Here is a 370,505-nt window from a genome sequence, read left to right on the forward strand (position 1 = left end):
TCTTTTATAATGAATATATGAACAATTATTCAAATGTTCAATCTTGAAATTGAGGTGAAAAGAATTTGAAAAACCAAGAAGTATCAAAAAAAATTGATTTGTGCAGCTGCAGTGTAATCCACAATGACATTGTTCAGAAGGTGAAAGAAAGTCTTCCAAATGAAGAGACCATGTTTGACCTTTCTGAGTTTTTCAAGGTTTTTTCAGACTCAACGCGCATAAAAATCTTAAGCAGTCTCTTGGTTTCTGAGATGTGTGTATGCGACTTAGCAGCAGTCTTAGCTACATCCCAGTCGGCAATATCTCACCAGCTAAGGCTACTAAAAGCTTTCAGGTTAGTGAAGAGCAGAAAGGCTGGCAAAGTTGTGTATTATTCTCTTTCGGATGACCATGTAAAAAGTATAATTGAACTTGGTCTTGCGCATCTTAGCGAAAGCCAGTAGATGAAAGGAGGAGGCAAACTTGGCAAAAGTAAATGTAGAATTAATTTTGGAAAATCTTTCATGTGCCAATTGTGCTCAAAAGATTGAAGAAAAAGTGGCAAGGCTCTCTTTTGCAGAGGATGTTTCGCTAAATTTTGTAACAAAGAAAATCTCAGCAAAGGTTGACCAAAAGCACCACGAAACATTTGTTGAAGCAGTAAAGAAGATTGTAAACGAAATTGAACCTGAGGTAAGTGTATTAGAGGCACCAAAAGAAAAACCAATGCTGAACATGGGTGAAATCTCAGCTGTAGTAATCTCTGCTATATTTTTTGGAGCAGGACTTCTTACAAGAAAAGAAGGTTTTGCCTTAATCTTTTTCCTTTTCTCATACCTTCTTTCAGGAAAAAATGTTATCTTAAGCTTTTTCAAAAACCTCAGAAAATTTCAAGTATTTGATGAAAATTTTTTGATGACAGCGGCAACATTATCAGCTATTTTCTTAAAAGAATACCCTGAAGCAGTGTCTGTTATGCTCCTTTACAAAATTGGCCAAATTTTTGAGGATGTTGCACTAAACAAGTCAAGAAAAACCATACAGGCTCTCAAACACCTTGAAATAGAGTATGCAAACTTGAAAATTGGGAATGAAATCAGGAAAGTAAATCCAAAAGATGTTGTACCTGGTGATATAGTGGTGGTAAAACCGGGTGAAAGAGTGCCGGTTGATGGAACTGTAGTATCTGGAAAATCATTTTTGGATACATCTGCTATCACAGGCGAGTCAAAGTTTTTTGCTGCCCAGCCAAATGATAAGGTTTTAGCCGGCAGCGTGGTAGTTGACGGGTTCTTGGAAATCAAAGCTCAAAGCTTTTACAAAGATTCTTCTTTGCACAGAATAATAGAGATTGTTGAAAATGCTTCTGCCAACAAATCCAAAACAGAAAAGTTTATAACAAGGTTTGCAAAGGTATACACTCCGGCGGTAGTTGCCCTGGCAATAATATTTGCCATTTTACCGCCACTGTTATTTGACCAGCCTTTTAAACTGTGGATTTACAGGGCTGCTGTTTTCTTAATTATCTCCTGCCCTTGCAGCCTTGTTATATCTGTGCCGCTTTCATATTTTGCTTCAATTTCAAAGCTTTCTTTGAAGGGAATACTGGTAAAAGGTTCTCAATTTATAGATATTCTTGCATCAAAAATAGGTAGTTTCCTTTTTGACAAAACAGGAACAATCACAAATGGGGTTCTTTCTGTTGAAAAGATTGTACCTGTGGAAATTTCGCAGCATGAGTTTTTAAAAATTTTAATCAGCATTGAAAGTCTTTCAAACCACCCAATAGCAAAGTCTATATTAAAAGGGATTGGAAAAAATAGTATTTCTTTTTCCTCAGTACAAGAACTCAAAGAACATCCCGGCAGGGGGATAGAAGGGATTGTTGATGGCAAAAAGGTTTTGATAGGAACAAAAGAGTTTTTGCAGGAAAGTGGAGTTGAAATTAACCACAGCTCTGAAGTATCACCTGAACTTTCGTACATCTTTGTGTCATGTGATAGAAAATTCTGCGGGTATGTTGCCTTGAAAGATTCTTTGAAAGATGATGTAAAAAAGGTTTTAAATGACCTCAAAAGCTTTGGCGCAAAGATATATCTCTTGACAGGTGACAAAAAAGAAGCGGCAGAAAAAATTGCTAAAGACCTTCCGATAGATGGTATTTACTCAGAGCTTCTTCCAGAAGAAAAGGTAAAAGTGGCTGAAAAAATAAAACTTGAAAATAAAGGTTTAGGATATGTTGTATTTGTGGGTGATGGAACAAATGATTCGCCAGTACTCTCTGTGTGTGATGTTGGAATTTCATTTGCAGGCAGTGCAAGTTATCTTGCAACAACCGCAGCAGATATTGTTCTTCTTGACGAAAGGTTATCAAAGATTGTAGATTTAATAAAAGATTCAAGGTTCACAAGAAAGATTGTCATTCAAAATATCGTTCTTTCTCTCGGAATAAAATTTGCGGTGATGTTTTTAGGAGTTTTGGGAGTTGCAAATCTGTGGGAAGCAGTTGTGGCAGATAGCGGCGCAATGCTTTTAGCAGTTTTAAATTCTTTGAGAGTGCTCAAAAGATAAAAAAAGAGGTATAATATTTAAGAGGGGGTTTTGCTCTTCATATTTAGATCGCCAAAAAAGAGGTGTTTTGAGATGATAGAGATGTATGTTAAAAACGTCGCATTTTTTGAAGAAGGGGGAGGATTTGCGGTTCTTCTGTGCGACAAGAACAACAAAATGGTTCTCCCCATCTTCATAGGACCGCTTGAGGCTCAGTCAATTGCACTTGCGCTTGAAAAACAAAAGTTTCCACGCCCTCTGACGCACGACTTGATGGTTGAGATTATGCAAAAGTTTTCAATTTCCATCCATAAAGCTGTCATCACAGACATCAAAGATGGAACATACTTTGCGCAGCTTCACTTAAGAGACTACAACAATGTAATTTCTGTCATAGATTCAAGACCAAGCGATGCTATTGCGCTTGCTCTGAGAGTAAACTGCCCAATTTATATGGCTCCAAAGCTCATAGAGTTCACCTATAAGTACGAAGAGCTGATTCCTCAGTAAAAAGAGCTATTTGAGCTTAACTACCTTCCATGCGCTTCTGTCAAGTTGACGACCCAGAAATTCTGTGCGCACGCTCAAATAAAGCATGTTCGGATTTTGTAAATCTTTTTTGGGAAATACTATCTCAATCTGATTCTTTCTTCTGTACATCTTGCTATTTTGTGCTGAAAAAGCGGGGCTTGTCATGGCCTTTATTACATTCATTTTGCTGCCAGAAACCAGAACATACATCCTGCCAAGATACTTGTAATCTTCAAATGCTCTTATGTGAAGATAATACGAAATAAGTTTTTTAGCAGAACCAACCATTTTGATACCTATATAGATGTTCTTGCTGTCGTGAGCTGCAAATATCGCTTCAATGTCAGCACCTTTTTCAAAAATGAGGGACCATATGTCGTGTGTCGGCTCCTTGCTAACTAAATACTTGTCTGAAAACAGGTTATCACCCTCATATTTTTTTGCATCTCTGCTATCTAATTTTGCGAATAATTCGTTTTGACGAACAAATGCCTCCAAAAATCCTCTCATAACCTTCATCTGAGAGTGGTAGTCTGAGATTGAATTTGATTTTCTTTCTATCATATAGTCATCCAGTGGTACCTGATACCATTTTGTATCTGTAAACGCAAGCTTGAACGGAGGAACAAGATACATCTGAGGGTGTTTGCCAAAAGGAGTCGGCCAGTCCCCCCTGTGCACAAGATATTGCCACTCCTCACACTTATAATTTAGCGTCAGGATTGAAAACTTGACAAAGGCGGATGTTGCCCAGTGGTCAGGATGCTGGTCGCGTGAGTATGGGTATATGATTAAATCAGGTTCAAATGATTTTATTATGCTCTGAATATTCTTTACAACGTTTATTCCTTTGTATTCTACTCCTCTCTGATAGGAGTTTGAATATGGACTTTTGAATGTGCGTGTTAAAGGATTAAAATATCCCACCTTTGAATCAAAATATTTTTCCCATAAAAACCTCAAACCCCTATCAGGATATCCCAGGAATATTATGTCCTCCCTCCTCAAGCCCAAATCTTCAAGCGCATGGATGGTTTCATTCTGGCGAAGATAGCCAAACCTTATGTAGTCATCAGGACTTAGTCTAATCTTGCCAAAGTTCTGACCGGCTGCACGGGTAAAGCCATCTCCATTTGTCATGACAACAACTTTAATCTTGCTTCCAGCCAAAAGTGCTCTTTGTATCACACCTGCAGAAGACAAAGTTTCATCGTCACAGTGTGGTGCAAAGATGAGTATCCTTTTGTAATTTTCAACCTGAAGCTGTGGAAGCTGAGCTGAAAAAAAGTAATTTGAAATATACTCTCTTGCCAAAAACACCAAGACACTGGCAACAATCCAAATGACAAACGCGTATAAAATATACTTGCGCTTAAATCTTATCTTTTTTTCTTTTTGGGTTTTTCTGTAAACCTCACCCTTTGACACAACAAATCTAAACCTTGGCATATGCTTTTTTGCCCTACTCCTTTTTTATAGCAAAGATGCTCTTTTTTATTTTACACTATCTTTGATGTATTTTCCATTAAAATTTACCCCTAAAATCGCAAGCGGGCAGAAGCTCTTTTACTTGTAGAGCCCCTGCCCGCTTTCTATATAAAAGGAGGAAATGAACGGGGGGATTTTGAATTTATGTAAGCTTTCAAAAATAGCAGTTACAAGGGGGTTGTCCGCATTTTTCTTGCCACCTGCTGTTTACATCTATAATTATATGTTTTTTGTATACACCAATCAATACCAAAAATAAATGAACTTTTGCAAGTTTCTTTCTCTATTTTTAGCTATGTGGCTATGTGAATATTTGACCGATTTTAATAAAAATCTGCGCTTCTTTTGTATACTTTAGCCATACTCAAAAATCCTCTTGCCATCACTTATAACAGCCTAACTACCCTTTCTTAGCTTTATTCTTCATAAGCTCTAAGTTTAAAATTAACCCCCAGTTTCTGTGCAATTTTTTTGCATTCTTCTATCTCCTCTTTTGAAATTATATCCACGCACGAAACCCAAACTTCTTTTATATATTTTTTGCTCTCTTTTATAAACTCAATCACATGGTCATATATATCTTTAGCAAACGGTCTGCAAATTTCATTGTACCTTTCTTTATTCGGAGCATTGAGACTTATTGATATTCTGTCAATAAGGCCTGATAAAAGCTGTGGCACGTTCTTTTTGTGAATATAAGATGCATGACCATTTGTGTTAACCCTCAGCGGCACCGAAGTTATCTCTTTTAGCTTTTTTGCAACCTCAATTACAACATCAAGCCTGATAAGTGGCTCACCATAGCCACAAAATACTATCTCATCATATTTTTGCGGGTCTTTTATTTCAGCCAAAATCTCCTCTGCTGTTGGGTCCTTTTCAAGCCAAAGGTCGTACTCGCTACCGAGCCCTCTTTCAGTGTTTCTTATACAGAATATGCATGAGTTTGTGCATTTGTTCGTCACGTTTATATATAGCCTGTTGTCAATTGTATATGTTATCATTCCCATTTTATCTTTGTTTCATCTCCATTCTTTTTATTTTATACCAAAAAAGTTTTTGGCATTTTGTGTTGTCTTTTCAATTACTACATCTTCAGAAACCTCTTTTATTTGGGCAATCTTTTGTATCACATACTTTAAATAGGTAGAATCATTTCTTTTGCCCCTGTGGGGGTGTGGTGTGAGGTAGGGGCTATCTGTTTCCAGCATCAAAAGTTCAAGGGGGTATTCTTTTACAACCTCAACAAGCTTCTTTGCATTCTGAAAAGTGACAACACCACCAACTGAAATATAAATGCCATGTTTTCTCAAAATCCTGCTCATCTCAACGCTTCCTGAATAGCAGTGTATCAAAACTGGTATTTTGCCAATTGCATGAGCCTTTAAAATATCAAGTGTATCTTTGTGCGCTTCCCTTGAATGAACAACTATTGGAAGATTTAAAACTTTTGCAACCTCAATCTGTCTTACAAAAACATCTCTTTGAACATCCCTTGGAGAAAAATCGTAGTGGTAGTCAAGCCCAATCTCGCCAATTGCAACGTTTTTTTCAAACCTTGCAAGCTCAAAAAGCGCATCTTCAAAATCATTTGGTGCATCCTTTGCCTCGTGAGGATGAATTCCAACAGTTATATAAATGTTATCATATTTTTTTGCAATTTCAATGTTTTCTTTTGAAGACTCAATAGAAGAAGAGGATGAGATGGCAATTATATTCTCTTCTTTCAGTCTCGCCATCACATCCTCTAAATCGTTCAAAAACGCTTCATCATCATAGTGAGCATGAACATCTATGATCATTTAACCTTCGCACCCTCTTTGATGTCCTTTTCAGGGGTGATTATGCACAGCTCATCGCCAATTGACGCTGCTAAAAGCATCCCCTGCGACTCAACACCTCTTAGCTTTGCAGGCTTTAAATTTGCAACAACCACAATCTTTTTGCCAACAAGCTCATCAGGCGTGTAGTGTTTTGCAATACCTGCAACAATCTGTCTTTTCTCATCTCCTAAATCAACAATAAGCTTTAATAGCTTATCTGCACCTTCAATTTTGTGCGCTTCTAAAACTTTTGCGATTTTCAGCTCAATCTTTGCAAAATCATCTATTGTGATGTATTCTTTCTGCTCTTCATTTTTGTCATCTGCAGGCACTGCACCTTCAGGTTTTTTAACTTCTTGCTTGTTTGTATCTTCCATAGCATTTTCCTCCTTTTCAACTATTCTTGGGAAAATAGGCTCACCTCTTTGAACCTTTGTTCCCTCTGGAATTAAACCAAACTGCGAAGCACTCTCCCAAGCGGTTATATCAGGATTTTCATCTTTTGAAATTCCAAGCTGCTGTAAAATCTTTGGGGTTGTCTGTGGCATAAATGGTTCTATCAATATTGCCACAATTCTCAAAACCTCTGCTAAGTTGTACAAAACTGTTTTCAAGCGCGGATACTTAGATTTATCCCTGCCAAGCACCCACGGCATTGTCTCATCTATATACTTGTTCGCTCTTGCAATCAACTTCCAGATTTCTATCAAGGCATTTGAAAATTGAAGCTCATCAAGGCATTTGCACACTTTTTCGTATACTTCTTTTGCCAAGGTTATTAGTTCATTGTCAAGATCTTCTTTTTCTTCAGTAAGATGGATAATTCCATCAAAGTACTTTTCAATCATTGCAACTGTTCTTGACAATAAATTTCCAAGGTCGTTTGCAAGGTCACTGTTGTGCCTTGTCTTTAGAGCATCTTCTGAAAAGTGACCATCTGCACCAAACGGAATCTCTCTTAGCAAGAAATATCTTAGGCTATCAACTCCATACTTTTGCGCAAGTATTACTGGGTCCACTACATTTCCCTTTGACTTTGACATCTTGCCGCCTTCTAAAAGCAGCCAGCCATGGCCAAACACCATCTTAGGAAGAGGAAGCCCCAGTGCCATCAGCATTGCCGGCCAGATAATTGTGTGGAATCTTACAATTTCTTTTCCAACAAGGTGCACGTCTGCTGGCCAATACTTTTTAAACTTGCTGTCATCCTCGCTCATATACCCCAGTGCTGTTATATAGTTTGAAAGTGCGTCTATCCAGACATAGATCACATGCTTGGGGTCAAATGGCACAGGAATTCCCCATTTTATAGTTGTTCGCGAAACGCATACATCTTCAAGTCCTGGTTTTATAAAGTTGTTTATCATCTCGTTTGCGCGCGACTGTGGAACAATAAAATCTGGATGCTCTTCAATATACTTTACAAGTGCATCTTGGTATTTTGAGAGCCTGAAAAAGTAGCTCTCTTCCCTTGCCCTTTCAACAGGTCTGCCGCAGTCAGGGCACTTGCCATCAACAAGCTGTCTGTCAAGCCAGAAAGACTCGCACGGTGTGCAGTACCAGCCCTCATACTCACTCTTATAAATATCGCCTTGCTCATAAAGTTTTGTAAATATCTTTTGAACAACTTTTTTGTGGCGATCTTCTGTTGTTCTAATAAAGTCATCGTATGAGATGTTCATAAGCTTCCAAAGATCTTTTATTGACGCAACTATTTCATCAACATACTCTTGGGGAGTCTTGCCAACCTCTTGTGCTTTTCTTTCTATCTTCTGTCCATGCTCATCTGTGCCTGTCAGGAAAAACACGTCATATCCTCTGAGTCTTTTGTACCTTGCAATGGTATCTGCTGCAACTGTGCAGTACGTGTGACCAATATGGAGTTTCTCCGATGGATAGTATATAGGCGTTGTTATATAAAATTTTGGTTTTTCCATGAACAATTTTCCTCCCCTTTTTAAAATTCTTTCAAAATTTAGAATATATTTTTTACACCTACATCCCATAACGCTTGTGAGCAAAATCGTAAAAAAGCTCTGGAATTTTTGGTGGAAAATATGTAAAAAGCGGAAACAAAATCAGCATGATGATTAAAAGTATTACAAATGGTACTTTTTTTATCTTTCTATTTGACAATGTTATTCCAAGTGAAACAAACTGGGAGATTATTACCGCTAAAGCAAGAGTGAGTATGTCAAGAACCAAATTGTCTTTTAAAAATGCTGTGTAGGTGTAGAAGAACACCGCTGTCAAAAATGGTATCAAAAATAGTGCAACTGTCTTCCCCACAATAAAATTGTCAAACTTCTTTCCATAAATGATAAATTCAATTATGTAAAAAATCAACCCCCCGAAAAATCCAATCTTAAGATGTTCCCATACACTCTCATTTACTGCAAAAATCACAGCAGAGGCCTTTATTCTGCTGAAAAAGTCAAATCCAAAGTGAAGTAAGCTTGATATTCCAATGATTATAAATATGCCGATAATAGATGTTATTTTGGCCTTTCTCCTATAAATTCTCTTTGAGTATGAAGAAAGATAGATTTCAAACATTTTTACACCTTCTCTACTACCAAGTTTTTGTACTCACATACACAATCCACAAAGTTCTTTTTGAGACAAAGTTCAAGGTCAGCTTCAAAGCCAATCTTCTTTAAATGATTATAGTGATATGAATATTTTAATATTTCATGAGGGTCATTTTCAAATTTTTTATAAAGCACATGTGATGCAAGAGAAAGATCATCTAAAAACACATCTGAAAGATTCCCTTTAAATAAATCTACAAAATAGCCAGCACAAAGGATGTCCTCAAGTGTGAACCTCTCTTCTGTTCCTGCACACACAATTGAGATTGTGTCAATGTTATAGTGTAGAGTCTCTTTTATAATATACTCTGCAGTTTTTTTAGCATTTATAAACGAACCAAGAAAGATTCGCTTTGCAAAGGATGCTTTCTTGAGCGCTCTTGTACCGTTTGTTGTTGTCATAACCACAGTTTTGCCAAAAACAACTTCCTTTTTGTACGAAAGAGGTGAGTTGTCAAGGTCAAAACCTTCAATTTTTAAGCCGCCTCTCTCTCCTCCAAGAAGAACGCTTTCATCTAACCTCTTTAAAAGCCTCGCTTCAGAAATATCCTCAACAGGAATTATTCCTTTTGCACCATTTGAAATAGCCCAAATCATAGTAGATGTTGCCCTGAGAAGGTCAATAACAATGGCGTATGAATCTTTTAAAACCTCATCAATTACCTCTTTGTAGTGTGAAAATGTAATTATCTTCAAGATGACACCTTCTTTCTTGAAAATCATTATTCTATTAATTTGATTAATTTCTGACAATTATCTAAGAAAAATCTCTTGACATTATCCCAGTCAAGTCTAATGAACATCTTGGGCATTGCTTCATCCTCAGCATCATCAAAGTAGCAGAGACTCATAATGATATGATAAAGATTTACCATTTTGTTTGGAAATTTTTGTGGAAGAAGCTTAACAAGCTTCTCTAACTCTATTCCTGATTGGCATATACAGTACAAATCAATAAAATCTTTTTTAGAGCCTCTTGAAGAAATAGCAACTAATTTCATCACACCTATATCTATTTTTGAAGCAATTTTCAAACCTTTTATTTCAGTTGGTATTACAAGACTATCTAATAAAGGATTAGGATAATATAGCCATGTTACCCTAACTCCATCTAAAAGCATATGAAGAGTATCTTTTGCTGAGTACAATATATTTATATCGCCTACTTTTTCCAATTTATATATTATATAGTTGCTTGAAAATTCTATTGGTGAAAAAAGGCGAAGTCCTCTGAAACTCTATGTCCAAGCTGCAAAGCAAGTCCTGTCCCCCCACCTAAGTAACACTCTCCAATTACATCACTTTTTACAATCTTATTTAGAACTTTATATCTTTGATATTCTAAAACATTAAAAAACATCTTAAAGCTAACCTCCATTTTGAAATACCCCTAAAACGGAAACATCCCTTCCATCTTTTTGAAAACCTCAAAACACCTCATTTCATCCTCTTTCAAATCGAAATATAGTTGCCAAAATCTTGCAGGTTTTTTCAAAAGACTTCTGCTATTTTTTACCACATCTTTAATCTCTCCTTTTGAATATGTGCTAAATAGCCACTTTATGCAATCTTGGTCTCCAAAGTTAAGAAGGCGCGTGATGATAAATGCTTTGTGCCTCTGAATGTCTAAATCTTCAAATTCAATATCCCAAAAGAATTTTTTAAACTTTTCGGGTATTTGAGTTTGGCTGTCCATCTTAAAATCATAAGCCCCCAAAAGAGTTTGCTTTAACTTTATATATACCATACTTGAGCAAAAAGATACACATCTTTTTTGAAAACTTTTGAGTAAGAATTGTGGTATAATAAAGATATGAGGGGATATCCAAAAAAGTATAAAAAGAGTTGAGGTAAAATGGTAGGTGTATCATACATTAGCTCAGAGTCTTTGATAAATACTTTTTTGCAGAGCTTGCAAAATTCAATTGATTATACAATAATTTCCCAAGGAAACGTTTTGAACAATTTAAAAAACAACATAACACCTGATAAAGTAGCTATCTTTGAAAAGCAAACACAGCTCCCAAGTTTTGATAGCTACCCGAAAATGTATAGTCCAGAAACCCTGAGCTATAAATCAGGTTCAGAGGTAGTACAAAATAGTTTTGAGCAGATGCCAAACCTGTCCTCACCAAGTACCTTAGTTGAAATAGCAAACCAGCTAAACCTTTTAAATGTAGGAGTTTTGACATCATACCAAACTTTTCAAGAACAAGACATTACTATGCTCTCCAGTAGTTATTTATTTTTGACCAAAGTACTGTCAGCTGATGAACTAAAGAATCTTATGAGCAAAAACATTCCTATTTTGCAAGACATTATGATGTATACTTATAGTCCTCAAAATGGAATTGTACCTTATTTACAGAGCAATTTTTCAACTTCTGTTTTGGATGTGAAGGTATAGGAACAGCGTGAATATATCCATGTGTCTTTTATTTAAAGGGACATTTTAAATTTATTATTTTAGGTTTACACCTCATTTAAAAGTCTTATAATCTCATCTGTACTTAGTACTGCTTCTGCCGCTCCCTTTTCTATGGCGACTCTTGGCATGCCAAAAACTACGCATGATTCTTTGCTTTGCGCAATTGTCAAGGCACCCTGATTTTTCATTTCCAAAAGACCATTTGCTCCATCACAGCCCATTCCAGTCATGATTATGCCTGTTGCATTTTTCCCGTACCATTCAGCTACTGAACTGAATAAAATATCACAAGATGGTTTGTGGCTATTCACCTTTTCGACATTTTCAAGAAGTCTTAAGTAATACTTTCCTAAGATCTTTTCAACAGCAAGATGCACTCCACCTTTTGCTATATAAATTACACCATTTTCAATCTTTTCACCATCTTCGGCTTCTTTTACCTGTCTTTGAGAAAGTTTGCAAAGTCTTTCAGCCAAGGCTTTTGTAAATGCTGGTGGCATGTGCTGAACAACCAATATTGGAATCGAAAAATCTTTCTTAAGATTTGTAAAAATCTTTTCTAAAACAGGGGGACCTCCTGTTGAAATTCCAATTGCTATTACTTTACTTTCTCTAAGCTTATCCACTAAATAATTAGGAGTACCAGCCTTAAGACCCTCAAGATAACTTAAAACTTTAGGTCTGTCTTTCTCTATCTTACTTTTTTTACGGCTAAACTCTCTTCCTGTTAATATCCATCGAACTTTTTCTAACAGTTCTTTTTTGAATCCTTCAAATTCTTCTTTATTTGAGGGTTTTAATATGTAATCAATTGCACCTCTTGCAAGTGCTTCAAGAGTAATCTGGGCACCAGGTTCAGTATAAGCAGAAACCATTACAATTTTTGTTAATGGATTTATCTCCTTTAAATAGCCGATAAGTAAAAGACCATTCATATAAGGCATTTCATAATCAATCAGTGCTAAATCAATGTTAAATAAACCAGCCTTTCTAATAGCTATAAGAGGATTTGTAGCTATAAAAACAACTATATCTTCTTCTAAACCCCTCAATGCTCCTTTTATAACTTCACACATCAGTTCAGAGTCATCAACAATCAAGATTCTTTTCATAGTCTTCTTCACCGTATGTTAAAATTGTTATATAAGTTTTATTGAATCTCCATACATGAGAAATTATACACAAAATTGTTGCAAATATTCAATTAAATTTTTTGCGATTTTTTGAAGGCAAAATAATACAAAAGCTACATACCTGAAAAATCAAAAAGATGATAGATAATTTCTTTGACAACCAAATTCAAAAGGTTTTATAATTAAAATTACTTAAAAAAACACAATGTCAAAGGATTGAGATAAACACATGGTCATTGCAGTTTTAGACGGACAGGGTGCTGGAATTGGAAGGGAATTTATAAAAAGACTAAAAAAAGAATTTGAAGATAAAATAAAAGTTGTTGCGCTTGGAACTAACAAAGTAGCTATGCAGAACATGCTCAAAAGCGGCGCAGATGTAGGATATTGCGGTGAAGATGAAATTGTTTATTTTTTGACAAACTTTGTGCCAGATGCAATTGTTGGTCCAATCGGAATTCTGACCTGTGGTGGAATAAATGGTGAAATTACTGCAAAGATAGCACATTTAGTCTTCAGCCTTGATTGTAAAAAGTACATCATCCCTTTGAATCTTCATGGTATCTTCATTCCCGGCACTGTAAATTTATCTATGAAAGAGATATTTTCTTTGATAATAGATGACATAAAAGAAAGTTTAAAAAAAGAGGATGAGCAAAAGACTCTATCTTCCCCATCCTCTTGAGTAGTCTTCATAGCAGTCAAGACACAAAAATTTGCCATCCAAAATTCTTATTCTGTGCTCTGCTGCTCTCTCTCCACAGTTTTCACATTTCAAAGACCTAAAAATTCGTGCCTTTTCAGGTACTTTGTCTTTTGGCTCTTTGTACTCAAAAATCTCATCTAAAGGCGCATCAAGAATATACTGCAGGTTTTCTTCTCTTGACCTGTTTTCATCAAAACCCTTGAAAACAATTCTAATACCCTGATTTGTATCTCGTCTGAAAAATGTAAATGCCTGTTTGCCCCTGTCTTTGAAAATGAGATTACCTTTGCCAGCAGTACAGCCCAAAATGACTTGAATAGCATCAACACCGCATGCATCATTTTCTGTAATGCAAACTATCTCTTCATCCGAAGAAAACTCAACTCCAAGCTTTTTTGCTGCTGCCTCACATGCCCTAAATCCTATTGCAAGACCTGGGCATATATGACCGTGAAACTGAATAGCCTTTTGCCAAAGAAGGTCTCTGTCTTTTGTCATTTTTTCTAACATCACCTCAACTCCTTCCCATCTTGAGGTTCTAAAATCTTTGATCTAACTTCTTTTGGAATATCAATTCTCTCATAATAAGGCTTTATGTCAATTACAGGCGAGCCATCTATCGCATCAAGCCCTTTTACAACAAGAACATTGCCTTTGCGGTCTATAAGCTCTGCAATGTCAAAAAGAATAGGGTTTGGTCTGTTGGGAGACCTGCATGCAAAAACACCTTTTGGAACATCTGAAAAGGGTGTCTTTGTAATTAAAGTCTCCCTGTTTGATTGATGTCCCCAGTACAAAACTATTAAGTACTTTGCCTCTTCGATATCCTTTAAACCATCAATATAATTTTCAAATATCTCTATATAGCAAACTTCTTCTGAATCCGCACCTTGCCGCGGTGCCTCTTCTTTTGTTTTATACGGGCTGTAAATTATTCCTATTTTTACAAGTTCCATCAGTCCAAAATCTCCCCTTTTAAAAACTAACTTATGCTTAAATAGCAGCTACTATTGGAACAACAAAAATCTCATCACCATGTTTTTCCACTTTTACATCTACGCCATATACTTTTGAAATCATATCAGCTGTTATTATTTCTTTTCCACCTGATGCAAATATCTTTCTGTCTTTTATGAAGATGAACCAATCAGAAAACCTTATTGCCAGATTCAAGTCATGTAAGATTACAACTACTAAAATCTCTTCTTGCCTTGAAAGCTTTTTTAAAATCTTCAAAACCTCTATTTGATTCTTCAAGTCAAGGTTGTTTATTGGCTCATCCAAAAGCAGGACTTTGGGCTCTTGAACAAACGCTCTTGCAATCACTACTTTTTGAAGCTCTCCGCCGCTTATCTCATCTAAGTATCTGAAAGCAAGGTGTTTCAAGCCAAAAATATCAAGTGCCATCTCAACCTTCTCCAAATCTTCTGAAGAAGGAATAAGTCCTGTAAAATGCGGCTTTCTCCCAAGAAGTATTGCCTCATACACTGTTATTCTGTTTGTAGTGTATCTTTGCGGAACATATGCAACATTTTTTGAAAGCTGGTGTAAAGAAAAACTATTTGCGTCCTTGCCGTCTATTAGCACAACTCCACTTTTAGGCTTTAAAAGCCTTGCTATGCATTTTAAAAGTGTAGATTTTCCTGCGCCGTTGTTTCCTAAAATTGACACAAACTCTCCTCTTCTTGCTTCAAAAGAAATCCCACTTAAGACCTGAAAGTCCTTAAAACTAAACTCAAGGTTATCCACCTTCAGCATTTTTCATACCTTCTTTCCGCGGATTAAAAGATACATAAAAAGCGGTGCACCAAGGAAAGATGTCACAGCGCCAACTGGCAGAACGACTGGTGATACAATCAATCTTGCTACTGTGTCTGATAGAAGAAGTAAAAACGCTCCTACAAGACCAGATGCCAAAGTCAAAAACCTCTGGTCATTCCCTATAAACCTTCGTGCTATGTGAGGCGCTACCAAGCATATAAAACCTATAATTCCCAAGAAGGATACAATCACAGATGTTATAAAGCTGCTTACTAAAATCCCAAAAAACCTTGCTTTTTCAACATTCACACCAAGGCTTTTTGCAACATCTTCTCCGCTTGCAATTGCATTGTAGTTCCATGAATTTGCCAAAAAATACAGCCATGCTAAAATTACAAAAACCGCCATAATCTTTACATCATCCCATGTCGCTCTTCCAATATCGCCAAATGTCCAGAACACAAGCGCAGCAATTTTAACATCAGATGCAAAATACTGAATTATAGTTGTTGCTGCAGAAAAAAGAGAGCTCAAGGCAACTCCAGAAAGCACAACTGCCTCTGGTGAAAACCTCTTTATTTGTGCCAAAGCAAGCACTACTGCCGTTGATAACATCGACCCTAAAAAGGCACATGCAACAACCCTTGATGGATGCAAAATGGTAACAGAGTCAGAGGCGGCAGAGGATGCTACCCCGCCGCCCAGCACAATTATTCCAATTGCAGCACCAAACGCAGCACCCTGCGAAATTCCAAGAGTAAAAGGAGAGGCTAAGGGGTTGTGAAAAAGGCTTTGAATTGCAGCTCCTCCAATTGCAAGGCCAATCCCTGCTAAAATTGCTGCAACAACCCTTACAAGTCTTATGTCAAAGACTATAAGAGCTGTTCTTTCATCACTTTTTCCTAAAAAAGCCTTTAAAACATCAGAAAAACTCAAATCTGATGAACCTGACGATATTGCATAGATTGAAAGTAAAATGGTTAAAATAGCTACAATACACAAAAATACAAGCTTCCCAAAAGTTAGTTTTTTATATTGTAAACTTAGCCTTTGCTGTTTTTCCATTTGCTGTGCCATCTTTGCAAAACCTCTTCAATAATTAATTTTTAGTCAAGCTTTATTCTCATAAACCCTCCAAATTTCTTTGCCATCTTGGTATAAAGCGGCTTTCCTAAGAAGAATTTGTAAATCTCATCTGCTCGCTTGATTGGGTCAACATCTTTGAATCTGTCTGGATACACAACCTTTGCAATAAAGAATGTGTTTGCCAAAACAGTGTCAATGTTGGTCCAATAGAAGTTGTAAGGAAGCTGACCATAAACTTTTCCATATTTGAAAGCTGAAAGTGATTTATAAAACTCAGGGTTTTTCTTGTAATCCTGTTTTACAAGATCCAAATTTGCCTCGTCAATAAATATAATATCAGGGTTCCACTCTAAAATCTTTTCTTTTTCAACCATGAACCAGCCTTCTTTGTTGGCCTCATCAGCAACATTTACTGCATTTATGGCCAAAAATGGAAAGTATTTGCCCATTGTGCTCTCAAATCCATGCCCGCCTTTGAAACTGATAGCCCCAACATACACCCTTGGCTTTTTAGAAGCCGGGATATTTCTGGTTCTTTCATTGAAAAATGCCTTGCACCTTTGCATATAGTTTATGAGGTCTTCTGCACGCTGCTGCTTTCCTACAATCTTTCCAATGATTCTGAGCGATTTGTATACATTCTCATCAAAAAGAAGCTTTGTACCATAATCAAGCACAACAACAGGGATTTTTGTTTTTGCTTGAAGAGCATCTGCCTTTGCCCTGTCTAAAAAACTTGCTGCAAAAATAACATCTGGTTTTACAGAAATAAGTTTTTCTGGATCAGGGGATGAGTCTGCCCCGCCTTGGCCAATTGTTGGAAGTCTTTTGAGCTCAGGATATGCCATGATATATGTTCTTGAACCTTCTTCCCATGCCTTTTCTGCATTTTCAACTCCAACTATATTTTTTGTTCCATTGACATACAAAACAAGCCTGAGTGCCCCAGGTCCTATCGCAACAATTCTTTTGTTTTTCTTGTCTTCAATCTCTACTTTTCTGCCAAGAAGGTCTGTGATGATAAGCTTCTGAGAAGACTTTTCTTGTTTTGCATAACCTGAGAGTGCAGCAGAGGCAATCAGAAGTAAAACGCTTAAAATCAATGAAAAACTTACTACCGTTTTTCTCATCAAGTTAAAAGATTTACTTTTCATCATTTTATACCTCCTCTGTATATATTTGTGATAAAATAATAAAAACCCACAAAAGGTGAAACCTTCACCCTTCGTGGGCTTTATGTTTATATGCTTTATATTTATATATTGAGAGTTTCTCAGATTTTTTGTATGTACCAAATAACAATCTAACTGTTGAGCATCTTCGTGATGCTCAACAAGTGTATATTATAATTTATAGATTTTTCTTTTTCAAGACAATTGCAAAAATTTCATCATTATCGATAATTTTTAAATTTAAAAAATATCCCTTAGCAATCATTTTGATAAAGCATGCACTGGGCAGAAAATGATTATTCACGGGAGCAGGCAAACTTTTGTGAAGTTGATTAATAGCCTTTCTTGACTGTGAATGAGCAATTAAAAGAATTCCACCATTTTTAAGCATTTTATGCAGCTGTTTTAAAACCTCTTTTTTGTCTTCAAAATGTGGAAATACCGAATAACAGATTATGTAATCAAAATAGTTTTTGAAAGTCAGTAAATTGACATCTTCAACTATTAACTCAACATTTGGAAAATCCTTAAACTTACTCTTAGCTATCTCTATCATCTTTTCTGAAAAATCGACACCAAAAACTTTACCCTCACTTCCAACCCTTTTTAACAAATGCTCTGTCAAAACACCTGTACCACAACCCACATCTAAAATACATGAACCTTTTTTAATTCTTAGAATACCTAACAAAAATTCTATCTTGTCAATATCATGCTTTACAAGCGCATCCCATTTATCTGCTAAACTGTTAAAATATTCTTTTGTATTCAACATAGAAGGCCTCCAACTGTAGACTTTTAATCTTACTTAATTATACTATTTTTAAATTTCTGATTTCATCCTATAATCTCAATCCAAGCACAAATCGTGCGAAACTTATCAATATTTATTTATAAGTTTTTCCCTAATTATTTTCGCACATTTTTTAGCTGTCGTAAATATCTTTACACTGTGTGAAAAATTAGATTTATTTTTAACCTGACTTTTGCAAAAAGTTGAAATTAACTTAGTCTACAATCCCATGAAAAAACGGATTGTAGGCTATTTAAGTTTTATCAAAAAAGTTACAGTGAAATTGTTTTTCTAGGTTCTTTAAACAACTCCATTTGTTTAAACTCTTCATGTTAAGAAAATAAAATTTATTTAATCTGCCTATTGCGTTTTTTTTTTTGATATAAGTATTTATAGCTATTTTATCCATTGAAAGGAGTTGATGACTATCATTATACTAAACACTTCTTAAATACTTTAATCCTATTTATTCTACCGGGAGGTTCTAAGTTGTTGCACAAACATAAAAAGCTTTTTTTACTGTCAGGTGCTATCTTTGCAATATTATCATCAATACTTGCTGCTAATCTCTACATGAGTAATAATCCTTCTACCCAAAAACCTCAACAAGCCTTTAAAAAGCAAATTGTTCCATGGAGCTACAAAAAACTTGGTATCACAAAAATATGGAAACTTACCAGAGGAAAAAAGGTTAAAATTGCTATTCTGGATTCTGGTATTGACCTAAACCATCCTGATTTAAAAGGTGCAAATAATTATCAAAGCTATTAACTTTATTCAGCCAAACAAACCCGCTTTAGATGAAACAGGACATGAAATTTTATCACTGGTATTGTTGCAGCTCAAAATAATAACTTTGGTATTGTCGGCATTGCACCTGAAGCTGAAATCTTCATCTTAAAAATCTTAAATAAAAAACTTGAAGGAAAAGTTGACCTCGTTGTACGTGCTCTTGAATTTTGTATAAAAAACAAGATTAACATTGTAAACATGAGTTTTTCTACTTCATCTGATAATCCAAAACTCAGAAAAGCTGTTATAAAAGTAGCAAAACATGGAATAATCATTGTTGCCTCGGCAAGAAATTCATTTGGTTCAAAAGCAGGCTTTCCTGCATCATACCCCGAAGTTATATCTGTTGCTTCTGTCAACTGCAAAAACCAAATATCGCAGTTTTCTTCTCAAGGCAAAATTGATTTTTGCTCTTATGGTGAAAATATTTTGTCCACAGCCATAAACAATAGTTACAAACTCTCAAGTGGAAACTCTGTTGCTGCTGCACACCTGACAGCAATTATCGCTCTTATCTTAAGCAAACCAGAAAAGTGGAACCTAAATCCTAAATATGGTATTAATAAAGACAAAATTTATAATGTGCTGACAAAACTTTCTGAAGACCTCGGTGAAAAAGGTAAAGATAATATATTTGGCTTTGGTCTTGTGAGATTCAAATTTTCCTATCAATTCTGTCAGCTTTGCAAAGCCAAGATATGATGTTTGGAAAGATAAAATAGAGGTCTATGATGTTGACAAAAAAATTAAAAGAGCAGAAGCTGAGTATGAAGGATATAAATATATTGCTACACTTGATAAAGATACAAATGAGATAAAATTAAAAGTCAAGCCAACTAAAACTAAAAAGTTTGATAAAAGTTTGGACAATTTAAGTCTAAATGAAGAAAGAAACTTTTCTGTAAAAGTAGAATACTTTGATGGTGAGAATTTGAAAGCAAAACTGATTGATGAAAAAACAAAGGAAGAGTATAATATTGGTGATTCTGATACTGTTACGGCACAGTTTGCCATTGCTATCCCAATAGCCTTGGGTCTCGCAGAAGCTTTAATAGCTTCTCTTTTGCTAATTGGTAAAGTAATTGAATTATTTGGAGAGAAATACGTAGAGGCAAGTGAAGTAATTGAAAACGTCAAAAATAACAAATATGAATATTATAAAGCAGCAATAAAAAATGGTATTCTTTATATCGGTCCAACAATAGACTATCCAACGGCATTTACAAGAGTATATAATTTTGATCTTGATGTCTTTTGCAAAAATAAAAGTTTAGCTTATACACTTGCACAAAATGTGGCAAATTCATTTCCTTTTAGTGGTTTTGTAAGAGGACCTGATAAAGATGGTTATAGCTCTATTTATTTTTATCATTATCATGTTTATAAATATATAACATCAAGCTTTGTATATAAATTACCATGTCATATTTTCTTCCCGTAAGATAACTTAGTAGGGTTGTTGTAATTAAAACTACAACAACCCTATGTCTTATGTTGAAAACAAAATAAGGAATGGAGTGAGCATAGCAATATGTCTAAAATTATGATATACAATTTAAATGAATTATTTAATATTTTTGGAAATCCTACTAATTTTGATGTTTCTTCATTATTAGCAAAAAACATTAATAATGTAAGTGTCATTTATCAGAGTAATAGTTACGTGTTATTTACCATTAGCGATTGTTATGATACCTATAATATACAATCAATTATAATTGTGGCATTAGAAAATAACAATATTAAAGCGACTTTTACTCATATCATAAAAAACGAAATTTCAGAAATAATTTATTTTGATGAAGAAAAATTAAGCTTGCTTGGTTATTCAGTAAAAGCCATCTCATCAAATTTAGTCGAATTGAAAATATTTCAAATTGATTTAATTAAGAATGAAGAAAAAATAGTTTACAGATATACTTTAGATTATTGTGAAGAGAATGCAAATTTAATAAACCACATACCCATCCATGTATGTGCTATAAATAATAGATATATTATGGTAATAACTCCAAATATTGATCATTTTAAAAATAAAATTGCTTTAGTTTTTGACATCATAGGAAAACAACAGATTTTTATCGATCCTTACATTATAGATGAGCACTACATTTATGAATTATTAGACATGTCCGTTGTAAGCATTAATGGCAAAAAAAATATATTAATCAAAACTGGACAAATATGTTCATTTGATAAAAGAGTATTTTTCTATGCAAAAAAGCAATATTTTGTAAACTCAACAGAAACTATTATAATTATACCCTGTGAAGAATTAATTCAGAATTTAGTCAATGGAAAATTTAAGTTTACTAAATACATAGTAGATAAAGCTGAGTATTGTGAAACATTAGATTTCCCAATTAAAGCACGTATTTATAATCCATATTATGCAAACAGCAAATCCTATTCAATCATATACTATAAAGAAAATTTCATAATTAAAAAAACTGATATTATTTCATACAATCTGGAGACTAAAAAGAGCTCTTATATTGGTTCTTTACCATTCCCGTTAGAAAAAATACCTCCAATATACAAAGAAAAAGATAAACACTTTATTATGTACATTCCTTTTTACCCTCATGCAATTGGAGGAATACCGAGTAAATACTTTATAAAACATTATATTGAATCTAACCAACTTTCTTTTATTGAATTACCAATTTCAATTTCATCAAATGAGATTTTAAATGAAGTGGAGTTTTTTAACAATGATACAATTATTGAAACAAAAAACTTTGAGTCAGGACAAAATCTTATATATTCAGTAAATAATGATATGCTTATTGCAAAAATAGGCTATGGAGAAAATTACTTATTTGTTTTAAACCCTAAAACAAATGATCTTAATGCGATTATGGTTTATCCTCGATTTTTAAAAAAAGTTAAGAAGTTGTTGAATAAAAGATATAACCATTGTAAGTAAAAATATCCATAGGAGAAATAAAAAAATATCCCCCTTGTGAGTTGGAGTAGTTTTTACAAATTAAAATTATATCACAAAGGGGGAATTTTTTCTTCCGTTACTATATTTATCTCATATGGTTATATTTTTTACTCAATAACCTAAGAAGATTATTATAAACTGGTTAAAATTGTTTATAAAAAAATAGGCTTAGCAGGGCAAAAATACCCTGCTAAGCCCAAATGTCTACTTACTTATTTTGATTGATTCGAAGAATTTCCATTTACAAAACCTCTCATACCTCTGCCGTAGCCAATACCTCTACCTTGCCCAATACCCTGCTTTTGCCCATTTCCGCTACTGAATATTCCATACCCAGTTTGTGGTCTGTTTGCGTAGCCCTGTCCGTTGCAGCTGTCAATTCGTGCTTTCATCTGTGCTTTTATTGCATCTGCCAGTTCTTTTGTAATAACGCCATCTTTTACTTTTTGGTCAACTAAAGCAGCTTTTTCCTGATATACAGCATCCTTAAACTTCTCAGCTGTTACACCTTTTGACAAAGCTATCTGGTAGAAAGTCTGACCTTGTGACCTCAATTTTACAACTTCATCAACTGCAAGACCTGTCAGCTTTGCTACAATTGATGCCATAAACTGAGCACCATATCCCCTTGCCATGTGCAAAACTGTGGTATTAGTTGCTGATGCTGGATTGGTGTTTGAAACACTTGTTGCGGCAAAAGCAGCTAAGTTCAGGACAAGCACTAATAAAGCCACCGCTACCACAAAACCTATTCTTCTTTTCATTTAAATCAACCTCCCAAAAACTAAAATTTTGTTTTGCAAGTTTAAATATAAAGGTATTTTGTGAAACTGATGTGAAGAAATTGTGGAGTTTTTGTGAAGAAAAATCTTTTTAAATAAATTGTCTTTTGAAAATGGAGATTTTTTCTTAAATCTTTGGTAAAATTTATTTAAGGAATCATGGTTGTTCACATCTAAAATTCACAAGGAGTGAGTTATAGGTTGAAGATATTGCTGGTTGAGGACGAAGAAAAACTCAGAAAAGTAATAAAGTTGTATCTTGAAAAAGAAGGGTTTGAAGTAGAAGAAGCATCGGACGGAAACGAAGCAATCGAAAAATTTCAACCTTCAATGTACTCTGTTGTAATCTTAGATGTGATGCTACCCCAAAAAGATGGCTGGAGTGTGTTGAGAGAAATAAGGAAAAAGGATGATACGCCAGTTATAATGCTAACAGCACGCGGCGAAGACGACGATAAGATATTTGGATTTGAACTTGGTGCTGATGATTACGTTGTAAAACCTGTCAGTCCTAAGGAAATTGTTGCACGTGTAAAGGCAATTTTAAAGAGGACTAAAAAGCCCAGTTCAAATGACATTTTGTTCATCGACAAAGCAGCAAGAGAAGTATATGTAAAAGGTCAAAAAATAAATCTTACTCAAAAAGAATATGAGCTTTTATTGTACCTATATGAAAGGCAAAACATTGCCCTTTCAAGAGAGCTGATTTTAAATAGCGTATGGGGTTATGAATATTATGGGGATCTTAGAACTGTGGATACACATATTAAAAACCTCAGAGAGAAGCTCGGAGATCTCAGAGATTACATTAAAACAGTAAGAGGTTATGGATATAAGTTTGAGGTGGAAAAATGAGAAGGATAAGTTTTAAACTATTGATTTATACTACTATTTTGCTATTTTGTATGTTAGGTTTGAATTTTTTTCTACAAGGTAATATTATAACAAGCGGTTTTAAAGCTAATCTAAAAAATAAAATGATTCAATATGCAAAAGACATTTCTAATAAATTCAAGAATAACCTTGATTATTCAAGTGAAGCAAATAATATAGCTAATATTATAAATGGCAGGGTATCAATATATGATTCAAACGGCAGTTTGATAGAATCTCATGGTAGGTTCATGTTTGGAAGAACAAGGAATATTGAAAGACAAACAATTTTAGATGTTTTATCAGGAAAAACTATCAACCGGACAGACCAAAAAACATTTCAAGGAAGTACATTAATCACCTTAGGAATGCCTATAATTAACAATAATAAGATCATAGCGGCAATATTTATTCATACACCTTTGCATGACATACAAAATGACGTGAGAAATGTCAAAAATCAAATCTTTATCCTTTTTATCGCTGCTCTTTTGGCATCAATCATTGGTGCATATGCGCTTAGCAGTTTATTTACAAAACCCATTCTTAAAATCATTGATGCTGCCAAAGCTATAGCAAAGGGAGATTATAACGTTAAAATTGATGTTAAAAACAAAGATGAAATTGGTGAGCTTGCAAAAACAATCACATATATGGCTCAAAATCTTTCTAAAACTGAAAAGCTAAGGAGGGACTTTATAGCAAATACAACTCATGAATTGAGAACTCCACTGAGCATCATAAAAAGTTATGCTGAAGCAATATATGATGACATATTAAACAAAGACCAAATTAAAGAATATTCCTACTCAATCATGATTGAGGCCGACCACTTAAATAATCTTATAAATGAAATTCTTGAACTATCAAAACTACAATCTGGTACTATACAGTTGAATATACAACCTATAAACTTAAAAAGCCTTTTTAATGAAATTATCAGCGAAGTAAACATTATAAAAGGAAATAGAAAGTTTTGGCTTTTTGAAGATGATATCGTAACAAAAGCTGATAGCAAACTTCTAAAAAGGGCTTTTAGCAACATTATTATCAATGCTGTCAATCATACAAACGACACAGGAAACGTTTATATAAAAGCTGAAAAAGAAAATGACTATATCAAAGTATCAATCAAAGATGATGGGGAAGGTATTGATGAAGCAGATTTGCCTTATATTTTCAATAGATTTTATAGCAAAAGTGCAAAAAAAGGAATAGGTGGACTTGGTTTGTCAATAGCAAAAGAAATAGTTCAGATGCACAGCGGTAAAATCAATGTATCAAGCATAAAAGGTGAAGGTGCTGAGTTTGTGATAACATTCAAAATATAGAAAATTATATTTTCTTGAAAATCACCACGTATTTATCGCTGTCATCTACAGATTTGAGGATAGCTAACTTTTTGCTCGAAAGTAATTTAAAATAATTTATGCCCGGTAGCAGGTGGGTATTAATAGGATATGCTAAATTCTTGTGAAGATCATTTATTGCTTTTCTTGACTGAGAATGAGCAATCGCAAGATACCCACCTTTTTTGAGCATACTGGTAAGATGTAAAAGTGTTTTTCTTTTATCTTCAAAATGAGGAAATACAGAATAACAGATAATAAAATCAAAATAATCCTTAAACTTTAAATTATTGACATCATCATTTATAAAAGTTACATTGCTGAAATTTTTATACTTACTTTTTGCTATTTCAATCATCTTTTCTGATATATCAACACAAAAAATCTTTCCTTTTTGACCTGTCCGTTTTTGGAGATACTCAACCAAAACTCCTGTGCCACAGCCCACATCAAGCACACATGAACCTTCTTTAATTCCTATCATATCCAAAATAGCTTCAATCTTATCCTTATTATGTTTCACTATCTCATCCCATTTTTGTGCCATATTTTCAAAATAATCTTTTGTGTAAATCATTTTTTCCTCCATTAATTTTGACTTTGTCAGCTTGAAACTAAAAAAGCTTGGAAGGACTGCAATTGACAAAATATTGACCTCAATTTTGTCACTATATCATTTGCTAATACCAATAAATTTTAAATTTTCCTCATATGTAATGAATTTTTTTTGCCCCTTTATTTTCATTACATTTAGTATACCTCCTGCTCCTTCTTCTGATCTTTGCTTTATCAAAGGGTGTTAAAATAAAATTGTGTCCACTATATAATTAGTATTGAAATAATCATCAAAGGTAGCCTATGATTATGGAGAAAATTTAATTTTTGAAACCGCTAAGAATATGGCTATCGAACAAGTGCTAAATATGTACTACGCCACGGACGATCCAACTCGTCCAGTTTTAAAGCAACTTTTAGGAAACTTCCTCGATTGCTTTATGTTATCAGAAAGAGCAGTCTACCTTGCTAAAAATGACAATGACAAAGGCAATGATTTTTATGATAGAAAACTTGCAACACCTGCCTAACGTCTTGAAATCTCTGTATCACGCACACGCCCTCAGATTTTTCAACCTTCTATCCTCTTCTTTTCGCTAAAAAAGAGTTGATATTTCGTACACCGACTTTTTTCATGTCACAAATATTTTAATGATTATACTTGAGCCTTCCCTTGTTCAAACTTTGAAAAATTTAAATCTTCCTATTCCAAAAACGAAATCCTGAAAATCAAAGAAGACTTCAAAAATGAACTTCAGTCATTCAAACAAAAAAATTGCTAACATCTACTTTTGCTCTTATCATCGACGGTTATCACTGTGAAGTTAAGGACAATTCTAAAGTTAAACAAGCTACTTGCTATGTTGTCCTTGGTATCGATCTAGAAGGTAAAAAAGATATTTTTGGTATCTACACTTTCTTCGGCAAAGAAAACAAGGCTGATTGGATGAAAGTTTTTGACGACTTAATTACAAGAGGTCTTAAAGAAGTTTTAATTGTTATAAGCGATGACTTCCCAGGTATTATAGATGCTGTCAAACTTGCTTACCCTCTTGCTGACCATCAACTGTGTTTTGTCCACCTCCAACGTAATGTCAGAAAACATATGACAAAAGAGGATGCTTCAGCTTTTAACAAGAGCTTGGACAAAATCAAAATCTCTTCTCCTGATTTCGATGAAGCTGTATTGAAATTTAAAGAACTTTGTGATGAATACCTTGCAAAATATCCTCGATTTATTAAAGCAATATCAGAAAAAGCAGAGTTTTATCTTGCCCATATGAAATACCCCGAGGAATTAAGAAAGCATATCTATACCACAAACGCGTTGAAAGTGTAAACAGCATGATTGAAAAGGCAAGAAGTAAATTCAGGTGGATACTTTCAGTCTGTTGAAGTCTTAGAAATTAATATTTACTTACAGCGAGAGAACTTACGCCGTACAAAATGGAAAAATGGAGTTCCCAGTATTAGAAAATGCATCAATAACATAACCCAACTTTACAACTTGCGTTATAAATTGGAAACACAAAATTCTTGACAAGTCTCCTACATCCTTTTATGATTCTATTATCTAACTCTAATACTATATTATCCCAGTGATTGGCTATATACCTCCTGCTATCCCTTATCCTCTTCTTCGCTTTCTCATCTGCCCCCACTTTCTCCATCGCTTCAGCTACCACTTTCTCAAACTTATCTCTATCCTTATCCCTCAATGCTTCTATTATCCCAGCAAATATCTTCTTATTCCCCCTACTTATCTTTATCACCTCTCTCATTAGATGAAACCTGTCCAATACAAATTCTGCCCTCGGTATCCATTCAAGCCCTTCCTTTATCCATGCTGCTCCATCCCCTAACAAATATATCTTCTCTATCTTGTCTGTTTCATAGTGCTCTTCTATATATTCACTTACTTTTGACCAAAAATCTTCTGGTTTCTCTTTAATGCTACTAAAATAATGCACTTCTTTTAATTTCTTCCTCTTAACAACCCCCTTTTCTTCCTTATATCCCTCATTTATGTACGCAAGCTTCGCTATCTTCCCCTCTCCGTTTTGTAACGAAATATGATCTTCATCTGCTTCTATATAAAGTTCTTTTACCACATTTTTACTGTTTGCCACATCTTTTTTATCGTGCCCAATCCTGTCTAACTGAGCCGCCTCTATCCCTCTTAAAATATTCATTACACTTTGTCTGCTAACTCTCTCTTCTCCTAATACTTCTTTCGCTGCTTTGTCATATGACATATCTACTACCTTCTCAATTATTGCCGCTTTGACTGCGTTGTCTATCCTTTGGTATTTCTCTATCCCCAAAATTTCATCCGCTAAATATACATACCCTCCATCTTCTTTATTCTTGTAGTACGTCCTTATATATTCCACATCTCCAAATATTGTCTTTATGCTCCTCTTGTCTTTCCTTACAACCTCATATCTCTCCTTCCTCTTCTTTTCATTCCTTACAATCTCATCTACAAATCTGCACGCCTCTTTTATCATCTCTTTCCCTATCTCATCCATCTTCTCCTTCAATTCCATAGTATATCTTGCTATGTCTTTCTCCCCATTTACTATCCCTACTATGCCTTCTTCAAATCTATTTAAAAGTTCCTCTATTTTTGCTATAATATTAGTAATCATTTTGCTCCCTCCTTTGGTTTGTTTTTCCTTTTGGTTCTTCTTTTTTCACCTATTATTTTATATCATTCTCTCTTTTTTACCAAGAGGAGGGAGCTCTTTTTCCATCTCAAGCCCTATAAATATTTTACACTAAGTTCACTTCATTTTCGTTCATTATAGGAATGCTCTTGGATATTTTTGTTTATATTCTTATTCTTATTAAGAAAGAGATCTATATACTTTGCACAAAAATAATCTATACTCTCGAAAAATTAGCTAAGATATTAATAGAGGGCTGGAGCCAACCTGCTCCAACCCTCTTTTTGTTTGCTATATAGTTCAATATTAGCATTTAATGACATCAAATACTCGATTCTAGTTATTAAAAATTATTGTTTTTGGACAGCCTCTTCTTTTGTTGCAAATTAGGAATGTTTAAGAGCATAAATGTATCAATATTATTTGTTCTGCATAGCAGCATGTATTAAATTAAATAATTCTCTATCAAAATCATATTTGACACCACTTGTTTTGTCAAAAATCATAGTAGCGTGGTTTTTTATTGTATAATTAGGCCACGGCAAACCACTTTGACTTGGATTTCCGTAACGTGCGAAGTTCACTAATGCAGTAGCCATTTCTTTTGCAACTTTATATGCAGTTTTTTCATCTCCAGCTATCCAAGCAGGAACTTTATCTAAATTGTAGAAGAAAAATGGAACATCATTCATTGTGTGAACAGCTACAATTCCACCAAATAATGGGTAATTATATGCTACAACATAGTTATATACTTTCCCACCATAGCTGACCATTGCATCAGCTATACTTAAAGTACTGAAAAATCCATATCTGTCATTGAGGAACAATCCTTCTACAAGTTTGTGCCCTGGATAAGCTTTTTTAAACGCTTGTATAATAGCTTCCGCTTTATCTCCGTACTTTTCTTTATAAAGTTTTTTAGCTTCTTCGTCGCTTATCTTTGAAATATTACTCTTTTGCCATGCTTCAGGTGTTGGAAAATCTCCCAGAAGCAGCCCTGTTAAATTTGTGTTAAATTCACCCATAACATTACCACACATCAGAGGAATATTCTTGGACATTTTAAATGTGCCATCAGGATAATAATCTCCGTCTACCACTGGTCCAAACATAATCCCAGCCTTTTGGGCAGCAGCATAAAGTTCATCATATGGTATTGTCTGAAGCTTATCAACCTCTTTTTCGCTGATCTTCAAAATCTCCAATAACTTCTTGGTTTCTGCCTGTGCTTGAGCTTTTGTTCGAGTTGCTTTTGCAGAACCTCCTGACATTACAACAGCTTTATGAAACAACCCCTTTGCAGCAGGCATTCCCATCAGGGTTGTCACCTTGCTACCCCCACCTGATTGACCTACAATGGTTACATTATTTGGGTCACCACCAAATACCGAAATATTTTCGCGTACCCATTGAAGCGCACTTATAATATCAGCCATGCCAGCATTTCCAGAGTATTTGTACTTTTCTCCATAGGCAGACAAATCAAGAAAACCCAAAACATTTAATCGATGATTTACACTAACAAAAACTATGTCGCCAAACTTTGCAAGATTCGTCCCTTCATAAAACTTATACTCATGTGCACTTCCTGTGGTAAATCCACCTCCGTGAAGCCAGACAATCACAGGTTTCTTTGCTTTAGGGTCCATACTGGGCGTCCATACATTTACAGTTAAACAGCTTTCTTCATTTTCAATAGCTGCATTGCTGTAACACATTATGTCAAATTTGTTCATTGTTTTTAAACCCTGCGGACAAACTTCTCCATAAACAAAACACGTGCGATATCCCTGCCACGAAGATACTCTTTTAGGCATTTCAAAGCGTTTCGCAGTTGCATAGGGAATACCTAAAAATGTATTTATCCCATTATACTTATAGCCAATTACTCCGCCAGTCGAAATTTTTGCAAACACTTCAGTGGTTACAACACCAATTTCACTATCTTTCTCTGAAGACAAAGCAACTTTTTTTACAGAGAAAAAAGTGATTGAAAAAACTAACATAACGCAAAGAACAACACTGATAAATCTTTTCATACTCCTTTTCCCTCCTTATATCATATAATTTTTTATAGCCTTTTGCAAAAACGCTCAAGATGAGCGTTATCAAGCTTTACATAGAATCAAAAAAGACTGGTCACCCTCCTCATAATTGTAGTAAAATATGATTATATAAAACAAATTTTCTACTATGAGGAGGGTTCCAAAATGTTCAACACCAAACCTAAACAACTTTCTTTCATAGACCTATTCTCCCACCTAAAGGCTTCGGCTCTCTACAAGCCTGAAAGCCTCTTGGGCTTGTTCAATAAATTCATTGACTTGTCACATTATATACCTTCTTCTTTCTACAATGCCTACTACAAATATTTCGGTAAGCATAGATACTTCTCTTTAGAATCTATGCTTTGTTGCTTCCTCGTCCAAAAATTGCTCAAACTCAATATTTTAACTCAGCTTCGTGCTGTCTTACTCAACTCATTCGAACTTCGCTCATTTTGTAATCTTCATGGCAATGTCCCTTCTATCTCTACTCTCTCTCGCTTTAGAAAAATATTTGCAAGTGAAATCCATAAACTTTTTCAAAATATCTCTATCCATGCACATAATATTTCCATCCAACAATGCCCTCAAGATTCTTCAATCTTAATCTTCGACACAACAGGTATTGTCCCAAAGGTTCGTGAAAACAATCCTAAATTCATTCATCTACTGCTGAAAAATACCTCAAAAGCTAACCCTGAACTTCCCTCTGAAAAAGTCTACTCTCTTGTTTATTCTTCTCTGCCCAAAACTGCTGCTGCCAATTCCAATATCCGTCTTATGTTCACAAATGGCCATTTCTGCTGGGCTTTGAAATTTGCTGTCATTACCAACGCTATCGGTATCCCTTTAGCTTTGGTACCTCTGTTTAACTATGATTCCTCTTCCTCTGACCCTAAAGAAGCAAAAGCTATCTCCGACTCTAAAGGTTTAATTCCTTCGCTCGAAACCTTATTCTCCTACATCCCCAAAAATTTCTCTACTTTCATCGCTGACAGTGCTTTGGATTCCCACAACATATACTCCACTTTAAAAAATACCTTTAACTTCTCCAAAATCGTTATTCCACTAAATACAAGAGCTTCTAAAAATACTACACCTACTTTAGACCCCAATATCGTTATTTCTGAAGATGGTATCCCTATCTGCAAAAAGTTCAACAAACCTTTTAAACCCGAAGGCAAATGTCAGGGTAAAAATCGCTCTTTGCGCCTTAAATGGACTTGCCCTATGTCTTCTTACAAAGACGGCAAACGTGTCTGCTCTTGCCCTCACCCATGTACTACCTCTAAATCAGGGGCAATAGTTTACACTTACCCTGACGATTTTCGCTCTTTCCCAGGTATAAACAGAAATTCTCAAGAGTTTTTAGACCTCTACCACAAACGTGTTACCGTGGAGCAGACTATTTACCACCTAAAATCCTACATGGGTTCTGATACCATCTGCACTTATGACCATATTTCTATTTTCTCTGATTTCTTGCTCTCTGCCATTACTTTTTCGCTCTTATTTATCCTCGCTCACAATATCAAACTCTATTGCTCTAAATTGACTATCAAAAAGCTTAACAAACTCAAAAAACTTATCGCTTAAAACCACTATTTTCTTGAATCTATTTTTTACAAAAAATTTATGGTTTTGTTTTTTACTTAACCTTCTAAAATCAAGAAGTTTAGAAGGTTTAGGATACTATTGTCTTTTTTGAACTTTTCAATCTTTGTCATATATTTGCTCCTGAATACTTTTGTTATCATTGATAATATATGGTTTCAATCATTCTCTTCTTTTTATATTTTAATTGTATTTCCTGTTTATAGTGGCATCTCTTACCTTCAATAACCACCTATTTTGTAAATGGCTATATAATTATTAAATTCATTAAAAATTTATATCTCAAGTATATTTGACTATCAATAAATATTGACTACTAGAAACTCATTTTGGTAGTGCACATTTCTTAAAACACCCAATTAAATTAGTTTCTCTCAAATTGAAAAGACTTGATATAAATTAAAAAATAGTGCAATTTAAGATAATTTTGCTATTTCAGAAAGTTCCTTTACTTCTATTAAAAGCTGTTCAACAGAAGCAGCTATTTCTTCATTTAACGCAGCCTGATTCTCTGCAATACCTCTGATGTTTGAAATTCTTTCTTTGACTGTCTTCAAAGCACATTGCATATTAAGCAAAAGAGCTCTCGTGTTCTGGGCAAATTCTTTGCATTTTCTCGAAAGTTTATCCATCTCGCCAGCAACAATGGCAACTCCCTTACCAATATCAGCCATCTTTGCTGCTTCTATTTTAATGTTCAAGGCAAGAAGATTAGATTCTGAAACAATTTCTTTTATCTCCAAAATAATCTTACTTACTTCTCCAAGTTTATTTACTGTTTCAACTACATAATCAGTAATCTCACTTAAATAGTTAGCAAGTACATTCGCTTCTGAAGCCATCTCCTGAATAGCAGCATTTATTTGTTCGAAAGACTGGAAGACATTGACAGAAATATCCTCTACCTTTGACTGACGTTCTACATCCCTTGTAACAAATATCACACCGCATGACTCTCCATTCTCATCTATCACCGGCGTTATAATGGTTTTTGTAGGCACGTTAAAATAGCTTGTTTTGCTTATATGACATACTTGCTTCTTTTCTTTTAGAATTCCTTTTAGAAAATCATCCAAAGTCAGTTTTTCGCCAACAACCGCGTTTTCGCTTCTTACCCTGTTACCTTGGTGCACAGCAACTATTTTTTCCAGGTCTGCTACAGCTATGTTGATGTCTTCTTGTAAAATCTCTGGCAGGCATTCCAGCACTTCTATCAGAGCCGGAATTTTGTTAACTTTCATTCAAAAAATCCACCTTTCTGGATTTTTGGATGTTTGTAAACTCCAAATTCAAAATTGTTCTATAACAAATAAACTTTAAAAATTTTGTAAATTCCCTATGCAAACTTTTCGGGTTCGTAAACTATAGCACAATAGTCTGGGTTCCCAATATCCCCTTCACCTTCTGAATACATCAAAAGCTGTTTTTCAGGAATAAAAGGCACACTAAAGTAAACACTTTTGGATATATCTACATTTTCTGCACAATGCAACAATTTATCAATTTTATTTTTGGGAAAAGGGTAAATGCTATGTGCAATGTAAAAAATGTAAAAATCAAATTCTTTTAGTTTTTTAAGAGTTTCTATATATTCACTTAATTTGGTTGCTTCTTCACCAAATATCCATATAAATGGTGAAACAGCGTCTCCAGCAAATAATATTCGACTTTTTTCATCAATAATTCCTATAGAACCTTTTGTGTGCCCAGGTAAATGAATTACTTTAATTCTTCTATCCCCGAGGTCAAAACATATTTCTTCTTCTATAACGTTTAAAGTTGGTAATTTGCTATTCAAAAATTTATCCAAATCATAATCCTCTAAAAATAATCCCTTTTCTTTTGCCTGGGATATTGCAAGTCGTTTCTTATCAATTGAAGTATGTGATTGAGCAAGGACAACATCTTCTTGGTGGATGTAAATCTGATCAAATTGATAACTACCACCAACATGATCAAAATGTCCATGACTGCAGACAACTATGACAGGAAGGTCAGTAATTGATCTTATATGTTCTTTCAAATTAAATAAGCCATAGCAAGTATCAAACAATAGCGCTTTTTCTTTTCCTATTATTAAAGTTGCGCATACTCCGCCAAATCCATTTGGATCTTCAATATGATATATTCCTTCTGAGACCACATGATTTACAAACATGTTGATATACACCTCTTTTTGAAATTCAAATGGTCTTATACATACCTTAGTAAATCTTCGATACTATCCAGAATAAAATCCGCTTCTACACTTTTTTTAGCATCACCAATGGCAGCTGCAAACATACCAGCTGCTTTTGCTGCCTTTATTCCTGCAACAGCATCCTCAACAACAAGACAGTGCTCTGGCTTCAGCCACAGTTTCTGTGCTGTAACCAAAAAAACATCCGGAAAAGGCTTTGAACGTGTTATATCATTTCCATCAGAAATAGCATCAAAGCTATTCAAAAGACCTATCCTCTCCAAAATCACCTTTGCATTTTTACTCGAAGAACCAATTGCAATTTTAATTCCTTTTTCTTTCAAAACCTTTAAAACTTTTATTATCCCCGGGAGTACATCATTAGGTGTTAAATTCTTTAAAAGCTCTATATAATAGTTATTTTTCTCATCGGCAAGCCTCATTTTTTCTTCTTCGGTATAAACCCTGTTTGCTTTTTCAAGTAAAATGTTTAAACTCTCTATCCTTGAAACACCACGTAGTCTGTGGTTTATTTCCTCATCAAAATATATGCCTTCCTTATCCGCGATCTTTTTCCATGCTAGATAATGTAAGCTATCAGTACTTACAATCACACCATCAAGATCAAAGATAACACCCTTTATAATCATTTTTACAACCTCGCATCCCATTTGCCACAGAATGGATCAACAGGACTCTTACCTTTAAATTCAGATCTTCCCATAAGCTTGTCTAACAAAGCTTCTAAAATAATATCCGAACTTCCATAAGCATTAATGTAGGTTTTAACTCTTGGAACATCCAGAAGATGATAAGGATTTGCCAGTGAAATAAATATTGTTGGAATCTTGTTAATGAAAACTGGTACATTTGCTCCCCTTGGCTGTGCCCATTCAATCCTTACCACTGTTTGATTACTCTTTGTGGCAAGATTAACAAGATATATTATTAAATTATATTTATTTACAAATTCTTCATAAGACTGGTTTTCACCTTCAATTGTATTTCTCGGTTCAAAAACCTCAACATTAAATCCTTCTTTTTCGAGCATTCTTTTGAATCTTTCATACGGCTTTTTAGGTTGATTTTTCACCTCCATATTAAAGAAATTTAGCACATTACTATCATTATCAATGCTGTATAGTAGAATATTTTTAATTTTTTCAGGGCTTATTGGCAATACACCCTTTTCTTCTTTAACAAGAGTAATAGATCTGTCTGCACATTCTTTAGCCCATTCAAGATGTTCTTTGCATTTTACAACCTTTTTTACATTTTTAATATCAGGTATAAGCCATTCTCTATTTTTGTGCAATCCCAGCGCCGCTTTGAAAGCAAGAATTTTCAGGACCGCATCATTCAGTCTTTCTTCTGTCAATATCCCACTTTCAAGTCCCTGCTTCATGTATTTAAAATCTTCCTCAATGTTAAATGCGAATAAAAACATATCACACCCAGCAGCAATTGCCTGCGGTACAGCTCTTTCTCTCCCCATAGGAATCATCATACCTGCCATGGTAGATGCATCTGTAACAACCAATCCTTTGAATCCCAGCTTTTCTTTTAGAAGCCCTGTGACAATTTCTGGCGAAAGTGAAGCAGGAAGAATATCTTCATCTTTTAGATCAGGATTCAGAACTTTTGAATAAGCCGGCAAAGATATATGCCCCACCATTATACTCATAACACCAGTCTGAATGCATTTTTTATAAACCATGCCAAAAGTAGCATCCCAATCTTCACAGGAAAGAGTATTAATAGAAGTAACAAGATGCTGGTCTCTTTCGTCAACACCGTCACCTGGAAAATGTTTTGCTGTTGCTGCAAGGCCCTGCTGTTGAACAGCTTTAATAAAAGCACAACCCATTTCAGCTACTCTTTCTGGGTCAGAGCCAAATGTCCTTGTATTAGTTATGGGATTTCTAAAATTAAAATCTATATCTACAACAGGCGCAAACGCCCAGTTCAGGCCTAATGCCTTTGCTTCTCTGCCACACACAACTCCCAGCCTATAAGCCATTTCAACATCATCTGTTGCGGCAACAGCTAAAGGACATCCAAAATTAGTGCCTTCCAACGAAACTCCATCTCCACCCGCCTCAAGATTGCCCGCAATAAGAAGAGGTATTTTAGAGTTAGTTTGTAAAAATCTAACAATTCCAATAATTTCATGGTTAAACATCGGCCTTACAAGCACTCCACCAACTTTCGATTCTTGAACAAGATAGTTGAGATATTTTTCATCTGGATGTGCTATAAGGCAAAACAATTGGCCTATTTTTTCATCAATATTCATGTCGTTAAAAGTGTCTATAACCCACTTTATATCTTCATCTTTTAGATAGAATGGTTGCGTTTTAAATCCTATTATTTTGTTTTCATAATTTGTCATAAGTCTTCTACTCCTTTTTGTTTTTACTCGATCATATATATAAATGAAGCTCTATTATAAGTTACTCGAACTAATTTATTTGCATATGGTTCTTTGCTCAAATAGAAATGATTCAATTGACCAACTGTGTGTTTATCTTCAAGAATTTTTTTATCTAACTCTACAAAATCATCGATGTATAATTTTGAAATAGGAGCCCCATTATGTGCTGGGCATATAAAGTCAAAATTTTTATCATATTTTTTGATTTTGTGCATATTCTCAAGATGCTTCTCAATCTTTGCTTTCAAATCATATGGTTTTGCATTTACAGCATCAAACATTAAAACTTGCTGTGATTCAAGCTCATCTCCAGTAAAAATCATGCGCGCTTTAGAATCAATAAACGCTAAACTACCAGCTGAATGTGCAGAAATATCTATAACTTTCACCACTCTGTCTCCAAGATCAAACTCAAATCCTTCTTCAATAAAAATTTTTTTATAATTTGGATATGGCAAAATATGTTCCACAGGTACATTTTTAAGCTCAAACATGTCAGACGGAGCATTTTTATGCATATAAACCTCTTCCCACCAACCGTTGCCACCAGAATGGTCTGTATGACCATGTGTATTCACTACAATAATAGGTTTTTGAGTGAGGCCTTCAACATACTCTCTTATATTTGTAAATCCATACCCTGTATCAATAAGAAGGGCTTTTTTATTGCCTTCCAAAAGATATAGGTAAAGGCTTCCATTTAGAGTTGTTATGAAGTATGTGCCTTCACAAACCATCCAAGAATTGTACTGCATAAACATAGTTTCGTCCATATTTACCTCCTACTTTCTGTTATTCATTGTTCCATCAGAGCCTCTTTCTTTTGCCTTCTGATTAATATAAGCTCTTCCAATTTATATTGATTTATGTCATATGCAAGGAATGCCAGCATTATAAAAGCATTTATAATATTCTGGGCTGCAAGGGAAAGGCCAAGCGCTGCAAGTCCAGATGCAATTAGTGAAGTTGTTATGGCACCTATTAAAATACTAAAGATTGGTTCACTATATCTGGCAAGCACATTTCCTATAAATAATGGCAAAAATCCCTGAAACATTGTTGACACTGTTGCCATGCTTAAGTTGGCACGTGTTGCACCTGTTCTTCCTAATGTAAGCACACCAGCAACTGCAACCACTGCTCCGCTGAATATATAGCAAAGAATGGTGTTTGTAATTTCATTGATACCTGTATTCACCGAAATCCTCTGGTCATTTGCTAATGCTCTCATGTCATAACCAAACTTTGTATAGTTAATAAGAATTATAAGCGCAATCATCACAATAAAAGCTACAATATAGAGGTAGGGGGGCTGAACAATGTAAAGCAAGTTCTGTCTTCCTATTATCACTATCCCCCTTCCCTCAAATAGAACAAAGGAAAGTGCTTCATATATCAATACAAGTCCCAAAGATACCACCATTGCAGGAAGTCTTAATATGACATATGCAAGGCCAGAAACAGCACCAAGGAGCGCACCTGTTAACATGCAGCTTATAAGCATCCCTGTTCCATTCAGTCCCAGCATGAGCGCCAAGTTTCCTCCTATAATAGTTGAAAGGAGCATAACAGCACCAACGCTGAAATCAAACCTTCCTGCAGGCACATTAAAATACAGCCCCCAGCCTATATAAGCAACATAAAAAGTGTTCAGTACAAAAGTTCTAAAATTGTTAGAATTTATATATGGCAGCTTGTATATCGAACATATCAATTGGAATATCGAATATACAATCAGCGGAACAGAAAATGTCACGATAATGTTTCTAAACAATTTAGTTGCCCTCATTATAAAATTCCCACCCTAATCATTATTCATTGATTAACTTTTTAAATATTGTGATTATTTATCTTTTAATGCCTCTTCTTTTTATTATATCATTATAATTACATTCTTTACATAATTTTACAAAGTCATTATAAGTTGCTTTTGGATTGAATACTTTGCAAACTTTTTTTAGATCATCTGCAGAGTATGGTGGAACTTTGCCGTATACAATTTTCATCCACTTATCCATTTCTTGTGCAGATTGAATAATAGCCACATCTGTTGTTATCACTACTGGTTTACCATCCTTTTTAAAGTCCTTAGCATAACCAGTCATTGCATTGTAAAGTAAAGCAAAATTGAGCCCTGTCATTTGCGGATATATACCTGCTAAAAAGTGCAAAACTCCTTCTTTCATTGCCTGGGCAGCAACAGGATTGATTGAAGATAGCGTGCCCAATTTAATTTTTCCTGCTTTCCCAGCGTCTTTTAATGGCTGAACCCATAAAAATTCACCTGAAAATGTAGCTACTATCGCATCTGGATTGAGAGCTATCATCTTTGCCTGTGTTGCAAACCAGGCATCGTTAGGAAATCCGCCAAATTCATAAACTTTTATTTTCACTCCAGGATGTTTAGCTTCAAAATCTTTAATCGCATCTTTCACTCCATTATAACGGTCAATAAACATTTTCACACTCCAGTCTTTTCCTCCTGTTGGTAGCACAATTGACCTTGCGCCATCTTCCAAAAACTTTTTAGTCATCTTATACATTGCACTGTAATCACTGTTACCAGGTCCTACACCACCAAGAAAATATGGATTACCTTCAGCTGCTTTCAGCATTTTTTCATCAGGATTCATTGCGCCAAGAACATAATATATTTTGTGTTGTTTGCAAAGATTAAGAATTTTTTTGAAATCTGTTACATTGTAAAATGCAATGATGCCTTTTACTCCTTTTGCTGCACAGTTCTCAATAAAAGAAATCTCACCATTTGAATCTTTAATAGCATCTGAAATGATAAATTCCACATTGAATGCAGGTGCTAAATGCTGAGTAAAATATTTATTAATCTCTTGCTGCATAACATCGCTGTTATCATACACAATTACACCAATTTTGTATTTTTGCTTTGGCACATTTGAACTACTGCCTTTCCCGTATCCGCTTAATTGATTTAAACATAAAGCAAAGAACAAAACAAGCCATAAAAGCCTTAACCATCTTTTAAACATTTTTATCCCCTCCCTAATTGTTTTATTATTATCAGCTGTTCAGAAACAGCTGATTTAGCCATAAATATTCATAAAAACTAACGAGGAAGAAGTTTTTCTCTTTGATTTAGTAGCATAAGTGTTATGATAATCAGAAAGATAACACCTCGTATTGCCTGAAGTGCTCCAACAGAAGCACCCATTATAACAAGCCCGTTATTTAACGCTGTTATAGTAAATGCACCAATAAGTGCTGCTGTTATTTTTGATTTAGCACCACCCGAGATAGGCATTCCTCCCAATACCATTGCCATGATAATATCAAAACCCATAGAAGACGCAGTTTGTGAAGATACTGAACCTGTTCTAACAAGGAGCAAAAATGCACCCAATCCTATTCCTATTCCACTTACCAAAAATGTAGCTAATATATTTTTTGTAATTGATATTCCAGACAGCGATGCAACAGTCTGGTTACCGCCTATTATCTTGTTGCTTTTCCCAAGCTTTGTAAAGTCAAAGAGTATAACAGATAGTAGCATTACAACAATTAAAACAATAATCTTTATATATATCTGGTCGAGATAATCAACATCCATCTCCAAAGTAATTAGATCCGTTGTTCCAATAACAAGTGTGACCGCTGCGGAGATTATGTTCATTGTAGCAAGTGTAACTATAAAAGAAGGTAGTTTAAGAAATGCTATACAAAATCCATTCATCAAAGAAAGTGCTATTGCAGAAACCATACACATTGCAAACATCACAATCGGAGATTTTGTAGCATTTGCTGCTATAGCTCCAACTACAGCAGCAAAACATGTAACAGCTCCTATTGAAATATCAAATGCGCCCATGGAAAATATGAAAGTTGCAGTTGTTGCGATTATTGCAACGACAATAGCTTGATTAATCAAAATTTTGATGTTGAAAGGCGAAAGTGATACTCCCTTAGTCATTATCCCAAAAAAGACTATTATAAACACAAAACCAATCACAGGAAGCAAATTTGAAATTGTATTTTTAACCTTTTCGTTCTTCAAAAACAAAAGTGCATTGTTTTTTCTCCTAGTGTCCATACTTTTTTCCCTCCGTGCTTTAAATCATGCACATAATAAGATTTGCTTCAGACAAATCTGGGGAGCGTTTAAATTCTCCTGTCTTCCTTCCATCTTTTAGAATTATTATCCTATCACACATACCTATCAATTCAGGTAATTCTTCAGAAATCATAATTATCGTCTTTCCTTCTTTCTTCATTTGGTACAGAATTTGATATATTGAAGCCTTAACACCCACATCAACACCTCTTGTAGGGCAGTCAACAATTAAAATATCAGGATCTCTTGCTAACCATTTACCAAGTGCAACTTTTTGTTTATTACCACCTGATAAATATTGAACATACTGATTGCGTGAGGTACACTTTATCCTCAAGCTCTCTATCTGCTCATCTACATACTTGTTTTCTGTTTTTGGGAAAATGAAGTATTTTCCAGTTGTAACCTTATCATATCCAGCAGCTACAATATTATTTTTTATGCTATCTGCAAGCACAAGTGACTCTTTGTCTCTATCCTTCGAAACATAACCTATATTTAGTTTCATTGCGGCAAAAGGACTTTTTATTTCCTGACCTGTTTTGCAATGAATTACCCTGCCTGTAAGCACCTTCTCTGCTCCAAATAAAGCTCGCCCCAACTCATGCATGCCACAGTGGGAAAGCCCCCCTATTCCAAGTATCTCACCTTTATGTACTTCAAAAGAAAGATTTTTTACACCTCTGAAGGTGGTAAGGTTTTTAATCTTCAAAACCACTTCTTCTTCATGGCTTCCCTCTGCATCAGGTCTATAATAATGTCCTTTAATCTCTCTTCCTATCATATATTGTTTTATTTTATTCTCCTCAAACTCTTGCTTTGGAAGTTCAGTAATGACGTTGCCATCTCGTAATACTGTCAACGTATCGCATACCTTCATAATCTCATCAAGATCATGGGATATAAGAAGTACTGATTTGTTCTGGCTTTTTAACTTTTGTACAAGATCATAAACTATCTCTCTACCTTTTTGAGAAAGAGCGGTGGTTGTCTCATCTAAAATCAAAAGCTCAAGGTTTTCATCCACAACTTTTGCAAATTCAATAAGTTTTCTATCCTCAAAATTTAGAAAATTGATTGGTATAGCCGGATCAATATCAGTAATGCCAACTCGCTCCAAAATTTCTTTAGCAGACTTATATAATTTTTTTCTGTCAACAATGCCAAACCTCTTAAAATTATTTACCTTGCCAAGAAAAATATTCTCTGCAACAGTTATATTGGAAACTGTACCAAGTTCCTGAACCACCATACCTATTCCGTGGGTTTGGGCATCAATCATACTCTTGGGGTTGTAAATATTACCTTTTAAAAACATCTTTCCACCATCTGCCTGTAAAATGCCTGCAATAATAGATGAAAGTGTAGACTTACCCGAGCCATTTTCACCAACGAGTCCCCGGACCTCCCCCTTGTATATCTCAAGACAAACATTATTCAAAACTTTGACAGGACCAAAGTATTTATCAATATTTCTTACCTCAATCAACTTTTCAACACTCATTTTAATCACCCTTCTAACTCAACCTACTTGTTTTTATAATTTATAATGGAAGGCAACTCTTGCAAATATCTTCTCAATATCTCTTGGTTATATCCATTATTTTTAGCAATCTCTCCATAGAACTTCCCGCTGTTTTTCAATCTCCTTTCAAAAGTTTTTCTGTCAACAGCAGCAAGCCCAAATGTAGGTTCAAAGCTTCCCCATTCCCAATTATCCAACAGCGACCAATGACAGTATCCAATCACTTCTGATCCCATTTCAATTGCTTCATAAACTGACTGAAGCATAGCAGCTAAATAAACAATTCTGAACCTGTCATCCCTCACTGCAATTCCATTTTCTGTTATTAGTATGGGTTTATCCTTTAATCTCATTAACATGAAAATCATGAGTTCCGGCCAAATTTCTTCGGTATAAAACGGCGTATCAAGCGCTTTAAAATGAGTAGCCCTATAAAAGTCTGTCAAATAATCTTTTTTTCGGCCGTCAATTATATGTCTCACATATGTATTCACTGCCCAGAAATCACATGTCATCTTAATATCAGGTACATACTTTGCATCATAAAAAGGTGCCGTAATCTCCCCAGTTCGAATTGCATGAAAGAAGAATTCATTTTCAATATAGTCTATATATTCTGCCATAAGCCTATCAAGTTTATCGTGCTTTCCCCTTTTTGGGTGTTTTTCAGCATAGGAATGTGCTGAACTAACAGGCTTATCTGAATACTTTTTGATAATATGATATCCCAAAGCGTGATAGTAAATTGCGTTTAGCCTTTCCTCTATGGTAGGATAAACATATCGAAGATTAAGCTCATTTATAACAATCCAAAAATCCACATACTCTGCTATCTTGGGTATCAAATATTCTAAATATCTTTCCCAGTCCTTTAGGTTATCCAGTGATTTAAAAGCACCCTCTTTGTGAAACCACACAGGATGTGAAAAATGATGAAGAGTCAAACATATATTTATTTTTTCTTCTTTTAACCTGCTTAATATACTAATATAATGTTTCAACACTTTTTCATCATACTTACCTTTTTCAGGTTCTATCCTGCACCATTCTATTGACATTCTATATAAATTCAAATTCATTTCTTTCAACAGTTTAATATCCTCTTCATACAATATATAGCTGTTACACGCCATTCCAGGCATTTGATAAGGTTCTCCGCTAAAGACTGCCTTTTCAGGAGCAAACTCTTTTACATCAAATTGTGAGCAGTTGTTTCCTTCTACTTGTTCACCTGCTGTTGATGCACCCCATAAAAAACTATCAGGAAATTTCACTTCAGGATATTGAAATATATCTAGCATTAAACTCGCTCCTTTGATTAGAGTGTCAAATTTTCTTTTGCACATTCTAATTAAATCATAGTCAAAAGAAATAAATCCATGTTATTTTTTTTTTAATATCCGACATTTTTTTAGTTGATTATATGATATTTTATACGCTAAAATAAGTATATATAACTCCTGAGAGTTAAGGTGAAATAACATGGAGATGTATGTGACTTTTGGAGATGTACAGACTTATTTAACAAGTTATTTTTTTAGTACAGGTAAAAAGAAAACTTTTTTAGATGCTATTTTTGAACTTTATAAAAGCCACAAATATTTAGTTGACAAACCCGTTTTACCCCAACAATTTCTGTGGAGTAATATGTCAGATGAAGAGTTTATAGATGCTCTGAACCTTTTACCAATCCGAATAAATGACTTTATTGAAACAAAATATTCTTCTAATATAAGAGAACATACCATTTTCCCTGATAAAAGAGATATTTTTGTTTTTAAAAATTTTAACTTTGCGTTGGATTTTGTTCATTCTCATGATTACTTTGAAGTAATATATGTATTCAGAGGCAGCTGTATTTTCCAATTTGAGAAAGAACATCAAATACTTATCGAAGGAAATATCTGTATTGTTGCACCAGAGTCTTTGCACAATATCATTGTTGAAGAGAACAATTCAGTAGTTATAATTATTGCAATAAGAAAGAGTACATTTGATACTGCTTTTTTTGCTTTTCTTTCACAAAAAGATGTACTTTCTTATTTCTTTAGGACTATACTTTACAATAAAGCAACTCCAAATTATCTGTTATTTGAAACAGATAATTCTAACGATATTAAATTTATAATCAAAAATCTAACAATGGAAAACTACAGGGATGATAAGTATAAAAACGACTGCTGTATTAGTTGGGCTAACATATTATTCTCTTATTTGCTACGAGTCTATAGTAACAAGGTAAAATCTAATAATTTTATTAGTGATGATAACTTTTCTCCCATCATTGAATTTATTCAGCATAATTACAAAAACATAACTTTGAAAGATATTGCTAACCAGTTTCATTACAGTGAGTCGTATCTATCCGCTCTAATAAAAAACAAATTAGGAATTAACTTTACATCTTTAATAACAAAGCTTAAAATGGCTGATGCAAAAGATTACCTTGAAAATACCGATCTTCCTTTAGAAAAAATCGCAGAATATGTTGGATACAACTCTGTTGATCATTTTTCTAGAACATTCAAAAAATTCTTCAAGCAATCTCCTCACCAGTATCGCAAGAGTATAAAAAACAGGGATGCATTAAAAAACTAAACAGGCAATGCTTTAAAGGCACTACCTGTTTTTATTTGTAAAGCCAATCTATTTAAATGTTTTTAAACAACAGCTATTTTAAAACAAATAAAAAAAATAAAAAAATATAAAATAAATTTTCAGCCCCCAATACACCACCCCTAACCCCTAAGAATTTACTTACAACTTCTATTAATATTACTTTTGGGCATCATTTGGATTATCGAAAAATATTAACTTTTTAACTTTTCAACAATTCTATCAACTATCCTTTCCTGATACCCCGAAAGCTTTAATTCTCTCATTTTACTGCATACATCAAAAAGCTCTGGGCTTTTTACGTTTCGGAGCATCACAAGCCTCTTTTGAGAAATCTTGTTTTTAGATAAAGACAAAAGGTAGCTTTCTTTATCCATGCAAACAGGAACTGCATTGTAGTTTTGAATAATCCTGTCTGCTATCAAGAGCCCTTCAGGGTCAAAGTCGCCTGAGTAAAATATAGTAAAGCCTTCTTTTGAAAGGCTTTCAAGTACAATCTTTGTAGAAAGTCTTAGCTGCCCGTTTGTACAAATGAGAGAAATATCACTGCAAGCTTGCATCAGCATTGAAAACACAGCAGGGTTTTCTACAACCACAATTTTCTTTGAATATCCAAAAAACTGCTTGTAATCCTTAATGGTATAAAGAGGCAGAATCACCGGCTTTTTTTGCAAAGCAAAACTTTTGAGCGCTTCATCTTCTGCTGCGTTTTCTGATATTGCGCCTATGGCATACATCAAACACCAGTTTGAAAGCTCGTCTATGATGATGTTGTGCATGTACAAAAGTTCAGCTTTTTCCTCTGAAGACTTTGGATATTCAACATTTTTTACCAGGCTTAAAATCCTTAAAAATATCTTGCCACTGTCGCGGTCTTCGTCAAAAAAATGAGGGTCATGCGCCATTTTAGTTGCAAACACCGCAAGACTTTCTATTCTTTCTGGCTTTGTTGCGGCAGCTTTTAAGCATACTTTTAAAATGTTCAAAAGTTTTTCTTCAGAATACTTCTTAAAATACCCTTCAAACTGTTTGAAATTTTCTTTTACAGCTTGAAATACACACTCACTATCTGCGCCGTTTGCCAACTGTTTTTCTAACTTTTCAAGAAAGCCTGAAAGTTGCTTTTGTCTGCTCTCTTTTTCTTCTTTTTTTGTTAAAATATCTTTTTTTAGAACATGTGAAAGCACATCTTTAAAATCAAGCGAAGAAAATTTGGTCTGCTCAAACCTCTTTTGTGCAAACTCTTTTACATTGACAACCACCCTGTCACCGCTGACAATTCTTCCAAGATAGCGCGAAAGCATCTCTTTTTCAATTGGCTGTGGGTTTTCCAGCACAACCTTGCCTGAAAACCTGCCAAGCGACCTGTATTTGTTGTAAATGAGCTCCAGCACACGCGAAAAACCCTTGTGCGAAAAGTATTCTATGCACTCTTGTAAAAGCTTTTCATCGCTCATATCTCCACCAACACCTTCTTGTACCCGTTCCAGATGTATTTTACTTTGAGAACACAGCCTTTGTTTCGGTCTGAAATAAGTTCATAAATGCAAAGTCCTGGCACTGTTTTGTAATCTCCCCACAGAATCTGAGAGTTCATGATATAGTCAAACTCCAAACTTTCTATCAGGTCAAACATCTTTTCAATGTTGTTCTCATCAACGCCGGCAAACGCCTCATCAAGCGCAATTATGCGCGGTGCAAAGCTTGCAGCGCTCTGGTACTTTGCACATAGCGCTGCCAAAAGAGGAACATAAATGGAAAGTGCTTTTTCGCCCCCAGAAAACTTGTCGTATGCGTTGTTTGTAAGCTCTCTTCTGTTTTCCGTACCTCTTTGATAATAGAGCCTGAACTCAAACCACTGCCTGTAATCCAAAATCTCTTTCATTACCTCATAAAGACTTCGAAAACTGTCGGGTGAGTCCTGAAGTCTTTTTGCCCTTTCAATACGTGCCCTGAAGTGTCTCACAACCTTTTGTTTGTCTTCATCAGTTGCAATAGACAAGTCTTTGCTCATGAGTCCTATCAACTCCGCAGTTGAAAGCTCATCTTCAAGTTCCTGCTTTTTCTGCTCCCACGAAAGTCTGAACTTAAGATCACCTGACAAGTCCATGCCGTCCATCAGCGCATTCATTCTCTTTACCCAGTCCTGTGCAAGCATTATCTTACTTGAGATTCTCCGTCCAATGTCTTTTATCAAAACCTCTTCAAAAAGCTCTCTTTCCTGCTGGGTGATAAGATTTTTCTTCTCGATTATTTCAGAATCTATTCTCTCTAAAAATTCATAAAGTGAAAGCAATCTTCCGTCCTTCTTTGCTGTCCACACATATCTTGCATATCCCGTTTTTTCATCCTCTTTGAGGTAAAGATTTGCTCCAAACTCTGCAAGCTGCACTTGAGCTTCATAGTGTGCAGAAATGAGCCTTTCAAAAACCTGGTTCAAATCCTTGGATTTAAATTCATTAGCAAAGCTACTTTTTTCCTTTGCAAACTCTAAAAGTTTGCTCTCATCCTCAAGATTTTCTTCCTCCCATACAAAACCAAAAGAAAGTTCAATCTTCAACACTTCAAGGCTATTTGTGTACTCTATTTTGGCTTTTTCAAGCTGCAAAGCTTTTGTCTCAATCAGCACTTCATGTCGCGAAATTTTTGCAACTATCTCCTGAAGATTTTTGTTAAAGCTCTCTATCTCCTTAGGAATACTATCAAGACGCTCAATTGCCTTTTGCTGGTCTTCAAAAAGCTTTTGAGCATCATCGCTTGAAAGCCTTTTTTCAATTTCAGCTTTCTTTAAACTTAAGCTTTCCCACCTTGTTTTTAGACTCTGAATGTCAAAACTTAAATTCTGCAGACTTTCTTCTATTTGTACAATTTGTTCTCTTTTTGAATCTGTTGTCCTTGAAACTAATTTTTCTTTTTCAACCTCGTTTTCTAAATTAACAAGTACACTTTTAAGTTTTTGAGCTTCTTGGCTTAGCTTAAAAAAATTATCCTTCGTAGCTGTGACAGAAAGTTTTGTTGCAATGACAGAAATCTCATGCTTTAAACTATTTTCTCTTCCCAAAAGCTCTCTTATCTTCTTTTCTAAAAACTCTATCTCTTTTTGAAGTTTTGATTTGTGGTTTTCTCTCTCCTCAATCATCTCAAACGCAGTGTCAAGGTCAACCAATGAAGGAAAGCTGTTTCTCTCGTTTTTTAGCTTCTCAACCAAATTTTTCTGTGCATTTCTTTCCTGTTTTTTGTTATCTAATTCAACTGAAAGCTTCTGCACTTCATCTTCAAGCTGTGATATTAGCATCTGCCTGTACCTTCTTCTATTTTCAATGCCAATAAACCTTGCATTTTCGCATGTGGTTGTTCTGCCTCTTAAAATGCTACTGCCAAACATTCCATCCTCGCAGATGTAAATACCATCATCTTTTTCGGTAGCAAAAATGCTGTCAATCACAGCTGCCACTTCCTGTTTTAGCTCAATAGGTCCGTCAAAGTTGGCAACCTCTAAAAACTGGTTTAGCGTGTGTGAAAAATACGCAGGTTTTGAAATTAAAATCATTTCTTTTTCATCATCCATAAGGTCCGAAAGAACATCTCTGTACTTTTCTGGCACAATCAAAGCATTCAAAATACCAAGAGAATTTAGCGCATCTTCAATGATAGCTTTCTTTTTTTCGTCCACACCGTCTTTAAAATCCACAGCCATATAAAAAGGTATAAATGGCACCCCTTTTTGCAAAAGCCTGTCTCTTACCTTCTTTTGCTGGGATGAAAGTATAACCTCATCATCCTTCTGGCTTTTAATCCTCTCAATCTCTTCTTTCTTAGCTTTAATCTGGTTATTCAAAACTTCTATCTCAAATTCAAGCCTTCTTATTGTATCTGAGATAGCAAGATAATGAAAGTTATAAATATCATCTAAAGTCGAATATATTCTGCCATAATCTCCTTTTTTCTCACAACTATTTATCGCCTGGAAAATTGCTGTTCTCTGCTCATCTAAAGCTTTGAAAACCTCATTTTGTTCAAAGTAAATAGAAATAGCATTCTTCAGATTATTTTTTACTTCCTCAAGCTGAAGCAAAAGATTTTGTATCTCTTCCTCCACCTTTTGTGCTTCTGCTCTGTTCATATCAAGCTCTTTATAAAAGCCATCCAAATCTTTCTTGATTTCACTTAACTTTTCATAATTTTTAAGTGCAATCTCAACCTGAGATAAGAAAGATGAAAGCTCATCCTTTAAAATGTCAAGGCTTCCCTGCTCAAGAAGATACATATCAAGCGTTTCTAAAAATCTCTGAAAACCAATTGATTCGATTAGCAATTTGCCTTCTTTGACGCTATCTTTTATTTTTCTTTTGTACTTTTCAAGCTCTTCTTCTAAAGCGATAAGCTGCTGTCTTTCCTTTTCAAGTTTTTGTGAAGCTGAATTTATCTGGGAAAGCTTTTTGTTTTTCTGCTCCTCAAGTTCTCTGAGCTCTTCTTTTATATTTAAAAGCTCTTTTTGAAGCTTGAATATGTCACTTTCTTTTATACTTTCAAGCCTCAATGTCAAAGACTCTTGCTCTTTTTTAAGCTCTTCTATTTTTTCTTCTATCTTAAGCTTTTCTTCTCTATTTTTCTCAACCTCAGTTTGAGCTTTTTCAAGCTCTTTTTTAAGGCTCAAATACTCTTTGCTTTTTTCTAGCACGCTAAGTATACTTTGCGCAAGCAGAAGCTGGTTGTACTCATCATAAACCTTTTTTAACTTTTCCAGCACATCTTTTATGATCTCAAGATTTTTCAGCTCTGTTTGAATCTTGTCCATGTTTTCTATGGAGTCAGAAAGGCTACGCAAGTCTGACTCAGATAGGGCAGGAAGCGACTCTTGCAGCATCCTGCAAACAGTATCAGGTTTTATATCCCTCGAAAGTTTTGGCGTTCTAATTCGAACAATCAAGTCTATCAAATTTTCAAAGTCCTCTATATTTTCAAAGCCAAACAAGATCTTGTTAACTTCCTCCATATAATCCTTTCTGCTTGTAAAGACCTTACCACCATCTCCTATCAGGTTTTCAAACTTCTTCTTGGTAAGTGGAATTTTTTGGTCGCCTATCTTTTCATAAAAGAAAATGTCAACTCCAAACCTTCTTCCGTCTGTTAGAACAAAATACCACGTATCAGGGCTCGTGCCTCTTTTTGCCCTTATTCCCATGCCTACGGATACAAATACATTTTGTTTTTTAAACTCAAGAAAAAGATAGGCTATTGCCTCGTTTTTCTGACCCGGCCCCTGATCGCCAAGAACATAATCTTCAAGCTTTCGCGCATTTGACCCAAAAGAGTCAAGCCTGGATGGGTGGTAGTTGCCATCCAAAAGCAGGGTAATAAAACTTTGCATTGTAACAGATTTACCCGAAGCATTAGCACCACGAATAAGCATCCTGCCATCGTAAAAGTCAAAATACTCCTCGTCATAGTACCAGTAGTTGAAAACTCCGGCTCTGTTCATCACCCATCTATTTTCCTTGCTCATCTTCAAAATATAAACCTCCATCCACATTTATATCCTCTATATCCTCAAAAGCTTTCTCGGTGCTGTTATTTTTCTCGGAAAGCTGACCATTTGTATCATAGTCCTGATACTCACCAACAACTCTTAAAAAAATAGGGGATATGACAAGATATCCATCGTCATTTGTCTTTGCAAAATTGTGAAGCTGTAAAAACTCTAAAAGCTCTTCAAATATTTTCTCTGTTGACTTTTCCCTCCACTCTTTGTTCCAAAAATTTCCGTATTTTTTTCTGACATCATCTATAATTAGCTTAAAATGGTCAAGCGAAATTTCAAGCATCTCATGTGAAGGTGAAAGTCTCAACTCACCTTTTTCTACCCTTTCAAGAATCTCTTTTGAACACAAAAGCAGCACATCGCACATATTTGAATTGTCAGGATAAGTATATCTGCAGTCTCCCTCAACGCTAATATATGCAAACGACTTGAACAGGTGAAGTTCAAGCTCTGGCAAAAACTTTTCAAGGTCTTGTAAAATTGTTGTCTTTTGTCTTTTAATGTAATAAAGTGGCGCTTCACTCTCAAAATCCACAATGCCATCTATCAAAAGTCCTCTGTATGCTTTTATTCTCTTTATATCAGTGATTTGGTCAGAAAGTCCATTTGTAAACTCAAACTCGCTGTTTAAAATTTCTTCAGCTGACGAATACTCAACAAAGCTTTTAGGAAATGTCCTCATAAAGTATTTTGATAGCCCTGTTGATTCATAAAGTACATCTACATCAGCTCTTTCCACAAACAACTCTTGATTGCCATCATCTATTTTAATTAGCCCCATCTTTTCGCAAAACTTAAGAACTCTTATAAGTGACCTTCTATCAGAATACATAGTCCAGTCAATTTCCTCGTAAGGATAATTCGACCGTATATACTGGGTGATATCCTCAAGCAAAAACTGAGTATCTTTTCCTTTGTCCTCTAAAAATGCAAGAACAAGACAGAAAAACACATAGTCTTTTGGCTCTTCAAACTCCATAATACCCATGTACTCTCTTGGAACAAGTGGTACCTTTTCAAGTCTGACCATGTCAGATGTAGCATAGAACTTAAGTCCCAGTTTTGTGACTATAAAGTCTTTTAAGTCTTTGCCAATGTTTTTACACTCATAATAGCTTTCAACGTCTTTTTCTTTTAAAATCCAAAAGTTTTCAAGCAATTTTAAAAGTGCACTTTGCATTTTAAAACTTTCCTGCCTTTCTTTATTCGACAAACTCAATCACATACGCTGGCATTTCAAGCTCGCCATCTGTTGATTTTAAAACACAATATCTCCCATCCTTTGGTTTTACAACTTTAAATTTTTTCCCTGAGTCTGTATTACCAAAACCTGATGATAGTCCTCTTGAAAGCCACACCAAAAGTTTCTTCCTCACCTGTGGAGTCAAAACAGGAAGATTTTCAAACTCAATTTTTCCATCTTTTATAAGCTGAGCAACAAGCTTTTCTTCTTCTTCAATTTTCTTTTTATACTCCTCAAACCTTTTTTTCTTGTCTTCAGAAAATTCAGATGCCGGCAAAACTTTACTCTTTTCCCTCACAAGCCTTCCTCTTGATTTAAGCAAACTCTTCATTGGTGGAACATCAAGAATGCTAAGACTTGCAAGTTCGCTTTGTCTTTTTTCCTCGGCTGCAATGTATCGCGGCAAAAGCACACCAAACACAACTGAAGAAAGCTTGTGACATGTAGCTAAATCAAGGTTTGAGAATATTTTAGCTAAGTGTTTGTACTCTTCCTGCCTGTTTACTTTGACACTCGACATCTCTGAAAGCCTTGCTGCAAGGTCAGACACTTTTCTTATAAGCCCCTGAATCTGGTCAGAAAGTTTTTCTGCCTGGCCATGAGGAGCAACAAACCAGAGTTTTATATTGTCAAACCTTGCTTTTATATTTCTTTCTATACTCTCTGGGTCTTTGAATATGTTTTTGGGATGTTCCTTTTCCTGAGCGATTATATAGTTCAAAAGCTTTTCAACCTTAGAGTTTTCTAATTGCAAAAAGATGGATCTTATTTTTGGAAGATAGTTCTGAAATATAATATAGAAGTTGTAAAGGTACTGTACAAGCTTTGATTTGTACTCTAAAAAATTCTCTTTTATCATGAGATTTTCAGCCTCATACGACTTTAACATTGAAATATATTCAGAATAGCTATTTTCAATCTCCTCAAAAGAGCTTGTTAGCTCATCCCACCAGTCAACTGCTCTTTTTTGCGGGTCTTGCAATACACTGTCCACCTGCTGAAGCAAGAGAAATATCTTTTCAATGTGTTTGGGATTTAGCTCTGCTTTTGTATCCTCTTGAGTTTCAAGTTCAAACAAAAACCTTTCAATCTTAAGTCCGATATGTGTAAGTTCATATAAAAATCTTTTGTTTTTAAACTCCTCAACAGTTCTGGTCTTTGAAGTGTCCTGAATTGAATTTAAATTTCCCCACTCAACAAGACTTTTCAAATCTTGTTCGCACATCTGCTCTGTGTAGTCTGCAAACTGTGGAAAACTTTTTAAAAAGGTGAATATCTCTTCTTTTGTCAGCCTGTTTTTGTATTCTAAATGACACAAAAAACAATATCTCATGATTGTTCTGTATCTTTCTGAGTTAGGTGCTGTGAGGTACTCAAAATATTTGAGTTTGCCCAAAAGTGGAGCTTGAAAACTATTTATCATCTTAAAGTTCTACCTTCCCTCAAAATCTTATCTTAAATTATATCACATCTTACCAAACAAAAAAGGGGCTGAAACATTTTTCACATACAGCCCCTCTTATTCTAATTTGCTGAAAACACAGCTTTTTTTAGATTGCTGATTTCAACCTCATGCCTGCCAAGGATTTCATAAAAAACCTCAATCTTTACTCTGTTTTCTTTTAACTCTTTTATATCCTTTTTCATCTCTTCCATATCGCTTGAAAGCTGTTTTATAGCAAACTCAATAACAGCAAATCTGCCATCAACATATCTTCTCAGCTCTTCATGTTCACGCTTGTCTTGCTCAAAGTGAGACTGCTGAATTTCTGCCATAAGCTCAAGTTTTCTCTTGAGGTCTTCAAGCATAATAGAATTCTTGGTTGTCTCAACCTCAAGCTTGGCAACCCTCTTCTCAAGAGCATCAATTCTTCTTTCTACTGCATCAAGCCTTTCTTCTACCCTGTCAAGCCTTTCTTCTACCTTGTTAAGTCTTTCTTCAACTCTGTCAAGTCTTTCTTCTACCTTATCAAGTCTTTGTTTTACTTCTTCTAAGCCTTTATCAATGCTGTCAACCTTTTCTAAGACAAGAGTTAACATTTGTTTGATCTCATCCATATTTTAACAACTCCTCTTATCGGGCTTTAAAATTATTATATACTAACACCTATTAATTGTGAATTAACATATTTTAGGGCTTCTGAAAATAAATTTATCTCCTTAATATCAGCATTGCATCTCCAAAACTGAAAAACCTGTAACGCATGTCAACAGCAATCTTGTAGGCGTTCATGATTCTTTCATACCCGCCAAATGCACAGACAAGCATCATCAAGGTAGTATCCGGAAGATGGAAGTTTGTAACAAGACCGTCAAGAACTTTAAATTCATAGCCAGGGTAGATAAATATATCTGTCCAACCTTTTTTGGCTCTTACTTTTCCATTTTCATCACAGCACGATTCTAAAACCCTGCAAGATGTCGTCCCAACTGCAATCACTCTTTTACCAAGTTCTTTTGCTCTGTTTATTCTTTCTGCAACATCTTCAGAGATTTCATAATACTCCTCATGCATCTTGTGTTCTTCCACATTTTCAACTTTGACTGGTTTAAAAGTTCCAAGTCCAACGTGAAGTGTCACATACAGAATTTCAACACCTTTTTTTGAGATTTTCTCAAGTAATTCTTCTGTAAAGTGAAGACCTGCAGTTGGTGCTGCAGCAGAACCAGGCACTTTGCTGTATACTGTCTGATATCTTGAAAGATCGTCAAGCTCCTCTTTTATATACGGTGGAAGAGGAATTTTGCCCAGTCTTTCTAAAACCTCTTCAAACACCCCTTCATAATAGAACCTTACAATCCTTGTGCCTTCTTCCTGGTTTACATGTAAAACCTCAGCTTTTAGCTCTCCATTGCCAAATACAAACTTTCTTCCTTTTCGCGCCTTTTTGCCTGGTCGTGTCATAACCTCCCATGTGTTTATATCAAGCCTCTTTACAAGCAAAAATTCTATAAAACTGCCAGTATCTTCTCTTTGCCCAATTAGCCTTGCAGGTATGACCTTTGAGTTATTTAGAACAAGACAGTCACCCTCATTTAAATATTCAACTATGTCGCGGAAAATTCTGTGCTCAAGCCTGCCGTCCGGTAAAATAACCATCAGCCTTGAACTGTCCCGCGGCTCTACAGGTTTTTGTGCAATCAGTTCATCCGGCAGGTCATAATGAAAGTCGCTTAGTTTCCATTTTTTCATCTTTTTTCAATCTCAACTCCTGTGTAATAGTGTTTTATAATTTGCTTATAATTATAACCACTTTCAGCAAGTCCTTTTGCTCCCCACTGGCTCATTCCAACACCATGTCCCCAACCTTTGCCATTGAATGTGTATGTGGTAGGGACAAGTGGCACCTTGTCAAGGCTACCATCTGGATTTACAACATTTATATATTGCTGTGAATATGTCTGAGCTTCATTTTCAAAACTTCCCACATTTTCTGACAGGTACACCTCATCATATGTCGAAAGATACACACTTTCAGCAGTTTGTGGCAAAATATTTTGAGCTTCTATAAAATCCTGTGCCTGTTTAGTTTCTACCGCTCTTTTTACACTTCCATCTTCAAACAAAATCTTCTGCCCGCTTATTCTCACTTTTTTTACCTTCCCACTGCTCTCTACCACAGATACATCCGCATCTGTTGTAATTGTATATGCCTGGCTGTAAAGTCCAAACAAAAGTCGTGTTGCTTCTTTTTGACATTCATACTCGCCTTGCGTGCCAACAACTTTTAGTTTCAAAACCCTTCCTGCTTTTGTATACTCAACTGCCTGAACGTCCAAAACATCACCAATGTCTATGTTCCTTTTTTTGAGCATATTTTTTATCTCATCTTTGGTAAACTGAAACAGCCATGATGACTTTGAATTTTTTGCTTCTTTTGAATTGTCAACAGACCTCAAATACTCAACAGGGTACCTCCAAACATTTTCAGAATCCTCTGTGGGAATACCACCTGTTGATGAAAAATACACAGCATCAATCGGGTTGCCTTTGTAAGTTATAATCTCACCTCTTGTTGCATCAACAGCTGCAATTGCCCATTTTTCTCCATATGTGCCATCTACTGCACCGCCATATACCTGACAGTGGTCTGTCGGGCAGAGGTCAAAACCAATTGATTGGTGCTTACCAAGGTTTCTCACAGCATACGTGCGGGCAATAACAGCAAACGCTTTTACAGCCTCAATTGGCCACAGCGGGTCAATCTCCATCCTGATAACACCATACAGATACTCTTCAAGCTTTGTAACATTTATAACTGTCATATCACTACCTTTTATTCTTTTAAACTCAGCCCTGCCCCTGAACCATCTGTCGCCTATCTTTATTCTCTCAATTCCATTTTGCTTTTGTGGAATTATCATCAAAAACCTTGTAGCTTGACCGTCAAATCCAAAAAGTATTTTGCCATTTTCATCTTTTACAAGCACCATAGTATCTGAAGAAAAAATGGTTGCGCCAGAAAGTTTTGCTGCCAGTTTGCTTGCTTCATTTATATTGTCAAAACAGCCAATTAATATGCTATACCCACCATTTACAAAGCCAACAAAAGCGTCTTTGAATGAAGAAAAACTTTTTAAGCTATTCTCTGCTGTTTTGTATGAAATATACCTTCCAACTGCCACATGATAATTTGGACCTTCCTGGCCATTCTTTTTGTATACATCCTTTGAAACTGTGAGACTATTTTTTTGTGTATCGGCAACAGTAATGAAGTTTTTGTCATCAGAAATAGCCAAGAAGAGACTTCCTTTTGCCTCAATTTTTACAGAGTCCACCGGGCTTGATTTTTTGTATGTATCAGCATAAAACACGCCTATTCTTATCCACTCCGGAATTTGAGTTTGTGAAAATGCGGGTAATATATTGATTGAAGAAAAAACTACAAAAAAGACAATCGCTACTGCCCCGCATAAAAGTTTTTTAACCATTTTTTTCTCTCCTTCTTGCTGCAATAAGTTTGTATTTATTAATTTTATTCTACCAAAATCCCTCTTGTGAGTCTATTGTAAAAGGAATATAATTTAATCTATGAATTTCAGAAGGTAATATCAAGTAGGGGTGCAGAAAAATTGTATATAATAGTCGTGGGGTGTGGAAAAGTAGGCTCAACACTTGCAAAGTCTCTTTCTGATGAAGGGCACGATGTTGTTGTGATAGACTCTGACGCTAAAAACTTTGAAAGACTTGGCCCTGACTTTAATGGCATGAAAATCCAGGGAGTTGTGATTGATGAAGATGTTCTAAAGCAGGCAGGAATAGAAAAAGCTGACGCACTGGCAGCAGTAACTCCTGATGACAGTACAAACATAATGGCAGCTCAGATTGCTGAAGAGATTTACAATGTACCAAAGGTAATAGCAAGGATTTATGACCCGCTCAGAGAAGACATCTTCCATTCTCTTGGGCTTGAGACAATCTGTCCTACAACCTTGGCTGTTGAGTATATAAAATCAATCCTTCTTTCGCGCGAGATAAGGCACAAGCACAGGTTTGGCAAGGATGATGTGTTTTTCAAGTACATCACTCCAAAGAGAGATGATATTGGAAAAGGTCTGGACAAAATAATTCTCCCTGAAAATTGCTATCTTTTCGGAATAATTCGAAACGAACACTTTTATTTCAAAAACAAAAACATAAGACTTCAGGAAAATGATATCATGGTAGTTGCTGAAAAGAAGGTGAATCAATGAGAGTTGCTATTGTCGGCGGTGGAAAGGTTGGGTATTTTTTGACAAAGCTTTTAGCAGAAAGAGGAAGATATCACATAACTGTGATTGAACAGCAGCCAGAACTTTGCAGGAAAGTTGCTGAAGAGTTTTCGAATGTAACTGTGATAGAGGGTGATGGAACTTCTCTGGACACCCTTTCTGATGCAAAGGTTCACAAGTGTGACTTTTTTATTGCTGTAACCGGAAAAGATGAGGACAATCTCATATCCTGCCAGCTTGCAAAGAAGGTATTTGAGGTAAAAAGAACCATAGCAAGGGCAAACAACCCTAAAAACATAAACGTGATGAAAAGGCTTGGTGTTGACAATGTAATATCTTCAACAGATATCATTGCAAAGATAATCGAACATGAGGTTGAAATAGAACCTCTTTCTGTCCTTGCAACGTTGAAAAATGGGGAGATAATAGTTTTTCAGGCGGTTGTTCAGCAAAATTCTCCTGCTGCAAACAAAAAGATTGCAGATGTCCCGTTTCCAAAAGAGAGTATAATAGGTGCTATCATGAGAGAAAACGAAACATTTGTGCCGTCTGGAGACAGTATTATTCTGCCAGGTGATACACTGCTTGTAATTGTAAGTGAAAGGGCAAAAAGAGAGTTCAAACGGCTTATAAGTTCAAAATAACACAAAGGGTGATTGATTGGAATGCTCAAGAAAAAAGAAAAAAACCTCAAAACCACATTTATTGGTGTGCTGGTAGAAATTGGCCTTGCGCTGGGTTTCATAGCAGCTGGCGCTATTGTTACTTTAATCCCTTATCTTTTTGCTCATAAATAAAAAAGTGCAAAGAAGAGGGCTGAAGAAGATGTACAAAACCAAGTTTAAAGATGGTCACATAGAACTTCGCCATGTCCTTTACATGACAGGGAAAACTTTAAGTGCAATTGGTATGGTAGAAATAGTTGCCGCTATAACATCGCTTTTGTACCGAGAGTGGAATATGTTATTTAATCTTATGATTGGTATTGGACTTTTTTTTACTATAAGTTTTATATTTATCTTTATCGGAAGGGATACAAAGGAAGAAAGGTTTTCGTGGGGCGCTGGAATGAGCATGGTGGGTTTAACCTGGGCACTTGGCGCACTTATTTCAGCTGTGCCACCGTACCTTTCTGGCCATTTTGCTTCATACTTAGATGCGTTCTTTGAAGTCATGAGCGGATACACAACAACAGGTCTTGTTCTCATTCAGGACTTAGACCATGCACCAATGGGGCTTAATATGTGGCGACATTTAATCACCTATATTGGCGGGCAGGGCATGGTACTTATGACTTTGAGCTTTTTGTCATCGGGTATGCGTGGACTTTTAAAAGTATATATGGGCGAGGCAAGAGACGAGCAGATATTCCCAAATGTTATGCATACAGCAAGGATAATCTGGTCTGTGAGTCTTTTATACCTTGTTCTGGGGACTTTGGCTTTGACAATAAATGGAGTTTTAATAGGTCTTCCTTTGGACATGGCATTTTTCAGAGGACTCTGGATGTTTCTTGGTGGTTGGGACACAGCAGGGTTTGCTCCTCAGTCTCAAAATGCAATGTATTTCCACAGTCTCTCATATGAGATTATATCTATGGCCATAATGATTTTAGGAACAATAAACTTTGCGCTCCATTATTTTATCCTCACAGGCAATTATAAAGAGGGTATAAGAAATGCCGAAATAAAAAGCCTTTTTACAACAATAACCATTTTGAGTTTTTTAGGTGCTTTTGCCTTAAAAGGAATTTATTTCGACGGTATGGTTTCATTCAGAAAAACCTTTTACCATTTTATTTCTGCTCATACAGGCACAGGTTTTGCAACACTTTACTCACAGCAATTTTTCTATGAGTGGTCAGATGCTGCTATTATACTCATTGTAATAGCAATGCTTGCTGGCGGGTCTGTGTGCTCAACAGCAGGTGGTATTAAAGCGCTCAGAATTGCAATATTGGCAAATGCTCTTGTAAACGATATAAAGAAGATGATAAAACCTGATTCAGCAGTTGTTGTTGAAAAGTTTCATCACCTAAAAGAAGTAGCATTGCAAGACAGGCATGTTCGAAATGCTTCTATTATAACACTTTTGTATATTGCAACATTTGCTGTTGGAACGCTGGCAGGTACGTTTTTTGGGTATCCTCTGAAGGCTGCAATGTTTGAATCAGCCTCAGCCCTTGGCAACGTTGGACTTTCAATCGGAATTACCCAGCCTTCCATGCCAGATGCACTGAAAATTATCTATATCTTTATGATGTGGGTTGGAAGACTTGAGTTCATGTCTGTAATTGCGCTTTTTGCATTCCTATTTAAAGAAGCAAAGGAAGGATAGAAATGAAGATGATGAGAAAATCTTGGATTGTCATAGTTATAATTTTTATTGGATTTTTTATAAAACACCTGCAAGAAACTGCATTTGCAAAACCCATTGACAGCAACACTCTTATCAATAATGCTTTTAAATATGATGGCAAAGTTGTTGAGTTTCAAGGTGAAGCAATTGGCGAAATAATGAAAAGAGGAGATTTTGCGTGGGTCAATATTCATGATGGTAATAATGCAATTGGTATCTTTATGAAATATGAAGATGCTAAAAAAATAAAATATCTGGGAAGATACAGGGTAAAAGGTGATATTGTGTATGTAAAGGGCATTTTTAATAGAGCTTGCAAAGAACACGGCGGAGATTTAGATATACACGCATATCAAATTAAGATTTTAAAAAGAGGCTATGAAATTGAAGAAAAAGTTGATAAAACAAGACTTGCTATTGGAATTATGATTTTTACAATAGGTAGTATTCTTATGTGGACTGTGTTTAAATATAAATGGTAATGGCTGGTCAAAATAAAGTTTGGCCAGCCATTTAACTTTAATTAATACCCCAACTTTTTGGCTGTTATTTTAGTTTATTTTTGCTTTTTTTCACTACAAAATACCCAAATATCCCTACTGAATCAATCATTACATCAACAGGACTTGGTCCTCTATCAGATACAAATACCTGATGAATTTCGTCCGAAATTGCATAAAGAATTGAAAAAGTAGCTGTTAATATAAAAGATTTTTTTGGATTTTTGTTGTATTCATAAAATGCTTTGTAAAACAGCATACTCAAAATAAAGTATTCTGTTACATGCGCAATCTTTCTTATTAAAAACTCAAAATTCTTTCTGTTGTTAGAATTAATCAAATCCTTACCTGTAATAAATTCTATCAATTTCTCAGCAAATATTGCTATTGAAAAGCTTTTTTGGTGCGAAACAGCCCCTTCTTGAGCTGAGAAATAAAAAATTACAGCCATCCATACAAAGACAAGCGCCCATCTTATATAAATTTTGCTTTTCATAAATACCAGTTTTCCTTTCCTATATCAAAATAAAAATTTAATACATTACAATTATACCCTTTATGTGATAAATTTCATATTAGTCAATTTAACAAACTAAAAAGAATACTTTGTTGCAAACTGCTTTAAATAAAGGTTTGAATATTTTCCATTTAAACTTAATAATTCATCATGCTTGCCTTTTTCTACTATTTTACCATCTTCAATGATATAGATAATGTCAGCATCTTTGATTGTAGAAAATCTGTGAGCAATTATCAATGTAGTTTTACCTTCCATCAAAGTACTGAGTGCTTTTAGCACTTCAGACTCTGATTCAGAATCCAAAGAAGATGTCGGCTCATCTAAAAGCAATATTGGAGCGTCTTTTAAAATAGCTCTCGCTATTGCAATTCTTTGTCTCTGCCCTCCAGAAAGTGTTAATCCTCTGTCTCCAACTTTTGCGTTATATCTTTCCGGAAGGCTTACAATAAAATCATGAATATTTGCTTTTTTGGCAGCTTCAATAACTTCTTTTTCTGTGGCATTTAGCTTTCCATATCTAATATTTTCATATATACTTCCATTAAATAAATAACAATCTTGGGGAACATATGCAAAAAGACTTCTTAACTCCCTGACAGTATAATCTGATATAGGTCGTCCAAAAATTAATATCTCACCTTTTTGGGGCTTATAAAAACCCATTATTAACTTAAAGATAGTACTCTTTCCACCACCACTTTCACCAACAAAAGCCACTTTTGCACATTTTGGAACTGTAAAAGTTATGTCATTTAGTACTTCTTTTGTTTCGCTATATGAAAAACTAACTTCTTTGAATTCCATGCAAGTACTTGAACTATTCTGATTTATTTCAGTAACCATAGAAAGACTATCACACTCTATCTCCGTATCATCCAAATGCTTCTCATCAATATCAAGTACCTCAAAAATTCTTTGTGCTCCTGCCAAAGAACTCTGCAGATTTGTTAAAAACTGTCCAACAGAACCAAAAAGCCATACCAAAGACCTCATCACATTTATACTAATCATTAAATTCCCAAATGTAAGCTTATTCTTTAAAACCAAATATCCACCAATTACTATCTGCCCAAAAAATATAAGCCATCCAGCAGAATAATTATAGGCTGCCAGTATAGCATTATATTTTACTCTTTTCAAGGAAAGCTTGTAAACAGCCATATTAGCTTGAACAAACTTTTGAAAAATTATCTCACCTATTATAAAAGCACGAATTACAAAAGCACCTGAGACAATATCTGAAAATCTCTGAACAACCTCTGAAAGCTTTGATTGAATTTTATTGCTTACAACTTTTAACGGTTTTACAAACGTTAAATTAAAAGTTAGATGAAGCAGACCTATAATCAATCCATACAAAAACAGTGCTTTGTTTACAGAAAATATTACCCCCGCCGAACCAATACCGCTGATAAAAGCCATTATCAGCATCATTAACTGCCAGGAATATGCTCCTTCTGCCACAGCAACATCGTTGTTAATACGTGACATAAAATCTCCGCTGTGCTTTTTTTCAAAGTTGTCCAGAGACAAACTTAATATTTTCTTAAATAAATTTTCTTTAATAATTATGGTAGTTTTCATTATACAGTATTCAAATAAATATCCAAACATAGGTATTATGATTAATAAAATACCAAACCATTTTGCTACAAAAAGTAGACCTTTTATAAGTCCATTTAAGTCTTTTGCAAGAATACTATCTGTCACAGTCTTCAAACCCAAAGCACCTAAAAATTAAACAAAAATTGCTGTGATGATAACACCATCAACGCAACAATATAACTTATTCCAAGCAAGGGAGTTCCACCGTTTTTCCACATAAACGAAAGAAGCCTTATTAAATTTGAATTAACTATTTTTTTCATATAGCCCCACTCCTAAGCAACTGAATTTCCTTCCATTTGACCTTCAAATTGTTTTAAATAGAGATTATAGTAAACTCCTTTTTTCTCAATTAGTTCATTATGTGTTCCCTCTTCGCAAATTTTTCCATTATCTATAACAATTATTTTGTCTACATTCTTAATTGTAGAAAATCTATGCGCAATAATAATTACTGTTTTGCCATTTACAATTTTCTCAAGCTCTGATTGAAGTATATTTTCTGAGTCTGTATCAAGCGCAGAGGTAGCCTCATCGAATATAAAAATCTCAGCTTTCCTCAATATTGCTCTTGCTATAGTGAGCCTCTGCTTTTGCCCACCTGACAAGTTTATGCCTCTTTCGCTAATTTTTCTAAAATAGCCTCCTGCTTCTTTGATAATAAAATCATGGATGTTAGCTATTTTACAAGCTTCCTCCACTTCATCTTGCTTGGCATCAAGTTTCCCATATAAAATATTTTCATATATAGTTCCCGGAAAAAGAAAAACATCCTGATTTACAACAGAAATTCTATCTCTTAAACTCTTCGAATTCCACTCTTCCAAAGGATTGCCAAGTACCTTTATTTGCCCACTTTGTGGTTTGTATAGTCCAAGTAACAACTTTATGATAGTTGACTTTCTACTGCCACTCGACCCAACAATTGCTACTTTCTCACCTTTTTTAATTTTAAAACTCACACCTTCTAAAACCGGTTTCATTGATGTATCATAAGAAAATACTACATTCTCAAATTCAACGGCATAGTCAGAATCATCCTTGCTTTGGTTTAAATCGCCAGACATTTCATCAGGATGCAATAATATCTCACTGATTCTTGATGCAGCAGCCTTTGTTTTCCTATAGTTATTTATTGCATTAGGTAAAATGTGCATTGGTGCTAAGAATATATTCATAAGTTCTGCAAAAGCTATAAGTCCACCAAATGTAAGCTTGTTTTTTATTACCATATAACCACCAAACAAAAATAAAAGAATACTGGGTGCTATTTGAATTAAACCTTTCACTGTATTCAATATAGCTGAAATTTTGGCTATCTTTAAACCCTGACGAAATACCTTTTCTAAACCCAATTTAAAAGTTTTATATATATGTGCTTCAAGTGAAAAAGCCTTTATTAATAAAGCCCCTGTTACTACATCTTGAACTGTAGTATTAGTCTCTCCCACCAAATCTTGCTGCTTTTTCGTAAATTTCTCAACAGGTTTGCTTATGTATACTGCAGCAAGTATAACTAATGGAATAATTGCAAAACAAAAAAGTGTCATCTGCCAGCTAACTAATATGCCATAAACAATTCCAATAGTAAAAACAATTGGATGATATAATATATCGTTGAGTGATTGTGTCAAAAACCCATTAATGATTGACAGGTCAGAAGACAATCTGGATATAAAATCGCCTGTTGTATTTTTTTCTATAAGGTTTATTTCAGAAACTATGAGCTTTTTGCTGACCTCTTCTCTCAAATCTTTTAAACTTTTCTCAGAAAACTTACCGTGTAAATATGCTTTAATATATTCAAGAGGAATTTTTATCGAAATAACTATAAGCGCTATTTTTAATGTGCTGATAAATAGATTAAAATCTTTTTTGACTCCTGCATCAACAAGACTTTTTTCGATTTGTATTAAAGATATATTAATAAGTGATGCACCAATAGATAAAAGAGCTACTGTTATAATTAAATAGAAATTTTTTTTGATTATCTTAAACACCTCAGAAAACTGAAAAAATCTTTTCTTTTTCATATTTTTATTAACACCTCTGAACCATTCGATTCTTTTATCTCCACAATAGCTAACCCTTTATACTTTCGAAGAGAATAAATTGCGCGTGAGATGGCTCTTAAATCTATGTCATCAAGCGCTATCTTTGCCTGTGCTTTTTTTAAGATATGTTTAAGTACAAATTTTGGTGTAACTCTCAACAAAAAGGATAGTATAAAAAGAGGGAAATATATATTTATTTTTCCTTCATGGCGGTTGACCACTATTATTCTCATATTCTTCAAAACCACCTTTTTAAGAATAAAATTTATTCAATCCCAATATACACCTTATCACCGTTTGAAGATTGAATGTTTACAATCTCACCCACAAGACCACTTTCAATAGCACTTAAAATCATATTAATATCAACACCTTCAATAAAGTTCTGAGAATTTGATTTATTGTTTTCACCTTCTTGAGAAGAAATCCTAATTCCTTTTTGGATTGACTGAGAAACCATCTTTTGAATAAACATTGGACCAGCCGCCTTTATCATGTTCTTTATAAAATCAATTGGGAGGTTTATTTTTATCTCATCATTATTTGGTGAGCTTACCAATATTTTAAGTATCCTTTCTTTATTCTTCTGCTCCGTTTTGCTAAAGTCTTTCTTCTGAATAATTTCAATCATATCATATGCCTTTTCAGCATCAAGTTTACCTTCTTCTACCATTTTTAATATTCTTAATATCTCTTCTTTCATAATATTTAATCCTCCTCTTTTAATATTTTTATAGCCTCATCAGGGCTAATCTCACCGCGCTCTAACATCTCTAAAATTTCAATTGTATCCTGTCTTTTGCCACTGTCTTTAAGTCCCAGTACCTCTAAAATACTTTCAAGTCTTGCCCTAAGTGTAGGATACGAAAGTCCAAGTTCTCTTTCCATTTCTTTAAAATTACCTCTTGTTTTTAAAAACATCTCAACAAATTGAAGCTGTTCATCAGTTAACTTCATAAACTTGTTATATTCAAAATTGTTTTCTATGGTAGTATTGCAAGACGGACATTTCAGTTTAATTATCTCAAGTCCAGACCCACATATAGGGCATCTGTTCAATAGTTTCACTCTCATCCATTGTATCACCTTTATATCTTTGTTTAAATTAATTATACTCAAAATTTTAATAAGTTGCAACTTCAATTTTAATATATTTAAAAATTTTGGATTATTAATTTTAATCTTATCAAAATGAATCTTTGCTTAAATAAAAAATGGAGTCACCTTTTTGTTTTATATGACTCCATTTGTATACAATTACAAATATAACTCTAAAATTTCATTAAAAGCTCAAGAAGCTTTCTGTCAAGCTTATGCCCGTAAAAGTCTTCATATTCAACATCTTTTCTTCCAGAGTCAATTATCCCAAAAGGTCCTCTCAAATTCCAAAGAGCAATACCTATTCCAAGGTCTTCTAAAACATCCAACACATCAGAAAGCCACTTCAAGACAACATGATGCGGTGTATTATTGTAAGCACCACCTTCACCACAAATAACACCAACATTATATTCAAATAGTCTTGCCCACTTTTGATGATGATTTTTTAAGTAATCCTTATCAATAATCTCTCCGTTTTTAAACACAAGCGGCCACGATGGCTCAGCAAATTTGTTACTCTCCTCAACCCACTCTGCCTTGTAATGGGTAAGCTCAAACGGAATGTATGCCCTGCAAGCTTGTGCCACGCCTAAACTTGTGAGCTCAAAAACAGGTTCATTGCCGTAGTCAACACCGTCAATTATAATAAGCCTCTCTTTATCAATCTCTCTTATCTTTTCAATTGTATACGTCATGACTCTTATAAAATCCTCTTTTGTCATCTCCTCTTTTGAATACTGTCTTGGTACATTTATAAGGTTAAAGCTCAAATGCTTTGAAGATATCCCTTTATACCTTTTGGCAAATGTCTGCCAATATAACACAAATAGTTCAAGAGGTTCTTTGTCTTTCCACAGATTATAGCCTTCCTTAGTTTTCTCATTCACACAATAGCCCGGCGCACCGTGAATGTTCAAACAGATATGAATACCATACTTTTGTCCCCAGACAACAACCTTGTCTATCATTTCTAAAACTTCCTCTTTTATTTCCGGCCGCCCTTCGACATACCAGTTTTTGTAGTTCATAGGTATCCTTGCAAAGTTAAATCCCCACTCCTGCATCCATTTAAAATCATCTTCAAAAAATCCATAGCTCATGTTAGGAACAAAAAGTCCAAGCATGTTAAATCCTTTGTACTTTGGAAGTTTGTTCATTATTTACCCTCCCTAAGCAAAAAATCAAAAAAGGAAAGGGCAGACTCTAATTCCCCCTTTCCTTTATATTTTAACTATTTTCATACATGAACTTCCTCTAATTTCTTTACTTTATCTATCAAATCTTTCACCTCAGAAAGTTTTTCTAATATTAGCATTACTGATGAAATTGCATCATAGTAGAAAAAGTAGTCAATACCTTCTTCTAAAATAACTTTCATATAATCTCTAATCTCATTACCCGTATATTTCACAGGTACATTCAAAAGCCTGTCCACATCATTCAAAAATGCCTTGAAAAACTCAGGAAGTATAATATGATTATTGCCGAATTTTTTCATCTCAAGCCAGGCAAGAAGCATCTTGAGCTTTTCGCCGTACACTGTGCAGTCTCCCAGCATCATGATAAAGTGTTCTCCCTGCCGGTCAATCAAAAACCCTGCATCATACTCATTCTGCACACACATATTTTTCAGATTCTCTATACACTGCTTTGAACCACCACTTATCAAGGTAGTCTTTAAGCCATATCGCTCAGAAATCTTGTCAAAAAGTGAAATTATGGATTTGTCTTCCGAAACTATGCAAACTTTTAGCCCTTTGAACTTGGAATTTTCGAACGTCTCCTCAAGCCTCGAAAAATACATCTCAAGCGGTGATGAGACAAGTTCATTGACAAAATTGATGTTTGAGGATGTCCTGAAATCGCATGTGACAAACAGGTTTTCAATCTTTCTTTCAAGCAACTTGTCAATGTTAATGCCATTTTGGTCAAATATCTCAATCCTTATGCTATTTCCTCTTGAGCGCACATAAATGCCTGCATCGTAATAGTCCTTGACAATGTATCTGAAGATTGGAAGTATTATTCCTCTTGTTCTGTAAAGCCTTGCACCTGTTATCTGGCAGCCTGTTTCAATAGCTTTTCGAATAACGCTGCTCTTTTCTGTATAGTCATCGCCAATTAAAATCCTTGCGTTTTTGTCAAAGACAGAACCGATAGAATTTCCAAGTTTTATACCAAACTGGGGTGTTATCTCCTGATTAAAATCACCTGTAATTCCACGAACCCAAAACACGCTCTTTATTACCTCTGTTCCCCAGTAGATGTTTTCGTCTATCACTGTGCCAGACTCAATTGTTTTTTCAGGCCAGATTTTGGCTTCTGCTTTAACCTCAACAAAATCTTTCAAAAGGTTGTTTTCGCCCACAACTGCCTTTTCAGAAACTCTTACATAGTCTTTCAAAATGGATTTGCTGCAGATGATACAGCTTTTCAGCTCACAGTTTTTGCCTATGAAACTGCCGCTCCACAGTATAGCCCTCTCAAGCTTGCTTCCTTTTGCAATCTTTACACCATCACCAATTACACAAAACTCGCCTATTTCAACATCGTCTTCTATTTCACACTCACTTCCAATAAACACACTTTGACTTATCTTTGCGTTTGATGAAATGTTGGAATCCTTAGAAATTTTGGGACTTTTCAGATCAAGGTCAAGTATTCCACCCAGCCTGAACACATCCCTGTGAGCTTTGATGTAGCTTCCCACATCACCAATGTCACACCAGTACCCGTCCATCTTAAACCCAAACATGGGCACTTTTTCTTTCAAAAGTTTAGGGAACAAATCCTTGCTAAAATCAAATGGTTTGTCATCTTCTATATAGTCAAGTATCTCTGGTTCAATTATATATATCCCTGTGTTTGCAAGGTTTGAAAAGACCTCGCTCCAGGAAGGCTTCTCAAAAAACCTTTGAATCCTTCCTTCTTCGTCTGTAAGAACAATTCCATACTCTATAGGTATTTCAACCTCTTTTAATACAATTGTGACCTTGCTGCCTTTTTTCTTGTGAAACTCTATAGCTCTTGTGAGGTCTGAATTTGTAATTCCATCCCCGCTCAAAACAACAAAAGTCTCATCCAAAAACCCTTTTGCGTTCTTGACAGAACCTGCTGTGCCAAGAGGCCTGTCCTCAACAAAGTGCTGGATACGAACACCCCACTTTTGCCCATCCTCAAAATAGTTGATTATCTTGTCAGGATGGTACTGAAGAGTTGTTGCAACCTCAAAAATGCCATGGGTTTTGAGAAGCTTTACCGCATACTCCATCACAGGTCTGCCGAAAAAAGGTATCATCGGCTTTGGAAGTGACACAGTCAAGGGTCTGAGCCTTGTTCCAGACCCGCCTGCCATTATAACACCCTTCATAATTTTTTAGACCTCCCCTTTCTTAACCCCTACATCTTTTTTAAAGCTCTGAAAACCATTCCATCTTTTTTGCTTCTGTAACAATCATCTGGTACACATTTTTCAGTCTTTTCACTATCTCATCCCATGAATAGATTTCTTTTGCATCAGTCTGTGCTTGTCTTGACAGTTTTTGTCGAAGGGCGTCATCTTTCAAAGCAAGTAAAATCATGTCGGCAAGTGAGTTCGGATTTGCGCAGTAAAAAGTAAGTCCATTGTGAAGGTGTTTTACAATCTCAGAAAACCCGCCAATGTCAGATACAACTGGTACACAACCCGATGCCATAGCCTCTAAAGCAACTATCCCAAAAGGCTCGTAAAGGCTTGGAAAAACAGCAATGTCGGCAACTTTGAAAAGTTTTTTTCTTTCTTCATCTGTGATAAATCCTGTAAACAGCACTTTATGTGAAAGTCCTAAAAAGTGGGCTTTAGAGTAAAGCTCACCTGTCATCGGTCCGTTGCCTGCAATTATGAGCTTTGCATCAAAAAAATTGTCAAGTACTTTTCTGAAGCCTTCAATCAATACGTGAATTCCCTTTTCGTACACATGTCTTCCAATGAAAAAAATTATCTTTTCACTGTCCAAAGCATACTTTCTTCTAAAATCCCAATCAAATGACGCTTCTGCAAACTCTTCAAAGTCTATTCCATTTGGAATGACAATACACTTGTCAGGTGTTAAGCTAAATATTCTTTCACACTCATTCTTCATAAACACAGAGTTGACAATTACCTTCCAAGCCTCAAAAGTGAGCCACCACTCAACATTGTGAATAAACCTCTGCGTATCTGTGTATATACCGCCGTTTCGTCCGTGTTCTGTTGCGTGAATTGTTGCAACCAAGGGAATTCGAAGAGCGTACTTAACGATGCGCGCAGCAAATGCCACAAGCCAGTCATGCGCGTGGATTATATCAAATCTTCCTTCCTTTTGTGCAATATATATAGCCTTTTCAGCAAGTGCCATGTTCATCATCATAACCCAGTCGATAAAGTTAAGGGAATTTAGTGGATACACTGGAACTCTAAATATCTTAAGATTCCCATGATCTTCTATTCTTTCGTAGTCTTCTGAAATGGTAACAACATAAACCTTGTCTGTTTCAGATAGCTTCTGTGAAATGCTTCTGACCACTCTTGAGATGCCGCCAACAATTCTCGGAGGATATTCCCATGTAAGTTGAAGTATCCGCAACCATTCATCTCCTTTCTGACAGTTTTACTTTTAGGGTTTATATAATTTATACCACTTTGTGCAAAGTTATAACAAAAATTTTGAAATTTGAATTAAAAAATTTGTCTAAATATTATACTTTCCAAGTTGAGATGAAAATATAGAGTAGAGAATAAAAGAGAAAAGATAAAATAAAAAAGACCAGCTTTTGCTCAAAATTAGGTAGCAGGCTGGTCCTTTTAAAATTTAATTTTTCTCAAACAAATACAGTACATACATTGCATGAGACCATGCAAGTGGAACAACCCACGCAGGCTTGCCAGTGAGCCTGTCAACCTGTTCCGGAAAAAGCCCGTTTGGTAAACTGTGCTCCTTTGCCCATTTAAAGAGTTTTTCTGCCTTGTTTACCTGTCCCGTTTTTTTATAGTATATTGCAAGCCAGAGTGTTGTCAGTATCCATGGATTCCCACCAATGTACCTATCATCAGAGTATCTCTTGTAGCCCCCGACAATTGAATTTTGACACTCCCTTTCAATAGCCAAAATGGTAGCTTTAAAAGCTTCATCGCTACTATCCATCATTTCAAACGGATAGTACACCCCAAGCATTGAAATGTCAACAACTTCGTCTTGTTTTTTGAAATAATAGATTATCTCATATTTTTCGTCCTTTTCTACATACCTGTTCTCTTCAGGAAGTTTTAAAAATTCCTCTCTTGAAATTCTGACATCTGTAGACCTTACATACCGTAAAAGCTTAGGACTGTAAAATGCTGTAGCTATTTGATTTTTTATCGCTTTTAATTTTCTTTCAATTTCACTTTCAAGTTCAGGGAAATACTTTTTAGCTTTCTTTAGCGCAGCATAAATGCTTGCATTTGAGTAAAGATGAATTCCTTCTCTTTCTTCCCACAGGTCAAAGCTTCTAAAGATAACTCCCTTTTCGCTATCGACTGCAGCTATCAAAAACAGCAGTGCTTTTTTGAGGTTTTCTTTATACAAATCAATCAAATGCAAGGAATTTTGTCTTTCGCAGTGGTTCAAGAATCCCCACACAACAGAAGCTGTCTCATCAATCTGAATTCCCCAGCTTGGAGCTAAGCTGCCATCTGTGTAATATCTCTGGTCCCAGAATCCTTCCTTTTCCTGACAAGAAAATTTGAATTCAAAAAAGTTTTCAACCTCCCTTGAGAGTCCAAGCGCATCCATTGCAGATACTATAAACGCAGCGTCTCTTCCCCACACAAACCCATAACCGCCACAGTGGAAAAACTTCTCGTCAACCTCTGATGCAGCTAAAATTCCACCTGTTTTAGAGTTCTGCAGTACATAAAATACATATGCACTTCTTTTCTGAAGCTGCATATCTTTTGGGTCTTGTGTGCAAATGAGCTTTACTTTGGAGAATTTCTTTTCCCAGAAGGCTTTGTTTTGCCTGTAAACTTCGTCATACCCTTTTTGCTTTAAATAAGAAAGTTTTCGATAGACTTCATCTTTTGAGTTTCCAAAAGCTAGAAAGCATGCAACCTTTCCTATATTTTCAAGTTTTACGGCAATCTGTGGATTTGTAGCTTCATTCCAGCCTTCCAGCTGATTATCGTTTGCATCATCAATTCCGTTTTTAACTGTAAAGCTTTTTATCTTATTCTCAAAAGCAAGACCTATATATGTCCCTTTAAAATATGCATAGATTATTTCATTTTTCTTATCAACCTTTGCAGCATTAAAAAGGCTTGAAGAATTTATCATGGGTTCTAAAAAGACATAGAAGTCTTCGAAGCCAGTTTCCCATAAACGAACCAAGCTGTCTGTTTCAAAGTCAACAAAGTCAAGTTGAAAAATTGTTTTGTCTGCAATTTTATACTCAAAAAAATACGCAAAGTCATCCACAAATCCACTTTTTATCTTGAAATTTTCATCCTCGAAAAATACAAGCCCATCCAAAAAAACCGCTGCCAAAAAGAGTTTTATTTGCTGATAATAATCCACTGCAGGCCAATAAAACCTTTGCAATATGCCATTTGAATCAAGCTGCCCCAAAACCTTTGTATTCCCTATTATAGCTTCTATCACGTGCGGCTTTCTCATATGATCCCTCTTTCCATGTTTTAATTTTAACTCAAACGTTTGCTAAGAAGAATTAAAGTTATTATACTATATGAGCTGCATTTTTTCAAACTGAAGCCTTGTCTTGTTTTTCTATTTTTTAACTAAAATAATATACTCCCATGGTTCTAATTTAAATACTTCCTTTCCGTTAATAATTATTGTCTCATCCCTTCTTCCGAAAGTCCTGAATTTTCCTTTATACAAATCAAAATTTATTGCTACCTTGGTCATCTTGTTCTGCAGATTAAATATACTTATTACAATGTTGTCACCTTTCTCCCTCACAAAAGCTAAAACATTGCTATCGTTAGTAGTTATAAACTTTGCTTCTCCACCATAGCTCCCATTCCAAAGAGCTGGATTATCTTTCTTTAAGTTAATCAGCTGTTTATAAAAAGTATGAAGTTTTATATTACTCCAATCTATCTCATCTTTGTCAAAAAACTTTAACCTTTTTTCTAAGGGAATTTCTTGCCCACTATAAATTAAAGGTATACCAGGCAGGGTGAACGTCAACACCGCAAAAGTTTTATATGCATCTCCTAATCGTTCAATTTCTGTTCCATTCCAAGAATTTTCGTCATGGTTTGTTATAAAAAGAAGCGGAAACGTCCCTTTTGGATATGAAGGATATATTCTTTTGTAGTAATCTATTATACTTTCAGCTGTGTCATTGCCTTTAGCAATGTTATTAAAAAGATTATACAATTTCCACCCATAATTTGCATCAAATGCTTTATCAAGTAATCTAATATTTTGGTCATCTTCAGCAAGCATAAAAATTGGTTTAATTTTTTGCAATTTCTCTCGAGCTTCTTCCCAAAAATCTAACGGAACTCCCCCTGCATAATCGCATCTAAATCCATCTATATCCGTGTTTTTTATCCAAAAAATCATCGCATCTATCATAGCTTTTCTAAGTTCCAGGTTATCGTAATTTAGTTCAGCAACATCTGTCCAATTCGTCCCTGGAGGTGAAATAACGTTGCCATTCTCATCCTGCGCATACCAGCTTTTATGTTCCATCCAAACATTGTCCCATCCAGTATGATTTGCTACCCAATCTAAAATGACTTTAAATCCCATCGAGTGGGCTTTTTTCACAAACGCCTTAAAATCGTTCATTGTTCCTAATTCAGAATTTACTTCAGTATAATTTTTAACCGAATAATACGAACCCAAGGATCCTAAACGGTTTATCTCAGAAATCGGATGTATTGGCATAAGCCATAATACCTTTACACCCATTTCTTTAAGGCGGGATAAATGTTTTTCAAATGCCTTTATCGTTCCTTCCTTTGTATATTGTCTCCAATTAACCTCATAAATAGTTGCATCTTTTATCCACTCAATTTTTTCTAACCTTTTTTCAGCAATTGTTAGATACTCAGTATCTATTCTCTTTTCATATATAAAGTAACCAATACCTCCAACCAAAACGACAACTATCAAAACATAAATCACTACTATAACCTTCTTCATGAAATTTATTCACTCCTATTTTTTCTGATTAGAAATTTTAAATCTGTAGAGATATACACAAGCTAAAATTAATACTGCTACGCTGATAATAAGAGAAACAATTACAATGTAAAACTCTGCAGATTCTTTGGGGATATTAAGCAAAGAAAATAAACAAAGGATAATTAAAGTTATTGATATATTAAGAGCAATTTTGCATATCTTATAATTTATACTAGGCATAATTTACATCTCCTTATAAATCATATAAATTATTCATTATTTGTTTTAAGAATAAAGATGACATGCAACATATCTATTTCCCCGCTTTTTTAATTCAGGTTCATAGTCCGCACACTTTTCCATAGCATACGGGCATCGAGGATGAAATCTACAACCCTTTGGTGGTTTGGTTGGATCTGGTAAATCTATACTCTTCAATGCAAGCATTTTCTTTTCTCTTGCTAATTTCGGATTAGGCACAGGTACAGCTGAAATTAATGCTTGAAGATACGGATGTTTAGGATCTCCAATAGCTTCCTGAACATTACCCACTTCCACTATTTTACCTAAATACATAACTACAATTCTTCCGTTTTGAGCAATATAACGAGCAGTCGACAAATCATGTGTTATGTATATAAAAGAAACACCCATTTCTCTGTTTAATCTCGCCATTAAATTCAATATCGATACTCTTAAAGACACATCTACCATCGATACCGGCTCATCAGCAACAATAATTTTGGGGTTTAAAGAAATTGCTCTTGCTAACAATATTCGCTGGCGTTGTCCTCCTGATAACTGGTGGGGGTATTTCTCTAAATATTGCTCCGGTGCACTTAATTCTACCCTTTCTAATAACTCCATAACCTTATGCTTTGCTTCTGTTCGATTTTTTACAATGCCTTTTTCTATTAAAGGATCTGCCATTGACTGGAAAATTGTTCTTTTCGGATTCAACGCTGCAAAAGAATCCTGTTGAACCATCTGTATGCTCTCTCTATATTCGTTTCTTCGTTTTTTATCAAGCCTATTTAATTCAATTCCTTGATAATATAACTTGCCATTGTTAGGGTGTTGCAAGCCTGTTATGACTTTTCCCAATGTGGTTTTACCGCATCCACTTTCTCCAACTACTGCTATTATCTCTCCCTTGTTCACCTCAAGACTCACATCTACTAAAGCTCCTACAAGAGAAGGTGGTTTAAAAAGCCCTACTCTTTTTTCAAAGTATACACTTACATTTTCCAACTTCAACAATGGAGTGTTATTCATTTTTTCACCTCAATTCACTAAGTTTTGAGACAAATTTTCAGAATATAAGTGGCATTCTACAAACTCGTTTATTTCAAAGTTAGTTCTCGCTGGCCTTTCTTGCCTACATTTATCAAATGCTTTAAAACAGCGCGGATGAAAAGCACAACCTTTAGGTAAATCCATCAAATTTGGAGGAGTTCCCATAATTGATTTAACATCTTTCAAATCACCTACTAAGGATGGTGCAGCTTTTATCAAACTTTGTGTGTAAGGATGTTTTGGTCTCTCAAAAATATCAAAAACATTAGCACTCTCCACAATCCTTCCTGCATACATTACTCCCACTTGGTCTGCTACCTTTGCTACAATCCCTATGTCATGCGTCAACAATAACATTGTAATTCCTTTTTCTTTGTTTATGCTTTTTAGTATTTCGAAAATATAAGCTTGTGTTATAACATCTAACGCAGTAGTCGGTTCATCTAAAATAATTACTTCAGGATCAAGTAGTAGTGAAAAAGCTATAATCACCCTCTGTTTCATACCTCCTGACAATTCATGAGGAAAAGATTTCAAAACTCTATCAGGATTAAGCCTAACGTACTCAAGAAGTTCTTTTATCTTTTTTAAACTCTCTTTTGTATCAATATAACCTTTGTGCTCTTTTAAAGTTTCTAACATTTGTTCTTGAATTGTCATAACTGGGTTCAAAGAATTTTGAGCTGCTTGAAAGATCATTGCTACAGATTCCCATCTATACTTGCGCAGTTTTTCTTTATTGAATTGTAATATGTCTTCACCTTTAAAAAATATTTTCCCTGCACTAATTATTCCTGGATGGTTAACCAGGCCCAATAAAGCATACGCTAAGGTAGATTTTCCACTTCCACTCTCTCCTACCAAAGCAGTTATTTTTCCTTTTTCAATATTGAAATCTACATCGTTAACCGCTTTGATCACACCATTTCTCATTCTAAATTCAATTGTTAAGCCCCGAATTTCAATTATATTTTCGCCCATTTTATAATACCTCCGTTTTATGACCCTTTTTGTGATTTAATGCGAGGATTGAATGCCTCATCAAGTCCGTTTGCTAAGAAAATACATCCAAGTTGAAAAAGTGCTAAACATACAATTGGACTCAGCAAATATATATAAGCTCTTGGGTTGAAAATACCACCTGTATTTTGTACAGCCAAGCTAATCATCATACCCCAATTTGTAGGTGAATACGGAGCAAGCCCTAACATCATCAAACCTACACTTGCATTTACAGCACTCTGTATTATGAAGATAAAATTGACAGCTATATAAGAAATAATATTTGGCATTATTTCTTTAAAAATAATATGCATTGTACTTAAATTCATAATTCGGCAAGCAACAATAAACTCACTATGCTTTAAGGAAAGAATCTGCGAACGAATTGCTCGCGCAAGCCCACCCCATGAAAAAAGACTCAAAATAAGAGAAAATACAAGTGGATTACTAACTTTTATAAGGGTGGATATCACAATCAAAATCGGAAATTGTGGAATTGTAAGAAAGAGATTAGTTATAAACATTATTATTGAATCTACCCATTTACCTATAAGACCTGATAATGCACCTATAAAAAAGCCTATTAATATAGTAAAAGTAGCTGTTAAAATTCCTACGCTTAAAACTTCTTGTGAACCATATACAAGCTGAACAAAGGTGTCTCGACCAGCAAAATCAGTACCCAAAATATGTTTCCATGAAGGCATTTGATACCTTTCTGAAAATCTTATAGTCAAGTCCAGTTTTAAAACTCGCGGTCCTATCGTTGCCATTAAAATAAAAAACATCAAAATAACAAAACCTGTCATAGCTTTTCTATTAACTTTTATTTCTTCCCATAATTCTTTTACATATCTCATTTTTATTTCTCACTCCTCTATGCTAACTCTCGGATCAAGTTTACTGTATATTAAGTCAGCAATTAAATTAGCGATAATTACTGCTGTGGCAGTGACTAATAATAAACCTTGCATCAAGGTGTAGTCCCTTTGGGAGCTTGCCTGAGCTATATAATATCCCATTCCCGGATATGAAAATATATTTTCAATAAGAGCAGAACCACTAATCATAAAACCAAAATTCATTGCTAATGAAGTTATTAAAGGTAATAATGCATTTCTTCTTACATAATTTTTCATTATTGTCCTATCTGATAAACCTCGAGCATATGCAGCATTTACATAGTCTTCACCTAAAACGCTTATAGCACTCCCTTTCATCGCAAGTGCCCATCCACCTATAGAAGTTATAACATAAGTAAGAATTGGTAAAAACGCGTGTTTGAGTACACTCCAAAGAAATGGTAAATTAAACCCTGGTGTCACATCAATATCATAAGCCCCATTATAAGGAAACCAATTGAGATTATATGCAAATATTACAAGTAATAATATGGCAATAATAAAGCCTGGAACTGCACTTGTGATAGTCGCATATATAGAAACTATCGGTTCTAAAATAGAGTTCCTTTTCCATGCCATTCTTGTACCTAATTGAATACCTATCAAAAAGCTAATAAGCAAGGAAATACTTAGCACAAATACTGTCCAGGGTAATGCTTTTGCTACAATTTCATTTACCGTTACAGTTTGATAAATCATTGATGTTCCTAAATTCCCATGTAACAATTCATTTACGTATCTAATTAACTGTTTATGCAACGGCTCTCGTGGATCATAATTTACCATTTTAGCTACTCTTTCATAAGCTGCTTCCAATGTAATTCCATTAGTTTGTGCTAACTGTCTCGCTAAGCCATCAATTGCACTTCCAGGAGTTAGTCTTAACAAGAAAAATGTCAATAAGACTGCACATAAAACTGTTGTAAACGACATAAGAACTTTTTTAAAAACAGCCTTAATTTTCATCACCACTTTCCCTCTTTCTTAAACTAAATTCAATAAATCTGCAAAGAAGGGTCGAGGCTCTCTTTTAGCAAGTCTTAATAAATCTGTCTTCTAAGTAAGAGAGCCTCGCCCTCTTTTAATTTTTACTTTGACTTAAAATTCTCAATTCTTTATTTCGGCTGATATTCTCCATTAACTAATGACATGTACCCTCCAAAACCAAGATTCAGTATAGCTATTCTTCGTTTGTCTTCTTTGTTAGTTGGCAGAGGCATATTTCTATTATATTTCGCAAACTGATCTGCCATTGGTAATTTTCCACCAAAAGTCTTGGTATTAATCCAAACCCCTGTCGTATTCTGATACAATGCGATATTGAACGCATTCTCATTAATAGCATATACTAAATCATTGACCATCTTCATTCTCTTTTTCAGATCATAAGTGTATGGATATTCATCAAGTATCTTAGCAACATCTATCTCTTTACCATCAGGTCCTTTTAATTTTAAAGTAAGTTTCCCTGTCTTTGGATCTCTTGGCAGTCCATTAATAGTAGCTATCCATCCAAACGTCTGACTAAGATAGAAATAAGGATCTGAAGAATACCATGTAATATCTACCCAGTCAGTACCTATATCATAAGCTCCTTCTTGTACCTTTTGCCAATAAGTGCTTCCTTCAACTATTTTAACTTTAGTTGGTAAACCGAACGCTGTTAACTGTTCTGCAACAGCTTGAGAATAATTGATAACAGCTTCCCATCCTGCTGCTACGCCAATGTAAAACTCATATTTCTTTCCATTTGGATCTACCCAAATACCATCTGCCCCTTTTCTCCATCCAATTTCTCTTAACAATTGCTCTGCCTTTTTAGGATTGTAAGAATAATCTGTCATTTTTTTCTGAGTATCAACTGAAACCCACTTATTTAACTCTGACTGAGCTATTCCTAAAGAAGAATACTTTTTATACTCCGTCGCATAATAATTTGCAAATTCTCTTATCTTTGTTCTATCAAGTGCATAAACTAATGCCTGTCTGAATTTTACATTATTAAAAGGATACTTTCTGACATTCAAAAGCAAACCCGCACAAGCTGGATCAAACATCTTGTAATGTACTAAATCTTTATTAGCCCTTAAGATCGACTCTAAAACATCTTTCGGTTGGGTATAGTTGAAGTTTTCTAATTTCCCTGCTCTCAACATAGCATATTGTGATGATAAGTCATTTACTTGATAGAATACAACCTTTTCAAATGTAACATTTTTAGCATCCCAATAATCTTTATTTTTTACAAGAACTAATTGAGTATCAGACACTGCATAGAACTTAAACGGACCAGTACCAATAGGTTTTTTAGGATTATACTTCAAAAATTGTTGCCAATTATTGTCCAGCTGTTTCCTTATACTATCAGTAATTTCATATCCAAAAGGTCCTCGTTTTGCAGGATCATTTGTTTTCTTAGCGCTGCTGAGAATTTTGGCAGCATTATCAACATATTTTTTGTAAATGTGATAAGGAATTGTGCCTTGCCTATCTTGAGCAAGGAATATTATTCTAAGTTCGGGGAAAGGAGCTGGTTCATGCCAATTAAATACTACTGTATAATCGTCAGGCGTTTCAATACTATCTAATCTTCTTGCAACTTCAACTCCATTGTTTAAGATATAATAAGCCCACACATCCTTACTTGTAAACTTTTGCCCGTCATGCCATTTTACATTTTTTCTCAAGTGCACTATTGTTTTGTTGCCTTTATGCTCATATGATTGGGCTAATCTATTAAATATTTGGTCAGTAGACCTTACAATAAGGAATAATCCTTCAAACATAAACCTTTCACCATAGTAACCTACACCGCCCGACGCAAAAACGTTACCCTGATACAAAGGTGGTTTTGGCCAATTATCAAGTGCCCTGAAAACTTTCTCGGTATTGTTGAGTTTTGTCGCTGCATTTCCAAAATCAAATGCCAAAAAACTGGTAGCAATAAAACTGAGCACAAGAAACACTACAAAAGCTTTTTTGAAATACGACTTGAAACTACCCATAGAAAAACCTCCTTTTAGTTAATTATAGATTTATTTTTGATAAAATTTGATAGCTATTCAGCTATCAAATTTTATCGCCCGATAATTGCTTAGCAGAAAATTCTTTGTAATAAGGATATGCCAAAGCAGAGACCATTTCGGCACATGCCCACGTTAGCGGATTTATATAACATACATGTTCATACTTAGCATCTACAGCCTCAGGCATAAGTCCAAAATTATTTGTATGCTTTACAAGCCATTCTATTTTTTTGATATATTCAGGAATATCACCTACAAAATAATTAAATTGGGCACATGCGGCGGTATTAAAAATCCATGCACCATGATGATAACTTTGCTGGGAATATCCTATTCCATCTCCGTGAAATGAAGCGTTTTTTAGCAAGTAGCTGTTATTATGCAACATCTTCTCATTATAATAACCGTACAAAGGCGAAAAATATTGAGGAGTATCATACCTTTTCACAACACAATTGGTGGTAAGTGAAAAACCATAGTAATAATACTTATAATTCTTGTCCCACATAGTTTCGATACCTTCAGAAATATCTTCAATAAGAGAATCTATCTTACTTTTGAGATTAACATCGGTTGGATCTATAACCTTTAACAGTCTTCTTGCATTTATTAATCCACCTAAAATGAACATATTTGTTGAAGTAATATACGCTTGCCCGTATACTCCTTCATTTACGCCCCCTTCAGGACCAATTAAATTGTTATATCCTTTGTAAGATTCACAACAATGAATAATTTCTTCTAATTTGTCTTTCTTTATAAGTAATTCTCCTGTTAAATCAAAATAATATTTAATCAAACTCAAATAATATCCAATTGAGTCCAATTGATGCTCCACATAGTTGTTTGCTCCCTCTGAGGGTTTACAATAACAGTCATAACGTTGATAAAACTCCCCATTTTTCTTAAATTCTAAATTGCTCAAAAAGTTAAATATCTTTTTTGCTTCTTCAAAGAGCTCAGAATAAAGAAAAGCTTTAGCTACCATCAACGCATCTCTTGGATAAAAGCATGGACCCAAATGTGTAAAGTAATGTCCTGTAATATCGGCTGGAATAAAACCATTTAAATTAACACTTTTTATAGCTAATAAATTACGGTAATAAATCTTTTTCCATTTCTCATTGGCATATTTGTTATAGTCTATTACTTTTGAAGTTTGATCTATGAAACTGCTATAAATCACATTTCCATATTCTTGGAGATTAATATTTCTAATTCTTTGAAGAAATTTTAATCCTTCTTCAATTTTTTTACACGGAACAATAAACCATCTAAATAATATCTCCTCATCTGGCGGTATGTTGCATTGACTCCCAATTGCAGCCGAAATGCCAAATTCACTTTTTAGATGATCTTTTTGATTATATTCTTTTTGTAATATTTTTTGAAAACCCGCAAAATCAAAGTTTATATGTTCAACTGCCAATACATGAAAATCACTTTTTCTATCAAGTCCGATAATTACATATTTTTCTTTTACTCCGCTATCCCAAATCAAACAATCGTAGTCCTTATTGTATTCCAATAAACCTTTTTTTGCATTGTTAAAAACAATATAGGCAAAAATATCTATACAGATATCTTTGGAATTATTATTTCTTATTAATTCTTCAATTACTATACCATTATCAAGAGCATAGCAAAAACTTTTCCTTTCAATGCCTTTGTATTCTTTATATTTTGAATAAACCTTATATAAATCTTCCCACCCTTCCTCAACTATTTCAATTTCCTTTGGCGCGTGATGCAAATCATATGTAATATTTGAATATAACAACTCTTCTTCGTTTCTTATCAGGGTTATACCTTTTTTTATTAAATCATACGTATAATCATTGTAAAAAAGATGCTGAATACCTCTGCTAAAACCTTCTGAAAAACTTTCTGAGTTGGAATATAGCGCCGTAAAATTATCAAAACCTACTGTCGTTACACCTTTATACAACTGGTTACCTCCTCATTTGTGAAATTAGCACTAATTTGAGCACCACAATCAATTTGATTAATCGCTTAACCTAACTAATTATTATTATATACCAACTTTATCAAAAGTCAAGTATTTTCATAAAATTTTTAAAACTATTTGATAAGTACATATGTTGATAGATAAGCCACTAAATAATATAATAGATATTGGACAAATTTTGTTGGTTGGTTGGTTGGTTAAGTGATTAAATACTTAAAGGCATTTTGAGAGGTGGAAAATGAAAAAGAAAATAACAATCAAAGATATTGCTGAGTTAGCAGGGGTTTCTACCGCCACTGTATCTTATGTAATAAATAATGTAGGCCGAATAAACGAAGAAACGAGAAAAAGAATTTTAAAAATTATTGAGGAGGTAGGTTATACACCCAATGTTACTGCACGTAATTTAGCCAAACAAAAAAATAATGTAATTGGAATTTTGGTATCAGTCTTTAAAGATGAAAAAGCTACTGTTTTGACAGACAATCCTTTTTTTATTGAATTTTTAGCAAGTGCTCATTATAAAGCTGTGGAACATGGCTACAGCATTTTAATAACAGACTACAGTGATAAAAATAACATCAAAAAACTAATAAACTCAAAAGCAGTTTCAGGATTAATTTGTTTAGGTAAATTTGACAACAAACTATTTCAAACTTTGAAAGAAGCTTATGTTCCTATCGTATTAATAGACCATGATTATGTTTATGATAACTTCTATTATATCTATAGCGATGATAAAAAAGGAGCATATTTAGCTACAGAATATTTAATAAAGAGAAACCATCAGAAAATTGGCTTAATTTGTGGTGAAATTAAATCGAGTGTTATTCACCAGTGGCGATATGAAGGTTTTTGCAAGGCGTTAAATGACTATGAATTGGAAATTAACAAAGATTACATTTTCGAAACTAATCTGAATTATCGAAGTGGAATAAGCTTAGCAGAAAAAATATTGCCGTTGATAGGTAAAGTAACAGCATTTTTTGTTATTTCAGATATTGTAACAATGGGACTAATTAAAGGATTATCTAAGTATAATGTTAGGGTCCCAGATGACCTTTCTATTGTCAGTTATGACAATCTTCAATCATCTAAATATTTCATACCTGAACTTACAACAGTAAATCAAAACATTAAATTAAAGGCTGAAATGTCTATTGATTTAATTGTAAACCATTATCACAATTCAAATGCCTCATCAAACATCTTTGTTCTGCCTGTAGATATTGTCGAAGGTAACTCTGTAAAAATAATTTAGTAATAACACAAAAAAGCTGCCGGCGTGAATCGGCAGCTTTTATTTATTGTTATTTTAATAAACATAGTATTGCTTAGTTACCATCCAATATTACCACTACCTTTGTTGAGCGTAAAGTTGCTTCCCGCAGAATTGAGAAGACCGCCATATGTAGCACCAAAAATAACCACAGAATTAAATGTTGCACTTCCTCGTGCATTACTTGCTATTTCTATGCCATAGGTTCCAGCCCCATTAATGTAAACGTTGTTAAACGATAAATTAGAACCAACAGAATACGGCCCTTCAATAAATATCCCTTGGTAAGGAGTGTCATATATTTCTATACTTTGAATCCCTATAGTTGCATTGATATCTTGCTGAGCTGCATTTATCCATATAGCTCCCCGGGCATAATTAAGATTCCATTCATAAGAACTTCCTCTTTCAATAGTGTTGTATCTTACAGTGGTCGTTCCGCTAAATGCAACACAACTATAATTTGAACTTACTAAGATACCTCCACCAAAAGCTATAATGTCTTTTACAATGTTATATTCAACAACATTGTTTGCACCACCATATATTGCAATACCATTTGCAAGCCACGGACATTCTATTGTATTGTATTTAACAGTATTATTTTGTGAAGGATTGTTACTTATCCATGTTGCTGACCATATTGCAATTGCATCGTCACCTGTATTCCTAATATGACATTGTTGAACAGTCGAATTTTTAGTACCTCCACACAAATTTATTCCATCAGCTAAAGTATTTCTAATCCTGCATCCTAATATTTGAATTCCATCAGTAGGATAGTTTACCCATATTCCGCACTTTACGTGTTCAATCCATATATTTTGAATAATTGATCCAGTCCCCGCATTTCCATCAAACGCTGTTTCAGGTGCACTGTCAATACGTTGTGTTGTGTTACCATAAATAGCAAAATCATAAAATCTACAATTATTGCCATTTAAAGCAAAAGCAGCACCAGAGCCACGCAAGACAGAATACCACATTCCTGCACCTTTTATTGTCACATTATCTACAGTTATTGGTCCCCCACTTAGATCAAAGACACCACTTGGTATCCACACTATTTTACCTTGAGCTTTTGCATCATTAATACAATTTATAATTGCTTGTTTATCATCAGTGCCATCATTAGGAGTAGCACCATAAGCAGTTATCGAGAGTGAATTAGAGGGCTGACTTATAGGCGCTGGAACATTTTCAAATTCAACAAAATCTATTATAAAATATGCTGCATTATCACCAGAATCTTTTTGTAATTTAATCTTTGTACCTGTAGAATAGGTGGTAGAGAACATTAATCGTACCTCATCAAAGAAATGATGCGCTTTGCCATCTGCTGGATTATTTGTCCAAGGATACTCTCCATATACCCACGCATATTTGGAAGTTAATTGAATATCTTGATAGTGAACATTATTTACATAAATACTTAAAGTTGCATTTAACCCTTGTCCATCTACGCTATCCGGAATGCAATATCGAATGACCATTGCATTAGCCGGCTCTGTAAGTGTAAACTCAATATATTGACCAGTATTGTCTAATTTTACTGCTCTTCTCCCAGATGCCTCTGATTGAATGTCTGTCCTATAAAGCACACTATACTGCATTATTGAAGCATTTGTTGAAGCATATTCAGCTTCGTGCTTAATAAAAGGCAAATTAGCTCCTCTGTCTTTTGGTTTAACTGTAATATAATCGATATTTATATTTCCACTATCAGTTGATTCATACTTTATTGTAATCGCATTGCTGCCCGCATTTAGCAACACAAATTCTGAAACATCAGCCCATGTATCCCAATTTGATAAATTTGGAAGTCTAAGTTGCTTTATTTTTCTGCCATTGACATAAAGAGAGACTGTTTTAATACTTCCAGTTGCATTAGCATACCTTATTGTCAATGTGTACTCTGTTTTCGTAAGAACCATAACATTAAATGTAGTTGTAGCACCCACAATCCAATAACCATCAACAAATCCCGTCCCCGAATAACCTGTATGGTCAAAATTCACTTTTGCTCCACCAGATAATATCGCATTCTCCGCTTCGTACTTTCCAGTAGATGAGGAAACATCATAATATACCTCAATTTCAGCAATTTGACCACCATTAGCTCCATTATTAGAATATATTTTTAGCCTCACGTATCTGTAACTTTTATTGCTAAAAGTAATTGTAACTACATTCCCTGTATTAGGATCAAAATAGTATGATGCCCTTGCTACTATAGTCGAATATGAAGAATTGTCGTTACTACCTAATATTTCTATATCTTGTGTTCTACCAGTGCTCCATGAAGGATTTAGTTTAAGAACTATTCTGTTAAATGTTTGTTGAGTTCCTAAATCGACAGTTAAAAGATTAGGATATGTGTTGCTCGAGGCTTCCCAATAAGTCTGGATATTGCCGTCATTAGCGTTTTGAGGTACAAATCCTTGAACATAACTATTTGCTGTTATACTTTTGTTTTTTGCTAAATTTACTGAATCATCTGCTTTTACTTTTGGAACGTACAAACCAAGCAATAAAAATGCAATCATAACAAATGAAGTAATAACTGATAAAAGTTTTTTTAAGTTGACCATCAAACAAAACCTCCTCTTTTTTATATGAGTACTTTACTTTATATTTTAGTGTTTGTATAGAAGAATAAAATCCTGCTTTAGACTTAAGACTTTAGTCTTATAAGTTTTTGTTAACTTTTTGAATTTAAATTTTTATAATACCAAGCAATTATTTTATAGCGGCTATCTACCTCAAGCTTCAACATAATGTTTTTAACATAAGTTTTTACAGTTTTTTCACTTATGTTTAAAATTACAGCTATTTCTTTGTTGGTCATACCCTCCGCTATTAATTTTACAATTTCTCTTTCCCTATATGATAATTTATTTTTATTCATTTTTCAACTTTCCCCACATATTTTATAAATGTAAATTTTTTCAAAACTTAAATACTTTAGTAGATTCCTGTAGTTCTCCTGTAACAGCATTCAACTTCTCAGTCATACGATATAATTCTTCTACAGATGCTACCTGCTCTTCTATTGCAGCATAAATTTCTTCGGAAGAAGCAGCAGTTTGTTCAGAAATTAAGGAAATATTCTTGATAGACTCGATAATTATATTTTTTTCATTATTTATAGTTATTACAGACTCATTAACTTTTTCAATATCCAATAATAATTTATCCATTTCGTTTTTTATATTTAAAAAAGCTTTTGAGACATGTTCAACCACATTGTATTGTTCCTTTACTATTTCTTCAAAGACACCTTTCACTTGTTGGGTTTTTTTAGATTGTTCGATTATCTTTTTAAGCATTGTTTCTGCCTCACGAGTTGCAGTTTTAGACTGATCAGCAAGCTTTCTAATTTCAGACGCAACAACAGCAAATCCACGACCCATATCGCCAGCTTTTGCAGCCTCTATCGAAGCATTCAATGCTAATAATTTTGTTTGTTCTGTTATAGAATTTAAAACCTTTATAACCTTTTCAATTGAGTGGATATTAGCAATCAAACTCTCTAAATTTATCATCATGTCATTGCTTGCCCGCACAGTATTTTGAGTAACACCATTGAGAGAAGAAAAAGCACTTTCACCTTTTTCGGTTATTGAATTTATAAAACAGCTATAATCTTTCATTTTATTAATTGAGTGAGCAATTATTTCAATCTTTTCACCAAATCTATTTACTATTGTATAAATATTTGAAATCTCCTTTGCTTGTTCATTAGCACCATCTGTGATGTGTTCAACTACTTTAGAGATTTCTGTAGCAGCAGAAGATGTTTCAGCAGACACAGCCTTTATCGCTGAGACACTTTCCACTACTCTCTCGATTACTTTGACAACATCTATTATCAATTTCTTTAGTTTTTCAATCATTTCATTAAAACTATCTACTAATATACCTATTTCATCGTTCCTCTTTATACTAACTTTTACACTAAGATCACCTTTTTGTGTTAAAGAAAAAGTCTTAGCTACTTTCTTTATATCATTTGCAATTCTTAAAGCAAATAAACTTCCAACACCAATAGCAGCAATTGTAAAAATAATTGTTGCTATTATAACCATCATTAATAATACGCGGGTTGAATTAGTTATAGAACTTAGTGCCACAATACCAACTATATACCAGCCACTATTATACAGTTTATTAAATGTAATCAAAAATTCTCTCTCTTCGTAACTGGTTGTTAACGAGCCAGATTTCACTCCCTTTTGTCCTAATTCTAAAATTCTCTTTACAAAATTAGTCTCTTTATTCGGAATGCTTTTAAATTGGTCTGACCATTTAGAAGGTACAATCATATCTCCTTCTGGTGAAATTGCCAGCATATATCCTCCATTTTGAGCCAAATGAGAATTTTGTAAAGCTTCCTTAAACCAATCTAAACTAACATCAAGCAAGATAACACCAATTGTCCTTAAAGTCAGTGTATCTTTCAATGCAATAGCAACTGAAAAAGCATAAGGAGGTATTTCATTTACCCCGCTTTTATTGATTTTCTCGTCAAAATCTTTAAAATGATCTTTTAAAATTATTGGTTCATCTGACTGTATCACTGCTTGATACCAAGTCGATGACTTGAGATTTTCAAAATTTACCTCTTCTAATGACATAATTGGATATGTAAGAGAATTATCTTTTCCTACCAAAATATAACCACTTGAAAACATTGGATTGGCTATCATAATATTTTGAAAGAGTTTGTTGGCTTCTTCTTTCAACTTGTAAATATCCACTTTCCCTTGCATATCCTGTCGAGCTTGAGAGTAATAATTTTGAATAGCTTCACTTTGCATTATTTCAGCAATTTTATTCTTTGCAGTACTAAAAATATTCTCAAAATAATCTGAGGAGGCTTGAGTGGTTATTAAATATGACCTTTTAGTTTCTTTTATTAAAGAATTTACAGATAGCGAAATAGACAAGGTAGAAACTAAAATAACAGGTATAAAAACAACCAAAAAAACAAGCAGTGTCAATTTATTGGTTATACTCATTTTTCTCATTACTCTAAAAAATACATTTTCTTTTCCATCCATGATTGCATTTTTCACCTCTTTGTCGCACAAAATCTTATATTTTCCCCTGCACTATCAGTAAAATAGCGCAGGGGAAAATTCCTATTTAATTAGCTAAATTAGCAATAGTTAAAAATCGAACAAGCATAACTGCTGCCTCTGCCCTCGTTGCGAAATCTTTCGGTGCTAATAACTCAAAGGTCTTTCCTTTTATTAAACCAAGTTGGATTGCAGTTGATACATATTGTTTTGCCCAGGGGCTTATATAATAGCTATCAGCAAACCTTGCCAAATTCTCTTGAGTATTAATTAATTTAAATTTGTTATTCAATACACTCAATGTCCTTATTATCATCGCTACCATTTGTTCACGAGTAATGTAATCATTAGGCCTAAATGTTCCGTCGTTAAAGCCATTTACTAGGCCCAAATTAACTGCTGTGTTTATAGAATTTGTATACCAATCTTTCTCATCAATATCTTTAAATTTTATCTTATCTTTCGAATTTATCCATAAGCCTAATGCTCTGACTAACATTGTTACAAATTCTGCTCTTGTTATGTTCCTTTGAGGTGCAAATTCATTTTGTCTTATGCCATTTACTATTAGCTTATTGTTCAAAAGCTCAATTTCTTTAGCAGCCCAATGTCCATTAATATCGTTAAAACTCTTATTGTTTTTTACTACAACAAATATTCCTATCGTATTACCAAAAATTCTTACATTCATCTTGTTATCCGATATATCAAATATGCTTGGTGTAGGAATTATTAAGTTATTATACACATCAATAAATACTGTCGAGAGTTTCTCTTTAGTAATTTGCTTTTCAAGAGCTATATTCTTAGTAATTGTAAATAACCCAATTCTATCTACATTGATCGTTTTATCAGCAGAAGTGAGGTAAATCTCAAAATTTATTGGTTTCTCTATTGCTTCTAATCCAGAGCTTTTTAGGATTTTGTTCACTATATCAATAATTTTTTGTTCCGGTTTTGTAATTTTAATGTTTAAAACGAGATTATTGGATGCCATAGATTTAAGAATATTTTTCTTTAAATCCTCAATAAAATTCACAGGGATTTCAATGCTCGTGTTCTGGTACTTCACCTCTATTAAAGTACTTGCATTTTCTACTTTTGCTAAATTAAAGGCATTTTCTGGCAATGTTAATGTATTATTGAAGCCATACTTTTCTACATCTAATGATATCTTCTGTACCTTATTCTTTATTGCTTCTTCAATAAGATTTACCATTTCTTTTTCTACTATTTTTTCTTCCTTTTCACCTTCAAACCTTACATTATTCTCCTTTTCTTCATTTGCCACGTTATTTTTTTGTTCAAAGTAAAAAGTTTGAACAGTATTTCCACTATCCCCAACTTCTTTTGGTATTCTCACCAATAAGGTAAGTGGTTGAGGAGATAAATTGCCAGTATTGTCAATAGCATATAGTTTAAAAAGATACTCTTGACCACTTGTTAGATTTTTAATTGTAAAGTTTTTATAAGTACTTTTCAATGTCACCATGGAATCATTCCATATAAGTTTATAATAAGTTACCAAACCATTATCAACTGCTGCTGGAAATTGCAGAGTTACACTATTTGAGGTTACCTCTTTTACGCTCAGCTTGCCTCCTTCTGCCCATGATGGAAAAACCATATCGTTTGTTAGTAAAGGTGTAAAATATCGTGAACCATTGAAAAATTCATTTATTTTAGTATTTAAAATTGTATTATTTCTGAATATTCCTGATCCTTTTGCAGTACTTAAAATATTTATCCCCCAAGTTCCAGTTTGATTTATAATATTATTTTCAAAAGTAAAGTTGTTTAAACTGTTTGACCCATTTATTGATATACCTTGATAAGTACTGTCCAAAATTTCATTGCTTCTCACAATAATTTCTCCGTTTATATCCATACCAGCACAGTTTACCCATATTGCTCCAAAATCTTGATTGAAATTCCATTCGCGTCCTCCGCATCTTATCAATCTATTTCGTTCAATGTACAAAAATCCCTCAAAGGGATAAGGATGATAATCTATTTTCGAACTAATATTTATTCCACCGCCAAAAGCAATAGTATCAACTAATAAATTGTCAGACACAATATTGTTTTTACCTCCATAAATTCCTATATTGCTTGCTAACCATGGCATTTCAATAGTGTTAAATCTTACTATATTGCCTTCAACATTATGGGTAACGTCATCTGGATTATTTGGATCTTTTTGAGCCCATAGTGCAATTCCATCATCCCCAGTATATCTTATATGAGTATTTTCAATCATAGAATATTTGGTACCATAGGTTAAGTTAATACCATCTGCATATGTGTTTCTTATTCTACAACCCGAAATGTAAACATTATTCCCATTGTTTATCCAAATCCCTACCTTGGAATGTTCAATCCAAAGATTCTGGATAGTAATATTTTTTATAGTAGTAGCATTATAATCACTTTCAATTGCTGCCGGATGAGAGTCAATTCTGGTAGTCTCTTCGCCTTCGATAGATAAATCATATATTCCCACATTATCTCCTACAATTAAAAATGTTGCATATTTACCTTTCAGTACTGTGTACCACATACCTGCTCCGCGAATAACCACATTGTCTAACGCAATTTTTTCACTATCAAAGTTAAATGTACCTTCTGGAATCCATACACCTTTATGCTGTGATTTTGCAGTTTCAATGCAATTAACCAGTGCTTGAGTATCATCAATATTATCATTTGGGATTGCTCCGAAATCTAATATTGATATATAGTTTTCAGGCATTGAATAGGGCTTAGGAACAATCTCAGTTTCTATAAAATCTATATAATAGTATTCCGCTGAACAGTTTTCGTCCTTTTTAAGTGTAATAACTGTTCCAGCTGGCATATAATTATCCAAAATAACGCGAACCTCTTCAAAAAATCTGTGGGGATTACCTTGTTTAGGATCATCAGACCATGGAAATACTCCATATACCCAACTATGTTCAGAAGACAGTATTATGCTCTTTGAGAATTCACCATTAATATAAAGGTTTATTGGTGCTTCAATACCGCCACCCTCTGAACTATCTGGAATACAATATCTTATTACAATCGCGTTTGCTGGTTTTGTTAAAACAAAGTTTATATAATGACCGTTCTGAAAAAGTTTTACAGCTCTTCGACCTGAAGCTTCCGATGCAATTGTCCTATATGTTCTATCTTGTTCGATTATTTCTCCATTAGTAACAGCATTTTCAGCTTCATATCTTGTAAAATTAATAGTAGCGCCATTAGATGAATTATTTATACAGTTTGGCACTTCAATGTAATCGATAAACACATTACCACTATCATCTTCATCATACTGAAGCATTATTGTATTTAAACCTTGACGGAGGAATATATTATCCACAATACTATTCCATTTTGTCCAGCTACCAGTTTGTGAAAATGAAACCTTTTTCTCTTTTATTCCATTAGCGTATAAGGTCAATGTTTTTAAAGAATTAGTTCCATTAGAATACCCAATAACCACTTTATATAAACCTTCAGAAGGAACATTAACGTTAAATACAATCCTAGAACCTTGCATGTCAAGCCCAGCTACATATCCAGCTCCTGAATATCCTTCGTTATCCTTACTTACACAAGCTCCTCCGCTATAAAATGCCTCTTCTGCTTCAAATCGAGGATTGATGTAATTCAAAATTGGGGTAATTTGTTCAGTGTTTTTAGAAATACTCTCATTGTTGGGAACCTCAAAATTTTCTGGAGCTTCCTCAAACGCCCATTTAGCGCTCCCCAATTCATTTGAAACCAATGAACATTCAACATAACCAGCCTGATTTTCAATATTAATGTAATCAGTTTCTCTCTCTGGCATGTTACTTTTTATTAATACATAATTTGTTGCATCTGAAACTTCAATTATCCAATTTGCACCTTCTTTTATCATCTCTTGAGGCAAAGCTTCAACATACCTTGTTTTATTATCAATACTAATATAGTGTCCTGTTACCCTATTCTTTATCTTAGCAATACCATTTTCTATTTCTATTTTCCAATGTGCTCGTCCATCATTTGGAGGATTATTACCATATAGGATAACTCCATTTAAATTCTCATACAAGTAACTTCCAGTTAAATTATTTTTTATTCTCACATAACCAGTCGGAATACTAAAAGGAATTTCACAATTAACTGGTTCTAATGTCCACTGAACTTTTTGAGAATTTGATGAAACGTTATTATTACAATAAACATAATCAGTATTTTCTTCTACATGTATATAGCACTCACTTCTGTATACATTTTGCAAACTGTATACATTATCCCCAACTGAATTAATTGTCCATAAAGCACTCATCCAATCATCTTGAATATTCATACTCTCTAATGGATCTACCATCTCATTACCATTTAAAAGACTTTCCACCGCTAAATAATGTCCTGTTGCTCTATTCTTTATACGTTTTGCATTTCCAAATATTTCGATTAGCCAATGAGATACAGGGTTGTTAACATCTACTGTAGGGCTAAATCTCACTCTTCCATCCTTATCTTCATACATATACCCATTGTTATAAACACTTTTTATTCGGACATACTGCTGGTTTACATTAGCTGGAATAAACATCCATTGAGGACTACCCCAGGACGGATCTATTTGAGTACATTGTGCATAACCTTTCTTAGCTTCTACATTTATATATTGATTTGGATTTGAGGGATTTTGAATGACTACATAACCAGTTTTTGTTCCATATTCAATGTTCCATTGAGCTGATAAATCATTCGGATCTACACTTGACACTTCCACATAGTCCATATTATTTTTAATGTTTATATAATGACCACTCTTTTTATTTCGAAGCCTGTAATATTCCCCCTGTTTTTCTACTGCCCACTGGACACTTTCATCATTTTTATTGATATTACCATATATAAGTTTACCTTCCTTTTCCATCAAATATAGTTTGGTCCAATAATTCTTTATCAACCAATACTCTGATCCACTAAAATCTGGTTTTTCAACAGGTTTACTCACTATAGGTTCATCCAGTGTTCTGAAATTCCATTTCATACTACCCCAAGTAGGATTAACATCACTACATTGAAGAGTTCCTAACTGATCCTCAACATGGAGACCAAAATTGGGATACAAGTTTTGATCAGCAACAGTCATGATATTATAACTATTACCTTGTGGCTTTAATTGCCAAAGGAATGTATTTTTATCTTGCCATTGACTACATTTTACAACATCAGCCCAATACCCATTAGAATATGTCTTGTCAACAATCTTATGACCTTCGATATTAATATAATTACCTGTTGCTTTGTTCTTAATCCTATAATTACCATTGTATTCTTCAATCATCCAAATAAATCTTTCATCTTCTGAATTAGGAGTTCCATATTTTACAATACCATTATCATCATATAAATACTCATATTGTTTCCATTCATTTTGAATACGATAATATTGGTTTGGAACAATTTCAGGCGGTTGCGTACCTGTTGGTGGCTCTGGACTACCTAAATTGCTGTTATCATAATTCGTTGCATCTCTAAATACCCAATGAGCTGAACCCCATGTCTCCTGCGCCCAGTTGCTCACATGTGCTACTCCATCATCCTGCTCTATATGCAATACATAGTTACTATTCAGCTCACTTTTAACTACATATGTCCCTTGGTCATAGTCCCCTTCAAATAACTTTATCTCAAATCTGGCACTCGCCCAGTCCTCTTGTATCTCACTACACTTGAGTGGCGGATTACTCCCATACTCCTGTCCCTCTATGTTCATGTAATGCCCTGTTGCTCTGTTCCTTATCCTATACTTCCCATTTCCTGCATCCTCTATCACCCAGTGTGACCTCATATCAAATATATCCGGCGTCCCATATGCTACCTGATTATTACTATCTTCATACAAATATTGACCCGCTTTGTATTTGTTCTCTATTCGATAAATAACACTGCCAGTAATAACTTTTATGTTGCCGTCTAATGAATTTACAAACAGATTGCTATTGGGTTCTTCCGAATACACTCTAATAGGAACAAAACTAATTATTATTGAAAATAATGTTATCAAAGAAAATATCTTTTTATAAATTCTTCTGACCATTATACACATACCTCCTCCCTTTATATATCTCTCCCTTTGATAAGTCAAAATTTTAATATTTAGTGAAGTGATATTAATCTTGCATATGTCACTTCCTTTCATATTAAATCTGAATATAATACAGATTAGGTTAACCGCTTAACTATCTAAATTATATTAATACTATTTTAAATTGTCAATATTTTTGTTAAATATGTTGTAATATTTGTTTAAAACAAAAATACCTTATAATTAAAGGCAATATCATAATTCTATAAACAACTATATAGCTTTTTTCTATTGATTTAATCTTAACTGCATAAACATTTTTGAAAACTAAAAAATTTCTGTAAATCAAGAGCTACAATGAACTTAATAAAAGTTTTACCTTTTGAAAAACAAAACCCCCTCTGGCATTGAATTATTCTCATCACACAAACTTAAAAACTCGCCACATGCCAGAGAGGGTTACAAGAGTATTCTGTGTAGAAGTATTTAGTTTACCTTATCACCAACTCAACCAAATCACAAACCCTGTTAACTTTGGCGTCATTTAAACGAATTTTGTACTCCTTTTCAGGTCTTGCAAAGATGAAGTTATCTTCTACATCCTTGTCAGCTTCAATTATAAGGCAAATTGCAGGAGTTTTGGGTTTTATTATAATATGGTCATCTTCTATTCTGTACTCAAACTGGCAGGGTTTTAGTTCAAGGTTTATTGGCTTTTCAAATACAAAGTAGTTTTCGTACTCCACTTCATCAACAAAAAGGCTCACAAAAACTATGCTTTCCAAAAGCCCTCTGTCTATCTTATCCCCAATTACAGCCGTTTCAACATGTTTGGGTATATATAACCACTCACCCTTTAAAATATTCAAGTTTTCTACTTTCTCAGAAAATACTTCTATTACACTATTTTTAGGAATTTCTACAGCAAGATCTTTCTCATAAAGTTTCTGCCCATCAAAGTTCCAGATTGTAATACTTAGCTTGCCTTGTTTTGTCTTCAAATCATCGCTTACAACATAAACTTTAAGCTTTCCATCCTCATACTCAACAACTGGCAAAAACTTTGCAAATAACCTTTTTGACTCATAGTAAAGTGCCTTTCTTCTTTTCAAGTAATCAATTGATGACCATGATATAACAGGCCAGCAATCGTTAAGTTGCCAGTAAAGAGCACCGGCAGTTCTAAACTTATTTTTACGATAATGTTCAACAGCGGTTTTAATGGCCTCTTTTTGAACAAACTGTGAAAGGTAAACAAAAGAGTCAAAGTCTTTTGGAAGACCAACTGAGCCTGCCATGTACCTGATAAGTCTTTCTAAGCCCTCTTCCTGCTTTTCGTGCATTCTCAAAGTTTTTGAAAAGATTGTTTGGTCTTTAAGAGGAATGTACTTTTTCATTGTGTCAAGGTGTGCAGCTGCCTGAAAACCAAACTCGCTCACAAACCTTGCATTGTCGTGTTTGTAGTAAATGTAGTCTTTCCAGCCAGCCCAGATATCCCATGTGTGCTTGTCGCCAGCTTTTTCGCTGTTTGGATGATCACCTCCATACGGGCTTGAGATATGATATGGTCTTGTTGGATCAAGTTTTGCTAAAATTTCAGGAAGCACCTTTTTATATATCCTGTTGCCCAAAAACTCTGGGTCGCTGATGTGCCACCAGTCTACAAAGCCCCAGTTGTTTTCGTTATTTCCACACCACAGCACAATGCATGGATGGTTTCTGAGCCTCTTTATCTGGTACTCTGCCTCTTCCTTGAAATTCTCAACGAAAAAGTCAAACTCATCAGGATAGATTGAGCATGCAAACATGAAATCCTGCCACACCATTATACCGTTTTTGTCACACTCATCGTAAAACCAGTCATACTCATAAATTCCGCCGCCCCATACTCTTAACATGTTCATGCTTGCATCTTTTGCCATTTTAATTAATTCTTTATAGTCATCTTCTTTCAGCCTTGGCAGGATGGAATCAGCAGGTATCCAGTTTGCACCTTTTGCAAAAATCTTTTGACCGTTTATTTCAAATATAAAGCTCTCGCCATACTCATCTTTTTCTTTTATAATCCTAACAGTCCTGAGCCCTGTTGTAACCTTCCTTTCTTGAAATTCATTTGAACTCTTCGCAGTTATTTTAAACTCATACAAAGAAGGCTCCCCATACCCGTTTGGCCACCAAAGTTTGGGGTTTTCTATCTCAATCCTTTCATCAATAAAATACCCCTCTTTTGATTTATAAACCTCTGGAAAAATTTTCATAGAAAAGCTACCATCAAATACCTCTATCTCAACTTCGGATGGTTTTTCAAAACAGTTTATCTTTGCAAACACCCTTACAATGGCAAGCTCATCTGAGATACTTTCCACTTTTACAAACTTATCTTGAATTTCAAGCCCATTGTGAAGTTCCAAATATACGCTCTTCCAGATTCCTATCTGGAGAATTCTTGGCCCCCAGTCCCAGCCGTACGAATACTGCGACTTTCTTATCCAGCTTCTCTGCGGATAGCTGTAACTTGACTGGTAAATACTTTTGAGTCTTTCTGCCTCTTTTATTGGTGAATGAAGCACCACCTTCAAAATGTTTTTTCCTTTTTTAAGTGCAAGACTCACATCAAATTCATATTTTAAAAACATGTTGTCAGTCTTTCCTAAATAATGGTCATTTAAATAAATCTCAGATACCGTATCAATTCCTTCAAACACAAGCTTTTTGACCTGAAAATCGACATTATCAACATCAAACTCTTTTACATACTCAAAATCTTTCTCTTCCAGATCATAAAACAAAACCTCGTTTGTAGCATAAAAAGGGTCGGGAAGTTTTCCAAGATTGATTAAATCAAGCTGGACACATCCTGGCACGCTTGCCTCATAGTACTCATTTTGACCGACTTCTCTGAACTTCCACTTTCCGTCAAGACTTATTTTCACAGTCTTTGCCCTCCTGTTTTTTTGATAGTCTTTTCAGAATTTATTATAATATTTCTCACCACAAGTTTCTCTTTCTTTATTTTTAGTCTTTATCTCATTTTTTAAGAAAAAATAAAAGGGTGAAAATCTTCACCCTTTGACAGCTCCTGCAACAAGTCCTTGGATTACTCTTTTGTTAAATATCAGATACACCACAATCACAGGAAGTATTGCAATTGTGATTGCTGCCATAAGCTGAGTGTATTTTACTGTGTACTGAGAAGAGAAATTAGTAAGACCAACAGGCAAAGTCTTCAAAGCATCACTTTTTATCAAAACAAGGGCAAAAGAAAACTCGTTCCATGAAGACAAACTGCTTAGAATCACAACTGTTGAAATAATCGGCTTGCAAATGGGAAGAATGATCCTAAAAAGGGTTGTAGTAAGTGTCGCTCCATCAATGTACGCAGCTTCTTCAATCTCGTGCGGAATATCTTTTATAAAGTTTTCCATCAAAAATATTGCCATTGGAAGTCCAAGCCCTACATATGGCAAAATCAACGTTATTCTTTTGTCCAAAAGTCCAAGCACTTTGAACTCAACAAACATCGGAACAAGCAGAGCATGGATTGGTATTAGCATCCCTGCCAAAAACATTGTGTAAAGAAAATTTCTCCCTGCAAATCTGTATCTTGCAAAGAAGTACCCAACTACGAAGCTAAACAAAACAATCAAGATGACTGAGACAACTGTTGTAAATAGGCTGTTGAAAAAGTATATGTGCATCTTTGCAGTTTTGATGGCATTTATATAATTTTCAAAGGTTGGGTGGGCTGGCAGGGCGGCAATGTTTAGTGCAAATTCTTTTTCTGTCTTCAGTGATGAATAAATAAGCCAGACAATCGGGAAAATACATGAAAGTGATAGCAGCATCACAAAAGCGTTTATAATCAAAGCTCCTATTCTTGATAGTATCCTTTTGAGCGTCATTGTGTCTTTCCCCCCATTAATTTTCGCGAAAGCAGAATTATTGCAAGGCTCAATACAAGTATTCCCACAGAGATTGTAGAACCATAACCAAGTTTGAACATTATAAACGAATTATTGTAAGCATACTGTGCCATGACCATTGAACTTTTACCAGGACCACCGCCTGTCATGACATATATATGGTCAAACACCTTCATATTTCCTGCAATACAGAGCATCACAGAAACTTTCAAAGTGTCTGCCAAAAGAGGCAATATGATATAAATTGTTCTTTTAAACCCGTCTGCACCGTCTATTTCGGCTGCTTCAAATATTTCTTTCGGAATAGATTGAAGCGACGCCATCAAAATCACAAGGTAAAATCCGATGTACTGCCATATAAGTGGCACAGAAACAGAGTAGATAACTATCTTTGGGTCGTCAAGCCATGGCTTTATCAAGCTTTCAAGACCAATTGCTCTTAAAACCCAGTTTAAAATCCCTATCTGCTGGTTATATATGAGCGTCCAGATAAAACCTATTACAACTGCAGATAGAACAACAGGCAAAAATATTACTGTGCGGTGAAACTCTTTGAACTTTAAAACCCTTGTTGTCATAAGGGCAGCTAAGACAAATGCAATGCCAATCTGCCCAACAATGCAAAGTAAGGTAATTATTACATTGTTTTTAAACGACAGCCAAAAATCTGTGTCTTTTATAAGTTCTGCATAGTTCGAAAGTCCAACAAATCTCATTCTTGGCCCACCAGACCAGTCATAAAGACTATACTTGAGCGCCAAAATGAGCGGCATGACAACAACAAATACATACCATAAAACCGGCAAAGCCAAATACCCAATGAAAACTCTTGATTTTGGTTTAAAAAGTCCTCTTTCCATAGAAGTATACTCACCTCTGAAAAATTTTTCTAAATTTATACTTTCTAACTAAAAGAGGAGGGCAAACTCTTCCCTCCCCTTTCTGTTTATTGGTGAAAATTTAAAATTAAACCATCTTCTTTATTTAGAAGCCTCTCTTTCGTACTCCTGCTGAATCTTTTGAGCAAGCTTTTCAGGTGTAAGCGTGCCTATTATCATGTCCTGAAGGCCACTGTTCATAACCTCAATCACACCGGGTGATAGCTGAACATCATAAACAGGAACATATTTTATATTCTTCGCAAGCTGTTGATATTTCTTCGCAAGAGTAGAAAGCTTACTTTCATCATAATTTGTAACCTTTGTTGCCGGGAAACCACCTTTTTCAAGCATGGGTCTTGAATATGCCTCGCTCGAGAGTGCTTTTAAAAGTTCAATGGCAGCATTTTTCTTGCTCCCATCAAGGTTTGCATTTATTTGAAACGCCCAGCCAGCACCGCCTGAAACTGTGTTTGGCAATCCTTTCCCACCTGGCACAGGCGGAATTATAGCAAGCTCTGTTGCATCCAAAACATCCTTTGGAGCCTCATTTGTCACAAGCGAAATTGCCCAGCCACCTTCAAAGAACATTGCAGCTTTTTTGTTGTAATAAAGAGTCCTTTGCTGGTTGTTGTCAAGCGAGTTGATATCGCTGTTAAATGCCTTCATCTTAACAAGCTCATCAATTGCCCTGAGCGCATTTACAAACTCTGGGTCGGTAAACTTTGCACCTTTTCTATCTCTTATAGACACAAACCAGTCTGTCCCTGTGAACCTGTCACCAAGAGTGCTCAGAATACACGACTCAACAAGCCATTTTCCTTTGTTTCCTGCAGTGATTGGAATATAACCTTTTGCTCTGAGTTTTTTGACAGCATCTTTAAACTCATTCCAATCTTTTGGAAACTCATTTATACCTGCTTCCTTGAAAATTTCTCTGTTGTAGAATATAAGGGACGTTGGCTGAACCTGGATTGGTATTCCCAGTATCTTGTCTCCTCTTTTGAAATCGTCAAACGCACCCTCAACAAAGCTATTTTTCCATGCCATGTCACTGTCAAGCGCATCATTTAAAGGCGCAATCTGACCGTTGTTGTAAAATGGGTCAACCATTGAACCCTTGATAACAAACACATCTGGAAGTTCTCCACCGGCAGCCAGTGTCTTTATCTTTGTCTCATAAGTGTCATGCGACAGAGCTTCCTGTTTTATTGTCACATTCGGATGTGCTTTTTTGTACTCATTTAGTGCATTGTAAAAACCATCGCTTATTGCACTGCCATCGTTTGTAAACATGTGAGTAAACGTTAAAGTAATTTTTTCTTCGATGTTTTTGTTCTGGCTGCTCTGCTGTGGCTGCTCAGCTGTCTTTTTCTTGCAGGCAGCAAGCGAAAGCACAAGTCCAAAAACCACTAAAATAGCCAAAACTCTTTTTATAAATCTTGAGTTTTTCATAGATTTTACCTCCCTCTTGTTTCTTGATTTTCATTTCTACTGTCAATTATACAAATTTGATTATGCAATTTGTAGGTAACAATCTTATTAAAACTTCTATTATTTTAACACATTTGCTGTTTTATTATTCGTTTAAGATTGTCTCCAAACAAATATTCGAAAATTATAAATTTTTATCTTTCCGGAATCTTTTGCCCTTGTTATTTAAGTACCTTCTGTGCTATTTTAATCTTAAAAGATTTTTATATTAGAAAGGAATCGGTAAAGTGAAAAAGATATCAAGTAGTCTCCAGTTTAAAATTATGGTATGTGCAATCTTTCTGATTATTCTTTCAAGCTTCCCGATTGGAATAGCTTCATATATAAAATCTGTCAAAATAGTGGAAAGCAAATTCGCATTTTCACATCTTCACACTGTAAAACAGATTGCAAGCTCTCTTGAGCTTATTACAAATGATATAAAAGAAGCATCGCTTTACTTTATTCAGAGCGGCGATTTGAGACAGCTTTTGAAATCCGACACTGACACCGACCAACAGGAGCTTGAAAAGGCAAGGGTACTTGTAAACGACTTTTTAACATACCTCGTAGGTGAAAAACCATATATTCATTCCATCTACATAATGGGTAAAAATAATACTATATTTGACACATATGGAATCAAAGAGCAGACTTTAAATCTTTCTAATATCAACGTCCAGAGCTTTGAATGGTGTCCTAATGTCATAACAAGCAGGGCAGGAATATTAACGTATGTGATTTCCCTTGTTCGTCCTATAAGAGATATTAACAACTTCAAAAACCTGATTGGGTATTTAGAGATAAATATTGATGAAAAAAGCTTGTTTGAGGAGGTAATAAGCCTTAGCTCAAATTTTTCTGAAAACTTTGTTATCTGTAACCAGAACTATTTTATTCTAAGCTCAACAGAAAAGACTTTAATCGGAAAGAACCTTGCCAAGATGATTTCTACAAAACCCATGGAAAATATTGAACAGGGCTTTTTTTACACAAAACTGTCTGGCAAAACCTTTCTTGTCACATACTCTACCATAAAACCTCTTGGGTGGAAGGTTGTGAGCTTTGTAGAAAAGGCAAGTCTTGTTGCTGAAAATAGAGCTATACAAAGCTATCTTTTTATTACTATCCTTCTTGCCCTTTTTGCTGCATCTATTTTTCTTGTTTTCTTCCAAAACAGTATCCTCTATCCGCTCAAACAGCTAAGAATTTTTATGAGACATATCGCAAACCAGAACTTTGATGTGTACATGCAGCCAAGGGGAAATGATGAGGTGTCAAAGCTAATTCAAGCATTCAACAGTATGTCTACAAAACTCAATGAGCTTATGAACCAGGTTTACATTGCAACAATAAAGCAAAAAGAGGCAGAGTTAAAAGCCCTGCAAGAAAGAATCAACCCCCACTTTCTTTACAACACACTTGATACAATATACTGGACAGCCCGACTTGAAGGTGCAAAAAAAGCTTGCATCCTTGTTGAGGCACTCTCGAAACTTTTCAGGTCCATATTGGCAAATAAAAGTAACATCATAACTGTGAAAGAAGAGATAGAACATCTTAATAGTTACATCCTAATACAAAAGGTCAGGTATCAGGACTTGATAGAATTTTCGTTAAATGTTCAAAGCCAAGCCCTATGCTATAAAACAGTAAAGCTTGTTCTGCAGCCAATTGTGGAAAATGCAATATATCATGGCATAGAAAAAAGCGGGAAGAAGGGAAAAATAAGCATTGAAGTGTTTACAAAAGATGAAAAGCTATATTTTATCGTGTCCGACACAGGAGCTGGTGCTCCAAAAGAGGTGTTTGAAAGTGCTCTGAAGAATGACAGTCCAAATGGTAAGATAGGACTTAAAAATGTCAATGACAGAATAAAACTTGCGTTTGGGAATGAATATGGCATAGAAATTGAAAGCACACCAGGGCTTGGAACAAAGGTGACTGTTGTACAACCAGCTTTAAAAGAAGGTGATTTGAAATGATTAAAATGGTTGTTGCTGATGATGAAAGGGTAATCCGAAAAGGAATAATATCTTCAATTGACTGGACATCATACGGAATTGAAATAGTAGGAGAAGCATCAAATGGTCAGGAGGCAGCACAGCTTTGCTTTTCAAAACAGCCAGACATTGTCCTTTTGGACATTAGAATGCCCATTTTGGACGGACTTGAAGCTGCAAAGATTATAAAGCAGAGCCTGCCGAATATAAAGATTGTGTTTCTCACAGGCTATGACGATGTGGAATACTTAAAGACTGCCCTCAAACTCCGTGCATCTGATTATCTTTTAAAACCTGTGAGCGCAGATGAGCTGATTAAGGTAGTTGTTGGGTTAAAAGAATCTATCATTGAGGAACAGAAAAAGTCTTTTGAGACTTTGCTGTACAAAAACATCGTGGAAGAGAACATATATGTTTTAAGGTCTTCGTTTTTAAAAAGTCTGTTTGCAAATCCCGAAATAGTGCTTGACCCTGTGAAAGAAAGGCTTTTGAAAATCTCATTAGAAGGTCCTTACTTTCAGGTGATTTTGGCTGTGGTTGAAGATATTTTTATGTTAATGGAGTCTTCTGTACACAAGAACAAAGAGTTTGTGCTAAATCTACTTTTAAACCTAATTGAAGAGGATATCCAGGAAAAATACCGTGGCTTTGTATTTTACGGCGATTTTGGTGACAATACCTTGATTTTGATAGTAAACTTGAGTGAACCAAAAGAGATAGATGAAAAGCTTCTAAATCAAATAAAATCCAACGCCAAGAAGTATCTTAACGTTAAAATTTCATTTTCAAAAGGAATTGTTGTCTCAAGCAAAAAACAGCTGCATCTATCTTTAAAAAGTGCATCAGATAGCAAGTTCCTTCCATCTCAGCTGACTGAAGACGAGGTCGAGCTTTTAAATGCTTTTATGGCTCTTGATAAGGAAAAGACAACTTTGCTGGTAAATAAGATTTTTGAAAAACTGGAAGATCAAGATGATAAAAGCTCTTTAGAAAACACTTATAAGAAGCTTTCTGACCTTATTTTGACCAAGGCAAAAGAAATCTGCCCTGCTTTAAAAGATGAGTTTGTCAAAAGCGCAGCCTTTTCTTTTAATAAACAAGAAAGTGAAAATATGAAAAAGAGCCTAATAGACTTTGCCCTCTCTTGTATTGACAAGATTCAGAATGTAAAAGAAAGCAGGCACAGAAAAATTATAAAAGATGCCATAAGTTACATTGAGAAAAACTATGCAACCCAAATTTTACTGTCTGATATTGCTGAGATTTGCGGAATTTCTCCAAACTATTTTTGCAAAATATTCAAAGAAGAAACTGGTAAAAGTTTTGTGGACTTTTTGAATGAACTCAGGATAAACAAAGCAAAAGAGCTTCTCCTTTCTACAAACCTAAAATCTTATGAGGTTGCCGAAAAGGTTGGATTTAGCGACTATAAATATTTTTCGATGATATTCAAAAAATACACAGGACTGTCTCCAAGGAAGTTCAAAGAGGAAGGAGAAAGATAACCCTCAGGAAGTTGCTTGTCAACTTAATAATTTTTGGGCTGTCATAGAAATACTTCTATTCACAAAATTATTTTCTAAGGTATCACAAAATGTTGTGAGTGGCACAATAGTTTTATGTTTCACAAAACCTCTGAAAATGCTTATCATAAATTAAAGGAAGGATAAGTGAATTGTTTAACAAAGAAAACCATCATAAAAGGAGGAAGTATTTGGATGTTTGATAATCTGTTTTCAAAGGCTAAAATCGGGACAATGGAAATAAAAAACAGGATAGTATTTACAGCAATGGGTAATGCATTAGCTAGTCCCGACGGGACCGTATCCCAAAAAGATATCCACTTTTATGCTGCAAGAGCAAAAGGGGGAGTCGGACTTATAATTACAGAATGTACAGTGGTTGACGAAAGAGGAAAAGGTAATACAAGGCAGATATGCGTCTATGATGACAAATTTATCCCGGGTCTTAAAGCTTTAGCAGATGAAATTCATAAATATGATGCTAAAATAGTAGCTCAGATTTATCATCCTGGAAGACAGGGAATTTCGGCTATAAACGGAAATTTGTCAATGCCAGCGCCAAGCAAGATAGAATGTAAGGTGGTGCGCCAACCAGTTGAGGAAATGACTATTGAACAAATTGAAGATATGATAGACAAGTTCATAAATGCAGCAGTAAGAGTCAAAAAAGCAGGTATAGATGGTGTTGAGATTCATGCAGCTCACGGATACTTGGTTAACCAGTTTTTGAGCCCTTACACTAACAAAAGAACGGACAAGTATGGTGGAAGTCTTGAAAACAGAATGAGATTTCTTGAAGAGATAATTTTAGGTATAAGAGAGAAATGTGGTAAAGACTATCCTCTGTTAGTAAGGTTATCAGTTGACGAATTTTTAGGACTTATAGGCCTTCCTGAAGAAGGACTGCACCTTGAAGAGAGCATCAAAATAGCTCAAAGGTTAGAAGCTTTGGGTGTGGATGCACTCGATATAAGCTGTGGAATATATGAAACTATGAATGTAGCATGGGAACCTATATCTTTTGACCAAGGGTGGAAGATATATTTGGCTGAAACAATAAAAAAAGCTGTAAACATACCTGTAATAGCAGTATCAGTTATAAGAGACCCAGAGTATGCAGACCAGTTAATCAAAGAAGGAAAAATCGATTTTGCAGGCTCAGCAAGACAACATTTCGCAGACCCCGAATGGGCAAATAAGGCAAAAGAAGGTAGAGTAAATGAAATAAGAAAGTGTATCTCTTGCCTGTATTGCATGGAAACTCTTATGAAGGCTGACTTGACAGGTATTCCTTGTCAATGCGCCATTAACATTCAAGCAGGAAGAGAAGATGAGCTTAGCAGCTTTAAAGAAGATGGCGAAGGAAAAATTGTTGCAATAATTGGAGCAGGACCTGCTGGTCTTGAGGCTGCAAGAGTTTTAGCACTCAGAAGATACAAACCCATTGTATTTGAAAAATCAGATAAAATAGGAGGTATGCTTCAGCTTGGTTGTAAACCACCTAAGAAAGAGAAAATTAAATGGTTAATAGACTATCTAAAATCCCAGATTGAAAAGATGGGTATTGAAGTAAGATACAACTCTGTACCTACTATAGAAACTTTAAAAGCTCTTAATCCTTATGCAGTATTTATCGCGCACGGTTCAAAGCCATTGATACCACAAACAATTGCAGGGATAGAAAGCAAAAATGTGCTGACTATTGAAGATGTTTTGAGTGGAAAAATAACATTGAATAATAAAAAAGTGACTGTAGTTGGATCAGGACTAACAGGTCTTGAAACTGCTCACTACCTTGCTGAAAATAACAATGATGTTAGCATATTCGAAATGGCCGACGAAATAGGACCGGGAGCATATTTTCAGAATTTAATAGATGTACTCAATCATCTGAAAGCCTTCAATGTTAAACTGTATCCGAAACGAAAATTGGTCAAGATAGATGAAAATATAGCCATCTTCGAAAATACTGAGACCAAAGTACAGGAACAATACGAGTTTGATTATATTGTACTTTCTCTGGGAAGAGTTCCAAATAAAGAGTATGTTGATGAAATAAAATCTAATTTTGATAAAGTCTTTATACTTGGAGATGCCAAAGAAATTGGAACTATAAGAAATGCAATGGAATCTGGATTTTTAACCGCCTATAATCTGTAAACTGGACAGTAAAATAAAACTTAAGAAAAGTATCTTTGGCCATAATTCTCAAGCCTTTATAACATAAGAAATTTTTTTAAATTTTAGACAGGCTTGAGATTATGGCTTTTTTTAATTTGAACTTTGTGTTGTTCTGCTTCTGTTCTTGCTGAGAAAATAGTTTATGAATTTCTCTGCTGCTGGACTAATTTTAGTATTCTTCTTTACAATAAACCCTACATCCCAAAATACATCCGGCTCATCTATGGGTATGCAACAAATGTTATTGTATTTTTCAACATGAGTTAACTTTTCAACAAAAACAAAAATGCCTTTATTTAATTCGACAAAGTCGTAGGCAACATTGAGGTCATGACTGGATTTATAATAAACATTGGGAGTAAACCCCGCTTTTTTGAAATGTTCCATGAGAACACGCTGAATTCGGAAAGTATCATCTAAAATAATAAACTTTTCATCTTTGAGGTCTTCAAATTTGATACTTTTTTTATGAGATAATGGATTATTTTTATTAACTATCGCAATAAGGTTTTCTTTTATCAAGTGATAGTATTTGAATCTCTTCTCATCTTTCGGTCTCACTGTAAGCGCTAAATCAAGAAATCCATTTAAAACATTTAATTCACAATCCACATCTGTATATTCTCCTATTTCAATTTCAATATCATAATACTTACTTTCAAATTCAACAATCTCTTTTACTCCTAAAACCTGCAAGGTCCCTGGCGCAAAACCTACTCTCAGTTTTTCTTTTTTCTTGTTTACCATATCATTAATTTCTGCAACAAAATTCTCAAACTCTTTGACTAAAACTTCTGCTTTTGGCAAGATATATTTTCCAAGCTCAGTGGGATAAACTCCTTTGGAATCTCTATAGAAAAGAGGCGCACCAATTTCTTTTTCTAAGTTCTTGATTATCCTGCTTATAGCCTGCTGAGTAACAAATAATTCTTGCGCTGCTTTAGAAAAACTATTATTTTGGCACACTTTAACAAAATATTTTAACGAAGTTATATCCATACATATCACCCTAAAATCGCTGACATCTGGACAGCGCCTTTCTTCCTCTTATTATATAGATTAAACATCTTATAAGTCAACTTTTTAACAATCGGATTGAGGAATAGCCAACGTCATAACCATTTTAAATATACCTTTTTTGTTTCTGTATAATTTTTTCATTAATGTATGTTCCAATCGTTATTGATGTTATATCTGTCATTGTCCTTGCTATCAAATCAATAATATTTACTTTGTAAACTAATACAATAAAAAAATTGAATAATAAGAGATTTGCACCATAAATAAAAAATCCAAAAGTTAAGGCTTTTTTTAAGTCACTTTTTACCCCAATACCTCTCTTCAAAATTGAATACATAATTCCTATCCAACTGCCGCTTATAATTGTCCATATTATTGTTTTTAAAGGACTTGTGAAAAAAGAAGAAGTAATATGAATTACATTATAGCTAAATAATCTTAACAACACAAAACAAAAAGTTACTATTGCCAATCTCCTTTTACCTAAATTAAAATCCATATTCTTTAGGTTTTGAGAGTCTTTGCCAACAAATACGCCCAACAGCAATCCTAAAAACATAAGTGAGAGTCCGTCCACTATTGGATAAGCTAACATTTCAGTTAGTTTATTAGTGAAAAGTGTAGGTAAGGGTTCAAGTAAGTATATCCCCCACATTACAGAAAATAAAAATCCAAATGTTAATCCTTTTTTAATTTTGTTCCCCTGCAGTCCTTCTTGAACTATTGCAAAGCCTATTGATAGGAAAAAATAAACAATCAGAGCATAAGCTATAAATGAAGGAATTAACACGCCCGCTTCAACAATCATACTTCTCGGCAGAGAAATCTCGGCAGTTGGTGGAATAAAAGCCTGCAACACTATTCTAAATACTGTGGCAGATAGTGACACCAAAAATAAAGTTAAGAGGTTAATGCGGGTTTTAAAAAATTTTAATTTCATAAAACTTAAAATCTCCTTTTCAACATATGTTACCTATTATACAGCGGAAATATTAAACCTTCATTTAAAAATTGTTAAAACAAAGTTAAATATTAACTCTTAGAAAAATAGTAACTTCTATAAAAAGATCAAAAAAATAAAGAAGAAGAGCAAAAATAAAAGCGCTTTTTTCTTTTTTGTGATATAATTTTATGAAAGAGTTTGTAGGAAGCTGTGTGGATGTGTTATGGAACAAGAAAAAATTATAGAGCTGGCAGTGGAGTTTGTTGAGAGAATATCCAAGGAATGCCCAATAAAGTTTGCATATTTGTTCGGATCATTTGCAACAGGAACATTTAACAATATGAGCGATGTTGACATCGCAGTTATGTTTGAAGAAGATATCCCTGCGATTGACGAAGCAATCTTGAGAGGTCTTTTGATGGAAGAGGGAAAAACTCTATTTAAAAGAGATGTTGATATTGTCAACCTGAAAAATGCTAATATTTTTTTAAAGTACAGCATAATCAAGGATGGGATAATTCTAAAAGACCATGAAGAAAGAAGCTTATTTGAAGCAAGTGTGCTCAGAGAATACCTTGATTTTAGCTATTATTCTGAAATATACAATCAAAAGATTCTTGAAAGTATAAAAAATAAAGAATTTTTTAGAAGGTGACTTTTTTATGGTCAAAAGAGATGTGATTTTGTCTAAAATATCACAGCTTAAAGAGTATATTGACTTTTTAAAAGAGATTAGAAATACTCCAAAAGAAGAATATATTTCAAATAAATTTGTTTATGGCTCTGCTGAAAGATTTTTACATCTTGCAATAGAAGCTATTTTTGACATATGTAATCATATAATTTCTGATTTACATTTGCGAAAGCCAGAAAACTATAAAGATATTTTTAAAGTACTTTTTGAAAACAATATTATTAACAAAACCCAGTTTGAAAAATTTTCTAAAATGGCTGGTTTTAGAAATATTCTTGTGCACGATTATGCAAAAATAAACAGAGAAATGGTTTACGAAATCATACTTAACAATTTAAATGATTTTGAAGACTTTATTGACACAATCTCAGAGTATATTTAGCACAAAGAAGGTGGAAAATATGAAGGTTTTACTTTGCCAGATAAATCCCATTGTTGGAGATATTGAAGGTAACACAAAAAAGATAATTGAGATTATAAAATCGCACAGAGACGCAAAAATTCTTATATTTCCGGAACTTGCAATCTGCGGATATCCTCCAAAAGACCTCTTGTTTCAAAAAGACTTTATAGAGGCTGTTGACAAGGCAATAGAAAAAATTGCAAAAGAAGTGGAAGACAGTTACGTAATTGTCGGTAGCCCAACAAAGAGCCATCATGTTTCAAAGCTTTTCAATAGCGCTATTATTCTTTATCAGGGCAAAATAGAAAAGATTATACACAAAACTCTTTTGCCCTCTTATGATGTATTTGATGAAAACAGGTATTTTACACCAAGCCCTACAAGAGAGGTTGTAACTATTGAAGGAATAAACTTTGGGATAAGCATATGCGAGGATATCTGGAACATAAACAACGATGAAAATGCAATGTACGATATAAACGTGCTTGACGAGCTTTGTCAAAAGGGTGCAAAGGTGTTTATAAACCTTTCAGCATCACCATATCATTATACGAAACTTGAAACTCAGAGGCTAAAAGTTTTGAAAGAGGCTGCAACAAAGTATGGCATTCCTGTTATATATGTGAATCAGGTTGGTGGAAACGATGAGCTGATATTTGACGGAAACAGTGTGGTACTCAGCTCAGACGGCAGGCTGGTAGCAAAAGCAAAAGAGTTTGAAGAGGACATTCTAGAAATTGAACTTGAAAATATTGATAAAATACCAGAAATTAAAATACAAGAAGACATCTCGTGGATTAAAAAAGCGCTTGTGCTTGGAATAAGAGATTACTTTGAAAAGACAGGAATAACCAAAAAGGCAGTAGTAGGTCTTTCTGGAGGGATTGACTCGTCAGTTGTTTGCTGTTTGGCGGTTGAAGCACTGGGAAGAGAAAACGTCTTAGGTGTTTCTATGCCATCGCGCTACTCTTCAGAACACAGTATAAAAGACGCAAAAAGCTTAGCAGAGAACCTTGGAATTGAGTTTAGAATATATCCAATTGAAGATGTTTTCAGAGCATACTTGAGGATGTTCAACACAAGTGAAACGCCCTTGCAAGACCTTGCAGAAGAAAATATCCAAGCGCGAATTCGCGGAAATATCCTCATGTTTATATCAAACAGGGAAAACAGGCTTGTTCTCACAACAGGGAACAAGTCTGAGCTTGCAGTTGGATACTGCACACTTTACGGTGATATGGCAGGCGGGCTTGCAGTTATATCAGATTTGCCGAAAATGCTTGTGTATGAGCTTGCAAGGTATATAAACAGGGAAAGAGAAATAATACCACACAACGTTTTAGTAAAACCACCATCTGCAGAGCTTCGACCAAACCAAAAAGACCAGGACACTCTCCCACCGTATGAGGTGCTTGATCCAATACTTGTTGCATATATAGAAGAGCAAAAGAGCATAAATGAAATAGTGGAAATGGGATACCCAAAAGAGCTTGTACTCAAAGTAATAAAGATGGTGGAAAGAGCAGAATACAAACGCAAACAGGCAGCGCCGGGCTTGAAAGTAACATCAAAAGCGTTTGGTTTTGGCAGGCGCATGCCAATTGTCCAGAGATGGGTGTGAAAAAATTATTATAAAAGAGAGTACAGGGTCTGTCCACAAGCTTCAAAACAGACCCTGTATTTTTTAATAATCTTTAATTATTTTTACTGTACCATTCATATTTGTGATTTTAATAGTATTTTCCCCTGAATCAAGGTCTATATAATAGCCGTCTCCCATTTTTATGATGTCAAAATCGGATTTTACCTTGCCTTTTGCTGAAATCTTAATCTTTGCCTTGACAGCTTTGCCTGCAGCAAAAGAAATATCTCCTTCACCCACATTTACAATAGATGAATTGCCATATCCACTTACCTTCTCTATCTTTGCTATAATATTCCCTTTTGTTGTTGAAACTTTGAAGCTGCCTGTTTTTTCGATTTTGAGGTTTATGTTGCCTTTGCCATTGCTAATTAGAAAATCTCCGCTGACATAGTCAAGCTTGATATCACCTTCACCATTTTTAATGTCAAGCACTGTTTCTGTGTTTGTCACTGCAATGTTTCCCACACCATTTACTATGTAAACAGAGCCGCCTTTAATATCTGAGATACTTACACTGCCACTATTGTTTTGAACAACTACTTTGCAGTCCTGCGGCAGGAAAATCTCAAATTTAAATTCCCTTTTTGGATTTGAAACCTTGTTAGCTAAAACTGCCTCAGTACTGCCGTATGCCCTTGCCTTTACATAGACCCTGTCAACTTCATTTTCAATGCTGGCATCCATGTCATCAAAAATCTTCTGCAGTTCCATTCTATCGAGCTCCTTGACATTGCTGCCACTTTCATTATATGTCCATACCACTTTTTTGACGTATCTTACAGCAATGTCAGATGTGACTTTTCCCCTGATGATAATAGAAGAGCTGTCACAGTCAATGACAAAAGCCTTTCCTTTATAATCTAAAACCATCCACTTTCCTTCCTGTGAATACTCTTTTGTCTTTGCTTTTTGAGGCGTGCAAGCAGCAAGCATAAAAAGAATTGCCAGTAAAATGGCTATCAATTTGAACTTCATAAAAATCCCCCTTGAGTTTTCAAAAGAAAGAAAAGACCTCAAAACAATTTTTATATAGAAATTGTATAATAAATGCTCTTTTTTGTATACTACCCAAAAGCCAACTTTGTAAAGTTTGCTTAAAATCTCAAGGGGTACTATTGTCAAATCTCAACAGTCCATGCACATTCATCTTTTCTGTTGATAAACACATAAAGTTTGCTGCCTTCTTTTTCCACAACCTGCGCAGTGATATCGCTATTTTGAAGGCTGAGTTTTGTAAAATAGTCTACAATGAGGTGTTTTGCCACATTTGTGTTTTGAGAAATTCTTTCCACAAGACAATCTATATATATCTGGTCATTTTGATAAAGTATTCTATCGCAAAGGCTTGTTGTCTCTTTTACATCCACTATATCTTCTTTCCTGACAGAAGACACAATCAAAACCTCTGGACTTCTATACTCTCCAAACCTGTATTTTTTTATATTCACAATAGATGCAATGTACATTTTATTGAAGACTTCATTTTTCGAAAGCTTGTAAGCAAGCCAAAGGTCATGGTTTGCTATGTATGCTTTTTGTGTATCCACATTTACCGCAACCCAGTCTACTGCTATATCTTCAGGTGTCAAAAACCCTGATATGCACTTTACATACACGCCCCAAAGCCCGATTTTCTTGTTATAGTCCTTTTCTATATTCATCCCATTTTCAAGTATCATCTTTTTCTTGTTCGGGTCTACCGGGACATAGACAATCACGTTCAAATCCCTCCACAATCTTTTGTATTTTTTCTGCAAGTTCTTTCAGTTTAAAAGGTTGCTTTTTTAGCTTTTCACAAAGCATCTTAAGCTGCAGGACATTTCCAAATACCAAACAGTCACTCTTTTGAACTGAGTGGTCTATTGAGCCTTTGTTGACAACAGCGTCTGAGCCAATGGAAAGCATTGTCTGTTTTATTATATTTGCCTGTGTGGGTGTCAGGTCTTCTATATATATGTGAAGATACACCATTTTTCTGAGAAGATACTCCTTTGCGTACTTGTCAGGCCCCACTTTTTCAATATACTTCTTTAGTTTTTCAATATTATTTTCCACCAAATAACAGTTCAATTTTAAATTTCTCCTTTCTTAAGACCACATTAAATTTTCTCCTACCTATATTTTAACCTACAAATCTTGACATTTTGATAGTAATAAAGAAGAATCTGCTTATAATTTTTTCCCTGGCGTGCAAGATAGTTTGCTCCCCACTGGCTCATCCCAAGCCCATGCCCATACCCTCTTGTTTGGATTCTCACTCCCCTTTTGTCAGGGTAAATCCAAAACTCTGTCGAATAAAGTCCAAAGATGTTTCTGAACTGATTCCCACTCAAAATTGTATTTCCTACTTTTACAGATCTTACTCTTTGTGTAGCTGTCCTTTCAATTACCCTTATCTGGGAAGATATATTTTGCGTGTCCACCCTCAACCCAGGAAAATATTTTTTTAATCTTTTTATAAACTCACCATAGGTAAAATAAAATTCACCTGAAAATTTGGGACAGCCTTCCTCACCACGACTCACAACACTTTTTAAGTATGGAATTTCTTCTTTAAACACCTCTTTAGCATCTTCAGTTTTTCCGCCAGATGCAGCATGATACAGACTATCTATAATTTCGCCGCTATACACAAGTATCTGTCCTTTTGTTTCTTCTGCTGCCTTGCGTATTTTGCTATAGTACTTTTCAAAGTCTTTGCCCCACTTTTGTTTCATCTCGTCTTTGTCGATATACGCCTGGCAGTGGGAAAAATCATCGCAAAGATAAACCTTTTTTTCTTCATATCCTTTGTGAAAGGCTTTGCTTACAATCTTTCTTGCAGCGTATGTCCTTGAAGCAACTGCCTGGGCTTTTAAAGCCTCCAAATTAAACTCGGCAGGCATTTCTGCTGCTACAACGCCTATAACATATTCTTCAAGCGAAATTCTTTCTATTCTGTTCTTATCCTTTCTGAGAAGATTTATATAAATATCATCTTTTTGATTTTTTCTCTTCAAGTTTGAGGATGCAGTTTGAATATTACTTTCTTGCACAATATTATCTTTTTCTTTCTGCACATTTTTGGAGTTATTGAGTGCTGGTTTTGCAACAATATTTACAATCAAAAGCACAACGAGAGCAAGCAGCATCAAGGTTGTGTCAAGCCAAAAGAAATTATGCCTTCTTTTACTCACCTCTTTTTTCAAGTCCACCTCCAACTTTCAAGACAATTATGGTTACATCATCTTTTATCAAAAACGAATTAGAAATTGCCCATTCAAAAATCTGTTTGGCACAGCTCTGGGTTGAGACAAACTGGTTTTTGGCAATAAACTCTTTCAAAATCCTGTCACCATCCTCGCCCAAGAGCTCAAAAAGCCCGTCAGAGAACATAAATATCATGTCACCCTTTTGAAGTTTGCAGGTTAAAAAGTCAAACTGACTCTCGGCTTCTATTCCAACCGGAAGAGAGTTTGACTCTACCGTCAAAACCTCATTTCCTCTTTTTATGAAGGTTGGCATTGCCCCGGCTTTCAAAAATTCACACAAAAGTGTAAATCTATCTATGCATACAATGTCAACAGAAGCAAATTCTTCAGTGTTTTTAATTGAAAGAAGCGAGTTTATAAACTTTATCGCAACTTTTCTGTCAAACCCAAGCGATGAGAATTTTTTGAGGGCATCTATAACAATAAAGCTGTTTTCTGAAGCAGTTTTACCTGTGCCCATACCGTCTGATATGCAGGCTAAAAACTTTCCGTTTTTGAGTTGCAAAAAACACACCCTGTCACCGTTTATGTTTTCTTTGCTCTTTGAATATATAGAATAATCTATCTGCACATTTGGCTTTTTGATAATGGAAACTGTATATCCACCTGAGATTTTTGGCACCTCTGATATAATTTCTACACCGCAGCCTACAACTCCCTTTACAATCTCTTCTATCTCCATTTTCTTTGGTGCTTTAAACCCATCTTTGAGGTCTATATCTATCTGAAAATAATTATCATATACAACATACTCAACCTTTTCAACCTCATACCCGAACCGCGCAAGTTCAAGTTCAATCTCTCTTGATGTTCCCCTGTCTTTTTTTGCTTCATTTTCAGCCATCTTTGCAGCATCAATCACAATGTCCTTTAAAATTTCTATGTGCGTCCTGAACACATTTTCTTTTGGACTTGATGCCTCTTGAACAAGCTTTGAATATTTCAAAGATTCCAAGAAACCATTTATAACTATTACAAACTCTTTGGATTTTTCACACAAAAATCTAAATTCTTTTAAATCCTCTTGAGAAAGCTTTCCCTTCTTCAATATTATATTTTTTATCTCGTTCAAACTATGATTTGTCCTTTGATAATCTATGTTCCAGCACACATTTGAATTGCTGCAATCCAAACAAAGTTTTTGACATGCACTTTGAACAATATTCTTTGCTTCATCCTTGCAAATTAAAACTGCTGGTTTGCTGCAAGCATTCTGCTGTATATTTTCAAGTACAGACGCAACCCCAAAAATCTTTTCTTTAATCATCCTCTGTACCTCCCTCTCATCAGTACTCTGCAGCTTTACAATCCTCTCTAACGGAAACAGACAGAAAAGCACAGCAGCTACTAAAATCTCGCGGACTCTTACCGTTGGGTTTGACGATATGTAAAACATGGATATGACATATCCGCAAAATCCCCCAAGAGCAACCCCAAGCTTGCCAAACCCTTTGAAAAGCCCTGCAACAAGGCTTGAGAATGCAAATGCACACGAAATCTCTAAACTTGTTCCTTCATTTATACTCTCTAAAAGTCCAACAACAAACCCCATTGCAGTTGCTATTGTCATCCCATGGAAAAGCGATATTGCAAAAATTAGAATGAAAAACAGCACGTATCTTACAGCAAGCACCGAATCAAAACCATTTGAAAGCCCCAAAAAGCTCAAAGCCAGAACTACAACCACAACCACTGTCTGTTCAGCTGCATATGTTTTTTTGGTATAAACTGCATCAAAAAACCTCTCAAACATAATTACTGCCCAAAAACACCCAATCATCTCAAGTACAAGATACAAAAACTCTATCGGTGCTTTAGAAAACAGAAAAATAGAAATGCTACCACTGCTTCCCACACTCAAAGCGCAGAGCAGGGCCTTTGAATAAAGGTTTAGGTCAAAAAAATGGTTTATTGTAGTTATCAAAAGAATGGAGAGCACATATTTTAATATTGAGCTTTTATCTGAACACGAAATTATCCCGAAGATGGAAAAAAGCGAGGCTAAATAGTACATATAATCCTTCTTTTTAAAACTTGCAACGTATGCACAAGAAAAGAAGCTTCTTGAAAACAGGCTGCATCTTCCAAGCAAAAAGGCTAAAATCAGAATAAAAAACTCCTGTGCACTAAAAACCAAAAACCGGTCTGATATAGTATCCTTTGAACTTTTTGTCTGCTGTCTTTTAAACTGCAAAACCTCAAGTCTTTCCAAGGCAAAATCATCTCCTTTTGTATAAATTCTCAAAATCTTTTGTAAACCAATCACCTGTACAATCTATTCTACCTACCCTGCCCTGTATTTTTTGTTGTAAATAGTAAGATAGCTAAAAAATTTTTTACGACAAAAAAATAAAAAAGGGTGCAAAGGTCTAAAAAACCTTTTTGCACCCAATATAAAAAGCTTGCTTGCACGCACAAATCTTTTCTTTTTACTTGCCCATCTTCTCTTTTAGTTTTTGAAGCTCATCCAAAATGTCCTCATCACTATTTTCGAGTTCTTTAAATCTGTCTTCAAGTGTTTTTGAAGCATTTAAAAGCTCTTCATGCGCCTGAGCTCTTGCCTCTTTCTGTTCAATCTTCTGCGCATACTTTTCAAACGACTCAAACGCAGATGTGTCTGTGAGCTTGCTCATTGTCTGTGTGATTGTAACCTGGGCATCAGCCCTCTTCGACTTGGCAATGAGCAAATCTCTTCTCCTCTTTGCCTCTTCAATCTTGTCTTCCAGCATCTTAAGCCCGCTCTTTAACTTTTCCACAGCCTCGTGCTGTGCCTCATATTGTTTCTGATACTCATCTGCAAGTCTTTCGAATTCTCTTTTTCTCTTTAGCGCTTCTACTGCAAGTTCATCCTCGCCTTTTGATACGGCAAGCTCAGCCTTCTTCTGCCACTCTTCAGCAGCCTTTTTGTTTTCTTCAACCTTCTTTTGCAAAATCTTTTCATCTGCAAGAGCGTTTGCAACCTCAACCCTTGCTTTTTGCAGCTGGTCTTCCATGTCTTCAATCAGCTGATTGAGCATCTTTTCAGGGTCGGCTGCTTTTTCAATAAGGTCGTTTATGTTCGCCTTGAGAAGCTGGGCAATCTTTTGAAATACCCCCATAGCAATAAAACCTCCCGAAAATGTAATATTTTATTTTTATCCAAAAAACTCATCAAAAAGGTCTTTTATGACCTTTTTAATTGTATCGCTGCCGCTTGAAAATGAAGATGACTTCAAAAGCGCATCTGAGATAGCGTTCTGGTATTCTATATAGCGTTTTTTGAACTCGTCAAAGTTGCTACTGTACAAAAGCTCTTTCAAGTTTTTATAATATGAGTCAAAAAGGTTAGATGATAGGCCAACTTTTAGCCTATTTTTTGCCTCTTTCAAAAATCTCTCGAAATTTTCAAGAAGCTTTTTGCACTCTGAAAACTCCCGTGTAAAGGTCAAAATGGTGCTTTCTAGCTCAGATATCTCTTTTTCTAACTTTTCATTATCGGCACAGCTTTCAAGCAAGTTTTTCACTCGTTCAATCTCAAGGTCTACTTTATAGAATTTAAAGCCAACCTTGTCGTAAACTGACACAATTTTTTCAAACTTGTCGACAAGCTCTTTTTGAGATCTCATCTTTTTCTGAAAATCCTGTGCTAATTCATTTTCAACCTGCATAAGTTCTTCCAAAAAGTCTTCTGCCAGGACAATCTTTTCAAAGTCGCTTGACACCTGAAGTTTTAAAAGCAAGCTATCGAACATCTTTTGAATCTCCAAAGCTTTAGATGCAGATTTTGACAGAATAAGAGGATACTTTTCTTCAAACCTCTTTGTCAAAAGCTGTATCATTGAATTTATATAGCTACTTTTCTTCTCGTCATCAAGACTTTTGAAATATTCTATTTTCTCATCAATTCTTTTTATACCCTCAACCGCCTTTTTCAAATCATCATCTGAAACTCTTTTTGCAAAAAGTTCATCTATCTTTTGCTTTAAAACCTCCTTATTTTTAATCCCATCTACAGCTTTTTCTACCTTTTCAATGTACTCTAATTCTTCTTGAAGTGTCTTTTCAGAATCTTTTAAAACCTTTTCCAGAAAATCTAAATCACTTTTGAGTATGTTGTAGATTGTCAAAAAGGTTTTAAACTCACTGTCTGAATAGCTCTTTTTTATCCCTTCATGGTACTCTTTCAGGTTTTTGAAATTTATGGTAATCTCTTCAAACTTGCTCTCAAGTTTTCGCCCATCATCAAGTAACTTGAAAAACTTTACCTTGTCCTCTAAGTTCAAGATCCTGTTTGAAATTGCTTCAAAATACTCTTCCACCCTTTGCAAGTTTTTAAGCCTTCTCATCTTCTCAGCTTTTTTTCTCTTGATAGCAACAGTTGCCACAATCAGAACAATTATAAAGAAAAGCCCGAGCAAAAACCACAAAAGCTGCGTCCACAACAATTTTGAAAACTCTATTTCAACTTTGTAAAACCCACCCCACATATTTTTAAAGCCTCTCTTTTTGATTTTTTAGAAATTGAACACATTCTCTATGTCAAATTCTAAGTTCTCAAATACAGCTGACTTTACAATCCCTTTTTGAGACAGTGCAGCATATTCTATATATACTCCATTATCTAAAACGAAAACCTGGACAGATTTGTTACGCGGGTTTACAATCCAGTACTCACAAACATCAAAGTAGCTGTAAAGCTGCATCTTTTTTATATAGTCAACAGAAGCACTTGATGGTGAGAGCACCTCAACAATCAGTTTTGGCACACCTTTGTATCCTTTTTCTGTGATGAATTTCTTGTTGCATATTACCACTAAATCCGGCTGTACAACGTGAATGTCTCCTGTCTTTTCATCTTCAAAAATCACATCAAACGGAGAGATTACAGGGATGCACTCTTTCCCCTCAAAATATCTCATAAATTCTATGTTAAGTCTCGATATTGTCATCTGGTGCTCAAACGAAGGCGACGCTAAAAAATAGATATTCCCATCTATAAACTCTGCTCTTTTTTCCTGTGAAATTTTTAAAAACTCCTCATATGCTGCTCTTTTCTTTTCAGGAATCATCACTGTTTACCTACCTTTTTGATATTTTTTACTCCTCATAAATCATCTTAACTGTCATACCACCGTCAACAATTAGATTTGTGCCTGTGATAAATGAGCTTTTCTCAGATGACAAAAACAAAATGGCGTTTGCAATGTCTTCGGGCATACCCACCCTTCCTGCCGGATGCTGAAGATGGTCAATTTCCCGCAGCTGTGGTTCTTTTCGGCATTTTCTTTTCTTGTACCTTGACGTTTCAATCCACCCCGGACTTATGGCGTTTACCCTAATTTTCTTTAACGATAGCGACAGGGCTAAAGAGTGTGTAAGTGCAAGTATACCGCCTTTTGACGCTGAATATGGTTCTGTGTTTGGCTCAGACATCAAAGCTCTTGTCGATGCTATATTGACAATAGATGCGCCCTCTTTTAAATAAGGCAGCAAAAACTTTACCATCAAGTATGGTGCTCTAAGGTTAATATTTATCACTTTATCCCATTCATCAACACTTCTTTCTTCAATCCACTTTGTTGAAGATATAGCCGCATTGTTGATAAGAACGTCTATTTTCCCAGCTTTTTCACCAATCTTATGGCAGACAAGCTCAATCTCTTTTGCATCTACTAAGTCACACTCAAAAAAGATTATTTTGTTTTTGAACTTATCAAAAAAGTCCTGTAAAGCATCCTCAATTGCTTCTCTGTCATTGTCAATGGCAAAAACGGTTGCACCATTTTCAAGAAAAGAGAGTGCTGTGACAAGACCAATTCCCTGGGCAGCACCAGTTATAACCACATTTTTGCCTTCAAACTCAGGCATGATGAAAAAAGAATTGTTTGGCATTTCGTATCATTCCTTTCTTGGAGATGTAAGCTGAGTGTAAAGTTCATACACACTTTTTTTCAGCACAGGATGTACAAAATCTTTTTCAATTTCGCAAATAGGCTCAAGTACAAATAGTCTTTTGTGAAGTTCCGGATGCGGGATTTTGAGATTTTCTGTGTCTATAACACAGTCATCATAAAAAAGAATGTCAATATCAATATTCCTTGGTCCCCATTTAAAAAGCCTTATTCTGCCCATTTTGTTTTCAATCCCAAGCACAAACTCAAGAAGTTCAAACGGTGAAAGCATGGTTGTGCCTTTCAAAACACAGTTTAAAAACTTTGGCTGGTCAACAAATCCATAAGGCTGGGTTTCAATTATGCTTGAAATCTTTTCAATTATTATCTTATCTTTTAGGTGTTCAATTGCTCTTTTTATATTCTCATGTCTGTTGCCAAGATTGCTTCCAAGCCCTAAAAAAACAATATGTTTATCCATCTTTTTACTTTCCGCCTTCCTCTTTTAAGCTCTCAAATAGGTCTTTTATTCTTTGTTCTCTCTCTTTAGTACTCTGCATATCTATTGATATTACCAGAACATCACCCTCCCTTGCATCTTCGGGCACAATTTCTATAGGGACTGTTACCATTTTTCTTCCCTCAAGCTCAACTATAGCAAAGTTACCTTCAAACCTGTCAATGACCACTTTTTTCACCATAATTTGTACACCTCTTTTTTAAAAGTTTAAACTCCTTCGAAGATAGCCTGTGTCATCAAGATGGCTCTTTTATTTTCTTTTACATCATGCACCCTTACAAATTCAATCCTTTTTTGAACACATATTACAGAGATTGCCAAAGTACCTTCAAGCCTTTCCTCAGGTCCAAGATTACCGAGCACATGGCCAATCACCGATTTTCTGGATGCCCCAATCAAAATGGGTCTTCCTAAAACCTTGAACTCTTCACATCTTCGCAATATCTCCAAGTTGTCCTCTGGTCTTTTCCCAAAGCCAATGCCAGGGTCTAAGATGATGTTTTCAAGTTTCACACCAGCTTTTTGTGCCTGTTCAATTCTTTCTTCAAAAAACTGCAAAATCTCTTCTACGACATCTTCATAGTAAGGGTTTTTCTGCATATCCTTTGGTGTACCTTTGATGTGCATGATTACGATAGGAACATTATACTGCGCTGCCACGTAAAACATGTCTTTGTCAAACGTCCCGCCGCTGATATCATTTATAATGTCAGCACCAGCTTCTATTGCTTTTTGAGCTACTCTGCTTTTATATGTATCAATTGAAATTGGGATATTTTTATCCATATCTCTTATCGCTTCAATTGCAGGAATTACTCTTTTTAGCTCCTCCTCTTCCTCAACTGGCTCTGAAAAAGGTCTTGTGGACTCACCGCCAATGTCCAGAACATCTGCACCATCTTGAATCATCTGGAGTGCTCTTTGGGTTACCTTTTCAACTTGAACTCTTGAGCCCTCATAAAACGAGTCTGGTGTGACATTTATAATCCCCATCACGTTTGTCTTCAAAAGGCTTATCTGTTTATCTTTTGCCAGCAAATATCTTTGTGAAATGGTAAAATCTGCATCAAAACTACACTCTATCCCTTCCTCAGCTAAAATACATCTTGTCTTTTCAAAGTTGTGAAATGATGTTGTTGCAAAAATTATAGGACCATTTGAAACTGTAAAATAACCCATGTTTGAAAGAAGCTGAACAAATTCTGAAGGATTTTTTATGTTATCAAATCTCAAAATTATCGAGTTTGCTTCTTTTTCAAATTCCAAAATGTCTTTCTCATCAAAACCTTTTTGATATAAAATTCTTTTTATATTCGCGTCTTTTGATATTATCCTCAAGTCTCACCATCTCCTTTTAAAATCTTATTGTAACCTCACCGCTTGATATCTTTATTATTTCTCCATCCTTCTCACATACAAGCTCACCATTTTCGCCAATGTCCCTGCAAAGCATCCTCTCACCGTTTATCAAAATCTCTTTTCCAAGATTTAAGCAAAAGCTTTTATATTCATCCCTGAAATATGAAAAACCATATTTATCAAAGTTGGGAAGCTCTCTTTCAAATTCATTTAAAATGTCAATAATTAGCCTTGTCCTGTCAAAATTTTTCGATGTTTCAGCCTTTAAAGTTGTCGCAATATCTTTTATATTCTCTGGAACGCTTTCTGCATTGACATTTATTCCTATACCAATTATTACACTGCCAAGACCTTCAACCTCACCTGACAGTTCTGACAAAATTCCACAAACTTTTTTGCCGTTCAAATATATATCGTTTGACCACTTTATAAAGCTCTGAACCCCATGTTTTCTCAAAACCCTGTTTATCACAAGCCCTGTGAAAAGTGTAAGCGGTACAATTTTTTCTAAATCAAGCAAAAGAAGTTTCAATAGTATGGACATTTTTATACCTTTTTCAAGGTCCACCCACCTGCGTGAAAGTCTGCCTCTTCCTTGAGTTTGCCTCTCAGTATATACAACTGTTGCGCTTTCAAGATGTTGTTGGTTCTGTTTTACATATGTATTTGTTGAGTCTACTTCATCAAGGTATATAAACTCTTTGAAAAGGTTTGAGGATTGGATGTAGTCTTTTATTTCCCAAACTCTTATTATATCCTTGTCAGAAAGCTCATAACCCTTTTTCTTTAAAGACTCAATCTTGTAGCCCAAAGCTTTTAGCGACTTTATTCTCTTGTTTATTGCCATTCGGCTGATATTCAAAGAAGAGGCAAGCTCTTCACCTGAGACGTACTCATTTTCATACAGTTTTCTTAATATGAAGATGTCCTTTTCATCCATTTTTCCACAAGTCCTTTCTGTAAAAGCTTTCTCTGCAAAAACCAAGGGTAAACCATTCACATGTTCGGCAGATGCTCTCGAGCTGCTGTGGTAAAACTTTTTTCAAAACATTGTAAGCTTCAGATGGCAGCACATCTTCTAAATCAGAAAGCCCATATAGCTTTAAAAGCTCAACTACTTTTTCATCATACATTTTGACCTTTCCTTCAAACCTGCACTCTGTAGCAGCTAAATTGGGGCAACATCTGCAAATTTCATCTGGAAAAGATACAATTGTTATAGGTGCATTTTCAAGGTAAACACTTTTATATACCCTCTCAAAATTTTCAACAAACTCCTTGCTGTACCCTGCTCCTTTAAAGCCTAAAAAACACAAAAGATGATGTGCTCTGAGTATAATTGGCATTTTTGTTCTGTTCATTTCTTTCAGTAAACAAGCTTTTTAACTTAATTATACCACAATTTTTCAGCAAGGAAGACAAAATCCCTTTAAACTCTCTTTATCTTTCCACCAAGACTTGTGATATTTTTCTCAAATTCGAAATATCCCCTGTCGATGTGAAATGCACCTTCAACCTCACTCACACCCTCTGCTGAGAGCGCTGCCAAAACAAGTGCAGCACCACCGCGCAAGTCTTTTGCTTCAACCTTTGCACCTTTGAGCTTTTTAACACCTTCAACCACTGCTACTCTTCCTTCCACTTTTATATTCGCGCCCATTTTGACAAGCTCTCCAACGTGCAAAAATCTGTTTTCAAATATTGTCTCAATGATAACGCTTGTGCCTTTTGCTATACTTAGCATACTCATCATGGGTGCTTGCATATCTGTCGGAAAACCAGGGTAAGGCAGGGTTTTTATGTCTGTTGCCAAAATCCTGTCGGGTGCTTCAACGCGCACAGCATTTTCCCCTTCATAGACCTTCACACCGCTCTCTTTGAACTTGGCAATAATGGGTCTTATATGCTCACAAATCACATTTGTAAGTTCAAGCTCCCCACCACACATTGCAGCCATTGCCATGTACGTTCCCGCCTCAATCCTGTCCGGAATTGGAACAAATGAGCAGCCAAAAAGCTTTTTCACACCCAAAACCCTGATGGTATCAGTGCCGGCACCCATCACTTTTGCGCCCATTGAGTTTAAAAAATTTGCAAGACACACAACCTCAGGTTCGGTCGCAGCGTTTTCTATTATGGTCTCCCCCTCTGCTAAAACGGCTGCTATCATGATATTTTCTGTTGCTCCAACAGACGGAAAGTCTAAATATACCTTGGCACCTTTTAACTTTTTAACCTTTGCTTCAATGTACCCTTGATTGAGTTTAATCTCTGCACCAAGCTGGGAAAGCCCTTTTATGTGAAGGTCAATCGGTCGTGTGCCAATGTTACACCCGCCCGGCATACCCAGCACAACCTTTTTCCCACGCGCAAGAAGGCTTCCTAAAAGAAGTATTGAAGCTCTGAGTTTGTTCACCCCATCTACGTTTATATCACCGTTTTTGATATCAGGAGTGATTTGCAGTTTGCCGTCCTCAATCTTTACATCGCACCCACAATGGGAAAGAAGCTGCAAAAGCACTTTGATGTCTTCCAGCAAAGGCACATCCAGAATTTCAATCGGATCACTTGACAGCAAGGATGCTGCCAAAAGTGGCAATATCGCATTTTTCGAGCTGTGAACCTTTATTGAGCCAGAAATCTTATTTGCACCTTCTATTACAAATTTCGACATTTATTTTTCTTCCCCGTCTTAAAGTTTTGTTTATTATAGTAGTATTGAAATCTTTTTATGGCTTTAGACAAAAAGTTTTATATAATTTTTAGATACTATTTTGAAAAGAAATATTAGCAAAAAGGTCACATCTTGTATTATAATAGAAAGTAACTAAAGAAATTTTTGGGTAGAAGGAGTGAAATTAATGCCACCAAAAAATGAGCAAAATGGTGCTGTCAAAAAAGGAGTTATAAGTCTTACATATGTTGCCTTAGCATTTATCATTGTTCTTGATATCCTGCTTGGCATAATAATGCCAAATGCAAGCTTAAAGCTCAATGCTATTTTGGTTGCAACAATCACATTCATCCTGACCTTAGCTATCACAGCTTTTATGATTAGGTATGAAATGAATAAGATGATTGCAAAACTTGAAGATGTTCTCGAAAAAATCAAAAACGGGGATTACAGCAGGCTAATCTCGTCAAAAGAGTTCGGCAACATCCAGAGAGTAGCATCAAGCGTAAACATTGTTCTTTCGGATATAAAGACGTTGATTGAAAGCTTTTTTGACCTGTCAAACGCAATCGTCGGTGCATCCAAAAAGGTCACAAAGACATCTGAAGAAGCAGCCGCTGCAATTGAAGAGATTGCAAAGACAGTTGAAGAAATTGCAAAAGGTGCATCCCAGCAAGCTGAAGAAGCACAGCACGGTGTTTTGCTTGTAAATAACCTTTCTGAACAGATAAATGCTGTGTCTGAAAGCTATAACGGTGTGATTGAAGAGGCAAACAAGATTGATGTCCTCAACAAAGATGGAATTGAAAAGATGAGTGCTCTTAGAGAAAAGAGCGAAATTGCAGTGTCAACAGCTGAAAAGGTAATCGACACTATCATGTCTTTCATTGACAGGATTAAGAACATCTCAAACTTTGTTGAGGTTATCAACACCATCACCGAGCAGACAAACCTTTTGGCACTCAATGCTGCAATTGAGGCAGCAAGAGCGGGTGAGGCAGGAAAAGGGTTTGCAGTTGTTGCAGATGAGGTTAGAAAACTTGCCGACCAGAGCAAAAAGGCAGCAGATGAGATAAATTCTATTGTCGATGTCATTTTGAGTGAGACAGAAAATACAATAAAGATCATAGATGAGATAAAAGAGGCAGCGCTCGGTCAGAAAGATGCAGTTGTGGAATCACAGCAGTCCTTTGCAAAAATCTCCGATGAGATAAACGCAATTGTAGAAAAGACATATGTTGTAAAAGAAGCACTCAGCAGAATGGAAGAGGCAAGAAATGCAGTTATTCGGGCAATAGAGAGCATATCTTCTGTATCTGAAGAGACGGCGGCAGCATCACAAGAGGTTGCAGCAACTGTTGAAAATCAGTTAAATTCTATAAATGAGATGAAATACTCTGCACAGTCACTTCAAAAGCTTGTCGATGAGCTTGAAAAGAGACTTAAGAAGTATAAGATACGATAAAAAAAGAGGGGGTTGTCCTTCAAACTTTTCCAAAGGCCAACCCCCTTGTTTTTTTGCTCTATTTTTGCGTATACTCTTTGGTATCAGACAACTGGGAATGAATACAATAAACGTTGTCCAATAAAAGATTAACAAGATTTTCAAGCTTTTCTATCTTGCAATCAAGTTCTTTTTGAAGCTCTTTGTGCTGCTTCTCGTTTCTCCATTTTAGAAGTTCTTGATGAACTCTCCCCAGAATCTCTATTTTTAAAAATGCTTTTTCGTTTATTTTGTAGTTCTCATCCAACAAAAACTTTAAATTTTCTATACTCGAACATATAGAAAACATTTGCTGGTTGAGCGCCCACACCACTTGCGTTAGATTTTTAATTTCTTTTTTCAAATCCTCCATCTCTAAAGCCAATTTATTTTCACTGTTCATTCCCCGCATACCTCCTTCTTAGCTTACCCTTACTTTGTTTTCAATCTCAATCTTTTGCAGCTCAAATAGATACAAAAACAGTTCTCCTTTTTTCTCCACTCGGCTGAGAAGAGTAGGTGTTATAATTCCATCAACAACAATCCTTACAAAATCATCCTCGATTTTTATTCCTTTTATTTGTATCTCTTCACCCGAATAATCAAAGCTGTCTGCAAGTCTTAAAATTGCACTCAATATAAGGGTCATATTTTTGTCTTTCGATTTCAATTTAAATGTCTTTGATTTAATTTTCTTTCGGTGGTTATAGCACACCAAAGCTAAAATCTTTTTAAGTTCTTTTGGGTACTCCTTCAAGGCAAGATCATTTTTAATCAAATAATATGAATGCTTATGATGTTTCTTTTCATTAACAAATGTCCCAATATCATGTAATATACACGCATGTTCCAAGAGTTTTCTTTCAGTATCTGATAAGTTGTGAAGGTTTATGGTACTGTCGAATAAAAACAGAGCCTGGTCTTTTACAAAATTTGCATGCCGCGGATCATATCCATATTTTTGAGCAAGTTGAAGCACGTTATGGTCAAACAGTTCTAACTGATTCATTTTTATCCTCCTCTTGTAGTATTTTTAAGATTTCTTCCCTAATTCTTTTCTGTATGATACCCACACCCTGATTGCCATCAATAACTACAAAATTATATTCTTTTGCCATTTCCTCATATTCTTTTTTGAGCAAAAAATGATATTTTTTAAAACTCTCGAACATGTCAGCAGAAAGCTGAATATCCATTCCAGATTCCCAGTAATCAAGATGTCCATACTTCTGAAATGTTCTGGTAAGCAAAATATCTATACTGACATCTAGATATATTATAAGGTCTGGAACTATGGCAAAACCCAAAAGTCTTTTAAGCCATTCTTTATCTGCTCCTCTGACAATATCACGAGCCATGAGGGTAAAGATATACCTGTCTGCAAGGACAACATAACCCGCAGAGAGAGCAGGTATTATCTGATTTTCAAGCTGGTCAGCAAAATCACAACAGTAAAGAAGACTCAAGGTAGTCTTACCAAGTGTATTGCCCTTTTTAGCTCTTTCTATAACATCGCCCACCAGTCTTGATCTTTTTAGTCCAGTATTTAACACTGCATAACCGCTTGCTTCAAGCCATTCTTTCAAAAGCTCTATCTGTGTTGACCTTCCGGAACAGTCCGGTCCTTCTATTACAATCAGTTTTCCTCGCTTTTGTAATAATTCGAAATTTGGAAGTGCAAATCCATAAAATTTCATTTCAGTTGCCATTTAGCTTCACCTTCTTTGTTATAAGTACTCAATATCCACTTTTGAGTAGGTGGACTGTAATCATGAAGATATCTTTGGACAATCTCCCTGACCATCTTTTGTTGTTGCCTTATAGAAAGAGTTCCATCAATTGTAATAAACCCTTCCTGTTCAGCAAGCATGTCGTACATCTGAATAATCTTTGACTGGTAAAGCTTAAAACTTTCTACGGTATCAGTGCTCAAACCCAAATCCATCCCTGCTTCATAGTACTTTATTTGTGTTCGACCCATTAAAATCCTGTCAATTGCTACATCAACTGGCACTTTAAAATAAAATGTTACAGTTGGCTTTACTGCAAAATCATATACTGTCTTGACCCACTCTGGATTGCAGCCTCTTGCAATGTCCCGTGCATAGGCTGTATAGATGTATCTGTCACACAATACTATATATCCTGCTCGCAAATGAGGAAGTATAAGCCTTTCATATCTATCAGCAAAATCACAAGCATGTAAAAGGGAAAAAGTAGTGGGAGTTAATAGATTTTTCTTTTTCGCTTTCTTTGTAGCATTCTTTACTAAATCAGATGAATTCCATTCAGTAAAAAATACCGTATATCCCAAAAACTCTAACCACTTTTTTAAAAGATGAACCTGAGTAGATTTACCAGAACCATCACATCCTTCCACAACAAATAATCTTCCTTCATACGTTTTTGTGAGTCCCAAACCTCTTATTTCCTTAAACATCATTGGAACATTCCATCTCCTTTTACATATTGTTTTTTATAATGAGCTGTTTGCCAAATATCTTCTCAAACTGAGGTTTTAATCTTTCTGCGAGAGATATTTCAACTTCAAGATTCGACTTTGAGTATATCCTTAAAACCACTTTTTCGCATTCTTGACTACATCTTATAGATGTAACAAGTCCATTTTCTCTTTTATCAAGTATCTCTGCCAGTTTTAATATAAATGCAAGCGGCTTTATCTTTTTTACTCTGTCAGGGCTTAATACCTTTATATACCTTGCCAAAAAGGGTGCTTTTGATTTTGAATTTTCATGAAAAGATATAATCTCTGCAGTAAGTATTATATCTTGGTGTGAAAGTCCAAAGAGTGGCAAATTTAAAATCACATAAGCTGAATGTTGAGCATGCTGATAAAAACTCAGATAAGTCCCTATATCATGAAGCAAAGCAGCTGCTTTTAAAATAATTCTGTCCTCTTTGGCAAAATAATTTGGAAAAATCGACAACAGCTGGTCAAATAGCATAGTAGCATATCTGCACACATTTTTTGCATGTTTCTTGCTAAAACTAAAGAAATTCAGATAATTATTTATACTATACTCTAATAACATTTCAGAAGAGAAAGCCGTTGAATTTGCATCTTTGAATAAGCTTTCAAATAATATACCTTCGCGCAGTCCATATGAACTGACATAAAGCTGCTGAGCTTTTATTCTATCAATCAGTGCTTTCAATATCACAAAAGCTCCCAAAATGATATCAGCTCTTTTCTCAGAAAGTCCAGGAATGCTCTTTCGTTTTTCAACCTCTACACTTTGAAGCATATTGTAAACTTCGATAAAGTCTTGGTATGAAATTGTAAAGTTATGCAAGGTGGTAATGGGATAATCCTTTTTATGTTGAATAATTCTGCCAAGATTTCTTATGCTTCCACCAATCCCTACAAGGTTTACATTGTTTAGTTCTTCCATCCATTTATATTTTTCAAAAATTGACATTACTTCAGCTTCTGCTTCTCTCAATGACAAAGAAGACCGCGAAATCTGTGGAATCATTTTTGAACAGTTTACAGCACCAAGTTTGATTGAACCCCAGTACTTTAAGTTTTTATCTTTGAAATAAACAAACTCAGTACTTCCTCCGCCAATGTCAACCAAAAGCCCATCCTGATAGTTTAAAGAACATTTTATTGCCCATAGGTTGCAGTTTGCTTCTTCAAATTCTGAAAGTACTTTAACTTCTAATTCTGTATATTTTTTTATATTTTCCAAAACCTCCATCTTATTGGTCGCATCTCTGATAGCAGCGGTAGCAACTGCCAATATATCCTGTTTTGCAACTCCGTTCATTTTGCAAAGCCCTATGAAAAAGTTGAGCACTTCAATCAAAAGTGAAACCTTATAAGAAGGTATCCGGTCTTTTTCTTCATATTCCGCAAGTCTTACCACTATACTCTCATCTTCAATTAATCTGAAAAATATTCCCTTATCAATCTCATACACCACAACCCTTACTGTATTTGAGCCAATGTCAATTATCCCTATTCTTTTTTTCATGTTCCACCTTCCCATATTATATAGCAGCTGGTATTTTTCTGTTTGCAAAGTTTTTTAACCTCAGAAAGGCAATTTGAAATCTCTTCAACATTTGAAAACATTCCAGGCACAACTTTCACACAAGCCACTGATAAACTCATAAGTCCAAACTTTTCCACCTCTCCTTTTCTGTTTTTAGCTTCTATATATCCTCTGGCAAGGTCACAGTGGTCGTAAAAATATAGAATTGAAGAGTCAAATTCCTCAACTACCTTTTTGGCAATTTTCTCAATTTCTGCTTTGTCATAAACAATTACAATGAAATCGTCACCACCTATATGTCCAACAAACACCTTTTCCTGCCAGTCCATTCGTATTTCCTTTAATATTGATGCAAGGTGTAAGATAACTTTGTCGCCCTTTTCAAATCCATAGTAGTCGTTAAAAGGTTTAAAATTATCAATATCAATATAAAAGATGTAAAAATCTCTTTCCTTTTCTAAAGCGCTATTTATTTCTTTCTCAATCAATAAATTGCCTGGCAGGTTGGTAAGCGGATTTAGGTGTTTAGCAAAACTTATTTCCAGCTGTGTTGACTTTCTTAGCAAATCCTTTATTGTAACCACTCCCTCATACATCCCATTTTTTGTTATTATTATGTAATCATGAATATCCTCATCCTCCCTGGCAGAAAGTTCTTTGACAACATCATGCAAAGAAGTACTGTATTCTACTACAATTGGATTTGCATCCATCAAAAGTGCAACAGGTCTTTTTGAATACACTGCAAATCCGTACATTGTAGACAAATTCAGCAAAAATTTTTCTCTCTTTATCAGTCCCTCTACTTTACTATCTTTTGTAACAACAAGACCATGTAGCTTTGGATTTTGTTCTAAAATCTCAAGAGCCTTCTCGCATGATATATTTGGTTCAACAGAAGGAACCTTTATGCAAAGCGTTCCTATATGAATATTTGAAGTGGAAAGAAAATAATGTTTTCTCTGGTTTTCTATAGTCTCTATTAGAAGTTCTTTTATGTCATTAGAAACCGAGGTTTTAAGTTCCATACTCGGAGGCATAATGAAATATCCTTGCAAATATTCAATTCCAATTTCTAATAGACTTAGAAGTTCTTCCATCTTTTTAATCATGGTGGCAATAACTTTTATCCGACTGTCGTCGCAAAATTCCAAAAAAGAATGCAAGTATTTACTTTTTATAGAATCCATGGCTATATCACGATATACCTCCCTGCCAATTTTAACATAGGCGGGTTTTGAGATAGAAATGAAATCAAGAAAAAATCCAAGTGAGCCTATATTTTCCACAGAAAATGCAAATCCTTGTTTTTTAAGCACTCTGATTGTATAGTGCAAGTCATCTACAGACAAATTCTCGCACGATCTTAAACTTATTTCAAATACAATCTTTTTTGTAATCATAGGGCTGGTAGAAAGAATACCTGTTACAAATGTAACAAAATCATCACTCATAAGAGATATTGGCGAAATGTTTACAAAAAACTTCTTGTTTTCAACAACATCTTTTTTTTCATTTAAAATATCTAAAACCCTTTTTAAAACTGTTTTATCAATTTTAACTATTAGACTATTTTCCTTCATGATATCAAATAAAAGCTTTAAATCAATATAACCCGTTTCATATGGATTTATAAGAAATACTTCCCAGCCAATTATCTGGGCAGAAGTAGCAAACACCACTGGCTGATATGAAAGCTCTACACATTGTCTTTCCACCAGAAAATTCAAATAATCAAGTTTGCCCGACATTTTTCTCTTCACCATTTTCGTTCATTTTTTTATCTTCTTGGCTATTCGTCTCAGAAGTTGTGTCACTCCACTCCCACTCATGTTTTAAAAGTCCTGTGAGTTTATACACAATCCATTCTGCTATATTTGTTGCGTGGTCAGCTATTCTTTCAATATATTTCACAATTAAAATAAGCAGGACACATTGAGATGTAAAATCAGGTTTTTCTTTTATTGTTTTTTCTATATTTTCCAGAAGAAACCTAAACATCTGGTCAACTTTATTATCCATAGCTTTTACTTTTTTTGCCATTTCTATGTCTGAGAGCATATACGCTTCCATTACATCTTTGAACATCATCTTGGCAAGCTCTGACATATAAGGTATTTCACTGCTAATGTCTGCAAGCTGTTGACCTTCAAGCTTTAATACAAGTTTGGAGATGTCAGAAGCATGGTCAGCAATTCTTTCAATATCATTTGCTATTCTGGTAGCTGCAATCAAAAGTCTTAAATCACTTGCCATAGGCTGCTGAGTTGCTATAACGATAGTACACTTTTTCTCTAATTCCTCTATCATATTGTCTATGTCAGTATCGTTTTTGATAACTTCAGTGGCTAAATTTACATCCTGTTTTATAAAAGCTTCCATAGCCTTTTCAATTGCTTCAAGCGCAAGACTTGCAATTTTGTAAACTTCAAAGTTTATTTCTTTCAGCTCTCTCAAAAAGGTCGAACGTATCATCTTCTACCTAACTCATCCCCAAAGTAAATTCTTTGATATTAGCCAAATCTTCCAGATATATAATCATCTGTCCTTTTGTCTTTTGGTGCATGGAAAATATCTATTGTTCTACCAAATTCAATAAGCTCACCGTTTAAGAAAAAACCTGTCCAGTCAGAAATTCTTGCTGCCTGTTGCATGTTGTGTGTAACTATCACTATAGTGTAATACTCTTTCAGTTCAATCAGGAGCTCCTCAATACGAAGGGTGGAAAGAGGGTCGAGCGCTGAGGTTGGCTCATCCAGGAGAAGAATCTGTGGCTCTACTGCAAGTGCCCGAGCAATACAAAGTCTTTGTTGCTGCCCACCAGAAAGCGACAAAGCACTTTTTGAAAGCCTATCTTTTACCTCTTGCCAAAGTCCTGCTCTTATAAGACATTTTTCGACAATTTCATCTAATTTTTTCTTGTCTTTTACCCCATGAATCCTTGGACCATAAGCAACATTTTCGTAAATACTCATAGGAAAAGGATTTGGATGTTGAAAAATCATCCCAACTTTTTTGCGAAGTTCCATAAGGTTGATACTATCTGCATAAATGTCAGTACCATCAATAAATACCTTTCCCCAAATCTTAACTCCGTCTATCAAGTCGTTCATTCTGTTTAAGGTTCTTAAAAAAGTAGATTTGCCACATCCAGATGGTCCTATTAAAGCTGTGATTGCTTTTTCTGGAATAGAAATGTTTACATTTTTGAGAGCTTGTTCATTTCCGTAAAAAAGGTTTAAATCAATGGTCTCTATTTTTGACTCCATAACCCATACAATCCCCTTTACTACATAAACCAACAATTTAAAACATTTTTCTTTCTTTTCCCGATATTATAATACCACCGTTATTTTAAATTCAAATTATATTTATGTTAAAGTTGTGTTAAATTTAACATTTCTTATTGTAAATAATAGAGAAAGAGGCTATCCACAAGAAAAATGGATAGTCTCAGTTAAATCTATATAACTGTGTAAAAAGAGGTTGAGCTACCTCTCACCGTCTGGTTAGAATGGAAAATAAAGAAGAACCCAAAATCAAATCTAATAGAAGAGATGCAAAATGGCTCAATACAATATTATTATAGATTTGAAAATTTTGCATTACCTTTTTATAACAGACATAAAAGAAAAAATTAGCTAAGTTATTATCCTCCTCAGCGGATTGGTAGAAAGTCAAAGCTTATTTCATAATCCCAGCAGAATCCTTACTTTTTCTTCCATTTCCTTTAATTTTTCTTTTGGTAATTGTCCTATCTTTTTTACAAGTCTTTCTTTTGAAATTGACCGTATATCTTCCAGTTTTGCAAACGATGTTTTTGCAAGTCCACTGTGTTCAGGCTGTATCTCTACATGCAGGGGTATATTCTTGTTCTTGCTGGTGATTGGTACAACAACTACTAAGTCAGCAGGACATGAATTGAACTCATCAACAGAGATTATTACTGCTGGTCGAACACCGCTCTGTTCATGGCCTCGTGTAGGATTTAAATCTACAAGCCATATTTCTCCTCTTGCCGGGTTCATTTTTCAATCCCATCCTGCAACGTGCTTTCCCACAGTTGCCTTTCCTCAATTTCTTCCTGCCATAGTTCTCTCTTTTCTCTAAGAGCAGCAAAAGCTTCCGCAGTTGCTGAGAGTAGAACTTTTCTTTTGTACCCAGCAAGAGCCTCCTGAATTATCTTCTGCATTGGTTGATTGAGCTGCCGAGAAAGTTTCTTTAATCCTTCATACGTTTCAATATCCACTCTTACTGTTGTGGTTTTGTTCATTATGATTATCACTCCGTAGATTGATTTATCTACTTAATAGTATACCACATTAGAACGAGTTTCATCAAACCAAAAACTTGGATTTAATTAACCAGGGAAACTTTACATCTATTCTTACATTTTTAACATAAAGTAGTAGCAGACTTAATAATTATGAAAGAAAAAAGGTTTGAAGGAAAAAATCGAGATTATATATTACCATTATTTTAAATTCAAATTTAACAATGTCAGAGTTATATTAAATTTAGCACTTTTTGTTGTAAGTAATAAATGAAAGGGGCTATCCAAAGGAAAATGGATATCCCTATTTCACAGTCTCATCATACTCCCAGCCCATAAGGTCATACAATCTTCTTCTTGAAACTTTGTCATTGTCAAGTTCTTTTTTAGCAAAGTTGTAAACATCATATGCAAGCTCGCGTGGAACAACCACAACACCATCGCCGTCTGCAACAATTACATCGCCCGGTTTTATTAAAACCCCTTCAATATTCACAGGAATATTCATTGCATCAAACTTCAGCCTTCCAATCACCGTCTTTTGTGATACAAACTTCGACCAGAAAGGTATCTTTTGGATTATCAGCTCGTCTGTGTCGCGCGGCCCACCATTTGTTACATACCCGACAGCTCCTCTTGAAAAGCCGTCCAAAGAATTGTTTGAACCCATCAGACCTGCATCAACACCGCTCTGGTCTATGACAATAAAATCTCCTTTTTGAATCTCAGAAATCCAGGGATATGGGCATATGTTTGTATAATAATATCCACACCACTTTTCATATTCCTGCGGTGTCATTTTAGGAATTTCTCCATCGTATGGTAAGTATCTTACAGTCTTTGCAATCCCAACTGCTTTTGTTCTGAAAAGTGGCTTTATTGTGTACGGAAGACTAAATCTGTGATGTAAAAGAAGATAATCAAGACCATCTCGAACATCTGCAACCCTGAGCTGTGAAAACATCTCAATTAGCTCCAAATTCTCTCTTTGGTCAAACATTGATTTTTCAACCACCTTTCAAAAATACTTTTACTCTTGTAGAAGGTTTATAAAAGAGAGCCCTTTTTCATCTGGAATTCTCTTTAAGTTAATATCGTCCAATTTCAAAATTAAAACTTCTGCAAGGTAAAGCACGATGCTTCCATTTTCTAAATGCCCGCTATAAGTGGATTTGAGGTCTGAGGCAACAAAGTGGATGTGCGGCTGAAAATCCACCACAAGCCCTTGCATACTTGAAAGTTCTATAGGACCCTGCACCTCTAAAAACTCATTTGTTGGATTTGGATTAGTTGTTGTGACCCTGTGATACACAAGCTTTTTAAGTGTGCCTATGCCGCTTACAATACAGCCATTTTTGATTCCTTTTTCTTTAACAAAATTTTGAATTGTTTCAAGCAAAAGCTCGTCCGGTTCAAGGTTCAAAATGAACATAGAAATGCCATTTGGATTTTTAAGTTCAAACGCCCTCATTCCAAATCACACCTTCTTTAAGAATCTGGGGTTCTTTCTCACTTTTAATTTTATTTCTTTTCTGTTCTCTTCTACATGGACATTTTTACTCTCTTTATTGCAAAATTTTGCACAGTATTTTTAAATTTTTGTGAGAAAACAAAAGTGCCCTGGGAAATAAAGCCACCCAGGGCCCATAAACTTTTATGGTAAAATATCTTTTTATCCCGCAAGCTCTTCTTCCTTTTCGAATTGACTGTAGTAAAGCTGAGCGTAAAAACCGCCTTTTTGTAAAAGTTCTTTGTGTGTGCCCTGCTCAACGATATCTCCATGGTCCATAACCAAAATCAAATCTGCATTTCGTATTGTTGATAGTCTGTGGGCTATTATGAAAGATGTCCTTCCTTTCATGAGATTGTCCATTGCCTTTTGTATCTGCAGTTCTGTCAAGGTGTCAACAGAGCTTGTTGCCTCATCAAGAATCAAAATCTTCGGGTCTTTTAAGATTGCTCTTGCAATGGTAAGAAGCTGTTTTTGTCCTTGAGAGATATTTGTTGTCTCTTCATTGAGCACTGTATCATAACCCTGTGGCAGTGTTCTTATAAAATGGTCTGCATGCGCAAGCTTTGCCGCTCTTATCACCTCATCATCTGTCGCATCTGGTTTTCCATAGCGAATATTATCTTTTATTGTTCCATTGTAAAGCCATGTGTCCTGCAATACCATACCAAAAAGCGACCTCAAATCTTCACGTTTGAACTCTCTTATATCATGCCCATCTATCAAAATCGCACCATCATTCACATCGTAATACCTCATCAAAAGCTTTACAACAGTGGTTTTACCTGCACCTGTTGGCCCAACAATTGCTATCTTCTGCCCAGCTTTTATCTTTGCAGAGAAGTTGTTTATAACAATTTTGTCGGGTCTGTAGCCAAATTTGACATTTCTGAACTCTACATCGCCTTTTATGCTTTCAAGCTTAATCTGTGGATTTGGTGTATCTGGCACCTCTTCCTCTTCTTCCAAAAACTCAAACACTCTCTCAGCACACGCTGCTGTTTGCTGCAGGATGTTCGAAATATTTGCAATCTGGGCAATTGGCTGTGTGAACGACCTTATATACTGAACAAACGCCTGAATGTCGCCAATCTCAATTGTACCTTTTATTGTAAGGTAACTACCAAGTACTGTCACAACAACATACCCAAGATTACCTATGATGTTCATAAGCGGCATCATGACACCTGTCAAAAACTGTGATTTCCATGCAGCATTGTAGAGCTTTTCATTGAAAAAGTTGAACTTTTCAATTGTCTTTTTCTCCGCATTAAATGCTTTTATAACAACATGCCCGCCGTATGCCTCTTCAACCTGCCCGTTTACATGTCCTAAATATTCCTGCTGTTGCATAAAAAACTTTTGTGATTTGCCAATTATCAGCGCAACAACAGAAAAAGAAAGTGGAATTATAAGCAGCGCAACCACTGTCATAAGAACATTTATGCTGAGCATCATTACAAGTGCACCGATGACTAATGTTGTTGAGGTTATTATCTGTGTGAGGCTCTGATTTAATGTCTGTGTGAGTGTGTCAACATCGTTTGTGATTCTTGAAAGTATCTCACCTTGGTTTGTGCTTTCAAAGTATTTCAATGGAAGTCTATTTATCTTTTGTGAGATTTCTTTTCTGAGCCTGTACGTTAGCTTCATTGAAACACCAGACATTATCCATCCCTGAATGTAGCCAAAAAGAGCACTTACAATATACAGCCCCAGCAAAATCAAAATGATTTTACCAACATACTCAAAGTCAATGCCGCTGCCTGTGCCGCTTATCTTGCTCATGATGCCTTCGAATATCTTTGTGATGGCTTTGCTGAGGATTTTAGGTCCTGCGATTGAAAAGGCAGCAGATAACATTGCAAGAACCATCACTGCAACAAGTGAAACCTTGTAAGCAGATAGATACCTTATGAGCTTTTTCATAGCAGTTTTAAAATCCTTGGGTTTTTCACCCACAAACCCAGGTCCCATAGGTCCCGGGCCATGTCTTCTTGGTCTTCTCATATGCATTTGAGAAGGTGCAGTCTGTCTTTCACTCATGCCAGCAATTCCTCCTCTGGAAGCTGTGAAAGAGCAATTTCACGATAAGTTTCACAGCTTCTTAAAAGTTCTTCATGCCTGCCAATACCAACAATTTTCCCATCTTCAAGCACAATTATCTGGTCTGCGTGAAGCAAGGTTGCAATTCTTTGAGATACTATTATTACTGTCTTGTCTTTAAGTTTTTCTTTCAAAGTTCTCCTGAGCTTAAGTTCAGTTCTAAAGTCAAGAGCCGAAAAGCTCTCATCAAATATATAAATATCAGGGTTTTTGACAAGCGCTCTTGCAATCGAAAGTCTTTGTTTTTGCCCACCTGAAACGTTAGTTCCACCCTGTGAAATTTCTGTATCAAACTTTTGTGGCTTTTCCTCTATAAATTCAAGTGCCTGTGCAATCTCAGCAGCCTGCCTTAAATCCTCATCTGTTGCATTGTCGTTGCCAATCTTGAGGTTTGATTTAATAGTACCACTAAAAAGCCAGCTCTTTTGAGGAACATACCCAATTTTTGATCTTAAATCCTCAAGATTTACTTTTTTCACATCAACCCCGTTTACCAAAACCTGACCTTCTGTTGCATCATAAAATCTCATAATAAGATTTACAAGTGTACTCTTGCCACTTCCTGTTCTACCAATTATTCCAACTGTCTGACCAGGCAAGATTTTAAAATTTATATTTTGCAGAACATACTCTTCTGCGCCTGGGTATTTGAATGATACATTTCTAAACTCTACCATACCCTTCATATCTTCTTTGAACTTTTCAGGTTTTTCAGGATTCTTAATTGTAGGCTCTGTTGAAAGAACTTCTTCAATACGTCTTGCAGAAACAGCAGCTCTTGGAACAAGAATAAAGAGCATTGAAAGCATCAAGAACGAAAAGATTATCTGTATAGAATACTGCATAAACGCAAGCATATCGCCAACCTGCATACTTGAATTTTGAATATAGTGAGCTCCAACCCACACAATCAAGAGAGTAACACCGTTCATGATAAACATCATGGACGGGAAAAGCACTGCCATTGCCCTGTTAACAAAAAGACCTACTTTTGTAAGATCCCTATTTGCCTCGTCAAACCTCTCTTCTTCAAACTTCTGTGCGTTGAATGCACGAACAACCATGATACCTGACAGATTTTCTCTTGCAACAAGGTTTAGCTTATCTATTAGCTTTTGCATAATCATAAACTTTGGCATTGCAATAGCGTACAAAATCATTATAAGTCCCAGAAGAACAATCACAGCAAGCGCAATAATCCACGACATTGAATGGCTCTTTGAAAGAGCTTTGAACACACCGCCAATTCCCATTACAGGTGCAAAGAATATCATTCTGATTGAAATCACAAGAAGCATCTGAATCTGCATGATGTCGTTTGTTGTTCTTGTAATGAGTGATGCTGTTGAGAACTTGTCAAACTCCTCAATTGAAAAGCTCTCAACTGTAGAAAACACATCTTTTCTCATATCCCTTGCAACGCCTGCTGCAGATTTTGCTGCAAAGAAAGCAACTAAAATGGTGGAGATTGCTGAAATCAACGTCAAAAGAAGCATCAGAAGACCCATCTTGATGATATAAAAAGTCTGTATTTTGCCTATGTCTATTCCAATCTTTTTGTACTCATCTTTTATTGCAGAAGCTGCTGCCTGAACTATCATACTGTCGCCAAGCGATGCAAACTTTTTGTTGATCTCCTGCTGAATCTGCATAACCTGCTGCTGTGGAAGCTGTTTTAAGATAACAAAAAGGTCTACCCCGGCTGGTATTTGCCTGCCATTAAAGTTAAAACTTTCGCCTTTTGCACTTGACATCATCTTTTCAATGCCAAAAGCAGCCAAAATCGCCTTGCCAAAATCAACATTTACCTTATCAATCTTGTCCCTTTCTTTTGTCTTTAATACATAGACATCTTCCTTAGACAAAATAGGATATTTTTTGAGATAATAGTTGTAATTGCTAGAGTCTTTTGTTACAAGTTCATACATGTTCAAAACATCATCTTTCTTTTGTTCTGGAACAAACAAAATTACCTTTTCCATGGTAGATCTTCTTATGGCCTCAGGCACTGCATTTTCGATACCGCTTTGCTGTATCCCCACATTTACTATCTTTGACATATAATCTGGCAGCGTGAGCTCACTCATGGCTTGAATGAATACAAACAAAATTGCTGCTAAAACAAGTAGCGTGTAAGGTTTGAGATATTTCAAAACCTTCTTCAATTTACAATCACCCTTTTGCTATTATATTTTGAGTTTTTATCTTTCCAAGATTCTTTTGAGTGTTTCAAAACCTTCAAGCACTTTGTCTATCTCATCTTCTGTTGCTTTGCTAAGTAAATTTTCAAACTGTTTTTCTGCCTCTTTAAAGTGCATATAAAGGCATTCTTTGAACTTTTGAGTTGTCTGAACCCACACAACTCTTCTATCTTCTGTGCTTCTTTCTCTTTCAACAAATCCCTGCTTTTCCAATCTGTCAAGTATCCCTGACACTGTGCTGTTTGAAAGGCCAAGGATGCTGCTCAAATCCCCCACTTTCATCTTACCGTTCTTATCAAGGATACTCATCATCATCCAGTGAGAGGCAGGTATCTCAACCTCATCACCCCTGTATTTCAGCGCCTCCCGTATCTTGATAGACACCTCTTTTAAAAGCCTTAACAACCTAATCTTTTTCTCTCTTAATTCCATTAACACCACCACATAGCAAATTATTTCTATTCGAATATTTTTGATACAAATATTTCGAATGCGAATTATATTTTACTCTTGCAAAAGTTGCATGTCAAGCGGGAAAATTTCTACCCTCTTTTTTCAAGCCCAATCAAAGCCGCACCCAGCGCTCCTGTTATTTGAGGTTCAAAAGGAGTAAAAAGTTTTAGCCCCAATCTTTTTTCAAGTTCTGAAAAAATGCCTTTGTTTTTTGCAACACCACCTGTGAAAACAAAGTCTTCTTCAGCCTTTACTCTATTTACAAGTGAAATTATTTTAGTTGCCACAGCCTTATTTATAGCTCTTATTATATCCTCTCTTCTTTTCCCTTGAGCTACCAAGCTTATAACCTCTGACTCTGCAAACACTGTGCACATGCTTGAAATTGTCAGATCCTCTTTACCTTCTTGCCATTTTGAAAACTCTTCAACTCGAACCTCTAAAACCCTTGCCATATATTCTATAAACCTTCCTGTGCCAGCTGAGCACTTGTCATTCATGACAAAGTCAACCACATTGCCGTTTTGGTCTATTTTTATAACCTTACTGTCCTGTCCGCCTACGTCTATTATGGTCCTTGCAGATGGAAAAAGAAAATGTATCCCTTTCGCATGACAGGTAATCTCTGTCACTTGAAGGTTGGCAAATGGTATGCTAATTCTCCCATAACCAGTCGAGACAATAAAACCAATATCTTCTATTTTCAAACCTGCAAGTTCACAAGCCTTTTCAAGGGCAGACTTGGCACTTTTTATAACATCAAATCCCGTTTTTGTAATAAAATAGCTCAAAATGTTTTTGCTGTCATCAATAATCACAACTTTTGTGGAGGTAGAGCCACTATCAATACCAGCAAAATATTTTTTTCGGCCTTGTTTTTCCATAGATTTTATTTGAGGCTTTTCTGTTATTTCTACAAATGCTTCAATACGTGTTACAATTTGCTGAGAAAGTTCTTGGCTATAGTCCATTTCAATTTTTAAAACGTTTTGCCTATCTTTTATCTTTGCATATTCAAATGAGTAAAAATCACAAAATTTTATTGTGTTATAAATAATTCCTTTGTAATGATTCTTATTTAAAAAATCCCTCTCCATATTCATTCTCATACATGGCAGAAGGCTTAAAAGAATTTTTGCATAGTCCTCAATACTACCATCAAACTTATTATCTTGCAAGCAAATTCGCGGTCCTGAACAAGTAAGATTCAACACCCTTCCATTTGACAGTTCGGTAGCTGTCTTCACAACATCTTCTCCTGCATGTGCTCCTAAAATTGCTATTTCACACTCTTCATTTTTGTAATTGTTAGTAAGCTTTCTTACTTCACTTTCGAATATCTCCTTGTCAAATTCTTTTTTCAGATAATGCGAAAGCTTCTCTTTAAACCTTTTTAGCTCAAATGAGAAATATTCAACTGATTGAGGCAAATCCATCCGTGGAACGTCAATGATATCTATAAATTCCATTTTGTCTTTTAAAACGTCATATACTCTTTTCATACTATCACAGCAAGCTGTCAGAACAACTCTTTTTATATCATTTTGCAATATGTACTCCAAAACTGCCTTGCTAAAACTGCAAAGATTTGTGTGCAAAAACCTTTCTGCATTTTCAACCGATGCTACTTTTGGCTCTAACTTATAAACTTCTTCACCAAAAGCTTTAATCAGCTCAACGGGAGTATATTTGCAAACATAGGCTATCATTCATCGCCACTCTCCTCATTTGACTCTTTCTAAAAATGCTTCAAGCCGAGTTCTTATTTGTTCTTTGCCATTGTTCTTCTTGTTAACGCAATCTACATCTATAGAGGTAAATGGAATACCCAGAGTTTCAATGTTCGATTTTAAAAGCATTGAGCATCCTATGGACTGTTTGCATCCCATCTGGCATATCTGCAAAACTCCATCTGGCTTTAAAATTTCTATTAATGTTTTGATGTGCTCAAATCTTCTTTTAAAATCACCATTGTATGGATTTTTCAAAAGTTTTTCGCAAATTGCTTCTATTGGATCTTGTTCGTTTATTTCATCTAAAAAGTCGAAATTTAGGTCCATCCCAAGGACATTTATTCTGCTACTGAAATTGAAATACTCTTTAAAATTTTCTTCAAATATAGGAAGTGTGTGTATAAAGAAAATACTTTTACCGTCTCTTTCTTCTGAGTTTTTCAGGTCATCAACAAACATCTGATAAAACCTCAAAGCCTGGTCAGTGCCACAGAACACATGCGAAGGATAGAGCATAAACATCTCAAATGTAAGTGTGGTTTTAATGTTTTTTGTTGATCTCAGCTGTAAGCTTTCCTTTATAAGTTTTCTTGTCGCATTTTCTTTTTTTATAATCTGGACTAAATAGTCAAGATTACGTTTTCGACCTGTCAGCTTTTCTATGGAGTTTATCATACTGCTCAGCTGTGCTTTTAAATACTGCCTTGCCTCTTTGGAATCTTCAGAGGGAACATCTAAAAAGAAAAATGGCAGTTTTAAAGTCTCAGACAAAAATCTAAATGTATTTAGGTTGGCATCGCAGATACTTGAAGTTGCAACCAAGAATTTCGGCTTTTTTAAAAGATTTGAAATTGCAGCACCTAAAAAAGCTTTGTGAAAAGTACAAAAGCTTTCGCTTATTCCCTGGCTTTCTGCTTTCAAGATGAGCTCGTCTTCCACATCAAGTCCTGATAAAAACGCAGAAATTGCCTCAACAAAGATGGGATTGAAGCCAAAAGCAAGTAAAATTTCACTTGGAGCAAATAGATTTACCCATACACTACTTTTACTTGCAATTCCTTTGTAAGTCCAATCAAAGACTATTTTGTGCAGATACTGAAACGACCTTGGAAGTCTTTTGTCTGGAAAATACTTAACATAGTTTTTCCCAATCAATATCCCACTTTTCAAAAGCCAATATCCGTTTTTGTTGTTTTGAATTAGCTTATTTAATAATTTGCTGTAAAGTTCCATATAATTCATTTGAATCATCCACATGCAAAAGGTTTTATATTTTTTATAATTCTATTAGGTCTTTAAGTCAAGCATATTTACAGGACTTTTTATTGCTTATAAACATGCAAAGTTTTAGAAGTTTAATTGCATAAATTATCATTTTGATCAAAAGTCATATCAGTTGAGCTTAGGTGTATTCTTGAGTCTGTTTGTTAGTCTTTTCTTTTTTATGTTGTATTGGGAGATCTTGAGAACCTTCTAAAACAGTAAGAATGGATTTTTTTGAGCCATTAATCGCAACAAGAATGAGTAGTTTGTGAGTTTTTAGATTTAATATACTTGAAAGAATCAAAAAAGTATTTATAATAACATTTTACTGATTCATCTAATTAGTCATTGAAATTTTAAATATCATTGATTATAATAAAGGTAAGAACAACTTATCTTAGAGGTGTTTTCATGATACAAGCAAGATCAAAGATTACTGGAAAAGGTCAGCTACAACTGCCAGCTGAGATAAGGAAAATTATTGGTGGGGAGATAGGTGATAGTGTACTTTTTACCGTGCAGGATGATGGCAAGGTTATAATTGAAGTAATAAAGAAAAAGAAACTATCAGAGCTTGGAGGGGCTTTGAAATCATCAATTGAGTTTACAGATCTGGAACATGAAGCAAATATTACAAAAGAAATTTGGGTAAGCAAAAGAGTAAAGGAGAAGCTAGAATGAAAAAAGTTTGGATTGATGCAAATGTCATTTTAAGATATCTTTTGCAAGACCACCATGAATTATTTAAAAAAGCTCAAAAAATTATGCTTGAGGCAGAACAGGGGAAATTAAAATTACTTGTTGCACCTATTACAATTGCAGAAGTTGTATGGACTTTAGAATCGTTTTATAAGATACCAAAGAACCAAATAGCTGATATCCTGAGTGCTTTTATATGTGCTGATGGTGTTGAAGTAGAAGAAGGAGACGTTATTCTGTTTGCACTCAAAAGCTACAAAGAATACAACGTTGATTTTATTGATGCATACCTTTTTCATCATATGGTTAAATTAGGAAATAATAAGATATTTACTTTTGATAAAAAGCACTTTTCAAGACTTGATGTAGAAATTCTTGAATTATCCTAAGTTTTAATACAATAATTTTATACTAAATTTTAATAAAAAAGGGTGAAGATATCAATTGTCAGATTTATACATTAAAAGCGAAAATCCTATTAAATTCAACGTAGTTGAAAAGTTTGTGAGCATTGAAGGAGAAGGTATAAGAAGTGGATATCCTGCCGTGTTTGTGCGGTTTGCAGGATGCAACCTTAGATGTTCTTGGTGTGATACAAAGTATGCAAATGAAAATCCAGAATACGAAGAAATTGATATTGATAATCTCATGAACTTTATCACTTCAACAGGGATTAAAAGAGTTACACTCACAGGCGGAGAGCCTCTTATCCAGCCTTACATTTACTTATTGATAGACAGGTTAATCAGCGAAGGATTTGAAGTAAACATAGAAACAAATGGTTCTGTCAGCATAAAGCATGTGCCGAGAGATGCTATTATCACCATGGACTACAAGTGCCCATCAAGCGGTATGGAAGACAGGATGATTGTTGACAACATCCACTTTCTTGGTCAAAAAGATGTGCTCAAGTTTGTTGTTAGCACATATGAAGATTTAAAAACTGCGGAAAGAATAATAAAGACATTCAAGCCAAGGTGCAACATCTTTTTCAGCCCAGTTTTTGGCAAAATAGAACCAAGGGAGATTGTAAAGTTTGTGCTTGAAAATGGGCTTTTTGACGCAAGGGTCCAGCTTCAGCTTCATAAGATAATCTGGCCAGAGAATAGCAGAGGAGTGTGAAAAATCAAAGGGTTGCCAAGAAATTTCCATCCGCTTTGGATTCATCAGTTTTGGCAACCCTTTTAGTTTTCTGTATTTTGGTTTGACAGCCTCACAAACCTGCAAAACGAACACACCTCTGTTGTTGTGACCTGGCCGCAGATGCTACACTCCTTCAGTTCAAGCTTCTCTTGAACATCCTGAAAATGTCTTCTTCCCTTTTCAAGAAAGCTTGTTATAAAGCGCTGTTTTGTCCCCGGGCTTTCCTCTTCAAGCCTGTTTAAAACCTCTTTGTACAAAATTGACCTAGCACCAATTGCGTGCGGACATTCATCGTGCAAAAATTCTATTTTGTTTATAAGAACATAAAACAAGTTTTCACGCTCTGTAAGAGTATAAAGCGGCTTTACTTTTTTTACAAGTTTTGGATGGGTGGATTCAAGCACAGGCGACTGTCTTGCAAGATATCCTTCTTCCCACGAAAGTACATTTCCCAAAAGCGTTGCTGCTTCATCGTCAAGGTTGTGTCCTGTTGCAACAGCTGAAAACCCGCCATCATATGCTACTTTGTTAAAGAGGTATCTTTTTATTGAACCGCAAATGGAACATGTGCTTCTTTTTAAAAGCTTTGAAAGTTTGTATATGTCAAGCCCATACTCTTTTTTAATGTCTTTTACAATAAGCTCAAGACCGTTTTTTTGCGCAAAGCTTTCCACAACCTGCTGTGATTTGTCAGAATACTGGCCAATTCCAAGGTTTATATACATCCCTGTGACATTGTACCCTTCGCTTGCCAATATGTGCCACAGAGCCATGCTGTCTTTCCCGCCGGAAATTACCACCAAAATCTTATCCTTTTTGTCAAACATCTTGTGCCTTTTTATATTTTTCTTTACCTGATTATTGTAATAATATAAAAAACAATCCTGACAAAAAGCTGCATTGTGGCGTTTGAGATAAATTATGCCCTTTCCTTTACATCTCACACACTTCAAAGCCTTTTTCAGCTCCTTTCAAAACTTCTAACCACCTGAAACAGCTGAGATAACCTCAATTGTGTCTTCATCATTTAAAATATCATCAGGTGCAACTATCTCGCCATTTCTGATGAACACGTTTGCCTCTAAAGTTATATTAAGTTCTTTAGCAAGATTTATAACTGTCTTTGGTCCTTTTACTTCAACCTCTTTATTTTTACCCACAAATATTACCTTCACCTCTGCATTCACCCTCCTCACAAATCTTAATGTGCACTTTACAAGCTGCAATAAAATTATATCACAAATCTTTAAAATCAAAACTTAAAATGATAAAATACAAAAAGAACAATGATTTTTGAGGAGCTGGATATACTAAGAATGTTTTTTATAGGTATATTTGGCATTGAAGAGAAAGCAAAAGCTATACGGCAAATAGATGTGACAATTTGCCCTTTTTGCTCAAGAAAAGGAAACCATACTTTGCTTAAAGTTTATAACTATTTTCATTTTTTCTTTATTCCGCTTTTCAGGTGGAATGTTAGGTATTTTTTGCAAACAAGCTGTTGCAATCGAATTTATATAATTACAAATCAGCAACTTGCTCATGATTTGGAACGTGGAATTGACACTCCAATTACCCTTGCCGATGTTGAGCTTTTTAGAAAATTTGAAACTTCATATGGATTTGATGATGAAAGGTCTGATTTTTGTCCGAACTGTCAAAGAAGAGTTTCAAAGACTTTTTTGTACTGTCCTTATTGCGGCAGCAAGCTTGAATAAATTTTTCAAGGAGAGTGATTTTAAAATGAAAAAATGTATAGTTTCAAATGATGCTCCAAAACCAGTTGGACCGTATTCGCATGCTGTGCAGGTTGGAAATCTTCTTTTTGTCTCAGGACAGCTTGCCATAAACCCAATGTCTGGGAAAATAGAAGGTGACGATATAAAAGTTCAAACACAGCTTGTCTTCAAGAACATTGAAGCTATTTTGAAAGAAGCTGGATTTTCTTTTGAAGATGTTGTCAAAGTAAATGTATATTTGTCCTCACTTGAGGATTTTGCAAAGTTTAACGAAGTTTACTCCACAATCTTTACGCAGAATTTCCCTGCAAGAACAACCATTGAGGCAAAGCTTTTGCCAGGTGCTCTTATAGAAGTTGATGTTATTGCTGCAAAGGAGTGAAAAGCTTGAAAAAATGAGAGCTGTTGTTGTTTTATCTGGTGGTATGGACTCAACAACACTTCTTTATGATGTTAAAAGTCAAGGCTATGAAGTCTTTGCAATAAGTTTTTTGTACGGACAAAAACATTCAAAAGAGCTTGAGTTTGCAAAAAAGACATGCAGTCTTTTATCCATCCCTCACAAGATTGTTGATATCTCATTTTTTGCAGAGCTTGCACCATCTGCACTCACAACGCCTGACTGGGATGTGCCAGAGGGATATTACACCGACAGCACCATGAAACAGACAGTTGTTCCAAACAGGAACATGGTTTTGCTTTCTATTTCTGCAGCATATGCTATATCGCTTGGGGCAAAAAAGCTGTTTTATGGCGCACACGCAGGTGATCATCCCATATACCCTGATTGTCGCAAAGAGTTTGTTGAGGTAATGAAAAATGCACTATATCTTGCTGACTATATAGGTCTTGAGCTTGAAGCACCTTATGTTGATATGAAAAAAGAAGACATACTCAGAAGAGGTCTTGAACTTGGAGTAAATTATAGCCTGACATGGTCATGTTACAAAGGCGGTCAAAAAGCCTGTGGCAGGTGCGGAACATGCACAGAGCGGATTGAAGCTTTCAAAAAAGTGGGCGTGAAAGACCCAATTGAATATGAAATTGAAATTGACTGGTAAAAATAAAAGGCTGGTTTGTCGCTTTTTTGAAGCATCAACCAGCCTTTTTTTATACTTGTACTTGAAATTCCTTTATTAGCGCAGATACACAAGCGGATTTTGTGGCACGCCATTTTTCCTCACCTCAAAATGAAGATGAGGACCTGTACTTCTGCCAGTTGACCCGCTTTTGGCAATAAGCTGCCCCTTTGCAACCTTCTGTCCTGGGCTTACCAAAAACCTGCTAAGATGACCATAGTAAGTTTTGTAGCCATTCTGGTGATTTATAATAATGAGCTTGCCATAACCACCTGACCACCCGGCAAACTCAACAACACCACCATCTGCTGCATACACGTTTGAACCCCACGGAACAGCAAGGTCTATCCCTTCATGAAATTCTCTCCCTCTGTATCCAAATCGCGATGTAAGTAGCCCCCATACAGGATACGAAAATCTTCCTGTTGCAAAATATCTTGGAGGTTTTTTTGTTCCAACAACTACAACCCTGTCAACTGGTCTTTGCAAAATTTGCTGGGAAAGTATCTTTCTGTCATACTCAAGACCGTTCATGTACACAATCTTAGCTTTTATCTTTGCCCTTCCATCTTTCCCTTCCTGCTTTACAATAGTCTGTGTTGTATAATAGTTCTCAGATTTTATAACTTTTACTTGCTTGGGCAGAATATCCTCAAACTCCACTTCCTTTTCAAGCACAACGTTAATAAGCGGTGTCATCTTAGAAAGTTTTATCTTCTGCCCTGGCATTATTTTTTCAGTGAGGCCCGGGTTCGAGGCAAATATATCATCCACAGAGATATCATATTTTCTGGCTAAATCCCACAGCGTATCTCCTTCTTTGATAGTATACTCAATTACCTCATCTTTTCCAAACATTATCTTGGTAAGCGCCTGATCTTCAGTTGCAACTGACACACTCGTTTTTACATACACAGGCTTTATCTCAACCTTTTCTAAAAATCTTGCAGATGCTGCCTCATTTTTGTAATAAACGCTTTTTAGTTTAAGCAAGACTTTTTGTGGTATCTGAGGATTTTCAAATACCATGTAAGCTTTTGAGTTTACAAAAAGCGCATACCTTTTTACAAGCACAACACCTTTTTCTATTATGGTGTTTTTGAGACTATCCAAACTTGTACTTTTGTATTGGCCAGGCGGAATTTCCTTTAGCTGAGGTTTGTTTTGAAAAACAAATTCGTCCGTTCCATGCTTGCTTGAAATTTCTTTTTTCAAGTTACTGAAAAGTTTTTGAGCCTCTGTTTTGTCCTTTACATATCCTACAATGCTTCCATTGAGTAAAACTGCATAAGCTTTCTGGTATGTACTTGGAATTCTATGTAAAGCAAAAATCATAAAAATCATAAATGCCAGTGTGGAAAATATCTTTAGCTTCAGCATACCTTCCTTTGAATTTCTTATATTTCCAATGAACCTCAGCCCAATAACTATTCTTAATATCTCCTCTAATATACTTTTTAGAGGATTTTTTCTGAAATGCTTGTGAGAAAAAACAAAGCTTTCTGGTTTATTTTTGAAAACGCGGGTTTTCTTAATTATCGCTGGTTTTACCTTGGAAGATATAGCTCTCCAAAATCTATGTAAATAACTATTATTCTCCCTCTTAGTTGTTTTTTTATCTTTTGATTTTTTCTTTTCTTTTTTTGCATCTGCCAGCACAAGAGGTTTTTCAGGTTTTATCAATGGCTCTTTTAAATTCTGTTTGAATTCATTATCCCTTGTATCTTTTGAAACAAACCTTGCTTTCTTTTGGTCCAAAACGGTGGCTGTGGCAGATGTCTTAGATTTTGCAATGTTCTTTGCCACAAGAACACCCCCTGCTACAAAAAATAAAAGGGTATTTATATTACCCTTCTATATAATTTATACTATGTTGAATATGCAAAATACTATACTTTTATTTTAATTGACATTGTTTGAGATGTCAAAACCAAAAATTGATTATTTTTTTTCGCACAAGGAACAAAAAAGGGGGAGGAGGTCTTTTTTGAACTTCTCCTCCCTCTCACAGACTGACAATCGATCTCAAATATTAAAACCTATATCAGTCTATTCGAGTGGAATGCTCTTTATATCAGGTAGCTCATCTTTTGTTATTACATAGTCGCTGTTGTAAATCTTTCGCAGCATGTGATTGTCGTTCCATTCATCATTGTATTTGCTGCCTGTCATGACATAGCCTCCTGCCCATACAGAAAACCACAGCCACGAAACACCTTCCTGTTTTAGTACAGCCGGGTCAGGAATAGTTCCGCACTCAGAAAGTGCTATCATCTTGTTTGAATTCGTGTACTTGAGAGCTTTCACAAACCTCTCTGTATATGGTGAGTACTGAGCTTTTTCCTCATATATATCTTCTGCAATTATATCAACATACTGATCTCCCGGATACCAAGCCGCATCCTGACCGTTCCATACCCATATTAGGTTGTTGACCTTGTGATAGTTTACAAGCCTGTCAAACATGAGCTTCCAAAGCTTTATATACGGCTCTGCTCCTTTAGCTCCCCACCAGAACCAACCGCCAGACGCTTCGTGCAGTGGTCTGAAAAGAACTGGCACACCTTCAGCCTGCAGTTTTTTGAACTGCTGCGCAATTGCGTCTATATCTCTCAAAATTAGCTTATACTCCTCAGAGTTCGGATTGTCCATGGCTTTCTTGAGGTCAAATGTTGTAGCTTCTGTGTAAAAGCCTCTCCACCACTCTTTGCCGGGCTGGTCTATAAGACCTGTTGGTGCGTTCCAGTGCCAGCAAAATGCAACTATGCCGCCATTCTTCCACCACTTTATTGCTTCATCAACATCTGTACCTTTTGTGCCACGCTGCATTCTGCTTGGTGAGTAGTCCATGAGATCAAAGCTTCTAACAGCAGGATATCTTCTTGTTACATCAAAAATCATCTGAACTTCTTTACCTTCACCGCTGCTCTGCTGCCCAGATAAAATCTTTTCACCGTAAATGCTTGCCAAATAATTCATGAGCCTTTGGGCATTTGGGTGTGGATTTGGCGTCACTAACTTTGAAGAAACCGAAAGCTTTGATTTATTTGCCGCAACAAGTTCCTCTATCACAAAGTAGTCCACTGCAATTGTGTATCCGCCAGATTTTTGAAGTGATATTGTATGCTCACCTTCTGTTAAATAAATCTTCTTTCTGACAACAACTTCCTGGAACTTGCCCTTTACGTTTGGAACTTTTGCTCCGCCTTTCAAATCACCGTCTATCCAGATATCAATACTACCATCCTTTACAAGCCCAAGGGTTGAGATCGCAAGAGTAAAGATGTAATGTCCTGTCTTTGGAACTTTTATGTTGTAGAGTGTATTGCCCATGTTGTTCCCAAACAACAGAACATAGCCTTTCCCAGAAAACTTTGCATTTTCTTTCTCAACGCTGTACGCCCAGCCATCACTTGCACTCTCAGCTTCAATCTTCACCTTATAGTATGTCTTTGGATTTGGAAGTGATATTCTCTCCACCTTTGGTGCAACCTTCTTTCCAGCAATTAATGCTACATTGTCAATGTAGATGGGTCCTGTATACTTTACATAAGACCCTGCAATCCTCAAAACCAGCACACCTGCTTTTTCTCTTACATTGTAAAGGTTATCCTTGCACTTTATGACCGCATAAGTTTTTCCGTTTATCTCTTTCCATGTTGTCTTATCTTTATAGTTGAGAGCAGTAAAGTCTTTGATTATCTTCCATGGACTATCCACTGCACTTGCTGACATGATTTTTCCGGCAACTTTGTCTGGATTTGGTATGTAGATTGTATATTCAAGTGTAGAGTATTTGCCAAGGTCAAAAAGTTTTCCTTCTTTGTCTGTAAGCTTTACAGCAATGTTCATTTCTTCAAACGCAGTGCCCTGGAAATTAGCATTGAGTTTGAGGCTGCCTGCATTTGTTGATGTCTTTAGATCCTGCGAAAACTCCATCGATTTTGTTTTCTTTGCAAATCCATCACCTGAGTATTTATAAAATCCCATTGTGTCTTTTTCAAAGTTGTACACAAAGTTTTTGCCTTCCACTGGATACACAAGAGTAACCCCTGTGAAAAAGTTTTCCACAATCTCCTCTTCTTCGCTACTTCCATAGTCTTCTTTCGAGAGGTTTGACGCATCTTCAGGTCTTATTCTTATATTGTCAAGATAGATAGGTCCTTTGTAGTTGCAGTTTTGACCTGCAAACTGGAACACAAGCTGTGCACGCTTTTTGGTTCTAAAATCATCTGGAATTGCAAACGCCTTGTGAATGACCATATAGTCCTTGCCGTTTATCTTCACCTTTTTGCCAGCATTTACTGTAATGCTAAATTCGCTTCCAAGTTCTTTCCATCCATCATTCAATACAACCTTGTAAGCAAAGCCACCTTTTGCTTTTGCAAACTCGTCGTATGGAACAAACATTTCAAACTCAACAGACTTGTAGTTTGTAAAGTCAAACTGCCCTTCGACAACACCACCTATCCATGCACCAAGGTCACCCTGGTCCCATCCATTGTTCTCGTTGAACTCAACATCAAGCCTGAGCGCATACTTGTTACCAGGTCGCTGCAAATCAGTAGAAACTGACACCTTTTTGATACATTTTAATGAATCTCCCCAAGCCTCATCGAATGTCATTGTGGTACCATCTTCAAAGTCGAAAACATAGCTTTGAACAGATGTCTCAACAGCACCAAAAATTCCTGTCGGCAAAAGCCCAAGTAAAAATACAAGGCTCACTATTAAAGATGCAATCTTTAAGCCTTTTCTCATAATCCTGGCACTCTCCCCTTTTTTTATTTTTTAGCCGGTGGGCACACCGCTTCTTTACCGCTTCTTTAATATAACCTTACTTTTCTCTTCAGCGGTGTGCTCACCAGCAAAAAGCCTCTTTTACTGAGTTACCTCTTCAACCTTGATATTGTCTATTACAAAATCAGCACCCCAGTGAATGCCAATCTTCAATCCCATTGTTGTTGAGTTGTCAGGAATTCCTGCAATTGTCCCTTCAACATGATAAACGGCGTTTGCTTTGTCAAGTTTGAATGTTATCCAGCCATATGACTTATAGCCAGACTTGTTGCTGTTTATAATCTGAGCATAGATGTATGTGTCGCCTGGTTTTGGCGGAGCTTTTAAGAGTTTTACATCAAAGCTTACTTTATAGTCGTGCCAGCCGTATATTTTGACCTTGCTTGGCAAAGTATACAGAGCGTCTATCCACTCACCGTCTTTTTTAGAGTCGCATGCAACTTTGAGCGATTTGCCTTTGATTGCCTCTTTGCCAGACACAATTGAAAGTTTTACGCTCTTCTTTGTTGTGTCAAGTATTGTGAACATATCCATTTTGCCATTTTCAAAATCGATGGTAAACGGCTTAAACGGTCTGAACACTGGTTTTTCAGGCTTTGCATTAGCTTCAGCTACAGCTTGCTGTGCCTGTGGTTTCAAGCCCGCCAATGCCGATGAAACTGATGCGGCGTTGAAAAGCGCTCCATTTATATCCCATACAAGGTTGCCCAAAACAGAGTCTGGTGAGCCTGGATAGAACGAGTATTTTGCAAGCTGTGTATGGAAATCCTGCAGATATTTTGGTCTTCTCTTAATGCCAGGATCATCACAGTATTTCTGAATGCTTTCTAGCAAAATATTTATAAACTTTCCAGCACCCTTTGGATTTCTTGCACCTTTTGAAATTCCATATCCATCACATTCAAATGGATAGAGTTTGCTCTTATTGTCTGGTCCCAAAGGAATCGGAGCAACTTCAATCTCATCTTCTACCTTTTGGTTGAACTTCTGATCATCATAGTTGTACCATCTTTCAATGTACATTGCTATCTTTCTTTGAGCTAACCCTGTGCTTGCAGTGTTCCAGTCAGTAATCATCCAGCCTTCCTTGATACCCTTTTGAGCAAGGTTGAGTCCCTTTTGTACTCTTGGGTCGTCAAAGTTGAGTTTTGCATTGCCGTTTTTATCCACAGTTACATATGTCACACCGTTGGAATATACAAATATCTGTGGATACCAGCAACCAACACCGTATCTGTCAACCTTGCCATCACCGTTTGTATCAGCTGTGAGTTTCTTTGCCAGAGCAACAAATGTATCCCAGTTCCATTTTCCTTTCTTATAAAGTGCAAGCGGCATTTCGCTCTCGTCAATGCCCTCTTCAAGCATAAGGTCCTTGTTGTAGAGAACAACCCAGAAGTGGTTAGAACCGTACTGGCTTGCCAAATAGTATTTTCCTCCATACTTGAAAATCTGGTCCATTGCTCTTAAGTTCAAATATGGCGCTTTGAGATCAACATAGTTATTGATTGGTTGCAAATACCCTTTTGTGTAAAATCTCGGGAAATTGCCTGACCCGCCAAACACAACGTCAATCGGGTCACCTGCAGCCATTCTTGTTATAATCTTTGTGTCCCAGTTATTCCAATCACTATACACCAACTTAATTTTTCCACCGTAATTCTTTTGGTAAGTATCAATTGCCTTTTTGACAGCTTGTGCAAAGAGATCATTAGTGTTTTTGAAACTTTCTTGAGTTAGACCTGGTCTGAAAAATGAGATATCACCTAACTTTGTTGCTGCCTGAGCTGGGTTTTGTGATTTGTTTAGGAGAACAAACAAACTCAACACCATTGAAATTGAAACTAAAAACGCCAAAATCTTCTTGAATAATTTTGATGCAAACATACTCATACCTCCTCTACTCATATTGGATTTATTTATTTGCAAAATCCCTCAAATTGTGAGGGATTGTTGCCTGTACGTATTACCCCACAATCCCTGTTCGCTCGATACTTTCTGTAAAGTATCTTTGACCAATAATGTAAATAACTATTAAAGGCAGTATTACCAATAAACATCCTGCTTCTAAAACTGATGACCTCAAAAGATATATGTCGTTTGCATTTACAAGGTTGTTTAAAAGGTTCATTCTTTCGTTTAAGATTGTTAGCATCACAGAAAGAGGCAAGTTATCTGTAAAAAACATTGCCGAAAGATAATAGTCGTTCCAGTGCCAGACAATAGTGAAAAGCAACACTGTAATGATTGCACCTGTTGCATTTGGAACCATGACCCTCAAAAAAGTGGAAAATGGTCCGCACCCGTCTATCTTTGCTGCTTCTTCAAGCTCTGTCGGCATGTTTCTAAAAAACTGTCTGAATATGAATATATAAAGGCTTGAGCGAATACCCATTCCAAATGTGTTCAAAAGATAAAAGGTCCAGGGCGTGTCAAGAAGGTTTACTGTCAACGGTTTTCCTGTAAAAAGTCCTATGAGCCTGCCAAAGTAGAAGAAATCAAAGTGTCTGAACTTTACATAAAGCGGTACTATTATTGTCTGCATGGGAACGATTATAGTAAAAAGAAGTATGCCAAAAAGAATTTCTCTTTCCTTAAACCTGAACCTTGCAAAACCATAGCCCACCATCATACATATAAAGGTCTGAATAATTACAGATGGTATGAGAATTATCAAAGTGTTTTTGATAGACTGAGCATAGCCCAAGATTTCATTTGCAAGCTTGAAACTTTCAATTGAAAAGTGTTTTGGAATCCACACAACGCTTGGGTCAAGAAGGTCTACCTTGTCTCTGAATGCGTTGCTTATCAAAAACAGAACAGGGTACAAAAGAACATAGCTCATACCAATTATAAATAGGTATCTAAAGAGATTTTTCAAAAAGCTAAACAGTCGTTTTTTAAATATTGCTCTGCCAAAACCTGACATTTCAAAATTCCTTGCCACCTTTGTACTCTTAGATTTTGTTGCAACCTCCATCTTGCCTACCCTCTTTTCTTTGAAATATTTCTAACCTGAGTGTATCTTCTCTATATGGCTTTATGTCAGATAAACAACTCTTCTTCCAATTACCCTATTCACAATGAGGATAATAACCATGATTATTGCAAAGTAGACAATTGCAATTGTTGTGCTGTACTCAAACCTTCCATTGTTCAGCTGTGTGACAACCATTCTCATTACCTGGTTTCCATAGTCAGTAAAGTAGTCGATGATTGAATATATGACTGCAACAAGAAGTGTTGGAGATACCATCGGGAAAGTAATCTTCCAGAACTTCTCCCACTCTGTTGCACCTTCAATTACAGCTGCTTCATAAAAACTTTTTGGAATGTTGTGAAGTGCTGCCATCAAAAGAAGTATCTGCACGCCAGATCGCCATGTTAGGTCAAAAAGCTGGCTTATTGTGTTTACAATAAACTGTCCCAGCCACATTGGAACGCCTGAGTTTATTAAAATCATTCTAATGTTTTCAACCCTGAAAAGTGTAGTGCTCGATGCTGCCTGGCTAACATCCCCCATTACATTTTCTTTCAGAATAGTTATCACTACACCTGATGCTATGATGACCGGGAAAAAGAATATGGTTCTTGCAAATGTTCTTCCTTTAAACTCATCTCTTAGCACATACGCAACAAACATGCTGAAAAATACAACAACCGGTACCTGATAAAGCATACTGCCAATTGAAGATGTGAGTGTTCGTATATAGTTCGGGTCTTTTGTGAAGGCATAAAGATAGTTTTCAAACCCAACAAATGTAAATTCAAGACCACTGTCGCCAATCCTTATCTTGGTAAATGTATAGTACACTGCAGTGATAAACGGAATTATGAAAAAGTAGACAAGTCCTATAAGCCATGGGAGAATAAAAAGCCTTCCATACATTGCCTCTTTTTCTCTCAAAGTTAGTCTTCTTTTTCTAAATACCTTTTTAAAAGCACCTGAAAAGCTCATTTTATATTTCACCTCTTAACAACAACTTTGTAAGACTGTGCGGCAACCTCAAGATTTTCTATCTTCTGCGGGCTTGAGGTGTAGTTGAGTAAAATCTCAACCCCGCCATCATATACAACTTTAACAACACCTTTTTTGATAATCTTATGCTCCACTATCTCTTTGCCTTTTATAAGCCTTAAAGTAGGGTAAAGCTCTTTGTAATACTCTTTTAGGTCACCAAGCCACATCCTGTAGTTTGATGAGTAGAGGCTTTCCAGTAATGTCTCTTTTAGTTCATCTTCGTTTCGGGCAGTCCATGTGAACTTGATAGCCGAACCAGTCTCTAAAGCTTTTAACTTCCACATCCATTCGTTTGTGTAAAAGTTCACTGACGGCATCGAATATGGAACATATCCTCTTATAACCATCTGATAGAAAGGAATCTCTGCATCTTCTATCAGGAATTTGCTTGAGTATATCGGCACATCAACAATTTCGCTCGCCTTTTGCAAAAGATACCCGTTTGGATTTGTAAGAAGAATATTCCTGAACCTCTTTGAAAGACTGTCTATTGCCTGTAAAAACACATCTTCTGTCTGATACCTGTTAACAGGTCTTGTACCAAAATCTGAATACAGCATGGTGCTCATGCTAGATAAAGATATGTTGTTAAAATAGTTTATGTTACTGTTTGCTAAAAATCTTTGGACTATCTCATTTGTATAGCGCGGCGAAATTAGGTACAAAACCGGGTAAGAGTCGTCCTTGTAAAATATTGGCGGTGAATATCTCCAAAGCTGGGCAGGCACTTTTTTCATCGATTTTGTAGCAACCTTGTTTCGAAGATACATAAGTGTACCTGTGCGAAACAGAACAAAGTCAACGTCAAGGTATGTCTTTACATTGGCTTTTTGGAAATACTCAAGCACATTTTCAAGTTGCTTTTTTCCGCCCAGAACCCCTTCGGGCGTAGTTAGAAGAGGAAGATTGTAGTATACACCATTTTTCATCCATCCAACAAACTTCACAACAACATTAGAAACTCCCATACTTTTTACCTGTTTTACTATCTTCTGAGCATCCTCAAAAGTGGTAAGAGGTATTGTTGCGTTGACAGGTATTCCAAGGATGTATTTTGGTTTTTTCATACTCCCGTAAAATTCTATGTAAACAGGAACGCTTTTTTCATCTGCTTCTTTTTTAAATCCTCTTTCTTTTATCAAATATTCTCTGTACTTTTTAGCCATTGCCACATAGTCAGCATTTTTTGAGTCAAGGAAATAGTATCTGATTGAGAACTTATCAACATTTGGTAGCTTTTCTTCAAAGATGTTGAAAGACCTCTCATCCCACTGTTTTTCTTTTAAAGTCACCATGTCATATTCTCTCATGACAAACTCTGCAAAGATGTTGTTGTAGCTGCTCTTGCTACCACTTGTATTTGCGTTCAAAATGGCCTTTCCATCACCTTTTGTTATCACTGCTAAAAACCCGCTATTTTCTTTTTTCATCCCAAACACAGGAAGCCTTGCAGCCTGAGTCACATACCCCTGAAAGTCAGGAACAATACCAAAGTCGGCTCCATAAATCCTCTGTGTATATGTCTCCTGCCCTTTATTGTTATTGAAATTTATGAGTGCACCACAGCCGTCCGGTACAACCATGTAACCATTTTCTCCTATTGCAGCTGCACCAAAAAACGGTAAAAGCATTATTGATACAAGCTTGTATTTATCTTTTTTAGTTTCTTTTATCTGGTTTACCAGAATGTCCACATTTAAATAGTCATCCTTGATGGTGTATGCAACTGGTATCACAAACCCTTCTTTCTTGAAAGTGTACATCGCAACAAACCCATCTTTTATTCTTTTTATCTTAAGTCCTTTTTTGAGGACTGAGTTGACATAGGCATTTGCAATCTGAATTGTAGAGGTAACATCGGTAAACCTTATTGAAAGCTGGGATGCCATCTGCATGCGTGTGCTGCCTGCCGCAATTTTGTCTTCTCTCCACTTTTCAGGATTTGAAAACCATACACTGCCACTTCTTTTATCAACAACCTTGAAATATCCATATTTCGGGTTGACATATAACTCCAAAATTCCATTTTTTGCAACAAGCTGATAAGAGTTTGTATCAGCAAATGCCGTATTTACCTGCAAAAACATCATCTGTTCAAGCAACATTGACACAGCAAGCAAAAACAACACTGCTTTTTTCAGTAATTTGTTAAAGCTCATTTTAAGCTTTCCTCCTTAAGACCTTTACTACATCCTCAGTATGAGCTCGTTGTAAATGCTCTGGATAAAGCCAAACAGCTGTGCAAACAGCGTAAATACCAGAATCATGATAAACAGTATCACTGCTATACCAATTAGACTTGCAACCATGGTTGCCACAGTTTTGCCAAAGCTAAACTGATGAACAGCCTTGATAGCACAGAGCATACCAATTACAAGCCATATCAAGCTTATGATGTTTATAAACGCCAAGAACATTCCTTCTTCCATTATCAGCACATTGCTCAAAATCACATATAAAAGCCTGCAGATGATGTATGGAAGTAGCGCATATGCAGAGAAAATCCAAATCTCTTGGAATGTCCCTTCACCTTCTGTGAGAGTTGATACAGACCAGTTTGAAAGTACCCAGAAGAAAAACATCACAACTGTTGCTGAGAAGATTGATATAACGTTAATCCTATCCTGTCTGTACGGATTGAATATAAAACCTGTATACTGTCTGTGCAGAATTGAAACTACAAAAAAGAGCAAAACTATAATTGTTGCATAAAGGACTGATCCTTTTTTCTCATCTTTAAGTTCTTCATATCCCTTAAAAGGATGAAGCATAACATACAGAGGGTACTTTTCTTTACTTATCTTCCTTGTATACTCCTCATCGACGCTCTTTTGCTTCTTGAGCCTTCTCCAAAGGATGTATATGACAATTATGGCAAGTACAAGCGCTGTTGCAATCACTCCAAAATTTCTCTGGAGAAAGTCGTTTCTCAGCACTTCTTTTGCCTCAGAATACCCTTCCTTGTCGTTTGCAAGCCTGAAATGCTGAAGCGCCTCGCTGTATTTGTTCATCCTCAAAAGTGCCTTACCAAGCCCAACATGTGCAAGTGCAAAGTTTGAATCCATCTTGTTTACCTGTTCCCACAGCTTTCTTGCCTCATCGTACATCCCATCATTGTAAAGAACTGTTGCCCTGTGAACAAGCTCGCCAAACTTTGTTTCTTTGAACACTGTTATTGTTGCCTTTTGCTGGTCCAGAACAAGTATGGTGTTTCCAATGCTCTCAACAGCGGCAGGTTCTCTAAACGTTCCTGCCTGGTCAGCTTTCCCGCCCATTATGAAAAGAAGGTTTGCGTTCTGGTCGTACTGGAACACTCTTCCCCTTTCATAGTCAAGAGCGTTTATGAACCCATCCTTTGTCACATTTATGTCCACAAAATAGGAATCTTCAAGTCTTTTACCATAATACTTTGGAAGGTCGCCAAAATCACGTGTCTGGTCTTTTTTCTTGTACCAAAGTATGTTTTTGCCAAGGAAATTGAGTTTTTTGAGCTCGCCCACACTGACTGACGCATAGTTTGAACATGTGTAAATAAACCCATCATCTCCTATGTCAATGCTGGTTGACTCTGTAGGAAGGTACCTGACCATCGACGCACTCTGCTGCTTTGAAAGAATCTTTTTCCATATTCTGTCTATAAGAAGCTGCAGTGTTACAACAACCTTGTTGCTACCAAAAAACCCAAGAAAGTTGTTCTGGCTGTCGAACATGAACGCACCTTCATAGCTTCCAAGCGAAAGAACATACACAACCCCTGCATTGTCAACTGCCACTTTTAGCGGAACAAAATCCTTGTTTGCTGCAACAAGGTCAGACTTTGGTTTTGTTATCTTTCTTAGAAGCTGCCCATTTTGGTTTATAACATACACGCATTTTGCGCCTTTATCAGCAACATATATAACACCGTTTTTGTCAACACAAATACCGCTCGGGTCAGAAAACTTGAATACTTTGCCGTTTTGCGTGAACTTGTTTATTTCACCTATAAACTTAAAATCTTTATTCAGCTTCACTATCCTGTTGTTCCCGGCATCCAGTATGTAAATGTTGTCATTGCTATCTACAAACATATCGCGCGGAGACGGAAAGTTTCCAACCCCAAGGTCACTGCCGCTGAGCACCTCGTAAGGATAATATCCTGCTGCGCTTGGTATGTCCCAATTATATATGTCATAGTTGTACTGATAGTACGGCACCTCTATCATATTCGCAAAGCTATAACCGGGAACAGTTACAATGAGCAGGGAAAGCAATACAAATGCTATTATCCTTTTTACTTTTTTTATTCTCACCTGCTACCACCTTTTCTTTTCATGATTTGTTGAAATTTATGCAAAATTTATCCTTATTTTTTAACCTTTAATGCCTGCTGAAACCATTGTCTCCATTACACTGCTCTGAGAGATTATGAAAAGTATTATCGGTGGAATCATGAGGAAAAGAGCAACAGCCGCCCCAACCCCCGCACGTGCAATACCACCAGCAGCAATCTGCTGCAAAAGTGTTGGCAAAACCTTTAAATTTTCACTGAATATAAAAGAACCGCCTGTTTGATTCCACAGCTGCTGGAACAAAAGTATTGTAAGTGTTAGCCAAGCAGGTTTTACGTTTGGCATGACAATTTTCCACCAGATTAAAAGCTCGTTTGCACCATCAATCTTTCCAGCTTCCAAAAGAGAGTCTGGAATCTGTGTCATGAACTGTTTCATAAGATAAAGACCCAGCGTCATCTGCCATGCGGGCAGAATCAGTGCCCAGTATGTGTCTATAAGGTGAAGCCTTGACATTACAATGTAAAGTGGAATGTATGTTACCTGTGGTGTGAAAAGCAGGGCAAGCACAATTATCTCATTTATTGCTTTTTTAGCAGCAAAACTGTGTTTAGCCAAAGGATAAGCTGCCAGCGATGCAATAAGTATATGCCCAACTGTGCCTACAACACAGATGAACAAACTGTTGAATAGATATCTTGAAAACGGCACCCACATGTTTGTTGCAAGCTGAAACATCAAAACAAAGTTGTCAAGCGTTGGTCTTCTGACGTACAGCCTTGGTGGAAATATGAATATCTCGTCAAACGGTTTGAATGCTGATACCACCGTGTACCACAACGGAAGAGCAGTAAACATCCCAAAGATGAACAGAATTACAAATATCACTGCATTCCCATAAACGCTTCTGTTAACTTTTTTATGAGAAGCTGCATTGAGCTTAGCCATTTTTTATATTTCACCTACACTTTCGCGAATTATTTATGATTAAAATCACTTTTTATTCTGTGGAATATCTCTTCAGTATCGCTGCAATTACTTTGTTTGTAAGAAGCATCGCAATAAAGAGCACAACAGCAATTGCTGATGCATAGCCCATCTCAAACCTGACAGTTCCATAGTCAATAAGGTATGTCACAACAGTGTCAGCACTGTACTGTCTGGTTGGAAGACCACCAAGGGCTATTACAACCGTGCTAACACCAAACGACGCACCAATCTGCATGACAGCACCAAACATCAGCTGTGGTGCCATTTGTGGAATGGTGATGTAAAACAGCTCTTGAAATCTGTTTTTTATACCATCTATCGCACCAGCTTCAAAAAGCTCTTTATCAAGGTTTTGAAATCCGGCAACAAAAGCCAAAAAACCTGCTCCAAGCGAAAGCCAAAGCTGAACAATGATAATCACCCACAGAACATAATTTGGGTCTTGAAGCCAGTTGATTGGCTCTTTCAAAATTCCAAGCCTCATAAGCCAGCCGTTTATAAGACCATACGCATCTCCGCTGAATATAAATGCCCAGATGAAAAACACATTGCCAGCAAGCGAAGGTGAGTAAAATATGAGTGTAAGGATTGCTCTTATCTTAGGATTAAACTCGCTTATAAACCACGCTAAGATGAAAGACATAAAGTAACTTAAAGGCCCTGTCAAAAAAGCAAATATGAATGTGTTCCTCAAAACCTTTATAAATATCTTGTCTGCTAAAAACAATCTTATGTAGTTTGCCCAGCCAACCCATTTGGGTGGCTGAAGCATGTTGTAGTTTGTAAAACTTAAAAATATTGAGCTTATAACTGGTATTAAAGTAAATATAGTAAAAAGAAGCATATACGGTGCTATCATGAGATAACTTGCTTTATTTTTCTTTATATCTTCAATCAATCCCATTTTCCAATACCTCACTTAAAAGTGAATTTTATTTGTTGTACATAGCAAGTTCTTTTCTCTTTCTCTTAAGCTCGTCGTTTATATCCTTTGTGTATCTCCACAAACTTTCTCTCGGGTTCATACCATCATAAATAACTGCTGAGAACGCACTGTCCAAGCTTCTTATCACATAATAACTTCCCGGAATTTCTTCAATCTCTTTTACATATTTCCACTGCTCCATCAAATTTTGCATCTCTTTCTTGCTCCAGGGAAGTTTCTGGAACGCATTTACATTTGCTGTATTGTACCTTGCAGCAGTGCCCATGAGCATCTCAAGCTCTTTTCCAAACTGTGTCTGAACCTCATCAGATGTCCACCATTTCAAAAACTCCCAGCAAGCTTGCTTGTTCTTTGCCCTGCTCAAAATTATCGTGGCTGTACCAGAGGCTGCAGTTGACCTGTCAATTGTACCATCAGGTCTTTTGATGCCTGGAATTGGCACCATCTCCCACTGGTTTCTGATTTCCGGCGCAGCTGTTGCCAAAAGATTGTATGTTGTGTACGGTGCTATTCCAAGCGGCATTTCACCTGTCCTGAACCTGTTGTAAAAATCGTATATGAGCTCAAGACCATATTTTGTGTAAAAATCTGTCCACTGTTTAAATGCTGCAACAGCTTGACTGCTGTCAAGCATTGATTTTGTCTTTTCTTTGTTGTAAAAACTTCCTCCCAGCTGAAGCAAAAGTGTAGGAAACAAATTTCTTGTTCCAAGCCCTGCATCGATAGCTTCCTGGGCATCAATTCTCTGGTAGGGAAGACCAACTTCTAAGTTGTATCTTTGAAGCTTTGCAATGACAGCGTACATCTCATCCCATGTCTGCGGCGGTTTTATGTTAAGCTCATCAAATATATCCTTTCTGTAAAACATCATGTAAAAGTCCTGGGTCACAGGAAGCGCAAAGCAGCCTCCATTGTATTCGTAAGGCTTTAGCGCTGTCGGGTTAAACCTCTTTTTAACCTCATCAAAGTCCTTAAACTGTGAAAGGTCAACCAAAGCTCCTCTTGCCGCCAAGTTCACAGGCTGGCCTCTTGACACTGTCAGCACAATATCAGGACCTTTACCAGCTAAAATAGCTTCTATTACACCAGTTTGAACCAAACTCACATTTACTTTTATGTTTGTTCTTGGCGTAAATGAGTCGTTTATCAAGTCTCGAATAATCTGTGCCTGGTCGCGGCCACCGCCTACCCATACTTTTATTACCTTTTGGCCCTGATATGTCTCACCAACGTTTGTGTAGTCCTCAACAAACGAATACAAAAACGCTTTTATCTCCTTTACAATCTTTTGAAAGAGATTAGCTGTGGGCGACGGAATTTTAGCGTCCGGTGATGCTACAAGTATATAGTCAATCTCAAGCGGCTGTTCTTTCCTGTACACAAGCCAGGATGAAAGACCACTCAGACTATCTCTAAGATTTTTTATTCTTGCCGGAATTGTTTCTGGCTCCTGCGCCATGCTTTTTAGCTGCTCTGCAACTCTTTTCAAAAGCTCTGCTTCTCCACCTTTTTGACCTGTGTACCTTTCAAAGTCCTGAGCCTGTTTTAAAAGCCCTTTTCTGATTGAATTTAAACTGTCAATCAAATCAGGTATCTGCTCATCCAAGTTATAGTCTCTGTAAAGGTCAGGGTCTCTGCCTGTTATCATTATTATCTTTCTATACAAGTTGTTAAGCTGCACTGTCAGCTCTTCAACTTCTGTAAGTATCGGTGAAAGCTCACCAAGTGTTGCCTCAAGCTTTAGTTCATGCTCACCTTTTGTAAGATATACAAGACAAGGCTTATCTTTGCTGCCTACCACTTTCATATACCATCTTATACTGTACGGAAACTCTATATCCTGGGCTTCTTTGAAAGGAATCTTGCCGTCGATGTACAAAATCCTGTGCGTGGACATTCCCCTCTGGAAATTCTGTCTTGCCTTTATCACAATCTTATAAAGACCGTCTTGTGGCACCTCAAACTTCCAGCTTGCCCACATGCCAGGGTATTTCCAGTTCCACTGACCCAAGGTGTTAAGTCTTATCTTTGACACATGGAATGGCTCTGTTGCAGGGTCGGTTCTATCGTACATCGGATACAAAATTGGGTCTGATTTGAGATATGTCTTTTCTGCCTGGAATTTGACAAGAACATCTTTTGCCTTTGGCAAGCTTGAGTAATTCTTTGAAACCTCTGAATAGTTTGGAACTTCGTCTTTGTTATAAATCTTTATGTATTTTATTGCAAATGGTTCTCTTATATTCACAAGTCTTATAGTGTGCTCACCTTTTTCAAAGTAAAAGTAATACGCTCTATTATAAAACCCCTCGGTATCCTTAAAATCTTCTTCCTGCCAGATTGGATACTCATCTGTCTTGGGGCGCAGGTCATTGTCTTTTTTGTCTTTTCTGATACCTGTTGTGTCCTTCCAGACTCTTGGGAATGTAATCTTTTGTGCCTGGTCAAAAGGAAGTTTGCCGTCAATCAGAATGGAAAGTTCAATGCCAAGACCCTTGCCCGGAAGCGGCAAATACAGCATTGCCATGTTATAAAGACCACTTTCGGGAATGTCTACCTTCCACTCAACATATCCGCCTTCCTTCTCCCAAGCAAGAACATCCTTTTGACCTGCCAGCTCTATTTTCTTTTTTACCGTTGTTTCTCCATAGCTACTAAAGCTAATTGCCGGAATAATAATAGTGTGCTTTGGCTTTGGTACATCCTTATATTTATTGAGATATTGCTGAAGAGATAAAACCTTCTCCTGCTGTGAAAAAGCCACAGCCCACAAAAATAGAATTTGAATAACAAATACAACCAACAACCTCACAAACATTTGTCTTTTTGTTAAAAATTTACCATTAAGACTAACCAATTTATACACCTCTTTTCTGCTGCCTTTTGGATACAATTGACGTTGACCTTAGCATGAGCTTCTTATTATAATTTGAGTTGATAATCTTACCGTCTCAAAAATGGGGTTATTATTTTCTATTCTTCTTACAATGGCTTGCGCAAGCCTTCTTCCAAGTGCTTCTTTGTCTATGTTAACTGTTGTCAATGGGGGATCAATCAGTACAGACCTCTTTAAATTGTCAAAACCAACAATAGCTATATCTTGGGGTATTTTGTACCCCTTTTCTTTTAAGTATCTTATGGCAAAAATGGCAATATCATCATTTGCACATACAAAAGCACGGGGGAATCTTTTCATTTTTTCCAAGCCCATATCAACCTCTTCCTGAACATAGTACCTAAAAGGCACATGTTCTGTTATACAATATTCCTTTTGTACATCTAAACCACTGTCTTTTAGAGCCTTTTCAAAGCCAAGCCATCTTTCATAAATAGATTTGCAGTAGTTGATATCACCGATAAATCCAATTGGAGTAAGTCCCTTTTCAATTAGAATCTTTGTGAGCTTGTAAACACTTGCCTCACACTCTGTAAAGATGACATCACCCTGCAAATCTTCAAGATCAGCATTCAAAGGTGCGTCATAATAGACAGTTGGAAGTTTATACTCTTTTATTCTGTTCATATACTCATCTTCAAACACGCTGAGCACAATAAGCCCATCTACCTCATGATTTGCTATGTTCAAAGGAATTACCAAATCTTCTTCATCTTCATCACTTATGTAATTGTAAAATAGGCTATAACCAAACTTTCCAAGCTCGTTCGAAATGCCGTTTATAATGTCAATCCAGAATTCAGAAAGAGCAGCCTTTATCAAAATAGCCACTTTTTTGTTCTCTCTTGCTGACCTTACTTTTTCAATTAACTCTGGCTTTAGCTTTGGATACCCCAGCTCAATTGCTTTTTTGATGACCTTTATAGCCGTCTCTTCTGAAACAGTGCTGCTGCCATTCAAAACCTTAGATACCGTATTTCTTGAGAGGTTGAGACTTCTTGCAATATCGGTGATTGTTATTCTCTTCATTACCTATTTCCCCTATTGCAATATTGTATTTTCTGCCAATCTGCTTATTTAAATTTTATAACAGTAAATATGATTTGTCAATATTTTTTGCATTTTTTAATTATCTTTTTATCAGTTTATGCACACAGGCTTGCATAGAATGTACTAAGAATATAACTTCCTCGCTTTCTTCAAACTGGATTTTTCTTGAGACTTAAAATAAACATTTTACAATTTCGTTTTTAAAAAATTCAAAGAATATATAAATAGTGCACACTTTCGCAATTTTTTGCACTCTTAATTGCACATTTATTGAACACTTTTGATTTACATACGAATTGACATTTTGATACATTTCATCTCTATTGAAAACTTTGTCGTATTTTGTCGAATAAAGAAGATTTTTTGAGCGTATTAATTTTACAGTTGTTCATTTCTTAAAATTGCAATTATTTTCTTATAGTAATTAGATTATTTTGGTCAGTAAAAACACCAATAATGCTACAGAGCCTTGAACTTTGTTGGTTTGTTCACTTAAACCCTACAAAAGCGATTGTTTGCTTGTACGCAATATATTGTAAAAAGTCTTAAAAAATTCTTGACATAAAATTGCAACGATGGTATAATAGCAATGTAAGAAAAATGTCGAAATTTGTTGAAAGGAGGAAGATTTGAAATGAAATCAACAGGTGTTGTTAGAAAGGTTGACGAGCTTGGCAGAATAGTTCTTCCTATCGAGCTTAGAAGAACACTTGACATTGCTGAGAAGGATGCTCTTGAAATCTTCGTTGATGGCGACAAGATAATCCTCAGAAAGTATGAACCAGCTTGCATCTTCTGCGGCAATGCAAAGGATGTTATCTACTACAAGGGTAAAAATATCTGCAAAGACTGCATGGAAGAACTCAAAAAGAGCTAATTCTTAGAAAAAAAATCTGCAAAGTTTAAAGAATAGAGGGCAGAAGAAAACTTTCTGTCCTCTATTCTTTTTCATGTAACTTTTCACTTTCAAGCATGATTTTGTATACCTTGTTTTTAGGAATACTTAGCTCATCTGCAACCATCTTTGCTGCCTCTTTTTTGGAAAATCCTTGCAAAAGCTTTTCTCTGAGCCTTTCTCTTATAAGCTCAACATCATCTTCTTGTGCTTTTTCTTTAGCATCTTCATAACCTCTCACAACAAGCACATATTCACCCTTGGGAGGATTTTGTTTAAAAAACTCTATCGCTTTTGAAAGATTTGTGAGCATGACACTCTCATGCACTTTTGTTATCTCTTTGACAATACTTATCTCTCTTTCTTCTCCAAAAATTTCAGCCATCTGGCAAAGCGTATCTAAAAGTTTGTGGGGAGCTTCATAAAATATGAGGGTCCGCTTTTCATACTTTAAACTTTCAAGCTTTTCCCTTTTGGCTCTTTTATTTTTGGGTAAAAACCCTTCAAACACAAAACTGTAGGTGTTCTGCCCAGAAAGTACCAAAGCACAAACAAAAGCAGAAGGTCCTGGCACAACTGTAACTTCTATCCCCTCTTCTATACACCTTCTGACAAGCTCATAACCTGGGTCTGAAATAAGAGGCATTCCTGCATCAGATACAAGTGCAATCTTTTTTCCGCTTTTGAGTTCATTTAAAAGCATTTGCTCTTTTTCTTTGGGACTGAATTCATGAAAAGAAACAAGTTTCTTTTTTATCCCAAAATGGTTCAAAAGCTTTATGGTGACCCGTGTATCTTCACATGCAATAAAGTCTACTAAATTCAAAGTGTCTATGGCACGTTTTGACATGTCATCTAAATTTCCAATTGGTGTTCCAACAATAAAAAGTTTTCCGCTCATTTTGTTTCATCCTCACTACCATTTTGCGTCTCAAGGTAATATTCCATTTCATCTATAAATAGCGGTTTGTCAACCACCAATGAACACTGTTTACCTTTTTTGGCCTCTATCAGCACAAGTGAAGACTCTTTTTCCTTGTTCTGGTGAACAAAACGTATAAGGCTTGGTTCTAATCTGTAAAGTCTCAAATAATAAAGCGCATCTGTTAGCCTGTCACTTCTGTATACCATGTAGAATCGCCCACCAAACTTTAAAATCTGCATTGCAGATCGAATGACATCTTCAATTGTACACATAATTTCATGTCTTGCAATGGCTTTTTTGATATTGGGATTTATTGTACCACTGTTTACTTTTCTGTAAGGCGGATTTGTAAATACTACATTTGCAAACTCAGAACCAAAAATTTTGAGAGCATCCTTTAAATCAGCATTTATCACTTCAATCTTATCCTGAAGATTATTGATATTTCTGTTCATTATAGCAAGGTCGCAAACCTCTTTTTGAATCTCCATCGCATAAAGCTTTTTGAACTTTTTACCTTTTGCCCACAGCAAAATGGGGATTATCAGATTCCCTGTGCCAAATTCAACCACAATGTCATTTTTCTTAAGCTGTATAAAATCGCTCAAAACCACAGCATCTGTACCATACAGGAAAAAATCTGTATCTTGATATATACAGTAGTTCCCTATCTTTAAATTTTCCTTCCTGAGCATACTTATACCTCTTTGCCTGCAAAATTGCTAATATGACAAAGTTATTATTCAGATGAAAAAATTTTATTCAATTAGTGTTGTTTTTTTTAGTAAAAGCATTATAATATATTATAGTGTCCTTGAAAATATTTGACAATCTCAAAAAGAGGAGATTTGTTATGAAGGTTTGTATTGTAGATGACGCCCAGTTTATAAGGCACATTTTGAAAGACATCTTCACTTCGCTTGGACACCAGGTTGTTGCAGAGTTTTCTTCAGCATCGCAACTCATAGAGGAAATAGAAGACATCAAGCCAGAAATTATAACCCTTGATATAACCATGCCTGATATTGACGGGCTTACTGCAACCCGCATTATCAAAAACATATTGCCAGAAGCACACATTATTATAATCTCTGCTATCTCTCAGCCAGACATTGAAAAAGAAGCTAAAAAATGTGGTGCTTTTGAATTTATAAGAAAGCCGTTTTCAAAGCTTGCGATTGAGCATGTTTTAAAACAAATTGAAGAAGAGCAAAATAGCAAAAATGGGGCTGTGCGTTAGCCCCATTTAGTGTTTTAAGTTTTCAAATCCTATGTCACCAATTTTACTACTACACCGCTTATTATAGAAATGAAGAGAGAAGATATTGCTCCCAATAAAAACGCCCTTGCACCTATACTTTTCATTGATTTGAACGAAATATCAAGACCCAAGCCTGCCATTGCAGCAGTCAGAATCAAATTATCAAATGTCACAAGTCCTTTTAGAATAGGAGCAGGTATTTTAAAAATTGTATTTATGAGAATCATCAAGAAGAACAAAACGGCAAACCAAGGTATTGTAACCTTTTTCTCTTGTTTTGTCTCAGAGTTATTTTTATCATTAGCTGAGTTTAATGGAATAAAACTAAGAATAAGAGTCACCGGTATTATGAATAATACTCTTATCATCTTCACAGTTGTAGCCATTTCCTCAAACTTACCAGCTGCAATAGTGCTTGCTGCTGCTACTTGAGCTACCTCATGTATAGAAATTCCTGTCCAAAGAGCATAAAATTGGTCAGGCATATGAAAAAGTGTATACAAGATAGGATAACCAAACATATAAATTGTACCAAATAGTGCTATAGCCCCAATAGAAAAAGCAACATCCTCTTCTTCTGCCTGTATAACAGCGTCAACTGCTGCAATTGCTGAAGCACCACAGATTGAAACACCACTTCCCACTAAGAGTGCTCTTTTTATAGGAACCTTTATCGTCTTGCCAATCCAAATGGTAAAAACGAGAGTTAAAGTAGAACAAAAAAGTATAACAACTATAGCATCCCATCCAATATTCAAAACCTCATTTATGCTTAGCTTAAAACCAAGGAATATTATGGCAAGTTTTAAAATCTTTTTTGAACTAAATTTGATACCCTTTTGTGTATTTGTCGGCAGATTTATTGTGTTTTTGATAATCATTCCTATGATAATAGCAATTAACAGTGAACTCAATGGTATGATTTTAGAAAATAAAGTAGTCGATTGAAGTAATATAGATCCTATTGTCACTATGCTCACAAGCGCTAAACCTGGTATGTGTTCGATTACTTCTTTGAATGCTTCTTTATTATTGCTTCTTCTGTTGTTGCTGTGATCATTTGTGCTTCTCATATCTTTTCTCCTTTCTTTTGCAATTCTTCTCAATAAGCATATTTTTGCATTATCTATATGCAATTGCATATGGATCGAAGTGGTAAAAAATGACACTAAGACATTTTAAAATATTCTTAACAGTCATATTAAATTATAGTTTTGCCATGGTAACTCTCAAGATTCCATCTGTATTCTTTAGCTTCTCAATCGCCTCATTTGGAACAATACCATCAACTTCACATACCATAACAGCTTTCTCACCTTTTTTATTTCTTGAAACTTGCATCTGAGCAATATTTATATCATACTCTCCGACAATTGTACCAATCTTTCCTATCATGCCCGGCTTGTCAATATTCTGGATAAGTAGCATATACTTTTCAGGCTTGAAGTCTACTTTATACCCAAAGAAATCTATGATTCTTCCTTCATTGTTGTAAACTGTGCCAGATAGTTCTAATGTTTTCTCTTCGGTTGTAAACCTTGCTGTTATCATATTTTTAAACTTTCCGCTTTCTTGCTTTCTACTTTCGATAACCTCAATGCCTTGTTCTTGAGCCAAAACCTGAGCATTGACATAATTAACTGTATCTTGAACAGAAAATTCTAAGTAAGCTTTAAGCAATGCTCGGGTAAGCCATGTAGTCATTTTAGGGTCAATCTCACCACTGTAAATTATTTCAATCTTGTTCGCAAATGTCCTTTCAGCCTGTATATAAATCTTACCTATTGCTTCAGCTAATTCAAGGTGTGGAAGAATCTCATCTACTTTTTCCTTCTCGAAGGCAGGTAGGTTAACAGCATTCTTAGCTATTCCGCCCTTCAAAACAGCAACTACCTCTTTCGCAATAGATACAGCAATATTAACCTGGGCTTCTTGGGTAGACGCTCCTAAATGAGGCGTTATCACAACATTGTCAAGTTCCAACAAAGGGTTATAGTAATCTTGTTTTTCAATTTCAAAATTGGGTTCTCTTTCCATAACATCTAATGCCGCTGCTGCTACTATTCCTTCTTTAATAGCATTATACAAATCTTTTTCGTTGATAACTCCACCGCGTGCGCAGTTTACTATTCTTACACCTCTTTTCATTTTTTTAAATTCTTTTTCTGAAATTAAGTTGTAAGTCTCCGCAGTTTTTGGAGTATGAATTGTTATCAGGTCAGCTTCTCTAAGAAGTGTCTCAAAATCTACCTTCTCAACACCAAACTTTCTAAACTTCTCCTCAGATACATATGGATCATATGCAATTACTCTCATCCCACAAGCCTTAAGTCTTTCAGCAACTAGTGCACCAATCTTACCAAAACCTATTATGCCAGCTGTCTTTTCATATAATTCTACACCTTTAAATCTATTTCTTCGAAAATCCCCTTGTTTGCACGCCATATAAGCTTGAGGTATGTTTCTAAATATGCTAAATATCAAACCAATTGTCAACTCAGCAGCTGCCATGATATTACCATCTGGTGCATTCACAACAATTATCCCTTGCTTTGTAGCTGCTTCAACATCCACATTGTCAATACCTACCCCAGCTCTCGCAATCACCTTCAAATTCTTTCCTCTTTTTATCATCTGCTCATCAACTTTTGTTGCACTTCTAACTATTAGAGCATCATAATTTTCTATGATTTCAAGCAATTCTTCATATGAAATCCCAACCCTCACATTAACTTCGAACCCTTCATTTTTCAAAAGTTCTATCCCTTCAGGGGCAATTCTCTCTGATACAATAACCTTCATAATTTTCTATTACACCTCCTTGCCAATTTCTCGTAATGCTGCGTTTATGCCTTTTCGGATACTGAGACAAATGTAAGACCTGCTGGGAACATTAAAGCCTTCTGTGAGCCACTTACGACAACATCTATTCCCATTTCATCAGTTTTCAAATTCTATTGCCCCAAGTGAACTCACAGTATCAGCAAGCAATATCTTTTCTTTATCCCTAAGATACCTACAATATTATGGCAAGTTTCAAAATCTTTTTTTGGATTATCTTATATTATTACTTTTATCGCTGCTATGAGCATTTGTGCTTCTCATGTCTTCCCTCTTAAAAGTATACTCTTGCATTATCTCAATGTAAAATATTAAAATAAAATAAATTTGATATGTAATTACATATGGATTGAAGTGGTAAAAATGACGCTAAGACATTTGAAAATATTCTTAACAGTCTGTGAGAAAGGTAGTATGACAGCTGCAGCAAAAAAGTTACACATGACCCAACCTCCTGTTAGTCAAGCTATCTCTGAACTTGAAGAATATTATGGTGTAAAGCTATTTGAACGCTTTGGGCGAAAAATTCATCTTACAAAAGAGGGCGAAAAGCTTTATTCATATGCCTCACACATATTAGCCTTAGTTGATGAAGCTAAAAAACAGTTATCAGATTTTTCTCAAAATGGTATCTTAAGAGTAGGTACAAGCATGACAATTGGAACTGCTATTTTGCCGTTGATTATAAGAGATTTTTTGCGTTACCACGATAAGGCCCATATTCATCCAGTAATTAACAATACCGCAACAATAATCAAAATGCTTGAATCTGCCAAGTTAGATATGGGTATTGTTGAAGGAACTGTGAACAATGATGATATTATAAAAATTCCTATTTACGATGATGAACTTGTTTTGATATGCCCCTCTGATCATCAATTTGCTCAAAAAAGGATAATTGAACCAAGCGAGCTTGAAAATCAATATTTTGTTATTCGTGAAGAAGGAAGTGGAACACGTGAAGTATTTGAAGCTGTTATGAACGAGCGCAACATAAAATGGAATATAGCAGGAATATTTAACAGCGCTGAAGCCATTATAAATGCTGTTCATTGTGGTTTAGGACTTTCGTTTATATCTCAACTTTTTGTGAGAGAGGCTATAAAAAATAAAAAAGTAGTAGCAGTAAAAGTTTACGGGCTAAAAATCAATCGTAAATTTAATATAGTTTATCATAAGAATAAATTCATTTCTAACACAATGGATAAGTTTTTGAGGCATTGTCAGGAATACTTTAAAGAAAACAAATTTTTGAGCTTTTAAATCAAAAAAGAGGGGCTTGTTGAAAATCCCCTCTTTTCTCTTCAAATTTCCAGATAATGTGATATTTTTTTAAAAGTATAAATCCCTCACACCATTTTTTATCATCTCTAACCTCTTTTCAGTCTCTTTTCTCATTCTTTCATCTTTTATCTGATTTAAGCTCTCATAAATCAACCTTCTTCCAACCTCTTTTGTTTTCTCAGAACCATAGTCCTCTAAGTATTCCATAAATGTCAAAAGCGCATTTGGTGTGCAAAAGTCCTGAATATCACCTGTTTTTGCATACTGCATAAACAAATCCCCAGTTCTTCCTTTTCTGTAGCAAGCTGTACAATAGCTTGGAATATAACCTGCCTCACAAAGAGTTCTTATGACCTCATCAGGACTTCTTTTATCTTCTACTTCAAACTGTGCAAGATCTTCATCTAAATCACCCGTGGATTTTCCTTCATATTCAAGTGTGTAGCCACCAACACCTGTGCAGGACCCAGCGCTGATTTGCGATATCCCAAGGTCAATTACCTCTTCTCTAAAACCTGGTCTTTCACGGGTAGATAAAATCATGCCAGTGTAGGGCACGGCAAGTCGAATTATTGCAACAATCTTTTTGAACTCATCGTCAGAGACTAAGTAGGGATACCTTTCTTTTGTCACCTCAACACCCTCGGCAGGTCTAATCCTTGGCACAGAAATTGTATGTGGTCCTACTCCAAATCTTTCCTCAAGATGCTTTGCATGCAAGATTAGCCCAACAACCTCAAATTTATAGTCATAAAGCCCAAAGAGCACTCCAAGCCCAACATCATCAATTCCACCTTGCATTGCTCTGTCCATTGCCATCGTATGCCAGTCGTAATCTGATTTTGGACCTTCGGGGTGCATGTATTCATAGGTTGGTCTGTGGTATGTTTCCTGAAAAAGTACATATGTTCCTATTTTTGCTTCTTTTAGCATTCTGTATTCTTCAATAGTGGTTGCAGCGATGTTGACGTTCACCCTTCTTATGTTTCCTTTTTCTTTATATACCGAATATATTGTTTTTATGCTATCTATGACATATTCGATTGGAGCTTCTTTTGGATCTTCACCAAGCTCAAGAGCAATTCTTTTGTGCCCAAGAGATTCAATTATTTCAACCTCTTTTCGTATCTCATCCATCGTAAGTTTTCTTCTTTTCATCTTAGTATTTGACCTGTGATAACCACAGTAGCGGCAGTTGTTTACACAAAAGTTGCTGATGTAAAGAGGTGCAAAAAGCACAATCCTCTTGCCATAGATTCTTTCCTTTACCTGCCTTGCAGCCTTAAATAGCTTTTCCAAAAGACCTTTGTCCTCTATATAAAGAAGGGTTGCAACCTCATGAGGCTCAAGTCCATTTAGCTGCAAAGCTTTTTCAATTATTTCTTCCGCTCTATCAACATTTTTGTTTCCCTCTTCAAGGATATCATAAACCATCTGGTCATTTATAAACTCAGCTCTTTCCCACTCATCTTTTCTAAACATCTCAAAATCACACTCCATTTTTTATTTAGTAAGAGCACTTTTTACCTTAACACCGCTTAAAGCACCAAGCTTTCCTGTGAGCGCACCAATCTCATCAGTTGTCCCATCAACTATGAGCGAAATCACACAAAGCCCTCTTTCTTTATATGGTATACCCATTCTTCCAACAATAATATCACCATAATCACTTAGGATTTTGTTGAGCTTATCTGACACCTCTTTCCTGTTCTCAACCACAATTCCAATAACGCCAATTCGCCTTTCCAATCCACTTCACCGTTCCCTTTTTTAGATAAAATAAATCCACCTCTCCTGACTTTTTTTAACCTTTTTAGCCAAAAGAGGTGGATGCAAGCCTTTTTCTCGCTTTCCCCAATCCACTTCCCCTCCTTATCAGGCCATTTTGCCCTCTAAGTCAGGAGCAAATATTTTGTTTGTTAATATTATAACATACTTTTTGAGATTTTGAAAGTATTCTAATAGAAATACTTTTCTATATCCATACTTAAAAGCCCTGTTTTCATCACCAATCTCCTTAAAACAGGATTGTACATTACGACTGACTTTATATTCTTAAACAGTATACTTTTCTTAAGCGTTTTTACATTCTCTTTGTAACGTTTATCATATCCATCTATGCCACTCTCAAGTGCTTTTGCAAGAGCCAAAGCACTCTTAAAAGCAAAACTCAACCCTTCAGCAGAACTTGGACTAATAAAGCCTGCAGCTTCTCCAATTAATGCTATTTTGTCGTTCCCTGTTATAATATGTCTTACTGATGTAGGACGGAATATATAAGCACTACATCTTTTTGTCATTTTCTCAATTTTAAATCCATATATTTTTAACTTTTCCTTTAAAAGTTCAAATTTTTTTAAAGCATCTTTATTAGGCATTAATGCTGTTCCTATTAGTAAATGATTCTCTTTTGGAATTGTCCATGAATAAAAATCTGTTATTTCTCTATCAAATATTGCTCCATAATAGTCTAAATTAAAACTGGTTTCAAACCACTCTTGAATAACAATATATAATTTGGGACTGAGAAAGTTATTAAAATTTTGTCTTCTCACTTTAGAAAAAGCTCCATCTGCACCAACCAGTAACTTGCACTGCTCTTTATATTCTTTACCATTCCAACTGAATTTAACTTTTATATTTTTGTTCCCAACTATCTCCAAAGATTTATAAATTGAATTTGTAAGAACATCAACCTGTGAAGGAATACTTCTAATTAACCACTTATCAAATTCCTCTCTATCAATATTTATGTAATGCCTCTGATAATACCTCTCTATCGAGTTATCAAAATCAATAGCTCTTACAGCAAACAATTGAGGAGTTTGCAAAACTTCTTTTGGAACACCCAAGCCAAACTTTGCAAGCATCAACTGTGCGTCAGGCGCAATAAGACCTCCACAGCACTTTGTCCTAATATCCGATTTTTCAAAAGACCTTTTCTCCAAAAGTAAAATATTATAGTTTCTGCTGAGCAACCTTGCCAAAGTGGAACCTGCAGGCCCTCCACCCACAATGATTATATCATACATAAAGTTCACCTTCTTATCTTGATTTTATACTGTCCAAACAACTAACAAAGTTTTCTTTTGTCTTATATTATCTCTATAGTACATCAAAAATTCAAGTATTACTTGAATTTAGCAAAAATTTTTTGAATATATGTTGCATTCAAATAATAGCACAAATGATGTATAATATAGTAAATATAATTGGCTAACATTCTGCATTTTCAAAAAGGAGCTGATTTTTTTATGATACTTTTTGCTCTTTTCATTCTGGGTATAGCTTCAGGATTTCTTCTTTTCTCAAAAATTTTTCTTACAGACACTAAAGGCGATTTTTTTGAATTCAATCAAAAGATTTCTGTTATAATCCCTGCTCGAAATGAAGAGAAGAACTTGCCTCACCTTCTTAAAAGCCTTTCAAATCAAACAATAGTTCCTGATGAAATAATAGTGGTAGATGATTTTTCTGAAGATGGGACTAGCAAAATCGCTGAAAAATTTGGTGTGAAGCTAATTAAAAATCCACCTTTGCCTCCAGGCTGGACAGGTAAAAATTGGGCTCTTTGGAATGGGTATTTAAACTCAACAGGTGATATACTGATATTTTTAGATGCTGATGTGAGATTATCCAAAGATGGTATAGAAAGAATTGTAAAGACACTCTTTTCAACAAATGGTGCAATTTCGGTTATACCATATCATACAACACAGCAGCTTTATGAAAAATTATGTTTAATTGTAAATATCCTTGGTGTATTTGCGTTTATGTCACCTTATGAAAGAAAGAGCAGGAGCAAAGGAATGTATGGTTCATGTATAGCAGTTTTTAGAAAAGACTACGAAAAGGTTGGCGGGCACAAACGTATATGCAACAGAGTAACAGACGATTTGAGCCTTGGCAAGCTTTTTTGCGAAAATGGCATTAGAGTTGAAAATTTTTTAGGATGCGGTGCTGTTGCGTTTAGAATGTACCCAAATGGAATGAAAAGCCAGCTTGAAGGAATTGCAAAAAGTGCAGCCTTAAGCATGCAGCTTTTAAATACAAAAACAGTCATTTTAATCGCCCTGTGGACTTTTGGACTTGTCTTAACAGGTTTCTTAACACCCATTTTGCTGTACACTCATCATCCTTTAGCAACTAAATTTTTAATAGGCTATATTCTTTATGTTATTCAGATATTATACCTCCAAATATATATAGGTAATTTTGGCATTGTACTTCCTATACTGTACTTTATTCCTACTGCGTATTTTTTACTAATGATTTTGTACTCTTTTTATCAAGTAAAGTTTATTAGAAGTGTCTACTGGAAAGGAAGACAAATTAAAGTAGGGGGTAAATAAAAATGCTTGCTGCAATCACTCTTTTGGAATTTTTCTGTGGGTCGCTGATGTTCTCCTACTGGCTTGGAAAGCTTGTTAAAAAGGATATAACAGCGGTTGGCGACGGAAATCCAGGAGCTTTTAACCTAATTCAGGCAGCTGGAGTTAAAATTGGACTTTTGGGAGTATTCCTCGATTTTGCAAAAGGTTATTTTCCTCTTGTTTATTTTGTTGAAAAGGGATACCTGCCAAAGTCATATATTATCCCTGCTGCAATTGCACCCATCTTGGGCCATGCATTTTCACCTTTTTTGAGATTTAAAGGAGGAAAATCCATTGCAACTACATTTGGAGTGTGGAGTGCTACAACTCGTTTTAGGGTTTCTCTCTTCTATGCGGTAGTACTTGCCCTGCTCTTTTTAATAGCGAAAAAGCTAAAGCATGGTGGCCGTACAACAACTGAAGAGGATGCTTTTATGGTAGTACTTGGTTTTACAATTGTGGGAGCATATCTCTATTTGAATAACTTTTCGGTCTATCTTTTGGCTTTGTGGTTTTTAAACCTAATTATAATGATATATAAAAACAAGGAAAAACTTGCTACTTTTTATATTTCACTTATTGATAAGCAACATGAGATAAAAAAGTAATTCATCTCCATCTTACAGAAGATGGAGCCTTCTTGCTTAATTTTTGATAAATTTTTTTCCTCAAAAGAATAGTTTAGTATCTTTTGTCTTGAAAATGTTTTGTATAGCAAGTAATACCTACTGTTTTTGTAAAATTTATGTTATACTATGATATACCACATTTTATTGAAAGGAGCAGGGATGGACTTGCACAAAAAGTGGTGGAAGGAAGCTGTTGTATATCAAATCTACCCAAGAAGCTTTTATGACTCAAACGGTGATGGAATTGGAGATTTGTCAGGAATAATAGAAAAACTTGATTATCTTCAAGAGCTTGGAGTAGACGTCATTTGGCTAAATCCCATCTACAAATCTCCAAACGCAGACAATGGTTATGACATCAGCGATTACTATGACATCATGGATGAGTTTGGTACAATGGAAGATTTTGATAGGCTCTTGAATGAAGCCCACAAAAGAGGAATTAAAATTGTAATGGACCTTGTAGTGAACCACACATCTGATGAACACAAATGGTTTCAAGAGTCCAGAAAATCAAAAGACAGTCCTTACAGAGATTTTTATTTCTGGCGGCCTGGCAAAAATGGAGGGCCTCCTAATAACTGGACATCCTTTTTCAGCGGCCCTGCTTGGGAATACGATGAGCTGACAGGAGAATATTATCTTCACCTTTTTGCTGTAAAGCAGCCAGACCTCAATTGGGACAATCCAAAAGTCAGACAAGAAATTTACAAAATGATGAAGTGGTGGCTTGACAAAGGCATAGATGGGTTTAGAATGGATGTAATAAACCTCATTTCAAAAGTTGAAGGACTGCCAGATGACCCAGATGAAAATCAAGGAGGTTTGATTGGTTTTAAATACTATGCCAACGGTCCAAGGGTGCATGAATATCTTCAGGAAATGAACAGAGAAGTGCTTTCTAAATACGACATCATGACAGTGGGAGAGACTCCATTTGTAACTCCTGAGATTGCAAAGCTGTATGTAGAGTATGACAGAAACGAACTGAACATGGTTTTCCATTTTGAGCACATGGATATGGACTGTAGCGGCAGCAAGTGGAATATAAAACCCTGGAAACTGACTGATTTGAAAAAGATAATGTACAAGTGGTATTTGGCTTTAAAAGACAAGGGCTGGAATTCACTTTACCTTAACAACCATGACCAGCCAAGGATGGTCTCACGCTTTGGAAACGACAAAGAGTATAGGGTTGAGTCTGCAAAGCTTTTGGCAACCCTGCTTCACACATGGCAGGGAACTCCTTATATTTACCAGGGCGAAGAGATTGGTATGACAAACTGCAAGTTTGAAAGTATTGATGAGTTCAGAGACATTGAAACACTCAACTGGTACAAAGAGATGAAAAAACTTGGAAAATCAGACGAAGAGCTTTTAGAAATTTTAAACAAAAGAAGCAGAGACCATGCACGAACACCAATGCAGTGGGATGATTCTGAAAACGCAGGATTTACAAAAGGCACCCCATGGATAAAGGTAAATCCAAATTATAAGGAAATAAATGTTAAAAAAGCTTTAGAAGATAAAAATTCGGTGTTTTACTACTATAAGAAATTGATTGAACTTAGAAAAAAACATCCTGTCATTGTATATGGTGATGTACAAATGCTTTATGAGGACGATGAAAAGATCTTTGCATATACAAGAAACTATGAAGATGAAAGGCTTCTTGTTGTCATGAACTTTTCTGAAGCAGAAAGTGAGTTTTTAGCACCAAAAGAAATATTCACTCAAAAACCTGAACTTTTGATAAGTAACTATGAAGTAGATGATAACATTCAAGAAAAAATTGTTTTAAAACCATATGAAGCAAGGGTATATAAAATATAAAAGGGCGACTTTAAAAGGAGGGCTGTTTGAAAAGGTAAAAGAAGCTTCAAACCACAGCCCTCTTTACTTTTTATAAAAAATTTTCTTGACAAATTTCAATATTGAAAATATAATAAAATTGTAATAAGTACAATCTAAAATTAAATCTACAAGGGGGAAGTAAAAATTTCTGATTTGGCCTTTTTAAAAAGCAAGCTATTACAAAAGGGAATAAAACCATCGCTGATAAGGCTTAAAGTTTACGAATACTTGGTAAACCACAAAACTCATCCAACAGTAGATGAGATTTACAGCAGCTTAGTCCTTGAGATTCCTACACTTTCAAAAACGTCTGTGTACAACACTTTAAGTTTATTTGTAGAAAAAGGACTTGCGCAGATAATTACAATTGAAGAAAATATTGCACGCTTTGATGCAGATACATCAGTGCATGGTCATTTTCAGTGCAAAAGCTGTGGCAAAATTTATGACTTTTCAGTAAAACCAGATTCTATTCAATCTTCTCTTTCTTCTGAATTTATTGTTGATGAGATTTATGTCTACTATAAGGGCATCTGCCCTTATTGTAAAAATAAAAATAACTAAGTTGTTGGGAGGTTGAGTTTTGAAATGAAAGATTTGAAAGGAACACAGACAGAAAAGAACTTATGGGCAGCATTTGCTGGTGAGTCTCAGGCAAGAAACAAATATACTTACTTTGCATCACAGGCAAGAAAAGAAGGGTATGAGCAGATTGCAGCAATCTTTGAAGAGACAGCTGAAAATGAAAAGGAACATGCAAAGCTATTTTTCAAGTTCTTAAACGGAATTGGTAACACTCAAGAAAACCTCAAAGCTGCTGCAGAAGGCGAACATTACGAATGGGCTGAAATGTACAAAGAGTTTGCAAGGGTTGCAAGAGAAGAAGGATTTGAAGAGATAGCTATTGCTTTTGAGTTTGTTGCGAAGGTTGAGGAAAAACATGAAGAAAGATACAGAAAACTCCTTGAAAATGTTGAAAACGGCAAGGTATTTGTAAAAGATGATGTTGTCGTTTGGAAGTGCAGAAACTGCGGCTATGTGCATGTTGGCAAAGAAGCTCCAAAGGTATGTCCAACCTGCAAACATCCACAGTCATTTTTTGAGATTAGAGCTGAGAATTATTAATTTCAAATTTATAAAGAAAGACGTAAGGCTGCTACCAATGTTTTTCAATGTGTAGCAGCCTTAATTTTTTGCAGTAAAACAGCTTAAATGATTGATTATTTAGTGTTATAATAGGTTGTGAAAAAAAGAATGTTCATAGCTGAAAAGGGAAAGGAGCTTACAAAAAAATGAATTGGGGAAAAATAATTATAGGAGATAGCAGAAATATGTCTGAAATAGATAATGAAACAATTGATTTGATAATAACATCACCGCCTTATTGGCATTTAAAAGACTACGGTGTAGCTAACCAAATAGGATATGGTCAAACACTTCATGAGTACTTAAAAGATTTGTATCGGGTATGGCAAGAATGTTTTAGAGTTCTTAAAGAAGGGCGCCGTTTGTGTATTAATATTGGTGACCAATTTGCACGCTCTATAGTTTATGGCAGATATAAAATAATTCCATTACACTCTGAGATAATTGCTCAATGTGAAGATATAGGATTTGATTATATGGGAGCAATAATTTGGCAGAAAAAAACCACTATGAATACAAGTGGTGGAGCAAATGTTATGGGTTCTTACCCATATCCACCAAATGGCATGATAGAAATCGATTATGAATTTATACTTATATTCAAAAAGCCTGGAAAATCCCCAAAGGTGTCTCCTGAAATTAAAGAAAAATCAATCTTGACAAAGGAAGAGTGGAAAGAATACTTTAGTGGGCACTGGTACTTCAAAGGTGAAAAACAAACTGAACACGAAGCCATGTTCCCTGATGAACTTCCATATAGATTAATTAAAATGTTTTCATTTGTTGGAGACACAGTATTGGATCCATTCTTAGGTAGCGGAACAACCTTAAAAGTTGCCTTAGAACTTGAAAGAAATGGAATAGGGTATGAAATCAATCCAGATTTTTTAGAAGTAATAAATAAAAAGTTAAATACAATTAATAACTCGTTCCTTTATAAGATTGAGACTATTAAAAAAGAAATCGAAACTCCTGAGATAAAAGCTGTAAAATATGAACCACGTATCAAAGATGCATCACCTATAATAGATCCTAAGATAATTGAACCGAAAAAAAATCAATATTTTAAAGTTTCCGAAATAGTTTCTGCTGATACAGTTAAACTTAACAGTGGTCTAGAAGTAAAACTATTAGGTGTAAAAATAAAAAAAGAAAAAGAAAAGGAAGCTGTAGAATACTTAAAAAATTATGTGTTAAATAAAGAAGTTTTTTTGCGCTACGATAGTAACTCTACTGTAAAAAACAATAATGTAAATGCTTATTTGTACCTTAAAAACAAAATCTTTATCAATGCTTACTTAATAAAAAGTGGACTTGCTTTAGCCGATAAAGATAGTTTCTACACTTACAAAAATAAATTTGAAAAATTAGAGAGGATTGATTAACAATGGCAAAAGAATAGATCTTAAACATGGCAACTAATAGATGGGGATTAAACAAAAAAGATAAAGTAGGTCCTGTTGCTAAATGGATTAGAGAAACAGCGCCTAAAAATCTCGAAGAGTGGGAAAAGGCTTATCTAAGGCTTGTAGAAGAAAACATCTTAAAACCCCAAAATTTAGAATTTTCTGATGCTGAAGAATATCTTAAAGAGCTTGGTAGAAAACTGTATGTTAAAATAACTGAAGTTATTCAGGCTGAAATTGACGATGTCACTGAAGAAGACTGCATAAATTATATAAAGCAATTAGTAATAAACCGCACTTTTCAAGGGTATATCACTGAAAAAGAAACCATCTACGGGAAAATAGAAAGATTGCTGAATTTAAAAATTCACCCTGCTCCAGATGAATGGGATAGATTATATAATGTAGACTTTTATATTCAAATAAACAACAAGTACATTGGAATACAAATAAAACCCATTACTTATGAACATATGCCTCAAATACATAATTGGATAGAATGGCTTTCGCAAACACACAAAAAGTTTTCAGAAGAATTTGGTGGAAAAGTATTTGTTATATTTTCTATCACAAATGAAGACGGCAAAAAAGAGATATACAATGAAAATGAAATAATAGAGCAAATTAAGCAAGAAATAGAAAGATTAAAACAAACATAAAAAACTGAAGAGGCTGTCTAAAAAATGAAGTGACAGCCTCTTTTTTATTTATCTTTCCACTTTATTATTTAACAACAGTTTTTTCTTTCTTTCATACTCCTCTTCAGTTATCTCACCATTTGCAAATCGCATATTTAAAATCTTAAGCGCTTCGTCTTCTGGTGAGGAAGATTGCAAACCATTTTTCTTAGTCTGCATATACAATTGGCTAAATTTGTTAATAGCATAAATTATTATAACAACTAATACTATCAAAAATAAAATACCCACAAGCCAACCTCCTATCATATGAAATCCCCAAAGACCATCAAAGTCTCTATACATATATTTCATCATCTGTTTTCACCTCCAATTTGGAATTGCTTGCATTATTCATTATAGCAGCCGACTATGAATTAAGTGTAAGCAATTTGTAAAGAATGTGTAAAGTTTTTAAATGAAATATCTTGAAATCTTTTGAGACTTCAGAATCTATATTTACAAATTGTTAAAGATTTATTCATTCATTTTTTATTTTCTCTTGTTATTATTAAAGATACAAAACTTACTTTTGGGAGGTCATATTTGGTGATAGAAAAAGTTTTAATATTGAAAAAAAGAATTCTAAAATGGAGCAGTGAAAATTTATCTGTTTATGTTTCAATTACCGTTGGACTTTTTTTGTATCTTTTTAGGATTTCAAAAGAAGGATATGCAAATGAGTATTATGCAGCAGCAGTGAAGAGCATGATGCAGAGTTTTAAAAACTTCTTTTTTGTATCATTTGACCCGGCTGGATTTGTAACAGTCGACAAGCCTCCGCTTGGTTTTTGGATTCAAACAATATTTTGTTTGATATTTGGCTACAGCGGACTTTCACTGCTTTTACCCCAAATAATCGCAGCCATTTTGAGTATCCTCTTGGTATACATAATTGTGGAAAAATATTTTGGGAAAACCTCAGCTTTTTTGAGTTCACTTTTTCTCGCAACAACTCCAATATATACAGCCATTGCACGAAACAATACCATCGACATGCTGATGATTTTCTCATGCATTGTGGCAATCTTTTTTGCTCTAAAGGCAATTGAAAAGTCAAGTTTTAAATATCTTCTCATAAGCGTCTTTATCGTGGGACTTGGCTTTAATATAAAAATGCTTCAGGCATGGATAGTAGCACCAGGAATTTTCTTGGCATATCTTATCTTTGCAGATAAGAAAATCTTAAAAAGATTTGTCAACTTAGCAGCCGCACTGCTGGTGTTTTTAGTAAGTTCTCTTTGGTGGTGCATAGCAGTAGACCTAACACCACAGGATAAAAGGCCCTATGTTGGAAGTTCACAGACAAACTCTGCTTTAGAGCTTGCCTTTTCGTACAACGGAATCCAAAGATTTTTGCCATCAAGTGGAAATATTACATCCATAATAAATTCAATCTTGGGCAAAAATTCCGCTCAAACCTATAATAATTCTTCATTCGGATTTGGTGGGTTTTCTTCTTTTCAGAACATAAATCCAATGGGTGCAAGAGAAGGTGGAGAACCGGGGATTTTAAGACTATTTAATATCAACATGGCAGGTCAGATTTCCTGGGTTTTAATTGCCTCCATACTTGCATTAGCTATCTTGACCTTCGCAAGTATCAGGATTGGCAGGAAAAGCAAAACCATCGGAGCATTTACAGTAATCTGGGGTACGTGGTTCTTGCTTCTGGCAGTATACTTTAGCTTTACACGCGGACTTTTTCATATATACTACCTTGCAACAATGGCACCTTCTGCATCTGTTTTGGCAGGAATTGGTTTGGGAATCTTTTTTGATAAAACATCTTTTGTTGGAAAGCTTGCAAAGGTAGCTGCTGTAATCTTTTACATTTTAACATCTGCATATCAGCTTTGGACAATTTACAGATATGAGGACTCTACAAGATGGTGGCCTGCCTTTGCATTGTTGTTTTTACTGGTAACAATCTTTGTTGCAGCTGCGTTTATGTTTAAAGATAAAAAAGTTTTAAGGAATTTGGCAATTTCACTTGTTGCAATCTCTTTAAGTATAATGCCATTTTATTGGTCACTCACTTGCAGTTTATATCAAATAAATGCAGTAATACCTTCTGCAGGAAATCCCCAGGTAAGAACATCTGGGTTTGGTCCAAACTTTGGACAAGCCCAAGATTTTCAATTGCCTGGTCCAAGGGACAACTTTGACCAAGGCAGGAGATTTGATGGTCTGCCACCGTCAAACTTTAACACCCAGGCTGATAGCCAAACTGCTCAAGATCATAACAATTCTCGGGATAGAGGTTTTGGATTTTCCCAAAACTCCTCAGATGAGCTTATAAACTGGCTTTTGAAAAATAACACAGGAGAAAAGTATATCTTAGCAGTTACAAGAGCAACCGAAGCTGCACCTATTATAATCAAAACAGGTAAGGCTGTTATGGCAATGGGCGGATTTTCTGGAAATGACCCTATTTTGACAGTTGAAAAGCTTAAAAAGATGGTCAAAAATGGTGAAGTTAAGTATTTTCAAATAGGTGGTATGGGTGGTTTTAGAGGAGGTTTTGGACTTAGCAGTTCTTCTGACATATATTCATGGATTTTGGAAAATGGAGAACTTGTAAATAGTCAATATAATATCTACATGGTAGACAAAGGTAAAATCAAGTGATAAGTATTTTTCTCTGGCGTATTAATCTGTTATTTCAAAAAATTATTGACAGTAGAAGATTTTTTGGATATACTTAGCATATATTTAATTTCTAAAAATACACGAGACCAGCTAATTAAAGTCAAGAGTTTTTTAAAAAATTTTTGATAACATTTTATGGTAGAAAATTCTTTTAAAAGGGTATAAGAAAGTAAGCCATCCATTAGAAGTTGACATAACATATGGAGGCTGAGCACATATTATGGTTAACTAATGTTTCATTAATAAAACAACTATTTATACGCAATAAACAGCAGTGTTATTAAAGCATCTTCGAATATGTTCCTCAGGAGTTCTAAGTTCAAAAGGTTTTTTATCACGCATAACAGCAAAGATGATACAAATAATTTTTCTCATAACAGCGCCTAATGCAACTTTTTTAGGCTTTTGTTGGCATTTTTTCTGATAGTATTCGAATAGCACAGGATTACAAGGCTTAGAATCTCTTTTGGTTCTGATATTAGCAAGAGCAATTGTAAATAAGATTCTTCGCAAGATTTTAGAGCCACGTTTAGACATTTTGTTTTTTGTGCCGACAAATTGCCCGGATTGATTTACGGAAGGATCAATGCCAAAGAAGGCAACAAGTTTATTGGGTTTTGAAAATTTTTCGAAATCACCTATTTCAGCAAGGATAGTTGCAGCGGATAGAAAACCTATGCCGGGGATAGATTGAAGAAGGTTAATATTTTCGGATATAGAAGGCTGAGTCTGTGAAGACTGCTGAACAAGTTGATTTATGGATTCAAAAATTTTGTCGATGTTTTGCTGTAAAGTTAAGACCATGTTAATATAGACTTTAAGCATAGTAACATTTGCCAAGTTGGAGATAGAAAAAGACTTAAATTCTTTAGCTTTTGCAATGAGTAGTTCGTATTTTTCTTTAGCCCATTGGTAGCTTTTTTTAGAAGTTTGCTGAATGATGGAAATAAGTTTTTCGGTGTCAGCGCCCAAGATATCGTTTGGAGTGGGGTAGTTTTCAAGTATAGCCAAAGATGTTTTAGAGCAAATGTCAGGGAAGACCTCTTTGAAATTGAGCATAATTTGGTCGACGACAGAAGTAAGTCTATATTTGTAAGAGGTTAACTCATCGCTGAGGTTGTAATACTGACGGCATAGGTTTTTCAAGCAGTCAAGGATTTCAGATGAAGGTTGTGCTGTAGTAGAGTTAGTAAGTCTGAAAGTTAAGGCAATCCACAGGGCATCAATTTTATCATTTTTTACTTTTCTAACTCCCGCATTTTTGATAGAATTAGATTGGATGGGGTTGATAATTGCAACATCCCAGCCATTAGAAGTAAAGAAGCGGGAGAGGATTTTGTGGTAATGCCCTGTGGCTTCCATGACGATGGTAGGGCGAGCCGCGAAATCCTCTTCAACTTTTTTAAGGATTTCGATAGCCCTATCAAAGTCAGAGGGATTGTTGTGATGGATAGTCAAGCGAGCGATTATTTCATTTGTAGGAGAGATAACCACCATTTCGCTGAAATATTTAGAGACATCAATCCCGGCAATAGGTTTTAAGTTCATGGCGTAAGACCTCCTCGTAAGTAGTTTTAAAATTGAATTAGGGCATGAGTTTTCCATTCCGAGCGAAGGTAAGTATACAACCTTGCAAGTGATACGAGGAACCAGCTTTAATTAGGTTTTAAGCTGGCCTCAACCAGCCAAATAGTTTAGACTTACCTGGAATGGAATAATAGTCTCGTTTGCGGGTAAGCGGGATTTAAAAATCCGCACCCAGGGGGGTAAGGACATTAAATTCCATGCCCAGATAGAAAGAATTATATCAAAGTTAGCAAGGCTGGCAAGAGGCCAGCGTTAAAGATAGTGTTTAAAAAGTGGCTAAAGATTAGAAGCCACAAGCAGCGAGAAGTGATTTTGCGCTGCTTTCCTCTCAAAGAGGATGGATTAGAAATGTTATTTTAGTCGATGCGTCTTAAAATCTTATGTTAACCGAAACTTTGGTTGTTATTTTATTGGAATTTTTTTGATGTGTCTTACGAAAATAATTATACAAGGGGGTAATTTTTTTGAAACTAAAGAGAGCAATAAAGCTGCTCATCACATTTGTAGTTGCTTTAAGTTTTGTGATTTCTTCTGTTGCATATTCTCAAACAAATTCTGCGCTACTGCTCAAAGCGGGAATTGCTTATCTGCAGGCACAAAACGCAAAAACGGTTGATGAAGAGATAAGAATTGACCTCAGACTCTCTGCAGGCAAAAATGCAACAGCAGAGGATAAGAAATTGGAAGAGTTTTTGAAGAAAATGTATATAAAAGCAAGAGTTGTAGCAGATGTTTACAACTATGAAACTAATATGGTACTAAGTTTGTATTACGATAACAAACAATTCTTAAGTGGTTCTGTTTACGTCAACAAAGAATTGGCTGTTTACAACTTCCCACAAATTTATTCAAAACCATTATATGTAAAATTCAGTGATACTTACAAGAATATGCCCATTCAGATTGATGTCGAGAAATATACAAAGTTGTTTGATGTAAGATCTAATAAACAGCTTCAAGAACTGGTGGCAAGCTATGCTGCGGTTCTTATGCCTAAACTTGCAGCTGCTGTTAAGTCTTCTGACAAAAAAGTGGAAGTTGTCTTCAGTGATGGTAAAAAACAGAGCTGTAGCGAAGTCATTTTTGAATTTAACAAAAACTCAAGCTTAGAAATTGTAAAAGCGATTTTAACAAAAGCAGCAAATGACGCTAAAACAAAAGAGTTTATACTTCAAGTTTTAAAACTAATACTTGAAGATTCCAAAGAAATTCTTCAGACACAGATGTTAGCTGAAGGAGAAGGACTAAACGCTGAGGATTTAGATGTAAGTGAAATCTTAAATCAGGTAAACCAAAACTACACTCAAGCTGTTAACAGTGCTATTTATGCCATTGATGAAGTAAAGCCGCAGATTCCACCTTTTACTCTTCAGTACAGAATGATGATAGACGATAAGAATAACTTAAAAGGTGAAAGATTATACTTTTACTTAAAAGACTCCAATGATTTTAAGATTATGTTTGACATAAAAGGTGTTATAAATTCTTTGAATGCAAATATTAAGGTGCCCAAAATCGATATATCAAAAGGCGCTGATATGTCAAAGCTGACTAATAAAGATTTTGAAACTATGCAGAAGAATTTAGAAAATATATTTAAAAAGCTGGGCTTACCAGTAGAAGGAATAAAGATGTAACGCAATTCAATATATTTTTATAGAAAAATTTAAGGAGCTGCCAAAGTTTTGAAAAACAGCTCCTTTTTTTGTTTATTTTTTTTGGCTAGACTTTTGACTTTTAAAGCTTATTATAATCTTTTATATGGTTGTCTTATAACATTATTATCTAAATCACTAGCAACATTTGACATTTCAAATCTTAAGAGCCATAAAACTATATCAAGCAGCACAGAACCTGCCAAAAGAATAGGTTTATATTCTTTTGGTAACAAGGCGTGAACAAATCCTAATCCAATACCAATTGCAATATACATCAAATATTTTGAGCCAGAGCCTTTTTTATCCATCCCTTTTTCCTTAATGTCATTCGTATAATCCTCTGTATTTCCTGTTGCTTTTCCTTACTATTCCACATCTGCTGCATGTCTGTGAGGTATAGCTCTCATCCACTTCTACATACTCTATACCACAGTTACTGCACTTTGTTCCAAGTTTCATCTTGAACTTCTCAAATGTTCTTAACTATTATCATTCTCTTCACTCAAATAGTTCAGTTATAAAAGAATATTAAGAAGAGGTTATCTAAAATGTGTTTGTTAGATAACCCCTTAGCTGAATAAAACAATAATATTTTTCATGTTTAACCTATTACATACTCATCAGTGTTGTAAGTTTGACCATCTTGATGGTTCACACCCTTATTATAGCTATTTAGAATATTATATGGTAGATATTGCAACACTATAAAGTAAGGTACTGCTATAAGGTAAAAAACAAATCCTGCCAAACTTAAAATAACAAAGAGTGCACTCTCTTGAGAAGTCTCTGTTTTAAATAATGCATCAACAATATAAAGTGGTATTTGGAAAACTGCTGATACAAAAATACTATACACAAAAGCTGCTATTACAAATCCCATTTTTCCCTTTGTAAGCTTTAAGCTCTCTCTAATACTTTCTAAAACTCCTATATCCTTATCCACCAACGCTGCATTGGCAAACATTAACCTTAATAACAGGTAAACACCTAATACCACTCCAACAATTCCAATTATAATCAAAACAAGGCGTGCTAAATTATTGACAGCGTCGGTACTGAAAGCTATACACACAATACCTAAAAAAAGTACTGGCCCAACTATAAGTGTTAATAACAATCCCAAACCAACTATTTTCAAACCCATCATGAGATTTTTTTCTTTTATTCCTGCAAAGTAAATACCAAAAGGATTTTTATATATATCCCTTTCTCTTGTAATTTTAATAAAGGTCTTTACAAGTGGATATTGGATAAAAGCTAATACTAACAATGCCCACATTATAAAAAGTAGAACCATCAAAATTATATAGAAAATAAATCTGCTACTTAAAAAAGGAAAAATATCCTTATCATTTAATAAAGCTGCAGTAGACATATCCACACCCATCAACATAGCCAATAAAATGCCAAGTATTAGTAAAATAACGACTGCCAGAATAACAAGAATAAATGATATAACCAATAGACCAAATATGTATCCATAGTATCTTTTTGTGAAGAAAAATGAGTCTTTCAAGAAATCTTTAAACATCTCAAACTTCCTCCTTTTCCCTGTGAAATAAATTTATATATAGCCTTTTGCAAAAACGCTCAAGATGAGCGTTATCAAGCTTTACATAGAATCAAAAAAGACTGGTCACCCTCCTCATAATTGTAGTAAAATATGATTATATAAAACAAATTTTCTACTATGAGGAGGGTTCCAAAATGTTCAACACCAAACCTAAACAACTTTCTTTCACTAGACCTATTCTCCCACCTAAAGGCTTCGGCTCTCTACAAGCCTGAAAGCCTCTTGGGCTTGTTCAATAAATTCATTGACTTGTCACATTATATACCTTCTTCTTTCTACAATGCCTACTACAAATATTTCGGTAAGCATAGATACTTTTCTTTAGAATCTATGCTTTGTTGCTTCCTCGTCCAAAAATTGCTCAAACTCAATACTTTAACTCAGCTTCGTGCTGTCTTACTCAACTCATTCGAACTTCGCTCATTTTGTAATCTTCATGGCAATGTCCCTTCTATCTCTACTCTCTCTCGCTTTAGAAAAATATTTGCAAGTGAAATCCATAAACTTTTTCAAAATATCTCTATCCATGCACATAATATTTCCATCCAACAATGCCCTCAAGATTCTTCAATCTTAATCTTCGACACAACAGGTATTGTCCCAAAGGTTCGTGAAAACAATCCTAAATTCATTCATCTACTGCTGAAAAATACCTCAAAAGCTAACCCTGAACTTCCCTCTGAAAAAGTCTACTCTCTCGTTTATTCTTCTTTGCCTAAAACTGCTAACGCTAATTCTAACATCCGTCTTATGTTTGTAAATGGCCATTTCTGCTGGGCTTTAAAATTTGCAGTCATTACCAACGCTCTCGGTATCCCTTTAGCTTTAGTACCTCTGTTTAACTATGATTCCCCCTCCTCTGACCCACAAGAAGCAAAAGCTATCCTCCGACTACTAAAGGTTTAATTCCTTCGCTCGAAACTTTATTCTCCTATATCCCCAAAAATTTCTCCACTTTCATCGCCGACAGTGCTTTGGATTCCCACAACATATACTCCACTTTAAAAATACCTTTAACTTCTCCAAAATCGTTATTCCACTAAATACAAGAGCTTACTAAAAATACTACACCTACATCAGACCCCAATATCGTTATTTCTGAAGATGGTATCCCTATCTGACAAAAAGTTCAACAAACCTTTTAAACCCGAAGGCAAATGTCAGGGTAAAAATCGCTCTTTGCGCCTTAAATGGACTTGCCCTATGTCACAATACAAAGATGGCAAACGCATCTGCTCTTGCCCTCAGCCTTGTACTACCTCTAAATCGGGTAGAATGTTCTATACATACCCAGATAACTTTCGCTCTTTCCCAGGTATCAACAGAAATTCACAAGAGTTTTTTGACCTCTACAAAAAACGTGTCGCTGTAGAGCAGACTATTTACCACCTGAAATCCTACATGGGCTCTGATACTATCTCTACTTATGACCATATTTCTATTTTCTCTGATTTCTTGCTATCTGCCATTACTTTCTCGCTCTTGTTTATTCTCGCTCACAATATCAAACTCTATTGCTCTAAATTGACTATCAAAAAACTTAACAAGCTCAAAAAACTTATCGCTTAATACTACTATTTTTTAAATCTATTTCTTACAAAAAATTTCTGGTTTTGTTTTTACTTAACCTTCTAAAACAAGGAGTTAAGAAGGCTTAGGATATTATTGTCTTTTTTGAAGTTGTTAATTTTTGTCATATGTTTGTTGCTGATTATTTTTGTTGGTATTGATAATATTTGGTTTTCACTTCTCTTTTCTTTTTGTATCTTGATTGTATTTCATGTTAGTATTGGTGCCTTTTACCTTCAATCACCACCTATTTTGCAAACGCCTACCTGTGAAATAAATTTATATATTTTAAAATACCACATTTTGATTATATTGAAAACAAAAAGGCTAAAGCATTTTTTGGTATTGCTTTAGCCTTGCTAATACAAAATCCTATTTTTCAGTTTTTTTATTTTAACATCTCCATAAGATACATAAATATCTTGTCATTTAAGTAGAAAATCTGTTCATGTCCAAAGTCAGGGTAGATGAGCATTTGTTTTTTGGACTGTATTTTATTGTAGGCAGCAAACTGTGTAGATGGTGGGCAGATTGTGTCCATAAGACCTGTCACCATCAAAACCTCTGCTCTTATCCACTTTGCAAGGTGCTGAACATCTATGTAGCCAAGCTTTGTAAATATCTCATCTTCTCTTTCATGAAGAGGGTCTCTAAATCTGAAATATGTTCTTATTTCTTCATAAGCATCTTTTGCTAAATCCATCTCCCAAACTCTCTTGTAGTCACAAAGAAAAGGATAAACAGACACAACCCTTGAAATATAAGGAGATAGAGCTGCACAGGCAAGAGCAAGCCCGCCACCTTGAGAATACCCTAATGCTGCAATTCTTTTTTCATCTACTTCTGGCATGTTAGCTATTATCTTTGCAAGCTCAGCTGTATCTAAGAAAATCTGCCTGTATAAAAGCTGGTCTTTATCATCATCAAGTCCCCTTATTATATGTCCTTGAACCGTGTTGCCCTTCACACCACCAACATCTTCTGAATAACCATTTTGTCCTCTTACATCCATTGCAGCAACTATGAAACCTGCAGCAACAAGTCCAAATTTGTCACTCCAGTCGCCAGAATACCATTTGTATCCATGAAACATCAAAATTGCAGGGCACGGCTTTTCTATTTTCTTAGGTTTTATAAGCTGAACCCTTATCCTTGCTCCTTTTACTCCGGTAAAATACATATTAAAACACTCAGCATATGGAGCTTCTACTGACTCTTCTTTGACAATCTCTACATTGGGTTCAACCTCATCCATCTCTTTTAACGCTCTTTGCCAGTACTCATCAAAGTCTGGCGGACACGGATTTGTCCCCATATACGTTTTTAACTTTTCAAGCGGCATTTCAAAAACCATATAAGTTCACTCCTTTTTGATATTTGTATATACGAAGAAAATACGTAATATATTATCTTACAAAGTAAAAAAAATGTGATAGGGATTATATCTCATTTTTTCAATATTTGTCTCATTTATTTTCTTATGTTAAATTGTATTCCCAAAACAAAAAGCAGGACTGTTTTTTCACTTTAGCTTTTTCAAATCCAGCCCTGCTATTTTTTTATTTTACTGCCAATTCAAAAGCTCTCTTACACGAAGGTTTTCTTCCTCAAACCTTGTTTGTAAAATTTTCTTCTTTACATTTAATATCTTAGAAGGATTTACGCTTAGCTCATCAACACCAAGCCCTATCAAAACGGAAACAAATTCCTGGTTTGATGCAATCTCTCCGCACACCCCAACCTCTATGCCTCTTTTGTGAGCATTTTCAACTGTCATCTTAATAAGTCTCAAAATCGCCGGGTGCAAAGGATTGTACAGGTACGACACTTTATCATTTGTCCTGTCAATTGCAAGGGTGTACTGGATAAGGTCATTTGTCCCTATGCTAAAAAAGTCAACTTCTTTAGCCAAAATATCTGAGATAACTGCTGCAGCAGGAGTTTCTATCATTATACCAATTTCGATGTTTTGTGAGTAGCTAATATTTTCTTTTTTGAGCTCTTCTTTGGCTTCCTGGATAATCCATTTTGCCTGATACACTTCATCAATACAGGTTATCATAGGAAACATTATTTTGAGTTTTCCATAAATAGATGCTCTTAAAAGCGCCCTCAGCTGAGTTTTAAAAAGCTCTTTATTTCCTAAGCAGAGCCTGATAGCTCTGTACCCCAAAAAAGGATTTTCTTCTTTATCTATATTCAAATATGAAATATTCTTGTCTCCCCCGACATCCAAAGTTCTTATAATAACCGGCTTGCCTTCCATCTTTTCAAGTACAGTTTTATAAACTTCAAACTGTTCATCTTCTGATGGTGGCTGGCTTCTATCCATGAACAAAAACTCTGTTCTGAAAAGCCCAATTCCTTCTGCTCCATTTTTCAGGGCAGCGTCAATCTCTTCTATATGCGCAATATTTGCAAACAGTTTTATCCTTTTCCCATCTTGTGTCTTGGACTCAACATACAAAAAGCTTTTTAACTCTTCTTTTCTCTTATTTTCTTCCACAAGCTTCTTTTCATACTCCTTTATTAAATCCTCTTCAGGATTCACATAGACAAACCCCTCATAGCCATCTACAATCAAAAAATCTCCATCTTTTATTTTATTGATTATATCTTCTACACCAACAACTGCAGGAATTTCGTATGTTCTTGCAATTATTGCTGTATGAGAAGTTTTGCCACCTTTCTCTGTGACAAATCCCCGCACATTTTGTTTATTTATTTGGGCTATTTGTGAAGGGGTAAGGTCATGAGCAACCAAAATACTGTCCTCAGGAAGATTTTTTAGATCTATTTGTTCTTCTCCATTCAAAATTCTAATTAGTCTCAAAGCTACATCTTTTATATCATTTGCCCTCTCTCTCATATATTCATCTTCTAAACTCAAAAGAATATTTTCAAAAAACCTTGCCGACTCATCAATGGCAAACTCAGCATTAATCCCTTCTTCTATCTTTTCCTTTACCATATTTAAAAATTCTGGGTCATCAAGGATTAAAAGATGGGCATCAAAAATCATTGCGTTTTTTTCGCCCATACTTTCCTGACTTTCAGCTTTTATCTTCCTTATCTGTTCTTTTGCTTTTTCTATGCTATCCAAAAAGCGTCTCAGCTCAGCACCAGTATCCTCTATTTTTGTCTTTTTGACTGTATATTCACTTTCTTTGATTACAACTGCTCTTCCTAATCCAATCCCTTCTGAGACAGGAATGCCTTTTATCACCACACTATTTACCCCCATCAACTTACTCATTTAGATTCTCTAACAAATCCACTAAACGTTTTAAAGCCTTATCTTCATCTTCGCCTACAACTTTGAGAATAATCTCATCACCTTTTTTAGCACCAATTGCCAAAATGTTTAAAATACTTTTTGCATTTACTTCCTTCCCGTCTTTTATAATAAAAATATCACTTTTAAACTTCCCCGCTTCAGTCACAAATATGCTGGCAGGCCTTGCGTGAAGACCTGTTGGATTTTTTAAAACAACTTTAGCTTCAACCATTTAAAATCCTCCTCCGCCATATGATAAGTTTATTTGAAAGAAGAAAAGGCAGGCACTCACCTGCCTCGAAAGCTTCTTATCAAACCTTCTTTGGCTTTAAAACCGAAACTATAAGTGCTGTTACAACTGTTCCTATTGCAATAGCCACCGCATACAAGAGTAAATTTCCTACAGCGTTTGGTATCGGCAGTACAAATATCCCGCCATGTGGAACTGCCAAAGTACATTTGAACAAAATGCTCAGGGTCGAAGTTACTGCTGATCCAATCATAATAGATGGAATAACCCTCAGTGGATCTGCAGCAGCAAATGGAATAGCACCTTCAGTTATAAATGAAATCCCAAGGAAGAATGCCGCCTTTCCTGCTTCTCTTTCTTCTGTTGTAAATTTATCCTTTGCTATCAAGGTTGCAAGTGCCAAACCAAGTGGTGGTGTCATACCTGCTGCCATGACAGCTGCCATTATTGTTGAAGGCTGACCTGCCGCCAAAGTTGATACAGCAAATGTATATGCAGCTTTGTTGACAGGTCCACCCATATCAAACGCCATCATCAAACCCAAAATTATTCCAAGTAACACAGCGCTGCCACTGCTCATGCTCTTGAGCCATTCAGTCATTGCCTTATTTAAAGCTGCAACAGGTTCGCCTACAACATATATCATACCCAAACCAATAATCAATGTTGACAAAACAGGAAGTATCAATACCGGCATCAAACCTTCCATTGTCTTTGGTAGCTTTATGGTTTTCTTAAGCCATGCAACTAAATACCCGGCTGCAAACCCTGCAACAATGCCGCCCAAAAAACCTGCTCCAAGCTTATTTGCCAAAAGCCCACCTATCATTCCTGGTACAAGCCCAGGCCTGTCTGCAATCGAAAATGCAATAAAGCCAGCCAGTATTGGAACCATGAGATAAAATGCACTGCCACCGCCTATGTCCATGAGCGCTGCTGCAAGTGTTCCTTTTTTCTCAAAAGCTTTAATTCCAAACGCAAAGGATATTGCAATTAAAATACCACCTGCGACAACAAAAGGAATCATATAAGAAACACCTGTCATCAAATGCTTGTAAACACCAGTTGCCTTTTCTTTTGCTTCTTTCTTGGCTTCAAAGACCTTGTCAACATAGTCCTTCTTCTCCATGTTCATAGCCTTTGTAATAAGCCCTTTGGGATCTTTGATAGCATCCTTCACACTTGCTCGTACAATTGGAAGCCCTTGGAACCTGTCCTCATCAATCTTTGTGTCGCATGCAAGTATAACTGCATGTGCCTCTTTTAAATCTTCGGGTGTTATCTCATTTTCTGCACCGACAGATCCTCTTGTTTCGACCTTGATTTCAACCCCAAGCTCTTTTGCCGCCATCTGAAGTGCCTCTGCCGCCATGTATGTGTGGGCAATTCCAGTGGGGCAAGATGTGACAGCCACAATTTTTTTCATCTTCCCATTCCTCCTCATTTTTTATTTTTCTTCAAAAGCAGTTATGACATCTTCAAAAGACTTAGCATTATATAATTTTTTTCTCACATCTTCATGCATAAGTTTTCGTGATATAAAACTCAATACATGAAGATGTGTATCATCCGCATTTTCAGGAACTGCAATTAGAAAGAATATATATGCAGGCTCTCCATCCATAGAATCAAAATCTACCCCCTTTTTAGAAACACCAAAGGTAATACAAGGCTCTAAAACTGAACTATCTTTTCCATGAGGAATTGCAATGCCCATACCTATACCTGTTGAAAATTCTTCTTCACGTTTTGTAACTGCCTTTTTAAACTTTTCTTTATCAGATAGTTTTCCATCTTTATAGAGAAGATCTATAAGCTCGTCAATAACTGCTTCTTTTGTTTCTGCCTGCAGATCAAAACTCATTCTTGATGGTGAAAACAAAGCTTTTATATCCATTTTAATTCCCCCAGCCTTTCTAATTTTATTTTTTCTAAAAACCCCTCAATTTCATTTTTCTCAGGCGGTTTTACGCCTTCCTTTGAAACTTTTGCCGCTGCACAGGCTAAAGCAAGTTTGAAAATAGATACATCATCCATATTTTGCGAAAGCCCGTAAGAAATAGCTGCAACCATTGAATCGCCAGCACCTGTTGTGCTTTTTACTTTAACCTCAGCTGCCTTTGCAAACAGCTCCATGTTTTCTGTCACAAAAACTGCACCCTTTGACCCCATCGAAATCAAAACCTTTTTTATCCCATTTTCTATAAGTTTTTTTGCTGAACTTACAATAGAATTTAAATCATTTTCCTCGACATCAAAAAGACATTTAAATTCATGGATATTAGGCTTTATAACATCTGGCTTTTCTAAAACACCGCTCTCAAGCGCTTTCCCGTCGGCATCATATATAACCTTTGCGCCTTTTCGTTTTAGCATTCTTATAAGCTCTACATACACATCTTCATCTGTACCAGGTGGAAGGCTTCCTGAGAGCACAAAGATGTCATCAGTTTTTGCAATTCTATCTATCTTATCAAACAAAAGGTTTATGTCTTTCTTCTTCACTTCAAAACCATTTTGATTGAGGTCAGTATAAACTTTTTGTGCCGTCTCAACAATTTTGATATTTGTTCGTGTAAGACCATCTACAAAAATAAAGTCATAATCAATCTGCATGTTTTTTAAGTATTTCAAAAACCAGTCTTTATTGTCATTTCCTAAAAAACCAAGTGCAATTGATTTTCCGCCCAAGGATTTTATAACCTTTGAAACATTTATGCCTTTTCCACCTGCATCTATTAAACAATGGTTGCTTCTGTTTACTTGCCCTTTTTTTAGCTCATCGATATACACTGTCATATCTATTGCTGGATTTAGTGTGACTGTATAGATCAATTTGATCCCACCTTGAAATTTAAAGTTTTATGTTATGACCTTTACACCAAGTTTTTCATACTCAGCTCTTTGTCTGTCATCCATCTTATCAGTTATAATATAATCAAGCCTTTCCACAGGACATATGAGTGAAAAAGTAACCTGGCCAAATTTTGAACTGTCTGCAACCAAAAAAACCTCTTTTGCATTTTCTATCATTGCTCTTTTTATAGCAGCCTCAACATGGCTTGGCGTTGTCACTCCAAACTCTATCGACACTCCGTTTGCTGCCACAAAAGCTTTGTCAACCCTAAATTGCCTGAGAACGCTTTGTGTTATATCTCCAACAAGAGCTTTTGTCTTTGTCCTTATAACTCCTCCTGTCACAATCACTTCAAAATTATCATTGTTAGAAAGTTCGTATGCTATGTTTACTGAGTTAGTTATTACAGTTATATTTTTTGCATTTATGTTTCGTGCAATGTACTGGGTTGTTGTTCCAGAGTCAAGGATGAGGGTATCACCATCGTGAATAAAGCTTGCTGCAAGCTTGCCTATATACTCCTTTTCTTTTGCAAACTTGTCTTCTTTTTCTGCAAAAGAAGGCTCAAAAGAGGTAATAAAATTGTTGACCGCCCCACCATGAGTTCTTTTTATTATCCCCAGAGCTTCAAGCTCCGCCAAATCTCTTCTTATGGTAGACTCTGACACACCAAACAGCTTTGCAAGTTCTGAAACCTTGACACTTTGCCCACTTTTAATCATCTGAGCTATTTTACTTTTTCTTTCCTCTGCAAACATTTTATTCACCTTTCGTTTGTGCTCATTTTGGTGAATGAATTTAATCATTTATGCTCATTTATGATTAATTTCATTATAGAACATGAAAGCTGCCCTGTCAAGCACCTTTTACAAAAAATATATGCCTTCTTGTCTAAATTTGTTTGATTTGCACATGTATAATAAGATGACATTGTGAAAAGTGAAAAAATAAAGTTTTGCAGGATGAAGAAGGCGTCCAGATTATGAAAGTGCTTGGCAAAAACATGGCTTGGCTTTTGAAGCTTGTTGAAAATGGAAAAGGCAGTGTTTTGGAACCTGCAAAAGAGGCAAAGGTATTTACTAATTTTATAAGGTAATATAGGCGTTTGCAAAATAGGTGGTGATTGAAGGTAAAAGGCACCAATACTAACATGAAATACAATCAAGATACAAAAAGAAAAGAGAAGTGAAAACCAAATATTATCAATACCAGCAAAAATAATCAGCAACAAACATATGACAAAAATTAACAACTTCAAAAAAGACAATAATATCCTAAGCCTTCTTAACTCCTTGTTTTAGAAGGTTAAGTAAAAACAAAACCAGAAATTTTTTGTAAGAAATAGATTTAAAAAATAGTAGTATTAAGCGATAAGTTTTTTGAGCTTGTTAAGTTTTTTGATAGTCAATTTAGAGCAATAGAGTTTGATATTGTGAGCGAGAATAAACAAGAGCGAGAAAGTAATGGCAGATAGCAAGAAATCAGAGAAAATAGAAATATGGTCATAAGTAGAGATAGTATCAGAGCCCATGTAGGATTTCAGGTGGTAAATAGTCTGCTCTACAGCGACACGTTTTTTGTAGAGGTCAAAAAACTCTTGTGAATTTCTGTTGATACCTGGGAAAGAGCGAAAGTTATCTGGGTATGTATAGAACATTCTACCCGATTTAGAGGTAGTACAAGGCTGAGGGCAAGAGCAGATGCGTTTGCCATCTTTGTATTGTGACATAGGGCAAGTCCATTTAAGGCGCAAAGAGCGATTTTTACCCTGACATTTGCCTTCGGGTTTAAAAGGTTTGTTGAACTTTTTGCAGATAGGGATACCATCTTCAGAAATAACGATATTGGGGTCTGATGTAGGTGTAGTATTTTTAGAAGCTCTTGTATTTAGTGGAATAACGATTTTGGAGAAGTTAAAGGTATTTTTTAAAGTGGAGTATATGTTGTGGGAATCCAAAGCACTGTCGGCGATGAAAGTGGAGAAATTTTTGGGGATATAAGAGAATAAAGTTTCGAGCGAAGGAATTAAACCTTTAGAGTCGGAGATAGCTTTTGCTTCTTGTGGGTCAGAGGAAGGGGAATCATAGTTAAACAGAGGTACTAAAGCTAAAGGGATACCGAGAGCGTTGGTAATGACTGCAAATTTTAAAGCCCAGCAGAAATGGCCATTTACAAACATAAGACGGATGTTAGAATTAGCGTTAGCAGTTTTAGGCAAAGAAGAATAAACGAGAGAGTAGACTTTTTCAGAGGGAAGTTCAGGGTTAGCTTTTGAGGTATTTTTCAGCAGTAGATGAATGAATTTAGGATTGTTTTCACGAACCTTTGGGACAATACCTGTTGTGTCGAAGATTAAGATTGAAGAATCTTGAGGGCATTGTTGGATGGAAATATTATGTGCATGGATAGAGATATTTTGAAAAAGTTTATGGATTTCACTTGCAAATATTTTTCTAAAGCGAGAGAGAGTAGAGATAGAAGGGACATTGCCATGAAGATTACAAAATGAGCGAAGTTCGAATGAGTTGAGTAAGACAGCACGAAGCTGAGTTAAAGTATTGAGTTTGAGCAATTTTTGGACGAGGAAGCAACAAAGCATAGATTCTAAAGAAAAGTATCTATGCTTACCGAAATATTTGTAGTAGGCATTGTAGAAAGAAGAAGGTATATAATGTGACAAGTCAATGAATTTATTGAACAAGCCCAAGAGGCTTTCAGGCTTGTAGAGAGCCGAAGCCTTTAGGTGGGAGAATAGGTCTATGAAAGAAAGTTGTTTAGGTTTGGTGTTGAACATTTTGGAACCCTCCTCATAGTAGAAAATTTGTTTTATATAATCATATTTTACTACAATTATGAGGAGGGTGACCAGTCTTTTTTGATTCTATGTAAAGCTTGATAACGCTCATCTTGAGCGTTTTTGCAAAAGGCTATTTATAAGGTAATAAAAAAAGAGGGGTTTTAAGCCCCTCTAATGTTGTTGTATCTATTATCAAAGCTTTGTTATCTTCCCACCTTCAACCTTAACAATCTTATCATCTACAGAAATCCAGACGTCAATTGAAGATGGGTTGTATACAAACTCGCCGTTTGCTGAAAACTTGAGATTTTGCAAGGCTTTTATGTAATCAACAATCTCGATGTTTGTTGCATACCAGATATCTGGTTGATTGCCAACCATTCTACAAAATTCTTCAATTAAATCCCAGTTGTTGTCGTTGTCAAACTCATAGCTGTGTCCCCAGACATAAAAAAGATACAGATATTGCTTCTTATAAAAGCTTAAAAACTGCTCTGCAAGTTTTAAAAGATTATGGTTATGGTGGCAGGTTGCCTTCCATTCATAAAAATCAAACGGAAGTGCAAAATCAAAACTATCCCCAACTATTCTTGCATAATCAATTCCACAGTATGGCAGGAGCTTTTTTATCTCAGATGTATAAGATCCATTTGGATAGGCAAGTCCTCTTACTGGATATCCAACAATGTCTTCTAAAATTTTTCTGTCCTCAATTATCTGCTGAACAATTTGGTCATGAGGACACCTTGCAATTGTTGGATGATTGTAAGTATGCGATGCAACCTCATGACCTTCATAAAGCTTTTTTACATCTTCTTTTGAAATTCTATCATCTTGCCCCAAAAGTCCAGCGTTTAAATTAAATGTCCCTTTAATTCCAAACTTGTTAAAAATTTCAACAAGTTTTATATCCTGCTTTTTGCCATCGTCATAGCTCATTGTCAGTGCTTTGAACCTGCCACCAGGAAAGCAATAATAAATCTTTTTCATCTCTCGCAAAATTCATCTCCTTGCACTGAAATATTCATACATTTTATTTTACCCCTTTGCTCATGCAAGGAAAGTGCCAATTTTTTATTTTACCTTTAAAATTTTTATATCAAGAGTTTCCATATCAACTGTAACGTGTGGAAAATCGTAAACATGATTTTTATCTCCTTTTAGAGAGTAGATACACTCAATTTGCCTTCCTTTCCCCACATCAAATAAACCTGCTTTCATCAAATCCAACCTTATTTTTCTTTTTCGTAAAATATCAGCATTTGCAACTACAATCAGGTACTGCTTCTCATGTTCAGTAAAAAGTTTGTATCCAAATGCCAAGACAAATTTGCTGTTGTGAGGAATCTTGAAAAAGTTTTCTTTACTCATAAAGTCCAAATATTCTTTTCTTATCTTAGCTACTCCTTCAATTAAAGCTATCATTTCATCTGCACCTTCGTTTGTCCAGTGAAGAGCGTATTTGTCAAAAAACGCAAGTTTCCCATAAAGAGGGTCTGATTTAGAAAGCATAAACTTGCCTTCTGGTTGCGGGTCAAGACCTAAGTTCATTGGCTGAACTTCATAAACTTCCTGCCCGCACGTGACAAAAGGCACGCTGTTTGGTAAAAAGAAATTTAAAACTGTCGCAAACCGTGAAAATTCTCTTTTTCCAAGCCTTGAAGCTGCGCGCGGACTGTCTGGAATCTCACATGCTGCAAAAACAGGAACTTCAAGCTGCAAAAGTATATCCAAAACCTTTTTCAGCGTTCCTTGATAGTATCGTGGTTCTCTTGCCCAAAGATCACCTATTATCATGTCATACCCTGACTGTTTTGCTTTTCTGTGCGCATTCATCGAAAGTTCTTCTGCAATAAAGCAAAATTCGGGGTCTACTTTTCTGGCATTTGAGATTATCATATCTTCCAGCTCTTTTGGAAGAGCGTGACCCATGTCAATCCTTGCACCATCTATACCAAAGTTCTTCTGGTAATGTACAATGATGCTTGCAATTTTTTCCCAAAGCTCTTTGTTTGGCATTTTGCCTTTGAAGATATTTCCTCTTATAACATCAAAAAGAATATACGGCGGCTGGCTTTCATCTACATACTTTGCAGACTGCACAGGATTGTCAAGATACAGCCTCAAATACGTCACATCTGTCCAAGGCGGCTGCGGGTCATTAAGACAGTCTGAAAAAGCTGGTGCAGTAGTTATCCCAATCTCTTTTTCAATTAGCTCGAAAAAGTCAAGGTTTTTGTCTTTTTCGCACCTTTCTTTTATACTCTGCCACTTTTGCGGTGCAAACCTGTCAGGTGATGGTACAAACTTTTTAATGTGCTTTTGCACAGCCGGGTCTTTGTATATAAGCTCAATGTTTTCTTCATTTGCTTTTGTGAATTCTTTTATCAAAGTCAACTTTGGTGGACCATAGTCTTTTAAATCATCTATTTTAATCCAGTAAAACCAGTCAGGATGTTCCAGTATGAAATCAGAATCTCTCGCAGATGTGCGTGGAATAATATCAATTATAAATCTTATGTCAAGAATATGGCACGCTTCAATCAAAGCTTTAAATTGTTCATCTATTGAAAGTTCACCTGCCATAGGGTCAAAAAGCACTGGGTCAAGTTCAAAAAAGTTCTTGACTGCATAAGGCGAGCCCATCTCACCTTTTTTATACCTTGTGCTGTTTTTGGTAATTGGAAGAGTGTAGATAGCATCAAAACCCATTCTTTTTATGTATGGCAAAAGTGCAATTGTTTTAACAAATGTACCTGTGTCTTTTAGACCAAAGCTATTTTCAAGTTCAAGTTCTTTTGAGCAATCATGGTCCCAGGCTGAAAATGTACGAATTTGCATACCATATACACTGCTCTTTTCAATCCAGCTGCTATAACTTTTTTCTGAAGGTCTATTATCTTTAGAAAGTATCTCTGAAAGTGGTTGAAGATAATCAGTATTATTTTTCATACAAGGCAAAATTGCTTTTTCTATCGCCTGTGCAACAAACTTATAAGGGTTTACTGAGATTGTGCCATCATTGTTTTCTTTTTTCTCAAACCCATCATAGCCGAAACTATCCCACAGCTTTGGTACTCTGAAATCGTTTTTTCCATCCCACTCTTTTGCTTTATTATTCAGAATCTCAACAAGCTTTTTTAAAGCTGACATCTTTCTTATTTCTCCCCTTTTTCAATTTGTTCTAATTAATTTATACCCATAGCTTATTTTGAGCAAACGTTTGCAATCTATATGAAATTATTTTAGCATACAAAACTCAAATTTTGTAGTGTCTTTTTCTGAAAAGCAAAGCGGCTCTGGCATATTTTGTAAAATTCCTTCCCCAGAGCCGCACTTTTTATAAACCATGTATGCAAAATCTTAAAGCTTAAGATACATTACTTTGCTGCTGTAGCCCCTGAGAAACCTGTTCAGTTTTCTCTTCTTTTTCATCTTCTTTTGCAAGAAGGATTGAATTTAGTATTTCCTGCTTTATCTTTTTGACATTCTCATCCTCTGTCTCTTTTGCCTTGAACTCAACACCAAGTTCTTTTGTCAAAAGCAAAGTCAGTAGCATTTCAAACGCATTGAAAGAAATGGAAGATGACTTCTCGCCCATTGCAACAACTGTCTCGGGAACAATATCTATGCCAGTTTTCTCTAAAGCCTGAGTAAACTTGCCCATGACATCCTGCAGAACTTGATATTGCGGTCCACCGTATGCCTTTACCTGTTCTTCTATTGCAATTGCCCGGCCAATACCAATTCGCGCTTCTTTTTCTGCTTCTGCCTCAGCCAAGGCTTTAATCTTTTGAGCTTCTTGAAGTGACCTCTGATATTCTGCCTTTCCTTGGTTTGTCTGAATCTGAATATTTATCTCAGACTCTGTCAAAAGTTTTTGCTGTGCAGCCCGAGCTTCTGCCTCTCTGAGCTCTCTTTCTTTTTCTGCTGCTTTTTGCTGGCGTGAGTATGTCTCTATCTGCTCAAGGGCAATTTGCCTGTCGCGAAGCTGCTCTAAAATTGCGTCTATCTTGTTGTCGTTTGGAGATGACATTGGCGTTCCAATTAAAACCTCTTCAAGTTCCAAGTTGTAATGAGCAAATCTCTCTTTCATCTCTTCAGATGCCATTTTCTGAATCTCATCTCTTTGCTGAATAAGCTCAATGAGGGTCTTTTTCTGCCCTATATTTTTAAAGTATGCAGATACCATCGGGTCAAGAGTCTGTTCAACAAGCATCTTCAAATCTCCAAATCTTTGGACAACCAAAGGAGCTTTCCTGTAGTCTATGTGAAGAACAACCGCCAATGGTAGCGACGGTTCAAACGCATCTTTTGTGATTAAACTTACTTCTTTGAGGTTTTCGTCATAGCGGTGCGTGCCTGTCTGGTTGCTTATCCATTTTAGAATTATGTTTGTAGTTGGAACCTTCACAATTTTGCCAGCGTAGGTGTTAAATGCGTATTTTCCAGGCATCAGAGGATCTTTCCAAACGCCTCTGTATCCTTTTTCAACAAGCTCACCATGTTTGTAGTCCTCACCCGATGTATCCTGCCCTTTTGGTCCAACATATGATACAACAACTCCGACATATCCAACTTCAATGACCGTTTTGTCAATCAGCTCAACTGTGGCAAAGAGACGGTTTATAAAGTATGTCCCTTCAACAAGCACCTGAAGCTGTCTTCCACGAAATCCACCTGCTTTTAAAAACTTTTCGGGGTCCTGGAAGTTGTTGTGATAAGTCTCAGGGTCAGATGGGTCATCGCCAACAGTTGGTGCGACAATATCACCACTTGGAAGTGATGGTCCGTCGTGTACAGTTACAATCCCAACCTTGTCCTCTGTTATTACAATCGGTCTGAAAGCATTTCGTGATTTTAAAGTCTGGACCATCTTCTCTATCATCTCTTTTTCCTCTTTGTTGCCCATTGGGAGATAATAAATTTTGTCCTCTGTGATGACTATAAACTGCGCAAGGTTAAATGCATATGTTCCTTCACGAAGAATAGCTCGCTGCGGACCCCTCTGCCCTCCATTTTCCAAAAAGGCGCGCACATCTTGAAAGTTGTTGCACTCAGGAATTACCCTGCCAAGTGTCTGGGTTGGTTCTAATGGTTTCCCATCTCTTGCAAACACATAGCCAATCTGACCCTGCGGAATTGTGACAAGAGGCACAATATGAACTTTGTACATAAGCGGTGTTCTAAAATGAATACCACCTCTTAAAACTTCTGGCTGAAAGCCTGCTTCACCGTGCAGCGCTATAATCTGTTCATCCAGTGAACCTTTGAAAGACCACCACTTTTCAACAATTCCCACTTTGTCATTTGGAATGACGCGAAGACCTATGAGCTTAAGTAAAATATAAATGGAAATTAACACACCAGCAACTTCAAGCAATACGCCCACTTGAAATCTCCACTCCTTTCACTTTTTTGACAATTTTCTCTTAATTTCGACAAAATTCGACCTGATTGTGCTAAATGTTGCTGTAAATTCTTTTGTTTCTTACTATGATATCATAATACTATTATTGATACAACAGTATCAACTTGACATTTTATTTTACAATATTATAAACGCATCAAACTATTCAATTGTTGCGAAAAATTCTTGAATGTATTTATAACTCTCTTTTAGTCTCTCGACATACTCAACGTTCTCCCAAGTCTGCCAAATGTACTTTTTAACTTCAAAGTTGCTGTTTCCAGGCAGAATATCGCCAAGTTTTCCTTCTTCAAAAAGCGCACAGTAAAATACAAACCCGTCTGTTTTTGTTGTTCTGAGTATATCCCTTGAAAGCTGCTTGAAAGTCCTTTTGTCATCTAACACGGTGCGGCTTGACGGGTCTGAGACGTTCAAAAGCATCCAGGGAATTCTTATATAGATTCTATTTTTCTCCACATACCATGCATACTTTGAATCACCAAACTTGCCTTTTGGAAGAATGCTAAATTTGTGATATATAGCTGGTATTTTTCTTCCATCTTGAGTAACTCTTTCTTTGTTAATTTGCATAATTATATTTTCAAACTTTGCACTGAAAGATATCTCCGATGAATATCTGCCTTTTGAAATATTATAACTCGGGATTGCCAAAATTTTTGATTCATCCAAAGTAATCTTTAGCAAGAATTCCACTCCAGAAGGCAATAACAAATTTAATTTCTCTGAAAGTTTAAACTCCCCTCTTTTTCTATCATATGTGTCAATTCCAATCAAAAGTTCGTCAGTTTTTGAAAACTCTTTGTCAAGTTCTATCTTTAGATAAAGATATTCAGCGTTTGAAGAAATTTCTAATGATTTAATTTTACCAGCTTCTGAAATAACAAACCTGTCCTTTGGCAAAGAAGCTTCGTTTGCTAAAATCCCATAGTTTTGCTCAGGGTCAAGCCTGTTGTGCCAAAGCACATGCCTTTCATAAGGAATCATAAAAGGTTCTGTTATCCATGTCTTTTTTGCCCACTCATCCATCCACTCAAAGATAAGTCCACCAATGTAGCCTTCCCTTTTAATCGCCTTCATCATTCGAACAATGCCCTTGCCCTGACTTTCTTCATCAAGCCCGCCATGGTTATATCCATCTGGGTTCTGGTGTGCAATGCCCATTCCTGTTGCAAGACCAAACTCGGCAACAAGAGCTGGAAATTTGGTATGATTCTCCATCAATTCTCTTAGATATCCACCGTACATGAATCTTCCTTCTTCATCAGTATACTTTTTATACTTATCTTCATTGTTCATGAAGTCAGGATAGTTAGGATAAATATGATATGCACCAAAAAAGCCTGCCAAGTTATTCTTGCCAAGGTCAAAGTGATTTATATTTATTTCCGCTTTGTCGTTGTATTCCAACTCCTTTTTCCCATATTCATTGAACTCAGAAGGATGAGAAATCGGGTCTAAAGTGGGCCAGCTAACAATCGCAACAGGATGCTGCATATTGTATTTTCTTGTCTCATATTCTAAGGCATAATCACAAGCGCTTGCAAGCCAGACTTCTGTTGGACTTCCGCGCACCTTTATATATTCTCCATCATATGTTTCAGTTTTGTTTTTGGTGTTTGTAGAAATAACTTCGTCTGGCTCAAGTTCACGGCCGATAAGAATAGCAATTGTATACATTGAAACATCGGCCGTGTAGCTGCCATAAGCCCTTCCAGTTCTTTTTGGTATCTGCGCCTTGCCATGAATTGCATCTATGACGTTTTCAATCTCTTTTTTGAAAGCCTTGTCATACTCTGCATTTAGATAGTTTTGGTCAGGCACATCTTCATCCGGCCAGATTTCTTGAATGAGATACAGTTTTTTATCTGGATTTTTTAGATTGAATACTTTTAGTGCTTTGTAAAACTCTGGCGGTGCCAAGGTATAAAGTCTTACTGTGTTTGCGTTCATTTGACTTATCATTTCAAACCATCTAAGATATGTCAGAGGATCATCTGGCATCTGTGTAAAGTATTTGCCTGGCTGTGCCAAACCCATGTTGACACCTTTTATGAAAAACTCTCTCCAACCGTTTTGGGTAAAAATCAAAAACTTATTCTCTTGTATCCTTGTCTTGAGCGAAATTCCATTTTCAAGTTTAATAGGTTCAAAATTTGCAATGGTCTTTGTACCATTTGGTTTGATGTCGGAAATAATTCTTTTCATCATAGGCACATATACTTTCCAGTAAAATGCGTCCTGAAATCCTGATTTTTCGAAAGTAAACATTTTGTAAAGCCTATCAGCAATACTGTACTGATAAGGCACTCTTTTAGGCTTGAGATCAGCAAAATCACCCGCAAAATAATATGAAGTGTACTGAGAAGTTTGATGTTTCAAAATGGCAGGAAATACAAGGGGAAGGTTGAAACTTTCGAGCTTTCTTTTCCCAGTTGGTGTTAAGTTAAATTTGAAGTTTGCCAACACTTTTGCACTTTTGGGCTTTACTATCTCAAACCAATAATAAAATCCTACGTCGTTTTGAGCATTAAAATAAGCATCATAATTATTTACAAATTCAAGCTTTAAAGCTTTACTGCTAAAATCCTTGCCTTTTTCCAAAACAACTATTTGCCCACTTTCTGACAAAATCACAAACCCTGCTTTTTTAAAGCTCCATTTGGACTTATACATATTCTCATAAAGCTCAACTATAAAGTCTGGAACCTCTAGATCTTTTTGAAGCGAGGCATAGTACCTGCCATACCATTTCGTCCATTCTATTCCAAATAAGTTTTGCAGTTCAACTGAAATATCCTCAGGTGTTGGCGATTGTAGAATGTTGAACTCTCCTATTAAAACATTGTTTTTGAGGCTTGATTTTATATAGAGAATATCATCTTTTGATACACCACCATAGATAAGGGCAGACCTTTTGTCCATCTTGCTTTCTTTTTTTAGGTCATTGTCATAAACACCATAGGCATCTGTGAGGTAAATAATTTCTGGGTTTGCTTGGTTTTCAAGAGTTTTTAGGTCAATATCTTTTGTGTGGTAATTTGAAGAGCTATTTTTCTTTGGTACAAATCCAAAATAATCTTTTTCAAGATTGTACGAATTTAAATTTGGGTTTTTGATTTTGAGGAAATTAAAAAGCCAAAAAAGTCCACCGTGCTCCCTGTAATCAGTGTTAGGAACTGTCTTATCAATAATCCATATATTTAAACTTTTTGTGTCTTTATGAAGCCAGGTTAATAAAGGCATTAGTAGTATAATTAAAAACAAGATTATCAATGTAGATATTACGTTTTTTGGCTTTATGCTCATTCTTTTCATAAAAATTTGTCCTCTCAATGATTTTTGATATATTTTATTTACCCACCTATTCAGAAATGGTCACAGAAAAATTAGGTATATCCCATTTTATCTCAATTAGTTTTTTATATTACGAAGGTTTACATTCCTCATAGTTCAGATAAAACTGGCATGATTGCAGAGAAGCTTTTATAAAATCACGCTTGTTTACATCACTCATAGTTCAGATAAAACAACCAAATCATAAAGTGTTCTGTCTTTCTTCAACAGCGTTTAAATCCCTCTCTCAATGTATCTTTGATTTTCTCAAAATATCTCTCGATTTCTTTAAATTTCGCTATCGAAACAAATAATATCATTCTTGATATTGCTATTATTGCTTTATTCTACCATGCGAAGATTAAACTCAACCTACTTTTTGTATTAATTTAGATATTTTACCCATATTACGGCGGGTATTTGCCCACAATAACCATGGCGTTTACCCTCTCATGTCTCTCAGGGTCTTTTCTCACTTGCCCTCAATTCCTTCGTCCCATCTACTATGGTGTGGACTTAAGTTTCAGCTCGTATGCAGGGTCTTCGCCCGTATGGAGGATGTACTCCGACCACCCGCTCTCATTTTTCAATCTACCTATAAAAAATCATTTAATTCCTTTTTCCTTCACTTCTTACCCTCAACACATTCTCTATGATTTGAACTCCTACCAAAAGGGGCGCTTTGCTTCTTGACATGACTTTATTCCATTGGGAGTTAAAATAAAATTGTGTCCACTGTATAATTAGTATTGAAATAATCATTAAAGGGGGCTACTTGGAATGAATAAAAACGAAATTTATGAAACTGTTAAAAACATGGCTCAAGAAGCAAGTATTAAATATGTATTGCTCCAAAGATGATCCTAACCGCCAAGCTTCTTTAGCAACTAAAAGTAAAACTTGCTCGATTGCTTTATGTTATCGGAAAGATAAGTAGCCTTGCTAAAAATGACAATGACAAAGGCAATGGTTTTTATTGAAGTAAAACTTGCAACACCTGCCTTATGTCTTGAAATCTCTGTCCCTCGCACACGCCCTTAGAATTTCCGACCTTCTATCCTCTTCTTTCCGCTACAAAAGAGTTGATAGTCCGTATACCGACCTTCTTATGTTGCAAGTATGTCAATGGTTATTCTTGAGCGTTCCCTTGTTCAAACTTTGAAAAACTTAAATCTTCCTTATTCCGAAAACGAAATCCTAAAAATCAAAGAAGACCTCAAAAATGAACTTCAATTATTCAAACAAAGAGAATTGCTAACATCTGCTTTTGCTCTTATCATCGATGGTTATTCAGAAGTGAAGTTAAGGACAATTCTAAAGGCAAACGTGCTACTTGGAATGCCAGCTTTAGTATCGACTTAGAAGGTAAAAAAGATATCTTTGTATTCTGCCATCTCTTCGGCAAAGAAAACAAGGCTGATTGGATGAAAGTTTTTGACCACTTAATTACAAGAGGTCTTAAAGAAGTTTTAATTGTCATAAGCGATGACTTTCCAGGTATTATAGTTGCTGTCAAACTTGCCTTTTCTCTTGCTGACTATAAAGCCTTCTTTTGTCCACCTCCAACGTAATGTCTGAAAACATATGACAAAAGAGGATACTTCAGCTTTTAACAAGAGTTTGGACAAAATCAAAATCTCTTCTTCTGATTTTGATGAAGCTGTATTGAAATTTAAAGAACTTTGTGATGAATATTTTTCAAAATATCCTCGATTTTATTGCTGCAATATCAGAAAAAGCAGAGTTTTATCTTGCCCATATGAAATACCCCGAGGAATTAAGAAAGCATATTCTTTTCCACAGACGCCGCCTTACGTGTAAACAGCATGATTGAAAAGTAAAGAAGTAAATTCAGGTGAATACTTTCAGACTGCCAAAGTCATAGAAATTAATATTTACGCAACAAGAAGAGAACTTACGCTGTTCAAAATGGAAAAATGGAGTTCCCAGTATTAGAAAATGCATCAATAGCATAACCCAACTTTATAACTTGCGTTATAAATTGGAAACACAAAATTCTTGACAAGTCTCTCATTTTCACTCATTTTCGTTTATTACAGGAATGCTTTATAAATGTTTACATCCCTAATAGTTCAGATAAAACGTATCAGGATACATTCGAACAAGAATTGTTGATATTGAGTTTACATCCCTAATAGTTCAGATAAAACCGCCTGCACTTCTTGTTATTCCTATCATCGCTATCTGGTTTACATCCCTAATAGTTCAGTTAAAACTGGGCCTGCTTCACGTTGTTGATAGCATTGTTAACCACGTTTACATCCCTAATAGTTCAGATAAAACAGAATTAAAAAGTATGTCTTTTAAAAACTCTTCTCTCGTTTACATCCCTAATAGTTCAGATAAAACAAGTCCTGCACTTCTCATATTCTCATGGGGTAGCGGTGTTTACATCCCTAATAGTTCAGATAAAACCTGTGATGAGTCAGCAGGGTCTCTTATAACTTTAGTGTTTACATCCCTAATAGTTCAGATAAAACACAAAACTAAATTACCATTGACTTCTCCCCGCCCTAAGTTTACATCCCTAATAGTTCAGATAAAACAGTAAGGCAAGACTCGTAGAAGATTTGAGAATGTGGTTTACATCCCTAATAGTTCAGATAAAACGCAATATATCGTCGCCTTCATAGACTTCCTGTATACGTTTACATCCCTAATAGTTCAGATAAAACTTTCAACAAGATTAAATATTTTGCAAACTTAATTGAGTTTACATCCCTAATAGTTCAGATAAAACATTGTTAATGTCAGTAGCCACTAATTCCACAACACCAGTTTACATCCCTAATAGTTCAGATAAAACCTTTCTTAAGGAGTGATAATTTTGTTAATTGCTTTTGAGTTTACATCCCTAATAGTTCAGATAAAACTGGGCCAGAAGATATTAAATCTACAGAAAGCTAAAGGTTTACATCCCTAATAGTTCAGATAAAACAAAATTCTCGCCAGAAAACATGCCAAAACTCAAATACGTTTACATCCCTAATAGTTCAGATAAAACTCTAATCTCAATTTTTTCCATTTCTTGTTTTTCTTGTTTACATCCCTAATAGTTCAGATAAAACACCAAAAATCCTTTCTTTAAAGTTGCAACAATATTATCGTTTACATCCCTAATAGTTCAGATAAAACTTCAACCTTCCAACCGATTGTTGAGTATTGATTCAAGTTTACATCCCTAATAGTTCAGATAAAACCGGTGAAGTATTGTCGCTTTGGTGCTGGAAGAAGGTTTACATCCCTAATAGTTCAGATAAAACAAAACAGAGTCTTGAAGATTTAGAGAAGCGATACGAGTTTACATCCCTAATAGTTCAGATAAAACTCTTCTCCCAAGACAACGTACGGCATAACTGCACCGTGTTTACATCCCTAATAGTTCAGATAAAACAAAAGTCAAGTTGCTAACACTTAATAAATACACATCTGTTTACATCCCTAATAGTTCAGATAAAACTCAACGTCATCAATCAAAAAGTTGAATGCTTTTGCTGTTTACATCCCTAATAGTTCAGATAAAACTCTTGTCAATACCACCCTAATTGTTAACAAATTATGAGTTTACATCCCTAATAGTTCAGATAAAACGCAGCTGGGAATGATATGTGTTGTAGACGAGATAAATGTTTACATCCCTAATAGTTCAGATAAAACTAGCTGTTGGACCTGCGTGCCAGGCCCTTTCGTTCCAGTTTACATCCCTAATAGTTCAGATAAAACAAATTATTGATGGTTGGAAAAATAAGTTTTTTGATAGGTTTACATCCCTAATAGTTCAGATAAAACACTACAACGACTTTTACTGTGACAGTTGATACAGCTGTTTACATCCCTAATAGTTCAGATAAAACTGTTTGGAATGCGATTAAGAACGTCTTTCTGACAATCGTTTACATCCCTAATAGTTCAGATAAAACGAGATAGTGAGGGAAAAGACAAGCGGATTTGCAGCAGTTTACATCCCTAATAGTTCAGATAAAACAGCACTCCAGCGCTGAGCTGGGGTGCTGATTTCGTATGTTTACATCCCTAATAGTTCAGATAAAACAGCACTCCAGCGCTGAGCTGGGGTGCTGATTTCGTATGTTTACATCCCTAATAGTTCAGATAAAACTCTCTCATCAAGCTCTGCTATCCATTCCCAATCCCTGTTTACATCCCTAATAGTTCAGATAAAACGATGGAGCAGGAAATACTTAAGTTTGTTACGACGCAGTTTACATCCCTAATAGTTCAGATAAAACGATGAGTGAGAAAAACTTCTTTGAAGAACTTTTAGCTGGTTTACATCCCTAATAGTTCAGATAAAACCTCCAATACTTTTAAGTTTGCTTAGCGTTATGCTTGCGTTTACATCCCTAATAGTTCAGATAAAACACAAAAGCAAGTATGCTAACTGCACGATATCTTTTGTTTACATCCCTAATAGTTCAGATAAAACAGCGCTGTTGCTAATGCGACCAATGCAGATACACTTGAGTTTACATCCCTAATAGTTCAGATAAAACTCTATGATTTTTTTAGCTATTTCCTCTTTCTTTTGTGTTTACATCCCTAATAGTTCAGATAAAACTTCACCTGTTTCCAAGTAACAAAAGAATGTAATATAGTTTACATCCCTAATAGTTCAGATAAAACCCCGTCTATCATCATCGAGCATCAGCTCCTAATCGCGTTTACATCCCTAATAGTTCAGATAAAACAATGCCTCACCTACTTCGTTGAGGTCCTTTAAACACGTTTACATCCCTAATAGTTCAGATAAAACTTTTGAGTTTGAACATTACGGGCTTTAAAGACAGGTCGTTTACATCCCTAATAGTTCAGATAAAACCTGGAAGGAAATGGGCTTATCACCAGCAGATATGCACGTTTACATCCCTAATAGTTCAGATAAAACACAGGCTGAATATGGAGGACAAGCATAATGGAGAATTGTTTACATCCCTAATAGTTCAGATAAAACTGGCAACTTTTAGTGAAAGGCTAAAGAAATTGAGAGTTTACATCCCTAATAGTTCAGATAAAACAATCAGGCAGGACGCAGAAGAACTTAAGAAACTGCTGTTTACATCCCTAATAGTTCAGATAAAACATTTCTTCTGGCTTAAAGGTTACTATTACCCCACCAAGTTTACATCCCTAATAGTTCAGATAAAACACAAGTGGTTTTAAACTTGAACGAGCAGGTGGCTTTGGTTTACATCCCTAATAGTTCAGATAAAACACTGTTTATTTTTGTTTGCAAGCTGTTTTTTTGCTTTTCAGTTTACATCCCTAATAGTTCAGATAAAACTCTGTTGCATAATCTCCAGTCAGCAACAAGTCAATAATGTTTACATCCCTAATAGTTCAGATAAAACCGAAGCAATAGCTTAGCAATACAAAGCACAGCATAGGTTTACATCCCTAATAGTTCAGATAAAACTATTACCACCTTTACCGTCCCCGGTCCGTTCCAGAGGTTTACATCCCTAATAGTTCAGATAAAACACTCATCTTTTGTCAGTCTTGGCACATCTTGAACTTCGTTTACATCCCTAATAGTTCAGATAAAACTTCGAGAAGAGCTCCAAGAACTAGAAGAAGCTGAGAGTTTACATCCCTAATAGTTCAGATAAAACAAACAAGAGCTGATGATTTAGCAACGATGATTGTAGGTTTACATCCCTAATAGTTCAGATAAAACCCAGTTATAGGCATTCCTTTGCTAATCATTAAATACGTTTACATCCCTAATAGTTCAGATAAAACCAAGCACCAGAACAACAACAGTTTATGCTTGAAGAGTTTACATCCCTAATAGTTCAGATAAAACTGTTCAAAAGAATCAATAGCAAATTCGCTTCTTAAGAGTTTACATCCCTAATAGTTCAGATAAAACGTATGTGCTGTAGTTATCACAATATCACTTTTTGTGGTTTACATCCCTAATAGTTCAGATAAAACACTCATATCCTAAGAACTCTTCATAAGCAATTCCATTGTTTACATCCCTAATAGTTCAGATAAAACGAATGCATTCTCTGCAACATTCTGAGACATGTCCCGTTTACATCCCTAATAGTTCAGATAAAACATTAAAGAAAGTGTTTAACACGACAATATAATAATTGTTTACATCCCTAATAGTTCAGATAAAACCTTGATGTAAACAAAGTATTAGTAGTCTTTAAAGAGTTTACATCCCTAATAGTTCAGATAAAACCATATAAAAGCCCATAGACAATCAATTTTATGCTTAAGTTTACATCCCTAATAGTTCAGATAAAACAGAATAAGTCCAATTCAAATCCAAACTCTATGAAGCGTTTACATCCCTAATAGTTCAGATAAAACAGAATAAGTCCAATTCAAATCCAAACTCTATGAAGCGTTTACATCCCTAATAGTTCAGATAAAACAGTATTTTCTTGTTGCAATGTAAGTATCATCATAAGCGTTTACATCCCTAATAGTTCAGATAAAACCATCGTGTATTCTCTCTAACTGATGCAGTTTTAATGCGTTTACATCCCTAATAGTTCAGATAAAACTTAATCATTGATGATTTAGGAGCTGAAAATGAGACGTTTACATCCCTAATAGTTCAGATAAAACTTCTACCGCTCTTCTTCCTTTGCGATAAACAACCCAGTTTACATCCCTAATAGTTCAGATAAAACAAGCAGAAAGAGCACAAGGTTAAGCGAATAGTGGACAGTTTACATCCCTAATAGTTCAGATAAAACTTAAAAAGCTTTTAGGCTTGCAAGCCAACAACAAAATGTTTACATCCCTAATAGTTCAGATAAAACTTCTGAAGCTGAATCAAAAATTGGGCAAGCACAATAAGTTTACATCCCTAATAGTTCAGATAAAACAGTATCAGATTGGCAAGAAAATACCCAGACTTTGGACGTTTACATCCCTAATAGTTCAGATAAAACCAACAGCAGATAGGCAGACTTTTATCGTGCTTTGCAGTTTACATCCCTAATAGTTCAGATAAAACCATTGCCTGACTGTAAGCATTAATCACAGCTGCTATGTTTACATCCCTAATAGTTCAGATAAAACCTTTCTAAAACTTTACCAAACTTCTTGCTAACATACTCGTTTACATCCCTAATAGTTCAGATAAAACTAGCATTTAAGCAAAGCTATGTTTCGTATGCACAGATGTTTACATCCCTAATAGTTCAGATAAAACAAGAAATCAATCAACGTTACCATAAACGTTGAGAAAAGTTTACATCCCTAATAGTTCAGATAAAACCCACTAAAATAAAAATTACCTCATTTATTGATATAATTAGATTATAAAGCATTTACAAATTTATTGCAATAAATAAAAGTTTGCAGCAAAGGTATGGTTGAGAATTGGTTGAAAATGGTATATGTTTTGCAAATGCAGAAACGAGAAGTAATTTAAATAATACATTAAAAATACCCTTTGCTGCAAAATAGTTATATTTGTTATTTATAGAATTATTGAGTCATAATTCTTTTCTTGCCCTAATACTTTTTTGTTGCAAACCAGTTTATATTCCATTTCATAGAAGTATACTGAATCTTCTTCCTTTTCTATCACAGATAAAAGCTCTCTTTTGCATTTTTCAAGCTTTCCAAAAGTAATTTCGCCTTCAAAAACTGAATTTTGAACCCATGTAAAATATTTTTTTAAAATTTTTCTTACTTTATTTACTCTTTTTTCGTTTACATCATATGTGACAATAATGTATATTTTAAATCACATCCCTTCTGAGTCTATAAACTTTAAAAGAAAATACTCTTTTTAATTGCAGCTATAACATAAAGCATGTAAAAAGATAAAGTTCAACACATAACCTGGCATCTTTATAAACTTAATAGAATTTCTTACAAGATAAATTTTCAACTCTGCTTTTTAATTTATCACCACCATGCTCTCAAAGGCGAATAAATCTGATCTCCTATAAAATGTTTTATAAGCTTATAACACTCAAGTCTTATAAATCCTTTATATGACACATTTCTGTTTAGTTGCCTGTGCCGAACTGTAGTTTCAAGTTTGTTTTGAAACTCTTTTAAAAATATCTTCTTCCCTTCTTGATTTAAATAACAATAATTTAAATCTTCATCAAAATGCTCAAGCTCTAACTGACGGTTATTAAGAAGCTTGAATATTACAGTATCAACAATTAGTGGTTTAAAAATCTCAGAAATATCAAGGCTGAGGGAAAATCTCTTTTCACTTGGTTCATGTAAAAAACTTATGCTAGGGTCAAGCTGAGTTTGATAAATTTGAGACAAAGTGTGACTGTAAATCAAGCTGTTTCCAAACGAAATAAGAGCATTGATAGGATTTGTGGGTGGTCTTTTTTCTCTCTTTTCCATCGCAAAATCATCTGGCAGGAACTGATTAAATGACTGATAATATATATTGCGAATTCGACCCTCAAGCCCCATCAACTCTGCAATGTTTGATATATTGAACCTTCCTTTTTCCCACTCATCCTCGATTGCAATCAAAAAAGCTTCAGCTTCCTTTCTTTCTCTCAAGTTTCGCATCATATGGTATACTGCCGATTCAACAAAACAATATGCCAAAAATAACCTCTTTTCTCTATCCAGATAATGAAGTGCTTGTCTTACAACAACATCTCCAGACACATTTTTCTTGCGAGGTAAGAAGCTTCCTGTATAAAAGCCATAATAGTTGTAAAAATGAAGAATAATCCCATATTGAGAAATATAGTTTAGAGCCTTTGTGTTCAAATCGACTTCTCCAAATATGTGAATCTGTTCAACGTTTTCTATATCAATTGCCCTCTTTTCATCACCTATTTCAAAATAAAGGGTATTTTCATGCCTTTTGAGTCTTCCGTTTGAAGTAAGATATAAGCTCTTTTGCATTACAATTTTACCCCCAGCAAAACTCAAAATATGCACACGACTTGCAAATCTTTTGTTTTTGTGCAGGTGGCGGAATAGATTTTGTTGTAATTTCTTCTATCTCTTTTAAGGCCTGCTTTACCTTTTCTTCATACTCAGGGGTCAGCTTAAGCACCTCTTTTCTTTTTTCTTTCGGATAATTGATTATACCTTGCTTTTGAATTCCCTTTTGTTTGAGATAGTAAAGGTAGTACATAACCTGCATTATATCAGCTTCTTTCATTTTACTGCTATATTTTACTTCTCTGATACTGCCGTCTGATAAAATATCTATCATGATGAGATTGTCAATCAAGACTTCTTTTGTGTTCTCTTTTGGATACGAATACTCATGTAAGACCTTGCCCAGAAGAACTTTGTCTGATGTACTTTCAAAAGTTATGTTTTTGCTGAATAGCCAGAGTTTTCTTTTGCAGATGTAAAGGTAGTTGATTTTTATGCCTTGAAATTTGATTTCAGAAAATTCTTGTATATCTTCCATTTTGTTCTCACTCACTTTTTTACCATATATCAGATTGTTCCAATCCCTTTGGTGGTATCAAACCTAATTGGTCATCATATTCGCAATCAAGGATATAAAGCCCTAAATCTTTGTCATAACAGCTTGCTCCGCCTTTGGCAAAAAAGTATGCCGGGGCTGTAACGGTATATTTTCTGATGGAGGAAATTAATTCCAATTTTTCTATAGACTTTATAGACCTTGAATTTATTTTTTTAAGAGCTTCATTTATTTTTTCGATATTTTTATCAAATATTTCTCTCGGTATGCCAGAAATTGTAACAACATCTCTAAAAATCTTTTGTGCTTCAATTTTTCTATCTGCTCTGAAGCCAAGTTCTAAAAGTTCATATGCCTTTTTGAATTTACTTATAAAATTGGTACCTGAGAGTGCACCAATATCATATACATATTCATTTAGCTCTTTCTTGTCATATTCTGTAATTTTATTTCCATCAAATTTTTTCAAAAACACTTCTGTCCTGTCGACAATCTCTTTCTGATAAATTTTTCCGACCCCACTTGGACCTTTGCTCAAAATGATAACATTCGGACGTAATTCATTATATGGTCTTTTTCTGTACACCCTCCCCATTCGCTGAAGTAGCGAATCTGCCGAGGCAAGCTCTGTAAACAAGATATCATAATCTATGTCAAGTGAAGCCTCTACAAGCTGAGTTGATATTACAATACCGTTTTTTCTCTGATTTGAGATAACAATTTCCTCTTTTTGTCTCTTTTGCCCCTCTAAAAACCTTGAATGCAAAAGTTCAACAGGAATCTCTTCAAACCTTTTTAGATTTTCCTTTATAACCTGATAAACTTCCTGTGATCTCTTTACAGTATTGCATATGACAAGCACATTCTTTTGTTTTGCATATTCAACTATTTCCTCTATGCAGTCTAAAATTGAAAGCTCTTTGATTGAAATAATGTGGGAATACCTCTTTTTCAGTTCTTCATCTGAATATGCTTGTACATACTTAGCACAATCTCCAAGATGTTTTAGAATGAGTGGATTAATTGTCGCGCTCATTAAACAAAACTTGCCATTCAAGTTTATAATTTCTTCTAAAGTCTTTATTATAATCGCCAAAGATTCTGGTGAGTAGCTCTGCGGTTCATCTATTATAATCTTTGAGTATAAAAACAATGAATAAACCTTTTCAAATCCCGGCCATTTCAAAGCCGATGTAAAAATCTGGTCTCCTGTTGTAACAATTATTGGAAGACTTAAATTCTTAGCAAGATCAACGCTATCAAACAGAGCTTCTAACTCTTGATTTTCGCGCTCCAAATTCAAATATTTTTCAAGTAAATATATCATACTATCTGAGTGCAAAATCCCAACCTTATCCTCGCCAAAGATTTTTGCTAATCTCTCATACATTGCATTGATAGAAACACGAATTGGAAGAGTGTAAATGAGCTTACTTTTGAATGCCCAGTTTAGCCCAAACTCTGTCTTCCCACTGCCAGTTGGAGCAAATAAAATTACGTTTTTTTCAGAAAATTCCATCGCCTTTCTCTGAAAATCTTTAAATCCGGTAAAACTGCACTTGCTCTTCAAATAAACTTCAACCTTTTCAGGGAAATTATTAATCTTTGCCTCTTCTGCACTGATTCCTGCAGAACTTGAATGGTCAAGCCTGTGCAAAAGCCCTTTTAAAAAAATTCTAAAAATCACCTTTTTGTCCGAAAGGTCATATGAGTCTTTGAACATCAATTCTCTTAATTGATTAATTACCCTATAAGTGTAATTCGAACTTTCCACTACTTTATCCCTGTCAGGAACTGAAGGAAGTAACTCTAACAAAGGTTTCAGACTCTGATTTTCTATATACTTTGAAACATCATCATTCATGTATTTCTCAAAATATTGAGAACTAAAATCAAAACTTCTATCATGCGAAAATGCAATTGCAAAAAGTAAATTTTGAAAATCATCACAGGTAATATTGCCTTTTTCAATTTCATCTTCCAAATCGACAAAAGCTATAGATATAAAGTTATGAGGCACCTCCTTAGACAAACCCTTAACTTGAGGTACCTCATGCACTTTTGTCTTATCCCTTATTTTTTGCTGAAATTTCGAATTTGCCTTGCCCAAATCATGATATATTATTGCTAATCTTAGAAGATACTTGAGCTTCTGATAGTCTATTTGCAGCCTTTTACAACCTTCTTCAATCTCTTCCTTATATTCTTCAAACAGCTTTTCCATGTTATTTAACAAATCCATCGTGTGTTGATATATGGTTTGATATTCACTTCCTTTGTCATTTTTAAACCTCTTTGCATAAAGTTCTATACCCTTATAACTATCAATTTTCATACTCCTCATCACCTATTAAATCAATGATTATATTTTCATCATCTATCATAACCTCTTGGTCAACCATTGCCATTGGATTTAACTGTTCTAATGTTTCAATAAAAACTACATCTTTTTTGTCAGTAAATATCCTCAAACCATCTTTGGTCTTTTCATATCTATTGTTGAGTCTGAACCTTATTCCATCAATCATAAGTTTCTCAGCAGTTGAGCTTTTCAAATACATTCCTATCTCTGGTGGTCTTTTCTTTATATATTTTTTGTACCATACTTTACTTGGCTCAAAAAATTTTACTTCGTCTATTCTCATCAAATCCTCTTTTCGGCCCAAACCCCAGTAGGAATTTAAGATATTTTCGTATATCCTTTCTAAAACATTTTCTTCAGCATTAACATGAATACATATCTGCACATCAACAAGGTTTGTCACATATATAATGCCATTTACCACCCTTGCAGAAACCTCATTTACAACAGGAGCAGTATCATCTTCTCCTCTCAGTCTATCAAACTTTATTATCCTTTGAATATCATAAACAACAGAGTTGAATTTACCACAGATGGATACTGCCATTTTGTAATATTTTCCATCTCTTGCACCCAATATATTGTGAAGCCATCCTTTCACGGTAGATGGTGGTGGTAGAGGATAAGAGTCTACTATCCCATATGAAAATGGTTTTCTGAAGTTTGCAAAAGGCTGATAAATCTTAATTTTTAGAAGGCTATTGAGCATCTTTAAACTGTCCCCTCTTCATAATATTTTCTTGCTCTTTCTTTCAAATTTTCAAAGAAGTAATCAATTGTACCGCTTGAAGCTGGTAGAAGCTTTTTGAGCTCTTCTTCATTTGCAAAAAAGCCTTCTAATATTCCTAATAGAGTGTAATCAAAGACCTTCTTGCCATTTGGTAGTGTCAGCTCACATGTGCTATGAAGCAGCCTTGGGTCAATTGCATAGGCTGAATCTTCTTTTATAATTCTAATTCTATTTAAGAAAAACGGATTTTTTATTGGATAAAGACCACCTATAGCAAAAAGCGGACTTAAATTTTCTCTTCTTCCCTTGATTTCTCTGCTCAAAAACTTTATTGCATCAAATAAGCTATAAAGCCTCTTAAGTTTTTCATCAGCTGATATCTCATCAACTACCTCTCCTTTTTCATCAAAATCCTTGCCCAGTCTGTCTAAGTCAATTGCCACTGTATAGGTATATAAGGATTTGTGCTGCTCAAGCTGATATGGATTTGGATTAGTATTTGCTCTTTTTGCTAAATTTAAGTTTGTAGCAAACTCTATGTCGTTTTTGTACTCTTCCAAAGACACGGCTGGAGTAATTTTCACAACTGCTGTTCGTGTTTGCGCATTTTGACCTTGCCCTGAAGTTTTCATGTAACCAAACAAGTCTATCTCTGGATACTCAGCAATTGTTGCTTCTTTTTTAAATTGAACTACCTGTTCGTCACCTGTTACTGGAGTTTCCTTAATACCTGCATTTTCTAACATAAATTTGTACTTTTCAAATCTCAAAGCCTGTCGTGACATGTAGGTGTATATCTTATTTTCTCTTGTAAGTTTTTTAAGCTCAGAGATGTTCCCCAAGCTCTCTCCATAGTTTAAGCTCATTGCCTCAAACACAACTGTAATTGTAATTCCTGCATTTTTATTCATTATCAACAACCTCCTCACTATTTTCTACTTTTTCATCTTTTTCGCTTCCAAGCAGTCCATTTACAAAGCTGTACCCCAGTGCACAAAAATTGTCTCTGTCATTTATACACGACACAAACAAAGCAGGAACTTCCATGTTATAGCTCATATAGGTTCTAATAATCAGGTTCATAAATGTATTTACGTCGCCAATTCTGAGTGCAGAAATTAGTCTGTAAGCAAGGCTGGTTATTTTGTTTTCAGCTTTTGAGGCCAAGAACTTTTTCTTTAGCTCCTGACCAAAGAAATACATTTTCCACAACCATTTTTCATCCATTAACTCTCCACCTCTTTTTATACTTTTTAAATATTTATATGTAAGGATGTTATACATTTGGAGTCTATGAGGAGAAAGATTTGTATTTATTTTGGAATTTGGTTTTTTGGAACTCAAATATTGCCCTTCTAAGAATGATAAAAATTGAAAACTCAATGTATTATTCAAAAATCTTTGCATAAATTCGCTGAAAGGATAAATATTATTATCTTTGAAATTTATAAAGCTTCCTGTAATCTTTTCAAAGATATCAAAATTTGAATTTATAAATTCTGCTTTCTGTTTTGTAATACTAAAACCATAAAGCTTTGGTGTTACAGAAGAAGTTAAATCTATTTCGATGAACATAACATTGGCTAATCTAAACTTACTTTCTTCTTTTAATTTCAATAACAAATAATCATTGATAAAATTCAAAATTCCTTTTTCCTTTAATATATTTTCTTCCCTTGACATCATTTCCATAAATAGCTTATTTGTTTTATAGAGCTCCAACACAGAGGTATTCCTATCTACAAAATAAAACTTTTTGGTTTGCTTTTTGTTTTGCCCTATTCTAAATTCGGTCAATCCTGCAAATATGCAAAAGTATATCAATTCACAAATCTCACAAATGGGCAGCTGCGGCTTGAAATTCCAGAAAAAATTTTTGTTGTCTTTATTAGCACCCAGAAAGCTTACAAGCCCAGTGTCTAATAAAGCATCCTTTTTAGCAGGTCTTAAGCCACAAAAGATGCAGGTATGATGTTTGTCCTGTTTATTTGTTCTTTCGATTATAGGGCCTTCAAAATCATTATAAAATACAAATTTACTTTTTTCAGGAAGATACTTGAGTATGTTTATTATATTTTTAATAAATTCCTCAAACCTTTCTGTATCGGGGATGCCTTCAGAATTTACTTGCATCTCAGATATTTGTATGTTTTCACTATTGTAATACTTTGATATTTTTTCCGTTAATTCCTCCGCTTCTTGTAGAAATTTACTTATTTTTCTCTCAATATCTTTATGTAATTTTTTATTCTTAAGCTCATCCAATAGCTTCTCGCCTTTCTTTATGAACTTTTCAATTGAGTTTTCATTTTGCAAAAAACTTTTTTGCCCATAAATGGAGCTTATGGTTGCTAAGTACGTTTTGACGTCATATTCAATAAACTCTTGTTTGTTCTCATTTAACAATCCAATTATTTGAGTAACATATTGCTCGGCATCATCCTTGCTAAAATTTCTTGGCAAAGCTATATTCTGTGTGTCTGCTAATTGTTTTAATTTTGAAAAACCATCCACTCTTTTTTTAAAATTGCTTACCTCTTGTTTTAAGTTTTTATCAAATTCATTATCTTTCAGTTTTTGCAATAATTTATTCCCCAAATCAATCAACTCATCTGTTCGTGGATACCTCTGGTAAGCTTTTTTGAAAAACTTGTCTGAAAACCCTTGCAAACTGTTTATATCAAACTCAATGTAGTTTGGCCCGACTGTTATGATATTTTGAGAAGCTATATCTTCTCCATCCAGCATAATCTCAATAAAACCAATAATTCCTGCATTATAAGCCCAGTCGCCCAAATATACCCTCTCTACCATCTCTAAATATTCCCCTTTGCTATCTTGTTTATCTTGCCACCTCAACAAATCCAAAACCTTGGCCCCGTCTAAATCCTATGCCGTTTTGATACAGCTCCTTTAAATCCTCCGGGTCTCCTGATAGTTCAAACAAACCAGAAAATCCTGTCAAAAACATTATATCTTTGCCTGTTGTTTCAACAAACTCAGAAATTCTGTGTTTTACAACCGTCTTTTGAATATTTATTGGTCTGAAAGTCAACCTTTTTTGCAGTCCTTTGTTTTGTCCTCTCAAAAGACGAATATTTCTTATCTCAAAGTCAACAACATCGTTTAACACTTCTTCAAAATCCTTACTAAAAGGTAAAACTGGCACCTTTTTGTTACCTTCTTTTTTCTCAATTAAAACTGGTGCAAATGTTTTGAACGTCATCGTTGAGCTAAATTGTTCTGGTTCTCTTACCAAATACATTCTCTTCAGTTTAATCTTGCAGCTCTCTGTTAAGTCGTATGGATAGAGGCGATTGTTGAGTAAGCTATTGTACATGTTTACAAAAAACTCATAGTCAGATGTGGAAATATTTAGCATAATATCTCCTCTGAAAGAAACGGTATCATCTTGGAAGTTCATATTGGGAAGATTTACTGCAAAGACAAAAGGCTTTTGCCACTTATTCTTTTTTTCACCCCACCAGTAAATTCTATTAAAGTAGTCTTTGTCATACAGCGAAAGTGCTCTTTTTAAAAAGCTCATGAAAATAGTTCTGTAATAGACAGGAAGATTATGTACCTCACTTTGATTTTCACTCACTTCAAAAATGAACTTTGCTCTCACGTGTAATATCCCACCTTTTTTTAATATTCGCATCAGTTTGTCATTAAATATTATATTTCGACATTAATTGCTAAAATCCTTCTTTATTTTTGAAAAATTTTTAAATTTTTAGATGCTTGAAAGATAGTTTATGGCTTAAATTTGTTCTCATATTTTCTTATTCTATCTCAAAATTGCTCTGAGTTTTTAAAGTAAAAAATTTTTTGAAACCTTTTATCATTTTCTGCTACTATATTTATAGCTAAATCTCTTTTGGAGTGAAAAATATGGAGAAAGTCAACCAGTTTATTACAAAGTATATATACCTTTTTGCAATAACAAGCCTTGTCTTTCCAATATTTATTATGTTTTCTTCCATGGTAGCTCCAATAGATTTGTCAAATGTATTTTTGGCATTTGTGGTTATGGACATTTTGTTCTTGCTAATACCACATCTTATTCGCGCAAAAAGCCAGGGAATGTGGGAAAAGATTTTAAATATCCTGTTTATAATAGTAGTCCCCCAAGGTTTTGCATTAATTGTGTTAAAGCCCTATGGTTTTTTTGAAATGTTTCTCGGTCAAGTTTTTTGCATGGGACTTTATATACACTCATATTTAATATTCGAAAAAGATCAGGTCTCCCTATCACTGGGATCAATCTTAGCAGGTCTTTGGGCTATAATAATAGTGGGAGCAGTCTCAAGTTTTATGAACATACCAAGAAATATTACAAACCAATACACTACTTATTCAATAATATTTTTGGTGACAAGCATTTATCTTATAAACAGGGTTAACTTGGAAAATCTGCTGAGCAGAAGATATAGAAGAAAAAATAGCATATCAAACAGTATAAGTTATATTAACCTCTTCTTGAGCATTGGATTCATAGTGATACTTCTTCTTCTTTTCAAGTTCAAAGGGCTCGCACCATACGTTGTTGCATTTATTGTGGAAACAATAAATTTTGTGCTTAAGGTTATAAAGAAGATCCTTGACTTTTTAAACTCTTTGTTTGCCACAACAAAACCACAGACAGATACAAAAAATGGATTAGAAGAATTTCTAAAAAACATGAGACCAGCAAAAAAGAGCTTGTTTGCTCAAATCCTTGACTTTATTGGTTATGTTCTTGCATTGTCAATTTTGGGATTTTTGATATACAAGACGTTTGGGATTTTTGTAAATATATTGAAACAGATGATGGCAAACTTTTTGATCTTTTTAAATAGTATTGCTGGCAATCTTCAGATCGAAGAAAGAGGGCAAAACTACACAGATGTGAAGACATTCATCTTTGCAAAAAAATCCCCTCATCAAAAATTAAAAAATGCCAGAGCAAAAAGAGTAAGCTTTGAGAAAATAAACGATTTAAACCTGCGACTTCGAATCATCTTTAAACTCACAATGGAATATTTCCATCACAGGAAAAATTATGTGCTCAAAAGCTCTTACACCCCACTTGAGATGGGAAAGACTATCTCAAAAGGTGAACTTTTAAATGCTGATGTTGTAAACAAGCTTGTTGAAGAATATAACAAAGTTAGATATAACAGGGAATACAAGGTATTGTCTACCGAAAACTTTGAACGTTTTTTGAAAAACCTCAAATAGCTTTATTACTTCAAACTTGCATACAAAAAGCAAAATCCGAATAAGTTATTTATTGAGAGGTTAAAGCTTTAATTTTGAGAAAGCAGATGAGATTTAAAAGATATATTCTTGTGATAATAGAAAGAACAAAGCTAAGCAAGTTCTTTATACCCTTTCTTGCTCTTTTTTGCGGTGCTGCTCTGCTTTTAGTGTATCTTTTTTACAATCCAAAACCTAAAATAAAAGAAGCTGCCAGCCAAACACTATCTTATGTTGCTATCATTTTTGAAGATGCTGGAATGGATGAGGAAGAAGTACAAAAGCTTTTGAGTATAAACGTACCATTTGACATTGCTATTATTCCTTTTTTGCCCTTTTCAAATAAGATATCTCTTACCTCCCATGAAAAGGGAAAGGAAGTTATTCTTCATCTTTCAATGGAACCTGAAGAGGAAAGTACAATTTGGCTTTGCCCGCGAAGTATAATGAATGCAACCCCAGATGATGAGATTGAAAAAATTTTCAAAGATGCTCTGGCAAATGTGGCAAATAGCAAAGGACTGAGTATTCATCTTGGTACACTTGTCTGCAAAAATGAAAGAATAGTAAAAAAGCTTTCTACCATTGCAAAGGAAAATAATTTGTTTATAGTAGACTCTACCTTTTCCTCAGAGTCACTCTTTGCAAAAATAGGAAAGCAGATGGGACTTCAAGTAGTCATCCCAGACATTGTACTTGATTCAAGAAATGAGCTAAAACCAATACAAGACAAGTTCAATCTTCTTTTTAACATAGCAAAGAAGAAAGGATTTGCAGTGGCAATAGGTCACCTTGGGACAGATGGTGGCATCACAACAATTGAAGCATTCAAGCAGGCCATTCAAAAGGCTGAAAAAGAAAATATAAAGTTTGTATTTGTCTCAGAGATTTTAAAGCTTCAAAAGGAAAATATTAAGTAATTTTAATTGAATCTTTCTTTTTATCGCAATATAATTAATATTCAGGACCACAAAAGAATAAGAAGCGGAAAGGAGATAAAAGAATAAAAGACATGAAGAAAAACCTTGTTGCAGTTTTGATAACATTTGTCTTTTTCATAAATCTATTTTCTTTTATCAAGGTACAAGCATTGCAGAGCGCACCAGAAAAGCATCTATTCTCCGTAAAGCCAAAAGGAAACTATATTGAGATTTTGAAAGGCAGTCAAGTTGTTGCCAAGATATTGCCACCCGAACTGTTAAATGAATCTCCAGCAAAAAAGGAAGAGACCCAAACAATTCTGCTGCCGTTTATTGAAAATGGAGCAGTTAACTGGAGGTTTGAAAAAAATGAACCTTCAGACCTTTTATTTTTGTCAGACGGTAAAAATAATACTTTAAAGCTCAACTTTCACACATTTGACGTCTTTTATAAAATAACATCACCATATATCGATCTCAAAGACGAATATCAATCTGCCCAGCTTACCTTCAACTACAACTGTGAATTTAAAAGATCTCCCCAGCTCAAAGACGATGAAACCATCAACGTAGAAATCTCTATTTTTTCTGAAAACAAAACAAAAATACTTGTGCTTCCTGAAAAGATAAAAGTAACTTCTGGCAGAGGAACATTTAAAACCTCTTTTTCTATCCCGGTGGATAGCAGGTATATAAGCTTTGAGATTTCTCAGACAAGCCGCAATCTTATAAGCTGTGAGTTTGAAAATTTCAAGATAACCCTTGTAAAACCCTCAAAGTACACCTTCTTGCTGAAAAACGTTCAGGTTTACAACAACTATATTCAGCAGGAGTTTGAAAATAGTTTCCAAAAGTTTACCAGAAAAATATTTGTATCTTCCTCGCAGGATGTTATAAATGTTGAAGAGAGTTTAAAGTCTAAAGAAGATCATCAAGTTTTCAAAGAAGATTCCATAGTTGAATTTGAGTCAAGACCTATTTTTATCTTAAAAAGAGATTACAAGCTCGAAAAATTCACAAAACCTATGTATGTTACAGACTCTCTTTCAGATTTTTATTTAAAGCTTGAGAACTGTGCCATAGGTTATGCAAACAATTATGATTCAATCGAAGCATATAACCTTAAAAATAAGGCAAATGTGTTTATGTTTCTTTCAAATTCTGATGATATAAAGTATTTTGTGATTGGGAAAAACAAAGAACATATATACACCACTACACAGCTTTTTAGAAAAGGATTTGAAAAGACATATGTGTATTCCATCTTTCCTGCAGGATACACATATTCGATAAAATCAAGGTCACCCAACGCCACAAAAGCTATTTTAATCTTTTCTCATCACTCTGACTCAAACATGATATCAATCATAAAAGCCATGATGTTTGGCACAACAGATACCAAAGACCCTTCTTATATGAAAAAGGGATTTGTAGGATATAAAATACCAATAACATGGGGATTCTTCTACAAATCAGTAAAGGGAATACCTGGATTTGATAATCCAGAGTACAGAAAACTCATAGAATTTTTGGCTCAAAAGAAAATAGAGGTGGCTTTGCACACAGCATCACCAGTTGCTAAAGAAAATACTGTTGAGCTTATAAAAAAAGCACTGGAAGATACAAGCTATTTAAAGCTTGATGACTGGATTGACCACAGTCTATCTGACGGCACACGAAGTGCAGCTTTAAAAAGCGAAGGTGCTATTCATGGTAGCAAAAACTATTCGTTTGACCTTTTCTTGAAACACGGGTACAAATACTGCTGGTCATACCTTGACGTAAAGCTTGACACGCTCAATATGCTTCAGCCTGACAAGGTTACATGGCATCCGCAGATTTTTTTCAAGAACTATAACTTTGGAGAAGGTGATTCGCTGTACCAGTGGAACTCAGCAAGATTCAGAAATCTTCCAAAGATGCTTTCTTCATCCCAGCTTGACAAACTTATAAATGAAAATGGAGTGTGTATCATCCACGACTATTTTGCACATCCTATGCAGAAAAACAAACTTTTTATTGTAAAGAACAAAAAGGTGTATATCTCCCCGCAGTTTGACAAAAGTCTAAGACTTGTCTCAAACCTCATGAGCAAAAAACTTTTGTGGGTACCAACAGTAAAAGAGTTTATCGACTATGAAATAGCTCTCAAAAACGTGCAAATAACGCCGCTTGACTCAACAACCCTTGTTGTGGACAACAAAAACTACTCTGAAATAAAAGGTTTTACATTAATTACTCTTTTACCAAATGGTCAGGAAAAAAGAACCACAGTTAATCTGCTTCCAGGTGTAAATCTCATTACAATACCATAAAAACAAAAGGGGCTTTAGGAACTGAAACTTTACCTAAAGTCCCTTTTCCTCCTTTTAATTTCAGCTACTATTTTATTCTCCTGCTGAGATAACAGCTTCATACTTCTCAATCACAGCTTTTTGAACCATGTCGCGCGTCTCCTGGTTTATTGGATGAGCAATATCTTTAAACTCGCCCTCAGGCGTTTTGCGGCTTGGCATAGCAATGAAAAGCCCGTTTTGCCCCTCGATAATCTTAATGTCATGAACAACAAAACAGTTGTCAAATGTCACCGATACAATAGCCTTCATTCTTCCTTCGTTTGTAATCTTTCTAATCCTAACATCTGTCACCTGCATAAGTCCATCCTCCATGTTAAAATTTAGTGTTGTTATTTTATATAATTCTCCACTTTTTAATCTTTCCCTTTATCATTTTTAACAAAATTTTCTTTCTATTTGGTGCATTTTGTTTAATTTTTATGAAATAACCTGAGGGTTGATAGAAAAGGTGATTTTTTTATTTTCGGCATTAAGTTCCTCAAGAACTAAGAGGCTTTTGTAATCCACATCCACAGACTTTTTGTCTTTTGTTGCAATGAGCACTCCAACACCAACCAAGCTCGATTCAAACTCAGAAAGAAGATCTTTCATGCCTCGCACTGTTCCACCGCCGCGCATAAAATCGTCTATAAACAGAACTTTTGCACCTCTTTTTATAGCTTTTTTTGCCATTGTCATTGTTTCAATCTTACCTGTTGTACCAGAGATATACGAAATATTAACAGTTGACCCTTCTGTAAACTTGCTTGAGTTTCTTGCAACAACCAAAGGTTTATTGAAATACTGGGCAACATACGATGCCAAAGCTATACCTTTTGCCTCAACAGTGGCAATGTAATCTATCTCTTTTTCTAAAAATAACCTTACAAGTATTTTGGCTGCCTTTTTTATAATTTCAGGATTAAAGACAATGTCGTTTATATATACAAACCCGCCTGACACAATTCTTTCGGGATTTTGCAGCTCATTTTTAAGAAATTCTAAAAACTCCAGCTCCTCCTCTTTTTTCATAACAGGGATGTAATAAACTCCACCCGCAGCCCCGCTAACTGTTTCAAGCCTTCCCTGTCCTGTCTGCTCAAATATTTGCGATATCAAGTCTATATCCTCACTCAAGGTGGATTTTGCACAGCTCAGCTTTTCACAAAAAAAAGTGAGACTAAAAAGCTTCATAGGATTTTGCACAAGTGTGCTTGTTATAAAAATGAGCCGTTCTGATTTACCAATCTTTTGCAAAAAAGACACCTCCAGAAATACAAAAGAACATGGAATACTTTTAATATTAAATATTTATTGAAAATAATTATATCACAACTTCCGAATGATACAAAAATTTTTTGAGCGAACGTTCGAATAGTGTTACAAAACCATTAACTGATTTTCATGTCTTCTATAAAACTCTAAAAACTCACTTCTAAAAAGTGGTTTTGAGAATAGAAAACCTTGAGCAAGGTCACAGCCAAGATCTTTTGCAATCTTGTAATGAAATGGTGTTTCCACACCTTCAGCAATTACTTTTATCTTCAAGGCATGAGCTATATCAACAACTCCTTTAACTATCGTCCCTATACTTTTGTCAAAAACCGCACTTTCTATGCATTTATTATCAACCTTCACCGCATCAACAGGGAAATATCTTATAGTATCAATAGCTATATTATCGCTGCACCAGTCATCGACAATTATTCTAAAACCTTTTTGTTTAACCTCTTCAGCAACTTTTAAACACTCAGAAAGATTTGCATCAATATCCTGTTGGCTTATCTCAAATACCATCATATCATTATACTTGTCACAGTAGGTAAAAACCTTGTTTGAAAAAATGCGTTCAACCACATAAGAGTCTAAAAACGACACATTTAATGAGATAAAAAAGTCCTCTGTACATGTCTTCTCAAAATCTTCCATATCCTGTGCAACTGTATCTAATACCCACTCTTCAATCTCAGGAATCATACCTTCTTTCTGGGCAATCGATATAAATTCCTTCGCAGAGATTATCCCCTTTTGGGGGTTTATCCATCTTAAAAACACTTCTGCTCCTGCAACTTTGTGTTTCTTCAAATCAACCAATGGCTGGTACACAAGCAAAAAGTTCTTTTTGAGCACAGCCTTTTTGAGTTCTTTTGACACCGAAATGCAGAAGGAAAATTTTGAGTTCTCTTCTTCGCTTGTAAAATGTACCTTTTTATCATCCCTTATTCTCGCCTGTTCAAGCGCTTTTGTAGCAGATTTTAAAACCTCATGGATACTGTTGCCATCATTAGGATAAAAAGCAACTCCTACAATACTCTTCAGTTCAAGCTCCTCACCAACAAGATACCATCTGCCATCTATGATTTCCTCTATGACCTTTATGTACTGCAAAAGCAAATCCCTACAACCGTAATCATAAAAGAGTATCGCAAACTTGTTTTCCTCTATTTTGGCAACAAAGCTCTTTTCAGGAAGCCCATTTTTTAGCTTGTACCCAATATCTTTTAATATTACATTAGAAAGTGAATAAAAATTCACCATTTCAAATTCTGATAAGTTTTCTATATCCACTACGACAACTGCTATTTCATTAAAATGTGAAGGCACATCTTTTCTCAATTTATCAAAGAATATCTCAAGCTGGAGTTTGTTTGGAAGCCCTGTAATCATGTCAAAATATGCAATCTCAACTATCTTTGTCTTTTTTCCGTTTGGAAACTTTTTGTACTCCTTTTTTGTTATCTCAAAAAGTTTTCTTTTGAGAACATCACTCTCAGCAGCTGTCTTGTGCAAAAACATTTTAAGCTTATATTTTTCTTGCAAGAGTTTGTAGAGCACGTAAAATAAATATAAGCTGTCTGCTATAACTACTGCAGTTGTAAAAATAGCAACAATAAGTTTGTATTTTTCAAAAAGCGGTTCTCTAAAAAATACTAAGTAGATTACCCCTGCTAAATAAGCTATGTTCAAGATAAAAAACGCAAGGGCAGCTTTAAAACCTTTGTTGAAACATTTCGAAAGATAAAACTTTGAAAACATAAATTAAATGCCTCCAGTCCCCCTTGTATAATTATTTTCGTAAGACACATCAAAAAAATTCCAATAAAATAACAACCAAAGTTTCGGTTAACATAAGATTTTAAGACGCATCGACTAAAATAACATTTCTAATCCATCCTCTTTGAGAGGAAAGCAGCGCAAAATCACTTCTCGCTGCTTGTGGCTTCTAATCTTTAGCCACTTTTTAAACACTATCTTTAACGCTGGCCTCTTGCCAGCCTTGCTAACTTTGATATAATTCTTTCTATCTGGGCATGGAATTTAATGTCCTTACCCCCCTGGGTGCGGATTTTTAAATCCCGCTTACCCGCAAACGAGACTATTATTCCATTCCAGGTAAGTCTAAACTATTTGGCTGGTTGAGGCCAGCTTAAAACCTAATTAAAGCTGGTTCCTCGTATCACTTGCAAGGTTGTATACTTACCTTCGCTCGGAATGGAAAACTCATGCCCTAATTCAATTTTAAAACTACTTACGAGGAGGTCTTACGCCATGAACTTAAAACCTATTGCCGGGATTGATGTCTCTAAATATTTCAGCGAAATGGTGGTTATCTCTCCTACAAATGAAATAATCGCTCGCTTGACTATCCATCACAACAATCCCTCTGACTTTGATAGGGCTATCGAAATCCTTAAAAAAGTTGAAGAGGATTTCGCGGCTCGCCCTACCATCGTCATGGAAGCCACAGGGCATTACCACAAAATCCTCTCCCGCTTCTTTACTTCTAATGGCTGGGATGTTGCAATTATCAACCCCATCCAATCTAATTCTATCAAAAATGCGGGAGTTAGAAAAGTAAAAAATGATAAAATTGATGCCCTGTGGATTGCCTTAACTTTCAGACTTACTAACTCTACTACAGCACAACCTTCATCTGAAATCCTTGACTGCTTGAAAAACCTATGCCGTCAGTATTACAACCTCAGCGATGAGTTAACCTCTTACAAATATAGACTTACTTCTGTCGTCGACCAAATTATGCTCAATTTCAAAGAGGTCTTCCCTGACATTTGCTCTAAAACATCTTTGGCTATACTTGAAAACTACCCCACTCCAAACGATATCTTGGGCGCTGACACCGAAAAACTTATTTCCATCATTCAGCAAACTTCTAAAAAAAGCTACCAATGGGCTAAAGAAAAATACGAACTACTCATTGCAAAAGCTAAAGAATTTAAGTCTTTTTCTATCTCCAACTTGGCAAATGTTACTATGCTTAAAGTCTATATTAACATGGTCTTAACTTTACAGCAAAACATCGACAAAATTTTTGAATCCATAAATCAACTTGTTCAGCAGTCTTCACAGACTCAGCCTTCTATATCCGAAAATATTAACCTTCTTCAATCTATCCCCGGCATAGGTTTTCTATCCGCTGCAACTATCCTTGCTGAAATAGGTGATTTCGAAAAATTTTCAAAACCCAATAAACTTGTTGCCTTCTTTGGCATTGATCCTTCCGTAAATCAATCCGGGCAATTTGTCGGCACAAAAAACAAAATGTCTAAACGTGGCTCTAAAATCTTGCGAAGAATCTTATTTACAATTGCTCTTGCTAATATCAGAACCAAAAGAGATTCTAAGCCTTGTAATCCTGTGCTATTCGAATACTATCAGAAAAAATGCCAACAAAAGCCTAAAAAAGTTGCATTAGGCGCTGTTATGAGAAAAATTATTTGTATCATCTTTGCTGTTATGCGTGATAAAAAACCTTTTGAACTTAGAACTCCTGAGGAACATATTCGAAGATGCTTTAATAACACTGCTGTTTATTGCGTATAAATAGTTGTTTTATTAATGAAACATTAGTTAACCATAATATGTGCTCAGCCTCCATATGTTATGTCAACTTCTAATGGATGGCTTACCTTCTTATACCCTTTTAAAAGAATTTTCTACCATAAAATGTTATCAAAAATTTTTTAAAAAACTCTTGACTTTAATTAGCTGGTCTCGAATGTTTAATATATTTTTACCCCTGCCTTTAAAAGATATAACTCCAATATTTATTCATTTCCTATTTCTTAACCGCTTTCATTATACCTTAATACTTTCTAAAATGGCAAGATTGTACTTAAAAAACTATACAACTTTTTATTTTACTTCCTTTGCATTTCACACTACCACAAACTGGCTCATATATAGATTATAATAAAACCCTTTCTTTGCTAAAAGCTCATCGTGTGTACCCTGTTCGATAATTTCACCGTTGTATATGACAAGGATGAGGTCTGCATTTCTGATAGTGGAAAGTCTGTGGGCTATTACAAAACTTGTTCTTCCCTGCATGAGCTTTAGCATTGCGCTTTGGACAAGCTTTTCTGTTCTTGTATCGATGTTGCTTGTTGCCTCATCCAAGATAAGAATTGCTGGGTCAGACAAAATTGCTCTAGCTATAGCTAAAAGTTGGCGCTGACCTTGGCTTAAGTCCATTCCGTTGTCTGTAAGCACTGTATTATAACCATGCGGAAGATGCTTGATAAAATCATGTGCGTTTGCCATCTTTGAAGCTAATATCACTTCATCGTCAGTCGCAGAAAGTTTTCCATACCGAATATTTTCTTTCACAGGTTCTGAAAACAAAAATGTGTCTTGAAGAACAATCCCAAGCTTTTTTCTGAGATTATGTCTGTTAATCTTTCTTATGTCAATACCATCAATTAAAATTTGACCACTGTCTACATCATAAAATCTGCTAAGCAAATTTACAATCGTAGTTTTACCGCTTCCAGTTGGACCAACCAGTGCTACCATCTGCCCGGGTTTTACTTTAAAGCTCACGTTTTTAATAACAGGCTGACCTTTTGTATATGAAAACCACACGTTTTTGAATTCAACTTCGCCTTTGATGTCTTGCAGGTCAATTTCATCTTCAAAAGAGGTCTCTTCTTCCTCATCCATTATCTCAAATACTCTCTCTGCTGCGGCAAATGCAGATTGAATTTGATTGAACTGGTTTGCAAGCTCGTTGAGTGGCCTTGTAAACTGTCTTGCATACTGAATAAAACTTGCAATTGTGCCAACCGTGATAAAGCCTTTAAGTGCCAAAAAACCACCTGATGCTGCAACAATGATAAACGCAAGGTTGTTCAAAAGGTTCATAAGAGGTGGAATGATTCCTGAAAATATCTGTGCTCTTATCCCAACCTGTGTAAGCTCTCTGTTTACCCTCTCAAACTTTTGTATCTCTTTTGCCTCTCTTGTAAAAACCTTGATGACCTTCTGACCTGTTATATCCTCCTCGATTATACTATTCAAACTTCCCAAAAGCTTTTGGTTTTGTGAAAACAACTTTCTTGTTCTTGTTGCAATAAGATTTGTAAGCCAAAACATAAGTGGCACAACTGTCAATGTTAAAACTGTCAATATAGGGCTTAAAATGAACATTACAATTATCGACCCTGTGATGGTTATCATACTTGAAAATATTGAAGTCAAGCTTGCGTTCAAGGTATTTGTCACAACATCAATGTCGTTTGTCAGACGCGACATCAAATCTCCATGCGCTCTTGTGTCAAAAATCTTTATTGGCATTCTCTGAATTTTTGAAAAAAGGTCATTTCGCATCTTGAAAACTGCTCTTTGCGAAATTACCATCATTCCATAGCCCTGAAGATAAGCAAAAAAAGAATTGAGAATGTAAATTCCTATCATTGCCAAAGCTATTTTATAAAGTCCACTAAGTTTTCTGGGAATTATATAGTTGTCTATAGCTTTTTGAATCAAAAGGGGAGAGATAATCTGCAAAATTGCACCTATTGTGACAGTTAAAAATATTCCTAATAGCAAAAGCTTAAACTCTTTAAAATATTCCCATAACCTTTTTAAAGTAGCTCTCAAGTCTTTAGGTTTTGCACCTTTGGATGAAAATCTGTGCCCTGGACCTCTTCCCGGCACAGGACCCGGTCCAAATACAGGTGGCTGAAATGAAGATTGCTGTCTTTGCTCAGGCAATTTTGCCTTCCTCCTCTCCAGTTTGAGTTAAGTAAATCTCTCTGTAGATGGGACAGCTTTTCACAAGCTGGTCATGTGTGCCAATTGCGACAATCTTGCCTGCGTCCATGACAATTATCTTGTCTGCATGTTTTATGGATGATATTCTCTGGGCTATTATAAAGGTTGTTGTCCCTCTCATGTACTCTTTAAGAGCTGCTTGAATCTTCTTTTCAGTTGCCATATCAACAGCAGATGTGCAATCATCTAATATTAGTATTTTAGGCTTTTTCAAGATTGCTCTGGCAATTGAAATTCTCTGTTTTTGCCCACCAGAAAGGTTTACCCCACGCTCAGAAACGTCAGTGTCATACCCTTTTTCAAAACTCATGATAAAATCGTGAGCTTGCGCTGCCTTTGCAGCTTGTATTATCTCTTCCATGGTGGCATTTTCGTTGCCCCATGCAATGTTTTCTTTTATTGAGCCTGTAAAGAGAATTGTGTCTTGTAAAACTATGCTTATGCTCTTTCGCAAAACCTCAACATCATAGTCTTTTACATTTATATCGTCAATCAGCACTTCGCCTTCTTGAACATCATAAAGTCTTGGGATTAAACTTACCAAGGTGGATTTACCAGAACCTGTTGTGCCAATAATCCCAACTATCTCGCCAGGATTTGCAACAAATGATATATTCTCAAGCGCCGGACTTTCTTCATCTTGGTTGTAGTAAAAGGTTACATTTCTAAACTCTACCTTGCCAAATTCAATTGGCTTTTTAATGGCGTTTTCTTTGCTTTTGATATCAATGCCGCAATCCAAAACCTCGTTGATTCTTTCTGCAGATGCGCTTGCTCTTGTGATAAATAAGAAGATATTGCCTATCATCATGAGAGAAAACAATATTTGCATAGTGTAGTTTATAAACGCCATGAGCTGCCCAACTTGCAGGTTGCCATATTTTACTTCAAACCCGCCAAACCATACAACGCCTACCATTGCCATATTCATAACGAGTCCAAAAAGTGGCATTGTTATTACAACAATCCCAAAAGCTTTCAAAGAGGTTTGTAAAAGGTTCTGGTTTGCATCATAAAACCTTTTTTGTTCATGTTCATGTCTAACAAAAGCTTTTACAACTCTGCTTCCCAAAAGGTTCTCGCGCATCACAGCGTTTACCCTGTCTATTCTTTTCTGGAGCTGGGAAAATAAAGGAAAGCTAAATTTTATCATGAAGTAAAAAATTAATATTACAAATGGTATAGAGACAAATAACACCAAAGATAGTTTTGGGTCGATTGTGAGAGTCATTATAATCCCACCTATGAAAAGAAGAGGTGCTCGCACAACAATCCTTAGCATCATCATGACAACATTTTGAATCTGAACAACGTCATTTGTGAGTCTTGTAATCAAAGTTTCTGGTCTAAACCTGTCTACATTTTTAAAAGAGAATGCCATGATTTTTTTAAAAAGTTCGCATCTCAAATCATACGCAAAGTTCTGGCTTGCAATGCTTGAAAACACAACACATCCCCCGCCACCAACCATTCCAATCAAGGCTGCTAAAATCATTATTAAACCTGTTCTTAAAATGTATCCTATATCGCCTCTTTTGAGTCCAATATCAATTATCCTCTCCATAAACCTTGGCTGCATTAGGTCCATCACAACTTCTAAAAGCATAAAAAGCGGTGCCAAAATCACAGCCCACTTGTAAGGTTTTAAATACCTAAAAAGCTTTATCATCTTTACTGCTGCCCTCCTTTTTTCCCCAAACAACATCCTATCATTTTCAGCACAAGCTTTTTTAACCTCTTGAGCAAGTACCACAGCTCTTCAATTTCGTCTTCAGAAAGCATAGAAAGGTTTTTCTCCAAATTCTGGTTTACCCACTGAGTGTGAAGACTTAAAAGAACTTTGCCTTTTTTAGTTGTCTGCACTATTGAAATTCTTCTGTCAGACTCATCTTTAAGCCTTTCCACATATCCTTCTGCGATAAGCTTATCTATAATAGGTGTAAGGTTTGGCGCTGAAATGTTAAGCCTTTTTGCAAGTTCAGACATGTTCATTGGTCCAAAAACGTCTGTGATATGCAAAATGTGAATAAAGCGTGGTGGCAGTCCATATTTTTCTGAAAACTCATCTTTTTTTAAAATGTTTTTTGTTATCATTGGAAAAAGAGACAGCATGTTTTCTGCAATCTGGTTTATCATCTCTTTTGAAATATTCATATTTTCTCCACCCTTCTAAAATAATTTGATAATCCTGAAAAAAAGTAATATAATATTTTAAAAATTTGCCTTTTCAACTTGCCGTGAGTTCTAAGTTTGTTATTGAAACATAAATAATAAGAATTCTAAAAGGCCACAATCTAAAATCTAAAAGCATTCAAAATAATTATTTTTATATAACAATTATACTACTATAACCAGTTTTAAGTCAAAAATATTACATATAAAGGAGAGTTTAAAATATGACGGGGCTTGGAACTATAGTAAATGCACTTGCTGTGATTGTAGGCTCTATCTTTGGACTTATTTTAAAATTTGGAATACCAGAAAGGTTTAAAACCACAATTATGCAGGCAATTTCTCTTTCTGTCATCTTTATTGGAATTTCTGGAGTATTGCAAGGAATTTTTAAAGTGCTATCAACTGGTAAAATAGACAGGCAGTTTATAATGCTCATGATTTTTTCTCTTGTGATTGGTGGGCTTGTGGGAGAGATTTTGAGAATTGAAGACTTTTTAGAAAAGCTCGGCGATAAAATTAAAAAGTCTGTTTCGAAAGTCATAAAATCAGAAAATTCTGCATTTACAGAAGGTTTTGTCACAGCAAGTCTTGTATTCTGTGTTGGAGCTATGGCTATTGTAGGAAGCCTTGAAGACGGGCTAAACCATAACTTTAGCATTCTTTTTGCAAAATCTATTTTGGACGGTGTAACTTCCATAATATTTTCAGCAACACTGGGAATTGGCGTTATGTTCTCAAGCGTTGCAGTGCTTTTCTATCAAGGAAGCATAACACTTTTGGCAGGCCTGATAAAACCATTTTTGACAGACACAGTAGTTTTGCAAATGTCAATGGTAGGTTCTGTTTTGATATTTGCAATAGGTCTTAATATGCTTGGAGTGTCAAAAATTAAAGTGGGCAATCTTCTCCCTGCAATATTTGTGCCTGCTGTCTGGTATGTGGTTAATTTGCTAATTTGAATTTTTTAAACTTTTTGAAACTGGCATGTCTTTACTAATTATTTTTTAGAAATTTCTCAGGAAGCTGAAGACTTTAGAGAAACTCTTTTAGAAATTTTTAAGATAAGGCTGGAAAGACTGAAAGATTCATAAGTACTAAATCTTTATTTTTAAACTTGAAGAATTTACTTAGAAAATTAAAAAAAGTTATCATCTTGACCGATTAAAAAAACATATTCTTAATATAACACGAGAAAAGGGGTATAATTGATAATAGGAAAGTCTTTTTTCTCAAGTAAGTTTTGTCGGTAACCGGCATCCGACTAATAAAATGCCGGCTCGTAAGTTCTCAAAAAAGAGCCCTCATTGTAGAGGGCTCTTATTCTATATATTCTAAAAAAGGGGAAATAATGCCTGAAACCTCAACTCCACTTTTTATCCAAACTCCTCAACAAAGAAAGGGGCGGAGGCAAAGGATAGAGTTCCTTTGCGCTTTTGCCGCCCCTTCCAAAATCTATTCTAAAAGGAGGAGTCTCTTTTTTGCATCATCTGATCTTTTCTCATTTTCCTTTCTATATAATATTTAACCCAAAATTTTTTAAAAAAGTATAAAGAAATGTTTAAAAATTTGTAAACAATCTTTTAACAAAAACATGACAAATGTCACTACAAAAATTTTCTTCAATAGTATATTCTAATATTGAAAGAAAAATCCTATTTAAATATTTAAGAAGGTGATGAAAAGTTATGATTGCACTTGAAGTCAAAAACCTTGTAAAAAGATACGCAAATGTCTTGGCTCTTGACAATCTGTCACTGACAGTCAAAGAAGGCGAAGTCTTTGGACTTTTAGGACCAAATGGCGCAGGAAAAACCACTTTTATAAACTGCATACTGGGACTCACAAACATTGACAGAGGCGAAATTTATATATTCGGAAAACCTTTAAACAAAGCTTTAAAAAAATTAAAATCCCAGATTGGAATTGTTCCGCAGGAAATTGCTCTCTACAACAACTTAACTGTGTATGAGAATTTGAGCTTTTTTGGTTCGCTCTATAACCTCTCAGGGAAGCTTTTGAAAGAGAGAATAGAGTTTGCTTTAGAGTTTGTTCAGATGCAGGATAGCATCAAAAAACAGGTCAAAAACCTATCTGGCGGGATGAAAAGAAGAGTAAACATTGCAGCAGCTCTTATCAACAACCCCAAACTTCTTATAATGGATGAGCCAACTGTTGGAATTGACATATACTCAAGAAAGCTAATTTTGGACTCTGTTCAGAAACTCTCTGAAAGCGGCATTACAATAATTTACACAACCCACTACATCGAAGAAGTTGACAGAATCTGTTCATCTGTTGCGTTCATAAATAAAGGAACAATCATCGAATATGGCTCAAAAGAATTTTTATTAAAAAAACTGTCAGATACAAATATTATCAGGATAAAATTGAGCAAGATTTTAGATGAGGTTCTGATAAAAATCAAAAACTTAGATGGAGTTGAAAGTGTAGCTTTTGCCGGAAATGAGCTTACAGTTTCTGTTGAAAAGTCAAAAAATCTTATAAAAGAGATTGTCGAAACTTTGTCTCAGGATGGATGTGAAATACTTTCCATATCTTATGAAAAGCCCACAATGGAAAAGCTCTACTTTGCAGTGATGGGCTATACCATAGATGAAAAAGGAGAGATTGTCCATGAGAGCAGCAGTTAAAGCCTTTTTATATACTTTAAAAGAAAATGCTATGAGTATTCCTCTTCTTTCTATAATGCTAATTTTCCCAATCATCTTGATTTTCATCCTTGGAAATGCACTATCTGGATATTTTAAGCAAGCCAACATTCCAAAAATGAATATAATCATTGTTGAAGAAAATTTAAAACCAAGCATTTATGATACCGTTTTGAAATATGATAAAACTTTTTTAAAATTATTCAATGCAGAAATTTTTTCTTCCAAGTCAGCTGCACTGAAAAAGTTTTCATCCTCTAATAAATACATTGCTGTTGTGACATTCAAAGAGTATCAAAGGAATAACCATTCAAATTATAGCCCTTTTGGAAATTTTGACATTGAAATTACCTCAAAAGAAGGTTCACAGGAAGCTGGATTTTTGAAAGTGTATTTTAACATATTTTCAAACTACTATAAACTCGCAAGAAGTATTTACTCACCTTCTGACATACCAAAATCGATAGACTTTGAATCTGCATTTTCGAGTCACTTCCCAAGAGCTCTTGATTATTATGCTGTTGCAATGGTTGTTATGATGGCACTGTATGGAAGCTTTGGCGGCATTGCTGTTATTGAAGAAGAAAGAAAGCAGAACACTTTAATCAGACTTTTTGCATCACCAAGAAATCCGCAAATCATATTTGTTTCAAAAGCATTTGCCCAGATGGTATTTTTGTATATTCAGCTTTGCCTAATAGTTCTTTTTTCAAAATATATTTACCGTGCTAACTGGGGTGAAAACCTTTGGCCTATATTTTTGCTTCTTTTTATCTACAGCATATTTGCCATACTATTGGGAATTTTTATTGCTCTTTTCTCTAAAAGCTATATACTTTCAAATGTTATAGTTAGCTCATTTGCTGTAATATCTACCTTTCTGGCAGGAGGATATGTAAGAATTGATATCAGTACAAAATTTTTAAGTTCTGTAAGAGACATTCTGCCAAACTATGCTGTACAGTCTGCATTTTTTACCATAATCTACAACCCAAGTGAAATAGCATATGTCAAAAATATTTTTGTATATCTTACTCTTCTTTGTTTAATTATTGCTCTTATTTGCATACTTTTAATGAGGAAGGTGAAACTATGGCAGTTTTCAAGATAAATATAAAACGCCTTTTGAAAGACAAATTCAATCTATTTTTGATGATTATACTTCCTTCAATTGCAGTTGCTCTTTCAACCTTTTTTACATTAAGCGTTGAATCTCCTTATAAAATTGGAATTATTACAGACAAAGAAAAAAGCAAGGTTGTAAAACTAATTGAAAAAGAGCTCAAAAAATGTTTTGATGTTAAAACCTTTGACCCTACCAAATCAATTGTAAGCCAGATGGTTCAAAGCGGTATTGACTGTGTTGTTGTTTTAAATAACAAGTCAGTTGATGATATTATTAATGAAAAACAGAAAAATATAAAAATATATACATTTGGAAAGTCTGAAACTCATGTTATTTTAAAGGAATATCTAAACAGTGTACTCAAAATATTTATTTCTCAAAAGCGAATACACAACTCTTATTTTTTAGAACCTTCAATGTATATTTTGGAGCATTCTCCATTTGTATTAAATAAAATTTTGCATCAGCAGTCAAAATCTCTTTCAATTGCTTTTGCCTCAGGATTTTTTATAATGTCTCTGTTCTGGCTTGCATTAAATGCTTCTAACATAATATTAAAAGACTACCAGGAAAGAGTTATTCTGCGAATTTTGTGTTCGCCAATTTCAAAGCAAAGCTATATTCTGCAGTCTATCTTGAGCATATTTTCCATTACATTTTTACAGCTAATCTTTTTTGTGCTGCTATGTTCGTATGCATTTAGACTTACTTTTGGAACTAACATACTTATTGTTATTTCAGTTCTCTCCATTTGTAGCTTTATGTTTGTTGCTTTTGCTGTAATGTTTATAAGCATAGTTAATGACATGAGAAAACTTGCAAGTTTGAATTCAATGGTCGTAACAATAATGTGCATGCTTGGTGGCTGCTACTGGCCGCTCAGCATTATGCCAAAGTTTCTTCAAAAGATTGCATTGTTTTTCCCAACAACATACGCAGTAAATCTAACAAAGAATGTGCTAACTGGCAAATCCATAGAAAGTATGATGGTTGACATTGCGTTAGTGGCAGCATTTTGTCTGTTTTTTACACTTGCGGGCATAAAGCAGCTTTCTAAAAATGTAATGTCAAAGCTGTGAATTTGTAAAAAGGCACCTTATTCAGGTGCTTTTACTTTTTTTGAATATTATGTACTCCCCACACCTGAGTTCAAACTCTTCCGGAAAGACAAAAGTTGACAAATCAATCTCAGTAATAATTTTGGGTTTTTTTGAACAATATGATAAAATAAATTTTAGCAATAACAACTTTGCGGGAAAAGAAAATGCTTTCATTCATTATAAGCGCCTATACTCTTTGGAGTTTATATGAGGATGGCAAGCTTTCCAAAATAGCAATTTTGTTTTTACTTCTATTTTTGTCATTAGAATTCTTAAAAACTGAATATCTAAAATCCATATACCATACAGCAGCGGCAGTCTTTGCAGAGCTGATTATAATATTCTTTGCTATTTTTCTCTGCGGATGGGAATTCTCTTTTTTAATACCAACTGCAGTGTGTACATTTTTGCACCATAGAAACAAGTTATCAATTTACTCAATTGCCTCTATACTCTTTATTAGCCTTTTTCTTATCCCTTCAAAGATGGTAAGGGAATATGTTTTTGTCTGCGTTTTTGTTTTCTCTTTAAAATTAGTCACACAGATGCTGAAGACAACAAAGCACGAATACTTAGAAAAAATTGACCACTTAAGACTTTTAAACCTGCAACTAAGCAAGCTAAAAACACAGCTTTTAGAGTCCCAACAGACAATAGAACGTCTTGCTGCACAAAACAAGCAGATGAAAATAGCAACTTCTTTGCACGACACAGTTGGGCACAACTTGGCAGCGCTGAATATCCAGCTCAATGCCATAAAGAGCTTGCTGGAGAAAAAAGGAGTACTTGAAGATGCTCAAATAAGCCAAATCATATCTTCATGCTTGCAGCAGACTCAAACATCTTACGAAAGTTTGAGAAAGTTTGTCTATTCAATGAAAAACTCTTTTGAAACCAAAGAAAAGTACTTATCTCAATTGATAGAAAATTTTAACTTCTGCAACATAACATTAAACCGCAGCGGAGACATTGAAAACATTCCATCACACGTATTTGAAAATCTAATGGCAATCCTCAAAGAAGCTCTTTTAAACGTGGCAAAACACTCAAATGCTACACAAGTAGCTGTATCTTTGGAATCAAAACCAGCATATGTACGTCTTGCTGTGCATGACAATGGCAAGAAAAAAGGAGAAATAAAAGAGGGCGTGGGGCTCATGAGCATAAAACTTCGAGCAAAGTCTATGGGCGCAACAGTCAACATTGACAACCATGCTGGATTTTCAATAGTGGTATTTGTCCCATTAAAAAGCAGGAGGGAAGATTACTTTGAAAAAACCTAAGGTCTTAATTGTTGATGATAACCCTGCCGTTTTGGACGGTCTTAAAATCATCATTGAGCTTGAAAATTTTGAGGTTGTAAGCCTTTGCACTAATGCAAAAGAGGCAATAGAGTTTCTCAAGATGTGGCATGCTGACGTTGTTCTTATGGATATTAGAATGCCTGTTATGGATGGTATTGAAGGAATTTTTAATATAAAAACCAAATTTCCAAATGTCAAAGTGATAATATTAACAACATTTTGTGAAGAAGATTACATAGAAAAGAGCCTGAGCTTTGGCGCAGATGGGTACATCCTCAAAAGCTCTGATGCAAAGCATATTGTGAATTCTATTTTGTCTGTGCTTGACGGTAAGGTTGTTATGGACAAAGAAATTGCTTTATACATTTCAGATGTATTGAAAAGGACCAGTAAGCAGTTACTTGAAAAAACACAAAACCTTACTGAAAGAGAGCTTGAAATTGCAAAGCTCATATCACAAGGATACTCAAATAAGGAAATCGCAAGGATGCTTTTCATCTCTGAAGGTACAGTAAGAAACTACATAACATCCATTCTTCAAAAGTTAAATCTTAAAAATAGAACCCAAATTGCAGTATACTATCTTACCAAATTTTCTTAATCTCAAAAGTGTTAGACAGGAACATTTGTTAATCAATTGTTACTCAAAAGCATGCTTGAATAAATGGTCATAAAAAAATATAATCTGTCTGTACCCAGTTTATGTAGACTTTTTGTCGGAGTGATTTTTAATGTATAAGATAATGATTATCGAAGACGATATATCTATTGCTGAAACTATAAAAAACCACTTGTCCAAATGGGATTTTGATGTATCTTATGTTACAGATTTTAAAAGTATCATTGAGTGCTTTATTCAATTTGAGCCACATCTCGTGTTAATTGATATAATATTGCCTTTTTACAACGGGTTTTACTGGTGTAACGAAATACGCAAAATATCAAAAGTTCCTATTATGTTTATATCTTCTGCAAGCGATAATATGAATATCATAATGGCTATCAATATGGGTGGAGATGATTTTATTGAAAAACCTTTTGATTTGAACGTCCTTACAGCAAAAGTCCATGCCCTGATAAGGAGAACTTACTCATTTGTCTCAAATATAAACCTTATTGAGCATAAGGGAGTTATTTTAAATCTCAATAATACCACTCTACTTTACCAAAATAAAAAAATTGAGTTAACAAAAAATGAATACAAAATTTTGCAATTGCTTATGGAAAATGCCGGAAGAGTGGTATCTCGTGAAGAAATTATGCAACACCTTTGGCAAAGTGACAGCTTTATTGACGATAATACTCTTACAGTAAATATAACAAGGCTTCGCAAAAAGTTAGCCGAGTTAGGTCTCGAAAATTTCATTAAAACCAAAAAAGGCATTGGATATATTATAGAATGAGGGGAAAAAATATGAAGGATCACATAAACATTATAGGAGCATATTTAAAACGGAATATGTTGCTTATCATTTATCTGTTGGTTTCAAGCTGTATATTTTTTTCTATTTCATTCCTTTATTCTCTTCCTTTAGAACCCACAGTTTATAGCTTAGTACTAACATATATTTTTGCATTTATCATTGGAATTACTGACTTTTTCTCATTTTATAAACAACATATAACACTTGAAAAACTAAAACGAAACATTACGATTGCGGATTTTTCTTTTCCAATTGCAAAGGATTTGATTGAAAAAGATTATCAAGAACTAATTAAAATCATTAATGAAAGCAAAATTGAAATTTTAACTAATAATGAGAAAGTCTATAGAGATATGATTGATTATTACACAGCATGGGCACATCAAATTAAAACACCCATAGCTGCTATAAAGCTGGTTTTACAAGCAGAACAATCAAAAATTAGCAGTGAACTTTTAGAACAACTATTCAAGGTAGAGCAGTATGTTGAAATGGTTCTTCAATATCTTCGTATGGAAAATATGAGCAATGACTTACTACTAAAGAAATATTCACTTGACCATATTGTAAAACAAGCGCTGCGAAAATACTCTCTAATTTTTATACGTAAAAAGATAAAACTCAATTACAAAGAATTAAACTGCCATGTGTTAACTGACGAAAAATGGCTAACATTTGTTATTGAACAAATACTTTCAAATGCGCTTAAATATACAAACCCCGGTGGTCAAATCTCTATTTATATGGAAAACAATTTGCCAAATACATTGGTTATTGAAGATACAGGCATAGGTATTGCAAAAGAGGATTTGCCCCGTGTTTTTGAAAAAGGCTTTACAGGATATAACGGTCGCTTGGACAAAAAATCTACAGGTATTGGACTTTACCTTTGCAAGCGGATTTTAGATAAACTATCACACAAAATTATAATCGAATCAGAAATTGGAAAGGGTACAAAAGTAAAAATCAACTTTGATACTGTTGATATAGCACCAGATTAGTTTATATAGTTAAAACCTTACTAAAATGTAAGATTGAGAAGAGAAAATGTAAGCCAAAAATAAGGCAAGCATTTTCTCTTTTTTGTTATAATGGACAAGAATAAAAAAGTCAATTTTGCACTCGGAGGGAAGTAAAATATGACACATGTTCTTTTAGAAGTGAATAGTTTAAAGAAAATCTACACAACAAGATTTGGTGGAAATCCTGTTCAGGCACTTGCAAGTGTATCTTTTTCAGTAGAGCAAGGAGAATATATAGCTATTATGGGCGAATCTGGTTCAGGTAAAACAACACTGTTAAACATCATTGCAGGCTTTGATAAACCTACAAGCGGTAAAGTCCTGCTAAATGGTAAAGAAATTACCTCAATGAATGAAAAAGAAATCTCAGCCTTCAGACGAAATAACATAGGCTTTGTGTTTCAAGATTACAATCTTCTTGACACATTTTCTATACAAGACAACATCCTGTTACCTCTTGTATTAGCAGGAAGACCATATACAGAAATGTATGAGAGGTTAAAACCTGTTGCTGAAAAACTTAGAATTTCTGATATTCTCTCAAAATATCCTTATGAGGTGTCAGGCGGACAAAAACAAAGAGCTGCAATTGCCCGTGCACTTATTACAAAACCCCAGCTTATTCTTGCCGATGAACCAACTGGTGCTCTTGACTCACATTCATCCGAAGAATTATTAAGACTATTTGCCGAGATAAATAATGAAGGTCAAACAATTCTTGTAGTCACACACAGCATAAAAGTTGCAAGCTATGCAAAAAGAGTTTTGTTTATAAAAGACGGAGAGATTTTTCATCAAATTTATAAAGGTTCAATGTCAAATGATGAAATGTATCAGAAAATCTCCGATACGCTTACCATAATTGCAACAGGAGGTATCCGGAATGCTTAAATCTTTTTATATAAAATTTGCAGCCAACAACATAAAAAGAAATACCCAAGCATATATCCCATATATTTTGACCTGTATTGGAGCAGTTATGATGTTTTACAACATGTGTTTTTTGTCTAATACAGAAGATATCGGACATTTGAGCGATAGCCAAGCGCTGAGGAGTATTTTGCGATTTGGAGCAGGAGTAATTGGTATTTTTTCTGTTATATTTATTTTTTATGTAAACAGCTTTTTGATAAAGAGGCGTAAAAAAGAATTGGGACTTTTCAATATTCTTGGAATGGAAAAAAGGCATATAGCAAGGATTATGTTTTTTGAAACGGTAATCATAGGACTGATATGTATTGCATCTGGTATTTTATCAGGAATAATTTTAAGCAAACTTATGACACTTCTACTTTTTAAAATTGTAAGTTTTAAAGTTGTGTTTGGTTTTGAAATATCACCGTCATCCATTTTGGTCACAACTCTTTTATTCAGCGGAATTTTTATATTAAACCTTATATATAACATCTTCTCGGTACATCTATCAAAACCCATTGAATTATTAAAAGCAAGCAATGTAGGTGAAAAAGAACCAAAAACAAAATGGCTTTTGACTATCATTGGTATAGTTTGCCTTGGTATTGGATATTACATTGCACTTACAACTGAAAAGCCTTTAGCAGCGATGAACATCTTTTTTGTTGCAGTTATCTTAGTAATGATAGCGACATATTGTTTGTTTACCGCTGGAAGTATAGCATTTTTAAAGACTCTTCGGAAAAACAAAAACTATTACTATAGACCTCATCATTTTATATGGATTTCTAACATGATATACAGGATGAAACAAAATGCAGTTGGACTTGCAAACATATGTATACTTTCAACCGCAGTAATTGTTGTACTTTCAACCACAATTTCCCTATATACTGGAGTTGAAGATATTTTAAAAACTCGCTACCCACAAGAAATAATCATTACATCAGACAATATTAACTTGGAAAATGTAAAAAAAATTGATAATACGATAATGAAGCAATTGCGAAAATTTAATATAGTTCCTAAAAACGTGGTTAAATACAAGTATTTAGAGCTTGCTTTAATTCAAGATAAAACTCATTTCAGAACAAAAAAACAAAATTTTTTTGATAAGAACTCAGCCATTGCCTTTGTAGTGCCTCTTGAGGACTACAATAATATTGAAAAGAAAGTTATCAAATTATCTGATAATGAAGTTCTTCTGTATACTAATAACGTTAATATCTCTGAGAACATTATCAATTTCAATGGTTTCAAACTCTCAATTAAAAAACGATTAACTTCAAACTCTCTAACTAATAGCCTTACACCAGCCATTAGTTGCTTTTGGATAATAGTCAAAGACATAGAAACAATGAAGAAAATCTTCTGTTCACTAAATAGCAATAAAAACGACATGGTACAATTTTCATATTATTATGGTCTTGATTTTGATGGTAATAAGGATAATCTCATGGACATTTACACAGCACTAAAAAATAGCTTAAATAAAATAGTAAATAATGCAACAATTGAAGTTCGTGAAATGGCAAGAGAAGGTTTTTACTCTATCCATGGCGGGTTATTATTCATCGGCTTGTTTCTTGGACTTTTGTTTATTATGGCAACAGTGCTTATAATTTATTATAAACAAATTGAAGAAGGCTTTGATGATAGGCATCGCTATGAAATTTTACAGAAAGTGGGTATGACACGTCAGGAGATTAAAAAGTCAATACAAAGCCAAGTACTTTCAATTTTCTTTTTGCCTTTATTCTTAGCAATAGTTCATATAGCCTTTGCTTTTAAAATAATAGTCAAAATGTTACAGGTATTCAACCTTACAAATATACCTTTGTTTGCTCTTTGCACATCTGCTGTTATACTTGTGTTTGCTATATTTTATACTGGCGTGTATGCCCTTACAGCAAAAACCTATTATAAAATTGTAAGTTAGTTTATTCAATTTTTTGTTGCCTTCTGCAGCAAAGGATAGATATTTTAAAAGCTGCGGAGGGTTTTTTTATTTTTGTGTAAGTATTGCCTAACTTAAAACTTAAATATTGTATATTGTTTATGTCCTGAAATGTTCAAATTGCTGAGGATAAAAAATTTTTAAAGCAAGTATGACACAAACCCTTGTATTTGTAGTTGTGGGAATTGGCATTAGTGCTTTTCTTCACGGCTACATCCCAACAGGTGCACTTGCAAAAATTGCTGGGAAGAACAATCCCTTTACTGTGGTATTTGTAACTTTACTTGGAATACTCCTTTACTCATTAAAGAGGTCAATGACTACAAAAAAATCCATTTTTTCTAAATTCTAAAGCGCTCATGTCTTAGTGTTTGTGAAACACCCTCGCAAAGGTTGAACATGAGTAAAAGACTACCTTAAGAGCTATCTCAGTAGTCACTGGCTTGTCGGTTGAAAGAAGCAGGCTGCATGCGTGCTGAATCCTCACCTCAATCAAAAAGCCGGGTTTCTAAAAAACAAAAAAGCCACAGATAGTTTGCAGAAAAAATTATTTGTGGTTTACCTGTTATGAAATTATTGAATAATTTCCTTCTTTTTTTTCTTTTTCAGTTCCTCTAATTCTCTCTCTACTTTTTTTGCCGTTTCTTCAAAATACCTAATCAATTCTTCTGGAGTCATGCCTTTTGTTTCTTCGTAGATCTCCTCCTGTATCCTGTGCAGTTCTTTCATCGCGCTTGTTTCAAACATATTTGTCACTCCTCTTCCTCTAACATCATAAGTGGTGACACCAGTTGAATTTCTCTATAACCCATAAGTTTGTTTATTGCGTTTACGCCTTGAATTGTCCTATATCTAACTATATGCTTAAAATTCCATGATACCAAAATATCACATTCGTTAATGCTTGCTACTGCAATATGGACTGCGTCGTCGAAAAACCTTGACGGAATTATACATTCATTCACATACTTCTGCGCAAGTTCCAAAACTTGTTGGTTAATCTCAATTCTCGTGAATTCTATCTGGGACATATACTCTAAATAGCCTGCTTCTTTTTGGTTCCTTGCACTTATTTAATTCAGTTATTACTGCACTTGAAATTTATATATTGTATTTTCCTTGTTTAAGCTCCTCCCAAAATTTTCTTGTTATCTGCATATACTCAGGATTATCATGGTGGTCTAAGTGACTTATAACTGAGGTGTCAAGGTATACTCGTAGCCTCCTCAATGTTACAAATTTTCTCCTTTCTTACACTAACACCTCTTCCCCGCCTCTGATTTAATTATACCATAAGCCAGCGTGTTCTAGAATATATCTTCATTATTATAAAAAATTTTAGTAAAATAAAAGCATTGGTAGAAAACATTCAAGTATTTGAACTTTGAAGGTAGAGGGAAGATTACTTTGAAAAAACCTACGGTCTTAATTGTGGATGATAACCCTGCCGTCTTGGACGGTCTTAAAATCATCCTTGAGCTTGAAAATTTTGAGGTTGTAAGCCTTTGCACTAATGCAAAAGAGGCAATAGAGTTTCTCAAGATGTGGCATGCTGACGTTGTTCTTATGGATAAAGTATACTCAAATAAGGAAATCGCAAGGATGCTTTTCATCTCTGAAGGTACAGTAAGAAACTACATAACATCCATTCTTCAAAAGTTAAATCTTAAAAATAGAACCCAAATCGCAGTATACTATCTTACTAAATTTTCTTAATCTCAAAAGTGTTAGACAGGAACATTTGTTAATCAATTGTTACTCAAAAGTATGCGTGAATAAGTGCTTATAAAAAACAAATTGAAAAAACTCATTTGCGATATAACCATAGTTTTTGTTTTTTGCCTATTTTTGTGTTTGCCAGAGTAAAGGTGTTATCCAAAAATGTTACTTTCGAAGGTGTAAAATAGAGTTTTTTCTTGTAGCAATATTTTAATGCATTAATGCAAAATATCGTAAATTAGTCTGCCAACAAATTCTCCAATTTTAAAGGCTAAAAGAGATAATAATCCAAAACCAATAAAAATCAACGATGCCCTTATTATAGGTGGGAATTTCTCCAATTTTGCAATCATCTGTTTTAGCATTTACCAACACCCCAGTTCCATATCGGAGATGATTAATGGCATTTTTTTAATAATTATATCACAGCAATTTTTATTGCAAAATGTAAAATTAATAAAAATATTAATTGCAAATCAAAGTGTGCAGAAAGAGAAATAAAAGTATGATTTAGGTTATTGCATATGCCTTTGTTAAAGGTAAAAACTGAACTACAAGTTCAAATACAGTTTGGTTTAACTTTTGCTCCTAACAAGAGCGATGTTACAAACTCGCCTGCTGTGATGTAGTCTATTTTGTTTATCGCTGTTTTAACTGCCTGTGTGATTGTCCCAGCCTGTGCTACTGGGAAGGCAAAGGTCAAAAGCAGGCTCAGAATTACAATAAAGCTTACAAACTTTTTCATGGTCAATCACTCCTTTTTTGTTTTTTTAAACCTCTCATTATTGTTATACCACGCTTTTAGAAAAACAGGCACAGAAATTTTGCCTACTAAAAAACAAAAAGCCACGGTCAGGTTTTCCCTGCAAACCTATACCGTGGCTAACTTCCTTTTGATTTACTCATTTGTGTTTTACTCATCTATGAATATATTATACCACTGTAGCTCAAAATTGTAACGACAAAAAATTTTTGACATTCTGTATAAACACCTAATAGTTGTATTTCTGGGAAGAAATTTAAGTATATTGTAGCATGTTTTTGCTTATTTTGCAAGGAGACTGACAGCAGAAGACAACCTAAAAGAAATTGCTAAGAGTCTCCTCTTTTTCATGAGATTGGCAAGAACTTAAAGGAGGTCTAAAAACTCTTCTAAACTTATTCCTGCTTGTTCCAAAATACTTTTTAATGTTCCTCTTGCAACTTCTTCATGCATTGGGATAATTACGATCCTTGTTGGATTTTCTTTTTTAGCTTGAGATGACTGCCTTTTTGTGCCACTTCCCTGAATCCAGCTTTTTTGAGCGCTCTTATTATTTCCTGTGGCTTTAGTATAGGATACCTGGAAGACATTTACACAGCCACCTCTATGGTAGTTATCAGCGGTGGCATTTGTGGTTTTTGTATTTCTTCTCCCTCGTAGTAAAGTTCAAGAGCTTCTTTTAAGTTAGCTATTGCTTCTTCGATGGTTTTTCCTTGTGAAGCTACACTGTTTTCTACGCATTTAGCTATATACCAGTTGTCCTCTTTGCTTACTACTACTGTAAACAACATAACAAAATCACCTTTTTCGTCTGAAAGTTTTTGCTTACAACTTTTATTATACCACACAAAAAACAAAAACCACAGCTTAAAAGCTGCGGTTTGATTTTTATTTTTACATTTTTGTAGATAGATTTTGAATACAATTTCCCTTGCAGTTTTTTATTATACACTCAGCTTTCAGTTTTTGCAATATAACCCTTTTAATTATTCTCGAATAGCTGTAAAGAGATATTTACCCCAGCGAAAAATATTGCGAAAACACTAAGGAGAAGGTTATAAAAAGAATTGAGGCTGCCTTCATCCTGAATGAATATAATTAAAAAGTGTAATGTGCTATTCAAAAGAAACACCAAAAACTGTCAGAATGGGAGTGTAGTCTACTATGAATATTTATCATAATCACGAAATAAGAATCTTCCCAAAAAATCAAGAGTACAAAAAGTGAACTTGATTTTTTTTGTTTATTAGTTTATTATATAATTAAATGCTTATAAATTAAACAAAAGAGAGGTGCAAAAAGCACAACTCTTTCTTTTAAAGCTGAAAAAAGAAAGATTGTGCAAAAAATATGTCCATGGAAGAAAGGCTTGCAAAGGTATTCAAAGCTCTGTCTCACCCAATTAGAATAAAGATAGTTCAAAACCTGTTGAGCGGTGAAAAGTGCGTATGTGAACTTTTACAGTTTGTTGAGTTTTCTCAGCCAAACTTATCTCAACATTTGAAAATCTTAAAAGAAGCTGGTTTGCTTGAACACTGCAAAGTGGGTGCAAATATGCATTACAGAATTAAAAATGAATATGTCAAAGCTCTGCTGAATATTGCAGAAGCCTTCATAATTGAAAGTCAAAAGACTGAAAGGGTGTGATAGCATTTGTTTACTCCAGTTCAGAAATTTGCTGATGTTGTAACTTACAATATTTTTAAAATCCCGCAGGGTTCAAAGCTTGCAAGTGCTGTGAACTTTTTTATATTTGACACAATCAAGATCTTTATACTTTTATTTTTGATAGTATTTGTGATAACATTTATAAGAAGCTTTTTTTCTCCAGAAAAGACAAGAGACATACTCTCGCACAAAAAACAAAATGTATATATTGCCCACATTTTAGCAGCGCTTTTGGGAATTGTGACACCGTTTTGTTCTTGCTCAGCAGTCCCGCTTTTTATTGGCTTTGTTGAAGCTGGAATCCCGCTTGGCGTGACATTTTCGTACTTGATTGCAGCGCCAATGGTAAATGAGGTTGCACTTGGACTTCTTTACGCAAATTTTGGTCTTAAAATTGCTCTTATTTACGTGCTGTCGGGTGAGATAATTGCAATTGCAAGTGGCATTGTAATTGGAAAGCTTAATCTTGAAAAGTATGTTGAGGACTATGTTTTTAAAATCAAAGTTGGAAACGTCCAGATTGCTGAGGACAAAAAAACTTTAAATCAGCGCCTGAACGAAACCTTTGATTTTACCGTTCAGCTTATAAGAAAAGTTTGGGTATTTGTTATTGTTGGAATTGGAATTGGTGCATTCTTGCACGGCTACATCCCAACAGGTGCACTTGCAAAGATTGCTGGAAAGAACAATCCTTTTGCTGTAATTTTCGCAACAGCCCTTGGAATACCTCTTTACTCAAACGCAGCAGGAATTATTCCACTTGTAAGTGAGTTTAGGCGTCTTGGTGTATCTATGGGAACATCGCTCTCTTTCATGATGAGCGTGACAGCTCTCTCTTTACCTGAGATGATACTTCTTCGCAGGGTGTTAAAGCCACAGCTTTTAGGAATATTTGTGGCAATTGTGGGCTGTGGGATAATTGCAACAGGGTATTTATTTAACCTTATTCTTGGGTAAAAATTTTAAAGAAAGGATGGTGTGATTAGAAAATGGTTATTAAAGTTCTTGGCGGCGGATGTGCAAACTGTAAAAAGCTAATGGAAAATGCTAAAAGGGCAGCTGAGGAGCTTGGAATTGATGCTCAATTTGAAGAGGTAAAGGACATCGAAAAGATAATGTCTTACGGTGTTATGAGAACACCTGCACTTGTTGTAGATGAAAAGCTTATATTCTCTGGCAGGGTTGCAGGTGTTGAAGAGATAAAAGAGGTTTTGAAAAAAGAGGCAGGAAATTAAAAAGCTATTTTTTATTAAGAGGCGGGCAGCACACCCGCCTTTCTAACTTTCTATGTTGTATTTCCCATCACTCTTTTATCTAACCAAAATTCATTTGAGAGACTTACTCTATGTTTCAAAGTTTCAAAGAAAAATTTTTATTCATTAATTTACACAACATCACTGTACACTACAGCTTGCCCTGCTCAGCTCAGACCTATTTAAGTTCCCCCTCTTTTCCTGAACTCCAGGGCACTCATACCTTTGCATTTGTGAAAAACTCTTGCAAATGTTGAATATGAATCAAATCCAACCTCAAGAGCAATATCTGTCACAGGTTTGTCTGTTGAGACAAGAAGACTGCATGCATGCTGAAGCCTCACTTCATTCAAAAAGTTGTGAAAGTTGCTCCCAACAAGCTTTTTGAAAAGCTGGCTTATGTAAGATGGGCTCAAGTGAAACTCTTTCGACAAGGTTTTTAGGTCTATGTTCTGGTTATAATTCTTATGCACATAGTACACAAGCTGCCAGTAGTCGGTCGGAACAGGAACGCTCTCTTTTTGAGCCCTGTTTTGGACAAAGTCAGAGGCAGGTCTTTGAGAGTTTTTAGCACATGCAAAATTTCTGCACCTATCAAAATACGCAACTATCTCCAAAATCTTGGCTTTGAGTATTATCTCTGCCCACACATCCTGCTGGTTATAATATATCCATGCTTCTTTAAAAAGCCTGTCCATAACTTCTTTTTCCTTGCCTTCAAAGTAGTAATAGGGAAGGATATTTTCGTCATAGCTCAAAAGAAGCTCACCTATTCTGTAAAAAATGCTCGATGGTGCTAAAAGCTCTTCAAACGAAATGGCAACAACATAGATTGAAAGAGGGTTTTGCTCTGAATAATCTATTCTGTGAATCTGGTAAGGCATGACAATTGAAAATGTGCCGGGTTTTAAGCTGTAGCTGATTGAATTTATGTGTTCTGTCCCCTCGCCTTTTACAACATACATAAACTCAACAAAGTTGTGCCTGTGAAGCTTAAAATATCTTGGGTCTTCCCAGAAATTCAAGGCAAACTTCTGTGGACGCTGGCTAACATAATCAAAAATCTCTTCTATGTAAAGAGGCTCTTTTTCAGGCATTTATCATTTCCCCTTAACAATTTTAAATCCTCGTGTTAATTTTCATTATACCCCAATTTGCAATGCAAATTAAAGTGTGATAAAATCTTTTTTACAGGTGTTAAGAACTGCCCGGGTCGCGGCAAACCCCGGTCAAAAAAACAAGGAAAGGAAGTGCAAATTTCTATGGCTGACAAGTACCAGCAAAGAAGATTTGACATCTATGGGTATGAAAAGATTGACACAGAGGTTTTAGAAGCAATCCCATACGAATACCCTGAAAAAAGCACTGTTGTTGAATATGTAACAGAAGAGTTTTCATCAGTCTGTCCATGGACAGGTCTTCCTGATACAGCAAAGCTCACAATTCGATATATCCCTCACCAAAAACTTGTTGAGCTAAAATCTCTCAAGTATTATCTTACCTCATACAGAAACGTTGGGATACTGCAGGAGCATGCAGTAAATAGAATCCTTGATGACCTTGTAAAACTGCTTGAGCCAAAGTTTATGGAAGTGATTGGAGAGTTCCATGAGCGTGGGGGAATATCAACAAAAGTAGTGGCAAGGTATGAAAAATAACACCTTGCCACTTTTTTAATCCTCTATATGTTGCTGAAAATCTCTTCAGTTGACATTTCAAAACCCGGCAAAGCTGAAGATTTTACCACGGCTGGATGAAAAAATATTCTGCCTCTATCAAATCCACCTTCTTCTGCTTGTATAAATACAGCCACGCTTTTTTCCTGAGGATTCACTATCCAGTACTCTTTTGCACCATATTTTTCATATAGTTTTAGTTTTATAAGATAATCCCTTGCAGATGTGTTTGGAGAAACAACCTCTATAATAAATTCTGGTGCTCCTATAATCCCTTTTTGATCAATCTTAGATTTGTCACAAATGACAAACACATCTGGCTGCACAACGTTTTTTATATCCTTATCTTCAGCTCCTTTTGGTGCAAGTATCACGTCCACAGGCGAAATGAAAGGTATGCATTCTTTTCCTTGCAGAAAAATCCTCAGTTTATGGTATATGTTTCCGCACACATGCTGATGAAAAATCGAAGGAGAGGGAGCTAAATTGTACAGCCTTCCCTCGATAATTTCATATCTGTTATCATCTTCTATATTTTTGTACTTATCATAATTGAATTCTTCTAAAATGTAGTCTTCCATAATGCAGAAGCACCTTTTCAGTATGTTCTTTTCTACTTTTAATTATACACCATAAAAATTCTGCCAGCCAGCTTCTTTCTATTCAGCCCCTTCAAATATATTCACCACAAACTGCAAATTATCAAGCCTAAAGAGGGAAAAGTTGTCCCAGAAGATGCAGCTTCCACACACAATTAGCTTTCCACCGCTTTCAAACCTTTTTTGAGCAATGAGCACAGGCGATTTTTTGCCGCTGTCTGTGAGGCTTGTCTTTCTTGCCCTCAGTACAACCTCAGCTCCATTTCCCACCTCAAGCGGAGCTGAGTACGGGAACACAACCTCTTTTACACCTTTTCGGTAAAGTTCTACTTCATCTGTTGTTATTATAAAAAGGTCATCTTCTAAATGGTGTATCTCATCCTTTATACCTTCTGGCAATATATCTATTCCATATTCTCTTGTTATGCTATTGCAAATCTCAGAGACACCATCTTTGTTTTTGAAATGTGCTGTAAAGATGATTTTCTTGCCCTTTTGCACCAAGGCTTCTCTTATCTTTTCCTTTTCATCATCGCTGAAGGGATTCTCTGGGTAATTGAAAACTATGGCATCATACTCAAAAAGTCTTTCAAAATCTTCCACTTCTTCAATTGATATTCCTCTTTTTGAAAGTTCTTTGTAAAGCCCTGAAAAATAGTACCCATCAGAAAGCAGAAACTCTTGATGAGTTGCGCTCCATGCAACTTTCATCTTCTTTCTCACCCTGCATGTTTTAGTTTTTTCATTATTTGGGTGGACAAATTCTTATTTAATACTTTATATAATTTATTTTACCATCCTCAAAATTCTTCTCAAAAGCCTTAAAATGTGCAAAATTGTTCTTCATAGGTGTATTTATTTTTTGTCAGAAAGTGATATTATTATATGTGTAACTCTAAAAAGTTCAAAGTACATAAAAATTTTGAAGGGAGCGATTGACAGGGACAATGCACGGTCAAGAAGACAGAAAAATAAATAAAAACATACTCATCGCAACAACACTTTCTTCTTTTTTGGTGCCGTTTATGTCAAGCGCAGTCAACATTGCCGCACCAGATATTGCAAAAAGTTTTAAGCTCAACGCTGAAGAGCTGAACCTTGTGATAAGCATATTTTTGATATTCTCTGCAGCTTTCATTCTTCCCATGGGAAAGCTTTCTGACACATTTGACAGGACAAAGATATTCAAAACAGGGCTTTTGCTGTTTACACTTTCAACCCTGATGTGTGCACTCTCAAACACAGTAGAAATTCTTTTTGTCTTCCGTAGCCTGCAGGGATTATTCTCAGCATTCACATTTGTGACATCAATGGCAATCTTGATTGAGAATCACTCACAACAAATAAGGGGAAGGCTTTTAGGGATAAACACAGCAGTTGTGTACTTGGGAACATCCTTAGGACCTTTTTTGGGTGGCGTGCTTGTAAGGCTGTGGGGATACAGAAGCATATTTTTGTTTGGATTTGCCATAGGACTTGTTGGTTCATTTGTGAGTTTATTTTTGCTCCAAAAAGAAGTGAAAAATACAAAGCAAGCAAAACTGGTTGACAGCCTTAAATCGCTTGACAAAATGGGCACAATCCTGTCGATGACAGGGCTTTTTCTTTTGATGTACGGAGCCTCCACATTTGAACTGGGAAATACCTCTAAAATTTTGTTCTTTGCAGGGTTAATTTTGATGGTAATTTTTGTTGTTGCAGAGGCAAAACTTCAAAATCCCATTCTGGACGTAAAACTGTTTGTAAAAATCCCACAGTTTGGATTTTCAAACTTAGCAGCGCTAATAAACTACAGCTGCACATTTTCTGCGTCTTACCTTCTGTCGCTGTACCTTCAACTTGTAAAAGCTCTGCCTTCCCAGCTTGCCGGCTCAGTTTTGATTGTCCAGCCACTTTCGCAGGTTATAACCTCATTGATTGCTGGCAGAGCCTCTGAAAAGATCGAGCCGCGAAAACTCGCAACAGCCGGCATGGTCCTCACAACCATAGGACTTTTTGTGTTTTCGCTATTTAGCAGCAAGACAAGCCTTGTCTTGGCAGTAGCCAACCTTCTTTTGATGGGAATTGGGTTTGGACTTTTTTCATCGCCAAACACAAATGTTGTCATGAGCTGTGTGCCAAAATCACTCTATGGCACGGCATCATCAACAATATCTGTCATGAGAGTTGTCGGTCAAGCATTCTCAATGGCAATTGTCTCGTTTGTATCGATCATGTTTTTGAAAGGCGTAAAACTTTCGCACGAAAATTATTTCCTAATTTTAAAGAGCATGAAGATAAGTTTTCTGGTGTTCGCCTGCATCTCAATTTTGGGAGTTGTGGCATCGTACAAAAGAGGAAATATTTATTCTGAAGAAGAATAAAAATACAAAAAGGGACAGCTGATAAATTTGGCTGCCCCTTTGCTTTTTTGTATATGCTTATTTTAACACCTTTATATCCTCAACAACTGGATTTGACTGGGGACTTTGAGGATTTGTCTTAAAAGTCACCTCAACATCGGTATTTTCATCAAGATAAGAGACCTTGTCTAAAACCTCGCTTATCTGCAGAACAACATGTTTTTGGTCAAACACAAACTCTGCAAAGTTGTTATCTGCAAGTCCCACAAACTTACCTTTTAGGGTCACCTTGTCAGGTTTTTCTATGCTCACAATTCGTGGGCTGCCACCATCTTGAGGTTTTTCAAACTCAACTTCAACAATCTCACCCTCTGAAAGATTTAGCCCCTGAGTGAGATTTTCATTAGTCTCAAATTCTTTATAATCAAAATTGGTATTTATAAGAGAAAGTTGAATTGTATGTGCATCAACACCACCATCAAATCTTGCAAAAGCTTTGTAAACATCTGACAAAGTGGTTGTATTCTGTTGATTTTGTGAGGATGGCTGGGATGACACGCTCTGTCCCTGCTGTGTCTGGTTCGGATTGGTTTGTCCAGTCTCTTCTTGTAATTGCTGGGAGGGTTGGTCTGTCTGCAAAGTTTGGTCGACAGCAGCAGGTTTTTTAGCAAGATACCCTGTCATGTAATATCCAGCCAAAATACCAAGAGCACATACTGCCACAATCAAAACCACAACCCAAACTCTTTTAGTATTGGCTTTTTCTCTTTTCATAGATATTCTAAACTCCTTTTCGGTTACAAAAATCAAATCTACATTCTTAATTTATACCTATTAGTCTACAGCAACAAAAATGCAAAATCAATGGAATTTTAAGACGCAGCAGCTCTTTTGTAATGCCTGCTTTGTCCTTTTCCATGTCCAACTTTTCTGCCAAGCGAAACAATGATTGACTCAATACAACCTCTGCACTTTGTGGCATCTTCATTTATACAAATCTTTCCAGGATACAGCTCATATTTGAGTTTGTACTTGAGGTCATTTACGTTCGGCATTACAATGTTTGCACCGCACATGAGCCCCTTTTGTCTTCCAAGTGGGTCTAAAGTGCCAAGCGCAGTTGTTGCAGGAATATTGGCATCTGGAATCAAAAGCCTCAAAATGGCAATGCTCTTGAGGGTCAAATCCACCGAACCTTCCTCTGCATCTTTTAGAGGCGTCTGTGGATGAGGAATAAAAGGTCCGATGCCTATCATATCTGCATCCAGCTCTTTTACAAGAAGTATATCCTGTGCCAAATCATCAATAGTTTGCCCCGGAAGGCCTATCAAAAAACCTGTCCCAAGCTCATACCCAAGATTTTTGATCCATTTGAGACACTCTATCCTGTTTTCAAAGCTCATTCCGGGATGATATTTTCTATATAGCTTTTCGTTTGAAGTTTCAAATCTCATCAAAAACCTGTCTGCCCCGGCATCTTTGAATGCCTTGTACTCATCATACGACCTTTCACCAATCGAAAGTGTTATAGCAACATCCACACTGCTTTTTATCTTCCTTATAATTGAACACAGACTGTCTTTATTGTAATACATATCCTCACCAGACTGCAATACCACCGTGCGGTACCCCATCTGATACGCCCTTTTCGCAACCTCTACAATCTCATCTTCCTGCATTCTGTAACGCTGAGCTTGTCTATTGCTTCGCCTCAGTCCGCAGTAAAAACAGTCGTTTTTGCAGTAGCTCGAAAACTCAATAAGCCCTCTTAAAAAAACCTCGTCGCCAACATGCTCTTTCCTTACCCTGTCTGCCGTTTTGAAAAGAAGATCTCTATCATCACCTTCTGCCATCAGCAAAAGCTTTATCTCATCCTTTGTAAGAATATTCTCATGACATGCTTTTTCCAAGATATCTTTTACTTTCATTTTATTGACTCTCTCCTGTCATAAAGAAAATTTTGAGTATTTCTATCTACTTTGCTGCTATTAATTATACCACATTTTAAACAGGTTTAAAAGTCAATTGCCATCCACCTTTTCCCAGAATGGTATACATATTTATTTTTGTGGTATAATTGAATAAGGAAAGAGGGGAGGAATATTCGTTGCAAAGCAAAAATAAAAAAGCAAAAAAACAAACGCCGTTTAGGCTTTTTCTCAAAAGCTTTGTAAGAACTATTTTAGTACTTTTGATTGCAAGCATGGCAATTTTAATTGGTGCTGGTTTTGGAATGGTCACAGGATACATAAAGGCAATACCAGCAAATGCTCTGGAGATAATAACTTCTTCTGTAGATACTCAGACAACTATTGTCTACGACCAGAGCGGAAACGAAATTGCCCGGCTTCATGGCAATGAAAACAGGATAAGAGTACCATATAGCAAGATTCCAAAAAACCTTATAAACGCTTTTGTTGCAATTGAGGATGAGAGGTTCTGGCAGCACAACGGGATTGACATCAAAAGAATATTCGGCGCAATATTCAAAAACATAAAAACCGGCTCTCTTTCAGAAGGCGCAAGCACAATCACCCAGCAGCTTGTGAGAAACAAACTTTTGAGCTTTGAAAAATCTTTCAAACGAAAGATTCAAGAGCAATACCTTGCCATTCAGCTCGAAAAAAGATGGACAAAAGAACAGATTTTAGAAGAGTATCTCAACACAATTAACCTTGGCAGCGGAGCATACGGGGTTGGAGCAGCAGCGTACACCTATTTCGGAAAGGATGTATCGCAGCTGACCCTGGCAGAGTGCGCCCTAATTGCCGGAATTACTCAAAACCCTTCATATTATAATCCTTATGTATTCCCAGACCATGCAAAGAAAAAGCAGGAAATTGTTCTCAAGAAGATGCTTGAGCTTGGATATATAACCGAACAAGAGTACTTAGAGGCAAAAAATCAGCCACTTGTTTATGTAAAAAAAGACATCTCTGCAGAAAGTGCATACAAACATCCGTACTTTGTTGATTCTGTGATAGATGAAGCCATTGAAATTCTATCTGAAAAGAAAAGAATTTCCGAGGATGAGGCAGAAAACTTAATCTATGGCGGCGGGCTTAAAATCTACACAACAATGGACGAAACCATACAAAGTACAATGGAAGATGTCTTTTCAGACCCGTCAATCATGCCAAAGATAAAACACTACGATGCATCAGGAATACCACAGCCACAGGCAGCAGCTGTTTTGATTGACTTCAGTACAGGTGCTGTGAAAGGCATTATGGGCGGAAGAGGAAATTTGAAAGGTGTTAGGCTTTTGAACCGTGCGACAATGTCTGTTCGCCAGCCGGGCTCTGCCATAAAGCCAATTGCTGATTATAGCTTAGCGCTTGAAAATGGTTATACTGCTGCAACTGTGATTGACGATATTCCTTTTTCAATCGGGGGGTATACTCCTCGAAACTGGTATAAAAGCAATGTTGTATCCGGCAAGCGTGGATACAAAGGATTTATGACAGTAAGAGAAGCCTTGATATGGTCGGCAAACGTTCCTGCTGTAAAGGTTGCATATAATCTGGGAATTCAAAATGTTTACAGGAATCTAAAAAGGTTTGGTTTTACAACTCTTGCACCACAGGATATGAACAGTCTTTCAATTGCAATTGGTGGATTTACCTATGGAGTCAAGCCCATTGAGCTGACTGCTGCGTTTGCTGCAGTTGCTAACAGCGGTGTGTATATAAAGCCCTATTTTATAACAAAAATTGAAGACAAAAACGGTATTACAATATTTGAAAGAACGCCCTATAAGAGAAGAGTAATGGATGAAAAGAATGCATATATACTTACAAATATGCTCCAGAGCGTTGTCACTGCAAGGATAACAGTAGGTGTCAGATTTTCATACCCTGTTGCAGGAAAAACCGGTACCACCGATGATAGCAAAGACAGATGGTTTGTGGGATACACTCCAAACTATGCGCTTGGCGTATGGGTTGGCGAAGACAAGCCTGTTGCACTGAATTATTTAACCGGGACAAATCCGGCACTGAAAATTTTCAAAGGAATAATGGACAGGGTTGTGAGCCAAAAAGGTGTAAGCTCAGAGTTTATAAGACCAGCTGGAATTGTGGAAAGGTATGTGTGTAAAGAGTCAGGCAAACTTGCAACAAGCCTTTGCAAACAAGATCCTCGCGGAAGTCAGGTTATAAAAGAGATATTTGCTGAAGGCACAGAACCAACAGAGTACTGCGACAGGCATGTAAAACTTAAAGTTTGCACAGAGTCCAAAAAGCTTGCAACACAGTACTGCCCAACAACAATTGAAAAGGTGTTTATAAAAAGAGATAATCCTATTTGGCCAGGTTCTTCGGTTGTCCCACCTGATGATTATATGTACCAAGCACCAACCAGCTACTGTGACATTCACAAAGCACCGCAAGAGGTGGTTGTGCCGAAGCAAAACAATACATCACAGCAGCAGGAGCAGTCTTCTGCACAAAGCGAGCAGCCATCATCGGCTGATCAGGGCAGCCAGCAAAGCGTTGAAGAAAACCTGCCTCTTGAGAGTGGTACAACACAATCAAGCACTTATTCTTCACAGTAGTGAGAGGGAGGAATAAATATTTTGAAATTTTCATTGAGCAAAATAAGGTAAAACTCTACGACGCAAAAACCATACATTACAAGAAAGGGGCTATCTTTGCAAATAGCCCCTTTTTTGATACCATCATCCTTGTTTGGTCTATTACAAAGATCATTCTATAAGCGCTGTTATACCATTTCAGTCCATTTTCTGAGCATTTTAAAACTATATCCAAAAAACAATTCAGTCAAATCTTATTTACAAGCAATGATTTACTATTTTGTTATTACATTTATTACCTTTTAAAGCCATGTATATAGATAAACCTGCGAAATAAAGTTTTTGTATTTACCAATTGCTGTCGACCTGTAATCCCCCCAAAAACCCCTGGGGGTCGACAGCAAAAGGTCGTTTTTGGCATCCCTTGACTTTCAATTGCTTGTGGAATATAATAGAAATAATCTACAGTAGCTTGAAAACTTAACCATTTGTTCCTTGTGAAATTTCTCAAACCATCTACGGTTTGTAGCCTCCCCGTTGGGGATTGAAACCAGAATACTCTTTTTCTGTTTTATTTACTGCATTTGTTTGTAGCCTCCCCTTTGGGGATTGAAACACGCAGAGCATATATTATATGATTCAATAAAATGTTTATACTTTACAGAGGAGGGAGTCAAATGAAAATTAAAACCAAAAAAGTAATTAACATTATTGTTATTTTAGCATTATTAACAAATTTATGTATATCAAATACAGCAGTAGTTTATGCAGATACCAATTCTGCAACTGCACAGATTTCAAATGTACAGGTTACAACTACCAAGACAGCAGGTAGAACTGTAACATACAAGATTAATTCTATAAATCCAGACGAATTAAGCAAAGTAATAAATGATTTTAACAGCAAGTATGGATATTTGGATGTAGAGGATACTATAATTATAGAGTTTCCAGGTGATTATTTATTTAATTTGATTAATGATTGTTTGTTATATGAGTTTGATATTACAAATTATACTAGTAGTATGAGTCAGTATAGTCACGAAGTCTTAGATAAAAAGTATGGTGCTATGAAAACATCAATTAGTTCTACTAGTCTTTACTCATTTATGAGATACAAAAAAAGCAATGGTAAGTATAGATATGTTTATGTAGATCCACGTTCTCCATTTAATTTTTATATAGAAGATAAAGATTTTTATAAGTATTTTAAAGTTAAAGAAGATTCAATGTTTAGCAGTTCTGATGCAAAGCATATTTTTTATTCAAAAGATTTCTTTTCACTAAATCCAATTGGACAATATTTTTTTAATAGATTAAAAATAGCACCTATAAGCGGGTATTCATTTATATATCAGGGTAAGATGTATATTTGTGGATTGGAGCCAGCTTATAACTTTTTCAAAGAGTTTTTAAGTAAGCCAGCAGAAAATATAGATGATTTACCATTTGAACCTATAGAGTCTGCAGAGGGATTTAAGGTAATTATAGCAAATGCATTGTATAAAACAAGAATTTGTGATACAGAGACTTCTCTTGAACTTGGTAATATTTGGGATGGACAAATTCCATATCTAATACAGACATTAAAAGATATAAGACAGAAGGCTAAGGAAATGACTAAAGGATGTAAAGATTTAGTAGATGTGGGATTTAGGTTGGAGAGATTTTTTTATACTGAAGTTAAGTATGACTACAAGTGGTTAGAAGAAGGTGTATCAGCTGTAAAAGCTGAAAAGATAAAAAGTGATAGTGAATGGAATACTGAAAAAGGGAAAAAATATGCTTGGGCTAAAAGTTCTATTATGAAAATATGGAATTATAGATATGGTATATGTCAAGATTATGCACGTTTAGCTGAGGTTTTAGGATTTTACATGGGTTTAAATACATTATATGCTGATAGCAATGATTTAAATCATGCATGGTATGTTCACGATATATATGGATTACACTGGTCTTCGGATACTTTAGGTACTACTACTGATCATATATTAACACCTGTAACTATATTAACTATAGGTCATCAAATGGATAATAAACCTGTTATAAGTGAATTTTTAGAGTGGCATACAACAAGAGGGTTTATAAATTTATTAAAAACTAATAGGAGTTTTGCCGAAAAATTATTTAAAAAGCTTGTAGACAATTATAGAATACTTTCAACATATTCACCTGAAGTATTTCTTAATGATGATTATAATTATCGTATTTATGACATAAATGGTAAATGGGCACCAAATTCTTTTACCCAAGATTTATGGAGAAGAGAAGCTTTATTTGTATTATTTCCAAAATATAAAGAGCCACCTAAGAAAGTAACTTCTATAGAACAGGTGTTTAAAGATTTGGATAGTAGGAATATGAATGATTATGAAGTTAGAAATTATTATATATTGTTACAAGATTTATTTAAGAAAGAGCCCAAGTCTTTAGAGGAAGGCAGACAAGTTCCTATAGATATACTAAGAAAAATTTTAAATTATGTAACAGTTAAAACTGGCAAAGAATATAATTCGTTAAAGGTAAATGATGATTTAGAATTAAGATATATTGATAAATTAGATTCATATGTTGTTCTTGATCCAAATATTCTTGTATGCAACAAAGTATATTATACTTATATTTCTTATGTCTTCCCTTATGTAGATTTATACTTTTTAGTAAAACCTGTATATAAAAAAGAAGGTATTGCATATGGTATTTATGTAGGTAAGTTACCTAAATCAGGAGATTTAAACTCAATAGATAACAAGTTTATAGAAGATTATATTAAGAATATACCAATTTATAGAGCAAATCTTGCTGAGAGTGATTTAGCTTTTAAGACATTTACAGTAGAAGATGAACCAGTTGTTGATAAATTCGATATAGTGGTTAGAGAGGGAGACACTTTTAAAATAAATGTATCCCAAAAGTATGGATTGCCAAACACAAAGTTTAAGTTTATATCTGTATCAAAAGAAAGCATGGATAAGTTATTACAAGGTAAAATATCGGAAGCCAGTTCACAAGTAAGTGAGATAAAATATTTAGGCAATTCTACGTTTAAAGCATTGGAACCAGGAATTGTAAAAATTATACCAGTATATGAAGATGAGCAGCTTTTGTTGGATTTAGGTAAGACTTTATTAATGTTTTCACCTGATAATAAGAGTAATTATTCTAGTAGTGAGTGGCTTAATAATCACTTTGCATTTAGACAAGATTGTGGTATCATTGATATTTTAGGCAATTCTTATAGAACAACATGGGGATTTACAAACGAAGAAAAGATTGCTAATAGCACATGGTTTTATACAATACATCCATTTGATGATGAGGCTAGAAGATTGTTCACTACTTTTCCAGCAATGTCAATTAAAGTTAAGGTATTACCATCACCTAAAGCTTATTTTAAAACAAGCAAAATAATAGCTAAAGTTGGAGCTGTAATAACATTACCGATAGCAACTACTGGCAGTGGAGCAAAATATAAGATTGTAGTGTCAAATCCTAATATAGTAGAAATTAAAAATAATAATAGTGTAAGAATAAAGTCTAAAGGTATAGTTAAACTAACTATTATAAATAGTAATGGAAGTAAGAGCGAATGTATTGTAGAGGTAAAATAGTATTTGAATTACTAATATATTTTCAATATCAAGTTGGCTGCATAAAGGAGGCGAGTTTACCTCATACCTCTTTACATTTTTGAAAATTGAACTTCTGCGAGTATTGATACATTTTAAATTGGTACTTCAATTAAAGCAATATATCAAATCAATCAATACAGGAGGTGCATTGAAATGATAAAAATTAAATTGAATAAGAAGTCAATTATAGCATTGACAGTTGTGGTTGTATTTATTTTAGTATCAGTATTGGGTGCTATATTTTATAATGAAAACACAAAACAAGATACTATGCAGAATATTAATAGTCAGCCTTCTACAGATACTGGTGTTAAAAACGAAAAGTCAAATACAAACATTGATAAGTTATTTAACTGGATGAATGTATTTAAAGTTTATGCAGATGCTACAGAAGATACAAATGATATTTTAAGCGAAGAAAACATTAAAGCAGTTCCTGTATGGCAGCCAGGAGAAATTAATCCAGTTATATATCAAAAAAATGGAAAATTGTATAGGCTTAATGATATTCCAATAGAAACATTAGTAAAGTATTGCAGGTTGTTGCATGATATTGAAGTAGTAGATATACTTCGTAAATATAATAATTCTAAGGCAAGATTTACTGATCGTGTAGATGGTTCAGAATGGTTTCCAACAAAGTGGGGGCTTCTTTATAGAAGAATAGGACAGCCGTTTTATAGTAAAGCAATTTGTTATTCTGATGGGTATACTCGTCCTGTAACTTTTATGGAAAAAATGGTAACTTCCTGGTATAGTGATCATTATAATTGGTTCACATTAGTTCCACCAATAAAAATTAAATATGATACAATAGATGTATCATATGATCCAAATTGTCAATATATAAGCAATCGAAAAAGAGAACTTGCACGCAACTTCATACTAGTACCAAAACCTTATATAGATAGATATTTGGCTAATTATCCAACATATTTGCCTTATCAAGATATAAAGGAAGGAATTCCACTTGGTGGAACAAATAAGTTTATATCAGAAGAAGAAGTTTTGGCTCTTCCACGTGCATTCATGGATGCATCTGAGGAGCTTTTTCCTATCTATTTTAACAGAGACAGAGTAAAATTTGATATAACTAGGGCTTATACTTATCTTTCTATAAGATTCCTTAAAGATTTTGATACAGAGGCTTATAATAGATTAGCTTCGGTAATCAAAAAGTATAAAATGTCTTTAGGTAAAGATGCATTTGTATCAGTAAGAATGCAAAACGAACCAGTTATTGTTAATGGAGCAGCATCTAGACAGTATTTTTTGATAAGTTTAAAATTTATGTATATAAAACCTACTCTTGATATAAAGCCAAAATTTGCTGCAGTTCCAAATAAAAAAGGAGTTCTGTATTTAATACAACTAGATCCATATACAATTTCATTTGAAAAATTATACTGTATATCAGAGTTATATTCCAAGCAAGATTTAAGACCATTATTAACAGAGTTAGGTAAAATATACAAAGCAATAGCAAGTGGTAAGATAGATGGAAATGGATATTTCACATTTTTAAAGAATGTTAAGTTAACAAGTGGGCAGTCTAATTCATTTTTTAAGAACATGGGTAAGCTAGGAGACGAATATTTGAAGTTAGGTAAATCAAAGAACCCTTTATATGTAGCAGCATCAAGGACTACAACATTCAGAGCAGCTTGTCTGAATTATAATAGAAAGTATATTGTAGATATATTCTATGATATATTAAACACCATGGGTTATTTGGATGATTTTAAGCAAGCATGGAATTTAGGAGCAAAATATGCTAGTGCAGTTTATAATACACCAGATCCAAAAACATTTGATCCGATAAATTTGGTAGATTACCATATATCACAAGATTACTATCCAACTTTCATTTTTGGTAAGGTAGATTTAAATGTAGCTGGGTTTAATAAATATAAAATAAGAGATTATAAGAATTTCGGCAAAGGCTGGTATAGTTTAGTAAACTATTATGTAATGAATCAGGCAATTAGTAAGAATATAGTCAATAAAGATATATTTAGCAAGTATTATAATAACAATTATTTTGTAATGCCAATTAGCACTGATGCATGGGCAACAAAGGATTTTAAGAATTTAACTCCAGGAGCAACACCACATTTGCATAGTATAATGATTATTACTGGTAGATATCCTGATTTAGATAATAATGGCAAGCCATATGTATACAGATCAACATGGAATGGTGTTGTAGGTCCAACACTTCCAATAATCTTTAGGTTATTTCCAGAGTTTGTAAATAAAGATAAGACAAGATACCCATACTTTGCAGTAGAATCTATGTTATTTGATGGAATATCATTTTATGATAAGCCAGTTATACCATGGTCAGATATGAATATGTCTAAATCATATAAGGATTTAATACAAAGATCATGGACTACAAACTTGGCAATAAAATCAGATGTAAAAGAAGGAAATGATTTTAACCTGTTAACTACAAATGAATATTCTATTCTGCATCGTTGCATATATAATAATGAATATCAAGTTGTTGAATAAATAATTATACCATTAATGTTATTATATAGAACTATAAATTATTCCACGTGTATTTAAAAGAAAATTTACAGTTTTCAATTTTTTGAATATAGACCTCTATCAAATAAGTAATCATTATCCAGTCCACATGCCTCTTATATGTTCTAAAACCTCTTAACCTTATTTGTTCTAAATTGTATTCTCCTTTTAACTTCCCAAATAATCTTTCAATTTTTGTCCTTTGCTTATATAACCTTTGTCCTTCCTCACTTCTTAAAAATTCCATATTTTTTACCCTCAAAATATTTTTTACATTACTAAAATCCTTACTATTTCTCTTATTTACCGCCGCTACAAACTTTATCTCAAGTCTATCTGCCACCTCAAACCACTTCGCACAATCATAACCTGCATCCGCTAATATTACTTCAGGTCCAAATATCTTAGCTTCATACAAAAGTTCTACTACTTTACTGTCATGGATATTTGCACGTGTCAACCACCATACTATAGGTATAACCTCATCTTCAACTGTTGCCAACACATGTAATTTATACCCATTGTAAAAACCTAAACTAACACATACTCCTACTTCTGCCTCTTTGTCACCCCTCGAGCTTCTCAAAGGTGTGGAATCTATAGCACAAACTTTTGTCTGCGGAACTATTTCTCTCACTAAAATTCTTGCTATCCCTTCTATATACCCTTCTTCAATTACCTTTGCCCATTTCGAAAAATATGAATGATCAGGGCTCTTCTCTATCCCTATAGCCTTTTTAAATTCTTCATCTTCATTTATCTTGTATTCTAATTCCCTGAAGCTGTTTATCTTGTTTTTGACTTTGTAAACAAAACAAGCTATTATATGGCTTAGCTTAAATTTCTTCGGTCTTCCTCTCCTGCTGCTCTTTATCTTTAATCCCAGGGCTTTTATTACTTTCTCAATTGTCATAAGTATCTTTAAAAATTTTTGTTTTTGTGTTTTAATAAAATTAGACATTGCCATCCTCCTTTGTTAGGTGTTTTTAGTCTTCTCTTATCGTAATTTTACCTCAAGGAGGATGGCTTTTTATATATCTATTTATTGTCTTTTCTGTTAATCCCTTTTATTCAACAAGCTAAATGAATATAAAAAATATATTGAAGATGCTAAGAAAAATGCAATTACACAAGACATCATCATGAAAAATGCAGGATATATCAAGTCACTATTAGGCAACATTTTTGAGAAGTAACTAATAATACAGTTTGCATACAGGGTTACTAGACTATAATAGTAACCCTGTATGCTTATACTAAATCAGGAGGTGGTATATTTTATGAAGTATTTTGCAAAGTTCAGGTTAAGAGAAAAGATTAGAGTGAAAAAGTCGTTTATCAGGTTAATTTTTACGTTAGTTATCATGATTATTAGTTTCATTGCATCATTTATAGCTAAAGCAGATAGTTCAGATCCAGTTAGTTTTATATATGATCCTGTTGTTTATGTAGGTGATGAATTATATAGGATAAAGAAAGATGACTTATATAATTTAAGTATTAGAGGACTTTTTGATTTGTTAAGCCAGAAAAATTATATAAGTGATTTAATGACACCATCAGTATTAAATAAATCAGATGAAAGTAGTAATGATCTTTATAATTTAATAGCAGAAAAACTTTCAGTTAAGGTATTTCCTTTTTTAAATATTTTAGAACCCAGTGGCAACTTTTTAATACAATCTGAGTTAAACACAAGGAACTTAAGCATGGGTTTAAGCATAACCGAAAAAGCAGATAATACAGCTATAGCAAAATTAGGTAATTTATTAAGCAAGGCTTTAGCAGCTGGTTCTCCACTGCTTGAGCAAGTAGTTAGCACAATAAAACTTCCATATGGAATAGTACCAGAGGGTTTGTAGCCTCCCCTTTGGGGATTGAAACGTGCTTAGCAGTTTGCTGCGATTTGTGCCATCTTTGAGTTTGTAGCCTCCCCTTTGGGGATTGAAACAAGACTGCAAGACTATAGAAGATTTCGGGAGAGTAGCTTTTAAACTACGTTTTATTGATAAGAAAGCAGCTTGGAATGATATATACGAAAAGACTAAAGATTTTGACGTGATAGGTTATGTGAAGGAACATTATATTGATTATGTTGAGCAGAACAAAAACGAAATAATAGGGGCTATTATGGAAAACACTGTTGAACCTGAAAAAAGAGACGAGATGAGAGAAACAATGCGTGGATGGTTGGACGAGGCAATACGAATGGTTAAGAATGGCGAGGAGTTGTATTGGATGCCTGAACGAATCTTCTATGATAGCGTGGCAGTAGCAATGAAAAAGATAGGGGTGAAATGATGTATGTGATAGCTGTATTGATTAGAGATAAAAGAAACGAAGAAAAGATATACGAAATGATAGAAGACGCATTTTCAAGTGATGTGGTAAATGATGAAATACTGAAAAAACGAGAAAAAGTTTTGGAAGAAATTAAAAGCATAGGGGAAATTGAAGTGTATAACTACATTCAAAAATATGGAGTTAGTATGTAGAAGTTAGCCACCCAACCCAACAGGGTTGAGGTGGTATTTTTATGCCTTCTTGTAAGGGGGTGAGTGTCATGGCTGAGAAGGTTAGCAACAGAGCATGGGGCGAAATCGTTTGTAGCCTTCCCGTTGGGGATTGAAACCTCTCCTTCAGTTCGCTTATATCCACCTTCTCTACTAGTTTGTAGCCTCACCGTTGGAGATTGAAGGTGGTGGGAGGTTTTGTAGACTCCACGTTTGGGATTGTAAGAAGGTGAATTTTAACCTCTATGTCGGAAATTGAGAGGAAAAAGTGGGTAGCCTTTTCTTTGTGGATTGAAAAAAGAAAGTGATAGTCACTTCTTGGAATCTGAAATATATTCTGATTGAGAACCAGTCAACTGTAAAAAAAGAGATGCAGCAAAAGATTTTAAAGTACATGATAAGATTATGGGCAGAGGAGATAAGAAAAGGAGTACAAATCCTGCCAGCAATTATACCGATAGTTGTATACAATGGAATAGGTGAGAGATGGAGTATATCAACCGACCTTATGGAAGCATTTGACATATTTAAGGATGATGTCTTCAGGTACAAAGTAGTTGACATAATAGAGCTTGAGGTAAAAGAGTTTTTGGAAAGAGAAAAGGATATACTACTACCTATAGTGTTTTATCTTGAGCAGGTAAGAGAAGACAGGAGTGAGCTGATAAGAAGGCTTTTAGAGGTTGAGAAGAACTTAAAGAAGCTGAGTAAAAAGAATGTAGATAGATTTTTGGAATGGTCGTATCGGATTATCAGACCGAGGTTTTCTGAAGAACAAAAGTCAGAGTACGATAGAGTTGCAAAAAGGGTTAAACAGGAGGGAGTGAATGCCATGGGTGAGTTTGTATCAAATGTTGCAAGACTTTTAGATGAAGCAAAGACAAAGGATTTTTTGGCAGGGAAACTTGAAGGAAAGCTTGAAGCCACAATAGAGTTTGCAAAAAGATTAATAAAAAAGGGATTTAGTGATGAAGAGATTGCAGAGCTTACAAAGCTTCAGATTGAAAAAGTCAAAGAATTGAGAAATTCCATGGTAAATTGAGAATATTTGAACATAAAATAGTAAGTAAGGGTATCCAAAAAGATGATGGATACCCCCTTGAGGTTTCCCATTTATTTTGATTCACTATGTCATAAAATCCACAGGATTTTTTTCAATGCCAATTATTTGCCTTTCTGAGTACCAGGTATTTTGAAATTTGTAGATAATAACTGAATCTTCAGACAAATCCAGTATTCTTTCAAGTTCGAGAATTAGTCTTCTCAAAGTCCCCTCTGATATATTTCCTTCAAATACCGAATTTTGTACCCATGTAAGATATTGTCTGCATTTTTTCAAAGCTTTTGCCACCCGTTTTTCATTGACATCATAAACAAGAATCACAAACATAGCTCCTACCACCTTGCCACAAAAGGTTTGTATTCTATATTTTCTAAAAACAATTTTTGAAGCTTGTATGCCTCCATACGGATGAGCCTTTTGTAACTTACTTGAGTATTTAGTTTCGGATGCATTATAGTAGAGTAGAGCTTTTGGTTGTACTCAGACACAAATAGCTTTTTACCCTGGTCATTTAGAATAATTCCATTTAATTCCTTTTCAAAATGCTTTTCGCTTAGTACTTTCTTGTTTACAAGAGAAAATATCACCCTGTCCACTATTATTGGTTTGAAAATTTCAGAAATATCCAAATTCAAAGAAAACTTACGCTGGTTTGTGGAATGAAGATACCCTATGCGCGGGTCAAGCTGTGTTTGGTAAATCTCCCCAAGAGTTGTGGCATACAATAGTGAATTACCAAAACTAATCAGCGCATTTATTCTGTCAAGAGGTGGATTTTTGCTCCTGCGGACAAATGTAAAATTTTCGTCATCCAGTATCTTATTAAAACACCTATAGTAGATTTCTCTTATATTCCCCTCCAAAGCCATAAGCGTATTTACATCACTGCAGGCGCTTATGTTATGGCGCATTCTTTCGATAGTTTCTATCTCATCTTTTAACATATTTCCACGGGAATTGTAGTACCTCAGAACCACAAGCATGTTCAAAACAGCACCTTCAACAATTGACCTTGCAATGGTTATTCTTTTATTATAGTCGTTGTAAAATTCTACCTGCTTGAGTATTACAATGCCTGAGTTGTAATGTTCGCGCGGGTAGTATGTACCAACGTAGTACTCATACCTGTTGAAAAAGTGTACACATATATTCTTTTCTGTCATGAACTCCAAAAATCTTTTGTTTATGTCAACCTCTCCAAATATAAAAACTGATTCTATCTCTTCAACAGGAAAATACTTTTTGCCTTCATCTGTTTCAAACATGATGGTGTTATCTTTCCTTCTTAAAAATCCCGAATTGAAAACATAAAGGTCTTTTTTCACTTCAAATCACCCCGAAAAGTTTTTTTGCGGACAATGGACTTGTTTTTCAAGCAAAACAATATTCCCTGTAAGCACACTTTGGACAATATCGGCATGTGGCTGCAGGAGGCGGACTTTCTTTTTCAATTATAGTTTCTATCTCAGCTATCATCTTTTCCAATTTTTCTTCTTCCTCAGCTGTCAGAACAACCTCTTCTTTTTTTCTTTCCTCTGGATAAAAAAGCACTCCTTTTGCTGAAATTCCTGCTTCTTTTAGTAGCTTTATATAAAACAAAAGCTGATACCTTGATGCTTCTTTGAACCTTGAAGACTTCTTTGTTTCACCAATCACTATCTCATCTTTGTCCTGATACAGAATGTCAAACACTGCATTGCCGAATTTTATTTCCTTCTGATCTTTCCTGTAATAATACTCATGAAGAAACCTGCCAAGCACAATGTTATCGTCGTTCTCATCTGGCAAGATGCTATGTGCCATGAGCCACACCTGTCTTTTGCAGATGTTGTAATACCAGATGTAAACACCTGTCATGTATATATCCATTTTCAAAACACCATCCTGTTTCTTAAACTCAGGCAAAAATAATATGGTCGTTTGGGTCATACACAAATCCTGTCTTAGAGCTATAGTATCGCTGGCAGGATGTGGGTGGCAAAGATAATATTCCTTTTTCTTCATCAAAAATCTGGGCGTATTTTAATGGCACAGAAATTGTGTATTCAAAAAGGATATTTTTGAGTTCAAGGTAGATTTCTCTTCGTTTGTAATAATCTTTTATGGAAAAAGAGTTTATATACCTTTGATAAGCATCTTCTATTTCTTCATTGTTTCTTATGATGACGCTGACATACCCACCCCGCTGCTGGATAAGACTAAACCTTGAGATTGTGAGCTCTTCCTTTTCCAGAATACTGTCAAACTTTAAAAGCCTTATTGCCTTCAAAAACTCTTCAGACTTTTTAAATGATTTATTTTCTTTTATCATCCTGAAATAATTATCAATCAGCATACCATAGTCTCTTTCTTCCACTTCGGGATGCTTCAAAAGAAGTCCTCTTGATATTTCAATTGCCGTGTTGCCATAAACTCTTTTTGCAAAGGTTATGCCACTTTCATCTTTCATGTTTACAACCAGCACATTGCCCTGGCTTTTTTCATTGTGCCTATTGCACCTTCCTGCACACTGGATTATTGAATCAATAGGAGCTATGTCTCTTACTACACAATCAAAGTCAAGGTCTACCCCTGCCTCAATCACCTGAGTTGAAACAACAATGGGTTTTGCTCCGCTTTCTAACATTTTTTCTATTTTCTTTATAATATCTTTTCTATCTTTTGGTACAAGGCTTGCTGAAAGGTAAATAACCTCTTTATTTTTGAGGTTGTTTTTTATGCCATTGTAGATTTGATGCGACTGATTTATGGTGTTGGCAACAATCAAAAACGATTTTTCGTCTTCATATACCTCTTGTAAGAAGAAATCCACAAATTCAGCTACTTTTAAATCGCTGTGGTGATACATAAGCTTTGTTCTGTTAAAAATTGAATAGTCACAAAACCCTGCAAGCTCACAAGCATCTTCGAATATAAGCGGTTTTGTGGCTGTCATGAGAATAATCTTGCACCTGAAAAGCTGTGTCAGTTTTCTCAAGACCTCTTCAACAAGCGGCAAAAGCTCAACATCAATTGCCTGAATCTCATCAAGGAGCAGTACTGAGTCGTAAAAAGTATGGAATTTTTTGAGCATCCTGTTTCTGTTTGAAATTAAAGTTTCAAGCAGCTGGACAAATGTTGTCACTACAAACCCAGATGTCCAGTTTTCTATAAAGCACTCTGAAGCAACTTTTTCAAATACAGTAATTTCATCTGTAATTTCTTTCAAAGCTTCTTCTTTCCCCCTGTACTCAACATCAGTTAAATGATGGTGTTTTAACAAGTACCTGTCTCTGTTTTTTTCAAAATCTTCTATTGCCTCAAATAGATTTTCGACAACATGGTAGTTTTGGTCTATTATAGAGGTAAACGGAAGAGCATATATTATCCTTCCAGACTTTTTCAAAATCTCTTTCAGTTTTAATGCTGCAAAAACTCCTGCCAAAGTCTTTCCTGTACCAGTTGGTGTTGTGATTGAAAATATATCTTTCTCTTTGTTCTTTTCAATATTTGAAAGCACAGCCTCAAACACACTTTGCCTTATTCTCTGCAGATTTTTGTCCTGAGTTGGTTTGATAACTTTGTCTCTTACCACAATAAGTCTATCTGACGAAGCATAGCAAGGAAACAGTAACTTGTAATTTGCAGCCGACATCTTGTCTGCCCATATGAGAAGAGAATACAACTTTTGCTGGGCAAAATAAAGCTCAGTTCCATCTTTGAAAGCCTGCGGTATCACACCAATCAAGCGAATGCCATATTCAATTCTTTTAAGATATCTTAGAATATCCTCTATAAAACCCCTTTGCTGTGCCAAAAACTTTTCAAATTCGTTGCCAAGTCCAATTTTTTCAAGCAAAGGCTTTATATCTTCAGCGTTGCACCTCAAATCCTCAATCTGAACATAGGCATCATCTATTTTCTGAACAAGGTTTATATCTGCCTTGAAATCTCCTTTAAATTTTTCTGGCAGGTTCTTGCTAATATCCTTGACATCTCCGTGATGGTGAAGAATGCAAGCGTAAATCAAAAGAGATATGACTTCATCTAAAGAAGCTGGGGGGTTCATCTGTTGTAAGCACAGTCCTTTCTTTTGCATCCAGCAAAAGACTCCAAAGATGGCTGATAAAAAACCATGCTGTGAATGCTTGCTTGATACACCGCTAAGATGACTTTGAAAAAATGTTGTAAATTTCCCAAAGTCATGACAAAGACATATAATTTGCAGTGCTTCTTTTTCCCAGTTCTTAAGCTCAACATTTGCCTCCATAGCATAGTGATAAACTTCAAGAAGGTGATCATAAAGAAGCTTATCAGGATTTTTGTGAGAATAATACTCCATACAAATCCCACCTTTTTGATAATATATAAAAACTTTTTTGACAAAACAAGAAAAACGCCATCTGGGCTATCCCCCAAATGGCAAAAGATTTTTTACATCACACAAATGCATTCTTTTCTGTCACCTGAAAATTCTTTTATATAATACACCTTGTCCTGCGCACTGCTATCCAAATCTACCCAGATAGGATTGAGATTTTCGTCGTGAATATACGTCTTGACCTTTGTGGCAAACCTATCTTTGTCAAAATCGCACGGCATCCTGTCTTTCATAAGAGCAAGAGAAGAAGCAGACTCTAACTCTAAGCTTAGAGATTTTATTAAGCCTGCATCAAGCACAGTTAAAATACCTGCCCTGCTGTCTTCCCACCTGCAGGCTTCAAATTCACCCAAAAACTCAGTTTTTGCAGCAAACGGAGCACTGCCAAAGTATATCGGAAATTCTGACTTGCCACTTTCAAGCCTTGCCCTCAAGAGAGAATATATCTTCTCATCTTTTGGCATAACAAAAACTCTAAAACCTACAAATCCATTGTATCCAGCCAAGATCTCAAGCGGCACCTGTGTGTGGGTATTTGGATTTTTTAGTTCATTTACAGTTGTTGCTTTTATATAGTTCACCGTCTGTACAATCTTATATGTCCTTTCTATCTTTTGTACTGCAATCAAAAGGTTTTCTGCTGAGAGCACCTCATAATAACTATCCCTCTCAAAACCCAAGATAGCTGCAACCATACCTTCAATCACAGTCCTCGGTGGCACCAGATACGAAAGCGATGATGAGTTTGTATAAAATTTTCTAAAGTGGGCAAACTTGCCTTTGAGGTCAAACACTAAAAATTTCATTTTCTTCTCACCTTGTTCTTCCTAAACTTCTTCAAGCTCAAAAGTACCAAATGCATCTTTAAAGTCCACAACATTGCCATCGCAAACAAGGCAAAGGTCGGGGTGCTTGAAATAGTAAATCTTTGAAATTACATCCTTGTTCTTATGCAAAAACTCAACCAGGGCTGTGATGTCAAGCTGAACGTCTTCAATTTTTCGCGGTTTTTCGACAACCTCAATGAGTTTAATGTAATCTCTGAGGTCTCCAAGCAAGGTCTTATCATCTACATACTCTACTCTCATGTAAAGCCTCGGATACTGACCTATCTTGCTTCTGGTTGCCTGAAGTGGAATTGCTTCTTTCATTGCTCTATCCAAAAACTTTAGGTCATCTTCTGTAAGTCTAGTCTCTTTTGCTCTTCTTGCGCTCACTATTCCAGAAAAAGCTATGAAAGAGTATTTCACTCTGTAGTCTTTGCCTATAGCACCCTGCTGTTTTTTCTCATCGCTTGCAAAATGGCTTGTGATAGATGCTTCTAAAAGCTCAACCTTGTTCAGAGAATATCCCCAGTTGAACTGTACAGGCCCGATGTAAGTTCTCGTCTCTTTCTTAATAGGTATTGTTGCACCAAAAAGCCTTATGTCAATGAAGGTCTCAAGCTCGTCGATGTCTTCTCCTACGCTTTTGATTACTTCTTCTGGCTTTACGCTCTTGCCTTCAATCTTTCGAACATAAATTGGAATACCCTGGTCGTCTGCATAATCACGGATATACCTTTTTACACGAACATCTGACACAAGGTTTATCTCTTTTTCCCAATCCATCCTTGGTCGATTTTCCTCATCTGGGTCACCGTTTGGATTGCAAAGCTTAGCATCATAGGTAAACAAAATCTCGCTGTTCTTATCAATAATCTTCTTTTCCATCTTTCATCAGCCCTCCTATTTTAATTAGATGTATCCTGAGAGTTTGAAGAAGCATTTAATATAACCTTTTGAGTTTTGTATGCATAACCTGAGAGAATGTAAAAAAGAGTTTCATACTTGTCAAGCTTCCATGAATCTATGTGCTTGTCTAAAAGCCTCTTCATCTCGGCAAAAATCATCTCGGTGTATGGCAAAATCTTTTCCTGCCTCAGCTTGTTGTGAACATCATTGCACAGTCTTATAAGCTTTGGCTTGTCAATCCCATTGTAATTTATCTTGTTCAAAATTGGTTTGTGCCCAGCAGAGTCGTCTTGCCTATCTTTGGTAGCAAGATATTGTTTTGCTCCTATCTCGCCAATCAAAACTCCAAGCAAAAACAGAGCTGTCTTTGGCTCATCATAATTCATTTGTTGAATATAGCTTTTGAGATCGTCGGACAAATTCAGCTGCGCAACATCCATCCCTCTTTTCACCTCCAGACAATCCAAAATTTCTAAAAATCTTATAACAAAAACCATTCTGATAACCATTGAAGCAATGTCGTTTCCTATAAACTTTGAAAGGTTATACCCTTCTTTCCCGTAAACAACAACACCTACTGCCTTTATGAAGTTTTCTATGAGAACATCTCTTGCTATTCTCTTGCCAGAAAAAATAGCATCGTAGATGTTCAAAAGCCTTTGCGATTCTTTGCTCTCACTTATGTTTTTGAGCCTTATTGGGACGCTGTAATAGATGCTTTCAAGGGAAATCTTAAAAGAAGGGTCATTCCCAATGAGGTCAGTATATTGAGAAAAAACTTTTGATGCTGCATTGTAAATTTTGTCGAAAATTGAAGGATTGATGTCGGGTATAAACCTTATTATCTTTGTACTTGCTTGTGCTTCTCTGTAAAAAATCAGGTTCAGTAAAAAATAGTGGTTTTGGTCGAAATATGAAAGAAAGTTGTATATATCATCTCGCAGTTTTTCCAGGCTGTTATAGTTCCATGCAGTGTTCAACGAATTCGTGATATTTTGGGAAAGTTCTTCTAAATAGTTTTTTGTTAGCTTTGCACTTGTGTAAACAAAAGTTGGCAGAACATATACATCAAAAGAGCCAAGCTGGGTTTTAAGTTTATTTCTTAAAAATATATCTCCTGCCACAAGCTTTAAAAGACATTTTTCGCATACAGTTATGTTCTTGGCATAGTTCTTTTGGTCAAGATAAGATGCAAATATATTCTGGTTTGTCGTAAAATATTTAAACTTTGTCTTTTTAAATCCTTCGAATGATAAGTTATCTGTGTCCAAACATATATAACATATATTACCTTCTTTTTGCTTCTTTTTAGTCTTTTCTGTGCCTTTTTTGACCTGGCGTTTGTATGCAATAACAGCGTCAATATACTCTGGATAGCTTGTCAAAGGCTTTCCATCAACGCAAAGTACATATAAGCCTATTTGCTGAGGTTTTAGCTCTGTTAATTTCTTTAATCCATTTGTACATTCCTTTGTAAAAATATCTCTCAATTGCTTAAAAATCTTATCTGTTGATTTTGCATTGTTAATTAGTTCTTTGTAAATCTGTGATAGCGGCTTTTCAGTCAATCTCTTGTTGTCATTTACCACTATATTGTCAGTATCTAAAAAATAAACGTATTTTTTCTCTATCTTCTGCTGCAAATACCTCTTTTCTTCATCGATAAGTTCAGAAGACTTGCTTAGATATTCTTTGACTTTGACAAAATACATATCCAATATTTTTTTACATATGTCAGATACTACAGGTATTTCACATTCAACAAGGTTTGGAATGGTTTCTGTTAGAAAATATGCAAAAGATGTCGTAGAAGCAAACCATTGTGACGAATTTGCCCCTTCTGCCGAACCAACATAAACATATTTTTTAGCAGTTTCATCATCAATTTCTTCAGCACAGTCTATATTAATCTTTTTCTCATTTGTAGAAAAGTCAATTTTTGCAACATATCTCTTTTCATCCCCAGATGGAACCTCAATATCTTCTGTAAGAACAGATAAATAGGCATCATTTCCAGATGCATCACCAATTAGAACATCACCAATCTCAACTATTTCCTCTATCAATAGCCTCTCACCTCACTTTTATGTTAATTATACCAATTTTATTTTCAAGATACAACCAAATTTTGAACTTGCAATCCTCGTTACTTAGTACACTTTTTAATTTTACATACCATCATTTAATTTTTAAGGTCAAATTTTATGCGAAGTTAATTAGCTTTATATGTCATTTTTTTCATTTTATATTATTTTTGCTTGTGCAAAAATTGACATTTTTAATTATGTACTTTGTGATTTGTGACGTATTATGACTTTTGTATTTACCAATTGCTGTCGACCTGTAATCCCCCCAAAAACCCCCGGGGATCGACAGCAAAAGGTAAATTCTGGTATGTGTTGACTTTCAAGAGCTTGTGGAGTATAATAGAAATAACATACAGCAGCTTGAAAACTTAACCATTTGTTCCTTGTAAGATTTCTCAAGCCATCTACGGGTTTGTAGCCTTCCCTTTGGGGATTGAAACAAAAACTTTGTGGAAAACTAAGTATTTACAAAAGTGGTTTGTAGCCTTCCCTTTGGGGATTGAAACCACATCGAAAATGCGGGTAATATTTTTATACTACCGTTTGTAGCCTTCCCTTTGGGGATTGAAACAGAATCGAAGTCATGAAACTTGCAGCTTTGTTTCCTAGTTTGTAGCCTTCCCTTTGGGGATTGAAACCACTTGCTACAGCACTTGTTATGTCACTGCCTGCATGGTTTGTAGCCTTCCCTTTGGGGATTGAAACATGCATATCCCTCTCCGAGCACCCAATTATTAGTTTGTAGCCTTCCCTTTGGGGATTGAAACACGTTGCAAAGCGGTATAGGGGACATGGGCTTGAATGTTTGTAGCCTTCCCTTTGGGGATTGAAACAAATTATAAATGCTATGGGCCAAATTAAGGTAAGGTTTGTAGCCTTCCCTTTGGGGATTGAAACATGTTAACTCAATGTATCCTTTTGTTATGAGAAATAGTTTGTAGCCTTCCCTTTGGGGATTGAAACTCATTACCATCTCTTAAAGTAAAAAGCAAACTTAGTTTGTAGCCTTCCCTTTGGGGATTGAAACTCATTACCATCTCTTAAAGTAAAAAGCAAACTTAGTTTGTAGCCTTCCCTTTGGGGATTGAAACTATAATCTTAGTTTTATCTTCTAATGTTTGTGCTTGGTTTGTAGCCTTCCCTTTGGGGATTGAAACTAATATCTGATTTGGAGACTATTACCTTCTCTTTGGGTTTGTAGCCTTCCCTTTGGGGATTGAAACTTACACCATTATCGTTAATTACTAACTCATAAGTTTGTTTGTAGCCTTCCCTTTGGGGATTGAAACCTATTTTACTCGGTATTAATTTTCACCATTTTACTCGTTTGTAGCCTTCCCTTTGGGGATTGAAACTCTAGACGAAAATATTGAAGCTATTGTAGAATATGAGTTTGTAGCCTTCCCTTTGGGGATTGAAACTTACGCAATGAGAGTTCAAACCATCAAGACTATGACTGTTTGTAGCCTTCCCTTTGGGGATTGAAATACCCTTCGTCAAAATTATTGATTTTTTTCAATTCAGTTTGTAGCCTTCCCTTTGGGGATTGAAACGGGTAGGGGCCCCAAACGAGCCCTTTGGGCGAGCTTGGCTTGTAGCCTTCCCTTTGGGGATTGAAACATCAATATGTTTAGTTGTCGTTAGAAAAGGCGGTGGTTTGTAGCCTTCCCTTTGGGGATTGAAACTTGATATCAACAAGTGCTTGAATTCTGTGGAAACCATTGGTTTGTAGCCTACCCTTTGAAGATTAAAAAAATGAAACTGTGAGACCGCTTTTGTGGTATAATTAAATTGGACAAAAAATAAAACAAACTCAGCATCTTTGGCTGCAGAGTGTAGAATTTTATTCTGAAAAATTCATAAGTCGGAGTGAAATTGCCTTGAGCTCTGAAATTCCACCAATGGAGCATGATACCACTTTTAAGTTCTTGCTCAAAGACAAAAAAGAGCTACTTGTGCTTGTAAAAGACATTCTCAGATACAGCTGGGCAGATGAAATAGATGAGGAGTCTATAGAATTTGATGACAGCGAATTTGTAACACAGCAGCTATCCCAGCTCAGAGCCGATATTGTTGCAAAAGCAAAGCTAAAAGGAAGAGAAGTATATTTTTATATCCTGATAGAGAACCAGTCGACAGTGAAAAGGGATATGGCACAGAAGATACTGAAGTACATGGTAAGCCTGTGGTGGAAGGAACTTAGCAAAGGGGCAGAGAACCTTCCGCCTGTTATACCCATAGTTGTGTACAACGGAACAAAGGAAAAATGGAATCTTTCTACTGATTTAATGGAAGCATTTGAGACTTTCAAGGATGATGTATTCAGATACAGAGTAGTAGATGTGTCTGAAGTAGATGTCAAAAAGATTCTTCAAGAGGAGAAGGACTTGCTAACGCCGATAATATTTTATTTAGAGCAGGTAAGAGAAGACAGGGATGAGCTTATAAGAAGGCTTTTAGAGGTTGAGAAGAATGTAGAGAAACTGAGCAATGAGAACGTAGACAGATTTTTAAGGTGGGCATATTACATAATACGACCGAGGCTGCTGGAAGAGCAAAAAGAGGAGTATGAAAGGGTAGCAGAAAGAGTTAAACAAGGGGGTGGCAAAAATATGGGTGAATTTATATCAAATGTAGCAAGACTTCTTGATGAAGCAAGAGCAAAAGATTTCAACCTTGGACTGCAACAAGGTTTGCAACAAGGTATTCGTGAAAGTCAAATTAGAATAGCTAAGAAGATGATACAAAAGGGTATAAGAGATGAAGAGATAGCAGAGCTGACCGAACTTGATATTGAGGAGATAAAGAGATTGAGAAAAGAGCTTTTGAATTGACAGCAAGAGAATTTAACCACAAGTGGCTTTAGAGTTAAAAAGCGGCTTGTGGTTTTTGTTTTTTTAAAGCAAGAGTAATACAGATTATAGTTTTTGAATATTATTCAAAAGATGACTTATATTATTTCCATTTTGATCAAAAGTCATATCTGTCGACCTCCGGTGGCAAAATTTTAAGATTTAATTTGTATGCGATTTCAGAATTGCAGCACATGGATTTGGCAAAACTTCTGGCAGCAGCTGGATAGACGGAAGGGTTCGATAGGTCTTTATCGATTGATTTTTTTTGGCTGATTTGAGTTTTTTACAGATGTTTTGATATGAAAATATTTACAGGAATGTATAAATTAGATATAATAAAATTAAGCTTTGACGTGTTTGTAGTCTTCCCTTTGGGGATTGAAACCGTCTACTTCTAAAATTTTATCTTGATAATCCGATTGTTTGTATCCTGCCCTTTGGGAATTGGTTGCAGTTTGAGGGATTTTGTGATTTTTTGTTTGTGATTTAACAAAAAAGCCACAGACATTAACTTGTTTTGTTATTGCCTGTGGCTTTAAAGTTTTTAAGCTTAATTTTTTCACTCTTCCTCAATATCTATTTCAACTAATTTATTTTTATCCATATCTATCATCTTTTTTCCTTTTGCAATTTTCTCGCAGTCATCTTCATACTCATCATGTTTAAGCCAGATTTTGTATATAGATAAGACGCTGTTGATATTGTCGAAATCATAGGCGCATCTGAATACAAATTTACTGCCATTTGATACCCCTTTGTAAATATATGGTTTATTTATCCCCCAAGTTTCATTGTGTTGCAGTTCTCCTTTTAAACCTTGATACTCCCTGTAATTTTTGAAATACAATTTTACCTTCTTTATAAGTTCCATTAACTGATTATGAATAAAATTCTTATACTGTTCATTTTTATTTATTAATTCTTTTACCTCTGTACTTACCTTTATTGTTGTATTGATGTAATCTTCAAAAATAAACTGTGCAAAAGCATTTGGGCTTACAATCTCTTGCCCATCAACTACTATTTTTTCGAAGAAATACGGCATTGTGTCTACAACTTCTTTTTCAGCTTCACTAAGTTCTTGATAACTTAGCTGCCCAGCTTTCAGCAAGTTAGCTATAAAATTTTTGTTTTTTGCAATTAAATCAAAATTTATTTCAATAGGAATTGGGGGCACAACAAGCAACTTTTGATCTTTTTCGTACATATACCCAGATGGATAACCAAAAAGAGCACCTGCAACATATCCCAGATAAGTCATGTATTTGTAGCCACCAATTGGTGCAAAAAAAGTTGTTTCTTTTGAACCCTTTAATAGTTCTTTTGCAACAACTTGCATAAAATTCCCCAAGGACCTTTGCAATTTCACTTCATTTGAGACATCCACATCTTCTACCTCTGCCATAAAAACTGTTGAACCTTCAAAAATAAGTTCTATTACTTTTTTATTAATTAGCGCAGCCATAATGCCATCTGGAGTATCAGAATGTATAATCGAAACACTAAATTTGTCATCCAATAATTCTTTTTCTTTTAGACCATTTAGCATTGAAAATTCAGCACTTACTTGATTGGGTTTTTCTTTGACCAATCTTTGTATTTCTTCATCTGTTATTTCTTTTTCTTTACATATCTCAGTCAAAACTTTGTTCAAATCCTGACCCTTGTATGAGTTTTTATTTTCATAGAATTCTTTAAAATATTCATAAAAAACATTGCTCTTTTTTTCACTTGAGAAAAATACTGAAATTCCACCTGTCATAACAATGTTAGAATATTTTGGCATTAAAATATTCTCCTTTCTTTATCTTAGTGTTTTGACAATCCTTTTTTGCCCATACAGACGTTCTTGCTACCTGAGCTATTTTTATGGAAACTTTATCAGTATCAAATTCTTTGTCTCTTTCGCAAACTCCAAAAGCCTTTCTGAAAATCCTGTTCTGCTAAAGAGAATATAAAGTTCTTTTTTCTCAGGAAATACCTTTACATTTTCTGCTTTTTTCTTAAGGTTAAAAAATACATCAATATCAATTACATTTTGCGAATATTTGCATTCACCAAAAACAACATGACCTGTATTTTTACCAATTCCTACTATATCAATCTCCGACTTTGAATCCCACCACTTGCCTACTCTGTCTAACTGAATATCAATCTCTTTTGTTTTTATTAAATCCATTAAAATTTGCCTGCAAATTTCTTCATAAACAAAACTTATGTGATTTGTCACAATTTTTGACTTGATATTTTCAACTACATATTTAGTATTGTCAAGTTCTAATTGTTCTCTGTAGGGATATACAAACTTAAACCAGAAATCTATAAAATTATCGTTTATAAAATATAACCCTCTTTTGCTCTTTTCTGGATACTCCTCTGTTATTGGAACTTCTCTTCTTACAATATCAAGGTCCATCAAAGTATTCAAATACTTTGTAAGTTTTGTTTGCGCTACAGAAAGGCTCTGGGCAATCTGGCTGAGTTTATGGTTTCCAAGCGCAATGCTTTTAATTATCGAAAAATAGCTTCCTACCTCATGAACTTCCTTTTCAAGCAAAAATACAGGCTCTTCATATAAGAAGCTCTGTCTGCTTAGAATATTTTCTTCAATTGCCTTGTAAATATCGCCTTCAAACTTGAACATCTCTAAATATTTTGGAACCCCGCCAACGATGGAATATATCCATATAAATTGGTCCTCTGACACTTCAGGAAAAAATTCTTTTGCTTCTTTGAATGAAAACTGCTTTAGCTTTATTTGTCCTGTTCTTCTACCGTACAAAGGACTTGAATAAGAAAGAGCATGTTCTTGCATCATTCCCACCAAAGAACCACTCAAAATAAGCATAAAACTGTGGTTTTTTAGCTTTTCATCCCAGATTCTTTGAACAACCGAAGCAAAAGCTGGGTTTGTTTTGCACAAGTTTTGAAATTCATCAAATACTATCACTACTTTTTTACCAATTTTTGAATTTACTATAACATCAAAAATATCATCCCAACCTACACCAGATAATCTTTCAATCAAAGGATTTTTTAAAAAATTGCTTACAGCTTTTTTAAAATACTCTATGTTTTGATTCTCCGCCTCTTCAGAAGCCAAAAAATAAATAGCAGGCTTGTGTTGAATAAATTTTTTAATAAGTGCAGTCTTGCCAATTCTCCTTCTTCCATAAATAACAACAAGCGATGAATTTTGCTCTCGATACTGTTTCTCTAAAAAATTAAGTTCTTTGCTGCGGTTTATAAATCTTCTCATAAAAATCACCTCATGTTTATTATACTCTATTTTATTATACTTTAAAGTATATTTTGTGTGTCAGCGTGAAGATTATCTTCAATATCATATCATCTTTATTTTTTTCTTTTTAAACAATTTTGTTCTTTTCTCTTTACTTGTCAAAAACATTTTTTAGAGATGTTTGATGTGAATGCTGCTAGTTTTTGAGTCTGTTTAGAATTGAATAAAATGTATTTTCCTTGCCTTGATTAGTTATATTAAAGAGTTCTCAGAAATTCAAGCACAGCATCGTTTGCATTTTGGACATAGATAGGCAACGGTACTGCTTCTAAGCCAATTGCATCATAGCTTACAAGTAGCCAGCATCCTTTTTTGAACTTGAATGTCTGCTTGAACATATCTTCACTAATACCAAAAGCATCTGTTATTCTCTCCTGGTCAGACTTTCTCGGGAGCTTGCTGACAAAGTATGTATGCGGCTGTGCCATAATATTGGTGTTAAGGTAAGTAATCCTCTGGGTTGCAATACCTATCCCCAAGCCAAATTTTCTTCCTCGCCTTGCTAAGTGCATCACAACCTCACTTGAACGCTCGTATGAATCCTTTGCATCCTGTGGAATGAACTCATCAGCCTCGTCAAATATGAAACTTACAACAGGGTCAATCTTGCCGCTTCTGCGCCTGTCTTCAAAAATTGCCATGCCAATCTGATATGCAAGATTTCGCAGCTCGTCCGGGTCATGCGACTGGAATATTATAAGCGCTTTGTCGTCTGGTCTGTTGAGGATATCAATAAGTTTTTTCTGGTCAATAACATTTTCATTTGAAAATCCAAACTCTTTAAGTTCCTCATACCTCTTTTTCAGCTCATTTATAAAAAGCTCTAAATTAGAACGCGCTATTGAACCAAGAGTTTCATCAGAAAGATACTTGCTTTCTATATGCTGAATAAGCGCATAGCAAACATTAGCATTCAAAGGATTTGTCTTTTTTAAAAGCTGTTCATAAAGTTTTTTTACCGTTGCTTCACTTTTCCCTAAATTCCCTTTTAAAAGCGTTCTTTCATGCATTCTGGCAAAATCAGCAACAGCTATGTCGCCACTCTGCCAAATCTTTACTTTTCTGCTGTTCAGAATCTTATAAAATGCCTTTTTGAATAAATCTTTATACCCTACAAGCCCTTTGGGATACAGTGCAGAGTTTACAACATCAATTGTTGCTTTTTTCAAAAGTTCTTTGTACTCAGGTGAGTTTCTATCTGCTTTCATAAGCGATACTAACGAACCTACAAATGTTTTTTCACCAATACCTATAATCATACTATTTTCAAGCTTTACCAAAAGGTCAATAAGCAGGGTTGAATATTCACCCATTAGGTCAAATATAACAATTTTCACAGGAAGATTTGATTCTGTTAATATTTTTCTTACAAGAGTGCTGAGAAGATTTGATTTTCCTGCCCCGGTAAAGCCAAACACGCCAAAGTGCACTCTCAAAAGCTCTTCGACTTTAAGCAAAATTTTTACATTTTTATCTCTTATCAGATGTCCAATTTCAATAACATCGCCACTTTTGTCTATATCATGGTTCAGAATACGATTTGTCAACTCCTCATCAAGCAAGAACGCCTCTGCACCAACCATGGGAAGATTTGACTCTATCCCTATCGAAATACTTTGGTCGCTGTCGATTATAATCTCAAAATTTGTCGGAATTGCAAGGCATTTTATCTTTGTTGCATCGTCCAAAGGCTCATCCTCTTGCTCTTCCCAGTCGCGATAAATATTTTCGGCTGCTTCTGTCAAAAATCCCGGATACCCGGAAAGGTCATTGTCAAGTCCATAATGAAGCGGTACTACAGATGTAATTTCTAATATGCAGTATCGAATCTTGTCAGATGTTGACGAAAAATTCTGAACAGCCAGAAGCGCACCTTCTTTTATTTCATTCATTGCCTTTTTTGTATATGCAAACCAGATTTCAGCTCTGTATCTTGAATATACGTCGCTATCATATTTCATCATGCGCCCAACAATCTCTGTATTGAACATTCATTTCACTCCTCATCATCAAACTTGAGGCTATCTCGGAATTTCCTAAAAGTCATATTGAGCGGGTCTTTTCTGTAAAGCTGCTGACTGCTCTGGATTATACCCTTTGCAAATCTCAAGAGGGTTTTAGCACCTCTGTCTGCCTTGTGAAGCGGTTCTGGATAGCCAATCACTTCAGGAAAATGGTTTCTTGTAAGAACGTCCAAAAAATAGATGTTCATCGCCTGGCCCCAATTTATAACATTTTTATCAATGTGAATAAAAGGTGATATCCTTCCAAGCTTGCTGTTGTTGACCAACTCTACATCCAGAAACTGCTTGTCAAGGGCTGGATGTAAAAGCCTCTCAACAAAAATGGCATGACCCATCTTGCACTGATTTTTTAATCTTTGCAGATAAAACTGAGCTATTGACTTTGCAAATATTCTATCATCTGAAACTATGTGGCCTTTCACGCCTGTGATGTTGTTGTTCCTGTCCACAAACAAAGTGGTAAACGCAGAGTCGAACTCAACAGAAGACCACGGGGCACAAAGCTCAGTGCTCAAAGCTGCGCAGTTTTCGAAAACAAGCCTGTCGCTCATGGCTATCTGTAAGTTATTTGTTTTAAAATTTTCCTCGACAATTTGCAGCATATTCTGGCTTGAAAGCACATTCAAAAAATTTCGACAAAAATAGCGCGATTTTGAGTCTTTCACTATCCCAATTAAAAAGACATTCTTCTCCCAGCACTTTTCAATCAGGGCTCTTATGCCAATTGATATTAAAAAACTTATATCATCGTGAGAAATTAGCTTTTTTATATTGCTCTTTTCAGATAAATTCGAAAACTCTAATGCTGTCGGATTTTTTCGGACAAATATTTGGTTGCAGATATAATCAAAAAAGCTTACAAGATAGTTCCATCGTTGGGATAAGTTTACCAATAGCTTTATTCCTGCTACTTTATCATCTTCCACAACACCTGTTGCATTCAAAAATTTTATAATTTCTTTTATATCATCTATGGAAAGCTGGCAGATTTCCGCAAGTTCCTTATATGTAAAGAAGGTTTTCTGATTTTGGCTGCAAATCTCATCTAATTTTGACAAAAGCAGTGCATAGCTGCGATATTTTTTCTTTGAAGGCACTCCAAGTTCTTTATTGTACGGATGTGAAAGTGCAATGATAACGTCTGACAACTTTATTGTGTCGTTAAGATACTTATATCCCAGATAGTTTGTATTCTTATAATTTACATATGGTACTCTTAAAAGTGTGCTTGGTGCTAAGTCCAAAAGAATTATCTGCGGCATATCAACTGTTGATGATGACACAACATGGTAAGCTAGGTAAACCTCTGCAAGCTTCATCAGAGATGTGTGAAGGTTTAATATCTCTTGTACATCTTTGTCTGAGTAAAACTGCATCTGATTTAGCTCGTGCGAATTTGCCACAAACTCTATCTCGTAAGGATAAACCGGAAGATGCGCCATCATAGTTACATCCCGAGCAAAGTCCCATCGCTCATACTTGATTTTTTCACCCTCATGCTTGATTATTATTTTTCCTCTTGCTCCATAAGCGCCTGCAAAGAAGGTTATAAAATTGCTACCTTCATCTTTAATGCATGTTCCGTCTATTGCAACAAAGTTTATCTCATTTTTGCCAAAAAATCCCTCTATCTTTTGCCTGAGATTGTGCCTGAAAGGCTGGCTTTCAAAATATTTTCTCCAGTCGATTATGTAGTCTTTCAATATTCTGCTGTAAAAGTCTTGCAGGTGCTTTAAACTTTTCTCCAAGTTCTCATCATATCTTTTCATTGAGGTTTTTATAGAATCTTTCCAGTATCCATACATCTGAGAGAGCTTGGACATGGGCAATCATACCTTTCAATTTTGATTTATCTTTAAAATAGTTTATACCCTTTATTGAGCGTATTTTACATAAAATATTTTTATATAATATCTTTCGACACATATTGACATAATCCTCTATTTTAATGCAATTTTCAGAAAAATTGATTTTTTATTAGCTTTATCTTTGATTTTTAGATAATGATTGGCATTATTTTGCATTATTGTTATTATATTTTTCAATTGCTTTTGACCTGCATTCCCCCTTTGTGGAGCGAAATACTAAATTGTCCAAAGAACAGTAATATGCAGATAATGTATGTTTGTAGTATATGCCTGAGAATTGTGGAACGGTCTGGAATGAAATGAGAGTATGATCCTTTTCAGAAAAAGAAAAAAAGGGCTTAGGAAAGCCATTTTGTGCTCTCAAGCCCTTTTAGAGTGTTGTCAGAAGCTATTATTTCTTAGCAAATACATTAATTCTTAGCAAGCGCCTTTATAAAGCCCTGCCAAAGCCCTTTTATAACAAACCCTAGAACAACAACAATTGCAAAAACTTTTAACCCTTCTGCAAGCCCATTGAGCATTATTGATGCGCCAAGAAGAGAACTTAGCGACATCGCTTCTCACCTCGTGGCACTTTCCTACTACTTATAATTTACCCTCTATGAAAAGCTTACAAAAGTCAATTTTTCTGCGAAGAAAATTGGTTTGCAGCCTGCACAAGCTGAATAGCAGAGTTTTACAAAATCTACTTTACACAAAACATCTGGCAAAACATGTCAAGAAGCTCTGTTGAGGCAAATACTTCGTATCTACCAAAATACTCAATTCTTGAAGGAACCACATGCTGTTTTTTCAAGCCATCTTTTATGACAAAGAAAAACCTCTGGTCTTCTGGATATGCTCCAAACCTTTGGTAGTAGATGCTCAAAAGCTGCCTTCTTAGCATCTCTGAAAAAATCTCTGGCTGTCTGTCATATTCTAAGCAAGCCCCGTCTTTTTGAGCAAACACACCGCTGAGCAAATTTCCACTTGTCTTTGGCTGCTGCGTCCTGCATGAAATTCTCTTCAAGTAAATGCCATCAAACAAACCATTTAAACTTTCATAAATCTTTAATATGTTCTGTGTAACAAGCTCTAAAAAAGGTGTGGCAAGGTATATTCTAAAATCTTCGAACACCCATATGCCATCTTCAACCTCTTTTTTGTTTTTTGTTCTAATGGGTGAGATGGTAAACTGCTCTGTAGCAAGAAGACTCTTCAAAGCTTCATATACCTTAGAGTAATAAGAGGATGGCAAAAATACGCCATCCTCCCTTGCCCAGAAATGAAATGTAAAGTATTTTGCCACTTTTTCATCACAGCCCATCATCTAATGGTTACTTTTATCCAGCCGGGGACTGTGTAAACTTGCCCGTTTTTGAAGATTATCCTTCTTGTCTTCGGGAAAAGTTCTGGGTAAATCCTTGACAGCCCACCAACTTTTTCAAGCTTTTCAAAATGAGATTTAGTAAAAAATATCCCCACAGTCTTTGACAAATACCCTGTTGAAAATCCTATCTGAATTAAAAACTGGTTTGGTTCAAGAGAGTTCAAAATATTCAAAAGCTTATGGTACTCTGAGACAATCTGAGCTTGATTGTACTTGCTGTAGAAATTTATCTCTCTTTGAATGTAATCTTTAGCAACAGCCCTCATAACCTCTGCTAAAAACTCTGAAGGAGAAACTACTGAAACATTCATGCCAATTTTCTCTTTAAGCCCACTTACAACCTCGTTCCCATCAACAAAGTCCTTCTCAACCTTCATGCTGCCAAAAACTTTAACCCCGGGCTTTATCCCCTCTGCAAGGATTGAAGAAGATTGTTCTGGGTTATCTACGTTGTTTGTTTTACCCTCTTTCACCCCTGCAAACCACTTAACTTGACCGTCACAGATGTTCATGACTTTTATCTCAAAAACTGCTGCATCATCTGGATTTACAAAACTGCTATCGCTTATCTGAAGATATTTAAAGGGTGATTCGTTCGGTGATGAAAATACTTTCTTATCTGCGTCGCTGCTAAGATGCTGCGGGTCAACCTTACCTTTTTGGTTCAGGCAATCTTCATAGTGCTTTATTAAATCCTTCCTGAGCGCCTTTGTCACAAAAGACCTTATCGCACCTTTGAATGACGACCCTGGAATATAAAATCTTCCTGCGCTCTTGACAAAAGCCACAATCTCTCTTGGAAGCTTTTGAACCCCCTCAAGCTTTAGCTTGTACTTTGAGAATCGCCTGAAATCTATGTTGTATTTTGTCATGACATTGCGGATGTTGAAATCTTTGAGGTTTCCTGAAAGTCCGCGTGTCAGCTCATCAACAAAGCTTTCCTTGAAAAGATTTTCTTCAAGTAGCCTATCGAAGTTTATAAAATACAAATAATCGCCGTCTCTGACAAACTCAAAGCTCTGGATTTTGTCCTGCCCGCCAATTACAGTTGGGGTCAGAACTTCTATCTCATATACCCTGCTTTCAAAACATTCAGTTGCCAATCATCATCACCCCTTCCGGCAGGGGAACCAAAAACGCAAGCCCAAAACAATATACCCTGTGCTGAGAAAACTTCTGAGGTGTTACATCAACCACCCTGCCGCAAACTTTTCCTGAAAATACAGTCCCTTCTGCAAATGCTCGTACAGCTTTTCTCTTTATGCCAAGCCCTGCCTTTGAGTAGATGTAGCCGCTTCGCGTCAAAATTTCATAATACAGCGCACTTTTTATCTCATCTTCACTTTGGGGATTTACAAGTGACAGGCTCATGTAATATTTTGCCCTGTCATTTTCTTCTAGCATGCTACTTTCTACAAACTTAGCTTCAAAGCTTCCAAGCCCGCAGGTTCTATCGCCGCCAAGTCCTTCATCGCCCAATAGTCTTATTGCTGCTTTGACTTTGTTTTCTAAGCTCTGGTCGTTTATTCTGAGATAAAACCACAGTCCCGCATTATCTTTGAACTCAAAGTGAGAAAAATAGTATATGTTCGAGGAAGAACTTAGCCTGTCTATTGAAACCCTTGCCCTTTCTTTAATTTTTCCCAAGGATGGTGCTTTTTCGCTATCATCAAATTTGTGAAGCATATCTTTGGGCAGCAAGAAGCTCCCTGCTACTTTGTATTTTCCTGGGAAATTGCTGAGCAAGTCTTTTTCTCTTATGAATTTCACCTTTTTGATTTCCTTGTCCTTTTCAACCTCAATTATGCCTTTATCCTTGTAAAGATGAAGGTTCAACCCAATCGGTTTTGGTACAAAAAATTCATTACCGACATACGGCATCGTGGAAGAAATCTCAAAAGGCAGACTTTTCTGCAAAAAACTCTCCACCAGCTGGTTTGTACTACTGTTGCCGTACAATAGTGAGTATGCGTTTATTATCCCCGACATCAGCGTGTCTGAATGCGCAAACGTCTGGGTTATATTGTATATCTTTTCCTTTTCGCCGATGTGAAGAGGTGTGGTAAAGTGCATTAATACCCTGTACAATTTGCCTTTGCCCATCTTTATCACCTTTTTAAATAACAAATTCTACTTTGTTGCAAGTTTAAGCTGGTCCAGGCTTGGTGCGGTTGCAATTGGTTTTAGGTCATTACTGTCTTTTTCATAGTCGCTTGAATCTTTGTAAACTATTTCAATGTCCACAAACTTGACTTTACCGTTTCCTCTTGAACCTTGACCTCCCAAGTAATCATCTTCTAAAAGCTTCATTGCTTTGATGAACTTGCTCAAATAAAGCTGACCATCGTCGCTGCCGTCAACCTCGTACCTGTTGACAACAAACTCTGCAGAAAATTCAGCGCCTGCAGGAACTCTTTCGCTCTGTCTTGGATTTGCCTTTGAGGTTATTCTGTCTATGTTGTTCTCAAATTTTACTTCTGTCCACTCAAGGTCAAGGTTCTCTTTCATCTCGTCTGTGATAGAGCTTTCTATCAGCTTTGCATCGCGAACAATGAGCCTTGTGGGGATGACTGCGTCAGAAAAATCTCTTCCTTCTGCCTTAGGGTCTTTCAAAAATTCTTTTTTGGTAACATGCTTACCATGATTTCTACCAAAAAGTCCACAAACTGGACATTCTTTGTCATCGCACATGTGAATGCATATCTCTGGTTTGTCACCTTTCTTAACTGCCACAACCATCAGATCATCTTTTACTTTGCCCTCTGCAAACTCCATAAGAGATCTCATCTTACCCTTGAGAGAAGAACCTGGAATGTAAGGCTTGCCTTCTGCATCTTTCACAACTGCATTGTCAATTCCGCCTATCTCAATGCTGTTGTTGCCCTCACCAATGTGAAGACCTGTTACAGCTTTAATCTTGCACTTTATGATGTATTTTCCTTTCAAGATTACATCCATGGCAATAGTCTCCCCCTTTTGAGATTTTTTATTGGTCGCCACCAAAGTATTTGTGATATGCAACAGCTGCTTCAAAAAAGTCTTTGAACCTGTTTAGAGCCTCTGGGCTCTTTTCTGCAACAGGAAGAGCTTTGTCGATTATTTCCTGAAAATGTTTCATTTTTTTAAATCTACCTGCGGTGTACGCAAGCTTTGCTTTCAAAAGTTTCAGTTTGTATTTGTAATTGTCATCTTCTGGAGAAAGTCTTTTTACCTCAGTAAACAACTTTCTGATCTGAGTAATGGTGACGCCTGACTCCTTTAAAAGTTGACCTGTCTTTTCAGCAACATCTGAAAAAGCCTTGCCATCCTTGTCTTTTTCAGGGTCAATAGCAGTTTCAATCTTGCTCAAAATATCATTTTTCAAAGCTAATGCATTGTTACCACCTTGTGCTGGCATAACCACTTCACCCTCTCCCCAAAATTGATTTTTATCTTCTCAGCTCAAGTTCAGCCCAGCGCGCTGCCAAGTAAGAGTGTTTGTAAAGACTATTTGTCTCTTTGCAAATTATTCTCCATAAAACCTCATCAAGAGCTTTTTCAATTCTGTCCTTAGGATTAGAATACCTCTCTTTCAGCCTTGCCATGAAATACACAAATCGCCATGCCTTGAAAAGTTCTTCTTGGGTCTGTGCCATCTTTTTAAGACTGCAAACGGCATAGATGCCGTTTATAAGCGCTTTTGAGACATTTTTGTTCCCAACAAGGTCAGCAATCGATTCTTTGAGTTTTTTCAAATCCTCAAACTCTTCCCAGCCAACAAAGTTTGCACCAAATGCAAAACAGTCCTTTTTCTTACCATTTTCCCTTTCATACTCTTTTGCCTGCTCCAAATGCTCGCCGCATACCATCGCAACCCTGTAAATGGGATATTTCTTATCTGGTGCTATCTCAAAGCCCATCGAAAGAGTGACATCAGAGTTCCAACAAGAAAAGCTTCTGAATTCTGTGTAAATCTTATGCGCTGTCTGTGGAAGAACATCCCACTGGCCAAGTATGCAAAAGTCATCCCCACCTGCGTAGATGACCATGATATTCCCATTTTGTTCTTTTATCAGTTTGTTGAAGTAGTAGCCAAAGAATATCGAAAACTCCTCTGACAATGTCATCACTCTTGAAATCGAATTATCTTCTCCAAGCCCCTTTTTGAAGATGTCGCCAAGATTGTCAACATCTCCTCGAACAATGCCCCATGTTTTAATCCCTTTTGCTGACTCTGCTATATCCTCTATAAGCATTGGTACTCTTTCATCTTCACTTTTGAACGGTACATGGGTTGAGATGTCAAGATCTTCATAGAACTCGCTCTCAAATTCTGATTTTGGCCCTTTTTGCCCTTTTTCAATTTCCGTTTGCTTTCTCTGCAAATCTTCTATCCTGCTTCTGTCCAAAATCAGCGTGTTCGCAACGCTTTCATAGTGATTGGAAAATTGAACGTATCTACCAAAAGCTTTAAGTACATTGTGAATATCAGAAAATTCTGAAAACTCTTTTTCTTTTCCCCATGAATCAATAATGAACAAACTTTTCATAAGCTCATCGCCAAGCTGAACAAAGCTTTCGCAAAAACTACAAAAATCTGGATTATCTTCCTTTGGTTCTATCTTTCTTCCACAGTGAGGACACTTTTGTTCATAATCTTCCCATGGCTCGAAAAATTCCATTTTTGACTCTTCAATCACGTCTTTGAACTTGCAAACCTTCTTTCTCTGGATATTTCTTGAAACCCTATCGAAACAGTCGCCAAAGTTGTGTGCAAAGTCGTAAAGATCAACCTCTGCAGCTTCTAAAAGCACGCTCAGAGCTCCTCTGTGTGCAGAAAAGAGAATTTTGTCGATTTTTTGTTGATACTGCGGAAGTTTTCCCATAAAATACCCCGGCATCAGAAGGTAAAAGTGCCCTCCACCGTTGTATATGAGGTTGCAGATTGGCATGTTTTCTTCTTTGAGGATGTATCTTGCAATGGTGTCAAGCAAAAATGAGATGTAAAATGACTTTGCCTTGAGAGCCTTCAAAGCTCCGTCCATCTTTGTGTCAAAAACAAAATCCTGAATTCCAGACACATCGCCTTTCACAAGGCAAAAGTATGGATAGTCACCCTTTTTTATCGCAGATTCATTTCCAGGTAAAAGCTTTGTGTTGATTGCCTCCAAAACTCTTACTCTTTCATTTTCCTGGGAAAACTCTTTTTTCAGCTGCCTGTCAAGACAAAATGCAATTGCAGCAGTTGACTTGCTGTGCGACCAGAGAGAAATATCAGGCTGCGAATAGTAAAAAGCAGATGGAATGTTGTATGTGTAAATTCTAAGCAAGTTGTAAATGGCAGTTGCAAAGTCTTCTAAGTCAAATGAACTACCAAAACCATCTCTCAGAGCATTTACTTTTCTGGAAAACTCTGCCCATAGGTTTTGATAGTCTTCTTTTGCATTTGTATTGAAACTATTAGAAGGTGGTTCAACTTCATACCTTTTTTTCAGAAGCTTATAATAAGGTGTTTTCGTATTTCTCTTTTTTTCATCAAGGCTTATTTGGGACAAAACAGAGATTAAGTACTTTGACTTGTCATCTGCTGCTTCTTCTTCGCTTAAGTCTTTTCTGTCGACTTTTGCTGAGATCTTGTCAGCAACGCTTATCAAAAGCTGCTGGTATGAAGATGGTCTGTGATGATACAAAACAAGAGATGTGACCGTTTTTAAACTTTCTGGCAAAAAATGTTCGGCAAAAAACGCACTCCATTCCTGATGACGCGGAGCATACTTTCCTTCTTCTCGGTAAAATGCTTCATATTCTCTTGAGATGTTCTTTTTAGCATCAGGGTTTTCTGTTCTCATATAAAATTTGCCAATATCGTGCAAGATTGCGCCAAGAAAAAGAGTATAGTCAAAGTTTTTATCTTCTTCTCTTTGATGAGCATTGTAAAAAATCATTTTTATTGCCCACCTTCTTTTTTGTTGTGTATTCGACAGATTCAGTAATAACAATACACTTTATACCATTATACAACAAAATATCTTTGAAGAAAAGATTTACAGGGAAATAATATACCCTTTTTTGATAATTGAAAAGTTCAAAAAATATGCGAAGTTTCGCTTCTGATTCTTTAAATGATTCTTTAATTACACAAATGATCTGAACTATTTTTTCTAAATGTCAAATTCACTAATTAACAACACATGAGGATTTTGTTTAGCAAAACTTATTACCTCATCTGTAAAACCACTTTTTGAAAATAACACGTAGAATTTTTCACTGTAATTAAAAATCATGCTTTTTTCTATTAGATTATTTAAAACAGACATGTCAACCTTTTGGTTTCTCCATTTGCATTCACCAAATAGTATGTTATCGTTATCAAATGCTACTATATCAATTTCTTCTTCACGCTTTTTATAAGGATTATTCCCCCACCATTTACCTATATTTTCAAAAATGAAAGGTAATCTTTTTTCCTTGTTTAAAACTTTTAGGTAATCCATACATATCTGTTCATAAACCTCCCCAATAAACTCATTCATGGAAGGTTTGATTTTATTCTCAACAACTTCATCAATCAATCCCTGTTCAATTAAAGTCTTGTTGGTAAAAACAAATCGATACCAGAATCTAAAGAAATTATCCTTAATTCTGTAAATGCTTTTTCTGCTCTTTGCCTCCGAGAAAAGAGGAGTTACCCTCTCAAGAATTTTTAAATCTATAAGTACAGAAATATATTTTGCACATTTATCAACTTCAACTCCTACTTTTGTAGCTATCTCATTTAATTTGCTGCTGCCTGTTGCGATAGCTTCTATTATCGAATTATACAAAGCAGGTTCTCTTACCTCTTGCCTTAAAAGCAGTTTTGGTTCTTCATAAAGATAAGATGACTTGTCCAATATTTTTGTCTTGATGTTTTCGTATATGTCTTTTGTGCTGTCAATGATAATCAAATATTGGGGAATTCCTCCCAAAACTCCATATGCAATTACCTGATCTTCAAAACTATAATTAGGGAAAAACTCTCTACTTTCAAAAAAACTAAATGGCTCAACTATTAACTGAGCAGTTCTTCGTCCATACAAAGGGCTTTTATAGCTTAAAACTTCCTTTTCAATAAAACTTACCGAAGATCCACAGACAATCAAAAAAAGTTTGGTGTTCTTTAAATGATGGTCAATCAAATTTTGCAGGAGTGATGGTATACTTTTGTTTGCATTTACTATATAAGGAAATTCGTCAATTACGACAACTAATCTTTTATCCTTTGCTTGCTGTGCTAAAAATATGAATGCCTTCTCCCATGACTCAAATTGGCTTATCAACCCTCCAAGGTTAAAATAAGACAGTACCTTATCTGAAAAAGATTCAAGGCTAATTTTATCATTGTATTCCTCAGCAACAAAGAATATTGAGGGTTTATTTTTGCAAAACTCAGTAAGCAGAGTAGTTTTTCCAACACGCCTTCTTCCATACACAACAACAAAGTGAAATTTGTCTTCGTTATAAAGCCTGTTTAATGTTTCAAGTTCATACTTTCTTCCAACAAACATAAAATCACCTACTTTAAAATTACTAACTTCAGAGTTACTAACTTTAAAGTTAATAACTTTGAAGTCAATAAATATTATAACACAGTTTTAGTTAGATTTCTATTGTGTTTTTGATTTTTCTGAAGTTCACGCCATCTTATGCTAAATTTAATTCTTCTTTGTAGCTTGGATTAATTATTCTTCAGCTATATTCTCTTTTTTATCCTTATCCAAATCTATCGGATGCATGTGTTTCAAATTAAAAAAGGAGCGAAATGAAATATTATTTACATCTACTCCTGTATATTGTATTTTTGTTTATACATTTTATTCCATATATTTGCATGTACTTTGAAATATAAGGCATAATTTAGCTTTTGTATTTACCAATTGTTGTCGACCTGCAATCCCCCCAAAAACCCCCGGGGGTCGACAGCAAAAGGAAGTTTTTGGCATCCCTTGACTTTCAAAAGCTTTAGGGGTATAATAGAAATAACCTACAGCAGTTTGAAAACTTAACCATTTGTTCCTTGTGATATTTTTCAAGCCATCTACGGGTTTGTAGCCTCCCCTTTGGGGATTGAAACAAAACTAAGATTTGGGCTTGAAGGAGGAAGAGTTCAGTTTGTAGCCTCCCCTTTGGGGATTGAAACTAGCGTCAATAAACAGAAATTGGTTGTTAGGGTCTTGTTTGTAGCCTCCCCTTTGGGGATTGAAACAACATTAATGAAGGTAATATAGAAATAGCTTTTGAGTTTGTAGCCTCCCCTTTGGGGATTGAAACAAAATACTATAGCAGAGCTCAGGCGATTGAAAGCTAGTTTGTAGCCTCCCCTTTGGGGATTGAAACACTTTTCACTTGCTCTTTCATATAATCTAATACAGTGTTTGTAGCCTCCCCTTTGGGGATTGAAACATATGCTAAAACGTGCCAGACTTGTTTTCAGAGCGCTGATGGCTGCAAAGAGATACTTTAGAATAATCCCTGCTAAAAGAGGTCTGTGCCTGGTCTACAGATTCTCCATTTTATCCACTGTCTCAAATCCTGAACTTCCCGTAGATATAAACCAGCCAACAGAAATAATTGAATATGAAGGTGTGAAGTGGTCCGTTGAAGAATTTGTTTCGCTTGTTGTCATCGGTGAAGTTGATGTGAACAGAATAAAATCAGTAGTCGAAAAATTTGAAAACAATTGGAAGAGGAAATACCCGAAATTAAGAGATAGAGAAATTCAAAAGTATATAAACAAAATAAAGGATGAAGATTTGGAAGAAATGAGGAAGATTTGGGATGCTTTTGTAAATGCTGTAAATGGACAATAAACTCTCCTCAAGAGCAAACCAAGATAAAAAAGCCACGCAGAGAACAAAGAAGATTTTTCGTCTCTGCCGTGGCTTAATTCTTACATAAATTTACAAACATCAAACTATTCTATTCTATCTTTCAGCCAGCAGTTGATTACATTAAAATTGGTATTAAATGCATATCTTACAAAAATTGTGCTGCCTTCTGTCCTTATCTCTGTTATATTTCTTTCAAATCCGCTGTGCGCAAAATAATTTCTGTCAATTGGCTCGCCCACCGGCTTTCCAGGATCAATTATCTTGTAAAGTCCTGTCCAGCTACCGATATCATCCATTTGTTCTAATATTTTTTGCGTATTTGATATTTCATTGCTGAGCATAACATAGTTTGTAGGTACTCTGAATGTTGAATAAATCTCAAAAAAGTCTCTCTTGAGAAGATCCAGATCAATTCCTGTATCCTGACAGAACATAGTTATATTGTGCTTTTCCAGCACATTTACAATCCCAATGTAAAATCCCAAACTCAAAATTGCATCTATGTAAGCTCTTTTATTGAGGTTGGGAGACTTTTGATAATCGCTGCAAAGCTGACCCTTGGCATGCTCAATTAGCTTGAAAATCTCTTCCTTTATCTCATCTACAGAGTGGTAGTGCTGATAGTAAAGATACAAAGGAACGTTATTTTTTATGGCAGAAAACAAAAGGCAGAACATTTCTATCTTCTCTCTTAATTTCTTTCTTTTTTCTCTCACCTGCTGTTTGAGCTTTGCTGCCTCTTGCCCTTTTGTGCCGTTGTTTTCTGGGTCAGGATAAATATTTCTCAAAAATGAAAAGTTGTACTCTGCTGCCTCTTTTCGTTTAATTGGAGATGAGAAAAATGCCGTAAATCTTTGCTGCTGAATGTGTATCTCAAAACTTTTTGCTGAACTTCCTATAATCGGGTCAGAAAAAGTGATGCATATCTTTGGCACTTTGCTTTCATCAAGCCAATTCATAAGATTTGAAAAGACAGCAAAGTGTCTTGCAGCCTCCAAAATTGCAGAAATATAAATGTTGTGTCCGCTTGAAATGTCAAGGTAAAGATCTTCAAGTTCACCTTTCAAGTATCTTTCTATCATGTCAAAAAGAATCTCAAGCACAATATCATCATAGCTTGCATCAAGAAATGTTTCCATATACTCACCAAGAGAGTGAACAATAAGCTTTTCGTCCCTGCACCTTTCAAGATCTATTCTATCTATAAACTCATCTGGATTTTTCAGGTAGTCCGATGGATCTTTAAAGATGGCTGCAAGTTCTTCTTTCAAATTGGCTGGCTGAATGTATTCAGGAAGTCTACTGTTCAGAACAATGCTAACGGGATATATGACAACGGTTTTTGCCTCACAGCCTCTTTTGCGAAGAAAATCTCGCAACACAGTTGAAGAAAGTTCAGACTCTCCGCTCTCCTCAACTATCTCACCATTGAAATTTTTAATATAAAACTTTTTAGTAGCTATTGCAGGATTATCCAGTCTCCCAACTTGGTATATTACTTTCATTTGATTATCTCCTCTCCTCAGAAAAACATTTTGCATTTATTGCTAAATTTTTCTTCAGTATAATTTAATTATACCCTATTTTCTCCTCTAAAAAAAGAAAAAGCTGCAAAGAGAAGTAGCAATAGCCCTCTTTACAGCAAAGTTCCCTGCTTTGTTTTTTTGAGATAATCCAAAATTTTTTCTACAAGCCAATTATTAGAATTATCTTCAAGAGAAATTTTTTCATATTCGTAAAAATCAAGCTGTGTCATTAATTCTTTTTGGTTTGCCTCTGCTTTCAAAATAGCTTCTTTGTCAAGTTTTATAGAGCCATCTTTTTCCCTTATTCTTATTTCATCCTTTTCAAGATCAAGTCTACTACACAGAAGTGGTGAGTTGACATCATATTTTTTCGCATTTTTGAGGATTGAATTTCTGCTAAAATTTGCATAGCAGTAAGTGCAAAAGTGTTTGCATGTGTTGAATATCCCAAGGTCTATGCTCTGGACACATCCGCACGCTTGACGCTGGTTTTTGTCTTTTTTAAAGCTTGCTGTCCAGTAGGGGTCCTTTTCTCTTTTGAGCTGCAAAATAAGCTCGCCATCTACACAATGCGCTTTTTTTAGCCCCAGTTCTTCGACCGGTAGATCTTCTGCACAGGTCTCAACACTGAGGTTATACTTTTTCCCAATGCTGCCCATCGCACCAAAGAGATTGTAAAGCTCTTCTGCCGCAAGATCTTTGGCATTTATTCTATTTAACTCATCCACTGCCTTGCTGTAAAAGTCAACATAGCTTATTATGCACTTTTGCGTATAGGGTGAAAGCTTTTCGCAAAGCTCTTCGAACTTTTCTTTGTGGTATTCCAAATCCATCTTATCTGTGATAATAATAGGGTCATACCGCCAGATAACTCTCTTTTTGCCTATCATGTTTGAAAGCTCTATAAAGGTTTCGATGACCTCATCCTTCGAAGGAATGCCAGGCTCTATGTCTTTTCCATAAGGGGTAATTGTGAACTGAAAATAATAAGTGTATTCTTCCAGGTATTTGAGCTTGTCCAAAAAATTCTTGGGATTCTTTGTCCAGAAAACTATGGCATCAACATCTTTTGGATGGAGCGATACTGCAAAAACCTGAGTCAGTCTCATAGGGTTTCGGTACATTGCAAAACCTTCTTTTATTCTGTTTATAAACCAATCGCCATAAAAGGCTGGAATATCTGTCCTTCTACTTGCACTTATTATCACCATCTCAGCCCCTTTTTGCTAAACTAAACTAACATCAGCATTCTTAACAAGCACAAGCTGTGCACTTCTGTACTGATTCCACATCTCAAAATAGTTCTTTAACTCCTCTGGAACACTTTCCATGTCAATCTCACACTTTGAATGAGCACCACCAAAACAAAGGCTTGGGTCACTGTTGTATGGAAAGTAATATTTTAACACTGCGATATTGTAATTGATCCAAAACTTGCGAGCCAAATAATCAAGGATTTCTCTTCCTTTTACTTCTTCAGGATTCCTCAAAGCATACTGTTGTGTGACGTTTGTATCGTTGAAAATTATCATAGTAGATTTTGGTAATATCTCGAAAGCTTTTACAACAAATTTCTCAGCAAACCTCTTAACAAAAGCTACATCATAGTATTTTGCCATGTCTGAAAGAACGTACTGAAATGAGATGATATTGGGCTTTTCGCACCTTTTGATGCATGCCAAGCTGGGTTTTGTCAGCTTTTTCTTGCTATGTTATTACATTTTTGTCCATTTTGCTTCGTGTATCTTGTGATTTCAGTTTTTAGCTATTTTGCATTTACCAATTGCTGTCGACCTGTAATCCCCCCAAAAACCCCGGGGGTCGAGAGCAAAAGGCAATTTATGGCATGTGTTGACTTCCAAGAGCTTGTGGGGTATAATAGAAATAATCTATAGTAGCTTGAAAACTTAACCATTTGTTCCTTGTGGCATTTTTCAAGACTTCTACGGTTGTAGCCTTCCCGTTGGGGATTGAAACATTATTACGAAGATTTAGACACTTTAGAGCAAGAACTTGATACAAATATACTTGACAATTTTGAACTTGATGAGGAGGCACCATTTTGATGGTATATGAAGTTACTTATAACAATTCAAGACTTGTGTTTGAAGGAAAAGAAATTAACTATTTCAAGATTTTAGAGGCTTTAGATAAGCTTAGAGATTTGCGTGACTATATTGAACTGTTTTACACTGAGTATTCTGGTCTTCCTCTTACCTCCCTTCCATATGATGTTTTACTTGATATTTTTACAAACTATCTTGACTTTATAGGTGTACAAATAAAGGTTATAGGTAGGTAAACTTTTTTATGGGTGACAAGGCAAAAATAATTGAACTCATGAAAGCTATTAATAAAGCTAAAGGTGGAAATGTGATAGGTTTTTTGGTGAGATAGCACCAAAATATATTCCGGTAATTCCAACTCAATCACTAATTCTGAACAAACAGCTAGGTATTGGTGGATTTCCATGTTTGTAGCCTCCCCGTTGGGGATTGAGGAGGGGAAGGGTCCCCCTCTTTGGGGATTGAGAGGGAGAGGGAACCTTACCTTTGGTGTTTGAGGTGTGGGAAAGGTTTCCTTTGGGGTTTGAGAGGAAGAAAATGAAGACTCTTCTTAAATAATTGAAATGGATTGTATATTAAAATTTTAACTTCAGGGAGAATAAAAAGATGCCAGGGAAAAAGAAACAGCTTCCCGGCATCTTTTATATGCAGTTTTAAATTGACATCATTCCTCTATTATATCCTCTCCTTCATCTTCTAACCCTTCTGGATACATATCCTCAGGATCTGCGTAGTGGCATACATTAAATGTTGTAACATCAACTGATGATACCGGTGAGTTGATCGGAAAGAGTGCCATTGTAAGAGAAATGCAACCTTTTTTCAAATCTTCTATTAGCATTTCAAGTCCTATTTTGTCTTTATCAAGAATAATTGTTTTAACTGGGGGAATTTCAAATTCTGATACTGAACAATCAGCGTCAAGACCAGCTTCATTATCAATTCCAGCTTGCTTAAGAGCTTCTTCATAAGGATCATAATCTCTTATCTTTTCCTTTATAACTTCAATTGCTTTTTTCATCTACTGTTGACATGTAGACAATGCCACATTTTTTGCAAACCATATATGCAACATTTTCAAAATTCAGGGTGTATCCTGCCACTTTGACATTGACTCTTTTGCCCCATTCAATTTTCATCTCACCACTTCCGCATTCAGAACATATTGAAGGGGATAAAACTTTAATTAGAATGTTATCATACTTAAAGTGATCTTTCTTATCTATTTTGTCTTTTATAGTTTTTATTTTTGTATTCCAGCACTGGGCAGGATTGCAGCTTGAGTCTTTTTCTTCTTTGTTATTAGGGCAAAGTCCAACCCAGCCAGGACACTTTTTTGCCTGCAAATACTCTTTTGGCCTTTTGAAATTGCCAATTTCATCTTTTAATAGTTCTCTCAAGCTTGCAAATGTTCTCAAACTTTCTCCAACATAATCAATCAAAGTTTGTTCATAATAAGATTCATGCAGTTTTATTACACCATCTTCATCGATATAAAAATAACTCAACCCTATCACCACCTTGGTTCTTTGGTTCTTTATATCCTAAAAAAGCCTTTAATAATTCCTAAGATAAATCTAAACATTAAATATAAAATTCCAAGCGAAATGAGTATTAGCGGCAGGAGGATTGGAGCAAGGATAATCAAGATAATGACGGCAATCACCATCCCATCTTTTGCCACCTCTCAAGGTAAAACATTTTTCATCTAAGCTTTAATAACTCTATTTTTCTTATACCCTCATCACACTTTATTTCTCACATACAGTTTACAACCAGCCACATTTTTGATCAACTCCAAAATTTATGCGAAGTTTAAAGATCAAATTTATCAGGTGAGATTAAAAATTTATTTCACCATGAATTTTTGCCATAAACAACACAGCCTCAAATACTTTATTCTCAAGGAATTACTGCACAATTGAGAAAATTACAGTTTAAACTCTAATCAAAAATCAACTTCGCATAAAAATTTGTCTTTCCAAAGAGAATAAAACTCAGTTAAAATAACCTTCGCTGCTGCTTGCAGCAAAAAAAAAATTAAAGGGAGATGGTAAGCATGCAGCGAAAATCACTTCTTGAAAAGCTCTCATCAATAAGATTTCGCCAATACGTTTTGCAAGAAGAAGGTTTAAACTCCTGGTGGGATTTTAGAATGCCAATTGAAGATGATTACACTACACTGTTTGAGCTGATCAAATCAATAAAACGCGCAAGGCTTGTGTTCAAAGCTTTGATGGCATGCAAAAGATACTTTAGAATAATTCCTTCAAAAAAAGGTCTGTGCCTTGTCTACAGATTCTCCATTCTCTCAACAGCAAAAAATCCAGAACTTCCAGTTGACATAAATCAGCCAACAGAAATAATAGAATACAACGGCATAAAATGGTTTGTCGAAGAATTCGGTTCTCTTATTGTCATCGGTGAGGTTGACGTAAACAAGGTTAAAAGAATTGTCGAAAAACTTGAAGAAAACTGGAAGAAAAGATATCCAAAGATAAGAGAGAGGGAAATTAAAAAGTATATTGACAGCATAAAGAATGAAAACATAGAAGAAATGCAAAAAATGTGGGATTCATTTGTGGATGTTGTAAATGGAGACTAACAAAAGGCTGTCTGCAGTTTTCGCAGGCAGCCTGGCGACCATAGGGGAGGTAAACTTCCCACGATAGGCCCATGGCTTTGCGCCCCAGGTTTCCCTGTGTTTGCCCTTTTCAGGAATTCGCTTTGTGTTCAATACAATTTAATTTTATTCCATATTTACAACATAAAACAATCTAATTTTTAAAACTCTGCTACTGTCTTTTAGGCTCCCATAGATATTCAACTGATGGTTTTTTAGAAACAGGCTGGGGGTATAAGCACATGAGCTGTTTGATTTCTTTATCTATGCAGCAGCTTACCTTTAACCCAAGCTCTTTTGCCTTTTCATATGTTATTGGAAAATCATGTGTGTATTTGCCCTCAACAAGCTCTTTTGCTATGTTCTGAGCAACATCGTCTGGGTAGTTGCCAGATAGAAGCTCTAAAACCACTTCTTTTGTTTGTTTTATAGCTTTTTTGGCAATGTCTGCTAATATCAATGTTTTGTCATCAATCTCATTGAGCGTTTTTTGCTTTACAACCTCCAAGATAGACACTGCTGGAAATTCGCCAATCTGAGGGTCAACAGGACCTAAAACTGCATCCTCTGACATTACAATCTCATCTGCAGCAAGTGCAATGAGCGTCCCACCTGACATTGCATAGTGCGGAACATGAACTGTGACTTTGCCTTTGTGGCGTTTTATCGCTCTCGCAATCTGGGTTGATGCTAAAACAAGCCCGCCCGGTGTGTGAAGAATTATATCAAGCGGGATTGATGGGTCAGTCATATTGATTGCCCTGATTACTTCCTCTGAGTCGTTTATGTCAATGTATTTGTATATTGGAAAGCCTAAAAAGCTCATAGTTTCTTGCCTGTGAACAAGTAGTATCACCCTTGAACCTCTTTTTTTCTCTATTTTAGCAATGAGCTTCTGCCTTGCAGACTCAAGCATCCTTTGTTTCATAACAGGCTGAAGAGAACTTGCTATGATGAAAAATATAAGCAAATCCCAAAAGCTCATGTCATGCACTCTCCTTCTTAAGAATTTTAATAATATCTGTAATAAAAGATTTCATCATCGAAAAAATTATTGTATCTGCGGTACTTCTTTTTGAAGAAATTAACTGTAAGTGCGCCAAACACAAATCCACCAATGTGAGCCCACCAAGCAATTCCACTTCCAAACACAGGTCCAAACAGCTCTAAAATCCCAGATGATACCTGCGACAAAAACCACAAACCAAGATAAAATACCGCTGGAATGTTTACAAAAAGAGGAATAAACCCAATCGGTATGAGTGTAACAATACTTGAAAGTGGGAACATTAGAAAGTATGCACCCATCACACCTGCGATTGCACCGGATGCTCCAACAACCGCAACAAGAGAGTGTGCATTGAAAAACCAGTGAGTATAAGCTGCAGCAAATCCGCTAAGAAGATAGAAGATTAAAAACTTAAAGTGTCCAACTCTGTCTTCAACATTGTCGCCAAACAGCCAGAGCGACCACATGTTGGATATAAGGTGCATCCAACTTCCGTGCATGAACATCGAACATATTATTGGCCATATGGAATAGATAATTCCTGTTATAAGTCCATTAGACAGCGCCCTTGAAAATTTTTCTGGAATAAATCCATATCTGTAAACAAGCTCCTGCGTCGCTTCAGGCGGAATGGATACCTGAAATAAAAAAACAAGAACGTTTATAATGATTATAAACCACGTCATAAAAGGCTTTTCTCTGCTTGGAATTGTATCTTTTAGTGGAATCAATCTTTTTGCCTCCCTTTTTATAAAGTTGATTTTGTTTGAGTATTCATATTTTTAATACCCATCTTTTGTATTGTTTATTCCTATTCAGAACTCATATAAAAAACAAAAGCTGCAGAGAAAACATTTCAGTTTTCTGCAGCTTAAAAGCATTTTATCACTATCCACTGCTTATCTTATGGTTTCAGCATCCCCTTATATAAGAAATAGTTTCCTAAATAATTATAATCTCCATTTTTTGATTGCATGTTACTTACAATTTTACTACCTATGTTTATATAATAACTTGCTCTTGAAACTTCAGATATATTTTTTGAAAAGTCAAACTCGGCAATAAGTTTAATCTCGCCTTCAAAACATTCTTGTCCAGAAAATTTTACATACTGTTTCAAAGGACTTTCTAAAGCAATATTTGCTCTCCCATCTTGTTTTATATTCCAGGAATTTAAATCCTCTTCTTTTTTAATCTCCTGAACATCAAATAACTCTAACTTGCCATATCCATACTTAATATCTCCACCAACAAAAAGTGTCGAAAAATATCTTTTTAAAAGGTCTTCATTGTACTCTTCTTTGTCTTCAAATCCTATAAGTCCAATCCAGTAAAGTGAACAATTATCTATCTTAGATTTTGGAAGAATAAACTCAAATTCATGAAGACTTTCGTCTTTTGCCTTTCTGTTTACAGGTTCTACTGCAGTTGAAACAATAACATCAACAAATTCAAATCTAAATTCATCAAGGCTAACAAAATTGTTATTATCTTCATCAAATTCCGATATGGGAACCTCTACAAAACCAAATTCACCTTTTTCGTATTTCGGAAACAGACATTTTAAGCTACTTAAAATTTGATTTTTATCTTCATTTTTGCTACATGCTTTTGCAGGATAGAAGTTTGTAATCTTTGTAAAGAACTCTTTGCTCTTTTCAATATCTTTAAACTTATTGAACCTAAGATAAGTATTTGTTAATGCTCCCCACATTGTCCAACCGGGAATAAAGGCTGCAGTTTCGTTTACAACTCCCCATATAAAAGAACCAATGTGAATTGGCTGAGCTTGTGAAAAAATTAGTCTATACCATTTCATTTTGAATCCTCCATAGCTTTTGCATGGTAGCGGGCATAGATAAGAATTTTTTCAAATAGTTCTTTGAAGAAAAGTAAGTTCTCTAAATTATTGGCCAAGTCTAAAAAATATTGGTTTATTTTTTCCTTTATTTCTTCTTCCTTCTTTAATTTTTCTTTCTCTTTCTGGCGCTTTTCCTCTGCTTTTTTATTTCTTTCGTCTCCTTGTAATTGTTCCAAATCATTCTGTAGGTTATTTATCTCATTTGCAAGGCTATTTATTTCCTCTGTTAACTCTGAGACTTTTTCCAAACTACCATTTTTTATATAATTGCTAACTTTCTCAATTTTGCTTGATAATTTAATAATTTTCGGTACCTCTACTCCAGTTTTATGATTTCTATTACTACCTTTCAGCTTATCTAACGCATATACCCACATTGCATAAACCCCGTCGTTGCAAAGAACACCCAAAAGCTTGTTTATTTCATTCTCATCTAATATCTTCTCATTTACAAGCTCAAAAGCTATTTTATTTATTGTGTGTTCTAACATATAATCTTCGCTCATCTTTGTTCACCTCCAGAAACAGTTTTACTATCTTCTGTAGATTGGATGCTTGTATTTTTATCATCCTCTGTTTCTTTTCTTTTGAGCTCTAATTTTAATCTTCCAAAACCTCTTGTGGTCATACCACCTATACCTAATGTCTCAAAAAAGTGTTTAGATTCACTGAGGGCCTCTATTAGGGCACATGATGAAGGTAATTCACCTGCTTTTGATTCCAGTTCCGCAAAAGCTGATTTATCAAATATTCTTAGATCTCCGTAGAATATAGTTCCTCTTGGTATAGCTTCAGAAGTAAACAGCGCTCCCTCTTTTGCTGCCCCTGTTATTGGATTTATTGAGACAGATGTTCTTACTTCAAGATTAGAGTTTACAATTTGAGAAAATAACTTTTCAGGTACTATTACAACATTTTCTGGTTTCAATTCAAAATTTTCAAATTTCACTTTCTCTAAATCAATTGAAAAGCTTTCTCTTGTGCATGGAAGATACATCCATCCAAGATTTATATACTCTTTTTCACTTTTTTCAGCTTGCGCTTCTTTTTCTTCATTTTGTATCAAAACTCTAAAAAATTGCTGACCACTTGATTGTGACTGGTCACTTGCATTATCACCTAGCTTCTTAAATAGACCAGCACACTTTAAAACTTCTTCTGTTGTTATCCATTTTGTTCCATAAAGAGTAAATACAGGGAAGAATAAAATGTGCAAATCACTAAAATATATCATGCCCTGCCAGCTGAAATCTTTTTTTGAAAATCCGAATCCTTTGCAAACAATGCAGTGTCCACAGTGCCCTGTTTTACCTTCTTTATCTTCAGTATATGGTGAATTTGACAATTCTTCTTGTGGTGTATTATCCTGCCCTGCACATGTAATTTTTGCTACAACGTTGCCATTAAATGAATACCAACCAGTCAAGCTATTCCATTCGTTAGAATTCTTTTCAATCCATTCTTTAATTTTTTCCACTACAGTTGGTTTCTCAATACTCTTTACTGTATTCATATCAGGTTGTCTATCTTTTATTTTTGACAACAATTCCAATACTGTGTAATACCTCCAGGTTCCAGCTAAACTTGAACCGGGGATTTTTGGAAGCTTTGTTATTGGATCTCTGACTATTGTGTTGTCCACCCTGCCTATGGTATACCCTCCAGTCCCAATGTAAATTGGATCCATTGCTATTCCATAGACTGTATATTCAATATCCCATTTGTTTATTTTTTTCTCCATTTTTATACCTCCTCCAATGCTTTATGCCAAAAGTTATACATATCAATAAATAACTGTAAATTCTCTAAAGTCATTCTTTCTTTTAGTAGCGAAAAAAGATTTTCATTTTCTTCATTTTTAATCTCAAATAACTCTTTTATTCCTTCTGCAAGTTCTCTGTCTTCTTTCAGTTTTAAAATATTGATAAAACTTGCAGACAAAAATATATTTATGCTTTCATTATCAACGTCTATGTCAGCTTTGTCATGCGCTGGTAATTTATAATTTTCTAAGTCTTCCAATTTACTGTAGATTACAGAAATTAATTTTTGAAGCCTTGTGCTTCTCGCAATTTTGGTTTTATTTTCTTTGCCAAATAATTCTCTGAATTTTTTAAACTTTTCCCATGTTTCTAAGTCATACGGTCTTGAATTTTTAAGTGGTATTTTTCTTTTCCACTTGTTGTTTCTATCGTAATAAATTTCATTTCTTCTTGTAGTTTTATCTAAAAATTCAAAATCAAATGTATTGGGCATTACGATAATTTTGGTATTATCGTCAATGTTGTCAATACTATCTATCCATTTTTTATAGTGATCATCAGGTTTTATGAAAAAATTATATCCTAAGTTATTAAAGTCTCCCCAGTATAAGGAGTAATGAGCAGTGGTGGTGTTATCCTTTTCCTCTTGTCTTAAATTTGCATTAATCTTTTCTTTTATTACTCTACCTTCAATTTTGACTTCTAATTTTCCACAATCATCAATATCTCTTCTTATTTTTCTTAAAGCTTTAATACCCACGTACAAAGGTTGTTTATAATCCTGAACAATTACTCCAATGTGGAGCGGCAGTTTACCATATACAAACTTGAAGTATTCCTCATATTTTTTCATAACACTATCTATCAAATTAGGTACATATTCTGCAGGAATAATAAACTGCCAGCTAATAGGTGTCGGATCAAGGATAGACATGCAGGGTAAGTAATTTATCGCTTTAGCAGATTGTATTTTTAAAATAATATCCTTATTAGAAGATGTTTTTATTTTGAATTCTTCTTTTTCTTGCAAATTGCAAACATAGGAAATTAAGTAAACATTTTTGTCATCAGCCCAGAACACTACATCTTTATCTCTATATTCTCCATCTTTAATATCAATATTTTCCCAGTAATATCTTTTACATCTCTCTTCTGGTATATTTGCATATTGGCAGATATTCTCTTTTATATCTTTGAAAAACTCCTCTGTAGTTTCCCATATCCTTCTCAAGCGCGCAGGTGAAGGATTTTTTCTAAGGAGAAATTGGAGGATGAGTGTGGATAAAAAGTTTATATCTTCGTCGGTAAGGTTTTGCCAGAATATTTTTCTTTTATCAAAATCAATTTTCTTCTTCGATGGTTGATTTTTTTCAATGTCCCAATCATCTAATTTTTTACAAATAAATTCTTCCCATCTGTCACCAATGGAACGTTCAAGCAAAAAAGCTTCAACAATCTTATCATTTTTTACCTTGCGACCATGTAATGCTTTATCTGTATAATTTTTTAAAATTGAATTCTGAACTTCTTTGTCTTGGTTAATTATGTAAATATCTGTTAAGTCTTTCTTTAAACTTTTTATATCACCCAAAAAATTAATACCTTTTTGAAGTACTAAACTATTCAACATATCACCATTTAACCAGTCACGCAGTTCAAACTTCATTGTTACTAAAGCAACCCTGCCATTCTTGTCTTTTAACTCGTCCATCCATATTGTTTCTCCTGATAAATTTTCAAACCACTTTTTTATTCTACCTTGAGTTTTATTTTCATAACATGTACTGCAAATGTTTTTGTCTTTCTCTTCTATATCAGATTTGAATACCAATCTCTGCCTGCAAATTTGACATATTCCAATTGCTCTCCCGCTTTCTGATTTTTCTAAGCATATATCAATCTTTTTCTTACTCCAATCTGCCTTAAGAAAATTTTCCTTTGCCTTTTCAATAAGATATGACAAATTCATCAATCCTCGTGAAGCTTTAGTAAGAAAAATAGCTGGATAAAATTCTTCAAAAGATTTTCTTTTGAAAATATCTATAATCTTATCTTCTATTCCTTTTAATTCATTCTTTAGTTTGGCTAAATTACTGTTATCTTTTAAATCTTCTCCTAAGCCTTCACCAACTAAAAAATAAATTCCTGTCTCATCGCGATAAATTTCATTTCCAATAGGGTATTCATATTCCAAAAGAGTTTTAATCTCATCATCAATTTCTTTTGATATCTCTCTGTACCACTGTATTTGCTGAGGTTTATATCCTTTTTCCGCAAGGCCAAGTTTATCATATTGAACACCAAGAATGCGCCATTTCACTTCACTTTGTTGTGGTATAGCTGAAATACAATTATTTTTAAGTATATATTCAGAAAGTGAAGCTTTAAACATTGCAGTTGCCATATAAGCTTGATCCCATAAAGATACATCATTTACTGGAAATCTATCGTCGCTTAATAACCCACAGAAAAATTTTTCAACTTTTTCTTCAAATTTTTCTTTGATTAATTTTAATTCGTTCCAATTTTTTATTTCTTCTGTATCAAAAAGATTTTTTATATATTTTTCTATCTTGCCAATTATACTATTGATGTCTTTTTCTTCTCTTAATAGATAAATTATATTACTTCTGAAACTACCAAAAGAATTTGATAACCATCTACCATCTTGAGGTTCAACTTTCACACTATCCTTGGGAGCACCTTTATCTATACCGGAGTTTAAGCTTTCTCCAATACCATATAACACTTGCAAAAAATATTTTTTATCATTTCGTTTTCTCCACTTACGCCAATTGTTAAGAAAATGATCCCACAAATTAATGGTTTCACCTAAAATTTTTATCTCATTATTTTCGATGTCATTTTTCCAACAATCCAAAGAAGCCTTAGCCAATTGAACATTAGCTTTATTTATCTTTGCCGGGTCTATCTTGTCCCATAAAGCTAACAAAGAAATTATCTCAGCTTTTAAAATCTCATTTCTATATACCTTTAAATTTTTCAAATTCAGTCCTGCCATCTTATCCACCCTTTACTCTTGAGTTCCTCACTTATATCCAAATCTCTATTTGTATAAAATTTTACAATATAATTTTTTTTATTATCAAAACCAAATGTTCCCCATCCAAGTTTAGTTTTAGCACCAATTCCTCTTTCAGATACCATCTCAATTGCTAACAAGAGATTCTCCAAATCCTGTTCAGCTTCACTTTTTAATTCTTCTTCTCTCTTTAATACACCATCAAACGGAATATATATAATTTGCAAAATTCCTTTTGTCCCCTCTGGAACCACTTCATAATAAATAGGCAAAGTTCCTGCACGTTTTCTCCTATCATGAGGATTAATCACTTCTAACGACAGTCTGTCAAAATATGTAGGATAAAATATTGCTCTTCCTCTGTGGCTTTGAAATTCTACTGGCAATTTATTGTTCATTTTCTTAAACTTTTCTGAAATTTTTTCTGTAACGATATTTTGGAGATCTTTTTGGGGATCTATTATACTTTCCCGATTATGTATTTTTTGTATAAGATCATTGTCAACTACCAACCCAAGTTCGAAGAAAATAAATTCTAAGAGTTTCTTCTTAAAATCTTCAAAATTAACACTTTTTCCTTTCAAATAATCTTCAAAAACCTTTATACTTTCTGAACCTGCCCCAAATATTCTTAAAAAACTTTCTATCTTCTTTTTTCTTTCATCAAAATTTATTTCCCCATTAATCAACTCTCTAAAAGCAGTAGCTAAAGCCCCTTTCCAACTGCTTCCGCGTATCATTGGCACTTTGAATGTTTTTTCTTTTAATACTGGGTTTGAAATTATATAAAATTCGTCATCATCTTTGGAAAAGTACGGTTGTTTTAGCCGAAAGGTTGCTAAAATTACAAATGAGTAGGGTGGAAGTTTTTTGACATAATTATCCGCAGAGTATTCATCTAAAATGCCTGATATTAAATTGATATTTTTTAACTGTTGATCATTCCCAAAATTAAAACCATTACTATCATTAATTATTTTTTCTTTCAAATAAGAAATCAAAAAGTCTTTAGTTGTATCATTAGATTTGTAATTTTTTAGCAATTTAAAGCATTCACCTTTATAATCTTTTCTCTCCAATTCATCTTTGTATTCGCGCCCAATAAAAGGAAAATCTCTCTCTAAGCTTTTTACTTTATTTTCGTTAATAGCTTTTGGTTTACCATTCTGTTTATTAAGATAATCTTCGACTTTTTTCTCGCTCTTTGGCTTAAAATAATACTTGCAGTAAGATATAAGCTGAATTAAGTTTTTTATTTCGTCAACATTTATTTCCATCAACGAATCATACGTTGGCACTTTATTCACCTTCTTTATATAGAGTTAACAAATCAGCAATCGACAAAAATCCTCCAACAAAATCCCCATTCTCTTTTTTTATATAAGGTAAAATTTTAGAACCCTGTGGTAATAAATCTTCATCATTTGGAGGCTTTGCGGTGGTGCCAAAAATCTTGTGCCTTTCTTCTTTATCACCTCCATTAATTTTGTTTTGTGCTCTTTTTTTTGCTTTTGTTTTAATCAATTCCTTAATAACTTCTTTTAAATCTGATTTTCGAACTTGATTGTTTAAAATCTTAATTTTTTTATCATTATTTTTAAACTTAATTAATTCATCAAAGTTATTAACTTCACTTATTTTAAATTCTAAACCTTTTATATCCTTGAAAAATAAATTAAAATCAAATTTTTCATTTTGTCTCCAATTATCATTTGCAACATTATTTTCTCTTACTTCAAGAATATTTAATCTCCCGTATCCTATATTCCATTTGCCTCCCCAGTAACCATATTCATTCATAAATTTTAATAGTGGGTAAAATATTCCATCTAATATTTTTTCTTCTATTAAAAATTTCACACTGAATTGTCCATAAAAATACTGTTTAGAAAGATAGAAGACAGACCAATCACCATTACCTCCTTTTGGACAATCACTATTTTCCTTGACTTTGTCATTAAGTTTAGAAACACAGATTCTACCTGGCAAATTTAATTTGTTTTCAAAGCAATTATCATTTAAAGGCAATATCTCTTTTATTTGAATCAAACTTTTCCATCCTGTAGTGCCAAAAATTATTGAAGGTATACATATATCTAAATCTTTTAAAACATATGTTAATTGTTCAAAGCCACAACCCAGAGCATTAAGCTTATCTTTCAATTTTCCTTGTTCTTTTTGCCCAATTTCTTTTTCAAATCTTCCCTTACTAAAATCGAAATCTTCTTTTTTAACTACTCCCCCAAAATAACAAATTACCTCAAACCAAAATCTTAAACTTCCCAATAACGAAGATGGTCTAATTTTTTTACTCTTCATCCAAGCATCGCCTGTCCACAAAGGAGTTATTGTTTCAAATATCACAGTAACTTCTTTTCTACCCATATCAAAAACTTCCTTTCATATTTTGGTTAAATAAAATTCTAATAAAGTTGTTCTGCTATTTAATGGATTTATTTAGTAATATTCTTACCTTGAGCATTTTTATCCCCATTAAATAGTTTTGATAGTTCTGTAAAGGGTTAAGATAATATTTTAGTTTACATCCCTCATAGTTCAGATAAAACCCTAAGTCTTTTCAAACGATAAGCAACCGTATCTTCGTTTACATCCCTCATAGTTCAGATAAAACTGGTAGTTGTGAAGCTATGCATAGACTGCAAGCACTGCGTTTACATCCCTCATAGTTCAGATAAAACCGTTGGCAGAGATGAGAACGGTAAACGTCGACAAAAAGTTTACATCCCTCATAGTTCAGATAAAACTTACGTCCTCTGCAGGTATTCTCAAGACCTCACCGTTGTTTACATCCCTCATAGTTCAGATAAAACTTTGTCTCTGTAAATAAATCCTTTGTCTAATAGCCACGTTTACATCCCTCATAGTTCAGACAAAACTCGTCATCAACAACAAACTCAAATGTCAGCAACTGGTTTACATCCCTCATAGTTCAGATAAAACACAACACTACCAGAAGGTGCAGAAATCAAATTTTACAGTTTACATCCCTCATAGTTCAGATAAAACCCATGCCTTCTATGAGAATTGGAATAGCTTGTGCTGCGTTTACATCCCTCATAGTTCAGATAAAACTGCTAACTGAAAACGGAGAGGTAAAGCTGTATGATGTCGTTTACATCCCTCATAGTTCAGATAAAACCATAGCAGTCGCACAGGCAATCACTGGACTGATACAGTTTACATCCCTCATAGTTCAGATAAAACTTTGGCGAAAGTTGTTCCAGCAAGCGGTGCGGTTATGTTTACATCCCTCATAGTTCAGATAAAACTAGCCTTGTATCACTCAGAACTGGTCAAAACAATGCAGTTTACATCCCTCATAGTTCAGATAAAACTCATCCATCTTAGCCTTCATGGATGGATGGAACATACGTTTACATCCCTCATAGTTCAGATAAAACTGCGCATGTATTAGCAAGAGCAATAAATAGATTTGGTTTACATCCCTCATAGTTCAGATAAAACCAATGCCTGTGCTTGAGCTTATAAATACAACAAATCAGTTTACATCCCTCATAGTTCAGATAAAACTGGAGTCTACAGAAAAGCAGGAACTAAAGCAATAGGGCGTTTACATCCCTCATAGTTCAGATAAAACCAGACTTTGCGATATGCAGCTCAGCTACACAGATTTGTTTACATCCCTCATAGTTCAGATAAAACTCAATTAAGAACATGGACAGCTAATTATGAAGTATTAGTTTACATCCCTCATAGTTCAGATAAAACGAGAAGAGTATGTGATTACTTATAACTTTTTCCCTGTGTTTACATCCCTCATAGTTCAGATAAAACTAAGTCTGCCGTCTTTAATCATGTTATATACTGATGTTTACATCCCTCATAGTTCAGATAAAACTGATAAACAAGTTAAAACAAGGAGTGAAATTCAATCAGTTTACATCCCTCATAGTTCAGATAAAACCTGCTGCATGAATGCCGTTGCGGTTTAACGTCCCGTCGTTTACATCCCTCATAGTTCAGATAAAACATAGAAATAAGCAGAACAGAATATAAAGCTTTGAAAGTTTACATCCCTCATAGTTCAGATAAAACATATTACATTAACTATAGACAGTTACAATTTTTCTAAGTTTACATCCCTCATAGTTCAGATAAAACCTGTTCATATCGTTGCAGCCTTTCAAGTTCGCTACTGTTTACATCCCTCATAGTTCAGATAAAACGAGGTGAGGCAAAATGACATAAAAAAATAAGCCCGCGTTTACATCCCTCATAGTTCAGATAAAACTAAAACAATTTGTATATTTGTGAGATATAAATTGTAATGTTTACATCCCTCATAGTTCAGATAAAACACTTCAGCATCTAAAAGGAATTCAGCTTCTGTAAACTTGTTTACATCCCTCATAGTTCAGATAAAACCACGGACGATGACTATGAAAACATAGCTTTATATCTTTGTTTACATCCCTCATAGTTCAGATAAAACTCTACGCTGCAAATGCGATTGGCGATGACACTACTCGTTTACATCCCTCATAGTTCAGATAAAACCCAAATCAAAGAAGAAAGCATTGCTGAACTAAGTAGGTTTACATCCCTCATAGTTCAGATAAAACAAGGATTAAACGCTGTTTTAGCGCTCACTTCTGAACAGTTTACATCCCTCATAGTTCAGATAAAACAGACGCACCAAGACTTTTAAACAACACTTCAATGTTGTTTACATCCCTCATAGTTCAGATAAAACCTCCAAAGAAGTTCGCAAGTTTTATCTTGATGTCATCGTTTACATCCCTCATAGTTCAGATAAAACAAAGAAATAAAGAAAGCAGTTGAAAAGTTAACAAATAGTTTACATCCCTCATAGTTCAGATAAAACTTATAAATACTTTATTGACATAAGAATGGGGGCAAAGCGTTTACATCCCTCATAGTTCAGATAAAACACAGGACAGAAATCGAAACTGTGTTTAAAAAAGCAGGTTTACATCCCTCATAGTTCAGATAAAACTGCCTTTTGATGTTAAACATGACGCAGTAGAACCTTTGTTTACATCCCTCATAGTTCAGATAAAACCCATGATTGCTTTGCCAAATTTGCCTGTTTCGAAGCGGTTTACATCCCTCATAGTTCAGATAAAACACGCAAGTAGCGCAACAATATATGATATACACCGCGTTTACATCCCTCATAGTTCAGATAAAACTAAAAATTGAAGTGAAGGGCATACAAGAAACAGTTGATGTTTACATCCCTCATAGTTCAGATAAAACCTTTGTCTTCTCTGTACTTGTATGTTTGAATTTCTTTGAGTTTACATCCCTCATAGTTCAGATAAAACTTTCCTTTTTCACTGCCGTTTGATGTTGCGTATTTGGTGTTTACATCCCTCATAGTTCAGATAAAACCGCTGAAAATTGAATACCTAAAGCATCTGCAGCTTTTTGTTTACATCCCTCATAGTTCAGATAAAACATACCAGCTCTGTTTAAAGGTGTCCAGTCAATGCTAGTTTACATCCCTCATAGTTCAGATAAAACTGCTTGGTACTACTAATCAGGATATTAATTTTATCAGTTTACATCCCTCATAGTTCAGATAAAACCGGAAATGAATATAATTAATCCAAATCTAAAATTCAAGTTTACATCCCTCATAGTTCAGATAAAACGCCGCCGATGGTGCCGTGTCGCTGTAACAATGTGTCAGTTTACATCCCTCATAGTTCAGATAAAACTGAAATACACAACAAATTATAATCTTAAAAAGCCTGGTTTACATCCCTCATAGTTCAGATAAAACTGGGAACACTTCAAACAAGCTTACAACACAGCATATGTTTACATCCCTCATAGTTCAGATAAAACCCACCAAATTTTAATAACTGAAAGGCTTTATCTTTACTATGATTTTATTAAATTTCGAAATCTCTGTCAATATTAAGTTTTGCAGCAAAGGGGTGGTTGCGATTTGGCAAATTATTCTAAACAACTGTACGTTCCAGTTATATTAGCTTTTTTGAAATACTATAGTTGTTCTTAACCTTGCTGCAAAATGGTGTGTTATGAAAATAAAGATATATAATGTTTAATATGGTGGTATTTGTTATATTCTTTCAGATGTTTCATAAGCTAATTTTAAAACTAACGCATAAACATAAATTTATTTTCCTCATAAATGCAGAAGCGGAGCACAGTGCGCTCCGCTTTCTATGTTTTTGTCTTTCTCACTCCGGTATCTTCTGAAATTTTCAAGTCCTCTGAGATTACAGTGGGAACAATGTAAAGATGCTTCGACATTCTCAGCAAATCATTATCTCTACATCCTAAAGCATATGAAATTAAATGCTGGATAAAAGAATTAAGACTGACACCTTCTTTTTTTGCCTCTTGAGAAAGTCGCTTGTGCAGCGACTTTGGGAAACGCGAAAGAAGTTGAAAACATAAGATTTCAACTCCCCCTTGACAGATGCAATAAATTGCTGATATATTCTTAGTAAACCATAATAAAATAAAAAGTTTACATTTGGGAGGTATAAAAAATGGAAAATGCAAAGAGCACAAATACTACAAAGATGCTGGTTTTATCTGCTCTTTTTACAGCAATAGTTGCTGTGTGTGCGCAAGTTTCAATTCCGATTGGGCCTGTGCCATTTACACTGCAGGTTTTAGCAATTTTCCTGGCAAGCTTGATTCTGCCGCCAAAGTATGCTTTTTTGAGTCTTCTTGTGTATGACCTTTTAGGGGCTGTTGGCGTGCCTGTGTTTGCTGGTTTTACAGGTGGTCTTTCTAAATTCGCAGGTCCAACCGGCGGATATCTGATGGCATTCCCAATCGCAGCGTTTGTTACAAGTTATATAAATGCAAAAAAGCCAATAAAAAATGAGGCAGCAAATGCCTCAGTGGCACTCATCTCTGGGCTTGCAATCATCTATGTCTTTGGATTTTTGTATCTGTCGTGGGCTGCGCATATGACACTTAAAAAAGCTTTTGCAGCAGGTGTTCTGCCATTTATAATCCCGGACATCATAAAACTTGCAATTGCATATTTGATTGCCCGCGCAGTAAAAAGTCGCAAAGTGCTGAATATCGCATAGCTTCTTTCTGGTTTGCTATCATATACTCTAAGGCGCTTTTTTTACCCACCAGCACAACAAGTTCTTTTGCTCGTGTAACAGCAGTGTAAAGAAGGTTTCTTGTCATCAAAATGGGGTAGGTCTCAACAACCGGCATCACTATGCACCTAAACTCTGAGCCCTGTGATTTGTGAACAGTCATGGCATATGCAAGCTCTAAGTCGTCAAGCAGCGAAAAGTCATAATACACAAGCTTTTCATCGTCAAACAAAATCTCCAAAGCACCTTGAGACCTGTCGATATCCTTTACAACTCCAATGTCGCCGTTGAATATCCCTGTTGAGGCCCTGCCCTTCTCCTCTCCTTGTACAATCTCATATTCCAACGAATAGTTGTTTTTCACTTGCATGACCTTGTCGCCAACCCTGAACAGGTTTTCCTTGTAGGCATACTCCTTTTTAGATGGATGAGGTGGGTTGAGGTACTGCTGCAGCACGCGGTTTAGGTTGTACATTCCCACAATTCCCTTTTTGGAAGGACACAGAACCTGGATGTCTGTCATCGGGTCGCACGAAAGATAGTTTGGAAGTTTTTTGGTCACAAGCTCAATTACAGTTTTTAAAATCTCTTCCTGAGAGTTTTTCTGGATAAAATAAAAATCGCTCTCCTTTTGAAGGTGTGGAAACTCACCTCTGTTTATCCTATGAGCGTTGAGAACTATAAAACTATTTTCGCTCTGGCGATACACCTCTGTCAAAGTTGTGCACGGCACAATCTGGCTTTTTATAAGGTCTTTTAAGACATTTCCTGCACCAACAGATGGAAGCTGGTCTTTGTCTCCAACAAGGACAATTCTTGTCGTCGGCTTTGTTGCAGCAAGAAGATAGTTCATAAGGAAACTGTCTACCATGCTCATTTCATCAACCACGATAGCATCGCATTTTAAGGGATTATTTGGTCCTCTTTGGAAAATAACATGTGTGTCTAAAACTGTCATCTCCAAAAGTCTGTGGATTGTTTTTGATTCTCTTTCACAGGCTGCCTGCATCCTCTTTGCAGCTCTTCCTGTTGGTGCGCAGAGAAAAACCTTTTTGCCTTCACCCTCAAAAATCTGAATGATACATTTTATGATTGTGGTCTTTCCTGTGCCAGGACCGCCTGTTATGATGCTAACACCTTGAGTCAGCGCCATCTTGATAGCTTTTTTCTGATTTGGCGAAAATGCAATACCGTTTTTTTCTTCAAAAGAAGAAATTTTTTCATCTATATCAGCAATGTCATCATACTCTTTTAGCATTGACAGGATTTTGTCTGCTATATACCTTTCACACTCATAGTAGCCGTACAAAAACACCATCTCTTGAGAGTCAACTTCATCTTTCACAATTCTTCTTTCTTGAGCTAAAGCTTCAATTGCCTCTTCTATTTTTTCCACTGGAAGGTCAAGGGTTCTGATACAGAGCTGTTTGAGCTTATTTTCTGGCAGGCAGGTGTGCCCTTCGTTGTTTGCTGCCAATGTCAAAAGATTGAGTATTTTGGCAGATATTCTTCTTCTGTCATCCGGCATAACTCCCATATCAAGTGCAAGCCTGTCAACCTTTTTAAAGTCAAGCTCCGGGAATACATCCAAAAGAAAATATGGATTTTCCTGCAAAAGTGACAGAGCAGAAAATCCATAAAGCTTAAAAAGTCGCATTGCGTGGTTCTGTGAAAACCCGTACTGTGAAAAGATTGACATGATATCTTTCAAAAATTTCTGGAACGCAAACATGTTCCTTATCCGCTCAACCTTTTCAGGCGTCATGCCGCGAATACTCAAAAGCTTTTCTGGCTCTTCCTGCAAAATCCTTGCGGTGTCATCTCCAAAGGTATCAACAATCTTCTTTGCAGTCTTTTGCCCGATACCTTTTATCACTCCAGAGGAAAGATAAAGATATATCTCATCCTTTGTCTGTGGCAATAGCTTTTCAAGGTAGCTTACTTTAAGTTGCTGACCATAAACAGGATGAACATAAAACTCACCGTACACGCTTACCTTTTCACCAATTGCTATATCAGGAACTATCCCTACTGCTGTGAACACTTCATCGTTACAGATTATCTCAAACACTGTATAGTTGTTTTCCAAATTCCTGTAGATTATATCACTTACCATGCCCTGAATGTTTTGCTGCATATTTTCATTTCTTCCCCTTCAAAAATTGCGATTTGCCTGCTACATTATTTTACTCCAATCCGAACACATTCTCAAGCTCACACTCTTCTTTTATTTTAAGGGCACCCTGCGACCAGATACCCTGCAGATAGTCTGTTATGACAGAAGCAAGAGTTATCCTCTTTTTAAAGTACTTTGCAGAACCAAGACAGCTCAGAACTGCACCGCAGCGCAAAAGCATCTCAAAGTGGTCGTCTTTATCGTCAATTCTGAATATCTGGCTCATGTTTACATAACCAAAGATGGGGTCTGTTTTCACAACTGCTTTTCTTGTCTTCACAGGAATGAAGGTGGCATCCGGAAGAACAATGGGAAGAAGATTTTTCTGACCAATTCGCTGTGAGATAAGCTTTTTGATTGCCTGGCAGTCTATTGCATAAAGTGAATATAGTTTTTTGGAAAAACTTCGAATTGACATTGGTACAATCTTCTTTTCGCCGCTCAAAAAAAGAATCAGCACACTATCACCATTTTCTGTGTAGTGTGGCACAAAATATATGATATCCTTTGGAATGCTGTTCATAAGTAATATCACCATCCTGAAAAAGGCTTTATTTTCCATATTTTTAAAAGTATATTTTTATTATACCGAACATTCTTTTGTATGTCAATTGTTTTTCATCTGCAAAATCTTTTCAGAAAGCTTGTCAATGCTGTCAGAGAGCTTGTCTATCTTGCTTTCAAACCTTGTGAGAAGATAGATGCAAAGCACAATCGGAAAGCCTATGTTGGCAATGTTGGCAATTATATCTTGCATATTTTTTCACCTCCCAGGTTGAGTTTGTTATGTACTTTTAAGAATTTTTTAAAAACATGCCGACCTGCCAAAACTCAAAAGGTCAGGTCGGCACGCTTTATCTTGTGCTTTTTATTGTCCGATTAAAGTGTTTACCTCTCTGTCAACAATTCTTGCTGATACCTTTTCAACAATCGGACTTGATGTTACAAATATGTTCTTTTGAACAATCAAGTTCATCACGCTGTCAACCTCGGCAGCAGTAAGGTTTGGCTTTGGGTCGGGGATGGAAAGTCTGAAGTTTTTGCCGTTTTGAAGCTTGAATGTCAAAACCAGAGTAAGCATCCTTATTTCACCTCCTTTCTGCTATTTTTTGTGCTTTCAAAAGCTTGAAGCGTCAATTAGTATAAAAGTTCAAAGTTGTTGCTTCTTATAATTGTGTACAGCGGCTTTGACTGAAGGCTTGCAATTGCTTGGCCAACCTGATACACATCCATATCTTGGGCTTCTGGCTTGATATCAAAAGAGAGTGTCTTGAGCCTTATTTTGCCAGTGGATGTCGTGCCGTTTTCAAGTTTGAGCTGCAATGAGCCTACAAGTGGTTTTGCTGCCATCTTCACTTCACCTCCTTTCTGCCTCTATTTTAAATTCTTGATAGGGGCATTTTCAAAAATTATTCGAACGTTTGTTTGTAAAATCTGAGTGATATTTTAAGCTAAATATCAATCAGATTGTTCTAAATCTCGCTTGGTTGTGAATAAATCTCAAAAAAATTTAAAATAATATCATCTTGAAGTTTTGTTTGCGGGGGTGCTTTGCAAAGTGAACATCAAAGATAAGAAAGCCTCTGAATACCAGGCACTTGTAAAGGCAAACGAGCCAAAGACAAACTCTTTTAAAAACTGCATCTTAGCATTCTTAGTTGGCGGGGCTATCTGTGATGTTGGTCAGGCGTTTTTGAATCTCTACAGCAGCTTTTTCCCAAAAGATGAGGCTCAAGTTCTCACATCCATCACCATGATATTTCTTGGGGCTTTTCTGACAGGCCTTGGAGTGTATGACAAAATTGGTGCTTTTGCAGGGGCAGGTTCTATTGTTCCCATCACAGGGTTTGCAAATTCTATTGTCTCGCCTGCAATTGAGTACAAAAAAGAGGGGTTTGTGTTTGGCGTTGGAAGCAAGATGTTTTTGATTGCAGGACCTGTTCTTGTATATGGAATTTCCACATCCATAATAGTAGGGCTTTTGTACTACCTTGTTAAAGTATTTCCTGGGATATGAAAGTGAGGTAACCATCACAATGAAGCTGGGAAGGTCAACATACAGATTTGAATCAAATGTGGCTATATCCGACTGCTTTACAGTTGTTGGAAAAAAAGAGGGACAGGGACCTCTTTCAATATATTTTGACATGGTCATTGAAGATGAGTATGCAGGGCAAAAGTCTTGGGAGCTTGCAGAGGGAAAGCTTTTAAATATTGCCATTACAAAACTTGTGCAAAGGGTAGGGGAAAACCCAGATAACATAGACCTGATTTTAAGCGGTGACCTTTTAAACCAGCTGTCAAGCTCACACTTTGCTGCAAGGGATTTGGACATTCCGTTTGTGGGCTTGTACGGTGCATGTTCTACCTTTGCCCTGAGCATTGGGCTTGCCTCAATATTTGTTGATGGTGGTTTTGCAAAAAATGTAATTGCTGCGACATCCTCTCACTTTTGCTCTGCCGAAAAGCAGTTTAGATACCCTTTGGAGCTTGGTTGCCAGAGACCTCCAACATCCCAGTGGACTGTGACGGGAGCTGCTGCCTTTTTGATAAGACAAGAAGATAGTTTGCATTCCCCCAAAATTACACACTTTACAGTTGGCAGGATACTTGATTTTGGAATAAAAGACCCAAACAACATGGGAGCTGCAATGGCACCTGCTGCGTTCGACACTATTATGAGGCACTTTTCTGACACAAAGAGAAGTTTTGAATATTATGACATGATAATCACAGGTGATTTAGGGTATGTTGGAAGAAAGCTTCTTGAAGAGCTTTTCAAAAAGGAAGGGATAAAATTTTCTACTGAGCTTTTTGACTGTGGAATTTTGATGTTTGACCCAAAAACTCAAAATACAGGCGCTGGAGCAAGCGGGTGCGCAGCCTCTGCCTGCGTGTTTGGTGGGTATCTTTATAAGCTTTTGCGTGAGCGAACATTTGAAAGGATTTTGATTGTGCCAACTGGTGCTTTAATGTCGGCATCAACAGTTCAGCTTGGTGAAAGCATCCCTGTGATTGCCCATGCACTTGCCATTGAGATGATGTAGGAATTGCCTGCTTTTAAGATTTTTGCAAAAAGGAGTGATGGTAAAAAATGGACTACCTGAAGGCATTTTTAGTTGGCGGGCTTATCTGTGTTGTGGGGCAAATTCTCATTGACAAGACAAAGCTCACATCTGCAAGGATTCTTGTTTTGTTTGTAACGCTCGGGGCAGTACTGCAAGGCCTTGGGATATATCAAAAGCTTGTTGAGTTTGCCGGGGCGGGGGCAACAGTGCCCTTGCCCGGCTTTGGATATTCTTTGGCAAAAGGTGCTATCGAAGAGGTATCGAGAGTTGGCCTTGTTGGAGCGTTCACAGGTGGCGTTTCAAGAACAGCTGGTGGCATCTCTGCTGCAGTGTTTTTCGGGTATGTAATCTCGCTTATTTTTAATCCGAGGAGTAAATAGCAAAATTCAGGATGAGTTTAAACAAATGTGGGTGTCATCCTTTTTACTACCTGCACAGAATGTATCTTCTAAACCTCTCATGTTTGAAAACCTTGAGAAGCTCAACAGTTCCATCGGGCCTCACAACTTCCTTTGCCACTCTTTTTGTTGTTGCATAAATGGGCACAAAGCCATTTTTAAAACACCAGCTCACAAGATAAACTGTTGCTCCAAAGTCACCCTGAATGAGGCAGAAGTTTTCTCTTTCACCTCTGTTTTGAATCAAAAACGCTGTGATATCTTCAAACATTTCTTCTGAAAGCTCTACATCTGGCGGAATGTTGCTCCAAAAATCCTGAAGCTGAGGTGGAAGATTTACAATTTCTTCAATCTTTAAAGCTTCTCTTGCTTCTTTTTCTTGTTCTTGAGAAAGTTGGTGGTTGAAAATTAAAAACAGTTTGTTCAAGTCTGTCACATCCCTTTTTAAGTTTTCTTAACGATTGAAATTCTATGATTTTATAATACAACAATTTGTTAAATTATAAACATCAAAAAACTTGCGATGTAATATTTTTATTAGTTTATCATTCTATATTTTACTGCATATACCTATTATGTAATGTTATTTTATTGCATTTATGCTATTGTACTTTGATAATTGTACATCTTATTGACTTTTGTATTTACCAATTGCTGTCGACCTGTAATCCCCCCAAAAACCCCCGGGGATCGACAGCAAAAGGTAAATTCTGGTATGTGTTGACTTTCAAGAGCTTGTGGAGTATAATAGAAATAACCTACAGTAGCTTGAAAACTTAACCATTTGTTCCTTGTAAGATTTCTCAAGCCATCTACGGGTTTGTAGCCTCCCCTTTGGGGATTGAAATTTCAATATGGTTTTTAAAAAAATTTTATATTTTCGGGTTTGTAGCCTCCCCTTTGGGGATTGAAATTGGAGTAGGGCACAAAGCCCTACTCCAAAAATTCTGGTTTGTAGCCTCCCCTTTGGGGATTGAAATATAGAAAGACAATGCAAGTTATGAATACAGAAGTCAGTTTGTAGCCTCCCCTTTGGGGATTGAAATTCCATTTGTAGCACCTCACTTGTTACAATTTGTAAAGTTTGTAGCCTCCCCTTTGGGGATTGAAATCAGAATGCCACTTAACATTATCCTTGTCCCAGAAAGTTTGTAGCCTCCCCTTTGGGGATTGAAATTCATCATAGATTTTTACTCTGTTTATCATGTTTTCCGTTTGTAGCCTCCCCTTTGGGGATTGAAATCAAGGATTTAACGTATTTGATAATTCTATTCGTAAGTTTGTAGCCTCCCCTTTGGGGATTGAAAGAAAGACGCACCCTCAGGCAACTCTGTAGCACCTGGTTTGTAGCCTCCCCTTTGGGGATTGAAATGGTAAGAGGGAACCTCCCCATAGGAGATATTGAAAAAGTGAGAGATAGTCTTTTTTGGGAGAATTGAAATGCAAAAGAATATTTTTAATGTTTGAAGATTTACAGAAATGGATGAGTTTTTATAGTCTTTTTATGTAGTTAAGAAGAGAAAATATATTATTTATTTTTGAAAAGTATAGCAAGAACAAGAAAATAGAATAGATTGTCGCTTTTAAAATCAAAAAAGCTGCAACCGTTTTGGCTGCAGCTTTTGAAGTCTTTTACTTTTCTTCAAAATCGTCGAACAGGTCTGAGATGTCAAACTTTTCTGTGTCCTCTTCCTCAAAAAAGGTGTCAATCTCGTTTTTCTCTTCATATTCTATGTTATAGTATTCACACATAAAATCTGCAACAGCAATGTTCAGGTCAAGCTCGCCTATCTGGTCTGATATTGAAAATGGGTCAAGCCTTTTCCATATGGTCTTGATATCCTTTTCCTTTTCAAGATGTTCAATGAAAATTTCAAGCCCGGCTTTATCAAGCGCAAGAACAACTGTCTGCCCGGCTTTGACAGGCGATTTTTTGCTTGGCTTTGCAAGAAATACTTTTAGTAAAAACTCAACCGCCATTCTGTCTGCATGGGTTATGAACCTCTTTTTACAGCTTTTGCACTCTAAGTACGCAACATCTGCAAAATTTATAAGCCCAAGCTTTGCAAGATACCCTTCGTCCTGCCACTTGAGCTCAAGCTCATCTTCCCCACATTCGGGGCAGATGCTTGGCTGCACAGTGGCTTTTACAAGGTTGTGGAAGAACTGATGGTCGCCTTCTGCTCCAGAAGGGTGTATATCTGAAAACTTTTCAAGCCAGCACAAATTGGAATCACAAGCTTCATCCTTTTTGCTCTTTTTGTGCGGGCACAGACCAAAATACAGCGGGCAGAATTTAAAATACAAAAAGTCTCTTATCCCGCCAAAGCTTATATATTCATCTTTCATGAGCTCTCTTATTGCCGCGTTTTCTGAAAGCTTCTTTTCAACAAAGTCAAGAACTGTTTGTTCTTCAGCGGGCTTTATTAAATTTTTGTTTTTATAATCTTTATTTTTCATAACAATACCAGCCTCTTTTTCAAAAAATAAGCTTTCATAATATTTATACCACTTTACAAAAGCTTTGAACACAGATTTTTTCACTCAAAAATATTCTCAATAGCTTTTTTAACAAACCCAACATCCTTTTCTGTCATACTTTTCAGTGGCTGGATGTCAAGAAGATAATCTCTCAAAAGCTTTGCAGTCTGGTCTTTTTCCTCTTCAATTGGTGAATACAAAACTTCTATATTCCGTGCTGTCAAAGTGGTACCAATTTTGCTTTTCAAAAACACATTACATTTTATTCTACACTCCAAAAACTCTTTCTGTGTAAGCAAAATTAGCCCGCTTAAAGCATCTGTGACATCTATTGAAGAGTATGCATAGTTTACTTTAAACTCTTTTATTTCTATTATTATATCATCTACAATATCTTTTTGTACATTCAAATTCATAGACTTTAATGTTTGAACTATTTTGTCGATGAATATTTCAAATGCAGGAGACATTTGAGAAAATATACCAACATCAACCTCTTCAAATATATATTTGAATTTATCCAGTACTTGCTGAGAATAAAATGTAACTGTTACCTTCCTAATTTTCTATCCTCTCCTTTTAGGTCTATAATCATTCTATTTCTTGTTTAGATTTTCCTGAACAGATAAAAGCTGTGAAAAATATATTATCTGGTTTTGGAAAAAATCTTTTAAAATTTCTTTCAGGGGTGCAACAATGTACTTTTTGCTAACCGGACTTGCATAAAGGTCGTAATAATCAGGTCCTTTGAATACTATCTCAAACTCCTTGAAATTCTTTTTAAACTCCCTTTTCAACTCATCAATGCTTCTTGCATAGACAATATTCATCGCAACATTCTCTTCATTTTCCAGAAGCTTTCTGTATGCATCGCATATGTCAAACGGCACAAAATCAGACATTGGAAAGTTTATATAAAGGTCTTCAAAATGCTGATAAAGAGCACATGGAATTATCATTTTCTCTTTATACTTTGCAATAATGCCATAATAGCCCTCGCCAAGCCATACTATCGGAATCATGTCGGTTGTGAGCAGTGAGAATACCTCTAAATTGTTGTTTGCTGCCCAGATTTTCATGGAATTTAGCATACAAAGTATATCTTTAGCATATACAACGTGCAAAAATTCCTTGTAGAACGAATTTGCAACCTCAAAGCTTTTGAGCTGATTTTGCGAAGGCAGAGGCACTTTTATCTTTTCTAAAAGCTCGTGTGTGTATATCCATTTGTTTTCTTGAACGATTGTATTTAAAAATTCTGAAAATGTTAAAATGCTTGAAACCCCCTTGAACATTTTTCAAAAAATTCTTATTTGAATTCTATTTTAGCCCAACTTATTCAAAATTACAAATGCTAAATTCAAATTTTATTCAACTTTGACTCTTGCAAAATTATACTTTTTTCCATTAAAATTTATATTGTATCAGTATATATTCTTGAATCTTTTCTTTGTTACAAATCAAAAAACAATATGGAGGTGTGGTTGTATGGAAGTTTTAAAAGTTGCTGCTACATCAATGCCTCAGAAGGTTGCAAACGCGCTTGCTGCAATTGTTAAAGAACAGGGTGAAGCAGAACTTCAGGCTGTTGGCGCATCTGCTGTAAACCAGGCTGTAAAAGCAATTGCTATTGCTCGTGGAAAGGTTGCTCCAAACGGAATTGACCTTTATGTAATTCCAGCATTTGCAGACATTGTTATCGATGGTGAGAAGAAAACAGCTATCAAGTTTATTGTAAAGTCAAGATAAAATAAAAAATAGCAAATGGGCTGCTACATTATCTTTTTTAAAATGGCAGCCCATTTGTTTTGCAAGCTCATTTTTGACCGCAGCAAAAATCTATTTCAATTTTACCCTCACTGCTAACCTCAACCCTATCTATCCTTACTCCCTTTACATTACCAGTCAAAATCTTTTGAAGGTCTATTTCAAGCCTGTCTTTAAAAAGTTGTATACCTTCAATCTTTTCATCTTTCAACTTTCCAAGTAAAAAACCATATATAATGAGGCTTTTGGAAGGGTCAAACAATATTGAGAGTTTATTTTGCACAGATGTTATGGTAAACTTCAAAGGCGTCTGGGGCAAAAAAGCAGCAGGTTTTACCCCTACTGTCACCTCATTTTTGTTTACCTCAACCTTTGTGATAATCTCGGGTATATCAACATTTTTAAGAAGAATATCTATAAGCTCTTTCACCTCAAGTGCAACAAACCCCACCTGATGCTCCCCTCTTTTCAAAAAAAGCTTTTGTGCTTTGGTGAAGAAAAGTTTTTACACATAATTTTTATATACCCACAATGGGTGCTTGTTAAAGTCAAATTTTTTGCGAAAAATAATGATAAAAAATAAAAAAGAAGCTGCCTTTTGGCAGCCTCCATCAATCTTTTAAACAGTTATTTTTCTTGCTAACAAGAGCTTTTCAACTTGGGTTTTAGGCAGAGGTTTTGAAAATAAATACCCTTGCGCAAAGTCGCATCCTATTTCTTTTAAAATCTCAAGCTCTCTTTTTGTCTCAACACCCTCTGCTACAACTTTGAGGTCAAGCTTGTGAGCCATCAAGATGATACCTTCAACAATTGCCCTGTTCTCTTTTGAAAATTCAATCTCTGAAATAAAGCTTCTGTCTATCTTCACTCCTCCAATTGGAAGCTTTTTCAAATAAATCAACGACGAATATCCCGTACCAAAGTCGTCTATCAAGAACCTTATTCCCAGCTGGCAGAGGAAACTTAAAATCTTCAAAGACACATCAAAATTCTCAACAGCACCCGTTTCAGTTATCTCAAATGAAATCTTCTTTGGGTCCACTCCATACTGTTCAATGAGCTTTTGAACCATATTCTCAAAAAACTTTGTTTTAAACTGTCGTGCTGAAAGATTTATCGCCATATGTAGATAGCTAATTCCCTTTCTCTCCCAATTTTTAAGGTCCGAAAAAGCCTTTTCTATGACCATCTCACCAATTTTTACTATAAGCCCGCTCTCTTCTGCAACAGGAATAAATTCAAGCGGTGAGATGATACCTTTTTCGGGCAAGACCCATCTCAAAAGCGCTTCCACAGAATGAATCTCCATATCTTTTAAGTTTATAACCGGCTGGTAATAAAGCTCAAACTGGTCAGCTTCAATGGCTTTTTTGAGACTTTTTTCAATTTCAATCTTTTTAAGATTCTTCATCAGCATGAAAGGCATAAAAATCTGAAAATCGTTCTTGCCGTTTTCTTTTGCAGAAGATAGTGCCATGTCAACATTTCTGAATATCTCTTTGACGCTTCTACCATCATCAGGATAAAACGATATACCCATTGACGCTGAAGCAAAAATATGTCCTTCCAGCTTTTGTATATAAATTTCACTTTCAAAGATGCTAAGAAGCTGCGTGCAAACCTCAATTACCTCCTCCTTTTTGGCAAGACCGTGCAAAATTACTGCAAATTCATCACCGCCAACTCTTGCAAAAAACGTTTTAAGATTCAGGTTTTCGAGATATTCTAAGACTTTTTCGCCCACAGCTTTTAGATACTCATCTCCTGCTTCATGCCCATAGAGGTCGTTTATGTCCTTGAAATTGTCAATATCTATGAGCACAACAGCTCCTTGAGTTTTCTCATCCTCGGCTTTTTTAATCAGACTCTCCAACCTCTCTTCAAACAGTTTCCTGTTTGGCAGGCTTGTCAGTGCATCATAGTAGGCAATGTATTCTATCTTATGTTCATACTCTTTTTTGGCTGTCCAGTCAATGTTTACTGCAATAATCTTCTCAGGTTTATCTTCTTCGTTGTATAAAATCTGAACATGAGAGGAAATCCAGCGCCAGTTTCCATTTTTGTCCCTTATGCGCGCTTCAAATTCCAAATTTTCTTCATGAAGAAGTATAGCATCCTGCAATTTTTTGAATACAGTGCTTCTGTCATCCTCATGGAAAAATTCAAGCCAGGCTGAAAAATCATTTTTTGACTTTATAGCATCAATGTCAAAAAGGTCTTTGAGTCTTCCATAAAACTCAATCTTCTTTTCTTGAAAATCTATCTCCCAGATGCAGTCAGAGACATTTTCTACCAGAAACTTGTATTTTTCTTTCTCTTCCAGCAACATTTCCGACTGCTTGTTTAAAATCTCTAAGGTATTTATAAGCTCCTGGTTGGTCTGCTCAATCTCTTCATAGCTTTCTTCCAAAAGCTGCTGCGTCTTTTTTATCTGTGTTATGTCAAGCCCTGTTGAAATAATCAAAGGTTCGTTTAAGTATGGGCTTTCGATGAGAGTATTGTTCCACAAAATCCATCTTATATCGCCATTTTTTGTTATAATCTCATTCTCATGGTCATTTAAAACCTTTTCCTCGGCTATTCTCTTAAAAAGATTTTCTATATACTCACGCCTGTGTGATGGGATAAAAATATCAGTCCATTTTTTGCCCACAACCTCTTCACTTTTGTACCCGGTAAGCTGCTCTGCAAACTTGTTAAAATAAATTATCTCGCCGTTTAAGTTAAGAGTCAAAACAATTGCATTTGCATTCTCTGCTAAAAGCTGGGCGTACTTTTCATAAGCTTGTTTGCCATGTTCAAGCCTTCTGTTTATTCTTGTCATTACAAATATTGCCATGGATGCAGCAAAAAGTATTATGAGCAAAAGATACAAGGCAGATAGTAATATTTGCCTATTTTTCCTCTCATAATATTCAGGTGAATATGTGGAAAAATAGTTGTAGTAAAGCTCATCAAATATGCCTTTGTTTGTAAGAAAATTTAATCTCTGGTTTATATATAAAACAAGTTCTGGTCTTTTCTTGCTCACCGCAAATGCGCTTTTTACAGTAAAGATATTTTTGATTTTGAGCTCTGCCCTGTCGCTCAGGTCGTTTTTTACAAGAAAGTAATTGGCTACTTCCTGGGACATCAAGGCTGCATCAATCTTGCCATCAACCAAGGCGTAAATCAAATCTTCAATTGTAGGGTACGTATAATATTTATTTATGCCCAGCTTTTCTTTTAAAAGGGTTTCTGTGTAATCAGATTTCATTACGCCTACCTTGAAACTTTCAAGGTTTTTAAGCGATATATTTTTCGAAAATCCTTTTGGGGTGTAAATTCCAACATGTCGTGTAAATATTGGTTTTGAAAAGTACACCTCTTTCTTTCTCTCTTCAACTATGGCAACAGGGGCTGTGACATCAATTTTCCCTTCGGCAAGTTTTTTGTAAACTTGATTCCATGTATCGCTTGAAAGCTCAAGTTTAAACTTGTCCGCCTCAAACACAAGGTTTGCAAGGTCAATGGCAAATCCATAGATGCGACCATCTGATGTATATGAAAATGGTGGATAGCTTTTGTCAACTTCAAATTTCACAGGTGTATGACTGGCATATGCAGGGGATATATGAAATAACATCAGCAAGACTGTAAGCACAAATAGAATAGCTTTATTATTTCTCATTAGAGTTCTTCCTTTTTGGCATGCAAGAATATACCCATAATTCTAACAGAATATATACCCATTTTAAAGTAACTTTAAACCATATAATTGTCGCAGTATACTTTAAGTGCATTTCTTACCCTTGAGATTATATTTTCTCTGATGTGCTGCGGCTGTGTTACAACAACGCTTTTACCCAAATACAGTATCCTTGAGATTATCTCTGCCTCTTCAAATTCATAATAGTAAATCCTAATCTCATGCTTGTTTTTTTCTTTCAAATAACGCGCACTTTTTTCAAATGAAGAAAACATGCAAAAAGCCTTCTCTAAGGCATTTTTTGTATTCATGACCTCAATTATTATGGGCTGTTTTGCTTTTGCGTTTTTTAAATACAGCTCATACTCTTTCAAAACCTGTTCCCTGTCAAAATTTCCCTCTTCATATGTCATATTCTCAATGCCTTGAATAATACACTTTGCAAAGGTTTTATGCTCAAGAGAGTAAAAGATGATATAGAACATGTCGTCCTTAAGCGAGTACTGAATCTTTACAGGAATGCCAACAACATTTTTGAAAACCTGTCCCTGTCGTGCTATGTATGTATATCGCAAAAGCCTCTTTTCAAGTATGCTTCTTAATACCATTTTCAGTTTTGGTGCTATATTCTTTATATCCTCTCTTCCCAAAATCTTTGAATAGTTCTTTGGAACAATTAAACTCATGTCAATTGGCGGAACATAAGCAGTTTTCAGTTTCTTTATCTTCTCAATGGTGCTGCTATCCAAAAAAAGCTCTGCGTACCTGCTTGACATAATAAGCTTTAGCCACATTATTTCCAAGTTTGTAACATATGGCTCAATCTTCGTATCTATCCTGAGCCTGTAGGTTTTGCTGTCATGACGTTTTAGCACATAGATATTTTTCTGGTATGAACCATTTCTGGCAAACACCCTGTCTTCAATCACTGGAAAGTTGCAGTTGTACTTTGTTAGAACATCATAAATCTCTTTCTGGGAAATTGTACCTTTTTCGTAGGCTCTGTTTATAATCTCCTCTAAGGCCTTGTAAAACGTGCTTTTTGCCTCAAGAAAAATCTCCATAGTTTTTCAGAATCTCCTTCCATTCGTTTATCATCTCTTCTTTAAGTTCTCTGCCAGCTTCTGTATCATCAAGGACAACCGCTCTTTCGCCAAAGCTTCTCAGCCACCCTTTAAATTCTTTTATGTTGCTGATGTCATACTCCACCTCAAATGTTTTCTCATCGACATTGGCTATCCTTGCGTTTTTGAGCTCTCTTTTCACCCTTGCAAGCACAAAGTTGTATGGCGAATCCGATGGACATTTAAACTTAAGCCGAATCTTTTCAAATCCTTTTTTTCCGGTCGGCACAGATACAAAAAAGCACTTTTCAAGCCGCCTTGCAAGAGGCAAGATTTGCTGCGGGTCAAAACCCTCCTGCAAAATCTCTATTTTCTCTGTGCGCCACACTGGCAGGGCTGATAAACCTTCTCCCCTCAATACCACAAAATACCATCTGCCAAGTTTTACATCGTAAACAATTCGCACAGGTGTGCAGACAAACTCTACGCTCTGTCTTTTCTTTCGTGGATAGTACCAAACTTTTATCTTTTTGTTATTGGATGCTGCCTCTAAAAACTTCCATACAAGCTCCTCTTCAAGGATGTAGTGGTGCGGAATGTATGTGAACCAGAACATACTGTTTGCATCTTTTAAAAACTCTTCTTCACCAAGTTCTAAAAGGTATTTTTCCAAACTCTCTTTAAGATACCAGCCCGGGACGTTAGGCACATTTGAGTTTATGAAAAACAAAACAGATATGTAAATGTCTTTTATCTCATCTGTTGAAAAATCTTTAAAAACATCTCTTGCTCGGGAACATAGCATATATACCTTTTCATTCTTTAAATACCTCACAATCCCAAGGTTTTGAAGTTGTCTTAACACTCTTTTAAGGCTGGACTCTAAGTCGGTATCAGCAACATCCCGGTCAAGCACCTGTGAAATTCTGTCCAGTATCTGAGCTGCAGCTGCTTTTTTGTTTTCGGATGAATTTAATACTTGTAGAATCATAAAAAACAGGGTTGTTTGCAGGGCGGTTGATGTTTTTGAAAAATATATGTTTATGAGCGGATTTTCCACATCTCTGAAAAAGTCTTCTACAATGCATGGCAGGGATTTTTTCCCTTCTCTTTCTGCTGAAAAATACTGGTCTTCACCTAAGAATATTCTCATTCTTCTAAGTTCATCGTCAAATGTCCTTTTTGCGATGTTAAAGTTCTCAGCATCTTCTCTTGAATAGCATCCATACAGATATACAATCCTCGAAAAGTTTCTGAGCTTGTTAAAATCATTCACAAACGGATTGAACCCTGGCATTTTATTTACACCTTCTTATAACCTTGATTTTTGTAGTCTTAAGAAAAAATCTGCACTATAATTACATTATAACAAAAAAGCACAGACAGTACAGACTGCCTGCGCTCGCTTTTTTCACAAACTCTTTTAACACTTCAGCGTACAAAAAGTGCAAATAAAGTAGCTATATACCCAACCAGAATTTGAAACAAAAGTATAGTATAATATCTCTAATTATTCTCTGAACCCATAGAAATTGAAGCAAGCTTTACAATACCTTCATGGACATCTGAAAACTGGTCAATAAGCTTGTCAACAGCCTTTTTTTGATTTTGAAAGATGTCTCTTGTTGACATAAGCGTTTTAAAGTACTGTGAAACTGTCTGTGTCTGGCTTTTGAGCACATTGTTTATGGTAAAAATCTTTTCCTGCTGGCTGGCTACCTTATCCATAATATTTTCTATCCTTGTCTTTATCTGCTGATTTGTCATCTCTATTCTTGACAGCGATTCTGATGAGCGTTTTGCAACCTCAGCACCTGCTTCTACAATGCTAAGAGCATTTTCAAGTTTGCGGCTTGTCTGGTCAAATGCTGAAAGCCCTGCCTCAATGGCATTAAGAACCGACTTTGCAAGGGCGTTTGCTGACTGCGATAGCCTTGAAATCTCTGACGCTATTACCTCAAAAGTTGGAATGTTTCTTTTTGCTGCTTCAATTGATGCATTCAGTGCAATTATCTTTATCCTCTCTGCAAGGCTGGAAATGCTCTGCGACATTCTTGCAATACCCTTAAAATCCTTTATTGCTTTTTCTAAGTCCATTGCTACTTGGTTGATAGCTGAATTTGCAGTGTACATGTGATTAATCAGCATCTTTATAGACTCTTGTTCTTTTGATGTGGTGGTGTAGATTGTTGAAACCTCGTTTTGTACCATCTTGAAGATGTCAAACATCTTTTGAATCTGATTCTCAAGCTCGGAAACCATCTGCGTAGTTTGCTCAAATGCCATTTTTTGGTTTTCAGCCAAAGCTATAATCTCTTTTATCTGCTCGCTTGTTATTTTACTTGTCTTTGCAGAATCTGAAGCTATTCTGTTGAGTCTATCAATGTATTGCTGTGTTGTGCTAAGAGTCTGTTCAATGTTTGTGGCATAACTGTTAACGTTTTTGACCATTCGTATAAATTCATGTGTCAAGAGTGAAATCTCGTCATTTGCGCTACCATCCACCTTTATCTGGATGTCAAAGCTTCCTGATGCAACCTTCTTTGCACTTTCTGCAAGTTTAATAATAGGTCTTGTTATTCTGTTTGACACAAATAGGCTCACAATCACCACAAGTATGAGTGTTGCAATGAAAAGTAGAATAGAAAATCTCATGGATGCTCTAATAAAAGAAGAAACTATACCATTTTTGCTAACCAGTGCTAATACTCCTGCTACATCAATCTTTTCACTTCTTCTGATGGGAAGAAGAATATAATGATAGTTGCCTTTTGGTGTGCTTGCTGCAATGTATTCGTATTGGCCAGAAAGTATCATTTGCAAGTTGTGACTATCTATCAGCTTTTCGATATTCGAAGAAGAGATTGTTCTGCTTAAATCTGACGAAAATACTACAATGTCCATTTTGGTAAGCTGCGTGAGATTTTCAACAAACTTTTTGTCAAGCTTATAGCCAACAATAATTGTGCCTATCACCCTCATGTTGTTTGCAGACATTTGAGTTACTATATCTGATACAGATTTTACATACACTGTGCCATTTTCGCTTTGCACAGACGTGTATTTTAGCCGTGCAAGCCCACATCTGACTAAGTAATCGTCTTTCAGGTTATCTCCAAATTTTGAAAGAACATCGCTTCGACCTATTAAAATGCCCTTGTCGTCTGTCACAACAATTTGGTGTATTGACAGCTCGCTTGCAAGCGGTGAAATTATTTGAACAACCTTAAGATGGTCTTTTTTTGCAACAGCTTCTCTGAGCTGTGGATTACTTGATATCAGTATGCTATAGTCAAGTGAAAGCTTGCAAAGCCTTTCTATCTCCTGCAAGGCTACATTTTTTGCGCTCTCTAATCTTGTTTTTATCTCTTTTTCTGCATCTTTCTGGATAAGAGAGAAGGAGAATATGAGAAATATTGCAATGGGTATGAGCGAGATTAAAACAAACCAGGACATTATTCGTGTCTTTAATGAACCTGATAGTTTTTTGGTAGCTACTTTGATCACATTCATTTCTGCCTCAGCTCCTTCTTTGGTTTTTCCAGTATGAATTTTACTTCTTTTTTGTTAAAGAGTTGTTTTGAACGCGTTAAATTATTGTTAAAACAATCATTTTGTATCGAGATGATATTCTTCTTGAAATATGGTATTATTAAGCTGTAGTAAATCTTTTTAATTGGGTGATTTTATAAAGATGTTTGCTAAAAGATGCTATTTATTTAGATGTTGTGTACTATTGTTAATAGCACTATTTATTGTATACATCAGTATACATCCGGCAGGCAACAATGCTGTCATTGCCGCAAGCCAGCAAAAAAGAAATGTGTACATGTTTTGTTCAAAGTCATATTTTGATAAGGTTTATCTTGGTGCCGAAATACAAACATTTAAGAGCCCTTTTGATTTTCCATTCTACGTATCAAAAAATCCTTCAGATTTTTTCATTGCTGGATTTGAAAATGATAGGCTGGTGTTTTACTATACAAATTCAAAGTTATTTGCTGGGTTTAGCAACATAAAGATTGGCTCGACGGTTGAAAACGTTAAAAAATCGAAGCTTTCTTTTATGGATAGATTTGTAATAATCAGAGGAAATTCAACGTATACCTATGACGATGGCAATTTAAGGCTCAATTACGACGTTGCAGTTGTAAAAAACTCATACTACGTTTTCCTGTTCTATGACAGAATTGCCAAGCCAAATGTGGTTTGTGGCATTTTTATGGTGAAAAAGAGTCTCTGGGATGAGTTTTTGTTAAGTGAGCACCCCATTTCTTCAAAAAAGGATGCTATGCAAAGTCTTCTTTTATCTTTTGAAAAGATACACCTGCTTCATCTAAATTCAATAAGATCTTACCTGCAAAAGCCATACTTTATTTTTTCTGATAGTCTTTCTAAACTTGCGAGAATGCATTCACAAAGCATGGCAAAATATAATTATTTCTCACACACAGATATTTCTGAAAAAACTCCTTCAGATAGATTCAAAGATGCCGGGATTTTGTTCAGAAAACTTGGTGAGAACATTATAATGGGGACAAAGCTGCTACCATTTTTTGCAAACCATTTTCTTTTGAACTCAAAAGGGCATCGCCAAAACATTGAAGAAAGTTTTGAGATTGTTGGAGTTGGATGCGCTGTGGACCCGAACTATGAAAATGTGTACTATACACAAGATTTTGCTGTTCTATTGAGGTAAAATATGCTACTTTGGTTTACGTTACAAAAGTAAAAGGGGCTGTCCAAACTAGTAATTGGATAGCCCCTTTCTTACAATATATGGTTTTTGATTTACTAAGTCTCACCTATATATTGCGAAATAAAAATTTTAAATTTTTTTAGACAGCCTCTTTAGATTTTATGAACGTTGAAAGAATTTTATTTATTGATTTACTGTCCTTTGGAGTTTTTCTATTTTGTCAGTCTCAAGCTCTAAAAATTCTGTAATTCTTCGAATACTAAAACATTTCTGAATTAGTTTATTTTACCATCTCCTCTTTCTCTATTCTTCCAAGAAGCTCATCTATTTCCCCTTGCACCTCTTCCATCATCTGCGGTCTTATTATCTTCAGTAGCCACATCCCAAATACCTTATATCTCTATCTTCACATGTCTTGCAACATGACAGCATATATTCACTGCAACTGGAAGCCCTGCAATGTGAGTGGGAAACTCTTCAATGAAGACATCCAACGCGGTTGTTTTGCCACCAAACCCTTCAGGGCCTATCCCAAGAGAGTTTATTTTTTCAAGCAGCCTTTCTTCAAGCTCTGCTATATATTTTCTGGGATGCCTTTGCCCTACTTTTCTCAAAAGCGCCTTTTTAGATAAAAGTGCAGCAAGTTCAAATGTCCCTCCAATGCCCACTCCCACCAAAATTGGCGGGCATGGGTCAGACCCGGCTTTTTTGACTGTCTCAACAACAAATTTTTCAATTCCTTCTATACCGTCTGCCGGCGTGAGCATGCAAATCGTGCTTTTATTTTCACTCCCAAACCCCTTAGGCATAAAATGAATTGTGATTTTATCACCTTTTGCCATATCAATGTGAATTATAGCAGGTGTGTTGTCAAGGGTATTTTCCCTTTCAATCGGGCTTTTTACCATAGACTTTCGAAGGTAAAAGTCTGTGTATGCTCTTGAGACTGCTCTGTTTATTGCATCTTTCAAAGAACCCTCAATAAACACATCTTCACCAATCTCCACAAAAAACACTGCAGCACCTGTGTCCTGGCAAACAGGTCGCATCTTTTGCTGTGCAAGGTCAATGTTTTTTATAAGATTTTCCAAAGTATATTTAGCAATTCCTTCTTCTGAGGCATAAGCCTTGTGCAGGCTATCTTTAACATCGTCTGGCAAGATGCATACCGCCTGGTTTATGGCTTCATATACCTTTTGTTCGATGATTTCTGCTGGCACAATTCTCATTTCTTTATATTTCTCCTTCTTTTGAGATTTAAAATGTAAATTTATATCTTTAAGTACTGTCTCATGAGCATCACAATTATATTGTTCTCATACAAAAACTCTGCAAACATCGAGGTCTTTATGACCTTCTGGGCTGACTTGAAAATCTCTGCGTTTGGGAAAAAGTAGAGAATTGAAAAAGCTATGTAGATTATTATGAGCGCTACAGCCGCACCTGCCACAAATCCTAAAAACCCGTCCACCTGTCCCACAACTGGCACCTTTCTCATAAATCCAATAGACATTTTTAGGCTTGAGATTACAATTTTAGTTCCCACAAATATCAAAATCATAGCAATAAAATTGGCAAGAACAACTGCTGCAGCATCCTGCAAGGTTCTGTTGAGGGTTTCTTGCGCTTGTATTATTGCACCTTTAAAAAACTGAGGCACTGTTGGTAGAATATCGTCCTTTATCACAACCTTTTGTCTGACAAAACTGTAGATAGCCTCTTTAAGAGTCGGTGATTGAAGTATAAAGCCGCTTACAAACTTATATCCAAACACTGCAACAAACCACGAGATTATGTACGACCCTATATCAAATGCCATCCTAAGCACACCTTTTTTGTACCCAACCCAGCTGCCTATCAAAATTACCACAAGCACTACCAAGTCGGCTGTGTTTGGCATATTGATGTTACCACCTTTCCTTGTAACACTCAATTCTATCATTAAATATATAGTACAACTTGTCCTGGCTTAGAACAGCTTTTACAAATCCGAACGAAGGAACTTTGAGCTGTTTTAATCTGTTTAGGTTCAAAGAGTAAATCTCAACATCGTTGCCCTTTGTCACTGCTATCTTGTCGCTTGTAGCTACAGCCCAGTCAAATGGTGATAAGCTTTTGAACAAAAACCTGTTTGTGTAGCTGTTGTATGAAAGAATATCTTTTGACGAAACTAAAACTTCTGGATTTCCCACAGCAGGCTTTGGAGTACTGCTTGATCTAAAAGATTTTTTCTTTTTCTTGAGCTGCATGTCATATACACTGAGCGTTTTGCCGTCCCATAGAACAATGTAGTTCTGTATAACAAAAAGTTTTTTTGCATTTGAAAAGGTGGCGGGAAGTATTTTTGACATATAAACTCCTCTTTTGTCTATGTACGATATAGCTAAATCCCCTGTTGAGATACTTTTAACTATGGCTACTACAAAATTCTTTCCAATGTCAAAGTCTATAACCTTCTCATTTAGCTTTGCAGAAAAAAGAATGTTTTGCTTGCCATCATAGGCAATAAGATAGTTTTCCTTGCCGCTCAGAAGCACACAAACTTTGCCGCCTTTTACTTTAACATCTTTTATTGTTACAGGGTACATGATATCTTTTTGCTCAGATGCTGTTATTATGTGAAGATATTTTCCGCCTTCAACAAATGCCACTGCAACTTGCCCGTCAGAGTACCCTTTGTGGTTCTGGTACGCAACTTTTGTCCACTTTATTGTATCACCGGTCAAAACACCAATCTTGCCCCTGAAAATCACTGCAGCACCGTCTTTCAGCGGCAAGACATCTTCATAGAATCTTATGTTTGGATATGTCTTTATATATTCAAATTTCATGAACATATAAGGGCTCAAAAACTCTATGCCAAAGAGGTTCAAGCTCAGCACAATAGCAAAAATGAGCGCTGCTATAACAATTAACCTATATATAAATTTCAAAAGCTTCATCCTGCTTTCCCACTCTTTTTACATCTTTTCAATCATCAAAACTGCAATGTCATCGTCTATGTCAGAGACAAAATTTCTCACATCTCTTATCAAAAGCTCTGTATTGATGTTCTTAATGCTCAGTATTCTTTTTATGAGCCTCTTTTTGCCATACATTTCGCCCCGCTTGTTTTTGCTCTCAATAAGTCCATCTGAGTAAAATATCAGCTTGTCGTTTTTCTCAAGAGTTGTCTCTTTCATCTCAAACCCCTGTTCAAGGTCAATTGATGCAATAGGCTGCCCTCTCATCGAAAACATCTTTACTTTCTTGTTTGCCTTGACCAAAATTGGCTCTGTCACATGCCCGGCAGAAATCATAGTAACTTTCCCACTTTGTTTTTCCAGGATGCCAAGCACTATTGTGATATATATCTCGCTTGGAAAGTTCATCTCTATAAAATCCAAAAGAACACCCTTCATTATCTCCTGTGCACTTGAGTTTATGTAAGTGTGAGCGTTTTTAATGATGCTTTGTTTGACAAATATTGTTACCATTGAAGCCAAAAGTCCATGCCCTGCAACGTCTGCAACATAGAAAACTATTCTGTCGTCTATGCTAATGACATCCAAAAAATCTCCGCCAAGCCTTTCGCATGGCTTGTAGGTGTATGTAATTCTGTATCCTTCAATCCTTGGTATGACCGGAAGAAGCGACTGCTGAAGTCTTTTTGCAAACTCCAAGTCGCGCCTTAAAATCTCGTTCTGGCGCCTGAGCCTCTCTTCAATCTTTCGCTGCTCTGTAATATCTCTAAAGACCTCAACAGTGCCAATCACTTTGCCATCCTCGCTGTGAATTGGCGAACTTATGACATAGTAGAACTTGTCTTTGTGCTGCGCATACTTCATGAATCTTGTATTTTCTCTCATCGCTCTTGTTGCAATACAGTCTTCACACCGCGCGTCTTTGCAGAAAAGTTCATAGCATTTTTTGCCGGTCTGGTCACCAAACTCCTCTTTCATCTTTGTGTTGCAAAACACAACAACCCCATCTATGTCAATGACCCTGACAAGGTCAAGCATTCCATTTAAAATGCTCTCATAAAAACTTTTGGTAAACTCAATTTTATTGGTCTCCATTTCTTCTTCCTGCCAATGAGGACTTCTTTAAAGCATCATTGGCAGGTGCCCTCCTTTCTTTTGTGATGAGCTTTACTCTTTAATCTCCTTTGAAATATAATTCTTTCTTGCAATGTCAATTGCCTGCATCTCTTCAGCAGAAAGTGGGTACTTTGAAAGTCCATTTTCAATGGGTTTTGCATATACACTGCAGCCCTCTCTTGAATATATACTGTTTATCACAACCCCCGTGTCAAACTCGTCAAGAAGCGCCATAGCAAAGCTGAGCTTGCTACCAACATTCTCAAATGCATCATACCTGACAATACCAACCTTTTTTATGCACAGCTTTGCATTTTCGCTCAATACCCTGTGACTCTTTGTTAAGGCTTTGAGTACCTCTTCAAAGTATTCAACCTTTTCATTTGTCAGCTTTATGATCTCCTCCAAGCTTTTGAAATCCTGGTTTGATGTAAGGTCAAGAAACCTTCTTTTAAGACTCCTATTCTTTGCAAGTTCTATTAAAAGTGCAAGAAAAAGCACCATGTTGAGAACAAGAAAAAAGATGACTATCTCAGATGCATATGTAGTGATAAAACTTCTCATACATTTTCCCCCTTGACATTTTACTATTTGCGGTCATGCAAAATGTTCCACGTGGAACATTCCGATGATGAATTTTTGATGCCAAAGCACTTTATGGCATGAGAATAGAGATTATCTTTTCAAGCTCTTCATCTGATGAAAATTCTATTTCGATCTTTCCTCTATTTTTCTTTTTCTGAATTTTAACCCTCAAACCAAATAGTTTCATAAGGTTTTCTTCAATCTCTCGAATTATCTCACTTTCAAGCTCAAATTCCTTTTTATAGCCTCTTGATTTTACGATCTGCTCAAGCTCGCGTACGCTCAAATTTTTTTCAGCAACAAGCTCGGCAAGCTTTTTTCTTTGTTCCTCACTTTCTACTGAAAGCAGAACCTTTGCGTGCCCCTCAGAGATCTTGCCTTCAATTATAAGATCTATTATCTCCTGACCAAGATTTAAGATGCGAAGAGTGTTCGCAAGCTTAGATCTTGATATACCAAGCCTTCTTGCAAGTTCTTCTTGAGTATACCCAAACTCATCCATAAGCCTTTTAAACGCAAGAGCTTTTTCATACGGATTTAGATCCTTTCGCTGAATATTCTCAATCAGGGCAATCTCAAGGGGATTTTCATACTCTTTCACAATGCACTTTACCTTTTCGATACCTGCCATCTTGCAAGCTCTTAGTCTTCTTTCACCGGCAATTAAAACATATTTATCTCCTTTTTTTTGCACAACAAGAGGCTGTATAAGCCCAACACTTTTAATTGAGCTTGCAAGCTCCTCTATTTCCTCTTCATTGAATATCTTTCTTGGCTGATTTTCTGATAGCTCTATCAAATCAATATCAATCTCTTCAATCTTCTCAATATTTTCCTTGCCGTCAGAGCCAGTCTCAAACTCTTTTCCAGAGCTACTTATCTCATCCCCAAACAGGGCATCAAGCCCCCTGCCAAGTCTCTTTTTCATCTATATTGCACCTCTTGAAATACTTTTTTCTATCCTATTTATGTACTCCTCAGCAAGTTTAATGTATGCCTTTGCACCTTTTGATTCAGGGTCATATATTATCCCTGGAAGACCAAATGAAGGTGCTTCCGATAACCTTACATTTCGAGGAATTATACTCAAAAAAACCTTCTGACCAAAAAACCTTTTTACCTCCTCAACAACCTCTAAGGAAAGGTTTGTTCTTGAATCAAACATGGTAAGAACAACACCATCAATTTCTAAGTTTTTGTTCAGGTGCTTTCTTACAAGAGATATTGTATTAGAAAGTTGAGAAAGTCCTTCCAAAGCATAGTATTCGCACTGGATAGGAATTATGACAGAGTCAGCAGCAGCCAAAGCGTTTAGAGTCAAAAGCCCTAAGGAAGGTGGACAGTCAATAAAGATATAATCATATTCATCCTTTATTTTTTCAATTGCATCTTTTAATCTAAACTCTCTTGCAATCATTGATACAAGCTCAATCTCAGCACCTGCAAGGTTAACATTAGCAGGAAGAACGCTCAAGTTTTCAAATTTGTTTTTTATAACAGCTTCTTCAGCTGAGCAGTTGCCAATCAAAACATCGTATGTAGTTCTTGTAAGAGATTTCTTGTCAATCCCAAAACCACTTGTGAGATTGCCCTGCGGGTCACAGTCAACTGCTAAAACCTTTTTTTGCATCCTACTAATTGCAGCAGATAAATTAACACAGGTAGTTGTTTTGCCAACACCACCTTTTTGGTTAACAATTGCAACAATTCTTGCCATCTTCAACTTCCCACTTTGAGTTTTTTAATTAAATTATATCACAAGAATGTTCCACGTGGAACATTTGATTAACATTTTATTGCACAGATTAAAGTGGTATAATATAATTGAGCGTTTAAATTTAATTTTAAAAAACAATGGTGTATAGTTTATTTCAAAGAAAATAAAGAAAGGAAGTAATCAAAGTGGAGAGTAACATACCTTCAAAGGAACATGATATAACTTTTAAACTACTGTTTGAACATCCAAAAGATATTCTCTTTCTTATAAAAGATGTCATTGGATACAGTTGGGCAAATAATATTCAAGAAGATTCTATTGAGCTTGAGGACAAAGAAATGATAGATGAAGATTTTAAAAAGAACATTGCAGATATTGTAGCTAAAGCAAAGTTAAAAGATAGGGAAGTTTACTTTTATATAATCATAGAAAATCAGTCAACAGTAGTAGAAGATATGCCAGAAAGGCTATTGCGATACATGATACTTTTATGGGCAAAGAAGATCAGGCAAGGCTGCAATAAACTACCTGCAATTGTTCCAATTGTGACATATAATGGACTTGATAGAAAATGGAATATATCTCAACAGATAATAGACGCATTTGATGTATTTAAAGACGATATATTTAAATACGCACTTGTTGATATTTCCAATATAAATGCCAAAGAGCTTATTGAAAAAGAAAAAGATGTTTTAAGCCCAATTGTGTTTTATCTTGAACAGGTAAGAGATGATGGTCTTGAGCTTGTAAAAAGACTTGAAGAGATAATCCCTTCAACTGAAAACTTAAGCAAAGTCAATCAGCAAAGATTTATCCTTTGGGCAAATAATGTAATACGACCAAGACTTTTGGAAGAACATAAAAAGAAATATGATGAGTTTGTGGAAAAGCTTGAAAAGGGGGGAAGAAGGATGGGAGAGTTTATATCTAATGTTGCACGACTTTTAGATGAAACAAACCAAAAACAATTTAATAAAGGAATTCAACAAGGCAGATTAGAAGAAAGAATAGAGATAGTAAAAAAGCTTATTCGTCGAGGGTTTTCAGACCAGCAAATAGCAGAGCTTATTGAGATTGAGGTTGAAGAAGTAAAAAAAATCCGAGAAACCATGTAAATCGAATATTTTAATCAATTAAAAATATTAAAAGCCACGGGCAAGACATTTTGACTGCTGCCTGTGGCTTTTTTTATTTTTACAATGCATTCATCAAAATTTTCATTGACAATCTATATTTTTTAACACATCTTTAACATTTTCTTAACTTAACTTTAACCCAGAATAAACAAACATTTAACTCAGATTTAAAAAAATTTAAACATTGAAGGAGTATATTATGAGTTGCAAAAATAATTTGAGGAGGGGTACAGAACCATGAAAAAAGGGTTTTTAAAAATGGTGATTTCTACAATAGTACTTGTGTGCTTCTTTGCAACGCTCGGTTTACTTCCATTTGTCTCTTACTCTCAAAGTTTGACAGTCAAGTCAAAATCGCTTCCAACAACAACTTCTCAAAAACAGGTTGTAATTACATTTTCACAGGAAATCTCAAAAGGTCCTAACTTTGATAAGATAACTCTTTTAAAGAACAAAAAATCAAAGGTACAATTCTCAGCACAGGTTTCGAACAACAAGCTTGTCATAACAATAAAAGAAAATCTTTCTCCAAAGGCTCAGTATCTTTTGACAATACCCAAAAATGCAGTAAAGTCAGCAAAAGGAGAGTCAAACCCAGAGCTCAAGTACACATTTATTCCACAGGTCTATTCAGCAAACCTGTCAGGAAGAATTATGATTGCTGGTTCAACATCTGTTCAGCCACTTGCTGATGAGCTTGCAAAATATTTCATGCAGCAGTATCCAAAGGTATCCATTGAGGTTCAGGGTGGAGGCTCATCGGTCGGAATAAAGTCAGCTATCCAAGGAATTGTTGACATTGGAACCTCATCAAGAGAGCTAACAAGCGATGAAGCAAAACAGCTATCAGCAAAAGGCTGGCAGGAGATAAAAATTGCTGAAGATGGCATTGCAGTGATTGTTCACAAATCCAATCCTGTGTCAAACCTCACAATTGACCAGATTAGAGACATATTCTCTGGCAAGATTAAAAACTGGAAAGAAGTTGGTGGCAAAGACGCTAAAATAGTTGTGGTCACAAGAGAAGAGGGTTCAGGTACAAGAGGAGCGTTTGAAGAGATCGTTATGGGCAAGGCAAAGATAACAGACTCAGCAATTGTCCAGCCATCAACAGGCGCTGTAAAAACAACAGTTTCACAGGATGAAAACTCAATAGGCTACATTTCATTGGGTGTTCTTGACAGTACTGTTAAAGGCGTCAAGGTTGAAGGAGTTGACCCAACAGAAAAGAACGTAAAGCTTGAGAAATACAAAATTAAAAGACCATTCTTGTTCTTAGTTTCCAAAAATCCAAGCAAAGTCACAAAAGCATTCGTAGATTTTGTTCTCTCTGATGAGGGTCAGGCAATAGTTGCTAAAAACTATATATCTGTGAAATAAGCCATAAAGTAAAAAATATTGATATTGAGGAGGGTATTTTATAAGACATGAAAAGATTTTTTATGCAAAGAAAAAACCTCATTGTTTCTGCCATTTTGATTCTATGCTTGATTTTATCAACACTTGCATTTGCGCAGCAGGAGCAAGATGAAAACCAACAAAAGGTCAAAAACGTCATTTTGATGATTCCCGATGGTATGACAATAGCTCACACAACGCTTTCGCGCTGGTACCAAGGTGGAGAACCCTTGTCAATGGATGAGATTGCCTGTGGACTTGTGAAAACATATTCAGCAAACAATCCAATTACAGACTCAGCACCAGCTGCAACAGCTTATGCCACGGGATACAAAACACAAAACAGGTATATTTCAATCTACCCTGAGATGGTCTCAATGCCAGGTGTAGGCCAGGTAGAAGAAAAAGATTTTTACAAGCCAATAGTAACAATATTAGAAGCTGCAAAAAAAGTAGGAAAGTCAACAGGTCTTGTTTTCACATGCCAGTTCCCACACGCAACACCTGCTGCGTTTGCCTCGCACACAGATAACCGAAATGACTATGAATCAATAGCAGAGCAGATGGTTTACAACCAGGTTGATGTTGTGCTCGGTGGAGGGTACAAATACATCGACAAAAATCAGAGAAAAGACAAGGAAGATTTGGCAGGTTACCTCAAACAAAACGGCTTTTTTGTCACAACAAGCTGGCAGGAAGCAAAAAACTTTTCAGGAAAGAAAATCTGGGGACTTTTTGCCCAGGATGCAATGCACTATGATTTTGACAGAAATGGCACAGGTGAACCGTCTTTAGCAGAGATGACTCAAAAGGCACTCCAGATTCTGTCCAAGAATAGAAACGGGTTTTTCTTGATGGTAGAAGGCAGTGAAATTGACTGGGCATCACATGCAAACGACCCTGTTGGTGTTGTGTCTGAGGTTTTGGCATTTGACAAGGCAGTAAAGGTAGCTTTGGATTTTGCAAAGTCAAGAGATGACACAGCGGTAATTATTGCATCTGACCATGCAAATGGAGGCATGAGCTTAGGAAATTACACAACAAAGTATGACACAGCACTATTAAATGATTTCCTTGCATACATCACAAAAGCTAAAAGAACTGGTGCAGGTATTGAAGAACATCTCGGAAACAATAAGACAGATGAAAATATTAAAAAAATAGTATCTGAATACTACGGAATTAATGACCTAACATCAGATGAAATAAATGCCATCAAAAATGCTAAGGCAGGAAATCTAAACTATGTATTAGGTCCGATAATAAGCAAAAGGTCTAATATTGGCTGGACATCAAATGGCCATACAGGTGAAGAGGTAGTTTTATATGCATATCACCCAAATGGATACATCCCAAGAGGAGTCATTGACAACACAGAGATTTGCGACTATATGGCAGAGATTCTTGGTATCGACCTTGGAAGCTTTAATGAAAATGCGTATATTTCAAACATTGACTTAGAAGAAAAAGGATATGATGTTTCCATTGACACAATCAACCCGTCAAACGTCCAGCTTGTGATAAACAAAGGAAGCAAAACGTACATCATCCCGCAAAACAAAAATGTGGTCTTAGAAGGTTCTAATCAGTACAAGTTAAAATATGTAAGTGTGTATATTCCAAGCGCGAAAAGGTTCTTTGTATCAAGCGAGATAGAAAGTCTGATTAAATTACCCTAACCTTTAAAGCATGGCCGCTCAAAAAGTCGAGCGGCTTATATTTTTTTAAAGACAAAAAGGCTCTATAATAAATATTGGGGTGGGTAAAATAAAAAGAGCACTTGTTCTGAATGCCTGGTATAATATTATTGTAAAAAGGAGAAAAACACAAAAGAAAAGGAGGTATTCAGAACAAGTGCCTGACATAAATTATATCACCCAATTATTAAAATCTGAAGATGTAATAATAGAGGATATAGTGGAAAATGCAACTGAAGTAGAACTTTATATAAGACTCAGGCAAAAAGTACATATTTGTCCTAATTGCAAAGCTCAGACTTCAAAAGTTCACGATTACAGAATTCAAAAAGTCAAAGAAATACCGATGTTAGGAAAGAAGACATACATTGTATTAAAGAAACGTAGATATGTTTGCAAGGTTTGTAAAAAGAGATTTTACGAACAAGTTGATTTTTTACCAAAACATCAAAGAATGACAAATAGGTTAGCAGCATGGATAGTAAGTCAATTAGGAAATATAGTTAGTATGACAGAAGTTGCGAAGTTGTCAAATGTATCAGTTTCGACAGTTATGAGGTTATTCGATAAAGTTAGTCCAGTGGAAGCAAAAGATGAATTACCAGAGGTCATATGTATAGATGAATTTAAAGGACATGCAGGTGGAGCAAAATATCAATGTATAATTGTAGATCCTTTAAATGGCAAGATAATAGATATTTTAAAAGACAGGTAAGAGGAGGTTTTAACAGAATATTTCAAGAGATTTAAGAATAGAGATAAGGTAAAGTATTTTATCTGCGACATGTGGAAGCAATTTGCTGAGATAGCAAGGATATATTTTAAGAAAGCAAAGGTAGTGATAGATAAGTTTCATTTTGTGAGATATGTCTACTGGGCGGTAGAGAATGTACGCAAAAGAATACAAAAGAATTTAGGCAAAAGTCTTAGGAAGTACTTCAAGAGAAGCAGGAAATTAATTCTTAAAAGATATGAGAAACTTAAGCCTGAGCAGAGAGAAGAATTAGAAGTAATGTTTTTATATGCACCGGAATTAAGGATAGCTCACATATTGAAGGAAGAATTTAACAAAGTATTAGAAAGTAAGACATGTGATGAAGCAAAGGAGAAGCTCAAGAAATGGATAGAGATGGCAGAATCAAGTAATGTAGAAGAATTCCAAAGGTGTGTGAAGGTATTTAGAAATTGGTTTTCAGAGATAGTGGAATCATTTGAGGTACCATATACAAATAGTTTGACAGAAGGATTTAACAACAAGATAAAAGTGTTAAAGAGGAAGGCATATGGTTTTAGGAATTTTGAAAGGTTTAGGAAGAGGATACTGTATAGTTGTACAAACTAAAAGATAGGAGACGAAAAATATTTAAGAAATTCATTTTGGTAAGGGATAAAAGAGGTTGATAAGTTTTCATAATTAGATGGTTATAACTGTTATTGTTGTAATTAAATGCATACTAAATTAAACTGAAAGGTGGGCATTCAGAACACCCACCCCAACTCTTGACAAAGAGCCGACAAAAAAAGTACCTCCTCTTTTTATGAGGAGGTCTGCGGGGATTTTTTATTTATTCTAACGATTATTTCGTAGTATGCGTCGGTTTTGTTTTCCTTTATATCATAATTTATATCAGTTTTTTGGAATATTTTCAAGGCCTTTTTTATGGTATTATATACCACCCTGCAGTCGTTCATAGAAACTTTTATTACTCTTGAAGTTTTTGCAATCTTTTTTCCGCTCAGATAATCTGATATAAGCCTTTCTGTTTGTGAGACGGTAAGCCCGCCCTCAATTATTCGCGATAAGATATACTCCATATCCTCTTGCGACTCAAGTTTTAATAGCGCTCGTGCATGACGTTCTGAAAGACCATGTTCGCGTATCATCCATCTTATTTCGGCTGGTAGCTGCAAAAGTCTTATTTTATTTGCAATGGCAGACTGAGTCTTCCCAACCCTTTTTGCAATCTCAACCTGAGTGAGGCCAAACTCATCGGCAAGCTGTTTGTACCCTTGAGCCTCTTCGAAAAAGTCAAGGTCCTGACGCTGTATATTTTCTATGAGCGCTAAAATGGCACTTTCAATGTCAGTTACATTTATCACAATTGCCTTTATTTTGCTATATCCCAGATGCTTGCAGGCTCTTAGTCTTCTTTCTCCAGCAATGAGATAATAAAAGTCTCCTTTTTTCCTCACAATAATTGGCTGCAAAAGCCCATAAGTTTTTATGGATGTTGCAAGCTCTTCAATGAGCCTTTCATCAAAATTGCTCCTTGGCTGATATGGATTTGGCAAAACCTTTTCAATTTGCACATCCTCAATTAAATATAGTTCCTTTTCAATATCAACCTTGTTTGTCTGTCGTATCAAAAGCGAAAACAATTTTTATTTTCCCCTTCCTTTAAAGTCCCTCTTCGGTAATCTATTTATTATATTCTTTCCTCCTTCAAAAACTCCTTCTTTTTATTTCAAGATTTTTCAGACATTTTCAAACAGGATAAAACAATTTTCTCTTTGACTATAGCGGTTTTTTTACAATCTGCTTTGTATTTCTGGGGAAATTTGACGGTGTTTGTCGCAATTTTTTGATGACAATAATGCTTCTTTTCTCCTCAGAAAATGGAAGCACAAACTTCTCTATGCGATGAATTTCCCCACCGAGAAGTTCAATAGCATTTGATGCTAAACTTATCTCATCTTCACATCCATAGCCTTTTTGAGCTAAAAATACACCGCCAATTTTTAATAGCGGAAGGGCATACTCACACAAGACGTTTAGCCTGTCAACTGCCCGGGCAAATACAAAATCAAATTTTTCTCTAAACTCCTCTTTCCTGCCTAAAACTTCTGCTCTTTCGCACACAACATTCACACCAGAAATCCCAAGACTTTCTTTCGCATCAACCATAAATTTGCATTTTTTCTTATTTGAGTCATTAAGAAATATATTCAAGCTTGGCATAGCAATTTTTACAAAAAGTCCAGGTGCACCAAATCCAGAGCCAATGTCGATGGCAACAGGGTTTTGGTTTGTATTTTCTTCCTCAATAAATTTCAATAGAGAAAGAGAATCAGCAATATGTTTTATTACAAACTCTTCTTCATTCTCTATAGCTGTGAGGTTAAAAAGCCTATTCTTTTCAAGCACTAAGTTCATGTACTTTATCAAAAGTTGCTTTACAACCAGCGGGTTTTTTACTTTATAGTATTCAAGTACTCTATCCAAAAGCTCCATCATTTCTATTCCCCTTTGAAAAGTAAAGGTTTAAAATTAATCCTTGTGAACCTTTTTAGCTGTCTCAAGCCAGATAAGAAGAACAGAGATATCTGCCGGTGAAACACCAGAAATTCTTGAAGCTTGGCCAATTGAAGCAGGTCTTATTTGCGAAAGTTTTTGTTTTGCCTCTGTCGAAAGTCCAATTATCTTGCTATAGTCAACCCACTCTGGTATCTTTTTGTTTTCAAGCTTTTTGAACTGCTCAATTCTCTCAAGCTGTTTTTTGATATACCCCTCGTACTTTATCTCAATCTCAACCTCATCCTGGACATACCAAGGAAGGTCAGGCCTTGCAGGGTCTATCTCCTTCAAATCCTCATACGAAAGCTCAGGCCTTTTTAAAAGGTCAGAAAGCTTAACACCTGTTGAAATAGGTGATGAACCCTTTTCTTGTAAAAGCTTATTTACCTTTTCGCTTGGTGCTATCACAGTATTTTTTACCCTGTTTATCTCATCTTCTATCATCTTTTTCTTTTGCAAAAACTTTTCGTACCTTTGCTGTGATATAAGCCCAATCTTGTAGCCAATTTCGGTAAGACGAAGGTCTGCATTGTCCTGTCTCAAAATCAGTCTGTACTCGGCTCTTGATGTCATGATTCGGTATGGCTCGTTTGTCCCTTTTGTGACAAGGTCGTCTATCAGCACTCCAATGTAAGCCTGTGACCTGTCCAAAATGAGCATTTCTTTGCCCTTGACATACATTGCAGCGTTAATCCCGGCAATTATTCCCTGAGCAGCTGCTTCTTCGTACCCTGATGTCCCATTTATCTGCCCTGCAGAAAAAAGGCCTTTTATCTTTTTAAACTGCAATGTCGGTTCAAGCTGGAGCGGGTTTATACAATCGTACTCTATTGCATATGCTGGTCGCATTATCTTGACATTTTCAAGACCTATTACACTTCTGTACATTTTTACTTGCACATCTTCTGGCAAAGAGGTTGACATACCTTGTACATACATCTCGTCTGTATCAAGACCTGTAGGTTCAATAAACACCTGATGTCTTGGCTTGTCTGCAAACCGGACAACCTTATCTTCAATCGAAGGACAATATCTTGGTCCTACTCCAGAAATAAGACCTGTGAAAAGTGGTGCCCTGTGAAGGTTTTCTCTTATTATTCTATGAGTCTCTTCTGTTGTGTATGTTAGATAGCAAGGCACTTGCTCAATATTGAAATTATCTTCATTTTCAAACGAAAACGGCAAAGGCTTTTCGTCTCCCGGCTGAATCTGCATCTTTGAAAAGTCTAAAGACCTTCTGTGAACACGCGCAGGTGTGCCTGTTTTGAACCTCATCATCTCAATCCCAAGTTTTTTGAGGTTTTCTGTAAGATATCTTGCCGGGTGCATACCGTCAGGTCCGCTGTCAAAAACCGTCTCGCCTATAATTACTTTTCCGCCAAGAAATGTTCCTGTTGCAAGCACAACCGCTTTTGCTAAAAAAATTGCACCTGTTGTTATTTTTACACCCTTTACCCTTCCATCTTCAACTAAAACCTCGCACACCTCTGCCTGCCTGATGTCAAGGTTCTCCTGACTTTCAAGTACTTTTTTCATATAAAGCCTGTAGCGGCTTCTATCACACTGTGCTCGCAATGAATACACCGCAGGTCCTTTTGCCCTGTTTAGAATTCTTACCTGGATTGCCGTTGCATCTGCAGCTTTTCCCATCTCACCGCCAAGCGCGTCTATCTCGCGAACCAAGTGTCCTTTGCCAGTTCCGCCAATGCTCGGGTTGCACGGCATGTTGCCAATCGAGTCCAAGTTTATCGCAAATATGATGGTTTTGAGTCCAAGCCGAGCAGATGCAAGCGCAGCTTCTATACCTGCATGGCCAGCTCCAACCACCGCCACGTCGTATTCACCTGCAACAAATTCCATAATCTTAAGCCCTACCCCCTTTTATATTCTTATTTTCCTATGCAAAACATTGAAAATATCCTGTCAACCATGTCCTCTGTGACGTTCTTACCGGTTATTTGATAAAGACTTTCAAGTGCGTTTTTGATGTCAATTGAAAGAATGTCAAGAGGCACACTATACATGTTCTCTTTTGCCGAGAGCAAAAACTCTTTTGCTTTTAAAAGAAGCTCTTTGTGGCGAATATTTGTTATAAGAACACTGTCAAGGCTTTCAATGCCTCTGTCAAGGACCTCGTTTGCTATTGCCTTTTCAACAAGTTCTAAGTTCTTGTCATGCTCAACAGATATGAAAATACCTTCTTTTCCAAAAATTCTTTTAATGTCATCTTGCGAAACTTTTACTTCTTTGTCTATCTTGTTTACAAGAACAATAAACCTCTTGTCCTTGATAGTCTCAAAAATCTCCAAATCCTCTTGCAAAATGCCGCTTGATTCTATCATGAATAGCACAAGGTCAGCTCTTTCGATACTTTCCAATGTCTTCTTAACACCAATTTTTTCAACAATGTCCTCTGTTTTTCTCACCCCTGCAGTGTCGGCAAGGATTATCGGAAGCCCTTCAATGTCCAAAACCTCTTCAATCACATCTCGCGTTGTGCCGGGTATATCTGTCACAATCGCCTTTTCCTCTTTTAAAAGCCTATTAAGAAGAGATGATTTTCCAACGTTCGGTCTTCCAACTATGACTGTGTATATCCCGCTCTTTATTGCCTTTCCTGTTTCATACGATTTTATAAGTTTTTCTATTTTCGCCAGCGCACCATCTATTGTGCTCAAAATTTCATCGTGTGAAACCTCATCAACCTCATGTTCTGAAAAATCTATTGACGCTTCAATTGATGCAACCAGATTCAAAAGAAGCTGAGAAATCTCTTCAATTCTCTGGCTTAGCATCCCTTTTAACTGCTTTGCAGCGTTTTGTTGCAAAAGCCTTGTCTTTGAATTTATTATATCAATCACAGCTTCAGCTTGAGATAGGTCAATCCTGCCGTTTAAAAAGGCTCGTTTTGTAAACTCTCCCGGCATGGCATGGCGCGCACCATTTTTGATTGCAGCCTCTAAAATCCTTTTTAGCACAACCATGCCACCGTGGCTCTGAATCTCAACAATATCCTCGCCTGTATACGAATGTGGGGACTTAAACTTTATCAAAATTGCCTCATCGACAAACTCATCGCCGTCATACACATCAACAAGTGCAGCATACCTTACAGGGATGTCTTTTATGCTTTTATACTTTCTGCTTCTTATGAGCTTTTCTGCAATATCAAAAGCACTTTTACCTGATATCCTCACAATTCCTATCCCGCCTGTACCAATTGGCGTTGAAATTGCAACAATGGTGTCAAACTCCATCTTTTATTTTCCCCTCTTTTACAAGACTTTTCAGAATACAAACAAAGCAGGGCAAAAGTATTTTACCCTGCTTTTCAAATTCATATCAATCTATTTCAATGTAATTACAACCTTTCTGTACGGCTCTTCACCCTCTGAGTATGTTGTGACAAACCTATGATTTTGCAAAGTGGTGTGGATTATTCTTCTTTCGTATGGAGTCATAGGTCTTAGCTTAATACTCTTTTTACTTCTTGTCACTTTATCAGCCAAAGCCAGAGCAAGTTTTCTTAGCCTTTCTTCTTTTCTCTTTCTGAAATTCTGACAGTCAAGAAGAATTCTAACAGTCTCTTCTTCTTTTACTCCTCTGTTGACAACAACCCCTGTCAAAAACTGAAGAGCGTCAAGCACCTCGCCATCTTTGCCAATAAGCTTAAATGTATTTTTCCCAAAAAGATTTACTTTTATGAACTCTCCATCTCTTACCATATCCATTCTGTCAATTTTGACATCCATGTTAGCAAGCACACTTTTCAAAAACTCTTCAATCTTCTCTTCTGGTGTCTGCTTTGCAATCACCTTTACCTTTGCAGGCCTTGCCCCGATTATTCCCAGAATTCCTTTCGACCCCTCATCAATCACCACAATTTCAGCCTTATCGCGCGAGATCCCCAGCTCTTTTAAAGCAAGGTCAACTGCTTCATCAACAGTCTTTGCGGTCTTCTCTACCCATTTCATAAAAATTTCTCCTCCGCACAAGAAATTTTTTACTTTTTCTTTTTCTTACTGGTTCTGTGCTGGCCAGAAATCTGTTTCCTGAGCTTTTCTAATTCTCTTTTTCTCTCTCTTTCCTTCTCATCACTTTCAGAATTCTCAGCTTTTAACTCATCACTGCTACTCTCATCTTCTGAACTTACACTTTTTTCCTTCGGTTCAATCTCCTGCATTTTTTGTGCTTGTTTTTCGAGCTGTTTTTTCCTCTCTTCTTCCTCTTTTTTGTGTTTGAGCTTTTTGTACACAACCTCATTTGCAATAAACTGCTGCAGGATTGTAAATAGGTTTGTAACCGTCCAGTAAAGCACAAGACCAGATGGCACCTGCAACGCTATAAAGTAAGACATAAGAGGGCTGAAAATCATCAGGCTTTTGTTCATACTCTCTGCCATAGCATTTGACTGGCTCTGGGAGTACTGCGGGTTGAACTTTTTTTGGCTATTCATCGAATATAGGATTGACAAGAAGGAAAACGCAGCACTCAAAATTGGAAGCACTATCAGCTCTTTCTGGGCAAGGTTTATCCCGAAAAAGTGCATGTCAAGTCCGAGCTTCTGCGCCTCATCAACAATCCTCTGTGTGATATTGTAACCTGTTGCGCCTGTTATGAGGTCTTTGACATACTGGTGGGATTTTCCAAGCACGTACACAAGCGGGTTTTGAAACACATAGTACAGCGAAAACAAAATAGGAAGCTGAATTAAAAGCGGCCAGCACCCACCTGCAGGATTGTAACCTGTCTCCTGGTACAGCTTTAACATCTCTTCCTGCATCTTTTTCTGGTCGTTTTTGTACTTTTGCTGTATCTCCTGAAGTCTTGGCGCAACCTCTGCCATCTTAGATGTGGACTGAATCTGTTTTATATATAAAGGAAGAAGAAGCCCTCTTACTATCAATGTAAGAAGTATTACAGCAATACCATAGCTTCCTGGAATGTGAGCGCCGTGTAAAAAGTCGTATATGAGCTTCAAAAGTCTTCCAAGCGGAATTGCCAAAAAATCAAGCCATGTCGGGTTCAAAATTTCTATCCTCCTCTAATTTTCTAACTTTTTGTATTCTATTTCAAATTATTTCTACTTCAAAGGGTCATATCCACCGGGATGAAACGGATGGCACTTTACAATCCTCTTAAATCCCAGCCACAGCCCGTAAAACCCATACTTTTCAATTGCCTGCAGTGTGTACTCAGAACATGTCGGGTAAAACCTGCAGCTTGGCACAACCTTTAGCGGTGATATAAACTTCTGATAAAATCTTATCAAAAATTTTAATGTTAGTAAAATATATTTTTTTACTCTCATCTTTCATTCCTCTTTCAAAAGCCTAAGTCTTTTAAAAGCCTTTTCAAGGTCATCTTTAAAGTCTTTTAAATGTATCTCCCTTGCCTTTATTTTATCATCTTTTATTTTTCTTGCAATCACCACAATGTCAAATCCCTGCTTGATTTTATCAATGTTTTCTAAAATCCAAGCCCGCACAATTCTTTTAAACCGATTTCGCGCTGTTGCTTTGCCAAGCTTTGCAGACATTGAAATCCCAAACCTGCTAATTGAAAGCCCGTTTTTCAATGAATACACAACAACCTTCTCCTGCGCCGCAAACCTTCCTCTTCTTATGCACGCTTCAAACTCCTCATTCTTTTTGAGCGTAACAAACTTGTTCATTCACTTTCTTTCCTTGTTACTATATTTTCTTATTACAACCTTTTCTTTTTTTAAGCAAAAAGACCACTTTTTAGCTCTAAAGTGGTCTTCCACTACACTGCAAGTCTTTTTCTACCTTTCAGTCTTCTTCTTTTTAAAACCTTTCTTCCGCCTTTTGTTCTCATTCTCACCAAAAATCCGTGTGTTCTTTTTCTTCTCTTGTTATGAGGCTGGTATGTCCTTTTCATATTCTGCCCTCCTCCCTCCAAAAAAGTTTCTACCGCATTCTATTTTTACCCTTCAACATACAGTAAAACAAATTTTATTATACTCCAAATCATACAAAAAAGTCAAAGGGTTGTTTTTGTTGTTTATTAACTTTCTTTTCATTGCTCCAACACGCTTTCAGTCTCCTGTTAAAAATTATACAACTTTTTAAAATTACTTGCATATTATTTTTTCTTCTATGCAAAACTATAACTTAGAAACAGGTGTGAATGAAGGAGTAAATCAAAGATGAAAAAATCTTCTGCTTCTAACTCAATCACATCATCCTACGCCCAGAACATTCAAAATATCAGGGATGAGTTTGGAAATTTCAGCGACCTTATAATAAGAGAGTTCAAGATTGGAAGTAGCAATATAAGAGCTTTTCTTGTCATGATAGACGGGCTTGTTGACAAGGTGGTAATAAATGAACACATTCTAAAACCGCTCATGAGAGATATCAGCATTTACAAAAAGGACCAATCTACATGTGAAGAGGTTTACACCCTCATCAAAGAAAACATTCTGTACAGCCACTGCATAACAGAAGAGAAAGACTGGGCAAAGATAGTACATTGTATATTGTGTGGGGATGTTGCACTTTTCATTGATGGCATAGACAGATGTCTTTTGATATCTGTGCGCGGATGGGAGTCCCGCGGAATTGAAGAGCCAAACACAGAGGTTGTTGTAAGAGGACCAAGGGAAGGTTTTACTGAAAACTTGAGAACAAACACAGCACTAATCAGAAGAAAGATACGTGACCCGAAACTTAAGATTGAGTCAATCAAGATTGGAAAAATATCCAAAACAGATATTGCAATATGCTATATAGAATCCATTGCAAAAAAAGAGCTTGTAGATGAGGTAAAAAGACGCCTTGAAAAGATTGATATGGAATACATTCTCGAATCAGGGTATATAGAATCTTTCATAGAAGACGGCAAATATTCAATCTTTCCAACTGTCGGAAACTCAGAAAAACCGGATGTGGTTGTCGGAAAACTTATGGAAGGGAGGGTTGCAATACTTGTTGACGGAACACCTTTTGCTCTGACCGTTCCTTACCTTTTTGTTGAAGCTTTCCAGACAAGCGAGGATTACTATTCAAGGCCGTACTACTACAGCATTGTAAGGCTCTTGAGATACTTTTCGTTCTTTGTAGCAACAACCCTGCCGGCACTGTACATTGCAGTTACAACATTTCACCAGGAGCTTTTGCCAACATCGCTTTTAATTAGCATTGCAAGCGCCCAGGCGGGAATACCTTTTCCATCGTTTGCAGAAACACTCACAATGCTTGTAATATACGAAATATTAAAAGAAGCTGGTGTGAGGCTTCCACGGCCGGTGGGCCAGGCAATCTCTATTGTTGGTGCTCTTGTGATTGGCGAGGCAGCAGTGTCAGCCGGACTCATCGGCGCTCCGATGGTTGTGACAGTCGCATTTACCGCAATATCCACTTTTATGATTCCTGCAATCTCTGATGCAGCCACAATCATAAGGTTTGCGTGTGTTTTTATGTCTGCCATCTGTGGTCTTTATGGAATAATGCTTATCTTGATTTTGATGCTCATTCATCTTTGTAGTTTAAAATCATTTAGAGTAAACTATCTTGCACCCATAGCTCCAATGGTGGTCTATGACCTCAAAGACGTGTTTGTAAGACTTCCTTGGCGAATCTTGAAAAAGCGACCTATCATCCTCAATAAAAATTTCTAAGGTTGGGTGGTAGACCAGTAAAATGTCAAATTCAAAGATATCATATTCACAGTTTTTGTGTCTATTTTTTGTCAACAGAATAGTAATGGTGCTGACATTTCTGCCAATATTCAATGCACCGCCAAAAAACCAGGATGTGTGGCTTTCGGTTGTGTTCATGTATCCTTTTTCCATCTTAGCATCACTGCCCCTTATTTATCTTTGTTCTTTGTTTCCAAACCAGACATTTACAAGTATACTCAGTATCATATTTGGAAGAGCATCAATAGTTTTGTCTATCCTTTATGTGTGGTTTTTCTTTCACATCACAGCAATACAGGTTGCACAGTTTGTTGAGTTCATGGCAACAGCTGCCTTACCAGAAACACCAATCCTTTTTTTGATAGTGACAATGTTGACTGTCTGTCTTTATGCACTTAAAAAAGGGATAGAGCCTCTGGCAAGATTTGCCCAGATAACAACATTCATTACAATGCTAAGTCTTGCAATTATCATGATAATATCTTTAAGATTTTTTGACCCTTCAGCTTTAAAACCTGTTTTAGAGAAAAATATATCACAGTCTATTTTTGGCGGAATATACCTGTGTTCACTGAGTTCTGAAATAATCACGATTGGTATGATAAACCCGTATATAGTCAAGAACAAAAACTGTATATCGAAAGACATGACAAAAACCATTGCACTGGCTTTCTTGCTGGTTGACATATTTTATCTTGCAATCACAGTGCTTGTACTTTCTCTTTTTGGATATTCTCAGGCAAGCAGGCTCTCATTTCCATTTTATTCTGCTATCAAAGTGCTGAGCGTGGCAGAGTTTCTTGAAAGGTTTGAATCCCTCCACATGGCCATATGGATAATGGGCATATTTCTCAAAATCGCGTATTTCATGTACATCCTTCTTACAACTGTACAGGAGCTAAGAAATACTGCAGACTATTTTGCATACGCAATTCCTTTTACATGCATGCTTACACCTTTTGTGTTTTATATAATCCCCGACTTTTTGTCTCTTGATAGGTTCATGAGCTACAGGTATTTTACCCTGTACTCGTATATCTTTATATTTTTCATACCGCTTTTCACTCTCATATTTGCAAAAATAAAGTTGAGGTCGAGAAAGAAATGAAAAAGTTTGTAGCTGCTTTAACACTGCTTTTTTTAATACCAGCTTTTCTGACAGGTTGCTGGAACAGAAAAGAGCTCAACGACATATTGATTGTTCAGGCAGTTGGAGTTGACAAAAACCAAAGCGGGCAGTTCAAGCTCACATTCCAGGTATTAAAACCAAAGGTGCTTAAAAATCCAACAAATCTGCCATCCAGTTCTCAACAAAAAGGAGTGTGGTGTTTTTCATCAACAGGCAAAAGCGTATTTGACGCTATCCGAAACGCAACACTTTCATGTGATAAAAAGCTTTTCTTTTCACACAATAAGATTATTGTTATTAGCGAAAAAGTTGCACATCAAGGAATTGAAAATGTTCTTGATATATTCTTAAGGTATCATGAATTTCGTCCAGATGCATATTTCATTGTTACATCTGATGACATTGAAAAATTCTTGGATGCAACTGTCCCAATAGAGTCAATACCTGCAAAAGAGCTTGAAAATGTAATAAAGAATTACTTTGCAAACGCAAAAACGTTTCCTGTTAGGCTATACGAATTTCAAAAGATGTCAAATACAAAGTCAAAAACTGCAGTTGTTCCTTTTGTGACAACAAAATCACCCTTAAAACAATCTTCTCAGACACAGATGTTTTACGTAGAAAAAATGGCAGTGTTTAGTAACTACAAGCTTGTAGGGTATCTTACACACGAGCAGATGCGAGGACTTTTATGGGCAGCTGGCAAAATAAAAAGCGGGATATATCCTGTAAAGCTTGGCAAAGACTTATTTTCGTTAGAACTTATACAAAACAGTAGCACCATCGATGTTAAAAGAAAAGACGGCAAAGCTTTCTTTACCTTGCAAATAATCACTGAGACAAACCTTGGTGAAAAACATTCAAACTCTTATATCTCAAGTTCTTTGGTGGAAAAAATAAAAAAAGATCTTAGCAAATCTATCAGAAACGACATTCAAAAGGCATTGAAAAAATCGTTTGAACTCAATTGCGACATTCTGCACCTTGGCGATATTTATTACTCTTCATACAAAAAGCCTTTAAAGTTTGACAAAAATTCTATTTCGGTCTCAATTGTTGTAAAGCCTTTCATAAGGCGATTTGGTATGATGAAAGAGTGAAATTCAAGGAGAAAAAAGGGCCATGAACATAGGATTTTTAGTTATTTTTTACTTGTCACTTTTTGCAGCAGAGTATTATATCTTAAAAAGAAGGTATCTCCAAAAAGAGATGTTTTTCACAAGCCTTTTGATTTTCACAGGACTTGTTCTAAGTTTAATCTTGAATACCAAGAAAAACGTGCCAAATCCGCACATTTTGATTGAAAAGCTCTTTGACAAGCTATTTTCTCTATTTATGTAAACACAAAACTTAAAAACTCTTAAAAATAACATGAAAAATTGTCCACAGAAAAAACTATGTTTACTTAATCTTTTAAAATCCTTTCTTTTACTGCACCTTCTTCAAAGCAGTATTCTTATAAAAAGTCAACCATCGTTAATCAAGATATCCACATGTGAAAATCTAATTTTGATAAATTTAATTCACAAAAATAATCCACATATCCACAGTTTTTATCCACAGACTTTTAACAGGGTGTAGACAAATTTCTCACTGTGGAAAATTTGATTCTCAAAATATATTTTCTTATTGATGTGGATAATTTTTTTTGGTATATTTAATAGTGCTTCTAAAAATTA

At 35.5% G+C, this 370,505-nt stretch carries 307 protein-coding genes, 12 pseudogenes, 5 CRISPR repeat arrays and 1 riboswitch; of the genes and pseudogenes, 93 read left to right on the plus strand and 226 right to left on the minus strand.

Translation table 11 applies throughout. The features are described 5' to 3' along the window. The first annotated feature begins 65 nt into the window (after positions 1 to 65). The 3 genes from CALHY_RS11705 (at position 66) to CALHY_RS11715 (ending at position 3,039) form a co-directional block, all read left to right on the plus strand. Entirely contained in the window at positions 66 to 443 is a 378-nt protein-coding gene (locus CALHY_RS11705) for an ArsR/SmtB family transcription factor (protein ID WP_013404153.1), read from the plus strand. 19 nt (positions 444 to 462) lie between these two features. Then, on the plus strand, positions 463 to 2,550 hold the full coding sequence (locus CALHY_RS11710; RefSeq protein WP_013404154.1) for a heavy metal translocating P-type ATPase: 2,088 nt from the start codon (positions 463 to 465) through the stop codon (positions 2,548 to 2,550). Positions 2,551 to 2,622: 72 nt separating this feature from the next. Beyond that, positions 2,623 to 3,039: a bifunctional nuclease family protein gene (locus CALHY_RS11715; protein ID WP_013404155.1), complete on the plus strand. Its 417-nt coding sequence runs from the start codon at positions 2,623 to 2,625 to the stop codon at positions 3,037 to 3,039. 6 nt (positions 3,040 to 3,045) lie between these two features. Here the strand turns inward: CALHY_RS11715 and CALHY_RS11720 are convergent, their stop codons facing one another. The 9 genes from CALHY_RS11720 to CALHY_RS11755 all read right to left on the minus strand — a co-directional run bounded on the left by CALHY_RS11720 (position 3,046) and on the right by CALHY_RS11755 (position 10,658). Continuing rightward, positions 3,046 to 4,509 (minus strand): PIG-L deacetylase family protein, encoded by a 1,464-nt coding sequence (locus tag CALHY_RS11720; protein WP_013404156.1) that lies wholly within the window; start codon positions 4,507 to 4,509, stop codon positions 3,046 to 3,048. Between the two features lie 455 nt (positions 4,510 to 4,964). Next, the gene (locus tag CALHY_RS11725) at positions 4,965 to 5,558 is read right to left on the minus strand and encodes a TatD family nuclease-associated radical SAM protein (protein ID WP_013404157.1); all 594 of its coding nucleotides are present in this window, start codon (positions 5,556 to 5,558) and stop codon (positions 4,965 to 4,967) included. 27 nt (positions 5,559 to 5,585) lie between these two features. Continuing rightward, a complete protein-coding gene (locus CALHY_RS11730) occupies positions 5,586 to 6,350 on the minus strand; it encodes a TatD family hydrolase (RefSeq protein WP_013404158.1) in 765 nt (254 codons plus the stop codon). Continuing rightward, positions 6,347 to 8,308: a methionine--tRNA ligase gene (gene metG, locus CALHY_RS11735; RefSeq protein ID WP_013404159.1), complete on the minus strand. Its 1,962-nt coding sequence runs from the start codon at positions 8,306 to 8,308 to the stop codon at positions 6,347 to 6,349. Before metG ends, CALHY_RS11730 begins: the two co-directional genes overlap by 4 nt. 58 nt (positions 8,309 to 8,366) lie before the next feature. After that, complete coding sequence (locus CALHY_RS11740) at positions 8,367 to 8,927, minus strand: DUF6512 family protein (protein WP_013404160.1); 561 nt, start codon at positions 8,925 to 8,927, stop codon at positions 8,367 to 8,369. A 2-nt stretch (positions 8,928 to 8,929) separates the two neighbouring features. After that, the gene (locus CALHY_RS11745; RefSeq protein ID WP_041723473.1) at positions 8,930 to 9,658 is read right to left on the minus strand and encodes a 2-phosphosulfolactate phosphatase family protein; all 729 of its coding nucleotides are present in this window, start codon (positions 9,656 to 9,658) and stop codon (positions 8,930 to 8,932) included. A gap of 26 nt (positions 9,659 to 9,684) precedes the next feature. Beyond that, positions 9,685 to 10,110, minus strand: coding sequence for a nucleotidyl transferase AbiEii/AbiGii toxin family protein (locus tag CALHY_RS11750; protein WP_238524535.1), 426 nt, complete (start codon positions 10,108 to 10,110; stop codon positions 9,685 to 9,687). 56 nt (positions 10,111 to 10,166) lie between these two features. Next, positions 10,167 to 10,340 (minus strand): hypothetical protein, encoded by a 174-nt coding sequence (locus CALHY_RS13945; protein WP_238524536.1) that lies wholly within the window; start codon positions 10,338 to 10,340, stop codon positions 10,167 to 10,169. 12 nt (positions 10,341 to 10,352) lie between these two features. Then, entirely contained in the window at positions 10,353 to 10,658 is a 306-nt protein-coding gene (locus CALHY_RS11755) for a DUF6922 domain-containing protein (protein ID WP_013404162.1), read from the minus strand. 159 nt (positions 10,659 to 10,817) lie between these two features. Between CALHY_RS11755 and CALHY_RS11760 the strand changes: the two genes are divergently transcribed. Beyond that, positions 10,818 to 11,369, plus strand: a complete 552-nt coding sequence (locus CALHY_RS11760) for a hypothetical protein (RefSeq protein ID WP_013404163.1) — start codon at positions 10,818 to 10,820, stop codon at positions 11,367 to 11,369. 65 nt (positions 11,370 to 11,434) lie between these two features. On the opposite strand, the gene cheB is transcribed toward CALHY_RS11760, so the two are convergent. Further along, positions 11,435 to 12,502 carry a chemotaxis-specific protein-glutamate methyltransferase CheB gene (gene cheB / locus CALHY_RS11765; RefSeq protein WP_013404164.1) on the minus strand — a complete coding sequence of 356 codons (1,068 nt, stop codon included), beginning with the start codon at positions 12,500 to 12,502 and terminating at the stop codon, positions 11,435 to 11,437. Between the two features lie 250 nt (positions 12,503 to 12,752). Here cheB and CALHY_RS11770 point away from each other — a divergent pair, with 250 nt between their 5' ends. Next, on the plus strand, positions 12,753 to 13,208 hold the full coding sequence (locus CALHY_RS11770) for a DUF3842 family protein (protein WP_013404165.1): 456 nt from the start codon (positions 12,753 to 12,755) through the stop codon (positions 13,206 to 13,208). Here CALHY_RS11770 and CALHY_RS11775 read toward each other — a convergent pair. The 6 genes from CALHY_RS11775 to CALHY_RS11800 form a co-directional block, all read right to left on the minus strand. Continuing rightward, complete coding sequence (locus tag CALHY_RS11775) at positions 13,188 to 13,739, minus strand: FmdE family protein (RefSeq protein ID WP_013404166.1); 552 nt, start codon at positions 13,737 to 13,739, stop codon at positions 13,188 to 13,190. The genes CALHY_RS11770 and CALHY_RS11775 overlap by 21 nt on opposite strands. Further along, positions 13,739 to 14,185 carry a tRNA (N6-threonylcarbamoyladenosine(37)-N6)-methyltransferase TrmO gene (tsaA, locus tag CALHY_RS11780; RefSeq protein ID WP_013404167.1) on the minus strand — a complete coding sequence of 149 codons (447 nt, stop codon included), beginning with the start codon at positions 14,183 to 14,185 and terminating at the stop codon, positions 13,739 to 13,741. Before tsaA ends, CALHY_RS11775 begins: the two co-directional genes overlap by 1 nt. A gap of 37 nt (positions 14,186 to 14,222) precedes the next feature. Continuing rightward, positions 14,223 to 14,987, minus strand: a complete 765-nt coding sequence (locus CALHY_RS11785; RefSeq protein WP_013404168.1) for an ABC transporter ATP-binding protein — start codon at positions 14,985 to 14,987, stop codon at positions 14,223 to 14,225. 3 nt (positions 14,988 to 14,990) lie between these two features. After that, positions 14,991 to 16,067 carry a FecCD family ABC transporter permease gene (locus CALHY_RS11790; RefSeq protein WP_013404169.1) on the minus strand — a complete coding sequence of 359 codons (1,077 nt, stop codon included), beginning with the start codon at positions 16,065 to 16,067 and terminating at the stop codon, positions 14,991 to 14,993. Positions 16,068 to 16,096: 29 nt separating this feature from the next. Beyond that, the gene (locus tag CALHY_RS11795; protein WP_013404170.1) at positions 16,097 to 17,230 is read right to left on the minus strand and encodes an iron ABC transporter substrate-binding protein; all 1,134 of its coding nucleotides are present in this window, start codon (positions 17,228 to 17,230) and stop codon (positions 16,097 to 16,099) included. Positions 17,231 to 17,426: 196 nt separating this feature from the next. Beyond that, on the minus strand, positions 17,427 to 18,023 hold the full coding sequence (locus CALHY_RS11800) for a class I SAM-dependent methyltransferase (RefSeq protein ID WP_013404171.1): 597 nt from the start codon (positions 18,021 to 18,023) through the stop codon (positions 17,427 to 17,429). 510 nt (positions 18,024 to 18,533) lie between these two features. Between CALHY_RS11800 and CALHY_RS14090 the strand changes: the two genes are divergently transcribed. From CALHY_RS14090 to CALHY_RS11815, 4 genes and pseudogenes are all read left to right on the plus strand, one after another. Next, on the plus strand, positions 18,534 to 18,812 hold the full coding sequence (locus CALHY_RS14090; RefSeq protein ID WP_333782319.1) for a S8 family serine peptidase: 279 nt from the start codon (positions 18,534 to 18,536) through the stop codon (positions 18,810 to 18,812). Between the two features lie 60 nt (positions 18,813 to 18,872). Beyond that, the gene (locus CALHY_RS11805; protein WP_408605142.1) at positions 18,873 to 19,535 is read left to right on the plus strand and encodes a S8 family serine peptidase; all 663 of its coding nucleotides are present in this window, start codon (positions 18,873 to 18,875) and stop codon (positions 19,533 to 19,535) included. Further along, positions 19,498 to 20,274: pseudogene (locus CALHY_RS13950) on the plus strand (hypothetical protein); the annotation flags it as partial. The gene CALHY_RS11805 and the pseudogene CALHY_RS13950, both read left to right, overlap by 38 nt. 90 nt (positions 20,275 to 20,364) lie before the next feature. Beyond that, a complete protein-coding gene (locus CALHY_RS11815) occupies positions 20,365 to 21,762 on the plus strand; it encodes a hypothetical protein (RefSeq protein ID WP_013404172.1) in 1,398 nt (465 codons plus the stop codon). Between the two features lie 233 nt (positions 21,763 to 21,995). On the opposite strand, the gene CALHY_RS11820 is transcribed toward CALHY_RS11815, so the two are convergent. After that, complete coding sequence (locus tag CALHY_RS11820) at positions 21,996 to 22,547, minus strand: hypothetical protein (protein WP_013404173.1); 552 nt, start codon at positions 22,545 to 22,547, stop codon at positions 21,996 to 21,998. A 219-nt stretch (positions 22,548 to 22,766) separates the two neighbouring features. Here CALHY_RS11820 and CALHY_RS11825 point away from each other — a divergent pair, with 219 nt between their 5' ends. Together CALHY_RS11825 and CALHY_RS11830 are read left to right on the plus strand one after the other, a co-directional pair. After that, a complete protein-coding gene (locus CALHY_RS11825) occupies positions 22,767 to 23,420 on the plus strand; it encodes a response regulator transcription factor (RefSeq protein ID WP_013404174.1) in 654 nt (217 codons plus the stop codon). Continuing rightward, positions 23,417 to 24,769 (plus strand): sensor histidine kinase, encoded by a 1,353-nt coding sequence (locus CALHY_RS11830; RefSeq protein WP_013404175.1) that lies wholly within the window; start codon positions 23,417 to 23,419, stop codon positions 24,767 to 24,769. Before CALHY_RS11825 ends, CALHY_RS11830 begins: the two co-directional genes overlap by 4 nt. A gap of 4 nt (positions 24,770 to 24,773) precedes the next feature. Here CALHY_RS11830 and CALHY_RS11835 read toward each other — a convergent pair whose 3' ends face one another. Continuing rightward, entirely contained in the window at positions 24,774 to 25,364 is a 591-nt protein-coding gene (locus CALHY_RS11835) for a class I SAM-dependent methyltransferase (protein ID WP_013404176.1), read from the minus strand. A 322-nt stretch (positions 25,365 to 25,686) separates the two neighbouring features. Here CALHY_RS11835 and CALHY_RS11845 point away from each other — a divergent pair. Then, positions 25,687 to 26,882: pseudogene (locus CALHY_RS11845) on the plus strand (IS256 family transposase). A 10-nt stretch (positions 26,883 to 26,892) separates the two neighbouring features. Here the strand turns inward: CALHY_RS11845 and CALHY_RS11850 are convergent. After that, positions 26,893 to 27,993, minus strand: a pseudogene (locus CALHY_RS11850) (ISLre2 family transposase); the annotation flags it as partial. 437 nt (positions 27,994 to 28,430) lie between these two features. Further along, complete coding sequence (locus CALHY_RS11855) at positions 28,431 to 30,053, minus strand: carboxylesterase/lipase family protein (RefSeq protein WP_013404178.1); 1,623 nt, start codon at positions 30,051 to 30,053, stop codon at positions 28,431 to 28,433. A 171-nt stretch (positions 30,054 to 30,224) separates the two neighbouring features. Between CALHY_RS11855 and CALHY_RS11860 the strand changes: the two genes are divergently transcribed. Further along, complete coding sequence (locus CALHY_RS11860; RefSeq protein WP_013404179.1) at positions 30,225 to 31,655, plus strand: ISNCY family transposase; 1,431 nt, start codon at positions 30,225 to 30,227, stop codon at positions 31,653 to 31,655. A gap of 434 nt (positions 31,656 to 32,089) precedes the next feature. Here CALHY_RS11860 and CALHY_RS11865 read toward each other — a convergent pair whose 3' ends face one another. The 10 genes from CALHY_RS11865 to CALHY_RS11910 all read right to left on the minus strand — a co-directional run bounded on the left by CALHY_RS11865 (position 32,090) and on the right by CALHY_RS11910 (position 43,199). Then, a complete protein-coding gene (locus tag CALHY_RS11865; RefSeq protein WP_013404180.1) occupies positions 32,090 to 32,914 on the minus strand; it encodes a methyl-accepting chemotaxis protein in 825 nt (274 codons plus the stop codon). A 95-nt stretch (positions 32,915 to 33,009) separates the two neighbouring features. Continuing rightward, positions 33,010 to 33,831: an MBL fold metallo-hydrolase gene (locus CALHY_RS11870; protein WP_013404181.1), complete on the minus strand. Its 822-nt coding sequence runs from the start codon at positions 33,829 to 33,831 to the stop codon at positions 33,010 to 33,012. Between the two features lie 35 nt (positions 33,832 to 33,866). Continuing rightward, positions 33,867 to 34,502: a beta-phosphoglucomutase gene (gene pgmB / locus CALHY_RS11875; protein WP_013404182.1), complete on the minus strand. Its 636-nt coding sequence runs from the start codon at positions 34,500 to 34,502 to the stop codon at positions 33,867 to 33,869. Positions 34,503 to 34,504: 2 nt separating this feature from the next. Further along, a complete protein-coding gene (locus CALHY_RS11880; protein ID WP_013404183.1) occupies positions 34,505 to 36,244 on the minus strand; it encodes a glycoside hydrolase family 3 protein in 1,740 nt (579 codons plus the stop codon). A gap of 23 nt (positions 36,245 to 36,267) precedes the next feature. Then, complete coding sequence (locus tag CALHY_RS11885) at positions 36,268 to 37,059, minus strand: MBL fold metallo-hydrolase (RefSeq protein WP_013404184.1); 792 nt, start codon at positions 37,057 to 37,059, stop codon at positions 36,268 to 36,270. 23 nt (positions 37,060 to 37,082) lie between these two features. Next, positions 37,083 to 38,075 (minus strand): ABC transporter permease, encoded by a 993-nt coding sequence (locus CALHY_RS11890; protein WP_013404185.1) that lies wholly within the window; start codon positions 38,073 to 38,075, stop codon positions 37,083 to 37,085. A 58-nt stretch (positions 38,076 to 38,133) separates the two neighbouring features. Beyond that, positions 38,134 to 39,294, minus strand: coding sequence for a sugar ABC transporter substrate-binding protein (locus CALHY_RS11895; protein ID WP_013404186.1), 1,161 nt, complete (start codon positions 39,292 to 39,294; stop codon positions 38,134 to 38,136). A 77-nt stretch (positions 39,295 to 39,371) separates the two neighbouring features. Next, a complete protein-coding gene (locus tag CALHY_RS11900) occupies positions 39,372 to 40,352 on the minus strand; it encodes an ABC transporter permease (RefSeq protein ID WP_013404187.1) in 981 nt (326 codons plus the stop codon). A 19-nt stretch (positions 40,353 to 40,371) separates the two neighbouring features. Next, positions 40,372 to 41,877, minus strand: a complete 1,506-nt coding sequence (locus CALHY_RS11905) for a sugar ABC transporter ATP-binding protein (RefSeq protein WP_013404188.1) — start codon at positions 41,875 to 41,877, stop codon at positions 40,372 to 40,374. A 23-nt stretch (positions 41,878 to 41,900) separates the two neighbouring features. After that, positions 41,901 to 43,199, minus strand: coding sequence for a family 1 glycosylhydrolase (locus CALHY_RS11910; protein WP_013404189.1), 1,299 nt, complete (start codon positions 43,197 to 43,199; stop codon positions 41,901 to 41,903). 181 nt (positions 43,200 to 43,380) lie between these two features. Between CALHY_RS11910 and CALHY_RS11915 the strand changes: the two genes are divergently transcribed. Next, positions 43,381 to 44,496 (plus strand): AraC family transcriptional regulator, encoded by a 1,116-nt coding sequence (locus CALHY_RS11915; protein WP_041723213.1) that lies wholly within the window; start codon positions 43,381 to 43,383, stop codon positions 44,494 to 44,496. A gap of 212 nt (positions 44,497 to 44,708) precedes the next feature. On the opposite strand, the gene CALHY_RS11920 is transcribed toward CALHY_RS11915, so the two are convergent. The 7 genes from CALHY_RS11920 to CALHY_RS11950 all read right to left on the minus strand — a co-directional run bounded on the left by CALHY_RS11920 (position 44,709) and on the right by CALHY_RS11950 (position 56,231). Further along, the gene (locus CALHY_RS11920; protein WP_013404191.1) at positions 44,709 to 45,971 is read right to left on the minus strand and encodes a TIGR02679 domain-containing protein; all 1,263 of its coding nucleotides are present in this window, start codon (positions 45,969 to 45,971) and stop codon (positions 44,709 to 44,711) included. Then, positions 45,968 to 50,020, minus strand: coding sequence for a TIGR02680 family protein (locus tag CALHY_RS11925; protein WP_013404192.1), 4,053 nt, complete (start codon positions 50,018 to 50,020; stop codon positions 45,968 to 45,970). The genes CALHY_RS11920 and CALHY_RS11925 overlap by 4 nt, the downstream gene beginning before the upstream one ends. Then, on the minus strand, positions 50,004 to 51,236 hold the full coding sequence (locus tag CALHY_RS11930; protein ID WP_013404193.1) for a TIGR02678 family protein: 1,233 nt from the start codon (positions 51,234 to 51,236) through the stop codon (positions 50,004 to 50,006). Before CALHY_RS11930 ends, CALHY_RS11925 begins: the two co-directional genes overlap by 17 nt. Before the next feature lie 22 nt (positions 51,237 to 51,258). Further along, complete coding sequence (locus tag CALHY_RS11935) at positions 51,259 to 52,722, minus strand: TIGR02677 family protein (RefSeq protein ID WP_013404194.1); 1,464 nt, start codon at positions 52,720 to 52,722, stop codon at positions 51,259 to 51,261. A gap of 101 nt (positions 52,723 to 52,823) precedes the next feature. Beyond that, positions 52,824 to 53,357, minus strand: coding sequence for a coiled-coil domain-containing protein (locus CALHY_RS11940; protein WP_013404195.1), 534 nt, complete (start codon positions 53,355 to 53,357; stop codon positions 52,824 to 52,826). A 94-nt stretch (positions 53,358 to 53,451) separates the two neighbouring features. Further along, positions 53,452 to 54,492, minus strand: coding sequence for a tRNA preQ1(34) S-adenosylmethionine ribosyltransferase-isomerase QueA (gene queA / locus CALHY_RS11945; RefSeq protein WP_013404196.1), 1,041 nt, complete (start codon positions 54,490 to 54,492; stop codon positions 53,452 to 53,454). Next, on the minus strand, positions 54,489 to 56,231 hold the full coding sequence (locus CALHY_RS11950; protein WP_013404197.1) for a SpoIID/LytB domain-containing protein: 1,743 nt from the start codon (positions 56,229 to 56,231) through the stop codon (positions 54,489 to 54,491). Before CALHY_RS11950 ends, queA begins: the two co-directional genes overlap by 4 nt. Positions 56,232 to 56,372: 141 nt before the next feature. Between CALHY_RS11950 and CALHY_RS11955 the strand changes: the two genes are divergently transcribed. From CALHY_RS11955 to CALHY_RS11970, 5 genes are read left to right on the plus strand one after another with little or no spacing between them, the layout of a single operon-like run. Further along, positions 56,373 to 56,993, plus strand: coding sequence for a potassium channel family protein (locus tag CALHY_RS11955; protein ID WP_013404198.1), 621 nt, complete (start codon positions 56,373 to 56,375; stop codon positions 56,991 to 56,993). Further along, positions 56,990 to 57,655: an NAD-binding protein gene (locus CALHY_RS11960; RefSeq protein WP_013404199.1), complete on the plus strand. Its 666-nt coding sequence runs from the start codon at positions 56,990 to 56,992 to the stop codon at positions 57,653 to 57,655. The genes CALHY_RS11955 and CALHY_RS11960 overlap by 4 nt, the downstream gene beginning before the upstream one ends. 21 nt (positions 57,656 to 57,676) lie before the next feature. Continuing rightward, positions 57,677 to 57,808 (plus strand): hypothetical protein, encoded by a 132-nt coding sequence (locus CALHY_RS14045; protein WP_269011617.1) that lies wholly within the window; start codon positions 57,677 to 57,679, stop codon positions 57,806 to 57,808. A 28-nt stretch (positions 57,809 to 57,836) separates the two neighbouring features. Further along, positions 57,837 to 59,348, plus strand: coding sequence for a TrkH family potassium uptake protein (locus CALHY_RS11965; RefSeq protein WP_013404200.1), 1,512 nt, complete (start codon positions 57,837 to 57,839; stop codon positions 59,346 to 59,348). Positions 59,349 to 59,356: 8 nt separating this feature from the next. Continuing rightward, positions 59,357 to 59,851: a hypothetical protein gene (locus tag CALHY_RS11970; RefSeq protein ID WP_013404201.1), complete on the plus strand. Its 495-nt coding sequence runs from the start codon at positions 59,357 to 59,359 to the stop codon at positions 59,849 to 59,851. Positions 59,852 to 59,915: 64 nt separating this feature from the next. On the opposite strand, the gene CALHY_RS11975 is transcribed toward CALHY_RS11970, so the two are convergent. The 18 genes from CALHY_RS11975 to CALHY_RS12060 all read right to left on the minus strand — a co-directional run bounded on the left by CALHY_RS11975 (position 59,916) and on the right by CALHY_RS12060 (position 81,479). After that, positions 59,916 to 60,365, minus strand: a complete 450-nt coding sequence (locus CALHY_RS11975; RefSeq protein ID WP_013404202.1) for a VanZ family protein — start codon at positions 60,363 to 60,365, stop codon at positions 59,916 to 59,918. Between the two features lie 96 nt (positions 60,366 to 60,461). Further along, positions 60,462 to 62,099, minus strand: coding sequence for an ABC transporter ATP-binding protein (locus CALHY_RS11980; RefSeq protein WP_238524613.1), 1,638 nt, complete (start codon positions 62,097 to 62,099; stop codon positions 60,462 to 60,464). 20 nt (positions 62,100 to 62,119) lie between these two features. Beyond that, positions 62,120 to 62,257 (minus strand): hypothetical protein, encoded by a 138-nt coding sequence (locus tag CALHY_RS13955; RefSeq protein WP_238524539.1) that lies wholly within the window; start codon positions 62,255 to 62,257, stop codon positions 62,120 to 62,122. 12 nt (positions 62,258 to 62,269) lie between these two features. Continuing rightward, positions 62,270 to 64,027 carry an ABC transporter ATP-binding protein gene (locus CALHY_RS11985; protein ID WP_013404203.1) on the minus strand — a complete coding sequence of 586 codons (1,758 nt, stop codon included), beginning with the start codon at positions 64,025 to 64,027 and terminating at the stop codon, positions 62,270 to 62,272. After that, positions 64,024 to 64,281: a hypothetical protein gene (locus CALHY_RS11990; RefSeq protein WP_013404204.1), complete on the minus strand. Its 258-nt coding sequence runs from the start codon at positions 64,279 to 64,281 to the stop codon at positions 64,024 to 64,026. The genes CALHY_RS11985 and CALHY_RS11990 overlap by 4 nt, the downstream gene beginning before the upstream one ends. A 32-nt stretch (positions 64,282 to 64,313) precedes the next feature. Continuing rightward, complete coding sequence (locus CALHY_RS11995; protein ID WP_013404205.1) at positions 64,314 to 64,751, minus strand: SHOCT-like domain-containing protein; 438 nt, start codon at positions 64,749 to 64,751, stop codon at positions 64,314 to 64,316. A 5-nt stretch (positions 64,752 to 64,756) separates the two neighbouring features. Then, complete coding sequence (locus CALHY_RS12000; RefSeq protein ID WP_013404206.1) at positions 64,757 to 65,122, minus strand: DUF2089 domain-containing protein; 366 nt, start codon at positions 65,120 to 65,122, stop codon at positions 64,757 to 64,759. A gap of 197 nt (positions 65,123 to 65,319) precedes the next feature. Next, complete coding sequence (locus tag CALHY_RS12005) at positions 65,320 to 66,306, minus strand: glycoside hydrolase family 5 protein (RefSeq protein WP_013404207.1); 987 nt, start codon at positions 66,304 to 66,306, stop codon at positions 65,320 to 65,322. Between the two features lie 80 nt (positions 66,307 to 66,386). Continuing rightward, positions 66,387 to 68,519 carry a sugar phosphate nucleotidyltransferase gene (locus CALHY_RS12010; protein ID WP_013404208.1) on the minus strand — a complete coding sequence of 711 codons (2,133 nt, stop codon included), beginning with the start codon at positions 68,517 to 68,519 and terminating at the stop codon, positions 66,387 to 66,389. A gap of 40 nt (positions 68,520 to 68,559) precedes the next feature. After that, complete coding sequence (locus CALHY_RS12015) at positions 68,560 to 69,753, minus strand: glycosyltransferase family 4 protein (RefSeq protein ID WP_013404209.1); 1,194 nt, start codon at positions 69,751 to 69,753, stop codon at positions 68,560 to 68,562. 225 nt (positions 69,754 to 69,978) lie between these two features. Continuing rightward, positions 69,979 to 71,820 carry a glycoside hydrolase family 15 protein gene (locus tag CALHY_RS12020; protein ID WP_013404210.1) on the minus strand — a complete coding sequence of 614 codons (1,842 nt, stop codon included), beginning with the start codon at positions 71,818 to 71,820 and terminating at the stop codon, positions 69,979 to 69,981. Positions 71,821 to 71,931: 111 nt separating this feature from the next. Further along, positions 71,932 to 73,323 carry an alpha-amylase family glycosyl hydrolase gene (locus tag CALHY_RS12025; RefSeq protein WP_013404211.1) on the minus strand — a complete coding sequence of 464 codons (1,392 nt, stop codon included), beginning with the start codon at positions 73,321 to 73,323 and terminating at the stop codon, positions 71,932 to 71,934. 267 nt (positions 73,324 to 73,590) lie between these two features. Then, positions 73,591 to 74,580, minus strand: a complete 990-nt coding sequence (locus CALHY_RS12035; RefSeq protein WP_013404213.1) for an ABC transporter ATP-binding protein — start codon at positions 74,578 to 74,580, stop codon at positions 73,591 to 73,593. 9 nt (positions 74,581 to 74,589) lie between these two features. Further along, positions 74,590 to 75,582, minus strand: a complete 993-nt coding sequence (locus CALHY_RS12040) for an ABC transporter ATP-binding protein (RefSeq protein WP_013404214.1) — start codon at positions 75,580 to 75,582, stop codon at positions 74,590 to 74,592. A 17-nt stretch (positions 75,583 to 75,599) separates the two neighbouring features. Further along, positions 75,600 to 76,463: an ABC transporter permease gene (locus CALHY_RS12045; protein ID WP_013404215.1), complete on the minus strand. Its 864-nt coding sequence runs from the start codon at positions 76,461 to 76,463 to the stop codon at positions 75,600 to 75,602. Between the two features lie 9 nt (positions 76,464 to 76,472). Then, the gene (locus tag CALHY_RS12050) at positions 76,473 to 77,471 is read right to left on the minus strand and encodes an ABC transporter permease (protein WP_013404216.1); all 999 of its coding nucleotides are present in this window, start codon (positions 77,469 to 77,471) and stop codon (positions 76,473 to 76,475) included. 149 nt (positions 77,472 to 77,620) lie between these two features. Next, a complete protein-coding gene (locus CALHY_RS12055; protein WP_013404217.1) occupies positions 77,621 to 79,510 on the minus strand; it encodes an ABC transporter substrate-binding protein in 1,890 nt (629 codons plus the stop codon). A gap of 64 nt (positions 79,511 to 79,574) precedes the next feature. Continuing rightward, positions 79,575 to 81,479 (minus strand): hypothetical protein, encoded by a 1,905-nt coding sequence (locus tag CALHY_RS12060; RefSeq protein ID WP_013404218.1) that lies wholly within the window; start codon positions 81,477 to 81,479, stop codon positions 79,575 to 79,577. 259 nt (positions 81,480 to 81,738) lie between these two features. Here CALHY_RS12060 and CALHY_RS12065 point away from each other — a divergent pair, with 259 nt between their 5' ends. Next, a complete protein-coding gene (locus tag CALHY_RS12065) occupies positions 81,739 to 82,761 on the plus strand; it encodes a LacI family DNA-binding transcriptional regulator (RefSeq protein WP_013404219.1) in 1,023 nt (340 codons plus the stop codon). Between the two features lie 77 nt (positions 82,762 to 82,838). On the opposite strand, the gene CALHY_RS13340 is transcribed toward CALHY_RS12065, so the two are convergent. The 8 genes from CALHY_RS13340 to CALHY_RS12105 all read right to left on the minus strand — a co-directional run bounded on the left by CALHY_RS13340 (position 82,839) and on the right by CALHY_RS12105 (position 100,195). Next, entirely contained in the window at positions 82,839 to 85,370 is a 2,532-nt protein-coding gene (locus tag CALHY_RS13340) for a discoidin domain-containing protein (protein WP_013404220.1), read from the minus strand. Positions 85,371 to 85,480: 110 nt separating this feature from the next. Then, complete coding sequence (locus CALHY_RS12075) at positions 85,481 to 85,687, minus strand: response regulator transcription factor (protein WP_013404221.1); 207 nt, start codon at positions 85,685 to 85,687, stop codon at positions 85,481 to 85,483. Between the two features lie 40 nt (positions 85,688 to 85,727). Continuing rightward, the gene (locus CALHY_RS12080; RefSeq protein ID WP_049772028.1) at positions 85,728 to 87,872 is read right to left on the minus strand and encodes a methyl-accepting chemotaxis protein; all 2,145 of its coding nucleotides are present in this window, start codon (positions 87,870 to 87,872) and stop codon (positions 85,728 to 85,730) included. Between the two features lie 55 nt (positions 87,873 to 87,927). Further along, complete coding sequence (locus CALHY_RS12085) at positions 87,928 to 93,951, minus strand: S-layer homology domain-containing protein (protein ID WP_013404223.1); 6,024 nt, start codon at positions 93,949 to 93,951, stop codon at positions 87,928 to 87,930. A 479-nt stretch (positions 93,952 to 94,430) separates the two neighbouring features. After that, positions 94,431 to 96,872 carry a beta-mannosidase gene (locus CALHY_RS12090; protein ID WP_013404224.1) on the minus strand — a complete coding sequence of 814 codons (2,442 nt, stop codon included), beginning with the start codon at positions 96,870 to 96,872 and terminating at the stop codon, positions 94,431 to 94,433. 129 nt (positions 96,873 to 97,001) lie between these two features. Beyond that, positions 97,002 to 97,841: a carbohydrate ABC transporter permease gene (locus CALHY_RS12095; RefSeq protein WP_013404225.1), complete on the minus strand. Its 840-nt coding sequence runs from the start codon at positions 97,839 to 97,841 to the stop codon at positions 97,002 to 97,004. Further along, complete coding sequence (locus CALHY_RS12100; protein WP_013404226.1) at positions 97,838 to 98,722, minus strand: carbohydrate ABC transporter permease; 885 nt, start codon at positions 98,720 to 98,722, stop codon at positions 97,838 to 97,840. The genes CALHY_RS12095 and CALHY_RS12100 overlap by 4 nt, the downstream gene beginning before the upstream one ends. Positions 98,723 to 98,842: 120 nt before the next feature. Continuing rightward, on the minus strand, positions 98,843 to 100,195 hold the full coding sequence (locus tag CALHY_RS12105; protein WP_013404227.1) for an extracellular solute-binding protein: 1,353 nt from the start codon (positions 100,193 to 100,195) through the stop codon (positions 98,843 to 98,845). A gap of 266 nt (positions 100,196 to 100,461) precedes the next feature. Between CALHY_RS12105 and CALHY_RS12110 the strand changes: the two genes are divergently transcribed. The 3 genes from CALHY_RS12110 to CALHY_RS12120 all read left to right on the plus strand — a co-directional run bounded on the left by CALHY_RS12110 (position 100,462) and on the right by CALHY_RS12120 (position 105,899). Continuing rightward, positions 100,462 to 102,198: a sensor histidine kinase gene (locus CALHY_RS12110; protein WP_013404228.1), complete on the plus strand. Its 1,737-nt coding sequence runs from the start codon at positions 100,462 to 100,464 to the stop codon at positions 102,196 to 102,198. After that, a complete protein-coding gene (locus CALHY_RS12115; protein WP_013404229.1) occupies positions 102,195 to 103,721 on the plus strand; it encodes a response regulator transcription factor in 1,527 nt (508 codons plus the stop codon). Before CALHY_RS12110 ends, CALHY_RS12115 begins: the two co-directional genes overlap by 4 nt. 213 nt (positions 103,722 to 103,934) lie before the next feature. Continuing rightward, the gene (locus tag CALHY_RS12120) at positions 103,935 to 105,899 is read left to right on the plus strand and encodes an oxidoreductase (protein WP_013404230.1); all 1,965 of its coding nucleotides are present in this window, start codon (positions 103,935 to 103,937) and stop codon (positions 105,897 to 105,899) included. 111 nt (positions 105,900 to 106,010) lie between these two features. Here the strand turns inward: CALHY_RS12120 and CALHY_RS12125 are convergent, their stop codons facing one another. Then, positions 106,011 to 106,919: a LysR family transcriptional regulator gene (locus CALHY_RS12125; protein WP_013404231.1), complete on the minus strand. Its 909-nt coding sequence runs from the start codon at positions 106,917 to 106,919 to the stop codon at positions 106,011 to 106,013. Positions 106,920 to 107,043: 124 nt separating this feature from the next. Beyond that, positions 107,044 to 107,880, minus strand: a complete 837-nt coding sequence (locus tag CALHY_RS12130) for a hypothetical protein (RefSeq protein ID WP_013404232.1) — start codon at positions 107,878 to 107,880, stop codon at positions 107,044 to 107,046. A 226-nt stretch (positions 107,881 to 108,106) separates the two neighbouring features. Here CALHY_RS12130 and mntA point away from each other — a divergent pair, with 226 nt between their 5' ends. Genes mntA through CALHY_RS12145 form a run of 3 tightly spaced genes read left to right on the plus strand, consistent with a single transcriptional unit; the run spans position 108,107 to position 110,601 of the window. Continuing rightward, positions 108,107 to 108,538: a type VII toxin-antitoxin system MntA family adenylyltransferase antitoxin gene (gene mntA / locus CALHY_RS12135; protein WP_013404233.1), complete on the plus strand. Its 432-nt coding sequence runs from the start codon at positions 108,107 to 108,109 to the stop codon at positions 108,536 to 108,538. Positions 108,539 to 108,545: 7 nt separating this feature from the next. Further along, a complete protein-coding gene (gene hepT / locus CALHY_RS12140) occupies positions 108,546 to 108,959 on the plus strand; it encodes a type VII toxin-antitoxin system HepT family RNase toxin (protein ID WP_013404234.1) in 414 nt (137 codons plus the stop codon). 19 nt (positions 108,960 to 108,978) lie between these two features. Continuing rightward, positions 108,979 to 110,601, plus strand: coding sequence for an NAD+ synthase (locus CALHY_RS12145; protein ID WP_013404235.1), 1,623 nt, complete (start codon positions 108,979 to 108,981; stop codon positions 110,599 to 110,601). Positions 110,602 to 110,664: 63 nt separating this feature from the next. On the opposite strand, the gene CALHY_RS12150 is transcribed toward CALHY_RS12145, so the two are convergent. The 15 genes from CALHY_RS12150 to murA all read right to left on the minus strand — a co-directional run bounded on the left by CALHY_RS12150 (position 110,665) and on the right by murA (position 124,299). Then, positions 110,665 to 111,600, minus strand: a complete 936-nt coding sequence (locus CALHY_RS12150; protein WP_174299049.1) for a DUF4097 family beta strand repeat-containing protein — start codon at positions 111,598 to 111,600, stop codon at positions 110,665 to 110,667. 143 nt (positions 111,601 to 111,743) lie between these two features. After that, entirely contained in the window at positions 111,744 to 112,343 is a 600-nt protein-coding gene (locus CALHY_RS12155) for a hypothetical protein (protein ID WP_013404237.1), read from the minus strand. Beyond that, complete coding sequence (locus CALHY_RS12160; RefSeq protein WP_013404238.1) at positions 112,294 to 112,695, minus strand: hypothetical protein; 402 nt, start codon at positions 112,693 to 112,695, stop codon at positions 112,294 to 112,296. The genes CALHY_RS12155 and CALHY_RS12160 overlap by 50 nt, the downstream gene beginning before the upstream one ends. A gap of 41 nt (positions 112,696 to 112,736) precedes the next feature. Further along, positions 112,737 to 113,813, minus strand: coding sequence for a stage II sporulation protein D (gene spoIID / locus CALHY_RS12165; protein ID WP_013404239.1), 1,077 nt, complete (start codon positions 113,811 to 113,813; stop codon positions 112,737 to 112,739). Then, entirely contained in the window at positions 113,794 to 116,088 is a 2,295-nt protein-coding gene (locus tag CALHY_RS12170; protein ID WP_013404240.1) for a SpoIIE family protein phosphatase, read from the minus strand. Before CALHY_RS12170 ends, spoIID begins: the two co-directional genes overlap by 20 nt. Positions 116,089 to 116,305: 217 nt before the next feature. Beyond that, positions 116,306 to 116,974 (minus strand): PspA/IM30 family protein, encoded by a 669-nt coding sequence (locus CALHY_RS12175; protein ID WP_013404241.1) that lies wholly within the window; start codon positions 116,972 to 116,974, stop codon positions 116,306 to 116,308. Between the two features lie 36 nt (positions 116,975 to 117,010). Continuing rightward, the gene (locus CALHY_RS12180) at positions 117,011 to 118,342 is read right to left on the minus strand and encodes a hypothetical protein (RefSeq protein WP_013404242.1); all 1,332 of its coding nucleotides are present in this window, start codon (positions 118,340 to 118,342) and stop codon (positions 117,011 to 117,013) included. A gap of 27 nt (positions 118,343 to 118,369) precedes the next feature. Beyond that, on the minus strand, positions 118,370 to 118,924 hold the full coding sequence (locus CALHY_RS12185; protein ID WP_013404243.1) for a Uma2 family endonuclease: 555 nt from the start codon (positions 118,922 to 118,924) through the stop codon (positions 118,370 to 118,372). Between the two features lie 28 nt (positions 118,925 to 118,952). After that, positions 118,953 to 119,747, minus strand: a complete 795-nt coding sequence (locus CALHY_RS12190) for an SDR family oxidoreductase (RefSeq protein ID WP_013404244.1) — start codon at positions 119,745 to 119,747, stop codon at positions 118,953 to 118,955. Between the two features lie 6 nt (positions 119,748 to 119,753). Continuing rightward, on the minus strand, positions 119,754 to 120,227 hold the full coding sequence (folK, locus tag CALHY_RS12195; RefSeq protein WP_013404245.1) for a 2-amino-4-hydroxy-6-hydroxymethyldihydropteridine diphosphokinase: 474 nt from the start codon (positions 120,225 to 120,227) through the stop codon (positions 119,754 to 119,756). Positions 120,228 to 120,231: 4 nt separating this feature from the next. Then, positions 120,232 to 120,447, minus strand: a complete 216-nt coding sequence (locus CALHY_RS12200; protein WP_013404246.1) for a DUF3006 domain-containing protein — start codon at positions 120,445 to 120,447, stop codon at positions 120,232 to 120,234. Between the two features lie 26 nt (positions 120,448 to 120,473). Next, complete coding sequence (folP, locus tag CALHY_RS12205) at positions 120,474 to 121,604, minus strand: dihydropteroate synthase (protein ID WP_013404247.1); 1,131 nt, start codon at positions 121,602 to 121,604, stop codon at positions 120,474 to 120,476. Positions 121,605 to 121,620: 16 nt separating this feature from the next. Continuing rightward, positions 121,621 to 122,565, minus strand: coding sequence for a biotin--[acetyl-CoA-carboxylase] ligase (locus tag CALHY_RS12210; RefSeq protein ID WP_013404248.1), 945 nt, complete (start codon positions 122,563 to 122,565; stop codon positions 121,621 to 121,623). After that, positions 122,558 to 122,986: a DUF1284 domain-containing protein gene (locus tag CALHY_RS12215; protein ID WP_013404249.1), complete on the minus strand. Its 429-nt coding sequence runs from the start codon at positions 122,984 to 122,986 to the stop codon at positions 122,558 to 122,560. The genes CALHY_RS12210 and CALHY_RS12215 overlap by 8 nt, the downstream gene beginning before the upstream one ends. Positions 122,987 to 123,054: 68 nt before the next feature. Continuing rightward, positions 123,055 to 124,299, minus strand: coding sequence for a UDP-N-acetylglucosamine 1-carboxyvinyltransferase (murA, locus tag CALHY_RS12220; RefSeq protein ID WP_013404250.1), 1,245 nt, complete (start codon positions 124,297 to 124,299; stop codon positions 123,055 to 123,057). A gap of 187 nt (positions 124,300 to 124,486) precedes the next feature. On the opposite strand from murA, the gene CALHY_RS12225 reads away from it, so the two are divergent. Continuing rightward, on the plus strand, positions 124,487 to 125,764 hold the full coding sequence (locus CALHY_RS12225) for a methyl-accepting chemotaxis protein (RefSeq protein ID WP_013404251.1): 1,278 nt from the start codon (positions 124,487 to 124,489) through the stop codon (positions 125,762 to 125,764). Positions 125,765 to 125,822: 58 nt separating this feature from the next. Here the strand turns inward: CALHY_RS12225 and CALHY_RS12230 are convergent, their stop codons facing one another. The 17 genes from CALHY_RS12230 to CALHY_RS12310 form a co-directional block, all read right to left on the minus strand. Further along, positions 125,823 to 126,185, minus strand: a complete 363-nt coding sequence (locus CALHY_RS12230; RefSeq protein WP_013404252.1) for a hypothetical protein — start codon at positions 126,183 to 126,185, stop codon at positions 125,823 to 125,825. Positions 126,186 to 126,203: 18 nt separating this feature from the next. Continuing rightward, on the minus strand, positions 126,204 to 126,791 hold the full coding sequence (locus CALHY_RS12235) for an HD domain-containing protein (RefSeq protein WP_041723217.1): 588 nt from the start codon (positions 126,789 to 126,791) through the stop codon (positions 126,204 to 126,206). Further along, positions 126,769 to 127,491: a dTMP kinase gene (tmk, locus tag CALHY_RS12240; RefSeq protein ID WP_013404253.1), complete on the minus strand. Its 723-nt coding sequence runs from the start codon at positions 127,489 to 127,491 to the stop codon at positions 126,769 to 126,771. Before tmk (CALHY_RS12240) ends, CALHY_RS12235 begins: the two co-directional genes overlap by 23 nt. Next, positions 127,476 to 128,225, minus strand: a complete 750-nt coding sequence (tmk, locus tag CALHY_RS12245) for a dTMP kinase (protein ID WP_013404254.1) — start codon at positions 128,223 to 128,225, stop codon at positions 127,476 to 127,478. Before tmk (CALHY_RS12245) ends, tmk (CALHY_RS12240) begins: the two co-directional genes overlap by 16 nt. Before the next feature lie 19 nt (positions 128,226 to 128,244). Then, positions 128,245 to 129,780, minus strand: coding sequence for a Ppx/GppA phosphatase family protein (locus CALHY_RS12250; RefSeq protein ID WP_013404255.1), 1,536 nt, complete (start codon positions 129,778 to 129,780; stop codon positions 128,245 to 128,247). After that, positions 129,777 to 131,552: a GGDEF domain-containing protein gene (locus CALHY_RS12255; RefSeq protein WP_013404256.1), complete on the minus strand. Its 1,776-nt coding sequence runs from the start codon at positions 131,550 to 131,552 to the stop codon at positions 129,777 to 129,779. The genes CALHY_RS12250 and CALHY_RS12255 overlap by 4 nt, the downstream gene beginning before the upstream one ends. Further along, positions 131,536 to 132,276 (minus strand): phosphate signaling complex protein PhoU, encoded by a 741-nt coding sequence (gene phoU, locus CALHY_RS12260; RefSeq protein ID WP_013404257.1) that lies wholly within the window; start codon positions 132,274 to 132,276, stop codon positions 131,536 to 131,538. The genes CALHY_RS12255 and phoU overlap by 17 nt, the downstream gene beginning before the upstream one ends. Before the next feature lie 38 nt (positions 132,277 to 132,314). Beyond that, positions 132,315 to 133,070, minus strand: coding sequence for a phosphate ABC transporter ATP-binding protein PstB (gene pstB / locus CALHY_RS12265; protein ID WP_013404258.1), 756 nt, complete (start codon positions 133,068 to 133,070; stop codon positions 132,315 to 132,317). A 420-nt stretch (positions 133,071 to 133,490) separates the two neighbouring features. Continuing rightward, positions 133,491 to 133,829, minus strand: coding sequence for a type II toxin-antitoxin system PemK/MazF family toxin (locus tag CALHY_RS12270; RefSeq protein WP_013404259.1), 339 nt, complete (start codon positions 133,827 to 133,829; stop codon positions 133,491 to 133,493). Next, positions 133,826 to 134,074 (minus strand): CopG family transcriptional regulator, encoded by a 249-nt coding sequence (locus CALHY_RS12275; protein WP_013404260.1) that lies wholly within the window; start codon positions 134,072 to 134,074, stop codon positions 133,826 to 133,828. Before CALHY_RS12275 ends, CALHY_RS12270 begins: the two co-directional genes overlap by 4 nt. 304 nt (positions 134,075 to 134,378) lie before the next feature. Continuing rightward, on the minus strand, positions 134,379 to 135,074 hold the full coding sequence (locus tag CALHY_RS12280) for an RraA family protein (protein ID WP_013404261.1): 696 nt from the start codon (positions 135,072 to 135,074) through the stop codon (positions 134,379 to 134,381). A 30-nt stretch (positions 135,075 to 135,104) separates the two neighbouring features. Beyond that, a complete protein-coding gene (locus tag CALHY_RS12285; RefSeq protein ID WP_013404262.1) occupies positions 135,105 to 135,545 on the minus strand; it encodes a PPC domain-containing DNA-binding protein in 441 nt (146 codons plus the stop codon). Positions 135,546 to 135,746: 201 nt separating this feature from the next. Beyond that, positions 135,747 to 137,630, minus strand: coding sequence for an ABC transporter ATP-binding protein (locus CALHY_RS12290; RefSeq protein ID WP_013404263.1), 1,884 nt, complete (start codon positions 137,628 to 137,630; stop codon positions 135,747 to 135,749). Next, a complete protein-coding gene (locus tag CALHY_RS12295; protein WP_013404264.1) occupies positions 137,627 to 139,855 on the minus strand; it encodes an ABC transporter ATP-binding protein in 2,229 nt (742 codons plus the stop codon). Before CALHY_RS12295 ends, CALHY_RS12290 begins: the two co-directional genes overlap by 4 nt. 36 nt (positions 139,856 to 139,891) lie before the next feature. Continuing rightward, on the minus strand, positions 139,892 to 140,323 hold the full coding sequence (locus CALHY_RS12300; protein WP_013404265.1) for a MarR family winged helix-turn-helix transcriptional regulator: 432 nt from the start codon (positions 140,321 to 140,323) through the stop codon (positions 139,892 to 139,894). A 110-nt stretch (positions 140,324 to 140,433) separates the two neighbouring features. Then, entirely contained in the window at positions 140,434 to 142,053 is a 1,620-nt protein-coding gene (locus CALHY_RS12305) for an acyl-CoA dehydratase activase (protein WP_013404266.1), read from the minus strand. A 15-nt stretch (positions 142,054 to 142,068) separates the two neighbouring features. Next, positions 142,069 to 143,319 carry a 2-hydroxyacyl-CoA dehydratase subunit D gene (locus tag CALHY_RS12310; RefSeq protein ID WP_013404267.1) on the minus strand — a complete coding sequence of 417 codons (1,251 nt, stop codon included), beginning with the start codon at positions 143,317 to 143,319 and terminating at the stop codon, positions 142,069 to 142,071. Positions 143,320 to 143,751: 432 nt separating this feature from the next. Here CALHY_RS12310 and CALHY_RS12315 point away from each other — a divergent pair, with 432 nt between their 5' ends. Genes CALHY_RS12315 through queE form a run of 3 tightly spaced genes read left to right on the plus strand, consistent with a single transcriptional unit; the run spans position 143,752 to position 145,161 of the window. After that, positions 143,752 to 144,021 carry an AbrB/MazE/SpoVT family DNA-binding domain-containing protein gene (locus CALHY_RS12315; RefSeq protein WP_013404268.1) on the plus strand — a complete coding sequence of 90 codons (270 nt, stop codon included), beginning with the start codon at positions 143,752 to 143,754 and terminating at the stop codon, positions 144,019 to 144,021. Beyond that, entirely contained in the window at positions 144,018 to 144,428 is a 411-nt protein-coding gene (locus tag CALHY_RS12320; RefSeq protein WP_013404269.1) for a PIN domain-containing protein, read from the plus strand. Before CALHY_RS12315 ends, CALHY_RS12320 begins: the two co-directional genes overlap by 4 nt. 55 nt (positions 144,429 to 144,483) lie before the next feature. Next, positions 144,484 to 145,161: a putative 7-carboxy-7-deazaguanine synthase QueE gene (gene queE, locus CALHY_RS12325; protein WP_013404270.1), complete on the plus strand. Its 678-nt coding sequence runs from the start codon at positions 144,484 to 144,486 to the stop codon at positions 145,159 to 145,161. A 62-nt stretch (positions 145,162 to 145,223) separates the two neighbouring features. Here queE and CALHY_RS12330 read toward each other — a convergent pair whose 3' ends face one another. Both CALHY_RS12330 and CALHY_RS12335 read right to left on the minus strand, forming a co-directional pair. Then, entirely contained in the window at positions 145,224 to 146,135 is a 912-nt protein-coding gene (locus CALHY_RS12330) for a TIGR00269 family protein (protein ID WP_013404271.1), read from the minus strand. 27 nt (positions 146,136 to 146,162) lie between these two features. Beyond that, the gene (locus CALHY_RS12335) at positions 146,163 to 146,357 is read right to left on the minus strand and encodes a MoaD/ThiS family protein (protein ID WP_013404272.1); all 195 of its coding nucleotides are present in this window, start codon (positions 146,355 to 146,357) and stop codon (positions 146,163 to 146,165) included. Positions 146,358 to 146,498: 141 nt separating this feature from the next. Between CALHY_RS12335 and CALHY_RS12340 the strand changes: the two genes are divergently transcribed. The 3 genes from CALHY_RS12340 to queC are packed head-to-tail and all read left to right on the plus strand — an operon-like array spanning position 146,499 to position 147,982. Next, entirely contained in the window at positions 146,499 to 146,900 is a 402-nt protein-coding gene (locus CALHY_RS12340; protein ID WP_013404273.1) for a zinc ribbon domain-containing protein, read from the plus strand. Positions 146,901 to 146,925: 25 nt separating this feature from the next. Further along, positions 146,926 to 147,303 carry a RidA family protein gene (locus tag CALHY_RS12345; RefSeq protein WP_013404274.1) on the plus strand — a complete coding sequence of 126 codons (378 nt, stop codon included), beginning with the start codon at positions 146,926 to 146,928 and terminating at the stop codon, positions 147,301 to 147,303. Positions 147,304 to 147,316: 13 nt separating this feature from the next. Continuing rightward, the gene (queC, locus tag CALHY_RS12350) at positions 147,317 to 147,982 is read left to right on the plus strand and encodes a 7-cyano-7-deazaguanine synthase QueC (protein WP_041723501.1); all 666 of its coding nucleotides are present in this window, start codon (positions 147,317 to 147,319) and stop codon (positions 147,980 to 147,982) included. A gap of 75 nt (positions 147,983 to 148,057) precedes the next feature. Here the strand turns inward: queC and CALHY_RS12355 are convergent, their stop codons facing one another. From CALHY_RS12355 to CALHY_RS12405, 11 genes are all read right to left on the minus strand, one after another. Next, positions 148,058 to 149,806, minus strand: coding sequence for a M23 family metallopeptidase (locus CALHY_RS12355; protein WP_013404276.1), 1,749 nt, complete (start codon positions 149,804 to 149,806; stop codon positions 148,058 to 148,060). Between the two features lie 243 nt (positions 149,807 to 150,049). Then, positions 150,050 to 152,761, minus strand: coding sequence for a glycosyl hydrolase (locus tag CALHY_RS12360; protein ID WP_013404277.1), 2,712 nt, complete (start codon positions 152,759 to 152,761; stop codon positions 150,050 to 150,052). 120 nt (positions 152,762 to 152,881) lie between these two features. Then, entirely contained in the window at positions 152,882 to 154,687 is a 1,806-nt protein-coding gene (locus CALHY_RS12365; protein WP_013404278.1) for an ABC transporter substrate-binding protein, read from the minus strand. 79 nt (positions 154,688 to 154,766) lie between these two features. After that, entirely contained in the window at positions 154,767 to 155,780 is a 1,014-nt protein-coding gene (locus CALHY_RS12370) for a carbohydrate ABC transporter permease (protein WP_013404279.1), read from the minus strand. A 60-nt stretch (positions 155,781 to 155,840) separates the two neighbouring features. After that, positions 155,841 to 156,758: a carbohydrate ABC transporter permease gene (locus tag CALHY_RS12375; protein ID WP_013404280.1), complete on the minus strand. Its 918-nt coding sequence runs from the start codon at positions 156,756 to 156,758 to the stop codon at positions 155,841 to 155,843. An 8-nt stretch (positions 156,759 to 156,766) separates the two neighbouring features. After that, on the minus strand, positions 156,767 to 158,980 hold the full coding sequence (locus tag CALHY_RS12380) for a DUF5696 domain-containing protein (protein WP_013404281.1): 2,214 nt from the start codon (positions 158,978 to 158,980) through the stop codon (positions 156,767 to 156,769). A 27-nt stretch (positions 158,981 to 159,007) separates the two neighbouring features. Continuing rightward, a complete protein-coding gene (locus tag CALHY_RS12385; protein ID WP_013404282.1) occupies positions 159,008 to 161,113 on the minus strand; it encodes a YIP1 family protein in 2,106 nt (701 codons plus the stop codon). A gap of 60 nt (positions 161,114 to 161,173) precedes the next feature. Next, complete coding sequence (locus tag CALHY_RS12390; protein ID WP_013404283.1) at positions 161,174 to 162,040, minus strand: carbohydrate ABC transporter permease; 867 nt, start codon at positions 162,038 to 162,040, stop codon at positions 161,174 to 161,176. A 52-nt stretch (positions 162,041 to 162,092) separates the two neighbouring features. Then, positions 162,093 to 162,986 (minus strand): carbohydrate ABC transporter permease, encoded by an 894-nt coding sequence (locus CALHY_RS12395; protein ID WP_013404284.1) that lies wholly within the window; start codon positions 162,984 to 162,986, stop codon positions 162,093 to 162,095. Positions 162,987 to 163,014: 28 nt separating this feature from the next. Next, entirely contained in the window at positions 163,015 to 165,885 is a 2,871-nt protein-coding gene (locus CALHY_RS12400; RefSeq protein WP_013404285.1) for an extracellular solute-binding protein, read from the minus strand. A gap of 48 nt (positions 165,886 to 165,933) precedes the next feature. Next, complete coding sequence (locus tag CALHY_RS12405; protein WP_013404286.1) at positions 165,934 to 166,953, minus strand: LacI family DNA-binding transcriptional regulator; 1,020 nt, start codon at positions 166,951 to 166,953, stop codon at positions 165,934 to 165,936. Positions 166,954 to 167,608: 655 nt separating this feature from the next. On the opposite strand from CALHY_RS12405, the gene CALHY_RS12410 reads away from it, so the two are divergent. Next, positions 167,609 to 167,851: an AbrB/MazE/SpoVT family DNA-binding domain-containing protein gene (locus CALHY_RS12410; RefSeq protein ID WP_011917919.1), complete on the plus strand. Its 243-nt coding sequence runs from the start codon at positions 167,609 to 167,611 to the stop codon at positions 167,849 to 167,851. Between the two features lie 61 nt (positions 167,852 to 167,912). Here CALHY_RS12410 and rsmI read toward each other — a convergent pair whose 3' ends face one another. Next, a complete protein-coding gene (gene rsmI / locus CALHY_RS12415; protein ID WP_013404287.1) occupies positions 167,913 to 168,770 on the minus strand; it encodes a 16S rRNA (cytidine(1402)-2'-O)-methyltransferase in 858 nt (285 codons plus the stop codon). Continuing rightward, positions 168,767 to 169,489, minus strand: coding sequence for a tRNA1(Val) (adenine(37)-N6)-methyltransferase (locus tag CALHY_RS12420; protein WP_013404288.1), 723 nt, complete (start codon positions 169,487 to 169,489; stop codon positions 168,767 to 168,769). The genes rsmI and CALHY_RS12420 overlap by 4 nt, the downstream gene beginning before the upstream one ends. 158 nt (positions 169,490 to 169,647) lie before the next feature. Here CALHY_RS12420 and CALHY_RS12425 point away from each other — a divergent pair, with 158 nt between their 5' ends. Next, positions 169,648 to 170,034, plus strand: coding sequence for a response regulator (locus CALHY_RS12425; protein ID WP_013404289.1), 387 nt, complete (start codon positions 169,648 to 169,650; stop codon positions 170,032 to 170,034). 29 nt (positions 170,035 to 170,063) lie between these two features. Here CALHY_RS12425 and CALHY_RS12430 read toward each other — a convergent pair whose 3' ends face one another. From CALHY_RS12430 to CALHY_RS14130, 3 genes and pseudogenes are all read right to left on the minus strand, one after another. Then, on the minus strand, positions 170,064 to 171,128 hold the full coding sequence (locus CALHY_RS12430) for a YeiH family protein (RefSeq protein ID WP_013404290.1): 1,065 nt from the start codon (positions 171,126 to 171,128) through the stop codon (positions 170,064 to 170,066). Positions 171,129 to 171,261: 133 nt separating this feature from the next. After that, positions 171,262 to 172,857: a phosphoglycerate dehydrogenase gene (serA, locus tag CALHY_RS12435; RefSeq protein ID WP_013404291.1), complete on the minus strand. Its 1,596-nt coding sequence runs from the start codon at positions 172,855 to 172,857 to the stop codon at positions 171,262 to 171,264. A 47-nt stretch (positions 172,858 to 172,904) separates the two neighbouring features. Beyond that, positions 172,905 to 173,073 (minus strand): annotated as a pseudogene (locus tag CALHY_RS14130) (aminotransferase class V-fold PLP-dependent enzyme); the annotation flags it as partial. Between the two features lie 186 nt (positions 173,074 to 173,259). On the opposite strand from CALHY_RS14130, the gene CALHY_RS12440 reads away from it, so the two are divergent. Continuing rightward, positions 173,260 to 174,159 carry a LysR family transcriptional regulator gene (locus CALHY_RS12440; RefSeq protein WP_013404292.1) on the plus strand — a complete coding sequence of 300 codons (900 nt, stop codon included), beginning with the start codon at positions 173,260 to 173,262 and terminating at the stop codon, positions 174,157 to 174,159. A 69-nt stretch (positions 174,160 to 174,228) separates the two neighbouring features. Here CALHY_RS12440 and hydG read toward each other — a convergent pair whose 3' ends face one another. The 3 genes from hydG to CALHY_RS12455 all read right to left on the minus strand — a co-directional run bounded on the left by hydG (position 174,229) and on the right by CALHY_RS12455 (position 177,212). Continuing rightward, positions 174,229 to 175,662, minus strand: a complete 1,434-nt coding sequence (gene hydG, locus CALHY_RS12445) for a [FeFe] hydrogenase H-cluster radical SAM maturase HydG (RefSeq protein ID WP_013404293.1) — start codon at positions 175,660 to 175,662, stop codon at positions 174,229 to 174,231. A 21-nt stretch (positions 175,663 to 175,683) separates the two neighbouring features. Then, a complete protein-coding gene (locus CALHY_RS12450) occupies positions 175,684 to 175,929 on the minus strand; it encodes a TM1266 family iron-only hydrogenase system putative regulator (RefSeq protein WP_013404294.1) in 246 nt (81 codons plus the stop codon). A 209-nt stretch (positions 175,930 to 176,138) separates the two neighbouring features. After that, on the minus strand, positions 176,139 to 177,212 hold the full coding sequence (locus CALHY_RS12455) for an FAD-binding protein (RefSeq protein WP_013404295.1): 1,074 nt from the start codon (positions 177,210 to 177,212) through the stop codon (positions 176,139 to 176,141). Positions 177,213 to 177,434: 222 nt separating this feature from the next. Between CALHY_RS12455 and CALHY_RS12460 the strand changes: the two genes are divergently transcribed. From CALHY_RS12460 to CALHY_RS12490, 7 genes are all read left to right on the plus strand, one after another. Continuing rightward, positions 177,435 to 178,532 carry a glycosyltransferase gene (locus tag CALHY_RS12460; protein WP_013404296.1) on the plus strand — a complete coding sequence of 366 codons (1,098 nt, stop codon included), beginning with the start codon at positions 177,435 to 177,437 and terminating at the stop codon, positions 178,530 to 178,532. A 2-nt stretch (positions 178,533 to 178,534) separates the two neighbouring features. Then, positions 178,535 to 179,161 (plus strand): glycerol-3-phosphate acyltransferase, encoded by a 627-nt coding sequence (locus tag CALHY_RS12465; protein WP_013404297.1) that lies wholly within the window; start codon positions 178,535 to 178,537, stop codon positions 179,159 to 179,161. 180 nt (positions 179,162 to 179,341) lie between these two features. Next, a complete protein-coding gene (locus CALHY_RS12470) occupies positions 179,342 to 181,015 on the plus strand; it encodes a glycoside hydrolase family 13 protein (protein ID WP_013404298.1) in 1,674 nt (557 codons plus the stop codon). Positions 181,016 to 181,189: 174 nt separating this feature from the next. Next, entirely contained in the window at positions 181,190 to 181,600 is a 411-nt protein-coding gene (locus CALHY_RS12475; protein ID WP_013404299.1) for a Fur family transcriptional regulator, read from the plus strand. 24 nt (positions 181,601 to 181,624) lie between these two features. Beyond that, positions 181,625 to 182,161: a rubrerythrin gene (gene rbr / locus CALHY_RS12480; RefSeq protein WP_013404300.1), complete on the plus strand. Its 537-nt coding sequence runs from the start codon at positions 181,625 to 181,627 to the stop codon at positions 182,159 to 182,161. A 167-nt stretch (positions 182,162 to 182,328) separates the two neighbouring features. Beyond that, a complete protein-coding gene (locus tag CALHY_RS12485; RefSeq protein WP_013404301.1) occupies positions 182,329 to 183,567 on the plus strand; it encodes a DNA methyltransferase in 1,239 nt (412 codons plus the stop codon). A 26-nt stretch (positions 183,568 to 183,593) separates the two neighbouring features. Continuing rightward, the gene (locus CALHY_RS12490) at positions 183,594 to 184,247 is read left to right on the plus strand and encodes an MjaI family restriction endonuclease (protein WP_013404302.1); all 654 of its coding nucleotides are present in this window, start codon (positions 183,594 to 183,596) and stop codon (positions 184,245 to 184,247) included. Positions 184,248 to 184,295: 48 nt separating this feature from the next. On the opposite strand, the gene CALHY_RS12495 is transcribed toward CALHY_RS12490, so the two are convergent. Continuing rightward, positions 184,296 to 184,583 carry an SHOCT domain-containing protein gene (locus tag CALHY_RS12495; RefSeq protein WP_013404303.1) on the minus strand — a complete coding sequence of 96 codons (288 nt, stop codon included), beginning with the start codon at positions 184,581 to 184,583 and terminating at the stop codon, positions 184,296 to 184,298. A gap of 231 nt (positions 184,584 to 184,814) precedes the next feature. Here CALHY_RS12495 and CALHY_RS12500 point away from each other — a divergent pair, with 231 nt between their 5' ends. Continuing rightward, positions 184,815 to 186,896: an ArnT family glycosyltransferase gene (locus tag CALHY_RS12500; protein ID WP_013404304.1), complete on the plus strand. Its 2,082-nt coding sequence runs from the start codon at positions 184,815 to 184,817 to the stop codon at positions 186,894 to 186,896. 276 nt (positions 186,897 to 187,172) lie between these two features. On the opposite strand, the gene CALHY_RS12505 is transcribed toward CALHY_RS12500, so the two are convergent. After that, positions 187,173 to 188,465, minus strand: coding sequence for an IS110 family RNA-guided transposase (locus CALHY_RS12505; RefSeq protein WP_013402778.1), 1,293 nt, complete (start codon positions 188,463 to 188,465; stop codon positions 187,173 to 187,175). A 503-nt stretch (positions 188,466 to 188,968) separates the two neighbouring features. Between CALHY_RS12505 and CALHY_RS12510 the strand changes: the two genes are divergently transcribed. Next, entirely contained in the window at positions 188,969 to 190,141 is a 1,173-nt protein-coding gene (locus tag CALHY_RS12510; RefSeq protein ID WP_013404305.1) for a hypothetical protein, read from the plus strand. Positions 190,142 to 190,251: 110 nt separating this feature from the next. Here the strand turns inward: CALHY_RS12510 and CALHY_RS12515 are convergent, their stop codons facing one another. The 3 genes and pseudogenes from CALHY_RS12515 to CALHY_RS12520 all read right to left on the minus strand — a co-directional run bounded on the left by CALHY_RS12515 (position 190,252) and on the right by CALHY_RS12520 (position 191,693). Next, positions 190,252 to 190,470 (minus strand): hypothetical protein, encoded by a 219-nt coding sequence (locus tag CALHY_RS12515; RefSeq protein WP_013404306.1) that lies wholly within the window; start codon positions 190,468 to 190,470, stop codon positions 190,252 to 190,254. A gap of 22 nt (positions 190,471 to 190,492) precedes the next feature. Further along, positions 190,493 to 190,636 (minus strand): annotated as a pseudogene (locus CALHY_RS13475) (zinc ribbon domain-containing protein); the annotation flags it as partial. A 127-nt stretch (positions 190,637 to 190,763) separates the two neighbouring features. Further along, entirely contained in the window at positions 190,764 to 191,693 is a 930-nt protein-coding gene (locus CALHY_RS12520) for a hypothetical protein (protein WP_013404307.1), read from the minus strand. 176 nt (positions 191,694 to 191,869) lie between these two features. Between CALHY_RS12520 and CALHY_RS13480 the strand changes: the two are divergent. After that, a pseudogene (locus CALHY_RS13480) lies at positions 191,870 to 193,304 on the plus strand (ISNCY-like element ISCahy1 family transposase). A 388-nt stretch (positions 193,305 to 193,692) separates the two neighbouring features. Here CALHY_RS13480 and CALHY_RS12530 read toward each other — a convergent pair. The 7 genes from CALHY_RS12530 to CALHY_RS12560 all read right to left on the minus strand — a co-directional run bounded on the left by CALHY_RS12530 (position 193,693) and on the right by CALHY_RS12560 (position 200,446). Beyond that, on the minus strand, positions 193,693 to 194,658 hold the full coding sequence (locus tag CALHY_RS12530; protein WP_013404308.1) for an acetylxylan esterase: 966 nt from the start codon (positions 194,656 to 194,658) through the stop codon (positions 193,693 to 193,695). Positions 194,659 to 194,868: 210 nt separating this feature from the next. Then, positions 194,869 to 196,560: a phosphoenolpyruvate--protein phosphotransferase gene (ptsP, locus tag CALHY_RS12535; protein ID WP_013404309.1), complete on the minus strand. Its 1,692-nt coding sequence runs from the start codon at positions 196,558 to 196,560 to the stop codon at positions 194,869 to 194,871. Further along, a complete protein-coding gene (locus CALHY_RS12540) occupies positions 196,553 to 196,813 on the minus strand; it encodes an HPr family phosphocarrier protein (RefSeq protein WP_013404310.1) in 261 nt (86 codons plus the stop codon). The genes ptsP and CALHY_RS12540 overlap by 8 nt, the downstream gene beginning before the upstream one ends. Positions 196,814 to 196,892: 79 nt before the next feature. After that, entirely contained in the window at positions 196,893 to 198,257 is a 1,365-nt protein-coding gene (locus CALHY_RS12545; protein ID WP_013404311.1) for a PTS fructose transporter subunit IIC, read from the minus strand. Positions 198,258 to 198,278: 21 nt separating this feature from the next. After that, on the minus strand, positions 198,279 to 198,728 hold the full coding sequence (locus tag CALHY_RS12550; protein WP_013404312.1) for a PTS sugar transporter subunit IIA: 450 nt from the start codon (positions 198,726 to 198,728) through the stop codon (positions 198,279 to 198,281). Continuing rightward, a complete protein-coding gene (pfkB, locus tag CALHY_RS12555; RefSeq protein WP_013404313.1) occupies positions 198,719 to 199,666 on the minus strand; it encodes a 1-phosphofructokinase in 948 nt (315 codons plus the stop codon). Before pfkB ends, CALHY_RS12550 begins: the two co-directional genes overlap by 10 nt. Positions 199,667 to 199,693: 27 nt before the next feature. Then, positions 199,694 to 200,446 (minus strand): DeoR/GlpR family DNA-binding transcription regulator, encoded by a 753-nt coding sequence (locus CALHY_RS12560; RefSeq protein ID WP_041723222.1) that lies wholly within the window; start codon positions 200,444 to 200,446, stop codon positions 199,694 to 199,696. A 191-nt stretch (positions 200,447 to 200,637) separates the two neighbouring features. Between CALHY_RS12560 and CALHY_RS13485 the strand changes: the two are divergent. Continuing rightward, positions 200,638 to 200,784: pseudogene (locus CALHY_RS13485) on the plus strand (flavodoxin family protein); the annotation flags it as partial. Positions 200,785 to 201,051: 267 nt separating this feature from the next. Here CALHY_RS13485 and CALHY_RS12565 read toward each other — a convergent pair. From CALHY_RS12565 to CALHY_RS12585, 5 genes are all read right to left on the minus strand, one after another. Then, the gene (locus tag CALHY_RS12565; RefSeq protein ID WP_013402019.1) at positions 201,052 to 202,482 is read right to left on the minus strand and encodes an ISNCY-like element ISCahy1 family transposase; all 1,431 of its coding nucleotides are present in this window, start codon (positions 202,480 to 202,482) and stop codon (positions 201,052 to 201,054) included. A gap of 195 nt (positions 202,483 to 202,677) precedes the next feature. Further along, a complete protein-coding gene (locus CALHY_RS12570) occupies positions 202,678 to 203,475 on the minus strand; it encodes a polysaccharide deacetylase family protein (RefSeq protein WP_041723223.1) in 798 nt (265 codons plus the stop codon). A gap of 84 nt (positions 203,476 to 203,559) precedes the next feature. After that, a complete protein-coding gene (locus CALHY_RS12575) occupies positions 203,560 to 205,638 on the minus strand; it encodes an alpha-amylase family glycosyl hydrolase (protein WP_013404317.1) in 2,079 nt (692 codons plus the stop codon). Between the two features lie 217 nt (positions 205,639 to 205,855). After that, positions 205,856 to 207,877 (minus strand): SPFH domain-containing protein, encoded by a 2,022-nt coding sequence (locus tag CALHY_RS12580; protein ID WP_013404318.1) that lies wholly within the window; start codon positions 207,875 to 207,877, stop codon positions 205,856 to 205,858. 180 nt (positions 207,878 to 208,057) lie between these two features. Beyond that, positions 208,058 to 211,231 carry a hypothetical protein gene (locus CALHY_RS12585; protein ID WP_013404319.1) on the minus strand — a complete coding sequence of 1,058 codons (3,174 nt, stop codon included), beginning with the start codon at positions 211,229 to 211,231 and terminating at the stop codon, positions 208,058 to 208,060. 798 nt (positions 211,232 to 212,029) lie between these two features. On the opposite strand from CALHY_RS12585, the pseudogene CALHY_RS12590 reads away from it, so the two are divergent. Then, positions 212,030 to 213,272 (plus strand): annotated as a pseudogene (locus tag CALHY_RS12590) (IS256 family transposase). A gap of 52 nt (positions 213,273 to 213,324) precedes the next feature. Next, positions 213,325 to 218,531: a CRISPR direct-repeat array (repeat unit 29 nt; unit sequence GTTTACATCCCTAATAGTTCAGATAAAAC). A 204-nt stretch (positions 218,532 to 218,735) separates the two neighbouring features. On the opposite strand, the gene cas2 (CALHY_RS12595) reads toward CALHY_RS12590, so the two are convergent. The 8 genes from cas2 (CALHY_RS12595) to cas6 form a co-directional block, all read right to left on the minus strand. Further along, positions 218,736 to 218,999: a CRISPR-associated endonuclease Cas2 gene (gene cas2 / locus CALHY_RS12595; RefSeq protein ID WP_013404320.1), complete on the minus strand. Its 264-nt coding sequence runs from the start codon at positions 218,997 to 218,999 to the stop codon at positions 218,736 to 218,738. A gap of 170 nt (positions 219,000 to 219,169) precedes the next feature. Beyond that, positions 219,170 to 220,150, minus strand: a complete 981-nt coding sequence (gene cas1b, locus CALHY_RS12600) for a type I-B CRISPR-associated endonuclease Cas1b (protein ID WP_013404321.1) — start codon at positions 220,148 to 220,150, stop codon at positions 219,170 to 219,172. 7 nt (positions 220,151 to 220,157) lie between these two features. Beyond that, on the minus strand, positions 220,158 to 220,670 hold the full coding sequence (cas4, locus tag CALHY_RS12605) for a CRISPR-associated protein Cas4 (protein WP_013404322.1): 513 nt from the start codon (positions 220,668 to 220,670) through the stop codon (positions 220,158 to 220,160). Positions 220,671 to 220,689: 19 nt separating this feature from the next. Further along, positions 220,690 to 223,023 carry a CRISPR-associated helicase/endonuclease Cas3 gene (locus tag CALHY_RS12610; RefSeq protein ID WP_013404323.1) on the minus strand — a complete coding sequence of 778 codons (2,334 nt, stop codon included), beginning with the start codon at positions 223,021 to 223,023 and terminating at the stop codon, positions 220,690 to 220,692. Continuing rightward, positions 223,013 to 223,759, minus strand: coding sequence for a type I-B CRISPR-associated protein Cas5b (gene cas5b / locus CALHY_RS12615; protein WP_013404324.1), 747 nt, complete (start codon positions 223,757 to 223,759; stop codon positions 223,013 to 223,015). The genes CALHY_RS12610 and cas5b overlap by 11 nt, the downstream gene beginning before the upstream one ends. Positions 223,760 to 223,761: 2 nt before the next feature. Beyond that, entirely contained in the window at positions 223,762 to 224,691 is a 930-nt protein-coding gene (gene cas7i / locus CALHY_RS12620) for a type I-B CRISPR-associated protein Cas7/Cst2/DevR (protein ID WP_013404325.1), read from the minus strand. Beyond that, positions 224,684 to 226,594 (minus strand): type I-B CRISPR-associated protein Cas8b1/Cst1, encoded by a 1,911-nt coding sequence (gene cas8a1 / locus CALHY_RS12625; RefSeq protein ID WP_013404326.1) that lies wholly within the window; start codon positions 226,592 to 226,594, stop codon positions 224,684 to 224,686. Before cas8a1 ends, cas7i begins: the two co-directional genes overlap by 8 nt. A 28-nt stretch (positions 226,595 to 226,622) precedes the next feature. Continuing rightward, the gene (gene cas6 / locus CALHY_RS12630) at positions 226,623 to 227,408 is read right to left on the minus strand and encodes a CRISPR-associated endoribonuclease Cas6 (RefSeq protein WP_013404327.1); all 786 of its coding nucleotides are present in this window, start codon (positions 227,406 to 227,408) and stop codon (positions 226,623 to 226,625) included. A gap of 266 nt (positions 227,409 to 227,674) precedes the next feature. On the opposite strand from cas6, the gene CALHY_RS12635 reads away from it, so the two are divergent. The 3 genes from CALHY_RS12635 (at position 227,675) to CALHY_RS12645 (ending at position 232,256) form a co-directional block, all read left to right on the plus strand. Continuing rightward, positions 227,675 to 229,003 carry a hypothetical protein gene (locus CALHY_RS12635; protein WP_013404328.1) on the plus strand — a complete coding sequence of 443 codons (1,329 nt, stop codon included), beginning with the start codon at positions 227,675 to 227,677 and terminating at the stop codon, positions 229,001 to 229,003. Between the two features lie 86 nt (positions 229,004 to 229,089). Beyond that, positions 229,090 to 229,941 carry a divergent polysaccharide deacetylase family protein gene (locus CALHY_RS12640; protein ID WP_013404329.1) on the plus strand — a complete coding sequence of 284 codons (852 nt, stop codon included), beginning with the start codon at positions 229,090 to 229,092 and terminating at the stop codon, positions 229,939 to 229,941. A gap of 92 nt (positions 229,942 to 230,033) precedes the next feature. After that, entirely contained in the window at positions 230,034 to 232,256 is a 2,223-nt protein-coding gene (locus CALHY_RS12645) for a hypothetical protein (RefSeq protein WP_013404330.1), read from the plus strand. A gap of 72 nt (positions 232,257 to 232,328) precedes the next feature. On the opposite strand, the gene spoVG is transcribed toward CALHY_RS12645, so the two are convergent. From spoVG to CALHY_RS12660, 3 genes are all read right to left on the minus strand, one after another. After that, entirely contained in the window at positions 232,329 to 232,595 is a 267-nt protein-coding gene (spoVG, locus tag CALHY_RS12650; protein WP_013404331.1) for a septation regulator SpoVG, read from the minus strand. 120 nt (positions 232,596 to 232,715) lie between these two features. Continuing rightward, positions 232,716 to 233,534, minus strand: a complete 819-nt coding sequence (gene purR / locus CALHY_RS12655) for a pur operon repressor (RefSeq protein WP_013404332.1) — start codon at positions 233,532 to 233,534, stop codon at positions 232,716 to 232,718. Positions 233,535 to 233,657: 123 nt separating this feature from the next. After that, a complete protein-coding gene (locus CALHY_RS12660) occupies positions 233,658 to 235,313 on the minus strand; it encodes a GGDEF domain-containing phosphodiesterase (RefSeq protein ID WP_013404333.1) in 1,656 nt (551 codons plus the stop codon). A 513-nt stretch (positions 235,314 to 235,826) separates the two neighbouring features. Here CALHY_RS12660 and CALHY_RS12665 point away from each other — a divergent pair. Further along, complete coding sequence (locus tag CALHY_RS12665) at positions 235,827 to 237,119, plus strand: IS110 family RNA-guided transposase (protein WP_013402778.1); 1,293 nt, start codon at positions 235,827 to 235,829, stop codon at positions 237,117 to 237,119. A 333-nt stretch (positions 237,120 to 237,452) separates the two neighbouring features. Here the strand turns inward: CALHY_RS12665 and CALHY_RS12670 are convergent, their stop codons facing one another. Genes CALHY_RS12670 through CALHY_RS12680 form a run of 3 tightly spaced genes read right to left on the minus strand, consistent with a single transcriptional unit; the run spans position 237,453 to position 241,505 of the window. Next, the gene (locus CALHY_RS12670) at positions 237,453 to 239,291 is read right to left on the minus strand and encodes an ABC transporter ATP-binding protein (RefSeq protein WP_013404334.1); all 1,839 of its coding nucleotides are present in this window, start codon (positions 239,289 to 239,291) and stop codon (positions 237,453 to 237,455) included. Next, a complete protein-coding gene (locus CALHY_RS12675; protein ID WP_013404335.1) occupies positions 239,284 to 241,020 on the minus strand; it encodes an ABC transporter ATP-binding protein in 1,737 nt (578 codons plus the stop codon). The genes CALHY_RS12670 and CALHY_RS12675 overlap by 8 nt, the downstream gene beginning before the upstream one ends. A 2-nt stretch (positions 241,021 to 241,022) precedes the next feature. Beyond that, on the minus strand, positions 241,023 to 241,505 hold the full coding sequence (locus CALHY_RS12680) for a MarR family transcriptional regulator (RefSeq protein WP_013404336.1): 483 nt from the start codon (positions 241,503 to 241,505) through the stop codon (positions 241,023 to 241,025). A 242-nt stretch (positions 241,506 to 241,747) separates the two neighbouring features. Between CALHY_RS12680 and CALHY_RS12685 the strand changes: the two genes are divergently transcribed. The 10 genes from CALHY_RS12685 to CALHY_RS12730 all read left to right on the plus strand — a co-directional run bounded on the left by CALHY_RS12685 (position 241,748) and on the right by CALHY_RS12730 (position 253,025). Then, positions 241,748 to 242,485, plus strand: coding sequence for a DUF554 domain-containing protein (locus CALHY_RS12685; RefSeq protein WP_013404337.1), 738 nt, complete (start codon positions 241,748 to 241,750; stop codon positions 242,483 to 242,485). A 726-nt stretch (positions 242,486 to 243,211) separates the two neighbouring features. Then, positions 243,212 to 244,177 carry an ABC transporter ATP-binding protein gene (locus tag CALHY_RS12690; RefSeq protein WP_013404338.1) on the plus strand — a complete coding sequence of 322 codons (966 nt, stop codon included), beginning with the start codon at positions 243,212 to 243,214 and terminating at the stop codon, positions 244,175 to 244,177. Beyond that, positions 244,161 to 245,306, plus strand: a complete 1,146-nt coding sequence (locus CALHY_RS12695) for an ABC transporter permease (RefSeq protein WP_013404339.1) — start codon at positions 244,161 to 244,163, stop codon at positions 245,304 to 245,306. The genes CALHY_RS12690 and CALHY_RS12695 overlap by 17 nt, the downstream gene beginning before the upstream one ends. Beyond that, positions 245,288 to 246,400 carry an ABC transporter permease gene (locus CALHY_RS12700; protein ID WP_013404340.1) on the plus strand — a complete coding sequence of 371 codons (1,113 nt, stop codon included), beginning with the start codon at positions 245,288 to 245,290 and terminating at the stop codon, positions 246,398 to 246,400. Before CALHY_RS12695 ends, CALHY_RS12700 begins: the two co-directional genes overlap by 19 nt. 185 nt (positions 246,401 to 246,585) lie before the next feature. Continuing rightward, positions 246,586 to 247,704 (plus strand): sensor histidine kinase, encoded by a 1,119-nt coding sequence (locus tag CALHY_RS12705; RefSeq protein ID WP_013404341.1) that lies wholly within the window; start codon positions 246,586 to 246,588, stop codon positions 247,702 to 247,704. Next, positions 247,691 to 248,326: a response regulator gene (locus CALHY_RS12710; protein ID WP_013404342.1), complete on the plus strand. Its 636-nt coding sequence runs from the start codon at positions 247,691 to 247,693 to the stop codon at positions 248,324 to 248,326. Before CALHY_RS12705 ends, CALHY_RS12710 begins: the two co-directional genes overlap by 14 nt. Before the next feature lie 130 nt (positions 248,327 to 248,456). After that, complete coding sequence (locus tag CALHY_RS12715; protein ID WP_013404343.1) at positions 248,457 to 249,128, plus strand: response regulator transcription factor; 672 nt, start codon at positions 248,457 to 248,459, stop codon at positions 249,126 to 249,128. A gap of 11 nt (positions 249,129 to 249,139) precedes the next feature. Next, positions 249,140 to 250,150 carry a sensor histidine kinase gene (locus CALHY_RS12720; protein ID WP_013404344.1) on the plus strand — a complete coding sequence of 337 codons (1,011 nt, stop codon included), beginning with the start codon at positions 249,140 to 249,142 and terminating at the stop codon, positions 250,148 to 250,150. A gap of 138 nt (positions 250,151 to 250,288) precedes the next feature. Then, positions 250,289 to 251,062 carry an ABC transporter ATP-binding protein gene (locus tag CALHY_RS12725; protein WP_013404345.1) on the plus strand — a complete coding sequence of 258 codons (774 nt, stop codon included), beginning with the start codon at positions 250,289 to 250,291 and terminating at the stop codon, positions 251,060 to 251,062. Further along, positions 251,055 to 253,025 carry an ABC transporter permease gene (locus CALHY_RS12730; RefSeq protein ID WP_013404346.1) on the plus strand — a complete coding sequence of 657 codons (1,971 nt, stop codon included), beginning with the start codon at positions 251,055 to 251,057 and terminating at the stop codon, positions 253,023 to 253,025. Before CALHY_RS12725 ends, CALHY_RS12730 begins: the two co-directional genes overlap by 8 nt. Before the next feature lie 382 nt (positions 253,026 to 253,407). Here CALHY_RS12730 and CALHY_RS14050 read toward each other — a convergent pair. The 3 genes and pseudogenes from CALHY_RS14050 to CALHY_RS13965 all read right to left on the minus strand — a co-directional run. Further along, a pseudogene (locus CALHY_RS14050) lies at positions 253,408 to 253,542 on the minus strand (AraC family transcriptional regulator); the annotation flags it as partial. Between the two features lie 74 nt (positions 253,543 to 253,616). Then, positions 253,617 to 253,790, minus strand: a complete 174-nt coding sequence (locus CALHY_RS13765) for a hypothetical protein (RefSeq protein ID WP_011916090.1) — start codon at positions 253,788 to 253,790, stop codon at positions 253,617 to 253,619. Positions 253,791 to 253,795: 5 nt separating this feature from the next. After that, positions 253,796 to 254,074, minus strand: coding sequence for a PIN domain-containing protein (locus tag CALHY_RS13965; RefSeq protein ID WP_238524542.1), 279 nt, complete (start codon positions 254,072 to 254,074; stop codon positions 253,796 to 253,798). A 376-nt stretch (positions 254,075 to 254,450) separates the two neighbouring features. Here CALHY_RS13965 and CALHY_RS12745 point away from each other — a divergent pair, with 376 nt between their 5' ends. Then, a complete protein-coding gene (locus CALHY_RS12745) occupies positions 254,451 to 254,759 on the plus strand; it encodes a response regulator transcription factor (RefSeq protein WP_013404347.1) in 309 nt (102 codons plus the stop codon). 221 nt (positions 254,760 to 254,980) lie between these two features. Here the strand turns inward: CALHY_RS12745 and CALHY_RS13770 are convergent, their stop codons facing one another. The 4 genes and pseudogenes from CALHY_RS13770 to CALHY_RS12760 form a co-directional block, all read right to left on the minus strand. Beyond that, the gene (locus CALHY_RS13770; RefSeq protein ID WP_015908939.1) at positions 254,981 to 255,127 is read right to left on the minus strand and encodes a hypothetical protein; all 147 of its coding nucleotides are present in this window, start codon (positions 255,125 to 255,127) and stop codon (positions 254,981 to 254,983) included. A gap of 197 nt (positions 255,128 to 255,324) precedes the next feature. Beyond that, positions 255,325 to 255,507, minus strand: a pseudogene (locus CALHY_RS12750) (hypothetical protein); the annotation flags it as partial. A gap of 384 nt (positions 255,508 to 255,891) precedes the next feature. Next, positions 255,892 to 256,115 (minus strand): annotated as a pseudogene (locus CALHY_RS14135) (type II toxin-antitoxin system HicA family toxin). Beyond that, entirely contained in the window at positions 256,116 to 256,316 is a 201-nt protein-coding gene (locus tag CALHY_RS12760; protein ID WP_013404349.1) for a type II toxin-antitoxin system HicB family antitoxin, read from the minus strand. A gap of 559 nt (positions 256,317 to 256,875) precedes the next feature. Here CALHY_RS12760 and CALHY_RS12765 point away from each other — a divergent pair. From CALHY_RS12765 to CALHY_RS12775, 3 genes are read left to right on the plus strand one after another with little or no spacing between them, the layout of a single operon-like run. After that, positions 256,876 to 257,172 carry an ArsR/SmtB family transcription factor gene (locus tag CALHY_RS12765; RefSeq protein WP_013404350.1) on the plus strand — a complete coding sequence of 99 codons (297 nt, stop codon included), beginning with the start codon at positions 256,876 to 256,878 and terminating at the stop codon, positions 257,170 to 257,172. 6 nt (positions 257,173 to 257,178) lie between these two features. Beyond that, the gene (locus CALHY_RS12770; protein ID WP_013404351.1) at positions 257,179 to 258,150 is read left to right on the plus strand and encodes a permease; all 972 of its coding nucleotides are present in this window, start codon (positions 257,179 to 257,181) and stop codon (positions 258,148 to 258,150) included. Between the two features lie 32 nt (positions 258,151 to 258,182). Further along, positions 258,183 to 258,428 (plus strand): thioredoxin family protein, encoded by a 246-nt coding sequence (locus tag CALHY_RS12775; protein ID WP_013404352.1) that lies wholly within the window; start codon positions 258,183 to 258,185, stop codon positions 258,426 to 258,428. A gap of 200 nt (positions 258,429 to 258,628) precedes the next feature. On the opposite strand, the gene CALHY_RS12780 is transcribed toward CALHY_RS12775, so the two are convergent. Beyond that, a complete protein-coding gene (locus CALHY_RS12780) occupies positions 258,629 to 259,543 on the minus strand; it encodes an AraC family transcriptional regulator (RefSeq protein ID WP_013404353.1) in 915 nt (304 codons plus the stop codon). Positions 259,544 to 259,708: 165 nt separating this feature from the next. Here CALHY_RS12780 and queF point away from each other — a divergent pair, with 165 nt between their 5' ends. Then, positions 259,709 to 260,104, plus strand: coding sequence for a preQ(1) synthase (gene queF, locus CALHY_RS12785; protein WP_013404354.1), 396 nt, complete (start codon positions 259,709 to 259,711; stop codon positions 260,102 to 260,104). A 23-nt stretch (positions 260,105 to 260,127) separates the two neighbouring features. Here the strand turns inward: queF and CALHY_RS12790 are convergent, their stop codons facing one another. Beyond that, on the minus strand, positions 260,128 to 260,703 hold the full coding sequence (locus CALHY_RS12790) for a Uma2 family endonuclease (RefSeq protein ID WP_013404355.1): 576 nt from the start codon (positions 260,701 to 260,703) through the stop codon (positions 260,128 to 260,130). 78 nt (positions 260,704 to 260,781) lie between these two features. Beyond that, positions 260,782 to 261,432, minus strand: a complete 651-nt coding sequence (locus tag CALHY_RS12795) for a hypothetical protein (RefSeq protein ID WP_013404356.1) — start codon at positions 261,430 to 261,432, stop codon at positions 260,782 to 260,784. A 236-nt stretch (positions 261,433 to 261,668) separates the two neighbouring features. Here CALHY_RS12795 and CALHY_RS12800 point away from each other — a divergent pair, with 236 nt between their 5' ends. Next, the gene (locus CALHY_RS12800; RefSeq protein ID WP_013404357.1) at positions 261,669 to 263,084 is read left to right on the plus strand and encodes an MFS transporter; all 1,416 of its coding nucleotides are present in this window, start codon (positions 261,669 to 261,671) and stop codon (positions 263,082 to 263,084) included. Between the two features lie 57 nt (positions 263,085 to 263,141). Here the strand turns inward: CALHY_RS12800 and CALHY_RS12805 are convergent, their stop codons facing one another. Beyond that, positions 263,142 to 263,837, minus strand: a complete 696-nt coding sequence (locus CALHY_RS12805; RefSeq protein ID WP_013404358.1) for a hypothetical protein — start codon at positions 263,835 to 263,837, stop codon at positions 263,142 to 263,144. A gap of 98 nt (positions 263,838 to 263,935) precedes the next feature. Next, on the minus strand, positions 263,936 to 264,991 hold the full coding sequence (hydE, locus tag CALHY_RS12810) for a [FeFe] hydrogenase H-cluster radical SAM maturase HydE (protein WP_013404359.1): 1,056 nt from the start codon (positions 264,989 to 264,991) through the stop codon (positions 263,936 to 263,938). 179 nt (positions 264,992 to 265,170) lie between these two features. Between hydE and CALHY_RS12815 the strand changes: the two genes are divergently transcribed. From CALHY_RS12815 to CALHY_RS12825, 3 genes are all read left to right on the plus strand, one after another. Continuing rightward, a complete protein-coding gene (locus CALHY_RS12815; protein WP_013404360.1) occupies positions 265,171 to 267,618 on the plus strand; it encodes a transglycosylase domain-containing protein in 2,448 nt (815 codons plus the stop codon). 656 nt (positions 267,619 to 268,274) lie between these two features. Continuing rightward, the gene (locus tag CALHY_RS12820; RefSeq protein ID WP_013404361.1) at positions 268,275 to 271,211 is read left to right on the plus strand and encodes a transglutaminase domain-containing protein; all 2,937 of its coding nucleotides are present in this window, start codon (positions 268,275 to 268,277) and stop codon (positions 271,209 to 271,211) included. Between the two features lie 174 nt (positions 271,212 to 271,385). Further along, the gene (locus CALHY_RS12825; RefSeq protein ID WP_013404362.1) at positions 271,386 to 273,749 is read left to right on the plus strand and encodes a hypothetical protein; all 2,364 of its coding nucleotides are present in this window, start codon (positions 271,386 to 271,388) and stop codon (positions 273,747 to 273,749) included. 31 nt (positions 273,750 to 273,780) lie between these two features. On the opposite strand, the gene CALHY_RS12830 is transcribed toward CALHY_RS12825, so the two are convergent. Then, a complete protein-coding gene (locus CALHY_RS12830; RefSeq protein ID WP_013402015.1) occupies positions 273,781 to 274,728 on the minus strand; it encodes an ISNCY family transposase in 948 nt (315 codons plus the stop codon). Between the two features lie 319 nt (positions 274,729 to 275,047). On the opposite strand from CALHY_RS12830, the gene CALHY_RS12835 reads away from it, so the two are divergent. The 4 genes from CALHY_RS12835 to CALHY_RS12850 all read left to right on the plus strand — a co-directional run bounded on the left by CALHY_RS12835 (position 275,048) and on the right by CALHY_RS12850 (position 277,322). After that, positions 275,048 to 275,629 (plus strand): hypothetical protein, encoded by a 582-nt coding sequence (locus CALHY_RS12835; RefSeq protein WP_013404363.1) that lies wholly within the window; start codon positions 275,048 to 275,050, stop codon positions 275,627 to 275,629. 82 nt (positions 275,630 to 275,711) lie between these two features. Next, positions 275,712 to 276,068 (plus strand): hypothetical protein, encoded by a 357-nt coding sequence (locus tag CALHY_RS12840; protein WP_013404364.1) that lies wholly within the window; start codon positions 275,712 to 275,714, stop codon positions 276,066 to 276,068. Next, on the plus strand, positions 276,068 to 276,262 hold the full coding sequence (locus CALHY_RS12845) for a hypothetical protein (protein WP_013404365.1): 195 nt from the start codon (positions 276,068 to 276,070) through the stop codon (positions 276,260 to 276,262). The genes CALHY_RS12840 and CALHY_RS12845 overlap by 1 nt, the downstream gene beginning before the upstream one ends. Before the next feature lie 322 nt (positions 276,263 to 276,584). Beyond that, positions 276,585 to 277,322, plus strand: a complete 738-nt coding sequence (locus CALHY_RS12850) for an Rpn family recombination-promoting nuclease/putative transposase (protein WP_083790248.1) — start codon at positions 276,585 to 276,587, stop codon at positions 277,320 to 277,322. 84 nt (positions 277,323 to 277,406) lie between these two features. On the opposite strand, the gene cas2 (CALHY_RS12855) is transcribed toward CALHY_RS12850, so the two are convergent. From cas2 (CALHY_RS12855) to CALHY_RS12885, 7 genes are all read right to left on the minus strand, one after another. After that, the gene (gene cas2, locus CALHY_RS12855) at positions 277,407 to 277,670 is read right to left on the minus strand and encodes a CRISPR-associated endonuclease Cas2 (protein ID WP_013404366.1); all 264 of its coding nucleotides are present in this window, start codon (positions 277,668 to 277,670) and stop codon (positions 277,407 to 277,409) included. A gap of 5 nt (positions 277,671 to 277,675) precedes the next feature. Then, positions 277,676 to 278,668: a type I-B CRISPR-associated endonuclease Cas1b gene (gene cas1b, locus CALHY_RS12860; RefSeq protein WP_013404367.1), complete on the minus strand. Its 993-nt coding sequence runs from the start codon at positions 278,666 to 278,668 to the stop codon at positions 277,676 to 277,678. Between the two features lie 46 nt (positions 278,669 to 278,714). Next, entirely contained in the window at positions 278,715 to 279,212 is a 498-nt protein-coding gene (gene cas4 / locus CALHY_RS12865) for a CRISPR-associated protein Cas4 (protein WP_013404368.1), read from the minus strand. Positions 279,213 to 279,240: 28 nt separating this feature from the next. Further along, a complete protein-coding gene (locus CALHY_RS12870; RefSeq protein ID WP_013404369.1) occupies positions 279,241 to 281,664 on the minus strand; it encodes a CRISPR-associated helicase/endonuclease Cas3 in 2,424 nt (807 codons plus the stop codon). Between the two features lie 92 nt (positions 281,665 to 281,756). Then, positions 281,757 to 282,509, minus strand: a complete 753-nt coding sequence (gene cas5 / locus CALHY_RS12875; RefSeq protein WP_013404370.1) for a CRISPR-associated protein Cas5 — start codon at positions 282,507 to 282,509, stop codon at positions 281,757 to 281,759. A gap of 21 nt (positions 282,510 to 282,530) precedes the next feature. Then, positions 282,531 to 283,415 (minus strand): type I-B CRISPR-associated protein Cas7/Csh2, encoded by an 885-nt coding sequence (cas7b, locus tag CALHY_RS12880; RefSeq protein WP_013404371.1) that lies wholly within the window; start codon positions 283,413 to 283,415, stop codon positions 282,531 to 282,533. A gap of 20 nt (positions 283,416 to 283,435) precedes the next feature. After that, positions 283,436 to 285,502: a TIGR02556 family CRISPR-associated protein gene (locus CALHY_RS12885; RefSeq protein WP_013404372.1), complete on the minus strand. Its 2,067-nt coding sequence runs from the start codon at positions 285,500 to 285,502 to the stop codon at positions 283,436 to 283,438. 431 nt (positions 285,503 to 285,933) lie between these two features. Further along, positions 285,934 to 287,277: direct repeats of the CRISPR family, unit length 30 nt; unit sequence GTTTGTAGCCTTCCCTTTGGGGATTGAAAC. Between the two features lie 126 nt (positions 287,278 to 287,403). Between CALHY_RS12885 and CALHY_RS12895 the strand changes: the two genes are divergently transcribed. Further along, positions 287,404 to 288,357, plus strand: coding sequence for an Rpn family recombination-promoting nuclease/putative transposase (locus tag CALHY_RS12895; RefSeq protein WP_013404374.1), 954 nt, complete (start codon positions 287,404 to 287,406; stop codon positions 288,355 to 288,357). 362 nt (positions 288,358 to 288,719) lie between these two features. Here the strand turns inward: CALHY_RS12895 and CALHY_RS13675 are convergent, their stop codons facing one another. The 13 genes from CALHY_RS13675 to CALHY_RS12955 form a co-directional block, all read right to left on the minus strand. Beyond that, a complete protein-coding gene (locus CALHY_RS13675) occupies positions 288,720 to 288,941 on the minus strand; it encodes a hypothetical protein (protein ID WP_013404375.1) in 222 nt (73 codons plus the stop codon). Further along, positions 288,938 to 290,164: a CRISPR-associated protein gene (locus tag CALHY_RS12905; RefSeq protein ID WP_013404376.1), complete on the minus strand. Its 1,227-nt coding sequence runs from the start codon at positions 290,162 to 290,164 to the stop codon at positions 288,938 to 288,940. The genes CALHY_RS13675 and CALHY_RS12905 overlap by 4 nt, the downstream gene beginning before the upstream one ends. Positions 290,165 to 290,245: 81 nt before the next feature. Beyond that, positions 290,246 to 291,637, minus strand: a complete 1,392-nt coding sequence (locus CALHY_RS12910) for an ATP-binding protein (RefSeq protein WP_013404377.1) — start codon at positions 291,635 to 291,637, stop codon at positions 290,246 to 290,248. A gap of 239 nt (positions 291,638 to 291,876) precedes the next feature. Further along, complete coding sequence (locus CALHY_RS12915) at positions 291,877 to 293,670, minus strand: ATP-binding protein (protein WP_013404378.1); 1,794 nt, start codon at positions 293,668 to 293,670, stop codon at positions 291,877 to 291,879. Positions 293,671 to 293,675: 5 nt separating this feature from the next. Further along, a complete protein-coding gene (locus tag CALHY_RS12920) occupies positions 293,676 to 295,526 on the minus strand; it encodes a hypothetical protein (protein WP_013404379.1) in 1,851 nt (616 codons plus the stop codon). 455 nt (positions 295,527 to 295,981) lie between these two features. Beyond that, the gene (locus CALHY_RS13775; protein ID WP_013404380.1) at positions 295,982 to 296,125 is read right to left on the minus strand and encodes a hypothetical protein; all 144 of its coding nucleotides are present in this window, start codon (positions 296,123 to 296,125) and stop codon (positions 295,982 to 295,984) included. A gap of 131 nt (positions 296,126 to 296,256) precedes the next feature. Continuing rightward, entirely contained in the window at positions 296,257 to 296,877 is a 621-nt protein-coding gene (locus CALHY_RS12925) for a hypothetical protein (RefSeq protein WP_238524544.1), read from the minus strand. Then, a complete protein-coding gene (csm5, locus tag CALHY_RS12930; RefSeq protein WP_013404382.1) occupies positions 296,877 to 298,043 on the minus strand; it encodes a type III-A CRISPR-associated RAMP protein Csm5 in 1,167 nt (388 codons plus the stop codon). Before csm5 ends, CALHY_RS12925 begins: the two co-directional genes overlap by 1 nt. Then, entirely contained in the window at positions 298,033 to 299,043 is a 1,011-nt protein-coding gene (gene csm4 / locus CALHY_RS12935) for a type III-A CRISPR-associated RAMP protein Csm4 (RefSeq protein ID WP_013404383.1), read from the minus strand. The genes csm5 and csm4 overlap by 11 nt, the downstream gene beginning before the upstream one ends. 27 nt (positions 299,044 to 299,070) lie before the next feature. Next, positions 299,071 to 299,898 carry a type III-A CRISPR-associated RAMP protein Csm3 gene (gene csm3, locus CALHY_RS12940; protein ID WP_013404384.1) on the minus strand — a complete coding sequence of 276 codons (828 nt, stop codon included), beginning with the start codon at positions 299,896 to 299,898 and terminating at the stop codon, positions 299,071 to 299,073. Positions 299,899 to 299,926: 28 nt separating this feature from the next. Then, complete coding sequence (gene csm2 / locus CALHY_RS12945; protein WP_013404385.1) at positions 299,927 to 300,337, minus strand: type III-A CRISPR-associated protein Csm2; 411 nt, start codon at positions 300,335 to 300,337, stop codon at positions 299,927 to 299,929. Between the two features lie 31 nt (positions 300,338 to 300,368). Next, positions 300,369 to 302,864 (minus strand): type III-A CRISPR-associated protein Cas10/Csm1, encoded by a 2,496-nt coding sequence (gene cas10 / locus CALHY_RS12950; protein ID WP_013404386.1) that lies wholly within the window; start codon positions 302,862 to 302,864, stop codon positions 300,369 to 300,371. Positions 302,865 to 303,080: 216 nt separating this feature from the next. Beyond that, on the minus strand, positions 303,081 to 304,466 hold the full coding sequence (locus CALHY_RS12955) for an AAA family ATPase (RefSeq protein ID WP_013404387.1): 1,386 nt from the start codon (positions 304,464 to 304,466) through the stop codon (positions 303,081 to 303,083). Positions 304,467 to 305,002: 536 nt separating this feature from the next. Then, positions 305,003 to 305,361: direct repeats of the CRISPR family, unit length 30 nt; unit sequence GTTTGTAGCCTCCCCTTTGGGGATTGAAAC. Between the two features lie 2 nt (positions 305,362 to 305,363). Between CALHY_RS12955 and CALHY_RS12965 the strand changes: the two genes are divergently transcribed. After that, positions 305,364 to 305,768, plus strand: coding sequence for a hypothetical protein (locus CALHY_RS12965; RefSeq protein WP_041723235.1), 405 nt, complete (start codon positions 305,364 to 305,366; stop codon positions 305,766 to 305,768). Between the two features lie 104 nt (positions 305,769 to 305,872). Here the strand turns inward: CALHY_RS12965 and csx1 are convergent, their stop codons facing one another. The 3 genes from csx1 to CALHY_RS12980 form a co-directional block, all read right to left on the minus strand. After that, positions 305,873 to 307,294, minus strand: a complete 1,422-nt coding sequence (gene csx1, locus CALHY_RS12970) for a CRISPR-associated CARF protein Csx1 (RefSeq protein ID WP_013404389.1) — start codon at positions 307,292 to 307,294, stop codon at positions 305,873 to 305,875. A 131-nt stretch (positions 307,295 to 307,425) separates the two neighbouring features. Further along, positions 307,426 to 308,526: a DUF1848 domain-containing protein gene (locus tag CALHY_RS12975; RefSeq protein WP_013404390.1), complete on the minus strand. Its 1,101-nt coding sequence runs from the start codon at positions 308,524 to 308,526 to the stop codon at positions 307,426 to 307,428. Positions 308,527 to 308,541: 15 nt separating this feature from the next. Beyond that, entirely contained in the window at positions 308,542 to 308,997 is a 456-nt protein-coding gene (locus CALHY_RS12980; RefSeq protein ID WP_238524545.1) for a hypothetical protein, read from the minus strand. A 383-nt stretch (positions 308,998 to 309,380) separates the two neighbouring features. Here CALHY_RS12980 and CALHY_RS12985 point away from each other — a divergent pair, with 383 nt between their 5' ends. Next, complete coding sequence (locus tag CALHY_RS12985) at positions 309,381 to 309,617, plus strand: hypothetical protein (RefSeq protein ID WP_013404392.1); 237 nt, start codon at positions 309,381 to 309,383, stop codon at positions 309,615 to 309,617. A gap of 428 nt (positions 309,618 to 310,045) precedes the next feature. Here the strand turns inward: CALHY_RS12985 and CALHY_RS13980 are convergent, their stop codons facing one another. Continuing rightward, the gene (locus tag CALHY_RS13980) at positions 310,046 to 310,402 is read right to left on the minus strand and encodes a hypothetical protein (protein WP_013404393.1); all 357 of its coding nucleotides are present in this window, start codon (positions 310,400 to 310,402) and stop codon (positions 310,046 to 310,048) included. Continuing rightward, positions 310,386 to 310,889 carry a hypothetical protein gene (locus CALHY_RS13985; RefSeq protein WP_013404394.1) on the minus strand — a complete coding sequence of 168 codons (504 nt, stop codon included), beginning with the start codon at positions 310,887 to 310,889 and terminating at the stop codon, positions 310,386 to 310,388. The genes CALHY_RS13980 and CALHY_RS13985 overlap by 17 nt, the downstream gene beginning before the upstream one ends. Positions 310,890 to 311,440: 551 nt before the next feature. Here CALHY_RS13985 and CALHY_RS12995 point away from each other — a divergent pair. After that, positions 311,441 to 311,986 (plus strand): hypothetical protein, encoded by a 546-nt coding sequence (locus tag CALHY_RS12995; protein WP_013404396.1) that lies wholly within the window; start codon positions 311,441 to 311,443, stop codon positions 311,984 to 311,986. Positions 311,987 to 312,008: 22 nt separating this feature from the next. Further along, positions 312,009 to 312,101, minus strand: a riboswitch (cyclic di-GMP riboswitch). A 75-nt stretch (positions 312,102 to 312,176) separates the two neighbouring features. Here the strand turns inward: CALHY_RS12995 and CALHY_RS13000 are convergent. The 9 genes from CALHY_RS13000 to CALHY_RS13600 form a co-directional block, all read right to left on the minus strand. Continuing rightward, the gene (locus CALHY_RS13000) at positions 312,177 to 312,989 is read right to left on the minus strand and encodes an SDH family Clp fold serine proteinase (protein ID WP_013404397.1); all 813 of its coding nucleotides are present in this window, start codon (positions 312,987 to 312,989) and stop codon (positions 312,177 to 312,179) included. A gap of 26 nt (positions 312,990 to 313,015) precedes the next feature. Then, complete coding sequence (locus CALHY_RS13005) at positions 313,016 to 313,744, minus strand: rhomboid family intramembrane serine protease (RefSeq protein WP_013404398.1); 729 nt, start codon at positions 313,742 to 313,744, stop codon at positions 313,016 to 313,018. A 173-nt stretch (positions 313,745 to 313,917) separates the two neighbouring features. Next, positions 313,918 to 314,832, minus strand: coding sequence for an RAMP superfamily CRISPR-associated protein (locus CALHY_RS13010; protein WP_013404399.1), 915 nt, complete (start codon positions 314,830 to 314,832; stop codon positions 313,918 to 313,920). Continuing rightward, positions 314,829 to 315,380, minus strand: a complete 552-nt coding sequence (locus CALHY_RS13015; RefSeq protein WP_013404400.1) for a hypothetical protein — start codon at positions 315,378 to 315,380, stop codon at positions 314,829 to 314,831. The genes CALHY_RS13010 and CALHY_RS13015 overlap by 4 nt, the downstream gene beginning before the upstream one ends. Further along, positions 315,377 to 316,615: an RAMP superfamily CRISPR-associated protein gene (locus CALHY_RS13020; RefSeq protein ID WP_013404401.1), complete on the minus strand. Its 1,239-nt coding sequence runs from the start codon at positions 316,613 to 316,615 to the stop codon at positions 315,377 to 315,379. Before CALHY_RS13020 ends, CALHY_RS13015 begins: the two co-directional genes overlap by 4 nt. A 2-nt stretch (positions 316,616 to 316,617) precedes the next feature. Further along, the gene (locus CALHY_RS13025; RefSeq protein WP_013404402.1) at positions 316,618 to 319,659 is read right to left on the minus strand and encodes a CRISPR-associated protein Csx11; all 3,042 of its coding nucleotides are present in this window, start codon (positions 319,657 to 319,659) and stop codon (positions 316,618 to 316,620) included. Beyond that, on the minus strand, positions 319,647 to 320,978 hold the full coding sequence (locus CALHY_RS13030) for an RAMP superfamily CRISPR-associated protein (protein ID WP_013404403.1): 1,332 nt from the start codon (positions 320,976 to 320,978) through the stop codon (positions 319,647 to 319,649). The genes CALHY_RS13025 and CALHY_RS13030 overlap by 13 nt, the downstream gene beginning before the upstream one ends. A gap of 1 nt (position 320,979) precedes the next feature. Then, positions 320,980 to 322,065: an RAMP superfamily CRISPR-associated protein gene (locus CALHY_RS13035; RefSeq protein ID WP_013404404.1), complete on the minus strand. Its 1,086-nt coding sequence runs from the start codon at positions 322,063 to 322,065 to the stop codon at positions 320,980 to 320,982. 153 nt (positions 322,066 to 322,218) lie between these two features. Further along, a CRISPR array of direct repeats spans positions 322,219 to 325,536; the repeat unit is 29 nt; unit sequence GTTTACATCCCTCATAGTTCAGATAAAAC. Positions 325,537 to 325,878: 342 nt separating this feature from the next. Then, positions 325,879 to 326,232: a toxin-antitoxin system HicB family antitoxin gene (locus CALHY_RS13600; RefSeq protein ID WP_083790257.1), complete on the minus strand. Its 354-nt coding sequence runs from the start codon at positions 326,230 to 326,232 to the stop codon at positions 325,879 to 325,881. Here CALHY_RS13600 and CALHY_RS13040 point away from each other — a divergent pair. Then, a complete protein-coding gene (locus tag CALHY_RS13040) occupies positions 326,211 to 326,765 on the plus strand; it encodes a biotin transporter BioY (protein WP_013404405.1) in 555 nt (184 codons plus the stop codon). The two genes, CALHY_RS13600 and CALHY_RS13040, sit on opposite strands and share 22 nt — an antisense overlap. Here the strand turns inward: CALHY_RS13040 and recD2 are convergent. The 5 genes from recD2 to CALHY_RS13060 form a co-directional block, all read right to left on the minus strand. Next, positions 326,695 to 328,920, minus strand: coding sequence for an SF1B family DNA helicase RecD2 (gene recD2 / locus CALHY_RS13045; protein WP_013404406.1), 2,226 nt, complete (start codon positions 328,918 to 328,920; stop codon positions 326,695 to 326,697). The two genes, CALHY_RS13040 and recD2, sit on opposite strands and share 71 nt — an antisense overlap. Before the next feature lie 49 nt (positions 328,921 to 328,969). Continuing rightward, positions 328,970 to 329,482 carry a hypothetical protein gene (locus CALHY_RS13050; RefSeq protein WP_013404407.1) on the minus strand — a complete coding sequence of 171 codons (513 nt, stop codon included), beginning with the start codon at positions 329,480 to 329,482 and terminating at the stop codon, positions 328,970 to 328,972. Between the two features lie 84 nt (positions 329,483 to 329,566). Further along, a complete protein-coding gene (locus CALHY_RS13505; protein WP_013404408.1) occupies positions 329,567 to 329,716 on the minus strand; it encodes a YvrJ family protein in 150 nt (49 codons plus the stop codon). Positions 329,717 to 329,827: 111 nt separating this feature from the next. Then, a complete protein-coding gene (locus CALHY_RS13055; protein ID WP_013404409.1) occupies positions 329,828 to 330,040 on the minus strand; it encodes a DUF2922 domain-containing protein in 213 nt (70 codons plus the stop codon). A gap of 56 nt (positions 330,041 to 330,096) precedes the next feature. Beyond that, positions 330,097 to 330,309 (minus strand): DUF1659 domain-containing protein, encoded by a 213-nt coding sequence (locus CALHY_RS13060; protein ID WP_013404410.1) that lies wholly within the window; start codon positions 330,307 to 330,309, stop codon positions 330,097 to 330,099. A 208-nt stretch (positions 330,310 to 330,517) separates the two neighbouring features. Here CALHY_RS13060 and spoVAC point away from each other — a divergent pair, with 208 nt between their 5' ends. The 3 genes from spoVAC to spoVAE are packed head-to-tail and all read left to right on the plus strand — an operon-like array spanning position 330,518 to position 332,407. Continuing rightward, positions 330,518 to 330,976, plus strand: coding sequence for a stage V sporulation protein AC (spoVAC, locus tag CALHY_RS13065; RefSeq protein ID WP_013404411.1), 459 nt, complete (start codon positions 330,518 to 330,520; stop codon positions 330,974 to 330,976). 19 nt (positions 330,977 to 330,995) lie between these two features. After that, entirely contained in the window at positions 330,996 to 332,006 is a 1,011-nt protein-coding gene (gene spoVAD / locus CALHY_RS13070) for a stage V sporulation protein AD (protein WP_013404412.1), read from the plus strand. 47 nt (positions 332,007 to 332,053) lie between these two features. Next, positions 332,054 to 332,407 (plus strand): stage V sporulation protein AE, encoded by a 354-nt coding sequence (gene spoVAE, locus CALHY_RS13075; protein WP_013404413.1) that lies wholly within the window; start codon positions 332,054 to 332,056, stop codon positions 332,405 to 332,407. 46 nt (positions 332,408 to 332,453) lie between these two features. On the opposite strand, the gene csx20 is transcribed toward spoVAE, so the two are convergent. The 4 genes from csx20 to CALHY_RS13100 all read right to left on the minus strand — a co-directional run bounded on the left by csx20 (position 332,454) and on the right by CALHY_RS13100 (position 336,201). Continuing rightward, the gene (csx20, locus tag CALHY_RS13080; protein ID WP_013404414.1) at positions 332,454 to 332,852 is read right to left on the minus strand and encodes a CRISPR-associated protein Csx20; all 399 of its coding nucleotides are present in this window, start codon (positions 332,850 to 332,852) and stop codon (positions 332,454 to 332,456) included. A 391-nt stretch (positions 332,853 to 333,243) separates the two neighbouring features. Next, positions 333,244 to 333,796: a CRISPR direct-repeat array (repeat unit 29 nt; unit sequence GTTTGTAGCCTCCCCTTTGGGGATTGAAA). Positions 333,797 to 334,057: 261 nt separating this feature from the next. Beyond that, complete coding sequence (locus tag CALHY_RS13090) at positions 334,058 to 334,885, minus strand: hypothetical protein (RefSeq protein WP_041723521.1); 828 nt, start codon at positions 334,883 to 334,885, stop codon at positions 334,058 to 334,060. Positions 334,886 to 334,965: 80 nt separating this feature from the next. Further along, positions 334,966 to 335,376 (minus strand): hypothetical protein, encoded by a 411-nt coding sequence (locus CALHY_RS13095; RefSeq protein WP_013404416.1) that lies wholly within the window; start codon positions 335,374 to 335,376, stop codon positions 334,966 to 334,968. Positions 335,377 to 335,502: 126 nt separating this feature from the next. Beyond that, positions 335,503 to 336,201, minus strand: coding sequence for a hypothetical protein (locus CALHY_RS13100; RefSeq protein ID WP_013404417.1), 699 nt, complete (start codon positions 336,199 to 336,201; stop codon positions 335,503 to 335,505). 193 nt (positions 336,202 to 336,394) lie between these two features. On the opposite strand from CALHY_RS13100, the gene CALHY_RS13105 reads away from it, so the two are divergent. After that, on the plus strand, positions 336,395 to 336,655 hold the full coding sequence (locus CALHY_RS13105; RefSeq protein WP_013404418.1) for a stage V sporulation protein S: 261 nt from the start codon (positions 336,395 to 336,397) through the stop codon (positions 336,653 to 336,655). Between the two features lie 67 nt (positions 336,656 to 336,722). On the opposite strand, the gene CALHY_RS13110 is transcribed toward CALHY_RS13105, so the two are convergent. The 5 genes from CALHY_RS13110 to CALHY_RS13130 form a co-directional block, all read right to left on the minus strand. Further along, complete coding sequence (locus CALHY_RS13110) at positions 336,723 to 337,124, minus strand: hypothetical protein (RefSeq protein ID WP_013404419.1); 402 nt, start codon at positions 337,122 to 337,124, stop codon at positions 336,723 to 336,725. 168 nt (positions 337,125 to 337,292) lie between these two features. Next, complete coding sequence (locus CALHY_RS13115; protein ID WP_013404420.1) at positions 337,293 to 340,343, minus strand: EAL domain-containing protein; 3,051 nt, start codon at positions 340,341 to 340,343, stop codon at positions 337,293 to 337,295. 74 nt (positions 340,344 to 340,417) lie between these two features. Next, positions 340,418 to 341,425, minus strand: a complete 1,008-nt coding sequence (locus CALHY_RS13120) for a WYL domain-containing protein (RefSeq protein ID WP_013404421.1) — start codon at positions 341,423 to 341,425, stop codon at positions 340,418 to 340,420. Continuing rightward, positions 341,409 to 342,722 carry a helix-turn-helix transcriptional regulator gene (locus tag CALHY_RS13125; protein ID WP_013404422.1) on the minus strand — a complete coding sequence of 438 codons (1,314 nt, stop codon included), beginning with the start codon at positions 342,720 to 342,722 and terminating at the stop codon, positions 341,409 to 341,411. Before CALHY_RS13125 ends, CALHY_RS13120 begins: the two co-directional genes overlap by 17 nt. A 209-nt stretch (positions 342,723 to 342,931) precedes the next feature. Next, on the minus strand, positions 342,932 to 344,938 hold the full coding sequence (locus tag CALHY_RS13130) for a methyl-accepting chemotaxis protein (RefSeq protein WP_013404423.1): 2,007 nt from the start codon (positions 344,936 to 344,938) through the stop codon (positions 342,932 to 342,934). A 181-nt stretch (positions 344,939 to 345,119) separates the two neighbouring features. Here CALHY_RS13130 and CALHY_RS13135 point away from each other — a divergent pair, with 181 nt between their 5' ends. Further along, positions 345,120 to 346,124 (plus strand): CAP domain-containing protein, encoded by a 1,005-nt coding sequence (locus CALHY_RS13135; protein WP_013404424.1) that lies wholly within the window; start codon positions 345,120 to 345,122, stop codon positions 346,122 to 346,124. A 392-nt stretch (positions 346,125 to 346,516) separates the two neighbouring features. Here CALHY_RS13135 and CALHY_RS13140 read toward each other — a convergent pair whose 3' ends face one another. The 7 genes from CALHY_RS13140 to CALHY_RS13170 form a co-directional block, all read right to left on the minus strand. After that, positions 346,517 to 347,353 carry a fumarate hydratase gene (locus CALHY_RS13140; protein WP_013404426.1) on the minus strand — a complete coding sequence of 279 codons (837 nt, stop codon included), beginning with the start codon at positions 347,351 to 347,353 and terminating at the stop codon, positions 346,517 to 346,519. 41 nt (positions 347,354 to 347,394) lie between these two features. Beyond that, positions 347,395 to 348,024, minus strand: a complete 630-nt coding sequence (locus CALHY_RS13145) for a CvpA family protein (RefSeq protein ID WP_013404427.1) — start codon at positions 348,022 to 348,024, stop codon at positions 347,395 to 347,397. Between the two features lie 7 nt (positions 348,025 to 348,031). Then, complete coding sequence (locus tag CALHY_RS13150; protein WP_013404428.1) at positions 348,032 to 349,066, minus strand: hypothetical protein; 1,035 nt, start codon at positions 349,064 to 349,066, stop codon at positions 348,032 to 348,034. Positions 349,067 to 349,084: 18 nt separating this feature from the next. Then, positions 349,085 to 350,182, minus strand: coding sequence for a SpoIIE family protein phosphatase (locus CALHY_RS13155; protein WP_013404429.1), 1,098 nt, complete (start codon positions 350,180 to 350,182; stop codon positions 349,085 to 349,087). Between the two features lie 72 nt (positions 350,183 to 350,254). After that, on the minus strand, positions 350,255 to 350,767 hold the full coding sequence (locus tag CALHY_RS13160) for a DUF4446 family protein (protein ID WP_013404430.1): 513 nt from the start codon (positions 350,765 to 350,767) through the stop codon (positions 350,255 to 350,257). Between the two features lie 91 nt (positions 350,768 to 350,858). Continuing rightward, positions 350,859 to 351,716 (minus strand): ParB/RepB/Spo0J family partition protein, encoded by an 858-nt coding sequence (locus CALHY_RS13165; protein ID WP_013404431.1) that lies wholly within the window; start codon positions 351,714 to 351,716, stop codon positions 350,859 to 350,861. Further along, positions 351,717 to 352,505 (minus strand): ParA family protein, encoded by a 789-nt coding sequence (locus CALHY_RS13170; RefSeq protein WP_013404432.1) that lies wholly within the window; start codon positions 352,503 to 352,505, stop codon positions 351,717 to 351,719. Between the two features lie 185 nt (positions 352,506 to 352,690). Here CALHY_RS13170 and CALHY_RS13175 point away from each other — a divergent pair, with 185 nt between their 5' ends. The 4 genes and pseudogenes from CALHY_RS13175 (at position 352,691) to CALHY_RS14145 (ending at position 358,081) form a co-directional block, all read left to right on the plus strand. Next, positions 352,691 to 353,623, plus strand: coding sequence for an Rpn family recombination-promoting nuclease/putative transposase (locus CALHY_RS13175; RefSeq protein WP_013404433.1), 933 nt, complete (start codon positions 352,691 to 352,693; stop codon positions 353,621 to 353,623). A gap of 258 nt (positions 353,624 to 353,881) precedes the next feature. Further along, entirely contained in the window at positions 353,882 to 355,024 is a 1,143-nt protein-coding gene (locus tag CALHY_RS13180) for a phosphate ABC transporter substrate-binding protein PstS family protein (protein WP_013404434.1), read from the plus strand. 47 nt (positions 355,025 to 355,071) lie between these two features. Continuing rightward, positions 355,072 to 356,721, plus strand: coding sequence for an alkaline phosphatase (locus CALHY_RS13185; RefSeq protein WP_013404435.1), 1,650 nt, complete (start codon positions 355,072 to 355,074; stop codon positions 356,719 to 356,721). Positions 356,722 to 356,896: 175 nt separating this feature from the next. Continuing rightward, positions 356,897 to 358,081: pseudogene (locus CALHY_RS14145) on the plus strand (ISL3 family transposase). Between the two features lie 194 nt (positions 358,082 to 358,275). Here the strand turns inward: CALHY_RS14145 and CALHY_RS13195 are convergent. The 9 genes from CALHY_RS13195 to rpmH form a co-directional block, all read right to left on the minus strand. Beyond that, on the minus strand, positions 358,276 to 359,118 hold the full coding sequence (locus CALHY_RS13195; protein WP_013404436.1) for a ParB/RepB/Spo0J family partition protein: 843 nt from the start codon (positions 359,116 to 359,118) through the stop codon (positions 358,276 to 358,278). A 136-nt stretch (positions 359,119 to 359,254) separates the two neighbouring features. Continuing rightward, a complete protein-coding gene (gene rsmG / locus CALHY_RS13200) occupies positions 359,255 to 359,971 on the minus strand; it encodes a 16S rRNA (guanine(527)-N(7))-methyltransferase RsmG (RefSeq protein WP_013404437.1) in 717 nt (238 codons plus the stop codon). Between the two features lie 36 nt (positions 359,972 to 360,007). Next, positions 360,008 to 361,894 carry a tRNA uridine-5-carboxymethylaminomethyl(34) synthesis enzyme MnmG gene (gene mnmG / locus CALHY_RS13205; protein ID WP_013404438.1) on the minus strand — a complete coding sequence of 629 codons (1,887 nt, stop codon included), beginning with the start codon at positions 361,892 to 361,894 and terminating at the stop codon, positions 360,008 to 360,010. 29 nt (positions 361,895 to 361,923) lie between these two features. Next, positions 361,924 to 363,291 carry a tRNA uridine-5-carboxymethylaminomethyl(34) synthesis GTPase MnmE gene (mnmE, locus tag CALHY_RS13210; protein ID WP_013404439.1) on the minus strand — a complete coding sequence of 456 codons (1,368 nt, stop codon included), beginning with the start codon at positions 363,289 to 363,291 and terminating at the stop codon, positions 361,924 to 361,926. A 90-nt stretch (positions 363,292 to 363,381) separates the two neighbouring features. Then, the gene (gene jag, locus CALHY_RS13215; RefSeq protein WP_013404440.1) at positions 363,382 to 364,008 is read right to left on the minus strand and encodes an RNA-binding cell elongation regulator Jag/EloR; all 627 of its coding nucleotides are present in this window, start codon (positions 364,006 to 364,008) and stop codon (positions 363,382 to 363,384) included. A gap of 29 nt (positions 364,009 to 364,037) precedes the next feature. Then, the gene (locus tag CALHY_RS13220) at positions 364,038 to 365,063 is read right to left on the minus strand and encodes a YidC/Oxa1 family membrane protein insertase (RefSeq protein WP_013404441.1); all 1,026 of its coding nucleotides are present in this window, start codon (positions 365,061 to 365,063) and stop codon (positions 364,038 to 364,040) included. Between the two features lie 54 nt (positions 365,064 to 365,117). Continuing rightward, complete coding sequence (yidD, locus tag CALHY_RS13605; protein WP_013404442.1) at positions 365,118 to 365,345, minus strand: membrane protein insertion efficiency factor YidD; 228 nt, start codon at positions 365,343 to 365,345, stop codon at positions 365,118 to 365,120. A 3-nt stretch (positions 365,346 to 365,348) separates the two neighbouring features. Then, complete coding sequence (rnpA, locus tag CALHY_RS13610) at positions 365,349 to 365,708, minus strand: ribonuclease P protein component (protein WP_013404443.1); 360 nt, start codon at positions 365,706 to 365,708, stop codon at positions 365,349 to 365,351. 92 nt (positions 365,709 to 365,800) lie between these two features. Continuing rightward, positions 365,801 to 365,935, minus strand: a complete 135-nt coding sequence (gene rpmH, locus CALHY_RS13235) for a 50S ribosomal protein L34 (RefSeq protein WP_013291559.1) — start codon at positions 365,933 to 365,935, stop codon at positions 365,801 to 365,803. A 268-nt stretch (positions 365,936 to 366,203) separates the two neighbouring features. Here rpmH and CALHY_RS13240 point away from each other — a divergent pair, with 268 nt between their 5' ends. From CALHY_RS13240 to CALHY_RS13255, 4 genes are read left to right on the plus strand one after another with little or no spacing between them, the layout of a single operon-like run. Beyond that, positions 366,204 to 367,676, plus strand: coding sequence for a spore germination protein (locus CALHY_RS13240; RefSeq protein WP_013404444.1), 1,473 nt, complete (start codon positions 366,204 to 366,206; stop codon positions 367,674 to 367,676). A 22-nt stretch (positions 367,677 to 367,698) separates the two neighbouring features. Further along, a complete protein-coding gene (locus tag CALHY_RS13245) occupies positions 367,699 to 368,805 on the plus strand; it encodes a GerAB/ArcD/ProY family transporter (RefSeq protein ID WP_013404445.1) in 1,107 nt (368 codons plus the stop codon). Continuing rightward, on the plus strand, positions 368,802 to 369,926 hold the full coding sequence (locus CALHY_RS13250; RefSeq protein WP_013404446.1) for a Ger(x)C family spore germination protein: 1,125 nt from the start codon (positions 368,802 to 368,804) through the stop codon (positions 369,924 to 369,926). Before CALHY_RS13245 ends, CALHY_RS13250 begins: the two co-directional genes overlap by 4 nt. 22 nt (positions 369,927 to 369,948) lie before the next feature. Further along, complete coding sequence (locus CALHY_RS13255; RefSeq protein ID WP_013404447.1) at positions 369,949 to 370,167, plus strand: hypothetical protein; 219 nt, start codon at positions 369,949 to 369,951, stop codon at positions 370,165 to 370,167. The last annotated feature ends 338 nt before the right edge of the window (positions 370,168 to 370,505 follow it).

Source organism: Caldicellulosiruptor hydrothermalis 108, from assembly GCF_000166355.1.
GTDB classification, from domain to species: domain Bacteria; phylum Bacillota; class Thermoanaerobacteria; order Caldicellulosiruptorales; family Caldicellulosiruptoraceae; genus Caldicellulosiruptor; species Caldicellulosiruptor hydrothermalis.

Bases quoted from the DNA above. Each gene is read 5' to 3' on its own strand.
- CALHY_RS11795 (WP_013404170.1), bottom strand. From the start codon at position 17,230: ATGAAAAGTAAATCTTTTAACTTGATGAGAAAAACGGTAGTAAGTTTT.
- cas1b (WP_013404321.1), bottom strand. From the start codon at position 220,150: ATGCAAAAGAGCTTATATCTTACTTCAAACGGAAGACTCAAAAGGCAT.
- CALHY_RS11755 (WP_013404162.1), bottom strand. From the start codon at position 10,658: ATGGACAGCCAAACTCAAATACCCGAAAAGTTTAAAAAATTCTTTTGG.
- CALHY_RS12575 (WP_013404317.1), bottom strand. From the start codon at position 205,638: ATGTCAGCTTTAAAAAAGCTTGTTGAGATTCTGAATAATAAAGCAAAA.
- CALHY_RS12955 (WP_013404387.1), bottom strand. From the start codon at position 304,466: ATGTTTGTTGGAAGAAAGTATGAACTTGAAACATTAAACAGGCTTTAT.
- CALHY_RS12315 (WP_013404268.1), top strand. From the start codon at position 143,752: ATGATACAAGCAAGATCAAAGATTACTGGAAAAGGTCAGCTACAACTG.
- CALHY_RS13245 (WP_013404445.1), top strand. From the start codon at position 367,699: ATGTCAAATTCAAAGATATCATATTCACAGTTTTTGTGTCTATTTTTT.
- CALHY_RS11815 (WP_013404172.1), top strand. From the start codon at position 20,365: ATGTCTAAAATTATGATATACAATTTAAATGAATTATTTAATATTTTT.
- CALHY_RS12150 (WP_174299049.1), bottom strand. From the start codon at position 111,600: ATGAAGTTCAAATTGATAGCCATTTTACTGGCAATTCTTTTTATGCTT.
- CALHY_RS12275 (WP_013404260.1), bottom strand. From the start codon at position 134,074: ATGAACAAAACCACAACAGTAAGAGTGGATATTGAAACGTATGAAGGA.
- CALHY_RS13035 (WP_013404404.1), bottom strand. From the start codon at position 322,065: ATGGGTAGAAAAGAAGTTACTGTGATATTTGAAACAATAACTCCTTTG.
- CALHY_RS11820 (WP_013404173.1), bottom strand. From the start codon at position 22,547: ATGAAAAGAAGAATAGGTTTTGTGGTAGCGGTGGCTTTATTAGTGCTT.
- CALHY_RS12145 (WP_013404235.1), top strand. From the start codon at position 108,979: ATGAAGGTTTTACTTTGCCAGATAAATCCCATTGTTGGAGATATTGAA.
- CALHY_RS12925 (WP_238524544.1), bottom strand. From the start codon at position 296,877: ATGGGCTGTGATGAAAAAGTGGCAAAATACTTTACATTTCATTTCTGG.
- CALHY_RS12425 (WP_013404289.1), top strand. From the start codon at position 169,648: ATGAAGGTTTGTATTGTAGATGACGCCCAGTTTATAAGGCACATTTTG.
- CALHY_RS11855 (WP_013404178.1), bottom strand. From the start codon at position 30,053: ATGAAAAGATTTATCAGTGTTGTTCTTTGCGTTATGTTAGTTTTTTCA.
- CALHY_RS13060 (WP_013404410.1), bottom strand. From the start codon at position 330,309: ATGGCAGCAAAACCACTTGTAGGCTCATTGCAGCTCAAACTTGAAAAC.
- CALHY_RS13140 (WP_013404426.1), bottom strand. From the start codon at position 347,353: ATGAGAATTGTGCCAGCAGAAATCATCGAACAAAAGGTATATGAAGCC.
- CALHY_RS12485 (WP_013404301.1), top strand. From the start codon at position 182,329: ATGAATTGGGGAAAAATAATTATAGGAGATAGCAGAAATATGTCTGAA.
- CALHY_RS12550 (WP_013404312.1), bottom strand. From the start codon at position 198,728: ATGGATATAAAAGCTTTGTTTTCACCATCAAGAATGAGTTTTGATCTG.
- CALHY_RS12230 (WP_013404252.1), bottom strand. From the start codon at position 126,185: ATGAACAGTGAAAATAAATTGGCTTTAGAGATGGAGGATTTGAAAAAA.
- CALHY_RS12505 (WP_013402778.1), bottom strand. From the start codon at position 188,465: ATGAACTTAAAACCTATTGCCGGGATTGATGTCTCTAAATATTTCAGC.
- CALHY_RS12790 (WP_013404355.1), bottom strand. From the start codon at position 260,703: ATGGAAGACTACATTTTAGAAGAATTCAATTATGATAAGTACAAAAAT.
- CALHY_RS12920 (WP_013404379.1), bottom strand. From the start codon at position 295,526: ATGTCCAAGCTCTCTCAGATGTATGGATACTGGAAAGATTCTATAAAA.
- CALHY_RS12715 (WP_013404343.1), top strand. From the start codon at position 248,457: ATGTATAAGATAATGATTATCGAAGACGATATATCTATTGCTGAAACT.
- CALHY_RS13505 (WP_013404408.1), bottom strand. From the start codon at position 329,716: ATGCAAGATATAATTGCCAACATTGCCAACATAGGCTTTCCGATTGTG.
- CALHY_RS12095 (WP_013404225.1), bottom strand. From the start codon at position 97,841: ATGACGCTCAAAAGGATACTATCAAGAATAGGAGCTTTGATTATAAAC.
- CALHY_RS12410 (WP_011917919.1), top strand. From the start codon at position 167,609: ATGAAATCAACAGGTGTTGTTAGAAAGGTTGACGAGCTTGGCAGAATA.
- cas8a1 (WP_013404326.1), bottom strand. From the start codon at position 226,594: ATGGTAGAGAGGGTATATTTGGGCGACTGGGCTTATAATGCAGGAATT.
- CALHY_RS13180 (WP_013404434.1), top strand. From the start codon at position 353,882: ATGAAAAAAGGGTTTTTAAAAATGGTGATTTCTACAATAGTACTTGTG.
- CALHY_RS12765 (WP_013404350.1), top strand. From the start codon at position 256,876: ATGTCCATGGAAGAAAGGCTTGCAAAGGTATTCAAAGCTCTGTCTCAC.
- CALHY_RS13145 (WP_013404427.1), bottom strand. From the start codon at position 348,024: ATGCCAAACACAGCCGACTTGGTAGTGCTTGTGGTAATTTTGATAGGC.
- CALHY_RS12025 (WP_013404211.1), bottom strand. From the start codon at position 73,323: ATGAAGAAGGTTATAGTAGTGATTTATGTTTTGATAGTTGTCGTTTTG.
- CALHY_RS12515 (WP_013404306.1), bottom strand. From the start codon at position 190,470: ATGGATAAAAAAGGCTCTGGCTCAAAATATTTGATGTATATTGCAATT.
- CALHY_RS12805 (WP_013404358.1), bottom strand. From the start codon at position 263,837: ATGAAAAGAGAAAAAGCCAATACTAAAAGAGTTTGGGTTGTGGTTTTG.
- jag (WP_013404440.1), bottom strand. From the start codon at position 364,008: ATGAAATGGGTAGAGAAGACCGCAAAGACTGTTGATGAAGCAGTTGAC.
- CALHY_RS11775 (WP_013404166.1), bottom strand. From the start codon at position 13,739: ATGTTAGAAAAAATGACAAAAGACAGAGACCTTCTTTGGCAAAAGGCT.
- CALHY_RS12430 (WP_013404290.1), bottom strand. From the start codon at position 171,128: ATGAGAAGCACAAATGATCACAGCAACAACAGAAGAAGCAATAATAAA.
- rpmH (WP_013291559.1), bottom strand. From the start codon at position 365,935: ATGAAAAGGACATACCAGCCTCATAACAAGAGAAGAAAAAGAACACAC.
- CALHY_RS12725 (WP_013404345.1), top strand. From the start codon at position 250,289: ATGACACATGTTCTTTTAGAAGTGAATAGTTTAAAGAAAATCTACACA.
- CALHY_RS13965 (WP_238524542.1), bottom strand. From the start codon at position 254,074: ATGTCCCAGATAGAATTCACGAGAATTGAGATTAACCAACAAGTTTTG.
- CALHY_RS12830 (WP_013402015.1), bottom strand. From the start codon at position 274,728: ATGTCTAATTTTATTAAAACACAAAAACAAAAATTTTTAAAGATACTT.
- CALHY_RS12560 (WP_041723222.1), bottom strand. From the start codon at position 200,446: ATGTTTGCAGAGGAAAGAAAAAGTAAAATAGCTCAGATGATTAAAAGT.
- CALHY_RS12825 (WP_013404362.1), top strand. From the start codon at position 271,386: ATGATAAAAATTAAATTGAATAAGAAGTCAATTATAGCATTGACAGTT.
- CALHY_RS12965 (WP_041723235.1), top strand. From the start codon at position 305,364: ATGCTAAAACGTGCCAGACTTGTTTTCAGAGCGCTGATGGCTGCAAAG.
- CALHY_RS12115 (WP_013404229.1), top strand. From the start codon at position 102,195: ATGATTAAAATGGTTGTTGCTGATGATGAAAGGGTAATCCGAAAAGGA.
- cas4 (WP_013404368.1), bottom strand. From the start codon at position 279,212: ATGGATATATACATGACAGGTGTTTACATCTGGTATTACAACATCTGC.
- CALHY_RS12910 (WP_013404377.1), bottom strand. From the start codon at position 291,637: ATGAGAAGATTTATAAACCGCAGCAAAGAACTTAATTTTTTAGAGAAA.
- CALHY_RS12705 (WP_013404341.1), top strand. From the start codon at position 246,586: ATGCTTTCATTCATTATAAGCGCCTATACTCTTTGGAGTTTATATGAG.
- CALHY_RS11720 (WP_013404156.1), bottom strand. From the start codon at position 4,509: ATGCCAAGGTTTAGATTTGTTGTGTCAAAGGGTGAGGTTTACAGAAAA.
- CALHY_RS12905 (WP_013404376.1), bottom strand. From the start codon at position 290,164: ATGCCAAAATATTCTAACATTGTTATGACAGGTGGAATTTCAGTATTT.
- CALHY_RS12075 (WP_013404221.1), bottom strand. From the start codon at position 85,687: ATGAATAAAAATAAATTATCATATAGGGAAAGAGAAATTGTAAAATTA.
- CALHY_RS11935 (WP_013404194.1), bottom strand. From the start codon at position 52,722: ATGATAAATAGTTTTCAAGCTCCACTTTTGGGCAAACTCAAATATTTT.
- CALHY_RS11930 (WP_013404193.1), bottom strand. From the start codon at position 51,236: ATGCAAAGTGCACTTTTAAAATTGCTTGAAAACTTTTGGATTTTAAAA.
- CALHY_RS13340 (WP_013404220.1), bottom strand. From the start codon at position 85,370: ATGGTCAACTTAAAAAAACTTTTATCAGTTATTACTTCATTTGTTATG.
- CALHY_RS12800 (WP_013404357.1), top strand. From the start codon at position 261,669: ATGCACGGTCAAGAAGACAGAAAAATAAATAAAAACATACTCATCGCA.
- CALHY_RS12270 (WP_013404259.1), bottom strand. From the start codon at position 133,829: ATGAACCCGGCAAGAGGAGAAATATGGCTTGTAGATTTAAATCCTACA.
- CALHY_RS12420 (WP_013404288.1), bottom strand. From the start codon at position 169,489: ATGCTCAGGAAGGAAAATTTAAAGATAGGGAACTACTGTATATATCAA.
- CALHY_RS11830 (WP_013404175.1), top strand. From the start codon at position 23,417: ATGAGAAGGATAAGTTTTAAACTATTGATTTATACTACTATTTTGCTA.
- CALHY_RS11770 (WP_013404165.1), top strand. From the start codon at position 12,753: ATGGTCATTGCAGTTTTAGACGGACAGGGTGCTGGAATTGGAAGGGAA.
- rnpA (WP_013404443.1), bottom strand. From the start codon at position 365,708: ATGAACAAGTTTGTTACGCTCAAAAAGAATGAGGAGTTTGAAGCGTGC.
- CALHY_RS12610 (WP_013404323.1), bottom strand. From the start codon at position 223,023: ATGAAAATTGATAGTTATAAGGGTATAGAACTTTATGCAAAGAGGTTT.
- CALHY_RS13160 (WP_013404430.1), bottom strand. From the start codon at position 350,767: ATGAGAAGTTTTATCACTACATATGCATCTGAGATAGTCATCTTTTTT.
- CALHY_RS14045 (WP_269011617.1), top strand. From the start codon at position 57,677: ATGCTCAAGAAAAAAGAAAAAAACCTCAAAACCACATTTATTGGTGTG.
- CALHY_RS13165 (WP_013404431.1), bottom strand. From the start codon at position 351,716: ATGAAAAAGAGACTTGGCAGGGGGCTTGATGCCCTGTTTGGGGATGAG.
- CALHY_RS13770 (WP_015908939.1), bottom strand. From the start codon at position 255,127: ATGCTAAAACAGATGATTGCAAAATTGGAGAAATTCCCACCTATAATA.
- CALHY_RS11960 (WP_013404199.1), top strand. From the start codon at position 56,990: ATGAGAGTTGCTATTGTCGGCGGTGGAAAGGTTGGGTATTTTTTGACA.
- CALHY_RS11925 (WP_013404192.1), bottom strand. From the start codon at position 50,020: ATGAGCAAGGAAAATAGATGGGTGATGAACAGAGCCGGAGTTTTCAAC.
- CALHY_RS12005 (WP_013404207.1), bottom strand. From the start codon at position 66,306: ATGAACAAACTTCCAAAGTACAAAGGATTTAACATGCTTGGACTTTTT.
- mntA (WP_013404233.1), top strand. From the start codon at position 108,107: ATGGAACAAGAAAAAATTATAGAGCTGGCAGTGGAGTTTGTTGAGAGA.
- folK (WP_013404245.1), bottom strand. From the start codon at position 120,227: ATGGATAAACATATTGTTTTTTTAGGGCTTGGAAGCAATCTTGGCAAC.
- queC (WP_041723501.1), top strand. From the start codon at position 147,317: ATGAGAGCTGTTGTTGTTTTATCTGGTGGTATGGACTCAACAACACTT.
- CALHY_RS12835 (WP_013404363.1), top strand. From the start codon at position 275,048: ATGAAGTATTTTGCAAAGTTCAGGTTAAGAGAAAAGATTAGAGTGAAA.
- mnmE (WP_013404439.1), bottom strand. From the start codon at position 363,291: ATGGAGTTTGACACCATTGTTGCAATTTCAACGCCAATTGGTACAGGC.
- csm2 (WP_013404385.1), bottom strand. From the start codon at position 300,337: ATGCCAGCACAAGGTGGTAACAATGCATTAGCTTTGAAAAATGATATT.
- CALHY_RS11970 (WP_013404201.1), top strand. From the start codon at position 59,357: ATGATGAGAAAATCTTGGATTGTCATAGTTATAATTTTTATTGGATTT.
- CALHY_RS12440 (WP_013404292.1), top strand. From the start codon at position 173,260: ATGACGCTAAGACATTTGAAAATATTCTTAACAGTCTGTGAGAAAGGT.
- CALHY_RS12365 (WP_013404278.1), bottom strand. From the start codon at position 154,687: ATGTTTGCATCAAAATTATTCAAGAAGATTTTGGCGTTTTTAGTTTCA.
- CALHY_RS12310 (WP_013404267.1), bottom strand. From the start codon at position 143,319: ATGAATTATATGGAACTTTACAGCAAATTATTAAATAAGCTAATTCAA.
- CALHY_RS11800 (WP_013404171.1), bottom strand. From the start codon at position 18,023: ATGTTGAATACAAAAGAATATTTTAACAGTTTAGCAGATAAATGGGAT.
- CALHY_RS12050 (WP_013404216.1), bottom strand. From the start codon at position 77,471: ATGAAAATTAAGGCTGTTTTTAAAAAAGTTCTTATGTCGTTTACAACA.
- CALHY_RS13120 (WP_013404421.1), bottom strand. From the start codon at position 341,425: ATGGAGATTTTTCTTGAGGCAAAAAGCACGTTTTACAAGGCCTTAGAG.
- CALHY_RS13955 (WP_238524539.1), bottom strand. From the start codon at position 62,257: ATGAAAAAAATAGTTAATTCAAATTTAATAAGGCTTCTTTCGTTTATG.
- CALHY_RS12775 (WP_013404352.1), top strand. From the start codon at position 258,183: ATGGTTATTAAAGTTCTTGGCGGCGGATGTGCAAACTGTAAAAAGCTA.
- murA (WP_013404250.1), bottom strand. From the start codon at position 124,299: ATGTCGAAATTTGTAATAGAAGGTGCAAATAAGATTTCTGGCTCAATA.
- phoU (WP_013404257.1), bottom strand. From the start codon at position 132,276: ATGATACGTTCGACCTTTTTGAGAGAGCTGAAAGAAATAAACTTTGAA.
- CALHY_RS13115 (WP_013404420.1), bottom strand. From the start codon at position 340,343: ATGAGAAATAATAAAGCTATTCTATTTGTGCTTACAGTCTTGCTGATG.
- CALHY_RS12105 (WP_013404227.1), bottom strand. From the start codon at position 100,195: ATGAAAAACTCAAGATTTATAAAAAGAGTTTTGGCTATTTTAGTGGTT.
- queF (WP_013404354.1), top strand. From the start codon at position 259,709: ATGGCTGACAAGTACCAGCAAAGAAGATTTGACATCTATGGGTATGAA.
- CALHY_RS12200 (WP_013404246.1), bottom strand. From the start codon at position 120,447: ATGGTGAAAAAAGTGGTCATTGACAGGTTTGAAGGTAACTTTGCTATA.
- CALHY_RS13015 (WP_013404400.1), bottom strand. From the start codon at position 315,380: ATGAGCGAAGATTATATGTTAGAACACACAATAAATAAAATAGCTTTT.
- CALHY_RS12395 (WP_013404284.1), bottom strand. From the start codon at position 162,986: ATGGGATTGATTGAAGATATAAAGAAAAATAAAGCAAGTTATCTCATG.
- CALHY_RS12175 (WP_013404241.1), bottom strand. From the start codon at position 116,974: ATGGGGGTATTTCAAAAGATTGCCCAGCTTCTCAAGGCGAACATAAAC.
- CALHY_RS13090 (WP_041723521.1), bottom strand. From the start codon at position 334,885: ATGAAAAATAAAGATTATAAAAACAAAAATTTAATAAAGCCCGCTGAA.
- CALHY_RS11835 (WP_013404176.1), bottom strand. From the start codon at position 25,364: ATGATTTACACAAAAGATTATTTTGAAAATATGGCACAAAAATGGGAT.
- CALHY_RS12780 (WP_013404353.1), bottom strand. From the start codon at position 259,543: ATGCCTGAAAAAGAGCCTCTTTACATAGAAGAGATTTTTGATTATGTT.
- CALHY_RS12020 (WP_013404210.1), bottom strand. From the start codon at position 71,820: ATGAGAAAGCCGCACGTGATAGAAGCTATAATAGGGAATACAAAGGTT.
- CALHY_RS12490 (WP_013404302.1), top strand. From the start codon at position 183,594: ATGGCAACTAATAGATGGGGATTAAACAAAAAAGATAAAGTAGGTCCT.
- CALHY_RS12570 (WP_041723223.1), bottom strand. From the start codon at position 203,475: ATGAAAAAGATTTATTATTGCTTTCCTGGTGGCAGGTTCAAAGCACTG.
- CALHY_RS13255 (WP_013404447.1), top strand. From the start codon at position 369,949: ATGAACATAGGATTTTTAGTTATTTTTTACTTGTCACTTTTTGCAGCA.
- CALHY_RS12190 (WP_013404244.1), bottom strand. From the start codon at position 119,747: ATGCCAAACAATTCTTTTTTCATCATGCCTGAGTTTGAAGGCAAAAAT.
- pgmB (WP_013404182.1), bottom strand. From the start codon at position 34,502: ATGATTATAAAGGGTGTTATCTTTGATCTTGATGGTGTGATTGTAAGT.
- tsaA (WP_013404167.1), bottom strand. From the start codon at position 14,185: ATGGAACTTGTAAAAATAGGAATAATTTACAGCCCGTATAAAACAAAA.
- mnmG (WP_013404438.1), bottom strand. From the start codon at position 361,894: ATGGAATTTGTTGCAGGTGAATACGACGTGGCGGTGGTTGGAGCTGGC.
- CALHY_RS12130 (WP_013404232.1), bottom strand. From the start codon at position 107,880: ATGAAATTAAAATTTTTTAAAACCCGCATTAACCTCTTAACTTTATTT.
- csm4 (WP_013404383.1), bottom strand. From the start codon at position 299,043: ATGGGCAAAGGCAAATTGTACAGGGTATTAATGCACTTTACCACACCT.
- CALHY_RS12250 (WP_013404255.1), bottom strand. From the start codon at position 129,780: ATGAAAAAAAGAATAGGGATAATTGACATTGGCTCAAATACAGTAAGG.
- CALHY_RS12055 (WP_013404217.1), bottom strand. From the start codon at position 79,510: ATGGGTAGTTTCAAGTCGTATTTCAAAAAAGCTTTTGTAGTGTTTCTT.
- hydG (WP_013404293.1), bottom strand. From the start codon at position 175,662: ATGTTTAGAAAAGATGAGTGGGAAAGAGCTGAGTTTATAAATGACCAG.
- CALHY_RS12730 (WP_013404346.1), top strand. From the start codon at position 251,055: ATGCTTAAATCTTTTTATATAAAATTTGCAGCCAACAACATAAAAAGA.
- tmk (WP_013404253.1), bottom strand. From the start codon at position 127,491: ATGGCAACTGAAATGAAATTTTATGGATTTGCACTTCCAAATTTCGAA.
- CALHY_RS13055 (WP_013404409.1), bottom strand. From the start codon at position 330,040: ATGCTTACTCTGGTTTTGACATTCAAGCTTCAAAACGGCAAAAACTTC.
- hepT (WP_013404234.1), top strand. From the start codon at position 108,546: ATGGTCAAAAGAGATGTGATTTTGTCTAAAATATCACAGCTTAAAGAG.
- CALHY_RS12700 (WP_013404340.1), top strand. From the start codon at position 245,288: ATGGCAGTTTTCAAGATAAATATAAAACGCCTTTTGAAAGACAAATTC.
- serA (WP_013404291.1), bottom strand. From the start codon at position 172,857: ATGAAGGTTATTGTATCAGAGAGAATTGCCCCTGAAGGGATAGAACTT.
- CALHY_RS12675 (WP_013404335.1), bottom strand. From the start codon at position 241,020: ATGATAAAGCTTTTTAGGTATTTAAAACCTTACAAGTGGGCTGTGATT.
- CALHY_RS12375 (WP_013404280.1), bottom strand. From the start codon at position 156,758: ATGAGCTTTTCAGGTGCTTTTAAAAAGGTATTTAGAAAAAGAAGACTA.
- CALHY_RS11725 (WP_013404157.1), bottom strand. From the start codon at position 5,558: ATGGGAATGATAACATATACAATTGACAACAGGCTATATATAAACGTG.
- CALHY_RS12370 (WP_013404279.1), bottom strand. From the start codon at position 155,780: ATGGAGGTTGCAACAAAATCTAAGAGTACAAAGGTGGCAAGGAATTTT.
- CALHY_RS13240 (WP_013404444.1), top strand. From the start codon at position 366,204: ATGAAAAAATCTTCTGCTTCTAACTCAATCACATCATCCTACGCCCAG.
- spoVAD (WP_013404412.1), top strand. From the start codon at position 330,996: ATGAAGCTGGGAAGGTCAACATACAGATTTGAATCAAATGTGGCTATA.
- CALHY_RS12870 (WP_013404369.1), bottom strand. From the start codon at position 281,664: ATGGAGTATTATTCTCACAAAAATCCTGATAAGCTTCTTTATGATCAC.
- CALHY_RS13185 (WP_013404435.1), top strand. From the start codon at position 355,072: ATGAAAAGATTTTTTATGCAAAGAAAAAACCTCATTGTTTCTGCCATT.
- CALHY_RS12695 (WP_013404339.1), top strand. From the start codon at position 244,161: ATGAGAGCAGCAGTTAAAGCCTTTTTATATACTTTAAAAGAAAATGCT.
- CALHY_RS11740 (WP_013404160.1), bottom strand. From the start codon at position 8,927: ATGTTTGAAATCTATCTTTCTTCATACTCAAAGAGAATTTATAGGAGA.
- cas7i (WP_013404325.1), bottom strand. From the start codon at position 224,691: ATGAATAAAAATGCAGGAATTACAATTACAGTTGTGTTTGAGGCAATG.
- CALHY_RS13040 (WP_013404405.1), top strand. From the start codon at position 326,211: ATGGAAAATGCAAAGAGCACAAATACTACAAAGATGCTGGTTTTATCT.
- CALHY_RS12010 (WP_013404208.1), bottom strand. From the start codon at position 68,519: ATGAAGGGTGTTATAATGGCAGGCGGGTCTGGAACAAGGCTCAGACCC.
- CALHY_RS13025 (WP_013404402.1), bottom strand. From the start codon at position 319,659: ATGGCAGGACTGAATTTGAAAAATTTAAAGGTATATAGAAATGAGATT.
- CALHY_RS12345 (WP_013404274.1), top strand. From the start codon at position 146,926: ATGAAAAAATGTATAGTTTCAAATGATGCTCCAAAACCAGTTGGACCG.
- CALHY_RS12660 (WP_013404333.1), bottom strand. From the start codon at position 235,313: ATGTTTTCAAAGTTTTATCTTTCGAAATGTTTCAACAAAGGTTTTAAA.
- CALHY_RS12820 (WP_013404361.1), top strand. From the start codon at position 268,275: ATGAAAATTAAAACCAAAAAAGTAATTAACATTATTGTTATTTTAGCA.
- CALHY_RS12065 (WP_013404219.1), top strand. From the start codon at position 81,739: ATGAAAAAGAAAATAACAATCAAAGATATTGCTGAGTTAGCAGGGGTT.
- CALHY_RS12390 (WP_013404283.1), bottom strand. From the start codon at position 162,040: ATGGCTAAGCTCAATGCAGCTTCTCATAAAAAAGTTAACAGAAGCGTT.
- CALHY_RS13945 (WP_238524536.1), bottom strand. From the start codon at position 10,340: ATGGAGGTTAGCTTTAAGATGTTTTTTAATGTTTTAGAATATCAAAGA.
- CALHY_RS12545 (WP_013404311.1), bottom strand. From the start codon at position 198,257: ATGAAAAAAATTGTGGCTGTCACATCTTGCCCCACTGGAATTGCCCAC.
- CALHY_RS13150 (WP_013404428.1), bottom strand. From the start codon at position 349,066: ATGAAGCTTTTGAAATTTATATATAGGTTAATTGTTATAGCAGCGCTC.
- CALHY_RS13095 (WP_013404416.1), bottom strand. From the start codon at position 335,376: ATGTCTCCTGCATTTGAAATATTCATCGACAAAATAGTTCAAACATTA.
- CALHY_RS12915 (WP_013404378.1), bottom strand. From the start codon at position 293,670: ATGTTCAATACAGAGATTGTTGGGCGCATGATGAAATATGATAGCGAC.
- CALHY_RS12995 (WP_013404396.1), top strand. From the start codon at position 311,441: ATGCAGCGAAAATCACTTCTTGAAAAGCTCTCATCAATAAGATTTCGC.
- CALHY_RS13765 (WP_011916090.1), bottom strand. From the start codon at position 253,790: ATGTTTGAAACAAGCGCGATGAAAGAACTGCACAGGATACAGGAGGAG.
- CALHY_RS13020 (WP_013404401.1), bottom strand. From the start codon at position 316,615: ATGGAGAAAAAAATAAACAAATGGGATATTGAATATACAGTCTATGGA.
- CALHY_RS13130 (WP_013404423.1), bottom strand. From the start codon at position 344,938: ATGAATGTGATCAAAGTAGCTACCAAAAAACTATCAGGTTCATTAAAG.
- CALHY_RS12085 (WP_013404223.1), bottom strand. From the start codon at position 93,951: ATGGTCAGAAGAATTTATAAAAAGATATTTTCTTTGATAACATTATTT.
- CALHY_RS12530 (WP_013404308.1), bottom strand. From the start codon at position 194,658: ATGGTTTTTGAAATGCCGCTTGAAAAGTTAAAAACGTATATGGGGACA.
- CALHY_RS11890 (WP_013404185.1), bottom strand. From the start codon at position 38,075: ATGAGGGCAACTAAATTGTTTAGAAACATTATCGTGACATTTTCTGTT.
- CALHY_RS12185 (WP_013404243.1), bottom strand. From the start codon at position 118,924: ATGATTCCTGAAAAGAAAAGAGCAGCATATGAGGAGTTTTTAAAAATT.
- CALHY_RS12235 (WP_041723217.1), bottom strand. From the start codon at position 126,791: ATGAATCAGTTAGAACTGTTTGACCATAACGTGCTTCAACTTGCTCAA.
- CALHY_RS12455 (WP_013404295.1), bottom strand. From the start codon at position 177,212: ATGTATGATATAATCATTGTGGGTGGAGGGCCTGCAGGTTCCACTTTG.
- CALHY_RS12320 (WP_013404269.1), top strand. From the start codon at position 144,018: ATGAAAAAAGTTTGGATTGATGCAAATGTCATTTTAAGATATCTTTTG.
- cas4 (WP_013404322.1), bottom strand. From the start codon at position 220,670: ATGGAAGATATACAAGAATTTTCTGAAATCAAATTTCAAGGCATAAAA.
- CALHY_RS13170 (WP_013404432.1), bottom strand. From the start codon at position 352,505: ATGGCAAGAATTGTTGCAATTGTTAACCAAAAAGGTGGTGTTGGCAAA.
- CALHY_RS12040 (WP_013404214.1), bottom strand. From the start codon at position 75,582: ATGGGCGAAAATATAATTGAAATTCGGGGCTTAACAATTGAATTTAGA.
- CALHY_RS11940 (WP_013404195.1), bottom strand. From the start codon at position 53,357: ATGGATGAGATCAAACAAATGTTAACTCTTGTCTTAGAAAAGGTTGAC.
- CALHY_RS11880 (WP_013404183.1), bottom strand. From the start codon at position 36,244: ATGACAAATTATGAAAACAAAATAATAGGATTTAAAACGCAACCATTC.
- cas7b (WP_013404371.1), bottom strand. From the start codon at position 283,415: ATGGAAAAGAAGATTATTGATAAGAACAGCGAGATTTTGTTTACCTAT.
- CALHY_RS13050 (WP_013404407.1), bottom strand. From the start codon at position 329,482: ATGAACAGCATTCCAAAGGATATCATATATTTTGTGCCACACTACACA.
- CALHY_RS13980 (WP_013404393.1), bottom strand. From the start codon at position 310,402: ATGAAAAAAGCAATTGAAGTTATAAAGGAAAAGATAAGAGATTATGAT.
- CALHY_RS11760 (WP_013404163.1), top strand. From the start codon at position 10,818: ATGGTAGGTGTATCATACATTAGCTCAGAGTCTTTGATAAATACTTTT.
- CALHY_RS11990 (WP_013404204.1), bottom strand. From the start codon at position 64,281: ATGAGAATAATAGTGGTCAACCGCCATGAAGGAAAAATAAATATATAT.
- CALHY_RS12795 (WP_013404356.1), bottom strand. From the start codon at position 261,432: ATGAAAGTTGCATGGAGCGCAACTCATCAAGAGTTTCTGCTTTCTGAT.
- CALHY_RS13250 (WP_013404446.1), top strand. From the start codon at position 368,802: ATGAAAAAGTTTGTAGCTGCTTTAACACTGCTTTTTTTAATACCAGCT.
- CALHY_RS11730 (WP_013404158.1), bottom strand. From the start codon at position 6,350: ATGATCATAGATGTTCATGCTCACTATGATGATGAAGCGTTTTTGAAC.
- CALHY_RS12470 (WP_013404298.1), top strand. From the start codon at position 179,342: ATGGACTTGCACAAAAAGTGGTGGAAGGAAGCTGTTGTATATCAAATC.
- rsmI (WP_013404287.1), bottom strand. From the start codon at position 168,770: ATGAGCGGAAAACTTTTTATTGTTGGAACACCAATTGGAAATTTAGAT.
- CALHY_RS12585 (WP_013404319.1), bottom strand. From the start codon at position 211,231: ATGAAAAGAATGAGCATAAAGCCAAAAAACGTAATATCTACATTGATA.
- CALHY_RS12520 (WP_013404307.1), bottom strand. From the start codon at position 191,693: ATGTTTAAAGATTTCTTGAAAGACTCATTTTTCTTCACAAAAAGATAC.
- cas10 (WP_013404386.1), bottom strand. From the start codon at position 302,864: ATGATTTTTTACAATGCTCATCAAAGAGAAGAAGATAAAAACTTTGAC.
- CALHY_RS12180 (WP_013404242.1), bottom strand. From the start codon at position 118,342: ATGTGGGGTGGGTTTTACAAAGTTGAAATAGAGTTTTCAAAATTGTTG.
- CALHY_RS12290 (WP_013404263.1), bottom strand. From the start codon at position 137,630: ATGAGTGAAAGACAGACTGCACCTTCTCAAATGCATATGAGAAGACCA.
- cas2 (WP_013404366.1), bottom strand. From the start codon at position 277,670: ATGTTTGTGATTCTTGTTTATGATGTCAATGAAAAACGGGTGGCAAAA.
- CALHY_RS11950 (WP_013404197.1), bottom strand. From the start codon at position 56,231: ATGGTTAAAAAACTTTTATGCGGGGCAGTAGCGATTGTCTTTTTTGTA.
- CALHY_RS13000 (WP_013404397.1), bottom strand. From the start codon at position 312,989: ATGAGCTTTTGGGATTTGCTTATATTTTTCATCATAGCAAGTTCTCTT.
- CALHY_RS12210 (WP_013404248.1), bottom strand. From the start codon at position 122,565: ATGGATGAAAAGGACATCTTCATATTAAGAAAACTGTATGAAAATGAG.
- rsmG (WP_013404437.1), bottom strand. From the start codon at position 359,971: ATGGAGCTTTTGGATAGAGTACTTGAATACTATAAAGTAAAAAACCCG.
- CALHY_RS12690 (WP_013404338.1), top strand. From the start codon at position 243,212: ATGATTGCACTTGAAGTCAAAAACCTTGTAAAAAGATACGCAAATGTC.
- CALHY_RS13775 (WP_013404380.1), bottom strand. From the start codon at position 296,125: ATGTCGCTAAGTTCTCTTCTTGGCGCATCAATAATGCTCAATGGGCTT.
- CALHY_RS12720 (WP_013404344.1), top strand. From the start codon at position 249,140: ATGAAGGATCACATAAACATTATAGGAGCATATTTAAAACGGAATATG.
- cas5b (WP_013404324.1), bottom strand. From the start codon at position 223,759: ATGCTCAATAGCCTTCTAAAAATTAAGATTTATCAGCCTTTTGCAAAC.
- CALHY_RS11785 (WP_013404168.1), bottom strand. From the start codon at position 14,987: ATGCTGAAGGTGGATAACCTTGAGTTTAGTTTTAAGGACTTTCAGGTC.
- CALHY_RS13100 (WP_013404417.1), bottom strand. From the start codon at position 336,201: ATGTTCAAGGGGGTTTCAAGCATTTTAACATTTTCAGAATTTTTAAAT.
- CALHY_RS11885 (WP_013404184.1), bottom strand. From the start codon at position 37,059: ATGGACGAAACTATGTTTATGCAGTACAATTCTTGGATGGTTTGTGAA.
- CALHY_RS12405 (WP_013404286.1), bottom strand. From the start codon at position 166,953: ATGAAGAGAATAACAATCACCGATATTGCAAGAAGTCTCAACCTCTCA.
- CALHY_RS12100 (WP_013404226.1), bottom strand. From the start codon at position 98,722: ATGGAAAGAGGACTTTTTAAACCAAAATCAAGAGTTTTCATTGGGTAT.
- CALHY_RS12465 (WP_013404297.1), top strand. From the start codon at position 178,535: ATGCTTGCTGCAATCACTCTTTTGGAATTTTTCTGTGGGTCGCTGATG.
- pstB (WP_013404258.1), bottom strand. From the start codon at position 133,070: ATGGAGTCAAAAATAGAGACCATTGATTTAAACCTTTTTTACGGAAAT.
- CALHY_RS12340 (WP_013404273.1), top strand. From the start codon at position 146,499: ATGTTTTTTATAGGTATATTTGGCATTGAAGAGAAAGCAAAAGCTATA.
- CALHY_RS12565 (WP_013402019.1), bottom strand. From the start codon at position 202,482: ATGTTCAACACCAAACCTAAACAACTTTCTTTCATAGACCTATTCTCC.
- CALHY_RS11985 (WP_013404203.1), bottom strand. From the start codon at position 64,027: ATGAAAAAGAAAAGATTTTTTCAGTTTTCTGAGGTGTTTAAGATAATC.
- CALHY_RS12985 (WP_013404392.1), top strand. From the start codon at position 309,381: ATGGTATATGAAGTTACTTATAACAATTCAAGACTTGTGTTTGAAGGA.
- CALHY_RS12640 (WP_013404329.1), top strand. From the start codon at position 229,090: ATGAGATTTAAAAGATATATTCTTGTGATAATAGAAAGAACAAAGCTA.
- CALHY_RS12285 (WP_013404262.1), bottom strand. From the start codon at position 135,545: ATGAGGGCGTTTGAACTTAAAAATCCAAATGGCATTTCTATGTTCATT.
- CALHY_RS12035 (WP_013404213.1), bottom strand. From the start codon at position 74,580: ATGAATAACACTCCATTGTTGAAGTTGGAAAATGTAAGTGTATACTTT.
- CALHY_RS12845 (WP_013404365.1), top strand. From the start codon at position 276,068: ATGTATGTGATAGCTGTATTGATTAGAGATAAAAGAAACGAAGAAAAG.
- CALHY_RS11920 (WP_013404191.1), bottom strand. From the start codon at position 45,971: ATGAGCGATGAAAAGCTTTTACAAGAGTGCATAGAATACTTTTCGCAC.
- CALHY_RS12300 (WP_013404265.1), bottom strand. From the start codon at position 140,323: ATGGAATTAAGAGAGAAAAAGATTAGGTTGTTAAGGCTTTTAAAAGAG.
- CALHY_RS11910 (WP_013404189.1), bottom strand. From the start codon at position 43,199: ATGCTAGATATATTTCAATATCCTGAAGTGAAATTTCCTGATAGTTTT.
- CALHY_RS12125 (WP_013404231.1), bottom strand. From the start codon at position 106,919: ATGGATATAACTTCGTTAAAATATTTTGTTAAAGTGTGCCAAAATAAT.
- CALHY_RS12680 (WP_013404336.1), bottom strand. From the start codon at position 241,505: ATGAATATTTCAAAAGAGATGATAAACCAGATTGCAGAAAACATGCTG.
- CALHY_RS11790 (WP_013404169.1), bottom strand. From the start codon at position 16,067: ATGGCACAGCAAATGGAAAAACAGCAAAGGCTAAGTTTACAATATAAA.
- CALHY_RS13155 (WP_013404429.1), bottom strand. From the start codon at position 350,182: ATGGAGACCAATAAAATTGAGTTTACCAAAAGTTTTTATGAGAGCATT.
- ptsP (WP_013404309.1), bottom strand. From the start codon at position 196,560: ATGAGTAAGTTGATGGGGGTAAATAGTGTGGTGATAAAAGGCATTCCT.
- CALHY_RS13135 (WP_013404424.1), top strand. From the start codon at position 345,120: ATGTTTGCTAAAAGATGCTATTTATTTAGATGTTGTGTACTATTGTTA.
- CALHY_RS12120 (WP_013404230.1), top strand. From the start codon at position 103,935: ATGTTTGATAATCTGTTTTCAAAGGCTAAAATCGGGACAATGGAAATA.
- CALHY_RS12000 (WP_013404206.1), bottom strand. From the start codon at position 65,122: ATGAGAGTGAAACTATTGAACAGATGCCCTATATGTGGGTCTGGACTT.
- spoVAE (WP_013404413.1), top strand. From the start codon at position 332,054: ATGGACTACCTGAAGGCATTTTTAGTTGGCGGGCTTATCTGTGTTGTG.
- tmk (WP_013404254.1), bottom strand. From the start codon at position 128,225: ATGATGTTTAAGGAAATAAGAGGTTTGGGACTCACAAAAACGTATGAA.
- CALHY_RS12380 (WP_013404281.1), bottom strand. From the start codon at position 158,980: ATGAGCTTTAACAAATTACTGAAAAAAGCAGTGTTGTTTTTGCTTGCT.
- cheB (WP_013404164.1), bottom strand. From the start codon at position 12,502: ATGAAAAGAATCTTGATTGTTGATGACTCTGAACTGATGTGTGAAGTT.
- CALHY_RS13010 (WP_013404399.1), bottom strand. From the start codon at position 314,832: ATGAAATGGTATAGACTAATTTTTTCACAAGCTCAGCCAATTCACATT.
- CALHY_RS12280 (WP_013404261.1), bottom strand. From the start codon at position 135,074: ATGTTTGACCAAAGAGAGAATTTGGAGCTAATTGAGATGTTTTCACAG.
- CALHY_RS11975 (WP_013404202.1), bottom strand. From the start codon at position 60,365: ATGAAAAGCAAAATTTATATAAGATGGGCGCTTGTCTTTGTATGGATG.
- rbr (WP_013404300.1), top strand. From the start codon at position 181,625: ATGAAAGATTTGAAAGGAACACAGACAGAAAAGAACTTATGGGCAGCA.
- yidD (WP_013404442.1), bottom strand. From the start codon at position 365,345: ATGAGAGTAAAAAAATATATTTTACTAACATTAAAATTTTTGATAAGA.
- CALHY_RS12635 (WP_013404328.1), top strand. From the start codon at position 227,675: ATGGAGAAAGTCAACCAGTTTATTACAAAGTATATATACCTTTTTGCA.
- CALHY_RS11915 (WP_041723213.1), top strand. From the start codon at position 43,381: ATGGAGATGTATGTGACTTTTGGAGATGTACAGACTTATTTAACAAGT.
- spoVG (WP_013404331.1), bottom strand. From the start codon at position 232,595: ATGCAGGTGACAGATGTTAGGATTAGAAAGATTACAAACGAAGGAAGA.
- CALHY_RS12495 (WP_013404303.1), bottom strand. From the start codon at position 184,583: ATGATGAAATATATGTATAGAGACTTTGATGGTCTTTGGGGATTTCAT.
- CALHY_RS12305 (WP_013404266.1), bottom strand. From the start codon at position 142,053: ATGATAGCCTATGTTTGCAAATATACTCCCGTTGAGCTGATTAAAGCT.
- cas5 (WP_013404370.1), bottom strand. From the start codon at position 282,509: ATGAAATTTTTAGTGTTTGACCTCAAAGGCAAGTTTGCCCACTTTAGA.
- CALHY_RS11995 (WP_013404205.1), bottom strand. From the start codon at position 64,751: ATGAAAGAAGAGATATTAAGAATATTAAAAATGGTAGAAGAAGGTAAA.
- CALHY_RS12460 (WP_013404296.1), top strand. From the start codon at position 177,435: ATGATACTTTTTGCTCTTTTCATTCTGGGTATAGCTTCAGGATTTCTT.
- csm3 (WP_013404384.1), bottom strand. From the start codon at position 299,898: ATGGATGTAATCTTGAAAGGAAAATACATCATAAAGTGCAAGATTAAA.
- CALHY_RS12045 (WP_013404215.1), bottom strand. From the start codon at position 76,463: ATGAGATATGTAAAAGAATTATGGGAAGAAATAAAAGTTAATAGAAAA.
- CALHY_RS12360 (WP_013404277.1), bottom strand. From the start codon at position 152,761: ATGAGAAAAGGCTTAAAGATTGCATCTTTAATAGTGAGCCTTGTATTT.
- CALHY_RS12540 (WP_013404310.1), bottom strand. From the start codon at position 196,813: ATGGTTGAAGCTAAAGTTGTTTTAAAAAATCCAACAGGTCTTCACGCA.
- CALHY_RS11715 (WP_013404155.1), top strand. From the start codon at position 2,623: ATGATAGAGATGTATGTTAAAAACGTCGCATTTTTTGAAGAAGGGGGA.
- CALHY_RS11895 (WP_013404186.1), bottom strand. From the start codon at position 39,294: ATGTTTAAAAGATGGTTAAGGCTTTTATGGCTTGTTTTGTTCTTTGCT.
- CALHY_RS11870 (WP_013404181.1), bottom strand. From the start codon at position 33,831: ATGTTTGTAAATCATGTGGTCTCAGAAGGAATATATCATATTGAAGAT.
- CALHY_RS11965 (WP_013404200.1), top strand. From the start codon at position 57,837: ATGTACAAAACCAAGTTTAAAGATGGTCACATAGAACTTCGCCATGTC.
- recD2 (WP_013404406.1), bottom strand. From the start codon at position 328,920: ATGCAGCAAAACATTCAGGGCATGGTAAGTGATATAATCTACAGGAAT.
- CALHY_RS11900 (WP_013404187.1), bottom strand. From the start codon at position 40,352: ATGGACACTAGGAGAAAAAACAATGCACTTTTGTTTTTGAAGAACGAA.
- queA (WP_013404196.1), bottom strand. From the start codon at position 54,492: ATGAAAAAATGGAAACTAAGCGACTTTCATTATGACCTGCCGGATGAA.
- CALHY_RS12215 (WP_013404249.1), bottom strand. From the start codon at position 122,986: ATGAACAGAACAAAAATGCCAATTATACTCAGAGCACATCATCTTTTG.
- CALHY_RS12665 (WP_013402778.1), top strand. From the start codon at position 235,827: ATGAACTTAAAACCTATTGCCGGGATTGATGTCTCTAAATATTTCAGC.
- CALHY_RS12645 (WP_013404330.1), top strand. From the start codon at position 230,034: ATGAAGAAAAACCTTGTTGCAGTTTTGATAACATTTGTCTTTTTCATA.
- CALHY_RS12975 (WP_013404390.1), bottom strand. From the start codon at position 308,526: ATGGTGATAATAAGTGCAAGTAGAAGGACAGATATTCCAGCCTTTTAT.
- CALHY_RS11905 (WP_013404188.1), bottom strand. From the start codon at position 41,877: ATGAGTGTTGAAAAGTTGATTGAGGTAAGAAATATTGATAAATACTTT.
- CALHY_RS11865 (WP_013404180.1), bottom strand. From the start codon at position 32,914: ATGAAAGTTAACAAAATTCCGGCTCTGATAGAAGTGCTGGAATGCCTG.
- CALHY_RS12255 (WP_013404256.1), bottom strand. From the start codon at position 131,552: ATGTCGGGCAAACTTGATTATTTGAATTTTCTGGTGGAAAGACAATGT.
- CALHY_RS13105 (WP_013404418.1), top strand. From the start codon at position 336,395: ATGGAAGTTTTAAAAGTTGCTGCTACATCAATGCCTCAGAAGGTTGCA.
- CALHY_RS11860 (WP_013404179.1), top strand. From the start codon at position 30,225: ATGTTCAACACCAAACCTAAACAACTTTCTTTCATAGACCTATTCTCC.
- metG (WP_013404159.1), bottom strand. From the start codon at position 8,308: ATGGAAAAACCAAAATTTTATATAACAACGCCTATATACTATCCATCG.
- hydE (WP_013404359.1), bottom strand. From the start codon at position 264,991: ATGAAAGTAAAAGATATCTTGGAAAAAGCATGTCATGAGAATATTCTT.
- csx1 (WP_013404389.1), bottom strand. From the start codon at position 307,294: ATGAAAGTAATATACCAAGTTGGGAGACTGGATAATCCTGCAATAGCT.
- CALHY_RS12760 (WP_013404349.1), bottom strand. From the start codon at position 256,316: ATGTTGTTTACAGTAGTAGTAAGCAAAGAGGACAACTGGTATATAGCT.
- CALHY_RS12225 (WP_013404251.1), top strand. From the start codon at position 124,487: ATGCCACCAAAAAATGAGCAAAATGGTGCTGTCAAAAAAGGAGTTATA.
- CALHY_RS13125 (WP_013404422.1), bottom strand. From the start codon at position 342,722: ATGCCAGGGTTCAATCCGTTTGTGAATGATTTTAACAAGCTCAGAAAC.
- CALHY_RS12685 (WP_013404337.1), top strand. From the start codon at position 241,748: ATGACGGGGCTTGGAACTATAGTAAATGCACTTGCTGTGATTGTAGGC.